The organism is Nibribacter ruber (assembly GCF_009913235.1).
In the GTDB taxonomy this organism is placed as follows: domain Bacteria; phylum Bacteroidota; class Bacteroidia; order Cytophagales; family Hymenobacteraceae; genus Nibribacter; species Nibribacter ruber.
On sequence record NZ_CP047897.1, the window covers coordinates 403,302 to 864,674 of the forward strand.

Genomic DNA, 461,373 nt, shown 5'->3' on the forward strand with positions numbered 1-461,373 from the left:
GCGCTTGTCCTCTGGTTCTTGTTTCTGTTTTAGTTTGGACACCTCGTGGTTCAGGAAGATACTCACGCCGGGCATGGCTTTTAATTCTTTGAGCATGAAGCGCGTCAAACACCCAAAATTCACGTCAGTGCCGGCTTCCATGCGGGTGGCGGCCAGGGGTTGTTGCGGGTCACGCCCGGCCATGATCAAGGGCATCCATTGGGCAAGTTGCTCCTTATCTTCTGAGTACATCATACCCTGGAACAGGGGAGAAGTGGTCATGGCCTCAAACCGCTTGCGCAGGAAGTTGACGTTCTCTGGGCCCCAGACAAAACTCATGTGGGGCACCTTGTTGATGAAGTCGCGCGGCGGCGATTTGATGATGCCGTTCTTCACCAGAAAGGCCCAGAACTGGCGCGACTGCTCAAACCATTCGGCAATGACGTCTGCCTTGGAAATGTCTATGGAACCGTCTGGCCGCTGAGGCGTGTAGTTCAACTCACAGAACGCCGAATGGCCCGTGCCCGCGTTGTTCCAGGCATCAGAGCTTTCGGCGGCCACCTCGCCCAGACGTTCATATATCTCAATGGTAAGGCCGGGTTCCAGCTGTTTTAACATCATGCCCAGGGTGGCACTCATGATGCCTGCCCCAATCAATACCACATCTGGCTCGCTTACCGGTCTGTTCTTCTTGTCTCTAAACATAGTCTCTTGTATAGCTCCCTCCAAATACGAGGAAACCAGTAGAAAGTGTTTTGAGACAGAATGGCCAATGCAAAAAAGCCGTTTTTAGGCTGTTTTCTGGAAAAGTGGCCAAAAACGGTTTGAATCCGCTCGTTACCTCTATTCTACCACTTCGCCTACATACTCCCATTCCTCCACGCGCTCTTCTTCAAAGTAATACACCACGCAGGTGATTTTGCTGAAGACCAGTTCCAGGAACAGGGCGGCATACGAATTTAGGTTGTCACGGTATTCTTCTTTGGCCGGCGGCAGTTTGTAGTCTATGAGCGTCACCTCGCCTTTTTCTCCGAACACGATGCGATCTGGTTTGTAACGGTTGGTGCGCACGTCCAGCACTTCGCGCTCGTTTTCCACGCTCATGCTCCGGCTAAAGTAGCGTTGCATCTGCGGGTGGTGAAGGACGTGGTCTACCATCTGGGTGAGGGTAGGAAGCTCACGCTGCGAAATGATGCCTTGGCGTACCAATTGTCTCAGGGCTTTGGGGGCTTCATCTGCGTAGGAAATCAAAGCCAGGGCGTAATGGAGTTTGCGGTTCCAGCGGCGGTGTTCCTGCTGGGTCTCAAAATCAAATACGTTGTTGGCGTGCTGTTTCAGTTTCAGGTTCTGGGCCCAGTCTGCTGAGGTGAACTTGTCCAGCACGTACACGTCTTCAGAGATAGAAGCATGATGCACGGCCTGTTGGCTTCCTCTGGCCAGTTGGTAGCAATAGTGGCCTTCCTGCCAGAGCTCCTTACTTTCCAAAAACTTATGCAGCCAAAAGCTTACGTTCTTCTGGTAACTGGCCTTCTTGAAATCCTGCGCCTTGGCAATGAGATACAAGCGGTCCACGGGGCGGGTAAGGGCCACGTAGAGCATGTTCAGGTTTTCAATGAACGTCTTTTCCAGTTTCTGGGCGTATTGTTCCTGCAAGGCGGTTTGTTCCAGCTTTTTATTGAGCGTGACCACGGCGGTGCGTAGTTTGCCGCCCGGGGCCACGCTCTTTGGCAGCGTGCCCCAAAGCAATGACGAGGTCTGCGGTTCCAGGCTCCAGTCACAGAAAGGCACAATCACTACAGGGTAATCCAACCCTTTGGCCTTATGAATGCTGGTAATGGTGATGGCGTCACGGTCTTTGGGTGTATTGATGCTCAGGTGCTCCTTGTGCAGGTCCCAGTATTCCAGGAAGTTGTTGAGGTTGTTGCTGTTCTTAAGCGTGTATTCCAGCACCAGGTCCAGGAACCGGAACAGGTACTCGCACTCGTTGTTCTTGCCCAGCAGGTCAAATACTCTTATCAGCTTCTCCGTCAGTTCATAGATGGACAGGTTGCCCGCGTCCCGGTAGGCAATGTCAAAGCCCTGTTCCTGTAGATACTGGAAGAACGGGTCAATGCTGGGGTGCGTGGCCAGCCAGGCAATCTTGTTGGTGGTCAGGTTGTCTGGCAACTGCTGATGCACCACCTTGTAAACCAAATAAAGCGCCTGAGACCGCGCCAGGCTATTACCCGGCTGGTTCAAGAGCCTGAAGAACGCGATTATCAGGTTAATGACCTCGGCAAACTGTAAGGAAAGCGAATCCTGCGAGATGATGTCGTATTTCTTCTGCTTCAGGAAGTTAGCCACCAGTTTGCTGTTGCGGTTGGTGCGGCTTAAAATGGCAATGTCGCGGGGCGCGTAGCCGTCTGCCTGGGCTTGTTGTACCATCTGTAGCACCAATTGCAACGTACTTTCCTGGTAGGTAAGCAAATCATCTGCGGCATAGCCTTCATAGATGTCTTCGGTCTGGGCGCAGGCGTCCAGGTCATAGCGCAAGGGGTGAGCGTCATCCTTGGTGAAGAGCACCTGCAAATGCGCCTGCCCCGTGGCTTTCCCTTCCGGAGACTTCTGCGCGAAATGCTCGTCATAGATGGCCTGCAACAAAGGGAACTGGGGGTTAGCCAAACTCACAAACCGGAACAGCTCATTGTTGAACGTGATGATTTCTGGGGCGCTTCGGTAATTGGTGTTGAGGAGTTCTGGCTTGAGCGTCCAGCGCAGGGTGTCATAGCGCGGAGCCACGTTCTCCTCAAACCGTGAGTTTTGGTACAGATGGTGGGTTTGGTTGCGGTGCAGGTGCAGGATCTGTTCCATTTCGCCGCCGCGCCAGCCGTAAATGGCCTGTTTGGCATCGCCTACCACCATGTTAAAGCCACCGCCACTCAAGGCATTCTCCACCAAGGGCAAAAGATTGTTCCATTGCAACACAGACGTGTCCTGGAACTCGTCAATCAAGATATGCTGGTACCGTTCGCCCAAGCGTTCATAAATAAAAGGAATAGGCTCCTGCAAGACAATCTCTGTGATGCGTTTGTTGAACTCAGAAATGTGCACCAGGTTCTTATCCAGCTTTATTTCCTGAATGCAACGCTCCAGCTCGCTCAGCACACTCAGCTTGTACAGGTGCGGCAGCATGGCGGAGATGAGGATGTGGTTCTGGGTCTCGCGCTCTTTCAACTCTTCTATGGCGCGGTAGTGCTGGGCCAGTTGGTCTTTGATCTGGTCCAGAGCCACCTTGGCGCCGGTACTGGCTTTGGCGCTGGCCCATTTGTCATCATTGACTGTTTTGGCCGCGTTGCTGTTGGCAATGGTAATGTCAAAGCCGCTGTTCCATTTCCTGAAGTAGGAGTAGATGCCATTCTTGCCATATGACATTTCCTCGGGCATGATGCCGTGCCGGTCAATCAGGTCTGCGGCCTCCTGCGCTATGGCCTGAATTTCTTTCTCAACGGTTACCTTTTGGGTGTATAGCTCGATCCGTATCTTCTTGAATTCCTGAAGGGTAAGCTGTCCTATGTCAAGTAAGTGTTCATAGGTTTGCTCGTTCAACAGATGACGCGCGAAGTCAGCGAGCTCCTCGGGCAGTACATTCCAACTTTTGCCTTCTTCGGCCTTCTCAAGGGCGTACTGTTGCAGGGTCTCGGCGAGCAGTTTGTTTTCTTCCTGGGTGTTCACCTTGTTCAATAACAGGCTCACGGCGGTGCTGAGAAGGGTTTGCGCGTCCATGTCCACCTCAAAATTGTGCGGAAGTTTAAGCTCTGTGGTAAAGGCACTCACCACCCGGTTTACAAAGGAGTCAATGGTACTCACCGCAAACTCTGAGTAATGGAAGAGCAAATGGTCAAACACCCGCGCCGCCCGGCCGCGCAAGGCTTCTTCGGTTAAATGGGGTTGCGCATACTCTGCCTTAATCTCTTTTAATATGTCAAATAGGAGTGCATTGCTTTTGGCTTTGTCCTTCTCAGCAAGGGTAATCTCATTGAAGCCGCGCAGGGCACCCAAGATGCGATCTTTCATTTCCTGGGCCGCGTCATTGGTGAACGTAATGGCCAGGATGTTTTTGTAATAAGAGACGTCCTCACTCTGCAGGGCCAGTTTGAGGTATTCCTTTGTCAACTGGTACGTTTTGCCAGAACCAGCCGAGGAAGAGTATATTTTAAAGGAAGTAACCACTTTTATAATTGGGAATTAAGAATTAGGAATTGAAGGAACAGGATCATCGAAATCAACCAACGACCAGCAATTGACAATCAACAATTAGCAATAGAAGTGATTCGTTCAAAAATCGTTTTTGGGGTGTTTTAGCGAAAATAGGCAAAAAACGGCAATGGGCGGGCCGGTTATTTGTAAATGCCTGAACGAAAGCGGGGTAGGGGAGGGGTATAGAAAAAGGCCAGGTGGTGAGAAGCCTAAGCTTTTCTACCCCTGACCTTTGCCATGGCCTGGAATGGCCATGCACCATTCCTTCTAAATGCAGCTGCAGTGACCAGCTAAATCCAATGAGTACAATAGGACATGGATTATTAGAAGGGAAATTAACACATCATTTAGTGGAACGGCGAAAAGAGAAGTGTTCTGTCATCTTTCATGTTTTACAGCTTGCCAGCTAGTGGAGTACCACCATCAAGAGGTTTTTCATACGGCTTTTCTTAAGGTCTCTGCGGTCACTCCAAATTCTGAGTGGCAGAGGTTAACTACAATCCTGGCCAATTGCTTGGTGAGTTTGCAGCTCAGAAAGGTTTGCTTTTCAATAGGATGCAGCTCGGCAGAGTCCACTACCAGAAAATCGTTGAGTTCAATGAGCTCGTCAAAAGAATTCCGGAGTCTGGATACGGAGCGGTCATAGTTGGGGTCATCGTCCAGTGACATGACTTCGCCAATCACGTAGCTGTACCGCAGGCGCGCCTCCATGATGTAGCGGCACAGGCGGCTGATGTTGCCCGGCTCCAGGTCTGAGACCAAGGCCAGAAACAGTTGCTTCTTATGAGAGAAATCGTCCTCAAAAGAGCCAGAGGCAGTAAAGGGTTGGGTTTTTAGGTGGCACCCCTGCACCATTTTGTCTCGCAGTATCTGCGAATACGCCTTGAAGGCTAAAGATCCGTATGCTATAAGATGGACCTCTCTGCCATTCTTAGAGATAGAAGTGAAGTGGAACATTTGTCCATTGAAAACTGGTGGCTACTGCTGCTCTAAAAACAGCCTCAGGCAGGTCAACTCTTTACGCAGAAGCAAAACAATGGGGAGAGGTTGTTTGCTGTGGAATGCCTCTAGGGGTATGTATAGATACGATTTTAAAAATCAGTAGTCAAGTTTATTCTATAAAAATCTTGAAAATATACCATGATATTTTTGTTTTCTTGAATATGTATAAAAATGTTCGGTACAGGCTTGCCTCTATCCTACCAAGTCCCTGAATAGAAGTATATTAGGAACTGGCTATTTTTTTACGTACCTTTGCCCCACAATACACGCCGAGACTCCGTTTGGTCTCATTTTTTGGCAGAACGCACTTCTCAAGCACTCCTCTATGCGGTTTCTCCGCAACGAAATCTTGATAAATGACGAATACCCTAGGGCAGGTGTATTGTCTTTATATATCACACTATCAATAATTAATGGAAAGAATTAAATTCCAGGAGCTTTCGCTATCGGAAGAGATGCAACGTGCTATCGTTGACTTAGGCTATGAAGAAGCCTCTCCTATTCAAACTGCCGCCATTCCTGTGTTGCTGGAAGGCCGCGACGTGATTGGCCAGGCGCAGACTGGTACTGGCAAGACTGCCGCTTTCGCCATCCCTACCATTGAAGGCATTGACCCTAACAACCGCGAGGTACAGGCGTTGATTCTTTGTCCAACCCGTGAGTTGGCAATTCAGGTGGCAGAAGAGATTCTAAAACTTTGTAAGTACAAAAAAGGCATCAGCGTAGTGCCTATCTATGGTGGTCAGCCCTATGACCGTCAGTTACGCGCCCTTAAGCAAGGGGTACAAATCGTGATCGGGACGCCTGGTCGTGTAATGGACCACATTGAAAGAGGAACCCTTAGACTAGAGACCACCAAAACCATCATCCTGGATGAGGCAGATGAGATGTTGGACATGGGCTTTAGAGAAGATATTGAGTTTGTCTTGACCAAGATGCCAGAAACCCGCCAGACGGTGTTCTTCTCAGCAACTATGAGCAAGCCAATCATGGAGCTTACGCGCAAGTACCAGACCAATCCAGAGATTGTGAAGGTAACGCACAAAGAGCTGACCGTGACCAACATTGAGCAGGTTTATTTTGAAGTGCGTAGCTCAGGTAAGATGGAGGTAACTACTCGTCTTATTGACATGTATAACTTTAAAGTGGTGATCATCTTCTGTAACACCAAGCGGATGGTGGATGAGTTGGTGAGCAACCTACAGGCCCGCGGCTATTTTGCTGACGGTTTGCACGGTGACTTAAACCAGAACCAGCGTACCAACGTGATGAACAAGTTCAAAGCCGGTACTTTGGAGATTCTAGTAGCCACAGACGTTGCCGCCCGCGGTATTGACGTGGACAACGTAGAAGCGGTAATCAACTATGACTTACCACAAGACGAAGAAAACTACGTGCACCGTATTGGCCGTACAGGCCGTGCCGGTAAATCTGGTAAAGCCTTCTCTTACGTAGCGGGCCGTGACCTTTACAAACTGCGTGACATTGAGCGCTTCACCAAAGCAAAGATTGTTCGTCAGCCGGTGCCTACATATGAAGACGTAGCCGAAGTGCGCACTACCCTGGTATTGGACCAAGTGAAGGAAGTGATTGAGAAAGGTGGCCTTGCTAAGCATGTGGTGAAAGTAGAGCGCCTGATTGCTCAGGACTTTAACACCTTGGACATTGCAGCTGCTTTGTTGAAGCTGTTGATGAAAGACACTAAAACCAAGGAGAAAGGCGCCGAGGCCAACGAAACCAAAGGCGGACCTAAGCCTGGCTTTGACCGTCTGTTTGTGACCTTGGGCAAAAAAGACCGTCTGCACCCTAAAGATCTGGTAGACATCATGACCGACCACACCAGCATTCCTGGTGGCAAGGTTGGTGACATTGATTTGTATGACCGCTTCTCTTTTGTAGAAGTACCTACAGAATATACCCAGGAAATCATTGAAAGACTTGGCGTAACGGAAATCAACGGCATGACCGTGAAATTCCAGAAGGCTGAGAAAAAATCAATGGACCCCGCAGAAGGTGGCCGTGAATTGCAAGAGCTGGAAGATCGTCCTAGAAAATTCTATGACAAGCCTTTCGGCGGCGGCGGTGACCGTGGCGGCAGCAGAGGTGGCTTTGGTGGAGACCGCGGTGGTTACGGCGGAGGAAACAGAGGCGGTGGCGATCGTGGTGGCAGCAGAGGCGGCTACGGCGGTGGAGACCGTGACCGCGGCGGCGACAGAGGCGGTTCTCGCGGAGGTGACAGAGGTGGAAGCCGCTTTGGTGGTGGAGACCGTGACCGCGGCGGAAACGGCGGCGGAGGCTTCCGGGAAAGAAAAAGAAGAGATTTCTAAAAATATTTTTAAAGATTCCGTAACCCTGGCAAAAAGCCTCCCGTATAAACGAGGGACAGAGCTTAAAAGTTAATAAAGGGTTTAGTATCTGTTTTAAAATAATGGCCGCACCTAGAATGCGGCCATTATTTTTTTGTCCCTACCTCAACCATTTTTAGGTTCTTTACCTCCATCGTTTTTAGACATTTTCCTAGAAAACAGCCAAAAAACGGGAGAATTGCTGATTATCAATTGCTGATTGTCCGTCGTTTTTCTGCCAATGTCAACACCCCCCTTCGCCCCCCTCAAAGGGGGAATCTGCGGATAGTAGCAGCCTCTACTACTGGCACCCTATCCAGTCTTTCCGTCGAGTCGCCTAAGCAGGTTGCCGCCTCTGCCCCGACAGCGGTCAAGACCGAGCAAAAGCAGGTGAACAGCCAAGTTTGCTTCTATGCAAAAGAGGCAAGCTGGTACAGCGCGAGGCGGGAAGACGGGGCCCCGCGGCCGCGAGCGCTTACCGGATAAAATGAAACAGGCCAGCATAAGGGCACCGGAAGAAAGAACCTTCTCAGGGATAGCCCACGGAAGCGCACGGCAGAAAAGCATTATGAGTCAAATGTGTGGCATAAGGCCATCGGAAGAAAGAGCCTTCTCAAGGAACAGCCAACTGCGTGCACCAATCAAAAACAGAAGGTCACAGAAGTAAATCCCCGCCAAAGAAGAAGAACAAAAGAAGGGTTTGAAAAGCAATGGAAATAGAAGCGGCTATTCAAGTAGTTGATGAGAATACTAAAAACGGAAAAGGGTAGGCTTAAACTACAACAGCCGCAACCAAGTACCCCTTAATTCTTAATTCTTAATTCTTAATTCTTAATTCTTAATTCTTAATTCTTAATTTCTTCCCGCTATCGCCTTCCCTGCCAAATACCCCCCAGTCCAGGCCGCCTGAAAATTAAACCCGCCGGTAATTCCGTCAATATCCACCACTTCACCCGCGAAGTGCAAGCCCGGATGCAATGTACTCTCCATGCGATCCAGGTGCAGCTCCTGTAAGGCCAGGCCGCCACAGGTGACAAATTCTTCTTTGAAGGTTGTTTTGCCTTTCACCTCAAACGGGGTTCGTACCAACAATTCAATAAGCTTGCTTTGCGCTTTGCCAGGGAGTTCAGCCCATTTAACGGAGGCTGGTACCTCGGCTAATTCACAGAGGCGTTGCCACAACCTGGCCGGGAGCGCGAAAAGAGGATTGGCGTCAACGGTTTTGCGGGGCGATGATGCGCGCTGGCCTTGTACTTGTTGGCGCACCTGTTCCTCAGAAAAATCGGGTACCCAGTGCACAAGGGCCGTGCCGGTGTAATGCGTGTCAAACATAAGCTTGGCGCCCCAGGCTGAGAACCGAAGAACCGCGGGGCCGCTTAAGCCCCAGTGCGTGATAAGCAAGGGCCCCTCCATTTCCAACTTGTGCCCGACTAACTTGATTCTGGCCTTCGGGACAGAGACGCCTGGCAATTCTTTCAGCGGGGAGGCAGGCACGTTCAAGGTGAACAATGAGGGTAAGGGGCGCTCAATCGTATGGCCCAATGCCTGCAGCCAGGCGTAACTTTCGGGTTTGGGGCTGCCGCCTGTGGCAACTAGGACTTTGGCAGCCTCCAGATGCTCACCGGAGGTGAGGGTTAAGGAGAAGCGAGCAGAGGAAGGAGCGTCTGGGTACACCTGCAAGGCTTGTACTCCCAGCCCTGTTTTAATTTCTACTCCGGCGTTTCTAGCTGCTTTTAATAGACAATCCACGATCGTTTCAGAGGAATTGGACACCGGAAACATGCGTCCGTCTGCCTCGGTTCTGAGGGCCACGCCGCGCTTTTCAAACCAGGCAATGGTATCTGTGGCACTGAACAAGGGGAGGAGTTTCTTTAAGGCCTTCTGGCCCCTGGGATATTGCTGGGCAAACGCTGACGTTTGGAAGCAAGCGTGCGTCACGTTGCACCTGCCGCCGCCAGAAACACGCACCTTTGACAATAATTTGGTGGTCTTCTCCAGCAAAATTACTCGTAAATCCGGATTAGCTTCAGTGGCCGTAATGGCGCCAAAAAAACCGGCCGCTCCTCCTCCAATGACTACTACTGTTTCTGGCATCTGTTTTTGGCGTCTTTTCTCAAAATTAGGCAAAAAACGGCAGGCTACCCAGTAAGACCTAAAACCCGGAATCTGCCAGACAGGCCATCAAATCTGGGTAGACAAAGGAATAGGAGAGTCGCTCCATAAGGGCCTGGCTGTTGATTATCTTAAAGGAAGTAGTTTTTTCTGCTAGGAAATGCGGGGGCACCAAACCCAGTTGTTGCGCAGCTGCGGTATAAAACTCCTGTCTTGACGGATGGGAGGGCGCACATGCATTAAAGGTTTCTCCCCAAGCCTCTTCCTGAAGAATACCTTGTAGCACACCTACACAATCCTGCAGGTGAATCATGTTCACGGGAGCCAGCGGTTGCGGAACGTCTTTTCTTCCTGCCAAAAACCTGCCCGGGTGCCGCTTACCTCCCATGAGCCCTCCAAAACGCACGATGGTAGCGTGAACACCTACGGCTTGTTGCACCTGATACTCGCAGCGCAATAACAAAGAAGGAGAATCAGAGGAAGCTATAGCGTCTTGTTCAGTTACCTCGCGGTGCAGGTCTGGGTAGACCGAAGTGGAGGAAATAAACAGGATATTGGTGGTTTTTGTTGGAAGGTTAACTAGCACCTGCGCCAGGGTTTCTTCATAGGTCTGAGCGCCAGTTTCGGTGCGTTTAGGCGGAAGGTTGAATACAAGCACATCCGCCTCCAGAAAAGTTGCCAAGTCCGTTTTTGGGCTGTTTTCTGGAAAAGAGAGCAAAAACGGTTCAATGCCACTTTGTTGGAGAACCTCTACTTTTTCTGGCGTGGTGGTGGAACCTTTCACCCGATAGCCTGCTTCCACCAGGGCTTGGGCTAGGGGCAACCCCAGCCAGCCGCATCCCAATACGCTTATTGTTTTCTGAGCCATGGTGCAAAGAACGTCGGCTGGTGCCGTAGTCGCAACAAATAGGCTCATTTCCTGTTCAGGCCAGTATGGAAAAGCAGAAAGTACAGGTGGCTGTGATTGGGTCTGGGTTCGGGGCTTTGACGGCAGCGGTCTTACTGGCCAAGGCAGGGCTGCAGGGCACTGTTTTGGAGCAGAACAAATATCCCGGCGGCTGCGCCTCTACCTACCAGCGCAAAGGCTTTTGGTTTGAAACCGGCGCCACCACCCTCATTGGCCTAGACCAGCACATGCCCTTGCGGTACTTAACGGAGGTGACGGGTTTGTCTGTGCCAGCCATCCGGTTGGAGGTGCCCATGCAAGTGCGTCTAACGGACGGAACGCTCATCACTAGATATAACGCCCTGGAAGATTGGATTCTGGAAGCGGAAAGGGTTTTCGGGAAGCAGGGACAACGCGCTTTCTGGACCGATTGCTACCAGATCAGTCAAAAAGTGTGGCGGGTGTCTCTGCAACAACTTAGTTTTCCATTCAGTACCTTTTCTGATCTCTGGGCGGCCTTCCGTAATCTTACTCTGGAGCAGTTTACTCTTTTGCCCAAGGCCTTCCAATCCTTGAAAGGGATGCTGGAACATTATCAATTGGAGGAAAACGAACGGTTTTTGCAGTTCATTGACCAACAACTGCTTATTACGGCGCAGAATGAACATCAGGAGGTAAATGTTCTGTTCGGGGCGACGGCCTTGTGCTACACCTTGTATGGGAATTACTATGTGCCCGGCGGTCTGCGTACCCTAGCTCAAAGTGCAGTAGAGAAACTAGAAGAATACGGCGGCCAAATACGATACAAACATCGGGTTGATAGAATAACCAACTCCACTTCTGGAGGATATTTGGTGGAAACGTCAAAGGGCCAGCTGCAGGCAGATTTTGTAGTGGCCGGACTTCCATTGAACAACCTTCACCAGCAATTGCAAGAGCCTAGGGTTCAAAAAAGACTGCTAAACTACCTTCTGCCGGCAGAGAAAGTGAATAGTGCTCTTACCTGGAGTATTGCCTTCACCCATACCGGGCCAATTCCTGAGGTGCTGCACCACCAGTTGCATGTGCCGGGCGGCGTACCGTTGGTGGGCAGTGACAGCGTGTTCGTGAGTTTGAGTCACCCGCAAGACCGTCAACGCGCCCCGGAAGGCGTTTGCTTAGCCGCCGTAAGTACCCATATCACGCATCCAGCAGCCACTTACCTAGACCAGAAAGAAGTTTTAGAAAAATGGGTAATTGAGTTCTTGGCTGGGCAAGGTTTTCTGCAGCCCGAGAATGTGCTGTATGTGCAGGCGGCCACCCCTGGCGCCTGGATTAAGTGGACCGGACGGGCATGGGGACAGGTGGGAGGCTACCCGCAGTATTTGGATATAAAGCCCTGGCAGATGAAAGATGCCCGCCTAGATGGACGCGAAGCCTACGTCTGCGGAGATACGGTTTACCCGGGGCAAGGTATTCCAGGTGTTTGCCTGGGAGGTATTATTGCCGCGCACAAATTGCTGCGGGACCACTTCCCAGAAAAGGTGAAGCTCTTACGCCCATGAGGCCTGTTTCCGGCTGTGTCTGGGCGCGGGCATTACGGGGATGTCACAAGCCAGGATGGTGAAATGAAACTGGCTGCCGTCTCCCACCTGGCTGTCTACCCAGATAGTGCCGCCGTTCTTCTCTACAAATTCCTTGCAAAGCATCAAACCTAAACCATTACCCTTCTCATTGGCGGTACCCAGTTCCTTGTAGTGATTGGGTCCAAACAACTTCTGCTGGTTTTCTGGGCTTATACCTTTGCCCGTGTCTTTAACGGTGACTTGACAAATACCCGCCGCCGTGACAGAAGCCGTAATGACTACCAGGTCTCCCTCCACGCAGAATTTAATGGCATTGGACATCAGGTTCCGGAAGACCAGCTTCAGGGTTTCAGCGTCTGTGTATACCCATTGGTCTGTTTTGATTTGGTTTTCCAGCAAGATGGCCTTCTTCTGGGCCTGCGGCAACAAAAGCAATATGGTTTGGTCTACCAGCGCCTGTAATTGCAAGGGTTGAGGTTCCAGTTGTAGGCCCTTCATTTGGAGTTTCGCCCATAAAAGCAGGTTGTCCAGAAGACCAAGGGTGTTTTGCTGCTGCGCATTCACGTCTTGCATGAACCTAGCCATCACGTCGGGCGGAAGGTTGCCCATGGTCATGATTTGCAGCAAAGATTGTAAAGAGATCAAGGGGCCTCTCAGGTCATGCGCCACAATGGAGAAGAGGCGGTCTTTCACCTGGTTTAGGTTCTCCAATTCTTCTTTTTGGTTTTGCAGCAGGGCTGCTTGGCTGGTCAGGGCGTTGGCCTGTTCCTGTATGCTGGCATTCTTCTCTAGAATTAACTGGTTGTAGGCAGAAAGCTGGCGGTTGGCCGCCTGTACCTTGGTACGTCCTCTAAAGAATACGGCCGCCAAAGAGGCTACCAGAAACAATAGAATACCAATGGAATACTGCGTTTTGGTTTTTTGAGCCAGCTTTTCTGAGTGTAGCGCATGTTCTGCCTTCAGTTTCTGAATCTCAATCTGGTCTTTGTCGGTTTTATACTTGGTATTTACCTCTGCCAGGGCCTGCGCCTGGGTCTCAGAACTAAGCGAATCTTGTTTCTGGGTATAGAGGGTCAAGTACCGGTGGGCTTTTTGGTAGTCCTTCTTGGCAGTATAGATGTTGTTCAACAAAGAGGCAGCCTCCTTAACCCCCTCTGGTGATTTTACCTCCTGGCTGATGGTCAATGACTCCATCGCTAGTTCCTGCGCCTTGTCTAACTGGTTTTTCCGAAGGTACAGTTTAGCCAGGCCGCGCAGCACATACATTTCATTGACCTTGTTGTTGGTCCTGTGGCTGTAGTTAAGGCTAAGGTTTAAATGAGATAAGGACTGGTCAAAGTCGCCCATCTCCGTGTACAGGTTGCCAATGTTGTAATGGTCAATGGCCAGTTCATACTCGTCGCCGGTGGCTTTGTTGAGGGCATTCACCTGCAGGTAATACTCCAGAGCTTTTTTAGAGTGCTTCTGGACTTCATAGATGGTGCCAATGTTGCTGAGGGAGGAAACCAGGATTCTGTGGTTCTTTAGCTTCTTCCCGATGGCCAGGGCGCGGTTAAACGCAGACAGGGCTTCTTTGTAGCGTTTCTGGTCACGGTAGATGTTGCCCAAGTTGTTATGGCTGCTAGCTAGACCAAGGGTGTCTTTCAGTTTTTCCCTAAGCTTCAAAGCCTTTAAGGCAAACTCTGTGGCCTTGGGTAGGTTGTTGAGCCAGTAGTAGCCCACGCTGATGTTGTTGTAGGAGGTAGCGAGTTGCTGTTGAAACCCCTGTTCTTTGCAGAAAGCCGCTGCCTTGAGGCCATACGCCACCGATTGGGACGGATCAGTCTCCCAGTAATGTTGCGTGAGTACGTTTAGAAGTTCAGCTTTCTCTTGGGGGGTAGAGACGTTCTTCAAATCCTGAAGCAGTTGTTGGGTCTTTCTCCCGTCTGCCAGGGCAATAGTAGTGGTCCATAAAAGCACTACTACCAAAAGAATGTTTCTCATAAATGGCAATAAGCAGTAGTAAAGTTAGGAGATAATTCCGATTTTCAATAGTATGCAACCGCAAGGCCAAGACAATTTAATAAATATTTTTTGCTATCAGCATTGACTTTAGGTTTTGGTAAAATATACAAGGTAAAAGGTTGATGTATAGCTATTTAAGAGGGTTGTCTTGGTGTTTTGTAATAATCTTACGTGCAACTTAAACTGGTAAAAGTTAAATATAATGCCAGTATCTACCTAATGGTTTAGCTGGCAACGGACCATTCATTTTGAAAGAAACATTATTACGTATCCTATGAGCAATTATTCAGAACCTATGCTGCGCGATGGCGCTTTTATTGGAAAAACCATCATCATCACGGGCGGCGGCACCGGACTGGGCAGGTCTATGGGCACTTATTTATTAAAACTGGGAGCCAATCTGGTCATCACTAGTCGCAAGCTGGACGTGCTGGAGAAAACCGCTGCCGAAATGATGCAAGAAACCGGCGGGCAGGTACTGGCCGTAGCCTGTGATGTGCGCAAGCCATTGGAGGTAGAGGCCATGGTCAAGGCCACCCTGGATCGGTTTGGTGCCGTGCACGGCCTGGTAAACAATGCCGCTGGCAACTTCATCAGCCCTACGGAGCGGCTGAGCCCCAAGGCCTTTGACGTTATCGTAGACATCGTCCTGAAGGGCAGTTATAACTGTACGCTCCTTCTGGGTAAACATTGGATTGAACAGAAGCAGCCGGGCACTTTCCTGAACATTGTGACAACCTACGCCTGGACAGGCTCTGGCTACGTGGTGCCTTCTGCCACGGCCAAGGCCGGCGTGCTGGCCATGACACGGTCGCTGGCTGCCGAATGGGCCAAATACGGCATCAGGTCCAACGCCATTGCCCCCGGGCCTTTCCCCACTGAGGGGGCCTGGAGCCGTCTTTTCCCAGAGGCACTCGCTGAGAAACTGGACCCCTTGCAGCGTATTCCTTTGAAGCGCTACGGCGAGCATCAGGAATTGGCCAACCTGGCGGCTTATCTGCTCTCAGACTTCTCGGCGTACGTGAACGGAGAGGTCATTACCATTGACGGGGGGGAGTGGCTGTACGGCGGTGGCGAGTTCAACAATCTGGATCAGGTGCCGCAGGAAATGTGGGACGTAGTGGAGCAGATGGTGCGCGGCAAGAAGCCTGCAGACGGAAAGGAATAGGCCATGCCCACCTTGGAAGACTCTGTACTCATAGCCGCTCCGCAGGAACACTTATTCTGGCTTTCTCAGGACTACAACCAGCGACTCCTGTGGGACAAGTACTTGCGCGTGGCCCGCTTGAACCACGGCCTTGCCAAGGCGGGCAAAGGAGTGGAGGCCTACTGCGAAAGCCGTAAGGGCATTGGCATGACGGTGCGGTATGTGAGCTTTAACCCGCCGCAGCAGGTAGCCATGGAAATGACCCAAGGACCCTGGGTGTTTGAGAAGTTCTCTGGCAGCTGGCGGTTTAAGGAAGAAGAATCTGGGCAGACGCGCGTTTACTTTCGGTACAACTTTCAGGCTAAAGCGAGCTTTCTTCCTAAACTCTGGTTGAACCCGGTGCTTGCCTGGCTATTGCGTCATGATTTGCGCAAACGGCTGCACTGCTTTAAGACTGCGGTAGAAACCCAACAACTGTAAAACAGAAATAGCCCGGAGCGTTTCCGGGCTATTTTCATGAAAAGAGGCTAAAAACGACCTACTCTGATTTAGATCGCTTCTTGGATTTGCCTTCTTTCTGCTTTACTTCCACAGGTTCTTTTTTAACCGGCTCTGGTGTTTTGGCTGGAGCGTGCAGCACGGTCATTTCCTTTACTAAGTGCGTGGCCCCGGCAAACTTGTCAATGATGAAGAGCAGGTAGCGGGCATCCAGGGAGATGTTGCGCACGCGGTCTGGGTCATACATGATGTCAGACATGGTGCCTTCCCAGTTGCGGTCAAAGTTCAGGCCAATGAGCTCGCCCTTGGCGTTGATGACCGGTGAACCCGAGTTGCCCCCCGTGGTGTGGTTGGTGGCAATGAAGGCCACGGGCATTTTGCCATCCTCGGCGTAAGGACCGTAATCTTTCTGCTGATAGAGCTCCCTCAGTTTTTCCGGCACCTCATAATCCAGGACATCAGACATGTTAGCTTTCTCCATGAGGCCGTCCAGGGTGGTGTAATAGTCATAGGTAATGTCCTCAGAAGGCTTGTACCCGTCAATCTCGCCGTAGGCCACGCGCAGGGTGGAGTTAGCGTCTGGATAGAATTTCTTGTCCTTCTGCATCTCCCGTAACCCCTGCAGGAACAAGCGGTTGAGCAGGGTGTTGTCATCGGTCATCTTGGTGTACATGGGCAGAATGTCTTTGCTGTACACTGCGTTAAAGCTTTGCAAAAGGCCAACGGCCGGGTCTGACAGGATTTTGGCCTTGATGTTGGCAGGCGACATTTTGAGCAAGGCCTGCACTTTCTCCAGGGCCACCAGGTTAGAGGAGCCATACAACTGGTTGGCATAGCCGGCCCAAGTGAATTTGCGCTCTTTCATGGCCTTGGTCAGTTGCAGGGGGTGGTACTTGGCATCAATGTCAATAGCGTACATCTCCAGGAGGCTGGCAAACACCTTCTTGTCTGTGGGCATGTTATAATCCTTGAAGTAAGAAGGTGCCGCCTCCAATAGCTGAGTGATTCTTTCCTGGATGTCCTCCCGCTGCTCTTCGGTCTGGGTGCCTTTCTGGATGGTCTCTGCCAGGTCCAGAAATCCTTGCGCGTAGTTCAAGAGCTCTACACCCAGCACGGCTTCCTGGTAATAGTCGCGGGTGAGGGTGATGTTGTTGGCCAGGTAGGTGTAGTTGATGTCAAACTGCGGAAGTACGTGCCCATAGGTGCGCTGCCGGCCGGTTTCCTGGGCCACCCAATGCGCAAACTGCTTTTCCAGGTCTTGGCGCTTGGCCACGGCGTCCAGCTTCTTGAGGCCGCGCATCTCTCCAATCCATCTTTTGTAGGAATTGCTCACGCTGGCGTACTTGGCCGCGTACTGAATGCGCACCCGGTTGCTGGCAATCATGTCCTGCTCCAGCAAATGCAGGCGCATGGTTCTGATCTTCACCTTAGCGGGATCAGAAACATCGGCAATTTCACTGATGGCCTGGGAGGGGAGGTATTCTGTGGTACGCGCCGGGAAACCAAATACCAGCGTAAAGTCACCGGGTTTTATGCCTGCCAAAGAAATGGGCAGGTGGTGCTTGGGGGTGTAGGGTTTGTTGTTGGGGGAATAATCTGCGGGTTTGTTGTCTGGGCCGGCATAAATCCTGAAGATGGAGAAGTCTCCGGTATGGCGGGGCCACATCCAGTTGTCCGTGTCGCCGCCAAACCGCCCGATGGTCTCTGGCGGAGCGCCCACTAGGCGAATATCCCGGAAGGTCTCCGTGATGTACATGTAGTACTCATTGCCATAATAAAACGGGCGGATGATGGCGCCGTAGTGCGTGCCGTTGGTGGCGTTGTACTGCACCTTCTTGATGTTGAACTGCACGCGCTGCTCTCTCTCTGCCTCTGAAAGGCTGGCTGGAATATCTCCCAGGATGAGCTTGGTCACGTCTTCCATGCGCACAATGAAGGTGGCGGTGAGGCCGGGGTTGGGCTTCTCCTGGTCTTTGGTCATGGCCCAGAAACCGTTGGTGAGCAGGTCGTTCTCCACTGAGCTGTGGGATTGGATCTGGCCGTAGCCGCAGTGGTGATTGGTGAGCAGCAGGCCCTGGTTGGAAATGATCTCACCGGTACAGCCGCTGCCAAACTGCACAATGGCGTCTTTCAAGCTTGATTTATTGACAGAATATATGTCTTCCGCGGAGAGGCGCATGCCTTTCTTTTGCATGTCTGCCTCGTTCATCTGCTTGAGCAGCATTGGAAGCCACATGCCTTCGTCCGGGCGGGCCCACGCACTGAAAGAACTCAGCGCCAACAGCACTACCAGCCACAGGTGTTTCAGGTTACTCATCTTTTTTTGTTTGTCTTGCCTCAAAGGTACTAAATAACGCAGCTTGCACGGCAATATTTCACCCGAGCCAGGCAGAAATCAGACAAAGCGGTCACCTGTAAAGGCATAGAAAAAGCCGTTTTTGGTCTCTTTTCCAGAAAAGAGACCAAAAACGGCTTCCAGGGCCAAAGACCCGTTATTTTTTGCTGGGCGCTTGCCCTATTTAAGAATGGCCCAGGGCCTCTGCGCCCTGCTCCCAAACTTGAAATTTCTGCAGTTCCTCCTGAAACGCCGAGATAAACCAGGCCATCAGACTAAGGTCATCGGCGAAGCCCAGGATGGGAATGAAGTCAGGCACTATGTCCAGCGGAGTCACGACGTACAGCAGAACCGCCACGCCCAGCAGCAAGGACTTGGTGTTGATGTCACGGTAGGTGCCGTTGGTGTAGGCTTTGACCAGGCGCATAAACCGCATCATTGTTCCTTTGATCTGCGCGAAACCGCTTTCATTGCTACTGGCAGAAGTCAGTTTCTCATACGCAGTGGTGAGCAACAAACCCACTTTGAAGGGCTTGCCCAGAATGCCGGTGGCTTTGCTGGTCAAAAACTTGAAGAATATATTCTTAGATAAGGTGAATCCTTTGTCGGTTAGGGTACTCATATGAATGGGGTTGAAGTACAACAAATAATCTGGCAGATATACGGCTGTCTTGGTGCCTAGGATATGGAACTGTCGTTTTTGGCTTGTTTTCAGGAAATTAAGCTAAAAACGGATAGCCTTGGCTGGACTAGAAAAACTTACTATCTTTCTACTGCCCTAGGGCGTATCTGTGATAGCCTATTCTTCTCTTTTTAGGATTCAATGAAAAAGATTATCCTGTCAGCTGCCATGTTATTGTTCTGCTGGAACGCCTTCAGCCAAACCACTCCTAAGCCATCACCTGGCTTAACAACCGCGCCGAGCCAACGACTTTCAGATAGCCAGCGTCTCCAACCAGGAGGGTTTCAGAAGCCTGGTTTGCCGTTGGGTCATACAGAGACGGAGCCGGTCCAAAGCCCGCTTTTGGTTCCTGCGCAGGCACTGGTGCACACTATGCCAGTGGCCAAACCCAAACCAGACAGGCAATACGCAGCGCTTGCTTTGGCACCCGACTCTAACATGCTGTTCCATTTACGGGTAAAGAAGTCCTGAGCAACCAGTCACTATCTTGAGTTCTGAGTGTAGGTTTAATATAATGTAGTAGTATAGATGAAGTCCTCTTATAGATTGTATAGTAGTCTGTTAACTGTATTGATGGTTGCTATTTTGATTTTCATTTACAAAAGCAATGACCACCTGGAATGCCAGGAGAGCAGCCGGAAGGAAGTGACGGCTTCAGGCTGTGAGGTAATCACCACCACGCATCATTGCCGGGAGCGGTTTGCCATATAGAAGAGAAAATACTACCTGAAGGCGGCTTTGGGAGTTTTCCTCTTGGATGTATGGGAATAGTATTGCTACCTTCAAGTCTACTTGAACCTAAGCCCCATGATCCCCAAACCCCAACCGTCTGAGTACCCTGCCTACTATGAGAAATACATCAACAACATCTCTGACAGCACCAACGTGCTGGACTTGTTGCATACCCAGCGGCAGGAAGTAGTGCAGCTGTTTGCGCGCGTGAGCGAGAGCGAGTCTAATTTTGCCTATGAGCCCGGTAAATGGTCCATCAAAGAACTTTTGGGCCACATGAACGACACCGAGCGGATCATGGCCTACCGCGCCTTGTGTTTTGCTCGCGGCGAGCAGCAACCGCTCCCTGGTTTTGACGAAAACGACTATGTGGTTCACGCCAACTTCTCTGAGCGCACCCTCACCGATTTGGTGGAGGAGCATATGACCGTGCGTGCCGCCACAATTTCTCTGTTCAAAAGCCTGTCTACCGCTGCTCTGGGACGCTTGGGCAACGCGAACGGCAATCCCATGACCGTAGCCGCCCTAGCCTTCATCATCGCTGGCCATGAACGCCACCACCTCAACATCTTAAAAGAACGCTATCTGGCAAAGATTTGATTAATTGCTGATTGTCTATTGTTGGGAATCAATGCACAAAAAATAAAGACCTCCGTTTTTGGGTTGTTTTCATGAAAACAACCCAAAAACGGAGGTCTTTATTTTTATATCCTATTGAAAAGCAATCAACAATCAGCAATTAACAATTAAAGAAGGTCATTGGCTAGGTTGGCTAATTCTGAACGTTCACCGCGCTGCAGGGTGATGTGGGCGTAAAGCGGGTGGTTCTTTACTTTATCTATGAGGTAGGAGAGCCCGTTGCTTTGGGTGTCCAGGTAAGGGGTGTCTATCTGGTAGATGTCTCCCGTGAAGATGATCTTGGTGTTTTCGCCGGCCCGGGAGATGATGGTCTTGATTTCGTGCGGGGTTAGGTTCTGGGCTTCGTCTACGATGAAGATGATGTTAGAGAGGCTTCGGCCGCGAATGTAGGCCAGCGGCGTTATGACCAGGCGGTCCTCGTCTACCATCTGTTTAATGCGGTTGGCTTCTTTGCTATGGTCAGGAAACTGGTTCTGGATGAATTTTAGGTTGTCCCAGAGCGGCTCCATGTAGGGCCCAATCTTGGAGTTGGCATCGCCGGGCAAGAAGCCCAGGTCTCTGTTGCTGAGTGGCACAATGGGGCGGGCCAGGTAGATTTGGTTGTACTGTTCACGCTGTTCCAAAGCGCCCGCCAAGGCCAGTAACGTCTTACCCGTGCCCGCCACGCCCTGTATGGTGATGAGCTTGATGTCTGGGTGCAGCAGGGCATGCAGCGCGAACGTCTGTTCCGCGTTCCGGGGTTTTATGCCCACCGCCATCTGCTTGTCTACCCGTTCTAATACTCGTTCCTGTGGATTGTAATACGCTAAGGCAGAGGACTTATTGCTGCGTAAGATAAAGTAATGGTTGTCTGACGGTGGGTTGGGCAAGGCTTCCTCAATGGGGCAGGCGCCTTCGTCATACAGTTTGGAGATGACCGCCTGCGGAATGTTCTCCAGCAGGTCGTTGCCGCGGTACAGGTTGGTCACGTTCTGAATCTTGCCGGTCTCATAGTCTTCGGCGGCTAGGTTGAGGGCGCGGGCTTTCAAGCGTAAGTTGATGTCCTTGGTCACCAGGGCTACTTTGTAGTCTGGCATCTCGTGCTGAAGGAGGAGCGTGGCGTTCAGGATTTTGTGGTCGGCTTTGTTGTCATTGAAGATCTTCTCAGCGTCTACCGGCGATCCGTGGTTCATGAGCACCTTGAACCGACCTTTGTTGGAGCCCTGTAGCGGAATCCAGGACTGCAGCATGTGCTCATTGGAGAGGTCGTCTATGAACCGGATGAATTCCCGCGCCTCAAAGTTCTTGATGTCATTGCCCTTCTTGAAGTTGTCCAGCTCTTCCAGCACTGTGATGGGAATGGCCACGTCATGTTCGCCAAAATGCTCCACGGCACTGTGGTCATACAAAATCACCGAGGTGTCTAGCACAAATGCCTTCTTGGTTTTGGCGGCGGTTTTTTCTTTTAGGGCGCTAGTGCGCTTGCGGGGACTGGCTGGGCTTTTCATGGCGGGTTACATTGGTGGTGCTTCCCTTAAGGTACAGACAATTAGCGCACAAGTTGCCTTTTCATATGAAGATTGTTTTAAGTTTTCCTGGCTCCGGTGGAATATATTCCTCTTTCTATGTACCTTGAAATCTCAGGAAAAAAAGCGTCCCAGATTTTCTATGAGGAAAAACATCCAAACAATGGCAGCGGTTTTGGGGGTATGGCTGCTGTGCGCAACGGCCGCGCCGGCGCTTGCCCTGGGGTGGCCCTGGAAGTGGAACCAGCTAGACAAAGAAGGTAACCGGCATGGCAAATGGCGGGTGTTTTATGAGCACAAGCCCGGGCAGGTGATGTCTCAGGGGCGCTATAAGCATGGCAAGGACCGGGGCACCTGGCGTACCTTCTCGCAGGACGGCCACCTGGAACGGCGCGAAAAATACACCCGCCGCGGCAAGCAGATCAAAACCACTTTCTACTATCCCAACGGAAAAGTGGCACATGCGGGCTTGGCGTATTTGTTTGAAGAGGACGGTTACCTGATGTACAAGTGGCACGGGAACTGGCAGTACTATGACTCTACCGGTGCCTGGGTGGGCTGGAAGGCGTTCCATAGGGGCAAGCCGCTTTCAGAAAAGCCCCTCACCACCAAACCAACAAAGTAAAGGTCCAGCCATTCGTTTTTAGCCTGTTTTCTGGAAAAGAAGCCAAAAACGGCTATGTCTATCAACCAAGATTATACTTTTTAGCTGAGGGTAAAGTAGGGCACCTTCTCTTTGTCATGCATGCGTATTTTGCCCTGCAAGGTGAGGTCTACCAGCAGGCGCTGCACCCGCCGACGAGACAGGTTGGCCATCTGCGTGATTTGTTTGATGGTGAGTCTATGGTGTTTGGCCAGCAGTTCTAGCACTTTCGCTTCCTGGTAGTCCAACACTTCGGCTGGGCTTTCTTCTAAGGGTTCCAGCTGCATGGACTTTTCCACCAATTGGCTGGTTTGCACGCTCTCATCGCGCACGCGTACGTAGCCGCGCCAATCGTCTTCTTTTACTTTGGCCAGATGGGGTTTGTGCGGGCTTTCCGGGATGATGACCTTGAGCACCGTGCCTTGTTCCATGTCTACCTCCTCGTAGTGCACGGACACTGGCGGGTCGCAGAAAAAGTGGATGGCTTCTTCCAGGGTGTGCTTTTCCTCTTCGGGGTCTATGCCACAGATGGTGCCGTCATCCTGCACGCCCACCAGAATCTGGCCGCCGCGCGTGTTGGCGAAGGACACGATGGTGCGGGCAATGCGGTTGGCATGGGTGATGGTCTTCTTAAACTCCAGCGTTTCTCCTTCGCCCTGAAAAATGAGCTGGTACAAATCATGCATGCGGCAGACAGGTTAGCGTTTTTGGCCTCTTTTCTGGAAAACAGGCTAAAAACCCGTTTGTTCCTCGCTTACCTCCCAGAGTCTTCTGGCGGTGTGCGCGTTGTAGGTACCCACCGCCGACTTGATCTGCTTCTTGTCTTTGAAGTACTTGCCGCTGAGCGTGGCCATGGAAGGCGAAGTGGCCAGGAACACCGGCGTTTCGGCGCCTTTGGCGGCAGTGCGCATGAACAGTCGTCCCATAAACAGTAAGGCCCTTACAAAACCGCTGCTTCCCTTCCCGAAGTTGGTGGCCACCACGCCTGGGTGGACGCAGTTCACCGTCAGGTTGGTAAACTCCACGCGGCGCGCCAGCTCATAGGTGAACAGGATGTTGGCCAGCTTGGAGTCTGCGTAGGCGGTAATGGCGCTGTAATGCTTAGGGTTGCCCAGCTGCGCAAAGTCAATCTGCCCCAGGCGGTGCGCCTCTGAGGTGAGGTTGATGATGCGTCCCTGCGGGGCGGCCAGCAGGTTGTCCATTAAAAGATTGGTGAGCAGGAAAGGGGCCAGGTGGTTGATGACCCAGGCGGTTTCCAGACCCTCTTTAGAAGTGCTCCTCAAGCCCGGAATGATGCCCGCATTGTTGACCAGTACGTCTATGACCGGGTAGGCTGCCTGCAAATCCTGAGCCAGACGGCGAACTTCCTCCAATGAAGACAAATCTGCCAGGTGCAGCTGCAACTGGGCGTGCGGAACTTTGGCCATGATTTGGTCCATGGCTTCCTGGGCGCGCCCGGCATGGCGGCAGACCAGCACCACCGTGGCGCCGGTCTGGGCCAGGGCCTGGGTAGTAGCCAAGCCAATGCCCGAACTGGCGCCCGTCACTACCATCACTTTGCCTGCGTTGTATTGATCTGTCATGATTGAAAGGAATGCCGGTCTGGCAGAATACAAACGCACTACGGATTTCTGATGGGTTTGGCTGCCTTTCTTGCTGGTTTTGTCCAGTAAAGGATTGAAAATAAAAATGCGGCCTTTCTGGGGCCGCATTTTGCTATGGTAAAAGGACGGTTTCCTTAGAAAGGAAGGTCGTTGTCCATGTCATCACTGATGAAGGAGTTGGTTTTGGCCGGCTCCTGCGCAAACGCTGGACGTCCGCCGCCTTGCTGAGGGGCTGCTGGGGCACCTGCGTGCTCTACTCTCCAGGCCTGCAGGTTGGTAAAGTACATAGTGGTACCGTTTTTAGTGAACGGCTTGCCGCTCAGGTTAAAGGCCACCTTTACTTCGTCGCCGGTTTTGTAATTGTCTAGAATGTTGCACTTGTCTTGCGTAAGCTGAAACTTAGCGTATTGCGTGTAAGAGCCATCCGGTATTTCAAGAACGAATTCACGCTTACGGAATTTTTCGCTCACTTGGGTTTCGTCAAAGATCTCGTGCAATCTTCCTTGAACATCAAAAGACATAGGTGATAATTTTATAAGATTAGTAAAGTAACTCAGTTACAAATATACAAAGATTACAGGGTTAAGATTCCCCCGGGCGTACATAAATTTATGCGGCCAAGATGGCTTTCAACGCCCTTTCCAGACCCTTTGTCCGGCTAATTCCGTAAGCTGTACAGACTTAAAACCGCAAGAGTTCTATGATGGAGAAACCCTTTGCCCTGGCCCTGCACGGGGGCGCCGGCACCATTACCCGCGCCCTGCTCACCCCAGAAATGGACATGGCCTATAAAGCTTCTTTAGAGGAGGCCCTTTCCATTGGCCACCACCTGTTAAGCACTGGTCATTCTGCCCTGGAGGCAGTTGAGGCCGCGGTGGTCAGCCTGGAAGATAATCCTTTGTTTAATGCCGGCAGGGGCTCTGTCTTTAACAAGCGCGGGCGCCATGAGATGGATGCCTCTATCATGTGCGGCAAAACCCTGGCCGCCGGGGCCGTGGCCGGCGTCCGGAACGTGAAAAACCCCATTCAGCTGGCCAGCCAGGTGCTGCACCATTCAGACCACGTGTTTCTGTGCATGCAAGGCGCTGAGGAATTTGCCCGTAAACAGGGTCTGGTCTTTGAAACCGATGAATACTTCTACACGCAGCAGCGCTATGAACAATGGCAGCAGCTAAGAGACTCCAACGTGTACATGCTGGACCACTCAGATGAGCTCAAGGATAAGAAGTTTGGCACGGTGGGCGCCGTGGCGCTAGACAAACACGGCAACTTAGCAGCGGCCACCTCTACGGGCGGCATGACCAACAAGAACTTCAACCGCATTGGAGACACCCCCGTGATAGGAGCGGGCACCTACGCCAACAACCACACCTGCGCCATTTCCTGCACTGGCCATGGCGAGTACTTCATACGGGCGGTGGTGGCATATGATATTTCCTGCCTCATGGAATACAAAGGCCTCAGCCTCAACCAGGCCGCCGATCTGGTAATACATGACAAGCTCAAGCACATGGGCGGCGAAGGAGGAATCATTGCGGTCTCAGCCGACGGGGAAATTGCCATGCCCTTCAATTCTGAGGGTATGTACCGCGCCTCCTGGGTAGAAGGGCAGGCGCCTCATGTGGCCATTTACAAAGATTAGACCACAACGTTTTTGGCTTGTTTTCCAGGAATCAGGCCCAAAACGACCTTGTTTGCTCCGTGGCAATTTATAAAGTAAAGCAGGTTCGTTTTTAGGCTATTTCTTAGAAAACAGCCTAAAAACGAACCTGCTTTACTTTTATGGCTACTTCTAAAATACGCCACCATCGTTTTGGCCTGTTTCTTAGAAAATAGCCTAAAAACGATGATGATTAGTCTTTGAAAGGAACGTGGGAGAATTTGCGGTCCTTGATGTCATAGAAGTTACCGTAGGCCAATACGTGCACCAGTAAGTGTTCAATGGACAGAGGCGTGCCCGGGGCTGCGTAAGAAGCGTTGTTGTGCTTGATGTGGTGACCGTCTACTACTATGACCAGGTTAGAGCCAATGGTTTCTATGATGTTGCCGTGCCGGATGAGTACGCCGGTGTCTTCGCCTAAGCCAATGCCTATTTTGAACGGATGCGTGGCCACCGCCTCCATTAACCGACCAAACCGCCCCCGCTTGACAAAGTGAGAGTCAAATATCACATTCTTCTGGAAGCTCAGGCCGGTGTCCAGGCGGACAGAGCCCTTTAAGAGCGAACTGGGCGAGCTGCCGCCCTTGATCATGATGTCAGACATGGCCATGGCGCCCGCGCTGGTACCGGCAATCACAAAGGTCTCGTCGTGCAGGTAGCGGTCCAGCATGATCTGGTGAAAGGCCGTTCCCCCGAAGATGGTGGCCAGCCGGGACTGGTCGCCGCCGGTCATCATGACGCCGTTGGCCTTGCGCAGGCGCTCCAGGTGGGTGGGAATGTGCGCGTCTGCTTCGGTTCTTATGTCCAGTAGTCCCACATTGTCACAGCCCAACACCGTAAACGCCCGCATGTACAAAGCTCCCACTTCTTCAGGAATCATAGAGGCGGTGGTGATGACTTCTATGCGCGCCTGGGGGCCACCCATGGTGTCAATAATTCTGCGCAAGATGCCCAACTCGAAGAAATTGAGGTGGAAGCGCTTTTTTTTGAACGGGAAGGTGCCTTTGTCTTCATTGCCGCCTACCGCTATGAGTATGCCTTTGGGGGTCTGGTCTAATGTAATCATGCAAGATGCTCTGGAGTGTCTGTGTGCGCTTATACGCAACATCTGGCGCAAGGAGGCACATATCTGGCAAGGAATTCTAAACGAGGTTTTCCAGGAAACTCCTTAACTCCTGGGGAGGGGTGTCGTATAGCCTTAATACGGATCTAACCTTCACCTGAAAATTTATACGCTATGAAATTAACATCCTTAAGTGACCTGTTCATTCATCAATTAAAAGATTTGTACAACGCGGAGCAGCAGTTATTGAAGGCCATGCCTGACATGCTGGAGAAAGCGACCAATAAAAACCTGAAGACGGCCATCAACTCGCACATGCTGGAGACCGAAAACCAGATCCAGCGCCTGCAGAAATGCTTCCAGACCTTAGGCGTTGACGGAAACGGTGAGAAATGTAAAGCCATGGAAGGCCTCCTGAAGGAAGCCAAGGAATTCATGGAGCATGACGCCGACCCAGAAGTAATGGATGCCGGCCTCATTGCCAGCGCCCAACGGGTAGAGCACTATGAGATTGCCGGGTACGGCACCGCCTGTACCTACGCCAAGTTTCTGGGTCACACAGAGGTATTGAACCTATTGCAGGAAACCCTGAGCGAAGAAAAGAAAACCGATGAGAAGCTGACCTTTATTGCTGAGACTGCCGTGAACAGGAAGGCAGAGAACCATTAACAGACGCTTATGTCTACCAAAAAAAGGCCGGCGGGTGTATACCTGCCGGCCTTTTTGTTTAAAATAGACTTGGTGCGTTACTTCTGTAGCATGTCATCTATGGTACTGGTGGCCACGGCGTGGTAATTGGGCCTAGCTTTCTCATAAATGGCTTTGGCACGCTGTCTGCCGTCTGGCTTTTCCAGCAGGGCCTTGTACAAAGGCACCAGGAATTTGCGGCGGCCTACGTGCGTCAGGAACTCCTCTAGTCTGGCGTTGGCGGGTGCGTAGTCGTTTTCAATGGCGTGCTGTAGCCAGACCGCCACTATCTCTGAATTGCCAGACTGCGTGAAGGAATACGCCTGATCCAGTTCCTGCATCTTGTCTTTGGTTAGGTTTGGCCCCAAGCCTCTCAAAAAGTAAAGCCATTCATGCGTGCTCCAGTCTTGGGTGTGTAGTGCGGCTGGCGGAGTGCCTTCTTTCCAGTGCTGTAGCTGTTCACGTATGCGGTCAAAGGCGGCGGCATGCGGGGCCTCTACGCCTTCTGGTATGCCCGGCGTATACACCCAGGCGTTGGCATTGATTTTCTCCCGCAGGGCTTCGTCTCCGTTTATGAGCTCTTTTTCCAGAATCTCCAGAAAATGAGTCGTGTCCATGGACTGGAATTTGTATGTGCTGAAGTAGTTCTTCACAAACTGGTCAAACCGCTGCCGGCCCACCTGTTGTTCTATGTGCCTTAGAAAGTAGTTTCCCTTCTCATAGGCAATCTCGGTGAGGCCTTCGTCTGGGTCGCGGCCTTCTAACTGGAGCTTCAGGCAGGTGTCTTGCGGAGTGGCGGCCAGTTCTTGTAGCGTGTGTTGCAGGTCCTGGTAGCCCAGGGTGTGGAGCATCTCGGCGTAGTCATGGCCATACAGGGCTTCCATGATGCGGCGCTCAAAATATACCGTGAAGCCCTCGTTGAGCCAGAAGTCGTTCCAGGTGGCGTTGGTGACCAGGTTCCCTGACCAGGAATGCGCCAGTTCATGGGCAATTAAGCTGGTAAGGGAGCGGTCTTTGGCAATAATGGTAGGCGTGGCGAAGGTGAGCTTAGGATTTTCCATGCCGCCAAACGGGAAGCTAGGCGGCAGCACCAGCAGGTCATAGCGTCCCCAGAGGTAGGGGCCGTAGAGGGCCTCGGCGGCTTCCAGCATCTTTTCTGTGTCTGCAAACTCATAGGTGGCATCTGGCAGGGTTTCTGGCTCTGCGTACACGCCGCAGCGGTGGCCCACCGGGGCAAACTCTAAATTGCCCACGGCCAAAGACAGCAGATAGGAGGGGATTGGCTGGTCCATCTGGAACAGATACTCGCCGTTGGCATTCTTTTGCTGAGGATTGTCGGCGCTCATCAACGGAAGCAAGTGCGAGGGTACTTTTACCTTGGCTGTGTAGGTGAACCGCACGCTGGGGCTGTCCTGGCACGGGAGCCAGGTGCGCGCCAGAATGGCCTGCGACTGCGTGAACAGAAACGGATGGACTTTCCCGGCGGTTTGTTCCGGGGCCAGCCATTGCAAGGCTGCGGCCTGCGGCGTTGTTTCAAAGGCGATGGTGACGGTGCGGGTGTGCTTCTGAATAGGAATGCGCAGCGCCTGGCCCAAATGCTTCACCGGCGCCGACAGCGTGAACTCTTCCTCTGAGGGCGCATCATCCAGCTTCACCCAAAGAATGGTTAGGTCTTTCACATCCAGAATCACCTCCAGCCTTTGGGAATGCTCAAGGCGGTACACACCCGTGCCGGTTATCTGCTGCTTGTCAAAATCAATGGTGAGGTCCCAGTCTACGTGTTTCAGGACGGCCTCCTGGGGTTTAGAGAAACTGTGAGGATCTTGGTTGGGCTGGATGGTAGATGATATTGTCTGGCTCATAAAGTAATTGGTTCAACTAATGGTTTGCGGCCCTTGTGGGTACATGGGGAGGGCGCCCGTTGTAGTACATACTAGACTGTATAGGTAAGGTTTCTTGGTCTGGCAGATGCCTGGCAAGACCCGTTCCTGCTGCAGGAGTAGAGCTAAAATATATAAGATTGCTAATTATATTTTTTGTACAATTTAGAAGTTTTGGGGTTTCCTAACTTTTTGGGCGCTTGGTTAGTATAAAGAGCACATTATACGAAAGATGAAAACCCTTATGAAGTTTGCTAATATGTATTTCCGACTCATGCTATGCCTGATGGCCGGAATTCTTGTGTTAACTGCCTGTGCCAAGTCTAACGACAAAAAATCACAATCCAAAGCGAAGACGGCGGTGGCCCTGCCGCAACAGACAGATAGTGTGTTTGTGGTACGGTATACCACCAGCCAACCGGCCTTTAAAGAGCACTTGCCTCTCATGAAGCTCTTTTACCGGGAGCGCGGCTATAAGTTTGCCTGGTTCAAAGACGGCCAGCTTATTCCGCAGGCGTCCAAGTTGCAGGAAGTCTTGAAGGGTGCCCATGAGGAAGGCCTCAACCCAAGAGACTACCAGGTGGTGGACATTGCGTCTTTGTTCAAGAACTTTGAGGCGGCCAAGGATGATTCTGTCAAGCACAAGATTCAGGAAGAGATTGACGTGGCACTCACGGCCACTTATTTCAACTACGCCTCAGACTTTTACCGTGGCACCGTCAACCCCAAAGCGATGGACAACATTGAGTGGGAGGTGAAGAAAAACAAAATAAAGCTGCACAAGGCCCTTCAGACCATTTTGAAGGAGCGCGACAGCCGTTACCCATATTATGAGTTTGAGGCGCTGCACACCGGCTACATTCGCCTGCGCGATGCCCTCAAAAACTACCGTCAAATCAAACAGCAGGGCGGCTGGCCTAAAGTTGAACTGGCCAAAGCCATCAAACCCGGCGACTCTGCCCAGGCCGTGGTGGCCCTACGCCAGCGACTGTTGGGCAAAACGGCTGCCACCGGCGTGACCTCGCCTAGCGTGTATGACCAGAACCTGGCCACGGCCGTAAAGAAATTCCAGGTGAACAATGGTCTTAAGCCAGACGGCGTGGTGGGCGGGGAGACCCTCAAAAAACTGAATGTGTCTGTAGACGAACGCATTGACCAGATCATCATCAACATGGAGCGCTGGCGCTGGGTACCTAAGCGCTTTGAAGACAAATACGTGTTCGTGAACATACCTGAGTATGTGCTGCACGTGATGGAAAAGGACAAGGAGATCATGAACATGAAAGTGGTGGTGGGCAAGGAAATGAACGCCACCCCCGTGTTCAGTGACAAGTTAGAGTACATTGTGTTCTACCCGTACTGGAACATCACTCCAGACATCTTAGCCGAGGAGATTGCCCCTGCCCAGGCCCAGAACCCCAACTACCTTGCCCGAAACGACATGGAAGTGGTGAAGGACATTGGCAACAACAAAGTAGAGGTGCTGCCGGCGTCTTCTGTAGACTGGTATTCCATTGACAACAAAGCCAAGATCAGAGTGCGTCAGCGGCCAGGGAAAAAGAACCCGCTGGGCTTCGTGAAATTCATTTTCCCCAATGAGCACAATGTGTACCTGCATGATACGCCCGCAGACCATCTTTTCAACCAGACGGAGCGTGGTTTTAGCCATGGCTGTATTAGAATTGAGAAACCGTTTGAACTGGCGCAATACCTGTTGAAAGACCAGAAGAAATGGACGCCTTCGGCTATTCAAGGTGCCATGCACGGCGGGGAAGAGAAATACGTGAATTTGTCTGCCAAAGTACCGGTGTATATTGTGTACTTCACCACCTGGGTAGATGACGCCGGAGAGGTTCATTTTAGAGACGACATCTACGGCCACGACCGCGATTTAGAGATGGCCTATTTTAGATAATAGTTGATTGATAGAATATGTAATTGCCTTTTAAATTACACAGAAATAAACCCCGGCATAGTCTCTAATTAAAAGACTATGCCGGGGTTTATTGTTTTCAGTAGTGTGCAGTGAATCTCTCTAAAAGCCAAAACCCCATTGAAAGGGCAAACGTGCTGGCCTTGCTTTCCTGCATCGCCTAGCTGCCCTTTTCTAGGTTTGCGGTTATCGGCTAACTCTCTTTGCCCATAGTCATGATCCGTTCCTGCTCTAGAGGAGCTTACGTTGTGCGTTGGAAGAAGCATTGGAAATGTTCAATGAGGAAGGTGTGTGACAAAATGACCATTCCTGTTTCTTGGGTTGTTGAACAGGTACTTGAGGTACAGATGTGGCAGTTGTTTTTGTACTTAGCATAACTATTTAGGCAGCTGCAGCTGCCGGAGCATTCCGGAATATATTTACAAATGTAAAACAATTGTAAACTGTTTTGTAAATTGTAAACAGTGTGTACAACTGGATGTAGTGATGAATGACGGCTGTGTTTTTAAGGTGCTGTGAATAAGAGGTTTGATGCTGACTGCTGCAGTGAAGCTTCAATAGGTCATCGACAAGGGCCTTAACCAGGTGCCGCAGTATTCCTTTACAAATGGTATTGAAGTGCTTTTGTAAACTTCCATTTTAAATTGTTTTCTGTGACAGACCTTTTGCCAAGAATAAAAGAATTGTTGACCTGGGCGGGCGGCGGTCCTGCGGCTTTCGCAGATGCCATAGGGCTTCCGCGTCCGGTCATGAGCCATATTCTATCGGGACGAAATAAGCCCAGCCTTGAAGTAGTGCAAAAGATTCTGGCGGGCTTTCCGGAGGTACAAGCCAACTGGCTTCTACTAGGCCAAGGCGAGATGCTAAAGAGTTTAGATAGTTCTTCCTTAACCCAAGCACCTTCTGCTCTGAGCCATGAGGCTGCTGCTTTTTCAGGAGCAGGAAATGAAAAAGGTGAAAGTGCAAAATCTATAAAAGGAGAGGAGCCAGCAGAAGATGCTTTAAAAAGTGGTTCGCCCACCTTGCATAAGAAAGTAAAACAAGTACTGTTTATTTATGAAGACGGCACGTTTGATAGCTTTCAATCTAATGAGTAAGTGAGGGTGCTATTTCTGTTTATTTTTAGAATCGTTTAACTCGGCCTCGCCGTTTTTCTATTCTATATTTCTTTCAAGTGAAAGACGATTTCTGGTTTTACATTCCCGTCAAGTCGTTCTCCTTGTCTAAAAATCTTCCTCTGAATTAGATTTGGATTAGGTATGTGGCAGGTTTATCTCTTCTGCCTTGCTGCACTTTTTATAACTACACTTCTTCTCTATCGGCTACTCATCCATTACAGCGGAATTGGTTTTTCTCAACCGTTCGTTTTTGACCTTATTCCCAGGAAATAGGCAAAAAACGGTTCTTTTACATCGGCTTTTTCCTCCTTTACTTGGCTATTCTCCCCTTAACTAGAGCGCCTGTTGCGTTAAAATTTTTGACGAAGCCCAAATCGTTTTGCTTAGTTCAAACAGCAGAAATGGTAGTAAATACTATAGGGTTGACGCTATGCTCTGTGGATAAATGCTAATTATGTTGGTAAGTTTGTGTATAAATAGTTCTCATATATTTAGCTTTTCTATATTTAAGTCTCGTATTTGCTAATATAATTAGCCTTTTAAGGGCCGTGTGACTTAGCTTTTCTGAGAGAATATGGTAGTAGCAGACAATAGAATTATCGCACATTTAGACTTAGACACGTTTTTTGTTTCGGTGGAGCGCCTGCGCAACTCAGCCTTGGAGCAGAAGCCCATTATTATTGGCGGGCTTTCAGATAGGGGCGTGGTGGCCAGCTGCAGTTATGAGACGCGCTTTTACGGCGTGCACGCGGGCATGCCTATGAAGATGGCCAAACAACTTTGCAGTGAGGCCATTGTCCTGCGCGGCGACATGGAGGCGTACAGCAAATACTCCAATGACGTAACCAGCGTCATTGCTGCCCAGGCGCCCGTCTATGAAAAGGCCTCTATTGATGAGCATTACCTGGACGTGAGCGGCATGGACAGGTTCTTCGGGACGTGGCAGTGGACCAATGAGCTTAGGCAGACCATCATGAGAGAGACGGGGTTGCCAATTTCCTTCGGGCTGTCTGTCAACAAGACCGTTTCTAAGATTGCCACCGGGCAGGCCAAGCCCAACGGCGCATTGCAGGTGAACAGAGAGGAGATAAAGCCGTTTTTGGCGCCGCTGTCCATCAAGAAGATTCCGGGAGTGGGGCAGAAGAACTACCAACTGCTGCGCAACATGGGCATTTCTACCATTGAGGTGCTTACCATGGTGCCGGTGGAGATGATGCAGAAGGTGCTGGGCAAGGAGGGCGTGCACATCTGGGAGAAGGCCAACGGCATTGACCGCGCCCCCGTGGTGCCGTACACCGAGCAGAAGTCCATCAGTACGGAGAAGACCTTCGGGACAGACACCACGGATATTGCGTTTCTGACCAACCTGCTGGTGTCCATGACCGAGGGGCTGGCTTTTGACCTGCGTGCCCAGGGAAAACTGGCGGGCTGCATCACGGTCAAGATCCGGTACGCCAATTTTGACACGCACACCCAGCAGGTCTCCATCCCTTACAACGCCTCAGACCATATTCTCATAAGAAAGGCCAAGGAACTGTTCCAGAAGCTCTACAACCGCCGCCTGCTCATCCGGCTGTTGGGTGTACGGCTGAGCCATCTGGTACAGGGTTTCCAGCAGATAGACCTCTTTGAAGACACCACCCAACTGGCCAACCTCTACCAGGCTATGGACAAAATCAGGTGCCGCTACGGCGGCGAGGCGGTGAAACGAGCAGTGGGAGTTTAATATGCTAATTGATAAATGTGCTGATGTGAAAATTTGGAGATGTGAAAATGGGGCAATGTGGTAATGGTATAGCGTGCTGATGTGCTATTTTCTAATGAGAAGTTCCATTTCCTTGGCCTGTCCCCCGACAGGACAAAAGGAGGGCGTGGGTAACTGGTGAGATTCTGGTATTTCCTCATGAACCGCTTTCTTCTCCATGTTACCATCTTCTTGTCATCCTGCAAGGATCTTGTGGGCAAACTAGACAGGCATAAGCTAAAACTGATGCTCCGTTTTTGGGCTGTTTTCTAGAAAAGGGGCAAAAAACGGGTTGCTGCCTCTTGCCAAGCCTTTGCCTCCACGGCTGGTCGGGATTTCCAATCCGCCTGCGGACGGCTCCTGCACAAGTGACGGTGGGACGGGGATTACAAATCCCCTTTTCGGTACTCCCGGATTAGAAATCCAGAAGAGCGCTGGAGTTATAACACACGGAGGGTTACAAATCCCGGAGAGCCAAAGGCAAATGAAGCGTCCTCGTTTTTGGCTTGTTTCCCAGGAAATAGGCTAAAAACGAATGGCTAACATTCAGCACTTACCCACCACCATCTTATGTCCTATGTCTTGCGTCTTGAGTCTTCATAAAAAATGCTAGCCTTCGTTCATTCGTATTTTAGTTTGCGCTACGGCACGTTGTCGCCAGAGGAATTGGTGGCCGCAGCCAAGGCCCATGGCTACACGGCGCTGGCCTTGACGGATATTAACTCCACGTCTGGGGTGTTTCCGTTTGTGCAGGCGTGTGTGGCGCAGGGCATAGAGCCGGTGGTGGGCATTGAGTTCAGGGTGGGCAGTCAATGGGTGTACACGGGCATCGCTAAAAACCAGGCGGGTTTTAGGGAGTTGAACCAGTTTTTGAGCAGCTGTCTGCTCACGCACCAGTCGTTGCCGCAGGTGCCGCCCGCGTTTGAAGAAGCCCTCATCATTTATCCGTTTGCCCGCGCCAGAGAACTCCGGCAGGCGCTGCGCGAGAATGAATACGTAGGCGTGCGGCCGGGTCAGGTAAACCAGCTGCTGTTCTCAGACCTCCGGAAGAAAAATGTGCGTCTGCTGCTGTACCCGCTGTTCACCTGCAAAAACCAGGAGGGCGTGGCCTTGCACCGCCACCTCAGAGCCGTAGACCACAACATCCTGCTCAGTCAATTAGACCAAGTCCATGGCCTCGCAGAGGAACCGTGTTTCCAGACGGTAGACCGCATCAGGCAGCAGGGCGCTCAATTTCCAGACCTGCTCCAACAGAACACCGCCCTGGCCAAGGAAGTAGCTTTCCCCTTTGACTTCAATAAGCGCCGCAACAAACTGTATTTCACGGCTTCGGCCAAGGATGATATGGCCCTCCTGAAAAAGCTGGCCTTGGATGGTGCCGTCCGGCGCTACGGAGCCAGCAACAAGGTAGCCAAACAGCGGGTGGCACATGAGCTGGAGATTATTGAGAAGCTGCAGTTTGGGGCCTATTTTCTTATTACCGAAGACGTCATCAGCTACGCTAAAAAGCGCAATTTCTACCACATAGGGCGGGGGAGCGGGGCCAACAGCGTGGTGGCCTATTGCCTGGGCATCACAGACGTGGACCCCATTGAGCTGGACCTGTACTTTGAACGGTTCCTCAATCCCAAGCGCACCTCGCCACCCGATTTTGACATTGACTTCAGCTGGGATGAGCGCGATGAGGTGCTGGACTACATCTTCAAACGGTACGGCCGCGAGCATACTGCGTTGATGGGCGCCATGGTCACGTTTCAGCAGAGCTCCATTCTGCGCGAGCTGGGCAAAGTCTACGGCCTGCCCAAAACCGAGCTGGACGCGCTGGTAGAACAGCCGCAGGCGCCTGGCAACGCCAACCACCTCACCAAAGAGATTTTCAGATACGGCCAGCTGCTCACAGACTTTCCTAATGTGCGCTCCATCCATGCCGGCGGCGTGCTTATTTCTGAGGATTCCATCTACAACTACACCGCTCTGGATATGCCGCCCAAAGGCTTGCCCACCGCGCAATGGGACATGTACGTAGCGGAGAGCATCGGTTTTGAGAAACTGGACATCTTGAGCCAGCGCGGCATTGGGCATATTAAAGAGTGTGTGCAGTTGGTGCAGCAGAACCGCGGCATAAAAGTAGACGCGCATGAGGTGGCCAAGTTCAAGCAGGATGAACGGGTAAAGGAGCAGCTCAGGTCCGGGGACACCATTGGGTGTTTTTACATTGAGAGTCCGGCCATGCGGGGCCTGCTCACCAAGCTGCGCTGCGACAATTACCTGTCTCTGGTGGCGGCTAGTTCCATCATCAGGCCGGGCGTGGCCAAGAGCGGCATGATGAAAGCCTACATTGACCGCTTTCATAACCCAGACAAAATCCAGCATCTGCACCCCGTCATGGCTGAACAACTGGGCGAAACCTACGGCGTCATGGTCTACCAGGAGGACGTATTAAAAGTCTGCCATCATTTTGCGGGCTTGGATCTAGCCGACGCCGATGTGCTGCGCCGGGGCATGAGCGGCAAGTACCGGTCCAAGGCCGAGTTCCAGAAGTTGGTAGACAAGTTCTTTGCCAACTGCCGGGCCAAGGGCTACCCCGAGGCCATCACCAAGGAAGTCTGGCGGCAGGTGGAGTCCTTTGCGGGCTACTCTTTTTCCAAGGCGCACTCGGCGTCGTTTGCGGTGGAGAGCTACCAGAGCCTCTTCCTGAAAACGTATTATCCGTTGGAGTTCATGGTGGCGGTCATCAACAACTTCGGAGGCTTTTACCGGACGTGGGTCTATGTGCAGCAGACCCAGAAAGCGGGCGGCACGCTGCATCTGCCCTGCGTGAACCAGAGCAGTTACTACACTTCGCTTTCGGGTACGGACGTGTATCTGGGCTTGGTGCACGTGCAGAACCTGGAGCAGAAAGTGGCTTTTAAGATTGTAGCCGAGCGGGAGGAGAACGGGCCGTATCTAAGTTTGGAGGAGTTCATACGAAGGACGCAGATTTCCCTGGAACAGTTGTTGATTCTGGCGCGCATTCAGGCCATTAGGTTCACGGAGAAGGACAAGAAGTCACTGCTCTGGGAGGCGCACCTGCACCTGGGGCACCAGCCCAAGCAACCGTCCAGCGAACAGCTCTTCCAACTGCCCATGAAAACCTTCACGCTGCCCACGCTCACGCACACGCTGGTAGAAGACGCCTATGATGAGATAGAACTGCTGGGCTTTCCGGTTACCTGCACCTACTTTGACCTGCTGCAAACCAAAGAACGCGGCGATGTGCCCGCCAAGGATTTACACGCCTTTATAGGTCAGAAAGTGCGTATGATTGGCGTGCTGGTGGCCACCAAATACGTACGCACCGTGCGCGGAGACATCATGCAGTTTGGCACGTTTCTGGACGCAACCGGCAACTTCTTTGACACCGTCCATTTTCCGCAGAGCCTGAAAACCTGGCCCTTCAAAGGCTATGGCGTGTACCTGTTGTTCGGAAAAGTGGTAGAAGAATTTGACTTCCCCAGCCTTGAAGTAGAGAAGATGGCCAAACTGCCCTTCCAGAAAGACCCACGGTATTAAAGAAGTAAGAATTATCTGAGCTAGCCGTCCAAGCTTCTCAAACATTCAATATCTCACTATTTTGTCATCCTGGCAGGACCTTGTGAATAAACTAGACAGGCTGAGGCTAAGCACTCGCATCTGTTTTTGGCTTATTTTTCAGAAATCAGCCCAAAAACGCCTTTCCCTCTTTTGCTGTTTCAAGCTATGGAACTAGTCATGGCGCTAGTTTTAACTTACGTGAACTAGCAGGAGTGCAAGGTAAGTTGGTAAACTTGCCCCAGGGGCACCCACAAGTTGCCGCTGCGCTCAAACATGCGGGAGGCTTCCGTTTTTAGCCAATTTTCTAGAAAACAGCCTAAAAACGGAATCTCGCACCCATCCCCTAATTCTTAACTTCCACTAGCTGATCATTCCACACGCTAGGCTAATAGAGAGGTAAAACTCAGGAGCACTAAAAAGTTTTGCAGGCAGCAGCAGCAGCAGCAGCAAAGCTACTCAGTGCCGTAGAGGCTGAAGAATTTGTTTTCGGCTTCTACGGTGCCAATTAAGATGATCTCAGCCTCTGCCGGGACTACCAGAGACGGGTCTGGGTTGATGTGCAGCTTGCCCTCATGACGGACGGCAATGATGGTGCAGCCGGTCTGCTGCCGGATGGAAGACTCTGCAATGGAGCGCCCTGCCAGCTGTTCTGGCGCGGTCACTTTCAAGAGATCCAGGCCCTCGGCCACCATTAGAATGTCACTGCGCTTAAGCAGGTTGAAAATAGTGTTGCTGCCCATAGCCGCGTAGGACATGACAAAGTCGGCGCCGGCGCGGTGCATGGTGGGCAAGTTGCGCTGCAGGGTGGAGCGGGTGATGATCTGCATGTCTTTGCGCAGGCGGCGGCAGTAAATAGTAAGGTACACGTTCACGTCATCGTCATGGGTGGTGATGATCACGCAAGGCGTCTCCGCGATGCCAGCCTTCTGGAGTACTTCTATGTCGGCGGCATCTCCTTTAATGTAGTTGAGGGCAGACTTGAATGACTTGACCCGCTCAGGGTTCTTTTCAATGATGCGGTAATCCAGGCCCCGCGCTGCCAGGGCGCGCCCGGTGGCCCGGCCCACGCGGCCTCCTCCCATGATGAGAATAGGAGCGCTCTCGTTGATGGGCTTGGCGTATTCCTGGTTAAAGGCGTCAATCTGGGTCTTGGAGCCGGCCAGCACCAGCACCATATTCTCGGTGATAAGCGTTTCTGGCTGCGCGGCGTCAAACCGGCCTCTTTCCCAAACTCCTACCACGGTCAAACCAAACCGCTCCCTGAACTGCGTTTCCTTGATGGTCTGCCCCGTAAGGGTAGAACTGGTGACCGTGGCCTCGGCGATGAGCAATTCATGAAACTCCCCGATGACCATGGCCGTAGCCCCGCCGCCGCTGGCCCGCCTGGACAGGAAAGCACCCATGATTTCGCCTAGTTGCAGGACGTGGGTGCTGCCAGCCAGTTCCAGAATGTCCACTGAAACCAGAAAGTTACAAGTGGAGATGATGGGCACCTGGTCACTGATTTCCCGTACCGTGAACGCCACGTTGGTGTTGATCTCATCTGAGGACGTGGCGGCCACCATGGCGGCTTGCTTCACCCGCGCCCGCTCATAGGCGTCAGGATCGTCTAGGTCGCCCAGCATGACCTTGATGCCCAGACCGTGCAGCCGAAGGCCCTCGGCTATGTCTGGTACCAGCACCACGTAGGCAAAGCCAAACTGGTTGAGCTTGGTGATGAGGGCTTCGGTGACCGGGTCATATTTGGTGAGCACCACGTGACCAGCGGTAGTGGGGGGCAATTCGCGCGGTACTTGGGCGTGCTCGCGGGCTTTCATCCAGGGAGCATAAAAGAAGTTGATGAACGTGAACGGGAAAAGAATAAGCAGCAGCACCATGCCCGTGCTCAACACTATAATAGAGAAGAACCTGCCCGCGTCACTGTGAAAGGTGATGTCCCCGAAGCCCAGGGTAGACATGACCGTTAGAGTCCAATACAGGCCGGTGATCCAGGAAAAAGTGCGGCCCTCCCGCAGCATGAGTAGGTGGAAGATGATGGTGAACAAAACGGTGAGGCCCACCAGCACCAGCATGAACTTGAGCAACAATTGCAGGTTGCGCCGTTCAGGCCTATTCTTTAGGATGGCAAGCATTTGAGAGGGCAGGAACTTCATAAGTATTTGCCTATACGATAATTACAAAATGGGTTACTTAGGCTGAGTTTCCGTTTTTGGCCAGTTTCTGAGAAAACAGCCCAAAAACGTTTCACTACCTAGGCCGGCTGTGTTTATTATAAGGAGCGTTGCCCACACCATCGCCAATCCTAAGCCCGCCTTAAGAACCAGTAGTGCTGCAAGGTAGCCTTGCATGCTGGACATCAGCAAGAGAATGCCTACGCGTATGACGGCTGCCAAAACAAGCTACCCGTGCATCAGACTGAAAAACATTGCCCATCAATAGATAGAAGAAAGTAAAAATAGACGTAAAAAATATTTTGCTACCCACTGGCGTGTTACTAATCCTTGGAGAACCTGAAGTAAAATAAAAGAGCGTTGGTGCAGGAAAAGGCCATTGAACATAATATTGGGGATGTTGAAAAAGGTTACATGGTCCTTTGGCCTGTTACGCCGCGGTGGTTTTTTTCCTTTCGTTTGGGGGATGGGTGTTGCAATTTGGAACCGGTAAACAACCCAAATTCAAATCTTTCAACCTTTCAAACAACCCTCTTACCATGAAAAAAAAGTACCTCACCTTCGGGAAAACTGCGGTAGCTGCGGCTGCCCTGTCCATGGCGTTCTTGACCAGCTGTGACACGGACCAGGTTATTGAAACGGCAGAAATCTCTTCCTCCAAAGACGCGCAAGCCATGGCGGGCCATGACCACGTAGCCAATGAAGTATTGGTGAAGTTTAAAGCCGGTACTTCAGATGCCGCCAAAGCCGCCGTGTTGGAACGCATTAGTGGGAAAGTGAAGGAAAAAATCCTGACCAGAACCATGCAACGCCTGGGTGACCGTGAAGGTCTGGTATTGGTCCACACCCCTATGGCAGCCATAGAAGCCATGGGCAAAGTGAAAGGCTCTCCAGAAGTAGCCTTTGTAGAGCCCAACTACATCTACCAGCACCAAGCCGCTTCTACAGACACGTACTTCACCAACGGCAGCCTTTGGGGCATGTATGGTGATGCGTCTTCGCCGGCCAACCAGTATGGCAGCCAGGCCGCCGAGGCATGGGCCAGAGGCAACACCGGGTCTGCCTCTGTGGTAGTGGGCATCATTGATGAAGGTGTTCAAGTAGACCATCCAGAATTGCAGGGACAGATTTGGGTGAATCCGTATGATCCTATTGACGGGGTAGACAACGACGGTAACGGCTATGTAGACGATGTCAACGGCTGGGACTTTGACGGAAACAACAACCAGGTGTATGACGGGGGCACCCGCGGCAGTTCAGATGACCACGGCACGCACGTGGCGGGCACCATTGGCGGTAAAAACAATGGCAGCGGCGTAGTAGGCGTGAACTGGAACGTGACCATGATCTCCTGTAAGTTCTTGGGCCGCAGAGGTGGTACCACCGCCAACGCCGTGAAAGCCGTTGACTACCTAACCGATTTGAAAACCCGTCACGGCATGAACATTGTCGCCTCTAACAACTCTTGGGGAGGCGGTGGCTTCTCACAGGCCCTGTTTGACGCCGTAGAGCGCGCCAATACTAAAAACATCTTGTTCGTGGCTGCCGCCGGTAATGGCGGTTCTGACGGCGTGGGTGACGACAATGATGCCGTTGCCAGCTTCCCGTCTAACATGACCAACGCTAACGTTATTGCCGTGGCTGCCATCACGAATACTGGTGCCCGTTCCTCGTTCTCTAACTATGGTGCTACTACCGTTGATATTGGCGCCCCTGGTTCTGCCATCTGGTCTTCTACGGCCTACAACACGCTGTCTTCTTACAACGGTACGTCTATGGCCACGCCGCACGTAACCGGTGGAGTGGCCTTGTATGCCGCCTCGCACCCAGGTGCTACCGCCGCCGAGATCAAGAATGCTATCCTCAGCAGCGCCATTCCCACCTCTTCTCTGGCTGGTAAGTGCGTAACGGGCGGTCGTTTGAATGTAAGCGGTTTCTAAGTTTTTGTGTATTTAGTGAATTGGAAGGCCGTCCTGCTTTTGTGCAGGACGGTTTTTTGTTTTTGCTTGAGGGTCGTTTTTGGCTTGTTTTCTGGGAGTTAGGCGAAAAACGATGGTGGATTGAAAATGCCTTTCCGTCTGGCCTGGCGTAGAAGGGGTTACTTTGAGCCACGATTAGCTGTTGCCTTTCTCTTTTCTATGGCGCGGATGTTACATCAGTTACTTGCTGCTGTTCTTTTTGCCGTGCACTTCCGTTGGCTGTTCCTAGAGTAGTTTCTTTACTTCCGGGGCGAACTCACAGCCTTGTTTCATTTCTTCTGGTAAGCGCTCACGGCCGCGGGGCCCCGTCCCGGCCCTTCGCGCTGCTGTTGTTTGTGGGACTTTGTCCCTGCCGCCGCTCACCGCGGCGCACAAACACCAGAGGCGCTCAGGACCAGGACTGGTTTGGGTCCCAATCCTGCTGCGGTTTGATGGTTGGTTTAGCTGGTTTCAGGCAATGGCCTTGGCTGTTGTTGCAGAGTCATGCGTGCTATCGCACGGTCTTTTTTCTTTATTTCCGTAGGGATTGTATTTTCTGGTTTTGGCCTGCCTGTGGCTTGATAAACTTCTAGAAACCTCTCCATGAGCCTTTGTCAACCGTAGATTAGCCTTTGAGGGACGAAGGGGGTGTGGCATCAGCAGATTCAAAGTAAGGAAGGCAAGTCCTTTTAATCAATCATTTAATTGTACTAACAAAAAGGCCCCTCCAAATCAGGAGGGGCCTTTTAAATTAATAAACTCCAAAAGTAAATTTTTACACCTTCACGGTCTTCCACCGGCCTCGTTTGAACAAGAAAATGCTGACGAGGGTGATGAACGTCTCGGCCACTGGGATGGCAATGAACACACCCAGCGGGCCCAGCGCAAAGGTCTTGGCTAAAATATAGGCCAAAGGAATCTGGAATGCCCAGAAGCCGCCCAGATTCACCCAGGTGGGTGTCCAGGTATCGCCGGCGCCATTGAAGGTGTTGATGAGCACCATCCCGATGCCATAGAAAATGTACCCCACGCTCATAATCCTGATGGCTTGAATGGCCACTTCCTGCACCTGGGCATCATTGGTAAAAAAGGCCACAAAATATCCGGCACCCACCAAGCTGATTATCGTCACGAAGGCCATGAAAAGCACGTTGTATTTGGCGGTCTGCCAGACGGCCTGTTCGGCGCGCTCTATTTGGTGAGCACCCAGGTTTTGTCCTACCAAGGTGGCGGCGGCATTGCTGAGGCCCCAGGCCGGCAGGATGAAGAACATGAGCAGGCGCAACGCGGTTTGGTACCCGGCAGAGCCATGGTCGCCACCGGTAGTGGCCACTAACTGCGCCAGGAAAATCCAGCTGCAAGAAGCAATCACAAACTGCAGCACCGCCGGCGAGGCAATCTTTACCAATGCTTTAATCTGCTCTTGGTCAGGTACAAAATGCTGAAGCCGCACCTGCAGCGCGCTGTTGCCTCTGGTAAGGTGATACAATTGGTAGGCCACACCCAAGCCTCTGCCCAGCGTAGTCGCCATGGCCGCACCCGTCAACCCGAAGGCCGGAATAGGACCGAAGCCATTAATGAAGATAGGGCAGAGGATGATGTTGGCCACATTAGCCACCCACAGACTCTTCATGGCAATGGCGGCGTTGCCCGCGCCCCTGAAAATCCCGTTGATCAGGAACAACAGCATAATGAACAGGCTGCTGCCCATCATGAGCTGCATGAATGGCGTTCCCACCCGGGCCACCTCGGCAGAAGCACCCATGAGCAGCAGGATCTTCTCTGCGAACACCACGCCCAGTACGCTCAGAACTAAGGTAATCACGCCCGCAATCAAGATGGCCTGCATACCGGCCTTGGTAGCGGCTTCGGGGTCTTTCTCGCCAATACGGCGGGCAACCACGGCCGTAGCAGCCATGCTGATGCCAATGGCCAGAGAGTAAATGACGGTTAAGACTGATTCGGTGAGGCCCACGGTCTGGATGGCGAAGGAACTGTTGTGCAAGTGCCCCACAAAATAGAGGTCTACCAGCGCAAACACAGACTCCATGATCATCTCCAGCATCATGGGAATGGCCAACAGCACCACAGACCGCCTGATGCTGCCTACGGTGTAATCTAATTCTTCGCCGTTAAGCGATTGTTTTATAATGGATAGGAAAGAAGAAAGCTTCCCCAGGGAGGTATTTTTTGGTGACATGGTAAAAATGATTGTAGTGGACAATACGTTACCCTTCGCCAGGCTTGTGTAGGTGGCAGGGAAAGTAAAAAGAGGAAGGGAGGATGCCCTGCGTTACTTGATGCGGGCAGCTACTACAATCATATTCATATGCTTAGCTGAAGTGCAAGTATATGTAAATTTATGAACAAGTAATAGGATTCATAGTCCTTTGAGATGCAATACTAAATTTCCCATGGGTAGAAACTCAATCCGACATGGGTCAATGAGTCAACTTGAGTAATATATTTCAAACATTCTAAGGTCATGAGAAAGTAGACCTTCAACTACTTTCGTTTTTAGCCGATTTTCTGGGAAATAAGCCAAAAACGGAGCTGGCCACTTAGCCAAGGTTGGATACATTATCTGTCTGTTGAATAAATTCTTAAACTAACTTCCTTGGCCACAAGTATTCATGCCTCAACACTGTTACCAAGTAGCGTACCTTGCAAGCTGTATCTTTGCGGACAACTCATTATTCATTTTTATTAACGCTTCGGCCCAAATGAAATCTCTCTCGTCTTCTCTTCAATATTTTGTGGTGCAGAAAGGAAGGCTTTCCAACAAAGATGCCATCCAAGCCATCTTGACGGGGCGAGTGTTGGTGAACGGGCAGAAGGGGCAATTACAACAGGCGTTAAAGCCAGAAGACCAAGTAGTGTTAGATGGTAAGGTCCTAAAAGAACCGCAGAAATTTCTTTATCTGGCCTACTACAAACCCCGCGGTATAGAATCTACCCTTAGTCTAAATATAGAAAACAACCTGGCCCAAGCGCTGGGCATGCAAGAGCGGGTCTTCCCCATAGGCCGCCTAGACAAAGAATCTGAAGGCCTCATGCTTCTCACCAATGACGGCACTCTCTACCACCGCATCGCCAACGCAGACCAACACCAGGAAAAAGAATACGTTGTGACGGTAGACAAACCGCTTACGCAAGAGGCTCTGGACCAAGTAGGCAGTGGCATTGTGATCATGGGCCAAAAGACCAGGCCGGCACAGGTTCAACAGGTAGGGCAGAAGACCTTTTCAATCGTCCTCACCCAGGGTCTTAACCGCCAGATCAGGCGCATGTGCTATAAGCTAGCCTATGAAGTAGAAAGGTTGGTACGGGTGCGAATAGTGAATGTAGAAGTGGGGGATTTAAAACCTGGAGAGTGGCGAGAGTTGGAGCCTGCGGAAAAAACAAGTTTGACCAAAAGGCTCATGCTTTTTAAAAATTCAGGCTAACGTTTGTGACAGAACTCAGAAAAGAGAACATTTTTTGTAGCTTTTGGAAAGAGGTTAACCTCATAAATGACAAGAGCCTTTCCCTTATTGGCATTGGGAAAGGCTCTTGAAAAATATAGTCTGAAGAAAAGGATTCAACCGAGGTAAATATAACCGGCCTTATTTGAATTGGTAGAACACTCCTATCTGGCCGGCGCGGGTACGAGCAGATTGGTCTGGGTAAAAGCCTTCTTTATACACATTAGATAAGCCCGCATTGTACCTGGCATCAAACCCAATGCCAGACTTGGTCAAATACCCAAACCCTACAGACCAGGATAGATTCACTTTCTGGATGTCGTTCTTCTCTGATTCTTCATTATACGGGTCTTCATATTTGATGCTTAACGCATAGCCCAGTTGCGGACCGGTTTGGATTCTAAAGCTAGAGCCAAACATGTACTGCACTAGCAACGGTACGTTTAAGAAGTTGAGATCTGTCTTTCCTTCATATGGGGCAATGGTTTTAGACCCTTTAAAATCGTACAGGGCGCCTTCTTTAGAATAGGTTAATTCCGTTTGTAGGGCCCAGTTATCGGCTAGGTGGTAGTGAGCCAGACCACCTACATGAAACCCCGGCCTTGGTTTGACCTTGTTGTCTTGCACCCGGTCTTCGTCATTGCTGCTGGTCCAGTTAAAGCCGGCCTTAACCCCCAAAGTTAAACGGTCTCTGAAGGTGGAGTTCTGCCCAAAAGCTAAAGGGGCGAGGAGGGCATTTAAAGCAAAGGCAGTGAATGTGATTAAGAAATAATTGCGCATGTTAAAAATCAGTTTCTGTTGGGTTTTGGTACCGGTTGGTGACCAGCACATAAATTGGGTTGGATAGCACTTCTACACATGGGCAATTCAATCGTGCAATGATAAAAGCGTGCCACCGTTGTCGCTTTTAAAGGAATTCAGGCTGGAATCTAGTCTTTGTCTAAAGCGGTTGCCTCCTCTAAGCGCTTTATCTATACTGAGGAAGGGGGAAGAAGGTTGAAATTTTAAAGCCGGGGCTTACAGCCTGGCCTACCAGCAGATGAACCAGGAAAAAGTTTGACTTGGCTAGGGAGCGGCAAGCTTTGCTTTGCGCGAACCTTGCCGCACTGAAAATGCGGAACTTGCATGCAAAACTGGCTGCAACGTCTTTAACTCCAAAGAATTTTTCCTTTCTTTACTAAGCCAAGAACCGTTTTTTTATAAAAGGCCTCCTTCGCGGCTAGTCCTATTCCTCATCTTTTTTCCCACCGCACATGGAAGAAATCATCACCAGCATCAATAACCTTGTTTGGAGTAACGCTTTAATCATTCTGTGTTTGGGCACGGGCATTTATTTTTCAGTGATTACGCGGTTTCTGCAGGTGCGGTACCTGAAGGAGATGATCCGGTTACTGTTCAATAATGCGGCCTCAGATACGGGGGTAAGTTCGTTTCAGGCGTTTTCCATGGCCATTGCCGGGCGCGTGGGCACGGGCAACATTGCAGGTGTGGCCACGGCCATTGCCATGGGTGGGCCAGGCGCTATTTTCTGGATGTGGATGATTGCGTTTTTGGGAAGTGCCTCGGCGTTTATTGAAGCCACGCTGGGCCAAATCTACAAAGAAGTGAAAGACGGACAGTACCGGGGCGGACCAGCCTTTTACATTGAGAAAGGCCTGGGCATGAAATGGTACGCGGTGGTATTTGCCGTGGCTACCATCATTAGTATGGTGTTCTTGTTGCCGGGCGTGCAAAGCAACAGCATTGCCCTGGGTATAACCAATGCCTTTCCGGTGCCGCCAGCCGTGACGGGAGGCGTGGTGACCTTGCTCTTGGCCTTGATCATTTTTGGCGGCGTGAAACGCATTGGCCGCGTAGCCGAAATCATTGTTCCGTTCATGGCGGGCGCCTACATTCTAATGGCGGTGATCATCATTGCGATGCACATCACAGAAGTGCCAGCAGTGTTTGGGTTAATCTTCAGATCAGCGTTTAACATGGAGGCAGGATTCAGCGGCGTGTTTGGCATGGCCGTGGCCTGGGGCGTGAAGCGCGGCATCTACTCCAATGAGGCAGGGCAGGGAACAGCTCCGCATGCCGCCGCCGCCGCCGAGGCATCCCATCCGGTGAAGCAGGGTTTGGTGCAGGCGTTCTCAGTGTATGTAGACACGTTGTTTGTGTGCACGGCCACCGCGCTTATGATTCTGTTCACGGGGCAGTACAATGTGGTGAACCCAGCCGGTGGTTTTCTGGTGGAGAACATGCCCAATGTGCCCATCGGGTCTGAGTACACACAAAATGCCGTGAACACGCATTTCCCCGATTTGGGTGGAGGCTTTGTGGCCATTGCCTTGCTGCTGTTCGCGTTCACTACCATCATGGCCTACTACTACATCGCAGAAACGAACTTAAGCTATCTCATGAAAAAGGGCACCAGCAAATGGGCCTTGTGGGGGTTGCGCGCCGCTATTTTAGTGGCCACCTTCTTCGGATCAGTGAAGACCGCCGAGTCTGCCTGGGCCCTGGGCGACATAGGGGTGGGACTCATGGCCTGGCTGAACATCATTGCCATTCTATTGCTGCAAAAACCTGCCATGCGCGCCCTGCGTGATTATCAAGCCCAGCGCAAAGCCGGCGTGGACCCTGTGTTTGATGCCCAGAAAGTAGGCATTAAGAACGCTGAAGAATGGGAACCTCAACCCGAGCTACAGAAAGTCTAAAGAGCGAACTTGTTGATAGGTCGCTTTTGGTCTGTTTCTTGGAAAAAACGCTAAAAACGACCTATCAATCCAATCCCAAAAGTAAGGCCATTTGGTGACCCGTCCTCCCACGTATCCTTTATAAAAAGGATTTTGTTTCACGATGTGCTGACTACGGTGGTTAACCCAAAGGTAAATTCTTGAACTGTCCGTACGCATTTTGAAGGGAATTTCTTCGCTCTCTCTGTAATCGGGTAGATGCATTTAGGAGCGGCTTTTATAGGAGTGATACAGTTTATTTAACGTTTTACATCATGCTCCAGCGCCAGATGTACCGCATGCCCAAAGCCGGTTCCATCCATCACCTCACCTTACAGACAGAGACGCTTGGTCCGCCGGCCGCAAGCGAAGTCTGCGTGCGGGTGCAGGCCGTGGGTCTCAACTTTGCCGATGTCTTTGCCATGCAGGGGCTTTACAGCGCCACGCCTGCGGGTTCCTTTATTCCTGGTTTGGAGTTCTCAGGCGAGGTCATAGCCGTAGGAGAGGGCGTCACTTCTTGCCAGGTGGGCGACCGCGTGATGGGTGTGACAAGGTTTGGTGGCTATGTGTCGCATATCAACCTCCACTTTGAATACGTGATTCCACTACCCTCTGCCTGGAGCTATGAGCAGGGCGCAGGTTTTCTGGTGCAAGGCTTAACGGCCTATTATGCGCTTAAGCAGCTGGGGAATCTGCAGCCGGGCATGACGGTGCTCATTCATAGTGCGGCGGGAGGCGTAGGTATTCTGGCCAACCGCATCTGCCAGAAATACGGCGCCTATACCATTGGTACCGTGGGCCAGGCTAGCAAAGTACCGTTTCTGCTAGAATTGGAAGGCTATAATGACGTCATAGTCCGGGGCAAGGAGTTCGGCAGGCAGCTGCAACAAGCCCTGGCCGGAAGACCCATGCACCTGATCATGGAATGTATTGGCGGCAAGGTATTGGCCCAGGGCTGGAAGGCCCTCGCGCCCATGGGCCGGATGGTAGTATATGGCAACGCCAGCTTCTCCAGCCACAGCGCCCGCCCCAATTACCCGCGCCTCATCTGGAAATTTCTGCAGCGCCCCAAAATAGACCCGCTCAAACTGCCCACCGAGAACAAATCCCTCATGGGCTTCAACCTCATTTACCTCTATGAACAGACCCAACTATTACACCAGCTATTGGCAGAACTGCAGGCGCTAGACTTGCCTCCTCAGCATGTTGGGCATGTGTTTCCATACCAAGACATGCACCAGGCTATTCATTTGTTCCAACTAGGACGAACCACGGGAAAGGTAGTGGTGACCTGGTAAATTCTGCAAACCTTTGGTACGGTGATGGTTACAAAGAATAGCAAGGTTGTTTCAGCTTCTCATTGTTTCTTGCCATTCTTCCCTTTGACACAGAAGCCGCTTGATATTTTTAGCAAATAAAATAGGCGGCCTGCATACTAATTGGCTCAGTATTTGAGTTATGTAACCTGTAGTCAAGTATTAACTTCTACTTTAACCCTGCCCATGCAAACTGAACATAGCGTGAACATATCATCTTCAGAGACAGAAGAAGCCATTTGGACCCTCTTAGACTTACCCGGCGCCCAGGTTGCCATTGTGGAAGATGGTGGAGAAATAAAGGAAGAAAAGCTGACCAACTTTTATGAAAGCTTCAGTGCTGCCTTGGATTTAACCGAACCTGATGACATCTTAGAATAAATAGCCGCGATTAGGGTAGCGTCGTTTTTGGCTAGTTTTGGGTGAAATACGCCAAAAACAGAAAATCCCCGGTCTATTCCAGACCGGGGATTTTCTGTTGTATACCTTTCCGAAAATGAAAGCCGAGGATGAATTTTAACGACTTGAATAGTAATTTAATCGCCGCAATACTTCGTTGTAGAAAAGCAAAATAGAATACACTATGAGCACCAGATCAGCAGACCAACAAAAGAAACAGCGCCAAAAAGAATTTAAGGAACGAAAAGAAAACCAGGCGCGCCTAAAAGCTGAGGCAAAAATTGCGAAAGCCAGTCCACCCAAAGGTGACGATGAACCTAGTGAGATACGGGAACAGTAGATGTTATTTAGCTGATCAGCTTTAAAGAGCGACCTCAACTGCGCTGAATTTATTTGCCGATGCAGAAAGTATTGACATGTGTTAACAGGCTATAAATAAGGTAGTTAATTGGTTAGTGGTTTATTGAAGGAACAAAATAGGAACGTTTAACAAATAAATGTCCATTTATCACCACTTAAACCACACACTATTATGATGCAACAGGAAACACTTGCTTTCCCTTGGGTAGACTCTTACTTCGGTATTCCAGAGCCAGAGGCCACAGATTACGGCTTGCCAACTTCCTTTATCACTGTAGAGTATGAAATTCATATACTGTTTAAAGATTTGACAGTGGAAGTGCATACTATCAGGCACGATAGGCAACACCAGACAATCACCAAAGATGGGCGCGGACACCTGGGCATGTTTGACCCTCAGGATTTTTCAATGCCTTTGAAAGAGAAGGCATGGGGGAATAGCGACGCGATAGCTTTTGTCATCTACTATTCAAATACAAGCAGTTTGACCGGGATAAAAATAAAGAGCAAGGATAAGTGTCTTTGCGCCAAAGTCGGGCGCTTCAAATGGAAGTGGGTCTATTACAAAGATTTGCACGGCGCGTTGCGACAAACAGAGTATGAAAATGCTTTCATACCTGACAATGTTAAAATGAAAAACCCGCAGGCATTCAGATAATAATGGGCTTTGCAGCGCAGACCGCTTAAGGCAGGCGCAACGGCACTTTACATTCTTATATTAAATACTCATCTAAATTAACTATCCAATACATGGCTACCTACGATAGCGGCAACCCAACCAACAACAACAACAACAACAACAACAACAACAACACAGTAAATATCTACAATTAAAGCATAGACCCAGCCATGCTAGCTGAGATCATAGCCAACAGCAACAAGGAAGTGCTACTGAAATTAGAAGAGATGAGCAAAGAGCTGAGGGAATTGAAAGCTAGCCTAACCCCTTCATTCAACTAGAGCCAGACTATGGAAAGCCACAAGACAAGACTACTTAGACAAATCATAAATAATCCCCGCTTTAATTAATCTGGCTTTGCACTTGACCTTTATCCAGGCAAGAGCAACTAAGACGCCTCGGCTATGTTTACACAGAAGTTCAACGGTACAGCCAAGTACAGGAGCCTGAACGAAGCGGAAGAGGATAAGCTAGTCTCAGAACTACACGCACTGGCAGACCTGATAAACGAACTACTGCCAAGAAAGGCAGAGCTGTAGAACAAATAGAGCCGGCTATATCAGTGTGTAAAAAATAGTGGATATAGACAGAGTGCCGTTAAAAAAATGTAGGCGGGCGCCGGTCTTACAATCACCCTACCCAGTCAAAGTGAAAGCGTTTCGGGAATGACGGCAATGTTATTGATCTATATAGTAAGCCCAACGAGATAGGCTCAAGCTCCTTTAGCAAAACATTAGTAATCAGATCTAACATGAGGCTGTACTGAAAACACCTTCACATTGCTCGCAATAGGAGCGCGGGTAAGATGGGCCATTTTTTCAAATGACGCATTGCTGCCATATCGCATTGTAAGTTCGTTCTGTTATTATTTAATTTAAACTGGTAAGTTTAAAATTCATTTAGCACTACCACCCATGGAAATCTTCTTCTCAGGTATAAAAGCCATTATTGTTTCCCAGTTAGAATCAGCCTCTCAGAAGATTCTGGTAGCAGTAAGTTGGCTCACTGACAGGGAATTATTTTCCATTCTTCTGGATAAACTTAAAAGCGGAGTGCGCGTGTCACTTATCACTAGGAACGACTACCTTAACAACCACCCCAGTGCCCTGCCTTGGCAACGTTTCATCGAAGCTGGGGGAGAGCTTAGGTTCTGCCAGCCGGGCAAGATGCTGCACTATAAGTTCTGCGTGATTGATGGTCGTACTGCCTTGGCAACCTCTTACAACTGGACCTGCTTCGCGGGGGCCAACAACCGGGAGAACATCATGCTGATGGATGATCAAGCTACTATAGAATCTTTTACAGAGGAGTTCAACTTTTTGCGCCAGCAGTTTTCCTTAGAGACCAACCCCGCAAGGATTGAGATGCAGTCGGTCAGTGAGAAACTACACGGGTTCTATGAGACTACCATTGAAGCGGACGAGAGCAACCAAAGCTTAAAATTATTAGAATTGTAAAATAGATTCTCCATACTGATAAGGATTTAAAAGGGGAACATTCATTAGGGAAGCACAGCATTATGTACTTTTACAGTATGAAATTTTTTGGACTAAAATCGACATGGCGCAACAGATTCAAGGGCTTGGATATTCTACAGAAGCTAAAATGGGAATTGAGAATGGGCCAAGCCAACCATTGATATTGCCCTCCAATCCAATACCCTCCAAGAGAATCCTTGAACTGGACTGCACCCGGGGCATCACTGCCTTCATCGTGGTTCTGGTCCATTTCTCCAAAGGCACTGCTTACCGAGACTTCTTCTCCATCTTCGCTGGCGGGACGGATCTGTTCTTCATTATTAGCGGCTTCGTTGGGTTCAACCTGGTCCGGTCAAACCCCAAAGCCCCAGCCTATTTCAAGAGGCGGTTTGTGAGGCTGATACCGTTCTTCTGGGTATGTGTCTCCCTTACTTTTCTATTAGAATTCGCTTATCAAATTACCCACGGCACCTCGACTGCGCTTTTGATGGTCGAATACCTGACAAACCTCTCGTTCCTAAACTACTATTTTGGCCTCAGGTTCCTCGACGGGGTGTACTGGACATTACTTATAGAGGTACTGTTCTATGCATTGCTGGGCACACTGCTTTCCCTTGGCTGGGGCAAACAAATTGAAAGGATAGGCGCCGCTGCCATAATTTACATCCTTCTGACCACACTGCTCCCCCTTGGTCCTTTTGATGGCATCCACAAGTCAATCCTTCGCTATTTCCCGCTGCTGGTAGTTTGGCCGGCGTTTTATGCAGGCATCCTGTTCAACCGACTGAAGTATGACGGGGGAAACACTACCAGGTGGCTGTTGCTTCTGCTTAGCTATTCTATGGCCGTATTCGCCATCTCTAACTCGGATGAGATTCACCCAGTGACTACGGTCATCTCCATGACAGTACATGCGGTGATGACGACGGTCTATTTTTTGTTCTTCTACCTGTCAATCAATAATCGTATTCCCTTCATTGTAAACAAGGCGACTCTTTTTCTTGCGAGCATTTCCTACTGCCTTTACCTGATACACAACAGAATAGGGAACGGGTTTGTCAGACCCCAGATAAAATGGCTTCCAGAGCCCGCGCAATTTATCGGACTGACCCTTAGCATGGTCGTGGTGGCCTTTGTCCTAACCCATTTAATTGAAAGGCCATTGCTGAATAAAATCAAAAAAGGCACCTAGACGTAGATCATTAGATTATTTGATTATAAAATTTAAGGTTTTACTCTAAGAAAGTAAAGTTGGCATTGACGTACATTAAATTATGAGCGCCAATGCCAACAAGCCCAAAATAACTTACCAAGTTCCGCCTAAGCAAAAGCACTGCCCTGTCTGTTCTTCAGCTTAACGCTTTACATGAAGAATGGCAATAAGCGCACAGGCATCAGGAGCGCTCCAGATAAGAGAACATTTAATGAAGCTGTCCAGAAATGGGTAGACCAATGGGAGCAACGGCCTAATTTATCAGGATGGTACTTTGAGCAAATAAACTTCTGTTAATACCTGATAAGCTATAAAATTTGAATATTAAGGATTTTAAATATAACTTATAGAAAAAAAGGACAATGAAGTTTTCTCTTGTTATTGGCGATGTAGTAAGGTGGATAATAGGCATGTGCTTAATGTACCTGTTTATGGCCTATACAATGGCAGGCTTATTCTTAATTTTTGAATTTGTAGCTACCAAACTAAAACATCAAGGCACATAATTGTATCTCTTCTTTTGGTCATTCGTTTTTTGTGGTTTGATGCCTATAGTTGTTTTGATAGCTACCAAAGCAACTAGATTAGTCACTAAAATAATAAGGCAAGAGGAAATCTTTATTAAAATTACATCAGGGTTAGTGGCAATTTTCCTGCTTGCAATGACAATACTCTTTTGGTTTGATCAATATGAGATGAGCTTTGAAGCATTAGACCATAAAATTTTGAACAAATGGCTTATTTCTTTTTATCTTCTTACCCTCCTTATATTCCCATTTACCTTAGCTGATAATGCAAGCAGTAAAGTTGCGCCTTATAAGTAAAGTCTTTTTACCTTCTTTTGGGCTTATTCAAAATGGGAGGCCCATCTGCTAATAACTTGCACTGTTTCTTAAAGCCCTTTTCTAATCCATTAATCAGGCCCAAACCCTTCTAAGTTAAGTGTAGATAATACATAGGCTTCTCCAATGGCTTGATATAGCCGGCCTCTACAAACTGATTCACGGTATTACTCACACTAGACAGCCACAAGTAAGTGCACTTGGCTACCTTAATCTTGGTGACTCTATTAAGATGCATTTCGTTGAGGTAGTGAATTGCCAGCAATACGCGTAGCTGGTGCGTACTTAACCCGGTAACCGTACGAACGCCTACGGATGCCCCGTACGCGCTTAGAAGCCCTGAAATACCCTCTAGAAATGCCTGCTTGCTCATGGCTTTGCTTGTAAAAGAAAGATGTATGTAGGTGGGAATTGTAAAAGAGTGGTTTGGCCTAGTCCATTAACAGATATACACAAAGTCATTCCTTGCCCGCTTTCTTCTGTCTGGCTGCTTCAAATACCTTCTCTAGGTTATCCTTTGCCTTCTGTAGCCGTTCCTGCTGCATCTGCGTCCTTGCCTTAGCTCTCAGTATAAGGTCTTCTAACTGCCGGTAGTGTTTTGCTAGCTGCTCGGTGGTAAGCTCTGGTTTCTTCTGTTCTTCTTCCATCTTCTGGAGGGTAGTTATCCCTCACAAGATAGTAGAAAGATTAGAACCAGTAGCCGGCCCTTTTGCCTGATATGTTACCCAATCCGCCTAAGCCAATCTGCATAGTCTGGTTGAGGTCATACAACCCGCCGGCGCCGTAGTTGTTGAGCGTGCTTTGGCCTGGTAGCTTTGGCGTTCTACCTGTAATGGGGTCTTTGTCAAAGCCGCCGCTAGATGCATAGGCACCCACCGTTCCTAGGGTTGATAAGGCCCCAAATAAATTAGTAGCAGAGGCCTGCTTCAAGGCTGCTCGCTCCCTGTTCGCATTGGCTAAATCGCTAGCCTGCCATTGTGCGTCCTGCGCCAAAGCACCAGCTAACTTGTCCCTGGCCTGCATCTGAAAGCCTGCGGCCTGGTCTGCTAACTGGCTGCTTGCTTGGTTCGCCTGCTGGCCTAATTTCGTGATGCCGGCCAATACTCCAGAAGCCCCCGTACCCGATTGGGCGAGTGCTGCTGTTCAGTTTGCCATATTCTGGTTTATGCGATTTTCGGAACTGGCCTGACCGGGCATAAATGCCGAGCCTGCCTGTTGCCTACGCATGGCAAGCATCTCTTTGAACTCCTGAGGCCTGGTGTCTATGGGTTTAACTTTATTGGCGTTAATGCCTTGGATGCCGCCAGAAAAAGCCTGCCATAATCCAGGTGATGCGGTTGCTAATAAAGGTAATAGTGCTAGTGGTCCTGGCATGTCATTAGGGTTTAGGTGTATAAAGTAGTGTTACAACATATACGTTTTTAAGACTCCCCTAATAAGCTTAATAAACCTATCGCCCTAAATAAAAGGGAGATTACTAACAGCACTTTGAGAGCGCCTTCAACTCCTTTTCAATGCTGCTTTGTAACTGCTCAAGTGGCCTATTAATGTCAACCTTTGCAAGATTGTCTAACTGCTCAAACCCCTTTATTAGCCTTGGTAATTCATGCCGGGGCACATTGTTAAGAGAGGCTTGGAGATCAGTTCCGGTAGTCTCTTCAAAACTGATTTCGTCTATTTCGCCTTTTGGCGTGAACATATAGCAGTGGACGGCATAAGCCTTTTTAAGTTCAGAAGGAGTTAGCAAATATGGGTTTTGGGTTATGTCTTCTAAATGGTCTACTAGGACTTAGGGATTTCGATTTCACCGTCCCTTTTGAGAAAGTGCCTAAGTTCCGCTCTGTAGTACCTGGTTAACTCCTTGCACTCTGTAAGTGTCCTAGGCGAATACTTTTCGTCCTGGCTTATGTCATTCAGAAAACTGGTGAAATCAATGTACACTTGTAGCACCTTCTGAAGTTCTGATACTTGCCCAAGGGCGTGGTATGTTAATCTATTATCTGTACCTCTCTTGCCTAGTGAGTCTGTTAGCCTGTCGGACTTGATCACTAAGGAGAAATGAGCAGCCTTTAAAATATGCGAAGTCATGAGTATTGGTTTATTAAGGCTGGTTACTAGTAAGATGAGGGTGTTTGAACTTTTGGGCTAAGATTTCTCATAAGAGTATTCTGCTATGAACTTATTCAAGTAGGTGTGAAAGGTGTCAAAGTCTCTTGTCTCTGGCTTCCTTGCTAGGAAATATGGTATTAGCTTCCTTACCTCAATATCCTCTTTTAGGAATTCATCTATATAAGCAATAAAGCTGTTCTCTATCTCCTCATCACCATATTCTTTGGCAAGCTCGTACAGCGCATCTTTATTCCTTTTTAGGAAACTTAGTTTAGTGATGCTCTTAACTCTCTCGCCTTTCGTCTTGCCTTCTTTGTGCATATTGACTCTAGAGGCATAAGTGTTGTTAAGGAGTCTTATTAGGCTGTCCACCTTCCGTTGCTTGGCTTGCTCCACAAGTTCGGCCTCCTTTTGAGCTTTCCGTTCTGCTTTTTGCTGAGCCTCTAATCTTTTTCGCTCCGTTGCTTGGTTAGCCCTATCTATAACTAGTGCACAGAAGTCTTTTGGTGTATTTAATTCTTCTCCATCAGAAAAAGGAAAATCACCTGTAGGTGAGCCATCACCTACCATGTTCTCTTCTTCTCTTAATTGTCCTTGTATACCTTCCTTATAAGCTTCCTTATTATATTTCTTTTGTGTACTACTTTCAGCTAATAGTTTACTGAAATAAGCTAATAGTTTGCTGTATTCAGGTGATAGTTTACTGTTTTCGGTAAACTGGAAGATTTGAGGTATAAGCTCTATTACTTTGGCTAGGTCTACAGTAAAATAATGCTGTCGGGGCATACCTTTTATTTCAATGCCTATAAAGCTCAAGTCATGGAACCGTGCGATGATGGTAGTTAGCCTATCCTCCTTTACCCTGATCTCTTCAGAGATGCGCCGGCGCGAGTAGTAGAACTGCTTATACTTAAAAGCCTTTGCCTTTACTACGAACCAGTCAAACATGACAATCTCGGTAAGGTCAAAGAAGCCCGAGCAATACTGGAGCTTGAGGATATTAGTGACAAGTGGGTAGAACTCTTTAGGCTCTGCGTTAGTGGCGCTCATCTGGATTGCCCTCCTGTCTTATTATTTATCCACTGGAAGAAGGTGGCAAAATCCTTGGCAACGAAATAGAAGCCTCCTGCATTCTCTACTGAGTTCTGCGTCTCTATCTAATACTCGCTTTGGCGGTCTTCTCCAATCTTCACCTCAATAGAGAAATGAACACCTCTAAGGCAGGCGTGAATATCAGCCGTACCCTTCGTGGTGGTTCCTTTCGTCCATTTCCCTAGCTTCTCATTGTACTGCCCTTGGAGTTGATGCGTACAGCGTAACCCCCGTTAAGGCGTATATACTCCAGTATGCACGTAGTAAGGCCACTTGCGGTCTTGTCTGTGAACTTGGTAGGTATGAGGTAGTTTGGTGGGACATTTGGATATTGATCTTTCTTCTTAGATAAAGATAGCCGGGCAAGTTCTTTAAGGGCATCCATTACTTGCGTTGCCCCTCCTTGGCTTCTAACTCGGAAATGATTTGCTTTAACTGAATGATGGCAACATTAAACCTACCCGCGATATTCTTTAGGTCAGTCTCTGTAAAGGCCAGACTAGGAACGGCTTGCAGGAATTCTCTTAATTGAGTATCTTTATCTTGTTCAGAGAATAAAGACTTTTGAGGAGGGCTAATGTGCTTATGCATGGCCGTTAAGCCCTCCTTTCTTAATGTGGTGGTGGTATCAACAGTATTGGCGCCAGACTTACGATCCCTATTTAGCCATTCTGTAAGCTCCTGTTCTGAGAAGTAAAGCCGTTTGGTTTTCTTTATGTAAGGTATCTCATTCCGGCTAACAAGGCTGTAAATTGTGGCTGGGGCAAGCGTAAGAAACTCTGCGGCCTGGGTGATAGTGAGTAGCTTAGTGCTTTTATGTTCTCCAGCATTTAAAGCAGTTTCTGAAAAATAACTTGCTATCTCTTGTCTGAAGAGTTGCTGGAATAATAGACTAAGTTCATCAGTGGTTAATACGATAGTTTTCACGTGCCTCACTTGTTAAATAGTAGTAAGGCAAAGAACTAGGGTAACTGAATGGTAACTAACAGGTAACGGGGGTTACCAATATTACCTACTCATTTTTTTCATATCTGCTTCGTACGAGCTAGGTCTAGTTGAAAACTTAGTTTTTAAAGTACTTTTTTCGGTCCCATTTAACTGAATGAAAACAGCTTTTAAAAAGTCTATAAAATATCCCCTAATCGATTTAGTTGTGTAAAGTTTCTGGTGTAATAGGTAGTAAGTGTAAATAATTAATCTGTTTGGAATGTTAATTTGGCGTAGTCGCTTTATGTTTTCTGGGACTTCATCCTTCTCAACTAAATGGTAGGTGTATTCCAGAAGATTATGAAAATCTTCTTGCTCCATTATCTTGACTCCAAGGGGGTTATGGCCTGATAAGTAATCTAATGATGCTTTGACAGCTTCTTTCTTGTCTATCTTAATATTGCCCTCTGGGGCGTGTTTTTCTGAGCTTTCTATGTTGTTGATTTCGTTAAGGCCTTTACTTAAAAGATTCAAATACAGTAATTTCATCTTTAAGTAATAGAAATCTGCTGGTGTAAGTCATAATAGGCTTTATTAGACTTTTTAAAACCTAATCCATCTAACTCGTCCTCCAAGCTGGAAATTACACAACCAATATTAGCACATAGCATTGATGGGGTAGAGTGGAGTGATTTAAAGTCTTTCTTGTCTGAGAAACAGCCGTATATCCTGTACTCTTGAGTTGGTAAGTCAATATTTGCCCACTCTGAAATCGCAATCCTTCTTTTCTCTTGAAAGAATTCAACTTCCTCCAGTTCATTTTGAATGATAAGGCTCCTGTCTATGTCAAGGCCTTTAATGAATTTCAATAATTTAAGTTCTGCCAGATTTACCCCTGACGCAAGAAGTTTAGGCGCTTCTTGCCGATTTTTAATTTCCTCTTCAGGAGATTGAATATATTGTTCAAACCTTTCCTGCTCAGGCTCCTCATTAGAGAATATCCTCGCAAGTAATTGCTGTTCATGATACCTTTTAACGCTTGATTCTATTGTTGAGCATTCCCTTTCGACAAACTTGACTACATCAAGTTTTATCTATAATGCCTTAGCGTGAGATCTGTGATAGAAGTCAACCCTTGTTTTATCCGTATCTTGCATCAGTTTAATTTTATTTCAAAGCCGGTTGTAGTTGGTAGCTCGCCGGCTTTGTTTTTATAATACTAGTTTAATCTTGTTGGCCGCGTCCTGCTTGGCCTTGTCCATCACCTTAGCATATACCTGGGTGGTCTTTAAATCCCTATGGCCCATCATTTTTGACAAGGTGAAAAAACCTGTGCCGGAACTGATTTGCAGAATGGCGTAAGTATGCCTGAAGCTATGGAACGTGACATACTTAGCAATCTTTGCCTCGTTTACCCATGTTCTAAGCTGTTCTAGTAAAGTATTTGAATAGGTTAGGCCTTCAAGTACCTTCCCTGTCTTGCGTTCGCCTAAAAGCAATACCGCCTGTTCAGATATTGGAAAAGTCTCTGAGCCTTTTGTTTTCTTCTGCCTGAACCTTAAAGAATAACCGGTGGCCTCGCTGTGGTGTATCTCTTCCCAAGTAAGTTTTTCAATGTCTGAATAGCGTAGGCCAGTCAACGCAGAGAAGAGCGCCGCCTTTCTTAGTAAATCATTTGGGCAGGGAGTGTTTACTAATGCTTGTAATTCTTCTAATGTAAGGAATTGTCTTTCTGTTTCCTCTGGCTTTATGCTCCCCGCACGCTTGTCTAAATCTTGCAACAGGTGTCCTTCCTGGTAGGCTAGCTTAAGCGTTGCCCTGAAATTTCCATAATAAGAGACTGCTGTATTTGTAGAAATCTTGCTTTCGTTTCTTTGACTCTTTGCCGTTATTAGGTATTCCCTGAAGCCTTCACACTCCTTAACTGTCAACTCCTTTATAGGGTAGGTTTCACCAAAGTACTCAGTCAAGTAATATAAAAAGCACTCTGCCAGTTCTGTAGATTGGTTCCTGTTCTCTTTGCCAGTACCTCTTTGTAAAAAGCAATCAAGTCTTGTTGCTGTTCCTTAGCAGTCATAAAGCCAAGTTGCCCGGCCTGCACTTCAAGTTGTCTTTGCGCCCTTAGGTTTTCAACAAGCGCCTTTATTTCTTTGTTGTGGGTTCTTTCTAGTATGGTATAATAGGAGCCAGTATATTCAAACCTAGTCGGCTTGCCTGTGGTCGGGTGGGGGATGGGTGGGTAATAGTCAAGGCGTACACTTTCCCTATTGTCCTTCATTGGCTTAGTGCGGAGCTTTACTTTGGTGATCTTCATACTTAGGCTGTTTGAGAGGGATTAAACAAAGTGTCTATGTCTGTTCTTTTTATGAGGGTCTTTCTTTCTGAGAGCTTTACCGCACGTAGCGTTCCTTTCTCAATAAGATTGTAGATAGTCTGCCTGGAAGAGTTAAGCAGGATAGCAGTGTCCTTTATAGTCAGGTATTCTTTTGACTTCACCGCTTCTACCGGTTGGGCCTTTATCTGTAAGGTCTCTTTATTGCTGGCCTCTACCTTGGCTTCCTTTTGCTTGGCTTTATAAAGCCGTTTGGCGCAAGTGTCACTGCATGTTCTGGTGACTGTGGTCCTGGCCTCAAACTCTTTCCCGCACTGCTGGCAAATCCTCTGTACTCTTATGTTAGAACTCATGGCGCATAGGGTTAAGGAAGTATTAGTAGAGTTGTTTAAGGTTAAATAAGTCAAGTAATTTCGCGAAAGGTATAAAATATTTGTTCCTCTTGCTAGGATAGTAACAAGAAAGGAACAAACTTTGAATAAATAAACCACTAGCAATAATTAACAAACAAAACATAATGCATTAAAAAAGTCCCTTAAAGAGGCTTTTATATAGGTTTTGTTCAGAAGTGCTTACTGCTTGTTTTGTAGTTTTACTTTCCGATGCAGAACTTGGTAAAAATGTTGTCCAACAAATCATCTGTCGTGATGTCTCCGGTGATTTCTCCTAAGTAGAACAGGCAGCGTCTGATGTCGGCGGCCAGCCAGTCTCCGGTGAGGCCGGTATCCAGGCCATGCAGGACTTCCTGAAGGGCATCATTGGTTTTTTGGAGGCTCTGGAAATGGCGCAGGTTGGTCACAATGGTACGGTCGCCGGTGAGGGCTTCGTTGGCGTTAACTACTTCCAGCAGGGACTGTTCCAATTCTTTCAAGCCTTCTTTTGTACCTGCAGATAAGTACACTAGGTGTTCAAAACCAGCGAAGCTTTTCAACTGGGCCGGCGTGGCGAGGTCTTTTTTATTGGCAATGAGAAGATATGGCACTTGGGGAAGTTGCAGGGCGGCCAGCTCTTCTCTTAATTGTTCTGGCAAAGTGGTGGTCACATCAAACAGGTACAATACCAAAGAAGCCTTTTGTAACTGCTGTTTGGTACGGGCCACGCCAATGGCTTCCACGGTATCTTGAGTATCACGCAGGCCGGCGGTATCAATGAACCTGAACCGGATGCCGCCTAGTTGGGCTTCGTCTTCAATCACGTCACGCGTGGTGCCGGGAATGTCAGAGACAATGGCTTTTTCTTCGCGCAACAGGGCATTGAGCAAGGTGGATTTTCCGGCATTGGGCTTCCCGGCAATGACCGTGGGCACGCCGTTTTTGAGCACATTGCCCATCTCAAAGGACTTAAGCAGATCAGTAATCAATTGCTGCAGGGTGGTGATGAGTCGGCGCAGGGCGCTGCGGTCGGCAAATTCTACGTCCTCTTCACTGAAGTCCAGTTCCAGTTCCACCATAGACGCGAAGTGGATGAGCTGCACCCGCAAGGCTTTGATTTCCTGAGAGAAGCCGCCGCGCATTTGTTTCATGGCCACCTGGTGCGTCAGGGCGCTGTCAGAGGCAATGAGATCAGCCACGGCCTCGGCCTGGGCCAGGTCAAACTGGCCGTTCAAAAACGCGCGCTTGGTGAACTCGCCGGGCTCAGCTAAGCGAGCACCTTTGCGCAGGAACAGTTTCAAGAGTTGCTCAGTGATGTAGGGAGAGCCGTGGCAAGACACTTCCACCACGTCTTCTTTGGTGTAAGAAGCCGGCGCCTTAAATAAGGATACTACTACCTCGTCCAGAATTTTATCCTCGTCCCGAATGGTGCCAAAATGCAGCGTATGCGACGGCTGTGCCTGCAGGTTCTTGCCTTTGAATACGCCATTGACAATGGAAACCGCCTCGGGCCCCGACAAACGGATGATGGCAATAGCCCCGTGTCCAGAAGCCGTAGCCAGGGCGATGATGGTATCTTGGGCAAGGGTAGAAGGTAGCACAGCAGATTGGTGTTAAAAGGGAAAGCCGTTTTTGGCCTGTTTCCGCAAAAATAGGCTAAAAACGGCAGAAATGAACAAGTGTGCTTATAAAACGCTGGTTAGTAGCTGAATGCAGGGGCCTGTCAGCTATTTACTGGATGGCTGAGGTTTAATTAATGGAAATATGCGTTAACAGCTGCATAAAGTCTTTGGCGGCGTAAAAGCCGGGCACCCGTTGCATGACCTGTTGCTTTTCGTTTAGGAAGACGGTGGAAGGATAGCTCATCTGGCCGTTCAATAGCGACAAGGCCAGTTCATGAGCTTTGTACTTCTCTAGGTATTTGTAGGTTCGGCCGTTGATGGTGACGGGTTGTCGTTGCTCAGCGTTCAGCTTTACCACGTAGAATTCTTTGTTGAGTTTGGCTGCCACCGCGGGATCTTGATACACCTGCTTGTCCATTTTCTTGCACCAGCCGCACCAATCGGTGTAGACGTCTATCAGAATCTTTTTGGGCTTGGTTTTGCTTTTGGCCAGCGCCTGTTCCAAGGTAAGCCATTGTACTGCGGCGGCGGGAGCGGATACCTTTACTGATGGAGTGGAAAGGGATGCAGCAACCGGAGCAGTCCAGAGCCAGCTGGTAAAGAGAACGTACAAGAAAAGCATACAAGAGAGGCTAGGGGATTTGTCTGGTTTTGACCTGTTTTACAAAAAACAACCCAAAAACGGTTCTCCAAGAACGTGCTTCAAAGCAAGAAGGATATAATATTTAGTAAATAATTTTCAGGGAAGCTAGGACGATATTCTTGCGGTTAGCCCGATGTTTCTTTTTGTAATGAGCGATCTTACTTTAACAGTTTCGTGGCGTAAGTGTCTACTTGGGTCCTCATGCATTCCAGAAGCATCTGTTTTTGGCTTATTTCCGAATAAAAAGGCAAAAAACGCTCCTTTCAATTATAGAAGGTTTGATCGTTTGGATACTAGTGCAAACAAATCGAAAACTTAGGCCAAAAACAGTTTACAGGTAGAAGCTTATAGTAAGGTAATTCCCGTAATGAAAACCTGCTGACGCCTCCACACTTTCCCAGTCCATAATAAATGCGAACCCAAGCGTACGCTATCGCTATGATAACCGTAGGTGCGTGAAGAGAAACCCTATGCGCTAGCTACCTTGGATAGTTTTCTGTTGCGGGATATTAGGCCATGGCTGGGAGAAAGAACAAAGGCAAGTAGAAATTCTAACCCTATAATTACGGAGATGGCACCAGCCACGGAACCGTCCAACCATAAAGCCAGATAAAAACCTAGAAAAGAAGCCACTACGCCTAATCCTGAGGAGATAAGGAGCATCTTCTTGAGATCGTCGGTTAGTAAATACGCCGTGGCCGGTGGACCCACCAAAAAAGCCACCACCAGAATAGCCCCCACAGACTCAAACGCTGCCACCGTAGTCAAGGACACCGCGCCCATGAGCAGATAGTACCACACACTGGTAGAAACGCCAATGGCCACCGCAAACGCAGGGTCAAAAGAGGTAAGGTACAACTGGCGATAGAATAGCGTTACGAAGGTTAAAATGAGAAGGAAAACACCACTCATGAGCCAGACGGTTCTGGGCCCCAGACTCTGGCCGGATTCTGTGAACCATACATCCAGGGGCACATACGCGATCTCGCCATACAGCACGCAGTCCTGGTCCAGGTCTACCTTGCCCGCGTACACAGATATGAGAATGATGCCCAGTGCAAACAGCCAAGTAAACGTCACGCCAATGGACGCATCTGACTGTACCCGGGCTTTCTTGTGTAAAAACTCAATTAAAAACGTGCAGGCCACGCCCAGCGTAGCCGCCCCCAAAAGCATGGACCACACCTCGCGGGTGCCGCTGAAGAGAAAGGCCAACACAATGCCCGGCAACACGGCGTGGGAGATGGCGTCACCCACCATGGCCATGCGCCGAAGGATAAGGAAGCAACCCAGCAGGCTGCAGCACATGGCCACTAGGGAGCCGGTCACAATTATCCAGAAGGCGTCCAGGTTCATCATGAGGTTTGTTGGGGAATAGTGGTTTTATGCGGATCGGCGGTAGGATAGTCTAGCAGTTCTTCCAAGCGTTTTTCCAGTTCTGGAGTAAGGACGTGCTCAATGGATTCGGCGTCTTCGTGCACATGGTCTGAGGCCACCTGCAGGTATTCTGTGAGGTACAGTTCCCAAAGTCTGTGCAGGCGCACCACCCGTTGCGCTTCTTTCTTGCCGGCTGGCGTAAGTGCCCAGCCCTGGGTGTCCTTCACCACAAAGCCTTGCCGCGAAAGGGTTTGCAACTGGGTTTGCATTCTGCGCAGAGGAAGCTGCCGGCGCGCCAGAATCTGCGTTTTGGAATAGCTCTGCTGGTACTCGCCGGTTGGTTCGCCTAAATGAAAAAGCGTCTTTAGTATGTTCTCCCGCAGCATCTGGCGGCGCACCCTTCGCTGTGATAAAAATCTGGATAACAATCCTTTGCTAGGAGCCAGCAGGAAAGACATGATGGCCAGCAAGGACAACAGCATCACAATCCAGGGACCGGTAGGCATGGCTGGCGCAGTAAAGGAGACAAAGGCACCGGCTGCCCCGCACACGGCGCTCATAGCGGCAGCAATTATCACCATTGCGCCCAGGCGGTCGGTCCAGAAGCGGGCGGCGGCGGCGGGCGTAATGAGCATAGCTGACATAAGCACCACTCCCACAGACTGAATGCCCACGACAACCGCTAGGACGGTGAGCGTGGTGAGAAGCAACTCCAGCCTCTTCACGGGCAAACCAATGGTGCGGGCATAGTTGGTATCAAAAGAGATAAGCTTGAACTCCTTGTACAAAAGCACCACACTCAACAGCAGAAGTAAGGCTACGGCCCCAAACGTGTACAAATCCTGGCCTACCAAGGCGGCGGCGCTCCCAAATAGAAACTTGTCCAGGCCGCTCTGCTGCTCGTTGCCCGAGTGCTGAATGGCCGTAAGCAACAAAATGCCTATCCCAAAGAACACGGACAGCACCAGCCCAATGGCAGTATCTTCTTTGATTCTACTTTTAGACGTGATTATATCCATGACTACCACCGCCAGCCAGCCCGTTATAAAAGAACCCAGCAGCATGATGATCGGGTTTTTCTGACCCGTGAGCAGAAAGGCCAGGCAAACTCCGGGCAGTACGGCATGGGCCACGGCATCGCCCACCAGGGCGCGCTTTCTTAAGACCGTAAAGCAGCCCACCACCGCAGAACTGGCCGCCAGCAGCACAGACCCGATGGTTACAAACCGCACGTTGGCATCTTGCATGCTCAGAAATTCCCAAAGCGTGTTCATTTCTTGACGGGTTTGGTTTCTCTGATGGGGAAGTTCTTTTTCTGAAGCAGCTCGCTCACCCGGCTCAGTTCCGTTAGGCGGCCGCCATAGGTTTTTTCCAGCAAGTCGGGCGTCAAGGTTTCCTGCGTAGGGCCCGAGGCCACCAGTCGCATGTTGAGCAGAATCACCCAGTCAAAATAATCCTGCGCACTTTGCAGATCATGGTGCACCACCACTACGGTTTTGCCATCTTCGCGCATCTGGCGTAGTAATTCAATGATAGCCGTCTCTGTGGCGATGTCTACTCCGGCGAAGGGTTCATCCATCAGGTAGAGATCGGCGTTCTGGGCCAGCGCCCGGGCTAGAAACACGCGTTGCTGCTGCCCTCCAGACAATTGAGATATCTGCCGGTTGGCGAAGTCCTGCATGCCCACTTTCTCCAAAGACTCCAACGCCAGGGCCTTCTGCTTAGCCCCCGGTCTACTGAAAAGCCCCAGCTGCCCATAGGTGCCCATCATGGCCACATCCAGCGCCGAAGCCGGAAAATCCCAGTCCACAGATTCGCGCTGTGGTACATAGCTCACTCGTTTCCGGACCTCGTCCAAGGACTGACCAAACAACTGCACAAACCCGCTGTTGAGCGGCAGCAGTCCCATGATAGCCTTAATAAGCGTTGATTTACCAGCCCCGTTGGGCCCTATAATTCCGATCAAGGCTTGTGAAGGCAAGGTGAGGTCCACGTCCCACAACACAGGCTTTCGCTGATAACTGACCGTTAAATCATGCACCTCTAATACCGGTTCTGTTACGTGTTGTATCATTGCTTACTTGTTAGACATTTGATTTGAGATGCTGGACATTAGGAATTAGCTATAAGACCTAAGACGCTAGACGCATGGCCTTTCTTTCATCCCAATTTAGTATCCTAACTATCTGCTTATTTTATTCGTTTTTGGCTTGTTTTCCAGAAAATAAGCCAAAAACGCTTTGTATTTCTCCTCAGGCGATCAGACTAATTCTTTTCATTTTAACGCCACAGATCATCATCACATCTCCAAATTTTCAAACCTTCACATTAAAGAAATAGCGCATCAGATGAACCCATCAGCACCTTACTTCAGGGCTTTGGTGATTTTATTTACATTGGCCTGAACCATCCCTATGTATGTACCGGCGGGGCCGTCTGGGCTTCCGAGGGCATCTGAGTAGAGGGTTCCGCCTATTTGGATGCGATGGCCTTTCTGCCGGCATCCTTCCAAAACGGCCTCAATGGCTTTCTTGGAGACAGAGCTCTCCACGAATAAGGCTTTGACCTTGCGGTCCACAATAAAATTGACCAGCGAGGAAACGTCCTGCAAACCGAACTCAGACACGGTGGAAATTCCTTGCAAACCCTTGACCTGTATGCCGTATGCTTCGCCAAAATACCCGAAGGCGTCATGTGCGGTGATCAAAATGCGCTGCTGGGCGGGAATGATGGCTATCTCGCGTTTTGTCCATTGGTGCAGACTATCTAGTTGAGCCACATAGCGCTGGGTATTCTGTTGGTAAATTTGAGCGTGGGCGGGATCCACTTCCTGCAGTCTCTCTGATATATGCACCGTCACTTGGCGCCATAGGTCTACATTAAACCAAATGTGTGGGTCATGGCTGTCCTGGAACTGCGGAGTTTTCCGGAGGCGTTTTTCCGGCAAACCCTCGGCCGCAGCCCAGACGGTTTTCTGCCGGGCCAGCTTTTCCAGCACTTCGCCCATCTTTCCTTCCAGGTGCAGGCCGTTATAGATGATTACGTCTGCTTCGCGCAGGGTCTGTAAATCTCCCAAGGCGGCTTTGTACAAATGAGGATCTACGCCGGGCCCCATCAAGGCGTCTACCACGGCCACATCTCCTACAATATTAGACACGGCGTCTGCCAGAATACCAGTGGTGGTGACTATGTAGGCCTTGCCTTGCTGATGTGCTTTGGCACCGTTAGAGTCTTTGGGATTGCAACCCGATGCCAACAGCAGAAGGAAGGCCAGAAAAAAGGCGAAGCGTTTTTGGGCTATTTTCATGGAATCAGCGCGAAAACGCAACTCAAGGGTTAATCACAAAAATCTTCTCCAACACCTCTGAAGACAAAATCACCGACTTACTCTTATCAATGCTGATTTCCAGGGAGTTATCATAGGCGATTTTATCTAGTACTTGCAAGTGCGTACCAATCTGAATGCCCACCCGGTTGAGGTATTGCAAGAAGGCGGGTTGGGCATCCTGTACGCGGCACACTACGCCTTCCTGGCTTACCTGCAGGGAGCTTAATACTTGTTGCTGCACCAGCCGTAATTCGCCGGCCTCAGAGGGAATGGGGTCGCCGTGGGGGTCTACTTTGGGGTGTCCCAGAAACGCATCTAGCCGCTGAATGAGCAGTTCAGATTTTACGTGTTCCATCTGCTCGGCCACGTCATGCACCTCATCCCAGGTGAAGTTGAGTTTCTGCACCAGAAAGGTTTCCCAGAGCCGGTGCTTTCTAATGATTTTGAGGGCCACGCGCTGCCCGGCTTCTGTTAGCTGGACGCCGTGGTATTTTTCATAATGCACCACTTGCTTGAGATTGAGCTTGCGGAGCATGTCGCTGACGGAGGCGGGTTTGGTTTCCAGCACCTCCGCCAGCGCCGTGGTGCTCACGGCTTGGGCACCGCTGCCAGATAACTTGAAAATGGCTTTAATATAGTTTTCTTCAGCGGTACTGTACATGTTGTTACCAGCGTATGAGGGCAGATGCCCAGGTGAAACCACTCCCGAAGGCGGCCAGACAGATCAAATCGCCTTCCTTGATTTTTCCTTCTTCAAAGGCCTCTGAGAACGCAATGGGAATGGAGGCAGCGGTGGTGTTTCCGTATTTCTGGATGTTGCTCATCACCTTTTCTTCGGCTAAGCCCATCTTCTGCTGAATGAATTGCGTGATGCGCAGGTTAGCCTGGTGCGGTACCAGCAAATCAATGTCAGAGGCAGCCAGCCCGTTCTGGGTCAAGGCCTCATTGATCACCTCCGGGAAGCGGGTCACGGCGTGCTTGAACACAGTGCTGCCGTTCATGTAAGGGTAAATGGTGCCTTCATCAATCATTTCATGCGTAAGGCGCTGTGGCTTGTTGCTGCTCGGGTCGGTGGCGGCCAGTTCCTCGGCAAACTCGCCTTGGGCGTGCAGGTGCGTAGACAGAATACCTCTTTCCAGGTTTTCTTCTGGTACCAGGACCGCGGCTCCCGCACCATCACCAAAAATCACCGAAACAGATCTGCCTCTGGTGGTAAAGTCCAAGCCTGATGACTGAATCTCTGAGCCAACTACCAGCACGTTGTTGTACATGCCGGTTTTAATGAACTGATCACCCACAGACAGGGCATAAATAAATCCAGAGCACTGGTTTCTGATGTCCAGGGCAGGGGTGGTGGTCAAACCCAGTTCACGCTGCATCAAAACGCCCGGTCCCGGAAAGAAATAGTCTGGGCTCAACGTAGCGAAGATGATTAAGTCAATGTCTTTGGCTTCTAGGCCGGCACGGTCCATGGCCATCTGAGCGGCTCTGGTGCCCATGTTGGCGGTAGTGTCCTTGCCCGGCTCAAAATAGCGGCGCTCCTGTATACCGGTTCTCTCCACAATCCAGGCATCTGAGGTATCCATCAGTCCCTCCAGGTCGGCGTTTTTCACCACCTTCTCCGGTACATAATGACCTACTCCGGCAATGCGCGAATTTCTTATTTGTTTAGTCATAACTGTGCAAATATAAACGTGTTATTGAAAAATAAGTTTAGGCTTGTCTAAAAAATTTAAATTTCTTTTATTTTCTCAGGAGCATTTCTATCACAGACAACAATTCCTCTTCTTCCTGTTGCCAGAAAACATCCTTCGGGATTCCCTTGGAATAGTACGTGTTCTGCAGAATTTGCTCAATGGTTGCCTGAGAAAGCGGTTGCTTAAAATCCAGGCAGGCACCCGCCTGGTTTTCTTGTAGTACCTGTTCCCATAAAGGATTGTTTTGCGCGATCACTACCAAGCCATTGGCCAGGTATTCATACAACTTGGTAGGAAGACACCGTTGCGTACTGGGGTGTGGATGGTAGGGCATGAGGCCCAGATGGCTTTTACTTTCCCATTCCAGAATCTGGGAATGCGGCACCAAGGCGTCTCCGCCAATCAATTGCACAAACGGCAAAGAGGCAATGCGCGCCCTTACCTGTTGCAAGAATTTCTGGTCTGGGGCATAGCCAATAATCGTGAGGCTGCTGTTCGGGGCAAATTGATGAAATTGCTCGGCCCAGGAAATGGCTTTCATCACCCCGTATAATTGCGAAATGGTGCCCGTGTACAGAAGCTGAATTTCTGGCAGGCCTTTTAGGCGCACCGGGGTATGAGGCATTTCTGCAAAAGGCTGACCTGGTGGTTTGTATTTATTCTGCAAAACGGTAAACCGCCGGTCTATAAACGGAAGCTCCTGCGCATAGGAGGCTTCGGCTAAAAGGAAATAGTCTACCGCCGGAGCCAATGCACTCTCCATGCACCGGACTAGTTTGCCTAGCCCTTTTCCAAAAAAAGAGCCATATACGTGTTGGGTTTCTAAATTAAGCTGATAGTTTTCCTGGATGTCATACACCAGTTGGCCGCCGTAATTTTTCTTGTACCACCACGCTAGGGGTAGGAGTTCATGTGTACACACCACTACCACCTGAGGCCGGAGCTGTTTGAGCAATTTCCAGAACGACCACTGGGCCCGGAGTCGTTGCCAGGAAATTCTGTTGAAGTTAAAGATAGGGTGGAAGGTAATAGCATTTTGTTCAGGAAGCGGGGCATGAAAACCGGCTACATGCACCTCTGCAGACGGGAGCTTGGCTATGCTTTGGCCCAGCTTGGCGTACATACGGGTGTCATTGACCGGCTTTAAAAGCGAAGCCAGCAGAATTCGTTTTCTGAACATCAGCACAATTTAATACTTTTGAGGACTATTTCTTTCACACAAACCAAATGAACGATTTAAGAGAGATTATTGAGTCTACCTGGGAGAACCGGGAGCTCTTGAAGCAGGGCAATTCGCAAGAGGCTATCAGAGCCGTGATTGAACTGTTGGATAAAGGCCAGATTAGAGTGGCCGAGCCCATCATGGACGGTTGGCAAGTAAACGAGTGGGTGAAAAAGGCGGTGTTGATGTACTTCCCCATTCAGACCATGGAAACTATTGAAGCTGGTCCGTTTGAATTCCATGACAAGATTCCATTGAAGCGCAATTTTGCCGAGCAGGGTGTACGCGTGGTACCGCATGCTTTGGCGCGTTACGGTTCTTACCTGGCCAAAGGCGTGATCCTAATGCCTTCTTACACCAACATTGGCGCATACGTTGACGAAGGAACCATGGTAGACACCTGGGCCACCGTTGGTTCTTGCGCTCAGGTAGGCAAGCACGTGCACTTAAGCGGTGGCGTTGGTTTGGGGGGTGTCTTAGAGCCAGTACAAGCGGCCCCGGTCATCATTGAAGATGGTGCCTTTATTGGCTCCCGCAGCATTTTGGTGGAAGGCTGCCGCATTGGCAAAGAGGCCGTGATTGGCGCCAACGTGTGCATTACGGGCAGCACCAAAATCATTGACGTGACCGGCTCAGAACCGAAGGAATACAAAGGCTACGTGCCACCGCGCTCCGTGGTGATTCCTGGTTCTTATACCAAACAATTCCCGGCAGGGTCATACCAAGTGCCTTGCGCCCTGATTATTGGCCAACGCAAAGAATCCACTGATTTAAAGACGTCTCTCAACGATGCCTTGCGTGAAAACGAAGTAGCCGTTTAAGAATCATCTTTATTTATAGAGCAATCAAGAAAGAGCGGGCATTTTGTCTGCTCTTTCTGGTTAAAAGGCCTGCCTAAGAGCTAAATGCCTTTCAATCAGCAGAAGAACAATAATTTAAAGTCCATTTTTGGCCTATTTCCCGGAAAACAGCCCAAAAACGAAAGAGCCGCCCTATTAATAAGGCGGCTCTTTCGTTTAATAAATAAGGATGAGATTACTTCTTAAAGGTGTCTGCCACCACCAGGTCTTTGGTACCGTGGGTGTAGCTGTAGAAGCCCTGTCCTGATTTCACGCCTTTGTGACCGGCTTGTACCATGTTCACGAGCAGTGGGCAAGGTGCGTATTTCGGGTTGCCGAAGCCGTCATGTAGCACGCGCAGAATGGATAGACACACGTCCAGGCCAATGAAGTCTGCCAATTGCAAAGGTCCCATGGGGTGGGCCATGCCTAGTTTCATGATGGTGTCAATCTCTTCTACACCCGCAACGCCTTCAAACAAAGAATAGATGGCCTCATTGATCATGGGCATGAGAATACGGTTGGCCACAAAACCTGGGTAGTCATTGGCCTCAGCTGGAATCTTGCCCAACTGCTTGGATAGTTCTAGGATCTGAGTGGTGACGGCATCGCTGGTGGAATAGCCTCTGATCACTTCTACTAATTTCATGACCGGCACGGGGTTCATGAAGTGCATGCCAATCACCTTATCTGGGCGCTGGGTCACAGAGGCAATCTTGGTGATGGAGATGGAAGAGGTATTGCTGGCCAGAATGCACTCAGGTTTGGTGAACGCATCCAGGTTACGGAAGATCTCCAGTTTCAGGTCCACATTTTCTGTGGCAGCCTCCACCACCAGGTCAGCATTCTGCACGCCGGCCTGCATGTCTGTAAAGGTAGTAATGCGGGAGAGGGTTTGGGTTTTCTGGTCTTCGGTAAGAGTACCTTTGGTTACCATGCGGTCCAGGTTTTTACCAATAGTGGCCAAGGCGCGGTTTAAAGAATCCTGGGAAATATCAATAAGAGAAACTTGAAAAGAGTTCTGCGCAAACACGTGGGCAATACCATTGCCCATAGTGCCAGAACCAATAACGGCTATGTTCATATAGGATAGGTGTAGGTAAGAATCTTGTTACAAAACTAAGATATTTCTGGTTTTGCCCAAGTAATTGATTTCCATTACCTATACCCAGCAAGTCTGAGGAAGAAACGAACAATTTTTAAACATATTATATGCCTATATAAATCTTTTGGAATACTGTTGCGTACAAGCTAAAAATTCCATAAGGAAACATGCGAAATGTAGCCGGCGGAAGGAAACTAAACTAAAACCTAACACAACTAAAACTATGGGAAATCTATTGTATATCATCGCGGTAGTGCTGGTGATCATCTGGCTAATCGGGTTCTTAGGATTCGGAGATCAAGTGGGTGGTATCATTCACATTTTGTTAGTGATTGCAGTGATTGCAGTTGTTCTGCGTTTAATACGCCGAGCCTAACATCTTACAATTGTTAAATCCGCACTGCCTTGTGTAGTGCTTTAATTTGATGCGTATGGGAAATTTGCTGTATATCATTGCCGTCGTTTTGGTGATTATCTGGCTAATCGGATTCTTAGGATTCGGAGATCAAGTGGGCGGAATCATCCACGTGCTATTAGTTATTGCCATTGTGATGGTATTGCTTCGACTCATTAGAGGATAGCGGATCACCTACCATTATAAAAAACAAAGGGCGCCCTGTAAGGCGCCCTTTGTTTTTAAGCTATTTTATGGAAATCAGGCCAAAAACGGCCAGTTTCTTTAAGCAATAGATTTTTCTTTGTACATCTTAGCACGTAGCTCTTTTATGTCATTGTCTGTGAGATATTCATCATAGCTCATGCGCTTGTCAATGATGCCGCTGGGCGTCAATTCAATGATGCGGTTGGCAATAGTGTCTACAAACTGCAAGTCATGGGAGCTGAACAACAAGGACCCCTGGAATTCTTTGAGGCCGTTGTTCAAGGCGGTGATGGACTCCAGATCCAAGTGGTTGGTAGGCTCATCTAAGACTAGCATGTTGCCGCTCTGCAACATCATGCGGGAGAGCATGCAACGTACTTTCTCACCTCCAGACAAGACGCTGGCTTTCTTCAAAGACTCCTCGCCAGAGAACAACATACGGCCCAGGAAACCCCTGATGAAACTCTCATCTTTCTCAACAGAGAATTGGCGCAACCAGTCCACCAAATTCGTGTCTGTCTGGAAGAACTCATTGTTGTCTTTCGGGAAGAAGGCAGCGGTGATGGTAGTTCCCCATTTGTATTCACCCTTGTCTGGGGTGGCTTCACCCATGATGATTTTAAAGAAAGTAGTGGCCGCCATGTCATTGCGGCTAATCACGGCAATCTTGTCGTTTTTATCCATCATGAAGGAGACATTCTTGAACAGAACGCCGTCTTCATTACTGGCCATCATATCATCTACCTGCAACAACTGGTTACCGGCTTCGCGCTCTTGCTTGAACTGGATGTAGGGATACTTACGGCTGGAAGGCTGAATGTCTTCCAGAGTCAGTTTCTCCAACAGTTTTGCCCGAGACGTGGCTTGCTTTGATTTGGAAGCGTTGGCGCTAAAGCGGGCAATGAAAGCCTGCAGTTCTTTGCGCTTGTCTTCGGTTTTGCGATTGGCGTCTGTGCGTTGCTTAGAAGCTAACTGGCTAGACTCATACCAGAAGGAGTAGTTACCGGCGTATAATTTAATCTTACCGTAGTCTATGTCTGCCACGTGCGTACACACAGCATCCAGGAAGTGACGGTCGTGGCTAACTACAATTACGGTGTTCTGGAAGTTGTCCAGGAAGTTCTCCAGCCACATGATAGACTCAGCGTCCAAGTGGTTGGTAGGCTCATCCAGGAGCAGAATGTCTGGGTTGCCAAACAGGGCCTGCGCCAGGAGCACGCGTATCTTTTCATTACCCCCCAAGTCTCTCATGAGCGTGTAATGCATATCCGGCTGAATGCCCAGGCCGCTCAACAATTCGCCAGCCTCGTACTCTGCGTTCCAGCCTTCCATGTCGGCAAAGTCAGCTTCCAGCTCAGAAGCCCTCAAGCCGTCTTCCTCAGTGAAGTCTTCTTTGGCGTAGATGGCGTCCTTCTCGTTCATGATCTCATACAGGCGCTTGTGGCCCATGATCACGGTCTGTAACACCGGAAAATCATCATACTCATAGTGGTTCTGCTTTAGAACCGCCAAACGCATTTTAGAAGGAATGTCTACCGTGCCGGTATTTGGGTCAATCTCGCCCGAAAGGATTTTCAGGAAAGTGGACTTGCCAGCACCGTTGGCGCCAATGAGACCGTAGCAGTTGCCAGGGGTGAACTTGATGGTGACGTCTTCAAAAAGGGTGCGCTTGCCGTATCTAAGACTTACGTTTGAGGTACTGATCATGCTGTGTTTGTATACTTATATAGGATATGGATGGCAAAATTACCAAAAGAAACCGGAAAGACCGGCATTGGCCATTCTTTTAAACAGAAAGGTCTTTTTTACAGACAATCAATTCTTTAAATCAGTTCAGGAAGGATAGGAGTAGCTGGTTAAAGGAAAAGGAGCTTAAAAAATTGGCAAGAAGCACAACAAGCCCCTCAATATTTAGTATATAATTAATCATATCTAAGAACCAGGTTGGAGAGACAGCCTGCGCTTCAAGAAACTAACAACCAACCCAAAATAAAACTAGAACATGGAACAACGTCGTACAACGGTGCAAAAAACCGGAACATATTATGGCTTCCTCACGGGCATTGCTGCCATCTTGTATATAATCCTGGTCAAATTGATTGGCATGATTGAAAATGTGGGCCTACATTTTGTGGTAGGGATTATCTTGGTAATAGGCGTGACCCTTGCCATCAAGCACCATAAAGTAACCAAGCACGGCCACATCAATTACCTGGAGGGGATTGGCGTAGGGTTTGTGGTAGGCCTGGTGGCCGCCATCATTTATACCTTATTCCATGTGCTGTCTAATTATTTGTTTGATAGGGCCTTTTCCTATCCATATATGGCAGACAATACCTACGGCCCGCAAGAATCCATTTGGATTGTAGCTTTTATCTGGCTGGTGCTGGGCGTAGTGATTGGAGCATTTGTAGGCTACATTGCCATGCAATTCTTCAAGAGACCAGACCACAAACTTTCAGATTCCTAAGAGTCAAGGACAAACATGAAAAAGCCCGCTCCCAACAGAGCGGGCTTTTTCATGTCTATTCTAATTAGAGTATCATCTGAAATTGCATAAAAGTATTTTGATAGCCTTTTAAAAGGCAAAATCTGGCAGGGTGGCAACCGTGTAAAGTGATAAAGAAGAGGCAGAGGAACACGGGGAAAGACTTGGTAGTGTCTTGTAAAGTCCTTAATGTTAGGGGGTAAGTTTAAGGGAGTGCAATCATAACCTTGGGTAAGTATAATTGTACTAACCTTTCTGTAACTTAAATTTGAAAATAAGTGCAATTATAAAATTGTAAAATTCCTATAACTTTGAAAATGAAGGGGCGTTTAAGTAGATATAGAAAGACTACAATCTTTGGTCTTATCATACTCTAATCCTATAGCGTCAATCATCATGAAAAAGTTCTTACTGTCTGCCATGTTTGTAGGAGCGGTGCTTACTGCTCAAGCCCAAACAAATTTAACAGGAACCGCCGCCACTACCAGAGCCGTACTCTCCATGAGTGCCACCGAAATGGCCCGCCAGATGTATAATGACCTGAAATTGAACGAAGGCCAGTACATAAAGGTGAAAGCACTTAACCAAACCAGAATTGACCGTTACTCAGAGGTTGAGCGCATGTACTCCAACGACCCTCAGATGCGGGACTCTAAAATAAGAGAGATAGATTCTCAGTTAGACGAAGAGTTTGCTGAAATTTTGACTCCCAAACAGTTTACGGCCTACTTAGAGATGGGCGGAAAGCCTACCAGCACCAGCACGCTGCCCGCTGAGTCTTCTACTCCCTCTACCACCACTATGGATTCGTCTGCTGGTTCAACCATAAGCACTTCTTCTTCTACAAGCGCCAACATGGGGACTACTGCCACTGATAGCACCAACAGAAACGGCAATGTGACCAAGTACAAAAAAGGGGACATGGAGCAAAAGGTGAAGAAGGATGAAATGAAAATGAAGGAGGGTGACCACAAGGTGAAGTCTGAGGCCGGGAAATTCAAAGTGGAAGACGGCGACAACAAAACTAAAATTGAGTCAGACAAAATGAAAATGGAGTCTGCTCACGGCGAAATGAAAATCAAAGAGGGCGAGGAGAAACTTAAAACCGACTCTGTCCGCTACAAATCTGACGGCAAGGAAACAAAAATAATCACTCCCGCCGGCAAAACTAAAATTGAACCCAACAAGGTGAAAACCAAAACGGCTACCACCAAAAAGAAAGTGAAAAACTAGAATTTGACGCTTGCCTAGAAAGCCGCCCTATGAATGGGGCGGCCTTCTTTTTGGGCGTGACTTTTATTGTTAGTAAGAATCATGCAGCATGACTTCGCGCACTTTGCCTAAAGCATCAAAGCGCACCGTCAGGGCTTTTTGCTCCTGGGTTTCTGTGGCGGGTTTGCCACACTTAGGACCTGGAGTAATATAATAGATGTAAATCTTCTGGCTGCGCTCAAGCAGTTCCTCCGCGTCTGGCCTGCCAAACAACCCCCTGATCACATATTCCTTGCGTGTAAGCAGTTTTAACCTAAACGTTTCAATCTGTGCAGCCATGGCAATTCTATCTCCCTTGCACCCGCTCAAGTCATTTTTCCAGGTCTTGGCATCAAAATTAAACTCTTTGGCGCTAGAGGAGCAGCCCCATGTGCCAAGGGTAATCACTAAGGCCAGAAGCAATGGATAAGCCTTTGAGAAAGAGTTAAATACGCGCATGGTTTTCAAAAAAGTGTGAAATAAATGAACTGCACCTTATCTAATAGAGAAGGCTAGGAAGTGACAAAGAAAATAGATTTATATTTGTCTTAACGGAACAAAAGTAGAAAGCGTATTCGTTATAAGGTCGAAATTTGGAAAGAATTTAGGTATGAATAGAATAATTCTTGCACTTGCGTCCCTGTCAATTTTGTCTTTCGTTTCTCCTGCCACCAGTGATCCTTCTAACTATAGAAGAATCCCGGCCAGCACTTTGGTTACAGAAAATACATCTCTGTCAACCACCAAGAAAGACGCCTCATTTGATAATTTTTTAGAAGAACTTTATGATGACGCTGACTTGAAGCAGGCTAAGCTTAGCTACGATGTTTTCAAGAGAGCCGCCATTGGGTACTATAACCTAAAAAACCAGGGGAAGCTGAACAAGAACAAAGAATTGTTGACCGTCATTGATTTTGCGAAACCCAGCAGCGAAAAGCGTCTCTGGATCATTGACCTAAACAAAAAGAAAGTGTTGTACCACAGCCTGGTGGCTCACGGCCGCGGCTCTGGCAATGAGAAGGCTCTGCAATTCTCCAACGTAGAAAACTCGCACATGAGCAGCCTGGGTTTCTATGTGACCAAAAACACGTATGTAGGCAAACACGGACTTTCTTTGAAAATGGAAGGTCTTGACAAGAACCACAACACCAATGCCTACCAGCGTTCTATTGTAGTGCATGGCGCAGACTATGTAAGCGAGTCTTTTGTGAAGCAGCACGGCAGACTGGGCAGAAGCCATGGTTGCCCGGCCCTTCCCGCCGACATCAACGCCGAGGTGGTACAATTGATTAAGGACGGCACTTGCCTGTACATAGATGCCGCGCACGCCAAATTCCAGTCTGCGTATTTGAACCCAGACAAGGCCATCAAAAACTTTGAAGCTGAGATTATCAAAAGACAGGCAGAAATCCTGGCTAGATAATCTGACCAAAAAAATAACGGTGCAATAAAAAGCGGCCGGTTCTGCAAAGAACCGGCCGCTTTTTATTAGCTGACTAAAAGCGTTTATGCGTGGTCTCGGGTGGCTTTCACCAGGCTGATGCCCGTGAAGAAGAATATCAGGCCCACCACAAACGGAACTGCCGCAGAGAATTTATTGACAGACACATCGCCCACAGATCCTCCGCCCGCTAAGAAGGCGTAAGCACCCCATATAACGCCCACAATCCCTAGGATTGTTAAGATGGCGCCGAAAGTTCTTTTCAGGTTCATAGTTTCTTTGTTTAGTGAATAGAAGCCATCTTGCAGCTTCTTTGGCTTCTTACGTATGTGCAATAAAAATGATATAGAAAGTGCGCTATATGGCAGAAATATTTTAAAAAGCCAGGCTGCGGTAAATACGTAACTAAGCAAGTTAAAAGACGTTCATGGAAGAAGTTTGGAGATGCGAGGCTCTTTTCTTTTCCCAGAAAAGAGTTTTACTACCTGCATCTGCGATTAAATCATTGAACTTGAAAAATTAATAAAAGGAAAGTACTTCCCCGTTGTAAACAGGCATTTGGAAGGCAAGTTTATATGGTTGGTTTTCCTGATGTAACAGAGAATCCTAGACTTTCAAAAGCAGGACGCCACATGAGATGTAGAATCCAAGAGGGATTTTCACGGTGACCTCCGGCAGGGCTTCATCCAACACCAAACAAAAACCGTTTTTGGGCTATTTTCTAGGAAACAGGCCAAAAACGACGCTTTTACGTGCATCTGACCAATAATTATGAAAAAAATTCTTTTTGTCATCAATCCCATATCTGGTGATATAGATAAACAAGAGCTGGAAGAAAACATTCAGGCTTTCTGCCGGAGGCATGAGATTACAGGACAATTTTTCAAGACCTCTGGGGAGCAGGATGAAGAAAAGCTTCGGCAGGAGATAAAGTCTTTTCAACCGGAAACTGTGGCGGCTGTGGGCGGTGACGGCACCGTGAGCCTGGTGGCCAAGGAAATCATCAACACAGACGTAGCGCTGGCTATCCTTCCACAGGGTTCTGGCAACGGCCTTTCTAAAGACCTTGACATACCGCAGACCTTTGATGAAGCCTTGCAGGTATTGATAGAAAACCGCGTAAAAGCCATTGACACTCTGGACGTAAACGGCCAAGTGTCCATTCACATCTGCGACATGGGCTTTAATGCCTTGGTGGTAAAACGATTCTGCGAAGGAGACACCCGAGGCCCCGGCGCGTACGCCAGAATTGCCATGCAGGAGTTCATTGGGTACACTGCCAAAAACTACACCATCACCTCGCGGGGCAAGACGTTGTTTGAGGGCGAGGCTTTCATGGTTACCGTTACCAATGCCAAAGCCTTTGGGAGCAACGCTGCCATCAATCCCAACGGCATCATCAATGACGGGTGCTTTGAAATCTGCGTCATGGAACCGTTCCCAAAAATGTCTAGCATAGGCATTTTATACCGGCTCTATACAGACAGCATAGATGAGTCTGTGTACACCCAGCGGTTCAGCTGCAGCGAGGCCACCATTCTCAACCAGGAAGACGACCAGATTCAGATAGATGGGGAACCGCTAGAGAGCGAAAAGCAGGTGCACATAAAAGTGCAGCCGCAAACGCTTAAAGTACTGCTGCCGCCTCTCCCAGATGCGGCCGCGGAGTAGGCTGATAAATACGCTTGTGGTACATGAGCACGGGGGCTTCGCCTTCAGCGCCAGGCTCCAGAACGCGTAGCCAAACTTCTCCATTCTGGTATTGGTCCAGCACCATAAACCCTTTGTTCTCATGGTTAAAAAAAGCGCGCCCGCCCTTGGCCACGAAATTGGTTTTACTGCCAGATCCACTCACCGCAAAGTGGCTTCCCTTCACTTGAAAGTACTGAAGATTGTGATCATGGCCGGCCACGTAAAATAGACCCGGGTATTGGTGCAGCACCTTTAAGATTTTCTTCCTGAACCGCCTGAACGGAGGGTAGGACATATCTTCTGCGGCACCCACGTATTTGCGATACAATTGGTACAACGTACCAAAAACCGGCAAGGGAATCATGGCTCGTTTGTGTACAAAGGTTAACGGAAACAACCGCTGCTTAACAGTAAACTTGCCACCATGCAGGGCGTTGGTATACAACGGGTGATGCCCCGCAATCACTACCATTCGGTGCCGGTTGGCTGCCAGAATCTCCTCTAATTTTACAAAGAAATTACTGGGCACTTCTAAGTCGCATCCATATTTTTCTCCCAGAGGCCTGAACCCGCGCTGCACCCACCATTGTGAATTTATGACCACCAACAACAACTGTTCATTGATCTCGCGGGTGACTGGCCCCAGGCAGCCGTTTTTAGGTAGGTAGGCTTCCTGGTCTTGCAGGAACATAGTAATGAATTCCTGCTGGCGCTGCATGTAACTGTGGCCGTCTTTTCGGCCTTTGTTCCAGTCATGGTTTCCGCCCAGGTAAATGGCGCGCGTTTTATACTTCGCCAGCAGTTCTAACTGATGTGTGAGTTTCTGAACAGCTGTGCCATGGTGCCGGTGTCCTTGCGGAGGCAAGCCTACGGGATAGATGTTGTCACCCAGAAAGACGGCGGTGCTGTCAATAGAGCAGACTTCTTGCAGCCAATGGTCCAGCGTTTTAAGTACTGGGTCTTGGTCTGGTGCCCCGGCATTGCCAATGTCACCTACCAAGGCGATGGAATGGATTCTCTCAGAAAGGGGCGGGGCTGCTTGTGTGCGCCAGCCAATCTCTGACATAGCGTAGAATGGTTTCTTTCTGTACTTGCGCTCTTTGTAGTAAGACCATAGCAGCCATGTTAAAAAAGCGATCAGCAGAAAGAGCACAAGTTGGAAGAGCATGGCACAAGGGAAGAGTTCATCTTACACCATGTACTTACTTGTAAGCGCTTTTAAAAGTTGGGCGGAAGCAGTTGTTTAAAGTGGCCGTTCAATTTAACCCGCTCTTTCAGCAGTTCCGTTTCCAGCACAATAGGGACAATGTTGGTAAGGTGTTTCAGAATCATATCAAAGCGCTCTTCCTCTGTGGGGCAGATGAGCACCTGGTATTCTTGTTCAGTGGTCATGCCCAGGTGGTGGGCAATGTCAAAGGATTTGAAATCAGGAGCCAGAGTGAGCATCAGAGACTGAATACCCAGCGCGTGGTACAGCTTTTTGAGCAGTAGTTCTATTTGCTGGCGTTGCACAGGAGCGTCTTTCAAATCCAGGGGTACTTCCTCCACCTCGCCGCCGGCGTACAAACGGCCGGGCATCTGCTTATGAAAGTGTTTTATTTGAAAGATGCCCATGCCTTTGGTTTTGATGTCCATCTCGCCGCCGGCGTATTTTTTTTCTATGCTCAGAATTTTTATTTCGGTCCCGTACTCGGCCACGCCGCTTTCCAGATACACCGGTATCCCGAAGGTGGTGTCATTGGCCTGGCATTCTGTGATGAGTTGCCGGTACCGGGGCTCAAAAATATGCAGGTTCAGTTTCTCCCCCGGAAAAACAACTATATTTAACGGAAACAGGGGCAGAAATCTACTCATAGTCTTAAAGGGAAGTGGTGGCTGATGCCTACTAATTTAACAGGACTCCCGGTAAGCTCATACTAATTCTTTATTTTTGTAGCACTAACCCCGCAGAAACGCATTTTTTGGCGTAGAGGTACCATGGCTAAAACTCAAAGCTCCTCTCCAGGTTTTACGTGGGCGCACGCCCGTCGGCTGTTCTTGAAGCTGTGCATCACCTTGTTTTTGGTGTCTGTGCTGTGGGTGCTTGCCTATCGCTGGTTAGATCCGCCGGTAACGTTGCACATGCTCTCCAAACGGTCAGAGCCTTCACCTTCGTCCAGAACCCAAACCACAGACCAGATCCGGTACCAGTTTGTGGAGCTGGAAGAGATGTCCATGCAATTGCCGCTGGCGGTCATCGCGTCTGAAGACCAATTGTTCCTCACCCATAAGGGCTTTGACTTTGATGCGATAGTCAAGGCGTTCCAGACCAACATGTCCAGCAAAAAAACCGTGGGAGGCAGCACCATAAGCCAGCAGGTGGCCAAGAACGTGTTTCTCTGGCATGGAAGAAGCTATTTACGCAAGGCGGTGGAGATGTATTTTACGTTTCTGATTGAGGTGTTGTGGGGCAAAGAACGCATCATGGAAGTGTACCTGAACATAGCTGAAATGGGCGACCATGTGTTTGGCGTGCAGGCGGCGTGCCGTGCGTATTACAAGACCACTCCAGACAAAGTGGGCAGGCAACAGGCAGCTTTACTGGCCGCTTCTCTGCCCAATCCCATCAGGTACTCCGTGGCAAATCCCAACGGGTACATGCTGCGCAACCGCCGCCGCATTGTACGCAACATGAGCCGTCTGGGCGGCACAGAATACATTCAAAAATGGCTGCAATGGAAAAAATAAAACGCTCTTCTTTGGTCTTGTTTTTACTGGGATTGACCCTTTGTTTTGGAGTAAGCAACTGCGCTCCCAAAGCCCCATCTGCGTCTGCATTACAGCCAGAGATTGAACGCATCATGGCCGAGCAAAGCCAAGCCTGGAACCGCGGCGACCTGGAAGGATTCATGGCCCATTACTGGCAGTCTGACTCCCTGGTATTCATTGGCAAAAGCGGCCCCACCTACGGCTGGAAAAAGACCTTGGAGAATTACCAGAAGGGCTATCCAAGTAAAGAGGCCATGGGCCAGCTTCAGTTCACGCTTCTCAAGACAGAACCCATCAGTCATGACGCCTTGTTTGTCATCGGCAAATGGCACCTCACCAGAACCATAGGCGATGTAGGCGGCCAGTTTTCCCTACTCTTCAGAAAAATCAACGGCCAATGGAAAATCGTGGCAGATCATTCTAGTTAAGTGTGAGTTAAGAAATTTCTGACCTGATCGCTGTCCTCACGTTTGTCATCCTGAAAGAATATTGTGAGTCAGCTAGCCAGCCAGTATCTAAAAGCAAATATCTCACTGCTTCAAGTTTATAACTTGGAGCTTTGCATGGGGCAAGGTTACCAACTTGCGGTAGCCACTAAATTTTCTAGAACAAGCCATCACCCAGGCTTGGCAAGTTGAAAACTTGCCAAGCTTGGGCACCCACAAATTACCGCTTCGCACAAACTTGTGGGAGGGAAAAAATGACGGAGCGTTTTTAGGCTGTTTCCTGGAAAACACACCAAAAACGCTCAGCCATAAAACCAAAATCCAGACTCCCAACTCAGGTTTCAGGACTCAGTTTCTTCGTGTCTTTGCTGATGGGTGCGGGAGCTTGTTTGGTAGAAGTACCCGCGGCGGCACTGGTATCAATTTCTTTTTGCACTTCTACTTTCTGCACCTCTTCCTGGAAGATGAGGCCCGTGTCGGCGGCGTGTTTGGCGGCGGTGGCAGTGTCTTTTACCAAAAGCATTTCAACGGTGCCTTTCAGTTCTTCAGAGATGACCTTGACTACCTCGGCGCGTTCTGGCAGTTCCACATCTCTTATGTAAATGCAGAGCACCCGGCCCGGGAACTGCTTCACTACCTCCTTGTAAATAGGGGCGTCCTGCTGGCCGCTGTCGCCAATGAGAATGAAATTGAGGTGCGGATAGGTGAGCAGAATGTTCTGGATCTCCTTGAACTTATGACTCATGTGGTCACTGCCAAAGAACTTGTTTTGCATCAACCCAAAGTCACGCAACAGCAGTGGGCCCGCCGGAATGTCATTGATGTCCAGAAAGTCATGGAGCAGGTCATACATGTTCCAGGGGCTACTGCTCACATAAAAGAAAGGGTTGTTGCGCTTGCCGTTTCTACCCAACTGCAATGAGCGGTAAAAGGCAGAAACCCCCGCAAAAGGCAGCCGCGTGCGGGCGTTGTTCATAAACACGTGTTTGGACATCATCAATGTATCTGTGGCCGAGGTAAGCACAATGGTGTCGTCAATGTCTGAGATGATGCCGTACTCAGCGTCGGGCGGGGGCACCAGCACGTGGGCCTCGGCCTTTATGCCCGGCTCAAACGAAGAAATGTTGGCGGCGTGCAGTTCCAGTTCCATCTCGTGCCAGATGTCATCCAACTGCAATGGGGTTTGGGGCTCAATGTTCAAGACAAAATAGCCTTCGCGGTCTGTGGTGATGAAATGCTCCTGGCCCTGAAAATTAATCCGGACGGTAGCGTCCCGTATCTCGTCGCTTTCAAAGCGGCGGTACATGTTCATGAGGTTCTTGAGCAGCGTGTCATTGTCTTCTGCCGAGGTAACCCCTTTGTTTGCCAGCACCCGGCCTTTGAGGTACAGGCGGTTGACAGTACCGTAGCTTCTATAAGGTACAATTTGCAGAGGCTTGTAAAGGCTCAGGCTGTTCCTGAGGCGCTGCATGGCCAGGTCAAAGGAATCGTCGGTTTTTTCTAGAAAGCTGCTAATGGATTTCTTCCAGTCTTGCATTGCGAGCCAGTTTGGTTTGGTGGTAAATACGGAGGCGCTCCCGCGAAGGATATACTTAGAAGTTAACCGGTCGTTTTTAGCCTGTTTTCTGGGAAATAGCCCAAAAACGGAGAACCGGCTTCCTACAGACCCAAATCCTGCTTAAAGCGGTTGTAGCCGTTTGCGCCTTTGGGGGTGGTGTTGCAGCCCAATTCCTTGGCGCGGCTCTCAATCTGGGTGATGCGATTGTCTGGGTTGGGGTGCGTGCTGATGAACTCAGGAGGGTTGCCGCTCTGAGCCAGGGATTGCATTTTCTGGAAAAAGCCTGCCGCGCCGTCACAAGCGTAATAGTTGGTGGCTGCCAGATACGTCACAGAGTAGGCATCAGATTCGCGCTCATAATCCCGGCTGAATTTAAGGCCCGCCAACTGACCCGCCAGTTGCCCGGCAATCTGCTGCACTTCGCCTGAGTTCTCACCAAGCACCAGAGACAGCAGAAAATTGATGCCGTATTGTTTCTGCAGTTGCTTTACCGTGTGACGTTGGTCTGCGTGGGCAATCTCATGGCCTAGTACGCCGGCCAGCTGGTCTTCATTGTCCAGGTATTTGATGAGGCCGGTAAACACGTAAATATGGCCGCCAGGCGTGGCGAAGGCGTTGAGGTTCTCTGGATCGTCAATGATTTTCACGTCCCAGGCGAACTCGTCTTTGTAACTGACCTCGCCGGAAGCCATCAGTCGGTCCACCATCTGGTCTAAATAAGCGTACCCGCGCCTTACTCCAGGGTCTGAAGAGTTTCGGGCTAGCAACTGGCCCTTAGCTTTGTAGGTGGAGTCTACCTCCCTAGACACTTGTGCCCCAAGCTTCACATCGTTTTCAATGCCAAACAGCACCATGTCGCCGTTTTTGTCTGTGGAGCAGCTGAGCGTCAACAGAGAGGCAGACAATAGGAGCAAAGAGAGAAAACAGGTTGATTTTGGGCGCATGGCTAGCATTTATTTAGACTAGTTGGGATTAATGTGGCCTTTGTACGCAAAGTGGCTGCAGAAAGATAATGAGTGGTAAGGGAAACCGATTCCGTTTTTGGCGTATTTCTCAGAAAACAGGCTAAAAACGAACAGCTATAACCTTTGCCGCCAATGGTAGTTTAAAAGAAGATATTCCTCATTTATCTATGGAAAAAACTCTAACTGCCGGGGCTTTGTACGCAGACGTGGCTGCTTCTGCGCAACAAGCCGGCTTGCGCTACCTGCCAGACACCAAACCGGGCATCACCAGAAAAGCGAAAGGCAAAAAGACCGAATACTTCTCTGCCAAAGGCGAGAAAATAACCGATGAGAAAACCCTGGCCCGTTTGGAGAAACTGGTGATTCCGCCGGCCTGGACCGATGTCTGGATTTCTCCCTCGGCCAACGGCCACATCCAGGTCACGGGCCGCGACGCCAAAGGGCGGAAGCAGTACATCTACCACCCAGATTGGCAGCAGAGCAGAAGCTTGAACAAGTTTGGCCGCATGATCGCCTTCGGAAAGGCGCTGCCCGGCATACGGGAACAGGTAGAGAAAGACCTTCGGCTTAAAAACCTGAACAAGCGCAAACTTCTGGCTATTGTGGTGGAACTGCTGGACAACTCTTTCATCCGGATTGGGAACAAGGCCTATGCCAAGGAAAACAAGTCGTTCGGACTGACCACCTTGCGGGACCGCCATGCCACAGTGGAAGGTGATTTGCTCAAGTTGGAGTTTGTGGGCAAGAAGGGCATTAAGCATGAGATTAGCATCAAGGACCGAAGGCTGGCCCGCCTGGTGAAACAGTGCCAGGATATTCCGGGCTACGACCTGTTCCAGTACTATGACGAAGACGGGCAGCGGCAAACCCTGGAGTCTGGCGACGTGAACGACTACTTGCGTTCTTTGAGCGAGGAAGATTTCACGGCCAAGGATTTCAGGACCTGGGGCGGCACCGTGACCATGGTAGAATGCCTGGAGAACGTGCTGGAAGAAAACCCCGAGATTGAGAAAGAAGCCTCTGTAAAGGAAGCCGTGAAAATGGTAGCCAAAGAACTGGGCAATACGCCCACCGTCTGCAGCAAATATTACATTCACCCAGAAGTTGTCAACCTGTTCAAACAAGACAAACTCATTGACTACCTCCGCAAGCATGACGCCAGAAAGAGAAAGGAAAACCCTTATCTTTCCCGCACTGAAGAGTTTGTGATGCGAATGCTGAAAGAGGTGAATAAGTAAGAATTGCGTTTTTGGGGTATTTTCTGGAAAAGAAGCCAAAAACGAGGGTGAGCTTTGGCAACGTATCTATTTTATTTTACAGCCTTACTTACATGGAAGAAGTGATTTCTGCGGTAGAAACCAACCGGTTGCGGTTAGTTCCGCTTTCCAGGGAGCAGTTGGATCTGTATCTCCTGAATGATGGTTCTTTGGAAAGGCAGATGGGCGTGGGGTATTCCATGAAGGAAATAAATCCAGATTTACAAAGCGGCCTGCAAGAGCATTTCATTCCCCTTGTGGCCCAGCACCCAGATGCCTTTTACTTTTTTACGCTCTGGTCCATTGTCTTGAAAGAGGAGAACGTACTGGTAGGTGACATCTGTTTTAAAGGCGCCCCAGACGAAGATGGACAAGTGGAGATTGGCTATGGCACTTATGATGCGTTTCAACAGCGCGGCATCATGGCCGAGGCCGTAGGAGCCCTCTTATCTTGGTGCCAACACCACCCCAACATAAAACTAGTGCTGGCAGAAACCGAAGCCGGCAACACCGCCTCAGAGAAGACCCTCCTTAAAAACGGCTTCCAATGCTACCACAAAGGCCGCGACAATAGCTGGTGGAAGAAAAGAATTAAGAATTAAGTCACCTTAACCGTTAAGCCTTTCCAACTATTCAACCATTTAATCACTCATTAATTTGTCATCCTGGAAGTGGCACATCACGGGCTTGTGCCGGGAGATCTTGGTGGCTAGCTAGACAATCCGAGGCTAAAGGCCACTATCTAGCTGCTTCAAGTTTATAACTTGGAGCAATATATGGAGCAAGTTTATAAACTTGCGGGAGCCGTATTCTAACCTTTTCATCATCAACACAAGTTTGTAAACTTGCCTCAATGCTACCCACAAGTTGCCGCTTCGCTCAAACTTGCGGGAGAGTTAGTTTCTTATTCCCTCCCATTCACAATTTGCAAACCTCCACGTCTTCAAATTTCCAAATTTCCACACACTTATTGCAAGTTGTAGTAGCGTTTCCTCATCCGTCTGTCTAGCTTGTTACCTAGATCCTTTCAGGATGACAAAATAGGAGCGCAGAAGAAGAAATTTGTAGAGACAATGGCACTGCCTTGTCTCCTGCGAATGACATAGGCAGAATGCGTGCGGACACAAGCGGACGCTTATGCCATGGAACAAGCAAGTTTTACAAATTATGGAGAAGGAGGAGATGCGAGGCGTTTTTGGGCTATTTCCTAGAAAACACCCCAAAAACGAACTTCAACTAAATTACAATCCCTCACGGTCAAAGGCGTGGATGGAGACGTCTCTGGTTTTCTTGACTTTGGTTTCTTTGCTTTTTTCAACCTCTACGCCAATGCGCGTATCATAGACCCTGGTCTTTTTACTGAGGCCCGCTACGGCAGATGCATCTTTCACGTCGTCTTCTGCCACGCCGCCATAGATGTTCACTAAGATGCCTTTTTTGGCATTTCCTTTTAAGGTGAAATCGTCTTTCCCGCCCAGGCCGTGGAGGGTGATGCTCTTGGTTTCATGAGGATGGAAGGTGCGGGAATACATGAGTACCGGCTTTTTCTGGTCGTCTTCCGGTACCTGATACACCTGCACTTTGGTAGAGCCGTCTTCTAAACGTTCTACTTCAAATTTCTCTTCCTGATCCGTGCCGCCTATGAGCACATGACGGGAGTAGAGGTCATACATTTCTTTGGCTAATTGAGGCAGCTGTTCTCTTCTGCTTTTTAGCTTGGCGGCAATCTGAGGGCCTGTAAGTTGATAGGCTGCCAAAGGCTGGGCCGCCGCCGCTTTTTCAATGAGCTCATCTGTTAGTTGCTTTTGCAGGTCGGTGGCTTGGGCTTGCCATTGTTCCAATGTAACCTCATTGAGGCATTGCGTGTCTATGAAGTGGGCATTCTGCAGGTAGCCTTTCACAGAGTTGACCTTTGGCGTGAAAGTCTTCATTTTGCTGAGCGGTGCCCAACTTCTGCTGAACAGCCAGGGAATGATGCCGTCCTTGAACTTGAAAAAGGCCTGATCGCGGTCTTTGGGAACGGGTGCATAGGTGGTTTTGCCCGCAGATTCATACACGGCCCACTGCCATTGGCCCTGGTGGCGGTCCCAATCCCCAATGAGTACATCAAACAGGCGGGCTTTGGCAAAGGCTTTCTGGTCTGGCAGGTGTCCGTGCTCAGAGAAGCGCTTCTCCAAAAAATCCTCTGAGTCTACCAAGTCTTTCGCCTTCCCGAAGTACTTGGTCAAAGATTCTTCGCCTTCAAATTTCTCTTCCAGCAAAAAGACCCGGTCTCTAAACTCAGGCGCGTTTTCACCCAGGCCTTTCACGCCTTTGGGTACGTACACAAAACGGGGGTGGCTATGCGGAATTTTAACGCCAATGGCCAAAGCAGAAACAATGGCCGCGCCATACGGGTGAATAGCTGAAGTCTGGTCTCTTAGAATGTTGGCCACAAAAGTGTTCCGGAGCAGGGGCGGTACCACGTCGGTTGGGTTTTTGTCTACAGAGCGTAGGGCAAATTTTTTGCCTTCGTCATTCTCCAGAGTAAGGCTGGTGGTTTGAAAACCGCCGCCCAATTCAGCAGGAGTGAGGCCGCCGTGCATTTTATCAAGGTCAAAGACAGGTAATGAAACTGGTTGGGCCCATACCTGGCGGTAGTGCTTTCCCCACCACAGGCGGTGCCAACCGTTTTTCTGATACTGGCGGCCGGCGGTGACCAAGGCAGAATCCCATTTGGCGCCAGGTTCATACCCCACATCGCCTACCAGGGCAGATTCCTGAAAATAGTTTTTTTTGGCACACCCCGCAGAGAGCAGTCCCAACAATAATATGGAAGGTAGGTATTTGAGCATTTGTACTATATAAGCCAATACCTATACTTTTAACCCCCTACAAAGGTTGTCTACAAGCCATGGAAGCCGGCTTTTCTACTCCCTGGCAGGCGGGCAAGAATGAAACGCCTATAACTTCTGGTGGTAGTTTCTGGTATAAGGACGAACTCATGAACGTACTTTCTTCTCTGTTCCGGCGTCCTGGCCGGCTTGCCACGCTTGGGCTGTTGTTTCTTCTCACCGGAGGAAGCATGCAGTCCCTTTCAGCTCAGTCTACTTCAGATTCTACCATCTTAAAAGCCGCCGGCCCACATTACCTGAAAAACGCGTTCCACCGGTTCTGGTGGGGTAGTCACTATAGGAAAGTGTGGGCAGAACCGGTGCCGGTACCGGTGCTTCGGCTGGACCAGATGCGAGGCGGTCTTATTCCTTTAGAGCAAGGCGGAAGTTTCCAAACCAGAACGCTGCGCTTAGAGGACAAGAACGGCCATGAATTCGTGTTGAGGTCCATAGACAAGGATCCAGCCCGGGCACTGCCGGATTTCTGGCGGAAGACGTTTGTAGCGACGCTCATGCGGGACCAGACCAGCGTCATACACCCGTACGGTGCCTTTATTGTACCTGCCCTGGCGCAGGCTGCGCAAGTGTACCATACCAACCCACAGTTGGTGTACATTGCCCAGGACAAGGCGCTGGGAGAGTTTGAAGGAGAGTTTGCCGGCCAGATGGCGCTATTGGAAGAACGGCCCGATGGCGCCTGGCCGGAGTTGGCCAGTTTTGGCAACCCCAAAGAAGTAATCAGTTCCAAAAAGGCATTTGGGCATCTATTCAAAAACACCAACTACCAGGTAGAGGCCAAACGGTATTTACGGTCCAGGCTGTTTGACATGTGGCTCAGTGACTGGAGCCGCAGAGAAGACCAATGGCGTTGGGGCGAACAAAAAAAGGGCAAGCAAATCAACTTGGAGCCCATTCCCAGAGACCGGGACCATGCCTTCTTTAAGTTCAAAGACGGGGTGCTCACCTCGCTCATCAGTTTGTTCAAGGCCAACTACCAGAGCTTTGACCATACCATCAGTCACAACAACGTCAAAGGCCTTACCAAAAGCTCCAGGAGAATGGACGCATATTTTCTAGCCTACTTGACCAAACAAGACTTTGAGGAAGTAGCCCGAGAGCTGCAAACCAGGTTATCTGATGAGGTCATTGACCAAGCCATAGCCCAATGGCCGGCCCAGATTCAAGCCCTTTCTGCAAAGGAGTTTTCAAATAAATTGAAGGAGAGAAGAGGAGATTTGCTGGAAGCCTCCAACGCGTTTTATGCCCTCATCAACCAAGAGGTGCTTTTGCCCGGCACAGATGAAGAAGATGTATTTCACCTGGAACTGCAGGAAAACGGAAATCTGCTGGTACAATTCTACTCCGAAGGCAAAAAGGATTCGCTGCACTTAATCCACCAGAAAAACTTCTACCCCCAGGAAACCAAATCCTTAGACATCTATGGATTAGGCGAGGAAGATACGTTTGTGTTGAAGGGTGCCGGTAAAAACAAAATTAAGGTGCGGTTGTACGGAGGCGAGGGAGAAGATGAACTGAAAGCCGGGGAAGCCTGGAAACCAACCGGCCAGACCATTTTCCTCATGGACGAGGAAGACGGCAACCAGTACCCCAAAGTCAAAGGCGTGGATAGAAAAGAACACTCGCCCTCTGCGCAGGAGTTTAGCGGCAAAGGCTGGCTATTACGGCACCGACTTCATTGATGTACATCCGTTTTTGGGCTGTTTTCTGAGAAATAGCCCAAAAACGGATCTAGAATACCAAAACCTTGTCCTGGTGCTTGGTTCTCAAATATCCCCTCAAAATCTGTTGGGTGTCTTTGTTGTCATTGTAGGGCTTAATGGCGTCCAGAAAATCCTGCAAGGTAGAAGCACAGAAGCTTTCGTCTATGTACCCAAACCCGCGGTAGCAGCCGTTCTCCACCACCACCACTGATTTTTCTTCTGGTTCGCGGCCTTTGCCTATGACCACAAAATTGTCATGGTCATACTTAAAGGCGTCAATGGCCAACTGCACGCGTTTGTTGTATTCCTCGGGAGATTCTTTGCCAATGCAGGCTCCGTTGCACTGGTGCACTTGGTAGTCAAAGCAGGCCCCATTGGATTTGTAAAGGTCGCAGAGTTTCTGGCAGAGGTTGAACTTGGCCACGCGGCTAAACAAAAAGTTCTTGGCCTGAAACTGGTTGGCCAGCGTAATTACCGGAGCCTTTTCAGTTTTGGCCTTCTGGAAGGTAAGCCTTAGATACCCGTTCTGGTCAGTGTAGGAAAAAATGCCGGAATGGTAGACGCTTCGGCGCTGGGCGCGGTTATAAAAAGGCTTGCGCTTTTTGATCTCATCAGACTCATACAGCAAGGCTACCAACTCACTACCGGTACGTTCATATGTGATGCTGGCAATGCGGTTCTTAAACTCAATGGACTTCTTGCTCTTAAAGTCAATGCTGAAGTGCTGGATGATCCTCTTCCTGATGCTCTTGCTCTTACCCACGTAAATAATCTCGCCGTGCTCGTCATGAAAGTAATAAACCCCAGCCTCTAAAGGGAGGGCGTCCACCATTTCGCGGGAGATGGCGGGCGGGAGCAAGGAGGTCTTGATTTCTTTGGTGACCGCCGAGGTGTTGTCCAGCTTATCATCCTGGTCAGCGTCTACTTTGGCCTGGTCAATCTTGAGCAAACGGTCAAACAAAACGGCAGTGGCCTCTGCATCGCCAATAGCCCTATGGCGCATGCGCAACGGGATGTCAATGCTTTTACAGAGCTTACCCAGACTATACGAGGGCAGGCCCGGCATGAGCTTGCGGCTAAGCCGAACGGTGCAAAGGGTTTTGCGCTGAAAGTTGAAGCCCAGGTCAGAAAATTCTTTTTTCAGGAAGGAGTAGTCAAACCGCACGTTATGGGCCACAAACACCTTGCCTTCTGTGATCTGCACAATCTCCTTGGCCACCTCATGAAATTTGGGCGCATCGCGCACCATCTCATCCGTGATGCCGGTGAGTTGCGAGATGAAGAAGGGGATAGGCCTCCCCGGATTGATCAAGGTGGTATACTGGTCTACCACGGCGTTCCCATCATGTATAAAGACGGCAATCTCGGTGATTCTGTCGTCTGAGGGTTGGCTGCCGGTGGTTTCTATGTCAATTATGGCGTACACGCAAAATAGATTGGTGAAACATGGCGGTGCTTCCGCCTAGGATTATAACCGCTTTCAGGTGAATATCGTTTCATATTGATATTAATAGAAAATAGCTGAAAAGCATAAAAAAAAGCAGCCCGAAAGCTGCCTTTTCTGTCTCTAAGGGAGACGTACTATATTTCCAAATCTTACATAATGCCTTGTTTCAGGCTGGTGATGGTTTGCTTGGCCGCCTGAATCTCCTGCTGTTGTTTCTGGATGATGTTTTTTACGTCCATGGGCAAGGAAGGTTCCTGTAAAGCGTTGTTGTAGGCTTTCAAAGCGGCCTCGTCGCCGTTTTCACATTCGCTCAAGATGGCTTTGCTGTCATTGCCGCCCACGGCAGACTTCAAGTTGATCCAGCCCCGGTGTACGGCCCCGGCCGCTTCCATGGCTACGGCTTCTACGGTGGTGGTGTTAGATGTGCTGCCACCCAATTGTTGGGCTTTGCTTTCCAGTTCGCTGGCAAACGTGGCACGCTGCTGGGCCAATCGCTCTAATTCTGATTTCACTCTGGGGTTGTCAACCGCACCGGCGGCCGTCTCATATCCTTTTCTACCGTCGCGGGCAGTGGCTACCAAGTCATTTAAGGTGTTGATGATTTTATCATTTGGCGTATTCATAGTCGTATTTTGGTTGGTAAAACAATTTGTTCCCTGGCTGCTCCAAGTGAAAGAGCAAGCAAAGCCTGTCTAGTTTTACTAATTAGAATACAATTGGTTACGCCGTTTTTTGGCAGTTTCCTGGAAAAGAGGCCAAAAACGAAGCCATTACGCTTTTCGCTGCCGTCTTAGTTTTTTAATCAGTTTCAGTTCACGCGGCTCGCGATGAATGTCACCTAGCAAGAAGGCAATGGGTTTAAGTGGAGTGTACTGATCCAGCAGAACCTTCAGGATGGCAATGAGCGGGATGGAAAGGATCATGCCGGCTGCTCCCCAGACTTCGCCACCCACAATCAAGGCAATGATGGCCGCAAACGGATTAATGCTCACCTTTGAACCTACAATGTTGGGCGTTATGAAATTGCCTTCCAGAAATTGCACAAACGCAAAAATAGCCACTACAATGAGCATGGTGGTCACAGAGCCCGTGTTTACCAGCACGTACAAGGCGGGCAGCGCCGCTCCCAGCATGATGCCAATGTAGGGAATGACCGTGAGCACAGAGGCAAAGGCCCCGAAGAAGATGGCATACTCAATGCCCATGATGAACAACCCAATGGAATTGAGAATGGCCACAATCACGATCACAATCACCAAGCCTGAAATGTAGCTCTGCACCACCTGCTGTATGTTGTCAATGGTCACAATGATGGTATCACGCTTGGCCACCGGAATGAACTGAAACACAAATTGCCGCAAATGGTCACGGTAGTACAGCATGCAGAACACATAAATGGGAATCAGAGTCACTACGGTCAGGGCGCCGGTAGTAAGCGAGATTGTGCTGCCCAGGAAAGCGGTACCCGTCTGGCTTATGTTTCCCAAGGCCTTCTCCAGAAACTCAGAGCGGTTGGTGGGCTTTATGCCAAACTTGTCCTGCAAAAACATCTGGATCTTGGAGATAAGAATAGACAGCTTAGCGGATATGTCATTGAGTTCAGCGGAGAAACTGCCAATCTGGATGGAAAAGAAATACACCATAAGTGCCAGAACCAAAATAACCAGGACAAGGCTCAAGACAATGGCTACGGCCCGGGGCATGTGCCGCTCTAACCGCACGCTCATGGGGAGCAGCAGAAGCGCAAACAATCCAGCAAAGCTCAAAGGAATCAAGATGGACTTGAACGTCTGCATGAAATACAGCAGCAGAAAGAGCCCCAGCAAGATGACGGTGTATTTAAAGTAGGCGGGTAGTTTTATTTCCATGGACAGCAGCTAACGGGTAAGGTGTTAAGGTAGAGGTGTATACTCAAGAAAAGCTAAACAAATTAGCAATCTAATAGAAAGGGTTAGAATAGAAGCGTAAAATATGCTAAAAAAATAAGCAATGATTCTCTGTTTGAATGAACTGCAAAGCCCTATATTTGGTTACAAAAGGGAGCCCTGCCAAGTGCTTTGGCAACCAATATTTCGTCTTAATTGGGCCCTGAATCCTGCAAGCAGCTGACGGAAAAATTGGTCTCCTTGTGCCAGGCATGGCAAAGTACACGCATTTTTTCATTTATTTTACCGAATTCTACTAAAACCAAGTGCCCCATGGCAGAACAGATTAACGTAAATTACAACGAGGACAGCATTCGTTCCCTTGACTGGCGTGAACACATCCGGCTACGCCCGGGTATGTACATTGGTAAGCTGGGTGACGGTTCATCGCCTGACGACGGAATTTACATTCTTGTGAAAGAGGTGATTGACAACTCCATTGATGAGCACATGATGGGGTTTGGCCGAACCATTGAGGTAAAAATCTCTGATCATAAAGTAATCGTGCGCGACTACGGCCGCGGTATTCCGTTGGGCAAGGTGATTGACTGCGTGAGTAAGATCAACACCGGGGGTAAGTATGACAGCCGCGCCTTCCAGAAGTCTGTGGGGTTGAACGGGGTGGGTACCAAGGCGGTAAATGCCCTATCCTCTCAGTTTAGAATCCAATCGGTGCGCGACGGCAAAACCAAAGTAGCGGAGTTTGAGCGCGGCGAACTGGTGAATGATGAGGCCTTGCAGGACACTAGTCAGCGCAACGGTACCACCACCACCTTTGTGCCAGATGACACCATCTTCAAAAACTACCATTTCATTCCGGAGTTCCTTGAAAACCAGATTTGGAACTACGTGTACCTGAATGCGGGTCTTACCATCCATTTCAACGGACAGAAGTACTTGTCAGAAAATGGCTTGAAAGACCTGTTGGCCCGCAAGATAGATGAAGATAGCATGCGCTATCCTATCATTCACCTGAAAGGCGAGGACATAGAATTTGCTCTAACTCACGGAAATGACTACGGTGAGGAGTATTATTCTTTCGTGAACGGCCAATACACTACCCAGGGTGGTACGCACTTGGCCGCTTTCAGAGAAGCCGTGGTGAAGACGCTGCGTGAGTTCTACAAGAAGGATTATGACGCTACAGACATCAGAGGTTCCATTGTGGGCGCTATTGCCATACGCGTGCAGGAACCGGTGTTTGAAAGTCAGACTAAAACCAAACTAGGCTCAATTAACATTGCGCACGAGGGACCTACCGTCCGCAACTTCGTGAATGACTATGTAAAAGAGCACTTGGACAACTACCTTCACAAGAACCCAGCGGTAGCCGAAGCGCTTAAGAAACGGATTGAGCAGAGTGAGCGGGAGCGCAAGGACATGGCAGGCATCAAGAAGCTAGCCAACCAGCGCGCCAAGAAAGCCAACCTGCATAACAAAAAACTGCGCGATTGCCGCTTCCACTTCGCGGAAAGCAAAGACCTGGAGAAGGAAGCCTTGACTACCTTGTTCATTACAGAGGGGGACTCAGCATCGGGTTCCATCACCAAGTCCAGAAACGTAGAGTTGGAGGCCGTGTTCAGCTTGCGTGGTAAGCCTCTGAACTGCTTTGGCCTCAAGAAGAAGGTAGTGTATGAAAATGAAGAATTCAACCTGCTGCAACACGCCCTTAACATTGAAGAAGGCTTAGAAGGTCTGCGCTACAACCGCGTGGTGGTGGCCACAGATGCTGACGTGGACGGTATGCACATTCGCTTGCTGCTCATGACTTTCTTCCTGCAATTCTTCCCTGACCTGGTGAAGAACGGTCACCTGTATATTCTGGAAACACCTCTGTTTAGGGTGCGCAATAAGAAAGAAACCATTTACTGCTACAATGAGCAGGAGAAGCAGAACGCCATGCGCAAGCTAGGCAAGAGTGCTGAAATCACCCGCTTTAAAGGACTAGGGGAGATTTCTCCAGATGAGTTTGGCAAGTTCATCGGCGACAACATCAGGCTGGAGCCGGTGATCATGGGCAAGACGGAGCAGAACATCCAGAAAGTGCTTTCCTATTACATGGGCAAGAACACCCCAGAGCGCCAGCAATTCATCATTGAGAATTTGAAGATTGAAAAAGATATAGTAGAAGAGGTTTATGCTTAACGAAGAATTGGAAAACGAGAACAACTTAGAACTGGGCACTGAACTGGAGGGCGAAGAGACCATCCATGACATTACCTCTGTTTCTGGTTTGTACGAGAACTGGTTTCTGGACTACGCCTCTTACGTAATTCTGGAACGTGCCGTGCCAGCGCTGGAAGACGGGTTCAAGCCCGTGCAGCGCCGCATCATGCACGCCATGAAAGAAATGGACGACGGTCGCTTTAACAAAGTGGCCAACGTGATAGGGCAGACCATGCAGTATCACCCGCACGGGGATGCTTCTATTGGTGATGCCATCGTGAACCTGGGCCAGAAAGACCTGCTCATTGAAACGCAGGGAAACTGGGGGGATGTACGCACTGGTGACAGCGCTGCCGCGCCACGTTACATTGAAGCCCGCCTGACCAAGTTTGCCTTAGACGTGGTCTTTAATGCGCAGACTACTGAGTGGCAGTTGAGCTATGACGGCCGTAAGAACGAGCCAATTACTTTGCCTGTAAAGTTCCCATTGCTGTTAGCTCAGGGCGTGGAGGGGATTGCGGTAGGTTTGTCTACCAAGATCATGCCCCACAACTTCAGAGAGCTCATCAAAGGTTCTATTGATGTTTTGAAGGGCCGCAAAACGCAGTTGCTCCCAGACTTTCCTACCGGTGGCCTTGGTGATTTCACCAACTACAACGGCGGCGGCAGAGGCGGTAAGATACGCCTGCGCGCTACAATTGAGAAGGTAGACAAGTCTTTGTTGGTGATTAGAGACGTGCCCTATGGTACCACTACCACGGCCTTGATGGATTCTATCGTGAAGGCCAGCGAAAACAATAAGATCAAAATCAAGAAAGTAGTGGACAATACTGCGGCGGCGGTTGAGATTCAGGTGCACATTCCACCCGGGATTTCTCCTGACTTGACCATTGATGCGCTGTATGCCTTCACCGACTGCGAGGTCTCTATATCACCCAATACCTGTGTGATCATTGAAGACAAGCCCCGTTTCTTGAACGTAGATGACCTCCTGCGCATGTCTACCGTGAAAACCGTAAGGTTGCTGGAGCGTGAGCTGGAGATTAGAATGGGCGAGCTGGAAGACAAGTGGCACCAGTCTAGCCTGGAGAAAATCTTCATTGAGAACCGCATTTACCGTGACATTGAAGAATGTGAAACTTGGGAGGCCGTTTTAGAAGCCATTGACAAAGGTTTGGATCCGTTCAAGCCCATGCTGCGCCGCGAAGTAACCCAAGAGGACATCATTCGCCTGACGGAAATTAAGATCAAGCGCATTTCTAAGTTTGACGCCTTCAAGGCTGATGAGTTTATCAAGAAGCTGGAAGACGAGATGGCTGAGGTGGCAGACAACCTGGCCAACCTGACCCGTTATGCTATCAGTTATTTTGAAGGCTTATTGGCTAAATATGGCAAAGGCAAAGAGCGCAAAACGCAGATCAGAACCTTTGATGTAGTGTCTGCTCAGAAAGTAGCCATTGCCAACCAGAAGCTGTACGTGAACCGCAAAGACGGCTTTGTAGGCTATGGCCTCAAGAAAGACGAGTTTGTATGTGACTGCTCAGACATGGATGACATCATTGCCATCCGGAAGGACGGTAAGTTCATGGTGTCTAAGATCACAGATAAAATCTTCATGGGCAAGGACATCATTCACGTGGGCGTGTACAACAAGAATGATGAGCACATGGTCTACAACATGATCTATGTGGATGGGAAAACCGGTATTGCTTTCGCTAAGCGTTTTGCTGTGACTTCCATCACTCGTGACAAAGAGTATGACCTGACCAAGGGCGAAAAGAACTCCAAGGTGATTTACCTGACGGCCAACCCTAATTCTGAGTCTGAATTGGTGAGCATTCAGTTGCAACCCGCCAGCACGGCCCGCGTGAAGCAATTTGACTTTGACTTTGCAGAACTGCTGATTAAAGGAAAAGGCTCACAAGGAAACATTGTGACTAAGTATCCTATCAAAAAGGTGACACAGAAAGCCCTGGGTGAGTCTACCCGCGGTGGTCGTGAGATCTACTATGATGAGGTGATTGGCCGCTTGAACACAGAGAACCGGGGCCGATACCTGGGAAGCTTCAATACAGATGATACCATTCTGGTGCTGTTCAAGGATGGATCGTATGAGTTGACTTCATTTGACCTGACCAACCATTATGATGTTGCCAACATAGAGACCATTCATAAGTTCTCACCAGAAGTGGTGGTGTCTGCGGTGTATACAGAAGGTGAAACCAAGGTGACCTATGTGAAACGGTTCCAGGTGGAAACCACCACGGTTGGTAAGCGCTTTACGTTCATCAGTGAGTCTAAAGGATCTAAGCTGTTAGCCGCCTCGGTAGCTGAAGCGCCTAAAGCAGAGATTAAATTCCAGCGAGATAAGAAATCTGAGAAAGAAACAGAGATTTTGCTGCTGAGTGATTTCATTGACGTAAAGGGCTGGCGCGCCATGGGCAACAAACTGAATTACTTTAAAGTGTTTGGGGTGACTATTCCGCAGGCCGAAGTAGTGGAGGTTGCTAAGGTAAAGAATAGCACTAAAACAATAAAAGCTGTAAAGGTAGAAACAAAAGTAAGTGAGAAAATTGCCTTAGGTTACGCTTCAGGTGAGGAAATCAACTTGGATATTCTGCCTTTACAACCTGAGACAGAGTTGTCCGTAGAAAGTGAACAAAACGGAGATGTAGCCGCAGCCCCTAAGAAAGAGAAAAGACAATTGAATCTGTTTTAGGAAATTTCAAAGAAAAGCTGTAGATTACCTCTTGTTGGACCCACGTTTACTTGAGGATCATGACACACTTTGGAAGAACAATCTATCTTTTATGTATAAGCTTAAGCTTTCTGAGCCTACCTGCCTTTGCGGGCGGTGTGGGCTCAGACCAGCTTCTTTGGGAAGCCAATCAGCTTTTCAGGGAATACAAAGACGTTGAGGCGTTAGAAAAGTTTGAGCAACTCATCACGCAAGATCCCCACCACCAGGAAGCCCTGTGCAAAGCCACCGTTCTAAGTACCCGCATTGGGGGACGGTTCACAGATGATACCCGCAAGGGACAATACTTTGAGAAGGCGCTGGTATTTTCGGCTAGAGCCATTGAGGTAGACAGTCAAAAAGCAGAAGCTAATTACGTGCGCGCCCTGGCCTTGGGAAGTATGTCACAGGTGACAGGCCTCAAAGAAAGATTGACCTATTTAAGCAGCTCTAAGCATTACATTGACCGGGCCCTGGCCATTGACGATAAACACGCCGGCGCCTGGCATTTGCAAGGTCGGTGGAGCTATAAAGTAGCCAACCTCACTATAGCAGAAAAGGCCGCCAGCAAGTTTCTAATGACGGGCGCTGCCTTTCCCATAGCCTCCAACAAAGACGCCTTGAGTGCCATTAGCAAAGCCGTTGAGCTTGACCCTACCAACCTATTATACTACTTTGATTTGGCCCGAGTTCAGAAAGACGTGGACCTTAAAAGTGAGTGCATCGCCACACTTCAAAAAGCATTAGACCAAAAGCTGGTGACTACAGAAGATTTAGAGTTGAGCAGAAGATGTAAAATACTTTTGCAGCAAATGCTTAAAGTATAGTCTTCCTAAACTTGAAACGGAAACGGCCCCATACTTATATGGGGCCGTTTCTGTTTTACGGCTTCGTCAGAGTTTTTTACGAATCAGTGCGGGGTATAGGTCTGTTTTGCTGTCATGGAGGAGCGAAAGCGGATTATTTTATCTCTGATTGGGCAGAATGACAGGATTTTATCTGAAATTTCTAAATAGAAAATACCATATTTTTATATATTCGTTTTACAAACCATTATCTGTGAGAATATACCTACTGCTTTTTTTACTTTTCATGAAGGCAGGTTTTCTCTTTGCCCAAACTACCCCCATTAGTGGCAAAGTGATTGACTCTGAAACCCAGAAACCGCTAGACTTTGTAACGGTACAACCGCACAAGGCCAAGGTTCCCGTGTTTACAGATGAAGCTGGTATATATATCCTGAACAAGTATGAGGGCAACGACAAAGTGTCTTTTACACTTCTTGGATATGGGCAGATAACCAAAACCGTAAAGGAGTTAAAAGAGAGTAGCAACATCAGCTTGGTGCGCCAGAGCTACGCTCTGCAGGAAATTGTCATTGGTCCGCAGGAAAACCCGGCATATAAAATTGTAAGAGCCGCCGCGCGCAAAAAGGAACAATACCTGCCAGAAAACCAGAAGGCCCTTGAGTTTGAAACGTACACGCTCATGAAAGGCAGTATTCTGGAGAGCGAGGCCAAAGACAAAAAACGCAGTTTCTCCAAGCGCTATGCCCCTTACTTTGACAGCCTTTTGGTGGGCGACAACTCTTCTAAACTAGCCTCACTGCCCATTTTTCAGTCTGAAACGGTTAAACAAAACTTCTACCTCAAAGACCCCAAAAAAAGCAAAGAAGTACTGCAGGCCAGCAAAGTAGTAGGGGTGGGGATTGAGAAGGAAGCGCAAATTGCCCAACTATTAAACGCCCAGGCCGAGCACTTTTCCTTGAACCAGAACTACATGCGCATGTTTGACAAAGACTTTGTCAGCCCCATTGCCAATAGCTGGTCCAATTACTATGACTATGATTTAGTGGATAGCATGGAGACGCCTTCTGGGAAAATCTATAAGCTCAATATCATTCCTAAACGCCCGCAGGACCTTACATTTGCTGGTACCATGTGGATTGCCGATGGATCATTTGCCTTGCGCCGTATTGAGCTGAAGTTGAACCCAGATGTCAAGCTCAATTTTGTGAGTGATTTGCGCATTGTACAAATCTGGGACGAAGAAAACCCATCGCTGCTGCCAGTTTCCAGCAAACGCAAATTCCAGATCTCAGGGCTGCCAGGCACCGAGGTACGCCTTTACGTAGAGTCTACTACCTATTATAGAGACATCGTCTTAAATCAACCCAGAAACCCAGACTTCTTTGACAATACCCATGCCATGGGGGATTCTGTGCTGAGCTACCAGGAGAACTTCTGGCAAACGGTGAGGCCCCAGAGCTTTAGTCCAGAGGATGTGAAACGCGTGGAATCCATTGCCCAAATCAACAAGTTACCAGAAATACAGAGTATGGTGAAGCTGATAAGGGTGGTGGTAGAAGGGCATCTGCCCCTCAATGACAAACTGGAATGGGGACCAGTGTTTGGTACGTACGTGTACAACAACATAGAAGGCCACCGGTTTCAGTTCGGGCTTAGGACTACTGAGGCTTTTCATAAGAACTGGATCTTGAACGGGTATGCGGGCTACGGCACAAGGGATAAGTCTCTGAAGGGCCTGCTGAACATCCGGTACGTGGCAGACCGCGAACGCTGGACCGAATGGGGCGCCAGTTACCTCAATGACGTAGGGCCGGCCGCCATGGACTTGAACAATACGCGGGTCAATAGTCTGTTTTTCTCGGCTTTCCGGTGGGGAACCATGAATTTCCCTTATAAGCAGGAGCGTTTTCAGGTGTGGGCCGAGCGGGAGTGGTTCCAATCGTTCTCGCAGCGACTTACCTTGCGCCATACCAACCAAACACCAGCCTTTGCCTCGGCGCCCGTAGCAGAGGGCCAGTTCTCCCGGTTTGGACAATTCAGAACCACGGACCTGGTACTCAACCTGCAATACACGCCCAACCGTAAGACCTTGATCCGGCACTGGGACAAGATAGGCATCTCCAATTCCAATTCGCCGGTGATTGGCCTGGAAGTAGCCATGGGCATGAGCGGCTTACTTAATTCTGATGTTAGTTACCAGCAGGTGGCTTTGTCTGTAGAGCAACGGGTGCATGCCGGCGTGCTGGGTTATGGCCGCTATTATTTTAGAGCCGAGAAAACCTTCAACAAGGTGCCTTTGCCGCTTTTGCAAGTACCGGTGGGCAATGAGACGCCATTCTTTATCCTGCACGGGTACAACCTAATGCCATTCTTTTCCTTTGGCAATGATGAGATGGTGTCGCTGCGCTATGATCATCATTTTGAAGGGGCACTCTCCCTTACCAACCGCATTCCGTTGCTCAAGAAAACCCGGGCGCGTCTGGTGGCCGGCGGGGCCATGATGATGGGCAGACTATCAGAGAAAAATAAGTTCTCCCTGGTAGAGGGAGATCCTAACTTTGGAAGTTTCAGGGGCTTGGGCAGAGACCCGTACGTAGAGGTAAATGTGGGTCTGAAGAACCTGTTCCAGCTGCTGCGGGTTGACCTAGTGCATCGGCTTACTTATCAAAACCTGGACATGCCAGCGTGGGGGGTACGGATGTCCATTTCTGTGAACCCATAGCGTCGTTTTTGGGCGATTTTCCAGAAAACTGGCCAAAAACGAAAAACGGCTTTCTTAATTTTGTGTACCTTCACCAGTCATTTACCACTTGTCTTACTTCATGCGCGGGTTTTACCAGCTTTCTTTGCTTTTCTTTCTATTCATAGGCCTAGGTTGTAGCCAGGAGAAGAGACAGGAGCGCATGTTTTCGCCTAAGAGGGTAAACAGTACCCCCGCCGTGCACATCAATGAAATTTCAAGAGCCATTGCGCAGGGCAATGAGCAGCCAGAATGGTATGTGAAACGCGCGCGCCTGTACCTGTCCATCGGTAAGGAAGGGCAGGCGTTACAGGATTTGAATACGGCCATCAAGGAAGACGCTTCTATAGGGGAGGCCTATTTTCTCAAGGCGAAGATTTTAGTGGCCCGGCAGCAGTACCAGGAATCCATGAAGCTGATGATGCAGGCCCGGGAGTTCAATTACTACACCCCGGAGTCTGAGGCCATACTGGCAGAGACCTACGTAGGTTTGCGCCAGTATGAGCGGGCCCTGTCCCATAGCAGCAAGGCCGTGAAGCTGAGCCCCGGCGAACCCAAGTTCTACGTGTTGCTGGCCAAAGCGCAGGCGGGTACCGGAGACACAATCCGAGCCGTTGCCAACCTGGGCAAGGCCTTAGAGCGCGATACCTTGTCATTGCCGGCCTTCAGAGAACTTTCAGCTATCTACATGGCGCAGAAACGATTTGAGGAAGCCTATCCTATGGTGAATGTTGGCGTGAAAAAACAACCCAAAGATGCCTTCTGGTGGCGGCAACTAGGACAATACTTTATGGCCTACAACCTCACTGACACGGCCATGGCCTCTTTTAACCACTCGGTGATGTTAGAGCCCAACCAGCCGGGCGTGTACCTTGGTTTAGCGCAGGCTTGGTTTAAAAAGAGACAATATGCCCTAGCCCTGGATCATCTGGTGAAAGCGCAGGAATTGGGAGCACCTCTTAATGAGGAGAACCGTTTTTTGCTGGCCAGATGCTATGAATATACCGGGCAGCGGGAACTGGCGCGGGGACAATATGCTTTTTTAGTAAGAAAATACCCGCAAAACCCGCGTTATATGGTAGCTTTGCGCAAGATGCAGACGCCTGTTAAACGGCCAACCATGGATACCTTGAGCACGAATTCGGTTTTTTAACTAATTTCCCGAAAACAAGCCAAAAACGAAGAAGCATTTTCTTTACAGACATATGATCAATATTACCTTACCAGACGGCTCTGTCCGTGAGTTTCAGGAAGGGGTGACTGGCATTGAGATAGCCGCCTCTATTAGTGAAGGCTTAGCCCGTAACGTACTTGCCGCCAAAGTAAACGGCCAGGTATGGGACCTTACGCGCCCTATCACGCAAGACGCCGCCGTACAGTTGCTCACTTGGAACGATGATGAAGGTAAGTCTACGTACTGGCACTCTTCGGCCCACTTGCTGGCCGAGGCCTTGGAAGCTCTCTACCCAGACGTTAAGTTTGGCATTGGACCACCCATTGAGAACGGCTTCTACTATGACATTGACCTAGGCGATAGAACCCTTTCTCAGGAAGAATTCCCGGCCATTGAGCAGAAGATGCTGGAGCTGGCGCGTCAGAAAAGCGAATTTGTGCGCCGCGAAGTAAGCAAAGACGAGGCTGTCGCTTATTTCACTCAGAAGGGTGATAAATACAAGCTGGATCTGTTAGAAGGGTTGCAGGACGGAACCATCACGTTCTACTCACAAGGCAACTTTGTAGACCTTTGCCGCGGGCCGCACATTCCTAACACTGGATTCATTAAAGCTGCCAAACTCATGAACGTGGCCGGCGCTTACTGGCGCGGCGATGAGAAAAGCAAGCAGCTGACCCGCGTGTACGCCATCACGTTCCCCAAGCAGAAAGACCTGACCGAGTACCTGGAGCGTCTGGAAGAGGCCAAGCGGCGAGATCACCGCAAACTGGGCAAGGAGATGGAGTTGTTCGCTTTCTCTGAGAAGGTGGGCATGGGTTTGCCACTGTGGTTGCCCAAAGGCACCATGCTGCGCGAGCGCTTAGAGCAATTTATGCGCAAAGCCCAGATGAGAGCAGGGTATATGCCGGTGGTAACGCCGCATATTGGTTCTAAAGAATTATATGTGACCTCTGGTCACTATGAGAAATATGGGGCAGACTCTTTCCAGCCCATCAGGACGCCTAATGAAGGAGAGGAGTTCTACCTGAAGCCCATGAACTGCCCGCACCACTGCGAAATCTACAAGACTCGTCCAAGGTCGTATAAAGAATTGCCAGTGCGCCTGGCCGAGTTTGGCACCGTGTACCGTTACGAGCAAAGTGGCGAGTTGCACGGCCTGACCCGCGTAAGAGGCTTTACCCAGGATGACGCGCACATCTTCTGCCGTCCAGACCAGGTAAAGGAAGAGTTCACCAAAGTAATAGACCTGGTGTTGTATGTTTTCAAAGCCCTAGGCTTTGAAAACTACACCGCCCAGATTTCTTTGCGTGACCCAGAAAACAAGGCCAAGTACATTGGTTCTGATGACCTTTGGGAGAAAGCTGAGAGTGCGATTATTGAAGCGGCCACAGAAAAAGGCCTGCCTACGGTAACCGAGCTAGGAGAGGCTGCGTTCTATGGACCAAAGCTGGATTTCATGGTGAAAGACGCCCTGGGCCGTAAATGGCAGTTGGGTACCATTCAGGTAGACTACAACTTGCCAGAGCGGTTCCAACTGGAATACATTGGCGCTGACAATGAGAAGCACCGCCCCGTGATGATTCACCGCGCGCCGTTTGGTTCTTTGGAGCGTTTTGTGGCTGTGTTGATTGAGCACTGCGCCGGTAACTTCCCGCTGTGGCTGAGCCCAGACCAGGTAGCCATTCTGCCTATCTCTGAGAAATACCATGACTACGCCCAGCAGGTGTTTGCCCAGTTGCATGATCAGGACATCAGAGGGTATATTGACTCACGCGATGAGAAGATTGGCCGTAAGATAAGAGACGCCGAAGTGAGCAAAGTGCCGTACATGATCATTGTGGGGGACAAAGAGCAGGAAAACGAAATTATTTCTGTGCGTAAACATGGCTTCGGGGATATGGGCAGTATGCGCATAGATGCCTTCGTGGACAACTTTAGAGCCGTGCTGGCAGAGTTGTTGAATTAAAAAGATAAAAAATTACTTTTATTATACCGGGGAAAACGCGATATTCGCACCCTGATTGTGAAACCTTAAATTTAGGAGGTACAACTATTTCTACTAATAACAGACGCTACGTGCCACGTGGCAAGGTCGAAGAACCTTATCGGATCAATCAGCGCATCACCGGCGTACGCGACGTACGGGTGGTGGGTGAGAACGTAGAGCCAGGAGTCTACAGCATAGACCAGGCTCGCCGTTTAGCCACAGAGCAGAACCTTGACCTGGTGGAGATCTCGCCAAAAGCAGATCCGCCGGTTTGCCGCATCATTGACTATTCTAAGTTCAAGTACGAACAGAAGAAGAAGCAACGCGAGATGAAGGCCAAAACCACCAAGGTGGTGATGAAGGAGATTCGTTTTGGTCCTAACACAGATGACCACGACTTTGAATTCAAACTGAAGCACGCCCGCCAGTTCCTGGCCGAGGGTGCCAAAGTAAAAGCGTACGTGCACTTTGTGGGCCGTACCATTGTCTTTAAAGAGCGCGGTGAATTACTTTTGCTTAAATTTGCGCAGGCGTTGGAAGACGTTGCCAAGGTTGAGCAACTACCTAAGCTGGAAGGGAAGCGCATGTTCCTGTTCCTGGGGCCTAAAGTGAAAAAATAATTACCCTTAAATACACCTAGATGCCTAAGATGAAAAGCAAATCAGGGGCTAAGAAGAGATTCACCCTGACAGGTACTGGCAAAGTAAAGCGTAAGCACGCCTACAAAAGCCACATCCTGACCAAGAAGACCACCAAGCAGAAGAGAAATCTTACTCACATTGGCCTAGTTAGCGAAGCTGACCAAGCAAACGTGAAGAGAATGCTTGCGTCTTAATTCAATTTAATTATTGTTTCAACGAGAACTGGTAACTAAGAATTAAACCGAAATCACCAGCCTCAAAAAATTTCAGAAATGCCTAGATCGGTCAACGTTGTGGCGGCCCGCCACAAAAGAAAAAGAATAATGAAAATGGCCAAAGGTTACTTTGGTCGTAGAAAGAACGTTTGGACAGTAGCCAAAAACGCAGTAGAAAAAGGTTTACTTTATGCCTACCGCGACAGAAAGGTGAAGAAGAGAGACTTCCGTGCTCTTTGGATTCAGCGTATCAACGCAGCTGCCCGTATCAACGGTCTGTCTTACTCTCAGTTAATGGGCGGTTTGAAAAAAGCCAACATCACCTTGAACCGTAAGGTTTTAGCTGACTTAGCTTTGAACCATCCAGAAGCCTTCAAAGGAATTGTTGCAAAGGTGAAATAAGCCTTTTGACTATACATGAAAAAGCCCGGCCACACGCCGGGCTTTTTTTGTGCTAATGATTTTTGCCATAAGCCGTTTTTGGGCTGTTTTCCAGAAAATAGCCCAAAAACGGCGCTATGCCTTCCTGCCTGTTGCAATTGCAGGAAATGTAAGTTTACTTCCGGTAGCATTCATAATTTTCAACCCTCTCTACATTTACCAGTCACTCTATGGATTTAACAGATTCTACCCTACCAGAGGACCAGCCGGCCAAAGGACATCCCAAACAACTGTATGTGCTCTTTTTCGCCGAGATGTGGGAACGCTTCTCCTTCTATGGCATGAAGGCCTTGCTCTTGGCCTACATGGTCACGGAGCTTAAGTTTGACGAGCCCAAGGGCTATGCTATTCTAGGCTCTTACGCTGCGCTGGTCTACACCATGCCCATGTTTGGTGGCATGATGGCAGATAAGTTTCTGGGATACCGCAAGGCCGTGCTGTTCGGGGGAATTCTCATGACCATTGGTCACTTGGTCTTGGCCGTGCCCGCTGATTGGAGCTTTTTCTATGGCATGGCCTTCATCATTTGCGGTAATGGGTTTTTTAAGCCCAACATTTCTAGTTTGGTAGGAACGCTGTATGCAGAAAACGATCCTAGAAGAGACAGCGGCTTCTCCATCTTTTACATGGGTATTAACATTGGCGCGGCCCTGGGTGGTCTACTCTGCGGCTACGTGGGCCAGCAGATCAACTGGCACTACGGCTTCGGGTTGGCTGGTATCTTCATGGTGTTGGGGTTAATAGTGTTTTACATTGGTGGCAAATCCTTAGGGGAACGTGGCTTGCCGCCCAACCCGGCACAGTTGAAACAAGGACTTTTTCTGGGCATCAGCCGTGAGGTGTTTATTTATCTTGGCGCACTGGCCTTGATTCCGGTGATTGTGGCCCTGTTTCATCGGTATGAGATCATGGACTTCCTGATGTTTGGGCTGGGGGCGTTGGCCTTGCTCTATATTTTGTTTGTGGCGTTCCAGCTGGAGAAAATTGCCAGAAACAAGCTGTTTGCCGCCTTGATTATGATTGTGTTCTCTACCATGTTCTGGGCTTTTTATGAACAGAATGCGGGTTCTCTCAATTTGTTTGCCATGCGCAACGTAGACATGGAACTGGCCGGCGTACAGCTGCCCCCGCTCTCTGTGAACAATTTTCTACCGCCGGCCTGGGTGATCATTCTCAGCTTCTTCTTTGCCTGGCTGTGGCCGGCCTTGAATAGAAGAAACCTGGAGCCTTCTACTCCCTTGAAATTTGGCTTCTCTTTCTTGCTGTTGGGAGCCGGGTTTTATCTCTTCTATTGGAGCTGCCAGTTGAGCCAGGAAACAGGCCTCATTCCGTTGTACGCCTTCGTGGCGGGTTATTTTTTCATCATTTGCGGCGAGATGTGCCTTTCACCCATCGGGCTTTCCATGGTCACTAAATTGTCGCCGGTGAAGATGGTGGCCTTGATGATGGGTATCTGGTTTTTTGCCAGCGCCATTGGCGAGTTTCTGGCAGGTAAGATTGGAGCCCTCATGAGCGTGCCCAAGGAGGTGGTGGACAATCCGGTGTTGTCGCTTCCTTACTATGCAGACATTTTAAGCAAAATTGGCATAGGGTCTTTTGCCATTGGCATACTGCTCATCTGCTGCGTGCCGCTCATACGAAAGTTGATGGGCGAGGTGAGGTAAGCTGATCTTTCACGGTCAACTTGTTAGAAGCAACGCAAGGAGGGTATCTCAACCTATTCTTGCGTTGCTTCGTTGTAAAGGGCTATGAGCAGAGCGTTTGCAAAAGAAGATGATGCCGTTGAGGCACCTATAATTCCGGCCAGGGCCGCCTTGCCACCAGGCGTCACCAATTATGTTACGCCTCAGGGTTTGGCCCAGCTGCGCGCAGAAGCTACGGCTCTGGAAGAGGAGCGCGCCAAAGCTGAAGCCATTGAAGGAGATGCGCTGGAACGTACCCGGCAACTCACCATCCTCAAGGGCAGAATAAGTCAGTTGAACGAGCGTCTGGCCTCTGCCAAACTGGTGGAGACCGAAGGACAGCCCACCGACCAGGTTCGGTTTGGGGCCACGGTTACCCTCAAAACCGTGGAAGGCGGAAAGCCAGGATTTGTAAGGACGTTCACCATTGTGGGCGTAGACGAAGCCTCCATCACCGACGGCAAGATTGCCTTTGTAGCCCCCATCGCCAAAGCCGTGCAAGGGGCCAGGCAGGGCGAAACCATCGTCTTACAGCTAGGCGGAAAAGAAGAAAGAGTATTGGTAGAAAGGATTGACTACGCTTAAAGCTTAGGAAGCGACTGGCGACCGTAAGGTTTTATCAGTCAATTAAGAAAGCTGTTGTTCGTCGGCTTATAGAAACGCATCGGCTCTGGTCTAATGGAAAGACCAGGGCCGATGCGTTTTTGGGCTATTTTCTGGAAAACGGGCTAAAAACGGAAGTTGAAGCGGGGAGGCTTCTGCCAAATAAAAGGGCCATAAAAAAAAGCCCCACTGGTAAGTGGAGCTTTTGTAGCGGGGAGCAGAATCGAACTGCCGACCTCAGGGTTATGAATCCTGCGCTCTAACCATCTGAGCTACCCCGCCGAATTATGGTGCAAATGTAGGGTAAAGATTATTAATGGTACAAACTTTTTAGTGTAAAATATTTTCCCTTATTTGACCACACAAGCTACCTACCTATACTACACCCTTTTACGTTAGCTCTTTTTTTATGAGTAAAACTAAATTCATCAGAGAATACGCGTTGAATGCCTCTCCTAAAATGATCTATCCTTACTTAAGTACCGCTTCTGGCCTGGAACAATGGTTTTGCCAGAGTGTGAAGGTGATGGGAGACCGCGTATTTAATTTCATCTGGGACAACCAGGACCATCTAGCCGAGATGACCAGCCACCGCACCAACAAGTCCGTGCGGTTTACTTTTCTGGGTCCAAACAGAATGACTACCTCTGAATCTGGCTACATAGAATTCGTCATAGACTCCAGTGAGCTGACCCTGGAACAATATCTACGCATTGTAGACTATACAGACGAAGGCGACGTTGAGCAATTGGCGGAGTTGTGGGACAACCTGCTGCAAAACCTGCGCGAGATCATTGGCGGTTAAGCATGCGTTTTCAGGGTCTTTTTGTAATTTCGGCCACTTTTTAGGCTTCGCCTTTGTTTACCGGCTTACCGCCGGCCCTAAGTAGGAGTGGCCATGCTGCATGAAAAAACTAGATAAGCTTATTCTCAAGTCCTTTATTGGGCCATTTTTGCTCACCTTTGCCGTAGTGGAATTTATATTTCTGCTGCAGGTGATCCTCAAGTACCTGGATGACCTGGTGGGCAAGGACCTGGGCGTGGCCGTGATAGGGGAGTTACTTTTTTACTTCAGCATCAACCTGGCGCCCAACGCCTTTCCGCTGGCTATCCTGCTTTCTTCGCTCATGACCTTCGGGAACCTGGGCGAGCATATGGAACTGACGGCCATTAAAACCTCTGGCATCTCTTTGGTGCGCGCCCTGCGGCCGGTATTCTTTTTCGCCTTGCTGCTCACCATTGCCGCTTTCTTTTTCAACAACACCATTGTGCCCAAGGCTAATTTGAGGGCCTTCAGTTTGATGTGGGACATCCGGCAGAAGAAGCCGTCCCTTGACATCAAAGAAGGCTCCTTCTACAACGGGCTGCCCAACCGCAGCATACGCGTAGGCAAGAAGTTTGATGACGGCCAGACGCTCAAGGACATCATGATCTATGACCACAGCGGCGGGCAGGGCAACACGGTGGTGGTGTTGGCTGACTCTGGTAAGATGTACACGCAGTACAATGACCAGTACCTGGTGCTGGAGTTGTTCAATGGCAAAACCTTTGTGGAGGACGCCAGCAACCAAAGCAACGTGTCTCAAGACGGCGGCTTTGCCCGGCAGGGGTTCACGGCCAACAAGTTGGTGGTAAACTTGTCCTCGTTTCAATTGGACCGAAGCAATACCCAGCTGTTTGCCGACAATAAGATGATGAAGAACATCACCGAGCTCAAGCAGGTGACCGATTCTTTGGAAGGCCAGCAGACCCGTGAGCGGAAATTATTGGCGCCCAACGTGCGGCCGTTCTACAATCATTTTCAGGTGACCAAAGCCGCAGACACTCTCAAGGCCTTGGCCAATTATAAAACGCCGCTGCCAGCTGTCACGCTGGAAGACGTGCGCATGGCGTCCAGTTCGGCGCGCAACGTCAAGAGCTTTACCAGCAGCTACGCCTCACGCCTGACCACCCTGGAGCGGGAGAAGAACAACTATGAGATAGAGATCTACAAGAAGTTTACGCAGGCCCTGGCCTGTTTCATCATGTTCCTGATTGGCGCTCCGCTGGGCGCCATCATCAGAAAAGGTGGCTTGGGCATGCCCGTGATCATCTCCATTGTCTTCTTCATCATTTACTACGTGCTCAGTATTCTGGGCGAGAAATGGGGGAGAGAGGGCGTGGCGCCGGTGCCGTTGGGTATGTGGGCGGCCAACATGGTGCTGCTGCCGGTGGGCATCTTTTTCCTGATCCAGGCCCGCAATGACTCTAATTTACTGGAAGTTGACTTCTGGCGCAAAATCACCTCCAGGCTTCGGCGCACCAAACCCTTGTAATTCTTGGGTTTATTCTGGAGAAAGATTTTACTATTCCGGATTTTTATCTAACTTTGCGCCTTATATTCGATACTGCGAAAAAAACGTAAGCCAAGTACTTTACACGCATGAAATTAACTACTGAAGCGAAACAAGAGATCTTCGAAAACAAAGGATTTGCCAAATCAGCAACTGACACTGGGTCACCTGAATCGCAAATCGCATTGTTCACCACCAGAATCAACCACCTGACGGATCACCTGAAGGTTCACAAAAAAGACTTCTCCACTCGTTTGGGTCTTTTGAAATTGGTAGGTAAGAGAAGAAGACTATTAAACTACCTGACTAAAACTGACATTGAGCGCTACCGTGCTATCATTGCAGAGCTAGGCATTCGTAAATAACATCAAGAGAAGGATTAGGGAATTCATATACGGGATTCCCTAATCTTTTTTATTGCCCTTGCTTCTCAATCTCCTAATTGACAGCGCCCCTGGCACCGCTAGAGGGTGCATTTTACATTGATGCAATAGATAAATCAGATGTCATATAACGCTATAAATAAAACTATCCGCATGGCCAACGGCCGTGACATTACCATTGAAACCGGTAAACTGGCCAAGCAGGCAGACGGTTCTGTAGTGGTAAGATGCGGAAACGCCATGTTGTTGGCGACGGTGGTATCCAACATTGGAGCCCGTGAAGGAGTAGACTTTCTGCCCCTTTCTGTAGACTACCAGGAGAAATTTGCCTCTAACGGTAAGATTCCAGGTGGTTTCCTGAAGAGAGAAGCCCGTCTTTCTGACTATGAAGTATTGATCAGCCGTCTGGTAGATCGTATCCTTCGTCCTATGTTCCCAGAAGATTACCACTCTGAGACGCAGGTAATCATCAACCTGATCTCCGCTGACGCTGAGATCCTTCCAGATGCCTTAGCCGCTTTGGCCGCTTCGGCTGCCCTTTCTGTGTCTGACATTCCGTTCAACGGCCCAATCTCTGAAGTAAGAGTAGCCCGCATTGACGGTCAGTTTCAGATCAACCCAGTACTTTCTGACCTGAGCCGCGCCGACATCGACCTGATTGTAGGTGGTACCGCTGACAGCGTAGCCATGGTGGAAGGTGAAATGAGCGAAGTTTCTGAAGAAGAGATGCTGGAGGCGATCAGAGTTGCCCATGAAGCTATCAAAATTCAGGTGGCTGTTCAGCAGGAGCTGGCCCAAGAAGTAGGAAAAACGACCAAGCGTGAGTACAGCCATGAGAACAACGACCTTGAATTAAAGGAGTTGATTTACAAGGCAGTGTATGACCAAGCCTATGGCGTTGCCGCTTCTGGCAATAAAGTAAAGGCTGAGCGCAAGAACTCTTTCAAGGCCATCAAAGATGCATTTGTGGCTTCATTGCCAGAAGATCATACGTATGACGCAACGCTTATTGGAAAATACTTCCATGACGCAGAGAAAGACGCCGTACGTGACGTGGTATTGAAAGAGCGCCGTCGTTTAGATGGTCGTCAATTGGATGAGATTCGTCCTATCTGGTCAGAGGTGAATTATTTGCCATCTGCGCACGGTTCTGCTGTGTTCACCCGCGGTGAGACCCAGTCGTTGACGACGGTTACCTTGGGTACCAAGATGGATGAGCAAATGATTGACGGTGCCATGTTCTCTGGCTACAACAAGTTCATGCTGCATTACAACTTCCCTCCATTCTCTACCGGTGAGGCCAAGCCAATGCGTGGTACCGGTCGTAGAGAAGTAGGGCACGGTAACCTGGCCATGCGTTCTTTGAAGAAGGTGTTGCCGCCAGAAGATACCAACCCATATACCATCCGTATCGTTTCTGATATTTTAGAGTCTAACGGTTCTTCTTCTATGGCTACCGTGTGTGCGGGTACATTGGCCTTGATGGATGCCGGTATCCAAATCAAAGCGCCAGTTTCTGGTATCGCCATGGGTCTTATCATGGATGAGACAACTGGTAACTTTGCCGTTCTTTCTGACATCTTGGGTGATGAGGATCACTTGGGTGACATGGACTTTAAAGTAACCGGTACGGCCAAAGGCATTACGGCTTGCCAGATGGACATCAAGGTGAAAGGTCTTTCCTTTGAAATCTTGGGCCAGGCATTGTCTCAGGCCAAAAACGGTCGTCTGCATATCTTGGGCGAGATGAATAAAACCATCTCTCAACCAGCGGCAGACTTCAAACCACACGCTCCTCGTTCACAAAACATCATCATTGAGAAAGAATTCATTGGTGCGGTGATTGGACCAGGCGGTAAAGTGATTCAGCAGATTCAGCGTGACTCAGGTGCGGTGATTCAGATTGAAGAGAAAAATGACAAAGGCTACGTGAACGTATTTGCCACCAACCAGGAAGCCATGCAGATGGCGGTCTCTAAGATCAAAGCCATTGTGGCCGTTCCAGAGGTAGGCGAAGTGTATACGGGCAAAGTGAAATCTATCCAGCCTTATGGGGCGTTTGTGGAATTCATGGCTGGTAAAGACGGTCTGCTGCACATTTCTGAAGTGAAGTGGGAGCGTCTTGAGAGCATGGAAGGCGTGTTGGAATTAGGCGAAGAGATCCAGGTGAAACTGGTGGATGTTGATCCTAAAACCGGTAAGTTCAAACTTTCTAGAAAGGCATTACTGCCTAAGCCAGAGAGAAATACAGAAGCTCCGCAAAATAAGTAATTGAATTCATCCAGAACCCAACCATACGCGTTCTATACAAGAGAACCGGATGGTTGGGTTTTTGGGCTTCTTTCCAGAAAAGAGGCTAAAAACGGATGATTCAAGCCTATCTTGAGGACAAGAGAACTTTTGGAGCATGGGAAGGTGTTATCTCACCAGTCCTTTATAACACAGAAATACACAGATAGACATACACTCCAATGAGACAGCTGAAAATAAGCAAGCAGATTACCAACCGTGAAAGCCAGTCCCTGGATAAGTACCTCCAGGAGATTGGGAAGGTAGACTTGCTCACCCCGGATGAGGAGGTAACGCTTGCCCAGCGCATCAAAGAAGGCGATCAGTTCGCGCTCGAAAAATTAACCAAGGCCAACCTTCGCTTCGTGGTGTCGGTGGCCAAGCAATACCAAAACCAGGGCTTGTCTCTGGGTGACTTAATCAATGAAGGCAACCTGGGTCTGATCAAAGCCGCCAAGCGTTTTGACGAGACCCGTGGTTTCAAATTCATCTCGTACGCCGTTTGGTGGATTCGTCAGTCTATTCTGCAGGCCTTGGCTGAGCAGTCTAGAATTGTTCGTTTACCCTTAAACAGAGTAGGTTCTTTGAACAAAATCTCTAAATCGTTCTCAGAGTTAGAGCAGAAGTTTGAGCGTGAGCCGTCTCCAGAAGAAATTGCTGAAGTGTTGGAGTTGACGACCGCTGAGGTAGTGGATACTTTGAAGATCTCTGGCCGTCACGTGTCTGTAGATGCGCCATTCGTGCAGGGCGAAGAAAACCGTTTGTTGGACGTGTTGGAGAACGAAGACGAAGAGTCTCCGGATACCGGCCTGATGAACGACTCCCTGCGCAAAGAAGTACAACGTGCCCTTTCTACCTTGACCAAGCGCGAGGCAGACGTGATCACGCTTTACTTTGGCCTAAACGGTGAGCATTCCTTGACGTTGGAAGAGATTGGCGAGAAATTCAACCTGACCCGTGAGCGCGTGCGCCAGATTAAGGAGAAAGCCATCAGAAGACTACGTCATACGTCACGCAGCAAAGCATTGAAACCATATTTAGGATAAGCATTCCTGACCCTTTCAGAAAGCCTTGGCTCTTACAAGCCAGGGCTTTTTTATTGACCTCCTGGCCGCGGTTAAATAATATTCAATAAGTCGTTTTTTGCCTATTTTCTGGAAAAGAGCCTAAAAACGAGGCCTATGGGCATGATGAGAAAGGAAGGGATGCCGCTTGCGGCATCTGGCAGGGCAGGTCAAAGAATTTATTCGTAATATTGCACTCCCAATTTTTACCTGATATGGAAACCCAGAAGGAAAAAGTAAAGTGTTTGATCATAGGGTCTGGACCAGCCGGCTACACCGCCGCCATTTATGCCTCCAGAGCCGGTTTAAAACCTGTCATGTACCAAGGCTTGCAACCAGGCGGACAGCTCACCATCACCAATGACGTGGAAAACTACCCGGGCTACCCAACCGGGGTTAACGGCCCGCAGATGATGGAAGATTTCAAGCAGCAGGCAGAACGCTTCGGGACGGACATCAGATACGGTATTGCTACTTCAGTTGACTTTTCGGGTAAACCCCACAGAGTGACCATAGACGAGCAGACAGAAATAGAGGCAGATACGGTCATCTTAGCCACAGGCGCATCTGCCAAATGGTTAGGTCTGGAGTCTGAAGCCAGACTGAACGGCAGCGGTGTTTCTGCCTGTGCCGTGTGTGACGGGTTCTTCTACCGCGGTCAAGAAGTGGCCATTGTAGGTGCCGGAGACACCGCCTGCGAGGAGGCCCACTACCTTTCTAACCTTTGCTCTAAAGTATACATGATTGTAAGACGTGATGAAATGCGCGCCTCTATCATTATGCAGAACCGTGTCAAGAACACGCCTAATATTGAGATTCTCTGGAACAGCGTCACTGAGGAAATCTTGGGTGACCAAGTGGTGGAAGGTGCTCGCATCAAGAACACCGCCACTGGTGAGACCACAGACATTAAAGTAAGCGGCTTCTTCGTGGCCATTGGCCATGAGCCCAACTCCAAAATTTTCCAGCCTTACCTGGAGCATGATGAGAGCGGCTACCTGAAGACCATTCCGGGAACGTCCAAAACCAATGTAGACGGCGTCTTTGCCTGCGGCGATGTGCAGGACAATGTGTACCGCCAAGCCGTTACTGCCGCCGGGACTGGTTGCATGGCCGCTCTGGACGCTGAGCGTTACCTAGCTGCCCTGGCAGACCATTAAAATAGAAAAACAAGCCGCTGTGATTGCCTGCGCAATAAAACAGCGGCTTGTTCAGTTTTAAAACCGGACGCAGAAAAGGCTCTGCCCTGGTGATTAAGAGAATTGAATGCTTTTAAGAAAGATACCCTTCTTCTTGTTGTTGAGTCTTTGCAGCCTGCTGGGAACGCAGGAGGTATTGGCTCAGAAAGGAGTGAAGAAAGATTTGTTCAAAGGCAAGGCGCCTAAGATCAAATACGTGAAGCCAGATACCACCGTGCTTATCAAGCATGAGGAGTTTCAGGACAATTCAGATGCTAAGAAAGCGGGCTTCAGCCCTGTGCGCAAACTGTCTATCGTGAGCGAAGACACCAGTTCCCTTCATTTAGGCGAACAAAGCATTGTGGAGATGTCTGACGAGGTGCAGATGGAAGACAGCGTATGGGTGAAGATTGCCGGCTATTACGCCATCTGGGACACGCACAACATCAACCCGTACCGCAAAGACGGCCGTACCCTCAAAGACACCATTCCCATCAAATTGGTGGACCCGGCCAAAAACCAATTGTACAAGATGCCGCTGGTAAAGACGCCTATTACCTCAGACTTCGGGTTTAGAGGCTACCGCTGGCACTACGGCACTGACCTGGACCTGGACACCGGCGACTCTGTGAAAGCGGCTTTTGACGGGGTGGTGCGTATCTCTAAATGGGATGGCGGCGGCTATGGTAATTACTTGGTGGTACGTCACGTGAACGGTTTGGAAACCTTGTACGGCCACTTAAGCAAGGCACTGGTGAAGCCGGGTCAGTATGTAAAGGCGGGTCAGTTGCTGGGCAAGGGCGGAAGCACCGGGCGTAGTTCTGGTCCTCACTTGCACTATGAAGTACGCTATGAAGGCAATCCCATTGACCCAGAGGAACTCTACAACTTCCCTGATTATCTGCTGAAAGGCAACAACTTTGCCGTTACCTCCGCCCTTTTCAATTATTACAACAGTGCCAAGCGTAAAACGTCGTCTTCGCCCTCCAGGGCCAGAAGAACCGTATATCATAGAGTGAGAAGCGGGGAGGTGCTGGGCTCCATTGCCCGTAAATACGGCGTGTCTGTTTCTCAAATCACGCGCCTGAACAGAATCTCTACCAGAACCACCTTAAAAGTGGGCCGGAGCCTGCGCATAAAATAAAAACTACCAAATGATGAAGTTAGACCTGTTGGCCTTTGCCTCTCATCCAGATGACGCTGAGTTAGGTTGCGTAGGTACCATTTTGGCTCATAAGGCCCAAGGCAAAAAAGTAGGAGTGGTAGATCTTACCCGTGGCGAACTGGGCACAAGGGGAACGCCAGAAACCAGGGCCCAAGAATCGGCGGATGCTACCAAGATTCTGGGACTGGACGTGCGGGAGAATCTGGGCATGGCCGACGGCTTTTTCAGGAACGATGAGGAACACCAACGTAAGGTCATTGCCGTGTTGCGCAAGTATCGCCCAGAGGTAGTGTTGCTCAACGCCATCCATGACCGTCACCCTGACCATGGGCGCGGCAGCCATCTGGTGTCTGAGGCTTGTTTCTATTCTGGATTGCGCCAGATCAAAACCCAGAACGAGGCCGGAGAAGAACAGGAGGCCTGGCGCCCCAAGGCCGTGTACCATTACATACAAGACCGGCTCATCACCCCAGATTTGATTGTAGACATCACTCCGTACTGGGAGCAGAAGGTAGAAGCCATCAGAGCGTTTAAATCGCAATTCTTTACCTCGCCTGATCCTGAGGACAACGAGCCTGCCACCTACATTTCCACACCCGAGTTCATGCGTTTTCTGGAAGCTAGAGCCATGGAACTGGGCCATGCCATTGGCGTGACTTATGGTGAAGGCTTCACCAAAGAGCGGCACCTAGGCGTGAAAAGTTTATTCGATTTGATTTAACATCTAACAACCCTAAAAAGTCTCGGCCCCGTTTTTGGCCTGTTTTCCAGAGAACAGGCCAAAAACGGGGCCGAGGCTTTTATAAAACCTGCTGGTCTATTTCAAGCGGTTCTTGCGCCAGTCAGACATGCCGTTTTTACTTTCAGCAGAAACAGGCGCGGCAGCGGTTTGGGCCGTCTTGGCCTGACCACTGAACAAAGCGGCCAGCACAGCAGCTAGTTCCTCCTCATCTGGGTTAGGCTGTGGTTTCAAAACCGATGGATCTGTGAAGTACCGGTTGATGAACTTGGTGTCAAAATCACCTGACCGGAAGGCTTCATGCTCCATCACAAACTTACCAAACGGCAGGGTGGTTTCAATGCCCGTAATCTGGTACTCTTCAATGGCCCTAATCATTTTTTCAATGGCTTCCTGGCGGTCTTTGCCGTAGGTTACCAGTTTAGCGATCATCGGGTCATAATAAATGGGAATCTCCATGCCTTCCTCAAAACCATCATCTACACGCACGCCCAATCCTTGAGGACGCTTGTAGGTGGTCAAGGTCCCGATGTCTGGCAAGAAGTTGTTGGTCGGGTCCTCGGCGTACACGCGCAGTTCCATGGCATGGCCGGTGATGGTCAAGTCTTCCTGCGTGAAAGAAAGGCGTTCGCCTTGGGCTACTTTTATTTGCTCTTTCACCAAGTCCAATCCGGTGATTTGCTCGGTTACCGGGTGTTCTACCTGCAGGCGGGTGTTCATCTCCAGGAAGTAGAAGTTAAGGTTTTCGTCTACCAGGAATTCCACCGTGCCGGCGCCTTTGTAGTTACAGGCCTTGGCCACGTTCACGGCGCAGCGGCCCATTTCGGCGCGTAATTCTGGGGTAAGAATGGCAGAAGGGGCTTCCTCAATCACTTTCTGGTGACGGCGCTGAATAGAGCACTCGCGTTCAAACAAGTGCACAATGTTGCCGTGCGTATCGCCTAACACTTGTATTTCAATATGTCTGGGTGAGCCGATGTATTTTTCAATGAAGACAGAGCCGTCTCCGAACGCCGAGGTGGCTTCGCTCACGGCCATGGACATTTGCTGCTCAAACTCCTCCAGGTTCTCCACCACGCGCATGCCTTTTCCGCCGCCGCCGGCACTGGCTTTGATCAAGATAGGGAAACCTATGCTGGTGGCAATGGTTTTGGCCTCTTCCACGTCCGTGATGGCGCCTTCGGTGCCGGGTACCATGGGGATGTTGTAATTGGCCACGGCGGCCTTGGCGGCTAGCTTACTACCCATTAAGTCAATGGCCTCTGGTGACGGCCCAATGAAGGTAATGCCTGCTTCTTCCACCATTTTGGCGAAGCCCGCGTTCTCTGAAAGGAAACCATAGCCCGGGTGAATGGCGTCTACGCCCAGGTTCTTGCATACCTCCAGAATCACGTCGCCGCGCAGGTAGGACTGGTTGGAGGGAGGCGGTCCCACGCACACGGCTTCATCCGCGAAACGCACGTGCAAAGCCTGGCGGTCTGCCTCTGAGTAGATGGCCACGGTTTTAATGCCCATCTCTTTGGCAGAACGCATGACGCGCAGTGCAATCTCGCCGCGGTTGGCTACCAGAATTTTATTTATTTTTTTCATCGTCAAAAGTCCATTCAGTTTGATACTTCAAAGAAATACCTTTCTGGGGTAAGATAAAAGCCATAAGAATAAATCATCTTGTAAAAGGCCGCTTTGCATTTGAGCACAATCAATGTAAATTTGCAGGTCTTCTTGCCTTACAAAGCACTAGGAAGACAGCATGACGGATTTCGTCTAGATGATCTTCAACCGCCTTAATTTTATCTAAAGTGGATTTATTTGAAAAGTTATTAGCCAACCGCGGACCGCTTGGCAGCCATTCTCACTACGCTCACGGTTATTTCACGTTCCCAAAATTAGAAGGAGAGATTGCTCCCCGCATGACATTCAGGGGCAAACAGGTATTGACCTGGAGCTTGAATAACTATCTGGGCCTGGCCAACCACCCAGAAGTGCGCAAAGCAGACGCCGAAGCCGCTGCTGAGTTTGGAATGGCCCTTCCCATGGGCGCCCGCATCATGTCTGGTAACTCAAATAACCACGAGCGCTTAGAAAATGAACTGGCCGAGTTTGTAAAGAAGGAAGATGCCTTCTTGCTGAACTTCGGGTACCAGGGTGTGGTGTCCATCATTGATGCTTTGGTAGACCGCCATGATGTGATTGTCTATGACGCCGAGTCGCATGCCTGTATCATTGACGGCGTGCGTTTGCACCAAGGCAAGCGTTTCGTGTACCAGCACAATGACATGGAAAGCCTGGAGAAACAATTGCAGCGTGCCACTCGCTTGACCAATGAGACCGGCGGAGCCATTCTGGTAATCTCTGAGGGGGTGTTTGGCATGAGCGGTAACTTAGGTGATTTGCAAGGGATTATTGCTCTGAAAGAAAAATACAGCTTTAGATTGTTCATTGACGATGCCCACGGTTTTGGTACCATGGGAGCCACGGGCGCTGGTACGGGTGAACACCTAGGCGTGCAGGATGGTATTGACATCTACTTCTCTACGTTTGCCAAGTCCATGGCCAGCATTGGTGCTTTTGTGGCCAGCAACGAAGACGTGATCACCTACCTGCGTTACAACATGCGTTCTCAGACGTATGCCAAGTCTTTGCCTATGACTTTGGTGGTAGGAGCCTTGAAGCGTTTAGAATTATTGCGCTCTCAGCCTGAATTGAAAGATAATCTTTGGACCATAGTAAAGGCATTACAGTCTGGTCTTCGCGAGAAAGGTTTTAACATTGGCACCACCACCTCACCCGTAACACCAGTGTTGTTGAACGGCCAGATTCCAGACGCTACGGCCTTGACTCTGGACCTGCGCGAGAACTATAACATCTTCTGTTCCATTGTAGTGTACCCGGTGGTTCCTAAGGATGTGATCATGCTCCGCTTGATCCCGACGGCGGCGCACACCCTGGAAGACGTGGCGGAGACCATCGCGGCGTTTGAGGCCATCTCTACCAAACTGGACAAGGGACTTTACTCAAAAACGACGGTTACAGCCTAGAAAAGCGGTTCTTTTGTGTAAAAAGAGCCTCTGCAATTTTTTTGCACCTTATTTTATAATTCCTATATTAGAGCCATTAAACGAAATGTTAAACCTTAAAAACAAGCTCTAATGAACAATTTTTCTAAAATTAAGGACCTGGTTCTGTCTCTAGAAGGTGACTTTGAGAAGTTCTATGACAAAGGCAATTCAGCAGCTGGTACTCGCGTGAGAAAAGGTATGCAGGATTTGAAAAACATGGCTCAGGACATCCGTAAGGAAGTTCAGGACATGAAGAACGCTGAAGGTTCTGAGAAGAAATAAGTTGCTGACTAGCAATAAGTTATAAAAAAAGGCAGGTGTAAAAACCTGCCTTTTTTTATGTTCAATCTATTGGTTTCTGGTTTAGACCGCCTTTACCAGGTAATAGTTCTTTTTACCTTTTTGCACCACCAGGTATTTGCCCTGTAACAGGTCTGAGGTAATGTTTTCATCTGGCTTGCCCACCTTTTGGCGGTTAATGCTCACGCCCCCGTTCTGGATCATTTTCTTGGCCTCGCCCTTTGACTCAAAAATTTGGTTTTGGGTGATTTCAGACAGGAAATCCACGGCCTGCGCGCCGTTTGCTAAATTTTCTTTAGAAATTTCTATCTGCGGTACGCCTTCAAACACGGCTAATAGGGTAGACTCTGGTAAGCCTCGCAACGTCTCCAAATCTCCCTTGCCAAACAGAATCTGAGATGCCTCTACTGCTTGTTCATAGTCCTCAGCGGAGTGAACCGTGGTGGTCACTTCTTTAGCCAGGGCTTTCTGCAACACCCGTAGGTGCGGGGCCTGGGCATGCTCTTCTACCAAGGCGGCAATCTCTTCTTGCGTGAGCAGGGTAAAGCGCTTGATTAGGTTTTCCGCTTCGTCATCGGCTACGTTCAGCCAGAACTGGTAGAACTTGTACGGGCTGGTCATAGTAGGGTCTAGCCACACGTTGCCGCTCTCAGACTTGCCAAACTTGCTACCGTCGGCTTTGGTCACCAACGGAGTGGTCAAGGCGTAGGCTTTGCCGCCTTCCATTCGTCTGATTAACTCCGTACCCGAGGTGATGTTTCCCCATTGGTCAGAACCACCCATCTGCAGGCGCACGTTCTTGTGCTTATACAGGTGCATGTAGTCATAACCCTGCAGCAATTGGTAAGAGAACTCGGTAAAGGAAAGACCTTCAGCGCCGTCTTCGCCTTCCTGGGCCGTGATGCGCTTCTTCACAGAGTCCTTCTTCATCATGTAGTTCACCGTTAGGTGCTTGCCCACGTTGCGCAAGAAATCCAGGAAGGAGAACTCTTTGAACCAGTCATAGTTGTTGACTACCTCGGCGGCGTTAGGTGCATCGCCAAAATGCAGGAACTTCTCCAGCTGCTTTTTAATGCCATTCTGGTTGTCTCGCAAAACTTCTTCAGACAAGAGATTACGCTCCGCTGATTTTCCAGAAGGGTCCCCAATCATACCCGTCGCACCGCCTACCAAAGCCACTGGTTTGTGGCCGGCGCGTTGCAGGTGTACCAACAGCATGATGGTAGCCAGGTTGCCTATGTGCAGCGAAGAGGCCGTAGGGTCAAAGCCGATATAGGCCGTGGTCATTTCTTTCTGCAGTTGTTCTTCTGTGCCTGGCATGGTGTCCTGCAACATCCCGCGCCAGCGCAGTTCTTCAATCAAATTCATGTAGCTCTGTTTTAACTAGGCCAAAGATACACTACATCTTTCAATTTGACAGAAGCAAGTACAAGCAGGAGTGGGGCTAGCCGTTTTTGGCCTGTTTTCTGGAAAATAGCACAAAAACAATCCATCTTTATTTTGTGGCTGCGCATGGTGGTTTGGTTTGCCAGCATGAGTAACTTTGGCGTCTAGTTTTACATTACCTTGCATCCATGGCGCTGACCGCTGACGATATCCTGAAACAACTCAAGAACCGTGAATTTGCCCCCGTGTATTTTCTGCAGGGCGAAGAGCCGTACTACATTGACCTCATCTCTGACTACATTGAGCAGCATGCCTTGAATGACATGGAGAAAGGATTCAACCAGGTGGTCATGTACGGCAAAGACACAGACATCTCCAACGTGCTGCTGCAAGCCAAGCGTTTTCCCATGATGTCTGACCGGCAGGTGGTGATTGTGAAAGAAGCGCAGAACCTGCAAAACCTGGAAGCCGATCCTGAGAAAGACGCCGCCGCCAAACTACTGGACGCCTATCTGGCCAACCCGCTGCCCAGCACCATCTTGGTCTTCTGCCACAAGCATAAGGTGTTGGACGGCCGGAAGCGTTTAAGTAAAGTCTTGAATAAACAGGCGGTCTTGCTCACCACCAAAAAACTCTATGACAACCAGGTGCCCGCCTGGATCACCAATTACCTCAAGACCAAGAACCTGCAGGCCACGCCGCACGCGGTCATGATGCTGGCAGAATACATTGGCGCTGACTTATCCAGACTCACCAATGAGATTGAAAAGCTGACCATCAACCTGAAGACCGGCCAGACCATTGACGAAGGCGTGGTGCAGGAGAACATCGGGATCAGTAAGGAGTTTAATATTTTTGAGTTGCAGACGGCCATCATCAAGCAAGACGTTCTCAAGGCCAACCGCATTTTAAACTACTTCGCTTCTAATCCCAAAGACAATCCCTTGATTCCCAACCTGGTGCTGTTGTTTTCGTTTTTCTCTAAGCTCTTAACGCTGCATATGCTGCCCCAGGTAAATGAACAGGCGGTGGCCAAGAGCCTGGGCAACCGAAGCTTTCTGGCCAAGGAGTACATGCTGGCCCTCAGAAATTACCCGTATAGAAGAGTGTTACAGATCATTGGCTTCTTGCGGAAGGCAGACTTGCAAAGCAAAGGCGTGGAGGGTGGCAATCTGTCTGAAGACGCCATCTTAAAAGAGCTGGTTTTCAAAATCATCCACCCGGTGCCGGTAATCAGGTAGACGTCGTTTTTGGCTTGTTTTCTGGAAAATAGACCAAAAACGGCGCAGAAAAATTGGGGCTCTAAACGCTAAAAGCGGAAAGCCGTCGTTGAAGAAACATCAGGAAAGGTGGGCCTTCGGGCCGCTTTCCAGCAATATTTTCCTATTTTTGAAGGAAAGGCCCTGGCGCCGCAGAGATTCATTTTCCAGGCGGCCGGGTTCAAACACACCAACTATGAAACTACCCCACAAGTTAGCGTTGGCTACGGCCTTGCTGGGAGGCGCCCATGCCGCCCAGGCCCAGCAGCCCCAGACGTTCCGTTCTGAAGAACGCTTTTTCCAGGAAGGCCTGGAATTATATGACCGGGAAAAGTTTGGAGCCGCCCAGCAGGCATTTGCAGAATACATCAGGCTCATCAAAGACCCCGCCAGAACCGCTGATGCCCAATACTATTATGCGGTCAGCGGCTTGCACCTGTTTCATCCAGACGCCGAACAGCTGGTCCTGCAGTTTGCCCAGCGCTATCCTACGCACCCTAAAGCCGCCGTGGCATTCTTTGAACTGGGCACGGCTTTCTTTGACAAGAAGAGCTATGACAAAGCCATCCTCTATTTAGAAAAAGCCCCCGCTGACCGCCTGGATGATGCTCAGTTAAAAGAGGCGGAGTTCAAGCTGGGATATTCTTACTTTGCCAAGAAGAATTTTGACAAGGCCAAGACCCTGTTTGACCGCAACAAGAAAGGCTCACATGCCTATTCCTTTGCCTCTAGCTATTATGCCGGGTATCTGGCATACCGCTCTGGTGATTACATTGGGGCCAAGCTAGACCTAAAAGTGGCAGAGCAGAGCGAAGACTACCGCACCGTAGTGCCCTACATGCTCACTGAAGTGCTGTACAAAGAAGGGAATTTTGCCGAGGTGATTGCTTACGGGGAGAAGTCTCTGAAGATGACGCCTAAAGTGCAGAACCCAGACGAGATTTCCTTGCTGGTGGGCGATGCTTATTTCCAGCGCAATGATTTCAAGACCGCTGCCCAGTATTTCAAAAGCTATTCTGAAGGCAAGAAGAATCTGGACAAGACGGTGCAGTACAAAATGGGTTTCGCCGATTTCAAGACCGGGAACTACAAGAGCGCCATCCAGAACCTAAAGGCCGTTGCGTTTCAGTCAGACTCCTTGGGGCAGAATGCATCCTACCACCTGGGTTTAAGTTACCTCAAAGACAATAACAAGCAGTTTGCCTTGGGCGCCTTTGACCAGGCCCGCAAACTTAACATTGACAAGAATGTGAAGGAGGGAGCCACGGTTAAGTATGCGCAGATTAACTATGAGCTGGGCAACTTCTCTGAGGTCATCAACTCCCTGGCTTCTTTTAACAAAGATTTTCCTAATTCAAAGTTCGGGGATGAGGCGGATGATTTGCTGAGCGAAGCCTACCTGAATTCCAGCAACTACCAGGAAGCCATCCAACACATTGAGAGCCTGCCTAAGCGCAGCCACCGCATTAATGAAACCTACCAACGGGTTACCTATTACCAAGCCGTTAAGCTGTACAATGACCAGCTGTTCCAGCAAGCGGTGGCCTTATTGGACAAGTCTCTCGGTTTCCCATATGACAAGGAGATTCAAGCGGGTAGTAATTTCCTGAAGGGCGAGGCCTATTCCATTGGGCAACGCTGGTCGCAGGCCATCAACAGTTACGGCGCCGTGTTTCAGACGCCCAACTCGGGCCGTACTGAGTTTTATGTGAAGTCCCGTTACGGCATTGGCTACGCCTATTACAACAACAAAGAGTACGAGAAGGCGCTTACGCATTTCAAAGCCTACCTTAATGACAATTCCGTAAAAGCCGGCAACCCAAACTATGCAGACGCCATGCTGCGCCTGGCAGATTGCTACTATGTGACCAAAGACTACGGCAATGCGCTGGAGTGGTATGACAAAGCACTGGCCGCCAAAACTCCGGACATGGATTATGCCCTGTTCCAAAAGGGTGTGGTGTACAGCCTGACCAACCGCCGCGATGATGCCATCAAGAGTTTGCAGACGGTGATCAGGTCGTATCCTAAATCACGCTACGCCGATGATGCCATCTACCAGAAAGGGATCATTGACTTTGAGAACTCCAACTACGCGCCCGCCATCGCTAGCTTCAGTGACCTGATCGACAACCGTCCGGGTAGTTCGCTGGTGCCGCATGCCATTCAGAAAAGAGGCGTGGCCTACATGAACCTGCGCAAGATGACTGAGGCCATTGCAGACTTTAAGCGCGTCATTGACCAATACCCTACGCACCCTATTGCCAACAACGCCATTTACAGCTTGCAAGAAGCTTTGGGAGAAAGCAATCAGACGGAGCAGCTAGATACGTATCTAACCAAGTTCAAAGCGGCCAATCCAGAAAGTGATGCTTTAGAAAGTGTTGAATTTGAAGCAGCCAAGTCGTTGTACTTCAATGAGAAATACAAGCAGGCTATTCCTAAGTTTGAGTCCTTCCTGAAAACCTATCCGGCCAGCTCGTCGGTAGCCAATGCGCGTTATTTCCTGGGTGATTCTTACTTCCGGAACGGGGACAAGGACAATGCCCTGCGCAGCTTGAAAGAAGTGGCCCTGGAAGGAAAGTCTGAATACCTGAGCAAGGCTGTTCAGCGTGTGGCAGACATGGAGTTTGAGAATGGCAACTACGCCGAGGCCGCCAGTTTCTATTCACGCCTGCGTGATCTGGCCGTGAATAAGAAGGAGCAGGCCAACGCCTTAAAAGGCCTCATGAAGAGCTTCTACTACACCAATGACTTCAACAACACCATCCTGATCGCAGATGAGTTAATTGCCCGCGGTAATGCTACTTTAGATGCTTACAACTCGGCGTTGTTGTTCAGAGGGAAAGCCAATTATGCGCAAGGCAGGTTGGATCAGGCCATCAAAGAATTCAGTACGGCCGCTACTTCTGCCACTGACGTGAACGGAGCCGAGGCGCATTACCTGCTTTCTGAGATTTACTACAAGCAGCAGAAGTACAAAGAGGCCCTTGATCAGGCCTTTGCGTTCAGCAAGACCTTTGGGGATTATGAAAATCTGCTGGGCAAGTCTTTCTTATTGATAGCCGATGTGTATGTAGCCCAGAACGAGGTGTTTCAGGCCAAGGCTACCCTAAACTCCATTATTGAAAACTCGCCTGACAAAGAGATTGTAGAGGCCGCCAAAACCAAACTGGCAGAGTTAGAAAACAAGGTGAACACGCCTTCATCTTCAAACGGATCAGAGCAATGAGATATACCACAGCGTTAGCGGGCATTTCGGCCCTGTTTTTATTCGGATTGGCTCCAGCCACCTCTCAGGCCCAAACTGGCTGGGGCGAAGGCGGCAAGCTGGAAAACGCCGAGATTGTAGTAGAAAAAAACCGCACCCTGGAGCTGCCCGAGGCCAACCGAAATTTTGAGAAGTTTAGGATTGCCCCGCCTAAGTTGCAAGACCGTCAGGTGACGTACCGCTTCAATGAATACCGTCTGCCAGAGCATTACATTAACCTGCCCATGCGCGTGCTCACCATCCAGACGGAAGAACTGAGCAAACTCTACGGCAATTACGTGAAGGGCGGGATTGGCAACATTGGCACTATTTATCTGCGGGGTTATTTTCATAACAAGCGCGATGACAAGGCTTCTTACGGTGCTGAGGTAGGCCATCTGTCTTCTGGAGAAGGACCCGTTCAGGATTCCAACGTGGCCAGCAGCTTCTTACAGGCCCACGGCGAGATGTACAGCGGTCCTCTCACCTTGGGTGGCCGCGTGAAATATGAGCGGGACCAGAACAACTTCTACGGGTTTGATCGCTTTGTAGAAGTAGACAGAGATTCTGTGAAGCAGGTATACAACCGCTTTCTGGTAGAAGGCCACCTGAACAACCTCACCGACAACAAGGCTCCGTTTCAGTTTAACGCCAAAGTTGGGCTGAACTATGCGTCAGACAATTACTCTGCCAAGGAAATGAATTTGATTGGCACCTCAGAAGGGAACTATGAACTGGGCAAGGACTCAAAGTTTGTGGTGAACCTGGAGGCAGCCTACGCCAACCTGAAAGACTCTGCCTCCATGGGGCGTGGGTTCTTTAAAGTGCGTCCGGCTTATTCCAAGCAGTTGGACAAGCTAAGCCTTGTGTTGGGTGCCACCATTGCCTATACCGGAGACACCATTAACGATGCCCGCAAATTCAACATCTACCCGGCGGTAGAGGCAAATTACCAGGCCATAGAAAACAAGCTTACTTTGTTTGTAGGTGCCGGCGGAGACTTGCAGCGCACCACCTTGTACAGCCTGAGCAAAGAAAATCCCTGGCTGAACCATAACGTGCAAATTGCTGACGTGAACAAGGGCTTAGAATTGTACGGAGGCGTGACGGGAAGCCTGGGCAAGAACGTGCAATTTACCGGCCGTCTGGCGCACCAGAGCTTCCGAAACCTTTACTTCTTTAACAATGCCGCCAAAGACTCCGCTAAGTTTGACGTAGTCTATGACGATGGCGTTACCCAGGTGTTCCAGATTTTCGGGCAGCTGACCTACAACCAATCTGAGAAATTGAGAATAGGCCTGAAGGCAGAAAATAACAGCTATACAACTGCCTCACTGGCAGAGGCCTTTCACAAACCTAGCACCATTCTCACCGCTTTTGGTTCGTATAATCTTTATGATAAGATTCTCTTCAACACTGAACTTTATTATATTAGCAGTTCGTTTGGCCAAATTGCACGTCCAGACGGATCCATGGCTTTGCGTGAGACAGACTCCATTCTGGACCTGAACATCAAAGCAGACTATCGTTTCTCACCTAGGTTCTCTGCCTTTTTAATGGGCAATAACCTGCTGAGCAACGAGTATGAACGGTTTGTGAACTATAAATCTCAGGGAATTTCTGTGATAGGCGGCGTGACCTATTCATTTTAAGAGAATATGATCCAAAGGCACATAAAATCTTTATTGTACAAGTATGACTGCGTGATTATCCCAGAGTTTGGGGGATTGATTACGCATTATGCTCCTGCAAAAATCCATCCGGTAAAACACACGTTTTCACCGCCTTCTAAGCGCATTGCCTTCAATGAACAGTTGAAGGTGAATGACGGGCTGTTGATCACAACGTTGGCCCACCAGCAGCGATGGCCGGTGGCCAAGGCGCAACAGGAGGTGAAAGAGTTTGTGCGTGCCTTAAAAGAACAACTGCAGGCCAACCATCAGTTTGAGCTGCGGGAGGTAGGCATGTTCCGGTACAATGCAGAAAGCAAGCTGGTATTTGAAAGCCTGGACAATGACAATTTCTTAGAGCACAGCTTTGGCCTGCCAGAACTGGTGTCTAAGCCTATCCTGGGAAGGGACACATTGGTGCTGCGTGGCAAATTCCAGGACCAGCCAGCCAAAGAAGTTGCCAGCCTGAGAACCGGCAGCCGGATGCGCAGACTATTCAAAATAGGAGCAAGCCTGGTAGTGGGTGGTCTGGCCGTCTGCGGCGTGTACTTGTACTCATTGCAGCAAGACGTGGCCTTGAGTTCTCTTAATCCAATGGAATTACTTTCTTCTTCGCACGCGCCAGCCCAAGAGGCACCGGAAGTGGTGGAGAAAGCAGCTACTGCTCCTGAAAAATCTGCCGCCATGGATGCGTATGAGCAGTCCTTGCTGGCCGCTCAGGCTCCAGAGGATACCGTGGCTTCCTCAGTAAATGAATCCACTGCTGCACAAGAAGAACTGGTTTGGGGCGATTCCCAGAAAAACAGCCAAAAAACGGAAGAAGTTAAAGAAGAGGCGGTTATCCAGCCTGAGGTAAAGAAAGAGGTGAAGAAGGAGGCCGTTGAAAAACTGGTTGAGCCTGTGAAAGCCTTGAGCTCTACCACAATTAAAGGCAAGACCAACCGTTTCTATGTCATCATGGGCGTTTTCTCTGAGAATGAGTTTGCTTCTATGAACCAGAAAAGCCTGCGTAAGAAAGGGTACCAGGCTAAAACCTTGCTTCCTTCCAAAGAAAGTAAATGGCACAGGGTTTCCGTTGCTGACTTTGCCACTGAAGAAGAAGCCCAAGCCGCCCTGCCAACCCTACGCAAAGACGTAAGCCAAGAACTTTGGGTACTAAACTACTAACATGAACGCCATTTTACTCCAGATTACCACGCCTGCCACTACTGCGGTGGTAGATACCACTGCCGCAGCCGCCAGCACCACCGCTGCAGAATCAGTTTCCCTTTTAGACTTAACTATGGCCGGTGGCTGGGCAATGTTCCCGCTAGCGGCTTTGTCTTTGGTAGCCATTTATATTTTTGTAGAGCGTTTCTTAACCATCAAAAAGGCGTCCCGCAACCCAGCAGATTTTATTGGCAGATTGAAAAGTCTGGTAGTAGCCGGTGATATTCAGGGGGCCCGCATGCTCTGCGCCCAAACCAATACGCCCATTGCCCGCATGCTGGAAAAAGGCATTTCTAGAATTGGTCAGCCTTTAAAAAGTATTGAAGCCTCTATTGAGAACGTGGGTAAGATTGAAATTGCCCGCTTAGAGAAGAATTTGTCAGGTCTGGCCACCGTGGCCGGTGCGGCACCCATGCTGGGTTTCTTAGGAACTGTGACGGGGATGATTGGCGCGTTCATTGCCATAGCCCAGGCCGAAGGCTCCATCAGCCCTAAGTTGCTTTCTGGTGGTATTTATGAGGCCATGGTGACCACTGCCGCGGGTCTTATCATCGGCTTGCCGGCCTATGTAGGATACAACTACCTGGTGTCAAAAGTAGACAGCATCATCCATGACATGGAGTACAGCTCAATTGAGTTCATTGACCTACTTCAAGAGCCACAAGCCTAATGAATTTACGCTCCAAAAATAGAATCAACGCAGAGTTTAGCATGTCCTCCATGACGGACATCATCTTTCTGTTGCTGATTTTCTTTATGCTCACGTCTAACTTCGTGACGCCTTCCGGGCTGCCAGTGAGTTTGCCATCCAGCAAGGCTTCGGCTATTGTCATGCAAAAGATAAGCGTGACCATCACCCCAGACTTAAAGTATTTCATGAACGACCAGGAGACCACCTTAGAAGCCCTTCCGGGCCAGTTGGAGGAAGCCTTGGCGGGAACTGAGGAAGGTCAGGGCGTTGTTGTGTTACACGTAGACAAGTCAGTGCCGGTAGAGCATTTTGTGAAAGTAGCCGGTATTGTCAATAATTTGAAAGCGAAGGTGTCTATTGCCACGCTTCCATCAGAATAAAGCACCATGGTTGTTACCCAGGAAGAAGAGAAAAACAGAAAGATAGCCATGGGAGTTAGTGCCGCCGTGCATTTGCTCTTGTTGCTAATGCTGTTTTTCGTGATGGCTTGGCAGGCACCAGATCCGCCACTGGACCAATTAGGCGGAATTGAAATCTCCTTTGGTACCACAGAAGTAGGCAGCGGTGACACTCACAGCAAGGCTGCGCCCAATGAATCTACCAACGCAGAAGACAGCAGCCCCGCCGCTGAAGCGCCTAAAGCTGTTCCAACGCCACAAGCCCAACCAAAGACGGCAGCCGCGCCTGAAGAACGCGTGGTGACCACCACGGCAGATGCGCCGGTGAGCGTGAAAGAAGAGAAGGTGGAGCCTAAACCAGAACCTGTCAAGGAAGAACCTAAGAAGGTAGATAACAGAGCGTTATTTCCGGGCAAAGCCAAAACGGGCACCGGCAATGGAACGGCTGGTACCAGCAGCAATCCCACCGGCAACAACAATGGTGACGAGCCAGGCACCGTGGGCGACAAAGGCCGTCCCGAAGGCCAGTACCCTGGCAAGAAAAGCGGCAACGGCGGAAGCGGCGGCGGACCTTTGAACATGCCCGGCTGGCGTTTTGACATTGAGCCCCGCACCGACCCCTATGACAATGAAAGCGGGAAAGTGGTCTTTAGAGTACGTATTGACAAGGACGGTGAAATTATTGGCCTGGACGTGGTGGAAAGCAACGTGAGCCCGCAAGTGGTGAATTGGTACCGTAACGAAGTGCGCAAGACCTCTTTCAGCCGGATCAAAGGCAACGACAGCAATGCCGGCGCCTCCGGCCTGATTACCTTTATCATTCGAGCAAATTAACCTATACTCCTTTATTCGTGACCTACGAACAAGCCTTAGAGTATCTATACCAGCAGTTGCCGATGTTTCACCGCATCGGCAATTCTGCTTTTACAAAGAGCCTGGACAACATCCTAACCCTTACAAAAGCCTTAGGAAACCCTCAGCAAGACTTTAGAACCGTGCATGTGGCAGGTACCAACGGCAAGGGAAGTTCCTCTAGCATGCTGGCAGCTATCCTACAATCGGCGGGCTATAAAACTGGTCTGTATACTTCTCCGCACCTGAAAGACTTTACCGAGCGCATACGCATAAACGGCCAGATGATTTCTAAAGAGAAGGTTACGCAATTCACAGAGAAGCATCAGTCGCTCTTTGAGCAGGTGAAACCTTCCTTCTTTGAAATGACCGTGGCCCTTGCGTTTGAGCATTTTAAAGAAGAGCAGGTAGATATTGCCATCATTGAAGTGGGCCTGGGTGGACGTTTGGATTCTACCAACATCATAACACCGCTGGTTTCCCTGATCACCAATATTGGGTTGGACCACCAAAGCCTGCTGGGCAATACCCTGCAAGAAATTGCAACGGAAAAAGCCGGCATCATAAAACCTGGAGTTCCAGCCGTCATCAGCACTACTCAGGAGTCGGTTTTGGCCCAATTCCAGGAAAAGAGCCAAAAAACGGGCAGTCCTTTGTATTTCGCAGACCAGGAATATAGGGCAGAGCCGAAAGGGCAACAAGGTCATTTAGCATTATTTGACATTTACAAAGGCGAAACCCTCTATCTGGCAGACCTGGAACTTGCGCTGCTGGGTAAATACCAAAAACAGAACCTACCTGGCGTTCTCAAAACCATAGCACTGTTGCAGGCCCAAGGGTTTCAGATAACCGAAGAGCACGTGAAGGAAGGACTTAAGAACTTGCAGGCCCTTACTGGTTTAAAAGGCAGATGGCAGATTCTTAACGCGGAGCCTTTGACCATTTGTGACACCGGCCACAACATTGATGGCATCCGGCAAGTAGTGGAACAATTATTGGCGCTTCAAAAGCAGGTGCACTTTGTTTTCGGGGCGGTGAATGACAAAGACGTGACCAGTATATTAAGACTTTTGCCCTTGTCTTACCGGTATTATTTCTGTCAGGCCCAGATACCCAGAGCCTTGCCCGTGCAACAACTATGGGAAGAGGCGCAGTTTGCCGGCCTGAAAGGTGCGGCCTATCCAACGGTAGAAGACGCCATACTGGCTGCCAAGGCACATGCGTTGCCAGATGAGGTAATATTCATTGGGGGTAGTACCTTTGTGGTGGCAGAAATAGCCGAACTATAATTCATGGGTAGAGGAAAACTAGAGAAATTTGCCGTCAATGCCACCCGCGCCAACGTGGTGGAACCCGGTAAAGAGAATTTTGAAAAACTGAAAGGCCGCTGGAACAGCGACTTCTTCTTAAAAGACCAACCACTGGTATTGGAGGTGGGCTGTGGCAAAGGCGAGTATACCGTGGGCATGGCCCAGTTGTATCCTGGCAAAAACTACATCGGAATTGACATCAAAGGCAACCGCATCTGGAAGGGCAGTTCCTTAGCGGAAGAAGCGGGACTGTACAACGTGGGTTTCCTTCGGATTTTCCTGGAGAACCTGGACCAGCATTTCGGGGAGAAGGAGGTGGATGAGATTTGGATTACCTTCCCAGACCCTCAGCCTCGCAAACGCGACATCAAACGCCGCCTAACCTCGCCACGCTTCCTGGAAATGTATGAACGCATCTTGAAACCAGGGGGCAGACTCCACCTGAAAACGGACAGCGACCTTTTGTTTGATTATACCTTAGAAGTGCTGGAAGAACGTAAAGCCACGCACCTTTTGCATACCAAGGACCTGTATGAATCAGATTTGCAAGAGCATACCATGGGTATCTACACTACTTTTGAAAAGAAGTATCTTGATTTAGGCGTTCCCATCAAATACCTGCAGTATACTGTTTAATGTGCAAATGGTTTAATGTGCTGAGGTGCTAATTTCTTAATTTGAAGATGTGGAGATTTGAAAATTGAGAAGGGGTATGTTCCTGAAAGATTCATACTAATTTTTCAATAGCCGTTTTTGGCCTCTTTTCACAGAAATAGCCTAAAAACAGAAAGCGCTGGCCTTGGCCAGCGCTTTCTGTTTACTAAATATCCATTTAAAGAATAGATCAGAAAGAAATCTTCACATCGTCACATTTCCACATCTTCAAATTAAGAAATAGCACCTCAGCACATTAAACCATTAGCACATTAAACTAGTCTTCCAATTGCTCAAAGATTTCTTCTAATTCGTCGAAGTCTTTGAAGCCGGGGCGGATTTCCTGACCACCTTTCAAAGCGATGCCAGCAGGGTGTATTTTCTCCAGGGCTTCCTTTGTGTTTTCTTTGGTAAGGCCAAAGCCCACCAGCACGGAGAACTTATCTGAGATATTGCGCAATAAGCCGTGGGTGGCAGAATCAATAGAATCCAGTTCAGTAGAATCAATCAAGAAGTATTCTACGTGGGGCTCATATAGTTCCAGGAACTGCAGTAGGTTTTGCTCATCTGTGTCTTTATCAATCAGAACCTTTAAGATTACCGGCAGCGGCATGAGTTCCAATTCTTCAATCAGGTAAACCTTGTTTAGCTGCAGCATGTGCAGAGGATACTTCTCCAACAACGGCTGGATTTCCTCTACCGGAAGGTCTTCCATTTCGCCCACCAGCTGAACGCCAGCCACCCAGCCAGAAATTTCTTTAAATGCCTCTGGCGCCACAAAAGCCGGTGAATTTTCCTCTACGGAGAATCCGAGCATTTCTACGCCCATTCCTGCGCAATAGCGGGCATCACTAAGGTTGGAAATCTGGTTTACTAAAACTATTGTGCTGAGTGCCATGCGTTTTTATCGTGTTTTCCTGAAAATAAGTCTAAACTAGGGTTGTTAAACCAAATGTAATTCATAATGCCGTTTTTACTACAGGGCCGGCAAAAATTGTGTCCCAATCGGGATAATAACGGAGTGAACCGGGAAACTAGTATTGCTTGTTGTCGTTGCGTTCAGGTTTATACTCATTGGAGCCTGCGCTTAAAAACGAAAGTGGAAGGTATTTTAGTTATATTTGCACATTGTTTCGGCAGGACTTTGAATCCTGTTTAAATTAAGAAAAGATGACTTCAAAAGGAAGAGTATTGGTCGCCATGAGTGGCGGCATTGACAGCTCAGTAGCGGCAGTTTTGTTGCACGAGCAAGGGTATGATGTGATAGGCATGACCATGAAGACATGGGACTACGCCAGCGCCGGAGGCAGCAAGAAGGAAACCGGCTGCTGCAGTCTTGACTCCATCAATGACGCCCGAGACATAGCGGTTCAGCTAGGATTTCCCCATTACATCATAGACATTAGAGAAGAGTTTGGTGATTACGTCATCAACCACTTCACCGATGAATACATTGCCGGCCGTACGCCCAACCCTTGCGTTTTGTGCAACACCCACATCAAGTGGGATGCCTTGCTGCGCCGGGCAGATAAACTAGGCTGTGATTTTATAGCCACCGGTCACTACGCCAACATACGCGAAGAAAACGGCCGTCATGTCATCTCCAAAGGGAAGGACCATAACAAAGACCAATCATATGCGCTTTGGGGAATCTCGCAGGAGAGCCTGAGCCGTACCATTTTCCCCTTGGGACATTTGCACAAGACAGAAATCAGGCAGATGGCCATGGACCGCGGCTTTGAGGCCTTGGTTAAGAAGGCTGAGTCTTATGAAATCTGCTTCATTCCAGACAATGACTACCGCGGTTTCTTGAAACGCCGCGTGTCGGGCTTGGAAGAACAAGTGGCTGGCGGCGAGTTTGTGTTAGAAGATGGTACCGTGGTAGGCAAGCATGAAGGCTATCCTTTTTACACCATCGGGCAACGGAAAGGTTTGGGCGTGGCCCTTGGTTTTCCGGCGTTTGTAACCCGCATAGAGAAAGATACGAATAGGGTGATACTGGGCAATTATGAGCAGTTGGCCAAGAACGGCATGAACGTGGGCAAGCTGAATATGGTCAAGTATGAAAACCTGCACGGACTGCCTACTGAAACCATTACCAAAGTGCGCTACAATGACCCTGGCACCGCTGCGGTGATTGAGCAAGTGGGTGATAAAATGCTGGTGCAGTTTCATGCCGGCGTAAACGCGATTGCCCCGGGCCAGGCCGCCGTCTTCTATGAAGGAGACGACGTGATTGGCGGCGGATGGATTGAAACCAGCTTTAACCTAGACTAACCCGTCTACCTCTGTATGAAAAGACTTTTGTTTGCAGTAGCCCTCATGGGTACGTTCTTGTCCTCCTGCGGCGATGATGAAGTGGTGTTGGATCCATCCACTATAGGTGAGGCGTATTATCCTTTGGAGGTGGGAACTTATAAAATCTTCAATGTGGCAGTTACTACCTATGAGGACAATGAAGTCAAAGAGGAAGTTGCTTTCCAGGAAAGGGAGTTAGTCAATCAGATGTATAAGGACCAAGCAGGGAAAGACTGGTATAGAGTAGAGATAAGCAGAAGACAGACTTCTTCTGATCCTTGGCAGGTTTCTGGTGTTCGGAGTATATCAAGAGAATTTATTGATAAAACCTCTGGAAACTTGGTTATTCAGGAAAATAACAGGAAAAGAATTCACATGGTTTTTCCGGTGGTGGAAGGTAAGTCTTGGAACGCCTATGGTTTTGACTATGACTATAATAAAGATGATGGTAAACAGTATTATAGTTTCATAAACGTAAACCAGCCTTTTAAAGTAGGTGAAAAAGTATTTGATAATTCGGTGAGACTTGTAATACAAGATTTTAATGGGATATCTGGAAATTCAGAAATCTATGAAATTCTTTCCCTGAATGAGGGACCCGTCTATCGTTATACTAAACAATTGAACTATTGCTCTGATTCCCAAGGTATACAGTGTCCCTATAATGAGGAATATATCATCAACGGTACCGAACGCATAGAAGAGCTGGAAAGCTCAGGTAAAATAGACCTTTAACCCTGAATCTAATTAAAGCCCTGTCCATCTTTTGGTAGACAGGGCTTTTCTGTTGTGTTGCATTGGTTTTTGCCCTTAGAAAGTGTTGTTTTGTAGAAGCTAAACGTTCTCGTATCATGTCCCATTTAATTGCCCCTTCGGTTCTTTCCGCTGATTTTGGCCAACTGGCCACTGATGTTCAAATGCTCAATGAAAGCACCTGTGACTGGATTCACTGTGATGTCATGGATGGCCGGTTTGTGCCTAATATTTCATTTGGGTTTCCGGTGCTGCAGGCCATCAAAGCACACGCCAAGAAAACGCTGGATGTGCATTTGATGATTGAGGCGCCAGAACTTTACATTGAGCAGTTTCAGAAGGCAGGGGCAGACATCATCACCGTGCATGAGGAAGCCTGCACGCATCTGCACCGCACCCTGCAGCAGATTAAAGCCACGGGAGCCAAGGCAGGAGTGGCCTTGAACCCGCATACGCCTGTTCACGTGCTATCAGATGTTATTGAAGACATAGACGTGGTGTGCCTTATGTCGGTGAATCCGGGGTTTGGAGGTCAGAAGTTTATTCAGAACACCTACCGCAAGATAGAGCAATTAAAAGCCCTCATTCTGGAGCGCAATGCTTCCACCTTGATTGAAATTGACGGCGGCGTGAACGCTGAGAATGCACCCCTTCTCGTGAAAGCGGGAGCAGACGTGTTGGTGGCCGGCAGCTTTGTATTCAATTCAAATAGCCCCGCGCAAACCATTCAGTCCCTCAAGGAAATAAGCCTCTAACGCATGGGGTTTGGGCGGTTGGGTTGGTGCCTGTGTCTGTTGTTCCTGAGCTTTCCGGCCTGGGCGCAACAAGCGCATGTGCATGGCCTAATCACCGACACCCAGCAGCAGCCGCTGGCAGGAGCTACCGTTGTCCTTCAGAATACGAGCTATTCCACTTTGACAGATGCTCAGGGAAGGTTTAAACTAGCCGTAGACCCAGAGCGCGAGTACACGCTGGTGGTAACCTATATTGGCTATGAGCGGCAAGAGAAGCCTCTGGTTTTACTCCCCAATGAGACGCGCTATGTAACGGTAGAATTAAGCCTGCAAGATAAGGCCTTACAGGAAGTACAGGTGCGCGCCAAGTCTGCCCAAGACACCAGGGACGTGGTCAGTATCACTAAAATCGACCCGAGGTTAACCCAAACACTGCCCAGCCCTTTTCAGGAATTCAATAAGATTCTGGTGACCTTGCCTGGGGTGACCAGCAACAATGAGTTGTCTTCTGCCTACTCAGTGAGAGGAGGCAATTTTGACGAAAACTTAGTGTATGTGAATGGCATGGAGGTGTACCGTCCGTTTCTGAGCATGACCGGGCAGCAGGAGGGGCTGAGCTTTGTCAATCCAGACATGGTAGAAGAAGTCACCTTTTCTTCCGGAGGCTGGCAACCCAGATACGGCGACAAGCTTTCCTCAGTACTGGACATTCAATACCGCACGCCCACCAAGTTCAGAGGTTCTGTTTCGGGAAGTTTGACGGGCGGCTCTGTGCATACCGAAGGTATTGCCTTAAACAAGCGATTGGGGTATTTGGTAGGCATCAGGCATAAGAACGCGGGCTATGTCTTGAATAGCCTGGAAGTAGAAGGCGATTACAAGCCTAAATTCACAGATGTACAGACCTACCTCACCTATGATCTTTCTTCAGCCAAGCACCGAGCCTCGGGTACTCAGCCTATCACTGAACTAAGTTTTCTGGCCAACCTATCGCAGAATGACTATCAGGTAAGGCCTGAAACCCGGGAAACAACCTTCGGTACACAGACGCAGGTGTTGCGCCTATTGGTAGGGTTTGACGGCCAGGAACAAATGAAGTACACCACATGGCAGAGCGGCTTGCGGTTGCAACACTTTTTTTCTTCTGAGGTGAAGGGAGAGTTGATTTACTCTACCTTGTACAGCCAGGAACGCGAGTTCAGGGATTTAGAAGCGGGTTACCGTTTTTGTGACGTAATGCCTATGGTGGGCGTGTCGCCGTTCAACAAATGCGCGGGAGAGCGAGGAGTGGGTTCTACCTACAACTATTCCAGAAACAAACTACGCGCCGCCTTTCAAGCCTTGGAAGGAAAAGTGTCCTGGAAATTCAATGCCTCTCATACTATTTCTTCAGGGGCGAAAGCAGGGCATGAGTCCATTAAAGATGCGTTGCGAGAGTATTCCTTCACAGACTCTTCTGACTACGTACTGGGCCTGAAAACCCTTTCTGTCAACCAAACCCTTTCCTCTACCAGATGGCAAGCCTATGTGCAGGATGAGTGGTCCATTGACAGCTCAAAAACGTTGACGTATGGGGTAAGGGTGCATTACTGGACGGTAAATGGACAGGTTTCCATCAGCCCCAGGGTACAGTATGCGTTCCGGTTAGCCAGTTTGCCGCAGTGGTCATTCAAGGCCGCCGCCGGTGCCTACGTACAGCCTGCCTTGTACAGAGAGATACGAGACCTGGACGGGTCCTTGGTCAAGGGCGTAGAAAACCAGCAAGCCTGGCATTTTGTGTCTGGGACGGAGTATCAGTTTCAGAAATGGGGAAGGCCTTTCAAACTCACCGCCGAGGCGTATTACAAGTACATGCCAACAGTAAATCCGTTTGAGCAGGAGAACATGCGCTTACGGTACCTGCCGCACGTAAAAGCAGAGGCCTACGCCATTGGCGCCGATGTACGGGTGAACGGTGAGTTCATCAAAGGAGAGGAGTCTTGGTTTAGCCTGGGCTTTTTAAGTACCCGTGAAAACCTGCAAGGCGACTCCACCGAAGTGCGGGACCCCATCACGGGAAAAACAGAGGCAGTAGCACCAAAAGGCTTCATCAGAAGACCCACCGACCAACACCTGAACTTCGGGATTTTCTTTCAGGATCACCTGCCGGCCAACCCCACCTGGAAAATGTATTTGAACCTGGCATTCAGCACTGGTTTGCCGTTTGGACCTCCCGGCTTACTTAACCACCGAAGCGCCTTCAACGGCCCGGCTTACAGAAGGGTAGACATGGGCTTTTCCAAACTAATATCGGTGCGCGGGCCAGAAGCCACTGGTTTTGGCTTGGAAAGCTTCTGGGTTAGCCTGGAGGTACTCAACCTTATTTCAGCCAACAACGTGATTTCCTATAATTACGTGCGGGACAACAATGGCATCACCTACGCCGTTCCCAATTACCTGACCGATCGGTTGGTCAACCTTCGGTTCATTGCCAGATTCTAGGCTATTATACCTTCAGTTAATTATTTTAAAGCAACTCTTTTCCTCTCGCTAGAAAGGAGCCTGTCATCCATTGGTCGTTTTTGGCCTGTTTTCCAGGAAACAGGCCAAAAACGACGTTCTTAGTTGGCCTGGAATCTCTTTTCTCGCCAAAGAACGGCGGCATCTTCAATTTCCTGGGCGTAGGCCTTGTAGGTTTGCTCATCAGCTTTGCCTAGTTTTTGGGCTTTCTTGTTGAGTTCCAGGGCTTCGTCGTATTCACTTTTCTGGGCCAGCAGGCGTGCCTTTAGCCAGGTGTTGTAGAAGTTTTCTTCTATGGAAATGGACTTGTCTATCCATTCCAGGGCCAGTTCATGGTCTGTGTTTTGCTGCAATACATAGTTCACGGCCTGTGCCAGCACCGACCAGTCACTGGGTTTTGCTACGGCCAAAGAATCTTTGATCAGGTTCATGGTTTGGGCATACACTTCCACTCTTATGGGAATGACCAATTGCTTTTTTTCCCAGTTCAAGACCAGGCGGGCGCTGGCGGGTTGTACGTCATTGAAAGAATACTTCAAGGTCTCATGGAATTCTGCGGATTTGGGGCTGAAGGGCAGTCTTATTAAGTCTTTGCTTTGATCGTAGCCGTCTGTGCCCCAAAGGTCCAGCTGCTTGTTCAAGACAACGTACCAGTTACTGGAATCTGTTGGCAATACAAACAAGGAGTAAGTACCCGCCGGCACGTTTTCCTGGAGTATGCGCACGTCTGTAGAAAAAGAAATGGTGGTGGCTTCATTTGCACCGGCCCGCCAGAGTTTGCCGTAGGGGACTAGCTTTCCCCATACCTCGCGGTTCTTGACCCCGGGCGCGCTGTAGGCCACGGTCACTTCTGTAATGCCAATGGTATGGGTGATTTTGGCCTTGGGGCTTGCCTGCGGAAGCTTTAGCGTAGTTTGCCCCAACAGACTAAAGGATAAGAGTAGAAAGAAAGAGGTGAGTACAGATTTCATAGGTTACATGGTTCAGGCAGTTGTTAGGTGCCAGCAACAGAAGAACGCACAACCGCTGGCAATCAATCAAATCAAGAAAGAAAAAATAATGCCACACCTGGTTCAGAGTGAAAAACTGGGATAAAAAGAAGCAGAACCGGTGAGTTTGGTGTTTTGGGAGGAGAAAGTTGAAAAAAAAATCTGACTTTTCAATTTCCTGATTACCTTTGGGGCAACAATATGATCCGCACTCCACAAAATATCTCCCTTTCTTCTGCCGCAACCGCGGTACACGGGGTGCATTGCCATCATATCCATCATTCCTCCTAGGAGGAATTGTAACATCATATCGCCCATTCTGGGGCTGGGCCCCATCTATATCCAGTGCTTGTAAACAACAAGCTCCGCTGGTTGTTTCTTGTATTCTTTCGTATCCATTCTTTTCGTAACCTCATAATCCATGATCCGGTTAGCCATTCAAAAATCCGGTCGCTTGTCAGATGACTCTCTCAAATTAATTCGGGAGTGCGGCATTTCCTTTATCAGTACCAGCTCTAAGCTAAAAACCGAAGCCACCAATTTTCCCCTAGAGATCTTGTTCCTGCGCGACGACGACATTCCGGGCTACGTAGCCGATGGTGTGGCAGACATTGGCATTGTGGGCCAGAACGTGTTGGTGGAGGAAGGCCTGCAGGCGCTGTCTGTCAAGAACCTGGGCTTTAGCAAATGCCGTCTTTCCTTGGCAGTGTCTAAGGGCGAAGCCTACACAGACGTTACCTCTTTGAAAGGCAAAAGCATTGCCACTTCCTACCCCAACCTGCTGCAAGAATTCTTAACCTCCAAAGGCGTACAAGCCGACATTCACACCATTAGTGGGTCTGTGGAGATTGCCCCAAGCATTGGCTTAGCAGATGCCGTCTGTGACATAGTAAGTTCTGGTTCAACGCTCATCAGCAATGGCTTGCGCGAGGTAGAAACGGTTTTCAAATCTGAGGCGGTCTTGATCTCTAACCAGAACCTGGACGCTGAAAAGAATCGTCTCCTGCAACAGCTATTGTTCAGGATGGAAGCCGTGCAGCAGGCCCAAAAGTCTAAGTACGTAGTCTTAAACGCCCCAAATTCTGCCATTCCGCAAATAAAACCCTTGTTGCCCGGCATTAAGTCTCCCACCATTATTCCTTTGGCTGAAGAAGGTTGGAGTTCTTTGCACTCGGTGGTGAATGAAGATGATTTCTGGGACATCATCCAGAAGTTGAAAGAAGCCGGCGCCGAAGGTATTCTGGTAGTTCCCATTGAAAAAATGATCGGCTAAGATGAGAACCTATCTATATCCTAAGAAGGAAAAATGGCCAGTTTTAACCCAACGGCCCGTGCAGAAGCTGGACCAGTTGCGGGAGGGAGTACAGCAGACCTTTGACCTGGTACAACAGCGCGGCGATGCAGCTTTAATGGAATTGGCCACAAAGTTTGACAAAGCCACCCTGCAGAGTGTTTGGGTAAGCGATGAAGAAGTAGCGGCGGCCCTGCCTGAAGTAAGCGAGGAGTTGAAACAAGCCATTGAGGTAGCGTATGCCAACGTAAAGCGGTTTCATGAGGCGCAACGAGAGCCGGTACAACAGATAGAAACCATGCCAGGCGTCACGTGCTGGCGTAAATCAGTGGGCATCCAGAAAGTGGGCTTGTACATACCGGGAGGTTCAGCGCCCTTATTCTCTACGTTGCTCATGTTAGGAATTCCTGCCCAACTGGCCGGCTGCCGCGAAATCATTTTGGCCACTCCTCCCGGCACTAACGGTTCCATCAACGCCACCATTCTCTACACCGCCCACCGGCTAGGGATCAAACGCATCTTGAAAGCGGGAGGCGCGCAAGCCATTGCGGCAATGGCCTTCGGGACGGAGACGGTGCCAGCGGTAGATAAGATTTTTGGACCAGGCAATCAGTACGTAACCGCCGCCAAGCAGATGGTCACGCAAATGGGCGTCGCCATAGACATGCCGGCTGGCCCGTCAGAAGTCCTGGTGATTGCTGATGACTCCGCGGAGGCAGACTTTGTGGCCGCCGACTTACTTTCGCAGGCAGAACACGGCCCCGACTCCCAAGTCGTTTTTGTCACGAATTCAGAAAAACAGCTCAAAAACGTCCAGGCTGCGGTGGCAGAACAAGTAGCCAAATTGCCTCGCCAGACGGTAGCAGAACAGGCCTTGACCAACAGCATTGGAGTAGTGGTGAGGTCATTGGAAGAGGCGTTGGCTTTCTCTAATCTCTACGCACCAGAGCACTTGATTCTCTCCGTTGAGGAACCCGAAACGCTAGCCGAACAAGTCACACAGGCGGGTTCAGTCTTCATGGGGCACTTTAGCCCAGAATCTGTAGGAGACTATGCTTCAGGCACTAATCATACTTTGCCTACCAACGGCTACGCCCGCAACTACAGCGGTGTTTCCCTGGACAGCTTCATGAAGAAAATCACCTTCCAACAAGTAACCCGCGAAGGATTGGAGCGCATCGGACCCGCCGTAGAAATCATGGCTGAAGCCGAAGGGTTGCACGCACATAAGCATGCCGTGACGATTAGGCTAACTAAAGGGATTTGAAAATTTGAAAATGTGGAGATGTGAAATTGATTTCTGTCTCACTTCCACACTTCAAATGATATTGATGAAAAGAAATAAAGGAAAATATGCAAAGGGAGAATACCATCTTCCCATCTGCACATTTCCAAATCTCCAAATTTGAAACATGTTTACCATAGATAATTTCATCCGTCCGCACTTGAAGTCACTGAAACCGTATTCTTCGGCGCGTGATGAATTTGAGGGCGAAGCCAGCGTCTTTCTGGACGCCAACGAAAACAACCTGGGTAGCCTGGCCGGCGGAGTAGACTACAACCGCTACCCAGATCCCTACCAGAAAACCATCAAGGAAAAACTGGCCAAGCTGAAAGGTGTCAAGCCAGAGCAGATTTTCATAGGCAACGGTTCTGACGAGGCCATTGATTTGCTGGTGCGTCTGGTGTGTGAACCGGGCCAGGACGAGGTGTTGTTGTTGCCCCCCACGTACGGCATGTATGAGGTGAGCGCCAACATCCACAACGTGGGCATTCAGCGAGTGCCGCTAGATGAGCGTTTTCAGCCTGTTTTCCAGAAAATAGCCGAAAAACAAACCGAGCGCACCAAAATCCTTTTCCTGTGCTCACCCAATAACCCCACCGGTAATGTCCTGGAGCACGCCACGGTTGAAAATCTCATTCAGACCTTCAATGGCTTGGTGGTGGTAGATGAAGCCTATATTGATTTCACGGATCAGCCCAGCTGGAGCACGCGCCTGGACGAATTTCCTAACTTGGTTGTCCTGCAGACACTTTCCAAAGCCTGGGGAATGGCGGGCCTGCGGCTGGGAATGGCTTTCGCTTCTCCAGAAATCATTGGCTACCTGAACAAGATAAAGCCGCCTTACAATATCAACGTAGTCACGCAGGGGTTGGTAAGTGATGCGTTGGATAAGACCGCGCAACTGCAAGATATGCTTCAAGTTATCATGGATGAACGGACCCGACTGTTACAAGCGTTTGAAGCTTTGCCCTTGATGGAGAAGGTTTATCCGTCAGATGCCAACTTCGTGCTGGTGCAGGTGCCCAATGCCAATGAACTGTATAGCTTTCTGCTGGAACGCGGCGTGGTAGTCCGGAACCGTTCCAACCAACCGGGTTGCGCCAACTGCCTGCGCATAACCGTGGGAACCCCCGCAGAAAACGATAACCTGCTGGAGGCGTTGCATTCAATTGCCGCCACGCAGAAAGTTTAGAAAGCGTTTTTGGTCTGTTTTCTGAGAAACAGGCTAAAATGGAAGAAGCTGGAAGGATGCTGCCTTGGGTCTCCAGACTTGCTTCATTTTAGTGGGAGCCTTAAGTCTCTCGCTAGAGTTGAAAAGAGAAGTTCCTGTCGTTTTTAGGCTATTTTTCAGGAATTAGCCCGAAAACCAACAATACACAGGCATAAGCAAACGCTTTAGCCAATAAACATTAAACCAATATCGTGCTACTTACTACACGGTGCGTGCTACTAAAAAACAAATGAAAAAAGTTTTATTCATTGACCGCGACGGGACCATTCTCCTGGAACCGCCCACTGATTATCAGGTAGACTCGTTTGAAAAGTTTTCATTCTACCCGAAGGTCCTACGGAACCTCTACAAAATCTACACCGAGCTGGACTATGAGTTTGTGATGGTTACCAACCAGGATGGATTAGGCACTGATTCTTACCCTGAAGATACTTTCTGGCCCTACCAGAACAAGATGCTGGAGATTCTGGAAGGCGAAGGCATTAAGTTTGCCCACATCCACATTGACCGCAGTTTTGAGCACGAGAACAGCCCCAACCGCAAGCCGCGACTGGGTATGCTAAGCCAATACCTGACCGGTGACTATGACTTAGCGAACTCGTATGTAATCGGGGACCGCCTCACAGACGTGCAGATGGCCCACAACCTGGGTGCTAAGAGCATTCTGTTGCAAGAGGCCGCTAATGAAGAGGCAACATTCGTGAGCACTGACTGGGATGCCATTTACAACTTCCTGCGTCTGCCTGCCCGCAAAGCCACCATCCAGCGCAACACCAATGAAACACAGATCAGCGTAGAGATCAATCTGGACGGCGAAGGCAAGTCTGACATGCAGACCGGCCTGGGGTTCTTTGACCATATGTTGGACCAGCTGGCGCGCCACAGCGGCGTAGACATGCGCATTCACGTGAAAGGCGATCTTCACATTGATGAGCACCACACCATTGAAGATACGGCACTGGCATTAGGAGAAGCGTTTGCGCAAGCCATTAGCGACAAACGCGGCATCAGTCGGTACGGCTTCCTGCTGCCCATGGATGATGCCTTGGTACACGCCGCCATTGATTTCTCTGGAAGACCATGGTTGGTATGGGATGCTAAGTTTACCCGCGAAAAAGTAGGAGACATGCCCACTGAGATGTTCATGCACTTCTTCAAATCGTTCTCAGACGCGTCAAAGTCCAACCTAAACATCAAGGCCGAGGGCGAAAACGAGCACCATAAAATTGAAGCCATCTTCAAAGCGGTGGCTAAAGCCATTAAAATGGCACTGGTGCGTGACGTGAACAAGATGGAAATACCTAGTACCAAAGGCATTCTGTAATGAAAATAGTAATTGTAGATTATAAAGCCGGAAACGTGCAGAGCGTCCTCTTCGCCTTGGAGAGATTGGGGGCTCAGGCCACGGTGACGTCCAACGCAGAAGAAATCAAGAGCGCCGACAAGGTGATTTTCCCGGGAGTTGGGGAGGCATCCTCGGCCATGCGCGCCTTGAAGGCCAATAACCTGGATACGCTGTTACCCACGTTAACACAACCGTTTCTGGGCGTTTGTCTAGGCATGCAACTGTTGTGTCAGCATTCAGAAGAAGGAGATACTGATCTGCTGGGCATTATTCCGGTGCAGGTGAAGAAGTTTGATGCGGCCATTAAAGTGCCGCACATGGGCTGGAACAACCTGCACCATCTCCAGAGTGATTTGTTTACTGGCATACAGGAGGATGAATATGCGTATTTCGTGCACAGTTTCTACGCCCCGGTAACGGAATATACCATTGCCCAGAGTTCGTATCCAGAGCCGTTCAGTGCGGCGTTGCAGTACAAGAACTTTTATGCGGTACAGTTTCATACAGAGAAAAGCGGCCCGGCGGGGGCGCACATTCTCCAGAACTTCCTAAACCTTTAAGCCATGGACATTATTCCGGCTATTGACTTGATTGGCGGCCAGTGCGTACGCCTTACAGAAGGAGATTTTTCCCAGCAGACTACCTACCATTCTGACCCCGTAGAAGTGGCCAAACAGTTTGAGGGTCTCGGGCTGCGTCGCCTGCATTTGGTGGATTTGGACGGTGCCCGCGCCAAGAAGCCGGTGAATTTGCCGGTGCTGGAACGCATCGCCAGACAAACTAAATTGATCATTGACTACGGCGGGGGATTGCAAAGTTCAGAAGCCGTCCGGCAGGCGTTTGACGCGGGTGCGCAGCAAATTACGGCAGGTAGCATTGCCGTCCGGGAGCCGCAGACGGTAGAAGCCTGGCTGCAGGAGTACGGTGCCGACCGCATCATTGTAGGAGCAGATTTCAAAGACAACCGCATTGCCATCAACGCCTGGGCCGAGCAGAGCGATTTAACGCTGGAGTCGTTTTTGGCCTCTTTTTCTGAAAAGGGCGCAAAAACGTTCATCTGCACCGATGTCAGCAAAGATGGCAAGCTGCAAGGTTCTTCCATAGAAGTGTATCAACGTTTGCTAGAGCGGTTCCCCACGTTGCAGTTCATTGCCAGCGGGGGCGTCACCACCATTGAAGAAGTTCGGCAATTGCATGAAGCGGGTTTGCACGGTGCCATTATTGGCAAAGCCATTTATGAGGGGACCATCAAGTTGGAAGATTTAGCAAAGGAGGTTATTTAGCATGCTCACAAAACGAATAATACCCTGCTTGGATATCAAGAACGGCCGTACCGTAAAGGGCGTGCGTTTTGAAGATATCAGAGATGCCGGTGACCCGGTAGAATTGGCGGCCTTGTACGCAAAACAGGGCGCAGACGAATTGGTGTTTCTGGACATCACGGCCACCAATGAGAAGCGCAAGACCCTGGTGGAACTGGTGCGCGAAGTGGCCCGCCACATAGACATTCCGTTCACAGTGGGCGGCGGCATCAGTGCAGTGGAAGACGTGGAAGTACTCTTGCAAAACGGCGCCGATAAAGTGTCCATCAACTCATCAGCCATTCACCGGCCAGAACTAATTACAGAGCTGGCAAGCAGGTTCGGGAGCCAGTGCGTTACCGTGGCCATAGACACTAAAAGCACACCAGAAGGCTGGAAGGTTTTCAGCAAGGCGGGCACGCTAGACACGGGCCTGAGAGCTTTAGACTGGGCCAGGGAAGTAGTGGAGCGCGGTGCCGGTGAAATTCTGCTTACTTCCATGAGCAATGACGGGACCAAGAGCGGTTTTGCCTTAGACATTACCGGTGAAATTTCGCGCAACGTGCGGGTGCCGGTCATTGCCTCGGGCGGCGCCGGGAATGCGCAACATTTCCTGGATGTGTTTGAAGCCGGGGCAGATGCCGCGTTGGCCGCCAGTATCTTTCACTTTCAGGAAGTTCCGCTGCCCGGCCTGAAGAAATTCTTAGCCGAAAATAAAATAGACATTAGATGCTAGTATTTAGACGCTAGATTTTAGATGATGGACTTCAGCGTAAATTCGAGCAAAGTCTATTGTCTAACATCTACTGTCTAGTATCCCAAAATTATGACCATAGATTTCAATAAAGGAGAGGGGCTGGTGCCCGCCATCATCCAGAATGCCGCCACCGGAAAAGTATTGATGCTGGGCTACATGAACGAAGAGGCTTTTCAGAAGACGCAGTCTACTGGCCTGGTTACTTTTTTCTCCCGCTCCAAGAACCGACTCTGGACGAAGGGAGAAACTTCGGGGAATACCTTGAAGGTGGTAAAAGTAGAATTAGACTGCGACCAAGACACCCTTCTCATTTTGGTAGACCCCAGCGGCCCGGCCTGTCACCGGAATACTGAAACGTGCTTTGACACGGAAGGTGATTCTACTTCCTATCACCTGAGAAGCTTCCAGAACTTCACACCCACAGAGCAAGCCTTGCAGTTCATCGCCAAATTGGAGCAGACCATTAAAGAGCGGCGCAGAAATCCCATAGAGGGTTCTTACACCAACTTCCTGTTTGACAAAGGCCTCAACAAAATGGCCCAGAAAGTAGGAGAGGAAGCCGTAGAAGTAGTAATTGATGCCGTGGCCGGCCAAACCGAAACCATGAAAGGCGAAGCCGCTGATTTGCTCTTCCACTTACTAGTGTTGCTGGAGGCCTCAGGATTGTCTTTGGCAGAGGTGGTACAGGTGCTGGAAAGTCGGCATAAACCAAGAGAGTAGGGATTCCATTACCTTTAAAAGCCAAGGCCCGTTTTTAGGCTGTTTTACAGAAAACAGCCTAAAAACGGGCCTTGGCTTTTATGCAATTACTACAGCTTGTTAATGCGGCCGTAGAATTTACTTTGGTAAGAACCCCCAATGGGAATGTACTTATCCTGCATGAACACAGAATCATCTTCAATGAGCTCAATGCGCTTTAAGTTGATGATGAACGAGCGGTGAATGCGCATGAATTGGTCTTGCGGCAGCTTCTGGTCTATGGCGCTCATGGTGGTGTAGACAATGTGTTTTTTGGTGTCTGTGTTGATGACCACATAGTCGCCGCGGGCTTCAATAAAAGCAATGTTTTGCAGGTTCACCTTGATGATCTTGTTGTCTACCTTCACAAACAGCTCGTCTGGTTGCACGGCGGCCAGAACGGCACCGCTGCTTGCTTCCAACTTCTGCACTGTGTTGTTCACGGCCTGGGTGAAGCGGGCAAAATCTACGGGCTTTAACAGGTAGTCAGATACCTGCAGTTCAAAGGCCTGCACGGCAAAGTCTTTGTGCGAGGTGATTAAAATTGTGTGCGGCTTTTTAGGTAGCGTGCGCAGCAATTCCAATCCAGACATCTCCGGCATTTCTACGTCCAAAAACAGAAGGTCTACGCCGTCATTCTTCAAAAGCCAGACCAATCCTTCTTTGCTGGAATTGAAACTCTTCACCAGTTCCAGAGAGGGGGTAGCCTGAATGTGACGTTCCAGAATCAAGCGGCTCAGGTCGTCATCGTCAATAACTATGGTCCGGTAGGTAGTATCTTTTTTCAAATTGTCAGGCATAAGGAGTCATTAGCGCATCTGCCAGAGCAGACGGTTGATCTTGTCCGGGACAAGAGGGCTGTTATTTTCAGAAAGCAATATAACGCCAAAAGGTTTTAATGCCTTCGGGTAAATATAGCCATTGACGCTCAACGGCCGGCTCTTCATCCAAAGTTTTATACGCGAAACTTCCTAAAATTAGTTTACAACTCCCTGAATGAATCACGTATAAGAGGCACCAACCAACCCAAAATGAACGCTTGTGCTACCAGTTGCCTTATTAAATAAGCTTCAGATTTTAACTCAGCCAGATGATTCTACTTGTGGGCCTACCAGCTTACACGCGGTCTACCAATACTTTAAGGATGATGTGTCACTGGACCAGGTCATCTCTGAAGTTTCTTTTCTGGAGGATGGGGGCACGCTGGCGGTTCTGCTGGGTTCCCATGCCTTAAAGCGGGGGTACAAGGCGCACATTTACTCTTACAATCTGCATGTCTTTGACCCTACGTGGTTCAAAATGAGCAATGAGAAGATCATTGCCAACCTGCAGGAGCAGCTTGAGTACAAACAGGACCCCAAGCTGCAGATTGCCACGCAGGCCTACATTGAATTCCTGAGCCTGGGCGGCGAACTCAGGTACAAAGACCTTACAAGAGAATTACTGGATCAGTATTTTTCACAGGGCATTCCGTTGCTTTCGGGGCTGAGTGCCACGTATCTGTACAACTGTGCCCGCGAGCGGACCAATGAACGCGACGAGTCCATCTTTGACGATGTGCGCGGCCACCCCATGGGCCATTTTGTGGTGTTAGCTGGCTTTGTAGATGACCAGGACAAAGAGCACGTGATTGTGGCAGACCCTTATCAGGAAAATCCGCTGTTCCGGAACAACTATTACAACGTGCCCACGCCCCGGTTGATCAATGCCATCATGCTGGGCATTGTCACCTATGACGCCAACTTGCTGGTCATTCAGCCTAAATAATCTTATCTCACCAGAGAATAACCCCCATAAATATACATGCGCAAAATAGTAGTGGTCAACAACCCCAAAGACTGGGACATTGACATTGAGGAGGTAGAAGTGGTAGATGCGCAACGCTATCTCACAGACCCCACCTACATTGAAATGAAAAGCGCGCGGGTGTTTAACCTGTGCCGTTCCTATAAATACCAGAGCAGCGGCTATTACGTGTCTCTGCTGGCCGAAGCCAGGGGACACCGGGCCATCCCCAACGTGACCACCATCCAGGACATGAAGTCGCAGACCATTGTGCGGGCCATTACGGATGAAATAAATGAGACTATTCAGAAAAGCCTGTCCAAACTCAAGTCCAAGAGCTTCACGCTGAGCATCTACTTCGGGCAGAACGTGGCCAAGCAGTATGAGAAGCTGAGCAAGCAGTTGCATGATTTGTTTCAGGCCCCGTTGTTGCGCGCGCAGTTTGTGTACAACAAAGAGTGGGTGTTGGAGAGCATTTCGCCTATTCCCGTGAACGAGGTACCTGAGCACCATGTGCGCTATCTGCTCAAATACGCCAAGGCCTATTTTGCCAGAAATCGGTTCTCCAGCGCGCGGGTGAGCAAGAAGGTCTATGACCTGGCCATTCTGGTGAACCCGGCAGAGAAAGATCCACCATCAAATGACAAGGCCCTGCAAAACTTCATTGAAGCCGCAGGCGCGCTCGGGTTTTACACTGAACTCATCACCAAAGAAGACTACCGGCGGCTTTCTGAGTTTGACGCGCTCTTTATTAGGGAAACCACGTCAGTGAACCACCATACCTACCGTTTTGCTCGGCGGGCGCACGCAGACGGCCTGGTGGTGATTGATGATCCGGTTTCCATTCTAAGGTGTACTAACAAAGTGTACCTGGCAGAACTGTTGACCAAGGCCAAGGTGAACATACCAAAGACCATGATCATTCACCGCGACAACTGTGACCGCGTGATTGAAGAGCTGGGGCTGCCCTGCGTCCTAAAAAAACCAGACAGTTCCTTCTCCCAAGGCGTGGTGAAGGTGAAGACCCAGGAGGAGCTTCAGGAAGAACTCAAAGAGATGCTCTATGAATCTGACCTCATCATTGGCCAGGAGTTTACACCCACAGACTTTGACTGGCGCATAGGCATTCTTGACAAGCAACCGCTGTATGCCTGCAAATATTTCATGGCCAAAGACCACTGGCAGATTTACAACTGGGACGGTAAAAAGAAAGACGTAGCCGGTGATTTTGAGACTGTGCCATTTGCCGACGTGCCTTTCTTTGTTTTGCACACCGCCATGAAAGCCGCCAATCTCATTGGAGATGGTCTCTATGGGGTTGACTTGAAAGAGATAGACGGCAAGGCTTACATCATTGAGGTGAATGACAACCCGAACATAGACGCCGGTGTAGAGGACCAGATTTTGAAAAAAGATCTCTACCTCACCATCTTAAAGTCTATCAAACGACGCATTGACTTACAGAAAAACCTAGTGAACAGCAACACCCATGAGCCCAGTTAAAAAGTTAGGTTTGTTTGCCGGCTTCGGCCTGGAAATGGAATACATGCTGGTAGACCGGGAGACCCTTGAGATTCTGCCCATTGCAGATCAGGTGCTTCAAGCAGAAGCGGGTGAACTCACCTCAGACGTTGAGCGCGGAGACATGGCCTGGTCCAATGAACTGGTGATGCACGTGCTGGAACTCAAAACCAATGGACCCACCACCACTTTGCACGGCCTGCACCAGAAGTTTCACCAACAGGTGACCAGAATCAATGAACTGCTGGCGCCCATGAACGGTATGCTGCTACCCACCGGCGCGCACCCATTCATGGACCCGTTTACAGAAACCAGGCTGTGGCCGCATGATTCCAGTGAGATTTATGAGGCATACAATAAGGTGTTCAACTGCCAAGGCCACGGCTGGGCCAACCTGCAAAGCACGCACCTAAACCTGCCTTTCTCTAATGATGAGGAGTTTGGCAGGTTACACGCCGCCATCCGGTTGATCTTGCCCTTGCTCCCAGGTATTTGCGCAGCCTCACCGGTTTTGGATGGCAAGGTGACGGGCTTTTTGGATACCCGCCTGGAAGTGTACCGTAAAAACCAACAGAAGGTGCCGCAGATAGCAGGAGCCGTAGTCCCCGAAGCCGTTTTTACCCAGCAGCACTACCAGGAGCAAATCTTTGAGCCCATGTTCCGGGCCATTGCGCCTTTTGATCCAGACGGCATATTACAGGAGGAGTTCCTCAATTCCAGAGGGGCCATTGCCAGGTTCAGCCGGGGAGCCATTGAAATTCGCGTCATTGACAACCAGGAATGCCCGCTCGCTGACGTGGCCCTGGTTTCCCTCATCGTGGAAGTGTTGAAAATGCTGGTTTCAGAGGAGCGTAGTTCATATGAGGAACAGCAGAAAATAGACACGGCTTCCCTGGCCTCAGTTTTCGTTCAAAGTCTGGAAAAAGGCCGAAAAACGGAGATTCTGGACACTTCTTATTTACAGGCGCTGGGCTTCTCAGAAAAGACAAAAACCGTGGCAGACGTGTGGCAGGCGCTTTGGGAAAAGGTGCAACAAAAAGGCGTGCTGGACGCTGAAATAAATACTGCCCTGGAACAGATTCTACAGCAGGGGTGCTTGGCAGAGCGTTTGTTACAAGCCCTGGGCTCAAGTCCCACTTTAGAAGAAATTAAAACCATTTACCGAAAACTTTCGAATTGCTTAAGTGAAAACAACTTGTTCCTTCCATGAGTCTGGACAAACGAAAAGTACTGTTTACCTGTGAGCATGGCGGCAATGAAATTCCCCAGGAGTTCAATGCTGCCTTTGATGGCGCAGAAGGAGCCTTGACCTCGCACCGCGGCTATGACCTGGGCGCCTTGGACTTGTTCCAGAAGTTTGCCAATGCACCGTATGCAGACAAGGCTTTTTACAGTACCACCAGCCGGCTTCTGGTAGAGTTGAATAGGTCAAGACACCATCCCAGGCTTTTCTCTGAGTTCACGCAGCCGCTGCAGGAAGAGGAGAAGCGCCAGATCATCACGCAGCATTATCTGCCTTATCGCCAGAAAGTAGAAGAACAGATCCACGACTGGATTCAGGAGGGCTATCAAGTGCTGCACATTTCCGTGCATAGCTTCACGCCGGTGCTGGACGGCGAGAAACGCAAAGCCGACATTGGTCTGCTGTACAACCCCGGCCGGGAGCGCGAGCAGCTGTTTGCCTCTAAATGGCGCCAGGAAATCAGCCGGCTGGACGGAGACTACAAGATCAGGTACAATTACCCGTACAAAGGCACGGCAGACGGTTTTGTCACGCTGCTCAGGAGAAAGCACACACCAGAAGAATACGCCGGCCTGGAGCTGGAGGTGAACCAAAAGTTTGCGCTGGGATCACCAGAAGACTGGCTGGTTCTGCAAAATGTGTTGGTAAGTTCCTGCGGCAAAGCGCTTTAACCTTAGCCCGCCTTGTGGAGTATAACCCTCAGCCTGGCAGCAATGCCAGTATAAAACTACTGTTCTACCTAACTATGAAAAAACATGCTGAATTATCTTCTTGACCTACTCGTGAGCGCCGGGGTGCTGTTGCTCCTAGCTTACATTTTACCGCAAGTCACCATCAAGAGCTTTTGGACGGCCCTTTGGGTAGCCGTTCTGGTAGGAATTCTCAACATCTTGATTGGCTGGTTGCTATCTTTCGTGTTGAATTTGGTTACTTTCTTCCTGCTGGAGTTCATCGTGAAGGTGATTGTGTCTGCCATTGTCATTAAAATAGCCGACAAGCTGGTGCGCAACTTTGAAATCAAAGGCTTCTGGCCGGCGCTGGTGATTGCCGTGGCTCTTTCTGCCGCCAGTACCCTGGTACACCGCTCAGATGAAGACGAAATGCGAAATGAAGAATACGGTTTTGTAATGCCTGTTGCGCAGCAGGAGTTCAAAGCATAACGCTTCATTATTTAAACATACAAAAGGCCGCCGCTAATCATTAGCGGCGGCCTTTTGCTTTTAGTAATCCTGTAGTTCATCCCTTTCACTTCCTGGTTTATTTACCGTTGGCAGCAGGAGCGAGGGAAACTCGTTTTTGGGCTGTTTTCCAGAAATGAGGCCAAAAGCGGTCTAGCTTACTTCTTCTTCGTCAAAGTACAGCTTGTAGAACTTGCGGCCGTCAGCATCTTCTCCTTTGATGATCATGTCCTTGTTGCCGTGAATGTACACGTGAAAGTTCTTGTCCAGTTTTAAGACGCTTTTAAAGACGCGGGACTGTTTTTTGACGGCCTGCGTAGAAATCCCGAAGCTGTCTTCAATCTCCACTTCATAGTTCTGGCGGTACTCGCCGTCAAAGTTCCGGAAGGACTCTATGAGCTCTGGCTGCTGGCCAAACACCTCGGTTTCAAATTCTTCCTTGTCAAAGGTCTCGTGCTTGGTGAAGTATTCGGCAGACTTGTTCAGGAGCGCGATCTGGTCGGTTTTCTCTACTTCAAACTCCTCTGTCAGGCGCTCAGAGATGAACTCTTTGGTGAGGTTTAGGAAATGGCTGGTCTGGTGGAATTCATTGCTGATCTGGGTGAGGCCTAAAAAGTTGGTGCGCCAGTATTGGGCTTCTTCGCCGCGGTTCTGGTTGTCAATGATGGCCACTATGAAACCGTCCTCTGGTTGGGTGTTGAAGATGATGCAGCCTTTGTCAAACTTGTTGCTGTCAATTCCTTCCAGGTAAGAAATGGTGTAGTCGCGGTTTTTGCGCTGCACGTCAAAGTAACCGCTTTTTACCTCGGTCTTGAAAATACCCACGGCCTCTACTACGCGCTCGTCTACCTCGCAGTTGATGAAGTGGCAGACGTAGAGTTCGCCGGGTTTTATCTTGGGGTGGCTGGAGCTTTCAAACAGGTGCCGGGCAATGTTCTTGGAGTTCTCATGAAAGGTCTCCTTGTCGGCGAAGATGTTCTCACAGTAGCTGTACACTTCATTGAATTTGAGCGAAGAGGCGTGCGTGAATTTGAACCGCTCATGCGCTGTGGCAAATTTGGTGAGAAAGAACTTTTCCAGCTTCTCGGTGAGGCCGTCGCCGGGGGCAAAGGGATTCTCAGAGACGGTGAGTTTCTGCTCTAGTCCTTTGTTGCCCACGTGGTGGATGGCTAAGCTGGTGAGCGAGGCGGTGTCAAATTTCATGGAACTGCAGGTAATCTTAAAGGTAAGGGAAGAAGTGCCTGCAAAAATACGCAATCATGCCGGAAAGCCGGGCGGTTTTCTCAATCAAAGAAAGGAGGGAGGGAGACCAACCGTTTTTTGGCTGTTTTCTGGGAAATACGCCAAAAACGAGGTTTCCATCGGCTGAATTTAAACTTGGTGGCTTGGCATTCCTATAAAGGACACTGATTTTCCTGAAGCTCAAAACCAACGTTAAAATATATTCAGGAAATTGAATCCTTGAGGCAGGGTTAAGAGTAAGAGAAACAGTCTCATGTACCATCTTAAAGTGAAAAGGGTCTTGCTGGTTGCCGGTTATATTCTTCTGTCTGTCCTGGGTTTTGTGCTGGTGTATTTTCTGGTGGCGTTTGTGCTGTCCAGATGGGGCATTGACAAAGAGCCGCAGACCCGGCAAGAAGTGACTATTTACATTCTCACCAACGGGGTGCATACAGACCTGGTGGTGCCGGTGCGGCATGAACTCTACAACTGGAACCGCTACATCAGCTACCAGCATACCAAAGGCCAGGACAGTACCGCCAACTGGGTGGCGTTTGGCTGGGGCGACAAAGGGTTTTATCTGGAGACGCCCACGTGGGCAGATTTAAAAGTAAGTACGGCCTTTAAAGCCGCCACCGGCTTGAGCAACGCGGCCATTCACGCCACCTTCTACCAGCAGATGCAGGAGTCAGAGGACTGCAAGCGCATTCAGATCAGCGTGCAACAATACAACCGCCTCATTAAATACATCAAAAGCCGATTTGACTTAGATGCCAAAGGCTTGCCTATTCCCATCCAAACCAATGCCAACTACGGGCTCAATGACGCTTTCTATGAGGCCAAGGGCAGCTACAACCTTTTCTACACCTGCAACACCTGGGCCAACAACGGTCTTAAAGCATCTGGCCAGAAAGCCAGCGTCTGGACGCCATTTTACCACGGCATCTTCTACCAATACCAGTAAGCCGCAGTGCTTGAAGTAGACTGTCATATTAGGGTGGAAGGTCCTTTAAGGGAATGGCCGTGCTCTGGTGACATATTTACTCTTCTATCTTAAGTACATTTCCTTATTCTTATATGGTGAGCCAGGCTATGATGGCCGGCCTTTGTCGTTTTTGGGTTGTTTTCTGGAAAACTGGCCAAAAACGATCTTAGTAAGTACTTTAAGTTCTCTATCTGGAGCATGAAAGATTAATGCCTTGCATAACCAAGAGAAAGGCAGAAAGTTTTTCATGGGCCTTACTATTATTGACTGAAAAGGCTCGGTGAAAGAGCTGTTTCTGGGTAGGATTATATTTTTTTTCAAAAAAAATTTCCGGTAAAATCTGCTGTTTCGTCATAGGCAAGTTAAGTCTGAAGCCATTCTAAAGGTATGAGGCTTTAGGTGAGCGCGTTAGCATCTTTTAATCTTATCCGGTTGCAGGTTCGTAGCCAACCATCCACCATTACATATATAAAAGTACAATATAGCGCCGTCCAGATTTGGGGCTCTTTTTAGCCGGGAACTGCCTCTGGTCTTCAGAAGAAAGTGACGGATATCATTAATAAAAGAGTTAGAAGTCCTCTATTGAGTTAGAAACGGACCCTACTTTTACATCGTAATCAATGCAAAATTCATCAAACGCTAACCGTAATCATTATGAAAAAACTGACTTTACATTGGACCAGCCTGCTCAACCAGCGGTTTAGAGCGGGTAAGCTTCTAAGCTTGGGAATTTTAGTGGGCGGTGCCTTCCTTTTCAGTTGCTCCTCTGGCAGCAATGAAGGCTACGCCGACCAATACAAAAAAGAACAGGATGCTGCCCAGGCATCTGCCCCTGCAGAAGCAGCAGTGGAAGATGATGGGAAAGGAGTAGGCCCCGTTAAAACCGTTGAGGTGGGCGCAGACATAGACCAGGCCCTAGCCGAAACCGGCAAATCTATCTTTGAAGGCAAATGCTCTGCCTGCCACCAGGTCTCTGACCAGAAAGTAGTAGGCCCTGGCTTGGCCGGCGTAACTGAAAGACGCAAGCCTGAATGGATCATGAACATGATCATCAACCCACAGGAGATGACCCAGAAAGATCCTACCGCTAAGAAACTGTTGTCCGAGCACCTTACCCAGATGACCAACCAGAACATCAACGAGGCAGACGCACGCGCGCTTCTTGAGTTCCTGAGAAAAAACGATAAAGCCATATAAGTACCCTAAACAAAAATCCAAATGGAAACTCTGGTCAACAGATTCTGGAAATCCGCCCCTAAAGCTGCCCTTCTGCTATCGCTAGCCGCTGGTTCAGCTTTGCAAAGCTGCAACAAGACGGGCGCTGGCGAAGGCGGGGGAGCCGCCGCCGGCCTAGATGCAGACGCCGCCTCAAAAGTATACGTGGCGCCGGGCAAGCATGATGAGCTGTATTCTTTTCTCTCAGGTGGTTTTAACGGGCAGGTGTCTGTCTATGGCATTCCTTCGGGGCGTCTGTTAAAAATCATCCCGGTCTTCTCCCAGTTCCCTGAAAACGGGTACGGGTACAATGAGGAGACAAAGGCCATGTTGCAGACGTCGCACGGCTTTATTCCCTGGGATGACTTGCACCACCCTAAACTGTCGCGCAAAGACGGCATGACCGATGGGCGCTGGTTGTTTGTGAATGGCAACAACACCCCTCGCGTAGCCCGGGTAGACCTGTCCACGTTTGAAACCGTGGAAATCATGGAGATACCCAACAGCGCCGGTAACCACTGCTCACCGTACCCAACTAACAACAATGAGTACGTACTGGCCGGTACCCGCTTCAGTGTTCCTCTGGACATGAAAGGCGGCACCGCCGATGTGAGCATGGAGGATTACAAAGACAAGTTCAGAGGTTCCATCTCCTTTATTAAAGTAGACCAGGAGAAGGGAGACATGGAGTTGGATTTCCAGGTTCTGGTGCCAGGGTTTGACTATGACTTAGCCAATGGGGGCAAAGGCCCGTCTAATGACTGGGTGTTCTTTACCACCTACAACACAGAGAAAGCCGGTACTTTGAAAGAACTGGGCGCCTCACAGAATGACCGTGACTATTTAGCGGCCATTAACTGGAAACTGGCGGCCAAATATGCCGCTGAGGGGAAAGCCAAGGAAATGCCAGCCAACTACTATCACAACAAGCTGGACCATGGTACCCACTCTGCCAAGTCTACCATCAAAAAGAAAGTGCGCTACCTGTTACCAGAAGACTGCCCGGGTATGATGTACTTGCTGCCAGCGCCTAAATCACCGCACGGCATTGACGTAGACCCAACCGGTGAGTTCATGGTAGTGAACGGTAAACTAGCTTCTACGCTGCCTGTCTTCTCTTTCTCTAAAATGATGAAGGCTATTGAGAACAAGCAGTTTGACGGCGAGAAAAACGGCATTCCAGTGCTGAAGTATGAAGCCGTGCTGCAAGGCGAGGTGAAAGAACCAGGCTTAGGGCCATTGCACACTGAGTTTGACGGCAAAGGCAATGCTTATTCTACCATGTTCGTGTCTTCTGAAGTGGTGAAATGGAGCTTGAAAGACCTACAGGTAAAAGACAGAATGCCGGTGTACTACTCACCTGGTCACTTGATGATTCCGGGTGGTGACACCAGAGAGCCATATGGCAAGTACCTGGTGGTGATGAACAAAATCACCAAAGACCGCTTCTTGCCTACCGGTCCTGAGTTGATGCACTCTGCCCAGCTTATTGACATCAGCGGAGACAAGATGAAGATGCTCCTTGATTTCCCTACCGTGGCTGAGCCGCATTACGCCCAAGGCATTAAAGCAGACCTGATTGCGCCAAAAAGCGTCAAGTTCTTTAAGCTGGATGAAAACTCTCACCCGCAGGCCGCTAAAAAGGAAAGCGACGTGAGCGTGACCCGCAAAGGCAACGTAGTGACCGTGAAAATGACCGCCATCAGAAGCCACTTAACGCCTGACAACATTGAAGGCATACAAGTAGGAGATACGGTGAACTTCCACGTAACCAACCTGGAGCAAGACTGGGACGTACCGCACGGGTTTGCCGTAATGGGCGCCAACAATGCAGAGACCCTCATCATGCCAGGTGCAACGCAGTCTCTGAAATGGATCCCTAAAAAAACCGGGGTGTATCCGTTCTACTGCACTGACTTCTGCTCTGCACTGCACCAGGAGATGCAAGGCTACGTACGGGTTTCTCCAAAAGGTTCTAGCGTGCCTATTTCCTTCTCTACCGGTAAAAAGAAACCGGTACCGCCCGCTGCTACCGCTTCTTTGAAATAAAATCTGCATCAGCGGAGGTGCCCCAGCCTCCGCTGATCTTTTTATACACTCGTCTTAACCCCAAAAGGATGAAGGTTTACCAGAAAGTGCTCATGCTGTTGGCAGCCGTTTCACTAGGCCTGCTGTTTCTGTTTCCCATGTGGAAGATTTACCTGAAAGCCCCCCAGTACCCCGAAGGCCTTGAACTGCATATCTGGGTGAATAAACTTGGCGGTAGTTCAGAAGGAGTCCTCCAGAATTTTAATATCTTGAACCACTACATCGGCATGGCCCCCATTCATGCAGAATCTTTTGCCGAGCTTAAATACATGCCCTACATTGTTGTCTTTTTCATGATCACCGGAGTGGTGGTGGCGCTGCTAGGCAAACGCAAGCTGGTCTTGGGTTGGACGCTGCTGCTCATGGTAGGAGGGTCGGTAGGCATTCTGGACTTTTATCTCTGGCTGGTGAAATTTGGGACTACCTTGAGTCCTGAAGCGCCCATCAAAGTACCGGGCATGACTTATATCCCGCCGCTGCTGGGGCATAAAACCCTGCTCAATTTTGAAGCCCTCTCTTTACCGGCCTGGGGCAGCCTGGGCATCGCGTTAGGCATTTTGCTGGCAGGCCTGGCCTTTTTCCTCAGCCGACCCGCCGTCCAATTGCCATCTGTTGCCCGTACTAAGACCACCGTGTCATGAAAACTATAACCTTACAAGCCCTCACTTTTTTCTGCCTGGTTGCTATGCTGTCTTCCTGTGCCGTAGAGCCCAAAACCATTCCTTATGGCCAGGCCAACTGCGCGCATTGCAACATGACGGTGTCTGATAACCGTTATGGGGCCGAGCTGGTGAATGACAAGGGCAAAGCCTCTTTTTTTGATTCCATTGAATGCTTGGCAGCGTATCTTAATGAACGGCCTGAGGAGCAGAAGAACGCGGCATTTTTAATGGTGTCAGATTTTGCCAACCCGGGTACGCTGGTGGAGGTGGGAAAGGCGCAGTTTTTACGTACCAAAGCCTTGGCCAGTCCCATGGGCATGCACTTGACTGCTGTGGCAGACCCAAGCACCGCCGCCAAAATGAAACAACAGTACGCCGGCACTCTCCTCAATTGGGTGCAGGTGCAAGAAGCCGTTCAAAACAATGATAAACTTGAGTAGACGTATATTCCTTGCGCTGGGCATCTGGGTTTTTCTCTTGGTCTCTTCTTCGGCCTGGGGCAAGACCCTGACCGTGTGCAAGTCATGTGCCTATGCCTCTGTGAAAACGGCGGTGCAGAAAGCCAAGCCTGGAGATACCGTTTTGGTGAAAGGCGGTCTCTACCAAGAGTCTGGCATTGAGGTGAACAAGCCTTTGGTGTTGCTAGGGCAGAATTACCCTGTCATTGACGGTAAAAATACGGGAGAGATCATCTCCATCACGTCTGACCAAGTGACGGTGCAGGGCTTCACGCTTCAGAACGTGGCCACTAGTTATAGAAGAGATGATGCAGCCATCCGGGTTCTAGGCCGTAACCATATTAAAATCCTGGACAATACCATTTTAAAGACCTTCTTTGCTATTTACCTGCAGAATGCAGAAGACATTGTCATCAAAGGCAACAAGGTGAAGGGAGAGAACGCCAACCGCAATGAAACGGCATTGGGCAATGCCATTCACCTATACTACTGCAACAACGCCGTCATTAGTAACAATGACGTGCAGGGCCACCGAGACGGCATTTACCTGGAGACGGTGAAAGATGCCAAAGTGCACCACAACCTCAGTCACCAGAACCAGCGGTACGGCATGCACTTCATGTTCTCTGACCGCAACGTGTACACGCACAACACCTTCAAACAGAACGGGGCCGGCGTGGCGGTCATGTACACGCATAATGTGCACATGGCGCATAATACCTTTGAAGACAATTGGGGAGCCGCCTCCTATGGGTTGCTCTTAAAAGACATTAGCAACAGCACCATTGAGAATAACTTGTTCAGGGGAAATACCACGGCGCTACACATGGAAAGCTCCAGCCGCCTCCAGATCAGACGCAATGATTTTGAACGAAACGGCTGGGCGGTGAAACTGCTTACATCCTGTTTGGAAGACACGTTTCAACTAAACAACTTTACAGGCAACTCATTTGATGTGAGTACCAACGGCAGTTCGGCCAATAACTTTTTTGAGCGTAATTACTGGGAGCGCTACACGGGCTATGATTTGGGCCGAGACCAGATAGGTGATGTACCATACCGGCCCGTGAGTTTGTACTCCATGTTGGTAGAGAAAGTGCCGGCTTCTGTGATGTTCATGCGCAGTTTCATGATTGACCTGCTGGACAGCATGGAGCGTGTACTGCCCAGCATCATCCCAGACCAATTGGTAGACGAACGTCCCTTGATGAAAAAGATACACCATGATACAGATAGAAAACCTGTGCAAGCGCTACGGCAAACTGCAAGTGCTGCAACAGGTGAGCGTCACCTTTAACACTGGCAAAGTAGTCTCCATTATAGGTCCCAACGGATCTGGCAAAACCACCTTGAGCAAATGCATTCTCGGCATGGTCTTGCCAGACACTGGTGATATAAAGCTTAACGGCCAGAGCATTCTCAAAGAACATGCCTACCGAAGCCAGATTGGGTATATGCCTCAGATTGGGCGCTACCCAGAGAACATGAAAATACGACAGGTGTTCCAGATGCTGCAAGATATGCGGCCATCAGTACATCCTCTGGATGAAGACCTCCTGGAACAGTACAAGCTACCGGCCATGTATGACAAGCACATGGGCGCCTTGTCTGGTGGCACCAAGCAAAAAGTGAGCGCCGCCCTGGCTTTCATGTTTAACCCAGACATTCTCATACTGGATGAACCCACCGCCGGACTGGATCCCCTGTCTGCTGAAATCCTGAAGCGGAAAATTCTGCTGGAAAAAAGCAAAGGGAAGCTGATCTTAATCACCTCTCACATCATGAGCGAGATTGAGGAAGTAGCCGACGAGGTCCTGTGCCTGGTAGAAGGGCAGGTGCGGTTCAATGAGACCATTCAGGCCTTGAAGGCCCAAACCCAGGAAGATCGCTTGAGCCGCGCCGTGGCCAAGGCCATGCGCTTAGAAGAAGTATTATGAGTAAGATTATCAAATACGTGCTGCTTGACATCCTCAAGAGCAAAATCATCATAGGCTACACGCTGTTTCTGCTGCTGCTTTCCTTGGGCTTGTTTTATTTGGGCGGAAGTCCGGAGAAGGGAATTCTTAGTCTTCTCAACCTGGTGCTGCTCACGGTGCCGCTCATCAGTATTGTGTTTGCCACTACGCACTTTTACAATTCATATGAGTTCATGGAGTTGTTGGTGGCCCAGCCTATTACGCGGCAGAAGATTTTCCTGAGCGAGTTTCTGGGCGTGGCCTTCTCGCTTTCGGCTGCGTTTGTGGTAGGCGTGGGCCTACCGGTGCTGGTGAGCGGAGCGGGGCTTACGGGCCTGTTTCTGGTGCTCACAGGATTATTCATCACCTTTATTTTCGTGGCCCTGGCCTTTCTGGCCTGCGTTCTCACCCGTGACAAGGCCAAAGGCATAGGATTTGCCCTGTTGTTGTGGTTTTTCTTTGCCCTCTTATATGACGGTCTGGTATTGCTAATCCTGTATTCTTTTAGCGATTATCCCTTGGAATACCCCGCATTAGCCATGACCGCTCTCAACCCGATAGACCTTGGCCGGATTATGGTATTGCTGAACCTGGATGTGTCCGCGTTGATGGGGTATACTGGCGCCTTGTACAAGAATATTCTGGGCAGCAGCTGGGGAATCAGCCTGTCGTTTGGGTTGCTGATGCTATGGATTGTTTTACCACTGCTTAGCGCCAAAAGGATCTTTTCCAGAAGAGATGTATAACCTTATTGTATTCTATATTTAATAGTCATCGTCAGGCCTTCGGGCAAAGTTTGTTTATGTTGAAAAGAAAAGCGCCACCTACTTAGGTGGCGCTTTTCTCGTTTTTGGCTCTTTTTCAGAAAACCAGCCAAAAACGCCAGGCCGTGAATGATTAGATAGCCAATTCTTGAAAGTGCTTTTTAACACCTACCAGAGTGATTCCTGTCATTTTACAAGGCTTGGTTTTAGGCTAAACTTGTAGAAATCTAAAGACAGCCAATATGAACTCTATCCTGATTATGGCCCTGATAAACCCCATGACTTATTCTTCATACAGAACTTTGGTAGAAACGCTTGCAGAAGAAGGCAGTACCACGGGCCTTGAGCAAACAGATGAGCGCATTGCCTTCACCAAGCTTAATCTGCAACGCATGAAACGGGTAGAGAAACAATTTGCCATGCTCCCCGAAATGGCAACCCTTTTGCAGAAGCACCAGCCTCATTGGCGGTGGCTTTTATTAGTAGAGTCCTGGTGCGGAGACGGGGCCCAGACAATTCCTGCCATTGCGTCCATTGCCCAATCTGTGCCTACCATTGAGTTGCTTATTGTGCCGCGCGATGAGAACCAGAGCCTTATGAACTCTTGCCTGACCAACGGAAGCCGCGCCATTCCCAAACTAATCTGCGAGAACCATCATACGGGTGAACGGTTATTTACCTGGGGGCCCCGCCCGGCCGCCATTCAAGAAAAACTTGTACAGTACAAAGCGGAAAATCCTGGGGCTACGCATGAAGAATACATGACCCAGGTGCACGGTTGGTACGCAAAAGATAGAAGTGCCGCCCTACAGCAAGACTTGCTTGCTTTAATGGAGCAAATTCTGGAACCAGCACAGGTGGTATAGCCAAGTCTGTAACTAGCCAACCAAAATAGTGATTGAATACGCATCTTACGTAGATGAAAAAGCGGGATTCTACCAGCATGGTGACTTTTAAACTAACCCTGCCAGTAAAATTCCGCTTTTATAAAGTAGATGCGTTTCCGATTGGAGCTTCTGGTTATTGGGGGGCAATTGGCTGTTGTTGGGTTTGCACCTCTTGGGAAGAGGTCACAGTATCTACGCGTAACCTAGCCGAGTCATCGTCTCCTTCCAGTTGAGGCGAAATCTCATCTCCTGCGCCAATTTCCACGCTTTCATCTGTTGCCATGTCCTGGGTGGTTTGCCGGGTTGTTGTAGTATTGCTGTCTCCGCATCCAAATCCTAACAGCACGGTTGCTACCATTAGTACCTTTTTCATAATCTTCTGCATTAGGTAAAGCCATTTAAACGCTTTGGTAAACAAGGGGTTGCGTGGAAATAAAGATTGTGGTTTGGGGCATGGCAACTAATGAAAGACTGGCTTAACTGCAGTCTTCTATGTATTTTAGAAGCGGCCCCGTTTCAGAAAACAACCAAGTAAGACCTTTGGGGGACGGGCCTTACGCATAATAAACCCGATGCCTCAATCTACTCTCTCCAATTCCCTTTCTTGTGCCTTCCCTAAAAAAAGTTGGGTCATGGTGGCCTTGGCGCAGCTGGTGGTGGTGGCGGTTTTAGGTTTGTTCTTGCGCTATCTGCAGATGGGCACCCTCACTGGCATAAACTTTAAATTTTTATTGCACGCCCATTCCCATGTAGCGCTGCTGGGCTGGCTCTATTCTGCGGCCTTCCTCACCTTGGTCACCGTGTACCTTCCTCCTGCAATAGCTTCTAAACGAGTGTACGGATGGCAATTCTGGCTTTCTCAAGGCGCGGTGGTGGGCATGCTGGTTTCTTTTCCGGTGCAGGGGTATGCCGCGGCGTCCATCACCTTCAGCACGCTCCATATCCTATTAAGTTATTGGTTTATCTACCAGTTCCTGAAAGATGCCAAAGCCACGGGTGTGCAGGAGGGGCGACATCAGACCTCTTTTGCCTTCGTGCGAGCCGCCCTGTTCTTTTTAGCACTGTCCTCGCTGGGGCCGTGGGCCATGGGACCCATCATGGCCACGGGGCATAGTGGCGAGCCTCTTTACTATAACGCCATTTACTTCTACCTGCATTTTCAATACAACGGCTGGTTTACCTTTGCCGTGCTGGGGCTGCTTTTCTGGTGGCTGGAGCATCTTGGCATAGTAACGCCACAGCAAAAGAGGTTCAAGTTTGTTTTTCACTTGTTCTTCTGGGCCTGTCTGCCGGCTTATCTGCTCTCGGTCCTCTGGGTGAAACCTGCCATGTGGGTGTATTGGGTGGGTGGCGTGGCCGGGGCACTGCAGGTGGCGGCGGGGCTTTTGCTCTTGTCCTTCCTCTGGCCTCAAAGATCTTTCTTGCTTTCTCAACTAAAAGGGTGGCCCAGGGCCTTTTTCCTTCTTTCCATGACGGCCCTTGCCCTAAAATTAACCATGCAATTGGTGACGGCCTTTCCTTACATGGCGCAGTTGGCTTTTCAGGTGAGGCATTTCATTATCGGCTACCTGCACCTGGTGTTGATTGGCGGCATTAGCTTCTTTTTCATGGGTTTCATGGCCCGCATGGGCTGGCTTGCTATTAAAGGATGGGCTGGTTGGGGTTTGGGGCTATTTGTCGCGGCCTTTATCCTGTCTGAGGGGCTCTTGTTTCTACAGGGGATTTTCTTTTGGTTGGGGCTGGGGGCCATTGACCGGTACGCACTCTGGTTGTTTCTGGTAAGCGTATTCTTGCCCGTGGGTGTCTTGTTGCTATTTGCAGCCCAACGAAAGCACGCTTATCACAAAAAGCCGCCCGTTATGGATAGTTAATTCCGTTTTTGGCCTATTTCCCGGAAATCAGCCTAAAAACAAGAAAGGCTAGCAGGAAGATACGCCTACTAGCCTTTCTTGTTTATAAAAGGTAACGTGCTTAGCTACAGCCTAAACTGTTGCCGCAATTCAAGCATTTGTAGCATGTGCCAGATCGTATGGTCAGGTGGCCGCAGCTGTTGCACACGGGGGCATCCCCCAGCATGTTAGCCATAATCTTCTGGGTTTGTTGCACCAGAGTCTCGCATCTTTCAGTTGCCACGGAGGGCAGGGCGCTATCTAATGGGTACTTCTCCTGTGCCGCGCTGTTTACCTGGTCTTCCAGAACAGAGGCAGTTGGTTTCTGCCCAGGTGATGGTTCCTGGGTGTTGGGCACGTGCACCAGGTCGGTCCGGCCCAGGTATTCATAGGCAAGCAGCCTGAACAGATAGTCTAACAAGGAAGTGGACTGTTTGATGTTGGGATGCTCCACCCGGCCGGCGGGTTCAAAGCGGGTGAACACAAATCGGTTGACGAACTCCTCCAACGGTACCCCGTATTGCAAGCCCAGCGAAACCGAAATGGCGAAACAGTTGAGAATGGACCGGAAAGAGGCCCCTTCTTTGTACATGTCAATAAACACTTCGCCCAGACTGCCATCTGCATACTCACCAGTGCGTACGTACACGGTCTGGCCGTCTATCTTGGCCTTTTGGGTAAAACCATTTCGCTTGTCCGGTAATTTGTGCCGCTCCACCATATGCGAAAGCTGCTGCCTGAATTGATCATTGGAGGCGTCTGCTAAAATGGCTTGGGCTGCCTTCAAAACTTGCTCGCTGTTATGCAAATGCTGTTGGGGTTCAGGCGGGTTGGAAGCGGTATCCTCTACTGTGGCATCCTGGGTTTTGGAGGAGAGTGGTTGTGAAAGCTTGCTACCGTCACGGTAGAGGGAACATGCTTTTAAGCCTAGTCTCCAGGAGGTTTCATAGCAATGGGCTACTTGCTCCACTGTGGTCTCATGCGGCAGGTTGATGGTTTTGGAGATGGCCCCTGAGATGAAAGGCTGTACCGCGGCCATCATGTGAATGTGACCTTCGGGTGAGATGAACCGTCGGCCTTTGTCGCCGCAGGGGTTGGCACAGTCAAAAACCGCGTAATGTTCTTCTTTCAGAAAAGGAGCTCCTTCTACCGTCATGGTGCCAAACAGGTATTCATTGACCTCTTGGATCTGGCGGACAGTGAGTCCCAGCGTTCTCAATAAGTCAAAGTCTGGTTTTTGGTAGGTGGCTGGCTGAATGCCCAGCCGCTCCAGGCAAGTTTCTCCCAAGGTATACCAACTGAACAGGCTGCGGGTGTCAAAAGCGGTGGCCAGCGCGGCCTCCAGCACTTCCAGATCCTCAGTTAAAAAACCTTTGTCTAACAGGGCAGCGGGATGCACATGGGGGGCGTTCTGTAAGGTGGCGTGGCCTTTAGCGTAATTAATTATGGAAGTTATTTGCTCTTCTGGATACCCCAATCGGTTCAGGGCCAAAGGAATGGACTGGTTGATGATTTTGAAATATCCGCCACCGGCCAGCTTTTTGAATTTGACCAGTGCAAAGTCTGGCTCTACGCCGGTGGTGTCACAGTCCATGAGCAAACCAATGGTGCCTGTAGGGGCGATGACGGTGGCCTGCGCATTTCTGAAACCATGCTTCTCACCCAGGTCCAGGGAGTTTTGCCAGGCTTTTTGCGCCGCCAGTAGAATAGGGGCGGGACATCGTTCCTGGTCCAGACCCTTGGCCGGAAGGTGCAACTGTTCATAAGCCTCTATTCGGTCATGGGCAGCGTGCTGGTGGTTTCGCAGAACCCGCAACATGGCCTCTCGGTTGGGAGCGTACATGGCAAAAGGTCCCAGTTCAGCCGCCATTTCAGCCGAGGTCTGATAGGCCGTGGCCGTCATGAGGGAGGTGATGCCGGCGGCCAGTGCCCGGGCCTGGTCACTATTATAAGGTAATCCTTGAATCATGAGCAAAGCCCCCTGGTTGGCGTACCCCAACCCCAGCGTACGGTACTGATACGAACGAACGGCCACCTCCTCTGAGGGGAATTGGGCCATCAACACCGAAATCTCCAATACAACCGTCCAGAGGCGGCAAGCATGAGCGAAGGCCTCTGTGTCAAATTCCTGAGTTTGTTGGTTGTAAAAAGCCATTAGGTTCAAAGAGGCCAGGTTGCAGGCCGTATTATCCAGGAACATGTACTCAGAACAGGGGTTGGAGGCATTGATTCTACCCTCAGCGGGGCAAGTGTGCCAATCATTGATGGTGGTATCAAATTGAAGCGCGGGGTCTGCGCAGGCCCAGGCGGCCTCGTTGATCTGTCGCCAGATATCTTTGGCGGGCACACTGCGCATGATCTTTCCGGTGGTGCGGGCCTTCAGGTGCCAGTCCTGGTCCTGGGTCATCGCCTCAAAGAAAGTGTCAGGTACCCGCACCGAGTTGTTGCTGTTCTGGCCTGCCACCGTCTGGTAAGCTTCGCCTTCATAGTCTGCTGAGTAGCCTGCGGCAATGAGAGCGGCTACCTTCCGTTCTTCGTCTTTCTTCCAGTTGATGAAGGCCTCAATTTCTGGGTGGTCCAGGTCCAATGACACCATTTTGGCGGCCCGGCGCGTGGTGCCCCCAGACTTGATGGCCCCGGCGGCGCGGTCGCCTACTTTTAGAAAAGATAGCAGCCCCGAGGAGGAGCCACCCCCAGACAATGGCTCGTCCTTGGCCCTGATGTTAGAGTAGTTGGTGCCTACGCCAGAGCCATATTTAAAGACCCGGGCTTCTTGCAGGAACAGGTCCATGATGCCGCCTTTAAAGGTTAGATTGTCCTGGGCTGAAAGAATGAAGCAGGCATGCGGCTGGGGACGTTCATAGGAAGTAGTTGACTCCTGGGCCTTTCCAGTAAGGGGGTCAACGTAAAAATGCCCCGACGACGGTTCAGAGATGCCATAAGACTCATATAGGCCGGTGTTGAACCACTGTGGGGAGTTGGGCGCGGCGTACTGACCCAACAGCATGTATGCCAGCTCATCATAAAAGACCTGGGAATCCTGCTCTTTTTTAAAGTACCCGTACCGCGAGCCCCAGGCCCGCCAGCAGTTGGCCAACCTGTGCACCACCTGCCGTACAGAGGTTTCAGGGGCCAGGGTGCCGTCTTGCTGGGGTACGCCCGCCCGCCTGAGGTATTTTTGAGCTAGAATGTCGGTGGCAATCTGAGACCACTGGGCAGGTACTTCCACGTCCTCCAGTTGGGAGACAATCTCACCTAGCGGGTTTTTAATGACGGAAGACCGCCGTTCATATAAAAATTGGGAGAACGGTGATTCTCCCTCCTGGGTAAAATGCCTGACAAAGGAGAGGCCCCGTTGGGGATGGGTTTGTTTTTTCATGGCAATGGATATTAAATGGTTTGAGAATCAATTCATTGGTAAAAGCCCCTGTAGCGGGCAATGGGGCGCAGCCTCTTTCTTTTTCCATTCTTGTTGCATGGCCATGATTGATCGTTTTTAGGCTATTTTCAGAAAATCAAGCCAAAAACGGAAGCTCGCTTGCTAGCCAAGCGCGTGGCAGGAGGCAACCTTGGGCAAACCCCCTAGTAACCGCCAGCCTTCTGAAATTCCTGAACCTTAGTAAACGTGCACCACGCTCTTAAAAATCCTGTGTGCTGAGAGGGATGGTTGAATCTCCCTGGTGGGACCGTCCCGTTTTTGGCGTGTTTTCAAGAAATTAGCCTAAAAACAACACAGCCTGTCAATAGCTAGCCTCCTCTGGCCGCAAGTAACATGACCAACATCATTTGCTTCAAAGACGCCAGTCATTCTAGATGCCACTGAAAGGCGGTACACTTGCAGTGTTAGACAACCAATCTCTACCATGGGCCAAACCAACGGGGCAAGAGCCGTCTGGCAAGCCGGGGTAAAGATAAAAGTAAAATAAAATAATAAAATACCCTTTAGTCTTTTAATGTTGATTTTGTTTTATACCTTTAGCTCAGTTATCAAATACAAGAACTAAATCTTTACTATCATGACCATCACAGAAACCATAGACACCTTGGACGTAACTCAACTGGAGCCCCGCATGAAACACCCCACCATTTTTGAGTGGTTTGATGCCCGCAAAGGAGGGGAGGCTTTCATCATTCATAATGACCATGACCCTAAGCCGCTTTACTACCAATTACTAGGAGAGCGCGGAAACATCTTTAAGTGGGAGTACCTGCTGCAAGGCCCCGAAATCTGGGAAGTGAAAATTTCCAAACTCACGCCCTCAGAAGAAGAAAGCATTGGCGAATTGGTAGCCAAGGATTATAGGAAAGCCCAGGTGTTTAAGAAATACGGCATTGATTTCTGCTGCGGCGGTAAAAAATCCCTGACTCAGGTGTGCGAGGAAAAAGGAATCAACCCTGAACTGGTAGAAAAAGAATTAGAGGCCTTGCCAGACACCTCTACCGTTGCCGAGACCGATTTTGCCAGCTGGGATCAGTCTTTCCTAGCCGACTACATTGTGAACATCCACCATAAATACGTGCGGGAAGCTATACCGGCCCTGCGCGAGTACACCACCAAGATTGCCCGCGTTCACGGCGCCAGACACCCAGAGCTGATAGACGTTCTGCGTCATTTCAACAACGTAGCGCAGGAACTGGAAAGCCATATGCCTAAGGAAGAGCTGGTATTGTTCCCGTACATCAAACAATTGAACGAGGCTAAGCAACAAGGTAAAAAGATGAGCGCTCCAAGCTTCGGAAGCATCCAGAACCCCATCAACATGATGGAAATGGAGCATGAAGCCGCCGGCTCAGAATTAGAGTCCATTAGAACCATCACCCAGGATTATGCGCTACCCGCAGATGCCTGCGCCACCTACCAGGTAGCTTTTGCCAAGTTGCAGGAGTTTGAAGATGATTTGTTCCGCCACATCCACCTGGAGAATAACATCTTGTTCCCCAGAGCGATAGAGATGGAAAAAGAAGTATTATAAGCTGGTAGACAGGCGGGCCGCTCCCAGGCCCGCCTTTTACTTTTCATTCCTTAACTGGGCACTGCCCGCCAATACCATGAACGCTACCCAAACGCCGCAAAAAAGAGCCAAGAGCCTGGTGCCACTAAGCAAGGAACATCATTTTGGCCTTCTGTTCTGCTGGAAACTAAAACAGGGGATCAAGCACCAAACAGATTTGAATGTAATGCGTGCCTACGTGCGCTATTTCTGGGAAAACGTGCTTAAGGACCATTGCGCCGAAGAAGAATGGTTGGTGGCGCGTCTTCTGCAAACAGACCATGTAGTGCGGCTTCAGTTGGAAGAAGAGCACCGGCTCCTTCAGAAGTTGATTGAACTCATTGAAGAAGGCAGTCCCATGAACAAAAGTCTGTTTGAGGTATTGGATAAGGACCTGACTGCCCACATACGGTGGGAGGAGCGCGAGCTATTCCCTTACCTGCAATCTGTGGTGCCGGCCGAAGACCTTGACTTGGCGGCCAGCGTGTTGCAACACAACCACAGCCCACGGCAAGATGCCTTTAGTCCTGAGTTCTGGTTGAGCAAAGGAGCGGCCTAAAAGCGCTTCTAGAATTAAACAATTCTTAGGAAAGAGCCATGCCCGCTCTAGGCGAGAACTAACGAAGACAGGAAATGGAGATATCTGCCACCACCAAAATTTCAGCGTTAATCAAGGAGAATCCGTCTGCCATTGACGCGATTGCCTCTATTAACAGGCATTTTGAAAAACTAAAGAACCCGGTGCTCAGGAAGATTCTGGCGTCCAGGGTGACCATTGCCGATGCTGCCCGCATTGGAGGCTGTGAAGTAGCCCTCTTTTTTGAGAAGCTGGCGCCCTTAGGTTTTAACTTGAAGAAGGAGCAAACTCTGGTGGCGGAAACACAATCAAAAGAAGCCGCCGTTTTTCCCGCATTTCTGGCAGAACTGCCCAAAAACGACTTGCTCTTTCTAGACGTTCGGGAGGACATTGAAACCGGCCAAGACCCTTTCCTGAAGATCATGAAGGCGGCAGACCAGGTGAACGGAACTAATGCCTTGGCCATTCTGAATTCGTTTGAACCCACCCCCTTGATCCAGATGCTGCAGAAACGGGGGTTTAAGACTTATGTAGAAAAGCATCGCCAAGATCTGTTTCAAACCTATTTCTGGCTGGAGGAAAATACTGAAGCGAAAGCAGAAAGCCAACCTAAGTGCAATGACTTGGAGTTTGACCAGTTGGTGGCCCATTATGTCGGCAAGACCAAGCACGTGGACGTACGAGGGTTGGAGATGCCTCAGCCCATGATCACCATTCTGCATGAACTAGAATGGCTGCCCACCGGCCATGCTCTCTTTGTGATCCATAAAAGGGTGCCGCAGTTTCTGCTGCCTAAACTAGAGGAACGCGCTTGTGCCATCTCCATTGCGGAGCAAGGCCCTTCTGAAGTGCATTTACTTATCTATAAACCTGAATAGCCATGAGCACTGCAAACGCGTCCAATTCGCCGGGCAAGTGGGTCGTGCTGCCTCATTATGTCTTCGGTGCGGTCTCCTTTCTGGCTTTAAGCCTGTTGCTGCTATTGTCAGGAGATGCTTTTGGCGGCCATTATTTTCACCCAAAGCTACTCACGCTCACGCATGTGGCCGTGCTGGGATGGGCCACCATGATCATATTCGGGGCATTGTACCAATTGCTGCCGGTTGTGTTGGAGGTGCGGCTGTACTGTGAGAAGCTGGCTATTTGCTCGTTTGTCCTTTTAGCGTTGGGCACAGTGCTGCTGGCGTATTCCTTCTGGTTTTTCCAGGTAGGAGTCACGTTACATGTAGCTGCCTGCAGTTTGTTCATCTCCTTCCTGCTATTTACCATTAACATGGTACAAACCGCCAGGAGTGCACCTTATTGGACGGTAGAAGCTGATTTCATTGTCACATCTGCCGTCTGGTTGCTGGTTACAGGGCTCATCGGGTTATTAATGGCCGTCAACTTTACGTATCCGTTTCTGCCCCAGGAACACCTGCATTACCTGAAACTGCACGCGCACATAGGCATGGCCGGTTGGTTTTTGCTGCTGATCATAGGGGTGGGCTCCAAACTGATTCCCATGTTTTTGTTGGCGCATTGTGACGGCACCAAGCTGTTGAACGGGTCTTATAATTTGATTAACGCGGGGCTGGTATTCTTCATTTTTGACCATTTATTTTTTCACACCAAACTACTCCCGGTATATGCCTTGCTGGTGATAGCAGGGGTGGGGCTGTTTCTCAAGTTTGTCTTTGAAGCTAAGAAGACCATGCAGCGGCCAGATATTGACCTGGGTATGCGGCAGACCTTTGTAGCCCTAGGCCTTTTAATAATTCCGCTATGTCTGGTGCTGGTGGTGAGTAGCGGTTTGTCCCTGCCGCCGGCGTTGATGGCAAGTGTGTATCTGGTCTATGGCTTGTCGGTTTTCCTGGGCTTTGTTTCGGCCTTAATTCTGGGACAAACTTTCAAGACCCTACCGTTTATTGTTTGGATGCACGCCTACGAAGATTTGGTGGGTCGTTTCAAAACTCCGCTTCCCAAAGATTTGTACAGCCACGCGTTGCTGCTTTGGCAGAACCGGTTCTACTGCCTGGGCTTTCTTGTATTAGGCGCCGGGGTATTGCTGCGGGAACAGGCCGTATTTATGGTAGGAGCGCTTGCGTTTACGGTGGCAGCCATTCTTTATGTGGTTAATGTGTTTCATCTGGTGTTGCACAAAGTTCAAGATTTAAAGCCTTTTGCCTATGGAAACGCTAAAGCCTGATGTAATCCAAGAGGTGTTAAACACCCTCAAGTACATCATTGACCCCGAAGTGGGCATAAACATTGTAGACCTTGGGTTGATCTACAAAGTAGAAGCTTCTGACAAAGAGTTGGACATAGAGCTGACCTTAACGACCAAGGGCTGTCCCATGAGCGGCACCATTACTACAGCTACCCAGCAAATTCTCAAAAGAAAATTCCCAAACCACGAGATTAACGTAGAATTGGTATGGTGGCCCATGTGGACTCCAGAAATGATCACCGAGGACGGTAGGCGCCAACTGGAAGAGATGTGATATATTTGTCACCATTTAATTAGACAAGGGCTAGCAATGCTTTCAAAAACCACAGAGTACGCGCTTAGAGCGGTAGTTTACATAGCATTGAACAATGACAAAGGTGCGCGCTCTGGCCTCAAGGAAATTGGCAAAGAACTGGAACTGCCGGCTCATTTCATGGGCAAGATCCTGCAGGACTTAGTCCGGAAAGGCGTTGTAGCCTCCATGAAAGGACCTGGCGGCGGCTTTTACCTGCACCGCGAGGCCCGTGAAATTTCTTTGCTAGAGATTGTGCAAACCATTGACGGACTGGAGGCATTCAAGAAATGCGGCATGGGCATGAAGAAATGTTCAGACACCCATCCGTGTCCATTGCATCATGACATCTCTTTATATAGAGGCCAACTGTTACAAACCCTTAGCTCCAAAACCATTCAAGACTTGGTGGACGGCATTAATACAGGAAAGTATTTCATCAGAAATGTGATTGAATAGAGTGAGGTTGTAATGTGTTATAATAGGGTAATTAACATAATATAAATTATAAGACTTTATTATATATGTGAAGTGTGAGTCATTTAAATAAGTAGCTAAAGGAATTATAGCTGTTATTATGTTAAGTAAATTGTAAGAATGGACAATTGTCTTTTTCTTTATCTATATAATTTTGATTTCCATCTTATACTCATCGCTTCAACCGTCTCATTCCACTAGGTAAAAATAAAAGAGCCTCCTCGTTTTTGGCCTGTTTCCTGAGAATTAGGCCAAAAACGAGGAGGCTCTTTTATTCCAGTTCTACCTTATTTTCTTGAACAGTGCCTGAATGCTTTTAGAGATTCGTTCTTGAATGTCTTGAGCTTTCTTGGGCATGACCGTTTCAGCTTCGCCTTTCCAGAGTAATTGGTTTTGCGTTGGGTCTACTAAATGCACAGATAAGGTACCGGCTTTATAGGTGCCTACTTCCACTTCTTTGCTTTGCCAGGTATACCGACGTTGGCCAGTGTATTTGGGTCGGTCGGTTTGGAAATTAGTCTCACGGGTCTGGGTACGCTCATCTACCACCAAGCCAATGTTCACCAGCAAATCAGGACTGGAATTCTGTTGGGTTAACCCTCTGCTTTGCAGTTGAGCTGCAATTTCTTTCTGGGCAAACGCAATCTGCTGTTCATAGGCTTTTGAGTTTTCTAAGGAAGAATCATCTGCGTAGAATCCGAAGGTCCTGTACTTGCTAAGCAAAAAACCAGGTTCTCCTTCCGCACTCAAAACATTTACCGGCGCACAGGCTTGTATGGCCAGCAATATGAATAAAATCGATGCAATCAAATGGTGTTTCATGACGGTATAGGATTGTAAGAACTTCCCTCCTTTTAAACCTTTTCTGTTGGGTTTAAGATTCACAATTCCGTCTATTATGTTCAGTAAAATGCGATGTAAAAAAAAAGGGAGCTTGCGGCTCCCTTTTTTTTATTGGTGGTGTTTATTGATTTGTAATTATTGTAATAAGGTATCCATGCGTTTGGCATCAGCGGTTCTGCCTAGGGCCGTGTATACTTTCAGCAAAGATTGGATGTTGGTCTTATCGTCTGGCTTGGCCTTATGGGCGGCTTCAAAATAAGGTAGTGCCTGAGTGAAATACTTTTTAGCCTCAGTTTGCAGGGCTTTTCCGTTTTTCTGGAACTCGGCCAACGTCATTTTATTAGCTCTGTTGTTTAGGTTAGCTCCTTTGTTGAAGTAGTAAACACCCAGGTTGTATTGCGCATCAAAGTTGGTTGGGTCTAACTGAGCAGCTTTTTTGTAGGCTTCTAAAGCTTCTTCGGGCTTTTTGGTGCGCTCCAACAAGTTACCTTTTACCGTTAACAGGTTGGCGTTGGTAGGATCTGCGGCAATAGCAGCATCTAGCTTGGCCATGGACTCCTGCTCCTTCCCTGCTTTCAAATACAGGTCAAGCTCTTGCAGCATGAAGGTTCTGTTGTCTGGATAGGCAGCTCTTGCCTTGGTAATAATGTCAAGGGTTTCCTTTTCATTCTTGTCTACCACAGAGGCAATGTATAACAACTGGTTATATACCGCTGGCGATGCCTGCTTCATGTCTACCAGTTTATTGTACATGCCTTTAGCCGCAGCAAAGTCCTCTGCGCCCGCAGCTGCGTAAGCCGCATACAGGTAGGCAGTGGTATCTTGGGGCTTGTAGCTGGCAGCCTCCACATAGGCTTTGTAAGCTTCGTTGAACTTCTTGTTGTTGTAGTTGTCTACCCCGGCGTTCAATGCATACGCATACATGTTGCCTTGCAAGATCTCTTTGCGCTTGTTGGCATCATCAGTGTATTGCTTCTTTTTGGTTTCCAGGTCGGCCACTTTGCTGAATGCTTCATATGCCTCTTTGCTCATTTGCGCCGGGTCAACGGTTTTGCCATATAAAGGGTGGCCAGCCATGTCCATATAGATAAGGCCTTTGTAGTACCAGGCCTTGGCATTGTCCTTGGTTTTTTCATTCACCACGGCTTTGTCAATCTCGGCTTTGGCTTTGTCAAGCGTGCCTTTTTGGTGCAGCATAACGGCAGAGGTCACGGCAGCAGTTTGCGCATTAGCTAGTTGCAGGGAGAGAACCGCCGCGGCCGTTAAAAGAAATTTTTTCATCTTTCTTGTATTTTGGTTAATGTGTGTGCTTGTCTAACAGTTGTATTACAATTTATCATTCCCAGAAAGGCCTAGTTTTCACTAAGCGTTTCTGGGTCTGTCAAATCCTCTGGGTTCAGGGCTTCATCAAGGGGCAGTTCAGACTCATTCAGAATCACTTCTTCTTTGTCTTCTACCTCAATCTTGGCCACAGATGAAATCTCATCTCCTTCATTTAACTTCAATAAACGCACTCCTTGTGACACGCGGCCAATCACTCTCAAGTCTGCTACGCGCAACCTGATGGTGATGCCAGATTTATTGATGATCATTAGATCATCTGTGTCCGTTACACCTTTAATGGAAACCAGATGACCCGTTTTCTCCGTGATGTTGAGCGTTTTCACGCCCTTGCCTCCACGGTTGGTGATTCTGTATTCCTCCAAGGATGAACGCTTCCCGAAGCCTTTTTCAGAGACTACCAATAAGTTGGTGTCTGGGTTATGAACACAAACCATACCAACTACTCTGTCTTCTGCATTGGCCAGGGTAATTCCTCGCACGCCGGCAGCCGTTCTACCCATTACGCGCACTTTATCTTCTGGGAACCTCACGGCTCTACCAGACCTCAGCGCTATGATGATGTCATTGGCGCCATTAGTCAATTGAACATCTAGCAGTCTGTCGCCTTCATTAATGGTAATGGCGTTGATACCAGTGGTTCTTGGTCTTGAATACGCCTCTAGCGGAGTCTTCTTGATGGTTCCTTGCTCTGTACAGAACACCAGATAGTTGTTCAAGACGTAGTCTGGGTTCTTAAGCCCGGCTATGTTGATGACGGCTCTTACTTTGTCATCTTTCTCAATGCTGATGAGGTTTTGGATGGCACGTCCTTTGGTCGTCTTCCCTCCTTCCGGAACTTCGTACACCTTCACCCAGAACACCCGTCCTGATTCTGTGAAGATAAGCAGATAGTTGTGCGTGCTGGCAATGAACAAGTGCTCAGTAAAATCATCCTGCTTACTGCTGGCGGCTCCTCTGGAACCTACCCCCCCTCTGCTTTGGCTGCGGTATTCTGTTAAGGCCGTGCGCTTGATATAGCCTTCATGCGAAATGGTGATCACCATGTTCTCATCTGGGATCATGTCTTCTAGTGAGATGTCACTAGACACCATTTCTATGGCCGTACGGCGTTCATCACCGTAGCGCTCGCGTATGTCCGTCAGCTCGTCTTTGATGATTTGCATGCGCAACGCTTCATCTGCCAGAACAGACATCAGGTAGTCAATGAGTTCTTTGATCTCCTGGTATTCTTTCTGAATCTTGTCACGCTCCAGACCGGTCAAACGTTGCAGACGCATGTCTAGAATGGCGCGGGCCTGAATGTCTGACAAGGCAAAGCGCTCAATCAAACCGGCACGGGCAATCTCTGGGTCTCTGGAACTTCTGATCAAGTTGATCACTTCATCCAGGTTGTCCAGAGCGATTAATAAACCTTCTAAGATGTGTGCGCGCTTGCGGGCTTCTTCCAGTTCATACTCGGTTCTTCTGATTACTACCTCATGACGGTGCTCCACAAAGTGAACAATCAGGTCCTTGAGGTTAAGCGTCATGGGTCTGCCCGCCACCAAGGCCACGTTGTTCACCCCAAAGGAGGATTGCAGCTGAGTGTACTTGAAGAGGTTGTTTAAGACCACGTTAGGAATGGCGTCACGCTTAAGGTCATACACAATGCGCAAACCATCACGGTCAGACTCATCACGCAGGTCAGAGATGCCTTCAATCTTCTTGTCGTTGATCAAGGCAGCCGTCTTTTCAATCATAGACGCCTTGTTGACCATGTACGGAATCTCCGTGACTACAATCTGCTCCTTGCCGGTCTTGGTGGTTTCAAAGTTGGCCTTGGCGCGCACGATTACGCGTCCGCGTCCCGTTTCAAACGCAGATTTTACACCGTCGTACCCGTAGATGATCCCTCCGGTGGGGAAGTCTGGGGCCGTCACGTATTTCATCAAATCCGCAATGGTAATGTCCCGGTCATCAATGTAGGCAATGATGCCATCCACCACTTCGGTGAGGTTGTGGGGCGCCATGTTAGTGGCCATACCCACGGCAATGCCAGAAGTTCCGTTCACCAGCAGGTTAGGGAATTTGGCTGGCATCACGCTTGGCTCCTTCAGGGAGTCGTCAAAGTTGGGAACAAAGTTGACGGTGTTTTTCTCCAGGTCTGAGAGTAGTTCGTCTGCAATTCTTTTAAGACGGGCCTCTGTATAACGCATGGCCGCCGGGGAGTCGCCGTCAATGGAACCGAAGTTTCCCTGGCCATCTACCAGCGGGTAACGCAAGGACCAGGGCTGTGCCATACGCACCATGGTGTCATACACAGAAGAGTCACCGTGCGGGTGATACTTACCAAGCACCTCCCCAACAATCCTTGCAGATTTCTTATATGCTTTGTTATAGGAAACCCCTAATTCAGACATTCCATACAACACCCTACGGTGAACCGGTTTAAGACCGTCTCTTACATCCGGAAGTGCCCTGGAAATGATAACGGACATTGAATAATCAATATACGCACCGCGCATTTCGTCTTCAATGTTGATAGGGATAATCCGCTCGTTTTCTGCCATTTTACTTCAATAGAGCTTAAAAAATGCTGTTTTTATAAGCTTGCAATTTACTAAAAAAGATAGTGAAAAGCTAATCTTTGCGAATCTTCTTAGAACGCTTTTTGGTCATCTCTTTCTCCACTCCCTTGGAGGGTTTGTCTAGTTTTTCTCCTATTCTGGGATTCTGTTTTTTATACCAAGGCATGCCCCTGAATTCCTGCTCCCCGTGGCGGTGAACCATACGGGTCTGGCAGGAGTTTATGGGGCAGGAAGGTTTGCAGGCGGCAAAGGCAAAAGCCCCTGCCAAAGCAAAGGCTATTCCTCCTTTTTGGATGGATGTGGTGTAAAATTTCCTTCGTAAATTCATGATACTGCTGTAAGAAAATAATATATTTACTTTGGTGCTAACTATGGCTCAGGCTACAAGTTATCAAATCAATTGCTATAACGTCTATTCACACTCATTAAACCTTTTTATCTCTCTCATGATTCAATCATTTAAAAAGCTTCTATTAAGCGGGGCCGTTGCAATTTTGGCTAGTTCTTCTGCTTTTGCCCAAGGTCCTGTTTCAGGAATCGCAGCGCAGAGCAACGTAAACGCGGCGGCGGGCGGTGCCGTGTTTAGGACCTTTGATGGCCGCTTTGAGGGAATAAAAGGGAATCCCTTTTTTGTAAATGCCTGGCTACCGGGGTCTATCACCATTAAAAAAAACAACGCTGGGTCTACGGAGGAATTTAAAAACCTGAAGGTAAAGTATGATGTGCACGGCAATCAATTGGCGGCCGTGGTACCAGAAACAAAAGATACCATCCTCATCAACGCTGACGTGGTTTCTACCTTTAAGGTAGACATGCCTCTCTACAACAATCTAGTTGAGTTTAGAACTTTTGCCGAGGCCAGAGCCCTGGACCCGAAGTTGAGCAGCATATTCTTTGCCGTGTTGTATGATGGCAACACCAAGCTGGTGAAAGGGGTTTCTAAAAGACTGGTGAAAGCCGACTACAAAGGCGCCTACAGCGGCGGCAATGCCTATGATGAACTGGTAGACGAGACCCAATATTACCTGGTAACAGGCAAGAATATGGTGAAGACAAAACTTACCAGAAAGGCTTTGTTAGACGCCATGCCTGCCCAGCAGGAAGTATTAAAAGCCTACATAGCTTCTCAAAAACTAGCCATGAACTCAGAAGCAGATTTTATCAAAGTTCTAACTTACAGAGACAGTCTGTAAGAAGAGTTTTACTAGTTTTGTTAAACGGAAAGGGTGCCCCAAAGGCACCCTTTCCGTTTTTGGCCTGTTTCCTGGAAAACAGGCTAAAAACGAGTTTGGATGACGCCGCCCTTTCTACTGTCAACTTCTAGCAACAAGGTAGGCGACGTTGCTTTAACGATCCAGCGTACTTTCACAGAGGTGTTGATAGGGATGGAGGATATTTCAATACGGCTGAGGTTGGTCCTGGAAGAGGCAGGCTGGTCTTCCAGGGGCGATAGGAGTGCGCTAGCCAGGACCACCGCCTCTCTCAGGGTAATGTAATCAGGTCTTTCCACTTTGTTAGTGACATCTTCTAATGAATGAGTGCCCAAGCCTGTATTGTGAATGGTGGCGGTAATCTCCGTAAGGCCGTCTGGCAACAAGCGTCGCTCAATTTCCTTTACTTCTAATCGGGGCAGCTGCTGGGCATTGGCAATCGTCTGCCGGACAAATTGCTCTAGGTCTTTTTCCAACTCCTCTCCTTCTGGCAAATTATTAGGCTCTACCTGAAGGCCGCCAATCTCAATGGCACCCAGCATGGGGTGTTCAAACGGCGTCCAGGGATGATAACTTGCTTCAGTAGCCAGAGAGTCTGGGCCGACGGCTTCTGCGCCCTCGCCCAACGATGCCAAAATTGGCCTATCAATACTTTGCAAAATGTGCACAGGAAACGTGTGTAAGCCACGCGCCATTTTAAGCCAGTTCCACTTTCGTGAGCGCAACACATGGTCTAACAACACCTCTTCATCTTGTCTGCTAGATAGAATTACTTCTGGAGCGGCAGCGTAATCTGCGTGACGCAGTTGAAACATAAGTTGATCAGTGCTTCGGTATTGCACTTGCGCACCGGCAATATTAGGGTGGCGCAGGATAAATTCTTTCAAAGCACGGTGCTCAGGAATTGAAAACGGGTACGCGCTGGACTGCCTCGCCCCATAACTGGGTTTCCAATTCCAGCCCCAATCCTGGTCGTGAGCGGTGTAGCCAAGCGGGTCCTCATTCAGCTGGCCGTCCCGGTCGTTGTCAAACCCTTCCAACCCTAGCCACTCAAACGTTCCTTGGGATCCTTCCAGAGCCAGGACCATTTTTAAGGGATTCTTCTGGTCTAGCACGTAAGGACCTGTGCTAGATTTGCGCCGCATGTAAGCAATAACGCCGTCTTGGTTGAGATCATCAGGGCCGTCTTCATTGTATCTGCCGTCCTGGTCATCGTCTAAAATGGTGGCAGACTCTTTACTTACCTGGGCTACTTTTTTAGCTCTGGCGTCTGGGAAACTGATGGGCACCACATAGAATGTTTTCTCCTCCAGCAAGCGGGTGATTTCTTTGTCCGTGCCGAAATTTTTGACCAAATGCCACATTAGGTACATGGCATGTTCCGGACCCAGTTCTGTCTCGTACAAGGTGCTTCCTTCTACAAAATAGGCCGGTTTCTGGTGCTCGTTTCCTGTTTTAGAATAAGAGATGGTTAAAGCCCAGATTCTTCTTCCAGATGCGGATTCGCCTATGGATTCCAGTTGGACCAGGTCTGGATAGGTGCGCGCCAGTTTCTTGCATTGAGCGGTGATGGCCTCATAGTCTAAAGATCTTTTCCAGTCTAAGGGCAGATTCTCAGAACCGTTAGATGATTCTAGAGGAGCCGTTATGTTACTGACTTCTTTTTGTGCTATGCTAGGACTTGCCAGGGAAATAAAGGAAAGCAACGCCAGTAAAGATTTGCAGAGTCTTTTCATGGCCTATTGCTTAAGTGCTAGCTGTTTGGATTGGGAACCGGCCGTGGGACTTTTAGCTTCAATGATCACATAGCCTGAGCCGCTTACCTCCCAAGAGACTTTTACTTTTTCTCCGCCTCCCAAGGCGTTGAAGGTATGCACAGGCTTCCCTTGTAACAATTGCTGCCCTTCTTCCAACTTTACTGCTACTTTGATTTTCTGAATCCAGGGTAGGTAATCCCCTATGGAAGCGTGCGTGGGGAGTTGCCCGGTGTTCTGGACTTCTGCGGAGATACGCGTATTGCCGTCTTTGGTGCGGTCAGCCTTTAAGTTGAGGATCTGCAGTTTTGGCATTTGGTTGCTGTACAAGGTCATAAACCGCAGATGATTTTTGGCAACCGGGCCTAGGAGATGCACGGGTGGAGTGTTCTGGGCATACGGGGCAAAACCGCCTAATTCTACTTTTTTGTCAGGGAAATCTGGGTGCTGAATGGCCGTCCAGGGTAAAAAGATTCCAGTCATGTTATGAGCGGCAGCCCATTCCAGAAAACTGATATCGTTCCTTTCCTGCTCCGTGGTAGTGCCTTGCGGCAAGGTAGAAAGTTGAGGCACCCACCAAGCTGGCGTAGAGTAGCTAAAACGTCCGTTATGCAGGTGCGCCCATTGCACCACGTCTCCGCCTTCCGGGGCAATGATTGGCGCGTTCTCCGTGGGTACTACCTTTTCATACAGGTTAATAACCTGCCGCCTGGTGCTGTCATCCTGAGCTGCTGCTTGTAGAACAGCTTTATTGTTTACTTCAGGCTTGACGGCTGTCTGAGCTTGCAGCAACGTGGTGGCAGGCCCAAAAACAAACACTGAATGCACATTGCGTGCAGACAGCATGAAGTCTGCGAAGGCTTTGGTTTCTCGTTCAGACAAGGCATGTTCTCCCGTCTCCCGCTGAAACGCTTGATAGTTGAAGGTGAAGTTTTTATTGAAATTCACCCCGCCTTCGGCGTCTTCGTTAAACAGGCCGTCTTTGTCGTTGTCCAGGCCTTCTGTGATTAAAAAATGAGTGCCTTTTTCGCCTTTGGATTTGTTTACCTGGGTCATGACTCTTTTATCAAAGGCTGAGACCCGGTGGGTGCCCAAGGTATCTTCCACCCGAAGCATGGTGATGAGACCGTCATTGTTTAAATCCTCATACGGGTCTTCAAAAATGCGGCCATCCCGGTCATCGTCTCTGGGCTGGGCATTGCCCGTTCTTTCCCACCGCACCTGCTCATGGTATTGTTCAGAAGCGTCTGGGTTGAGATTGGGTAAAATGTAAAAAGTCTTGGTGCGCAGAAGATGATCGGTAGAATCATGCAGGATAGCCGACACCAGCATCTGCTCAGCCATTTGCACGGCAACCTCAGTGGTGGCCAGTTGCGTGGCCTGCACACCGGCGGCAATGAGAATGGCTGGTTTGTTAGCTGCATTCTCACGACCTAACGTAATCAGCCAGATTTCTTTTCCGGTAGCAGTTTTTCCAATGGAGGTGACGGTGCACAGCCTGCTGTATTGCAGGCTCATTTTCTTAAGACGCGCAGTGAGCTGCTCATAGTTCTGGTAGTCGCGCTGCGCCCGGGCTAACGGACTGAGGCAGAGAAGAAAAAGCAACTGGCAAACTGCCGTAATCCTTGGAATCATGTAATCAAACTAAACCAGTACTCTGACTAAACGCAGTATCTGGCGTGAAAGGTGTGCCTTATACGTATAAAAAACTAGAAGGTGGCTTTTCTTCGCTGTGCCATTCGGCTAAAAACTGTTGCACATAGGCTTGCATGATACTGTGGCGCTCCTGGGCCAATTTTTTGCCGGTAGCCGTGTTCATCCTGTCTTTTAACAAGAACAGTTTCTCATAGAAATGGTTGAGCGTAGGGGCCTGGTTCTTCTTGTATTCCTCAAAGGAGGCATGTAACTCAGGAGAAATACCCGGGTTATACAGCTCCCGCCCCTTGTATCCACCGTACGCAAACGCCCTGCCTATGCCAATGGCGCCAATGGCGTCCAGACGGTCGGCGTCTTGAACCACCTGGCCTTCTAGCGTAGAAGGTTTGGTTTCTACACCGGCCCCCTTGAAGGTGACTTCTTTCACAATGGTTACCACTTTCTGTTGCAGTGACACTGGCGCATTCAAGGAAGCTAACCAGGCCATGGCGGCATCAGGACCTGCCTGCTCATTGCCATCATGGAATTTCCAGTCGGCTATGTCATGGAGCAGGGCTCCCAACTGCACCACTAAGAGATCAGCGCCTTCTTGCTCTCCAATCTTGGTGGCCGTTTTCCAGACCCTTCGTATGTGCCACCAGTCATGGCCAGAGCCTTCGCCAGAGAAGAGTTGTTCCAGGTGTTGCGCAGTGGCCTGAATAAGTTCGGTTTCCTCCATCCCCGCAAATTACCCATAAAATTCCAAAGACGGACGGCTAGCATGTTTACGCCTTCGTTTTTAGTCTATTTTCTGGAAAACAAGCCAAAAACGGAAGGTAGATTGCTTTAAGGGAAGGGCTGTAACGGCTGGTGAAAGAGAGGCCTGCAGACATGGCTAAATATTATTTCCTGCGTATATAGACTAGTTTTTATTCTTAATTAGTTCTACCGCCAAACTATACCTAGTTGAAAAAGTATCTAATCCTTCTGCTAATCATCTTTCGGGGATTTTCTGGAGCCGCACAGGAAATGCCACCCGTAAAGCCAGATTCTGTCCTTACTCCGGCGCCTGACACTCTTCTGGTAACTCAACCCGTGCCTGTAAAGACTACTACTGAGGACACTTTGCGGGAAACCAAATCAAAATGGGACCTATTCCCTATCCTGTATTATACCCCAGAGACCCAGTTCGCATTTGGCGTAAAGGCCATTTACGTGAAGAAGTTTGCCGGTAGCACGTCAAAAGACAGGCCTTCTTCTTTTCCCCTAACGTTTACCTACACCACGCAGAAGCAAATCATTGTAAATGCCAACGCTGATATCTGGAAACAGCACAACGCCCGCCACCTGCAAGCCTGGGTAGGATACTCCATTTATCCCTATTTCTTTTATGGTGTTGGCAATGACACGCCAGAGGAAGATGAGGAAGAGTTCACCAGTCATATTTTTGACACCTACGCCCAATATGAACAGAAGGTGTTAGGGCATCTGTACCTGGGCGGAAGGTATGAATTCCGGCATGAAACTGTCCCCACCGTGGCTCCTGAAGGGCAGCTGGCTACCAAAGATATTTTGGGCAGCACTGGTACCCGCGCCTCGGGGTTGGGGCCTGTATTGAGTTATGACACCCGTGACCATCTGTACTTTCCAAGAAATGGAGTTTATCACCAATTGTCCTACTTGCTATTCAACAAAGCTTTAGGCAGTGAAAGCAATTTTAGCAGATACCGGCTTGATCTCAGAAAGTACCTGGGTATTAAGAGAAGTGTCCTGGCAGGACAGGCGTATTTCAACTTCACAACGGGCAACATGCCGTTTCAATACTTATCTTATTTAGGAGGCGGCAACGTGCTGCGCGGATTTTTAGAAGCCCGCTACCGCGACCGCCATGCCATGGTGTACCAGTTAGAATACAGGGCGCCTTTGTATAAACGAATAGGTATTGTGGGCTTTGCCGCCACGGGGCAGGTGGTTCCCTCCTTGAAAGACTACTCCTTTGCGGACCAACACTTGGCAGCCGGCGGCGGCCTGCGCTATAGACTTAACGAAGAAGGCATGAACATCCGGATGGACGTGGCCGTCTCCAAGGCTGGGAACTATGTATATTTCTCTGTGAACGAAGCTTTTTAAAACCCCATTAAATAGAAAAAGGGAAGCAAAACTTGCTTCCCTTTTTTATGGAAAAATTCTCTTATCCGTAAATCTCATTCAAAACCCCGGCTAATCTTATACCCGCCTGAAGTAGACATTTTTCAATGGTTTTGAAGTTCTGATACGAATATTTGTAGCTCAGTTTAAGATCTGGCGGCAAATTGTACACTTGCGGGCGGTATACCATCATGCCATAGGCCCAGTCTTTGATGGTGCCGGCTTGCCAGGAAGTCATTTCCTGTTGTGTAGGCTCTCCAACAAAATAAGCCAGTTCGGTAAAGCTCAGGTCCTTGTTATCAATCATGTCACTGTCCCAAACCCGGTGCAGGTTGGAGTTCTGACCAAACCACTGCAGACGCACCGAGTTGCCGCCGTTGTCATCTTTACCGCCAACGTGCATTGGTTGGTGCAAGTCTCCTACCAAGTGTACCAGATATTTCAAGTATTCCTGCTCCTTTTCCTTAGTAAGGTTTTTGGCTTTAAGGGCGGCAATCACATCCTCTAGCTTCATGACCAAGTCACCTTTAGGGTTCTTGGTAGTCTGCTCATAGGTGGTGTTGTCTGGAATGGTCACCCAGTGCCAATCATGGGTATGGTTGTAGGCCGAGTCTGATTTGATGTCGTCCATCCAGGTGGAAACCTCTGCCAGCGAGTTGTCCTGCAAAATCTGCATGACTTTCTTTCTTACCTTCTTTTTTAAATGCTGCTCAGCCACCTGGCCTACCACGCGGTGACCCGTTTGGCCCCAAGCAAACGCTTGCCCCACCAGCAAGGGCAACACAAAGGCAAGGCAGATGAGTTTTTTATACGTTGTTCTCATGGGTATAATAAATTCTTTGTTGCAGAAACGGAGAGCAAATATAAAGAACTTCTGCGTGCCTGCTAATAGGTGTAACCAGATGGAGTCAAATTGACTAGTCTTCCTCTACCCAACCCCTAAAACTCTGTTCCTGGGTATTGTAAAAAACCTTCAATACTTTCTCAGTGGCGGCTCCTTCCTCTAGTATGGTGAACTCATAGTACAACTGGCCGTCTCGCTGTTCATCATCATCAGAGGTGTTGCTCTTCTCCTCATTCATGATGAGATTGTCACCGGTGAGCATGAGGGGGGCGTGCAGGAACACTTCGGGCGGGGAAAGGTAATGGGTGGTGTTGTACAGGATGTAATCTGTAGACTTGAGCAGTTCTATGTTTCCCTTAACTACTATTTTATCTTCCATGGTGGTGAATACGTGAAGGAAACCTGTGTAAAACAAAAAAGCACTTACATCTTGAAGATATAAGTGCTTTTTATGAGCCTCCTGCCGGGATCGAACCAGCGACCTACTGATTACAAGTCAGTTGCTCTACCAGCTGAGCTAAGGAGGCCTTCCGTTATCTGCTTCAGCGTTGCCGTGTTGCTGATAACGATACAAAAGTAGCGGTCAATTCCTTATTTGCAAAACCCTCTCTCACTTTTTTTGCAGGTTTTTAGCAAACCCCTGAAAGTCAAGAGAAAAAATTATGCTCGAAGGGCCTTTAATTGCCGCTTGAGGTGTTGAATGCGGCCTTGGGCATCATCAATCTTGGCCTGATACTCCTCTCTGAGTTTTTCTGCATTCTTAGAACGGGCAAAAAATTCAATGTTGGTTCTCAGAGTGGAGATGTCATTTTCCAGGGTGGTGATGTCTCTGCGCAGGTGCTGTTCTTTCTGGTACAACTTATGGTCGCCGTCTGGGCTGGACTTGAGCTGATTCAACTGCAACTGGAACAACTTCTGTTCCCGCTCCTCCCCGTTCAGTTCTGGTACGCGCTGCAGGTACTGGGCCAATAGTTGGTTGAACCGTTCTTCTACCTTGACGTTGCGCTTGCCTTCGGTGGCCAGGCCTTGCCACTCCTGGTTGATGGTGTTGAATTCTTCCAGGGAACCAACCAGCGCAGGATCTTCAATCTTGGTAGACAGTTTCTCCACGTATTCTAGTTTGGCAGCCGTCAATTGGTTCAACTGCGTTTCTTTGTACTGGGACTCCTGGTGCAGACGGTCAAAGAAAGCATTACAGGCAGACCTGAAACGGTTCCAGATTTTGTCTGAGTACTTGTCAGGCACACGGCCAATGGTTTTCCATTTTTTCTGCAGCTGAATCAGTTTTTCTTTGGTAGGATCCCAGTCTTCGCTGCTTTGGAGGCTTTCTGCTTCTTCACAGAGCGCTACCTTTTGGCGGTAGTTTTGCATCTTCTCCTCATCCAAGGCCTTAAAGAAGGTGTTCTTGTGATGGAAGAAGGCTTTATAGCTGCTCCAGAAAGCTTTGTTTACTTCTTCGGCGTTTTCTTTAGGCACCAGACCAGCGGCATCCCAGCGTTCTTTCAATTGCTGAATCTGATCGGTTTTGTCACGCCAGTCATTGATGCGGTCTGAAGTGAAGGTTTGGTATTGTTCAATCTCGGCAAGAAGCGCGCGCTTCTTCTCAAGGTTTTGCACCTCTACCTCTCTTCTGGATTCTAAGAAAACTTTCTTGCGCTCATGCACCTTCTCTGATGCCTGAATGAAACGGTTCCAGATTTGGTCGCGCACATCATTAGGCACGGGTCCAATGTGTTTCCACTCATCATGCAAGTTTCTGAGTTCTTGCAAGGCTTTGTTGATGTTCTCCTCTTGGGCCAGGCTTTCGGCACGGTCGCACAAGAGAGTTTTGGCGTCCAGGTTGCGCTTGCGGTCCAGTTCTTTTAGCTCAAAGAAGATGCTGCGGTTGTTGTAATACATGTCCAACAAGGCATGGTAGGAATTCCAAAGCTGCTGGGCATCTGCGTTGGGCACTTGTCCTATGGCTTTCCACTCAGCCTGCAGTTCTTTGATGGCGCTTCCGCTGGCGTTGGTCTCAGAAGACTCCAGCAACACTCTAAGGCGTTCCAACAGGTCTTTCTTCTTTTGCAAGTTTACCACTTTCTGCTCTTCTTCCTGGCGCTGCTCTCGGGCTCTGCCTTCGCGGTATCGTTGGATGGCCTGCTCTACGTCCTGGTGCTCTTTAGGGGCATGGTATTCAAAATCATCGGCGGCACCGCCATCCGCTATAAAACGCTTAAGGGCGTCTTGCCGCTCTTCATGGAACCGCTGCTCGTACTGGCGATATACCTCAATCAATTGTCTAGATGATTTTTTGGGTTGGCCTTCCGTAGCCAAGGCAATGATTTTCTTCCTGATTTCCTCAATGGGGGCATGGCTCAGGTCTTCATGGGCATGCAGGTCTTCATCGTCAAGATGGTGGTGGAGGTCATGCACAGAAGTAGGTTCTGAGGATGGCTCTTCGGCCGGTGGCTGAGTAGCGGCGGCAACTGGTGCCACTTCTGGCTCTAAGGTTTCTGGAGCGTGCATAGCAGGTGTTTCAGGTTGAACAGGAGGTTCTGAAGGGGCTGCCTCTGGGGTGGCTGGTTCTTCAGAGGTGAGAACGGAAGATTGGGCTAGGGCTGGTTCCTCTATTGGGGCTTCCACTTCAGGAGAAGCTTCGGCTTGGGGAGTACTTTCTTCCATTTCTTCTACCGGGGCAGATTCTACCAGGGTATCTGTGGTAGTAGCCTCTGCCGTAGAGGAACGGGCGTTAATGTCGGCTAGTCGTTCCTCCACAATCCGGCGCTGCTCATTTGCCCGCTGCTCTGCAGTAGGTTCAGCAGAATTCTTTTGATGTTGGTTTTCCTGTTCTTGGTTCATCATACACGCGAGGCAAATGCCGTTATTAGTTTAAATTTGGATCTGCTGGGTAGTTTGCATACATCTTGTACTTTCCCCCCATTTGTTTTAAAATATCTCTCCAAAGAGAATCTATATTCAAATTAAGCAATTTATTAACTGCCTTATTGTTTATAAACCAAACATTTTTGTCTATTTCCTCCTGTAGCTGGTGGGGGCTCCAACCTGAGTAACCTACAAAGAATCTAATTTGTTCTTGGGATATTAATCCTAAGTTAATTCTTCTTGTCAATTCCTCAAAGTCTCCGCCCCAAAATAATTCTGGGGCAATCTGCTTTGCTTCAGGTAAATCCAGTATTTTATGGATATAATGTAGGGTATTGGGCTGCATGGGGCCTCCAACAGCCAAAGTAATGTCAAAAATTTCTTCATTTATTTCTATAACCTCTGAAAGATTAATGGAAGAAAGCTTGTTCAAGACCAGGCCCACGGTCCCTTCTTTGTCATGCTGGCAGACCAAAACTACGCTTCGCTCAAAATTTGGGTCTCCTAAAAAAGGTTCTGATATTAAAATGCTGCCGTTTTGAATCTCTTTCGCCATAAGTAATCTGCTAAGATTTGCTGGGGTGTCTTTCTCCTATACGTATTTGGTGGCTTCATGGCGGTACCTAACTGTATTATACCATTATTACCATATAACAAACCCGGTAGATAAGTTGCTTGCGGCCACTGGTGCCCAAACCAGCAATTATTTCTCTACTTTTGGCGTATTAAACCACTGCCACCATGGAAAAGCCACTTTCATTAGCTGATATACGCAGTAACTACTCTAAAAAGATTTTAACCCGAGATGCGGTTTCTGATAGCCCGCTGCAGCAGTTTGACGTCTGGATGCAGGAGGCGTTGACGGCCCAGGTGGAGGAAGCTACGGCCATGACCCTGAGCACTGCAGATAAAAACGGAAGGCCTTCGGCCAGAGTTGTCCTATTGAAAGCTCTGGAACCAGAGGGGTTTATTTTTTACACCAACTATGAGAGCCGCAAGGGCCAGCAACTGGCAGAAAATCCCTTTGCCAGCCTCACCTTCTTCTGGCCCGCCCTGGAGCGGCAGGTGCGCATAGAAGGAAAAGTGCAGCGAGTAGACCAAGCCAGCTCAGATGCTTATTTTCAGAGCCGCCCACGCGGAAGCCAGATTGGGGCCTGGTCTTCGCCGCAGAGCACGCCTATTGAAAACCGTCAAGTATTAGAGGAACTTGAGCAGCAATACACGCAGCAGTTTGAAGGCCAAGATACTGTGCCCCGCCCGGGCCACTGGGGAGGGTACCTGGTTAAGCCAGAAAGAATAGAGTTCTGGCAGGGCCGCCCCAACCGCCTGCATGACCGGTTAGTATACCTTGCCACAGAAGAAGGCGGCTGGAAGATTGAACGCCTGGCTCCTTGATTCGGCGTTTTTTGCCTCTTTTCTGAGAAATAGCCCAAAAACAACCATGGCTGACATTTTGCCCATAAAAGGCTTTCGGTACAACCCAAAGCTTCCGTTCTCCATAGATGCGCTCACCTCTCCCCTGTTTGACGTGGTCTCCCTCAAGCAGCGGCAGGCCCTCTATAGAAACGCCTATAACAGCATTCATTTGTCCGTTCCGCCAGGACCAGAACCTGCCGAAAGCGCCAGAAGAACCGTGGAGCACTGGAAACGCGCGCAGATTCTGCAACAAGATCCACTGCCGGGCATTTATGTGTACTACCAGTATTTCAGGTTGCCGGGTTCAGAAAAGGAATACGTCCGGAAGGGATTCATGGCGAATATAAAAGCCTATGCCTGGGAAGAACAGGTGGTGTTGCGTCATGAGAACACCATACCTGCCGCCGTTAATGACCGCATAGAACTGTTAGAGGCCACCAAACTACAGACCAGCGCCACCCACGGCCTGTACGCCGACCCAGATTTTGCCCTTGACCCGTACATGGATGAAAGCATCACCTCTCCAATCTATGAGTCTGAAGACTACCAGGGTGTGCGGGATGTCTTGTCGGTGATCCATGACGCGGCAGTGATACAGAAATTTGTAGACCATCTGCAAAATCAGCAGGTACTGCTCGCCGATGGGCACCACCGCTATGAAGGCTCATTAGCCTATCGTCAGAAAATGCTGGCCAGCACGCCCAATGCCACCGGAGCCGAAGCCTTCAACTACCACCTCATGTACCTTACCAACGCAGACTCAGATGATCTGCGCATTCTGCCCACGCACCGGCTGCTGGAGTCGCTACCCATTCCAACAGAAGTCTTTTTGGAAAGACTGTCTTCTTATTTTACCGTTAAGCCCATTGAAGACGCATACAGCCTGCAAGATTTGATTGTGGGCAAACAGTGGGCCTTTGGGTTGTATATTGAAGGTCAAGCCTACAAAATCATCCTCAAACCCGAGGTGCACGCGCAGCTGAACTGGGATATCCCTGCGGAAGTAAAAAATCTGGACCTGAGCGTGCTGCATTTTTTTGTGTTTGAGCAGATTCTGGGAGTATCCAGGGAAGAACAGCGCTATTACCCGGGCCTGTCTTACGTAAGAAGCTTCGCCGAATGCCTCTCAAAGGTAGAAAGCAGTAAGGCGCAGGTGGCCTTTATCACCAACGAAGTAAAAATGCAGGAGGTGAGAAGCGTATGTGCCTCGGGCGCGGTGATGCCCCAGAAGTCTACCTTCTTTTATCCCAAAGTAATCTGTGGTTTCCTTTTTAGCTCAATTGAAGAAGATGAATTTAGATAAAACCGTAATCCTGGCCTCCAACTCGCCCAGAAGAAAAGAGCTGCTTACCAATCTGGGCATCCCCTTTGAAGTAAGAATAAAAGAGGTAGACGAGACCTATTCCCCAGACTTGGTGAAGGCAGAAGTAGCCGAGTTCCTGGCTGCCCACAAAGCCACCGCCTACCAAGAAGACCTACTACCAAATGAGGTGCTCATCACCGCAGACACCATTGTATGCCTGGACGACAAAGTCCTGAACAAGCCCTATGACCACGCCGAAGCTACCCGCATGCTTAATCATTTGTCTGGCAGAAGCCACGAAGTATACACGGGTGTCTGCCTCATGTCCTCGGAGAAAAGCCTGGTGTTTAGTGATGTGACCACCGTGCACTTCAGAGAGCTGACCAGAGAGGAAATTGACTTCTACATAAATAACTACAAACCGTTTGACAAGGCAGGTAGCTACGGCGCACAAGATTGGCTGGGCATGGTAGGCATTGAACGTATAGAAGGCTCTTACTTTAATGTGATGGGCTTGCCGGTGCACCGTCTATACGAAGAACTTTTAAAGTTCTAATTGCTAAGACCAGGGTTCGCTCCAAAACCAAAGCTGTCGTTTTTAGCCTGTTTTCATGGAAACAGGCTAAAAACGACAGCTTTGGTTTTGGAGAGTTTTAAGTTAGAATAGTAGTTATGCTTAGTCTTAAAGCGTACTTGAAATGAAACTCAAATTGTGAATGTGTCTGGTTGAATGTAACCAAAAAGACAACAGTATATTTCAGGCCACTCCTCAAATCATAAATCAAGCGAAGAACGTTTTTGGCTTGTTTTCCAGAAAATAGGCTAAAAACGAAAGCGCCTGCATCTTATATTGCAGGCGCTTTCGTTTTAATTAAGAGAAGGCTAAGGTTTATTATTTGAACTTGTCCTTCAATATCTCAATTTCTACGGCCGGCGAAATCTTCTCATATAAGATGTTGTATACGGCTGTGGTGATGGGCATGTCTACCTGCAGACGCTTGTTGATTTCATAGATGCTTTGCACGGCGTAATAGCCCTCGGCCACCATGTTCATCTCAAACTGGGCGGACTTTACGGTATAGCCGCGGCCAATCATATTCCCAAAGGTTCTATTGCGCGAAAACTGAGAATACGCCGTCACCAACAAGTCTCCTAAATAAGCGCTGCCGGTCAAGTCTCTGTGCAGCGGCATCAAGGCATCCAGGAATCGCTCAATCTCCTCCATGGAGTTGGATACCATCACCGCCTGGAAGTTGTCGCCGTAATTTAAGCCGTGGGCAATGCCGCAGGCCAGGGCTATGATGTTTTTCATGACGGCACAGTACTCAATGCCATCAATGTCATCCAGGGGATTGGCCTTCACGTACCGGTTGCGCAGCAGCTCACAAAACTGCTCGGCCCGCTCCAGGTTCAAAGACCCGATGGTTAGGTAAGACTGCTTTTCCAGGGCTACTTCCTCGGCGTGGCAGGGGCCGGCAATCACGCATTGCTGTTCCGCGGGGACATGGTATTTCTGCTCCAAGTATTCTGTGATGAGCAAATTTTCCCGAGGAATCATGCCCTTCACGGCAGACACTAAAGTTTTGCCTTTGAATGCGTCTAAGGGTAAGTCTTTGAGGGCGGTTTGCACAAAGGCGGCTGGTACGGCTAAAATCACCCAGTCTGCACCGGCCAGGGTTTCCTGTAGGTTGGTGGAGGGTTTTACATGGTTCAGGTCAAAGCGCACACCGCTCAAGTAGCGCGGATTGTGGCCGAACTGCTGTAAATGTTGTACGTCTTCCTGGTTTCTGATCCACCAGCTCACATCGGCTTTGTTCTCTGACAAAACCTTGACCAGCGCGGTGGCCCAGCTTCCTCCTCCTAATACTGCTATTCTTTCCAAGGCGTGGCGGGTGTTAGTCAATTTCTACTTCTGCAGACGGATCGTCTTTCAAGTCCTTACTCAACGATTTCTCATCTTTCACGGTTACCTTGTCGCCGTTTTTCAACTGCTTAGAGACGGCTCTGAACGGCCCCGACACTACTTCCTGGCCTTTCTGCAGACCAGACAGAATCTGAATGTTGTCAAAGTCGCTGATACCGGTGGTTACTTTCACCATTTTCACGGTGCCTTTGTCATGGACAAACACTACCTCGTCAGGACGTTCTTCGGCACGGGCGGGCTTGGCGTTGCCGGCTTCTTCCTCTGATTTCTTGCCAGCGGCTTTCTTGGCCTTGTCGTCTTCTTTTGCACGGGTGGTTACGGCAGCCAATGGCACTGAAAGCACATTCTCCTGTTGGTCTGTGATGATGTCTACAGAGGCAGTCATACCCGGTCTGAATGGCGTGCGGCCATTTTTCTGGATAAGGTCTTTGTAAGAGTCATTGAGCATTCTAATGCGAACCTCAAATTCAGTCACGGCCTCTAGGGAAACGGCGTCTTTGGCCGTGTTGGCAATAGCCGTCACCACTCCCTTGAACTTGCGGTTGGAGTTGGTGTAAGAATCCACTTCTACAATGGCAGAGTCGCCCAGGCGCACGCGCACGATGTCATTCTCATTCACGTTCACGCGTATCTCCATGTTGTTAAGGTTGGCTATGCGCATGATTTCAGTACCAGCCATTTGCGAGGTTCCTACCACGCGTTCGCCTTTCTCCACGTTCAGTTTAGAAACGGTGCCACTTACGGGAGCGTAAATGGTGGTTTTGTTCAGGTTCTTTCTGGATTCCTCCAAAGAGGCCAAGGAGCTTTGCACGGTAGACTGCGCGGCTCTTACGTTCTGGCGGGCAGCATCTACTTCGGCACGGTTGCCCTCATACTGGGCGCGGCTGGCTTCATACTCAGACTGTGAAATCACCTTCTGCTTGTAGAGCACCGTGTTGCGATCAAAGACCTGCTTTACGTTTTTGCTGTTGGCCAGGGCTTGGTCTAAGCGGGCTTTGGCCTGGGCCAGGTTGGCGCGTTGGGTATTCACAGAGGCAGACTGCATCTCCACCATGGACTGGTAGTTGTCAGGGCGTATGCGCAACAACAACTGACCGGCGCGCACGGAGTCTCCTTCTTTCACGTACAGTTCAGTGATTTCACCAGACACGTCTGGAGAGATTTTTACTTCAATTTCTGGCTGTACTTTGCCAGAAGCGCTTACTTTTTCTACAATGGTGGTAGGCTTCACCTTGTCCACCATTACCTCAATTCCTTCTTCTTTGCCTATCCACCCTTTTTTCTTTGCCACTAAGGCGCCAATTAAGAGAAGCACAACCAGGCCCCCTAAAATGTAAATGAGTTTGTTTGATTTGCGTTTAGCCATGATCAGGATTATAGGGTGATGGTTTTACCTTGGTAGAATTCTAATATCTTCAGTTTGAAGGTGTAGTCGTACTTGGCCTGAATGATGTCAGACTGAGCTTTGACCAGGTTGTTGCGGGCCACGTTAAAGTCCACGTTGTTGATGAGGCCGTTGTTCAAACGTATCTCGGCGTTTTTGAAGGCCTGCTCAAAAGCCACCAGCTGTTTTTTAGCCGCTACAAACCGCTTCTGGGCGCCAATGGCGTCTGTGTAGGCCTGTGCAATGGTGTAGTTAAGCTGGTTCTGGGCTATCTCTGAGTTGATTCTGGCGTTGTTGAGGTAGACCTTAGACAGCTGCACGTTGTTTCTCACCCTGAAACTATTGAAGATGGGGATGTTGAGGTTCAACCCGATGAACTGCCCAAAATTGTCTCTTATTTGCTGAGAATATGGGTCCTGGTCCGGGAAAAGGTTTGTTTTAGAATACCTGCTGGAAATATTGCCCGAAAGGCTAAGCGTGGGCAGGTAATTGCCGCGCGTTATATCCAACTGCTTTTGGGCGCTTTGAATTCTAAGCAGTGAACTCTTGATTTCAGGCATGCGCTCCAGCGCCGCTTCAAACACCTGCTGAGAGTTAAAGGCAATCACGGACTGATCTGGATCTGGCAAGCTGGGCGTCTCAATGGCAAAAGTGGCCGTATTTGCCTCCTTTAAGTTAAGCAACTGAATCAAGTTTAACTCAGCCAATTCTATCTGGTTCTGGGCCGTGATGATGTTCAGTTCATCGCTCGCCATCTGGGCATTCAAATCCAGTAGGTTGCTTTCTGGCACGCTGCCCGCTTTGAAGAGTTTTTCGGTGCGTTCAACCTGTAATTTTGTGAGGTTCAGACGCTCCTGATTCGTTTTCAATAGCTCCTGGTTTAACAGGATTTGCATATAGGCCTGTACCACGTCCAGGGTGACGTCGTTTTTCACCTTTTCTACGTCCAGAACGCTGGCCTGTTGGTTTAGCCTGCTTTGCTTGATGGAATTCTGCAAACGGTTGCCGCTGTACAAGGGAATGGAGCCAGAAACGGAATAGTTGCTGGACTGGTTCTGGGCGTTGAGAGACTCATACGTTACCGGATCATTAAACAAACCGAAGCTGTAGCCATAACTGGCGCTTGCGTTCAGAGACGGCAGAAGGTCGTTTCTGGATTGCTTCAAATTGACAGTTGCCTCCTCCACAGAAAGGCCTCTTTGCAGCACCTGAAGATTGCTCTTCACTCCTTGGTCCACAGCCTGCTGCAGGGTCCAGACGGTTTCAGAGCCGGTGGCGGTCTGCGCCTGCCCGTAAGAATAAGACCCAATTACTAAGCCCAGCGTGGCCAGTACAGTTGAAGAGAAATTCCGCATGTTATAAATCAATGTTTGGAATATAAATTACATTTTTCACCCATTTGAGCTGGCGTAGGTACTCCAGCGTGATGGGCCGCAGGCCAGAGTCCATTTCTATGAACTGGCGGGCCAACTCGTTCTTGCCTTTGCGGGACACGTTCATAGTGGCAATGTTGCAGTCATCATGGGCAATCACGCTGGCAATGAAGGCAATGCTACCGGTTACGTCATCGGCGTCCAGGATGAGCGTGTGCAGATTGGCAGAGAAGTTGGAAGGAAATCCGTCTACCTCCACAATGCTGATGACCCCGCCGCCTCGGCTCTGGCCAATCACCTCGGCCGTTCTTCCGTCTGCCGCAGTTAAGTTGAGCTTAATGGTGTTGGGGTGCATGGTAGAGGCGTTGCCCACAGATTTAAAGGTGTAGTGCAAGCCGTTTTCTTTGGCGTGGTCAAAGGCCTCTTTAATGCGGGTATCATCCGTCTTATAATCCAATAGACCCGCTACAATGGCTCTGTCACTGCCGTGGCCCTCATAAGTGCGGGCGAAGGAGTTGTAGAACGTGATGACCGCTGAGGTAGGCTTGGCTCCTAAAATACGAATGGCCGCGCGGGCAATGCGCACCACTCCCGCCGTATGCGAACTGGACGGACCAATCATGACCGGACCAATCATATCAAAAATGCTGCTTTTCTCTGCCATAGTAAGTCTTCTTCCTAAACCAAAGGTATAAAATCTGTTCGCCTATTGGCAGAGAGTATCTTATTTTTTAGATATATCTCTGTGGCCAGAGTTATTTTTTGGCCGGCAGATGCGATAGAAATTGGCAATACTGACAATTGTCACCTCCACTCCCACTTTCTTTTATTTACTTTGTCGCAGGTTTTCATTGAATCTTACACTCTTTCTGAAAAATATATGGCAGATCCTATCTTTAAGCCTGAGGTGTTAGAAATGCTAAGCAGGCTGGAGCAGAAATACCAACCCCTGGGCCAGGACCTGGCCTCTTACCTGGAGGGCTTGCTGTATTCAGACTTTCTCAACTACTGGGACTACATTCACCTGGACACCCTGCTGAGCCTGCAGAACCCCAGAACCAAAATCCCCGATGAGGAGATCTTCATCATGTACCACCAGATCACCGAGCTGTATTTCAAGCTCTGCCTGCATGAGTACACCCAGATTGGCCAGGACCCTGCGCCCACCGCCGCCATGCTCACCATGCGCGTGGGCCGCATCAACCGGTATTTTGAAAACCTCATCAATTCTTTTGAGGTGATGGTAGACGGCATGGACCAGAAAGAATTCCTCAAGTTTAGGATGGCGCTCATGCCGGCCAGTGGTTTCCAGAGCGTGCAGTACCGCATGATAGAGATCAGCTCCACGGACTTGCGCAACCTCACCGACAAAGCCCGCCGCGAGGCCCTGGGCCTGCAGACTACCCATGAGGAAATGTTTGGCTGCATCTACTGGAAAGAAGGTGCCACAGAAGCTGCCACTGGTGCCAAGACGCTCACCCTCCTGCAATTTGAGGACAAGTATTCTGAGCAGCTAATTGCCCATGCCCGCGAGTACCAGCACAAAAACATACTTTCTGTGTTCAAGCGCCTGTCTACAGAAGAGCAACAAAACGAAAAACTGATTAGCCACCTCAAGGAACTGGACAGCAACGTGAACGTGAACTGGCCGCTCATGCACTACAAATCTGCCGTGCGCTACTTGCAACGCGACCCAGACGTAATTGCGGCCACCGGCGGCACCAACTGGCAAAAGTATTTGCCTCCCAAATTCCAGAAGCGCATCTTCTACCCTAATCTCTGGACCCAGGAAGAAATGGACAACTGGGGCAAAGGCTGGGTCAACAGCATCATTGGCGAAGTAGATTAAATTTGGAGATTTGAAGATTTGGAAATTTGAAGATGTGCTATCTTCTGTCTGTGATGGAAGGTTTTGCATTGAGTAAGTAGCTCCCGCCCTTGTTGCGTGTTATCATCAACAAGAGCAATGCCGCTTCAAATTCTCTACGCTCATTTCCATTTAAAATAAGCTCATCGGCTTTACCTAAACTTGAAATTCGTTTTTGGCCTGTTTTCTGGGAAAGAGGCTAAAAACGAATTTTCTTTTTGTGCCGTCTGTTATGCTGGCTGCCGTATCTTTGCGGTAAAAATGCGGCTATAAAAAGCACCGTTTACAGATAACACTTTAAGGCTAACTACCTTACCTGTATTTATGAAGAAAGAACTTGACGTGGTCCTGGCCCCAGAGGTGGCCTATGATCCTGCCCTCCTGAACCAGGAACTGTTGCAACTGGCCGGTCTTACCCCAGAAGAACCATCGGCGTACATCCATAAAATTAAGCGCTCCATTGACGCCCGTGGCCGCCAGGTACAGGTAAAAGTAAGAGCAGATGTGTATGCCCAGGCCCCCGATGTATCTCAACTCATTCCCACCCATCCCTACCCAGAATTAAAGCCAGACGCCAAGCGGGTTCTGATAGTTGGTGCCGGTTCGGCGGGTTTGTTTGCGGCTTTGCGGTGTGTACAGCTGGGATTGAAACCGGTGGTCTTGGAAAGAGGCAAAGACGTGCGCGCCCGAAGACGTGATTTGGCGGCCATCAACAAAGACCACGTTGTCAACCCAGACTCTAATTATTGTTTTGGAGAAGGCGGGGCGGGAACCTACTCAGACGGCAAGCTGTACACAAGGTCCAAAAAACGGGGAGATGTGCAGCGCATCCTACAAATTCTAGTGCAGCACGGCGCCACCCAGGATATTCTCTTTGACGCCCATCCGCATATTGGCACCAACAAACTTCCCATTTTGATTTCTCAGATTCGGGAAACCATTCTCCAGGCCGGCGGCGAAATCCATTTTGACACCCGCGTCACAGACTTTATAGTGGAAGGCAAACAGATGCGGGGTGTGCACACGGCCACCGGTCAAACCTTTGAAGGCGAGGCCGTGATTCTGGCCACCGGCCACTCGGCCCGTGATATTTACGAACTGCTGCACGCCAAAAACATTCTCATTGAGGCCAAGCCGTTTGCCATGGGCGTGCGCGTGGAGCATCAGCAGAGTTTGATAGACGGCATCCAGTACCACTGCAATGGTGACCGCGGAAACTATTTACCGGCAGCCAGTTATGCCTTGGTGCAACAGGTAGATTACAAGGGACAGCAGCGCGGCGTTTTCTCGTTTTGCATGTGCCCTGGCGGGTTCATCGTGCCTTCGGCTACCGCTCCCGGCGAGGTGGTGGTGAACGGCATGTCGCCTAGCCGCCGCGATTCTAAGTTTGCCAACTCGGGTATTGTAGTGGCCATAAACCTGGAAGACATGGACCTGAAAAACCACGGTGCCTTGGCGGGCCTCAGGTTACAGCAAATCATGGAACAAAGAGCCTGTGCCGTGGCGGGTGGAACCCAGGTGGCGCCGGCCCAACGCCTGCAGGACTTCGTGAAAGGAAAAGTTTCTTCTTCTTTGTTAGAGACTTCTTACCAACCCGGTTTGGCCAGTGTAGACATGCTGGACGTTTTGCCTCCTATGATTGGACAGCGGTTGCGGGGTGGTTTTCAGGAGTTCGGGTACAAGATGCGGGGCTACCTCACCAATGAAGCGCAGATTGTGGGCGTTGAGAGCAGGACTTCCTCGCCGGTACGCATTCCTAGAGATAAAGAAACATTGCAGCATCCGCAGATTCAGAACCTGTTCCCGTGTGCCGAAGGTGCGGGGTATGCCGGGGGCATTGTGTCTGCCGCCATGGACGGGGAACGCTGCGCCGAGCAGGTGGCCTTGCTCATTCAACGCTAACCCAAGGTGCCGTAAGCAAGTATAAGCTCATAGGTCGTTTTTGACCTGTTTTCTGGAAAATAACCGAAAAACGATGAAAAAGACAGTTGTAATAGGCGCTTCAGATAATCCGTCTAGGTTCAGTTACCGGGCGGTGCACCAGCTAAAGAACTATGGTCATGAGGTTGTGCCCGTGGGCATCAGAAAAGGCGAAGTGGCGGGTTTGCCCATCTCCTTGGACAAGCCCTCAGTAGACGAAGTAGACACCGTGACCATGTACGTGGGGCCGCAGAACCAGCCCAGTTGGTATGACTATATTCTCTCCCTCAAACCCAAGCGCATCATCTTTAATCCGGGCACCGAGAATTATGAATTTGAAAAAAAGGCGCAGGAGCAGAACATAGAAACCCTGCACGCCTGTACGCTGGTCATGCTCTCCGTCGGAAATTACTAAGCAAAGTATTTGCTGCCAAGGCAGGGTATTTATTCAAGAGGTCGTTTTTAGGTTGTTTTAGAGAAAACAGCCTAAAAACGACCTCTTCCATTTTACAGGCTTCAAGAAAGCCAACCACTCAAAAGGAAGAGAGTTAAGATTTTATCCTGCGGATTGGGAAAATTAGGTATCCAATCCTCCCCTTTCACCTTTAATATGATTCCGGGCATTTTTCCTTTTTGCGAAAAGACTACTTCTTCAACTTCGGGAAGACGTTTCACTTGCAGGTGGCTGCAAAAGAAAAGCAGAAGTAAAAACTACTTAAAAAGTAGGCCTACTTCTGCTTCTAAACTTTAAGGTTGTTTTTGGCTTGTTTTCCAGGAAATACGCCAAAAACGACCTTCTTTTTTTAACCTGGTTTATTTCTTGTCCTCTACAGGCAGGCCGCCTTCTTTAAGCTGATTGAACGCGCCTACGTTGTAGACTTTGGTAAAGCCTGCATCCAGCATGAGTTTGGCGGCTTGGCCGCTTCGGTTGCCAGAGGCGCAATACAGGTAGTAAGTCTTGTCCTTGTCCCAGCCCGCGAAGTCCTTGGCAAACTGCCCGCCTCTAAAATCTGAGAGCAGCGCTGCCTGCAAGTGGCCGGCGGCAAATTCTTCTGGCGTACGCACGTCTACCACCACGCCTTTTTCTTTCTGGGCTAAGGTTTTAAACTGCGAAGGTGACAGTTGTTCAGGCGATTTCTGTTGTGCGCATGCTCCTAAGAACGTCATGCTGAGGGCTAACATAAGTACAAGCGTTTTCATCATTTCTATAGTGGATTAAGGTACAAATCATGAGCAATTGCTAATTTAGCTAATAATTGGACAAAGGCAGTGGGTTAGCTTGTTGCTCTTGCTCATTGAAGTGAAAACAAGGACGGCTGCGTAAAAGGTCAATTATTTTTTAAACATCGTAAAAGCTTAAAATAGAGTAGATTATATTTTGCGCTATTCCCCTGCCCAAAGTTTTTACGATTTTTCTCCTCCTGTAGGCAACCTGAACGCAGGGTGCTGCATCTTACCATCAAACAGCCACAGCAACTATCGCTTAAAATTTTACCATCGTGAACGAAAAAGATCTGGTTAAGGCACTGCAGACCGGCGATGCAAAAGCCCAGCGCTTCTTGTACGAACGCTACGGCGGCCCCATGATGGGTGTCTGTCTGCGGTATCTCAAGAACGAAATGGACGCAGAGGAGGTCTTGATCAACGGGTTCATGAAAGTGTACCATAACGTGAACAGGTTTGAAGAAAAGGGAAGTTTTGAAGGCTGGGTAAGACGCATCATGGTCAATGAGGCGCTGCAGTACCTGAGAAAGAAAGAACCTCTGCACCTGGCCATTGAGAAGGAGCACATTCACCTGGCCTCTGAAGATGCCACCCCAGACAGTGACATGTCTGCCGAGGAGATGATGGAGATGCTGCATGACCTGCCGGCCGGCTATAGAGCGGTCTTCAACTTGTACGCCATTGAAGGCTACTCGCACAAAGAGATTGGGGAGATGCTCAACATTAGTGAAGGCACCTCCAAGTCACAGTTAAGCAAAGCCAGAGCCATGCTGCAACGCATGCTGGCAGAACAAGGAATCACGATTGATATCTAACCCATACAGATATGAGCGCAGAAGATTTAGACAAACTGTTTAGAGACAAACTCCAGAACAGACCCGTTACCCCCGGCAATGACGTCTGGGAGCGTATGCAGGCCCGCATGCAGCCACCGGTGCAGCAAGAAGAAAAGAAACCGGTCATGTGGTACTGGTCAGCCGCCGCGGCGGTGGTGCTTTTGATCACGGTGAGCATCTGGATGCTGAGACCCGGCCAGCAAATCAACCAGGGTACTGCTCCCATGGCCAAAGCAGAAACCGCCGCACCGGCAAAAGCAGATGACGCCCCGGCGCCCGGCAATGAAAAAGTAGATAAAGAAATAATTGAAAATTTTTCTACTCCTCAGGCAACCGGATCTCAAGCTCTTGCATCTATCCAAACAGAAGGCCAAACGGCCAGCCAGAGAAAAGCCAACAGCACCTCTGCTCCCGCTCCTTCTAGAAAGACAGAAAGAACCAAATCAACGGTAGAAAAGATGAAAACAGAAGCAGCGCCCCTGAAGCTAAGCACACCAGAGCCAGAAATGCTAGCCCAGGCCTCTACTCCTGCCACCAACGCTACTTCTTCTTCCACCGCCAGTGCTGAGCCCATGGAGATTATTGTGAAGCTGGATAATTCTGTAGCCCAGCCCACCAAGTTGGCACAAACCAATCCAGAGCCGGCAGAAGACAAAGATTACAACAACGGCCGCAGCACCGGTAAAGTGGTGAAAGGCATTTTTAAGCAAGTAAAGAATTTAACCCAGGGTGAAAAAATCGACCTCAAAGAACTAGGCCTCAAACACACCTACGCCCTGGAAACCCAAATAGGAAACAAAAAGATATCTAAAACCATCACTCTCTAAAGTCCAATTACTATGAAACGTATGTACGCCCTGCTACCGGCCATCATGATGGCTGCCGCAATCGCTTTGCCTTCTCGCGCCGAATCAAAAGTGGCTTTGCAGCCTGCCGCGCAAGATACTTTGATCATGAAGCTTAAAAACAACTCCCAGGTGCTGGTGGTGGTGAAAGACCTGAAGGATCTGAAAAGTATAAAAAACATGAACCTTGATTCTTTGGTGAGCCTGCTGGACAAGCACACTACTGAGATAGAGAGAGCCGGCGCTGCCGCCAATGAAAAGCCCGTAACCATTACCGTAGACGGAGATTCTGGCAACGGCACCGAAGAGATCAACATCACCATCTCTCAAGACAGCAAAGAAGGCCGCCAGGTCATCAAGAAGGAAATCAAAAACGTGAAGATAGACGTGAGCGTGGACGGTGATGAAGACGAGTCTACCCTGAAAGTGAACGTGGGCAAAGATGACGACGATGATGACGACGACGACGAAAAAGAAAAACCGCGCAACCCTAAACACGGCTATGATTTCCAGATAGACCTGGGCGTTAGCACCTGGGCCAACAAAGAAATGCTGCCGGGTTCTGGAGAAAGTGTGCAGCTGAGAACCTTTGGGTCACGGTATGTAAGCCTCAACTCTAAATGGATGAACCGTCTGGGCAATGAAAACAGCCCGCTCCGTTTACACACTGGCATTACCTTAGACTTCCACAACTATATGTTTGATGACAACACCATGATGGTGAACAACGGAGAGCGCGTAGCCTTTGTACGACCAAATGACATGTCACTGGACAAGAGCAAACTGGCCACTTCTACGCTTACCATTCCGGTTGAACTAGGCTTAGACTTCAGAGACAACCGCGGCAAGTCTAACTTCAGGATTGGGGCCGGTGGATTTGTAGGCTACATGGTTGGCAGCCATACCAAACTTAAATACTCTCAAGACGGAGACACTGAGAAAACCAAAGTGAAAGACGATTTCTACCTCAATGATTTCCAATACGGTCTTTCTGGTTTCATTGGCATCAGAAGCCTGGAATTCTTCGCCAAATATAACCTGAGCGAACTATTTGAAGACGGCAAAGGCCCGCAAGCCAACGCCCTGGCGGTGGGTATCAGAATCATGAAGTTCTAAGGTTACTTAAGACACAAGATTTTAAATGTTGGAATGTAAAAAAGGGAGCTCATGGCTCCCTTTTTTATTGATGCACTTTATTGGTGTTATGGCATATCGTTTTTGGCCTCTTTTCCAGAAAATAACCCAAAAACGGAGGTATAGTGAATCGTCTTGTGGCTTGCGTCTATTAAATATTTCGGTAGAAGTTGTCCAGGAGAATGGCGGTGGCGGTGCCCACGTTCAAGGATTCTGCGCCGCCGCGGCCGGGAATGGTCAGGGGTTGGGTCACCATTTCCATGATTTCTGGCCGTATGCCGTGTGCCTCATTGCCCATGATCAAAACGCCCCCTGGTTTCAAATGAAGGCGATGCACGTTCTGGCCTTGCAAAGCGGCGCCGTACACAGGGGCGTTTTTTGGCCTTTTTTCCAGAAACTCGGGTAAACTAACGTAATGAGGTGTAACTCTGGTGAAAGAGCCCATGGTGGCATTGATCACCTTCTGGTTGTAAAAGTCAGCAGATGTTTCTGAAAGCACAATGGACGTGAGGCCGTACCAGTCCGCAATGCGGATGATGGTGCCCAGGTTGCCGGGGTCGCGTACATCGTCTAACGCTAAAACCAGTTCCTGCTCGTTCCACTGGAAAGGCTGGGCGGATTTCATCTTGGCTATGGCCAGGGCGGCGTTGTTGCTTTCCAGGCTTCCGGCCTTGGCCAGCTCTTCTTCACTGGTTTGCACTACCAGAGAACCTTTTTTGAGAAGAGCGGTATGCTTCTGGAGAAATTTGTCGGTGGCAAAAACGGCTTCTATGTCAAAATCAGATTGCAGCAGTTCTACCACGCTCTTTTCGCCTTCTACCGTGAACGCTTGGTGAAGCCCTCTATATTTCTTTATTTGCAGTGACCTAATGTACTTCAAGTTCCCTTTCGAAATCATATCCTGTCTACGTTTGAAGCTACGATGTTACGTAATCGGGGCGGCATTCACAATGCTGTGCCTATTGGCGGGCTGCTCTCCTACCCGGCACCTGGCTGAAAATGAGAAGCTGCTGCGCCGTATCAAGCTGGAAGGCGTCAAGCAGAACGACAAGGCCGCCATTGCCTCTTTGTACCGCCAGAAGCCCAACCGGCGCGTGCTGGGCATTCCTTTGTACCTGCACCTCTACTACTTAGGCAAGAAGTTCTACAACCCAGACCGCATCCAGCGCGAGATGGAAGAAGAAACCACCGACTTTAACCGTAAGATTGCCCGCGCCGGCAGTGACTCTGTGCACGTAGACAAATTAATTGAGCGCAAAGAGAACAAGCTGGCCAAACTCCAGAACAAAATGGAGAACGGCAACTGGATGATGCGCACCGTGGGCGAACCGCCCGCCATTTTTGACTCTCTGCTGCTGGTAGAATCCGTGGACCAGGTGAAGCTGTATCTCAACTCCAAAGGCTTTTTCCGGAGCGAGGTGACGGCCAGCAAAGAAGAGAAAGACAAAAAAGTATATGTGACCCTGCACATTGACGAGGACGAACCCTTCAAGATTGTGCAACACAGCTATGCCATTCCAGACACCGCCGTGCTGGCCCTGGTAAAATCCTCCCAGGCCAATAGCTTCATCAAACTGCAGCAGAATTTTGAGGAGTCTGTGCTTACCCAGGAACGAAGTAGAATGGAGGGCCTGCTTAAGAACAACGGGTACTATGATTTCAGGCAGCAGTACGTCACGTTTGAGGCAGACACCAGCTATGAGGCCTACAGCGTACGTCTGGTCACGCAGGTGGCTAACCCTACAGACAGTACCGTGCACAAAGTGTACACCATCAACAAAGTATCTTTTATATCTGATGCCGGCACAACGCGCTTCGGTCGTAAGCGGGACACGCTTTTGCTCAACAACGTATATTACCTGGCGTACAGACAGCGGTTTTCTCCCAAGATTCTGGACCGAAAAGTCATCATTCGGCCGGGGCAGAAATACTCCAATGCCAACACTTTGGCCAACCAGCAGCTCTTGTCCAGTCTGGACATGTTCAAGTACACCACCATTAACTACACCAAGCTAGAAGACAGCGTCCAGACCCAAAACAAGCAGGCCCTGTTGGATGCTACCATCAATACCTCACCGCTGCCTAGGTTCCAGGAGACTACGGAATTGGGTGCCACCTTTACGGAACGCGTACCGGGTCCATATACCAGTTTGCGTTTCAGGATCAGGAACATCTTTGGCGGGGCCGAACTCTTTGACATTGGCGTACGGGCCGGCGTAGAGGGACAGCTGCAGATCAGCGATGGTACCGTGGGCCGTAGAACTGAGATTGGTACTGATTTGGGCATTACTTTCCCTCAGTTTCTGGTGCCCTTCAATACCAACAGTATTCTGGTCAGCTACAACCCCAGGACTAGGGTGAGCACCGGCTACACCTACGTTGACCGCAATGAGTACACGCGCACCAATTTCAACGTGTCTCTGGATTACATCTGGCAGAAAAAGAACGTGCACCAGTTCAGCTTCTCGCCGATAGACCTCAACATCATCAGCGTTCCCAGAATAGAGCCCACCTTCCGGGACAATCTGGTGAGCTTAGAAGCCCAGGGCTATCCCCTTTTGCAGAGTTTCAATGATGCTTTCGTATCATCCATCCACTTCACCAGCCTGTATAACACCGCCAATTACAACCAGACCAATGATGCCAAGCTGGTGCGTTTGTTTGTGGAGTCGGGCGGATTTTTGGGTCAATACCTGGCCAAAAGCTTTAAAAGCCTGAACACCTACAAGTTCATGAAGGGCAGCTTTGATTACCGGCGTTACCACCCGCTGGGCAAAAACATGATGTTTGTGTACCGCGGCAATGTGGGACTGGCCAAGCCGATGGGAGGATCACAAATTCTGCCCTATGATAAGTTTTTCTTCGCGGGCGGACCGTCCAGCGTGCGGGCCTGGCTGCCTAGACGTCTGGGGCCTGGTTCCAGCGCTAGTATCAACGTCAGCGGAAACTCGGTGAACTATGACTTTGAAAAGCCAGGTGAGATTCTGATTGAGTTGAATTCTGAATACCGGTTCCGGATGTTCCGTTTTGGTACCACCTCAGTGAACGGCGCGGTCTTTTTGGATGCGGGTAACGTTTGGCTGTTCAAGGAAGGCGCCACTACCCCGGGTTCCATCAACGGTGACCCAGAACCCGACATCATCAGCCAGCCCGGCGCTAAGTTTGAGTTCAACCGCTTTTACCAGGAACTGGCCGTGGGCACAGGCTTTGGTGTACGTTTTGACTTTGGGTTTGCCATCCTGCGCTTTGACATTGCCACCAAAGTCCATGACCCCGCCCGCGCCAAGGGAGACCGCTTTGTACTTGGTGACTTCAACCCCAACAAAGTCATCGGCAACAGTAACCAGACCACTTTTAACTTGGGCATTGGCTATCCGTTTTAGGAGCGTTATTCGTTGTCAGGGGGAATGGATTGTTTTTGTTGAATGCTGATTGCTGATTGTTGTAAACTACTTAGTCGGTTAATAGCGAAATAGAAGAAGCCGTTTTTAGCCCGTTTTCTGGAAAACAGGCCAAAAACGGCTTCTTACTTGGCACCCACCTTATCGTAGGTTTTTGAGTGGTCTTCTGGTTGAAATCTTAATTTGAATAACAATCAACAACCCCGAATAACGAATAACCTACAACGAATCTAGTAATCTAACAGGTCCTGCAAAGAAGCAAGTACTTTGTCTGCGTTGGGAAGCATCATTTTCTCCAGTTCCACATTGAGAGGAATAGCAGGAAGGTTTTCGGCGCCTAAGGTGAACACGGGGGCGTCTAGGCGTTGGAAGCATTCTCTGGAGATGCGGCCTGCCAAAGACTCGGCGAAGGAGTTCATCAAAGGTTCTTCCGTTAATACCAACACTTTGCCATGAAGTTCCACAGAGGCTACCACGGTTTCCCAGTCCAGCGGGTTCAAGGTGCGCAAATCCACAATTTCTACTGACCCAGACAATTCTTTGCTGGCGGCTTTTGCCCAGTAAACACCCATACCGTAGGTAATAACCGTCACAGTGGTACCGTTGCGCAGTTGTTCTGGGCTGGCTTGTTGGACTACGTTGGCTTTGCCCAATGGTAAGATATAGTCAGCGTCTGGTTCAAAGGTTTTGGCGTCCTCGGTGCCCGGTACTTTTGACCAATACAGGCCTTTGTGCTCCAGCATCACCACGGGATTCGGGTCCAGGAAGGCGGCTTTCATCAAGCCTTTCATGTCAGCGGCGTTGCTTGGGTACACCACTTTAATGCCCCGGATGTTCAAGAGCGTAGACTCAATGCTGCCTGAGTGGTATGGTCCGCCCCCGCCATACGCACCAATAGGAACGCGAATCAAGGACTGTATAGGGAATTTGCCCATGCTCAGGTAACAGCTTTTAGAGAGTTCCTCCACCAACTGGTTGATGCCCGGCCAGATATAATCCGCGAACTGTATCTCCACAATCGGCTTGGCCCCCACCGCAGACATGCCTGCCGTAGACCCAACGATGTAGGCTTCTTGGATAGGCGTGTTGAACACACGGTTATCGCCGTATTTTTTGGCCAGCAAGGCAGCCTCCCTAAACACGCCACCTAGTTCACCGCCCACATCCTGGCCATAAAACAAAGCCTCTGGGTACTGCTTTAAAATATCATCTACGGCATGCAGGGCGGCATCTACCATGGTCGTTTTCTCAGCGCCCGCCGGATTTCTGTTGCCTTTTTCTTCAATGATGGGCGTTGGGGCGAACTCATGCAGGTTGAACGTGGCTGGGTCTGGGTTGGCAGCAGCCAGGGCTTGCTCATATTGGGCCTGCACTTCTTGCTCCACCTCTTGCACCATCTGCTCTAAGTCTGCTTCGGTGTAGCCAATTTCCAGTAACAAATTGCCCAGTTTTGGAAGCGGGTCCTGGAGGGAATGTTGGTTTAGGTTATCGCCGCGGTACCATTCTCTTCTTACCCCCGAAGTATGGTGACCCAGCAAAGGACATTTGGCGTGCACCAACACCGGGCGGCGCTCAGTGCGCACAATTCTGAACGCCTCTTCCATGCCCAGGTAAGAGTCTACAAAGTCAGATCCGTCTACGCGCAGTCGCTCCATTCCTTTGAACCCGGCGGCATACTCGTATGCGTCCATGGCGCGCATTTCTTCACCAGTCGCCGAGATGCCCCAATCGTTGTCCTGCACCAGGTAAATGATGGGCAGCTTCTTCAAGACCGCCATTTGGAACGCCTCGGCCACTTCGCCTTCGGTCACTGAACCATCGCCTAAGGAACAAAGCGCTACTCTGCCTTCTTCCACATTCTCCAGGCCTTGTGATTCTAAGTAAGCCAGCGCGTGGGCCATGCCCGTTGCCGGGATGGCCTGCATGCCCGTAGCCGAACTTTGGTGAGGAATAACCGGAAACCCCTCGCGGCGCAAGGACGGGTGTCCGTAATAGGTGCGGCCGCCGCTGAACGGGTCGTCGCGCTTGGCCATGAGTTGCAGCATGAGCTCATAGGGCTGCAAGCCCAGGCCTAGTAAAATAGACTCGTCTCTATAATAAACTGACAGGAAATCTCTGGGAGTTAAATGACAGGCAGTAGCCAATTGAATGGCCTCATGACCCCTAGAAGTGCTATGCACGTACTTACTACAGATGGCTTTATTTTCTTCATACAAGTGAGCCATGGTTTTGGCCGTGAGCATGAGTTTGTAAGCGTTTACCAGAATCTGTTGATCAACCTTCACAGAAAAATCTACCGGGGTGGGCTCCATAAGCTAACATTTGTTTGCCTACCAAAGTACGAAATATAGCACAGATAAGAAAATAGCCGGCAGCCGGATTCGGGGAAGAATGGATTATAGGCTACTTTTGTGAAAACACGTTAAAAACGCGACCGACCTATCTCGATGAAAGAAGAAATACAGAAATGGTTTAAGAATTTTCAGGAGCGGCTGTGCCAGAGCCTGGAGGAGTGTGACGGTATTGCCAAGTTCCAGGAGGACGTCTGGGACAGACCAGGTGGTGGCGGCGGTGCTGCAAGAGTCATCCAGAATGGTGCCGTGTTTGAGAAAGGCGGCGTCAACTTCTCAGCGGTAGAAGGTGTGTTGCATGAAAGAGCCGCAAAAGCTTTGTTGATGCCAGATCCGCACTTTTTTGCCACAGGTGTTTCAGTGGTCATTCACCCGGAGAACCCGCACGTGCCCATCACGCACATGAACGTGCGGTACTTTGAGGCGGGCAACGGCGAGGCCTGGTTTGGCGGCGGCATTGACCTCACACCCATCTATGTGTATGAAGACCAGGGTAAATTCTTTCATCAGCAGCTTAAAGATACCTGTGACCGTTTTCAAGCCAGCTACTATCCAGAATTCAAGCAGTGGGCCGATGACTATTTTTACATTCCGCACCGCGAAGAAACCCGCGGCATTGGAGGCATCTTCTTTGACCGCCTAACGCCAAAGGAAAATATTTCCCTTGAGGACCGTTTTGCCTTTGTGCAGGCCGTGGCAGATACGTTTGCGCCTACCTATACCCAGATTGTGAACTTCAACCGAGACAAGCCTTACAGTCCCCAGGAAAAAGAATGGCAGCTGATCAGGCGCGGCCGCTACGCCGAGTTCAACCTGGTCAATGACCGTGGCACCAAGTTCGGGCTGGAGACGAACGGCCGCACCGAGTCCATCTTGATGAGCCTTCCTCCCCTTGCCAGTTGGCACTACAGCCACGCTCCGGCCGTGGGTACCCCAGAGGCCAAGTCACTGGCCTGCTTTACCAAAGGAATTGACTGGGTGAACTTGCATACCGCCCATGGATAAGCTTAAATCACTGGACCAGGCGCTTTTCCTGGAGCTGAACGGCCGGCATTCCCCGTTTTGGGATACCATCATGACCATGGTGTCCAACAAGTATGTGTGGTTTCCGTTTTACGCCATGCTGATCATCTTACTGATCTATTTTTATAGAAGGAAAGGGGCTTTAATGGTGCTGTCACTGGCCGCCAGTGTGGGTTTGGCAGATTTTGTGTCTTCTGGCATCTTCAAGCCATTTTTTGAGAGACTGCGCCCGTGTCATGAGGCTGTGATTGGCGCCACTGTGCATGTGGTAGACGGGTGCGGCGGGCGTTACGGATTTGTATCTTCGCACGCGGCCAACTCTTTTGCCATTGTGGTGTTTTTGTGCCTCATCTTGCCCGGTAGACATTTGTGGCTAAAGATAGCCTTGCTGGTCTGGGCCTTCTTGATTTCCTATAGCCGTATTTACCTGGGCGTGCATTACCCCGGAGACATTACCGTAGGCGCAGCCATTGGCATATTCACGGGTTGGCTGGGCGTGTACGTGTACAAACTGCTCACGCAGCGCTACCCTTTCTGGACGGCGTAAAATACACCTACTCACATTATGATACCGTTTTTGGCCTGTTTTCTGGAAAACAGGCCAAAAACGGTTCTTTTATTTTTGCAGCAGACGCGCCACGTATTTACCAATGATGTCAAACTCCAGGTTCACCTTGTCGCCGGGTTTTACTTTGCCCAGATTGGTATGCTCATAGGTGTACGGAATGATGGCCACAGAGAAGAAGTCTGCTCCAGACTCTACCACCGTCAAGCTGATGCCGTTGATGCAGATAGAGCCTTTCTCTACGGTTACATTGCCAGCCGCTTGTGGAAAATAGGTAAACCTGAACAGCCAGCTGCCCTGCTGGTCAATCACTTCTTTACAAACGCCAATCTGGTCCACGTGCCCCTGCACAATATGTCCGTCAAAGCGACTGTGCGCCAAGAGACAACGCTCCAGGTTCACCGTGTCCCCCACTTTCCAATCACCCAGGTTGGTGCGTGAAAGCGTCTCATCTATGGCCGTGACCGTGTAGGTATTGCCTTCAATGTTGACCACCGTTAAACACACGCCATTATGCGCCACGCTCTGGTCAATCTTCAATTCTTGGGTGAAAGGACACGTCAAGGTGAAATGCCGGTTGCTCTGGTCGTCTTGGATGGCAACCACCTGCCCCAATGCTTCTATTATGCCGGTGAACATATTTAAGATTTGAAAATGTGAAGATGAGGAGATTTGAAGATGGTCATTTCCAAATCTTCACATTTTCAAATCTCCAAATAAATTTACTTTCCTCTTCCCTGTACGATAATTTTGATGGTGTAGAGCATCACCCTGAAGTCCATGGCCAGGGACATGTTTTCAATGTAGAGGATGTCATATTTTAGGCGGCGCACCATTTCCTGCACGTTTTGGGCATACCCGAATTTAACCTGGCCCAAAGAAGTGATGCCGGGACGTACGCGTTGCAAGTGGCGGTAGTGAGGCGCTTCTTTTGTGATGAGGTCAATGAAGAATTGGCGCTCTGGGCGCGGCCCCACCAGGCTCATGTCGCCTTTTAGAACGTTGTAGAACTGAGGCAATTCATCTAATCTGATTTTTCGCATGAACCGGCCAAACTTGGTCACTCTGGGATCCAGGTCAGAAGAAAGGGCGGGTCCCATTTTTTCGGCGTCCAGGAACATACTCCTAAACTTGTAAATCTTGAAGGGCTTGCCGTGCCAGCCAATGCGCTCCTGGGCAAAGAACACCGGGCCCGGCGAGGAAAGTTTTACCAGCAAGGCCACGATGGCATACACCGGCAAAAAGCATATCAGAACTACCAATGAGACGCCTAAATCAATCACGCGCTTGAGAATTTGTTGCCAAACCGGCATGATCTCCTGCTTCACCTCTATCAAAGGCGTCCCGAACAAATGATTGACTTTCACAGAACCCAACAGAATCTGGTATACGTCTGGCAAAATACTAATCCGCACCATCTCTCCTTCCAGAGAACTCAGGATCTGCTCAATTAATTTATGCTCTGAAGGCTCAATGGCGATGACCACCTCTTCAATGTCATATTTCTGAATTAGGTCGGGCAGTTCATGGAAGCCGCCCAGACAGGTTACCTGCTCGGGAAAGGCGTGCCCGTTGGAGGCATCACTCTGCACGAAACCCACCACTTTCAAGCCCAAATGCCAGTTGTGGTACTGGAGTTCATTGTAAACTTCGCGGGCGTTGGTGCTGGAGCCTACCACCAGCGTGTTGAAATATATCTCGCCCTCGGCCACCAGCACTTTTAAATGCTTGAGCGCGATGAGCTTGAAGGTGGCGGCCACGAAGAAGTGAATGAGGAAGTAGGTGGCAATGGTCTTGTAGTATACCTCGCCCCTGGAAATGGCTGGGTCTTCCAGCAGAAACGCGATGAAGATAGCCACGCCGCCGCAGAAAGAGAAGGTGGCCAGATGAATCACCTCCTTGAACCTGGACTGCCTAAACACGTTGCGGTACCTGCCCAGCAGCGCGTACAGCACCACCCAAATAGAGCCTATGATAAAAGAGCGTTCCAGCAAAAACCAGGTAGATCCTTCTGCGGCATCTTGAAGGACATAGCTTCTGGAAAGGTAGAAGATGATCCAAGCCAGGAACGCCGCCAGAAAATCAGCAAAGACTAATTTGTACGTGTGCAGTGATCTGTTGAGGTGCATTCTGGAGTGGCGGCGGTTCGGGTTTTGAAGAATTATCAATAAGAACCCACAAAGCTAACAGCAAAAACGTATTAAAGAGTAGTAATTTTTGAAAGCGGGTTGCGGGTGTTTTACTAATTTAGCAATTCATAGGCGAAAAAAGCCTTGCTTCTGGTTTAAAAGTACACATGCATGTTGATGGATAGTTACCGGCACAAAGGAATGCGCAAGAGTCTGGTGCGCACCGTACAGGAAAAGGGAATTAAAGATCAACGCGTCTTGCAAGCCCTGGAACAAGTGCCACGCCATTACTTTTTTGAAAAGGCCTTTCTAGAACAAGCGTACCAGGACAAAGCCTTTCCTATTGGCGAGGGCCAGACCATTTCGCAGCCTTACACGGTGGCCTACCAGACCGAACTGCTCCAAGTCAACTCGAAAGACAAGGTGCTGGAGATTGGCACCGGTTCTGGCTATCAGTGCAGCATTCTGTTGCAACTCACGCCCCACGTGTACACCATTGAATACAATGAACCGCTGTACCACAAGGCGCAGAAACAGTTTGAGCTCATGGGTTTAAAACCGCATGCCTTTCTGGGAGACGGCTCTGAAGGACTTCCAAAGCACGCCCCTTTTAATAAGATACTGGTGACTGCCGGTGCTCCGGTCATCCCGAAGGCCTTAATCACCCAGCTCACCATTGGCGGCATGCTAGTGATTCCGGTAGGTGATGCAGACACCCAGAAGATGATGAGAATCACCCGCCTGGGGCCCGAGGACTTCACCAAAGAGGAGTTTGACAACTTTAAGTTTGTGCCTTTGCTGGGCAAGCAGGGCTGGCAGTAATCTTTCTTGTTTCTGGATTAAAATTACTGGGTGCCATTCAAGGCAGGCGCGTATCTTTGCGCCAGAATAAATAGCCTTTGTATGCGCAAGCAAAAATTTGTCAAAGAATCTTACGTACGCATGACCGAGCTGGTCCTGCCCAATGATACCAACACGCTGCACAACTTAATGGGTGGCCGCATGATGCACTGGATGGACATTGTCTCTGCCATTGCCGCGCAAAAACACTCCAACCGCATTGTAGTAACCGCCTCTGTAGACAACGTTTCGTTTAGAGAAAGCATCAGGCTGGGGAACGTGATCACGCTGGAGGCGCAGGTGACCAGAGCCTTCAGTTCTTCCATGGAAGTGCACATTACCGTGTGGGCCGAGGATATTCCTTCAGGCACCAAAGTAAAGTCAAACGAGGCTTATTTCACGTTTGTGGCAGTAGACCAGAGCGGCAATCCCATTGACGTGCCAGAAGCCGTGCCGGAAACCGATGACGAAAAAGAGAAATACGCCGGAGCCTTGCGTCGGCGCCAGCTGCGCCTGATCTTGGGTGGCCGCATGAAACCAGACGATGCTACAGAGTTGAAGTCACTCTTTGAGTTATAATTCGTTTTTGCCCTATCTCCTGTAAAACTGCCAAAAAACGCATGACTGGCCAACCCCTTGAACCCGCATTTCTGCAAGAGCTTTTTAAGCAGGACACCCTGTACCTGGTACAGGAAGAATCTACTATGGAAGTAGCGCCGCAGGTGGTGGTAGACGTACCGGTAGCTCCAACAACTTCGCAAAAGGCTGCCTCCACTCCTGCCATGCCAAAGGTAGAACCCGCAACCGCTGCTCCTGCTCCTGTGGCGACGCCAGCAGAAATGGCATGGTTTGGCGAGGCTGTGAAAGGGACTTATTTGTTGGTTGCCGTTTCACCGGAAGAGTTTGCCCAACTACCGCAGCATTTGTTCTTAAGTAAAGTATTGGCAGCCGTAGGCTTGGCCACCAACCAGGTAAAGTTTGGCAACTTCCTGACGGAAAATATTCAGAATATAAAAAACCTGGCCAAGGAGCAGCAGGCCAAGCAGATTCTATTATTTGGCGAAACTCTGCCCGTAGAAAACCTCCTGAAGCTGGAAGCCTACAAAATGTACAAGGCCGAGGAAACCCGTTTTGTGCGCGTTGATAGTCTGACCCAGATTGAAACCAACACCGAGTTGAAAAAGAAACTCTGGGACGTGTTGCAGAAAATATTCCTGCAATAGTAGATAGGCTTAAATTACAAAACACAAGACAAATGACTTTAGATTTGTTCTACCGGTAATCCAGCATCTTTAACAGGTGAAAAGTAATGAAAAAGCCCCTGATGAATATTCATCAGGGGCTTTTCGTTGAGGTGGTTTTTGGCTTGTTTTCAGGAAAAGAGGCCAAAAACGGTACGTCTTATTTTAAAAGCGAAGCCAGTTTTTCTTCCAAGGCCGGGCCTCTCAGGTTCTTGGCAATAATACGGCCTTCTTTGTCTAGCAAGATGGTCTGCGGAATGGCGGTGATGCCATACAAAGCAGCGGCGGCGCTTTCCCAACCCTTTAGGTCTGACACATGCGGCCAGGTCAGTTTGTCCGTTTCAATGGCCTTTAACCATTTGGCGCGGTCCTGGTCTAAGCTCACCCCAAAGATTTCGAAGCCTTTGTCTTTATAGATGTTGTACATGCGTACCACGTTTGGGTTTTCCTTGCGGCAAGGTCCGCACCAGCTGGCCCAGAAATCAATCAACACATACTTTCCACGCAAAGAGGATAAGGCAACCTCAGGTCCAGAAGGTGAAGCCAGCTTGATGTCTGGGGCCACGCTGCCAATGGCGGTGGTGCGCATGCCTGAAAGCCGCTCTTCCAGGGATTTGGTGTACCGTGAGTTAGGCAGTTTTTCTTTGAACACGGCGTTCATGCTGTCTACAAACGGGAATTCCTCTTCCAGATTCAAGATATTGGTGGCCGCGTACACAGAAACCACAGATCCTGGGTTGGACTTGATCATCTGCTTCAGCTTTTCCTGGCTGGACTTCTGCACGGTTAAGAATTCCTGCTGGATTTTGGCCATCTCAGCTTCCTGGCCTGCGTTGGCAGCTACCTGATAGCGTTGGTTTAAGGCATTGATTCCTTCCTGCGAACCTTGCATGATGGTGTTCAACTGCTGTATCAACTCAGAATCTGGCGATCCGGTTACTTTGTAGGTGGTGGCTACTTGGCCGGAGTCTGCGGTGACTTCAATTTTCTTGTTGTCTACCACCAGCATGATACCTTCCTTGTTCTCAAAGCCCAGTTTATAAATAGCCGGCTCATTTACAGAGCCTTCCATTACAAAGGTGCCGTCCTGCTTAATTTCGGCGGTGTCTTTAGGCGTGAACGACTGCTCTCCCAGCTCGTCTAAATAGACTTTGCCGGTGGTCATATTGTTGATCTTACCCGAGATGCGGTAGCTGTTGTCTGTGTCAACGGCCGTCACGCCTTTCTTTTGGCAGGCACCAAAGACCAGCAAAGAGGCCGTGGCGAATATGAGTTGCTTCTTCATAGTGTACTTTAGGTATGCTTACTTATCCAGACTCTCCTTCAATAACTTATTGGCTATCTTAGGATCTGCTTTTCCCTTGGTCTGCTTCATCAAATCACCCATGAACATGCCCAGTAAGGAAGCCTTGCCAGCCTTGTACTCTGCTACTTTGGCCGGGTTGGCCGCTAGGATTCCATCAATGATGGCTTGCAACGCACCGGCATCAGATTCCTGTACCAGGTTCTGCTCAGATGCTATCTGCTGAGCGGTTTTGCCAGGGTTCTCCAATAAATACGGGAAAATCTGCTTGGCCGCTACGGTGTGGCTCACTTTGTTGCTGTCTACCAATTCAATCAGGCCGGCAATCTGCTCTGGGGTTAACGGGAAAGCAGACATGTCCAGCGCGAGCTCATTCAAGTAGGACTTCACAGGACCAGTTACCCAATTGGCCGCCGCCTTATAGTTCTTGGTGTGTTGGCAGAGTGCGTCAAAGTAAAGGGCAATCTGTTTGTTGTCTACCAACACGTTGGCATCATAGTCAGAAAGACCGTACTGCTGCGTGAACCTTGTATACAATTCCTGCGGAAGTGCGGGCATGCTTTCCATTACAGAATTCAACCACTCATCTGAGATGGTCACTGGCGGAAGGTCTGGCTCCGGGAAGTAACGGTAATCGTTCATGGTTTCCTTGGAGCGCATGCCAGTAGTGGTGCCGGTGTTGGCGTCAAAGTTTCTGGTCTGCGAATCAATGGTACCGCCGTTCTCCAGAATCTCAATCTGACGATCAATCTCAAACTCAATGGCGCGCTGCACATTCCGGAAGGAGTTCATGTTTTTTACCTCCACCTTGGTGCCCCACTTGTCTGCGCCTTTCTTCATCACAGAAATGTTGGCATCGCATCTTAGCGAACCTTCTTCCATGTTGCCGTCGCAAATCTCCAGGTACTGTACTAGCTTCTTGATTTGGGTCAAGTAGGCATAGGCTTCCTCAGAGTCCCTGATGTCTGGTTCAGACACAATCTCAATCAAAGGCGTACCGGCACGGTTCAAGTCTACCAAGGTCTCGGTCTCTCCAGCCAAGTGCATAGACTTACCCGCATCTTCTTCCATGTGAATACGCGTGATGCCAATGCGCTTATCGCCACCGTCTTTGGTTTTAATGTCCATGTGCCCTTTGGTGCAGATAGGCCCTTTGTCCTGAGTAATCTGGTAGCCTTTGGGAAGGTCTGGATAGAAGTAATTCTTACGAGCGTACACATTGTTACGCTCAATCTCACAGTTAGTGGCAACGCCCATCTTCATGGCCATCTCCACTACTTTTTTGTTCACGCGCGGCAAGGTACCTGGGTGACCCAAAGTAATTACGCTCAAGTTGGTGTTAGGCAGCATGCCGTACTCAGTAGAGTCAGCTGAATACGCTTTGCTTTCAGTCAGCAACTGGGCGTGCACCTCTAAACCAATGATAGCCTGATACTGGGAACGGATGTCTTCGTTCATGTTTTTTCTATGTAGCACGCATTACGCAAACCACGCAACACGCTTTTTGTTTTTGGTCTACTTTTTAGAAAACAGCCAAAAAACGGCTTATGTTTCCTCTGTTAATTTAATGTCTGATTCTCCTTCAATGAAGCTATCGTTTTTGGCCTACTTTCGTGAAATGAAGCCAAAAACAAATTTTGCTAGGCTAGTAGAGATTCAGCTTTGGCAAGAGCGGCTTCTAAGCCTGAAACTTCTTTACCGCCAGCGGTGGCGTAGAATGGTTGTCCGCCGCCGCCGCCTTTAATTTCTTTGGCTAACTCTTTCACCATCTGCACAGCGTTCAAGCCTTTACCCGATACCACTTCATCTGACAACATAACGGCCAGCTGTGGTTTTCCGTCTACATCGGCGGCTAGTACCAGCACCAGGTTGTTCACCACAGAGCGTAAGTCGAAGGCCAGTTTCTTCAGGTAATCAGCGTTGCTCACGTCTACTTTAGCCGCCAGGAAGTTCACGCCATTGACTTCACGTACTTCAGAAGCCAGTTTTTCTTTCTGGGCTGTCACTTGCTTCAGCTCAAAGGCCTCTAACTGCTTACGCAGAGCGGCATTTTCATCCTGTAGTTTCTCAATGGCTTTCCCGAATTCCTTCTGCACGCCCAGCACCTGCTTCACTTCCTCAAACTGCGTGATTTGCTCGTCTACAAAAGCTTCGGCTACATCTGCGGTTACAGCCTCAATACGACGCACACCAGCGGCGACAGAGCTTTCGCTTACAATCTTGAAAAAGCCAATGTTACCCGTGTTTTGCACGTGAATACCACCGCACAATTCAATAGAGTACTCTTTGTTGAAGGTAATGACGCGCACAAAATCACCGTATTTTTCGCCAAACAAGGCGGTAGCGCCCAGTTGCTTGGCTTCTTCAATAGGAACATTGCGGCGCTCGTCTTTCTCAATCGACTCGCGGATGCGCTGATTTACTATCTGTTCTACTTCACGCAATTGCTCCTCGGTTACTTTGGTGAAGTGAGAGAAGTCAAAACGCAGTAGTTTATCGCTTACCAAAGAGCCTTTCTGGTTTACGTGGTCGCCTAGCACCTGCTTTAACGCGGCGTGCAACAAGTGCGTAGCCGAGTGGTTCTTTTTAATAAGCGCCCGGCGCTGGCTGTCTACCTTGGCCACCAAGGTTTCTTCTAGATTCTTAGGTAGCTCCGTGGTGATATGGACAATCAAGTCGTTCTCTTTGACAGTATTAATCACTTTCACCTTACCCGAGGCAGATTCCAGGAAACCGGTGTCGCCTATCTGTCCACCGCTTTCGGCGTAGAACGGCGTGCGGTCCAGCACTACATGGTATTCTTTTTTGTTTTTGGCGGTTACTTCGCGGTAACGTACTATGCGAGCCTCTGTAGACTCAGCATCATAAGCCACCCACTCAGTGTCGGTGTCAGGCTGAAGCATTACCCAGTCGCTTTGCTCCGTTTGCGCGGCGTTGCGGGAACGGTTTTTCTGCTGTTCCATCTCAGCGGTAAAGCCAGCCTCGTCAATGGTCAAGCCGCTTTCCTTGGCAATAAGGGCCGTTAAATCCAGCGGGAACCCGAAGGTGTCATACAGTTCAAAGGCGGTCTTGCCGTCAATGGTGTTGCCGTTGGCTTTGAACGAATCTTGTAAGGCATCCAGACGCTTCAACCCGTTCTCCAAGGTACGTAAGAAGGCGTTTTCCTCTTCTTCAATCACGCGCTGTACAAAACCCTGTTGGGCTTTCAGTTCTGGGAACACGTTGGCCAGTTGGTCTGCCAAAACCGGCACGATGGTGTTCAGGAACGGCTTCTTGAAGTTCAGGTATGTAAAGGAATATCGAACCGCACGGCGAAGGATTCGACGAATCACGTAGCCCGCCTTGTTGTTGCTTGGCAACTGACCATCAGCAATTGTAAAAGAGATAGCGCGAATGTGGTCGGCAATTACCCTGATGGCAATGTCCACCTTCTCGTTTTCTCCATACACTACGCCCGCCTCCTTGGCAATGAACTGAATCATCGGCTGGAAAACGTCCGTGTCATAGTTGGACCGTTTGCCTTGGATGGCCATGCACAAACGCTCGAAGCCCATGCCCGTATCTACGTGTTGCGCAGGGAGTTTTACCAAAGAACTATCCGCTAGACGGTTGAACTCCATGAACACGTTGTTCCAGATTTCCACCACTTGTGGGTGGTCATTGTTCACCAAAGATTTTCCGTCTACCTGGGCACGCTCCTCGTCGGTGCGCAAGTCCACGTGAATCTCAGAACAAGGACCGCAAGGACCGGTTTCGCCCATTTCCCAGAAGTTATCCTTCTTGTTGCCCATCAAGATGCGGTCTTCGGCAATCATGGTTTTCCAGATGTCAAAAGCTTCCTGGTCCATTTGCAGGTTCTCAGCAGAATCTCCCTGAAAAACTGAAACGTACAGCCTGTCTTTGGGCAGTTTGTACACCTCAGTTAGTAACTCCCAAGACCATTTGAGGGCGTCCTGCTTGAAGTAGTCGCCAAAAGACCAATTGCCCAGCATCTCAAACATTGTGTGGTGGTAGGTGTCATAGCCTACTTCCTCCAGGTCATTGTGCTTGCCAGAAACGCGCAGACACTTCTGCGTATCTGCCACGCGCGCATACGGTGCCGGCTTGTTGCCCAAGAAATAGTCTTTAAAAGGCGCCATACCAGAATTGATGAACATCAAGGTTGGGTCGTCTTTCACCACAATGGGCGCCGATGGCACAATCTGGTGGCCTTTGGAGGCGAAGAAATCTAGGAACTGTTGACGTATCTGGGCCGAGGTCATGTATTTAAATAATAGCTTTGTAATACGAGGCGCAAAGTCTTGTAAATGCGAAAGAAAAAGCGAATTTTTGCCGTTTCCATACGCACCGCCTCACCTGCAAAAGTAAGCTTTTTTACTAAAATCTGGCGGTCAGTAGAGCGTTTTCGGGCTGTTTTTCAGAAAACAAGCCAAAAACGGTTTTAGTCTTGAGTCGCGAGTCTTGAGTCACGAGTTATTGGTTAGACTCGCAACTCAAGACTCGCGACTCGCAACTCACAAATTATGCCTTACAAAGAACGCGATATAGAAAAACAGTACTACAGCATTGGCGAGGTGGCTGCCATGTTTGATGTGGCCCCTTCCCTCATCAGATTCTGGGAAACCGAATTTGATATCTTAAAGCCAAAGAAAAATAAGAAAGGCAATCGTCTCTTCTCCCCTAAAGACATTGAGAACTTGCGTTTTGTCTACCACTTGGTAAAGGAACGCGGTTACACCATTCAAGGCGCCCGCGAAATGCTCAAAACCCGCGGCGTTCAGGCCCGCGAAAAGTTCGAGATGGTGCAGAGCCTAGAGAAAATCAAAGAATTTTTAACCAGCATCAAGTCTCAATTACCATAATTAGTCGCGAGTTCTGAGTCGCGAGGCCCGTTGGTTGGACTTTCTCAAAAATTTTAACTCTTCCTTAAACCACCGTTTTTGGCTTGTTTTCTAGGAAATAGCCTAAAATCAGTTTCGTTAACTCTTGCTAGTTGCTTGCCGTATTTTCAAATCATATGACTCAGGACTCGCGACTCAAGACTCAGGACTCAAACGATTTGCTGTACCAAGTGGCTCTGCCCTTGATTCCAAGGATTGGCGGAGGGAATGCCCGTACCTTAGTACAAGCTTTGGGTAGCCCTGAGAACGTTTTTTCAGCCTCCTTTGAAAACCTTTCCAAAGTCAGCCGCATTGGGGAGGTATTCGCTAGAAGTATTATTAGTCATAGAGCAGCGGCCCTGAAACAGGCGGAAGAGATTATCCTTCGGGCAGAAAAAGAGCAAGTTCAATTGCTCTATTATACCAACCCCGCTTACCCAGACCGATTGCGCGATTTACCTGATGCCCCGCTCCTGCTGTATTACAAAGGCACCGTCAACCTGAATGCCCAGAAGGTCATCAGCATTGTGGGTACCCGCAAAAGCACCAACTACGGCCATAAAGTCACGGAGCAACTGGTGCAGGACCTGGTCAAGCATGAAGCCTTGGTAGTAAGCGGACTAGCCTATGGGATTGACATTGCCGCGCATAGAGCCGCCTTAAAAGAGGGCTTGCCCACTATAGGTGTGATGGCTAACAGCTTGGAAACCATTTATCCATACGCCCATACCTCAGACGCCAAGCAAATGCTGGAGCATGGCGGCCTGCTCTCTGAATTTCCCTTCGGGACCAAGCCAGATGCGCCGCGCTTCCCTTCCCGCAACCGCATTATTGCCGGCATGGCCGACTGCACCATTGTAGTAGAATCTACGGACAAAGGCGGCTCTCTCATCTCAGCGGACATTGCGCACAGCTATGACCGCGAAGTGATGGCCGTTCCTGGGCCTATTACCTCAGAAACTTCTGAAGGTACCAATCAACTCATCAAAAGTCTGAAGGCCGTGCCTTACACTAGGTTCAAGGACCTGGAAGAACTCTTGAATTGGGACAAAGCGTTGGCCTCGCCTGCAGTACCTAAGACTCCACCCAAACGAGACTTCTCTGGCTTTCCGGAAGACGAGCAGAAAGTACTCAAGCTTTTACAACACGCCGGCCCCACGCACATTGACATTCTTGGCAGGAATACCCAGTTCTCTATGGGACAATTGTCCTCGGTGTTGTTCACCCTGGAAATGAGTGGGCAAATAAAAGCTATGCCAGGAAAACTGTATGGCCTTCTCTAAAACGAACTCTGTGTACATAATCTACAACGGACAATTCCTGCCTGAACAGGATTTAAGACTCCCTCTCACCAACAGAGCCTTTCAATACAACGACGGGTTCTTTGAGACGTTGGTGTGGGAGAAAGGCAGGCTACGTTTACTTGTAGAGCATATAGAAAGGATGCAGGAAGCCGCTTCCACCCTTGGTTTGAAGTTGCCAACTGATTTGAGCCCTTCCAACTTAGAAGAACAGGTAAAGGCCTTAACTGAGATGAATGACTGCTCCGTTTTTGCCAGAGTCAAACTGAAAGTCTGGCGAAGCGGCCAAGGACTTTACATGCCCCAAATTGATACCGTAGATTGGCTTTTGACCGTTCAGCCAATGTCCGCCCCTTCTCGGGAGCCGCTAAACATTGGTATTTGCGCTGGCATTTGTACACAGCCCTCTCCCTTCTCAAGTTTCAAAGGACCACATTCTTTGGTGTATGTTTTGGCCAGCCGCGAGAAAAGGGAAAGGAACCTGGAGGATTTGCTTTTGCTGGATGCGCATGGCCATATTTCTGAACTCACCTATTCCAACATCTTCTGGGCGAAAGCCCTAACCCTTTTCACGCCTTCCCTAGCCACCGGTTGTCTGAACGGAGTTATGCGCCGGAATTTGCTAAAGAAGGCAAACGATGCCGGCTGGATAGTAGAAGAAGAGATATTTCAGCCTGAAGTGCTTCAAGAGGCAGAGGTAGTCTTCAGTTCAAATGTGATGGGCTTGCGGCCTATTCAGTCTATAGAAGGGCAACCGCTTGCGTTAGATTCCAAACTCCTTCAGGAGATTAAGCAATTCGCCTTATGGAGTTAATCGTTTTTGGCCTGTTTTCCAGAAAATAAGCCAAAAACGTCTATTTGCTGGCTGCTGCGTTTCCAGGATTGGCTTTCCAGATTCTGATGAAATTGCCACCCAGGATTTTTTCTATGTCTTTCCGTTTATAGCCTCTCTCTATAAGCGCTTTGGTGATCATTGGATAAGTGGTTACGTCTTCCAACCCTGTAGGTGCCGAACTGATGCCATCATAATCAGAACCCAGTCCTACATGGTCAATCCCGGCTACTTTCACCACGTGGTCAATGTGGTCTATTAACACAGAAATATGCGGATTTAACGTGGCGGTCTCTTCCGGAAATTTCTTGTACAAGGCGTCTCTAAAAGCCAAACCCGACAGCTTTTGTTTCTCCAACACCTCAATGTCTTCTTTGTGCCGGGCAATAAACGCATTCACCCTCTTATTGTAGGTGCTGTCCAGGAACTCAGAGAAGAAATTCAATTGAATCACGCCTCCGTTTTTTGCCAGCGCCTTGAGTTGGTCATCAGTGAGGTTTCGGGAATGCGGACAAAGGGAGGCTGCGCAGCTATGAGAGACCAGAACGGGCTTGGTGGTGGTCTCCAACACATCATAGAAGGTTTTCTCTCCTACGTGCGATAAATCTACTAACATGCCCAAGCTGTTCATGCGCTGCACCACTTGTCTGCCAAAGTCGGTTAAGCCTTTTCGGCCGTTGCCTTTCACCTCATCTGCTGCCGAAGAAGCCCAGGTGGTGCTGTTGTTCCAGGTGAGCGTGAGGTAGCGCACGCCTCGCTGGTAAAAGTGATCTATGTTGTCCAACTTCTCCTCAATCATGTGACCGCCTTCTACGCCTGTGAGCGCCGCAATTTTACCCGCCTTTATGGCTTCCTGCATCTGCTCTGGGGAGTGCACGATCTGTAATTGCTTGGGATTACGTTTGGCCGTGGCTTCCAGAGAATCTATTTGCGCATTGGCGAAGGCAAAGGCTTTTCCCGGCCCATAGGTCTCGTCACAGAAAACGGCAAATACCTGCAGGTCCATTCCTCCTTTTTTCAGGCGGGCAAGGTCTGTGTGCGCCTGGCCAGTCAAATCCTGGTCCATCGCTTTTCCTTCCATCACCACCTGAGATAAAACATCATTGTGTGTGTCTACCAGCAACGCTTTTTGATGGATGCTTTGATAAGATGGCGCGCAGGAATTGAGCATCCCAAGGGAAAGACAGGTCAAGGCGAATCTGGCGGTGCGGTGCATGGAAAGGAGCTAAGGTGTAAACCGAAACCCAGTTTAAGTAAATGCCCCCATTCTACCAAAAGTGACTTTCATTCTTTAGGCCAGAACCTCCCTTTTAACAGTTTGTAAATTTGTTTTTGGGCCGTTTCCTAGAAAACAGGCTAAAAACAAAAGCGGCCAGCCTCTCCTTTTATAAAAGAAAGCTAACCGCTTTTTAATGAAACGAACCTAAAAATTGAGACGAGTTTACACCGTCCAGCGGCCTTCCATGTTTTCCATGTATTTCTGGCCGTTTCCGGTATTGAGCAACAAGACTTGCTCGTGGCTTTGCAACCAGCCCTGGGTTAATAATTTGCGGGCGGCCATCCAGGTGGCGGCGCCTTCGGGGGCCACAAAGATGCCTTCCTTTTGGGCCAGTTCGCGCACGCCTTCCACCATTTCGTCTTCGGTGATGGCCATGACTGTTCCTTCAGACTGTTCCAATACTTCCAGCATCAAAGGCTCGCCTAGTGGTCTTGGCACGGCCAATCCGTTGGCCAAGGTTGGTAAGCCGTTGTACTGTTGGGCGTTGTCCTGTAAACCCAGATAGGTGTCTACCAAAGGCTTGCAGTTCTGGGCTTGCACTGCCACCATGCGGGGCAGTTTGACATTCTCTGGCAACCAGCCCAGGGCTTTCATTTCCTGCAAGGCCTTCCAGATGCCTATAAGGCCCGTCCCGCCACCGGCTGGGTATAAAATAACATCAGGAAGAGTCCAATGCAGTTGTTCGGCTATCTCATACCCCATGGTTTTCTTGCCTTCCAGGCGGTAAGGTTCTTTGAGCGTAGAGACGTCCAGGTATTCACCATGCTGGTTTAAGTGGCGCACGTGCGCGGCGCAGTCATGGATGAGGCCGTCCAGTAAGTGTACTTCGGCTCCGTACCAGTAGCATTCGTCTTTAAAAGCTTTAGGCGTATGGCGCGGCATGACCACCACGGCAGGTAATCCGGCTTTGGCGCAGTAGGCGGCCATGGCCACGCCCGCGTTGCCAGCGGTGGGAATAATGCATTGCTCTACTCCCTTTTCATAGGCTTTGGAAATAGCCATGCTCAGGCCCCTGGCCTTAAAAGAGCCGGTAGGGTTCTTGCCTTCGTCTTTCAAGAGAAGATTCTCAAAGCCGTATTTTTCTCCCAGGGTTTTAAGCGACAGCATGGGCGTAAAACCTTCGCCTAATGAAACTCTAAATTTGTCGTCTAGCAAGGGAAGAACTTCCTGATAGCGCCACATGGTGCCTTCGCGGCCGTTGAGAATGTCTTTAGAAAGGCCGCCTTCCAAGTCATACTGCGCCAGCAAAGGCATGGAGCAGCAATCAGACACGCGCTGCAAGGCTTCATGGCTATATTCATTTCCACATTTTGAGCAGGAAAGTGCAGTTATTTGGCTGATGGTGGTGAGCGTAGACGGGGTCATATCAAGTACATTTTGCCTTGGCAAGTAGGGCAAAGGGTATGACCAAATCAAACGGCCTTTTGGTATAGGCTATTCCATTTTAGAATACTGGCGTTTCATAAACTGGATGAAGTTTTTGTAAGGGGCATTGTTCTCGGTGCCCTTGCGCTGAATAAAATTGAAGGTGCGGTGCACCTCAAAGTCTTTGATGTTCACTTCCACCAACTCCCCCGAGGCCAGTTCCTTCACCACAGCTTGCCTAGGTAAGAAGGCCAGACAGGTATCCACCCGCACAAAGTTTTTCAGGGCCTCAGTGCCACCCAAGCGCACGCGCACGGGTAACTGTGCCAGCTTGATGCCTCTCTGCACCAGGGCGTCTTCCAACACCGCCAAAGTTCCCGAACCGGCTTCCCTAATGGCCAAAGGAATGTTGTACAGGTCCTGCACCTGCAAATTGTGCTTCTTGATGGGATTGCGATGCGAGCATACGGCGATTACCTCATCGGTTAGAAAAGGCGTGTAAGTAACCTGGCTTACTTTGTTGATGCCTTCAATAATGCCCAGATCAATGTCATGGTCCAGTAAAGCTTTTAAGATGTTTTCACTGTTCCGGTTTTTTAGGCTCAGCTGTACCTGTGGGTGCTGGGTCAGGTAGGCAGATAAAACCGGAGGCAGAATGTACAGAGAGATGGTGGTGCTGGCGCCCAAGACCAAGGTAACCTGCGGTTTAAAGTCCTCGCTTAAAAGTGGCATCTGCTGATGGAGCTCGTTCTGGATTTCCTGCACGGCCTCCAGTTTCTCATAGATGAGTTTGCCGGCCGGCGTGAGGCTAATGGTATTGCCGTGCCGTTCAAACAAACCCGTCTTGTAATATTCTTCCAGCGCCTTAATCTGCTTTGAAATAGCCGACTGGCTGATGTACAAGATCTGGCTGGCCTTGGTAAAGCTCAACTGCCGGGCTACTTCAAAAAAGACTCTGTGTTTCTGGGATATCACCGCTGTATGCTTTTGTAGAGGAACGTGGGGCTTTAAATACGGTCCAGGCTGTTTCGAGTGCGCTCGCTGTCCGTTAGATTACCGGTATTGACCGTGCTGGCAGGCTCAAACAACAAAACGGACGCTTCCTTTTCGGCTACGGGCCGGTGCTCTACGCCTCTGGGTACAATCAGAAACTCGCCGGCTTGCACCAACACGTGCTTGTCTCTGAATTCCATGGTGAACTCGCCTTCTACCACCAGAAACAATTCATCTTCATGGTCATGGTGGTGCCAGTCAAAAGCGCCCAGAAATTTAGCCAATTTCACCTGTTGGCCGTTGAGGTCGCCGGCTATCCGGGGATTCCAGTGGTCAGAGAACTGGGCAAATTTTTCAAGTAGGTTTACTTTCTCCATGGGATGTTAATTTTTTGTGCAAGTGAAGATAAATCATCTTAAGCGGCTTTCCATCCTAGTCTTTGAAAATGAGAGGGAATAAAAAAAGCCCCGGTTTTACCGAAGGCTTTTCTTGTAATAATTCAGGTGTCTAACGGGAGCAAATCTTATGCCCTCAAGGTCACCGGTTATCCTTAATGATGGAGCAGTGTTGGCCGATGTCTTCTTTGGCGGCGGGCTTTTAGTTTGTCTGCCAGCACATAAATGTCTCCGTATTCCCTGGAGAATTTAGCCGGGTCTTTCAGCAAAGCATCCATTTTTGAGGGTCCTTTGGCCATAAAGGCATTGCGAAGACGGTTCCAATAAATGGCTACCAGGCCGGCGGCACAAGCAAAGCAAATAAACCCTATCACTCTGTAGGCCGCTACCTCACTGTTAGAAGTAGAAAAGGCCAGGAGGAAAATTCCGGCAAAGAAGCTGAGGGCAAGCAAAGTGGGTAAGTTTTTATTCATAGCATCAACATTAGGGGGTAAATTAATCTTTCTGCGCGCTGAACATATTGGCTAGTGCCAAGGGGGTGGGGCTTTTATTTGTATACGTTTCTATATAGAAAAAGCATATTCTTAAACCATTTATTTTCAAATTTTTAGCGCATACTTTTTGCTCCTCAAAAGCTTTGGTTATGGTGCTTAAGCAGCGGCTGCGCATCTGCTATTTGATGTCTTTTTCTGAGAAAGAGGCCAGATTTGATAGCGGCAATTCATGGTGCAATCATCTTTTTTGCTACCTATGCAAAAGCATCTGCGTACCCCTTACCAGACAGCATTTTCTCAGCCATGAACCTCTCAAAACGTTACCAGCCTTCGCTTGCCCTCTTAACCGATATGTACCAGCTGACCATGGCCCAGGGCTATTGGAAACAGAACCGCGCCGAACAGCAGGCCGTCTTCCACCTGTACTTCCGGAAGAACCCATTCAAGGGCGGTTATACCATTAGTGCGGGCCTGGAAGATGCGATGGATTTGTTGCAGAAATTCGGGTTTACGCAGGAAGACCTGGACTTTCTGGCGCAGGTGAAAAGCAGTAACCAACAGCCGCTTTTTGAGAAGGGTTTTCTAGAGTATCTGGCCCAGTTAAAATTTACTTGCACAGTACATGCTATTCCAGAAGGAACGGCCGTTTTCCCCAATGAGCCGCTGCTACGCATTCAAGGGCCCATTTTGCAATGCCAGTTATTGGAGACTCCCCTGCTTACCATCCTCAATTTCCAGACGCTCATAGCCACCAAAGCCGCGCGCATGGTAGACGTGGCCAAAGGCGATGCCATCATAGAGTTTGGCATGCGGCGCGCTCAAGGTCCGGACGGTTCTTTGTCGGGGACCAGGGCGGCGTTTGTGGGTGGTATTGGCGCCACGTCTAACGTACTGGCGGGCAAGCTGTACGGCATTCCCTTAAAGGGCACGCACGCGCACAGCTGGGTCATGTCTTTTGATGAGGAAGTGGAAAGTTTTGAGGCCTACGCTCATGTGTTTCCAGATGACTCGGTGTTCCTGGTGGACACCTACCATACCCTGGAAGGCGTGAAGAAAGCCATTGTCGTTGCCCAGAAATTACGGGAAAAAGGACATGAGCTGAAGGGCATCAGGCTGGACTCTGGCGACTTGGCTTATTTGAGCATTGAAGCCCGAAAACTTCTGGATGAGGCGGGCTTCCCGAAGGTGTCCATTGTGGCCAGCAATGACCTGGACGAATATCTCATTGAAAGCTTGAAAATACAGGGCGCCCGCATTGACACCTGGGGCATAGGGACAAAGCTCATTACGGCCTATGACCAGCCGGCGCTGGGTGGTGTGTTCAAACTGGCGGCCCTGCAAAACGAGCAAGGTCTATGGGACTACAAAGTGAAGCTCTCTGAACAGCTCATCAAAGTATCCACTCCCGGAATATTGCAGGTGCGCCGCTTCTTTGACAAAGGCACGCTGGTAGGTGACATGCTCTACTCAGAGGACCAAACCATTGCCCAGCCTGCCACCATGGTGCACCCCAACGACCCAACCCAGCACAAGTCCTTCAAAGAATCCTGCACCCATGAAGACCTTTTAGTGCCTATCTTCCAACAAGGTAAACTGGTATACACTTCTCCAACTTTACAAGACATTCAGGCCCGCACCAAACAGCAGGTGGAGAGCTTACATGAAACCTACCGCCGTCTGCTTAACCCGCACATTTATAAAGTGGGTCTGGAACAGCAACTGCACCAAAAGAAAATGGATGTGATTGTGGACCTCCGGAGCCGCGCCGATTAAAGCTTACAAGCTGCTGCTTTGAACGAGTTGACCGCCTTTAGCTAGTAGATCTGCCTTGGCGCGTTCAAAGCCTTCTGAGCTGATGGCGCGGGTGGCGTCTTCTATGAAATAGGTGGCAAAGCCTTCCTGCAAGGCGTCTTTTGCTGTGAAAAACACGCAGAAATCGGCGGCTAGGCCAGCTACGTAGACCTCTGTCACGCCTTTTCCGCGCAGGTACTCTGCCAAGGCCGTAGATTTTAAATGTCCGTTGTCATAAAAGCCGCTGTAGGAGTCAATCTCTGGGTTGGTACCTTTTCTAAAGATGGCCTCTACGCGGTGCATATCAAGTGCAGAAGAGAAATCAGCGCCGGGGGTGCCTTGGATGCAATGGTGCGGCCAGAGCACTTGCTCCAAGCCATTGAGCGTGATGGTGTCAAACACTTTGTTGCCCGCGTGTTGCCCCGCAAAACTCTTGTGGTTGGACGGGTGCCAGTCTTGCGTGGCCACTACTAGATCGAACTTGGGTTGCAGGTGGTTAACCAAAGGAATGATGGCATCCCCGTCTGGCACGGCCAAAGAGCCGCCTGGCAAAAAGTCATTCTGAATATCAATGAGGAGTAAGGCTTTCATAGTTTCGTTTTTGAGGTGTTTTCTGGAAAAGAGGCTAAAAACGGTCAGCGCAAACAGAGCAGTCTATTACCTTATACTGCCAAATCATAACGCTGTTCTATCAAGGCTTTCCCAAAATCGGTGCTTTCCTTCTCCTGGCTCAACTGGAAGCCGTAGCTTTGGTACAGGCTGGCCGCTTTGGTCAGTTCATGCGTGGTCCAGAGGTAAGAAGTTGTATAGCCGCACTCGTGCAGAAAAGCCATGTACAGATCCATCAGTTTTTTTCCCAAGCCCAGCCCACGGTAACCGGGCGTGACGATAAAGTACCGCAGCTGCGCCGCGTCTCCCCTGTCCATGAGCAGCAGAAAGCCCACTATCTTGCCATTATGTTCCGCTACCCACACGCGGTTACGGTCGTCTGTGTACTGCTGGTAAAACTCGGCTAACCCTGCCGCCACGTAGGCTTTAAAGGCGATCCCCAAATTATATTCCTGCCTATACAGCAAGCCGTGCAAATAGGTGATATACCCAATGTCGCCGGGTTGTAAATACGTCCTGATGGTAATGTCTGACAGTGAAATGGAAGCGGCCATGGTGCAAAGATGTAGATTTAGTTGACATTGTAATGTAGGGGCATTTGGCACACGCCCTCACGCATACCTAATCATATGTAGTCAAGTTTACGATGGTTTCTTTACAGTAGAAATGGTAATGCTATGGCAACCAATTGGGCGTATGCTATACGTCCCTACATCCGGGAAATTTCTAAAAAGTGGATGCACGTTTTTGGTCTGTTTTTTGAAAAATAAGCCAAAAACGACCTTGCACGCAAACCTTTAATTCCTCCAAAAGGAAACGAATACCCGTATAGGTGTCAGAGTTACCAATTGAACTGCCTATCAAAAGCCAATGAAAATACTCTGGACCTACCTCAAGCCCTACAAATGGCTCATCTTTCTGTCTTTGCTGTTGGCGGGTGCGGCGCAGTTACTCAATTTGGTAGACCCTATCATCTTCGGGAAGATCATTGATGAATATGCCCTTCGGCAGAAAGCTTTAACCGAGGAAGAATTGGTTTCTGGCGTGTTGCGACTGTTGGCCATTGCGGTGGGTGTGGCGTTGCTGTCCAGACTGGCGAAAGCCATGCAAGAATACGTGGTACGATTGGTGGTCCAGAAATTTGGGATGCAGATTTTTAATGACGGCATCCGTCAGACTCTGCGCTTGTCGTATCAGGAGTTCATGAACCAGCGTAGCGGTGAAACGCTGTCTATTCTGCAAAAGGTGCGCACAGATACTGAGCGGTTCATCAACTCGTTCATCAATATTCTGTTCTCTTCCTTGGTGGGCATCGGGTTTCTGGTTTGGTATGCGGTGACCAAGCATTGGGCGCTGGTGCCGGTGTTCTTGATTGGCATTTTGGTCTTGGGCGGGCTCACCGGTTTGCTCAGCAATAAAATCAAAACCCTGCAACGCAGCATCAACCGCGAAAATAACAAAATGTCGGGTGTCATCACGGAGTCTTTGCGCAACATTGAATTGGTGAAAAGCCTTGGTCTCACCTTTCAGGAAATACGCCGCTTGCGCGACCATACGCAGGAGATTTTTGCCTTGGAAATGGTAAAGGTGCGCAAAGTAAGGACGCTTAGTTTTCTGCAAGGCTCAGCTCTGAGTCTGCTCAAGCAGTCCATCCTGTTCATTTTGCTGTGGCTTATTTTCAGGAAGATTCTGGAACCCGGCGAGCTGATTGCCATGCAGTTCATCACGGCGCAAATCTTCACTCCGCTCCAAGACCTGGGCAACATCATTCTGCTCTACCGCGAAGCCGATGCCTCTATCCAGACCTATGACGCGCTCATGCATCGGCCCATTGAAACCAACCCCGAGGAGCCTATTGAGACTGGCCCAATCCAAAGCCTTCGGTTTGAGAACGTGGTGTTCCGGCACCAAGACTCGGCTACCAATGCCATTGACCACATCTCCCTAGAAGCCAAAGCCGGTGATACCATCGCATTTGTGGGCCCGTCTGGTTCTGGTAAGTCTACGATGGTCAAGTTGCTGGTGGGCTTGTATAAACCCGTAGAAGGCCAGATTTACTACAACGGCATATCTACCAAAGACATCAGGTTTAACCCCGTGCGCCGGCAATTCGGGTTTGTGACGCAGGAGACGCAGTTGTTCTCTGGGACGCTTCGGCAGAACTTACTATTTGTGAAGCCAGATGCCACAGAGGCTGAGATGCTGGATGCGCTGGAAAAAGCCTCGGCGATGACCTTGGTGCACCGCTCAGAGAAAGGCTTGGACACCACCATTGGCGAAGGAGGCATGAAACTGAGCGGCGGCGAACGCCAGCGTATCTCCATCGCTAGGGCCCTGCTCCGCAACCCACGCCTGCTCATCTTCGACGAAGCCACCTCGGCGCTGGACTCCCTCACCGAAGACGAGATCACCGACACCGTAAAGGCCGTTTCCCTCTCCGGCGAGCGCATCACCATCCTCATCGCCCATCGCCTCTCCACCATCCTCCACGCCAACACCATCATCGTGCTAGAGAAAGGCAAGATTGTAGAAACCGGCACCCATGACCAACTAGTAGACCAAAAAGGCCTATACTACGCCATGTGGCGCCAACAGATTGGAGAACGGGTTTAATGATTAATGATTAATGTATAATGATAAGTGAAAAGAGATAAATGAGGAGCGAATAACGGGTGCCGTTTTTAGGCTATTTTCCAGAAAACAGGGCAAAAACGGAATGCTTTTACAAAGCGCAGATTCTCCCCTTGAGGGGAGCGAAGAGGGGTGTTTACACAAGCAGATAAAACATCCGTATAAGCTTTCAATGCCCAACAAAATCATTCCATATCGCCCAGATCTAAAAGAGAAAGCGAGACACCTTCGCAAGAACAGCACATTATCCGAGGTTCTACTTTGGAATGAAATCAAAGACAAAAAACTCGGGTTTCAATTCCACAGGCAGATGCCCATGCTGAATTATATTGTTGACTTTTACAGCCATGAACTACAGCTCGCCATTGAGGTAGATGGTGACAGCCATGATGAAAAAGAGAAGTATGATTCTGTTAGAGAGCAGGAGTTGAAAGAGTATAGGGTGCGCTTTTTACGCTTTCAAGACATTGATGTAAAGCGGAACATTAAATATGTGCTGGATGCGATTTATTACTGGATTGAAGAGAACCAACAGAAGTAATCCTTTAATGTAGACACCCCTCTACGCTCCCCTCATGGGGAGAATCTGCACTGGGTGAAGGCTAACCGTTTTTGGCCTCTTTTCCAGAAAATAGCCTAAAAACGACAACCATTCATCACTAGTCATTATTCATTATTCATTAATGGACGCATGGCCAGCAACCCCAACAGCGGCCCGATGACTAGGAACAGAAACCAATAGCGAGGGTCTACCATGCCTTGAATGCTCCGCAGGAATTGAATGCTGACGATGGTTAGCGCGAAGCCTAGGGAATTGACAATGGTGAGCGCGGTGCCTTTCACGTGGGCCGGGGCGTTTTGGGCCACCAACGTGGAGAACTGTGGAGAGTCCATAGGCCCGGCAAAACCCCAGACCAACAGCAAACCTATAAATACCGCAAACGGCAAGTCCACCAGCCACGGAGACAACAGACAACAAACCATGGACACCGCCAACGCCCCGAAAGCCGTCTTCGCGCTCCCAATATGGCCAGACAGGTAACCACCCAGCACGCAGGCCACGGCCCCAATGGCAATGATGGCAAAAGAAAGCAAGGGGTTGTTCAGCGCTAGTGCTGGATGCGCCTCAGCGTATAGAGCCAGCATGACCGGGACAAAGGCCCAGAACGTGTACAATTCCCACATGTGCCCAAAGTATCCAAATGCCGCCGACCTGAATGCTGCGTTCCGGAAGATTTGGAAGAAGGCTTTGAAATTGGGTTGGGTGCTTTTGGTTCTATATGGCCCGTCTGGTACCAGCCAAAACAAGCTAAGCCCACCTAACACCGCCAATCCCGACGTCCCCCAGATGACGTAGCGCCAGTTGAGCCCCTGGGTGAGGCTTTTGAGCAGATGTGGAAAGGCCGTGCCCAGCACCAGCGCCCCTACCAGAAACCCCAGAGCCTTGCCCAAGCCTTTCTGGTGGTAATCTGAGGCTATCTTCATGCCCACCGGATAAATACCCGCCAAACAAAAGCCCGTCAAAAACCGAGATAGCAACAACATGCTCAACCCACTGGCCCCCAACAAACTCAAATTACACCCCGCTCCTGCCAACGCGCACGCTAAAAATACCATTGACGGCGAGAACCTATCAGAAATGGTGAACACAGCAAATACCAACGTACCCAGAATAAACCCCAACTGCACTGCCGACGTGAGGTGCGGCAAGGAGCTGGCTTCCAACTGCAACAGCGGAATCAATTCAGGCAACACCGCATTGCCCGCAAACCAAAGAGACGTGCAGGCAAATTGGGCTAGGACGATGGTGGGGAGAATGTGTCTATTATTAATAAAGTAATTTTTAAGTAATGATATATAATTTAACGTTGAGATTAGGCTAAAAAGCCATTAATTTATTTTAATTAGAATTATTTGTTGTCAAATTATTAATTAGCGCTTGAAAATTTTCATCTTTTAAAAATTTAGTTGGTTCTATTAATTTATTAGGTTCTAGTCTATGAGTTGTCTGAATTTCATTCTTCACCTTACCAAGTAATTCTTTTCCAGGGCACAACTCATTCTTAAATCTAGAATACCAATCTTCAATCATACCATTAATTATAGCGATATCTTGTTTCCCATCTTTATTTAAAGACAAGTCTTTTCTCTCTCTCAGTATGAAATTCCCCAGCTTTCGTTTTGTTTCTTCAGCTAAAGAATCTACAATGTTATTATATAAATCTATACATATCTCAATGCCTAATCCATATAAATGAGAAATATGTTCTGGTTGACAAAAATATGATTCGACCTCTTGAAATTTCGTTACAAATAGCAATAGGTCTCTTTTCTCACAATCAGCTTCTAATTTAATCAAATCACGGTCGCCATCAATTTTTTGGTCTCTATCAATATGGACAATAATTTTTACACCTGGAATCTGTTTTCTAACAAAACCTTCTAATATTTTAGCAAAATCTACTTTCGTACATCCTTCATATGAATGAAGAACAAACTCATCTTCAGGAAGACCATTTGCGATTAGAAAATTTTTCAAAAAACTTTTTTTATCTGTTATATTGTCAACCTTGTCCTCAGTAACAACAATATACTTTAGATTTTTCTTTGCGAATAAATAATCAGCATCTGCAGCTCCTATATCAAGTAGAATTTTGCTTCCTTGAATGTTAGGATATGAACTTCCATTCTGGAAATAAACAACATTTGCAATGTTTTCCAAAGTTTCAAGAATATATCTAGAGTGAGTTGAAAATACAACTTTTAAATCTTTGTTTTCATTAGTTCTTCTAAGTAATTCATTGGCCAAGTTTTTTTGTTTTGTTGGATGTAAATGTGAGTCTGGCTCATCTAACAGTATTATTCTTGGATTGAAATATTCTATATATGCAAAGATTTGAATAGTTTGTAAAAGTCCTGTACCTATAGAGTCTAGAGGGAGTTCAATATCAGCATTGGTGACAAATACGTCAATATATTCAGAAACACTATCCCGAAAATCAACCCTAATCTCTATGTCTGAATAGATTTGATTAACAGAAAAAATAAATGCACTCCATTTGGATTCGCTATTTGAAATTTCTAATAAAATATTCCTCAAATAGTTATTACTATCACCTCTAGTTGCAGATTTTTTTATTGCAATTGGTACTTCAAACTTTTCTTGAATTGGGATTCCTGCAATTCCTGGTACATAAACACAAAAAGGATTGTCTATGTCATTGACTTTTTGACCAAGAACTTTTCCTGTAACAACTGTAGCAAAACCACCATTTTTACCTCGAGAAACGTTTATTGATGTCTTTTGACCATCGTCAAACCTAAAATTCATTGATATTCTATCTGCCCTTCTTTTAGAAGTTACAAGCCTTTTTCCATGGTAAAGGTTTTCTATATGTCTTGTGGGCGTGTATAGAAAGTCAGTTGAATCCAGATTAAGAGTTTGAGATTCATTCTTGGACCTCCAAGAAACGCTTTTAAGTCTAAGAGTCTGAGCGCTAGATATAGCAAATTGGATTCCTTGAATAAAACTACTTTTACCGGAATTATTGGTTCCAATAAAAATATTTAGTGCTTGTAATTCGACTTCTACAGAATCTATTTTCTTAAATTTATCTATTTTTATTTTCATTTATGATGCCTTTTCTGGCTTATTTATATAATTATTAGATATAAAAAACACCTATTATTGGATATTTATGCGTGAGTGCTCTCTACTTTACCTACACCGCCACAGGCGCCTTAATTCCTGGCCACGGCTGGTAGTCTTCCAGTGTGAAATCTTCGAAGTCAAACCCGAAGATGTCTTTCACGGCGGGGTTCAGTTTCATTTTGGGCAATGGGCGGGGCTCACGGGTTAGCTGAAGTTCGGTTTGCTCCAGGTGGTTGGTGTACAAGTGCGTGTCACCGCCGGTCCAGATGAATTCGCCGGGTTCTAAGTCGCAGACTTGGGCCACCATCATGGTGAGGAGTGCATAAGAGGCAATGTTGAAGGGCACACCCAGAAACACGTCGGCAGAGCGCTGGTAGAGCTGGCAAGAAAGTTTGCCATCGGCTACGTAGAACTGGAAGAACGCATGGCACGGCGGTAACTTCATGTTGTTGACCTCGGCCACGTTCCAGGCACTCACAATCAGGCGTCTGGAGTCTGGGTTGTTCTTGATTTGGTTGATGACCTGCGTAATCTGGTCAATGTGTCCACCGTCAGGCGTAGGCCAGGACCGCCACTGCGAACCGTACACCGGTCCCAGGTCACCGTTGGCATCGGCCCATTCGTCCCAGATGCTCACGCCCCGCTCCTGCAACCACTTCACATTGGTTTCGCCCCGCAAAAACCAAAGCAGTTCATAGATGATAGACTTGAGGTGCACCTTCTTGGTGGTCACCAGCGGGAAGCCTTCTTGCAGGTTAAACCGCATCTGGTAGCCAAACACACTAATGGTACCGGTGCCGGTACGGTCTTCTTTCTTCACGCCCTTGTCCAAAATATGGCGCATCAAGTCTAAGTAAGCCTGCATGCTATTAATTAATAATTAGTATTTGATAATTAAGAATGGGTGGTTCCCGTTGGAGGCTTGAAGATAGGGAAAAGGAGACGTTCGGCTTCAAGCGCGCTGGTACTTATTTCAAAAAAGTAGCGAGGCATAAACGGAACGCAAATAGTGCCTATATTGAAACCTAAATTCTAACTTTAACAACAAACATGAAAAAATCCATACTGGTGGGACTGGTGGCCTGCGGACTGTTCGCATGCCAGAAGTCCTCCAACCAAGACACTGATGGGGGCTCTACCTCCTCTACCGGCACCAGAACCAACATCAATGGTCTGCTCAAATCTTACTGGGACACCAACAACCGCCTGTTCCCGTTGGATGCCACTGCCCAAGGCGACAACCGCTACAACCACCTGTTGCCCAACGACAACACCAAAGCCTACCGCGACACCCTGCAAACCTTTTACCAATCTTATTTGGATAGCCTGCAACAGTACAACCGCGAGAAGCTGTCTGAAAACGACCGCATCAGCTATGACATCTTCCAGTATGAGATGCAGAACCGCTTGGAGGGCCTAAAGCTCAATACCTGGATGATTCCTTTCCAGCAGTTCTGGGGCCTGCCCTTGACCATGGGCCAACTGGGTTCGGGTACCGGCAATCAGCCGTTTAAGACTACCAAAGACTATGAGAACTGGCTGGGCCGTGTGCAAGGCTTTACGGTTTGGGCAGACTCGGCGGTAGGTAATTTCAGGTCGGGCATGGCGTCTGGTTTGGTCTTGCCGAAGCCCTTAGTGGCCAAGATGATTCCTCAGCTAAAGGCCATGGTAGTCTCTGACCCAACCAAAAGCTTGTTCTACTCGCCTATCCAGAACTTCCCGAAAGAAGTACCCCAGGCAGACAGAGCGCGCCTGACAGAGGCCTACAAAAAAGCCATCACCACCCAACTGGTGCCTACCTACCAAAAGCTGGCCACCTTCCTGGAGAAAGAATATCTGCCCAAAGCTCGCACTACCACCGGCATTGCCGACGTGACCGGCGGAAAGGACATCTACAACTACTACGTCAAGTACTGGACCACCACAGACAAGACCCCAGACGAAATCTATGAGACGGGCAAAAAAGAAGTAGCCCGCATCAGAGCCGAAATGGAGAAAGTCAAAAATCAGGTAGGCTTTAAAGGCGACATGAACGCCTTCTTCCAGCACCTCAAGTCTGACCCCAAATTCATGCCTTACAAGAAACCCGAGGACGTGCTGAACGCCTTCCGGGCCATTCAAACCAAGATTGAGCCTAACGTAGACAAGCTGTTCGGGAAGCGTCCTAAAACCCCATTTGAGGTGCGCCAGACCGAAGCTTTCCGGGCCGCCTCTGCCTCTGCCGAGTACAACCAAGGCTCCCCGGACGGTAGCAGACCGGGCATTTTCTACGTGCCAATTCTGGACGCTACCAAGTTTGCCACCACTTCGGGCATGGAGTCTTTGTTTTTGCATGAAGCCATTCCCGGCCATCATTACCAAATTTCCCTGCAACAGGAAAACCAGAGCCTCCCCGACTTTAGAAGATTTAGCTGGTACGGCGCCTACGGCGAAGGCTGGGCCTTGTACACCGAGTCCTTGGGCAAAGAGCTAGGCCTCTACCAAGACCCATACCAGTACATGGGCGCCCTAGGCGATGAGATGCACCGTGCCATCAGACTGGTGGTAGACGTGGGCATGCACACCAAAGGCATGACCCGCGAGCAAGCCATCCAGTACTTTATGGATAACATGGCCATGTCTGAAGAAGGTGTCATCGCCGAAGTAGAGCGCTACATGGCCATCCCTGGTCAGGCATTGTCTTACAAAATTGGTCAGCTAAAAATCAGAGAACTCCGCGCCAAGTACCAGAAACAACTCGGCTCGAACTTCTCCCTCGCCTCCTTCCACGACGAGTTCCTGAAAGACGGCGGGATGCCCCTGAAGATTGTAGAAAAGAAAATGGACGACTGGGCGAAAAAGCAGAAATAGGTTTTTGAGTCGCGAGTCATTTTTCACATCGCCCGTTTGTCACAATGACAGGCGGGCGATGTTGTTTTTGGGCTATTATCTGGAAAAGAGGCGAAAATGGCCCCACCCCAACCCCTCCCCAGTGGAGAGGGGCTTTATCTGATATGCGGGGGAGACAAGGCAATGCCTGGTCTCTACGGAATAATTAAAAAGCGCAACATCCACCGCGTCAGCTCATGCAAGCATTGCAACCTCTCAAACAGCAGTTCACCTGCCCTCGACCGAGGGAAAAGAGACTGGTCAATTTAAGTCTCTTTGCCCAAGGGAGAAAGCAATGACATATCCATTGGCAGAGGCTTAAGCTTACGATAGAACAGATAGCAGTGCACGGTGCGCTTTAATGAGCCCCCGCCCTGTCTGAGCGGTCAGCGAGTTCGGGGGCTCTTGATTCTTTTGGTTACTTTTCTCATCAAGGAGAAAAGTGACAAACCTGAGCAAAAAGCAAGAAAGAGGAAGTTGGAAGGGCGGATTTTGGCGGCAGAATGACCAATTTGTGTAAACACCCCTCTACGCTCCCCTCAAGGGGAGAATCCGCACCTAGTCAAGGATATTAACTCAAGATCCAGATTTTGAAAGCCACTTCCTGCTCCTAAAAAGTGGTATTTAAAAGCTCCTATTTAATGAATACTATAAAACAGAGAAACGTTTTTTAGCCTGATTTCTGAAAAACAAACCAAAAACGACCACCAGAAAACGTATTTTTGTGCGTTGTCTCCTAAAATCCCTTAGAAGAACCGTGATCGCTATGAAAAAGCTTATTTCCTTTAGCTGGGCCCTATTTATAACACTGCCTTTGGCGGCACAAACGCTTTCTGCGCCGCCAGCTACAGAAACCAAACCGAAGCCTTCCAAATCCATTGCCAATTCCACCGCTCCTAAACCAGAGCCACCTGCGGCCAAAGTTGCCCCGGCAGGCAAGAAACCGGTCACGAGCACGACTACTACCCCTACGGCCAGCAAACCGACCCAACAGCCAGCAGCCAAAACAACTACAGCAACTAACACAACTACTGCAAAGGCCCAGGAAACCAAGCCAACGCCGGAGCCGGTAGCGCCTTCCAAAGTGCAGAACCTGATCACGGAGCGGGAGCAACTGGTCTTGAAATATGACTACCTGAAAACGCAGGAAAACAGCTTCTGGGGCAACGCTTCTAAGAACGATCTAATTGCTGTGGTAGAAGCCTTGAAGGCCATTCTGCAAAAAGACTCTGAAATCATCTTGGCGGTAGAACAGGAGAAATTAGAGGCGCGTAAAAATGCCGCCCAACGCACCGCCCAACTAGAAGCCGAAACCAAAAAACTCAACACCCAGGTACAAGGCGACAAACGCGTAGTGACGGATAATATCTATGAGCTGAAAACCTCTTTGGTATACGCTCAGAACCTGAATCGCCGCCTTTCTAAACAAATAACCGACCTGCGTGAGGAATTGGAAACCGCCGAGGATGCCAAATTTGAGCATGACGCCATTGCCTTAGGCTTTTTCATCTTGTCCTTGGGCTTGGTGTTTTATGTCATTCGGCTTAAGAACAGAATTAGCGCGCTTCAGGAGCAAGCAGAAGAAGTAGAAGCGTGAACGAAACGCTAGTTCCGCTGGCCCAATACCTCACCTACGCCCAAGCCGTTGACCTTTATAATGACCTAATGGATATTGAGGTGGTAGGCTTGGTGAAAAGCTGTGGCCCTCCCAGTCTTCCTTACGGTGCCGGCATTTATTATCAGTTATTAGTCAAGCAACAAGACCTTCCCCTAAGTGAAGCTGTTTTAGCTGAGTTTTCCCAAAAACAGGCCAAAAACGAAAGCCAAGGTCCAACGTGTCCTCATTGCGGCTCTCAACAAGTAGTCATTAAATCTAACATATCCTGGTGGCGCAAAATCATTTATGCCGGCACAACCGTATGGAAATGCCAAACCTGCCACAGGACGTATTTTACCTAAATCAGACACAAGACATAGGACACAAGATTCAAGACGATAGGTTTTGTCTTATGTCTTTCATCTTGCGTCTTGAGTCTAATTACCAATGAATGATATTCTAAACGAATTACTGGACGTGAAGGCTCTGCTCAAATTGGAGCAGGAAGAAGACCGCAAGCAATACCAGTTAAAGAACGCCCTCACCACCATTGCCGAGCGCAAGCGCCTGGGCATCTGCTGGTACCCCGTTCAGATTACCAAGCAGGAAGTGGGCTTCGGGAATAAGATGGTGGTGGAATTGGAGCGTTCTTCGGGCCGTGACCAATTGCACATGTTCCAGGCAGGTTCTTCTGCGTCCTTGTTTACCAACGGCGATGGCGGGGCTTTGAACGGTGTGGTATTGGAAGTAAAGCGCAATAAACTGCGTCTGGCCACTTCTAAAGAAGACCTCCCCGATTGGCTGGAAGAAGGCGGCCGCCTAGGCATAGAACTCACCTTTGACGAGGTCAGCTACCGCGAGATGGAAATTGCCCTCATGAAGGTGATGGAAGCCGAGAAAAGCCGCTTAGCTCAATTGCGTGACATCCTACTGGGCAATGAACCAGCAACTTTCCGGAGGGAGAAAGACATTGCTCCTATTGAGGTGTTGAACCCATCGCAGAACGCGGCGGTCAAAAACATCATGCAGGCGGTAGACGTGGCCATTATCCACGGGCCTCCGGGCACCGGTAAAACCACCACGCTGGTACAAGCCATTCTGGAAACCTTGAAAGCCGGTGAGCGCCGCTTATTGGTAACAGCCCCCAGCAATACCGCGGTGGACTTACTCACTGAGAAATTAGCCGAACAAGGTGTGAACGTCATTAGAATAGGGAATCCTTCCAGGGTCTCTGAAGTATTATTGGAACATACTCTGGACGCCCAAGTAATGCACCACCGCGACTACCGCCAGCTAAAGAAACTGCGCAAGACCGCTGAGGAATACAAGGCCATGGGAAGCCAGTTCAAGCGTAATTTTGGTTGGGAGGAAAAAGAACAGCGCCGCCGCTACAAAGACGAAAGCAAAAAACTGCTAAATGAAGCTGAGGACGTGGAGCGGTATATCACCGAGGATTTGCTGGACCATGTGGAAGTGGTGACCTGTACCTTGGTGGGCTCGGCCAATCGCGTGATTCGGCATTTAAAATATGACACAGTGTTCATTGATGAGGCCGCGCAAGCCCTGGAGCCCGCCTGCTGGATTCCCATCACGCGCGCCAACCGCGTGGTCTTGGCCGGCGACCACCATCAGTTACCGCCCACGGTAAAATCTATGATTGCCGAGCGGAACGGACTGGCCAAAACCCTGTTTGAGAAGTGCATTGCGCGTCAGCCAGAAACGGCCGTCATGCTTACCACCCAGTACCGCATGCACCAGCACATCATGGGCTTCTCCAATACCCAATTTTACAAAGGTGAATTGCAGGCCCATGAAAGCGTGGAAGCGGCCACATTGCAAGAAGTGCATCCGCAGTTTGACCCGGGCCTCATTGTGGAGTTCATAGACACGGCCGGATGTGGCTACAATGAAACCACCCTAGCCGAAGGAAGCAGTACTGCCAACCCCGAAGAAGCTGATTTGCTCATCAAGCATTTGAATAACCTTTTGATGCCGTATGAACCTGCCGGCTTGAACGAGGAGGGCGAAGAACGTCCATTAAAAATTGGTATCATCTCGCCGTACCGTGCGCAGATTAACTACTTAAAAGACCAGGTAGAACACCAGCCCAAACTGCACCAACTGCAACAGCGCCGACAACTATCTGTGGGTACGGTTGATTCCTTCCAAGGGCAGGAACGGGACATCATTTACATTTCTATGGTGCGCAGTAATCCAGAGGGTGAGATTGGCTTCCTGGCTGATATACGCCGCATGAACGTAGCCATGACCAGGGCTAAGAAAAAGATGGTCATTGTGGGCGACAGCGCCACTTTGGGCGAGCATCCTTTCTACCAAGAATTTCTGACCTATGCCGAAACCATTGGCGCCTACCGCAGTGCCTGGGAGCTATTGTCCCCCGACGAGTCGGAGTAAATCTTTTGGCTCCGGAATTTCGTTAGAGGCAAATACTTGTACCTTTACCCTTTCAATACACCAATAACCAATAGCTATGAAAATAGAAGAAAATAAAGTGGTGACGCTCACCTACGAACTTAAGGTAACCAACGAAGAAGGCGAGTCAACGCTAGTAGAAATTGCCGACGACGAGAACCCAATGGTGTTCTTGTATGGCGTGAGCGGATTGCCAGAGAAATTTGAGCAGGAATTGTCAGGCAAGGAGTCTGGCCAGGACTTCAAATTCACTCTTTCTTCTGATGAAGGCTACGGTGACCTGGACGAGAGCGCGGTGGTGCCGGTTCCAAAATCGGTGTTTGAGGTAGACGGCAAGATTGACGAGGAAATGGTACAGGAAGGCAACTACATTCCTATGTCTGACAACGAAGGAAACCACATGCAGGGCCGCATTGTAAGCGTGCATGATGACCATGTGTTAATGGACTTCAACCACCCACTGGCTGGGATGGACATGCACTTTGAAGGCAAAGTGGTGAGCGTGCGCGATGCGTCTCCAGAGGAGATTGCCCACGGCCACGTACACGGCGAAGGCGGACACCACCACTAGGATTTACTGTAATAATAAAGTATAAAAGAAGGCGGACCCAATAAAGTCCGCCTTCTTCGTTTTTGGGCTGTTTTTCTGGAAGTAGGCTAAAAACGATAACCTATGATTTTAAGTGCAAGGTGTTAATTCGTTCTATTTCCTCTTTCACGTACTTCTCCAAATCTGGGAAAAAGCGGTTGAATTCTTGGTGGTAGAAGTCATAGTTAAGTTGGAGTTCCTCGCCGGCGGTTTCCATGTTAGATTCAAACGTAGTGCGCCGGCTCAGGCCCTTTAAGGCTTTAGAAATTCCCCACACCTGCGCATATGAAACCAGCCAGTTCTGGTTAACCATATAAGGTAGAAAAGTCTGCACTTTTGGTGGAAGCCACTCCGGTCTGCTTTGGATGGCGGCGTAACTCTCTTCGGCGAAAACATCCAAAGGCACGGCACTGAACTGCTGGAAGTTGGCGGCCAGAAAATGGTCATAGTATACGTCTGCCACTACGCCTGCGTATTTCTTGTACAAAGGACGAAGGCGCTCAATCGTTTCCTTGACCACGGCGTGGCTATCGGTGAACTGGTCAATGAGGCGGTGGAGCTTGATTCCCTGTTGAATGCGCTCCGGGAACTGTAGAATCTGGGCGCCGCGCACGCCATCGGCTATAAAATTTCCGAACTTCAGTTCAGGGTCATTGCCAGACAGGTACAGGTGGGCCAGGTAGTTCAAAACAGAAAGTGTAAAACCAAAGGTACACTTTACGGTTAAAGACACAGGCAGTTCTTTCTAAGGAACCCTCAGAACAGGCTGCCCGTATTCTAGTACAAAACCGAGAGACCTTACCTACTATGGAAAACCAATCAAATAATCAGCAGAAAGACATTAAAACCCTGTTAGACAAAATAAAGGCCATTGACGTGGCCATGCTCAGCACCGTGGAGCCCGACGGCACCATCCGGTCGCGGCCCATGCGCCACATGAAGGCAGATGAAAATGCTACCATCTGGTTCTTAACCGGCTACGCCTCTGGCAAAACGCATGAGATTAAAAACGAAAGCCACGTGAACCTGAGCTACGCTGACCCAAACAACAACCTGTATGTGTCCATCTCGGGCCACGCCACCGTGAACCGCGACCAGCACAAGATTGACGAGCTTTGGAACCCTGCCATGAAAGCCTGGTTCCCCGAAGGCAAGGAAGACCCGAACATTGGCGTCCTGAAAATCACCATTGACCAGGCGGAGTACTGGGATTCACCGAACAGCGCCGTGGTGCATTTGTACGGCATGGCAAAAGCGATAATAACCGGAGAGCCCGCCCACCCCGGCGAAAACAAAAAGATTAATTTGTAGTTGATACAGGAAAGGGAGTTTCGGCTCCCTTTTTTCTTGCCCTATTGCTGGGCTTTGGCCGAATCCCGTTTTTCGGCTACTTTTAAGAAAACAGGCCAAAAACGAAGCACTTTGTCATCCTCCGCCCCTTTTTCTCCAGCGCATACCACTTTATCTCTCTTCGGCGTAAAACCCGGTCATTGGCGGTGGGGCTTGGCGCAGATGGGCACCTCACAGCCTGCTTTAAGAAAAGTGAAAGGCCTTAACTTCTTTAAACTTCTGGGGAGTGGCCAAGGCCGAGGCTTCAGCCTGAAACCGAACTGGTACCGCTACGGTCTCATGGCCACTTGGGCCTCTCCTGCCGCCGCTCAGGATTTCTGGGAAGGCCACCCTTTATTGAAGGATTACAAAGAACACACGTTTGAACAGTATCATCTGGACTTAAAACCCTTGCAGGCCCATGGCCTCTGGAGCGGACGAAATCCTTTCACCACAGAAACCATTGCCTCGCCAGAGAATGCCCCCATTGCTGTTTTAACCCGCGCCTCCATCCGGCTCACCAAAGCCATAGATTTCTGGAAACATGTGCCCCAGGCCAGCGCTAGTTTAGACGATGCACAAGGCTTACTGGCTTCCATTGGCCTAGGCGAAGCACCTTTGGTTAGGCAAGCCACGTTCAGCTTATGGCAAAATGAATCAGACATGAAAGCCTACGCCTACAGAACAGCTTCGCATAGAGACGTCATCACCAGAACCAGAACCCGAGGCTGGTATTCTGAAGAAATGTTCGCCCGCTTCTCTCCCATCAAAAGCCAAGGCACCTGGAACGGCGTGGACCCTTTGTCGGGATTGCTTTAGGCTAAAGAATTTCAAAAACCAAGATAGCTGAGAAAATTAAAAGGCTGATTATAAATCCGTGAGTTTGGCCCTTTTCATTTTTTGTGAATAAGGCATAAATACATAGTGTGAAAAATAGAAACAGCCAGATAAAGTATGGCTTATAAACGCTGAATGATGGAGATGTCTTTACCGTAAGCTTAGTATCCCTATCCTTATAATGGACATCTTTAATGATTCCTAGCATTGGTGTTTGAAAGATTTTAACCTGTCCATCAATCCAGATTTTTGACATGTCACTGTCTTTTAGGAATATTTTCCTCTCATTTACTACAATAGCTGTAACTAAACTCGAATTATAATCACTATAGCGTGGCTTTGAAGCAGTGATTCCATTTAAGTGTATTTCCTTTTCCTCTACTATTTTTTCTTTCAGAAAATAATCTACTGTACACAAAAGGATAGCAACTAACTCGAGTACCATGATTACTTTTCTCCAGCTTAAGTTTTTTAACATTTTTAGCCTTCGTTTTGAGCCTACATGAGCATAAAGATATAAGTTAGATTGATGTTTAATAGGTTTAGCCCCTCTAACAGGAAATTCCTTACTTTTGCGCCTAGCCGCTTTTGGCGAAATAACCAGAACAAACCTGCCTTACCGGCAGAATACACATACGCCCATGTCAGCAGAGTACGACTACAAAACCATTGAGCAGAAGTGGCAACGCTTCTGGAGTGAGAACAAGACCTTCAAGACGGAGATTGACACCAGCAAACCGAAGTTTTACTCTTTGGACATGTTCCCATATCCCTCGGGCGCTGGTTTGCACGTAGGTCACCCGCTGGGCTACATCGCCTCTGACATTGTGAGCCGCTACAAGCGCTTGAAAGGTTTTAACGTGTTGCATCCAATGGGCTTCGACTCTTTTGGTCTTCCTGCTGAGCAGTATGCCATCCAGACGGGGCAACACCCGGCGGTAACTACCAAGCAGAACATTGAGCGCTACATTGAGCAGTTGAACAACCTGGGCTTCTCCTTTGATTGGGACCGCGAAGTGCGCACCTCTGATCCTAGCTACTACAAATGGACGCAGTGGATTTTCATGCAGTTGTTTAATAGCTGGTACAACAATGACACCGACAAAGCCGAGCCGATTGAAACGCTTGTTGCTGTATTAGAAAAGCAGGGCAACATTCATGTGAATGCCGCCTGTGATGAAGACACGCCGCTTGTGACCGCTGATGCCTGGGCCAGGTTGAATGTGAAAGAACAGCAAGACCTGTTGTTAAAATACAGACTGACTTTCTTGTCCGAAGCTGTCGTGAACTGGTGCCCTCAGTTAGGAACCGTTTTGGCCAATGACGAGGTGAAAGAAGGCGTATCTGAGCGCGGCGGCTACCCAGTGGAGCGCAAGCTCATGAAGCAATGGATGATGCGCATCACGGCTTACGCTGAGCGTCTATTGCAAGGCCTAGACACCATTGACTGGCCAGAGCCGGTAAAGGAGATGCAACGCAACTGGATTGGCAAGTCAGTGGGCGCCGAACTGCGCTTTCAAGTAGCCGGCCATGAGCACAAGCACATTACCGTGTTCACAACCCGCATTGACACCATCTTCGGAGCAAGCTTTGTGGTTTTGGCGCCTGAGCATGAATTTGTATCTGAAATTACCTCTCCTGAGCAACGCGCCGAGGTAGAAGAGTACGTAGCCTGGGCCAAGAACCGCTCTGAGCGCGACCGCATGTCTGACGTTAAATCTGTGACGGGTACATTCACCGGAGCCTATGCCATCAACCCTATCTCTGGAGAGAAAATCCCGGTTTGGATTGCGGATTACGTTTTGGCGGGTTATGGAACAGGTGCCGTAATGGCCGTACCAGGTCATGATACCCGTGACTATGCCTTCGCGAAGAAATTTAATTTGCCTATTCCGGAAGTTGTGGCTGGTGGTGACCTGAGCAAAGAAGCCTTCGCAGCCAAAGAAGGGAAAATCATCGACTCAGATTTCCTGAACGGCCTGGAAGTGAAAGACGCCATCAAAGCCGGTATTCAGCGCGCCGAGGAATTGGGCGTGGGCAAAGCCCGCATCAATTACCGCATGCGCGATGCAGTGTTTGGCCGTCAGCGGTATTGGGGTGAGCCCGTACCGGTATATTACAAAGACGGAATCCCTGCCCTGTTAGAAGAAAACGAACTGCCGCTGGTCTTACCAGAAGTGGACGCTTACTTGCCCACTGAGACGGGTGAGCCGCCATTGGGCCGTGCACAAGACTGGAAATACCGTGGTGAGTTTGAGTATGAGTTGAGCACCATGCCAGGTTGGGCAGGTTCCAGCTGGTATTGGTACCGCTACATGGACGCTCAAAATGATACTGCCTTTGCGAGTAAAGAAGCTATTGATTACTGGCAGAACGTGGACTTATATATTGGTGGTTCGGAGCACGCTACGGGTCACCTACTCTACTCCCGCTTCTGGAACAAGTTCCTGTTTGACCTGGGCTTGGTAAACCAGGAAGAACCGTTCAAGAAGCTCATCAACCAAGGCATGATTCAGGGAAGGTCCAACTTTGTGTACCGCATCAAAGACACCAACACCTTTGTGTCTTACGGTTTGAAAGACCAGCATGACGTAACTGCCCTGCACGTAGACGTGAACATAGTAGAGAATGATGTCTTGGATTTGGACAGGTTTAAAGCCTGGCGTCCTGACTTTGCTGAGGCCGAGTTCATCTTGGAGGACGGCAAATACAACGTGGGCGTCGAAATTGAAAAGATGTCTAAACGCTGGTACAACGTAGTTAACCCAGATGACCTTGTAGAAAAATACGGTGCTGACACGCTACGTATGTATGAGATGTTCCTTGGGCCATTGGAGCAGTTCAAGCCATGGAATACTAACGGCATGGATGGCGTTTATAAATTCCTTCGTCGCTTCTGGAAACTGTTCACCGATGAGCAAGGTAATTGGGCTGTGACGGAAGAAGAAGCTAATCCAGCCGAGTTGAAAGCATTGCACAAGACACTCAAAAAGGTTGAGGAAGACATTGAGCGCTTCTCCTTCGGGACCAGCGTGAGCCAGTTCATGATTTGCGTGAACGAACTGACGACTTTGAAAACGAAGAAACGTGCTATTCTTGAGCCTTTAACCATTGCCCTGGCTCCTTACGCGCCGCACATCACCGAAGAACTTTGGAGCCGCCTGGGCCATAACCAGAGCATCACCTACGCCACCTTCCCAGAATGGAAAGAAGAGTACCTGACAGAAAGCACTTTTGACTATCCTATCTCCGTGAATGGTAAAGTTAAATCGAAGATTACCTTCGACTTGAAACTATCCAAAGAAGAGGTAGAAAAAGAAGTTTTGGCTTCTGAGCAAGTTCAGAAAATGCTGGAAGGCAAGCCTGTGAAAAAGGTGATTGTAGTGCCTGGCAAGATTGTAAACGTAGTGGTTTAGCGTTTTTGACCTGTTTTCAGGGAAATAGCCTAAAAACGATAAAAGAAGAAGCTCGGCAGAAATGCCGAGCTTCTTCTTTTATCATAATACAGTTAAGTTTTAATTAAAGCCCAAGTTCTTCTCTCGCCTTTTTAGGCAAGCCCTTTACCACCAACTCATATGAGTGGTCAATCAATTCTGGTAACAGCCCCATGGGCAAGAAAGCCTCTGCCAGTATAGTGTTCCAGTGCTTTTTGTTCATGTGGTAGCCGGGTTGAATAGCTGGGTATTGATCCCTAAGTTCAGCGGCGCGTTCAGGATCACATTTCAGGTTGACGCCTTCTGCGTAGTTGTTCAAACTGCACATGGCAAACATCTTTCCAGCCACTTTGTAGACCAATGTGTCTTCGCCGAAGGGCAGTGTTTCCTCTACCTGTGGTTTGCTTAGGCAGTAGTCTCTGAATTCCTCTATGTTCATGACCCAAGTAAAACAAAAAAAGGCTACCCGACCAGTGTCGGGTAGCCTTTTTAGCAAAAAGAAAAAAGCTTACTTAGCGGCCAACTCTTCTTTTTCTTCCTCTTCTTCTACCACCGCCTCGGTGATTACTTCCTGGGAGGAGCTACGGCCACCAAAGAACTTTTTGATACCGGTGAACAGGGCCACAATAGCCACCATGATTACTTTCCAGAATTTTAACAGCAACGCGAAGAAGCCTGCTTTGGCCAACACCTTGCCTGCAATCAAGCCACCAATGCCGTAGGCCGCCACATCATCAAGATCTGGGTTGAAATCAGCATAGCGGCTGCCTTCAATGAATTCCACACTTGCCAGAATGCCAGGGATGTCCTTTTGGATGCCGGCTACCATGTCCATGTCGCCGATGGCATTCAAGGTAAGATAGCCATTGCGACCCAAAATCCTGATGTTGTAGTTGAGAGTATTAAGCGTTGCATCACCAAATTTCAATTCCTTGGCCCAATGCAGCTTGTGCGTAGCTTCGTCATAGAAGGGCGGTACTGCCCAGCCAACCAATTCAATTGGCTCATAGTTGTTTTCTGCGCGGACTTTATTTTCCTCAATGGTTTGTTCCTGCATTTCCTTAAGGAGGTCATCATAATTGATGTCTTTGGCATCGTCATCCTTGATGTGGCCTTCTTCGTCATAAGAAATGTCAATGGCCCACGTAGTGGCCGTAGCCGGACCAGAATTTTCTGGGAACAGCATGCCTAAGGACATGTGACCCGGAGGGTTTCCCCATAGGTTGGTCAAGACGTCTTCACTCTGCTTGCCGTCAAGGTATTTATATCCTTTGGGCACCGAGATTTTAGCAAGGCCGTTTTGGAGCGTAATCACCCCAGTTTGGTAGGTGTAGGAAGCATTAACGCTGTCACGCCAGACTTTAAGGGAATCAACTTCTGCCGACGCGCACAGGGGCAGGCAAAACAAAAGCACTAATAGTGGGTAGAGTTTTCTCATGGAAAAAGGTTTAGATTCTGTAGAATGGATGAATAAACGATGTTAATAGCCCCAGCCTTTAAAAAGTTAGCGGGAGGGCAAAAAAAAATCCGGCTTTTTTAGCCGGATTTAACATCATAGGTCCTTGCCTGCGAATAAGTTATCTAGTCATGAGCTTAAAGACCAGATACATCAGCCCAAACAGGAACATGAGCATGGACACCTTGTTAATGGTGTGCATGGTGCGGAGGTTGAAATTAGATTTACGGTTGGGATCCTTCTTCCGGAAGAAATAGGTTGCCACCTCAGAGAAATCAAAAAGGCCTTTCATATATGCAATCAGTAAGAATAGGTGAATACTGTATTAGGTAAAAAGCTTTCCAAACTTGAATTTAGACAGGAGGTAAATGAATACCCCTGATAGCAGAAAACAACTTAGAGCAGTAACAACAATCCCAAGATAAGGGTTTATAAATGTATACGTTATCCCTACCTGGTGCAGAACAGAATCCCTGAAGATTAAATGGCTTAAGTAAATGCCAAACGTGGAATAGCTTAGGTCCTTCAGTAAACGTCTGCTCCGCTCTTTTTTCACCTGTAAGGTGCTGAAAAGAAGAAAGATTCCCACAGATTTAACTTGAATGGTGGGCGAAACAATGCTGTAGTAAAAATCCTGGAGCTGGCCCGTGTGGTTTGAATGGCTGTAGCCGAAAGCAAACGTTGCTGTAATTCCCGCAGCTGTCAATGCCATCCCCAGGTTTTTACACTTTTTGGCAGGTAGGTAAGTTCTGGTGAGCATGAACCCCAAAAGCATTAACAGGAAGCCTGCCAGGTAATTCCTCGCTTCTATGATCCAAACGGTTTCCTGGTCTATCAAACTTACCATCAACAAAGTCTGCCCTGTCAACCAACAAAACAACACATTTTGATAGGTGCTTTTGGTAATAGCCTTTCCTGTAAACGCTAAGACCACATATAACACCAGAATGACCTTAACAAACCATAAATGCATTTCCATGCCCTGCCAAATGTTAACCGCCAATTCCAAAACGGAAACGTTAAACAGTCTTTGGTTTAGGTAAGCATACAGCAGGGACCAGATTATAAAAGCCGGAAATATCCTGAGAACCCTTTTTTTTAGGAAAGCAAAAGGGTTTTCTACTCGGGGAATCAGCAAGGCGCCAGACAAAAGCAGGAACAAGGCCAGCCCAGACCGAAACACCGATTCCAAGCCATGGCTGTATAACCAGAGCGACTCCGGTAACTTTCCCAAAATTGTAGGTAACCGGAGCGCAGGTATGCACCAGCACCACAGAAAAAGCCGCAAACAACCGCAACGTATCCATCCAGGAAGTGTCTCTGAGTAGAACGGTTGGGGCTTTGGAGGGTAACGGAGAAGTAAAAGATGCGCGAAGATTCAAAGCCTAATGCGCAGCTGTTTCCAGAGGCTCAATCCAGTTACCGTCTTCTCTGATCAACTCGATCAACTCATCTACGGCTCGCTCCTCCGGTACGGATTTCTTAATCACCTGCTGCCCACGGTACAACGCAATCTTTCCTTTGCCCACGCCAACATAGCCATAATCGGCATCGGCCATTTCACCGGGGCCATTCACAATGCAACCCATGATGCCAATCTTTACGCCTTTCAAATGGTCAGTGCGCTTTCTGATCATAGCGGTGGTTTCCTGCAGGTCAAACAAGGTACGGCCACAGCTAGGACAGCTGATATATTCTGTCTTGCTCATGCGCGTACGGGCGGCCTGCAAAATCCCGAAGGCAAGTTTGTTTAACCCGTCCAGGGTATAGCCCCACTCCTCTTTGCTGCGGTAGCTAAGGTCTTGGGTGCTGAGCATGACACCATCTCCCATGCCGTCAATTAATAGCCCCCCAATGTCAGTGGCCGCATACAGCTGAACTTGCTCATCGGTGAGGTCTTCATAGGAGCGTTTAATGATGACTGGCACAGGTTGCTCTTGATTCATGAGCCGAATAAAGGCCTTGCGCTGCTCGGGCATGGCTGCCTCGTTCTCGGTTTCCAAGAGCAGTACTACATCTGGCCGGTTGTGAAGCGCATCAATGAAGTCTTGCGTCAGCTGGCCAAGCGATACTTGCACCACGTTTAATTGCGGGTGCCAGGTATCTGCGGTTTCAAATTGGGTGGCCGTGTACAAGGGGAACCGGTCTTCTCTTTGTTCAGCCTCCAACCAGGCCGTGTAGTCTACTATTTCCTTTAAGCCATTGGGCAACATGAAAGAAATGGGCGCACTGCCTGTGTACACGTAGTCGGCGCCCTGGTCTGTCATGTGGAATTTATCCAACGAGGCTGAATAGAGGTGACCAACAGGTCTTAAATCTTCGTAGGTAATTTCTTCCAGACGGCTAAGATCAGCAATTACTCTGGGTACGTTGTGCCCACCCATGTTCAGCACCTCCCGGGTTTCACGGCGGTGGTACTGGAAAGGGTTGTAGGGTACTTGGCACACAGGTTTGATGGGCGTATGACTGGCGCGAGTGGCATAGCGGTCAATGAGCATCTTGGCCACGGGGGCTTCCAACTCAGGGGCCTCGGTCAAGGAAACCCGAACGGTGTCCCCTAAGCCATCTTCTAGCAGCGTGCCAATGCCCACGGCAGACTTTACTCTTCCGTCTTCACCTTCACCGGCCTCGGTTACGCCCAAGTGCAAAGGATAGGGCTGTAAACCTTCCTCTTCCAGTTTCTGCACCAACAAACGGTAGGCCTGCACCATGACCTGCGTATTACTGGCTTTCATGGACAGCACCACGTCATAATAGTTCAGGTCTTCACAGATGCGTAAAAACTCCAAGGCGCTCTCCACCATACCCAGGGGCGTATCTCCATAGCGGCTCAGGATGCGGTCAGACAAAGAACCGTGGTTGGTGCCAATGCGCATGGCCGTGCCATACTCCTTGCAGATGTTCACCAAAGGTGTGAATCTACTGCGGATGCGGTCCAATTCTGCCTGGTAAGTGTCGTCTGTGTACTCTATAACCTGGAATTTCTTTTTATCGGCGTAATTACCGGGGTTCACGCGCACCTTTTCCACCAACCGCGCGGCCAATTCTGCCGCATTGGGCGTGAAATGGATGTCTGCGATCAACGGAACCGAATATCCCCGGGCTCTCAGTTCTTGCTTGATGACGCCCAGGTTCTCGGCTTCTGTCACACTTGGGGCAGTTATGCGCACATACTCACAACCGGCTTCTACCATTCTAATCACCTGCTCTACAGAACCCAGCGTGTCCATGGTGTCTACCGTGGTCATGCTCTGCACGCGAATAGGATTGTTCCCGCCCATGGCCAGGTCCCCAATACGCACCTCGCGGGTAAGACGGCGGGTATAATCTGTTAAGCTTGGGCAGTAGATGCCCCCTAAAGGAGATGCAGTTGTGTTCATGTGACAGGTGGTGTCCATACTCAGTTAAAACGCTGCAACGTGGTCCGTTCGCGTACAATTTGTAAAAATAACATCAATTTCTGAGACAGCAGCCAATTATGACAGATCCAAGGGGTTTACCTTCCCGGGACTGGTAGGATTCTGCTCATCTTTCAAGCTTTTTAGCTGTTGTCCAATGCGTTTTTGGACTTCTTCGTCCTGCAGGGCGGTCTTCTGGTCCAGCTGGAATAGGTCCAAGGGATACTTTTTCGCCTTTTCATGGAGCTGGTAAATGTAGGTGTCTATCTTGTTAGAGGCCATGGGCACAAAGTCATTTATTTCCTCCTCCAACTCTTCCAAAAGCCCTTCCTTCAGGCTTTCGGCCCGCCGAATTTCTTCCTGTATGTACAGCGCGGGGTTGGCTCCGTTTCTAATTTCCTGGGACAGGCGGCGTTCAAATTCATCAAGTTCTAGGTCCATAGTTCACATCAAGCTATTTACATCCTTGAATACGAAACCCTGACTCCCTTGGATGGCGGAAGCTAAAACACCAACAATCCTTTATGCAAACGCGTATATATAGAACTTCTATCCTATCTTGTTATGTCACTGCCTTTTTTAAAAAAGAGCCATGCGCACGCTGCGCGTTTGCTACACACCGCCGGACTTACCATCAGCCAGATCCCGCATGCCATTCAGGTGGTCAGAGATACCGTAGAAACGTGGGTCACTAGAGAAGTGGCCAACGGGCATGCCACCGAAACCCTGCAGGTCTTAAAAGGCCAGGTGCAGGAGAAAGGACCCCGCATCTTGTTTGAACAGCTTAGAGAATTGGTGCTTGTGCGTTTAATGATTCACCTGGGCCTTAAGAGTGCTCTGGCCAGTTCTGTGGCGGCGCTGTTACTTCCCTTTATCCTGATGCGTGTCCTGGATTCCCTCAGAAGCCATCCTGAAGTAGCCAACTGGTGGGGCAACCAATCCTGGAAAGAGCACCTGCCAACGGTGGAAGACTTAAAAGCCAAACTGGATGCTGTCACACAAGCAATCACTGGCAAAAACACCAAAGACGATTTAATAGTGTCTTAGTCAAATTTATTGTTTTTGGCCTATTTTCTAGAAAACTGGCCAAAAACGCTCTTTTCATAAACAAGAAAGGCGCCACACCGGCGCCTTTCTTGTTTAATTTTGATTAGTGATTTTAGTGAGAGAACATCAATTCTCTGTATTTCACCAGTGGCCACTGCTCATCATCAACAATCAGCTCCAACTTGTCTACGCTACGTCTGATTATGTCAAAAAAGCTAGTCACTTGGTCACAGTACTTGATGGAACGCTCGCGGGTGTCTTCAATCTTGTTGATTTCCTTGCGGCGCTCAATCATCTGGTCTACGTTAGACTTAATGGTAGTAAGATGCCTAGAAATTGCCTTAATGGTATCAATGGTTGTCTTGGTGTATTCATCCTCTTCCAGACCAATTTCCCTCAGACCTTTGATGTTCTGCACCAGTTTAGTCTGATAAGCCACCGCCGTAGGAATGACGTGGTTCACGGCAAGGTCTCCCATCACCCTAGATTCAATCTGCACGCGCTTCAGGTAGTCTTCTAGCAAGATGTCATGGCGGGCATGGATCTCGCGCTCACTAAAAATGCCGTGCTTGGTGAACAGCGTAGTGGCTTGTTCGTCTACCCATTTATCCAGAGCCTGCGGCGTGGTTCTGATGTTGCTTAAGCCTCTACGCTCCGCTTCTTCCTCCCACTCCTTAGAATAGCCGTTTCCTTCAAACCGGATGGCTTTAGAAGAGATCACATACTCGCGCAGCACATCAATAATGGCTACTTCTTTCTTCTTGCCCTGCTCCATTAAGGCGTCTACGCTGTTCCTGAACTCCATCAACTGGTCGGCGACAATGGCGTTGAGCACGGTCATGGCGTTGGCGCAGTTGGCAGAAGAACCTACCGCTCTAAACTCAAACTTATTACCGGTAAAGGCAAAAGGCGAGGTACGGTTACGGTCTGTGTTGTCTAGTAAAATTTCCGGGATCTTGTCTATGCCCAGTTTCAGGTATACGTTGTCGCCTTTGTCCAAAGGAAGTTTAGCGGTACGCTCTAGCTCATCCAGGACTTCGGTCAGTTTCTTGCCAATGAAGACAGACATGATGGCCGGCGGTGCCTCATTGGCTCCCAGACGGTGATCGTTGCTGGCAGAGGCAATGCTGGCGCGCAACAGGTCAGCGTACCGATGAACGGCTTTTATGGTGGTGATGAAGAACGTCAGGAACTGCAGGTTTTCTTTTGGTCTGCGGCCCGGGCCTAACAAGTTCACACCAGTATCGGTGCTCAGGGCCCAGTTATTGTGTTTACCGCTGCCGTTTACGCCTTTGTAAGGTTTCTCATGCAACAATACCTTAAAGTGATGCTTCTCAGCCACGCGGTCCATGATGTCCATTAACAGCTGGTTATGGTCAACGGCCAGGTTAGCTTCCTCAAAGGTAGGCGCACACTCAAATTGGTTGGGAGCCACCTCGTTGTGGCGGGTGCGCAACGGAATTCCCAGCTTATGAGCTTCGGCCTCAAACTCTACCATGAAGGCATGGACCCTGGACGGGATGGCGCCAAAATAGTGGTCTTCCAGCTGCTGTCCTTTAGCGGGAGCGTGCCCAAATACCGTACGGCCGGTCATTACCAGGTCTGGCCGGGCATCAAATAATGCACGGTCCACCAGGAAATACTCCTGCTCAATGCCCAGGGTGGTGGTTACGCGGGTAACGTCTTTGTCAAAATACTGGCAAACCTCCAGGGCGGCGCGCTCTACCAGGTCCAGGCTTTTTAGAAGCGGCGCCTTAAAGTCAAGGGCTTCACCGGTGTAGGACACGAAGATGGTAGGAATACACAAAGTTTTGGTATCCCCGTTCTCAATGATGAAGGCCGGCGATGTAGGATCCCAGGCCGTGTACCCGCGGGCCTCAAACGTATTTCTGATACCACCGCTCGGGAATGAAGAAGCATCAGGCTCCTGCTGTACCAAGGCATTTCCCTTGAAGGTTTCCAGGGCGCGGCCGTCTGAGGTGATGTCAAAGAAAGAGTCATGCTTCTCGGCGGTCTCACCGGTCAAGGGCTGAAACCAGTGTGTATAGTGGGTAGCGCCTTTGCTCATGGCCCAGGTGCGCATGGAGGCAGCCACGGCGTCAGCCAGGTTGCGGTCTACCTTAGAGCCGGTTTTAATGGCATACTGCAGGCGCTTAAAATAGTCACCCGACAGATACGAACGCATGGCATCAATGCCAAACACGTTGGTGCCGTAGTAATCAGAGATTTTAGCGGCCGGAAGCTGCACCTCTACAGCTTTCCGTTGGTTCACTAATTCTAGTGCTTTAAAGCGAAGAATGGCCATGGTTTTTGGGTTTGAGTGATGGACGAGGTAAAATTACAATCTAATCTTGCATTTGCAACTACACCCCTTAAAATTTATAGGGGTGTTACTACAAAAACACTAAAAGGTTTGATGACCCCTATATAAAACTAGGGTGCAAAATTAAAATTTACTACATTTTAGATTAATACCCCCTTAATTTTGACACCCCTTGTCTTTCTTCCTTTCCTCATGAATACAAGTATATTTGCTCTGTGAAACGCATTTTGTATAGAACTTTTTCCTACCTGTTCTTCTGGACGATCCTGTTTCAGGTGGCGCGGGTAATTTTCTTAGTCTACCATTCTACTAAAACAGCTTCGCTTTCCCTTGGAGAGACTTTCAAAGTAGCTGCTTATGGCTTTAGAATGGACATTTCTTTTGCCGCTTATCTGAGCGCTCTGCCGTTTTTGTTCTTTCTCCTGGAGGTGGCCTTTAGAAAGACTATCTGGCTGAAGGTAATCAGGGTCTACACCTTTATATTAATTCCTTTATTGTTATTGCTTACCACCATGGACCTGGAGCTGTATGCGGCCTGGGGCTTTAGGCTGGATGCTACTCCTCTACAATACCTCAATACCCCTGCCGAGATGATGGCTTCTGCGGGTTCTGCGCCTGTAGCTCTTTTGACCCTGCAGTACCTCTTTTTTGTAGCCTTGGCCATCTGGGTCTTCAGAAAACTAAGCCGCACTTGGCAGGCAAGCCCGCATCACCGGCAGCATCTGGTAGCGGAACTGGGGCTGAGCGTGTTTTTGGTGGCTTTCTTGATTTTACCCATCCGGGGAGGTTGGCAGCAGATTCCTTTAAACCAAAGCGACGTTTATTTCTCCCAGAACATGTTTGCCAACCACGCTGGCGTCAACGTGCCCTGGAACGTCATGCAATCCCTGCTACGCAAAAGCTATAACACCAAAAACCCGTATGAGTACCTGGAGGCAGATAAGGCCAGAGCCCTGGTGCAGGACTTGTATCATCCTAAAAGTGATTCCATCCCCTCTCTGCTGAAGGTGAAGAAGCCCAACGTCCTCTTTATCATATTAGAGAGCTACACGGCTAAATTAATAGGTCCCTTGGGCGGACCGCCAGACGTAACGCCTAACCTGAACGCGCTGGCCAAAGAAGGCATCCTCTTTTCTAATATTTATGCATCTGGTGACCGAAGCGAGAAAGGCATGGTGGCCTTGTTGAGTGGCTATCCCGTGCAAACCACCACCTCCATCATCAAAACACCTAAGAAAACCGAGCGCCTGCCGCAGTTAGCCAAAGACCTGAAGAAGGCGGGCTATTACACCAGCTATTATTACGGCGGTGAACTAGCCTTTGCTAACATTAAATCCTTTCTGGTGAATGGCGGCTATGATCGGCTTGTTGACAAGAGTGATTTTCCGGCCGAGTCTTACAATTCAAAATGGGGAGCCCATGACCATATTCTGTTGGACCGGGTGCAGAAAGACCTGAAAGAAATGCCTTCGCCGTTCCTGATGACGGTCTTTACCCTGAGTAGCCACGAGCCCTATGAAGTGCCCATGCCTACCAAATTTAAAGGCACCGACGAGGAAACCCAATTCAAAAACGCCTTCCATTACACAGACTGGGCCTTGGGACAATTCTTCAAAGAGGCAAAAAAACAGCCCTGGTGGCAAAACACGCTGGTGGTCCTGGTAGCAGATCATGGTCACCTGTTCCCCGGCCGTGATGCCAACGATGCCCCCAGCAAGTTTAGGATTCCTTTGATGATGGTGGGCGGCGCGCTGGCCGTACAAGACAAGGTCATCTCCACCATCGGCTCCCAGACGGATCTGGTGCCCACTCTTTTACAGCAAATGGGTCTGCCTACTGCTCATTACGCCTGGAGCAAAAACCTGCTGGACGCCAAGGCCACTCCGTTTGCCTTTTATGTGTTCAATGACGGATTTGGCATGATTACCCCAGACGGCGCGCTCACCTTTGACAACGTTTCTAAAAAGCCCATCCAGCGCGACAGCAGTGTGACAGACCGACAGGTAGACCAAGGGAAAGCCTACATGCAAACCAGCTTTGAAGATTTCCTCAGGAAATAGTTTTTGAACCTAAACCGTTTTTAGCCTCGTTTCCAGAAAACAGGCTATAAACGGTCGTTGGGCTTTTGCTTTGAATCTCCGTATCTTTGCCCCCTGATTATGAAAAAGGTAGCATTTTATACACTGGGCTGTAAACTGAATTTTTCTGAGACTTCTACCCTGTCCCGGATTTTTCAGGAGCGCGGTTTTGAGAAGGTGGAGTTTACGGACACCCCAGATATTTTTGTCATCAACACCTGCTCTGTCACAGACAATGCAGACAAGAAATGCCGCAAGGTGGTCAAGGAAGCGCTCAAGCACTCCCCCAACGCTTTTGTGACCATAGTGGGTTGCTATGCGCAGCTCAAGCCTCAGGAAATCTCTGAAATTCCTGGCGTAGATGCTGTATTGGGAGCCGCAGAGAAATTCCAGCTGGTAGACATTCTGGAAGGCTTTGTGAAAACCGGCAAGCCGCAGGTACATGCCAGCCCGGTGTCAGAAGCCAATATCTTTGTCAATGCTTACTCCTTCGGCGATCGTACTAGAACATTTCTAAAAGTTCAGGACGGCTGTGACTACTCGTGCACGTTCTGTACCATTCCGCAGGCGCGTGGCAAAAGCCGGAGCAATACCATAGCCAAAGTAGTGCAGGAGGCCGTGGAGATAGGGAACTCTGGGGTAAAAGAGATTGTGCTGACGGGCGTGAACACTGGTGACTTCGGGTTGCAGGAGGGCGTGCGCGTTGAGAACTTCTTCCAGTTGGTGCAAGAACTGGACAAGGTGGAGAACGTGAACCGCTTTAGAATTTCATCCATTGAGCCCAACCTGCTAAGTGAGGACATCATCAACTTTGTAGCGGCCTCTAATAGATTCATGCCGCACTTTCACGTGCCCTTGCAGTCTGGCAGTAACAAGATTTTGAAACTCATGCGCCGCCGCTACCTACGCGAGCTGTATGCCCAGCGCGTTGACTGGATCAAAGCCGCCATGCCGCACGCGTGTATTGGCGTGGATGTGATTGTGGGCTTCCCGGGTGAGACCGAAGAGGATTTCCTGGAGACCTACAACTTCCTGAACGACCTCAACATCAGTTATCTGCATGTATTCCCGTATTCTGAACGCGCCAACACCTCGGCCATTGAATTACCAGGCACCGTTCCGCAGAAAATAAGAAACCAGCGCGCCGACATGCTCAGAATCCTTTCAGAGAAAAAGAAGCGCGCCTTTTATGAAAGCCAGATTGGCTATGAAGGCAAGGTCTTGTTTGAAGCAGATATTACTGACGGCTACATGGAAGGCTTCACGGAGAACTACGTGCGCGTAGTGGCTAAATATGACCCGGTCCTGGTCAATGAAGAAAAGCACGTGCGCCTTACCAGCATCACCCCCGCCGGCCTCATGGAAGCCGAAGAAACCTTTGCCGAGTATCTGGCCCACTAAGAGAAATAATAAAAAGAGAAGTGATAGAAAGCCCCATTTTTAATTTGAAATGGGGCTTTTTCATGGTTTAAAATAAAATGTAAAGCTAATTTGACATTTGTAAAGTTTAGTTTACATTTGACAAACAAACTTTACATCTTATGAAAACACGTTATCTTTTCCCGCATCGGTTTAAGAAACTGGGCTGGCTCATCCTGATTCCTTCCCTGGTCCTCGGCTTATTATTAACAAATGAGGTAATTTCCTTTCCTTGGCTAGACTTGAATGTTTTTGCCTTATATGACCCAGCCATGCTTGGTGAAAAAACTGCCACGAAAGAAGTCTTCGAGATTATGGAAAACAACCTGGCTGATGAGATTATTTCCTGCCTTCTGATTGTGAGTACGCTGTTGGTGGCTTGTTCAGAGGTAAAAGAAGAAGATGAGTACAGTGCCAAACTTCGGTTAGAATCCTTGCTCTGGGCTACGTATGTAAATGCCGGAATCCTTATTTTCTGTATTCTCTTTATCTACGGCTTGGGCTTTTACCAAGTAATGGTCTACAACCTGTTCACGCTGATGCTTCTCTTTCTCATGAGGTTTCACCTGGTTTTGTACAGAGCCTCTAAAATGTCTGGAAATGAAGAATAACGTGCGCAATGAACGGGTGGCCCTTAAACTCACGCAGGAAGACCTGGCCAAAAAAATAGGCGTTAGTAGGCAGACCATCAATGCCATGGAAACCAACCGCTACATTCCCTCTACCGTGCTGGCCTTGAAAGTAGCTCAAGTCTTGAATAAGAAAATAGAGGAGCTTTTCATGCTGGAAGAAACGGATTGAATCACCTTCTGGAAGTTTTCCGTCTGATGTAGAATTTGAACAGTTTACTTTTTACCCGTTTTTAGGCTGTTTTCCAGAAAATAGCCCAAAAACGGCTTTCAACCAGGATTTGAAACTGTGGCTTATTTCCGGGCCAGTCGCTGCGCCAGAATGCTGGCAATGATCAGTTGCAGGGCGTGATATAACATGAGCGGCAACAGGATGATGCCCACCGAGGCAGCTCCTGGAAAAATGACTTTGGACATGACGGTGCCATGCACCAGTGACTTTTTGGAGCCGCAGAACATGGCCGTGATGGAGTTTTCGCGATTAAACCCAAATAGTTTACTCACCCACTGCAACAATCCAAACACCACAAAAAACAAAACGACCATGGCCAGTCCCAGCAACACCAGGTTCCAGGTACTAAGGCTGGCAAACAGCTTCTGTTGGAACGAGTCACAAAAGCTGGCATAGACAATGAGCAGAATGATGCTCTGGTCGAAGAGCTTCAGACGGGCTTTGTACCGTTCAGCCAGTGCCCCGAACTTATGATGCAGCAAAATTCCCAGTGTGACGGGGAGCACCACCTGCAAGAGCAACTTGAGGATAATCTGGCCCAGGTCCATGCTGCCGGCGACGCTGGTGGTCATAAACAGGCTCATCCAGAATGGCGTGAGAAAAACGCCCAGCAGGCTGGAAATACTGGCATTGAAGATGGCCGCCGGAATGTTACCTCCCCCAATAGACACCATCACCATCGAGGAAGAAACTGTGGAAGGCAAGGCCGCCACGTAAAAAATGCCCACCCACAGCATGGGGTCACTGGTGGCCGGCAACAGAAGATACGCTCCATACACCACCACCGGAAACAACAGAAACGTACCCATCTGCACCACCACGTGCAAGCGCCAATCCTTTAGGCCTTCGCGCAACTTGGAAGGACTCAACCGCAATCCGTAGAAAAAGAAAATCAGAGAAACGCCATACGATGTGATTGCCTCCAAAGGCAAAGGTCCACCCTCCGCTCCCAGCGCCGGCTGCAAGTACGCCAAGAGAATGGCTACCAGAATACCGATCAGAAACGCATCTAAGCCAATTTTCTTAAGAAAAGACCTGGGTACCGCTTGGGGAGTTAGAGAAGGTTCTTGGTAGGACATAGACGGATGCACGGGAAATTTTCTTCCTACGAGCAAAGATGCAGGGAAGTCAGGTCACTTTCAAAAATCTCCGCCGCCGGGTTTAGGGTCTCCCCTATTAAACATTGATAAAACCATCCTGTATACCGACGAGTGGACTATTCGTTTTTGGCTTGTTTTCTGGAAAAGAGGCTAAAAACGGCCTCAGGGTATTGTTGGCCAGTAACATATATAAAAATCTATCATGGCAGAAGCTTACTGTTCTTTTTCGGGCAACGAGTGTTCGACAGCGGACACTCCTCTAACAGAAGAATAATATTAAAATACTTGTTTTCAATTGGTTAGCCAATGTATTATTGCTTGGCAATGCTTTTGAGTAGAGCGCATGAATGGTGGCGATAAGCTAGCTGCAGGTACAGAGAAAATTTTCAGGGCCAAGCAACCAAAGACCTTGGCTTTACATCTATGGATTGTCTGCGCCCCGCTTAGCACCCATTACTCATTTTGCATTGTATCCATTCTATGAAAAACATTTTCTCCTTCCTTATTACTTTATTAATCTGCACGCTGGCCTTGGCGGCGCAGGCCCAAACATCGGGCAGTTTATCTGGCCTGGTAAAAGATGAAACCGGCCAACCCCTCAGCTATGGAACCGTTGCCTTGGTAAAAAGCCCCTCGGCAGAAGTGGTTGGTGGTGCAGGCGTAGAGGTAGACGGCACCTTCAAAATTTCCGCTCCCGCCTCAGGCACCTATTTCCTTAAAATCACGGTCATCGGCTTTGCCCCTTTCCAGACCGGGCCTTTTACCGTAACGGGTGCCGGGTTTAACAAGAATTTTGGGGCATTGGTGGTGAAAGCAGACGCAAAACAGTTAAACGAAGTGAAAGTAGAGGCCATGCGCCCTACCATCATCAACCACCCAGATAAAATGGTGGTGAGCGTGGAAGGAACGGCCATGGCCGCCGGTAGCACCGCCCTGGAGGTGTTGACCAAATCACCGGGTGTATGGGTAGACCAGGACGGAAACCTGCAATTGAACGGCAAGGCGGGCGTAAAAGTCATGATTGACGGCAAACTCACGTATCTCTCTGGCAAACAGTTGCAGACCATGTTACAAAGCATGCCAGCAGACAACGTCAAGGACCTGGAAATTATCAGCAACCCGTCTTCAAAGTTTGACGCCGAGGGCAACTCAGGCATCATTAACATCAACCTGAAGCGCAATGTGCAGACCGGTTTCAACGGCAGCGTGTACTCTGGTTACCAGTACAATGGGGAGGATGGTTACAACCTGGGCGGCAATGTCAACTACAAGGAAAAGTCCTGGAGTTCCTTTGCCAGCGCAGACATGGCCCGCCGGGTAAACCTGCGCACCAACACCATGTACCGCGAGTTCCATCAAAACGGCACGAAAACTATTTTTGACCAGGCCGGTGATGAACAAGGCGTGCGCGACATTCCGTCCGTGAGGCTAGGCGCTGATGTAGACCTGAGCGAAAAGCACAGTCTGGGCATAGGCTATAACTGGACCAGCCTTTCCTTTGACAATTATTACAATACCAATACTTATCTGTTAAAGGAGAACCAAGCCCAGAGCCAGTACATTGAGGCCCGCAACACCATTGACGGACGGTATTACAACAGCACCTTGAACGGCCATTACCAGTACAAGGTGGACACCCTGGGCAGCACCCTCGCCGCAGATTTAGATTATGTGACCATTCTGGATGAAGACAGATCAAGGTTCGGGAACACGTACAGGCTAGTTGGGGCTTCTACCCCATTTGATCAGGATAATCTGGGAAGCGACAACCCGGCCAGGTATACCATATACTCGGCGAAGGCAGACTACACCAAAAAATTCCTGAATAAGAGCAAACTGGAAGCCGGATTAAAAGCCAGCTATGTAGAATCTGACAATAAACTGGGATTCTACTCCCAATACGGCACCTGGAAAGCCAATGACCCCACGCGCAGCAACCATTTTATCTACCAAGAGAACATTTACGCCGGTTACCTTAACTACACAATGGATCTGGGCACCAAGTGGAGTTTGCAGGCCGGTGTGCGCGCCGAGCAAACCAATTCAGAAAGCCATTCGGTAACGTTAAATCAAACCACGCCCAAAGAGTATCTGGACTTTTTCCCGAGCGTGTTTCTGCAACAGAAGGTGAGTGAAAACTACCAGGTGACCTATAATTACAGCCGCCGCATACAACGGCCCAACTATGACAGGCTCAACCCGTTTGTCTTTTACCTGGATCCTTTGACCTGGGCACAGGGCAACCCCTACCTGCGTCCGCAGTATTCCAATTCGTTCCAAATCACGCAGACCTTCAAAAACACTTACATTTTGACCTTAGGTTATTCTAAGACCACTGACTTTATAGCCGAGATCCCGGTGCAGCGCAATGAGACCAATACAACGGTGTTTGGACCGAGAAACGTGGATGACCATGACTCCTACTTCGGGACGCTGGTGGCTCCTGTCAAGGTGGCTTCCAAATGGGACATGAACAACAGCCTGACGGCCGGTTACCAAGCCTTTTCTATAGTACTGGAAGAGGAACTGCAAGAAAACAAGCAGTTCTACTACATGCTCAATTCCAACCACAACCTGCAACTGCCCAAACAAATCAGGATGGAAGTAAACGCTGGCTACCAAGGTCCCAATGCCTACGGCCTGTACAAAATTGATCCAACCTGGTGGGTAGACGCTGCTGTAAAGCGCTCCTTCCTGAAAGACCAATTGGAGGCATCTGTTTCAGTGACTGATATTTTTAGAACCAGAAGGGTCATTGGCGCCGCTAACCTGGGTGAGAACATCAACAGGTTTGACCAATACTTTGGAGCCCAGAGCGTTCGCCTGAACCTACGCTACCGCTTTAACAAAGGCGAAAAGTTTGAGATGAAGCGCCGCAATACCAACCTGGAGGAATTGAACCGCACAGGAGGTTGATTCTAGACTTCACCCACCAGGCATTACCTTTTGAGATGCCTGGTGGGTGAAGTCTAAAATAAATACCCTTTCCTTTCGATGATTATTCCTTTTGAGTAAATCCTGCAAAACCCACTTATAACCAATCCTTTACTTACCACATATAAGATTATTTTACTTAAAAAAAAGCCATCTGCTCGGCCTAAAAGGGCATTCAGAAAAATAATTTAAATTATTTGCAACAGTACCTTGCGTTACATAGTACCTTATAATAACTTTGCTTCATCAAAAGAGATTAACCTGTTACCTACCCAGCTATGAAAAAGAAATCCAGCTTCCCGAAATCTTCTGCCCACCGGGTACACGAAGCGCTCTCCACTACTAAAACCGTGTTGCTTTCCTCTTTGCTGCTGGCCTCTTCGGCGGCATTGTGCTGGGGATCTATTGCCACGGTTGAATTACTCTGCCGATAGGCTTTTTTTTTATCCATGTACCTTGTATTGCCAAGTACCTTACACATTAATATATATAAATCCCTTCATGCTATGAAAAAGCTATTACTCCTTTCCTTTTGCTTATTACTGCTGGTGGCAACCCACGCCCAGGCACAGTCAACCGGGTTTTTATCTGGTCAGGTGGTAGATCATAAAGGCGAAGCCATGAGCTACGGCACCATCACCTTGCTCAAAGCTGCAGGTGCCACTCTGGTCACGGGAGCCGCCGTTGAAGTAACGGGTGATTTTAAACTGAAGGTCCCCGCTCCCGGCCAGTATATCATCAGAGTAAGCGCCATTGGGTTTGCCAACAAAGACTTGCCTTCGTTTGAAGTAACAAATGTTGCATTCACCAAAGACTTTGGAAAAATCATGTTACAGCAAGACGCCAAAGCCCTTAAGGAAGTGGTGGTACAGCGCCTGAGACCTACGGTAGACGTGCAAGCCGACAAGATGGTGGTGAGCGTGGAGAACACTGCCATGGCCGCCGGCAACACCGCCTATGACGTACTGTCAAAAAGCCCGGGCGTTTGGATTGACCAGGATGGTAACATTCAATTAAACGGCAAGGCCGGTGTACAGGTCATGATTGACGGCAAGCTCACATACCTGAATGGAAAGCAGTTGCAAACCATGTTGCAGGGCATGCCCGCAGAGAACCTTAAGAACCTGGAAATTATTGCCAACCCATCGGCTAAGTTTGACGCCGAAGGCACCTCTGGCCTTATTAACCTGAACCTTAAGAAAAACACCATGACCGGCCTGAACGGCAACGTGTACGGCGGCTACCAGTACAACACCAAGCACGGCGCCAACGGTGGAGCAAACGTAAATTTAAAGCAGGGAAAATGGAGTTCGTTTGCCACGGCAGACGTAACCAACCGGCCTAAAAAACGCACCTTCACCATGGACCGGATATTCAAACAAGAAGGAGAAGATACGCGGCTAATCATGGACGGGGGTGAAAATGGCGCCCAGTTTTCCCAATCGCTTCGGGTAGGAACTGATTATGACATGACTAAGCAACACAGCATTGGTGGTACCCTCAACCTATCCCAGAACAAGACCAACACTGGCGTGAATACCCACACCAACTTCGGGAAGGATTTGAGCACGACCACTACGCATGACAACAGCCGGTTCACCAACCTGAGCGGCAACGCACACTACCTGGGCAAGCTGGATTCTGTGGGCACCACCCTTTCCGCTGACTTGGACCTGGTACGCATCAAAGACAAAAGCGCCGGTGATTTCCTGAACCAGGCATTTGCCAATGGCAGCACCCTGCCTACCGGTCAGGAACGCCTGGAGAATGACAATCCTACCTCCTACCAGATTTATTCCGCTAAGGTAGACTTCACCCGTCCGTTGGCCAGCATCAAAGGCAAGTTGGAACTAGGAGCCAAAGCCAGCTACGTTCAGTCAGACAACAAGATCGACTTTTACCAGGTGGAAGGCGACACCCGCACCTTGGACCCAGGCCGCACCGACCATTTCATCTATGATGAGCACATCTACGCCGGGTACATAAACTTCAGCAGAAGCTTGGGCACTAAATGGACTTTGCAAACCGGTCTGCGTGCTGAATACACAGATTCCAAAGGACATTCTCTGCCCTACGCCCTGGTGACGCCCAGAAGCTACCTGGATTTCTTCCCTAGCGTCTTCCTGCAGCAGCGCGTTTCTGACAACTACCAGATCAGCTACAACTACAGCCGCCGCATTAACCGTCCCCGCTATGAGAACCTCAACCCGTTTGTGTTCTACATTGACAACAACACCTACGCCAAGGGGAATCCGCTGTTGAAGCCAGAATACACCAACTCGGTGCAGGTGACGCAGACCTTCCGGAAAACCTATAATCTGATTCTGGGCTATGCGCATACCAAAGATGATATTTCTGAAGTACCAGAGCCCATCCCCGCTGAGAACAAATTGATCTTTATGCAACGCAACGTGGAGAGCAAAACCATGAACGCCACCATGGTCCTGCCCATTACCGTGAACCAGAAATGGTCCATCAACAACAACGCCACCTTGGCCTACCAAGAGTACAACACATTCATCAAAGAAGAGAACATCAAGAATAGCAGCCTCATGTTCATGGCACAAAGCAACTCCAACATCCTGCTGCCAAACAACTTTAAGCTGGAAGTGACGGGCGGCTACCAGGGAGCCGGCGTGTTCAACGTGTACAAGACAGAACCTAGCTGGTTTGTAGACATGGGCATTAAACGCTCATTCCTGAAAGACCAACTGGACGTAACCCTAAACGTGACCGACATTTTTAGAACCCGCAAAATGCAAGGCTACTCAGACGTGCAGGGCAATACCAACACCATTGACATGTACCACTACAACCAAAGCGTTCGCCTGAACCTGCGCTACCGTTTCAACAAGGGGGAGAAGTTTGAGATGAAGCGCCGTAACACCAACCTGGACGAATTGAACCGCGCCGGCGGCAATTAATTTTCCACTTTTTAGAGGCATCCTCCGTTTTTTGCCTATTTTCACGAAAAAAGCACAAAAACGGAATCATAAAACCACAGACTAAGCCGTCTCCGTTGCAACCAAAGGGGCCGTTTAGTTTGTGGTTTTAATTGTAACACCACCTTTATTAACTATTTACCAAGTGAACCTTACTAAAAACCTCTTGACCGTTGCCGCCGCCGCTCTGTTGTTGGCGTCTTGCAAAAATGAATCTGCCCCGGCCACTACTACCACTACCGCCGCAGACAAATCAGAAACCACGGGTACCACCGCAGCCACTACCGCTACCACCGTTGATGTCCCTGAGATTGTGTACATCAACGCAGATTCTCTCCTGAAGAACTACCAGCACTTCAAAGACGCTCAGGCCCGCCTGAAGTCTAAGTCGCAGCGTCTGGAGCAGGAATTGCGTGGCAAAGCTTCTTCTTTCCAGAAAGAAGTGGGCCAGTACCAGCAAGCCGGTCAGGGCATGACCAATGAGCAACGCGCCGCCACCGAGCAACGCCTGGCCCAGAAAGAACAACAACTGGCCGCCCAGAACCAAAACGCGAGCAACCAGCTGGCCAAGGAAGAAAACGAGGAGATGAAGAAAATTTACGACAAAGTAGAGGCCTACCTGAAGAAACTTAGAGAAGAGAAAGGCTACAAACTGGTACTTTCTTACACCCGTGGCAACAGCGCCATCTTATACGGCGATGAGTCCCTTGACATCACGCAGGAAGTATTGGACGGCCTCAACGCCGAATACAAATCAGCTACTTCCAAAAAATAGTCTTAATAAGTCCGATATAAAAAAAAGCCTCGCCGGAAACGGTGAGGCTTTTTTTATGCGTGTCATATTCTATTGAATGAGGAACTTAAGACCAGTTTCAAGGAGCCTGAAGTACGGGTCATTCAGTTTTTAGCTTAATTTCCTGAAAACAGGCCAAAAACGACCCGCAAGATTAGTAACTGCGCTTGATGCGCTGACTGCGCCCGATGAATACGTAGAGAATCCAGCCCAGAAATGGTAAGAAGATGACGAGAAGTAGCCAGATGATCTTCTCAAAATCGGTTTTAAAATCGCTTTTAAGTACATCCACCAAGGCCCAAATCCATAATATGGCGGGCAACAAAACTAAAATAAGAAGTTCACCTCCTCCAATACTGCCTATAAATAATAATTCCATGTTACTTTAATTTTATGTGATATATAATAAGATGTTTTAAATATTGATTATTCGTACCGCAGGGATTCTATGGGATCTAGTTTTGAGGCTTTGTAGGCCGGGTAATAGCCAGAGACTAGGCCAACGGACACGCAGATGGCCATGCCCACCATCATCCACAGCCAAGGCACAAAGAACTCGCCCTGCCCTATGAGCATAGAAATACCGTTGCCCATGAGCACGCCCAAGATGATGCCTGCCACGCCGCCTAACAGACAGATGACAATGGCCTCAATCAAAAACTGCCTTCTTATTTGCTGAATGGTGGCTCCCAGCGCTTTCCTAACGCCAATCTCACGGGTACGCTCCGTTACGCTCACCATCATGATGTTCATAAGCCCGATGGACGCGCCCAACAAGGTTATAAAGCCAATCAGGAAACCACCCGTGCGCAGATATCCGGTAATCTTGTCTAAGGTCTGAGCCGCAGAATCACTCCGCGAGATTTCAAACGAATCTTCCTGACCCAACTTGTCTTGGCGCACCTTGCGCATAATGCCTGTGGCTTCTTCAATGGCGTAGGCCAGGCTGGTGCTGCCCAGAATGGCTGATTTTATCTGAAACGTAAGAGGTGTTTGCGTAGGGATTTGAGTGGCGGCCTCCAGCGGAATGATGATGAGCCGGTTGCTGCCGCCGCCGCCCATGCCGCTGCCTTCGCTCTTAATCTGGCCCACCACTTTAAACCGGCGGCCCATGGCCAAAAGGCTTTTGCCAATCGGGTTTTGTTTCGGGAAGAGCTTTTCGGCAATTTCCTGGCCAATAACCGCAACTGGAGCTCCGCCTTCCAGTTCTATGTTGGAGAAGGGCCTGCCCCGCTCTAAATCATAGTTTTCATTGACCATGTAGTTCTCATCGCCGCCAATGATGGTCATATTGGGGTTGGTCTTGATATTGCCGGCCTTCACCACTGCGTTCCAACTCACGTTGGTAGAAAGGCTTACGCGCGCTTTGTCCTGCATCAGGTTCTGGTACTGCTTGGCCTGAAACTCGGTGATGGGTGGGTAGGTTTTGCTTTGGCGGCCGCCCTGGCGGTTGTTTTCCTCTTTTTGCTCAATGTCAAAGGAGTTGGCGCCCAGATTGGCAAAGGTGTTGCTCACCGAATACTTAATGCCCTCAATGGCCGTTAGAATTCCTACCAAAGACATAATGCCAATGGACACAATTAAAGCGGTTAAAACCGTCCTGAGCATGTTGCCCTGAATGGACCGGAAACCCTCTTTCGCGTTTTCTAACAGATTCATAGGTTGGGATGGGTGTGCTTTGGTGTATTGGTCGTATAACCAATGGTTTTCTTACTTATAAAAGTACTAGTTTTCCAGAATACGGCCTGTTTTTCTTAAATTTGTTTAAAACTAATTCATGATCAAGATGTTGCGGCGCCTCCTATTGCTCGTTTTGGCCTGGTGTCTATCGGCGCAGGCGGGTTGGGCCTCTTACCTGTTGCTGCCCATGGACCAGACGCAGAAGAACCACCTAAAGGCCTACGGCATTGCCTACTGGGCCTTGCAACGGCAGGCAGAAGTGGATTGGCTGCTCAATTACAAGGGCGGCGCATTTGCCTTCAAGCAGGCTCCGCAGTTAGAAAACGAGCTAGTGGTACGGGGGGTAAGCTACCAGACCATTTCAGACGCGCAGTACACGCAGATACTCACGGAGATTGCCGCGCCCGAGTCTAACATGGACGTCATGAAACTAGAGAAGGCTCCTAAGATTGCAGTGTACTCGCCCAAATCCAAACAACCTTGGGACGATGCCGTGACCCTGGTGCTCACCTACGCTGAAATCCCGTATGACATTGTCTTTGACCCCGAAGTGCTGGAAGGCAAGCTTCCCACCTATGATTGGCTCCATTTGCACCATGAGGACTTTACCGGCCAGCAGGGAAAATTTTATGCCGCTTTCCGCAACGCTCCCTGGTACCAAGACCAAAAGCGCGAGGCTGAGGCCATTGCCAAGCGTTTCGGGTTTAAGAAAGTACCTGAGTTGAAGAGTGCCGTGGTGCAGAAAATAAGAGACTTTACCGCAGGCGGCGGCTTTATGTTTGCCATGTGCTCGGCCACGGACACCTATGACATTGCCCTGGCCGCCCAGGGCGTTGACATCACCGATGTCATGTTTGACGGAGACCCCTCAGACCCTCAAGCGCAGCAGAAGCTCAACTTTGACAACACCTTTGCCTTCAAAGACTTTACCTTGGTGCGTGATCCGTTCCAGTCTGAGTTTTCCAACATTGACAACGGGCAACTGGAGCGGCAGCTACGCGAAGACAACGACTATTTTCAACTGTTCACCTACTCCGCCAAATGGGACCCCATTCCCACCATGCTCACCCAGAACCACGCCAAGACCATCAAAGGCTTTATGGGCCTTACCACTGGATTTAAAAAGCGCCTGATTAAGTCTGATGTAGTGGTGATGGGCGAAACCAAATCCATTGACGAGGCCCGCTATATTCACGGCACCTTTGGGAAAGGCACCTGGACGTTCTACGGCGGCCATGACCCCGAAGACTACCAACACCTGGTAGAAGAAGAAGCCACCGACCTGGCCCTCCACCCCAATTCCCCCGGCTATCGGCTTATCTTGAACAACATCCTCTTTCCGGCGGCCAAAAAGAAAAAGCAGAAAACCTAAGTAGCCTGCGGCCGATGTGGAGATGTGAAGATTAGAAATTTTGAAGATTATAAGATGAAGTTCGATTGAAATTTTGTCGTTTTTGGCCTAATTTCTCCAAAACAGGTCAAAAATGACAATTGAATTTAGGTGAATGTGGCCTGAATAAATTGTCACACTTCCACATCTCCAAATCTTCACATCCAAAAATCAGTGCATTCTATCTGGACGATGTTCCAGGTTGGCAATGATGTCGGCTTCAATTTCCAGCAGTTCTTTCAGGCGGGCGTCTACTACTTCTTTGGGCATGTATTCTTTGGCCAGCTTCACGAAGCTCACATAATGCCCCGCCTCTGACACCATGAGCTCATAATAGAACTTCTGCAGATCCTCGTCCTGTATGTTCTTCCAAAGCAGCTTGAACCGCTCACAGGATCTTGCTTCTACCAGGGCATTGACTAACAGGTGGTCCATGAGTTGCCGTTCACGCAAATCGCCTTTCCGGATGTGCTTGCTCAATTGCACAACGTATTCGTCATTGCGGTTTCGGCCCAGGGCGTAGCCGCGTTTTTTAAGTTCGTCTAAGACCCGCTCAAAATGGCTCCACTCCTCGGCTACCAGTGCCGTCAATTCTTCTACCAGCTTGGTTTTGTCTGGGTACTTCACAATCAAAGAAATGGCTGAACTGGCAGCTTTCTGCTCGCAGTACGCATGGTCCACCAGAATCTCCTCAATGTTCATCTCTGCGATGTTCACCCACCGCGGATCTGTTGGGAGTTGCAATTTTAAAATACTCTTGGCCACTTTTTTTGGTTTGAAGATGTGAAGATTTGGAAATGTGGAGATTTGAAAAATGTTATTTCTTACATGAGAAATGAAGCATTGCGCTAAAGTCGTTTTTGGCCTGTTTTCTGTAAAACAGGCTAAAAACGACTTTATCTAATTCATTGAAATCAATGAATCAATTCATTTTCAGATTTTAACATCAAAATTAATCATAGAAATTCCAACGCACCCCAAAGATGAAGCTGAACGGGTTGGCAGAATAAATGGGGGTAGTGAAATAGCCTGGTTCCCAGCTGGAGCTGACAGCGTTAAGGTTGCTGAGCTTCAGGAAGAGGTTCACGGTTTTAATGTCGGCGTTCAGGAACAGGTCCAGTACGGGGTATTGGGTTATTTTGAACTCGTTTTGCAGGTAGTACTGCTGCGTCACGGGCATGTAAGCATCGGCGTAATATCCTGAATGCCAATTAGCCTCCACCCCTGCCTGGACCGTGATGGCGTTCTTGAACATGGGGCCCTGAGCATACAGTCTTCCGGTCCAGTACCACTCCGGCATTCTTATCACCTTGGGGCCGTTGATGCTGTTGTAGTAAACGGTATTGTCCAGCACCAGGGCCTTCCAGGTGAATTTGTGTTGCACGTTGGCTTGCAGCAGGAAATTGGTGCCGGAAGTTTGGGCTGGTTCGGCCTGGTGGTTGCTGGTAGAATCCTGGAAGTACACATGGTTGTTTAAGATGGTGTACTTGACCTGTGCCCGTAGATAGTTGTTGAACGCAGATGCTTCCAATTGCGCCATGGATTGGTCTGCCGTGGTGTTTTCAAAGCTGTTGAACCATTCAAAGTGATTGCTGTAATGGACCCGTTGCAATAAAGTAGGCGAATAGGATGTGCGGGTCTGGCTAAGGGTCAACCACTTGAAACGGGCTTGGGCGGTAAGGCGGTAGTCATCACCGCCAATTTGCAATTCGCCGTCTGTGGTCACGTAAATATCATTTTTGAGCTTGAATTGAGCCTCACCGCCAATGAAATTATCTGCCACGTCTAAGGTTAAACCACCCTCTTGGTACGTAACAGGATCTGAGCCGATGGCGTTGCGCGAGGTTATCTCATATTGTCCGTCTCTTCTTTTTACATAGGCGCGGTACACAAAGAAACGAGTGCTGCCCATCACGCCAAAAGTGTTCTCCAATTGCCGGTACAGGGTATTGTCCAGCGTTTTATTGGCGTCTAGAATGGTTCTGGGATAAAATAGCAACATCCTGGGGTTGGAATCTCCGCTGTAAGGCAGGTTCTCATCGGCGAACCGCGTTTCTTGTGAAAACCCGTCCAGCGTATGATAGAGCTGCAAACCCGGGCTAATTAGTTTGTACCACTGCGTAGCGTGCAAAGTGTGTCTGTCTTCCTTGGAAAAAGCGTTGGTTAACCACACGGGTTCGTTCTGGTAATCAAAAAGTTCTGCTTCGGTTTCACCGGCCACTGGCTGTATGCCCCCAGACTCAATCTGCTCATGCGAAGTAAGAGCATAGTTAGCCATGATGTGGTAGCGGTCATTCTTGCTGAAATAATGCGTGAATGCCTGCAGGCCATAGTGTTCAATCAAGTCCAGGTTTCTAGGATTGCCAATTTGGCGGGTGGCCCCCAGGCGCTCCAGCCCCAAGCCCACGTTCCAGCGGGAGTTAACGTTGCGGGTATGTTTGGCCCTGAAAATCTGTTCGCCTTTTGAACCCTGCAGGTAATGCAGAAACGTAAACGGCGACTTGGTGTCATAGTATTCTATCTGGTCTGGACGTACGGCGTACACATCAAACGCATTTCTGCCGGGGCGGGTGCCCAAGGTTAGCGGCATGCGCCAGAATAGAGGCTGGGAAGCGGTGCCCACGTTGCCTAGGTTCTGCTGTAAGGTGGAGTCATAATACCAGTGCCGGGTGCTGTGCAGGTTAGTGAGCGAGGTATCTATGGGGGCAGAGGCATAGTTGCCTTTGAAGATCTGGGCTTCATATAATACCCTGGTGGTGGCAGAACCGTAAATGGCCTTGGTAGAGTCATCTATGATCTGGGCCTGGGCGTGGTTAAGAGCTGCACTTGCCCATAGCAGGGAGGCCGCAATACATATCTTTTTATAAGTCACGGTCAAAATTAAGAATTTATATGAAACCCCTCGTTCGCCAGCGCTTGGCGCATGTTGTCGTCAAAGGCCGGAACATGGGGCCAAAACTCATTCACAATAGGCAGATAAAACAAGGGCATTTTGGTTACATACGTCTCCAGGCCAGGCTGTTGCCATTTCACGGCGTCCTTTTGCGTCATGAAAACAGGAACCTGCTCCCGGTCGGGTTGACGCTCCCATTCCCGGTAGATTTCTTCTATACGAGCCTTGCTGTATTCGGCGTGGTCTGCCCCCTCAAAATGACGAAGCACTGCATAGCCTTCCTCCTGTAAATAACTTACCAAAGGCGCCGCATTGGCAATACCCGTCACCAGCAGAATGCGCTTGGTAAAAAGGGAGCTGCTCCCGAAGCCTACCGGAGTTCCGTACCGGATTCGGCTGAAAAAGACCGGTACTTCTGCCTTACTGAACAGATGAACCTGCTGCGTTATTGTCTCCTGTTGTTGATGGGTAAGAGAACCGGGACATTTGGTAACCACTACAGCATCGGCCCGCATGGCCCCAGACCTTGGTTCCCGCAATCGCCCGGCAGGCAACAAATTGTCCTTGGTAAAGAGCCGTCCATAGTCCGTGAGCAGCAGGTAAAAAGAAGCTTTCACCGCTCTATGCTGAAAGGCGTCATCCAGCAGAATCAAATCTAAGTCAGGAAATAGCGCCAATAACTTTTGAATACCATCAACCCGTTTTTCACATACCGCCACCTTAGCATGGGGCAGGCTTTGAAGGTATTGAAAGGGTTCATCCCCCAAAGTTTGCGCGTTGGCGGTTGCATCTCCTAAGACAAAGCCTTTGGTGGCGCGCTTGTAGCCTCGGCTCAGAATGGCTATGTTCTTCTCCTGTAGCAGCCTGGCCAGATACTCTACCTGCGGCGTTTTGCCCGTGCCCCCCACCGTCAGGTTGCCCACGCAGATAACCGGAACAGGCGCTTGATAGGACTTGAAATACTGTACATCGTATAAGTAATTGCGCACGCGTATGATCAGGCCATAAAGCCAGGAAAAAGGCAACAGCAAAAACCGGAGAAAACGTAGCGCAGACACCATACAAAGCAAAAGTAACTGAAATTTACCTTTCTTTGCGGACAAAGCTATTTCTGCACCCCATGACCCAAATCAAGGAAGTGATTCAAGTGATGGAGCGCTACGCTCCGCCCGCCTACCAGGAGTCTTATGACAACGCCTCTCTGCAGGTAGGAAACCCAGACGCGCAAGTTACTGGTGTTTTAGTGACGCTGGACTGCACCGAGGAAGTAGTGCAAGAAGCCCTGGACCGAGGTTGCAATTTTATAGTGGCCCACCACCCGGTCATTTTCAAAGCCTTGAAGAGCCTTACCGGCAAGACCCCAGTGGAGCGCATTCTCCTCAAGGCCTTGCAGCACAACATTGCCATCTATGCCTGCCATACCAACCTGGACCATGTGCACAATGGCGTAAACGCTAAACTCTGCCAGAAACTAGGCATTGAGAACACCAGAATACTTCAGCCCAAGCCACAGCTTCTAACCAAGCTGGAAACCTACGTGCCTTTGGAAGACACTGAGAAAGTGCTGGACGCCTTGCACGCGGCAGGCGCCGGGCAGATTGGCGAGTATTCAGACTGTAGCTTCAGGATTACTGGCACTGGGCGCTTCACTCCTTCCGCGCATGCCAATCCGCACATAGGTGAACCTTGCAAAACTGAGGAAACCATCGAGAATAAAATTGAAGTCATCTTCCCTAGTTACAAGCAGCAGCAAATCATGCGGGCTCTGCTACAGGCGCACCCTTATGAGGAAGTGGCCCATTATCTGGTTGCCTTACAGAATGAGAACCAAGAGGTAGGCGCCGGCATGGTGGGTGAATTGAAGGAAGCCATGACTGCAGAGGCCTTTGTACAGCATGTGAAAGAGTCCTTGGAAATCACTACCTTTAAGCATACGGCCTGGCCAGAAACACCCATTAAGCGCGTGGCGGTCTGCGGAGGGGCAGGCAGTTTCCTGATTCAAAATGCCAAAGCAGCAGGTGCCCAGGTCTTTCTTACCGCCGATTTAAAATACCACGAGTTTTTTGACGCGGGAACTCAAATGGCCTTGGTAGATGTAGGACATTATGAGAGCGAAGTTTATACGAAAGAGTTGTTCTATGATATATTAATAAAAACTTTTTCTAATTTTGCAGTCAATTTGTCCTATACCAATACAAATCCAGTCAGACACAGCTAATAATATACATGGAAAGTACTGTAGCAAGTAAGTTAGATGCACTCCTAAGACTTCAGAGCTTAGATTCTCAATTGGACGAAATTCTGCGTGTTCGCGGTGACCTTCCTGAAGAGGTGAGAGACCTGGAGGATGAAATTGCCGGCTACCAGGTACGCGTAAGCAAGTTTGATGAAGAGATCGCTGATCTGGTTCAGAACATAGCCAACCGCAAACAGGCTATCAAGGACGCAGAGAAACTCATCAAAAAGTATGAGGAGCAGCAGGAGAACGTGCGCAACAACCGCGAGTTTGACGCCATCACCAAAGAAGTAGAACTTCAAAAACTGGAAATCCAGATCCAGGAGAAAAAAATAAGAGAGGCCAACTTCCAGATTGAGCAGAAGAACACTGACATTCAGGAAACCAAGTCTAAATTGTCTGAGCGCCAGAAAGACCTGGATACCAAGAACGCCGAGTTGCAAGTGATGGTGCAGGAGAGCGAAGAAGACGAGCGCAAACTGAACGCCGCCAAAGAAGAAGCCCAGCAGCACATTGAAGAGCGTCTTTTAACAGCCTACAACAGAATCAGAAAGAACGTGCGTAATGGTCTTGCCGTGGTAGCCGTGAAGCGTGACGCCTGTGGTGGTTGCTTTAACACCGTTCCACCACAGCGCCAGTCTGACATTGCCTCTAAAAAGAAAATCATTGTATGCGAGCATTGCGGACGCGTGCTGGCAGATGTAGAGCAAAAGGTGGTTGCTTAACTGGCACTTCCCTATCATCACAAAAAAAGGATGGCCTATCGCCGTCCTTTTTTTTGTTTCTAGTAAGTAGAAGCCTTCCTGTACATGCCTCACCTTTCCCTCTCCTTTCAAGACTTGCCGGTTTCCCCGCTTCAATGGAAGCAGCAGGCCCTGGCGTGGGCAAATGAGTACCATGAGGTGGTGGCATATTATGAGCCCAACCAGATATCCTGCCTGCACGGCTCTTTCCAAAATCTGCTGGGTATCCGGAAAAAAGCTTTCGGCTCTTTGGTAGAAGGAATAGCTACCAAGTGGGAAGACCTTCAGGAGTTGAAAGACCAATCATCCGCTGTGCCGCTGATGGGCTTTTTGACGTATGACCTCAAAAACCAGATCGAGGAACTAACCAGTAAGCATCCAGATCATGTTGGGTTTCCTGAGTTGTTCTTCTTCCAGCCAGAGGTATGGCTAGAGTGGCTGGAAGATTCAGTGACAATTCACTCGGTCAAAGAGAATCCTTTAAAAATTGCGCAGGCCATTCATAGTTTTCCGTTTTTGGCTTCTTTTCCAGAAAATAGCCTAAAAACGAAGCCGCGTGTACAAAAGGAAATGTACCTGCAAACCGTAGAAAAGCTAAGAAATCATATTCTTGAGGGTGACGTTTATGAAGTGAACTACTGCCAGGAGTTTTATGCCCAGGAAGCAGTAATTAATCCCCTGGCCACCTTCTGGCAATTGAACGCGGCCTCCCCTACGCCCTTCGCCGGTTTTCTGAAACTGGAACATAGTTTTTTGCTCTGCGCCAGCCCGGAGCGGTTCCTGAAGAAAGAAGGCAGCCTTCTTATTTCACAGCCCATCAAAGGCACCATTCAGCGCGGGGTAACCCAGGAACTAGACCAGGACAACAAGCAAGCCCTGGCCTCCAGCGAAAAGGAACGCGCGGAGAACATGATGATCGTGGATTTGGTGCGCAACGACCTGAACCGGATCTGCAATAAAGGCACCGTGCAGGTAGAAGAGCTTTTCGGGCTGTACGGGTTCAGGTACGTCTGGCAGATGATCTCCACCATCATTGGAAACGTGGATTCTGCTGTGCCTGTTATGGACATTCTTAAAGCCACCTTCCCGATGGGGAGCATGACGGGCGCGCCCAAAGTAAAAGCTCTGGAACTGATTGAGGAATATGAGCAGACCAGGCGCGGGTTGTATTCAGGTAGCCTAGGGTACTTCTTGCCCAACGGCGATTTTGACTTTAACGTTGTCATAAGGAGCATTCAATACAATGTCCAAAGCCAGTACCTTTCTTTTGAGGTGGGCAGCGCCGTCACCTATGACTCTGACCCTGAGCAGGAATACCAGGAGTGTCTCTTGAAAGCTGCGGCCATTACTCGAGTGCTGGAGCAGAAGTAACCGGGCATCCTCCCCTTGGCATAAAAAATCAACTGACATTCTGTCACCAACGCTGAGTTTTCAGTATCTTTGCCTTTTTACAAATAGGTTATGCACGCACCCATTCTGGACTTAGATTTTATAGATAGCCGCACCCCTGAAGAAGCGGCGGCCGCTTCCTGTGACACCAAAGTGAGCGTAGACACCAACACGGGTCGTTCGCGCAAACTGTATATTGAGAGCTATGGCTGCCAGATGAATTTCTCTGACAGTGAGATTGTTTCCTCCATCTTGTTTGAAGCAGGTTTTGACACCACCTCAGACGTAAAGCAAGCGGATCTGGTTCTTTTGAACACTTGTTCCATTAGAGAGAAAGCAGAAACCACCGTTCGTCACCGCCTGCTGCAACTTCAGCACATGAAGCGTAAGCGCCCGGGCCTCATGGTGGGCGTGTTGGGTTGCATGGCCGAGCGCCTGAAGAAGAACCTGCTGGAAGAAGAGAAAATGGTAGACCTGGTAGTCGGCCCTGACGCGTACCGTGACCTGCCTGCTTTGATCAATGAAGTGGATGGCGGCCAGAAAGCAGTGAACGTCCTCCTCTCCAGAGAAGAGACCTACGCAGACATTAACCCCATCAGGTTGAACAGCAACGGCGTGAGCGCTTTTGTGTCCATCATGCGCGGTTGTGACAATATGTGTTCTTTCTGCGTGGTACCCTTCACGCGAGGCCGTGAACGCAGCCGTGATGCCCATTCTGTAGTGCGTGAGGCCGAAGAACTGGTAAAGAACGGGTACAAAGAAGTGACTTTGCTGGGCCAGAACGTTGACTCTTACAAATGGACCTCAGAAGATGGTGCTGAGCACGTGAATTTCGCGCAATTGCTGGAACGCGTGGCCTTGATCAGTCCTGATTTACGCGTGCGTTTCTCCACCTCGCATCCCAAAGATATTACAGATGAAGTGCTGTACACCATGAAAAAGTACGACAACATCTGCAAATACATTCACCTGCCGGCGCAAAGCGGAAACTCCCGAGTCCTGGACTTGATGAACCGCACCTATGACCGCGCCTGGTACATAGACCGCGTAGACGCCATCAGAAACATTCTGGGCGACGAGTGCGCCATCTCCACGGACATGATCTCTGGCTTCTGCTCAGAAACCGAGGAAGAGCACCAAGACACGCTCACCTTGATTGACTACGTACAGTATGACTACGCCTACATGTTTTTCTACTCAGAGCGCCCCGGCACCTTGGCTGCCCGCAAACTGGAAGATGACATTCCGTTGGAGGTGAAGAAGCGCCGTCTGCAAGAGGTCATTGACAAGCAACGCCATTATTCGCTCATCCGGAATGAGAAAACCGTAGGAACCGTCCAGAAAGTATTGCTGGAAGGCTTCTCTAAGCGTTCCCATGAAATGCTCAGCGGCCGTGATGACAAGAACAGAATGGTCATCATCCCTAAAATGGATTACCAGAAAGGGGATTACGTGAACGTGCTCATCACGGGCTGCTCCGTGGGTACCCTGTTTGGCGAGCCGATTGTATAATTTGAAAATTTGGAGATGAGGAAATTTGAAGATGAATTTCCTCAGCCTTTTGACCAATTCATTTCCAAATCTTCACATTTTCAAATCTTCAAATTGAACACATGCGTGATTTAGATATTCAGTCTGTAAAGCAACGGTTTGGGATCATAGGCAACTCGGCCTTGCTCAACCATGCCATACAGGTGGCAGTGCAGGTGGCCCCTACTGACATGACCGTGCTCATTAACGGGGAAAGCGGCAGCGGCAAGGAGTCATTCTCCAAGATCATCCATCATTTGAGCCCTCGCAAGCACGGCCAGTTCATAGCCATCAACTGCGGGGCCATACCAGAAGGAACCATTGACTCTGAGTTGTTCGGGCATGAGAAGGGCTCATTTACCGGGGCGCAGGAAGCCAGAAAAGGATATTTTGAGGTGACCAACGGCGGTACCATCTTTTTAGATGAGATTGGCGAGATGCCGCTGGGCACCCAGGCCCGCCTTTTGCGCGTGCTGGAAAACGGCGAATTCATCAAAGTGGGTTCCTCTAAGGTTCAAAAGACGGATGTGCGCGTAGTGGCGGCCACCAACGTGAACCTGATGCAAGCCGTAGAGCGCGGGCAGTTTAGAGAGGATTTGTACTACCGCCTGAACACCGTACCCATCTCCGTGCCGCCGTTGCGTGAGCGCGGCGAGGACACGCACCTGCTGTTCAGGAAATTTGCCAGCGACTTTGCCGAGCGCTACCATGTAAAGCCCATCACGCTGGTGCCAGAGGCCGTGCATGAACTTCTGCGCTACCGCTTTCCAGGCAACATTCGGCAGTTGAAGAATATTGTGGAGCAGATTTCCGTTCTGGAATATGAGCGCGAGATTTCTGCTGATACCCTGCGCAAGTATCTACCCAAAGAGCAGGTCAACCAATTGCCGGCCATATTGCCGCAGGACCGTTCCTCTGTAGATGGAGCCGGTAACTTTTCTGAGCGCGACCTGCTCTACAAGGTGCTCTTTGACATGCGCAAGGACATGAACGACCTTAAACAACTTGTGTTTGACATCCTTTCACACCAGCAAGAAGATGCCGAGTTGTTGAAGGCCAACAGTCATTTGTTTGATGAGGTCCGCTCCGTTGAAAAGCACGCGCCCGTTTACCGCGGCCCAGAACGCCGCGACGGCTTTGTGCTGGCCATGAATGAGGAGGAAGAAGACTACGAAGAAAAAGTAGAGGACATCTCACACGAAACCGAGGAAGAAAGCCTTTCTTTAGAGCACAAAGAGAAGGAAATGATCCTGAAAGCTCTTAAAAAGCACAACAACAAACGTAAATACGCCGCCAGAGACCTTGGCATTTCTGAACGCACCTTGTATAGAAAACTGAAGCAGTATGATATTGAAGACATGTAAGCAGGCCTCTGCCTGGGCAGTGGTCATTTGTTTGACGCTGTTCCTGGGTGGTTGTTATTCTTTTTCGGGGACTAACATTTCCGCTGATGTAAAGTCCATTTCTATTACTAACTTCAACAATGCGTCTGGCCAGGGGCCGGCAAGTTTGCAGCAGTGGGTGACCGAAGACTTTAGAGATTATTTCCAGCGCAACACCAACCTGCGGGTAATGCCCCAGGGCGGCGACTTGCAGATAGAAGGCCAGATAATGGGCTATTCCTTTAGTCCGGCGGCCATTCAGCGTACAGACTCCCCGGCCAACCAGGGCGGACTGGACCAGGCAGGCGCCAATAGATTGACTATAACCGTGCAGGTAAAATATACAGACACAAAGAATCCAGCCAACAGCTTTGACCAAAGCTTTAACAGCTTCTTTGATTTTCCTGCCAACCAAGACATTAACCAGATTAACAGAGGACAGATCAACCAGATCATGGATAGATTAATCTATAATGTGTTTACAAAAACCGTCGCTAACTGGTAACTTCGCAGGCCAGAACCCACCCATACGCATGAATAAAGCGGCATTTTTAAATATTATACGGCAAGTGGCCCCCATTCAGGACCAGGAAGTAGAAGACCTGGAAGAATTGGTGGCTTCATTTCCGTATTGCCAGACCGCGCATATTCTGCTGGCCAAGGCTGCGTATGACCGGGGCAGCATGCTCTCCACGCAAAAGCTGCGCAGAGCCGCCGCACATGCCTCTAATCGGCAGTTGCTGAAGCGCATTGTGTACGCACCTCCTATCCTGCAAACCACCCTGGAGGAAGAAGTAGCAGTTGAAGAAACACCATCCGTTTTTGGGCTAATTCCTGAAAATGAGGCCAAAAGCGCCTTCCCGGAAATCGCCCCAGAAGAAGGAATCCTGGAGGCTTTGGAGAACCTTTCTGAAGAAGAAAGCTTTGATGTTGAGGCGCAGCACCACCAGGAAGAATTTGAAGCGATAGAAGAACCACAGGCAGCTTATTCAGAGCCAGTTCCGCTTGATAACCTTTCAGATTCTTTAGAGGAGGTAGACGAGTCAGTACCTTCCCTTGAAGGCAATACCTCTAAAGAGGAGGATACTACCCAGGAGGAAGAAGGCCTTATCTTAGAAGAGGATTACGACCAATACACCATCGCAGGCACCCTTCTATCAGATTCTGAAGAAGAAACAGAAGAAGTTATCTACGCAGATGAAGATATTGCCTTTGATGAGCCGGTTGTAGGAGAAGAATCCCCGGAAGAGGAAATCCATTACCAACAACTAGAGACGCCGGATGCTTCTGAGGATTTGGTGGAGGAAGCCATCATTACTGATTCTAACCCTGTACGTTCAGAATTAGAAGCTTCTGCAGAGGAATCGTCTTTTGATTCAACGGAAGACGAAAATATTACTTTCGGAACTGAGCAGGATCAAAGTTCTTTTAACACGCAAGACGCAATAGAAGTTGAATCCAGTGAGGTTTCTAGTGATTCTACCTCAATCCCTGTTTCAGAAGAAAGTGGAAACAGGGAAAAAATAATCTTTGAAACTCAGGATGAGACAAGCATTGAAGTGGAACTGGTTCATGATTCTGAAGATGCCAGTTTTGATGTAAACGAGTTAGAAGAATTAACTCTTGCTTCTCCTTTAGATGCAGAAGATATCCAAGCGGAAACATTTAGCTCTATTGAGGCTGCCTTTGAAGAAGAGGAACCTGAAGCCCCAGAAACATTTGACCAGGTCCAAGAAAGATCAGAACAAGATGCAGTTCTAGTTTTTGCAGAAGTTGGAGAAGATATTCCTGCTGTCCAAGAAAAGGTTATAGCAGATTCTAATCCTACAATAGCTGCTGTTTTGGAGCCTTCCTATGAGGAGGATGAACTGTTCAGCCTGATGCAGATTGACAGCCTTTCTACGCTTTCGGCCCCTATCCCTAGCGTAAACCTTTCGCACGCTGAAATCATTTCTGAGCTTACCTCGCGTCCAGAGCCGGAGGAGTTTTCTCCAGAGGAAAATATCCTTCAAGAGGAAGCCGCGGCAGCAGCAGCCTACCAAGAGGAAGCGTTGCCAGCCTCCCCTGAATTAATTGAATTCGTAGCGGAGTTAGAAGGCAGAACGCCAGAAGAGAAAACAGGCCCCGAGGAGGTAGCGCCTAGTGCCTTCCCTATGCTGCAGATGGCGCCTGCCGCTGCCCATGAGGTAGACCCGGTTACTGAAAAGGATCCGTACCTGAGCATTTTCTACCACAACAGCCTCGCTTATTGGATGGACTCCAGCCGTTTGGGGGAAACCATTCAGTTACGCGATGAGCTTACCTCTAAGAAGCCGTACTACTTCCAGCCAGATCTTATTCTAGAGCACGTGAAGGGCAACGGGGCCTTGGAGAAGGTAAATAAGCCAATTGCCAAATTAGACCAGCAGCTCAACATCATTGATCAGTTCCTGAAGTCTAATCCCAAGCTTAAGAGCATGGCTCACCTGCAGCAGAAGAATGAGCCGCAGGAAGACCTTTCAGCCAAGAGCTCTAAGATTAAAAGGAACCTGGCTTCAGAGAATCTAGCTCTCATCTTCATTAAACAAGGCAAAATCAAGAAAGCGCTCAAAATTTATGAGCAGCTTATTGTGAAATTCCCCGAAAAAAAGAGTTACTTTGCCGAACAGATTGAAAAATTAAGAAACGAATTGTAACATGTATATTGCTCTGATCAGCGTCATTCTTTTCCTTTGCGTATTGTTGATATTGGTGGTTTTGTCCCAGAACTCCAAAGGAGGCGGACTATCCAGCCAGTTTGGCGGAGGCGGCACCAGCCAGCTAATGGGTGTGAAACGCACAGGAGACCTTCTGGAGAAATTAACATGGGGTTTCGCCATTGGTATCATTGTATTGAGCCTTAGTTCACAGTTTATTCTTTCTGGCAGCAATGACGCCGTAGAAAGCCGCAGCGTAAACGAGCAGCGCGCAGGCGCCGCCGCCCCGGCAGCAGCTCCGGCCATGCCACAGCAAAATGCAGCCCCTGCCCCAGCGGTAGCCACACCAGGTGCCGGTACAGACTCTGCTGCGCAATAGTAACAAAACCGATACTAACATAGCCCTTTATAGGACCCCGAGCTTCACCGCTCGGGGTCTTTTTTTGTCCTTCCGTTTTTGGCCTGTTTTCCTGTAAATACGCCAAAAACGACACATTTAGTAGAAGAACTCTGTCAAATCTACTATCTGTAAAACTGACTTGGCAGGACAGCCTTGAAAACTTGGCAGACAAACACTGCCAAAATGGACAAGAATGGCAGAAAATGGCATTTGGCACAGGAATGGCAATAAGGCTTGCGTCCCAGGCGCACAGATGCCGGGCATAGAAATAACCTAACCTTATATCATAACAAACCTATGGCATTAAACATCAAACCAATTGCTGGAACTGCGAACAGAGTGATTGTAGAGCCAGCTCCGGCAGAAGAAAAAACTGCTTCTGGACTTTACATCCCAGACACTGCCAAAGAAAAACCACAAAAAGGAACGGTAGTAGCTATTTCAGAGGAAGATGGTGAAGGCAAAAAACCATCTGTAAAGACGGGTGACCAGGTTTTATATGGTAAATACGCCGGTACTGAAATTTCTCTGGACGGATCAGACTACCTGATCATGAAGGAGTCTGACATCTTGGCGGTTCTTTAGTACCTCTCCTCCTATTGTATCTAAATCATCAACCATAACCATTGAAAGAATAGTATGGCATCTAAGAACATTACCTTCGACATCGAAGCCCGTAACAAAATCAAAAAAGGCGTTGACACGTTGGCCAACGCTGTAAAAGTAACCCTGGGCCCTAAAGGCCGCAACGTCATCATCGACAAGAAATTTGGCGCTCCTAGCATCACTAAAGACGGTGTGACGGTTGCCAAAGAAATTGAATTGAAAGACGCCGTTGAGAACATGGGCGCACAACTGGTGAAAGAAGTAGCCTCTAAAACCGCCGACATGGCTGGTGACGGTACTACTACTGCCACCGTATTGGCCCAAGCCATCTACACTGCCGGTTCTAAAAACGTAGCCGCTGGAGCCAACCCAATGGACTTGAAGCGTGGTATTGACAAAGCCGTTTCTAAAGTAGTTGAAAATCTGAAAGCGCAGTCAAAGAAGATTGAAAACTCTTCTGAGATTGCCCAGGTAGGTACCATCTCCGCCAACAACGACTTTGAAATCGGGCAGATGATTGCTGATGCCATGGACAAAGTGGGTAAAGACGGCGTGATCACGGTAGAAGAAGCAAAAGGTACTGAGACCGAAGTAAAGACCGTAGAAGGTATGCAGTTTGACCGCGGTTACCTGTCTCCTTACTTCGTGACCAACCCAGAGAAGATGGAAGCCGAGTTTGAGAACGCCTACATCTTGATTTATGACAAGAAAGTGTCTACCATGAAAGAACTGCTTCCGGTATTGGAGCAAGTAGTTCAAACGGGTAAGGCTTTGGTGATCATCTCTGAAGACGTAGACGGTGAAGCCCTTGCTACCTTGGTAGTAAACAAACTTCGTGGTTCGTTGAAGATTGCTGCTGTAAAAGCACCAGGCTTCGGTGACCGTAGAAAAGCCATGCTAGAGGACATCGCTATCTTGACCGGTGGTACTGTTATCTCTGAAGAGCGTGGTTACAAGCTTGACAATGCTACCCTGGACTATTTGGGTCAGGCTGAGCGCATCATTATTGACAAAGACAACACGACCATTGTGAACGGTAAAGGCGAGAAAGATGCCATTACGGGCCGTGTGAACGAAATCAAATCTCAGATTGAGAAAACCACTTCTGACTATGACAGAGAGAAGCTACAAGAGCGTCTGGCTAAATTGTCTGGCGGTGTAGCTATCCTTTACATTGGTGCCTCTACCGAGGTGGAGATGAAAGAGAAAAAAGACCGTGTGGATGATGCCTTGCACGCGACCAGAGCGGCCGTAGAAGAAGGTATTGTTGCCGGTGGTGGTGTTGCCTTGATCAGAGCCATTGACGCCTTGAACGACGTTGATACCCGCAACGAAGACGAGAAGACTGGTGTGCAGATCATCCGCACGGCCCTGGAGTCTCCTTTGAGAACCATTGTTTCTAACGCTGGTGGCGAAGGATCTGTGATTGTAAACGAAGTACGTGCTGGTCAGGCAGACTACGGCTACAACGCCCGCGACGACAAGTTTGAGAACATGTTTGCCGCCGGTATCATTGACCCAACCAAAGTAACGCGTCTTGCGCTTGAGAACGCCGCTTCGGTGGCAGCCTTGTTGCTGACTACAGAGTGTGTGATTGCTGATGAGCCGGAAGAGGCTGGTGCGGCTGCCGGTGGCGGAATGCCAGGCGGTATGGGCGGCATGGGTGGCATGATGTAATCATCCCTCCTTCAGCACACGCTGAATAAACAAAGAAACCCCGACCATAGACTTGGCCGGGGTTTCTTCTTTTACAGGAACTTCGTTTTTAGCCTCTTTTCTGGGAAAGAGGCTAAAAACGACCTTTATTGAATCTCCTTTATTTTGATGTTAATGGTATGAGGTGCTTTCTCATCGCCGCCAAAGTATGGGTACAACTGATAACCCTGCCCTTCACCAGAACAGCTGCGCTCATGCTCTACTTTCTTGTTTCTTACCTGGTAGGTGTATTTTCCATCTGTCAAAGTCAGTTCACAGACATAGGTTTTGTTTAGGTCAATGTCTGTGATCAAGGTAGAGGCGTTCTTGCCGTCTTTGTACGAATAGGCGTGCAGTTCTAACTTCCCTTTGTACCATCTCCAACCAAAGCGCGCACTGGATACGTGGTGGAAAGCCCCACAGTCACTCATGCCATACAGCTTGTTGATGTCAGCCTGATTATTGGGATCTTTGGTGGTATAAATGGCTGTTGAATCAAACTTCACTTCAAACTTAATCTTGCTCTTAGTGAAAGTCTTCAGGGGATTAGTGGTCTCATGGCGGCCGGCCGCAATCTCATAGTTGATGCCTTCTTCCGTTTGGGGCAAATCTGTCTGGGCAGGCTCCAGCAGTTCTTCTACAGAACAGGAAGAAAGAAAGATGGCGGAAAGAAGAGTGAAAAGAGTAAATCGTAAAGGTTTAGTCATATAGAAACGGTTAAGTAGCACAAAACTACTTGGTTACCTAACCATCAACAATAGTCAATTACACTTCCTTGGGAGGTTACAATAAGGTTGTTGTAATAGTATTATTCATTCTCCCTTTTCTTGCGTAGCCTCTCCTACTTTGGTTCATAGCACATGTTATATAAATCTTCCATGGTGCCTTTGAAAACATTGAGATCAGCGTTGCCTTTGATGCCCTTTAACCTTCCCGTATCTGTATGTTGCCAGAAAGACCAGTTGTGGTTATTGATTATATGACCGTTTTCTGGCGTGTAATGAGCTAGCCACAAAGGATAATCGTCGAAATGCCCGGCCAGGTGCTTTTCATAAAAGGCGTAGTTGGTGTAGATGATGGGCTTTAGGTCATACTCCTCCTCCACCGCATCTAGCCAAATCTGCACGCCTGCTCGTATTTCTTGGTCAGACTGATGGTTGGTTACCTCCACGTCCAGCACCGGAGGCAAATCTCCTGCTTCTAAATGCACCCGGTCCAGGAAGTTCTTGGCCTGCTCTTCTGCATTTCTAGCGGGAAGAAAAAAGTGGTAGGCCCCCCGCAGTATGCCATGCTTTTTAGCCGACCGCCAGTGTTTGGAAAAGTAGCGATCCTGGTGTTGCACACCTTCGGTGGCTTTGATGAACGCAAAGGAGATGTTTTCGTTTTTCACCAGTTTCCAGTCAACCTGCTGCTGATGGTGCGAAATATCCAGTCCCAGCACTTCATAGTCATTGGGCTGAAAAGTGGTAAGGGTTTTGGTCTGGGTGGCCTCCTCTACCTTGTGTCTGAAGAATGCCAGCCTTCCGCCTTCTTTGTAATACTCTATGCCCAGCCTAAGCACCAGAAAACCCGCTACGCCCAAAAGCAAAGGCTTCCAGAGCGACGAGGTGGTTTCTCTACCGGGAGAAACTTTTTTAGAAGGTCTTTTAGGAGCGCGTCTGGTTGTCATAGAAAGGAAGAGAACTCCAAAGATACGAAGCAGTTGCGGTACCAAAAAGAAAGCCCCGCTGATTAGGTCAACGGGGCTTCGGTATTAAGAAGACGTAAAGACTAAGCGCCTCTGCCGTGCATCATGTACAACAACTTCTTGGCAATGGCTACCAGTAGCAAACCAGCGGCAATCACAAAGCCGGCAATAAGCCCAAACACTTGCAATGGTCCCAGAATCTCTACATATGAAGCAATATAGCCACCAGCAATCTGGGCCACGAACGGCGCCAGGAACCAAACCCCCATCAGCATGGAAGTATAGGCCAATGGAGACAAACGGGAAACCATAGACAAACCGATAGGCGACAAACATAGCTCACCAATGGTATGGAAGAAATACGTGGCAATTAACCAGAAGATGCTGGCTTTGACTGCCTCATCCTCTACGTTGCCGCCGCGCTGCATCACTGCACCCACCATGAACAAGAAACCAACTCCTAAGAGAATCATGCCCAAGCCCATCTTCACAGGAATGCTCAAGTCTTTGCCACGCTTGCTCAAAGAAAGCCACAGATTAGCGGTCAAAGGCGCAAAAGCGACAATGAACAATGGGTTCACAGACTGGAACCAAGCCGTAGGAATCAGGAAGCCGAACACCTCGCGGTCAATGTATTTGTCTGTATACAAGGAAAGAGAAGAACCTGCCTGCTCAAAACCTGCCCAGAAAAACACCACAAACAGCGTAATGATGAAAATCACGGCCATTCTGTCTGTTTCCTCCTTGGTCAAAGGCGTCTTCTCCACTGGGTTGTTTTTGTCCACCTTGCCGTCTGGCGCCACGCCCACGTTGCCCAAATATTTTGGAGCCAACAGGTTGAACGCCAGCTGGCCAATGATCATACCAATACCAGCAGCCAGGAATCCGTAACGGAAACCATACTCACTAACAGTAGTGACACCGTCTACCACAGTTTTTGTGGCGAAAATATCCTCAGCTAAAATACCGCATACCAAAGGAGCCGCGAAGGCCCCCACGTTAATACCCATGTAGAAGATGGTGAACGCGGCATCGCGGCGGTGGTCACCTTGCTCATACAGCTTGCCTACAATGGCAGAAATGTTGGGTTTGAAGAAACCGTTACCAATGATAATCAACAACAGGCCCACGGCGGTCATCATAGGAATGCCCATAATGGCCCCCATGTTGGTCATGTCTGGGGTTGAGAACAAGGAAAACTGCCCCAAGGCCATCAACACACCGCCTATCAAGATGGAACGGCGCTGCCCAATGTATTTTTCTGCTAACCAACCGCCAATAATGGGCGTGAAATAAACAAAGCCGGTAAAGTAGCCGTAGATGAGATTACCGGTAGACTCTGCAATGCCAAGCCCACCCGCTACGGCAGCTTTTGTTAAATACAGGATAAGAAGTCCCCGCATTCCGTAGTAGCTGAATCGCTCCCACATCTCGGTGAAAAAAAGTAGGTAGAGCCCTGGCGGGTGACCTTTCTTAACGGTTGTTTCTTGCATGTGTACTGGAGAGTTTTAGTAAGTGATTATTTGTTAGATGGTGTTTTTTGAGAATTTCGTAAAAGTAAATGTATCACCTTAGATGCATTTATTCAAATATGCGTTCTTTTTAATGAATACCGGCCAGCTCTGAGAAACATATAAAACAAACAGCCGTTAGGGTTTGCTATTATATCCCCTCTTTTTTGTAATTTTGTTAAACCAAGGCACACCGTGCCTTTTTCCATTATCAAAAATCAATTTTCAAACCTCCTTATGAAAGAATTTGGCAAGAAATCATCTGCAATGGACTTAACCAGCTTAGGAATTTCACAAGCAAAAGAAGTGTATTGGAACCTGACTCCCGCTGAGTTAGTGGAAGAAGCACTCAAAAACGGGGAAGGTTTCTTGACTGATACCGGTGCCCTTATGTGCGACACCGGCAAATTCACCGGCCGCTCTCCTAAAGACAGGTTTGTAGTGAGAGACGAAAAAACGGAGGACTCCGTATGGTGGGGTGATGTGAACATTGCCTTTGAGCCAGCCAAGTTTGAGGCCCTGTACCAAAAAATGATTGCTTACCTGGCAGACAAGGCTCTGTATGTGCGCGATGCCTATGCGGGCGCCGACCCAGAATATCGCCTTAACCTGCGCATTGTCAACACCATGGCCTGGCATAATCTCTTCTGTAACAACATGTTCCTGCGTTTGACAGAAGAAGAGCTTGAAAACCATAATCCTGAATTTACCATCATCTGCGCCCCAGGTTTTGAGGCAGATCCTGCCGTAGACGGTACGCGTCAGCCTAACTTTGCCATCATCAACTTCTCCAAGAAGATGATTTTGATTGGCGGAACTGGCTACGCCGGAGAAATGAAAAAAGGTATTTTCTCAGTCTTGAACTATATCTTACCGCATGAGCGCGAGACTTTGTCCATGCACTGCTCTGCCAACGTAGGCAAAGACGGTGACACGGCCATTTTCTTCGGCTTGTCAGGTACTGGTAAGACTACATTATCCGCTGACCCTAACCGCGGTTTGATTGGCGATGATGAGCACGGCTGGACCAAAGACAGCGTCTTCAACTTTGAAGGAGGCTGCTACGCCAAAGTGATTGATCTTTCCAAAGAGAAAGAACCACAAATCTGGGATGCCATTAAATTTGGTGCCATTGTAGAAAACACCCGCTTTGTTGACGGAACCCGTTCAGTAGACTATACAAACAAGTCTGTTACAGAAAACACGCGCACGGCCTACCCTATCAACCACATTGACAATGCCATTGAGCCGTCTGTGGCTTCTATTCCGCAGAACATCTTCTTCTTGACGGCAGATGCGTTTGGTGTATTGCCTCCTATCTCTAAGCTGAACAAGAGCCAGGCCATGTACCATTTCATTTCTGGCTATACCGCCAAGGTAGCTGGTACTGAGGTGGGCATCACCGAGCCACAAACTACCTTCTCTGCCTGCTTTGGAGCTGCTTTCTTACCATTGCACCCTACCAAGTACGCAGAGATGCTGGGCAAGAAAATGACTGAGAACAACGTGAACGTATGGTTGATCAACACCGGTTGGACTGGTGGTTCTTACGGAACAGGTTCCCGCATGAAGTTGCCTTACACCCGTGCCATGATCACGGCGGCCTTGAACGGCGAGCTGAACGACGTAAGCTTCACCAAACACCCAATCTTCGGAATGGAGATGCCAGAGTCTTGCCCGAACGTACCAGCAGAAATCTTGAACCCACGCAACACCTGGACCGATAAAGACGCCTACGACCAAAAAGCAGGCGAACTGGCTAAGGCCTTCGTGAAAAACTTTGGGAAGTATGCAGACTATGCCAACGAGGAAATCCTGGCTGGTGCCCCAGAAGTGGCGGTAGAAGCGTAAGCACGTTCCTTCCTATACCTTTTAAAAGAAAAGCCTTCTACAAAGTAGAAGGCTTTTCTTTTTGATTCTTTTTCCGTTTTAAGGCTACTTCCTGGAAAACAAGTCAAAAACTAGTAAGTATTGTATAAGGCCTATTCATTATTTACCTTTTAAATAGTTGGTTCTTCCTGGAGTATATACCCATCGCCTAAGTTCTTGACTATTTTAAAACGATATGGATAATTATTCTTATTCAGGAAGTCTTTGAAGGAGTCTACGCCCCAATACAAAATGATGGTCTTACTCGCTTTGTCTTCTTTGAATGCATGGTGTATGACCCCAATACGATGTTCCTGTGAAATGTTTGGAATATAGCCATGCCCCAGAAAATACAGTTCCTCCGTGCCATTGGTATATACATGAGGATGTTGAAGCAGACGTTGGCCCTCTTGGGTACTTAAAAATTTTGCAACTCCCGTTTGTTTGGCTTGCCACCTGGAATAGCCCACAGAGTTCGCCATTTCTTGCTGCCATAAACCAAAGCCCTTTTGAAAGGTATACCAGCAAGAGAATAGTGTCAAAAGCGTTACAGCGCCTTTAATGAAAAGGTGATTCTTCTGCCGGAACAAGGATTGAATGCCTAGAAAAACCAATGGCAGAGCGGTGAAGTAGGCAGGCGCCACCAGTCTTGGTTCAAAGGCGCCGCTCGCCTGTAACAAGGCAGTCATCAGGATAAAAAGCAGGTAACCGCCCGTATGTCCAACCAGTAAATACACCAACAGTCGCTTAGAAGGTTGGTCAGTTATTTCTCTCCTGATGAATACTCCAAATAAAAGCCCTAAAACCACGAGCCCTGCCCCAGCCAGGAAAACAAATCCAGGTTGCTCATAATAAGGAAAAGCCCACTCCCATACCTGTTGCACGGCATTCACCAGATTGTACTGGATGTACTTAAGCTCAACGGTCCTGTCGGCGCCACTCACGCTATGGGTTACCAGGTAATTTCGGGCAAGCCAACCAGCCAAGGGAAAACTAGCCAAAAGCCCAAAACCCATGCTATGCAAGAACCTGCTTTGCCAACTCTTCTTCAGAAACATTAAGAACGACAAACAGATGAACGCAATCAGGAAGACTCCGCTGTAGCGTTGCAAGCTGGCGCCCCAAGCCACCAACAGTAAACAGAAGAACAAGTGCTTGCCAGGGTTTTGGAGATAGCGGTACAGCAGCACGATTAGGATTAACGTGAAAGTAATGTACCAACCTTCTGTAATGAGCGTGGTATAGGATATAATGGAGTAGATAGACGTTAAACTTAAACACAAAGCCATCGCCCGTAACCAATTAACAATGTTTAGGTTAACCAGTATAATGTTCAAAAAATAGGCAGTGAGAAGAAAAGAGGAAACAGCCAGGAATAGACCGCTCACCGTGACAGGAATTCCCACCCATTGGAATGAAGCTAGTGCCAATGGGTACAGGGGCGGCCAGTTGGAATAAGCCCTTCCATCATAGGCTAGAAACCCTTTCCCGGCGGCAAGATTCTGGGCAGTGCTGGTAAAGGCAATGGAATCACCGCTTTGGACGGGCCCGTGCAGAAACCCCGGCAGAAACACCCAAAGCCCGACCAGCAGAACTACCGCTGAAATCAAAAGGCTGCTTCCCTTTATTTTTTGTAGCATTCAGAATATATTTCAGGTTATTTGCAGAAAGCAAACCCGCAAAGGTCTAAAGATAGGTATTATGCACGTTTTCTTCACTCCAGACATTATTCCCACTTCTACTTCTTACACCTTGTCTGAGGAGGAGTCTAAACATTGTGCACGGGTGCTGAGGCTGGGCATAGGTGACATGGTGCAGCTGATAGACGGAAAAGGGGGCCAATACCTGGGCCAGATAGCCGAGGCCACCGCTAAGAAAACCACACTCCAAATTCTGGAACACCATTCCACAGAGGACCAGTGGGCTTTCAAAATTCATATTGCGGTGGCACCCACCAAAAACATGGACCGCATGGAGTGGTTTGTGGAGAAGGCCGTGGAAGTGGGCATTGACGAAATTACCTTCCTGCAGTGCGCCCGCTCAGAGCGCAAAGCACTCAACCTGGAACGCCTGGAGAAAATTGCGGTGAGCGCCATGAAGCAGTCACTTAAAACGCATTTACCCCGCCTGCATGAACTCACCAGGTATGCTGATTTTATCAAAACCGTTCCCGTGGAGAATACCTTCATTGCGCATTTGGTAGAGGGCCAGGAGCGGCATTCGCTCGTGAAAAGCATTTCAGGGAATAATCAATATACCGTTTTAATAGGCCCAGAAGGCGATTTCTCTCCTGAAGAAGTGCAGCTAGCCTTAGACAGAGGCATAAAACCTGTTACCCTTGGATCTAGCAGACTGCGCACCGAGACCGCGGCTTTAGCCGCCTGTCATACCTTTCACGTGCTGTTAGACGTTTAACGTTTTGGCCTATTTTCCAGAAAACAATGCAAAAACGGTTCTTGCTTCTTTCGCTGTTTCTTTCGCTTGGCATTGGCCTGGCCACCGCACAACGGCCTAGCTTCACGATTGCGCGCCTCAAGTACGGCGGCGGCGGAGACTGGTATGCCAATAAAACCTCCCTGCCCAACCTCATCAATTTCTGCAACCGCGAATTGAAGGCCAACATTGCCCCGCAAGAAGAAACCGTGGAGCCCGGCAGCCCCGAGATTATGGATTATCCTTTCGTGCACATGACGGGCCACGGCAACGTATTATTCACCGAAGGCGAGGCCCAGAACCTGCGCAAATACCTCATTGGCGGTGGCTTCCTGCACATTGATGACAATTACGGCCTGGAAAAATTCGCGCGGCGTGAGATGAAGAAAGTCTTTCCAGAACTGGAATTCGTGGAGATACCGTTCAACCATCCGGTCTACCACCAGAAATTTGACTTCCCGCGGGGGTTGCCTAAAATCCATGAGCATGACAATAAGCCTCCGCAAGGTTTCGGGTTGATTTATCAAGGCAGGTTGGTTTGCTTTTTCTCGTATGAAAGTGATTTAGGCAACGGCTGGGAAGACCAATCGGTGCACAATGACCCCATTGAAAAGCATATGGCTGCTTTGCGCATGGGTGCCAACCTGATTTCTTATGCCTTGACTAATTTTTAAAAAATTTCAATTTGCAGACCCCGGCACAAGCATCCGCTTGTGTCATAGTTCATTTCAAAACTCACTCACTCCAATCACTCACTTTAAATCCGTTTTTGGCTTATTTCCCAGGAAACAGCCCAAAAACGGATTCTCTTTTTAAGTCCCTTCCCAACCGCCAGTTTTGTGGTACTCAGAACTCTTTTTTGTATTTTTGAGGTTGTAGCCAGAGTAACTGGTAGAAGCGCATGGAATTAGCAAGACTAGAGATTAAAGGCTTTAAGAGTTTCGGGGATAAGGTCACCATTAACTTTGATAGCGGCATTACCGGTATTGTAGGTCCTAATGGCTGTGGCAAGTCCAACATCGTGGATGCTATACGCTGGGTCCTGGGTGAACAGAAAACCCGAAACCTACGTTCAGACAAGATGGAGAGCGTTATCTTCAACGGCACCAAAAACCGCAAGCCCCAGCAATTAGCCGAGGTCTCCCTCACCTTCAACAACAACAAAGGCATTCTGCCCACAGAATACTCGCAGGTCACCATCACGCGCAAGTACTACCGCACCGGCGAGAGCGAATACCTACTCAACAACGTCACCTGCCGCCTCAAGGACATCAATGACCTGTTCCTGGACACCGGGATTGGCTCAGATTCCTACGCCATCATTGAGCTAAAGATGGTGGACGATATTCTCAACGATAAGGACAACTCGCGCCGTACCCTGTTTGAAGAGGCCGCAGGTATCTCTAAGTTCAAGGTCCGGAAGAAGCAGACCATGCGCAAGCTGGAAGAGACTGACGCGGATTTGGAGCGTGTGGAGGACGTCTTATTTGAGATTGGCAAAAACCTGAAAAGCTTAGAGCGCCAGGCTAAGACTACCGAGAAATACTACTCTCTTAAAGACGAATACAAAAAGCTTAGCCTGGAATACGCCCGCCGCAACATCGGTCACCACCAAGAGGCCTTGGAGCGTCTGGAAAATGACCTGAAGAAAGAAACGGAGCGAAAAGGCGGTTATTCAGAGGAGCTGTTGGCTTTAGAGAATGCGCTACAGGAGCAGAAGACCTTGGTAGACCGCACGCAGTTACAGTTGCAGAACACGCAAAAAGAAGTGCACGAGCACACCAGTCAACTGCGTCAGCTGGAGAATGAAATCAAGCTGAAGAGCGAGCGCAAGTTCTACCTACAGGAACGCGCTAAAACCCTGCAAAACCAAATCAGCCAGGACACCACCAACATTGGGCAGACTGAGGCCAGCTTGGGACAGTTGCAGAATGACTTGGAGGATATTCAGGAAGAATTGCTCATCTCAGAAGAGCAATTAGGCTTGACCAAGAAGGAGCTGGAGCACGTCAATCAGCAGAAAACCGACCTGCAAAAAGAAGTGCAGGAGAAAACCCTGGCCCAGCGTCAGGTGCAGAACGAGGTGTTCACTCTCAACAAGAGCATTGAGATTACGCAAGTTCAGATTCAGACGCACCGCGCCGAACTGGAGCGAATGCAACAAATGGAAGGCTCTGAAAATAGTCTTCAGTTACAGTATGAGGACGCCTTAGCTGAAACCCAGCAACAATTAGAAGAAGCCCAGGCGAAATTGGTATCCCTGCAAGAAGCCGAAAGACTCTTGCAAGAGGAAATGACCAACACCGAGGCCACCTTACATGAATACCGTCAGCAGTTAATAGACATCAACCGTCAGCTGGACTCTAAAAAGAACCAGTATACCTTGACCAAATCTTTGGTGGACAACCTGGAAGGCTTCCCGGATGCCATCAAGTTCCTGTACAAGTCCAAGACATGGCAGAAGCCGGCTCCGCTCCTGTCAGACATCATCTCCTGTGACCAGGAGTACAAGGCCTTGATTGAAAGCTACCTGGAGCCGTACATGAACTTCTTCGTGGTAGAGACCGCCGAGGACGCCGTAGAGGCCATTCATCTACTCAACAACCAGAACAAGGGCCGCGCCAACTTCATCATCCTTTCGGAAGTGGAAGATCTGGACGTTCCTGCCACCATCAGCACGCCAAAGTATAAAGCCGCCCTGGAGACCGTGGCCTCTGAGGAGAAATACCATCCATTGTTGCGTTACATGCTCAATGAGGTGTACATCAGTAGCACCTCAGACACAGAGTTGTATCTGAGCGATGGCCGCACGTACATCTTAAAGGACGGGTCAGTCATCAAAAAGCCATTGAGCGTGTCTGGAGGTTCAGTAGGCTTGTTTGACGGTAATAGATTGGGCCGTAAGCAGAACCTGGAGAAATTGGCTGAGGAACTGGAAGCCTTGAAAGAGCTGGCCGAGCTGATGAAGACTAAAATCAGCACGCTCCAGCATGTGTTGCAGAACCAGAAGAACGGAACCCAGGCAGACGCCATCCGGGTTCAGGAACGTGCCATCAATACTTTACAGCAGGAATTGATTAGCCACAAGGTACGCTATGAGCAGTTCCAGTTGAACCTGCAGAACCAGGCCAGCAAGAAGGATGAGTTGTTTGAGAAGATTCAGGATTTAGGCGAAACCTTAGCCGACCTTCTCCCCGATTCTGAGAGCAAGAACCTAGCCTTAAAAAGCTATGAACAAGAACTTGCTGGCTTAACACAAGTTCTTGACAAACAGAATGAAATCATTGCTGAGGTAAGCAGCATCTTTAACCAGGAGAACATCAAATTCCACCAGTTAAAGAACCGACTGCAGAGCATCCAACAAGAACTGGCCTACAAACAAAAGACGGTCATGAACCACCAGGAGCGCCTGGTGCAGTTGCAGGATGAACTGGCCCGCGCCGAAGATGAGACTGCCACCCTTGAGCAGTTTGTGGAGGACCAGTCTTTCCAGTTGGAGGAAGGCATGGTGCAGAAAAAAGACTTAGCCCAGCAATTGGATGAAGTGGAGAAAGCCTACTTCCATTTGCGCGGCGAGGTGGATGAGAAAGAGAAAGCCATCCGGGAGTTGCAACGCAAGAAGGAGAATACTGATGAAGTGTTCCAGTCCATGCAACAGGCCATCACCGATACCCGCATCAAATTGGTGGCCGTGATAGAGCGTTTGTCCGCCGAGTTCAACATGAGCCAGGAAGACCTAGCCGAGGCCCCTACCGAAAAGCTGGACATCTCCAATGAAGAATTGAGCCAGCAGGTAACTACCATCAAGCACAAGCTGGAGAACGTAGGCCCGGTGAACCCCATGGCCGCTGAAGCTTACCAAGAGATTGAGACCCGTCACCAGTTCATCCAGACGCAGAAGAATGATTTGGTGGGTGCCAAGCAACAACTTCTGGACACCATCGCGGAAATTGACACGGTGGCCAAAGAGAAGTACCTGGAGGCGTTTGATCAGATTAAGGACAACTTCATGCGCGTGTTCCGGTCCCTGTTCTCAGAGGAAGACACTTGTGACCTATACATCCAAGACCCAAGCAACCCGCTGGAGTCTAAGATTGAGATCATGGCAAGACCTAAAGGCAAGCGTCCATTGACCATTAACCAGTTGTCTGGTGGTGAGAAGACCTTAACGGCCATTTCCCTGCTGTTTGCAATCTATCTGTTGAAGCCTGCCCCGTTCTGTATCTTTGACGAGGTAGATGCACCCTTGGATGATGCCAACATTGACAAGTTCAACAACATCGTTAAGAAATTCTCCGGTGACTCCCAGTTCATTGTAGTGACGCACAACAAGCGTACTATGATCTCTACCGATGTAATCTACGGCATCACCATGCTGGAGGCAGGCGTGTCCAGAGTAATTCCGGTAGACTTGAGAGAATTGGCACCCGAGCCTGAGGAGGTAGCAGCTCTTACGGCGTAGCCTATTAGCAGATTTTTAAATGTCCCGTTTTTGGCGTATTTCTCAGAAAAGAGGCCAAAAACGGGACATTTGTTATTAGAGGCTTTTCCCCCAGTCAAAGCTATTGCAAGAATTTAAACTGAGAGCGCAGTTCCGAGATTTCCTGTTCCTCCTTTTCCTTTACCCATTCTTTCCGCTTCTTATGAAATGGGAAAAGCCGTTTTTGGCCTATTTCCGAGAAACAAGGCTAAAAACGGCTTTATAAAGATATTTAAATTTTATCGAACGCCTTGGCTTGGGTATTTGGCGGTAACGGTTCTGTAGAAATTCAATATCTTTTCCATGTCGGCGTCAAAGTCTCCGGTTGGTTGGATCATAGGCCCTATGCCTGCTTCTTTTTTGGCATAATCCAGGTAGCCCATCACTATGGGAACGTTGGCACCCAAAGCGGTATAGTAGAAACCTTTCTTCCAGCGGGGTTGGTATTTGCGGGTGCCTTCTGGTGTTACCAGCATCACCAGTTCGTCGCGTTCCTTAAACAAATCCACCATGGCGGCCACCAAGTTGTTGTTCTTTTTGCGGTCCACGGGTATGGCGCCTAGGGCTTTCAATAAGGGCCCCATGGGGAAGACGAAAGCCTCTTTTTTAATTGTAATCTTCACGGGAACACCCATTAAATAGAAAGCTGCCCGCGCATAGATGAAATCCCAGTTGCTGGTATGAGGTGCGGCAATCATGATGGCTTTTTTAACGCCATGCGGCATCCCGCCATTCAAGGTCCAGCCAGAAAGTTTAAAGATGGATTTAGCGAGCAGGTTTCCAAACATAGAAGGTCGTTTTCAGGATTGAGACTACAATGATACAAAAAATACCAGCCTTTTGGACTGGTATTTAAACTCCCTTATTTTCTGTTGCTTCGTTCGCTAAACAAATACACTTGTAAGGCTATATTGATGGAAGGCCCCATTTCTGTAAAATAGTTGTCTGCGTCAGCTGGATTTTTCTCCTTGTAATACGTGTAAACCAAGGAAGGTTCAATGGCTATTTTGGGACTCAGGAACCAAGCATACCCAATGGCGCCTCGTATTTCTGAAAGATCTTTTTTGCTGGTCCCAGACAAGTTTTTTATGCCAAGGCTATAAGATGCTTCGCCAAAGATTCCATTATCCAGATAGTACCGTACAAATGGTCCTAATAAGACGTGAGTGGTAGGAATGGAAGTACTTCCTTCCGCTTTTATTTTGGAATGGGAAATCGTGCCCAACACCCCTACTGCCACATCATTCAACAAAAAATAACCAAACCTGCCTTGCGCGTCTACCTGAAACTTCGTGCTACTTGAAGTAGAGGTGGAGGTATGATTTTCAATGGAACGGAAAGTTCCGTTCAGTCCTCCCCCTACCATTAGGGAGTTTCGAATTATTTTAGCTTTTAAAAGTCTTCCTCTATTTTCTTGGGCATGGGCAACAGAAACCACTAGAAACAAGACCAGGAGGCAATAAATTCTCTTCATGAGTATAGGTTAAATATGATGCATTTGTAGATGCTGCGCTTTACATCATAAATATAGTAATTTAACTATGTTTATTTATATGTGTATATGTGAGCTTCCATGAAAATCAACGAATGGATGGATCCAACAACCCTTTCAATTCTTTTGCCAATCCCATGGTAAAATCATAACCTATCTGAAAGATTTCTTCTGCCTTGTTGATGGCGTAAATGTGATAGTCCTTCAAAGCAGGTGGCTCCAGAAACAAACTACACAAGGATATGCGTTGCTGCACGTTGGCATTGATGGCTAGGTGGAAAACGCGCTCAGTGACCTGACGTATGCTTTTAATATCGGTTTTATGGTCAATGGGGTTTACATGTACGCCAATGATTTTCTCACAGGCACCGGTCAGGCATTCTACCGGCATGTTATTAAGCAATCCGCCGTCTACCAGCAGCCTACTCCCGTGGGGCACCGGCTGAAACATAATGGGCAAGGCCGAAGAAGCCCGCAGCGCGTTGGCCACTGATCCTTCAGTAAGATAAACGGTACTGCCTTGGTTTAAATCTGTGGCAGAAATGATGAGCTGGATGGGAAGATCTGCGAAGGTGATGTCTTGCAGGTGCTGCTCGAACAGCTTTTGAAGAGCATTAGACTGAAGCAAACCTTTGTTTAAAGCCGGTCTCACCAATTGACTCAGCGATAAATCACATACCAGCTCCAGCACTTTTTCAGGAGAGAACCCAGCTGCAAAAAAGGCGCCTGCAATGGCCCCGGAACTGGTTCCTGAAATAACTTCAATGGGAATGGATAGCTCTTGCAAGGCTTTTAAAACGCCCAGGTGGGCCACTCCCCTGGCTGCGCCCCCAGACAGACAAATCCCAATCCTGGCCATGGGCTACAGCGCCGACAATGGGAAAATCTGATCCACTCGTACGCCCTTTTCGGTCATTTTAACGGTGCAGCACTCGTTAACTGCGTCATGTTCTAAGAATAGCACCCATTGTTCTTCGGCGGCTTTCTTCAGGAACACTTCTTTCTCTTGCAGGGTGAGTAAAGGACGGGTGTCATAGCCCATCACGTACGGCAAAGGCAGGTGCCCCACCGATGGCAACAAATCTGCCATGAAGCAGACCGTGCGGCCTTTGTATTGGATGCGCGGCACCATCATTTTATCAGTGTGGCCATCTACGTAGGTTACCCCAAAGCCAGGGAGAAACTGCTCCTGCCCCACTTCCAGAAAGGCGAGCTGGCCGCTTTCCTGCAAAGGCAGAATGTTCTCCTTGATGAAAGAGGCCTTCTCTCTGGGATTTGGTTCGGTGGCCCAGTGCCAGTGGTCCTTGTTGCTCCAGTACTTCGCCTTGGGGAAGACCGTTTCCAGGCTGGTCCCGTTGGCGCCATACTTCACCGATCCGCCGCAATGGTCAAAATGAAGGTGAGTCAAAAACACATCAGTGACATCACCATAATCAAAGCCTGCCTTGTGCAGTGACTTTTCCAGCGAATCGTCTCCGTGCAGGTAATAATGGCTGAAGAACTTGGCATCCTGCTTGTCTCCAATGCCGTTGTCTATCAAGATTAGCCTGTCACCCACTTCTACCAACAAGCAACGCATGGCCCAGGTGCAGAGGTTGTTCTCATCTGCCGGATTGGTTTTCTGCCACAGCGTTTTGGGGACCACGCCAAACATGGCGCCTCCGTCTAGCTTGAAATTTCCAGTAGGAATAGGATAAAGCTTCATGTGCTAACCTCGTTTTTGACCTGTTTTCAAGAAAATAGCCCAAAAACGGACTACTCCTCCACTACGCCCATGGCACTGAACTTCTCAATGCGCTGCATGATTCTTTCTTCGCTGTCAATGGCAGAAAGTTCTTCCAGGGTTTCCAACAGTTTCTTCTTGAGCGTCTTCATCATCTTGTCTGGGTTCACGTGCGCGCCGCCCAGAGGCTCCTTGATGATGCCATCTACCAGCTTGTTACCCAGCATGTCTTTGGCTGTCAGCTTGAGGGCTTCGGCGGACTGTTCTTTGTAATTCCAGCTGCGCCATAAGATGGTGGAGCAGTTCTCAGGAGAAATCACGGAATACCAGGAGTTTTCCAGCATGAATACGCGGTCCCCAATGCCAATTCCCAAAGCACCGCCCGAGGCTCCTTCACCAATGATGATGCAAATCACGGGCACTTTAAGCATGAACATTTCCTTGAGGTTGCGGGCAATGGCTTCACCCTGACCGCGTTCTTCAGCTTCTAACCCCGGGAAGGCGCCCGGCGTGTCTATAAGCGTGATGATGGGCTTGTTGAATTTCTCGGCTAGTTTCATGAGGCGCAAGGCCTTGCGGTAGCCTTCTGGGTTGGCCATCCCGAAGTTGCGGAACTGACGCTCTTTGGTGTTGCGGCCTTTCTGCTGCCCAATGAACATGACCGTCTGGCCGTCCAGTTCGCCAAAACCACCCACCATGGCCTTGTCATCCTTCACGTTACGGTCGCCGTGCAGTTCTACAAACGTGGGCGAAAGACCTTTTATGTAATCCAGCGTGTACGGTCTCTCTGTATGTCTGGACAATTGCACGCGCTGCCAGCGGGTAAGGTTGGCATAGGTTTCCTTCTTCAGGGACTTTATCTTGTCTTCCAGGGCCAGAACCGCATCAGATACGTCTACCTGGCTTTCTTGGGCCAGTTTCTTCATTTCTGCCAGCTTGCCTTCCAGCGCTGCAATAGGTTGTTCAAAATCTAACAGCATAATCAATAGGTCTATATCTTATACTCATGTATACCCGCAAAGGTAATTGAATATGCGTAGTTTAGTAACAGTAGTTTTTAGCAGAATCAAAGGAATTTTTTCTTTTTGAATCTGAGCCATTTACCTCCAAACACGCACTTATTTACGGTTAATTTACCTTTAGGGCTTGTGTATCTTAATCCCTCCCCCTACATTTGCATCATCAAAACGGAGACATCTGGTCTTCGGGAGGATGTTGGTCCGGTAGTTCAGTTGGTTAGAATGCCGCCCTGTCACGGCGGAGGTCGCGGGTTCGAGTCCCGTCCGGACCGCTAGAAGCCCTCTCAGAGAAATCTGGGAGGGCTTTTTTTATGGCCTCCATTTCTATATTTTCCAATAGCGCCTCCCAAAGGCATGATTTGTTGTTAAGTTTGCCCATCTGCTTTTCAGGCAAGCCTTGTCCTTAAGAATACTTTTAGGAATTACCAATTTGCCTGTCAATATTTCGTTATCTCCTCAACTACTCTAAAATACCAGAAAGAATGGAAGTGAATAGCACCTTTTGGATAGGGTTTAATGTATTTGTCCTACTTATGCTGGCCTTGGACCTCGGGGTCTTTAACCGGAAGGCGCATGTAGTTTCTGTAAAGGAAGCGCTTATCTGGTCTGGGGTTTGGATTACGCTGGCGCTCGTATTCAACTCCTTGATTTACTATTGGTTTGGCGAGCACAAGGCCGTAGAGTTTTTAACTGGTTATGTCTTGGAGAAGACCTTGAGCGTAGACAACATCTTTGTGTTCGTGCTTATTTTCAAATACTTCCAGATTCCTTCCATCTACCAGCACAAGATTTTATTCTGGGGCATACTGGGGGCCTTGCTTATGCGCGTGGCGTTCATTTTTGCCGGCGTGGCGTTGATAGAGAAGTTCCATTGGTCCATCTACCTGTTTGGCGCCTTCCTCATTTACACGGGTTACAAAATGTTTGTGGAGAAGGACAAGGAAATGGAACCGGACAAAAATCCGGTCATCAAATTCTTCAGAAAGATAATGCCGGTCACCAACCAGTTGGAGGGAGATAAGTTCTTTGTGAAGCAGGATGGAAAAATGATGGCCACTCCCCTGTTTCTGGTGTTGATTTTGATTGAAGTTTCTGACCTTATTTTCGCGGTAGACAGCATTCCCGCCATTCTGGCCATTACGCAGGACCAATTCATTGTCTACACCTCTAACGTGTTTGCCATTTTGGGTTTGAGGTCGCTTTATTTTGCCTTGGCCCACGTCATTCACCGGTTTGTGTTCCTTTCAACCGGCCTGGCTATAATTCTAATATTTGTGGGGATGAAAATGGTCATGATTGACGTCTTTAAGGTGCCTACCTTCATTTCGTTAATTATCATTGGCTTGATCATTACTGTGAGCATAGTTTTCTCCCTTCTTAAAACCAAGGAAGTTGAGCAAGACAACTCTGCAGGCGAAGGAGGTTCTGCCATATAGCCAGCAAAAGCCTTTAAATTGTGAAATCCTGGAGGGCCCTAGACCTTAGTCAAGTTTTACCGCAGGTTCATCTTTTATTTTAAATTTCAGACTAAATTCACCTGAAGGTTTGCATATCAAAAATCAACTATATACATTTGCATCATCAAAACGGAGACATCTGGTCTTCGGGAGGATGTTGGTCCGGTAGTTCAGTTGGTTAGAATGCCGCCCTGTCACGGCGGAGGTCGCGGGTTCGAGTCCCGTCCGGACCGCTTGAAGCCCTCTCAGAGAAATCTGGGAGGGCTTTTGCGTTTTACAGGGTTTGGTCTTCTTCTTCTCTCTTTTTCTAGATTGGTTATTACTTGGAGTTGAGTTTTGGAGCCACGTAATTGCCCAGCATGCTTTCATATTCATCAATGGCCATCACAGACATTTGCCGGGCATCATAAGGCGTCAGCACAGAAAGCCAATCCTTTTCCTGCAAACGGTTATTCATCCAGATTCCCTCGCTATGCGGCGTCAGGATCACGGGCATACGGTCATGGTAGGGTTGAACTGCCTCGTTGGCTTTGGTGGTGATGATAGTAAAGTGCGGGAATAGCTCTCCGGTCTCCTTGTGTAGTGACTCGCGACAAAGCCCTGCCAGGCCAAAAGGTTCTTCCTGCGCAAGGGTGAAGCGGTATTTTTGCTTCTGGGGTTTTGCCTTCTTAAGCCGCTTCTTTTCTGCCTCGCTTCGCACGGGGTTTCCAAACAAATCCAAAGCCACATTTGCCGTAGATTCTTCGGTTGGTCCCTCTTGTTCCTGGTCATCGTCCAGTTCTTTCCACTCAAAGAAACCGTCCACGGGAATGATGCACCGATGGCTGGGCAGCAGCTCTCTGAACCTAGGAATGAACCGTAAATTCTCTTCGCGAATGTTGAAGGGCAGCGTGGGCTTGCCGTCTTCCAGTTTGGTGGGGTCTGCCCAAATAGCCATAATGGCCTTCTGGGCCGCAGGAAGTATGACGGGCAGCTGTTGCGAAGGCCGTGCGTCAAAATTAGGCGTGAAGGAAAGGCCTTCCAACTTGTCGGCATACCGGTGTGCCTGCGGCACTTTCTTTTTTGAGAAGGAATAACGTCCACACATAAGCGGTTGTTTAAGATGATACCCCAAACGCCTTCTGTTTAAGCGTCTATAGGATATAAACGGTTTCTGGAAAAGAAGGACTATGGCCCGCAGTTGAGGCGGCGGCCAAAGATAAAAGAAGCCATTGTAGTTTAAATTTTGGTACTTGCCAATTCTTTTGTTTCACCCCTACTTATTTCTTGCCTTATGCTGCCCAAAATCCTGAACAGTCTCAAAATTACCGCCCTCAATGAAATGCAGGAGGCAGCCTTGGCAGCGGCCAGAACCCAGGACATGGTGCTGCTCTCTCCTACCGGCTCTGGTAAAACCCTTGGGTTTCTGCTGCCCCTCCTGGAGACGCTGCAACCTGAGGACAAAGGAGTACAGGCTTTGATTCTAGTACCTACTCGTGAGCTGGCGCTCCAGATTGAACAAGTGTTTAGACAGATGGGGTCCGGCTTTAGGGTGGTGTGTACCTACGGAGGAAATTCCACCAACTCAGAGAAACGCAGCTTGTCTACTCCGCCAGCGGTTTGGGTGGGCACGCCAGGCCGGGTGGGCCACCATTTGCGCGCTCAGAACGTGGACAGCTCTACCATCACCACGTTGGTCTTGGACGAGTTTGACAAGTCACTGGAAATGGGGTTTCAGGAGGAGATGAAGTTTATTCTGGACCAATTGCCTGCCCTGCAAAAGCGCCTGCTAACATCAGCCACCAACATGGCAGAAATACCAGCCTTTACCGGGCTTACTACCTACGCCACCGTCAATTTCCTGAAAGACGCGGCCACGGCACCTGACATTACGCTAAGAGCCGTTGAGGTCATCAAAGAGGACAAAGTGCTTACCCTGTTCAACCTATTGTGCCACCTGGGCAATAAACCGGCTCTGGTTTTTTGTAATCAGCGTGATGCCGTGGAGAACGTAAGCGACTACCTGCGTCGCAAGGGAATAGCCCACGGCATCTTCCATGGCGGGCTGGAGCAGGCAGACCGCGAACGGGTGTTGCTCAAATTCAGGAACGGCACCTACCCCTTGCTCATCAGTACAGACCTGGCGGCCCGGGGGCTTGACATTCCTGAAATTGAGAACGTCATTCATTTCCAGATGCCAGACGCTGAGACCTTTCTGCATCGCAACGGCAGAACCGCCAGAATGCAGGCAAAAGGAGTCGCGTACGTACTATTGCATCCCGGCGAAAAGCCCGGCTTCTTGCCTAAGCTTCCGCCGTTTGTGACTCTGCCAGCCAGACCTACCCTTCCGCCGCCCTCCTTCTGGGACACCGTGTACCTGAGCGCCGGCAAGAAAGACAAAGTTAGCAAAGGCGACGTTGTGGGGTTGCTGTTGCAAAAAGGCGGGTTGGAGAAAGATGACCTGGGCGTGATTGAGATTCAGGAGAACGCGGCCTTTGCTGCCGTCAACCGCAAAAAGCTTGACAAGCTGGTACAACTGCTGCAGCAGGAGAAGTTGAAAGGCAAGAAGGTGAAGGTAGAACGCGCCTCCTAGCCGTAAGCAGCAATTAAGGATAGACAGCAGCTAGAGATTGACTCTGCTGCTTCGTTTTTGGCCTGCTTTGGGTAAAACAGGCCAAAAACAGAAATTGAGGTGTAGAAACCTTGGCTTCCGGGCACCTCAATTTTGGTAATCTTTTTTCTGGCTGTGCATTCGTTTACAAGGGCAAGGCAAATCGCCTTACCTGTGCAAGAAGAAACCAGTACTTATGTGTTACGCAGAAGGGCGCTGTTTTTTAGCATCTGCAGGATCCTCTTTTTTCTTTTCTGGCGGGGTAGATGAGAAGTTGCCGTTTTCATCAACGTACACCATCATGGCTTCCAGGGAGCCCCCGGACGAGTTTTCCTGACGCTCTTGTTTGCGCTCTTCTTTCTCTTTTCTCTTCTTTAGTTTTTTCTGCTCCAGTTGTTTCTTCATGAAACTGTTCTGTGATCTTGCCATAGGGTATTTTTAAGGTGAAACAGGTAGCTGAATCCTGTGGATTTACTTCTCTTATACTCGCAAGGAGGCTAATGGTTGAGAAAAGCAGGTCAGGCCGGGGCCACCGGTTATAGATAGAAAATATGATCCTGGAAAGATAAGGTTCTTCTAGGTGCTTCCTTTGCCGCCAGAAATCAATTGGCTTCTCAATAGCTGCCTACGTAAAGAGAGGAGCTTGCTACAAGAAGAGACGAAGATTCATGTTCAACTGCAAAAGCCTATCAGAAGGCTTGCCAAGGATTATCAAAACTTACTTCCAGATGCAACTGGTTGGGAAATAAGGGAGGAGATAATGATTGCTTTCCTCTGTAAAAGTACGAAAAATAAATGAGAAAGCCTAGTTACAAGAATGCTACGGCAGCAGCAAGGATCATACATCACCTGACTTAAATGCAATATACGTCTACCGGCAAACCCGTTAACCCTTTGTTCATTAACTGGCAATCAGGCCGGTATGAAACCCAGCAGATGGAATATCTCAAAAGCCATCTCCCTTTCCACCTATCCTTTAAATAATGGCAGAAAATCCTTGTGCAACAATGACGGTATTTCTTGCGCATGCCTAGAGGCCTAATGTCCCCTTCCTAAGCCTGGTATTCGCTGTCAAACTCGTTTTTGACCTATTTTTACCAAAACAACCAAAAAACGGAAAGCAGCCGTAGTATTTACAGATAGCTTTCATTATTCATCTGAAACAGTTTAATGTTTTTAGAATCCTTTTAAAATATGGCAGAGACCAAAGACAAAGACGCAATTCAACAGATTTACAATAAAGTACTGCCTAAGGTAGCCGAACGAATCTACCAGCACTTAACCGAGGTGGTGGCCTTATTTGATGATTTCAGGCTGGAGAAGGTGGCAGATTACTGGACCAGGGACAAGGACGCAGCTTCTGACAAGGAGATCAGCATAGAAAATGGCAACGTGGCTCAGGTAGGATTGCAACTGCAACTGCTGGGTTTCCAACGGCCGGGCGTCACTGCCTTTGATCTGCAAAAAGACCTGGTTGTGAAACTAGACTACACTTCTTACACTGTTGGGCCAGACAGAAACACTGCCTGGGAGGAAAAGCCCTATTTCTATGACTGGTCCAATCAAGAACTAGAGGAGCTGGCCGTGCGTTGGAGCGAAGCCATCATAGATGACCTCATCCAGCAACTGCAAACCGCTAAATAAGGCTAACCGCCTGAAGTTGACAGGTATACAGTACCCAAAAATTAGCCTGAAAAGGCAGCTTGAAAAAATATAAGGGCCTTTTGAAAGAATTTAGGTTTTTTTTGTATAATATTGAACCTAAGGCAGCGCATTGCTGTCTGTAGTGTATAATGAACAATATTATGAATCAAGGAACAGTAAAATTCTTTAATACCGAAAAAGGTTTCGGTTTCATTAAAGACGGTAACACCAACCAAGAGTATTTCGTGCACGTATCTGGTCTTGTTGACGAAATCAGAGAGAACGACGAAGTTGTGTACGATCTTCAAGAAGGAAGAAAAGGACTAAACGCGGTTAACGTTAAACTTGCTTAGTCTTTCGCTATAAAGACATATTGCAAAAAAGCCCCTCCCACACGGAGGGGCTTTTTTTATGCCCGCTTTTTTAAATGTGAGAATGAGAGATTGAGTGAAGGAGTGAATGAAAGGTTGGTGAATATTATTGAAAGTGAAAATAAGCTAATGAATGAATTGAGAATGGAAAGGTCTTGAACCGTTTTTAGCCTGTTTTCGCCAAAACAGGCTAAAAACGGTTCTATTCTCAAGAGTTTCTACTTAGCATTCAAGGGGTTTACTCCTTACCCAATTTAATGCTCATTCGCTCAATTTCTCATTCAAAACTACTCCGGCATGTCCAGGACGAATTCTTTTCCGGGGGCTACGGTGAGCTTGTAGCCTTTGATCCAGGGATTGTACAGCCGAAGCGTCTTGTAGTTGGTGCCCTGTTCAAGAGCAAAGGCCGGAAGGTCTTCAATGGTGGAGCGCACGGTGTAGGTTTTGGTAGGCAGCGGCTTGTACCCTTGGTCACTTGGCAGTTCAAACCCGTACTTGGTGGGGTTACCCAAGACTTCTTTCAGGGCCAGGATTCTGAACATGTACCTGAAGGTTTCATCATTCAGGAACAGGTCATAATATGAACTCACGCCTTGGCGCTTTAAGGCCGCGTCTATGCCGCCCATGCCTCTGTTATAAGAAGCAGCGGCGTTGGTCCATGACCCGAATTTAGAACGAGCTGTTTTTAAATACCTGATAGCAGCCTGCGTAGATTTCTGCACATGGAAGCGCTCATCCACCTCGGCGTTAACCAACAAGCCATACCCGCGTGCCGTGTCTGGCATGAGCTGCCAAAACCCAGAAGCACCCGCCGGAGAAGTCACCGGACTAAAAAGGCTTTCGGCGAGGGCCAGATAAATAAAATCCTCTGGAATGTCGTTCTCCCGCAACACTTGTATGATTTGGTCTTGGTAACGCTGCATGCGCTTTAAGCCCAGTAGGGAGGTGGCGTGCAAGTAAGAGTTCACCAACAATTCGCGGTCCAGGCGTTCGGCCACGTCGGGTACTTCCAGGGGAACGGGCTCCCCGGCAAAGGTCATAGCTGATGGCAGCGAAGGAGCCTTAAAGATTTTTCCTTCCCTAAAAGATCCGGCTTCGTCCTCCTTGATCAAACTCTGCTGGCTGCACAAATGCAACGTGATGGAGATGATGAAGAAGATGGCCAGTGTTTTCCAGATTTGCTGATTCATGATTTCCTCCTTTTCCTAAGCACCTTGCAAAAGGCGTTCCCGTTCCTTCCCTTCTACGAAATTTACCCGCTCTATAGTTAAACGATGGGCAACGGAAAATTAGTGCCATCTATCACAGAAGCCTGGCAACAAGATGGAATGATGAAGGGACAAAAGAGAAGAGAATTCCGTTTTTGCCCTGTTTTACCCAAAACAAGCCAAAAACGGAACAAAAGATTTTAAGCCGCCACCCGCTGGATAATCACTTTACAGGGTTCTTGGGAAGTAACGACAATGGTGTGCGGCGCATGCAGAGGCACCTCAAAGTAACTGCCGGGCTTCAGATAGTACTCCTGGTTGTTGGCGGTGACGGTACAAGACCCTTCCAGCACCAGAAAGCGCTCATACTGATCATGGTGGGTTTCAGGGGCAGACTTGTCTTTGAGCCAGGCAATGGCAGTGATCATTTCCGGCTCCGCCGAAATAATACACGCATGGATGTTTTCCGAATCCTGGGGCAATTGCATGTCTGGACGTGAAATCCAAACGCTGAAATCTTCAGGAGTAGAGACTGGAGTAAGCGTAGGCGCCGTTACGGGCTCCTCGCCGGCTTTTAGGCGTTCCATGTAAGCTATAGTGGCCAGGAGTAAAGGCTTCACATTGCCGGGAGGCTCTACGGCATGCGCCTGGGAATAGGTCTCCAAGGTCGTTTCAATGGCAGTCAGCTCTGCGCGCACGGCAGGGGATTGAGCGGCCATGGACTCTACCAATTCCATCTCCTCAGGAGAGGCGGCTCCCATTACGTACAGTTCCAGCAAGCCAGACGCTAGTATCTCAGATGGTTGGTTCATGCGGCTCTCTCTGCTCCTATGTGTTTAAATGCCAGTTTAAGACTGGTCTTCAGGGTTTCTTCTGGAATGCCCAATTCCTGCGCTGCCTCCTGGCAGGAATAGCCTTTCAGGTAAATCAGTTCCAAGGCTTCCTTTTCCTGGGGTTCCAGAAAATAAAAAGTGTCTGGTTGATCCTGGCTTTCCTTTGCTAATGCAAAAGTACTGTTTTCTGAACGCTGGGCAAGGTGCTGAAATTTTCCGGTTTTCACCGCCTCAATGGCAATGCCTCTGGCAATGGCCAGGCCCCAGGTAAGAAAACGTGAGGTGGAAGCGTCATACAGCTTGATCCTGGACCAAATGGCCACAAACGTTTCTTGCAAGACCTGCTCGGCAATGGCGGTGTCCTGCACAATTCTGGAGATGACCCCCAGCAGCACAGGAGCATAGTTGGTATATAGGTTGCCCAACACAGACTGGTCTCCATTTTTTAAAGCGGCAATCATGTACTGTTCTGCGTGCTCCTGAAGTTTACTCCTTATCATACCCTTCTCTAACGAAAATTTGACGGGACTGCCTACCCTTATTTAGCAATTGGTCCATCATCTGGAAGATACACAGCTTTTGGCACAAACCAAGAACCGCCGGTACAACCCGGCAGCAATTCCCTACCGGAGCAAGCCCTTGCCTTTAAGCCAGTCAAATATGAGCTTGTCTACGGCTGACACCTTGTCCCTGTCTTTGTAGCACAACCAAACCAACTCCTCAATTTCATGGTCTGGCTTAAGCGTGCCTGCATACCGGCCCGTGTAACACGTCATTTGAACCAATACGCCATCTGGGTGACTGTCTGCCTGCGCCTGAAAGACGCCCATTAATTGCAGGGAGGCTGCGTCCAGATCAACGCTTAACTCTTCCTTTATTTCCCTAAGCAAGGTCTGGGCGTCTGTCTCACCCAACTCCCGTTTGCCGCCGGGCAGATAATAGCTGGTTCTGCCTTTGCTGCGGGTGCTCAGCACCAACCCCTCACTCGTTTCTATCCAGGCCAGTTTGTCTATCATGTCTTTCAAATAAAATGCAGAATAACGGTGTGGCCAGCCTGTTATGAAAAAATAATTTAAAATATTTTTTGTAGGACAATTTTTCTCTACTGACCTCGGATTCCTACTTCTAAAGGGCCTAAGACCCTACTTGCTTTTCAAAAAATATGGTTAAACCGTAATGACCCCAGCGGTAAATATAGCGAGTATAAAATATATTGAACGAAAAATGAGTGGCTGGCGTATTAAGTGTATAATAATCAAAAAACAAGATGAATCAAGGAACAGTAAAATTCTTTAATTCCGAAAAAGGTTTCGGTTTTATTAAAGACAACAGTGACAATCAAGAGTATTTCGTGCACGTATCTGGTCTTGTTGACGAGATCAGAGAAAACGACGAAGTAGTCTATGATCTTCAAGAAGGAAGAAAAGGACTTAACGCTACCAATGTGAAACTAGCGTAGTCTAGCCATACATTCTCAAAAAAGCCTTCCCCACCCGGAAGGCTTTTTTCATGCCCCTACGGTACCAGGTCTCCCTATTCATTTTTGGCCTGTTTCCGGCAAAACCTGCCAAAAACGATTCTATGACAGAAAACTTATTTCTGTGGTTCTTATCCATCTTGCTAGTTTCGCGTAAAAATTAGCACACAAAACCCAAAGGAGTCCATGGAAGAGCAAAGCCAGCACTGGGATGAAGCCCTTTACAACGAACTGAACCTGTATTTCAAGAGCCGCATCCGGGAGCTTCTGGAAGCCAACCCTGCCCTGCTCCAACGTCAGCAAGAAAACAAACTGCAGCTGGCAGACCTGGTGGCCTGCATGCCCCTGGAAGACCAGAACCGCTGGCACCGCTTCCTGCACCTAGATCAGTTGAAACTCAACCAAGACCTGCAAAACCATCTGGAAGGCAAAGGCGAACCCTTCAATCCCGGCACCCGCTTCGGCAATCCGTTTGGCACCTTTTCCCGCCAAGACCTGGACGACGACCTTCCCAAAGAAACCTGGTAAGCCTTTTTTGTAATTAATAGTTTGTAGTTAACAAGTAATTACCTCACCGCAGGGCGTCAAAGCTATATTGTGCGTCTGACCAGAAAGCATCTAGCGCGATGATGCGGGGTTTGAAAAAGGAAATTAACGCGGGCCAGTCGTCTTTGTTGAAAACGCTGACCGGGCTAAGTTCTTTGTAGATTCTGCTGACGGTTCTGCCGTAGTCGTCTGTAGTGTGCAGCGCCCATTCCCATTCCTCTTCCAGGGTCTCGTGCAGCAGCGTCTTGAGGGCCAGAAACTGTTCAAAGTACATCTCTTGGATTTCAATGTCTACGTGCGTTATCTCAATGGCAATTGAGGCTGTTTTCTTATCGGCGTCCATTTTAAAGGCCACGCCAGGCAGCCCCGTCTTGTAATTGACCCAGTTGGTACGCAGCCCTTCCGCCGACAGGTGGGGCGCTATGTATTGGCCAAAGGTGGTCCAGAAGGCTTGTCTAAGTTGGGAGGCTTGTTCTCTCGTGTACATTCTAAGGGATAAAGCAAAAGAAGGACGGCAAGTTATCACTGCCTTTTAACATGTACGGCACTTGGCTTCACTATTCTTTCTCTTTCCCTGAATTTTTGCCTGTCTTGCAGGTGCCTGGCCCCTTCTTTCAGCCCATCTTACAATAAATAATCGCTTGCCTGCTCCTAACAAGTCATGTCTTCTAAATGCCACTACCGGAAAATCTCAGTCTGGCAATGCACATAAAAGAGCTTGTAATTACTTAGTAGTAGGTATTCCAGAACTGGAAGAAAAATTGGTTATTTGTAGTGCCTGGTAGATTTTGAAAGGTTCTACTATGGTTTTTTGTTTTGTCTGTTAAAAAGGGAACCTCGGGGGTGGTTCCCTTTTTACTTTTTGTCCCCTCCTCTCTTCCTGCCTTTCCTAGCCTACCACTTTTCACCAAATAACTATCAAGGATTTACCATCTCCGCCAGGGGTTTTGCCCTTCCCGCTTTACATGCGCATATAGCAAGTAGAAGTACAGAGCGTCAAAAATCAGAATACCTGCATACAAAAGTAGTAGCAAGTAAGACTTAGGGAAATACAAGTAAAACAGCACCGACGGAAACACGGTACCCACCAGTTTACTGCCGGCAATGTACAAGGACTGGCCTTGCACATTATTCCGTTTGAGGTACATTCTCACAAACAAGATGGACATCATGAGGTTCTGCCCGAAGGCTGCGTAAATGCCTATGTACTCATTGAATTCCCTGGAAATGGCAGCAATCAGGAGCGCCGCAAACACCAGCGAGAAGCCAAACGTGGGGTAAAACAAATTGCCGGATAGGTGTGCCGGAAACTCCTTTTTGCCATACCGCAGGTACTGCACCAGAATGCCCACGTCAAACACTAGCCAGAGGTAGTCAATGTACAACTGCGGCAAAGGATGCGGGTGCACGAAGGAAAAGATGAACTCCCACGCTAGGTTGGCACACAGGGCCGCCATGGGCATGCCGTAGGTTTTGTCCAGGTAACCGCGTCGCAAAATCAAAAGGTAGGTGATGGTCCAGAAGATGCCGCTCCCAATCATGAGAAAATGAGACAGGCCAGTGTCCAGGTGATGAGGATTCTCTAACATATTCGCTTAACCCGCTAAGACTTCTTTTGGTTATAGACTTTCTTGACAAAAAGTACAGAAAAGTCAGCCACGTTTTTGGCGTGTTTTCCAGAAAATAGCCTAAAAACGGAGCCTCGGGCCGTAGGAAGAATCTTGCGTTGCCTCATTCTCCATCTTTCCGGAGAACCGTCAGTTCCTGAAGAAAAGCTTCCATCTTTTCATAATGCGACCCTTTCCAATAAACCTTCTGGCAGCCTGTGCATTGGTAAAACTCATCAAAGTACCGCTCGGTTTTTTGTTGGAGATGAGCCCTTACAGATGGCTTAGATACTTTTTGCAGCAGGCTGTTGCAAGCCATGCACCGGGTGAAAGGCCGGAAAGAAATTTTTGAAATCCTTAAGAAGGCCAACACTTCTAGCAGTTGAATCTTTGGGTCTTGGGACCGGAGCCAGTAACCCCAAATTATGGCTTTTCGCTTCAGAAGGCCTACGTCTCTGGTCAGTACTATTCTCTGCTCTTTTTGTGCCAGATCGGCCAGCTCCGCGTCAGTGGCATGCGTGGCATAGTGGGCATCAAATCCCAGCAGTCGCAACTGCCGGGCCAGTTTCCCCAGATGCACATCCAGCAGAAAAATCAATGGGTCTGGTAATGCAGTTTGCAGTTGGCTACCAGTGGAAGGCGCTTTCCAATCAACGGGAATCACTTCTAGTAAAGCGCCATGAGTTAAAGGCTCTTGAAAGGAAACGCTTCTTCCGTTTAGGTGTATCAAACCCACTTCTAGGTGCGGCACGCCCAGGGCTTCCATGGCATCTTTCACGGAAGGTCTACCACTAAAAAAGTAAGCAAGGGGGCTACTGCCCTGCTGGTGTTTCCTGAGGAAATCCTGCAAGCGACCCTTAAACGAGAAGGCGGCCTCTTGTTGCATTCGCGTAGTCATGAAACCAAAACCAGATGTTCCTCCACCAAATTTTGGCGAAAAGTGAAGGCCGTCGTTTTTGGGATAATTTCCAGGAAACAGCCCAAAAACGACGGCCTGTACCTTCAACTATTCCTGGTTTTTCTTCCAGTGTCTTTCCAGGAAACCAGCGCGGCCTGAGCCTACAAAGTATCTACCGTAATGGCTGGGATTCTTTTTGTAATAGTCCTGGTGGTATTCCTCGGCGGGGTAGAATTCTTGAGCGGGCAAAATAGGCGTCACCAACGGCATTTGAAACGGCCCCGATTGCTGCGTCTTTTCTTTGGAGGCCTGGGCCTGTTCCTGCTGTTTTTCTGAGTGGTAGAAAATAGCCGTCTTGTAAGAAGAGCCTCGGTCCCCGAACTGCCCTCCTGCGTCTGTTGGGTCTACGCTCTGCCAGAATATGTCCAGAATTTCTGGGTACGAAATAATACGGGGATCAAAGGTGACCTGCACGGCTTCATAATGCCCGGTAGTCTCTGAACAGACCTGCTCATACGTGGGATTGGGCACATGCCCGCCAGTGTAACCAGAGACTACTTCCAGCACGCCCTCATATTTATGAAAGGGTTTAACCATACACCAAAAACAACCACCCGCAAAAGTGGCTACTTCTACTTCTTTCTTATCCTGTGAAGCTGAATTTTCCATAGTGTTTCCTAAAAGTCTTGCTGTTGGTTAAACCCAAATTTCAGCCTTTTGTTGCTACCTAAGTTTCTTCCAGGGAAAACAATGCTTTCTCAGAGAGTAACATCCCTACTTTCAATAAGCATAAGAGAAATCAGCCGCAATGTCAACTCTGAAAGCAATGCACCAAATTAAAATCGATTTTAGCCTGTTGAAACCAGATTGAAATTCACAAACCATCAAAATCCAAAGCAGCCGTGTGCTAGGAACCCATGTCCGCTGTTGGATTTGCTTTATCAAGAGCTTTGTAGATAGCGTCCTGAATGCGAGGTCTGATCTTTAGGGTGTTCAGCTTGTTGGACACAGAAGGATATACCCGGTTGGACAGGAAAATATACACCAGGTTACGCGCCGGATCTACCCAAACACAAGTGCCGGTATACCCAGTATGGCCATACGTTTGGGAAGAGGCCAACTGCGACGGATAATGCTTGCTGGTGTCTGGGTCCCAGCGGTCAAAACCCAAGCCTCTCCTGCTCACGGAAGACTGACGGCTGGTGAACAATTCCACGGTTTCTGGACTGATGTATTGTTGGTTGCCGTAACTTCCTTTGTTCAAAAGCATTTGGTGCAGAATAGCCATGTCATTGGCCGTCCCAAACAAACCAGCATGCCCAGCAATACCACCTACTCTGGCCGCACCACCATCATGCACATAGCCCTGCAACAACGTCTTCCTGAAATAGGTATCCTTTTCCGTGGGCACAATGCGGGATTTTTCAAAGCGCAGTAAAGGCAAGTACCCAGCGGTCTGCATGCCCAGCGGCGCGTAAAATTCTTGCTGCACATACTCCTGAAGGGGGGCCTTGGCTTGCCGTTCAATCACCTCTTTCATGAAATACATGGTCAGGTCTGAGTACACATATTTGCCCGGAGTTTGCAGTTTAGATTGCACCATGCGCGGCCACAGCACCTCTTTGAAATAGTCCTTGCTCAGGAAAAGACTGTCGGCTAGCTGCACAGAGAATTGTTCTGATGGGCTTTTCTGCAAATCCTGCGCCCCTACCGGAAGCGACACTCCTGCCGGAAGCCCAGACTCATGCAATAGCACCTGCTTCACCTTAAGCGACGCTTTGTTCGTTTGCCCCACAGATGGAATATAGGTACCCAAAGGCGCGTTCAAGTCTACTTTCTTGTGGTCATACAATTGCATGAGCGCCACCGTAGAAGCAGACGTCTTGGTGAGAGAAGCCAAGTCAAAAATGTCATCTACCTGCGTGGGTTCAGAATTGTCATACGTATGAGAACCGTATGCCTTGTTAAAAATAACGGTCCCGTCTTTCACCACCATGACCACAGCCCCGGGCGTAGCCTTTTGTTGAATGGCCTCACCCACAATGGCATCTATGGGCTGTTGTAAATCTGAGCTGTTGATGCCCAGTTCTTCTGGTACGCCGTAGGTTAACCGAGAGATTTGAGTGGTGGCTCCTAGGCCCTGCTGGTATTTTTGAGAATAGGTTCTATCCAGTTTTGCCTGAGCGGCTGTACCACCAAAGAAAATCTGGGCCACGTAATGGGCAGAGGCCGGTGATTCTTCCTCGGTCCAAACCATGGGTGCCATAATGGCGTCTGCCAGTGGTAATAGTTCTTTTTTGCCATATACCGCCAACAGAAGCTTGCGCTGGGCTTGCAGTCTTTTTAGAAGGCTAAGGTTGGGCAGATACTGTAGTTCCTCGGCGGGAATCTGCACAATGACCTTTTTATAGGGAGCCAGATAGCCCGCCAAGCCCAGGGTCAAGGTGTCCTTGGCCAAAGATTCGCCATTAAGGCTAGTGACCGTAGTGTATTTGTTGAGGAGGCTGTCAAACAGGATGGACTGGCTGGCCCCCAGAGAAAGGCTGGCAATCTTCTGCTCCAGATTAAGTATGGGAACGGCGTTGGTCTGGTTGTTCAGCAACACCGTGCTGCGCTTGGCTTCTTTCTGCTGTTGCCACCACGTGAGGTTCTTCTTGACGGGGCTTTCTTCTTTTGAAGCGCCCGCAAAACCAATTCCGGTTAGTAAGAAGAGAAAACCCAGTTGTAAGAACCGGCCTTTACGTGAATGCAACATGCGGTAAACGGTAAAAGTACTGTGGTAAAGTCCCACCCAAGCCTATGCAAACGCTGTGCCTGATTCCATGCAAGCTAAGAAAGCTGGCCTGGTCGTTAGCGCCATGGGAGGTATCTCCAAGATACTCATTTTAAGACCAACCCGAAAATCGCTCCGACGGAAATCTTCAAATTTCACCCAAAAAACCTTACCTGAGGCGCAAGGGAGGAAACAAGGCTCCGCCGAACAAATTACTTATCACCTGAGCCGGAAAGAAAACGTTCACCTGAAATACAGAATGCCTGGCCTCTGGAATGGGATTGACGAACTTTGAGAAACCGTACTGGTACCGCACCTCGGCCCCAGCGCTTGGGAGATGCTTTATATGCGCACCCACGGCCAGCACCCCGCTAATGTCTACGTTGGAGAAGGCTTCGTCTTGCACCTCTAAGGTACCGCCGGCTCTCTGCTGAATTTGGCCCGTCATTCTAAAACCCACCTGCGGCCCCGCGCCTACATAAAAATATTGGTGTTCCTGCAAAGGGAAATAACGCACCAGCACCGGCAGGTTGAAATAGGTGACCCTCAGGTACTCTGGATCTGAAGCAAGGTGGGCAAATTTAAACTTGAAGCCCTGTTGCGCAACTTGGGCTTCAACAGAGAGCCAAAGGTTGTCTCTACTACTTAATTGGCGGGTATAGCCCAAGCCAGCGGCAAATCCCTTAATTCGCTCTACTTCATTTTGCTGCCCGCCCAATCCTCTCACGCCTGCTACGTTTAACCCAAGTTTCACATACCAGCCATCATATTCATCAAAATAGTAGGGCTCTTCTTCTGTACTAGCTAGGTTTTGGCCAAAGGAGGTCTGCGTACACAAAGCAAGCAGAAAAAAGAAAAGATACTTCTTCATATTAAGTAAAAGAGAGGTCAAAACGTGCTTTTTAACTTTTAGAACTTGACAGACACCCAAACAAAATGCCTTTCCCTGTCAGGAAGATTGTCATTCCATAGCTTAATAGCAGAAGTAAAGGGAAAGTAAACAGACCGAAGAAAAATTGTCAAAGGTACCTTTGTAGCTGCCATTGATGACCGTTTCCGCTACAGCCCAGACAATTCTGGCGAGAGTAGAAAGTCTCCTACTTCCAGCACTTCTCCTACCGGCATGGTGTCCAAAGTAATGGCGCCAATCCTTACCCTTATCAACCTTAGCGTAGGAAAGCCCACGGCTGCGGTCATTTTGCGGACCTGGCGGTTCTTGCCTTCGGTGAGGGTAATAGACACCCAGCTGGTGGGGCCGTGGCGGTCATCGCGCACGCGCCGGCTGCGTTCTGGAAACTCAGGGGCCGGAACCAAGGCGCAAGCCTGACAGGGCAAGGTGAAGTACGGCTGTTTCTCATGGGCAATCTCAATACCGCCGGCCTGTAGCTGGGCAATAGCCTCTGGGGTGATGAGGCCGTCTACCTGGGCGTAGTATTCTTTCTGTACTTTTGAGCTGCGCACGTGCTCACTCATTTTGCCGTCTGTGGTGAGCAAGAGCAGGCCTTCACTGTCCTGGTCCAGGCGGCCGATGGCCATGGTCCCCGCCGGGAAGTCATACAAATGACCCAGCAGTTTCTTGTTTTTAGGATTGCCGATGAACTGGCTCAGGTACCCGAAGGGCTTGTGCAAAATAAAATGGCGGTGCGGAAGCGGTAACTCAGACAAGGAAGGATGCGTTTTTGTGCTAATTTCAGGAAAACAGGCCAAAAACGAAAACCTGCTTTACGTTAAATCACCTTGTCGTGGCTGCTTCCCCAAGGGAAACTCCTGCACCACGGTGTACACCGGATGCGGAGAACCCAGCACTGATTGCCACAGCGCCAAGGACTTTACCGGAAACATTAGCTTTTCTGATGGCTGAACCAAAGGCATATTGTGAGCCGGACGTATTTCTTTCTTGAAACGGCAAACCGTCACATGCGGAATGAATTTATCATGCTTTGACGGATTTGGAGAAAAGACATTAGCTAGGTCAAGACTCAATTTCTCAAAGGCTGCTAAGGCCTGAAAGCGCGCCCAGATTAATCTGGGGGCAGAGCGTTTTGGCCCAGGTTCTAGTTGTTCCAATGTCAAGGTAAACGGTTGATACTGCTGGGCAATTTCTTTCAGGTGGTTTATTATTGGAATCTCCTTAATTGCTGGAACATTGCCAATAAAGAAAAGCGTCAGGTGTAAGTTCTGAGCCGGCACCATTCTTATAGCATTAGAATCAAAGGCTTCCCTGGCGGATAATAGGTAGTCCAATAAATTATTGGGCAAGGGAACTGCCACAAATAGCCTGAGGTGTTCTTGCATCTTATGAGAATAGCTGTTTTCTCAAAGGATGTACGATGAATGCCACTAAACTTTAGCTGGCAGAAACCGTTTTTGGCCTGTTTTCTGGAAAACAGGCCAAAACGAATCAACTACCCTTTTTTAACCATGAAGTAAAGAAGGTTTACTTGTTTGTCAATGAAGTAGACCACTGTAAGTAGAAAGGCCGTAACAAGTAAATTCAGCTTGGCAAACCAGTACATGTCTTCTCCCCAGAAAACTGACGACTCTTGAAAAGAAAGGTTGATAGACACCCTGTTCATACTATCCAATGCGTAGCCGAAAGGTATAAGACTTCCCAAGTCTTGGAACGACAAAAACAGGAATAATAGTAGTTGCGCCACGCCCATGCCCAAATTATTGGTAAACATGGATGACAGAGAGACCAGTACTAAGTAACTGCTCAACGGGAGCAACAAATACATGTAATAGCCAGACAAATACGTGAACCTATGAGCATCGCTCAAAAGCGCGTTGCTCATAAAAGAAACCAGCCAATAAAGACCACTTACCAAGGCCACGGCCATTAACCTTTGGGAGAACACTTGATAAAAACTGGTGGGTAAAGAGGCAAATCGCTTAAGGCCCTTGTTTCTACCTTCCAGCATTTGAAACACATAAGCCACTAGTAGCACTACCACATGATGAAACGTTAAGAGCGCTTGCAGATTAGTATACGCTAAGCTTTCGGCCTTCTCACTATGGTTTTGCTGGGCATACAGAAGATTAACCAACAACACCGTCACCAGGCAAACGCCCAGCAGAAGCCTTACTTCCTTTGATTTAAGATAGACATGCAGTGATGCCTGTAGGGTAGATACAAAAGCCATAAAACGAAGGTGTGATTTTTATGAAGCAACAACTGTGGCCCTTGCTCTGCCCTGGTAATAACAAAAGGCTGCTAACAACAAAGAAGCCACCACTAAAACGCCCAATGAAACAGGTATTCCAGCGGTAATAGTATCAGGAATACCTTTGATTCTTGCAAAGGAATAACCTGGGATTAGGGATGCGCCAAAAGTACCCAGCATGCCTATGATTCCAATGAGAAAGTAGTAGAATGTGGGCTTGTTCTTTGTAAAATAGCCAAGCACCATCAACAAGACACTATAGAACAAACCGCCTAAAAGGTGATGGACTATTAAAAGAAGGAAGGCGTTTAAATGAGCAGGCTCCCATATATTAAATTCCAAAGCCGACGCACTCACTAGCGCCAATGGAACAGATACCATCACAATTACCAATACCAGCCCCAAATAAACCAGAACTTGCTTGTAGAGTAATGATTTAAGCAAAGACACTGGGAACAAACTGTAATGCTTCCAACCTGTCCCGTTTTCTATTTTAATACATAAACCCGTCAGTAAGCCCATGGTCACTACGTGGGTCAGCATCCAGATTTGATTTACCTTAAAGAGCCAGAAATGGAAGGGCTCTTGCACCATTTTCAGGTGTAACAGGTTAATAAAGTCCTGATCAAAAGAGTCATATACCAAAACATGAAACAAGGCCGCCAGTATCAGCGCCGAAAATAAAATACCCAGCACCTGCTTCTTGCTTCCCAGCAGTTTCTTAGCCTCAATAGGAAAGTAGTTCATGCGTGGCGTGGCTTTTCTGCTGGTGTATGGCTAAATAAATGTCTTCAAGGCTTGGGGCATTTAATTCATCCCACAGCAATGGAAATTCTGTCAGGGGCGCCTTTAATAAAGTAAACGCCTCGTCCTCTCGCCAATAACATTGGTCTTGCAACTCTTCGGCTACATGCGGATATGTTTGATGCGGTAATATTCTTAGCGCTTGAATATCTTGAAGGGCATTATCAAATACCAGTTTCCCCTCTTTTAGGATAAGGATGTGGTCTTTGTAATAGCCTGCTTCCTCTAGCTGATGAGTACTTATCAAAAAACTCACGCCTTCTACTTTGTTCAACCGTTTTACCAAACTCCTGAACTCAGAGATGCCTTCGGGGTCCAGGGCATTGGTGGGCTCATCCAAAATCACCAGAGATGGTTTGTGAAATAGAGCCATGGCCAAACCCAACCGTTGCTTCATGCCCGAAGAGTAGTATTTAGTTTTCTTGTCTTTGTCTGGCATAAGCCCCACCAAATCCAACAACTCTATTATTCTGCTTTTCTCTCCCGTGAAATACCTTCTTACAAAGTCTAAATTCTCATAACCGGTCAAGTGTTCATACAAAGCGGCTCCTTCAATAAGAGCACCCACCTTATTTAGGTATTGGTCCCTGTTTTTGGGGCTAACTTCAACGCCATTTAAGTAAATGACACCGCTTTGCGGCTTGTATATCCCGAATATGGTTTTAAACAAAGATGACTTACCTGCCCCATTGCGCCCTAAAAGGCAACAAATTTCTTTTTTATGAATATTTAAATTTAAATTATTCAAGACACATTTATCTCCTTTAAACAAGGAAATGCTTTTTAAATCCAATACATTCATTATAATTAATTTTAAAAGAAAATTCAATTATTATGTTAAAGAATGTTTTTTTTCCAACTAAAGCTTTTATAATTAAAGTAATTATAAAAGAAACTATTAAACAATAGCCATTTTTAATAATCATGCTTTTAAATAAAGAACTTGCCTCATATTTGCTTTTTATTTTATGAAACAGAATTTCTTCATCATTTAAATTTCTTTGAATTTTGAGATTTCTCTCTGCCTCAGCTTTACTTAACTTATTATTTAATTCTTCAATTTTATATTTAGCTATTTCATTTTTATAATCTTTATCTAAAAAATTATGAATAAAAATTAAAAAACCATAAACTATAATATTAACTAAAAATAAAGAAATTAATATTAATAAATAAGTAGTAAAAAAATTAATATTTCTTAAAATTCCATTTCTAACAAAGTAGAATATAATTAAACTATAAATTGCTAAATAACCTATAATTGGAGAAAAAATTATATTATCAAACCGTGTAACATATACTATACTGTATTGAAATAAAATAATTAAAGAACAAAATATAATTATCTTTAGTATTTTTTCAATATAAAAAGATTTGTCTATAATTTCTATTTTTAACTTCATTATTAAATAAATATTTATTATTCTAGAAAAAATTTAACTATAACCTAAAAATAAAAGGTGTTCAAGAGAATACAAAATTTTAATTTGTACTTTCTTGAATACCTTTTATTTGATTAACGGTATTTTAAATTTTTATAAGAATTACCATCCAGATTGACCATTGTCGCATGCGTAGATAACCATTACTACCTCTCCTAATTCTCCATCGTACCAAGTATGATATGATCTGGTACAATTAATCACAGGACCTTCTGATGGAATACTTTCTCCTGGAGTAGTGGTTTGGGCATTCAAAGACCCCAGAGAAGATAAAATTGCAATGAAGGATAAAATTGTTGTTTTTTTGATAGTTTTTAAAATTTGCATAAATATTTAATAATAAATTTCTCCAAAAATTTGGATTGAGGCAATATTAATACTATTATATATATATATATATATATATATATATATATATTCAAATTAAATCATTTATTATTTTCTTCACATTTAAGTTTCTCGATTAAATATAATAGTCCACTCCTTCAACTGATTCTTGGTTTGTTTGTTTATCTGGCCGGGCATCAACCGCCAGCCCCAGTTGCCCTGGGCCTGGCCGGGGGTGTTCATGCGGCCTTGCTCATCAATGCCCAACACGTCCTGCATGGGCAGGATGGCCGTTTTTGCGACGGACGCATACGCCAGACGGGCCATAACCCAGTAGATGTCTGCTTCGCTTAAGCCACGGCCTACGTAGTGCTCTATCTGCTGATGATGCGGCTTGCCCTCTTGGCGGTACCAGCCCAGCGTGGTGTTGTTGTCATGGGTACCGGTGTAGGCAATGAAGTTGCGGGCGTAGTTGTGCGGCATGTAGTCATTCTGCGGCATCTCCTCGCCCCAGGCAAACTGCAGGATCTTCATGCCCGGCAGGTTAAAATCGTCGCGCAGTTTCAAAACCTGGTCGTTGATTTCGCCTAGGTCCTCGGCAATAAATGGCAGGCTTCCCAACTCCTTCTCTGCAAAAGTGAAAAAATCTGCTCCCGGCCCTTGCTTCCACTCGCCGTTTTTGGCGGTCTCTTCCCCGGCGGGCACCTCCCAGTAATCTGCGAAAGCCCTGAAATGGTCCAGCCGCACCAGATCATAGAGCTCCATGTTCTTGCGCAGGCGTCCCATCCACCAGCTGTAGTCCTGTTCTTTGAGCACCTCCCATTTAAACACGGGCATGCCCCACAGCTGCCCGTCCTCAGAGAAATTGTCTGGCGGAACGCCGGCCACACCCGTCATGTTCCCACCAGCATCCACGGCAAAAATCTCCCGGTTGCTCCACACGTCCACGCTGTCATAACTGATGTAAAACGGCATATCCCCGAACATCTGAATGCCGCGGTTGTTGCAGTAGGTGCGCAGCTGAGTCCATTGTTTATGGAAGAGGAACTGCACCCATTTGGTTTTCTCCAGGGCCTGGGCATGGTCTTTCGCTAATTGTTCCAGCGCTTCGGGGTTTCGCTGCTTAAATTTGTCCTCCCACTGGAACCACGCGCCGCCGTCATTCTGGTCTTTGAGCAGGACATACAGCGCAAAGTCATGAAGCCAGCCCGCCTCAGAACCGCAAAAAGCCATAAACTGTTGTTGCAATGTTTGGAAATCACCCGACCTGAATGTTTGCCAAGCCTTCTCCAGCAGCTCTTCTTTTACCCGTTTGGCCTGTTCATAATCCACGCTGCCAGTCTGCGGAAGATGGTAGTTCGGTAGTTGCTCAGTGGCTAGAAGACCTTCTCTGGCAAGCAACTCCGGCGAAATGAGCAGTGGGTTCCCGGCCCGGCTGGAGATGGAACTGTACGGCGAATAGCCCTGGCCCTCCTCAACAGGGTTGAGCGGCAGCAGCTGCCAATATTTCTGATTGCTGGCGTGTAGAAAGTTGGCGAAGTTTCGTGCCTCGGGGCCCAAATCGCCTATCCCAAACGACGAAGGCAACGAACTGATGTGCAACAGAATACCCGCTCCGCGCTCATTCCTGGCTTTTAGTTTAAGCAGCGCCAATGGGAACACCCCAAACAGGTCTTTCACAAGGAGTTCATGGGCGTAACTACCGTCAATACGCAACAACGTATCCTGCCAATCTTTGGGCGCATCCTCCGGAAGCACGACTTTGGTATCTTTCCAGTCTATGTCTTCCAGTTTCTCCACGCCTTGCGCCTTGGCCAGCGCGGCCAGATGCAACGGAACCGCCATCAGGTACCAGGTGTGCAAATGTTTCCGGGCGAAGGCAAGCACGTGGTCTTTACACTCACCTTCCACGTCCAGGGGAAAGTAGGCGCCCTTGGTGAATACATCTGCATTGTTCTTGCGCTCATTGAACAACGTTTTTGTGAGCCAAAGTTTGATGCGGGCGTCATAGCGGTTCTCCCAAAGGTCTGCCCATTGTGCCTCCAGTCTGTTCAAGTCTGTATTGTCCAGTTCTTCCAACCACGTTTGCCGTTTCTCAAAATCTACCGGTCGGCGGTTGTCTGGGTCTACCAGGCTGAAATCCCACAGCTCGGTGCCCTGGTACACATCTGGCACGCCCGGCGCAGTGAACTTCAAAAGAACCTGGCTTAGTGATTTCACAATCCCGAAGTCTGTCGTTTTTTGCCTGAATTTCTCAAAACTGCCAAAAAACGGACGACTCTTGTCCAAGAGCTTCACGACAAAGGATTTGGCCGCAGCTTCATATTCCTCATTCGGCGTAGTCCAGTTAGAGTTGACTTTTGCCTCTCTCAGGGCTTTTTGGAGGTATTCCTGCACGCGGTTCTCAAAGTCATCCTCGTCCTGCCCCGGCATAGGAAATGCGCCCAGCATGGTTTGGTAGATGAGGTACTCGTCATTCGCGTCGGGCATGTTGTTCTGCTTCAGGTCGGCGTTAAGTACGCGCCATTCCTGTACGGCTGTCGTCCATTCATCTGCGAATTCAGTAAGCACATTTAGGCGGGCCCGTACGTCTTCACCTCGCTTGGTATCATGAGTAGAGGTTCCATTGAGCGACAGCGGCCAGTTTTGCTGTCGGTTCTGCATGATTTGGTGGAACTCTTGCGCGCTCATCCCAAACGCGTCTGGTGCATCTCCTACCTCATTATGACCAACGAAGCGGTTGAAGGTGTACATGATGGTGTCTTCCACGCCTTTAGCCATGATGGGCCCCGTGAACTGCATGAGGCGCTGATAGAACCGCTGCGACCGCTGCCAATAGGTATCATCTTCTCCTTCGGGTGCCGCGCTTAAAAGTGTTCTCTCCAGTAGTTCTACCGCCCCTGTCAAGTCAGGTTGGCTCTCGCGAATATGGTGGAAAATAGTCTGAACTGCCTGCGCCTCTTCCCCATCCAGCGGCATCTGGTTACCATAATATCTGTACACCGGGCACTGCACCAGAAACTCGGCAATAGCGGCTTTCAACTTCTCTCCGGGAACGCAACTCAATACGCCTTCCTCCACCAAGCGCAGTTCCAAAAACAACTGGTATAGGTTTTTCAGCTCGCCGGCCATGTGCTGGTGCAGGATGTAAGATTTCTTTTCCTGAATCTGTTCGTGCACGGGCGCGCTTTCACCCACTACGTGCTGGTAAAGTTTATCAAACGCCTCTTGTCCTGGCTGGTAGGTAAACAGGTTGTTCACGTAAGCCAGAAAATCATAGCCGGTGTTGCCCTGGATGGGCCATTGTTTGGGCATTTGCTCACCGGGTTCCAGAATTTTTTCCACGGCAATGTAGGTTTCCTCGCCGGCTAATTCGCGTAGTTGCCGCAAGTAACCGGTGGGGTCATACAAGCCATCTACATGGTCAATGCGCAAACCCTGGAAAACGCCATCGTCCAGTAGTTGCTTGATGTAATGGTGATATACGTTGAAAACCTCTGGTTCTTGTATGTTCAAACAGATCAAACCATTCACGGTGAAGAACCTTCTGAAATTTATTTGATAGTCCGTTTCCTGCCAGTAGCAGAGTTGGTAGACCTGTTGCTCTGTCAGCTGTTGCAGCTTTTCTGGGTCGTTATTAATGGTATTCAGGCTTTCCTCCACCGCGGTCCTGACAGATTCGTTTTTCATCAAGGACGCCAGTTGCTGCTGAAACTCGGTCCATTGAAGAGCAAAGGCTTTCGGCTCCTCTTCCTGATGTATTTCTTGCAGTTTTAATAGCAGTTGCGTGAGGGCTTGATTCGGCTGGGATGCTCCTTTTAAAATGGTCAAATAGGAATTAGGATTCAACGGAAAGGCACTGTCATAGTATTGACACACCCATCGCTGCTGTCCTTGGTTATAGGCAATTTTCAGCTCTTTGTTCTGGATAACCTGTTCCAAGGGAGCTCCTAAAAACGGTACCATCACCCGGCCTTGGTACAGCGCGCTTGCCCAGTTAATATCAAAGAAATTATAATACAGACTCATAGGGCCTTTTTCCAGCACATCCATCAGGAAGGGGTTGAAGGGATGGAAGGCCATGTGATTGGGCACTATGTCCTGCAGCCAGCTGATTCCCTGCTCTTTTAAAGTATTTGTTAAGGTTTTCAGCTGCTCTTCGGTACCAATTTCTGGGTTAATGCGATGCGGATTAGTACCGTCATACCCATGCGTGCTTCCGGGCGTGGCTTCAAAAATGGGCGAGGCATAGATGGTACTCACTCCCAGTTTTTGTAAATAAGGCATGATGCGCTCAAAGTCTTCAAAGGTAAATTCCTTGTGAAACTGCAAGCGGTAGGTAGCAACTGGATTGTGCATTTTATAATTTGTAAATCTGTGAATTAGGAGATTGGATGAAGCTTTCTTATCAGGCAATTCTCATAGTGTGAGGTCGATCTCTTTTCCCGTTTTTGGCCTGTTTTCTAGAAAATACGCCAAAAACGGAGCTTTAATATTATGTTATCTAAAGGTCCTTTTCACTAGTAGATTCTCCTTAGAAAGGAAGCAGTAAGAACGCCATTCAGTTGTAGGGTTAGTTTTCGTTTTTGGCCAGTTTTCAAGGAAATAAGCCAAAAACGGCCGTTTCTCAATTTGAGGGCGAACTACAGTATACCAATACGCTTTCCGGCTGTAGGGTTACTTCTTCGCCTTCTGTAGCTGATGTATTCGCAGCGTTTGGACCATTCCACTCTGGAGCAGCAGAGTCAAGCACCAACTCTACATGTTTCACCCCGAATGGTATGGTTACTTCTTGAACCTCCTGGGAAAAATTCATGAGACAGACCACTTGCTGCTCTTGGTGCCACCGGCGCAGAATGAGTACTTTTTTCGTCTCGTCACAGGTCACTTCCAATGATTTTCGGTCAAGGTGGCGCAAGGCGGGCAGCTCACGGCGCAGGCGAAGCAGGGCTTGGTAATACTTGAACAGCGTTTGGTGCGGCTCCTCTTCCAGCAAGTTCCATTGCAATTTTGAGTTTAGGAAGGTCTCTTCTGCCATGGGATCAGGCGCTTCGCCATGGGCCTGAAAAGCTTCAAATTCGGCTTTGCGCCCTTTACGAACAGCTTCTGCCAATTCTGGGTCGGTGTGGCTCACAAAGTACTGGAATCGATTCGGTTCGGCGTACTCCTCTCCCATCCAAAGCATGGGCAGGTATGGACTTAAAATAACGGCCGCGGCGGCTAGCTTCTGCATCTCAAGACTCACCAACTCGCCTAGTCGTTCGCCCAACATGCGGTTGCCCACCTGGTCATGGTTTTGCGTGAACACAATAAATTGCTGCCCGGGGTTATGCTCTGCCTTGATGCCAAAGTTCTTCTGGCGGTGTTCTGAAAATTGACCGTCATAGACATAGGCATCTTCATAGGCTTTGGCCAGGTGCGCGATGCCTGAGAAATCTGCGTAATACCCACTTTTCTCGCCAGTAGAAGTTACGCGCAAGGCATGATGAAACTCGTCCACCCACTGGGCATCCATACCGTAGCCTTGCTCCTCCAGGGGGTTAATAAAGCGATTGTCGTTCAGGTCCAGCTCCACGATCATATAATGGGTGCGACCGGTGGCTTCCATGAGCGCGTTCACTTGCTGTTTCATCTCTCGCAGAATGTGTTCAGGACTGAAATCCTTGATGGCATGCACTGCATCCAGCCGCACCGCGTCAATATGGAAGTCTCTAAACCACATGAGCAGGTTTTCTGTGAAGCAGCGCCGTACGCCGTCACACCAGGCATCGTCAAAATTGATGGCCGGGCCCCAGGGCGTATTGTATTTATTTGTAAAATAAGGGCCATAGGCGCCCAGGTAATTGCCTTCGGGACCCAGGTGATTGTACACCACGTCTAAAACCACGGCCATTCCTTTCTGGTGACAGGCATCTACAAAACGCTGCATGGCTTCTGGGCCGCCATAACTGTTTTGCACGGCAAATGGGAAAACGCCGTCATACCCCCAGTTCCTGTCTCCCGGAAACTGCGCCACCGGCATGATTTCAATGGCTGTCACTCCCAGTTCTTTCAGGTAGTCCAGCTTTGCTTCTAGGCCTTCAAAAGTACCTTGTGGGCTAAACGTACCTGTGTGCAGTTCATAAAGGACATACTCCTGCAAAGGAAGATTCTGCCAAGCTGTGTCTTGCCACTGATATGCTTCCAGGTCCAGGGCCTGTGAAGGACCGTGCACGCCTGCAGGCTGGGACAAAGAAACCGGGTCGGGCACTTCCTGGTCATCGTTTAGCCGAAGGAAATAGCGGTCTCCTGGTGAAATCTGGTCTGTCACCAAGTGCCAGTAGCCAAACTCCTGCTTTTTGAGCGGGAGGCTGGTGTTGCCGTTGTTCAGGATAATTTCCAGCTGTTGGGCAAACGGTGCCCAGACCAGAACCTCAGCCTGGCCTGGCGCCGGAAACGTGACGCCCAGAGTTCTTTTCTGAATGGTAAGGTTATTCATTTCCTTCAGGTTCTACCTCGTGTACATGATTCTTCAGCACCAATACAGACCGGCCTTCTACATGAAAAGAATCACCGGCATTGTACAACACAGGCTCTTCTGGTTCTATCAAGCCCCTAAACGTATCTACGGCAACCGACCACTGGCTTCCGTATTTTTCTGCCGGAAGCGTAAAATCAATTGAGTCATGGTAGGCGTTGAAGATGACGTAGAAAGAGTCGTCCAGGATGAGTTCGCCTTTGGGCCCACGGGTGTGTACGCCCTTGCCGTTCAAATAAATGGCCAGTGATTTGGCATGATCCTCATCCCAGTGCTCATCTCCCATGTCTGTGCCGTTGGGCAAAAACCACGCAATGTCTTCCAAGCCCAGCCCTTTAATGGGTTGCCCCTGAAACCACCGCCGGCGCCGGAAAACCGGATGCTGTTTCCTGAAGTGCACTAGCTTTCTGGTGAACGCCAACAGGTGCTGGTCTGCTGAGCCCCAGTTAATCCACGAAATTTCATTGTCCTGGCAGTAGGCATTGTTATTGCCATGTTGGGTTCGGCTCAGTTCATCGCCGGCCACCAGCATGGGCACGCCCTGTGACAGGAAGAGCGTAACCAATAAATTACGTTTTTGTCTATTGCGCAGGTCTATGATCCATTGGTCCTCGGTGGGGCCTTCGGTGCCGCAATTCCAGGACCGGTTATGGTCATCTCCGTCCTTATTGTCTTCGCCGTTGGCCTCATTGTGTTTCTCATTATAAGACACCAAGTCATGCAGCGTGAAGCCGTCATGGGCGGTAATGAAATTGATGCTGGCAGTGGGCCTCCTGAAATCATCTGAATACAAATCTGAAGAACCCGTGAACCGGTTGGCAAATTCCGCTAACATGCTTTCCTCGCCGCGCCAGAAATCGCGCATGCAGTCCCGGTACATGCCGTTCCACTCGGTCCAGCCCGGCGGGAAGTTGCCCACCTGGTAGCCACCCTCGCCTACATCCCAAGGTTCGGCAATGAGCTTTACCTGTGAGATGACCGGGTCCTGGTGAATAATGTCAAAGAAGGAGCTCAGGCGGTCTACGTCATGCAGTTCACGGGCCAAAGTAGAAGCCAAATCAAACCGGAAACCGTCTACGTGCATCTCCAGAATCCAGTAGCGCAGGCTGTCCATGATCAGGCGCAGTACGCTGGGCAGGTTGGCGTTTAGCGTGTTGCCGGTGCCGGTATAGTCCATGTAGTAGCGCTTATCGTCTTCCATGAGCCGGTAATAGGAAGCATTGTCTATTCCTTTAAAAGACAGCGTGGGGCCTTTTTCATTGCCTTCGCCGGTATGGTTGTAGACTACGTCCAGAATGACCTCTATGCCCGCCTTGTGCAGCGCTTTCACCATGTTCTTGAATTCCACCACCTGCTGGCCCAGTACGCCGGTGCTGGAATAGCGCACGTCTGGCGCGAAATACCCTATGGTGTTGTACCCCCAGTAATTGGTGAGGCCTTTGTCTTGCAGGTACCAATCGGTTACAAAATGATGCACCGGCAGCAGTTCTATGGCCGTGATGCCCAGGTCTTTCAGGTACTGGATGGTAACCGGGTGCCCGATGGCCGCATATTTCCCGCGTATGTCCTCCGGAATGTCTGGGTGCAGTTGCGTGAAGCCTTTCACATGCGCCTCATAAATGATGGATTTATAATATGGCAGGCCCGGCGACTTGTCCCCTTCCCAGTCAAATGCAGAATCCACCACCACCGACTTGGGAATGTACGGCGCACTATCCTGGTCACTGAAGCTCAGATCCTGGTCTTCGTGCCCTAACTGGTAGCCAAACAAAGACTCATGCCAATTCACCGTGCCAGCGATGGCCTTGGCATAGGGATCAATCAAAACCTTGTTGGCGTTGAACCGATGGCCATTCTCAGGCTCATAGGGCCCGTGTACCCTGAAACCGTACAACTGGCCGGGGCCGATCTCAGGAAGGTAGATGTGCCAAACCTGATGAGAGCGTTCCACCAGTTTTATGCGTTCACTTTCAGTGGTATCTTCCGGAGACTGGAAAAGGCATAGTTCTACATCGGTGGCATTTTGGGCAAACAGGGCGAAGTTGACTCCCTCGCCGTCCCAGGTGGCACCTAAGGGAAAAGGCTTACCGGGGTAATGGATGATGCTCATAAAAAACTTGGTCAGGTAACTGGATGGCACGCATTATGAATCCCAACCTGTACGGACAAATAGCAAGGAAGGGTGCTTTTACTTGACAGAGGACCTTCTCTTGTTCTTCCTCCGGGTCAGCTTAAAGCACTGCAAAGGAGCACTATTGGTATACTTTGGTATAGCGGCTGGGAGCCTTTGCGTAATCAATTCGTTAAAAAAGGCGTATAGGTCAATGGTTAGAATAAAATATTGCTTTTAAAAAGGTAGTAATGCATAACATTTTTCATTTTTAGGCGCTATTGACTAACTTCGCCGCGAAGGCAACACAAACTCTTAAACACAAAAAAGTAATATGTCAGAATTTGCTGAACTTATCTTAGATGGCAAGTCATACCAGTTCCCGGTGGTAGAGGGTACTGAGAATGAAAAAGCCATTGATATCAATGCTTTGCGCGCTCAAACTGGTTATATCACCATAGATTCTGGATACAAGAACACCGGTGCCACAGAAAGCGCCATCACGTTTCTTGACGGGGAGGAAGGCATTCTTCGTTACCGCGGATATCCAATTGAGCAGTTGGCTGAGAAATCAAGCTTTATTGAAGTTGCCTACCTGTTAATCTACGGCACGCTGCCTACCCAGACAGAATTGGATGATTTCAGCAATCAGATCAAAGTTCACACCCTGGTAAACGAGGACATGCGCAAAATCTTGGACGGTTTCCCGTCTACTGCGCACCCAATGGGTATCCTGTCTGCCTTGGTAAGCTCCCTGACGGCATTTTACCCAGAGTCCCTGAACCCTAACCAGAGCAAAGAAGAGGTTGACCTTTCCATCATCCGTTTGATGGCCAAATTGTCTACCATTGCCGCCTGGTCATACAAGAACTCTGTTGGGCACCCGGTTAACTACCCAAAAAACAAACTGGACTATTGCTCTAACTTCCTGCACATGATGTTTGCTTACCCAACGGAGGAGTATGAACTCAATCCAGTAGTGGTAAGTGCCTTGAATAAACTATTGATTCTGCACGCAGACCATGAGCAGAACTGCTCTACCTCAACCGTGCGTCTGGTAGGTTCTGCCAATGCGTCTTTGTATTCTTCTGTATCTGCTGGTATCTCTGCTCTTTGGGGACCATTGCACGGTGGTGCCAACCAGGCCGTGATTGAAATGCTGGAAGAAATCAAAGCTGACGGCGGAGACTCTAAGAAATTCATTGCCAAGGCCAAGGATAAGGATGATCCTTTCCGTCTGATGGGCTTCGGGCACCGCGTGTACAAGAACTTTGACCCACGCGCCACCATCATCAAGAAAGCCGCCGACGATGTTTTGACTGCTCTAGGCGTAAACGACCCAATCTTGAACATTGCCAAGGAACTGGAGGAAGCTGCCTTGAACGATCCTTACTTTGTAGAGCGCAAGCTATATCCAAACGTAGACTTCTACTCTGGTATCATCTACCGCGCCATGGGCATCCCTACAGAGATGTTCACCGTGATGTTCGCCCTAGGCCGTCTCCCAGGTTGGATTGCCCAGTGGAAAGAGATGCGTGAAGCGAAAGAGCCAATTGGCCGTCCGCGTCAGGTGTATACTGGTGCCACAGAGCGCAACTATACTGAAATCAATAAGCGCTAGTTTTAGCACACTTATACTGAAAAAGGCCCTGAGACATCAGGGCCTTTTGTTTTTGGGGTATTTTCTGGGAATTAGGCGAAAAACAAGGATTTAAGAAATGATTCAACCGTGAATTACCAGTTTCCTTCTTCTGCTGACGTATCGTCTTTCCGCGGAACAACGTGCCTCCATGCAACGGGGAAATCCTCCATCAAGAATAATCTCCTTCCAGGGCAAACCGCTCTTAATTGTTGCAGAGAAATATTCAAGAAAAAAGAATAGCCTTCGCTTTGTACAACCACATCGTTTTGCGGAAAGACGGTACATTATCTGCCATGCGTAGCAGACAAGGCGGTGCGGGTTACTAGGGCAATTTCCTCTTGTATTAGTTTTTGGCTTATTTCCCAGAAAACAACCCGAAAACGATCAGTGGCAAACCGAGGGAACCTATAAAATCCGCAGCTCGATCCGTCTGTTCAATTGGCGGTTTTGATCAGAGGTGTTGGGGACGGTGGGTTGGGTTTCGCCGTAGCCTTTGGCCAGGAATGTAGAAGCCGGAATTCCTTTGGAAACCAGATAGTGCACCACTTCTTGGGCGCGGGCTTGCGATAGTTTGAGGTTGGAGGCGGGTTGGCCTACATTATCTGTGTGACCGGCTATTTCTACTTTTAGGCCGGGGTTGCTTTTCATGAACTGGAATAGCTTGTCCAACTCCGTGCGGGATTCTTTGCGGAGAGTGGCTTTTCCGGTGTCAAAAAACAAATTACTTAGAATAGCTTTCTTTCCTTTTCCTATAGGCTGCAAATAAAAATCCAGGGCCAAAGGTTGGGCGGTGCTGACGGCAGATAAATGTCGGCTTTCCAAGACATAACCGGGGGCAGTCACATAGAGGGCATATTGTTGGCCTTGGTTGACCACTATGGTATAAGCGCCGGTTTGCTTGTCAGAAGGAACTTGTTGGGCAACTACTCCTAGTGAATCCAAGTCATACACCTGCACTTGCGCGGCAATTGGCTTCTTGGTTACGGCGTCATACACTGTTCCCTGCGCGAAGCTACTGGTCATATTCCCCTTCCAAACAGCGGGCACCTCAAACTGCGAAAGGCCTATGAGCACTTGACCTGGTTGGGCAGGTTGCCCAGAATAATAACCGAGTTGGTTGTCTGCGGTGATGAAAAGGGAAGTCTCATCGCGGTGTGTATTCAGGGGGTAGCCCAAATTGACAGGTTCTGCCCATCCGTGCGCCTGCCTGGTAGCCTTGAAAAGGTCCAACCCTCCCATGCCCAGCCGGCCATCTGTGGCAAAGTACAGAGTGGCACCACTGGCATGCAGGAAAGGAGCGGCTTCGCGGCCAGAAGAATTGATGGCACTGCCAGCGTTGACCGGAACCTCCCAGGAACCGTCTTCTTGCTGCCGGGTCACCCAAATGTCTTCATTCCCCAAGCCTCCTTTGCGATTAGAGGCAAAATAAATGGTTCGTCCGTCCGCAGAGAGACTTGGCTGAGAGTCCCAGGAAGAAGTATTGACGTTTCGGCCCATATTCACCGGCTTGGACCAATTCTCGCCTTCCTTATAAGAGATGTACAAATCGCAGCTGCCAAAGGAGTCCTGACGGTTGCAGGAGGTGAACACCAACACGCGGCCATCAGCTGAAAAGGTGGCAGCTCCTTCGTTTAAGTCTGTGTTGATTTGATCCGAGACGGAGACTGGCGCCTGCCACTGTCCTTCTTTTTTCACAGACAGGTACAGGTCTTCATCGTCTAACGCACCCCTACCCGACCTTGCCGTAAATAATAACTCTTGTTGATTGGCCGTGAGAACTGGAGAATACTGCATGCCCATAGCATTTACCACGGGGCTAAGTGGCACCGGCGAATAGGCAACCGGGTGGGCCATGGCCTCTTGCGCAAAGGCTACGTTCTTAAGCTGACGCTCTGCGTGAACCGCCTGCTTGGCTCCTGCCTTGGCATACCCCAGGTATTTCTGGTAATATTCTGCGGACTGGCCATAGTGGCCCCGCTCAAAAGATAAGTCAGCGAAGGCAAGGTAATCTGGCGCCAGACTGGCCTGGGCCGGGACTTTGGACAAACCGCGAAGGTAGTATTGGTAGGCGGCATCTGGCTTTTGCAGGATGCGGCTCAATCCAGCGGCGCGTAAATACGCTTCGCCCAGGAGAGAGTCACGGGAGATGGCCTCGTCAAACGCTTCTATGGCTTTTTCAAAATTGCGCATCTGAATGAGTTTCAGGCCTTCCTGGTACTGCTTTTGGGCTTTGGCATTGGAGGAGCCACCTGCTTTTTGGGCCCAACCACAAAGGCTATTCCCAATTACCAAACCAACAATAAGTACCAGAACCTGAAATGCGCGCATGAGGCTATTACGGAATGTTCAAAAATTTATGCGTTTGCAGAGAGACTCTCCATTTTGGGTTCTCCTTCACATAGTTAACAATCATTGGCATGATCTGGTCTGCCTTGCTCCATTCTGGTTGCAGGTACAGGCGCGTTTCCGGTCCCACGTGAGCGGCATGCTCCTCTGCCCAGGCAAAATCTGATTTATTGAAAACGATCACCTTCAACTCACCGGCATGCGGCAACACATTCGGGTGCGGCCCTTTGAATTTCTTAGGCGAAAGACAAATCCAGTCCCAGGTGCCACTCAAAGGATAGGCACCCGACGTTTCAATAAAGGTCTGCACGCCGCGTTTCTGCAATTCTGAGGTTAAGTAGTCCAGGTTATATAACAAAGGCTCGCCGCCAGTCACTACCACGGCCTTTCCCGGAAATTGAATGGCTTGCTGCACAATCCAGTCGGTATCAGTGAGCGGGTGCAGATTGGCGTCCCAGGATTCTTTCACGTCGCACCAGTGGCACCCAATGTCACAACCACCCAACCTGATAAAGTAGGCGGCTTTGCCGGTATGGTAGCCTTCGCCCTGAATGGTATAAAAATGCTCCATAAGCGGCAGCTTGGTGCCATCTTTGGGAACGGTATGAATAGAGGCGGTTTTAACTTCTAAGATGTCTTCCAAAACGGTCTGGTAAAAGATTCTGTTTTTAGCCTTATTTCTAGAAAACGAGCCAAAAACGAAACTGGTTGTATAAGGGTAACAATTTGCACTGGCCGGTTAGTGCCCAAGGTGTACCCCGTAATTTATAAAAAGAACAGCAGCCATTTCTGAGACAGGAATGGCTGCTGCAAAGGTACAAAATAGAATATTTCCGGGCTCGGCTAATTTTCTTCTTCGGTCTTAACCGTAGACTTCTTTTTTAGCGGCGCGCAAGGTATTTTTCAAGAGCATGGAGATGGTTAAAGGCCCCACGCCGCCGGGTACGGGGGTAATATAGCTGCATTTGGGAGCTACGTTGTCAAAGTCTACATCGCCGCGCAGGCGCCAGCCTCTTTCTCTGGTGGCATCAGGCACGCGGGTAGTGCCCACGTCAATCACCACGGCTCCCTCCTTCACCATGTCTGCCGTCACCATGCCTGGCTTGCCTACCGCCACAATCAAAATATCCGCCATGCGGGTGTGCATAGCCAAATCAACCGTGTTGCGGTGGCAGATGGTAACGGTGCACTCTCCAGGAATGGTGCATTTGCTCATGAGAATGCTGATGGGCGTTCCTACAATATTACTTCTTCCAATCACCACGCAGTGTTTGCCCTTGGTCTCAATGTTATAGCGTTCCAATAGTTGCATGATGCCGTACGGCGTGGCCGGCAGATAGGCTGGCAAACCAGCCACCATGCGGCCCACATTCACCGGATGGAAACCGTCCACGTCCTTTTTGTAGTCCATCACTTCCAACACCTTGTTGCCATTGATATGCTTGGGCAGGGGCAATTGCACTATGAGGCCGTCAATGTTTTCATCTTGGTTAATCTCTTCAATTTTGGCGAGCAGCTCTTCTTCTGAGATGGTGTCTTCATAGTGCAGCAGCGTAGAATCAAAGCCTACGCGCTCACACGCCAGTACCTTGTTGTTGACATAGGTCATGGAGCCGCCGTCCTGGCCCACCAGAATGGCCGCCAAATGCGGGGCTTTACCGCCTTGTTTTTTGATTTCCGCTACGTCAGCGGCAATTTCACTTTGAATGGCTTCAGAGGTTTTCTTTCCGTCTAAGAGAATCATGGAGATAGGAAAAGGAAGAGGTGAAACGAAGGCCAAAAGTACGAGCCTGCTCCTAAACGACCGTCACTTTTTTCATTATTTTCAATTCTTCTTTCAACCACAAAAGTCGTTTTTGGCCTGTTTTCTGGAAAACAAGCCAAAAACGACTTCCAAAGGCAAATCAAGCAAATAAGTTTAATGGGCGTCTACCGGCATTTTCACACCTTTCTTAAACTTCTGCAAATACAGCAAAGGAATAGAGCAGAGCATAACCATCCCCGATACCCAGAAGGCATCTGTATACGACAATAGCGCCGTCTGCTTCATGACCATTCCTTCAATGGCTTTATAAGATGCTTTCTGAGCGTCTATGAAGGTGTAGCCCTTGCTCATGAAATTCTGCATAAGGCCGTTGAACCGCTGTGTAAAGGCCGGGTTGTATTCATTGATGTTTACCAGCAGGTTGTTGCGGTGGAAACCAGAACGCACGTGTATGAGCGTGGTCAAGGCCGCAATTCCGAAGGAGCCTCCCAATTGTCGCATCATGTTGTTCAAGCCTGTGCCCTGCCCTAGTTCAGCACCCTTCAAGTCTTGAATAGCCAAGGTAGTCAACGGCACAAACAGCAAGGCCATGCCAATGCCCCTGATCACGAGCGGCCAAAAGAAGTCCTCGGTACCTGAAAGCAGGTTGGAGTGGTTCATCATCAAGGCGAAGACAAAGAACAACAGCATTCCCACGGTGGCCATGAACTGCGCCGGAATGCCCCGCTGCAGCATCTTGCCCACAAAGGGCATCATCATGATGGTAAACAAACCGCCCGGCAATAATAATTTACCAGATTGCGCGGCCGTAAAGCCCAATAAGCCCTGCGTAAACACCGGAAACACAAACATGGAGCTATACAAGCCAAAGCCCAGAACAAAAGAAGTGAACATTCCAATGGAGAAGCTTCTGTGGCGCATGATCTTGAAATTCACGATGGGGTAGTCAATGCTGAGTTCCCGCCAGATGAAGAGCAACGTCCCGAAAACCGCCGTGGCCGACAGGACAATGATGTACGTGGCTGAAAACCAATCCTCAGATTCGCCTTTCTCCAGCACAATCTGCAAACTTCCTACGGCCAGGGCCAACAGCGCAATGCCCCACCAGTCAATGGGTTTGCCGCCGGTCTCTCTTGGCGTACTTTTTATGAAGGTGTAGGTAGCAACGGCTGCCAGAATCCCCACGGGCACGTTCACATAAAAAATCCAGGGCCAGGAGTAGTTGTCTGTGATGTAGCCGCCAATGGTGGGCCCCAGCGTAGGGCCAACTACGGCCCCTAATCCAAACAGCGCCGTGGCAGTACCTACTTGCTCTTTGGGCCAGGTTTCCAAAAGAATGGACTGAGAAGTGGACAATAAGCCGCCCCCCGCCAAGCCTTGCAGAATCCTAAAAATCACGAGTTCCTCCAAGCTAGAGGCGTTGCCGCAAAGAAAGGAGAAGACAGTGAAGGTAATGATGGAGGCCATGAAGTAGTTCTTCCGGCCCAGGCGGCTTCCCAACCATCCAGACATGGGCAGAATAATCACGTTGGCCACCGCGTACCCTGTCACAATCATGGCCACGTCTTCCAGCGTTGCACCCAGGTTGCCTTGTATCTGAGGCATGGCCACGTTCACGATGGTGGTATCAATGAGCTCCAGCAAGGCAGCGGTAATCACCGTGATGGTGATAGCCCATTTTTTAAATCCGGTTTCTGCCATGGTTTAATCGTTGGTAAGCACAGACGCTTTTACGCTCATGCCGGGGCGCAAACGTTTCATGAGTTCTGGGCTAGCAGTAATCTTAATTTTAACCGGCACCCGTTGCACCACTTTCACAAAGTTACCCGTGGCATTGTCTGGCGGAAGCAGGGAGAACTTGGCCCCAGTGGCCGGCGAGAAGTTATAAATCTGGCCTTCTACCTTTTCTTCTGGAAAAGCGTCTACCTCAATGTTCACCTTCTGTCCTTCCCTAATTTTCTCCAGCTGGGTTTCTTTGAAGTTGGCCGTCACATAAATGCTATTGTCATTCACAATGGAGAACAAAGCTTGTCCGGCTTGCACCAGCTGGCCCTTCTGCACACTTTTCTTGGATACAATGCCACTGGCCGGCGCGGTAAGGGTAGTATAGGACATTTGCAGTTTGGCAAAATCTACATCGGCCTGACGCTGGTCTACCCCCGTATTAGACACTGTCAATTGCGTACGCGTGGTGTTTACCTGTTGCTGGGCTGCCCTGTATTGGTCTTGGGCCGCCTGGTAATTGGCCTGGGCTACGTCCCGGTCGGCTTTGGCCTGGTCAAACTGCTGCTGGGTAATGGAACCGTCTTTGATGAGGTTGGCATACCGGTTAAAATCCTGCTGAGCTTTCCAGAGACGTACGCGGGTGGCTTCAATGTTGGCTTTGGCCGTAGTGGCAGAGGCCGCAGTGGCCGTGATCTGCGCTTGGTTCACTCCAGTGCTGGCGCTGGCCCCATGCTGGGCGGCCATGGCTTGTTCTACCTTTATGGCATAGTCCCGGTCATCCAGCTTCACCAATACCTGCCCCTGAGTAACGTGAGTGTTCTCTTCAAACATTATGGTGTCTACATAGCCACTGACGCGGCTCACCACTGGACTAATATCGGCGTCTATCTGAGCATCGTCTGTGTCCACGTGCTTGCTATAGTATAGATATTCTTTTATGCCAAAGAAGCCACCAATAACCAGAACCAGGCCTAAGATGATGGGAATGACTTTATTGGATTTCTTTTTCTGAGTTTCCATTGAATGATGTGCTGTGAAATTAATTGAGGATGGTACCGGTTGATTTTAACAAGGTGTAATAGGCTAAGCCGGCATCGGCGCGGGCCAGCTCTAGATTGATGAGCGCCTGGTACAAGCGCGTTTGAGCATCTATGCGATCCGTGGCGCTGGCTACTTTATTGGTGTACCTAGACGCCTCACTCCGGTCGTTCTCTTCTGCCTGCGCAATGGCGGTCTGCAAAATCTTGATGCGGTCCAGGGCCAGCAGGTAGCGCTGGTAGTTCTGGTTCACCTCGGTCTTCAGCTGATCAGTGGTGAGGTCACGGGTAAGGTTTAGCTGGGTTTTCTGAATATTGGCTTCTGACAGCTTATTCTTATTGGTCCAGAGGCGGTCAAAGTTCCAGGCAGCCGTAAGGCCAACCGTGCCAATGGTCAGAGAGCCGTGCGCCGGCGGAATAAACGAACCACTGGGATTGATGTGATAACCATCTGCGGACGCAACCAGAGCTGGCAAGGCGTCTGCCTTGATGGATTTTATGTTGTTGTCAGCGGCCTGGTTTTGCAGCGAAAGGGTTTGCAGTTCTTCTCGGTTGGCCATGGCCGAGTCTACCAAAGAAGCCAGGCTAATGTTCTGCCCCGCAGGTGACGCTACTTCCTCCACCACCAGGTTATTGTTTTCCGGGAGACCCAAAAGGATGTTCAGGTTATAGACCACAATTTTGCGGTTGGTCTCCAGGTCGGCTCCGGTGAGCTCCACGTTGCTGCGCTGCAACTGGAATCGCAACACGTCATTCTTGGTGACAATGCCTTGTTCAAAAAAGCGCTGGGCTTGTTTGATTTGTCGGTCCACGGCCTGCAGGTTTTGGGCAACCACTTTCTGGCTTTGCTGCAGCTTGTACAGGTTAAAATAGCCGCTGGTGACGTGATAGGCTATTTCTTCCTTGTCTTTCTCAGCGTCCAATCTTGCCACCTGGGCCATGAGTTCAGCAGACTCTTTGGCGTATTTCAGCTTGTTGCCCGCAAAAATCACTTCCTGCACAGACAAGGTTCCTAAAAAGGCATCGGCGCGCTTGGGCAGGTAAAAGGGCTGGCCCTCTTTGGACATCTGGAAAACTTTAGTAGGAATCTCAGCGTGGTTGTACGTGTAACTGGCGCTGGCTTTGGGCAGGGCTTCGTCTTTTACCTGGCTGTATTTGATGAGGGCCTGGTCTATCTTGGTTTGGGAGAGCCGCAGGACTTTGCTGTTCTGTACGCCCAATTCTATCGCCTCTTGCAGAGTAAGGTGCTTTGGCTCCTGGGCCTGAACCGGCGATGTAAAAGCCGCCACAAAGGAAAATGCGCCCACCACCGCGGCCGAAATGACTCCACGCCCCAAGACGGAACGTTTGGGAGAAGCATTAATTCTCGGTTTCATTATTTAAGTAAGTGTGTTTTAAGGGAATCTTGTAAATAAGAGAGCAGACGGGGTTTCATTTCATTCTGCAGCACCTGGTCATCCAATAAGTCCATTTCCAGGATTTTAGATGACAGCCGGCGCGAGTTGATGAGGTAGTTGACGGTGCCAAATATGCTGGCAATGGTCATGCCCACGTCCACCGGCCTGAACTCTCCTTTCTGAATGCCTTCTTCCATGATTTTTTGCACCTGCAGCGTATTGGCATACAGGTTTTCCAACACAAAGTCAGTCACCTCTGACCCGCCAGAACGAAGCACGGAAATCTCCCGGAAGATGATTTTATGAAAGTATTTGCTGGTGGCTACCCGGCTCACGTATAATTGCACCACCTGCTCTATTTTAGACCAGCAAGAGGTATTTTGTGAGGCGATTTCTTCAAAGGTCTTCTTGGTGCTGGCCATTCGGCGCTCCACCACGGCTTTCAACAAACCGTCCTTTGACCCGAAATAATAGTTAAGCATGGCCATGTTCACGCCTGCCTCCTGAGCCAACAACCTGGTGGAGGCTCCGTCATATCCCAGTTCACCAAAGACGCGCTCTGCCACGTCTAGCAGATGCTCTTTCTTATCTGTTTTGTCTTTCTCCGCCATGCTTTTTTTGAATTGCGCAAATTTAATCAATCGATTGATTAATAAACAAACCAAGGTTAAACTTTGTTTCTTTGAAAGAACAGATACTTAGTCTTCTTCTTGTGTGATTGCTGAAATATGGATGGGGGCGAAAATTCGTTTTTGGGCTATTTTCCAGAAAACAAGCCAAAAACGGGGTTTAAATTGTTCCTACTTTTACGGCGTTGCCAACACTAGAAAGATCCTTTCCTTTCTAAGATAAAGCCATTCCATACCCGTGAGTTCAAGACTTATGTTTAGTTTTGAGCGCACGCATTTAATTTGTAAGCCATACTTAACCATTTCTATGACTACTTACGAAGAGATTTTCCAGAACAACCAGACCTGGATTGCCCAAAAGACCACCACCAACAAAGACTTCTTCAAAGACCTGGCCGCCGACCAAAATCCAGACTACCTGTACATTGGTTGCTCTGACAGCCGCGTGACCGCCGAAGAAATCATGGGTCTTGGACCCGGCGAAGCGTTTGTGCACCGCAACGTGGCCAACCTGGTCAACAACGTGGACCTAAACGTAATGTCAGTGCTCAACTACGCCATCAAACACCTCAAGGTAAAGCACATCATTGTCTGCGGCCATTATAATTGCGGCGGCGTAAAAGCGGCCATGCAACCCAAGGACCTGGGCTTGTTGAACCCCTGGCTGCGCAACATCAGAGACGTGTACCGCCATCACAAAGCGGAACTGGACGCTATAAAGGATGAGACCAAACGCTATGAACGGCTGGTAGAGTTGAATGTGCTGGAACAGTGCACCAACATCATTAAAACCGCCGCACTTCAGTTAAGCTACCAGGAAAACGGCTACCCCGAAGTGCACGGCTGGGTTTTTGACCTCCACACCGGCAAAATCATTGACTTGAACATTGACTTCAAGAAAATCCTGGCAGAAATCAAAGACATCTATGATTTAACGAACAGCAAATAATTGCTGATTGTTGGTTATTACCTTTTGATGATAAATCATTGGGTCTTTTCCTATTTTGTCATCCTGAAAGGATCCTGGTGGCAACCTAGATAGGCGTGTTTCAATTGCTATCATTTCTTGTTAAAATCTCATCAGAAAACGAGTAGCATTTGAAAACACATAGTGGCACAAAGCGAATTAACTTCCCTTAAATTCCGTTTTTGGGCTATTTTCCTGAAAAGTGACCAAAAACGCCTTTCCCTTATAAAACAAAAGCCCCGGCATTTCTGTCGGGGCTTTTAGTTGATCTATAAGAAAGAAATCAATCCAGTTTCAAAACGGCTAAGAAGGCTTCCTGCGGAATCTCTACGTTGCCCACCTGGCGCATACGCTTCTTTCCTTTCTTCTGCTTTTCAAGGAGCTTCCGTTTACGCGAAATGTCACCGCCGTAGCACTTGGCCAATACGTTCTTGCGCAAGGCTTTCACCGTCTCACGGGCAATGATTTTCTGCCCGATGGCGGCCTGAATGGCAATTTCAAACATCTGGCGTGGCAACAGTTCCCGTAATTTCTCACACAGGCGCTTGCCCCAGTCATAGGCTTTGTCACGGTGCACAATGGCAGACAAAGCATCTACCTTCTCGCCGTTGAGCATGATGTCCAGCTTCACCATATGCGACTCCCGGAATCCGATTAATTCATAATCCAGAGAGGCGTAGCCACGGCTAATGGTTTTCAGCTTGTCAAAGAAGTCAAATACAATCTCTGCCAGCGGCATTTCAAACACCAGTTCCACGCGGTCTGCGGTCAGGAAGTTCTGGGCCAGTAAGATTCCGCGCTTGTCCATACACAGCGTGATAATGGGCCCTATGAACTCAGCTTTAGAGATGATTTGCGCTTTGATAAACGGCTCCTCAATGTGATCAATGTAGTTGGGCTCCGGCATTTCAGAGGGAGCATTCACCTTGATTTCACCGTCTTTGGTGGTGAAGGCTTTGAACTGCACAGAAGGCACAGTGGTAATCACGGTCATGTCAAACTCGCGCTCCAGACGCTCCTGCACAATCTCCATATGAAGCATGCCCAAGAACCCGCAACGGAAGCCAAAGCCAAGCGCCGCCGAAGTCTCAGGTTCCCACACCAAAGAAGCATCGTTCAACTGCAGTTTTTCCATGGAAGAACGCAGTTCTTCGTATTCCGTGGTCTCTACCGGATAAATACCAGCAAATACCATGGGCTTCACTTCTTCAAAACCTTGTATCTGGATGGTGTCTGGGTTGGCCGCGTGCGTGATGGTGTCCCCTACTTTTACCTCCTTAGCGTTTTTAATCCCAGAGATAAGGTAGCCCACGTCGCCGGCCGCCATCATCTGACGTGGCTCCTGTGTTAACTTAAGCGCACCAATCTCATCGGCTTCATACTGTTTGCCGGTGGCAATGAATTTTACCTTATCGCCTTTGCGCAGCGTACCGTTCATGATCCTGAAGTACACCTCAATCCCGCGGTATGAGTTGAACACCGAGTCAAAGATCAAGGCTTGCAAAGGTGCCTCTGGATCGCCTTTAGGCGCAGGAATGCGGTCACAAATGGCCGCCAAGATGTTGTCAATTCCAATACCAGCTTTTCCCGAGGCATGAATAATGTCTTCGCGCTCACAGCCAATCAGGTCAATGATCTGATCGCTCACCTCTTCGGGCATGGCGTGCGGCAGGTCAATCTTGTTCAAGACCGGAATAATCTCCAGGTCATTGCCAATGGCCAGGTAGAGGTTGGAAATGGTCTGGGCTTCAATCCCCTGCGAGGCATCTACAATGAGCAAAGCACCTTCACAGGCGGCAATGGAACGGGAAACTTCATAACTAAAGTCTACGTGGCCCGGTGTGTCAATCAGGTTGAGCACAAAAGGCTCTCCTTTGTATTCATAGTTCATCTGGATGGCGTGGCTCTTGATGGTGATGCCGCGCTCGCGCTCCAGGTCCATGTTATCTAACAATTGGTTCTGCATTTCACGCACAGACACAGACGAGGTGAATTCCAACAGACGGTCTGCCAGGGTACTCTTGCCGTGGTCAATGTGCGCGATGATGCAAAAATTGCGGATGTTCTTCATAAAAAAGGCTTACAAAGAGCAAAGATACAAAATTATGCGGGCTGCCGGAATGGGTTTCTGACAGCTAAGTAGACTTTTTATCAGATGCCTTTCCTTTCAATGGAGTGATTATGAGACTAAATCTTGCCAATCAAAAGCCATATTCATTTACCTTAACCGATCTTTTTACATGAAAAGGATTATTACCTTCACCCAAATTTTCGCTTGACGCCCCATCATGAGCCGCCTTCTGCCCCTCTTCCTCTTCATAATTTTCATATCCATTACCTCTGCTGCTGGTCAAATTTTTCAGGAAGCAGATGCTTGGAGCCTTTCAGCGCTGCCCAGTGGAATAGAAACCGGTGATTTTAACAAAGACGGCCGTGCCGATATAGCCATTCTGGAATATAATAGCTGGAATGAATGCACGCTGTCCATTTATCTGAATGCTGCCAATAACAAGCTGACCTTGAAGGAACGCAAGTCTTACAAAGTGGCCGGTTACAGTTTACGAACCAACGACCTGAACAAAGATGGCCATCTGGACTTAGTGTTGACCATGCCTACTCAACTCATGCTTTTGTTGGGTGACGGCCAGGGAAATTTCAATGCTGCCAAAACTAAAAATATTAGAGATGGATATGCCAGTGTAGTAAATGATTTTAACAAAGACGGCCACCTAGACATTGCGACCACTAATTTTTTAGATCAGTCGGTTATGTTATTTACAGGCAATGGAAAAGGAGGTTTTACAGAAAATGATGCTTACAAGGTAGGTGCGCAGCCCGCTTCCATTGAATCTTCTGATGTAAACCAAGACACTTACCCAGATTTGGTAGTGGGCAACCAGGCCAGCGGCAACATAAGCTTGTTGCTCAACAACAAGCAAGGTGGTTTTGGGGCGGCCAAAAACTATCCAGTAGGCTTTTTCCCTAACAACCTGGCCATTGCCGAACTAAACGGCGATCAGTATTTAGACATTGCCGTGGTGAGCCTCAATGAAAAGGAAAGCATCACCCTCCTATCAGGAGACGGACAAGGCGGATTTACACCTTTTCAAATTATACCAGGCTATATTCCGGCAGATATCCTCATCAAGGATTTTACTTGTGACGCAAGACCAGATATTTTGATTAGCAGTGGCGGGCTCATGCTTTTTGAAAACTCTGCCACCGGATTCGTCTTAAAAAACCAGGCTACCAACTGGCACGCGGCCTCTTCAATAGCCTCCGCCGACTTCAACTTGGATGGAGGATTTGATGTAATAGCACCCTTCCAAAGAAATAACGTTGAAGTCGCACTCCTTACCAACATCAAAGACTGTGCACTCTACCTAAATAAAGAAGAAGATCCCGTAGACCCCAAACAACCTGACATTACACCTTCAAAACTGGTTTCTATACCCAATATCTTCACGCCAAACGGAGACGGCCAGAATGAGTTCTTTGAAATAAAATGGTCCAAGGACATTCCTGAAAACGAGCTTACCGTGTATGACCGCTGGGGAGGATTGGTACATTCCAATAAACATTACCAGAACAACTGGAATGGTAGCCAATTGGCCGAAGGGGTTTATTTCTATATTATCCAAGTTAATAAGTCAAAAGAGGTCTTTAAGGGCTGGGTGACCATTGCACGGTAAGATTGCCTTTGCGTTATTTTTATTTCAACGCTGTAGGCCGTAATATATAAGATTGAGGCAAAAGCTTTTGAAACTCTCCGTTTACGGTCATTTCCATTAAGGGCTTTTACCTTCTTATGTTGTTTAAATAAACTTGGTTCAATGCTTAAATTAAGACCGAAGCGTTTTTATCCTCTTTTCCAGAAAACACGCCAAAAACGAAAGATTTAATTCCTGCACAATTCAAAACCAAACTCCTATTTAGTAGCAAACGGTTAAAAGAAAAGGCCCATTTACCTAGTGGCAAATGGGCCTTTTACTTATTTGAAATTCACAACTTCTTTATTCAGGGATTATTCTTTCCAACCTCCACCTAAGGCACGGTAAATGTTCACCATGGCATTAAGTTGCTGTACCTTGGTTTCAATCAATTCAAACCTGGATTCCTGTGCTTCGCGCTGCGTGAGGAGCACCTCTAAATAATCTGCCCGGGCAGAAGCAAACAACTGGTTGGAGATGTCAATGGACTGTGTAAGCGCCTCCACTTCCCTAGACTTCAGGCGGTAGCTGTTTTCCAAGTTGCTGATGTTGGACAGCTGGTTGGCTACTTCAATATAGGCATTCAAGATGGTGCGCTCATATTGGTAGACGGCCTGCAGTTGCTTGGCATTGGCACTGCTGTACACGGCCTTGATGGCGTTTCTATTCACCAAAGGCGCCGCCACGTCACCGGCCAGCGAGAACAACAAAGATTCTGGTTTCAGCAAATAACCCGGGCTGAAGGCCTGTAACCCTACCCCTGCGGTCAAACCCAAAGATGGATAGAAGTTGGCTCTGGCTACCTGCACATCCAATTTGGCAGCGGCCAGTTCCAACTCTGCCTGCCGAATGTCGGGGCGGTTGGCTAGCAACTGCGCCGGTACGCCGGCCTGCACCGCCTGCGGCGTGACATTGTCAAAGCCGTTCTTGGCCCGTTGTACCGGCTGCGGGAATCTGCCTACCAGAAAATTGATGCGGTTCTCAGTCTCAGTGATCTTCTGCTGAACCTGGTACTGCAGTCCTTGTGAGTGTAACACTTGGGCCTGAAACCTGCGCACGGGCAGCTCCGTCACCTTGGCCGCTTCTTTCTGAAGTTTTACCGTTTTCAGGACGTTGCTCTGGATTTCAATGTTCTGCTGAATGATGGCCAGTTGATTGTCCAGTGCCAGGAGTTCATAATAAGAATTGGCAATCTCAGAGATAAGGTTGGTAACCATGAAGTTTCTGCCCTCCACAGACGCCAGGTACCGGTGCACGGCTGCTTTTTTAGCATTGCGCAACTTGTGCCACACGTCCACTTCCCAGTTGGCGTAGGCGCCTATGCCATAGTCCTGGAGCGGCTCGGGCATTTCTTTGCCGGGCTCAATCTCGGTGGTGGCTTCTAAGGCGCCAATGTTAGTGAAACGGGCCACCTTGTCAACACCCGCGCCAGCCCTCAACCCCACCGAAGGAAGGTATTCGCCCTGGCGCACCTTCACTTCATTTCTGGAGATTTCAATTTCCTGCAGGGTAATGTTCAACTCCTGGTTGTTTTGCAGGGCAGTGTCAATCAGGCTGGTTAAGTAGGCATCTGCAAAGAATTTCTTCCATTGCACCTGCGCGGCATTGGTAGTGTCATGGTCCGTGACAAAGGCAGCAGGAACAGACTTATTTTCTGCGCGCTGTACCAAGGCAGGCACGCTGCAAGAGGTGTAGGCCAAGGATACCAACCCCAGTCCCAACCATTTTATAGCTTTTCCTTTATACATGGTCTTGGCTTTCGTCAATGAGTGAAAGATCTTCGGTGACATAGACATACTCTTCTGTGAGCGGCGTCTCATGCTCATCTCTGATCAAGTGACGGCCGTCTGCCATTTTAGCGAAAATGTAGTACAGCCCCGGGATGATCACCACCCCGAAAATGGTTCCGAACAACATTCCACCCAGCGCCGAGGCACCGATGGTCTGGTTCCCGATGGCTCCTGCTCCAGAAGCCACAATCAAAGGAATCAAACCGGCCACAAACGCGAAGGAAGTCATGAGGATAGGACGGAAACGCACGCGGGCTCCTTCAATGGCCGCCTCTAGAATGGTGGCTCCCTGCTGCCGTTTCTGCACTGCAAACTCCACAATCAACACGGCGTTCTTACCCAGCAATCCTATGAGCATGATGAGACCAATCTGAGCGTAAATGTTGTTTTCCAGACCCATCAACTTCAATAACAGGAAGGAACCAAACACCCCAACTGGCAAGGAAAGCACCACCGCAAAAGGAATAATGAAACTCTCATACTGCGCCGCCAACACAAAGTAGACGAACAGCAATACTACCAGGAACACGTACAGCGACTCATTTCCCCGGATGGACTCATCATAAGAAAGTCCTTCCCAGGCAATGTCATAGCCCTTCGGCAAAGTGGTAGAGGCTACTTCCTGAATGGCTTGAATGGCATCTGCCGTGGTGTAGCCTTTGGCCGGTAGTCCTTGGATAGCCGCCGAGTTGTACAGGTTGAAACGCGTTACCTCATTGGGTCCCTGGGTCTTCTTCAGCTTCATGAAAGCAGAGTAAGGCACCATTTCACCAGCTTCATTTTTTACGAAGAGGTTCAAGATGTCAGACGGCAGTCTTCTGAATTTGGGATCTGACTGCACGTACACCTTGAAGAACTGGTTGAATTTGATGAAACCCTGCTCATAGGTACTGCCAATGAGAATGTTCAGGTTCTCCATGGCTTTCCCAATGGAAACACCTTTCTGCATGGCCAGGTTGTTGTCAATCTCCAGCTCATACTGCGGGTAATTAGCGGCAAAGAAAGTAAACAAGCCGGTTAGCTCTGGGCGCTTACTCAGGTTGTCCATGAACTGCTGGTTCACTTTGTCAAACTCATGGTAATCCGTTTCAGAGTTCTTATCCAGGAGACGCATAGAGAAACCACCAGAAGAACCGAAGCCCGGAATAGCGGGTGGCTCAAAGAATTCTACCACGGCGCCCAGGCCTTTGGACTTCTCTTCCAACTCTTCCATGATTTCTTTCACGGTGTTCTTGCGGTCTGACCAGCTTTTTAAGTTGATCAAACAGGTACCCGCGTTGGAACCGCGTCCTTCGGTCATAATCTCATATCCTGCCAAAGAAGAAACAGACTCAACGCCTTCAATTTTTGCACAGATTTTCTGCAGTCTTTGTGACACCTTGTTAGTTGTTTCCAGGGTAGAACCCGGTGGTGTCTGCACAATAGCATAAATGGTTCCCTGGTCTTCGTTCGGGATAAAGCCCGAAGGCAGCACTTTACTTTCTAAGAAAATACCCACGCCAAAGGCCAACAGAATTCCCCACGTCAACCATCTTCTGCTCACTATTGACCGCAACAGGCCAACGTATTTTCCCGTCAGTTTTTCAAAACCGCTGTTGAAACCGTCCAGCGCTTTGGTCAATGGGTTCCGCTTTTTAGGCTTGCCGTGGTTGTTCTTTAAGAGCATGGCACACAGCACCGGTGTAAGGGTCAAGGCAATCACCGCTGAGATAACAATGGAACTGGCCATGGTAATAGAGAACTGCCGATAGAAAATACCCACCGGCCCGGACATGAATACCAACGGCACGAACACCGCGGTCATTACCAAGGTAATGGCAATGATGGCGCCGCCAATTTCACGCAATACTTCTATGGTCGCCTTGTAAGGCGAAAGATTGGTTTCCTCCATCTTGGCGTGCACGGCCTCCACCACCACAATGGCGTTGTCAACCACAATACCAATAGCCAACACCAAGGCAAACAGCGTAATCAAGTTGATGGATAGCCCAAAGAATTGGATCACGAAGAACGCTCCCACCAGAGAAACCGGTACCGCCAAAATAGGGATGAGCGTAGATCGCCAGTCACCTAAGAAGATAAACACCACAATGGCCACCAGAATGAAAGCGTCTCTTAGGGTGTGGATTACCTGGTCAATGGAAGCATCAAGGAACTGAGAAACGTCATAGCTGATTTTATAATCCATGCCTGGCGGGAAGGAACCTTTCATCACTTCCAGTTTGGCTTTCACTTCGGCAATTACATCGCTGGCGTTACTGCCATAGTTCTGCTTTAATACAATCGCTGCCGCTGGGCTGCCATTCAGGTTGGAGTAGATGTCAAAGAACTCACTGCCCAATTCAACGGTGGCAATGTCTTTCATGCGCACGCTCTCCCCTTCGGCGTTGGCGCGCACAATAATGTTCTCATATTCTACCGGCTTGTTGTAGCGGCCTTTGTAGGTAAGCACGTATTCTAGAGACTGCGCGGCAATACCAGAACTTTGACCAATACGACCAGGACGGCCTATGATGCTTTGCTCGGCCAGGGCCTCCATTACTTCTTCCACTGAGATTTTGTAGGCCCGCATGCGGTCTGGGTTCAGCCAAACGCGCATGGCATAACGGCGGCTACCAAGAATTTGCGCTCTGGCCACCCCTTTGATTCTCTGGATTTCTGGGATCATCTTCACCGTGGCATAGTTGAAGAGGAACTTCTCATCCATGCTTTTCTCCTTGGAATAGAGGTTCACATACATCAACATACTGGGCTGGATGGGCGTAATCACCACGCCTTCTCTCTGCACCAGTTCTGGAAGCAGCGGCATTACCTGGTCAACCCTGGTCTTGACTCGAATAACGGCGTCATTGGGGTCGGTGCCGGGTTCAAAGATGATCCTGAGGGTGGCTTCACCGGCACTGGTGGCATCTGAGGCAATATACCGCATACCCTCTACGCCGTTAATAGCCTGTTCCAGGGTGATCAGTGTGGAGTTTACCAGTACGTCTGCACTGGAACCGGGGTAGGCAATGAAGATATTGACCGTGGTTGGCGCAATATCGGGGTATTGTGAAATGGGCAGCTGTTTGATGGCCAACCCTCCCACAAACACGATCATAACCGATATGACAATGGCAAATACCGGTCTGTGTATGAATTTACTAAACATGTCTTCTACTTTCTAGAAAGGTGAGTTACTCCGCGTATAATTCTAACTGAGACATGGCGGTGGCGGGCTCCACAAACTTGGTATAGATCTTTTGGTTTTCCCTAACCAGGCGCAGGCCTTCCAGCAGAATCTTGTCATCCTTGCTTAGTCCCTTTGATACCACGTAAATGTGCGGCAGCTCTGAGGCAACGGTAATCTCTCTGGACTTCACCTCATTGTTTTTGTCCAACACGTAGACATACTTTTTATCCAGCACCTCAAATGTGGCTTTCTGCGGAATAAGCAAGGCATTGCGCATGGGTACTTCCATCAAAACTTTACCGGTCTCGCCATGGCGTAACAAGCCATTAGGGTTAGGAAAAGTGGCTCTGAAGGCAATGTTCCCAGTTTCATTGTTGAAATCTGCCTCAATGGTCTTTACCTCGCCGGGGTATTCAAACACCTGCTGGTTGGCCATCTGCAGCTTCACTTTTTGCATGTTGCTGCTTTTGTTGGTGGTTTTATAGTCCAGGTACTCAGACTCAGGTACGTTAAAGTACACCCACATCTGGCTGTTGTCAGAAAGAGTGGTGAGCAACTCGCCTTCGTCTACTAAGCTTCCCAGCCTTACTTCCAGATGGTCCATGAGGCCGTCAAAAGGAGCTTTGATTTGGGTAAAGCCTAAATGCACTTTCGCTAGTGACACGTCTGCCTGGGCCTTGCTGAGCTTGGCTTTGGCCATAGCCAGTTCATTAGGAGACACAATGTTGCTGGATGCCAGCTTCTTGGTGTTCAGGTATTCAATGTTGGCAAAGCTGGCCTCTGCTTGGGCTTTCTGGAGTTCTGCCTGGTACATGGCCGGCATGATCTGGAACATGAGCTGTCCCTTTCTAACCTTCTGCCCCTCGTCTACAAACATTTTCTGCAGATAGCCTTTTTCCAGCGCCCGCACCTCTATGTGGCTGATGGCGTGGATTTGGCTCACGTACTCCTTGGTGATCAAGGTGTCTTTTACCAGTGGGCTGGTTACCTGAAACTCGGTAGCCTCGTGTTTTTCTTCCTTCTTTGATTCACAACCAGTATGACCCAACAGGGCACAAAAGGCTATGAGCATGAAATTTCGCTTCATGATAGATATGGATTATTAAAAAAAAATGGATGTGATGACAATGGGTGTAGGATGGCTACAATGCGCCCGCCAGCCGCCAGCATGCGGTGGGAAATGGGCAATTAAAAATGGGCATACCTAGTTGGAAAGACTGCTTTCCAGACTTTAACTGTCTGTCCCCTCAACCGGAGGGCCAACCAAGAATAAGCCGAATGAATTAACTAATAGAAAGCATGCCTTTACTTTCCAGTGGGCAGAAACCACCAGAAACCAATGAAAATAGGCAGGCAATTAGGCAATGAAGTTGCCTAGGCGAAATGAAAATCAGATTCGGAGAACCCGGAAGAGGAGATACCTCCGGTGAAAAGAGAAATTAGCGAACTGGCTGGTGAAGCGGCAGCGCTGAATAATAGACCAAAAAATGTGCGCAAAGGTCCCGGCGAATAAAATAGCCGTAAGGAAGTCACTCCCACCTTTGTCATATTTGAAACTTCCGGCTTGGTCTTCTTCTAGCTCGGTTACCGTTTCTGAGGTGGCAATTAGGTCAGCTGCCTGCTCAAAGGTTGGTAAGGAGTAGGAAAGAGTATAAACTGGATCTTGCAGTACCTCCCTGAATTGGGCCAGAGCAGCCAGCTGAGAGGTATGCGAAGGATAAAAGGCCTCTTGTTGCTTTACCTGTGCCAGCAATTGGGTATTGCCGCCCAGCAGGAAAATGCACAGAGATAAGAGTAATGTAGTGAACGCCTTTATCATTCTGCCCCAAAATTAGGTCGGGATGGTGAGATAGGCAAGACATCCTCGTTAAATAATAATTTCCTGACCTATTGAGTCTTCCAAAAGTCAAATCTACAAAGGCCGCTAGTATCTCCCTTCCACAACCGTTTCTGGATTAAAACCTTACCTTATCGTTGCAAGAGGTGATTTTTGGGTCAAGTGATTCTGCGTAGAATTGGGAATAGAATTACGGGCACGCAAGTTAATTCAAATTAGGAAAGGACCATTTCAGCTTCACGGCCAACACTCGTATAGTGATGATGATGCTCACGGCCACCAGGATGGGCAGGTCGCCGGACATGGGAGCTAGGCGCATAATGAGAAAAACCAGTCCGCCGGCCAGGCATGCAGTGGCGTAAATTTCTCTTCTGAAGATCAAGGGAATATCATTGCAGAGAATATCGCGCACCACCCCGCCAAACACCGCCGACACCACCCCCATGACCAGGGCTATGGTGGGCGGTACTCCCATTCTAAGGGCTTTTTCAATTCCCAACACGGTAAACATGGCAATGCCCACGCTGTCAAAGAGAAACATGGTCTTGCGGTACTTCTCCACCTTGCTCCTGAACAACAGCGTCACCACCACAGATACAAACACTGTAATCAGCAACTTCTCATCCTGCACCCACACTGGCTTCACGTCCAGCAGCACATCGCGCAGGGTTCCTCCGCCTAAGGCTGTCACAAAGGCAATCACTGAAGCCCCAAACGGGTCCAGTTTTTTTGAAGCCGCCGTGAGCGTGCCACTGATGGCAAACACAAACGTCCCCAGAATGTCAATGGCCGGAATCAGCGCTGATACGGGAATTTCTGTGATGGGAATATCTGTGAGAGGAAGCTGAGGCATGGGTTTGATAATTTGACGGTAAGCTACGCAAAACGGTGTAAAAGGAAAGAAGCACCCCTGAACGAATGCCGTTTTTGGCCTGTTTTCCAGAAAAGAAGCCAAAAACGACTATAGAGAGTTAGGGCCCTTCCCTGCAATCTATTTGAAAATTCGTACTTTCGCGATAACGTACACTAGCAACCTAACAAATGTCAGTTTCTGCTGTTCAGCCGTATAAACCGGTCAACCATATTAGAATTGTCACCGCTGCGGCACTTTTTGACGGCCATGACGCCGCCATCAACATCATGCGCCGCATTATTCAGTCCTCGGGCGCCGAGGTGATTCACCTGGGTCACAACCGCTCCGTGCAGGAGATTGTGGACTGCGCCATTCAGGAAGACGCCCAAGCCATTGCCATCACCAGTTACCAAGGTGGTCACCTGGAGTACTTCAAATACATGTATGACCTGCTCAACGAGCGCGGAAGCGGCCATGTGCGCATCTTTGGCGGCGGTGGCGGGGTGATTCTGCCCACTGAGATTGAAGAACTGCACGGCTACGGCATTGCCCGCATTTACTCACCAGACGATGGACGCGCGATGGGCTTGCAGGGCATGATTAATGACATGCTTGAGAAATGCGACTTCCCGACGGGTCAAAATCTAAACGGCGAAGTAAAGCACCTAAAAGACAAAGACGCTAAATCCATTGCCCGTTTAATTTCTGCCGCCGAGAACTTCCCTGAGGAGTTTGCCAAGGTAAAAGAGCAGTTGTTGGCGGGTGTTGAACAACAGAAAGCCAATAAAGAACTAGCTACGCCTGTGCTGGGTATTACTGGAACTGGTGGAGCTGGTAAGTCCTCATTGGTTGATGAGTTGGTGCGCCGTTTCCTAGCCGACTTCCCAGATAAAAACATTGCCATCATCTCAGTAGACCCATCTAAGCGCAAAACTGGTGGTGCTTTATTAGGTGATAGAATACGCATGAACGCCATCAGCAACAGCCGCGTCTACATGCGTTCTTTGGCTACGCGCCAAAGCAATTTGGCTTTAAGTAAGTACGTGCAGGATGCCGTAGACGTGGTAAAAGCCGCTCAGTTTGATTTGATTATCTTGGAAACCTCGGGCATTGGCCAGTCAGATACCGAGATTATTGAGCATTCCAACGCCAGCTTGTACGTGATGACCCCAGAATACGGAGCCGCCACGCAGCTGGAGAAGATTGACATGCTGGACTTCGCAGACATCATTGCGCTTAACAAGTTTGACAAGCGAGGGGCTTTGGACGCCATCCGGGACGTGAAGAAACAATACAAGCGCAACCACCAGCTTTGGGATGTGAACGATGACGACATTCCGGTGTTCGGGACCATCGCTTCGCAATTCAACGACCCAGGCATGAACCGTCTGTACAAAGCGGTGATTGCTAAAATTACGGAGAAAACCGGGGTGGCCTTTGCCTCTAATCTGCAAGCCACTGGGGAGATGTCAGAGAAAGTCTACATCATCCCTCCTGCCCGCACGCGCTACCTTTCTGAGATTTCTGAGAACAACCGCGCCTATGACAAGTGGGTGCAGGAACAAGCCAGCGTAGCGCAGAAACTTTACGGCATTCGTCAGTCCATTGAGGCTATTCAAGCTATTGAGGTAGAAGATAAAGACCGCCTGATTAAGGGCTTAGAGTATGCCTTTGAAGAAACTGCTTTAAGACTGGACGGCCAGAATAAGAAGCTGTTAGAGCAGTGGCCAGAGAAACGCCAGAGCTATAAAAACGAGTTCTACGAGTTCAAGGTGCGCGACAAAGTCCTGAAGGTAAAGACGCACACGACCAGCCTTTCCCAATTAGAGATTCCTAAAGTGGCCACGCCGCGCTATGAGGCTTGGGGCGATTTGCTGAAATGGAATCTGCAGGAGAACGTACCGGGTGAATTCCCTTACACCGCGGGCGTGTTCCCTTTCAAGCGTGAAGGCGAAGACCCAACCCGAATGTTTGCCGGCGAAGGTGGACCTGAACGCACCAACCGTCGTTTCCACTACGTGAGTAAAGGTTTGCCAGCCAAGCGTTTATCTACCGCCTTTGACTCCGTTACTTTATATGGCGAGGACCCAGATCTGCGCCCGGATATTTACGGTAAGATTGGTAACTCAGGGGTAAGTATTGCCTGTCTGGATGATGCCAAGAAACTGTATTCGGGCTTCAACCTGGCTGACCCGATGACCTCGGTGTCCATGACCATCAATGGTCCGGCCGCTATGCTGACGGGCTTCTTCATGAACGCCGCCATTGATCAGCAGTGCGAACTCTACATTAAAGAGAACGGATTGGAATCTGAGGTGAATAGCCGAATTGAGGCTATTTTCCAGAAAACAGGCCAAAAACGCCCTACCTACCAAGGCGGGTTACCAGACGGCAACGATGGCTTAGGCTTAATGCTCTTAGGGGTAACCGGTGACCAGGTATTGCCAGCCGAAGTATATAATCAAATCAAGGAGCGCACCTTGACTTCAGTACGAGGAACGGTGCAGGCTGATATCTTGAAAGAAGACCAGGCGCAGAACACCTGTATCTTCTCCACTGAGTTCGCCTTGCGTTTGATGGGCGACGTTCAGCAGTACTTCATTGACCACAACGTTCGCAACTTCTACTCGGTGTCTATCTCTGGCTACCACATCGCTGAGGCGGGCGCCAACCCTATCTCGCAGCTAGCCTTCACGCTGGCCAACGGCTTTACGTTTGTGGAGTACTACGTGAGCCGTGGCATGGACATCAACGCCTTTGCACCTAACCTGAGCTTCTTCTTCTCCAACGGCATTGACCCAGAGTATGCGGTGATTGGTCGCGTGGCCAGAAGAATATGGGCGAAGGCTATGAAACTAAAGTACGGCGCCAACGCCCGTTCGCAGATGTTGAAGTACCATATCCAGACTTCGGGACGTTCTTTGCATGCACAGGAGATTGACTTCAATGACATCAGGACCACCTTGCAGGCGCTGTACGCGATTTACGACAACTGTAACTCGTTGCACACAAACGCTTATGATGAGGCCATCACTACCCCAACTGAAGCATCAGTGCGTAGAGCCATGGCCATTCAGTTGATCATTAACCGTGAGTTGGGTCTGGCTAAAAACGAGAACCCATTGCAAGGCTCCTTCATCATTGAAGAACTAACGGATCTGGTAGAAGAGGCAGTATTGCTGGAGTTTGACCGCATCACCGAGCGCGGTGGCGTGTTGGGTGCTATGGAAACTATGTACCAGCGCGGCAAGATTCAGGAAGAAAGCTTGTACTATGAGACGCTCAAGCACACCGGTGAGTACCCAATCATTGGCGTGAACACCTTCCTGAGCAGCACTGGTTCTCCTACGGTTATTCCTTCTGAAGTCATCAGAGCCACCGAGGAAGAAAAGCAGTACCAGATTTCTATGCTGCAGGAGTTGCACGCCCGCCACGCCGACAAAGCCCCGGCCTTGTTGAAAGCTTTGCAGGAAGTAGCAGTACAGAATGGCAACATCTTTGAAGCCTTGATGGAAGTGTCCAAACACTGTTCACTGGGCCAAATCACCAATGCGTTGTTTGAGGTGGGTGGTCAGTACAGACGCAATATGTAACGTTTAATCGCGAGTCCTGGGTCTGGGAGTCGCGAGTCAAGTATTAGTTATAAAGGGAGCCGGTTTACGCTGGCTCCTTTTTTTTGTGGTAGACTCATCAGGAGGCTTCCCAGAAAAGGTCATCGTTTTTAGCTTGTTTTCTGGAAAATAAGCTAAAAACGAACTTTATCTCTCTGTTGGATTAATTGCTATTGTCTAGGGGTAACCTTATGGGTAACAGCTTCACAGAAAGGTAACTTGGCCGTAATACTGTAGTGAACTTGGTAGTATAATTTTACGTTAAACATATAACCATAAAATGATTCGGCCATGAAAAGCATCTCTACCATTTCTTCCATTTTAATACTTGGCGTATTAGGAGTATTGGCAACCTCGTGGCTGTCTACAGAAGACAATATCATTATTGACTTATCTGACGAGGACTATCACCTGTATTTATAATCCAGACCAGCCAAACAGAAAGCCCCGCCTATGCGGGGTTTTCTGTTTGGCACCACCATATTTTACCAGAAACCGTACCTTTACCCGTACAAAAGAATAACTATGGAATTAAAAGACCTAAACCAGAAAATCAGTTACATCATTGGTCGTGACATGGCCGCCAACTTCACTAAGCAAGGCATTAGCATTGAGGCAGATGCCTTGCTAATGGGCCTCAAAGAGGCTTTGAGCGGAAAGCCGTCCCAGTTGTCTCAAGAAGAAATCCAGTCCAGTATGATGCAGTTGCAAATGCAGATGCAAGAGAAGCAGCAGGCCTCTGCGGGCGCGTCTGGTGAGCAGAACAAGAAAGAGGGCGAAGCTTTCTTACAAGAAAACAAAGGCAAATCTGGCGTGACTTCCTTGCCAAGCGGCCTGCAGTATGAGGTGTTGGAAAGTGGTTCTGGCAAGACGCCGTCTAAGAGCTCCAACGTCACTACCCACTATCATGGCACCTTGATTGACGGCACCGTGTTTGACTCTTCGTATGAGCGCGGTGAGCCTGCTACGATCCCGGTGAACGGCGTGATTGCCGGCTGGACCGAAGCTCTGCAACTCATGAAAGAAGGAGATAAGTGGAGACTTTACATCCCCGGCGACTTAGCGTACGGCACAAGAGGCGCAGGCGGAGACATAGGACCCAATGCCACGCTTATTTTTGATGTGGAATTGTTAAAAGTGCACTAATCCGAAGCATACTTTTAAACAAAGAAAGGCCACCGCTTACCCGGTGGCCTTTCTTGTTTCTATGGAATTTCGATTTCCCTCACCTAAGCATGGTGTGCTCATGCACCAGCCAGTGCAGGGCCTCTGGCAGACTGGTGAAATAATTGATCTCTATGGGAAGGTTCTGGTGGCTGGCCCGCAGCAAAGAATAGTCTAGCACCAGGCCCAGGTAATTCTCCTCAGTCATGACAAACGCTACCTGGTGTTGTTTTAGCCTTTCTAGGGCGCCGGCAAATACGTGGGCATTCAACCATTCTTCTGCATCTGGAGCTAAAAAGCCTCGGTGCGTGGAGTTGATGAGCCACCGGGTCAATTGGTGATGTCGGATCACCTCCTGCAAGGCCAGGCACCCTTCCTGGAACTCGGGCAGGGTGACGTCTCGCTTCCAATGAAGAATGGCCACCAGATGAGAGGCATCCAGTGAGACCTGGTAAAAATCAGTCTCGAACTTCAACATTCGGGTATATACTATGATCTATAGAATGCGCTTACTTTTATACTATTTCCTTTAGTCAACCCACTGTTCCATCCTATTCTAAGATACTGATTTATATATCTGTTCTACAAAATATTTTCACTAAAAAAATACTGGGTATTAAAATATCCCAATTAAGTAAAAGTTTAAAATACTAAATTCATATAACAGAGAATTCATAGGTCCTTTAGGGAGAAACCGTGCTAAAAATAAATGCACCAATCTGGTTAATATTGAAGTGGGTCTGCTAATTTTGGCGCCTCATTCAGAATACCCGGTTTTGAGGTACCACTGCCAGAAGATAGAGTCTCTTTGGTTGATAGGTCAAGGTAGAAGGGATTGGATGAGCGATTCATTTGATAGAACATTATGAGTAGTACCAGTCATTCTGCCACGCGCATTACCGGCGGCAGTTTACTTATTGCATTGGGCATCATTTACGGTGACATCGGCACGTCCCCGTTGTATGTGATGAAAGCCATCATGGGGGAACGCGCCATCAGTGAAACCCTAGTCTACGGCGGTATTTCCTGCGTGGTCTGGACCCTGACCATACAGACCACCTTAAAATACGTAGTGCTCATTTTGCGGGCAGACAACAACGGTGAAGGTGGCATCTTCTCTCTATATGCTCTAGTGAGGCGGCATGCCAAATGGCTGACCGTGCCGGCCATTATTGGCGGCAGCGCCCTGTTGGCCGATGGGATCATCACCCCACCCATCTCCGTTTCCTCGGCGGTGGAGGGTTTGGAGCTCATTTACCCGCACATTCCCACAATGCCCATCGTGATTGTGATCCTCACGTTGCTGTTTTTGTTGCAGAGCTTCGGGACGCAGATTGTGGGCAAGGCTTTTGGCCCGATCATGTTCATCTGGTTTACCATGCTGGGCGCTTTGGGAGTGGCTTCGGTGATGGAGCATCCAGAAATTCTGTCGGCTATTAACCCGTATTATGCCTACCAGTTGCTATTTACCACCCCGGGTGGCTTCTGGATTCTTGGAGCGGTTTTTTTGTGTACCACCGGGGCGGAGGCCCTGTATTCAGACTTAGGCCACTGCGGCAAGGAGAACATCAGGATTAGCTGGACCTTTGTAAAGACCTGTCTGCTTCTCAATTATTTTGGGCAGGGCGCCTGGCTGATGCAACACACCGGAGAACTTCTTCCCTCCCTTCCCATTGCCAACCCTTTCTATGCCGTCATGCCGGAGTGGTTCCTTATCATAGGTATTGGGATTGCCACCATTGCCGCGGTGATTGCCAGTCAGGCCCTGATCACGGGTTCTTTCACCTTGATCAGTGAGGCCATCCGGTTGAATTTCTGGCCGAAGGTGCGGCTCATCTACCCTACTAATGTGAAGGGTCAGATTTACGTGCCCAGCATTAACCTGCTGCTCTGGATTGGTTGCGTGGTAGTGGTTTTAATCTTCAAGGAGTCCGCGAATATGGAGGCGGCGTATGGTATGGCCATCACCATCACCATGCTCATGACCACCACCCTGCTCAGCTATTACTTGTTCACCAAACGGGTGGCTAAGATTTGGGTGCTGGCGTTCCTGGTTCTGTATCTGGCCATTGAAGGTTCGTTCTTTGTGGCTAACCTGGTAAAGTTTAAAGATGGCGGCTGGTTCTCACTCACCATCGCCATTCTGGTCATCACGCTCATGTACATCTGGCGAAAAGCCTTTTACATTAAAAAGCGCCTTACAGAGTACGTGCCCATTAAAGACTATCTGGAGCAGCTCAGGAACCTACGGGACGATACCTCTATTCCTAAATACACTACGCACCTGGTGTTCATGTCCAGCGCCGACCGCACCTCTGAGATTGAGTCCAAAATCATCTATTCCATCTTCCAGAAGCGGCCCAAGCGCGCAGACATCTACTGGTTCATTCACGTGAAGACCATGGACGAGCCTTATACCATGGAATACAAGGCTACCATGCTGGACGGAAAAGACGTGATCAGGATTGACTTCAGGCTAGGGTTTAGGGTGGAGCAACGCATTAACCTGTTTTTCCGGAAAGTGGTGGAAGACCTGGTAAAGAACGGCGAGGTAGACATCACCAGCCGCTATAGCTCTCTCAACAAGCAGAACATGATCGGGGACTTTAGGTTTGTGGTGCTGGAGAAATTCCTGAGCTATGAGAACGACCTACCCTTCTGGGAAAACACCGTCATGCAGTCGTATTTCAACGTGAAGCAGTTCACCACCTCTGAGGGCAAATGGTTTGGCCTGGACACCAGCTCTGTGAAAGTGGAGAAGGTGCCGCTCATCATCAACCCTGCCCGCGAGGTAGATTTGCATCGCGTGAGTTAATACGTCGTTTTTGGCTTGTTTTCCAGAAAACAGGCCAAAAACGACAAAAGAGAAAGGCCCCGGAAGAATTTCTTCCGGGGCCTTTCTCTTTTTATAAGCTAGCCTAAACTAGCTACTTGCTGGTTGACAGCTTATTTCTTGGAATCTAGCCAGGCTTGTAACTGCTTTTTCTGGGCCTCAGTGGCGTTGGGCAACATTTGAGCCTGGTACTTCACCGTCTGGTTTTTAAGAAGCTTGATAGGCAGGATCATCAACTGGCCGCCGCGGCTTACTACCAACTCCACTACATCTCCTACGGCATAGCTAGGAATGATTTTGTTGATGTCTTCGGTGACGCGGTAACCATTCATGCCAATGATTTCGTCTTGCACGTTCAAGCCACCTTGCCAGGCGCTGCCGTTGCGCGTAACCGAAGTTACTACGGGTTTGCCGCTGGTCATGGAAATGCCAGCGCCTAATAAAGGATCATTGCTGTCTTTGTTCACGTCTACCAATTGCACTCCCACGGTGGCAAAATAGGCATTGTAATCTGGGGTCTCTACGCCATACGCGTATTTCTGGAAGAAACTATTCAAAGAATGGCCGGCTGCTTTTTCCATGCCTTCCTGGAATTCATTGTCGGTGTAGCCTCTTCCTTTTTTCTTATAGTATTCGTCATACAGACCATCCATGGCATCATCTAAGCCTTTGGCTCCATTGGTAGACTTTCTGATTTCCAGGTCCAGGAGCATGCCTAAAATGGCGCCTTTGCTGTAATAAGACAAGAAGGTGTTGTAAGAGTTCTCATCTGGGCGGTATTGTTTGATCCAGGCGTTGAAGCTGGACTCAGCGGCAGACATGGCCTTGTTGCCCGGCGAGTTCTCAGCGCTGGTAATGCCCGCGGCCATATCATCCAAAAACTCCTTCACGGTGGTATAGCCGCTGCGTTTTACTATCAGGTCTGCGTAGTAGCTGGTAAAGCCCTCTGATACCCATAGCATGTTGGTGTAATTCTCCTGGTCATAATTGAACGGCCCCAAGGCGATGGGGCGCAGGCGCTTCACGTTCCAGAGGTGGAAGTACTCATGGGCCACCAGGTTCAGGAAGCCTTCATAGCCGCGCTCTGTCCCATAGGTGGAACGGGTGGCCTGCAAGGTGGTGGAGTTCAAATGCTCTAGTCCGCCGCCGCCGTTCTGCAGGTTCTGCACTATAAAAACGTAGCGCTTCACGGGCAACTCCCCGAAGACCTTCACTGCCTCCTCGGTTACCTTCTGCATGTCAGCCATCAGGCGTTTGGCGTCATAGTTGGCATCTCCGTACATGGCCACTTCATGGGGCACGCCGTTGGTGGTAAAGGTGAAGATTTCATGGTTGCCAATCTCAAACGGAGAATCCGCGAGAATATCATAGTCAGCCGCCTGGTAAGTGAATTCTTTTCCGGCCACAGATGGCAAGCCTGTAGACACCTTGGTCCAGCCGTTGAAGGGCACAATGGTCACCGTAGAAGGCAGGTTCACCTGGCCGTCTGGGTACAGAAAAACGCTGGTGCCGTTGATATAGCCATGGCTGGCATCCAGGAAACTGGTGCGCACGCTCACTTCATAGGCATACACCTTGTAGCGAACCGTCAAGTCCTTGCCTTTGGTTGATACGCGCCAGGTGTTTTTGTTGATTTTAGTGGCGGGCACTTTGGTTCCACCGTTCAGGGCCTCAAAGCCCTCTACGTTTTTAGCGAACTCCCTAATTAGGTAAGAACCAGGCGCCCAGGTAGGCATCTTCAGGTCCACGGTTTTTTTGTTGAAACCAGAAAGGCGCATTTCTACTTCAAAGTAGTGCGTATGCGGCTCTGGCATAGATACCTGGTAATGGATGGTAGGTGCGGCAAACGCCGAGGAGGTGAACACCAAGGCCAGTAGAACCAGCAGGCAGGCACTCCTTCTAAAGGATATTTTCATCATAGATACAGGACGTATAGTTTTGGTTGAGGCCTAATAATACGGCTAAATGCCATTTTTTCCAAGGCAACCCGGTCCTGGAGCCAACCACGCGGTACCTTCTCAACGTATGCACGCCAAAGACATTACCATGAAAAAGATATGGATTGGGTTTGGAATAGCCCTCTTAGTGATACTGTTAGTGAAAGTATTTACCGGCGAATCTGGTGACAAAACCGCCCTCATCACCCGTACCAGCAAAGACGGCCGCGACAAGGTGTTCCACAAAGATTCTGCCGCGCAGGAACCGGAGAGCCGCGCCTCTCTAAATGTATTGGAAGGAAATTACGCCTCCAAGGCCGACAGCATTGTAGCCTTTGCCTTGCAGCGCTACGGCGTAGAATACAATTACGGCGGTGCCACTGATGAAGGCTTTGACTGCTCTGGCTTTACAACCTATGTATACAAGAAATTTGGGGTAGACATTCCGCACGGGTCCAGCCTGCAAGCCAAAGAGGGCGTTTCTGTTCCTCTAGACCAAGCCAGAAAAGGAGATCTGCTCATTTTCACTGGCACCAACGTTAAAGACCGCACTCCTGGTCATGTAGGAATCGTGATGACCGGCCCCGAAAAGAAAATCCAGTTCGTCCATTCCTCATCCAACGGCGGCGTCAAAGTGAGTGAGGTGATGGGCACCCTGTATGAAAAACGCTTCCTGGACGTGCGCCGCATTCTGCCCTAACTGAGACGAGTTGGATTAATAGCGTAGCCCTGACTTCTGACCTATGTGACTGTGTTTGATTTCAGGTGCGCGTGTCGTTTTTGCGGTATTTTCGCTAAAACAGCCAAAAAACGGCCTATGGAAAGGACCATCTTATGGATGAAAGCCATTACGGCTGAGTGTTCCATAAAAAGGCAAAGTAAGGTTTAGTAAAGGTCATCCTCAAGGCGAAGAAGCGCCCCGATCGATCTGCCCCACCCCAAAGTTTCTTACCGCATATGCTTAAGACACCTTTATCTTGTAGCCTTTACGCGATGAGAAGCAATAATTATACGCACCTTTGTGCTGGTTCACAATTACAGGTATTTGTACCGCTAAGACCTTGTACTAATTTCTTTTAATTTAATTCACCCCTGTTGAGTAAATCCCAATTGGTCACCTCCTGCAAAAACAGCTACCAAGATATAAGCCATGTCAAGGGGGCAAACAGACGTTTTAACTTAGTCTTATATCGTTGTTGTCATGGTAGGCTGGTTTTTACCGTAAATTGGATTGTTAAACCCGGCGAAAAGAAACCAACCATATCAAAAGTACTGTTTAAAATTTTTAAGCATGGAAGACAAAAGCACAATCCGGATTTTTGTGGATGCAGTCCCTAGACCACTGGCTCCTTCAAATCTCTGATCAACCTTGAACTGGACTCCTGCCAACTGGGAGACTGGGATTTTTTTTCGCATCGTCAGCCAGAACCCTCCAGTAAGAAAGGCTTCCTTAGGATCTCATTTACAGTGCGCAATGGACTGGCCATTCCAGTAGAGAGCCTTCAGGAGAACGAAGCTATGTATGGTGATGCCCTACATGGTGAGCGTTTAAGCAAAGGGAGGCCAGAAAACTTCCTGATTGAAGGCAGAGTAATACCTTGCAGCATCCCAGGTAGGTCCGGTTTCTTCAAATGGCCTTTAGTGGATGGGCTCTATAGCACATCATCACCTAATTTATGATAAACGCATGACACAGAAAGAAGACATAACCAATATTGAGGACATAAAAGTACTGGTAGACGAGTTTTACACGCTGGTGCGGCAGGACGAATTGCTGGCCCCTATTTTCCTTTTCAGGCTGAACACCTACTGGCAGGCCCACCTTGAGAAAATGTACACTTTCTGGAACGCCGCCCTGTTCGGGGTGAAGGGCTATGTGGGTAATCCGTTTGCCAAGCACGCCACCATGCCCGTGGAGGGCGAGCATTTTAACCGTTGGATGGCGCTTTTCACGGCCACAGTTGATCGCTACTTTGAAGGCCCTGTGGCCGAAGAAGCCAAAAACCGTGCGTACATCATGGCCACTAACTTTGAAAGACGCATAGAAGGCATGAAAGGTACCGATAAGATTACCTTGGTGTAGGAAATGCAAAGCTTGACCTTTGGCAGAAAAGAGTCATTGAATAACACCGCCTTTTGCTTTCTGAAGCTGTAAATCCGAAATACTAGCAACATTTTCTTCAGACTTTCAAAACTGATAGCAGCCTGTAGTAAACTACCTAGGCTGCCGTTTTTGGCTTATTTCCCCGAAAACAAGCTAAAAACGATAGGGTACATATAAAGTAAGATAAAGGCTGAAGTCTCTTATCCTGTGTCTTCTGAAATTTTGGGCAAAAAAATACCCGGCCACTGCAGTAGCCGGGTACGGAATCCTTTGAAATGGTATCAAGCAACATAGGAAGGAACTGCCTCCCTCAAATGCCTGGCTACCTCATGCCGGATTCGCCAGTGAGACCAGAGTCTTAGCAAGCTTCAACTCGATTAACGGTTGACACATGAGCTAGGCTTGATACATTCTTACTGGGATTAGACACTTTTACCTCCTTTCTTTAAGTACAACATAAACTCAACTGTACTGCCAAATACCTTATGGCTTCCAGGAAGAGCCCGGAGCACTCGCTTCCGTTTTATAAAGTTAAAAGACGCCCGGATAGTTCAAAAGGTTTATTGAAAAAAATCGTCCTGCGCTAACCTTCTCTGCGTGAGGGAAATTAATTATTTGCCATGCCTTTCCTTAGTAGAATCCCTACATCGGCAACCAGTAAATTCTAGTCATAAATCTCCTTTGTGGGCAGGCATTCAATTATTAATTCACCAGTTCAATTATTGATAAAAGCCCAAGCCGCTACCTATCTCAAGACTCTTCTTTTCCTACAGCGGGCTATTTAAAGCTGGTTACGACAATGACTAGCTGGACTACCATGATAGTAGCCAAGTCATTCGCATTATAGTCTATTTCTACAGAAAACCACGTAAATGCGCTTATCTCAAGTGCTTGCAAAACCAACGTAGATTACCAACAGTCAAAGTAAATTCCTATGCCAGCCATTCCTTAATAGATAGTGCCGGAAGGTAAATTTTTGATAGTTGGGAAAAGCCGCTATGGAATTGGACCATTTATTGCTATATTCCCATACAAAACAAACAAACTAAACAAACTGTATGAAAAAGTTCTTTTTACTTGCGCTCTTCCTCTGCCTTGCAACTTTGGGTTGGGCTCAGAAAGGCTCTCCTATCGGCACCTGGACCAACGAAGAAAAAGACGCCAGATTTGAGATTTACCAGTGCGGCGACAAACTCTGCGGCAAGATCACATGGCTGAAAGAACCCAACCGTGATGGAAAGCCCAAGGTGGACCAGTTCAACCCAGACCCTAAACTCCAGAAACGCCCCATCATGGGCCTTGTGTTCTTAAAGGGCTTTGAGCCCGATGAGGCCGGTAAATGGGATGATGGCACCATCTACGATCCAAAATCTGGGAAGACTTATTCTTCTTACATGAAGGTGCTAAGCAAAGACAAACTTGAAGTGAAAGGCTACATTGGCATCTCGCTCATTGGGCGTTCACAGACCTGGACCCGCGTTAACTAAGCTAAGGCGTACAAAACCAACAACAGAAAGGGCTCCCCAATTGGGGAGCCCTTTCTGTTGTTCCTAAAACCTATGCGCTTAACAAAGGTCTGTAATTTTAATCTGCTTGTCTCTGAACGTGAACGTGTCTCCCTTCACTTTTCCTGCCATAGCCTGGAATACCGGCGAGGCCGCTGAGATGGCATAGAACTTCTCTCCGTCAATGGAAACCTCTCCCAAACTCACAGAGATAAAATAGTTCTGCGAGTCTGTGCGCACCACAGATCCCAGAGAAATGTCTTCATTTACCTTGTTGCGCACAATGCGCTTTAAGATGCTCATCTTGCCAATGGCCTCATCCAATTGCTTGGCAAACATGTCTCGCTGAATATGACAGGCTTCCCTGAACGACTCAAACTTGTCTTCAATGGCTCCCTGGCTGTCATTGGCACTCTCCTGCGCTTCTTCCATGGCATAGCGCGCATTGTCTACAAAGTCTGTCTGCAACCTGATGCATTCATCTACCAGACGGTGTTTTATCTCTAATTCAAAAGCAGTTTCAGTAGTCATACTTCCAATTTTCTATGAGTTAAGGATACCTCTTGTCCAGCGACCGGAGAGAGATGTTAAAAGCCGATGCAATGCCTAGCCAAGTGCCGTTTTTGGTCTGTTTTCCGGAAAATGGGCCAAAAACGAGCACACCTTTCAAGGTTCATTGCAAAGCTTTAAACTGAATATTCTAAATTTTGTTGAATAATTACTGAAAAAACATAGTATTTATTCTGGCTTACAATTTCAAAAACCTTATAAAGCTGTAAGTTCCTCCCTTTTTCAGGCGTAGTACGTAGGGTCCCGGCCGCACGTCCGGCACGTCTAAAAAGCCATGGGCCAGAGATACTTTCTTGATGGTTCTGCCCAACAAGTCTACCACCACAGCCTCATCCCAGGGGCCTTGGCCGCCTCTTACAAAAAGCCTGCCGGCGGTGGGGTTAGGATACACCACCACGTTGGAATTAAGTTCTTGCAACAAGGTGACATCTTGCTTGTTGGATACCACCGTATTAAGCAGCCATTGCGCAGGATCTACCTCAATGCTCTGCACGGATCCCCTTACTTGAAAGGTATAGATTTCTGAAGCCTGCCTCAGCGGCAAAACTACTAACGTATCTACGGCATCTGTATGGATTAGATATTCCACCTCGGTGACAAAAACTGGGGTGGCGGGGCTTGATCCGGTCTGGGCCGTCTTTAACACCACTTCTTTCCCTTGTTGCGCCCAGGTGAGGTCTACCTGCGGATATCCTTCGCCATACACCCACTGATCAAAGAACGTCTGCAGGTTCAGCCCAGAAACTCGCTCGGCCACCCGCTGAAAATCCCGGGTGTCTGCCACGCTGTACATGAATTCGCGCCGGTACTCCTGCAGAACCTGGAAGAATACGGCATCTTGTTTTACGACTTTCCGAAGCATATGCAGCACAAAGGCCCCTTTGCGGTACGTAAGCGCCGAACTGAAAATGCGGCTCACATTGGTACTGTCCTTCACAAACACAGAACCCAGCGGCTGAGACAGCGCACTTTGATGGGCAGAATTCAACCACCCCCGCGCATCTGCTGGAATCAGGTTTTGCAACGCAATGTATTCTGAATAAGAAGCGAAGCCCTCGTTGAGCCAGATGTGACTCCAATCCTGGCAGGTCACCTCGTCTCCCCACCATTGGTGCGCCAGCTCATGGGCCGTCAAAGTAAAATTGAAACTAGACTGCGTGGTCATGGTCTGGTGCTCCATGCCTCCGCCTATAGGCGCCATGCTGTGCCCGTACTTTTCTTTGTAGAAGGGATAGGTGCCGTAAAGCCCAGAGAACAGTTGTAGCAATGGCCCCGTCTGGTCAATCTGAAACTTGAAGGTGTTTAGCAGATTAGGATGCTGATACACGTAATTCTGCACCAACATAGGCTGTGCCACGCCCGGCAGCGCCACGGTATAAGAATACTCCTGGTACTGCGCCACCGCCACTGAAATAAGGTAATAGGCAATAGGGTAGTTGGACTTCCATTCATAGCGGTGCTTCTGGTTGGGCAGGGGCGTAATCCTTTGCAACAACCCGTTAGAACCTACTTTGTTGGTTTCATCTGTAGTGACCCACACGGTTACAGAGTCTGCCTTGTCTGACAGCAACTGTTTCACTGGAAACCATTCATAAGCGGCAAAGGGCTCGCTCAGAGACCAAGTAACCTGACTGCCCCAAGGCTGCGCCACGCCCGTATTAAACCCATTCCCAATAGCCGCACTAGCCCCAGAAGGTGCAAACCCGGCATAGGTAATTTGAACGGTAAAGTTGCCATTCTTTTGAACTGTAGAAGGCAAGGCCACTACCGCCTCCCCTCCCTGTCTATTCACTGAAGCAGTTACACCATTTACCACCAAACTGGATATGGTAAAATTGCTGTGCAACTCAAACGCGAACTGCGTCATATCCTGCAGGGCAGTTGCCAGGATAGTCACCGTTCCGCCTACTTCCAAAGAATTACGTTCCATGTTTAGGTCCAGCTTGTACCAATGCACGTCATACTGGCGCATGAGGTCACGGTGCGCTAAAGAAGTAATGCCATCCGCTAAGGGTTGTGGAGTGGCCGTCTTTCGGGAAATGGCGCATTCATGCTCAGGGATAGGCAGCGTTTGGGCCTTGGTTGATTGGACGGCACCAGCCAAGCCGAAAAGCAGCAAGAAAAACAACCTGAGTATAGTGGACGAGTTCATAAGGTACCCTAATAAGTATCTGAAAAACTAAGGTACTGAACCTACAGCATATATAAACAAACAAAGCCCGGCAATTGCCGGGCTTTGTCATGTCTTGCTTACAAATTATTGCACTACAATTCTTTCTGAGCGCACGTTCTTTCCAGAGAGAATTTGCAAGATGTACACGCCCTTGCCAAACCTGCTAAGGTCCAGGTCTCTGGTGAAGGTGCCTTTCTGCAGACCTGCGTTCTCTTCCAATACAGTTTTGCCAGTGCTGTCTACCACGCGCAAACGCGTATCAGACTTCTTGTCTATGGTAAACGAAACCGTGAATCGGCCGCTGGTAGGATTAGGATACAGGCGTACTTCCATTTCTTTGCCTGCCTTTGCCTCCTTGCTGCCGGTTGCTTGTATGCCTTTCTTGCCAATGGTAGTGGGAGAAGACCTCAGAACGATAATCTGCCTCGTTTCACCTTTCGCGGGAACCGCCAGCCGAAAATTAGCCACGTCTCCAAGCTTACCATTTTCTCTGATTCTAACCACTTTGATACCACTTGCAGAATCCTTTTCTATAAAAATGGATCTGTTGGCAAACAGGGAATCAATTCTTATCCGGAACATGCTGTCTGGTACGCCTAGTAGTTTACTTGGTGCTAAGGAATCTCCATTAAGTGATTTGCGCAGGTAAAAGGTGTGTCCTAGCAGCGGGTTGTCTTTCTCGTCAAGGCTCGTCACCCACCTTCTTCCCTCCTGGCCAGAAACTGTAATTTTGCCGTTTACAATTTTAAAGGATGAGTCTGAAGAAATGGACTGAATGGTAATGGCTTTTACAGTGTTCTTACCTTCTTTAGAAAAGATACGGGTGGCAGTCAATCCATCTCCAACGGTGAACTCAGACGTCTCCAGAGGTTTGGCTCCCAACGCGGTCATGGAACGCTCATCCAGTTTTAAACCTTTCATCGCCGTCATCTGAGAAACGCCCGCCGGCACCACCAACGTGGTGTCCAAAGCATAAAAGGTGTCATTTTCCTTTTTTATGATTCTTAATTTAACCGTCCGCTCTTTGGTTGAATCCTCAAGGGTTCTTAGCAACTGATGCCTAGCACCCTCCTGCCCTTCCAAGCCCGTGAAGGTTCGGGCAAATCCTCGTATTCGCAGCGTGTCAGAGCCCGCTTTAGAAGGCCTCAGGAATAAGATGTCCTTTCCATTATGCTGCTGTCTTACCATGTACAGTAGTTGCTGGTGTTTGGCCAATTGCGCTTCTGTTAGCTGAACTAGGGTGTCTACTTCCACTAGTTGCCCGTTCTGATCTTTAAACACATGGAATGTGGTCTTTTCCTGGGCCAGCGCCTTTTTCTTCTTCTGGGCCACGGCCTTGGAGCTGGTAAACCCGCCTAGGGCCACCAGGGTTAGAAAGACCGCGGCATAATTTGATTTCAGTTTCATATCTAGGTATATTAGAGGTGGGTATGTAGTTGATGGACACAATATTACCGCGCCGCTGTTAAGAAATGGGTTAAGGCTCTGTTAAAGTCTGTTAAGGAAAAGTTAATGTTGAGAAAAGCCTTGAGATAGCGCCTATCTTTGTAGAGATGAGAAAGAAAACACTGGTCCTGGTCATTGCCCTCATGAGCGTCTCCCTGCTGGGATTGATTGCTTTTCAGGTGTACTGGATTCACCATGCCGTGCAGATGGAGGCTCAGGTGTTTGACCGTAACGTGCAAGACGCCCTGTTGCAAGTGGCCAACAAATTGGAGACCCAGGAGAAGATACAGTTCTTAAAACAGGAAGCTCCCCAACTGCGCCGGGCCGTGCTCGAGCCAAGCCAGACCGAAAAACAGTTAATAGACCAAACAGTGCAAAGAACATCTGTTAAAGCACAGGTTGCCCCGCCAGTGGCGCCTACTCCTTTTTCAAATGTTACCACTACCTATGTCATCACGGAGGAGGAAAGACCAGATCCACCTGTGGTCTTGTTTCCTAAGCACATAACGGTGGCTTCAGGAACCACCGTCTCCTCTAATGAAAGCGTTATGAAAAGAGCCGCCATGGCTCAGCAATTCTCTTCGGGACAAAACTTTGCGCGTGCCCAAGCTGGGAGCATTAGTAATAACATGGTGGTACGGTCAGGGAAGCCAGATAGCAGCCACGTAAACTTCACCCACGTATTTGGCAATACACGGGCAGACTCCATCATTGTCTGGAAGGTCTTGAACGCCCAGGCCAGAAAGGCAGACTCGCTCTTCGGGAGGGTGCATAGCCGGGCAATCAAAAGAAATAGGCCTGACACCTCTTTGGTTGTACGCCTGGCCAATGACTCAGCCTTTCTCAAGAGAAGCAAGGAATTCTACCAGACAATTCCGGTAAAAAGCATTAGTTCGGTGAACGTAAAGGACAAGGTGATCAACATTTACACAGACACCTTGCGCATAGTGCCTTATGGCAAAACATTCACTTATGGCGCACCCAAAGACACTGTCTTACCAAGGAAATATAAGACCGTTGTGTATGAAAGTGCTCCGCCAACTCCCGTCTACAGAAAATCAAATCCGCAGGAAAAGAAACAACACCAACCAGCAAAAACGTCTACCCTGTTAACAGCCAAAAAGCAGCAGGAAGCCAGACAGCAAGTGGCTGCGGCCAAGGCAGAGAAAGGATTAGAGAAAGTTATGCAGCAAATGGCGGTGGAGTATGTCCGGAAAGGAAAGCCTCTGCAGGAACGCTTGCAACAATTAAAAATGGAGGATCTGCTGGCCGCTGAGTTAAAAGCCCGTCAGATTCTAACCCCGTATCACCTGAAGCTGCACCAATCAGAAAACAGTGCTGCCTCTCCCGCCATTCTGCTAACCACTTCCACCATTTCAGGAGACGTTCCTTTGGTAAACATGCAAGGCTATCAGGTTAGGTTGTTCCCCAATGACGTGCTGTCGGCGCCCAGTTTCCTCACTTTAGATTTTCCGCACCGCGAGGCGTTTGTCTGGCAAAGCCTGTTGTTGCCTACCTCTATTTCTGTGCTCTTCACGCTGGTCATTCTCATCACCTTTTCCTTTACCCTCTACACCATTCTGCGTCAGAAGAAGCTCTCAGAAATCAAGAACGACTTCATCAACAACATGACGCATGAGTTCAAAACGCCTATTGCCACCATCTCTCTTGCCTTAGACGCTTTGGTAAACCCCAAAGTGCGCAAAGAAGAAGCCAAGGTTGATTTCTACGCCCGCATTATCAAGGACGAAAACAAGCGTATGCACCAGCAGGTGGAAAAAGTGCTGCAGACCGCCCAAATGGAACGCAATGACCTGCAACTAGCCCTCCAGGAAACCGATGTGCACGCCCTCATCCAGAAAACCATAGAGCCCTTCCAACTGCACATTGCCCAGCGCCAGGGCCAGTTAGACCTGAAATTGGATGCCACGCATCCCGTTATTCAGGCAGACCCAGAGCATCTGGCCAACATGATTGCCAACCTATTAGACAATGCCAACAAGTATTCGCCAGAGGCACCCAGGATTGTGATTCAGACGGCCATGGTGGCGAACGGGGTGCACATAACGGTAGAAGACCAGGGATTGGGTATGTCCCGCGAAGCCCAGAAGCGGGTGTTTGACAAATTCTACCGCGTGCCTACGGGCAACGTGCACAATGTAAAAGGCTTCGGGCTGGGCTTGAGTTATGTTAAAACCATGGCTGAGGCCCACGCAGGTAACATTCACGTGCGCAGTGAACTAGGCAAAGGAAGTCACTTCACTTTATGGTTACCCAAAGTCCCGCAAACCTCCGCAACCAGATTGACCATCTTCTAATCCTTTTTTATGACCGCGCAGGCAGAAACCCGTTTATTGTTAGTAGAAGATGATCCTAACTTTGGGATGGTCTTGAAAGATTACCTGGAGCTGCATGACTACCATGTCACCCTCTGCACAGACGGTCTGCAGGGTTTGAAAGCCTTCCAGGAAGGCACCTTTGACGCCTGCATTCTGGATGTGATGATGCCTCTAAAAGACGGATTTTCGCTGGCCGCCGACATCAAGAAAGAGAACCCACAGATGCCGTTGGTGTTCTTAACAGCCAAAGCCATGAAGGCAGACATGCTGGAAGGATTCAAACTGGGCGCCGATGACTACATTACCAAACCATTTGACTCAGAGATTCTTCTGTGCAAGCTCAAGGCAATTTTGCAGCGCAAGACAAGCACTGGGTCTCCAGCTCAGCAGAAGAATTTGGTAGAGTACCAGATTGGGACTTTTCAGTTCAACGCCAGAACCCGGCAAATCACCCAAGGCCCGCAAATCCAGAAGCTGTCACCCAAAGAAGCTGACCTCCTGCTCCTGCTCTGCCAGCACATGAATGATGTATTACCCCGCGAGCTAGCCCTGAGCAAAATCTGGGGAGATGACAATTACTTCACCGCCCGAAGCATGGACGTATTTGTGACCAAACTTAGAAAGTACTTGAAGGCAGACCCTTCGGTGGAGATTGTGAACGTGCACGGCAACGGTTTCAGGTTGTTAGCGCCTGCAGTCTTGTCCATCAGTTAGAAGGCAATGACCGTTTTTTGCCTATTTTCTGGATTATAGGGCAAAAACGAAGACAAAGTACAAGGCAAGCCAGAGCCCATCCATGAAATGCCAGTAGGTTCTGAGCATTTCCAACTGCATGCGCCGGAAGGGGTCCCGGATGTACACCAGGTGCCTGATCGGGTCAGAGGCCGCCCGGTTCACCTTTAAAAACAACACGGAGAGAAACGCCAACCCGCCAGCCAGGTGCAAAAGATGCATGGCTGATAGCAAGTACAAGTACGTTCCCACCGCCTGACCCGAGAAATAAACGCCGCTCTGCGTCATCTCATACCAGGCCACCACCTGAGACAGCGTAAACACAATGCCCAGCACCAAAGTCCAGCGCATATTGCGTTTTAACTGCAGCAGGTTGTCCTGCCGGTAGAACATGGGCACGTAATGAATGAAGAAGCCGCTTACCAGAAGAATGACCGTACTTAAGGAGAATAGCTTGGGGACTTTAAACACATAAGAAAACGGCAGCGTCATAACCCGATGCAGAAACAACATGATCACCACCAGGAACAGAATACCCATCCCGGCCATGCTCATGTACAAAAGCATCTTCAAAGGCGGAATCCTCTCTATCTTCTCAAACCTGGAAGACCTGCCTGCGCCCACTTTATTTTGATTCTCAGAATTCATCTGGTTTTCTCTAATAGCCCACACCGCTCCCTGTCCTTTTGGCGGACCCAACTACTCCATAATACCCTGGCGGTGAGGCAAATGTTTACGGTTTTTTCAAATAGATGCAGAAACTGGACGCCTGGTTGCATCCGCTCCCTTCCAACTTTGCTTTCCTTGCTTGTTTGACCACCATTCCAGGTTACTTGCCTTTGAAAAGGGAGCCCAGCTTGCCAAACAAGGCATTGCCCACAGCATAGCGGGGCGTTGGCCCCACGCCAAACTCTATGTACGTTTTGTTGTTCACGCGCACATCCAGTATCAATCCTAACTGCAGAATCACCTGGTTTATTTCGCGGGCCTTGTCAAAAAGTGCGCTTAGGCCCCCAGAAGAAGGCTTAGAGGAGGGGGATGAAAAACTTTCGGCTACACGCTCCAAAGCCGCATGGTCCTGGAAATTGACGAGCACGTATTGTTCCTCAGCCACCACCATGACATTGTCCTGGCCTACCGTCAGCAGCAGTTGGGCAGAAAGTTCAAGGCCTACGGGCATCATGCTCAGGAGTGCTCAGCGCGCGAAGAACTGGTTCTAATGGTCAGGCGGCCGTTCAAGCGCCAGGTAGCCGGGTTGCCCTGGGCGCCCGGGCCTTCCAGCGCAATGTCTTCAAACTGGAAAGAGGCCTCCATGTCTGAGGCGGTGAGTTTGTCCAGGATGACGGCGGCCAGCTCTGAGAACTTTTGGATGGATTGCGGAGAATCGCTCATGGGGTTAAGAATAGGTGCCTTGGAAGTACGGACGCGCCGCCAGTGGTGTTGCAGCAAAAACCCTTGCTTATGCTCCGGATATCTTAAGAACCAAGAAATACGTATGCCCACCAACTCACCTCACCAACAAACAGGTGATGGCCAAAATCTCCATGAAACGACTTATACTTCTCCTGCTTCTCATAACGTTTGGCGTAGGCCAGGAAGCTATTACCGTGCAGGCCCAGACCGTGAACTGCGCGCAACCGTTTGGCTATGCCAAGAACACCGAGTTCATCTACCAGGTAACAGACAAAGGACGGGCGAAGGGGACGCTGCACAACATGGTCATTCAACAGACCTCGCCAGAGGCAGGCATCAACCAGATTGAATTCAAAAGCGCCCGCATCAATCACAAGAAGCGCCCCCAGACCGCCGAAGAATTCCACATCATCTGTAAAGGAGATTCAGTCTACCTGGACGCCAAATTGCTGCTGCGCGAACAGGCCCTGAAAAGCTTTTACGGCAAAGAGTTTGACTATATCATGAAGGACATTGCCTACCCCTCTTCCCTGGCCGTGGGGCAGACGCTCCCCAGCGCTGGCCTGGATGTGCGCGTACGCTCCTCTCAGGTGAACCTCACCCGCATTCTCATGAACACCGGGCTGCGGCAGGTAGTGGCCCAGGAAACCATCAAGACCCCGGCCGGTACCTTTGACTGCTTTAAAATCACCTATCAGTACACCGTGTCCTTAGATGCCATGGGGCTCCCTATGAAAGACGTGTTTCAGGTAGAAGAGTATTTCTCCCCAGAGCATGGCCTCATCAAGATTCAGTTTTATACCAAAAAAGGGAAAAAGGCGAAAGGACTGGAGCTGATTTCGCGTAGGGACAGGGCTAGTTAATTGGAGAGGAAGAAAAGCGCGTATTGAATTTCGTTTTTGGCCTGTTTTCCCGGAAATAGGCCAAAAACGGAAGGTTTATTTTTGTAAGGTATTTCTTGCCAGCGTCTGGGCCTCCAGCCAAAGTTCAGCGGTGCTTACTTCCTTAAACTGGTGCATGAGCAAAGGTACCTGCACGCTTTTCTTGAACAGGTCATATGACCGCTGCCCGTACACGCCCGGCGCGGTGATGTGCGCAAAATAACGCAAGCCCAGGGCAATAGCACTTGGAACCCATTTCAGCGCCAGATACGGCACTCCTACCTCCCAGGGCCCCACTAATTCTTGATTGCTGTTGATCACTGCTTTGCAAGGCTGCTCCCGCAACAGGGCCAAGATCTGGTTTCCGCCTAGCATGATGCTTTCCAGAGACTGTCTCCCAACCCAGTTGACAAAAAGGTACGCGTTGTCTGGGCTTCTCCTCACCTCAAAATATACTTCGCCGGAAACCTTTTTCAACTCGTTTATCTGCATCTGGTATTGGGACTGCTTTTCTCAATGGCTCAAAAGGGCTTGAACTATGCTGCTATTTCTCTACAGAAGCCAGGAAGGCCTTAATGGCAGCAATGGTCTCTTCCGGGGCGCTCAAATTAGGGCAGTGGCCGGTGGCTTTTAAGATTTGGAGCTTGCTGTGAGGCAGCTGCTGGTGCATATACGCACCCACGGGCAAAGGAGCGATGATGTCTTCTGAACATTGTAAAATAAGCGTCTCCACGGCTAGGTTCTTTAAGTCCTCGCGGTTATCAGAAAGGAACGTGATCCTGGCAAAGTCTTTGGCCACGGTAGCGTTGCTCTTGCAGAATACTTCAGTTAACTCCTGGCCCAGGTGAGGTTTGTCTGGGTTGCCCATAATGACCGGGGCCAGCGCCTCAGACCATTTCAAATAGTCACTCTCCAGAGACTCCAGCAAGCCGTCTATTTCTTCCTGGGTAAAGCCGCCCACGTAATCCTGGTCATTGATGTACCTAGGCGAAGGTCCAATTAACACCAGTTTCTTGAATCTAACAGGATCGATGATGGAAGCCAAAACACCTATCATAGCGCTCACTGAATGCCCTACAAAAATGGCGTCCTGGAGCTGGAGCTGCTCGCAGATTTCCAGAATGTCTACCGCATATGATTGCAGCGAGGAGTACCGGTCCAGGGTGTATTTGCTGGTGTCTGCGCCGCCAAACCCTACGTGGTCAAACAAAACAACCGTGTAGTCCTGCTCAAAGGCCGGGGTGATCAAGCGCCACATGGTCTGGTCACAACCGTAGCCGTGCGCGAATACAATGGCTTGCGGGCCATTTCCTTTAACGGTGACGTTGTTTCTGGTTAATGCATCCATTTGTGGGGGGGGAAATGGGTTGGAAATCAAGGGGCAGGGCACGCCCACCTTCGTAAAGGTAACCATTTCAAGTCAATAGCAAAGGACGATGGCAAAGGAGAAACAATCGGGTTAAATTGATTCATTTGGATGCCGTAAACCAGGATATCACGTCGCTCCTTCTTATTTTTTGAAATCGTTTTTGGCATGTTTTACAGGAAATAACCCAAAAACGAAGTTCCCCATTGCCAACCATCGCCTGTACTCTTGCGCTTCCTGGGGCGCTTAACTAGTTCCATTCTCCAGGCCACGCTCCCTTCTTCGGCCCAACCAGACGATGCATTGTTCGTTAAGTTTAAGACGAGCTCCTTCTACCGTGGAAGGATGCCAACCGAAAAGACAGCACGTTTAAACACATAGCGTATGGAATCATTGAAAGGAAAAACCGCCCTGGTGACGGGAGCCGGAAAAGGAATAGGAAGAGCCATAGCCCTTGCGCTAGCCAAGGAGGGCGTGAACGTGGCCTTGCTGGCCCGCACCAAAAGCGACCTCATGAAAGTAGCCCAGGAACTGGAAGACTTAGGCGTGGATACCACCGTGGTGACAGCAGACGTGACCAACCTTCACAGCGTGAATGAGGCCGTAGAGCAAGCGCAGCAGGACCTGGGGTTCATTGACATTCTCATCAACAATGCGGGCACGGCCACCTTTGGGAAGTTTCTGGACTTGGAGCCTGAGCAATGGGAACAGATCATCAAGGTTAATTTGATGGGGCCGTATTATGTGACCCGCGCCGTGCTGCCCGCCATGATCTCCAAGAAAACCGGCGACATTGTGAACATCTCTTCCACCGCCGGCCAGCGGGGTGCCGCCATGACCAGTGCCTACAGCGCCTCTAAGTTTGGATTGATTGGCTTAACCGAGTCTCTGATGCAGGAGGTAAGAAAGCACAACATACGCGTCACCAGTCTCACGCCCAGCACCGTAGCCACCGACCTGGCGGTAGAACTCAAACTCACCGATGGCAACCCAGACAAGGTCATGCAGCCCGAGGACTTCGCCGAGTTTCTGGTCTGCCAGCTCAAGCTCAACCGACGGGTGTTCATCAAAGACGCCGGCATCTGGTCTACCAATCCATAGAATGCACATTAATTAAATAAGAATGCCGTTTTTGGCCTGTTTTACAGAGAACAGGCCAAAAACGGCATTCTTATTTAATAGAGGTTATGGTAAGCTAAAAGCCTTTCAGATCAATCTCTTCGGTGTCTTGCGTTGGGATAATCCTCTTGGTTTGCTTCTGGATGATTTTGAAATGATGGGCGTCTTCTGGGGTGACCAAGGTAAGCGCCTCGCCCGTTGCCCCGGCTCTACCGGTGCGGCCTATGCGGTGCACGTAATCCTTAGACGACCTGGGCAAATCATAGTTAATCACAAATGGCAACACGGGAACGTCAATTCCGCGGGCGGCAATGTCAGTGGCTACCAATACGGGTACCTTTCCTTTTTTAAACAAAGACAGCGCCTCTGTACGGGCGCCCTGGCTCTTCCCGCTGTGCAAAGCTACCGCCTTAATGCCGTTGTTGGCCAGTTTGGTTACTAAATGGTCTGCGCGCTGCGTGGCAGACACAAACACCAGCACCTGCTGCATTTGGTGGTGCTTGATAAGGTAGCGTAAGAATGGACCTTTCCGCTCTGTGGCTATTAAATATGCCAGTTCCTTGATTTCCAGTTCTTCCTCAGGCTTTTCATCTTCCTTCACTTCTACCACCACCGGGTTTACCAAAAGCGTCTCCTGAATGGCATTCACCTTGTTATCCAAGGTGGCCGAAAATAACAGGTTCTGTCGTTTTTTAGGCAGCAGTTTCAAAATCTGGCGCATCTCTTCCTCAAAGCCCTGGTTCAGCATTTTGTCGGCTTCGTCCAGCACCAGCATTTCTACGTCGCTTAAATGCACCGCCCCAGATTCTACCAGGTCCAGCAGTCTGCCGGGCGTAGCCACCAGAATGTCGGTGCCCTGCAGTTTCATCATCTGCGGATTAATGGACACGCCGCCAAACACGGCCAGCGTCTTCACTTTAATGGCCATGTGCGCACTCAGCCCCAGAAACACCTCTCCTACCTGCAAGGCCAGCTCGCGCGTGGGCACCAGCACCAATGCTTTCACAAACCGGTTCCGGAAAGCCCGGTTAGTTTGCAGCATATCCAGGATGGGCAAGGCATAGGCCGCCGTCTTCCCAGAACCGGTTTTCGCGATGCCCAACAAATCCTTCCCTTTCAAAATGGCCGGAATGGCCTGCTCCTGCACCGGCGTGGCTTGGGTGAACTGTTGCGCCTGGGCGGCTTTCTGCAAGGCGGGTGATAAGCCCAGTTGGGTGAATGACATAGAGAATACCTGATTAGTGTGGCAAAGATAAAGCAGGATTCTCAGGATTAGTTAAATTTTCAAGATTAAGGGATTGGCGTTGCATATTAGTACTACCGTATACTTCGCTGGACCCTATCTTTCAATCCTATGTCTACTGATAACTTAACGTATTTAATAATTGGGTGTGCCATGCGGGTTCATAATGAACTGGGAACAGGGTTCCAGGAGGTGATATGCCAAAGGAGCCTGGCCATTGAGCTAGGCTTAGAAGGTTTAACCTATGAACGAGCGAAGGAGCAAGCCATTTATTTACAAAGGCAACCAAGTTGGAACAAGACGCGCTGACTTTATCATAGAAGATAAAATTATGGTTGAATTGAAGGCCCTCAGCACCTTGGAAGATGTCCACTTGGTTCAGGCTAAAAATTACCTGGTGGCCTACCATCTGCCCATCGGCTTACTGATTAACTTTGGCGCAACCAGTCTACAGTACAAAAAAATATTCCCCAACAAGTAGCAGGATTTTCAGGATTAGGTTGATTTTCAGGATTAGATTACTTTCCCTATAAATCAAATCTTAAAAATCTATCTGACGGGTCACATGCTCATATCCTGTATTGGGTTACAACCCTGAAAAATTATTCCAATTCGTTGGAGGCACTCCTCACACGGTATCCAGGTCTTATTACAATCCTGAAAAATCAATTCAATCCTGAAAATCCTGCTTTATCTTTACCTCTTCTTATTTACCACTGCATCATGCCAGAACAGACCATACAAGCCCGCATTCTAGAGCTCACCAACCGCCTCAACTACCTAAACTATCAGTATTACCAGAACAGCATGTCTGAGGTTTCTGATTATGAGTTTGACCAGATGCTGGTAGAATTGCAGAAATTAGAGGAGCAGCATCCAGAGTTCAAGGCGGAGCATTCTCCTACGCAGCGGGTGGGTGGCACCATTACCAAGAGCTTTCCTACGGTGCGGCACAAATACCCCATGCTCTCGTTGAGCAACACCTACTCAGAGGAAGAAGTGCGGGAGTTTGATGCGCGGGTGCAAAAGGCCATCGGGGGAGCCGTGGAATACGTGTGTGAACTTAAGTTTGACGGCGTGGCCATGAGCCTTACCTATACCAACGGCGCTTTGACGGCCGGCGTGACCCGTGGCGACGGTACCCGCGGCGATGACATCACGCCCAACGTACGGACCATTAAAACCGTGCCGCTGGTCTTGCAGGGGCATGATTTACCGGCAGAAGTAGAAGTACGCGGTGAGGTGTTCATGCCTTTTCAGGTGTTTGAGGAGCTTAACAAAGAGCGGGAGGAAATTGGAGAAGCGCTTATGGCCAATCCTAGAAACGCCACCTCGGGCACCTTGAAACTACAGGATTCCAAAGAAGTGGCCCGCCGCCGGTTGAGCATGTTTGCCTATGCCCTTTTGAGCACGCCCACTCTGTTTGAAAGCCATTCAGAAAGCCTGGAGGCCTTGCAGCGCTGGGGTCTGAACGTGTCACCCACCTGGAAGAAATGCAGCTCTATTGAAGAGGTAATGGCCTTTATACAGGAGTGGGAAACCAAGCGCTTTGAACTGCCTATTGCCACGGACGGCATTGTGGTGAAGGTGAATTCCTACGCGCAGCAAGAAGAACTGGGCTATACGGCCAAAAGTCCGCGCTGGGCCATGGCGTACAAGTACAAAGCCATGGAAGCCGTCACCGAGTTGCTGGGCATCGAGTACAACGTGGGCAGAACCGGGGCCGTCACGCCAGTGGCTTTGATGAAACCCGTGCTGCTGGCCGGTACCACCGTTAAGCGCGCCTCTTTGCACAACGCCAATGAGATTGAGCGCCTGGGCCTCATGCTGCATGACCATGTCACGGTAGAAAAGGGCGGCGAGATCATTCCCAAAGTTACGGCGGTGAAATTAGAGCTTCGGCCGGAGATTGCCACGCCCATTGTATACCCCGTAGTCTGCCCGGCCTGCAATACGCCCTTGGTTCGGCATGAGGGCGAAGCCAACCATTACTGCCCCAATGAGAAAGGCTGTCCGCCGCAGGTGAAAGGCAAACTGGAGCACTTCATCAGTAGAAAAGCCATGAACATCATGAGCCTGGGCGAAGGCAAGATTGAGCTTCTGGTGGAACAAGGCCTGGTCACCAGCCCAGACCATTTGTATGACCTCACTTATGACACGCTGTTCGGGCTGAAGAAAACGTTTGTAAATGAGGAAACCGGCAAGAGCCGCGTGGTCACGTTCCAGAAAACCACGGTAGACAACATTCTCAAAGCGCTGGAGAAATCCAAGGAAGCTCCTTTTGACCGGGTGTTGTTCGCCTTGGGTATTCGGTTTGTGGGCAACACGGTGGCGCAGAAACTGGCTCAGCACTTTAGGAACATTGATGCTTTGCGCGCCGCCTCTGAGGAAGAACTGATTGCCGTCCCGGAGATTGGCGGTCGGATTGCGGCCTCTGTGCGCGAGTACTTCCAGGATGTAGCCAACGTGCACCTGGTGGAAAGACTCAAGCAGCACGGCCTGCACCTGGATTTGGGCGAACTGGCCGTGGTTGAACCAGCTTCGGATAAGTTGGCAGGCCACACCTTTGTGGTCTCCGGCGTATTCTCCGGCTATTCCCGCGACGAACTTCAGGACACCATCATAGCCCACGGCGGAAAGATTGTCTCCTCCATCTCCAAAAAACTATCCTACCTGGTAGCCGGCGACAAGATGGGCCCCAGCAAGCTGGAAAAAGCCACCTCTTTGGGCGTGAACATAATCTCAGAAAAAGAATTCAACCAGATGATTGCGTAGCCTCGTTTTTGGTCAGTTTTCATGAAAATAGCCTTAAAAAGAAAGAGGTTCCGGTTTCTTGGAGCCTCTGTCTTTTTATAAGCCTTAAGTGGTTTATAAACGAGTCAGGAAAAGCACTTCTTCTTGGCGGGCGTTGCCAGTAGATCTAAATTGCACCAACCGAAGCGTAAGTTTCTGTTGGGTAAGGGTTTCCACTTTCCTTTCGTGCAAAACGTACGTGGTAGCGTCTAGGTAAGTCTTGGTGGCTATGATCAGGTTCCCGTCTTTATTCTCCAGATCATATGGCAGGCGCATAGAATTATTCTCACTGGTAAGGAGGGTAAGCTCATACATTGAGAACTGGTATTCCACTATGGGCTTGATAGCAGAATTCCGTGAAGAGATCAGGATGCCAGCCTCATTATACAATTCTACTTGGCTGTTCTCTACCTTCCAACGCCCAAACAAGAGTTCTTTAGCCGTCTCCATGGAAGGTATTTCTTCTTCATCTGTATCTCCTGCACAATTTGTAAAAGCCAAGATGACAAGGAGAACTTTTAGGAAGAAGAGACATTTTTTCATGGATTCTTTGCAGGCGATTTAAATTGATTGTACCAAAACTACCCTTAAAAAACAGAAAATCAACCAGGAAACGAGGGCGGCTCATGGCCTTTACACAGATAGATCGTTTTTGGCTTATTATTCAGGAATTAAGCCAAAAACAGAAAAGCCAGAGGAAGCCCCTCTGGCTTTTCATTTACTAAACAAAAAACGAAACCTGGTAAAACATTCTACTTCAAGAACAGACAGCCATTCTAATTGTTTACACCTTTCCACTGTTTTTGGCTTAGATTACTTAGAAATACCCCAAAAACGAGGAAGTCATAAATACCCTTCCACAAACCATAGGTTACAAAGGCCAGAGCAGCGAGCCTTCAGGCATCTTTAAACGAGGCAAGCAGGCTTTGGAATTGGTTTGATACATTTCCTGGTGGTTTACTTTTGCCTGGTGCTGCTCCAGCGCCAGTTGCCCTTTCACATCTACCTGCGTGCCCAGCCAGCCTAGTCCCAGGCCAATTATCAAAAAGGAAATTATTTTCATAGGGTTTGTTTTAAGGCTAATTCTAGAAAAAGAGGCCAAAAACGCTAGTGTATCTGCCGTCTGGTTGAGGCATACAGAGCACCCAATAATACCAAAACGCTAAGGCCCAGGCTGTACCACATTTGCTCTATGAATAGGCCCGCTGGCTTAATGGTAAAAGTCATGGCAGAAAAATAGGGCCAGCTGTACGGGAAATAACCAATGTGCTCCCAACGCGACCCAATGAGAAAGGCCAGGGTAAACAAGATGCCCAGTCCAATGCTCATGGCTATGCTCTTGAACCGGAAGCTGATGCAGAACTGCAGCGTGAAAATGGCCAAGGACCCAATGAAAATCCGGAAGCCCGTTACCGCAATTGACTGCACATGATGGTAGTCCTGGAAGCCTAGATCTGATCTTACCCAGCCCAGCAGATACCCGCCGGCCAGAAGACCCGCCAGGAAGGTCACAAACGAAAGCGCCACCAGTCCCAGTTGCAGCAGGTACTTGTTCAGGAAAACCGCCCATTTGGGCATGGGCAAGGCGTAAAGTTGTTTCCAGCCCAGGGAAGAGTGTTCAATGCCATTGACCAATGCGGTAATGAGCGCCAGAAACATAGGCACCAGTAGTTGCGCGGTGGCATAAAAGTTATTGTTCGCCCATAAGAGCCAGGGGTCCATTCCCGGCCTTACCAGTTTTTCGCCTCTAAAGAAGAACACCAGAAAGGTCATGCCCACAATGGAAAGCGGTGCCAGCAGGGAAAGCCAAAAAGCCCAGGTGAATTTGATTTTGAGGGCTTCAGCAGATATGCCGCGGCCCAGGTAGGTAAGCGTAGATTCCATTTTAGACAAGGGATAATGTAGGTGAGGCGGTAGTTTCTACTGAAATGGGTGTTTTCTCTGTGAGCGCCAGAAATAGGTCTTCCAGGTTTTGCTGGGCGTAGGATAAGCCAGAAACAGCAATGCCCTGCCCTACCAGTAGGTGGTTTAGAGCGGCAACCTCGTGCTTGTCTTTCACGGGAATGGTAACCCAATGGCCTTCCTTTACGGTGGTAACATAGCCGTTTTGCTGCAAGATTTCCTGCGCCAGAAAAACATTGTCTACCTCCACCTCCACACCGGTAGCGGTAGAAGCCACATGGGCCAGGTCCTGCACCGCTCCTTCAAAGGCCATTTTCCCTTGATGAATGATGGACAGGTGGGTGACCGTTTTCTCTATTTCGCTGAGGAGGTGGCTAGACAGGAAAATGGTTTTGCCGTGCTCTTGGTTTAAGTCTTTCAACAGCTCCCGCATTTCCCGTATTCCGCTGGGATCTAATCCGTTGGTAGGTTCGTCTAAAATCAGCAGTTCAGGGTCAGAGAGCAGCGCCAGGGCAATACCCAACCGTTGGCACATGCCCAGAGAGTAATGTTTTACTAGGCGGTTTGCCTCTTGTGACAGCCGTACTACCTGCAGCACATGGTCTATCCGGCTTTTCTCCAGACCCAGCTGGCGGCGCATTACCTCCAGGTTGTCCTTTCCGGAAAGGTGTCGGTATAGGCTGGGCATCTCTATCAACGCCCCCACTTTCTGCAAGGCGGGCAACCGGTGCTGCCAAAGGTCCTGTCCAAACAAATGAATGCTCCCCTTTTTGGGCTGAAGCAGGCCCAGGAGCAACCGGATGGTGGTGGTTTTACCAGAGCCATTGGGCCCCAGAAAGCCATAGATGCTGCCCTTCGGGATCTCCAGGTTCAGGCCTTTCAGGACTTCCTGGTTTCCGTAGGAATAGCGAAGATCTTGGGTGTGAATGAGTGGTTCTTTCATAGCAGTGACGGTTAATGGATCAAAAGAACCATTCCTGTTTTAGGGCCGCAACTAAACTATACCAACCGTCTTTTTTCCTAGACCAAACCCCTGTAAGATTGAAAATAGCGGTTGGTCTAAACAATTTGGGTGTTGGTCTATTTCCTGGCGTTTCCTGCTTTTAAGCAACAGCTTTTCTGTAGTTTTAGCCTTATTCCAGAAAAACAATGCAAAAACGCCTGCCCTTCTTCCTGCACCTCCTGCTCTGGACGGGCTTACTCTGCTTTAACCTGTTTTACGGCAACTATAGTCAAGTCCCTGTCCCCTGGCAATGGACCGCCCTGGACAAGGGACAAACGTTTCTGTTCCATATAGCCCTCTTCTATTTTAACTGGTTTGTTTTGGTGCCTAAGATTCTGGCCCGGGACAAGGTGCTGCTGTATGCGTTGGCCGTTATTGGCACGTTGGCGTTGTTTGCGGCCGTACGGGCTCCCCTAGAGATTCTGGAAATGAAGAAAATGGCTTCTTACAATCCTACCCTAGCTGCCCAGATAGCCAAGTACCCTTCTAGATTAGCTTTCCCCCAGACCATGTTTCAACTCGCGGTGATGGGGGTCATGAACATTTTCTTAAGCTCGGCCTTGAAAGTAACCGGAGACTACCTTCGCAACGAGCGCAGACGCAAAGAACTGGAGCACCAACACACCGCCACTGAACTGGAATTACTAAAAGCGCAGGTCAATCCCCACTTTTTGTTCAACACGCTTAACAACATCTATTCCCTGGCCTACCAGCAAGCGCCCAACACGCCAGACGCCATCATGAAGCTGTCCTTGCTTTTGCGGTACCAGCTCTATGAAACAGACACGCCCTTGGTTCCCCTGGAGAAAGAACTGGAACATTTGCAGCATCTGTTAGACCTGCACAAACTCAGGCTCACCAACCCATCTTTGCTAACGTTAGAAGTTTCCGGGGATGTAGCTTCTGTGCACCTTCCTCCCATGCTCTTGATGCCCCTAGTAGAGAATATGTTTAAGCACGGAGTGGCCTCTGCGTCCATGGCTTTGCACTTGCAAGTGACTGATTCTATGTTAACCTTTACTACCCGTAACCAAACCAAACAACCCAATGCATCACCTACGTATGGCGGTTTGGGCTTGCAAAACCTACGGCGAAGGTTGGACTTGCTGTTTCCTTCCCGTCACACGCTATCTACCCAGCAAGATGGTCAATGGTATACCGCTACGCTTATCCTTTCATTCACCTGATCTATTGTATCTTGCCCTATGAAAATAACCTGCCTTGCCGTAGATGATGAGCCACTGGCCCTGGACTTGATGCGGTCATACATTGCCAAGGTTCCTTTTCTTTCCTTAATAAAGACCTGCTCCAGTGCACTGGAGGCCATGACCGTTTTGCAGGAGCAACCCGTTGATTTACTTTTTCTGGACATTGAAATGCCAGACCTGACGGGTATTCAGTTTCTGCAGTTGCTCTCGCATAAACCGGCCGTTATTTTCACCACCGCCTACCCGCAATACGCCCTGGACGGTTTCTCTCTAGACGCGGTGGACTACCTACTCAAACCCATTCCCTTTGACCGCTTCCTGAAAGCCGTGAACAAGGTGCATGAGCGCGCGCAATTGGTGCAGCAAAAGACAGCACCTGTTCCAATGAGTGGTTCGCTTACAGCAGTAACAGAGAATGAAGATTTCATCTTTGTGAAGGCAGATTACAAAACCGTACGCGTTAACTTGAAAGACATTCTCTGGATTGAAGGCTTAAAGGATTACGTGATCATCCATATACCTACCCGTAAGATTATCACGCTTTTATCCATGGGCAAAATCATGGAGAAACTCCCCGATCAGGAGTTTTCCCGGGTGCACAAATCCTACATTGTCTCCCTGCCGCACATTGAGTCCATTGAGAAAAGCCGCATCAAAATCAAAGACCAGGACATTCCCATAGGGGATAGCTACCGCGAGGAGTTCATGCGATGGGTGGACAGCAAAAACATCTAAGCTTCCTCAGCCTCAGAATTTAGCACTAGGGTCCTTTAAATCGGTAAGGGCAAATTTGTATCTTTGGACTAGATACTTTCTATTTAAACACAAACGCATGCAATCTTTTAGAGGAACCGGCGTGGCTTTGGTCACTCCTTTTCAAGCAGACCATTCCGTAGACTATGACGCCTTTGCGCGTTTGATTGAATATAACCTGAGCAATGGCGTAGATTATCTGGTAGTGAACGGCACCACCGGCGAGTCTGTGACCACTACTCCAGAGGAGAAAAAACAACTATTGGCCTTTGCCAAGAAGCAGATTGCCGGGCGCGTGCCGTTGGTGTACGGCATTGGCGGCAACAACACCCAGGCAGTGCTGGAATTAATAAAAAACGCAGATTTGGCGGGGGTAGACGCCCTCCTTTCAGTGAGCCCGTATTACAATAAACCGTCCCAAGAGGGCATTTACCTGCACTACACCGCAGTGGCAGATGCCAGCCCGGTACCAGTGCTCTTGTACAACGTGCCCGGCAGAACTGGCAGCAATGTGAGCGCAGCCACTACCTTACGGCTGGCCCAGCACGCGAATATTATTGGCATCAAAGAGGCGTCTGGCAACATGGAGCAGTGCATGGCCATTGTGCAAGACAAGCCTGAAGGTTTTTTAGTCATCAGTGGCGAAGACATGCTGACGGTCCCAATGATTTCTGTGGGCATGGATGGTATCATTTCAGTGCTGGCCAATGCGTTTCCGGCGCGTTTCAGCCGGATGACCAAACTGGCCCTGCAAGGCAACTTTTCCGAGGCCGGTGCCTTGCAGCGTTCCTTCCTGTCCGTAAACCCGCTCATGTACGAAGAGGGAAATCCAGTAGGCGTGAAATTTGCGCTAGAGCAGTTGGGTATCTGTCAGGCCTACGTGAGATTACCACTGGCCCCCGCCTCTGACAGTCTGCAGCAGCGCATTAAAGCCGCGGCCGTTGGCTTAGATAACTAATCTGACTTCTTAAGTTAGATCTCACCTACGTTTTTGGCCTGTTTTCTAGAAAATACCCCAAAACGGAGGCTTTTTTTTGAACCCATACTAACCAAAAACCTGGCACCTGCCCTATGAAAGCAAGAATCTTCCTGACGTTATTGGCGTTCCTGTGCCTCCATCAGGCCTGGTCGCAATCCGGAACTACCCCGCAAGGCACTCCTATGGATTTGGTAACCTCCACCGGTACCATCAAAGGAACCCTCCTGCTGCCAACTTCCTCTAAACCGGTAAAGGTGGTATTACTGCATGCCGGCTCTGGCCCCACTGACCGCGACGGCAACATTGGGCCTTACCAGAACAACAGCCTGAAGATGCTCGCCGAAGCCCTGTACGCCCAAGGCATTGCCACCGTTCGGTATGACAAGCGCGGCATTGGGGAAAGCAAGGACGCCGGAAAGAAGGAAGAAGACATGCGCTTTCACCACTTCGTGGAGGATGCGACTGCCTGGGTACAAAAATTGAAGGCAGACAAGCGATTCTCTAAGGTGGTGGTGTTGGGTCACAGTGAAGGTTCCTTGATTGGCATGCAGGCGGCTCAGCAGGCAAAAGCAGACGGATTCATTTCTGTGGCCGGCCCCGGGAAATCTGCCGACCAGGTAATTAGAGAGCAGCTGATGCCACAGCCTAAAATGGTGCAGGACATCGCCTTTCCCATTCTGGATTCCCTGGTAGCGGGCAAATTGGTGCCAGACGCCAACCCCATGCTGCAAGCCCTCTTTCGGCCCGCCATTCAACCATATCTCATCTCTTGGTTCCAATTAAATCCGCAGGTTGAAATCAGGAAACTGAAAATACCGGTGCTGCTTGTACAGGGCACGCAGGACATGCAAGTATCTACGGCAGAGGCCCAACTCTTGAAAGAAGCGTACCCTGCCGCTAAACTGGTGCTGGTAGAAAACATGAACCACGTGTTAAAACCAGCATCGGCAGACAAAGCCGCCAACCTTGCCACTTACAGCAACCCAGAACTTGCCTTGTCACCCACGCTAGCCCAGGAAGTGACCGCCTTTGTGAAGGGACTCAAATAAACTCGTTCAGTAAATAAACAAACCAGCTCCGTTTTTGGCTTATTTCCTGAGAAATAGGCCAAAAACGGAGCTGGTTTGTTAAGGAGAATCAGTTTACCAACCCTGCGTGAGGACGTCGGCTATGTGCATCACCTTGATGGGTTTGTTGTTATGTTGGATGTAAGCTTGCAGGTGCATGAGGCAACTGGTGTCTGTGGAGACAATGTACTCAGCGCCGGTAGCCAAGGCGTTCTCTACTTTTTGCTCGGCCATGGCCACCGAGATGGCGTCAAACTTCACAGCAAACGTTCCGCCAAAGCCGCAGCAGGTCTCGGTCTCGCGCATCTCGGCTAGCGTTAATCCTTCCACCATGCCCAAAAGCCGACGCGGGCCTTCTTTAATGCCACACTCCCGCAGCGCGCTGCACGCGTCATGGTACGTGACTTTGGCTGGTAATTTGGCGCCGGGCACTTCAGTGATGTTCAGAACGTCGGTCAGGAATTCTGTCAGTTCAAAGACTTTGCGCTCCATGGTGCGGTAGCGCGTGAAGTTGGAGGACGTCACGAAGATGTCGGCGTAGGCGTTCCGGATCATGCCCACGCAAGACGCCGATGGTGCCACAATGTAGTCTGAGTCTTCGCTGCTGAAATCGTCCAGAAACTTGTCTGCCACTTGTTTACACTCCTTCTGGAAACCAGCGTTGTAGGCCGGCTGTCCGCAGCAGGTTTGGTTGGTGTTGTACCTAACGGTACAGCCCAGGGCCTCCAGCAATTTGACCATGCTCCAAGCCGTGTCTGGAAACAGCTGGTCTATAAAACAAGGGATGAATATATCTACAACGGGCTTGGCCATGTGCTCTTAATGCGATTGAAAGACGGTAGAAGCCAGCGTGAGTGCCTTTTGCAAGGCCTCCTGGTTCAAAGGCAAAGGTACTTCTTTCTCTTGTAAAAAGGAGAGCACCTTTTCTGTGGGCATGTTGCCTACCAGGTCGTCTTTGGCCATGGGGCAACCGCCGTAACCTAGAAGGGCGCCGTCTATTCTTCGGCAGCCGCTGGCGTAAGCTGCTTCTACTTTCTCATACCAGGTGTTGGGGTTGGTGTGCAGATGCGCGCCAAACTCAATGTGCGGAAACGCCGGAATCAAGGTCTTGAACAGATACTGAATGTTCTCTGGGCTAGACACGCCAATGGTGTCTGACAGGGAGATGATTTTCACGCCCAAACCGTCTAAGGTCTCCGTCATCTGGCTTACCTGCTCTGGCCCCCAAGGCTCCCCATACGGGTTCCCGAAGCCCATGGACAGATACGTCACCAGCTCCTTGCCGCGCTGTACGCACAGGTTCTGTAGTTGCTCTACTTCTACCAAAGCCTCTTTTATGCTCTTGTTGGTGTTTCTATGCTGAAATTCTTCTGACAAGGACAAAGGAAAGCCCAGGTACCGAATCTGCTCATGCTGTACGGCTTGTTCGGCGCCGCGCACGTTGGCCACAATGGCCAGCAGCTTGGTGGCTGAAACCGACGTGTCCAGCAAGCCCAACACCTCCTCGGTGTCCCGCATCTGGGGAATGGCCTTGGGAGAGACAAAAGACCCGAAGTCAAGGGAATCAAACCCAACTTGCAGCAGAGTCTGGATGTATTCGGCCTTTATGTGGGTGGGGACAAAGTCCTTCAGGCCTTGCATGGCATCGCGGGGGCATTCAATTAGTTTCATGCGGTTTTCTCTTGGTCTACAGGTGCGTCTTTGGACTGGGAATATGCCACAAATAAACACCAGAAAAAAATATAGAAGGCAACTCCCTCCTGCGTCCGGAGCAGAGACTCGGTCATAGAACTGAACAACAACAGCGCCATGAACGGCAGCGCCATCCAGTTTCTAGATTTCAAAAACAGGTTAAGCGAGGCCATCAGCAACCAGACAAACACCAGCAATCCTACCACACCCAAGGCTATGGCCATCTCCAGGAATTGGTTGTGCGGGTCAAAGCGGTTTTGGACGGCATAGATGAAGTTGCGCGCCTGGTAGGCTTTCACTATTTCATCCTTCACATCGCCTACGCCTACTCCCAGAAGCGGGTTCTTTTCAATCACATCCAAGGCACAGCGCCATTTGGCCATGCGCAACGTGAGGCCGTTCCAGTTTTCTGCCTTGTTGGCCGCGTTAAAATGGTCCAGCTGATTCTGGTTGGTGAAGGAATACTGCAGGTTGCCAATGCTCTGGAACCGTGATTTGGTCTGGGGGAATAATTGCAGCAGCCCCACAAAGCCCAGCAAAATCAGCAAAACGCCGGCCCCGGCCAAAACATAACGCCGCTGCTGCATGAGCCTGATGAACAAGGTGGCCATGCCCACCGCCAGCGTAATCAACAGCACCATGCGCACCGCCAGCAAGAATAGAATCAGGAACAGGAAACCAGCCACCAGCCAAAGCAGGACTTTCTCTTTTCTAGTAGCATTGCCTTTGAGCAGTAAATACCCGCAGATGAAAATGGAAAAGCTCACATAGCTCCCAAAGAAAATCACTCTCTTTCTGGTGATGCTAATCAGGCCTTCGTTGTAAAAATAATTGGGGTCAAAGTTGACATACAAGTAGGTGTATATTCTATACCACAAACAAATCAAGCTCACCGCCGCGCAGGTATAGACAAACACCCTTAGGAGCAAATGGAGCTGCTTGGTGCTGATTTGGGTATTGGAAAACACCAGAGGAAACAGTAGAAACGGTAGCCTTACCGCCAATGCACCAATCGCATCTTCTTTGTTGGCAGAATAGAAATAACTGAGACCACTGAGCAGAAACAACAGAAAGAACCCTTGGTGTATTCTAAACTTTCGGCCTAGAAACAATTCTTTGAAGGTAGTGCCGTGCTTGAAAGTTTCTAGTAGCCAAGGCAACAACAGCAGAATAGCCAGCGCATGATTAATGGCCGGTACCGGCAACAACAAACTACCGGTGTAGCCCATCAATAAAAGGTTTCGCACCTGCGCCATAGCATCCTTCCCTTGTGGCAACAACATCTTCCTATTAATAAGCGCTTTGTGAATTTTGGAATAAATAAGCCGCTGCCGGTAAAGTTTTAGCAAAGTCAGTCTCAGGCAGGCGGCTGATATAAGAGATTATTTCTCTACCACCTGCAGGTTGCCTTGGTACAATTCTCTCATTTTGGAGAAGTTGTTCCGGGCGTTGAACCTTTGATCGCAGAGTCTAAGCGAGGCCTCTCCCATCTGGTGAATTCTATCAGGGTTTTCCATCCAATGATTGAGCAAAGAGACTGCTTGTTCTGCCGTATCAAAAAGGCTGCCGTTTTGGCCTTCCTCCACCAGGTCTACGTTGCCCACTGCCTTTTTTAATAACAAGGCTTTGCCACAGCTCATGGCTTCCAAGACGGCAAACGGAAGTCCCTCCCAAAGCGCCGTTGAAAGGTATACCTGGCTAGACAGCAATTCTTCCCGTACCTGATCCTTGGTTAACCAACCGGTCACTATAATGTTGGGGCTGGTTATGGCGGATCGTAGTTCACCCTCCCCAATCCACACAAACTCAATGGCTGGGTTTCCTACAAAAGCCTGAGCAATTTGGTTGAACAGCGCGGGGTTCTTCTGGTTAGAGAGACGACCGGTGGTGCAGACTTTAATTTTCTTTCCCTGGCCATTGGAAGGTAAAATGGTAGAGGTCTCGGTGCCGTTGTTGATATAGCCCACTGGCTGCATACCCTGCTGCACATACGCCTCGTATTCAGACTTGGAGCAGCATACAATGTCACCGGCCAGAGAATGCGCGAAACGCTCCAATTGTGCGAAGAACTTCCGCTTGCCCAGGCTCACGTCTAGCCTCAGGAAAGGGGCTCCGTTGGGAGTGTAGAAGATTTTTTCTTTGCGCTTAGTAAGAAAGAACAGCAATCTGCCTATAAAACCTGCCTTGGAAGAATGCAGGTGCACCACGTCAAAAGGCTCAAGGGAGTTGAGCAAGCGCCTAAGGCTCCAGACACTTTTCAGGTCACTGAGCGGTTTCACTTCGCGTTGCACTTCTTCCCACTGGAACAGCTGCACATTAGAAAAAGGAAACTGGGCTTTGAATTGCTGCAAGACTGGAGCCGTGGCGCGTTTGCCTTCCAAGGCGTTCCCCACTATGACAAGGTGCTCATCTTCTGGCAAATGGCGGGTTATCTGAATCACGTATTCCAACAGGCCACTTCCCAGCGTCTCGGCAATATGAACAATGCGCATTTAATAGAGTTTTTTCTTCGCCCAGGTTATCCAACTGTAAGGCAGCATTAAAAATACGCAATTTTTCACTAGCCCTATAAACGCCGGCAGGCTATAGTTGAAATAATGGAGAATTACCTTGTTGCGGCTCTTGATCTGCACCTTGCGTTTGGTCATGGAGATACCCTTCGGGTGATGCTCGCATACCAGCAGTACTTGTTCCAGAATAGCCACTTTAAACGTCTTCACAAACCTAAAGAAATACTCATAGTCTTCGGCAGCCGGATAATTCAAGGAATAATAGCCAATCTTATCTATGGCCGCCGTTTTGAACATCACTGAGGGGTGCAGAAAGCAGTTGTTGATGTACATCTGGGAGGCAATCTTCTCATGTTGAGCAGGTGCCGTAAAAGTGAACAAAGGCTGTTGCTGTAGGTCTACCATGTCTACCCAGGAGCCTACCAGGTAAACGTCTGGGTGCTGAGCCAGGAAATCTGCCTGGATGGAAAGTCGGTCTGGATGGCAGGTGTCGCCGGCGTCTAACCGGGCAATGTACGTGCAGCCCAATTCCTCTTTGGCAAACTGTAATCCTTTGTTCAAGGACCGTTCAATTCCTAAATTCTGCTCATTGGTGAGTAAGTACAAGGCTATATTCTCCTTCAGGAAAAGCGTCAACTGGGCTTCTTGAAAAGGCGGCTTGCTGCCGTCATCAATCACTACCACCGCCGTAGCATGGCGGGACTGGACGCTGGCAATGGAGGTTTGGAGGCCTTTAAGGTTATTCAGACAGGGAATGACAACGGCAATCTCTACTTTCATGCGAGGAAACTAGCGGTACTAAGGGGCCCAGGCAAGGGCTTGTCTTTCATCTGCACAAAGAAAATTCCAATGTACAGCCAGATCAAACTCTCGGCGCCTCTGAATTGAACAAGGGAACTGATGAAATAACACAGCAGAATGATGGCCAACGAATCTGACAGCTGGGTCCAGTGAATTCTTTTGAGCAACTGGAACACGATGATCAGGTACAGCGGCAACCCCAGCAACCCAAACTCCAGCATGACCTGCAGGTAGTAATTGTGCACGTTTTCCTCAGAGAAATCAAGACCGCTTACTTTTTCCAGGCCCAGCATGGCATTGCCGGCGCCGTAGCCCAGGTAATGACTCTGCGCCATGGCCTCCGGAAACTGTTCCCACATGGCTTTCCGGCCAGACATACCTGCATCTTCTGAAGACCCGAAATCAGAGAAGCGCTTTAGGCCATACACTTTTTGTGACACCTGCCCTAAATCCACACTGATTAAAACCAGCACCCCCACCAAGACTAAACCTGTGATCAGGTTCCGGCGCTCTAATTGGCTGGGCACTGCAGATAGAAACCGAAGTCCTACCACCAGCAAGGTCAGAATCACCCCCACCCGGGAGGCATATAAAACACTAAGCAACAAGATAAATACCAGCAGCAGGTAAAAGTGACGCTTAGGGCTCTTCACAAAAAATGCCAGGTGGAAAGCCATCCAGGAAGCCTCCAAATTCACGCCGCCGCCAAAAAGGGTTTCAATGTTAGGGTGCCCGATGGGCGCTTTCAAAAACCGGATGATTTCCTCCTGATAATACACCATCTTGGCCGCCACAATGAGAAACACCACCCAAGATACTTTCCTGAACACCCAAAGAATCTCCTCTCTGGACAGCCAGCTTCCCACCAGGCCGCCAATGAGGAGGCAGTAAAAAGCAAACACATAGTTGATGATCATGCTGTCAAAGCCATAGACGGCGTACAAGGCCAGGCTGGAAACAAACACCCACAAAAAGAAATGGTAGACATAGCGCGGAAGTCTGGGAAACCAGGCGCCTTTGTTGGTCACGAAGAAAAACAGGAAAAGCAGAGAGCCTACGTGGTACACCTTGATGGTGTCAATGGACTTTTGCTGATATTCATCCTGCAGGGTCATCCAACCGGTAATGCTGAGCATCTGCAGGTTCAGAAGTAGAAAAAACAAACCCAAAACCGCCATTAGAACCTTTCTATTAGAAACATCCAGTCCCGACTGTAATGATTGCTCCATGTTTTACTCCAAATGAATCTGGCCCAGTTTGGCTCCCAACCCTTCGCGTACCGCCTTCAACTGCTTCTTCCAGCCGGTCCAGCTGGTGTCTTTGTCAATGAGCAAATTCTGCACGACTAACCTAAAAAGGAGCTTAGGCAGGGCCTTCAGATAAAACTCGCCGGTAGTGGAATGTTGCTTGAGCAGGTACACATTGTTGCGGTACTCATAGAGCCTTTTCAACGGCGATGCCTGTACGGCCATCATGCACTTGCCCAGCATTTGAATGGGCACATACTGCGTCTGAGGATGATAAATCTTACTGCCAGACACATAATACAGATGCAGGTTATATTTCACCCGGGCCCTAAGACACATTTCTGCGTCATCTCCCCAAATGAAAATTTCCTTCAAGGGCAGGCCAATCTGCTGTAGCGTATTTTTATGAATGCAAAATCCTAGAAAAGGAATGCTGGTGGTTTCTACTATTTCCTGTTGCAGGCAAGAGACTTCATTGGTGGTGACCCAGGCACTGCCCATTTTCACTTTGGTAAACCAGGCTAACTTTCCGTGGTTGGTCTCACTGATGGCTATGCTGCCGTAAATATTCTGGGGTTGCTTAAGGTGTTTGAAGAGTTCTGCGAAGGCGGCGGGCGCTACCACGCAGTCATCATCCATGCACCAGCTCCAGTCATAGCCAAGTTCCAGGCTTTTCTGCATGCCGTGGTAGAAGCCTCCGGCCCCGCCCAGGTTTTCCTGCGTGAGCACCAGAAGGCCCGACTGTTCCTGAAGCCACGCGGCCGTACCGTCTGTAGATCCATTGTTTACCACCAGAATAGCGTCCAAGGCCATGGTTTGGTCTTTTAGAGACTGGACACAGCGTTTCAGCAGTTCTAGACGGTTGTAAGTTACAACTATGGCAATGGTCTTCATTCAGGGCGTTTAAAACGATATACTGGCGTAGGGGATTTTGGTTAGAATATTCAATAATATATATGTTAATCCATTGAATACCAAATCAGAAAATTACTTTTTACTAGGTTTGGCCTGCCTTTTTGCCTAGAGCAGTTTTTAACAGTCTACGTAATGAACATGGCAAAAATGAGGAATTCTGGGTGTAAACACTATTGTATCTTCTACTTTCTGTCATTCTATGTCTGAAAGAGGAGCATAAGAAGTTAACGCCCTGCCTCAGGAGAAATTTCAAGAGAGACAATAAACAATAGCAATACACCTATGACCATACCTGAAAAGAGAAACGTTTTTGGCTTGTTTTCGGGAAAAGAGGCCAAAAACGACCTGCCTTTGAAAACAGCAAGGTTAAATCAGCAGGAGATATAAGATTTAAATCAATTTGATGCCCTTCTTGTACAGGTAGGCAAACATAAGCAGCGTAACCAGGCCTTCGGTGGCCATGAGCAGAATGGCTACCCCGGTGTATTCAAAACGGCCTGCCACAAAGGGAACCGAGCAGATATTGAGGAGGCTGCCCGTGCAGAGAATAAAGAAGAATTGCTTTCGGTAGCCCAAATTCAGCATGGCCTGGATGCCAAAAACATTGCTCAAACACACCAGCAAGGGCAATCCTGCCATAAGCCGTAGCACTGGAACCACCGGCAGAAACTCCTCTCCCATCACCCAGCGCACCAGCAAAGGCGCCATCACGGCAATGGCCACAGAGGCACAAGCCGCGCCCAGAAACGTCCAGCGGGTAAGTTGGCGCAGCACCTCTACCATCCGCTCCTTTGAAGTATGCATCAGCTTGCTCAAATAAGGGAACAAGGTCTGTGACACCGGAATAAACAAGCCTTGCACGGCCCGCACTATCTTCTCTGCTCCAGAATAATAACCCGCCGCCACCGGCCCGGCCAGCAAACCCAGAAAGAAGGTATTGGAAATGGTATAGGCACTAATAGAAACGTTAGAGACAAACACAAACCAGCCCTGCCCCAGTTGGTAGCGCAACCCCTGCCAGGTCACAGCCGTGGGCCTAATGCCAAACTCCTTCCAGAGAAGCCCTAGGCTCACGCCGCCGGCTACCAAAATTCCAAGGGCCTGCAACACGGGTACCCACAAAATATCCTCAGGTTGGCGCACCAGCAGCAGAATAAGGCTAGCGTAAATGGCTTTGGAAATCAAATGCACAATGGTCACGTATTTCATCCGCTCCATGCCCTGAAAAAACCAGACCGGCATGAACAGTTGCCCTAGCGCCACGCCAAAAGCCACCAAAAACAGTTGTCTGTTCTCCATGAACACCGGCACCCAGGTCACCAATCCCCACAACACCAGAAAACTCCCAATGAAAAAGATAAGTTTGAGGGCCAGAATGTGCGTAACGATGGTGCGGAGTTGAGCGGGTTCCTCGCGGTGGCGGGCAATCTGCTGCGTACCTGACAGGTCAAACCCATAGTCAATCACAATGATGAAGTACTGGATAAACGCCTGGGCATAACTCAGCAATCCGAAGGTAGCCACTCCCAGCGCCTGCATCAGAACGGGCATGACCAGCAAAGGCAACAGGTAGTTGAGGCCCTGCAAGACAGACAAAGACAGAAAATTCTGAATCAGCCGCTTTCTGGTCTGGTTTAACAGCAACCCTTGCACACGTACGGGGAGAAAGCGCTTCAAACGAATAGGAAAGAGGTGGATTGTTCTTTTATCAGAAAGCACAAAACTACTAAAACGCGACAAAGCGGGTTCATATAAAATGACTATTTTTAGCCCGTCTATCCCAACGCCCGTATGAGCACGAATTATTCTCCCACCCCAGATTCTGGTGAATACATTGACATCTTCTCGCTGTTAAAGGGCATGGGCCGTTTTATAGGCAGGCTCCTTCAAGCCGTCTTCCGGAACCTGCCGTTGGTTCTGGTCTGCCTGGCTCTTGCTTTGGGCCTGGCCTATTATGAATACAAGTCACGGCCGCCTTATTACATTTCTGAAATGGTGGTGACCACTGGTCCTCTGGACCCTATGGTATCTACCGTTCTCTTGGAGCGCCTCTCCGCGGATATTGAGGATCAGAGCCCCGAGTACCTGGCCAAAAAATTACACATCTCCGCCGCCGCCGCCAGTCAGGTTTCCAGCATTGGCAGCATTGAACTCCCTCCCACCAACCTTACCAACCAGTACGACTCCCTGGGCATACGGGCGCAGCCGATGGTGTTTAGCGTCACCGTCAAAGACCCTGTTTATTTTGACACGCTGGAAACGGCCCTGGTGCGGTACGTGGAGGAGAATGCGTTTTACCAGCAATACAAGATATCCAGCGAGGAGCGCATTCAGGCGTTCATAGAAAGAATCAATCGCGACATCCGGCAACTGGACAGCGTAAAACTGGCCGTGCTGGCCACCGGCCGTTCGCAAGGCGCCGTGCAACCAGAGGGTCTGTTCAGCGAGGGTCTGAACCTGTATAGAAAGAAAGAAGCTCTGCAACGCCAGTTAGAAGACTTCCATCATGTGCAGGTGGTTGTGCCGTTTACGCCCCAGGCCAAACCGCACGGACCCAAGAAGTGGAATTTCTTGTTAGTGGGTGCCTTGGTAGGTGGATTGCTCGGTACGGCTTTGGCGTATTACAGAGACAAAAAAAGAGGCAAAATCTAACGCGCATGGCTACTCCCCTTTTCCCCAAAGACCCTTTGTTGCAGCAGTTAGTAGAGCAGGACCCGGCCATTGAACTCACGCAGGAGCGGCAGCCCATCTATGACTCGCTGCTCAGTTCCATCATCTCCCAGCAGTTGTCTGTGAAGGCGGCGGCTACCATCAAGCAACGGTTTTTGGCCTTATTTCCGGAAAACAACCCAAAACCAGAATTGGTCTTGGCGGCTTCTACAGAAGAATTGCGCGGCGTGGGCTTGTCTGGCCAAAAAGTGAATTACGTGCGCAGCGTGGCTCAGCAAAAACTAGACGGCCTACTGGAAGACGCAGACATCGCCCACCTCCCCGATGAGAAACTAATTCAGCGCCTGGTAGCCATTAAAGGCATTGGAAGATGGTCAGCAGAGATGATTCTGATGTTCGCGCTGCAGCGCCTAGACGTGATGGCCGTGGATGACCTGGGAATCTACAACGCCATGAAACGCCTCTATGGTTGGCAGGAAACCCACAAAGAAGCCAAGCAGAAGATGCAAGCCCAAGCCGAACTCTGGCGCCCCAACAGAACCTTAGCCTGCCGCTACCTATGGCAGTCCCTCAATAATAAACCTTTGTGAGTCGCGAGTTCTGAGTCTTGAGTCGCGAGTCTTCAAAACGGAGGTACGGATGAAAAGCGGAGATTTTAATTCTTAATTCCTAAATCTGAATTCCTAATCCACTATTCGTTTTTGGGCTGTTTTCCAGAAAACAGCCCAAAAACGAATAGTGGATTAGCGCACTTTCTGGCGTTTGACCAGGTAGGCGTATAAGACTTTGTCCATAGGGTCTTTTAAATCCACGGAAATCAGGTCAATGCGGTGCTGTCCGCAGCGCAGGGCCAGCTCTTTCTTGAACTGCTGCATGGCGTGTACGTAGGCAGCGCGGACTTCGGCGGGTTGAACTTTTATGCGGTCGCCGGTTTCCAGGCCCACAAAAGTGTAAGGGCGGTTGGGGAAGTTGAACTCCTCCTCGGTTTCGGCGTGGGTGATGTGAAAAATCAAGACTTCGTGCTGCTGGTGGCGCAAATGCTGCAAGGCGGTGAAAATCTCCTCCAATTGCTCGTACTGGCTCAACATGTCGGTGAACAGTATGACCAGGGACCGTTTGGGCAGCGTCTGGGCAATCTGGTGCAGCATGCTGGCTACTTTGGTCTGCTTTTGTGGCGGGGCTGGCTTTTGCAGTTGCTGTTGCAGGGTGAGCAGCAGCGTGTGCAGATGCGCCCCGGTAGACCTGATGGCTGTTTGGTGCTCAATCTGGTCTGAGAAGGTGGTGAGGCCTACGGCATCTCGCTGTTTTTGCAGGAGCGTAGCCAGGGCCGCCGCCGCCAGTACGCCATAAGACAGCTTGCCATAGTTGTTGGTGGGGTAATACATGGAGCCAGACACGTCCAGTAGCAATTGACAGCGAAGGTTGGTTTCTTCCTCGTAGCGCTTTACAAAGAGTTTTTCAGTGCGCGCGAAGACCTTCCAGTCTATGTGCCTTGTGCTTTCACCGGGGTTGTAGAGGCGGTGCTCAGAGAACTCCACGGAGAAACCATGATAGGGAGATTTGTGCAGCCCCGTAATGAAGCCCTCCACCATTTTTTTGGCCAGAAACTCCAGGTTCTGCAGGTCGCGTACGTCATCCAGGTCAACTTTTATCCTGCTCATGTGCGGTTTTCTCCTTCTCCCAGTACGCCAGGGCGGCTTCTTTGCTCAGGCCCGTGATCTTGACCTGCGCGCTCCCCGCCCCAATGATCTGAAGGTCTTGCGCGGCAGATTTAGACAAGTCAATCACAAACCTGGACTTGCGGCTCATGCGGTCATTGATCTTGACCACCACCGTCTGGCCGTTGCTCAGGTTATGTACCTTTACGTAACTGTGTAGAGGAAGGTAGGCATGGGCGGCCGTGGGCAGCGCCGGGTCATATTTCTCACCGCTGGTGGTGGGTCTGCCCTCATAGTGGCTGGCGTAGAAAGTGGCCTTGCCCCATTGCTGGAAGGGCTTGTCGCCGATGGCCCACAATGGAGCCAGGCACAGGAAAAGGAAGAGTAGCTTTTTCAACTGGTCTGTCTATCCCTCGGGAATATTAGTACATTCGAATTTACCTATTAAATTTCATCTTTAAAATTTTTTAAAGTGGAACTCTTCCTTTAAATTGGCTCCAACAAATACTAACAAGGAACCCTTCAAGTTATGGTGGAAGAGAACAACGACAAAGCGGAAATCTACTCGCAGCGAGTAAGAGCAGGAAAGCGCACCTATTTCTTTGATGTGAAGTCAACCCGCTCCAATGATTATTACCTGACTATCACGGAGAGCAAGCGTAAGTTCAAAGATGAGAACTACTCTTATGAAAAGCACAAGATTTTCTTATATAAAGAAGACTTTGTCAAGTTTGTAGAGGCGCTGCAAGACACCATTGACCACGTGAAAGGCGAATTGTTGTCTGAAGAGGCACTGGCCGATCTGGAACGCATGGAACAAGCCCCAGAAAACGTCACGGTGGATGAAGATCTAAAGTGGGAATAACCTCCCCTTCCTTCACCCCAAGCTCATGCCTCGCGTGAGCTTTTTTTATGCCCGAAGGTTTCGTTTTTAGGCTGTTTTCTGGGAAATACCCCAAAAACGGATGCCTTTAAGCTTTTGGCCAAGGTCAAAATAATACCAGCTCTCTGTTTGGGAAAGAGAGGCCATACCTAATAGAAGGCGTATATACTTATAATAAGCTGATCTCTACAGGATAAGTACAGCCTTGAAATACGCTTAAAAATACATTCTAAGGTAGTACAAGGTTTTTAACCTGGAATGTCGCTTTCATACTAACTTTTAGCATAGCGGTTGTTCTCCCGCCTCAAAGCCCCAAATAGAAAACCTATCCCTCTTATTCTGCGGTGGTAGGGTCTATGACGGCCACCACCTCATTCACTGCGTTTGCCGGAAACCCTCCTTGTTTGGCGTGTTCGCGCACCATTGTTTCATTAGGCGCAATGTAGGTGCAATAAATTTTGTCGCCGGTCACAAAACTCTGTACCCACTGTATTTGAGGCCCCATTTTGTTCAAGACGCCACAGGAGGTTTGCGAAATGCTTTTCAGTTGGTCAGCAGTAAATTTACCCGCTCCCGGAATTTCTCTTTCAATCACATACTTTGGCATAATGGTACGTTTTATGTCCTACTCTTCTGGCTTTTCGGGTTTGCCCCGTTTTTAAAAATGGTTTCTGGTCTCCATTGGTTAGGTTGCTTGTATGCACCTTCCTATTTTTAACGTAGCCAGATAAACATTGGCCACGGCATTCTGCCTCCTATTTCCCCTAAATTCTGCTTGCTACTTAGTTTCTATGGTTAGCATTGAAAATTCATGTCACGGGTAAAGGAATGATTCATTGGGAAAGTCACTCCTCGTTTTTTGGCTATTTCTCAGAAAAGAGGCTAAAAACGCCACATTTATCTCCCTAAACAATCCCGGCAGAATGCGTATATTTGCGGCCGCTTAGAGGCGTTCACTTTCGTATTAGGTGGCCTCTGGCACTTGAGTATTTTCTTCAGAACTTTTACCAACTCCTTTTATATATGGGACTTCGTTGTGGAATAGTGGGTTTACCAAACGTGGGTAAGTCTACGCTGTTCAATGCCTTGTCAAACGCCAAAGCAGAATCTGCCAATTATCCTTTCTGCACCATTGAGCCCAACGTGGGCGTGATCACCGTGCCAGATGAGCGCCTCCAGATTCTGGAAGGCCTGGTGCACCCAGAGCGCGTGCTGCCTACCGTCATGGAGTTTGTAGACATTGCCGGCCTGGTGAAAGGTGCCAGCAAAGGCGAAGGCTTGGGCAACAAATTCCTGGCTAACATTAGAGAGGTAGACGCTGTCATTCATGTGGTGCGTTGTTTTGATGATCCTAACATTGTGCACGTAGCCGGCGGCGTAGACCCGGTGTTTGACAAAGACGTGATTGACACGGAGCTTCAGCTGAAAGACCTAGAGTCAATTGACAAGAAGATTGCCAAGGTAGAGCGTACCGCCAAGTCTGGTGATGCCGCCGCCAAAAAAGAGTTTGCGTCTTTGCAACGCTTCAAGCAGCATTTGGAAAGCGGCAAGAACGCCCGTTCTCTGGACGTTTCTGAAGAAGACCTGGATGCGGTAGAAGACTTGAAGCTTTTGACCATCAAGCCGGTCATCTACGTAGCAAACGTAGACGAGGCCTCCATTCAAACGGGCAATAAATTCCTGGATGCTCTAAAAGCCCACGTGGCCGAAGAGAACGCCGAGGTGGTAGTAATCTCTGCCGCCATAGAAGAGCAGATAGCCGACTTTACAGACGCCGAGGAGAAAGAAATGTTCCTGGGCGAGTATGGCTTAACGGAATCTGGCTTGAACCGCCTCATAAGAGCGTCTTATTCTCTGCTCAACCTAATCACTTACTTTACCGCCGGCGTGAAGGAAGTACGCGCCTGGACTATTCAAAAAGGCTGGAAAGCCCCGCAAGCAGCTGGGGTTATTCACACAGACTTTGAGAAAGGTTTTATTAGGGCAGAAGTGATCAAATTGCCAGATTATGTAGAGTACAAGTCTGAAGCCAAAATCAAAGAGGCCGGTAAAATGTCTGTAGAAGGCAAAGAATACGTGGTGCAGGACGGTGACATCATGCACTTCAGGTTTAACGTGTAAACCCGTTTTCACAAGTAAAAAAGGAGAGTCTATATGGCTCTCCTTTTTTTTTTGCCTGAGAGGGCTCATCCGTATAAATACTAGGTATTGGAAGATAGAGCCTGAGAAAAGGTTGAAATTAATAACCTCCTTCTCTGGCAGTTACGTAGTAAGAATATTTATTTATCCGCAGAAAAGGAAACATTTTCTTTATTTCGGGGTAAACATGCTCATATTACTATATTCCAACTTTTAAAACTATGAAAAGAACCTTACTTAAAGCATCATTGGCAGGCGCGCTGTTGCTGTCCATGGGTGCTCCCAAAGAGTCCATAGCACAGTCCGCTGACCGGCCATGGGGATTGTCGCTTTACGCAAGCGCCAACCAAGCCAGAACAAACATGCGCAATGACATGTGGGACATGAGTAACTCCTCTTGGGGAGGTGGTTTGGCCATAAACCGTTACCTGTCTCCATCGTTTGACCTGTCTTTGCAGTTGAACTACTTCAACCTAGAGCAGGACGCAGCCTTTGTTACCTGGAGAACCACAGGGTACGGACCAGGCAGATTTGAAGACGAGATTGGAACCGCCAACCTGGCCTTCAAATTGAAAATGAACAACGGTAAAATCTTGAAAGAAGAGTCCTTCATCAAGCCTTACCTAGTTGCCGGCGTTGGCTTACAGTACGCCAGCGTAGAAGCCTATTTGCCGGTGGGCATACCAGGTGGTACGCGTGAGGAGAAATGGGACGAAGGCATGTTGCGCATGAACTACATGGGCGGCGCCGGTCTTGGTTTCAGAATCACAGACGGCATCAGCTTGTTTGTACAGTCTACCCTCAACTACCCAACCACCGACTTGCTGGACGGTATCTCTAACGAGCAGTCTGACGAGTTGAACGACCGTTACCTGCAGCACCAGTTTGGTCTTTCTTTTGGCTTGGGTAAAGCCAAAGACACAGACGGCGACGGAGTTTCTGACAGAAGAGACGAGTGCCCAGACACCCCAGCCGGTGTTCAGGTTGACAAAAAAGGCTGTCCATTGGATGGTGACGGTGACGGCGTAGCCGATTACCTGGATAAGTGTCCTACTGAGGCTGGTACTGCCGCCCTGGAAGGTTGCCCAGACCGTGACAATGACGGCGTACGTGACTCAGAAGATGAGTGCCCAGACCAAGCAGGTACTGCTGCTACTCGTGGCTGCCCAGACTCTGACGGTGACGGTGTTGCTGACAAAGACGACAAATGCCCAGGCACACCAGCCGGTACAAGAGTGGATGCTTCTGGTTGCCCAGTAGTTCTTGACCGTGACGGTGACGGTGTAAACGATGACGTAGACAAGTGCCCAGACGTAGCTGGTTCTGCTGCTAACTTGGGTTGCCCAGGCTTAGACATGGAAGACAGCACCTACATGGCCCGTGTTCCTAAGATTCAGTTTGAATTCAACAGAGCAGTATTGAAACCAGTTTCTTACCCAACTCTGGATAGAATGGCTACCATGTTAGGCAAATATCCGCACTACAACCTGCGTATCTCTGGCCACGCTGACCACGTTGGTTCTAATGAGTACAACCAGGAGCTTTCTATGAGAAGAGCAGACGCTGCCAAGTCTTACTTGATTGACAAGAAAGGCATCAGCTCTGACCGTATCATCACAGAAGGCTTCGGAGAAGAGAGACCAATTGCTCCAAACACCACCAACGCTGGTAGAGCGCAGAACAGACGTGCCGAATTCAGATTGTTCATCCAGTAACAATCCTGATTTTTAACTTCAGAAAAGCCCCGCCTTTGGTGGGGCTTTTTTGCGTTTAACACTGTAGCTAATCATAATCAGTTAATAGGCATTTCTGCTCCTTCACACATATAAGATGCGATTGGCTAACCTTCAATTTAAGTATGAGAGGCAGAAATAATAAATATTTCAACAAGCAAATACCACTATGGAAAATCAGGAAAGAGAAGTTTGGCAGAGAGGCCCCGTGGCCGGCGTGCCTCCCCTGCTGCAACCGGTGGCCCACGCGCTTTTGCAAGCTCAGGAAGAAATAGAAAGAGAAATGCTGGACTACCCGGAGCAGCTGTTATGGGAAAAACCCGGCGGGTTAGCTTCCATCGGATTCCATTTGCAGCACCTCACTGGCGTGTTAGACAGGCTGTTTACCTATGCCCTTGCACAACCGCTTACAGAGGCGCAGCGGCAGAACCTAACTGCTGAAGGACAGCCTAATCCAGAGCTTAGGATTCAGGAACTCGTTGTCACATTCGGGTCACAGGTAGTAAAAGCGATTTCTCAGTTAAAAGCCACGGATGAAACTATTCTTTTAGAACCAAGAGCCCTGGGTCGCGCCCAGATTCCCACCAATGTTTTGGGGCTTTTGTTTCATTCTGCAGAGCACACCATGCGGCATGTAGGCCAATTGCTGGTGACCGCCAGAATCTTAAAAATCGGCTCCTTGCCTCAAACGCCGTAAAGGTGATAAGTTTAATGAAGCCTTCGTTTTTGGCTTATTTTCTGGAAATGAGGGTAAAAACGGATATGGTGGATAGCAACCGCCTGTCTAGCTTACCCACAAGATCCTTCATAGATGACAGGTGATGTGAAGATGTGGAGATTTGAAAATGTGCGGATTTGAAAATTTGCAGATGTGATTGAGGCAAAGACTACCTCTCCCGCAAACTTGTAGCTTGTGGGTGCTATTGGGCAAGGTTAAAATGCGTGCGTCGCAAGAGGACGCTTGGGCCATGGTATTTATTAACCTTGATTATATCAGTAAACAATACAAACCTCAAATCCTCCAAGAACTCACTGTTTCCTCAACTCAACCATCAAAAAAAGCCGCCTGAGATTTCTCCCGGCGGCTTTTCGTTTTTAGCGTCTTTTGACCAAAACAGGCCAAAAACGGCTTAGTTGTAATTAGGCAGCAAATTATAGGTTTTGCCGTACTCCAGCATTTGCTGCGTGAAGTTGGTTGGATACGTGATGAGGACATCCACCACTTTTCCGTCTTTCACCACAGGCGTTAACTTAGGCTGAATAAAGCCGGCGTAGGGAGCAATGTTCAATTTGCTGTAACGGTCCAACACTTCTTTGTGTAGCTTCTGGTCTACCTTCACCCCGTAGGTTTCCACCAGGTTCTTGGCGGCATTGAAATCACCTTCAGAGGTCATGCGCTGGGTTTCTTTCAGCAATTCGCCAAACAGGCTTCTCAACTTCTGGTAGTCATTAATCTTGAAGTACGTTTTTCCGTCTTTGGTCACGCGCTCAATCACGTTGTCTTTCTTGCCTCTTTCAAAAGCCCAGGCGGCCACCATCTGGCGGTTGCGCATATGCGCTTCCTCCACGGTTTCCCCCAAAGCCAAACGTGACAACTGCGTCATCAAACCTCCCCGAATGTAGCCGTCATATTCGGCCTTGCCCACTTCCAGTGACGGCATCACGCCAATCTCTACCAGTTTAGGGTCCATCACGTAATACAGGGCTACCAAGTCGGCGCGGCCTTCTTCAATGGTGCTGGCGTAGTTTTTCAGGGTTTCCTTGGGAGTGCCCACGCCCGGGTTAATCTGCCCAGACGCGTGCCCAATCACCTCGTGCATGTCGGTGTGCAGGTCGCTGGCAATAGAAGAGTATTTTTTAGAACGCTCAATCTCCTCAGGGCTGTAGGCAAACTCGGTTAAAACGCTTCCGCCGGTGTTGGCCGCCTCATTGTAGGCATGTACAATGTTGCCCAGGTTCACAGACTTAGAGCCATGCTCTTTTCTGATCCAGTTGGCGTTGGGCAGGTTAATGCCAATAGGCGTGGCCGGAGCGGCATCACCACCTTCCACCACGGCCGTGATTACCTTAGCCGTAATACCAACTACCTTTTTCTTCTTATGCTGCGGCAAAAGCGGCGAATTGTCTTCAAACCACTGCGCCTGGTCTCCTATAGCCTTAATGCGTTTGGTAGCTTCCAGGTCTTTAAAGGACACCACCGACTCATAGGCTGCCTTAATGCCCAGCGGGTCACCGTACACTTCAATGAAGCCGTTCACCACATCAGTGTTAGAATTCACGTCTTGCACCCAGGCAATGTTGTACTCATCAAACACGCGCAGATCGCCGGTCTTGTAGTATTCGGCTAGTTTTTGAAGGGCTAAGCGCTGTTGCTCGTTCTCGGCTACCGGAATGGCTTTCTCCAGCCAGAAGACCATGCGCTTGATGGCGGCATCATACATGCCACCTACCTTCCAGACCTTCTCCACCAACTTGCCGTTTTCTTTTACCAGCTTAGAGTTTAGGCCATAGGAAATAGGACGAGTATCTTTTTTGTCTGCCATCTTGGCGTAGAAATCCTCTACCTCTTTCTGGGTAACGCCTTCATAGTAGTTGTTGGCCGAGGTGGCAATCAGGTCCTGCCCTGCTACCTGGTTCACACGCTTGGGCGCTATGTTTGGATCAAACAGGATAGGCGTAATCCAGGCAATGAAACTGTCCACAGTCTCGCCTTTCTGCAAAGGCAATTGACCAGCCGGAACTTTCTTGATAGATTCGGCTAAAAACGCCTTGCTGAACTCCGGTAAAAACTTGTTGGTAGAGTAATGGTGATGGATGCCGTTTGAGAACCACACGCGCTTGGTGTACTCCATCAGCTTCTCCCAGTCAGGAGAGGTGGAGCGGTCACGCTTGTTTTCCACGATGGCATCTAAGGTGCGGCGTATGCGCAGGTTGTGCTTGAAGTTCTGGTCATAGATGATGTCCCTTCCTGACAAAGCAGCTTCATACAGGTAATACAGCAATTCTTTCTGCTGGGTGCTCAGTTGCTCAAAACCCGGGGCCCGGTAACGAAGAATGCGCAGATCGGCGAACTGGTCGCTTACGTACTGAAAATCTTCTTCCAACTTTTGCGGGGGCGAAGTCTGGGTCACGGAAACCACTGCTTTCTCCTGCACGCCTACCACTTCTTTGGTGGCAGCGGCAGTGCTGCTATTGGAAGAAGTGCTGGTATTCTTGGCGCAGCTTCCTAACAGCAGGGTTGCCATCAGAAAACCAGACACCTGAAACGTATTCTTTTTCATAGAACTTGATATGAATGGTTAGTTAAAGGTACTCATTTTGCGAAGAGCATCAAAAACCACTCCCAGTTTGAATTTGCCTCTGCGCCCATTAAATAATTTATCCCGAATTGCTATCTTAGGAGCAGACTAACCTCCTCTTCTCTACCATGGCTGCCATACACCTGCTGCTAGACGAATACGCCGAAAGCCACCGCAACGGCACCAACAAAACCATTCACTGGATCTGCGTGCCCGCCATCATGATCAGCCTGATCGGCTTGATTTGGTCCATTCCCACACCCGATTTTATGGCGCAGCTGCCTTTCCCTATGAACTGGGGCATCTTGTTTGTGCTGCTGGCCATGGTGTATTACGTAGCGCTGTCGCCTAGTCTGGCGTTGGGCATGGTGTTGGTGAGTTTGTTCTTCCTCTGGATTGTCTACCAGCTAGACCAGTTCTCGGGCCTTCCGCTGTGGGCCATTTGCCTGTTTATTTTCGTGGTGGCCTGGGTGGGACAGTTTGTTGGGCACAAGATTGAAGGCAAGAAACCCTCCTTTTTGAAAGACCTGCAATTTCTGTTGATTGGCCCAGTGTGGCTGCTTAGTTTCATCTACCAGAAGCTGGGCATTCCGTATTAAACCTTTGCAAAACCACCTGATTTATATTGGAAGGAATTTCTGTTTACATAATTTTTTTGGCGCCTTCTTTCCACCCTATCTTAAAGGCTTTCTACCTGACTAACCCTAAAGCGGAAAGTGGAATAACAATGACGAAAATCACTTGCCTGCACTACATTGTTTACAGGGTTGGCGTATTGGCGTGGCTATCTTTGTCACAGGCAACCACCCATGAAACGACTCGCGACCATATTGCTTTTAACCGTCATGCTTACGCAGGCCTTCAGCAAGGTCTTTGTAGTGCTGGAGTTTGAAGCCAACCGCGAGTTCATCACCAGTTTCCTCTGCATCAACCGAGCCAAGCCCCAACTGCAGTGTCATGGCAAGTGCTACCTCCAAAAGAAACTGAAAAAAGCCGACCAGGATCAAAGCCCGGCTTCTCAAAAAAACCAGCTGCAAAAAGCTGAGATTACTCTTTTTTACCAGCCGTTCATGACGCTTCCGGCCCCGTTCTCCTTCCCTTCTGAGCTCGTTTTCCCGGCCGCATTGGTAAGTGAGGCCACTCCTACGTTCTTCGCCATTTTTCATCCGCCTAAGTTGACTGTGTAAGATTGTTTGTCTGGCGCTCAGTGTCAGACAAGATGGCCACGCCTTTGCTTTTTGCCTTGGCTGCCGCGCTATGTCTTTTCTTTCACTAGACTATTTGCAGTATGAAAAATATATACGCCTGTCTCATGATGTTCATGATGCTAGCCCCCTTTGCCCAGGCGCAACAAACCGTGAAAGGCAAGGTGGTTGACGCCTTTACCAAAGAAGCGCTCATTGGCGCCAGCGTGCAAGTTCCCAACTCCACCAATGGCACCATGACAGCCGCAGACGGGAGCTTTTCGCTCTCTGCCCATGCAGAGAAGATAATGGTTTCTTACCTGGGCTATGTACCCCAAGAAGTTACCATACAGCCCGGATTTCTGTTGGTGCAATTGTCTCCTTCTTCCAATCAATTGAACCAAGTCATTGTCTCTGCCAGCCGCGAGGTGCAGGCCCGCACCGAGGCTCCCATAGCCATCAGTGCTCTCACTACGCAGGTGTTGCAAGAAACCAAAGCCGCCACGCTAGACCAGGTCATGAACAAGGTAGGCGGCGTGTACATGGTGAACTTGGGCAACGAACAGCATACCATGGCCATTCGGCAGCCCATTGGCTACAAAAGCTTGTTCCTGTACTTAGAAGACGGCATTCCCATTAGGGTCTCCGGCGACTTTAACCACAACGCCCTTATTGAAATCAACCAGGCAGCACTCAAGTCCATTGAAATCATCAAGGGTCCTGCGTCTTCGCTTTATGGCAGCGAGGCGATTGGTGGGGCGGTGAATTTCATTACCCAGGCGCCTACCTCGGTGGCTACGGCCATGGTACAATTAGAAAGCAGCAACCAAGGCTACCGAAGAACCGATTTCAGTGCCTCTCAGACCATTGGCAAGCTAGGTGTTTACGCCGGTGGATATTTTGCAACACAGCATCACGGTCCTATCAGCCACAGCGATTTCAACAAACTGGCTTTCACCTTTAGAGCAGATTACCAACTGTCTGAGCGCAGCAAACTCACCACCTCGGCCACTTTGGTTGACTACAAAACCGACCAGACCGGCGGCCTGGACAGCACCCGTTTCTATACCCAGGAATACAGCAGCCTGCATACGTTCACCTACCGCCAGGTGAAAGCCCTGCGCGTACGCACTAGCTTTGAACACACCTGGGATTCTACCAACCATACCCAGGCTACGGTATACATCCGGAAAAACGCCATCGGGCAGAACCCTTTCTATGCCATCTCCAACCTAAAAGGAAATCCTACCAAGGCGAAAGGGGAAATAAATGAGGATGCCTTTCATGGGTACGGCTTAGTGGCCCAGCACAAAAAAAACTTTTCCTTTTTAAGGGCCCAGTTGTTAGCCGGCCTGAGCTTGGATTATAGCCCGGCCACCTACACGGCCCTTTTCCTGGACATTGACCGAGATGCTGCTGGCAGATATGTGAGCTATACCCAGAAAGACTCTTTGCTTACCCATTACGCCGTAAATCTGCTCAATACCGCCGCCTATGCCCAGGCCCAGATCACCCCAATGGAGCGGTTGAACGTGATGGCTGCCCTGCGCTATGACCGCCTGGACTATGCCTTTGACAACTACCTGGCGCCCTCGGCCTTTACAGGTGCCCCTGATGAGAAAAACGGCTTCCGGCAGTTCTCTCCTAAAATAGGTCTAACCTATGATTTGGGAACCAGCAAGGGCGTGTATACCAACTACAGTTTAGGCTTTGCCCCTCCCCAGATTTCTGAACTGTATAGAGGCGTAAAAGTACCTACCCTGCAACCTGCCCAGTACCACAGTTATGAAGTGGGCGGCTGGATGAGTTTCCTGCAACACAAAGCCTACCTGGACCTGAGCCTATACCAAATGGAAGGCGCTCAGGAGATTATCTCGGTGAGGTTAGAGGATGGCACCTATCAGAACCAGAACGCAGGCCAGACCCGTCACCAAGGGGTGGAATACACCCTGCATTATGAGCCTACCTCAGCGCTTGCGTTCCGGTGGAGCGGGACCAACGCGCGTCACTGGTTTGTCCAGTACCAGGAAAAAGGGAAAGACCTTGCAGGCAATGAAATGGCCACGGCCCCCCGCTTCCTTACCAACGCCGAGGTGACCTATCGTCCAAACTATGTCAAAGGCTTACGCCTAAGCCTGGAATGGCAGCACGTGGGCAAATACTACATGGACCCCGCCAATTCTGAATACTACTGCGGCTACAACCTGCTCAGCGCGAGGGTTGGCTATACGCTGCACGGTTTTGAAACTTGGGTGAACGTCTTAAACATGGCCAATGCACTCTATGCCACCACTGTAGATAAATACGCCTATGGCAAAAGCTACCGGCAAGGCATTCCCAGAACGGTACACTTGGGCATTGGCTACCAGTTCACCGCCAAAGGAGAAAAGACTCAGCCCTGACATTGACAATCCTCTCCGTTTTTGGGCTATTTTCTTGAAAACAAGCTAAAAACGGATGCTTCCACACCTATTTAGTCTTCGTTGTAAAAACCTTAACTAGATTCTCATGAAATCCATTCATACGGTTCTCTACCCTTTACTGGCGGCCTGGCTGCTGGTTGGGGTTGGCTGCCAATCCAAAGCCTCCGATAAAAAGCCCGGCGCTAATCAAGCAGTGGCCACCAGAATATCAGCGGCCGGCTTAAAAGCCTCCTGCCCTTTCCTTACGCAAGACCAAGCCGGCAACCCCGTAATGTGCTGGGTACAGGCGCAGGACACGTCCGGGAATTTCTTGCTATCCTACTCCCGCTCAGAGGACGGCGGATTGACATTTGGCAAACCCAGCGCCATTCCTACCACCCAGGGCGTGTACCCGCATGATGAAAACCTGTCAAAGCTCATCTTCAAGAAAAATGGAGAAATGCTGGCCGTTTTTGGTGTAAGCAATCCCTCCCCAGAGAACAGCTACGCAGGTTTAATCAAGTACACCCAGTCCTTTGACGGAGGCAAAACCTGGACCGCCGCCCGGCAACTAGCAATAGACTCTTTGAACAGCAAAGACCAGCGGTATTTTGACGTAGCCCTGCTTCCTAACGGCGAGGTGGCTGCCATTTGGTTAGATGCCCGCAAGAATACGCCCAAAGAAGGATCCAGCCTATATTTTGCCACCACTACCGGGCAGCAAGGATTCACCCAGGAGAAAGCCATTGACCAGCAACTCTGCCAATGCTGCCGCACCGATTTATTTGTGGACGGCCAGGGCCAGGTGCACGCTGCCTACCGCGCCATTCTGCAGGACAGCATTAGAGACATGATGCACTTAGTGTCTGTAGACAATGGCCAGACCTTTGCCCCGCGGGAGCGCATTAGTCCAGACAATTGGGCCATTGACGGCTGTCCGCATACCGGGCCTACGCTGGCCTGGACCAAAACCGGACTGCACGCGGCCTGGTACACCATGGGTGGCGGAAGCGGCGTATTCTACAGCCAGAAAACCGATGAAAAGCCTTTCGCGCCGAGAGAGCAGGTGAGCTCGTTTCCATCTGCCAGGCACCCGCAATTAACGGCTTACGGTTCTGAAAATTTGGCGCTGGTCTGGGATGAGTTGATTCCTTCTTCTAAAGACTTCCAAACGCGCATAGGCCTGCAACTGAAAGACCAGAACGGTAGATCCCTACAGCGCGCGTATTTAACCCCGGCCACGGTCAAGGCCAGCTATCCCGTGGTACTGCCAACTTCTAACAATAGCCTAGTAATTGCCTACACCCAGAAGACCGATACTAGCAGTGAAGTCTGGTACCAACGCGTAGATCCCCATCAACTGAAACCTACTGCGGTTGCCAGTAAGTAATCCTCTTCCGTTTTTGGCCTGTTTTCCAGGAAACAGGCCAAAAACGGTTGCGTGGCTATGCGTCTGAGCGAAGCACCTCCAACGGAGGTTTGGCAACTACCGCCTTGCTGTTGAACAAGCCAATAAGCACGGTAAGCAACGAGATGGAAACGAAAATGATGAGGATGGGCAGCAACGGCGGCGTGAACACGGTCTCAAACTGAAACTTGGCCAGTGCCCAGCTTCCCGCCATTGACAACACCACGCCCGTCCCCGCCGCCAGCGCACCCAGAAAGAAATATTCCAAGGCCGTGATGAGGAGAATCTGCTTCCGGCTGGCGCCGAGGGTGCGCAACAGTACGCTTTCCTGCATGCGCTGGTATTTACTGATGAGCACCGAGGCAATGAGCACCACCAAGCCAGTGATGATGCTGAACGCGCCCATGAACCTGATCACAAAGCCAATCTTGTCAAACAGTTCATCCATCACGCTCAAAATCAAGCCCAAGTCTATGATGGACAAATTGGGAAACTGCCGCACCACCTGCCGCTGAAACTGCGCCGAGGCCTGGTTGCTAGGCACGCGCGTCATGAGTACATGAAATTGCGGAGCCGCTTCCAACACTCCCGCCGGAAACACCACCCTGAAATTGGTCTGCACACGGTTCCAGTCCACCTTCCGGAGGTTGCCCACTATGGTGGGGATTAAAGCGCCCTGCACGTTGAACACCATCTTATCGCCCACGTCTACCTTAATGCGCTCGGCGTAGCCTTGTTCCAATGAAACAAACACCGTGTCTTCTACAGACGCCACCGTACCACGCCAGGAACCTTCCACCAGCTTTTCTGAGGACGTAAGCGAATCTCTGAACGTAGCCCGCAACTCCCTCTGAAACGCCCTTGGTGAAATGCCCAACGTGGAATCCTTTTGCACATCAGCGGCTGTTTGTCCGTTGATTTCTTCCACGCGCATGGTCACGATGGGCACTTGCTGAAGGATGGGCAATTGGTTTTGGCGCGCCAGGTTCGCCACAGCCTCGCGCTGGTTGGTTTGGATGTCAAACAAGACCATGTTGGGTTGGTTCTCACTGGCAGACAAGGTGATTCTGTTGAGCAAAATACTCTGCACAAAATACAGCGTGCAAATGAAGGCGGTACCTAACCCAATGGACACAATGAGAATGAGTGTCTGGTTGTTGGGCCGGTACAAATTGGCCAAGCCTTGTCGCCAGAGGTAGCTCCAGGAACGCGGAAAGAACCGGCGTACCAGCCACATCAGAGACCAGGCCATGCCGGCCAGCACCAGAAATGCCACCAGCACGCCGCCCGTGAAAAATACCGTTTCCAGTAAGGTGTTCATCTGCAGATAGGCAAACCCGAAGATGAACAACACAATCAGCCCGTACACGGCCCATTTGAGCGGGTCTTTAAACAGGCTGGTCTCTTCAAAAGAAAGACGCAGCGTGTTCAAGGGCGAAATATTGCGCACCGATACCAAGGGCAGCAAGGCAAAAAGCAAAGAAATGAGCAGCCCCAGTAAAATACCCTGCCCAATAGCCAGCCACGAGATGCGCACAGAAATGGCAATGGGCAAAAAGTCCTGCAAGACGGTGGGCAAAGTTTGTTGCACCAGAGTCCCCAGCGCAGCCCCAATCAAGGAACCTACCAACCCGATGCCCAGAATCTGAAACACGTAAATAAGAAAGGCCTGCGTGCTGCTAACGCCCAGGCACCGCAGCACCGCAATGGTGGACAGCTTCTCCCTAATGTACACATGAATGGCGCTGGCCACGCCAATGCTGCCCAGCAACAAGGCAATGAACCCTACCAAAGACAGGAAATCGGTGAGGTCTTCAAAAGAGCGGCCGGTTTCTTCGCGCTGGGTGTCTATGGTTTCCATCTCCAGGCCTTCCTCCTCCAACCGCGGCTCCAACTGCTTTACCAGTTTGGCCATGTCTACGGTGGGGCTGTACTTATAGTAGAACTCATAGTTGATGCGGCTTCCGCGCTGTGATAAACCGGTTTGGGCCAGATACCGCAACGGAATGTACACCACCGGCGCCACCGAGGCCGAGATGCCCGTCTGTCCCGGCGCTTTGTTTAACACGCCGGCAATGGCAAACGTGACTTCTCCTACCTTAATGGAATCTCCCACCTGCGCGTTGAACTGCAGCATAAGGGTTTTGTCTACCAGGGCCTGCTGACCGGTCTTAAAGGAGTTGCCTGCTTCTTTGGGGCTGGTATCAATGGTGCCGTAGTAGGGAAAATTGCCTTCCAGGGCGCGTATCTGCACCAGCCGGGTGTCCTGCGATTTCTTAAAAAGCACCATGGAGACGAAGTTTTGCTCGCGGGCCCGCTCCTCGCCCAAAGAATCTAATAGCGGCTGCAACGCCGGACTCACCGCCCGGTTACTGGAAATGACCAAATCTGCGCCAACCAGTTCTTTGGCCTGCTGGTCAATGTCATACTTCAGGTTATCCCCGAAGGAGAAGATGGCCACCAGCGCCGCAATACCCAGAATGATGGAAGAAATGAACAGGAACAACCTGGACCGGTTCCGGCGACTGTCGCGCCAGGCCATTTTCAAAAGCCAGGGTAGGTTTAGTTTGGGGTTGCCAGACATTTTAATGCTTGAGGTTAGAGGCATGGTACACGTTTTCTATTCACCTGCCTTTGATGTATTCCAATTCCGTTTTTTGCCAGTTTTCAGGGAAATAGCCCAAAAACGATTTCTCTTCTAGTATGCTCGTATTCCGTCACCCTTTTAAGGGGTTGGGATGGTTACATAAGCCGATTTTACTTTTACATCGACCCTTATTTTTTTAGAGCCTTTTGCTTTAAATCCCCGCTGTATTGTTCATCCACCTTACTCGTCATCTCCCTATCCCATTCAAAGCGAGGCAGAAAAACTTCTTATTTGTATTTCTTAGAAAACTCAGTGTCGGCTCCCATTACCATTAGTTCAACCTTTCGTTTTTGGGCTGTTTTCTGGAAAATAGGCCAAAAACGACAACCCCAGATTTACGCGTTCACCACGAGTTCATCTGAGACCAGATGCCCTCCTTTTACTTTAAGAATGCGCTGTGTTTTGGAGGCCAGGTCCAGGTCATGGGTTACCAGAATGAGGGTAGTGCCGGCTTCGCGGTTCAGGTCAAATAAAAGCTTCACTACTTTCTCACTGGTTTCGGCGTCAAGGTTTCCGGTGGGTTCATCGGCGAAGAGGATTTTTGGCTGGTTGGAGAAGGCTCTGGCCAGGGAAACCCGTTGCTGCTCCCCTCCAGACAATTGCGCTGGATAGTGGTGATGCCGCTGCCCCAAGCCTACTTTCTCCAGCAGTTCCATGGAGCGGCTCCTGATATTTCTTTCGCCTCTCAATTCCAGGGGCACCATCACGTTTTCTAGAGCCGTAAGGGTTGGCAATAGCTGGAAATTCTGAAAGATGAAACCCACGTACTGGTTGCGCACCTGCGCGCGCTGGTCCTCAGAAAGTCCGTCCAGGGCAATGCCGTTCAGCTCCACCCGTCCGGCACTAGAGCGGTCCAAGCCGGCGCACAGTCCCAGCAGCGTCGTCTTTCCGCTTCCCGAAGGGCCCACAATGGCCACGGTGGATCCTTCCTCTACGGAGAAATTAACGTTGTCCAGTACGGTAAGGGTGTTGCCCGCGCTTTGGTAGGTTTTGCTCAGGTTTTGTATGTTCAGAATGATATTCACAGGTAGATTGTTTTAGGCAAAGGGTCCGGGATTATTGATGTCTCCAAAAGCGGCTGGTAAGATAGAGAACCAAATGCGATTAATTGAGTACTTAAACCTCAAACCTAATGGGTATGTTTTCGCTTACCTATAGGCTGAGATACTGATGAAACGCTATGATCCATAAAAACGTGTTCTTGCTGGCCCTGCTGCTTTGGTGCCTGACGGCCTGCTCCCAGAAAAAAGAAGAACGCTCAACCACAGACTCCCAAGCCATGAAAGAAGATACGCCGGCCCCGGCCAAAACCAAAAACATATTATTCTTCGGGAACAGCCTGACGGCGGGCTACGGCCTCACACAAGCCGAGGCCTTCCCAGCCCTGCTCCAGCAAAAGTTTGATTCGCTGGGATTACCCTATAAAGCCATAAATGCAGGCCTGAGCGGCGAAACCACCGCCGGCGGCAAGAACCGCATTGACTGGCTTCTGCGGCAGCCTGTAGATGTGTTTGTGCTGGAACTGGGTGCCAATGACGGCCTGCGCGGCATTCCGCCCCAGGAAACCACCCGAAACCTGCAAACCATTGTAGACAAGGTGAAAGCCAAATACCCAGAGGCCCAACTAGTCATGCTGGGCATGGAAGTGCCTCCAAACATGGGCGGTACGTATGCCAGCCAGTTCCGGGTGATTTTCAGGGAAATAGCCTCCAAAAACAACATGACCCTGGTGCCTTTCTTGCTGGAGGGTGTGGCGGGCATCCGGTCCCTTAACCTACCGGATGGCGTTCACCCCACGGCCGCCGGTCAGAAGATTCTGGCAGAGAACGTCTGGGAGGAGTTGAAAACTATCCTGTAAAAGCACCAAAAGGAATTTTATACAAAAGCCCCGGCGTTGCTCTTCTCAACGTCGGGGCTTTTGTATTATATGGTAAATATCTATTTTTCTGTATGTTATATATTATAAAGCGCTTTTTCTCTTTCCCCCAGAAGCTAACCACTTAAGTGCTAATAAAATAAAGTAGGCTTAGAAGCTACTGCCGTTATTTTAATTACAAATAAAAGAGCAATATTTACATAAATTTCGGCCTTTCCCCTGGGCTGACCTGTTTTTGAGCTTTCCTCCAAGCTTTTCTTTCCTCTGCTCCATTTTTCCGGGGCTTGAGATGCTTACCCTTTTCCACAAGTACCAGTACCGCTTCTTAAGTACCCTTATCTAATAGCTTTTTATCAAAATTTTGCGTGCCCTAAAACCAAGACAAAAACATTCACCCAACCTAACAAACAACCTTTTACATGAAATTTTTTACGAAACTCAAGTTTGCCACCCTGGCGGTAGCCTTATTGTTTACCATGTCCTGCGAGGAGAAAGAGGAAGTCATTCCGGCGCCGGCTCTTTCCTCCAAAACCACCCAGGCCACAGCCAATGCTAAATTCAACACAGTAGACATACAAGGGGTTGTAGACGCTGGTAAGAATGAAATCACCGCCCGGGGAGTTGTGTACAATACCACTGGCAGCCCTACCCTTGCCGACAGCAAAACCACTGAAGCGGGCAACACCTTTACCAGCAGCATCAATGGCTTGAACCCTAATACCACCTATACCTTCAGGGTGTATGCTACCACCGCAGCCACTACCTATTACAGTGAACCCATTCAGGTAAAAACCCAGAGCCTGGCCGGTACCACCTGGGACTTCTTCTTCAACCACTCGGCCACGGTTACCTGGCACGGAGATGTGACGTTCAACGCAGATGGCACCACCCTCTATGACGAGCCTTCTTCACCTGGTACGTACATGAAGCGCGGCACCTGGTCCATGAAAGACAATGTGCTTAGCTACAACATGGACTCTTCTGTGCAGAACCCTACTTCTTATGTGTTCAATGGCACCATGCTCAACAACGCCATGAGCGGCACCTACACCTTCGGGACGGCCAACAAGCCTTGGTCTGCAGTGAAAAGATAAACTTTACGCCATTTTTCTCAAAGGCAAAAGCCCTGTGGTCCTTCCAGATTTGGTGAGACGACAGGGCATCTTTTTTTTTACAGACTCCCTTATTTCTAAGCCGGTCCTACCATCCGTTTTTGGCCTATTTTCTGGAAAATAAGCCAAAAACGAAGCTTCCTTTGGCGGTTCCCAAATTTACCTGCAACTTACTCTCAGAATGGCCTGGTTCATTCCAGCTTTTCAAGTAGATGATTCATTCCTCTATCGCCGTATTTCTAATTCATAATTTCTAATTACAATAATGGTTTTAGATCAACTCCAGCACGCAGACCGCTATACTTCTTTGCATCCTTTGTTTGCCCAGGCTTTTCAATTTTTGCGGGAGGCTGATGTCCTGAACCTTCCCACGGGAAAACATGAAATACTGGGGCAGGAAGTATTTGCTTTGGTCTCTGATGAAAAAGGCAAGCCGCAGGAAGAAGCCAAACTAGAAGCCCATCTTAAATACATTGACATCCAGTACGTGGTGAAGGGAATAGACCGCATGGGTTGGAAAAACCTATCTGAATGCAGCGCCCCTTCAGAACCGTATGTTGCAGAGAAAGACATCGCTTTCTACCCAGACAAAACCAATACCTGGCTAGACGTTCCGGCCGGGTCCTTCACCATTTTCTTTCCCTCAGACGCGCACGCGCCCATGGCCACTACCCACGTGGTCCGGAAGATTGTTTTGAAGATTGCCGTAGCTTAATTCTGATTCTAAATACTTACAATCTAATACTAAACCCTAATACTAACCTATTATGAAAATCAATGCAATTACGGTAGCATCACTTATGGCCGTGTGCCTTTTCTCTTTCTCTGCGTGTGAGCAAAAGCCCGCCGCAGAAAAAACGGGTACCACTACCACCGAAGACCTGGTAGAAGGCACGGACGGCGGCCTGGATTCCATGAATATTGAATCTGATTCTACCATGTCCATCACCGCAGACACCCTTAGCTTCCAATAGAAAACCTCATAGGCCGCCGCGTAAAAGGGACGGCCTACTTTTTATATGCCCGTTCCCGTTCAGTTCAGACCCATAGAAGCCAGAGACAACAAAGCCCTAGCCGCCCTAATCCGTCAGGTGTTCAGAGAATTCAAGATTGATCGACCTGGCACCGTTTACACAGACCCCACCACCGACAATTTGTATGACCTCTTCCAGACACCCGGCAGTGCCTATTTGGTAGCTGAAGAAAACGGAGAAATCATAGGTGGTTGCGGCGTCTTCCCAACAGAAGGCTTACCTACAGGCTACGCCGAGCTGGTGAAGTTTTACCTGGCGGCAGAAGCCAGAGGAAAAGGCATTGGCTATGAGTTGTTGTTGCAAAACATAGGCCTGGCCAAAGAATTAGGCTACACGCATCTCTATCTGGAGTCCTTCCCAGAACTGGCCAAAGCCGTGAGCATGTATGAGAAAGCGGGTTTTAATCCAATAGACCATGCGCTGGGAAACTCGGGTCACTTTGCCTGTAATATTTGGATGGTAAAGCAATTGTGAGGTAATAATGATCTTTGAAAGCTTTAGCCTTAAACTATCTACTTATGAGAAGAAATTTCCTTACTAGCTTATTTCTAGTTGCCACGGGGCTTGCTATCTTTTCTTGTTCCGTATCAAAGCCTACCGCTCCTCTACCTATCAATCCTTACAAACCAGAAAACGCAGAACTTTATAAAACTATAGCATCCTTAGACAGTACCTATTTTGCCGCTTACAATTCTTGCAATATGTCCAAGCAAGCTGAATTGTATGCCGAGGATATTGAGTTCTTCCATGACCGCGGCGGCCTGATGACATCCAAAAAGGACCTACTGGCAAGTATTGAGAAAAATATATGTGGTAAAGTCACCCGCACATTGGTAAAAGGAAGCTTAGAAGTTTATCCTATTAAGGATTATGGAGCCGTAGAGATTGGATATCACTCCTTCTACAACAACCAGGAACCAGATGCCCCCATGCACCCCTCTAAGTTTATCATGATGTGGCGTTTAAAAGATGGACAATGGAAGATTAGCAAGGTAATTAGCCTGCATTAATCATTGGATTATCGTTGGCTTTTCCTGCACTAGATATACTTAATCTTTCTAATATCCATTAAGAATAAATTCTATTAAGCTGTTCACGGGATTCTTAAGTGTAAGCTATAAAGCATGGTTACATAGATTATGGAATCTCCTCCTCCAAGCAATACTCACCAACTCTCGCTTTACAATTTGCTTATTCTTAAATATTAAAGTAGGTGGTGAATACGAGAAGGTTCTAAATGCAAAATTGAGGCTCTTCCATTAAATTTGTTTTTAGCCTCTTTTACAGAAAACAGCCCAAAAACGGAAATCGTCCTTATTCACTCAACTGCTCAGGGTTTCTCTTTACTTTCCAAAATCACATACACACTGCTTGAGGCATAACCTTACCCGTTGTCCACGAAACCCGGGTACAAGGTCATGCCACCGTCCACGTAAATGGTGGTGCCCGTGATGTAATCGCTGTCTTCAGAGGCCAGCCAGACGGCTACTTTGGCTACGTCTTCAGGAGACCCTATGCGGCGGTAAGGGATCAGTTTCAAGAGTTCTTTTCTCTTTTCTTCGTCCTTCCAGACATCATCATTTATATAAGTGGCTATGGCGCCGGGCGAGATACCATTCACGCGTATTTTCTTGGGAGCCACTTCCAGGGCCAGAGACTTTAACAGCATGAGAATTCCGCCTTTGGACGAGGCATAGTTCACGTGCCCCGCCCAGGGGATAATGTCATGCACAGAACTGATGAAAAGAATGTTGCCCCTGGCGGTTCCTTCTGCCCCAGTGGCTGGCTTCTGGTCAAAGAGCTTGATGGACTCGCGGGAGCACAGAAAATAGCCGGTGAGATTGGTGCTGATCACCTTGTTCCATTGCTCCAGGGTCATATCAGCAAACTCATTGTCCTTCTGGATGCCGGCGTTGTTAACCACCACGTCCAGAGTTTTGAATTCATCTACCGCGGCTTTGAACATTTGAATCACCTGGTCTTCTTGGCTTACATCGGCTTGGTAGATGATGCCATTTCCGCCGCCTTTCTGCACTTGGTCCAAGGTGTAGCGGGCTCCTTCTTCATCACCGAAATAGTTGATAATGACATTGGCGCCCTGCTGCCCGAAGGCAATGGCAATGCCTTGTCCAATGCCCGAGCTGGCGCCAGTAATTAAAACGGTTTGGGGAGATTTCTGCATGGCCATAGTTCTTTCTTGGTTTTAGTGGTTGTTGACGTCTTTGTTCCGGCTGTCATTCAGTTGTTTGTCCAGGTTGTAGGCGGCACTGATCAGGCCCAGATGCGTAAAGGCCTGCGGAAAATTACCCAGATGCTCACCCTGAAACCCTAGCTGCTCAGCATATAGCCCTAAATGGTTAGCATACCCCAGCATTTTCTCAAAGTAGAACCTGGCCTTCTCCAACTGCCCTGAGCGCGACAGACATTCTACGTACCAAAAGGAGCACATGGAAAATGTGCCTTCATGGCTCACAAACCCATCGGGCGCGGCCATGTCTGGCAAGTAGCGGTACACCAAGGAATCTGAGACCAGTTCTTTCTCAATGCGGTCCAGCGTGGATAGCCACTTTGGGTCTTTAGGACTGATAAACCTCACCAGCGGCATGAGCAAGGTAGAGGCATCTACAGTCTGGGCGCCGGGGTACTGCATAAATGCCTGCTTTTCCTCATCCCAGAAATCAGTGAAAATGCTGTTGAAGATCTTGTCCCGCTCTACCCGCCATTTTTCATTGTGAGGGAAGGATCGGCTTTCCGCTATTTTGAGGGCCCGGTCAAAGGCCACCCAGCACAAGAGCCTTGAATACAGGAAATGCTTCCGGCCGCCGCGTACTTCCCAAATGCCTTCGTCTGGTTGTTGCCAATGGTCGCTAAGCCAGTTTATCTGGTTCTCCAGGTCCTTCCAGAAGTCAAAGGAAATGGGATCGCCGTACTTGTCATAGAGATAGACAGAGTCCAGCAGTTCGCCGTAAATGTCTAGCTGTAACTGCCCATACGCGTCATTGCCAATACGCACTGGAGCAGACTGCCGGTAGCCTTCCAGATGCTCCAGGGTCTTCTCCTCCAACTGGCGGTGCCCGTCAATGGAATACATGATGCCCAACCGGTTCTGGCCTTTTATGTCCTGGCAGAGCCTTTCTACCCAGTGCATGAACGCGCCCGCTTCTTTGGTGTAGCCCAACCGGATTAAGGCATACACAGAAAAAGAAGCATCCCTAATCCAGGTGTACCGGTAGTCAAAGTTTCTGCCTGCGCCAATGCTCTCTGGCAAACTGAACGTGGGGGCAGCCACAATAGAACCGTATTTGTGTGAGGTGAGCAGCTTTAGAACCAAGGCAGACCGATTGACCATGTCCTGCCAGCGGCCCCGGTAGATGGACTGTGCTATCCAGTTCTTCCAGTAGTTGACCGTCTCAAAAAGGCTTTGAGTGATAAAGGCCTCAAAATCCCGATCGCCCACAGGCTCCTTTTCTACATGCTCCAGAAGGAAATCGGCGGTTTGAGTGGGGTGTAAAGTAAAGTCTGCCCACACGTCTGCGCCATCCACTTGCAACGGCACGGTGCTAATCAGGCGGAGGACCGTTTTTTCATCTTCATCCGAAGTAAACAACACCTCCTTTTCAGAAACCTGTTCTACAGTGTGCGCGCTCTGCCCGTAGTTAAACCTAGGCTGGCACTTCATCTGAAACCGCACCTCGCCCCTAATGGTGGTCACCCGCCGAATGAGTTCTTTGCCATTGTACAGCTCTTCTACCGGCATAAAATCCGTGATCTCTGCTACCCCTTCCGGCGAAAGGAACCTGGTCAAGAGCACATTGGTGTCAGGTAGGTACAGCTGCTTGGTTTTTCTTTCCTTGAAGAGCGGGCACAGTTCAAAACTACCTCCTTTCTCATCATCCAAGAGCGCGGCAAAAATGCTGGGCGAATCAAAGTTGGGGAAACACATGAAGTCAATGGAGCCGTTCAGGCCCACCAGTGCCACCGTATTTAAATCTCCAATAATGCCGTAATTCTCTATGGGCTGATAACTCATGTGGCCTGTTTGGTAGGTAGAAAAGCAAAAGCATTGATTGTAAAAAAGCTTTTGCCTCTAATCATGAAGGAAAGCTGGCTGCTAGACGCAGATTCAATCCATTTTCCCTTGTCTTTAAATACTCTAAAAGCTTTAGAAGAGTTGAGGCTGCCGCCAACGCTGCGTATGATGAAAGAGATTCTGAACAAAGTACGCTCTTCCGTTTTTGGCCTGTTTTCTGGAAAAGAGTACAAAAACAGTGGTTCCCCATTTTGTCTTCATTAATGCCGAAGAAAAAGGAATTCGCCGCAAGTTTGGATACCTAAGATGGATTGTAAAACTGCTTGAAAAATGGCAGAAGGTTATACCCTTGCAAATAACGAGGTATGTCCGGTACGCCTTCTCAGTTGTTCATTTTTTGCATGGATGCTGTTCAAGGGTTAATGCTCAACTTGGGATCTAGGGATGCTAAGGAATAATACTGTTGAAGGGTTAATGATTCTTTAGAAGACCAGAAAAAAGGATGTACATCCTGGAAACGAAAAGTAGAGAATGTCCTCATTCTCTAACTAGGCTGAAGCATTTTCTTGATGGTGGAATGACCGAACAAGTTGAATGAAACCACTGCTCCCCTATTTTCCCTTTCCTTTGTTGCAACCCTAAACTATCAACTTCAGTATGCGTTTATAAACTTTCATTATATTTTGAAAGTTTAAAAAGTTTTATACCTTTGATCCATGGAGTTAGCAGAAGCGAAGCAGAAATTCATTGAAGCATGGGGTAAGTTGGGGTCTGAATGGGGCATCAATCGCACCATGGCTCAGGTGCATGCGCTGCTTTTGGTCTCGCCGGATGCCCTGACTACGGAGCAAGTGATGGAACGGCTTCAGATTTCGCGCGGCAACGCCAACATGACCCTCAGAGACCTGATCAATTGGGGCCTGATTGAGAAGCAGCACCGCAGCGGCGAACGCAAAGAATACTTCTTCGCTGAAAAAGACGTCTGGACCATTGCCCGCCAAGTAGCCAAAGAACGCAAGCGACGTGAGTTAGAGCCAGTCTTGAAACTTTTGAATCAGTTGCAGGAAGTGGAAGGCAATGAACAGGATCCTGAATACAGCACGTTCAAGAAGTCGGTGACGGACATTAACAAGCTGGCAGGCAACGTAGATAAAACCTTAGAGACTATGCTCAAAGCGGAAGAGAACTGGTTCTTCGGGTCCATTTTCAAGCTATTCAAATAGCTATTTTTTTATCCATTATTTTCATTTTTTTCTGAAACTTCAATACATACAAACATAAACGAATAGTGACATGGCCAAGATTGTATTAGCAGGAGGCAGCGGATTCATAGGACAGCTCCTCACCCAGCATTTCACTGCCATAGGCGACCAGGTAGTAATTCTCACCAGAAAGCCCGGCGCCTCTACCAACCAGGTGCAACACGTTTATTGGGATGGCGCCACTGCCGGGCCTTGGGTACAACATTTGGAGCAGGCAACTGTCTTGATCAACCTGACCGGTAAAAGCGTAAACTGCCGCTATACAGCCAAGAACAAACAAGAAATCATATCGTCCAGAGTGAATGCCACACACGCCTTGGGTGACGCGCTACGGCAATTGCAAAACCCGCCCCGCCTCTGGATGAACGCCTCCTCTGCCACCATTTACCGGCATGCGCAAGATGGTCCTCAGGATGAACTCACCGGTGAGATTGGTACCGGCTTTTCAGTGGACGTCTGCACCGCCTGGGAAAATGCTTTTTACACGCAAAATACCCCTGGCACCCGTAAGATAGCCCTCCGTTTGGCCATAGTCCTGGACAAAGACGGCGGCGTGATGCCCTATTATCTGAATCTGGCTCGCCTAGGTTTGGGTGGCTGGCAAGGAAACGGGCTGCAGTGCTTCAGCTGGATTCATTCCCGGGACGTCATCAGCAGCATTGATTTTTTGATAGCGCATGAAGACCTGGAGGGCGACTTCAACCTCTCTTCACCCCAACCTATTCCCAACCACCGGTTCATGTACAGCATACGGCAGGCGCTGAAAATTTCCTTTGGGTTGAAGGCGAGTAAATGGATGCTGGAGATAGGCGCTTTCTTTTTAAGAACAGAAACAGAGCTACTACTAAAAAGCCGCTGGGTAGTACCAGCCCGGTTGCAACAAGCAGGTTACACCTTTAACGTGAGCACCATTGACGAGGCCATTCAATTATGCACTTCAACTCCATCTAAACAAGTATTGAACCATCCTAAAACAACAGCAAAGAGACCAAATTCTCCTTACCTTTCACTTCCTAAAAACCATGTTTCGGGAATACCCTTCCAAGGCCCTATTCTTTAAAATTCAAGGTATTATCTATGTTATACTAACATTTAAGACAGATTTTTTTAAGCTTCAATATAAGTTTAATAAAGGTTTAAATTCTTCTCAACATAAGAATTGACAAGCCATGCAAAATACCTTCTTACAGGCTGAGTGGAGAAAACTTATTTTAGCTAATTATGAAATTGACCCGGCCATTTTAGTCAAATACCTGCCAGCGGGAACAGAATTAGACTTTTGGAAGGGCACCTGCTTTGTAAGTTTAGTTGGTTTTATGTTCCAGGACACTAAGTTAAAAGGCCTCCCAATTCCTTTTCACACAGATTTTGAAGAAGTCAACCTTCGGTTTTATGTGAAGCGGTTAGAGAATGGTATTTATAAACGAGGGGTGGTGTTTATAAAAGAAATTGTGCCCAAGCCCGCGCTCAGTTTGGTTGCCAATGTCATCTATGGAGAACCTTATGTGACGGCACGCATGAAGCATTCTTGGGTGCATAAGGAGGTTGCTTTAGAGGTGGAATACCAATGGAAAAAGAACGTCTGGCATTCATTAAAGGTAGCAGCAGCCTCCAACTGTATTCCTATTACTGAATATAGCGAAGCCGAATTTATCACCGAGCATTACTGGGGCTATACAAAACGCACTCAGAAGAAAACCTCAGTGTATGAAGTAACGCATCCCAGGTGGGACATGTATCCGGTAAGTGATTATTCCATCCAAGTAGATTTCCAGTTAAATTATGGTGCTGATTTTGGTTTTCTATCTACTGCTACCCCAACTTCTGTGTTTTTAGCCGAAGGATCACCTATTATTGTGAAAGTGGGCAGCGTATTAAACCTTTAACTGTATTGCGCCACTTTCAAATAATTTCTCTATCGTCATCCTAACTGAATTTGCACTTACTTGCCACCCCTTCAGAAAAGGAGTAGTTTTGCGCTGGTGGGAAGCTTTTCGCAAGAGTAGCAGATAATCCTCCAACAATAGTATGAAAGAATATTCCCCAGAACTCAGGAAGGTGCAGGTGACACGCTATGTCACTCCCTTACGCGAAGGCGGTTCATTACCCGCCATTGTGGAAGCTGACGATGAGTTCCTATATGTCTTAAAATTCAGAGGAGCAGGCCAGGGTATAAAAGCCTTAATGGCTGAGCTCATTGCCGGCGAACTGGCCCGGGTGTTGGGCTTGCGAATGCCGGAATTGGTGTTCGCGCACCTAGATGAAGCGTTTGGGCGCACCGAGCCTGATGAGGAAATTCAAGATTTATTGCGCTTCTCTGAAGGCTGGAACCTGGGTCTACACTACCTCAAAGGCGCGATTACTTTTGACGCGCTGGTGAACTCCGTGGCGCCATTGCTGGCCTCGCAGATTGTGTGGCTGGACTGCCTTATCACCAACGTAGACCGCACCGCCCGCAACACCAACATGCTCATGTGGCACAAGGAACTCTGGCTCATTGACCACGGCGCGGCTTTCTACTTTCACCACAACTGGCCCAACATTGAAGAACAAGCCAAGCGTCCTTTTGCGCAGATAAAGGACCACGTGCTGCTGGCCCAAGCCTCAGAACTAGAAACCGTGGACTCCGTCTTCAAAGCCCTGCTCACGCCAGAAATCATCAGAACCATTGTTGGGCTTATCCCTGAAGATTGGTTGAACGCCGTGGATTCTCCTTTTGAGACCGCCGAGGCCCATAGGAACGCCTACATCCAGTTCCTGGAGACCCGCCTTCAACATTCTCACATCTTTGTAACCGAAGCCAACCATGCAAGAAAAGCACTTATTTGAGTACGCTGTGCTCCGGGTAGTGCCTTGCGTGGAGCGCGAAGAGTTTCTAAACGTGGGCGTCATTCTGTACTGCGCCTCCAAGGGATTTCTGCAGACTGTTTTTGATGTGAATGAGAACAAGTTAAAAGCTTTCGCCCCTGAGCTGGACTTAGAAGAATTAAGGGAGCGCCTGTGCGCTTTTCAGCGGATTTGTGCCGGACGCAAAGAAGGCGGAACCATTGGTCAATTAGCCGTAGCCTCCCGGTTCAGGTGGTTGGCGGCCACGCGAAGCACGGTGGTGCAGACGTCTGCCACGCACCCAGGCTTGTGCACTGACCCACAACAGACGTTGGACCACTTATTCACCCAGTTGGTTAAGTAAACGAGAGGGAAAGCAGTAATGTGAATTTTTAGTAGATTCAAAGAACCTAACCTCCCTACTCATGGCAGGAATCTTTGTTCTTTTGGCCCTTTCCTGGCTTTTGCTTCACTTTTTCCGGCGCACTGGATTGACCGTATTGGGTTATGTGCCTATAGCTAAGAGGTTCTTACAATTCCTGATAGGTTTCTTTTTTGCGGGAGCAATCTGCCTGCTTATACAAGTATGCCATGAAGCATGGCAAAAAGCCCATTGGATGGTGGTGCCCAACGCTACTTTAAAATCAGTCCTTTACTCTTTTTACTGGTCTTTCAGGTCAGTGCTAACAGAAGAGCTACTATTCAGGGGAGCTCTGTTGTATGTGTTACTGCAAACAATTGGCTCGCGCAAGGCCTTGGCCTTAACTGCCATCGCTTTTGGAGTGTATCACTGGTTCTCTTATGGAGTTTTCGGGAATCCCTTTGCTATGCTCATAGTCTTTGTGAGCACAGGGCTGATGGGTTGGGTATGGGCTTATTCTTACTACAAGACCGCGTCTATGGCCTTGGGCATTGGCCTGCATCTGGGCTGGAATTTCGTCTACAACCTGCTGTCTAAGGGCCCGCTGGGCGATGTTTGGCTAAAGGCGCAGGAAGGAACTCAAATTGACGGATGGTTCTCTTTAGTAGATTTCCTTATGCCCATTTTACTTGTTCCACTGCTCTCCTACTGGATGGTAAAATTCTTCTTTTCTGATAAAGCACTATGGTATCATCTGCACCTCCTCCGGTGACAACACCAGCTTAAAAAAAACAAATTAAATGGAAAGCAAAAGCCCTTCATTTTTGGCCTGTTTTGATGAAAACATGCCAAAAACGAAGGGCTTTCTAATGCTATATGCTTCCTTAAGAAACGGCTACCTTTCGCTCAATGTCACGCAGGTTTTCCATCTTCTTGTTGCGCAGGAATCCGTTGATGTCTTCAAAGTGTTCCCGTATGCGCTTGTTGCCAAACTCAAAAACCTTGGTTGCCAAGCCGTCTAGGAAGTCACGGTCGTGCGAAACCAGAATCAAGGTTCCGTCAAAAGCGCGCAGGGCGTCTTTCAAAATGTCTTTGGTCTTGATGTCTAAGTGGTTGGTAGGCTCATCCAGAATCAACAAATTCACCGGCTGTAGCAAGAGCTTAATCATAGCCAGACGGGTTTTCTCCCCGCCAGACAGCATCTTCACTTTCTTTTCTACGGCGTCTCCGCTGAACATGAAAGCACCCAGAATATCCTTGATTTTGGTGCGCACCTCGCCCACGGCAATCTGGTCAATGGTCTGGAAGATGGTCAAATCCTCGTCCATTAAAGACGCTTGGTTCTGTGCAAAGTAGCCAATCATGGAGTTATGACCAAGCGTTAAGGTTCCGTCGTAGTCAATCTCATTCATGATGGCTTTGATGAGCGTAGACTTACCCTCGCCGTTCTTGCCCACAAACGCCACTTTTTGGCCTCGCTCAATGGTCATGGACGCATCCTGGAACACAGTATGGTCACCGTATTTCTTGGTCAAGTGGTCTACAATTACCGGGTAGTTGCCAGAGCGTGGGGCTGGCGGGAATTTCAAACTCAGCGCCGAAGTGTCTACTTCATCCACCTCAATAATCTCAATCTTCTCCAGCATCTTCACGCGTGACTGCACTTGCAAGGTCTTGGAATAGGTGCCTTTAAAGCGGTCAATGAATCCTTGAATATCAGCGATCTCCTTCTGCTGGTCTTCAAACTGACGTTGCTGTTGCTCACGGCGCTCTTTGCGCAACTGCAGGTATTGAGAGTAAGGCACCTTATAGTCGTAGATACGCCCCATGGTCACCTCAATGGTGCGGTTGGTAATGTTATCTACAAAGGCTTTGTCGTGGGAAATCACAATCACCGCCTTGGCATTGTTTACCAAGAAGTCCTCCAGCCACTGAATGGATTCAATGTCCATGTGGTTGGTAGGCTCATCCAGAAGAATCAAATCAGGTTTCTGCAAGAGGATTTTAGCCAGCTCAATGCGCATGCGCCAGCCCCCAGAGAACTCGCTCGTATTACGGCTGAAATCAGAACGCAAGAAGCCCAAACCCAGCAAGGTTTTCTCCACCTCGGCGTCAAAGTTTACTTCTTCAATGGAGTAATATTTCTCGCTGAGTTCAGAGACGTCTTCAATGAGTTTCATGTAGGCATCAGACTCATAGTCGGTGCGGGTTTCCAGCTGGGAATTAAGGTAGTCCATCTGGTTTTTCATTTCCAGAATAGAACCAAACGCCTTAGACGCTTCCTCAAAAACGGTGCTCTCGTCTTTGGTGAGCAAGTGCTGTGGCAGGTAGGCAATCACCGCATCTTTAGGCGCCGACACCTTGCCTTTGGTAGGCTTGTTTGCGCCGGCAATAATCTTCAATAAAGTAGATTTTCCGGCCCCGTTTTTACCCATGAGGGCAATCCGATCATTTTCATTGATGTTAAAGGTTACATTGCTGAAAAGCGCTGAACCGTTGAATTCTACCGCAACCGCGTCAACTGAAATCATGATGTCTTATAATGAGAGCGCAAAGATACTATTTTAATCGCCTTTTTTCCTGACCCAATCCGGCTTTTACAAGCACCAGCTGGGTTGATTTGAAAAGGAATTGTGGGCCTGACCGTCGCAACAACCAATCTGCCCTGCCTGGTTCATTTTGCGGGAATTCGATTAGAGGCTTGCTTGTAAAGGCAGGAACCCATTACCTTGTCTATTAAACAACCCTTAAGCTAAACTTGTATGGCCGTAGAACCCATTATTGTAGAACGCACCTTTGAGGCCTCGCCCGAAACCATTTGGCAAGCGCTGACAAACCCAGATGAGATAAAAAAGTGGTACTTTGATATTCCGGGTTTTGAGCCGAAGGTAGGCCACCAATTCCAGTTCACGGGCGAGAATGAAGGCCGAACTTTTCTACACCTCTGCGAAGTAAAAGAAGCCATCCCCCACCAAAAACTGGTACACACCTGGCGCTACCAAGGCCAACCTGGTGATACCTTGGTGACCTTTGAATTGACACCTAAGCAAAACGGTACTCGCCTGAAATTGACGCACGCCGGTACGGAGACGTTTCCTAAAGACAATCCAGACCTGGCCCGCAAAAACTTTGAAGCTGGTTGGAATTTCATTATAGGAACTAGCCTGCAAGACTATCTGGAGAAAGAGAACAAACTGAATAAGTAGATATTGACCCTCGCGCAACAATTCGCTTTTCCCCTATTGTCATCCTGAAAGGAACTTGTGGGCGAACTAGAAAGGCCTAGTCAATTAAACTTAATGATTTATTTAAACGACTGGTATTATGCATTTAGTAACCGCTTCTACAGCTTGCTCACAAGGTCCTTTCAGCATGACAAAATGAGGATGATTAAATAAATTAATAAAGGCGGTTGCCAAGGATTTTAACCTCCAGCAACCGCCTTTCTATTTTTGGCCTGTTTCCACTAAAACAGGCTAAAAACGATATACTTATACCGCCACCATTTGCAATGGAGCGGGCTCCTCTTTAGCAGGATGGCCTTCCGTTTCTAGGCGCTCTGCCAAAAGGGTCAAGTCAGAAAGATTTTCCAGCACGAAGTAGGCCTTCGGTAGTTTGCCTTCTTCAAACGGTACAGCCAACAGCTCTTCCAAAACCAATGGCTGCCATTTGGTTTCATGGCGAAGGGCGGCTTCTCCTTCAGGGGCATTGGAAATTAAGCGGGCCCCGAACAAGGTCATCTGCCCTTTGTGGTCTCTTAGCAATCCATTGCCCAACACGTGCTGAGAAATCTGCCACAGCGTTTCTACCGTTGCCAGGTCTTTACTCTCTTGTGCTAGTTTACCCAAACGATACATGAAGTCACGCACCTCTGGCTGTAGCAACCAAGGCAGTTGACTGAAAATATCTAAGAACAAATCTGAGTTCCCTTGCAAGCGCAAATCGGCGTCTGGGTGCAGGCGCAACTGGGTCTGGGCTGGGAATTTACGTTTGCTCCACTTGGCCAGTACCTGTGCTGGGCGCGGGGTTTGCTCCACCGCCACTACCTGCCAGTCCGTATTTTTTAGCATCCAGAAATTCAACTCCTGAAACTCAGGAATGAAATACGCCTTCAGGTCTAGGGCTTTTACACCCTGCCAGAAATTGACAGCTACCACATGCGACAAGGCCTCTACCCTTTTAGTGAACAGGATGTTCCAAATCTGCTGGTGCTGAATGGCGTACTGGTGATACGGTTGTTGGTACATAACGTGTAAGCATAAAAAAAGGCCTGGCTCCGAACTCGGAACCAGGCCTTCTATAGGTGAAAAATTGCTAGTCTAGATTGACTCAACTTTGCCCATACGGTGTCTCGGTTCCGAGCGGATTATGCATCGGATTACACTTGACAATCGTAAAATAGAGGGCAAATAGTTTCATTTCAAGACTAATGTATAAACTTTTTGTGACAATTCAAATCGTTTTTACGCTGATTTTTTCAAAACGGCTTAAAAACGGCATATTATTTTATTTCTTCCTGAGCTAAAGCCAGTTGCAACTCGTCCTCAAAGGCGGTGAGCGACTCCATCAGTTGACTGTAGTCTTCCAACACGAAGTATTCCTCCTGAAACTTCTCTTTGATGTACGGCGTCTGCAGAATCTGACGCACATTGAAGGCATGACGCTTAGGCTCGTCAGACAGAGAAAACGCCGTCTCACCAGCCGAAGAAAGAATACCTGCGCCGTAAATGCGCAACTCGCCCTCCTCTTCTATCAGGCCAAACTCAACCGTGTACCAGTACAGCCTGGATATGAGTTCTACGGCCCACTCATTGTCCAGAAAATTTAACGCTACCTGGCTCATGGCCTCCAGAAAGTTTACAAACTCCTGGTTGGCCAACAAAGGCACGTGCGCGAAGACGTCATGGAACATGTCTGGCTCTTCCAGGTAATCCAGTTGGCTCATGGTGCGCAACCAGGTAGTGGCCGGGAACTTGCGTTGGGACAGCAACTCAAAGAAAGTACGGTTGTCTACAATGCCCGGCACGCCTACCAATTGCCAACCCGTCTTGGCCAGCAAGCGCTCATTCACCTCATTGAAATCAGGAATACGGTTGGGCTCAAAGCCTACGTCCTTTAAGCCTAGCATAAATGCTTTGGTGGCGGCCGCAGGCAAGATGTTCAATTGCCGGGTATAGAGCAGATTCCATACTTGCTGATGTTCTGGCGTGTATGCGGCGTAATCCTGGGTTAAGATGATGGTTGACATAGTGGATGGTTTAATTTTTGAGCGAATAATAAGACATAAAAAAAAGCCTGGCTCCGTTGTCGGAACCAGGCTTTGTATGAGTAAGGATGAATCTTCTTTCTTATCCTTGAACGCACGCAACTTCCTTCCGACCGAGGGACTCAGGACGGTAGTAATAATAATTGCAGATGGTCAAGTGCTGTGCTTGCATGGGTCTAAAAGTAGAGGCCGAGAATGGCATCTCCAAACTAAACGGCAGTTTTTTTTTAGGTTCTTCCGTTTTTACCCTGATTTCCAGGAATTAAGCCAAAAACGAGCTTAATTAAGAATTAGTAATTAAGAATCAGACGTTGACGCATATCGCCCCCCCTTTCAAAGGATTGAGGGATAAGTGAAATTTGACTCATTTAATCATAAATAAGCTTGAATCCTTTCCTTCTTTTCTGCCTCAAAACTAAAAACACTCGCTCTCGCTCGCCTCTGGCGAGTGTGAGGTATCGACGGCCTCCGGCCGCTGTAATTATGTAAGGATACCTTTAAACTTGGCCAGAGGCCAATCACACCCCACACTCGCCAGAGGCGAGCGAGATTATGATGGTTTATACTATTTAATTCCCCAGCTCTTTTCTAAGCGCGAAGGTCTTTTGCATCTTCTTAATCATGCGCTCTGACTCCGTAAAACTCAGGGTCTGGGCTCCGTCAGAGGCGGCTTCTTCTGGCTTTTCATGCGTCTCATAGATAATGCCATCAGCGCCGGCCATGATGGCGGCCAAGGCCATGGGCTCTACGTACTCGCGTATGCCCATGCCGTGCGATGGGTCCACAATCACCGGCAGGTGCGTCTTCTCCTTCAGGATTGGAATAGCGTTCAAGTCTAGGGTGTTTCGGCTGGCGGTTTCATAGGTTCTAATACCGCGCTCGCAAAGCATCAGTTTCTCATTGCCACCAGAAAAGATGTACTCCGCTGAATAGAGCAATTCATCAATAGTGCCGGAGATGCCACGCTTCAACAAAACAGGCTTATCTACTTTGCCCAATTCATCTAGCAGGTTGAAGTTTTGGGTATTGCGCGCACCCACTTGAAACACGTCTGTGTACGGTTCCATGGGCGCAATCTGCGACACCTGCATCACCTCAGTGACTACCTTAATGCCATTGGCCCGGCACATGTCATAGAACATTTTTAAGCCTTCTAAACCCAGCCCTCTAAAAGAATAAGGCGAGCTACGAGGCTTGAACACACCCCCGCGCATGAACCTTACCCCTTGTTCTACCAGGTGGTTTATGGTTTTCTCCACCTGCGCCTCATTCTCAATGGAGCATGGTCCCGCCATGATGGTGAACTCGCCTTCCTTCACGCGCAATCCGTCGCCGAAGTCAATGACCGTCGGGTTTACCTTCCATTTCCTTGACACCAGTTTGTAGTCATCTGAGACAATGTGCAGGTCTTTGATGCCCGGCAGATTTCCCACCGCGCGCACGTCAAAATCGGCTTTGCCGGTACCTACCAGGTAATGGCCTTGTTGCGTGATGACTTCGGTGATTTTGTATTTCAGAGCATTGGCCTTTTGGATGATGGCCTCTTTCTGAGCTGGATTTATATCTGATTGAAGTTGTATTAACATGGTGAAGATTTGGAAATTTGGAGATGTGAAGATTTGAAAATGGTGGGGCTCAAAACAGTCATATCTATGCTTTAAACTAAAGGTCGTTTTTGGCTTGTTTTCTGGAAAAGAGACCAAAAACAATACTTTCTAAAAGTCTTATGTCTTGAGTCCTGCGTCTTGTGTCTGCTTAATACTTTTCAAAAACGTACGCACATTTTCCTTCACTTCTGAAGGTTGTTGCAAGGCTTTGATGAAGGCACTGCCTATGATGGCACCGTGCGCGGTTTGACAGGCCATCTCAAACGATACTTTATCAGAAATCCCGAAGCCAATCAACAGAGGACTACGTAAGCCCAAAGCTTTCACTCTGGAGAAGTAAGCTTGCTGGGCCTCACTGGTCTGTACCTGGCTACCAGTGGTACTGGCACTAGAAACCATGTAAATGAAGGAATCCGTGAGTGCGTCGATTTTCCGGATGCGGTCCTCAGAGGTTTGCGGGGTGATTAAGAAAATGAGACTCAGGCCGTATTTTTCCAGAATGAGCTTGTATTCTTCTTCATACTCCACCAAAGGCATGTCGGGTAAGATAAACCCATCTACGCCTACCTTGGCGGCGGCTTCACAGAAGGCCTCAAATCCAAACTGCAACACTGGGTTCAAGTAGCCCATTAAAATGATTGGAAGCGATACTTTCTCCCGGATACCTTCTAACTGTTGGAATAAGGTTTTCACACTCATGCCATTCTCTAGAGCGACTTGGTTGCTGGCCTGGATGGTGGGTCCGTCCGCGAGCGGATCAGAGAACGGCATGCCAATCTCCACCAAGTCAGCGCCGGCGGCTTGCAGTTCTTCTAGGATGGTGACGGTGTCATTCAGGTTAGGGAAACCGGCGGTGAAATACACATTGAGCAAGTTGCCTTGGTTCTCTTGGAACAAGTGGGTAAGTCTATTTTTGGACATCGTGGGTTTCAAAATAGGTGAGAATGGTATTCAAGTCTTTGTCGCCGCGGCCCGATAAATTCAACACGACCACGTCTTCTGGGCCGGCGCCTAATTGTCCCAAGGCCGCTAAAGCATGAGAGGTTTCTATGGCAGGAATGATGCCTTCCAAGCGGCTCAGTTCGCGCAGGGCTTCCATTGCTTCATTATCCGTGATGGCAATGAATCTGGCTCTACCCGTGTCTGCCAAATGCGCATGTTGCGGACCTACTCCTGGATAATCTAATCCCGCTGAAATAGAGTACGGCTCCGTGATTTGACCATCCTCGGTTTGCATGAGTAGGGTTTTACTACCATGAATGATGCCGGTTTTTCCCAGCACAGACGTTGCCGCCGAGTGCCCTGTATCCACACCCAATCCTGCGGCCTCAACCGCTACCAGTTGTACACTAGGCTCATCTAGGAAATGGTAGAATGCACCCGCGGCATTACTCCCGCCGCCTACGCAGGCCACCACATAATCCGGTAACTCACGGCCTTCCTTCTCCTGCAATTGCTTTCTAATCTCTTCACTAATCACCGACTGAAATCTTGCCACCATGTCTGGGTATGGGTGCGGCCCTACCACCGAGCCAATAATATAATGCGTATCTACGGGGTTATTAATCCAGTCCCGGATGGCTTCATTGGTGGCATCTTTCAAAGTCTGACTGCCTGAGGTAACTGGCACTACGGTAGCCCCCATCAGGCGCATTTTTTCTACGTTGGGCCGTTGGCGTTCGGTGTCAATTTTGCCCATATAAACAATGCATTCCAACCCAGTTAAAGCACAAACGGTGGCGGTGGCCACGCCGTGCTGACCTGCGCCCGTCTCGGCTATGATTCTGGTTTTGCCTAGGCGTTTGGCTAGCAGAATCTGTCCTACGGTGTTGTTAATTTTGTGTGCCCCTGTATGGTTGAGGTCTTCGCGCTTGAGGTAAATTTTGGCGTTGTACCGCTCAGAAAGTCGCTTAGCGTGGTACAAAGGCGTTGGACGGCCCACGTAATCGCGTAGCAAATCCTCCATCTCGGCTTTGAAGCCTGGCTCCAGTATAATCTGCAGGTATTTTTGTCTCAGCTCTTCAACATTGGGATACAGCATTTCTGGGATGAAAGCCCCGCCAAACTGACCGTAATATCCCCGCTCATTTACTCCGTACATAGTACTTGTGGTTAGTATTTTATGATTGTGGTTCTGCTCGTAATTCTTCAATAAACTGCTTGATTCGGTCCACTTTTTTTAGACCCGGCTGAACTTCAAATTTGCTGTTCAGGTCCAGGCCATACAGCATAGGGTGCCGAAGCGCTCTGATCTCTTCTATATGCTCCACGTCTATGCCGCCACTTAAAAAGAAGGGGATGTCAAAGGTGTAATTGTCCAGCATCTGCCAGTTAAAACGAAGGCCGTTTCCGCCGGGATTGGGGCCGCTGGCATCAAATAGAAAGTAGTCGCAGCCGCTCACATATTCCCGGATGGACTCAAAATCAAAATCGTCTCCCACCCGGAAGGCCTTCATGACGGTGAGCCCGGTGTCTCTCAATTCGCGGCACATCTGCGGACTTTCATGACCATGTAGTTGTACCACGTCCAGTCCCAGATCTGTTGTCTTTTGTAGAATGTTCACTACCTGCTCATCTACAAAAACGCCCACCTTTCGGGTACCTTTAAGAAAGATGCTGGAGAAAACCGCCCAGGGCGTAGTGATGAACCTCGGCGATTTTTCATAAAAGATGAAGCCCACAAAATCTGGCTGAAGCACCAACAAATCATCAATGTTTTCGGTGTACTTCATGCCGCAGACTTTAATTTTTAATTTTCTGTATGGCATGGTTGTTTTGTCTGTCTTGTCTGTTGTCTGCTGTGGCTAACCTAGGCTGAAACCGATTGAGAGGAGGTAAGTTTTTTCACTTCCTCCACTAGGGCTAAACACGCCTTCTCAGGCCGGCTGGTGCGCATGAACGCCTCGCCTATCAAGAAGCCTTCAAACCCATATTGACGCAGTTCCACTAAATTCTCCGCCTTAGAAAGGCCGCTTTCGGTCACTTTCACAAAGTCATTGGGAATGAGCGAGGCCAGTTCTTTGGAGGTTTCAATAGACACTGTAAAGTCTTTCAAGTTGCGGTTGTTCACGCCAATCAAATCAACATGCGGCGTCAAGCTATTTTCCAGTTCCTGGCGGTCATGCACTTCTAACAACACTTCTAAGCCTAGTGAATGCGCAAACTGTCCTAAGCGTTCTACTTCTTCTTTGGTTAAGATGGCGGCAATTAATAGAATAGCGTCTGCCCCAATGGATTTGGCCTCCAGAATTTGGTATTCGTCTATCACAAAGTCCTTGCGGAGAATAGGGCACAAATTGAATTTACGAGCAGTGGTCAAGTCCTCACTTTTACCGCCAAAAAACTGCGTATCAGTTAATACAGAAAGTGCGCTGGCCCCCGCCTGCATGTAGCCAATGGAGGTTCTTTCTACAGGCGCATACGCATTGATCACCCCCATGGACGGCGACTTGCGCTTGAATTCGGCAATGATGCCGCTCAGGTCTGGGCGCTGGAGGTATTTGCGCAAGGAGATAGGCTGCGATGGGAAGTAAATGCTGTTCTCCAGCAGTTTCACGGGCACCAGGCTCTTGCGGTCTTCTACTTCCTGGCGTTTGTGTTGTACAATCTGGTCTAAAATGGTTGACATATTTTCTTAATTGGCTAAAAGCTGTTGAAAAGATTGGAGCGCTTGTTTGTTTTGCAGAGAATATCGGGCCTTTTCCACGGCCTCCTGCAGGCTCAAAGTCTCATCTGCACAGAAGATGCCCAGGCCGGCATTGGCAATCACGGCATCGCGCTGGGCGTTGGTAGCGGAGCCGTTCAACACGTCCAGGAAGATAGCCGCCGAATCTGCCACCGTGGTTCCCCCTTCCAATTGCTCTGGCGTGTAGGTGGGCAAGCCCAAATCAGATGGTTGTAAGATCTCTTCGCCTTGCGCGGTTACCAGTTTGAACGCTCCGGTCAGGGAAACCTCGTCATAGCCGTCCAGAGAGTGTACCAGGGCAAAGCGCTTGCCAGTCTGCTGGTACAGGTAGGTGTACAAACGCAACAACTCCAGGTTAAAAACGCCCACCAACTGGTAATGCGGCTTGGCCGGGTTGATCATGGGGCCCAGCATGTTGAAGAAGGTCTTCACGCCTAAATCTTTCCTGATAGGTGCCACTTCCCGCATGGCCGGATGGAAGGAAGGCGCGTGCATGAAGCAAATGTTGGCGCGCTCCAGCTTGTCCCGCATCACGGTACTGTCATTGGTGAATGTGTAGCCCAGATGCGCCATCACGTTAGAAGATCCGCAAATGGAAGACACCCCGAAGTTGCCGTGCTTCGCCACCTTATATCCCGCGCCAGCCACTACAAAAGAAGCCAGCGTGGAGATGTTAAAGGTGTCTTTTCCATCTCCGCCGGTGCCGCACAGGTCAATGACTTTGTCGGTGCCCAGGTCAGGTAAAAGGCACAGTTCCAGCATGGCTTCTCTAAAACCGTCTAGTTCCTGCACTGTGATGTTCCGCATGAGATAGACCGTCATGAACGCCGCTAATTGGCTGGGATTAGCCTCGCCTTTGCCAATGCTCACCAGTACCTGCCGTGCGGTTTCCTTGGAAAGGGTTTTATGCTCTGTTAATTGTTGCAGTATGTTTTTCATAAACTAAGCGATGCCGCGAAAGAAGTCCATTTGGTAACACGTTGTGAGGGGTTTTGCAGCCAGTTGCTCAACATGTCTTTGCCATAGTCAGTTAGTATGGACTCAGGGTGAAACTGCACGCCGCACACATCATACTGGCGGTGGCGCAGGGCCAGAATCTCACCATTATGATCCACGGCCGTCACCTGCAAATCAGAAGGCAGGTTGTCTGGCACTACGGTCCAGGAATGATAGCGACCTACCTGAAACGTCTGCGGAAGGTTTCTAAAAAGGACTTCGTATTGATTCACTACCCGCAGGGTGGTAGAAACGCCGTGATAAACTTCCTCCATGTTGGAAAGGTGGCCGCCAAAGGCTTCGGCAATGGCTTGGTGCCCCAGGCAGACGCCCAGAATGCGCTTAGTGGGCGCGTATCTTTTCAGAAGAGCAGGCATGATGCCGGCGTCTTCGGGGATGCCCGGTCCCGGCGAAAGCACAATCACGTCAAACGCTTCAACAGCTTCTAAATCTATCTGGTCGTTGCGGTGTACTTGCAACTGTTCTCCGTACCCCAGCTCGCGGAGCATCTGCACCAGGTTGTAGGTAAAAGAGTCATAATTGTCTAACACTAAAATTTTCATGGTACGCGTACTAAAGGGTTCAGTCAGGTGGTTTGGTTTGGGATCGGTTTCATTCGTTTTTGGGCTCTTTTCCAGAAAACAGGCCAAAAACGGCGGTGGGTACAAAAGTTAAATGGCAGTGGCTTTTTCCAGGGCTTTGCGCAATGCGGCCAGTTTGTGGTGCACCTCCTGCAGCTCGCTGTGGATGTCTGATTTGGCTACTACGCCTGCGCCCGCCTGGTAGTACAACTGGTTTTTCACGCTTAAGAAGGACCTGATCATGATGGCGTGGTTAAAATCTCCGTTAAAGCCCAAATAGCCCAGGCAGCCTCCATAAAAACCCCGGGCGGTGGGCTCTAGTTCATCAATGATGGTTAAAGCGCGGTGTTTGGGTGCTCCGGACAAGGTGCCCGCCGGGAACGTGTCTGCCACCACCTGCACAGAGCCGTGCGCCTGCGGTAGTTGGGCCGTCACCTTAGACACCAGGTGAATCACATGCGAGTAGTATTGCACTTCTTTGAACACGTCTACCTTTACGTTGTCGCCGTGGCGGCTGAGGTCATTTCGGGCCAGGTCTACCAGCATCACGTGCTCGGCGTTCTCCTTTGGGTCATCATAGAGCTTCTGGGTGAGTTCTGCGTCTGCCTGGTCATTGCCGGTGCGCTTGAAGGTACCGGCAATCGGGAAAATGCTGGCCTGGTTCCCTTTGATCTGCAGCTGTGCCTCTGGCGATGACCCGAAGATCTTGAAGGTGCCGTAGTCAAAATAGAACAGGTACGGCGAAGGATTAATGGACCTGAGCGCCCGGTACACGTTGAACTCATCTCCCTTGAACGCCTGCGAGAACTGCCTTGACAACACAATCTGAAACACGTTCCCCAAGTGGCAATGCTTCTGGCCTTGCTCCAGAATCTTCAGGAATTCCTCATCTGTCTGGTTGGTGGCCTCCTGCCCGTCTATCTGGAAGTTAAACACCGGAATGTTCTTGTTCCTGATCTGCGCCTCCAGTTCATCCAGGCCGTCGTTTTTGGGCTCTTTTCCCAGAAAATGCTCAAAAATGTAGAGCTCGTTCTTAAAGTGGTTGATGGCAATCACAAACCTGAAGGCCTGGTACAGAATCTCTGGCATGGCGCCGTGCGCCGTGGGTTTATCCTGAAAGCGCAGGTTCTCAAAATACTGCACCGCCTCAAAGGAGATGTACCCAAAAAGTCCGTTCTGAATAAACCCGAACTCGTTCTCTGGAGTTTGAAACTTCTGAATATAGTCCTGTAGCAAACCCACGGCCTCTCGCTTGCTGGCCAACGTCTGCTCCTCTGAACTGCCGTCTGGGTAGCTCTGGTGCAGCACATTTTCTTTTAAAGAAAACTCGGCGATGGGCTCACAGCAAATGTAGCTGAAGGAGTTCTCCTGCCCGTGGTAGTCTGAGCTTTCCAGCAGCAGGCAGTTGCGGTACTTGTCACGCAGTTGCAGGTAGATGCCCACCGGAGTTACAGTGTCTGAGAGGAGCTGGCGGTATTGTGTTTTTAGTTGGAAGGTGCTCATGGGTAGTAAATAAAAAAGCCTGCTATTTGTTTAGAACAGCAGGCCTTTCTGATAAAAGGAGATTCAATGCAAAGGCATTACAGGGCTGTTCATCAATCGTGAGAAAGATGCCACCAATAATGCTGTCCAAATGAATTTCTTGATACCATGTTAATATGTATTTAATGCAATTGTGTAAGTCTTAAAAAACGCCAAAGGCCCGGGGTGAATCCGGGCCTTTGGTATACATCATCTAGTATAAAGCAATCGGTTCACCCATCAAATATGAAGGATGTGCCACCAAGCGCCGTGTACTAATTGAGTTTTCATGTTGCAAATGTAAGGATTGAGATTTCCCGTGCAAGTTTTATTTCAAATCTTTTTCATTGGGTGATTTCTTCTTGGTATCGGCCAGCTTTGCGTACTTTTAGCCTGTGGCACGCAAATTTTCTTTGTACCGTAACTCCTGGGGTCCTTTCTGGTTCCTGTTGCTGTCTTGCCTTTTCCCTGGCTATTCTCATGCCCAAATTCTAACCAAACCAGCTACTCCAGACACTGTTACTCTAGCCAAAACGCTTTCGCCTTGGTGGTTGGTGGGCGGCGCGGCCGTCTATACCGGCAGTATGATTGCCTTGGGAGAAACCTGGTACCAAGAAAATGCCCGCACCTCGTTTCATTGGTTTAATGATGCCCGGGAATGGAAGCAGATAGATAAAGCAGGTCATTTTTGGGGAGCCGTCCATGAAAGCAGACTGGGGATAGAAGCGCTCAAAAGGGCCGGCCTACCCGAGAAGAAAGCCATCTGGTACGGCGGCATGCTGGGTATTGTCTTGCAAAGCCCCATTGAATACTTAGACGGCCGTTCACTCGACTATGGCGCCTCTGCTTCTGACCTAGCCGCGAATGCCGCGGGATCTTTTGCCGTAATAGGCCAGCAATTAGCCTGGGGCGAAACCAGAATCCTGCCCAAATTCTCTTTCCATTCCACACGCTACGCGGCCATCAGGTCAAACGTATTGGGTAAAAACTGGCAAGAGCAAACCCTGAAGGACTACAACGGCCAAACGTATTGGCTGAGCGTAGACGTACCTAAATTTCTATCTACCACGTCCCGCTATCCCAAATGGTTGAATCTGGCTCTAGGCTACGGCGCTGAAGAAGTGGTCTACCATGACGCTGACGCCAACCGTTTGGCTGGTTTGTCACCGTATAGGCAGTATTACCTGAGTGTGGATTTGAACTGGCAGGCTATTCCCACCCGAAGCAAGTTTTTGAAAGGCACGTTTGCTTTGCTCTCCATCCTCAAGTTTCCGGCCCCGGCCTTAGAATACAACCGCAGGCATGGTTTCAAGGCACACGCGCTTTACTTTTAAAGAAGTTGCAAAGCCTACAAGCCTTCTTTTTCAATCAAGGCAATGACTTTGCTGTTTTTTGCAATCACCTTTTTATACTGCCCTATCACTTCCTGGAAGCCCACATGCTGTCTTAAGAGGTTCTGCACTTTAGGTTCTCTAAAAACGGTTTCCCAGTTGCCATTTTCATTTTTATCCAGCACTAAACGATCAAACAAGGTGTTCTCTAGCTTTTCACTTTTATAAAAGTTAAGGTCTTCGTTTTGACCTATCAGCCAAGGGATGTCTTCCTGGTACAGTTCTAAAATATGGTTGAGTAGTTCCTTGTTCTCAATAATCCCAAGCTTACCAGAGGCCTTCAATCCCTCAAACCGGCTGTTGTTTGAATTGAACTGTGTAGTGTTGCGAAGTACCCATCTATATTTTTGCAGACTATCTTGGTGCAGTGGCACTCCATAGGCCACTTGGTAGAAATAAGAAAATCCTTGCTTTACAAACGCATATGTCTTCACGTCTGACTTTAATTCTGTCAGGTCCTTTTGCAGATCAAGTTTAAGACCCGTCAAAAATTCCTTTTCTTCCTGCTTTACATGGTTGTGCTCGCTCCAGTTATGCAACCACAAGGATAGCGTGATGGCAAACACGATGATGCCTATCTCAAGTAAGGTCTCTTTTAGTTTATGTTTCCAACCGGTGTTGGGATCCTTCATAATCTTGAAAACTTGTTTGGTGTGCTTAACAACTTCTAACTCTGCCATTGATCTTGATTTTAGGCTCAATTTATAGGAATCCTGCCTGTTGTCAAGGGATTCATATTAGAAATCCGTAAGTCAATTCTTCCCATGAATTCCTAAAATTTAAAAGTGTCTATCCCTCATAGATTTAGGTTACCAAACTTTCTGCAGATGGAAGCAGCCCTCTACCACCAACTACAAGTCTTTTCTTCGGAGTACTGTTAATACCAAACTTGTCTTTGCCCTTAGCAAATCATTAGAAGGAAACTCCGTCACCCGCGCCACTTCCTTTTGCGTATCTTTGTAAAGAAGAAGCCTGCGTGTTTTTGGCTTCTTTTTCCGGAAATAGCCCAAAAACGACATGAACATAGGAGACCGCGTGCGCTTGATGCACGGCAAGGAACAAGGCGTGATCACCCGCTTTCTAGACAACAACCTGGTGGAAGTGGCCATTGACAATGACTTCACCATTCCAGTTATGCGCCGCGAAGTGGTAGTGATTGCCGCTGAGGAGGAAAAGCACTTTGGGAACAATCCTACGCCAGAACCGGTGGTCTCTCAGCGTCCCAGCATGGCCAATCTAGCCCCGGCGCAGGTGGCTTCGGCGGCGGGCGTATACATTGGCTTAGTGCACACTACCGCAGAACTCTTGGCGGTACATGTGATCAATAATTCTGAGTATGATTTGCTGTTTACCTACGGCGAAGAATCTGGCAAAGGCTACTGCGCTTTAAGCAACGATAAACTCGGTCCTAAAAAGACCAAGTCCGTAGTGCACCTCCACATGAACGATTTTGATAAGTGGCCTGATTTAGTGGTGCAGTACTTGCAGCATAAAGTGAACGCCACCACCTTGATGGAGTCCGTAACCAGACGCCTCAAATTCAAAGCTTCTTCCTTTTACAAAGCCAAGAAAACGGTGCCCGTGCTTCAGAAGGAAGGCTATCTGTTTCAGTTGGATTCTAAACCAGTGGCCGTGAACCCAGACGAGATTCTGCTGCAAATGATAGAATCCAGCAGCTTAATTGAAAACGCCAAGGTCAGCGCTCCAAGTCATGAGGTTGATTTGCACATAGAAAAATTATTGCCTGACGCAGACCCGAAAACCATGAGCAACTCAGAGATCCTTCGCCAGCAGTTGGCAGCCTTTGAAGATGCGCTGGAACGTGCCGTGGCCACTAACATGCATGAGATTATTTTCATTCATGGCACTGGAAACGGCGTCCTTAAAAAAGAAATCCAGAAGCTGCTGAGCCGAAACCCACATATCAAATTCTATGAGGAGGCCCGCAAAGAGAAATTTGGGTACGGTGCCACCAAGGTGTCTTTGAAGTAAGGATCAGGTAAAAGTAAATGAAAGCCCATTTTTGGCCTGTTTTCATGGGAACAGGCCAAAAACGGGCTTTTCTTTTTCTATGGTGTTTGAGGATATGGAGATATGGAAATTTGAAAAAACTATCTCTCACGCAAGTTTGTAAACTTGCCCCTATGCAAAGCTCCAAGTAATAAACTTGAAGCAGGGAAATTAACTTTTAGCCATCGGACGAGCTTAATTCTTAATTAAATCCGAAACGTGAAGCTTGCGTAGTAGGGCAGTTTTCTTGTATTGGTGCTCTTGCATGCGTTGCATAATGTCATTTAGCAATTCCAAGGATTTGAGGATGTAGGCGCCTTTGTTGAGCATGACACAGTCGGCGCGCTGAGCCATGGCGGCGTCTGTGATTTCTGCGCGAGAGGGCCGGCCTTTCTTGGTGAGTTTTTCCAGAACCTGGGTGGCCCACACCACCGGCAAATGCGCGGCTTCAGCAATCCAAAGAATTTCTTCCTGAACTTCGGCAAGACGCTGCCAGCCCAGTTCAACGGCTAGGTCGCCGCGGGCAATCATGAGGCCCGCCGGTTGTTGGCGTAATAGCGTGAGCAGCAAATGCGGAAGGTTATCAAAGGCGGCCTTGGTTTCAATCTTGAGCATGATGCCCACCTCCTTGGCCTGTAACTCCTGCAAGGCTTGTTGCAACTCTTCCACCATGGGCGGGTGGCTCACGAAAGACAGGTTGATGATGTCTGCAAATGGCAGCACATGGGCCAGGTCTTGCCGGTCTTTAACGGTGAGTTTGTGCAATTGCAAATCACTCTCTGGCAGGTTGATGCCTTTGTCTGGTTTCAGCTTGGCTCCCAGTTCATCAGCGGCAGTGATTTTTACCCGAAGGTACTCTGGGTTCACCTCTTCAATCACGCCCTCAATTTCGCCATCATCAAACCAGATGGGCTCCCCGGCCTTTACTCTGCTGAAGACCTCGGGCAAGGTGCAGGAAATATGCGCGGGCTCCACTTGGTTTCCTTCACTGTCCAGTTGCGCGGGTTCTCCCGGAATGGATTTGCGATGTAAGATTAGTTCCTGTCCGTTTTTCAGGAGCAAGGGCAGCGTCATGGCCGGCAATTCGCCAATCTTCTGGATAAGAACTTCGCCGGTTTTGGTGACCAATTGCAGTTCGGTGCCCGTTGCCAAATACGCAGATTTCCCCGACACGACCAGCAAACCGCCGTTCACTTTCTGGACCACCGTAAACAAGCGTTTGCGCTTACGAGTGTCTTTGAACGTGATGCGGCTTCCCTCCTCGGCTTGCTTCGCCCATTTCTTGGATACGCGTATGGCGGCATCTACCGGTTCTGGCGCAGGCACGCCCTTGGGTCCCAGCCACACCTTGGCCACCGACAGAATCTGCCCTACTTCGTCTATTTTTGGGTGAATGGCCAGCACTTTAGGACCAGCTTTCAAGAGTCCGGTTCTTAGTTTGGGGCCCATCAAATCAAAGAGAATTTTGCAGCTTTGGTTGAGTTCCTGCTCGGCTTTTCTAATGTTAGCCGCCATTTTCTCCCAGACGGTGATGTCATCATGCGCGCAGTTGATGCGGGCACAGTTCATGCCGGCTTTCATGAGCGCTCTTACTGCCTTGTAATCTTCGGCGAGGTCCGTAGAAAACGTGACCATGATGCGCCCGTCACGGCCCGGGCTGGCCGGCCCGAACAGCTCTGAGATGTGCGTTTTAAGGGAACCCGCTGCGGCGGGAACGGTGCTAAGGTCAGCTTTTTTACCGGTGAGGTGGCCCTGCAACAGCAATAATTGGTTCCGGACGGTGTAGAGCGTAGTCTGCACGTGGGCTTCCAGGCGGCCTAAGGAAGAAAGCCCCAGGCTGGCCAGCTGAGCTTGTAAGTGTCGGTTGTCATGCTTCCGGAGGGCCAGGTAATGTAACAGGTTCTTGCTGCTTTCTTGGTACTTGACATGCACTTTCTCAATATCGGCGACATACGCCTTCTCAAGCGCGTTTGCCTCCTGCAAAAGCTCCTTTATGCGGGCCAGCACTTGCTCCACCATTTCTATGGAGACGCCCTCTCCGGCTCTATCCGTTGGACCGAGGCTGTTGCTTTTCTGTTTTTCTGGCTTGGGGGCTTTGGTTCCTGTTTTGCTCGTCATCCTTCTTGCGTTTTTTTCCTGATCCTTCTAGTCAATACGTGATTTCCTCCGTTTAGCCTGAAGCCTTTTCTACCTCCATGGTCAACGCTCCAATTCGCGCAACTTTCCTCCTCAACCAGTTATCCGTTTTTGGCCTGTTTTCCAGAAAACAGGCCAAAAACGGATTTCCTGCAGTTGTGTCTGACAGAAAGCTGTACCTTTGTAAAAAAATCGGCAAGCCGGCTTATCGCTGCGTCTTCTTTTAGGCGGAGAGGAAAGTCCGGGCAACGCAGAGCATCCTGCTTCCTAACGGGAAGGCATTTGGCGGGAGACGGCCAAATGACAGCCAGTGCCACAGAAAATAACCGCCACTAATTAATTAGAAATTAGAAATTACTCATCTGTGAAGACTCATAATTTTTAATTTATAATTTCTAATTAATTGGTGGTAAGGGTGAAAAGGTGCGGTAAGAGCGCACCAGCGGCTAGGCGACTAGTCCGGCTGGGTAAACCTCAGGAGTTGAAAGACCAAATAGGCTGGCAGCGCCTCGTTTTAGGACAAGGCTAAGGGCGGCTCGTCCGATGTCAGTGGGTAGGTTGATGGAGCCTTTCCGTGAGGACTGGCCTAGATAAATGATAAGCCATCTGTCTTCGGGCAGAGGACAAAACCCGGCTTACAGGCTTGCTGATTTTTTTATTTTTTCGCCTCTCTCCTTCGGCGCTTCTCTTTGGGGTTCCCTTTTGCCTTTTCCTGAAAAACCAGGCTTTGAAAAGTCAATCAGCAGTTCTTCCAATTCGGTCCTCTCCTGCCTTCTTTTGCCTCGCGAAGCTTTCCATTATAAAACCCTAAGGGCTTCCGGCTTTGCTTTTTCCCTTTCCTTATTATCTGGCATTGCTGAAGAGCAACAGTGTTTTTGTTTCTAGTAATACCATCGTTTTTGGGCTGTTTTCTTGGAATCTGGTCAAAAACGACTCCGAATCTGGTTTGGAAAGAAGAACATGGGAATAGATAAGCTTTTTTAGGATTGGTGGTCTTCAAAACCAAAATCAAAATTGTTCTGCCCGTTGGTGTCAATACCAACAAGCGCACAATGCCCTGAAACCATCCCTAGTAAATCAGCAATCGTTTTTAGGCTATTTCCTGTTAAACAGGTCAAAAACGATACCTAATCTTGGGTGATTGCTAAAAGTTTTAGGTGCAGGTCTTTGTTTCTAAGGCATTATTCTTGAAATTAGCTTAACAGGCCCCTATACCAGTAAACGGGTAAGAGAAAAGCAGTTGAATAGGAAAAAGGTATAATTGCCATAGCTATGCAAGAGGCAGCCAGGATACAGGAATTACGGGAATACAGGATTTTAGACACGCTGCCAGAGAAAGAGCTGGATGAGCTGGTGGAAATCACCTCGGCGATCAATGACGCTCCCATCTGCCTGCTCACGTTCATAGACAAAGACCGGCAATGGTTTAAATCGGTGAAGGGTTTAGCCACCCGTGAGACCTTGCGGCAAGATTCCTTCTGCCGCCACGCGCTGGAGTTTCCCAAAGAAGTGCTGGTAGTGACAGACCCATGCAATGACCCGCGTTTTAAAAACAACCCGTTTGTGGTGGGACTGCCCGGAATCAAATTTTACGCTGGGGCTCCCCTGGAAACGCCCAAAGGCTACGTGCTGGGCACGCTCTGCATCATTGATACCAAACCCCGCGAGTTTTCTGACAACCAGAAAAAGGCCCTGCAGTTATTGGCTAAGAAGGCCATGGATTACCTGGAAACCAGAAAACAACTGCTGGACCAGGATGATCTGCTGGAGCACAACATTACGCGCCTTAGAAAACTAACGGATCAAGCCCCGGGCGCCATTTATCAGCTGGAACTTAGCCCAGATGGCAGACTGCATTTTCCGTTTATAAGCAAGGGCTTTGCCACCATACACCCCATGTTGGACCCTCAACTCTTAAAGGAAAACGCCGAGGTCGCTTTTACCGTCATTCACCCAGATGACGTGGAGATGGTGCGCCAAAGCCTGATAGACTCCTTTACTCAGCTCACTAATTGGGAGGTGGAATATAGGGTGTTGGAGGAGGAAGGCGAAGTGCACTGGCATTGGTCCAACGCCAAACCAGAACGCAAGGAAGACGGCACGGTGGTTTGGTACGGCACATTCCAGGACATCACCCAGCGCAAAGAGTACATCCAGACGCTGGAGCAGATTCTGTTTGACATTTCGCACGTCATGCGCAAACCCGTGGCCACTCTTTTGGGCCTCACCACCGCCCTGCAATCTTACCCCATGGACCCTTCTACCCTGCATACCTATGTAGACCATATTCAGGCGGTCTCCAAGGAAATGGACGCGTTCATCCATCAGTTAAACGACACTTACCAACAAACCATTACCAAGGTAACCAAGTCCAACGGGCAGGAATAGGTTTTTGGTCAAGGGTTTTCCAAGGATAGATTACGGAGAAGGGGCTGTCTGGCTGCTCAACTCCAGCAACACCTCATAGTAGTTTCTGTTCTGCATCTTGGATTTAAGCCAAGCGTAGTAACTCATGGAAGGCAAGTCTTCCTGCTCTACCGGCCCAAAGACTAGGTTGGCTTCTACCTGTTGCAGAAACACTTTACGGGATGCCACGTCTGGTTGCAAAAAGAACTGCTGCAGCAACTTTAAAAAGGCCATGGCATTCTGGTACATCGGCTGGCTCAGGACTTCTTTGTACTTGCGTTCCACTGCCTGAATCTGATCCAGGGCCAGGTCCAGATTCCCGAACTCGTATTGCAAAATCACTTCGCCCAGCTTCTTCTTGAGCACCCATTCCAGGCCCATTATTTTTTCACACCACTTGTCAGTCTTGTCCATGTACAGCAGCACCTGGTTGGCTTTTTGGAAAGCCCCCTGCGCAAAGTACAGGAAGCTCAGGCCCAAACGCGCCGTCAGGAAATCACGGGGCTGCAAGGTGAGTTTTTTGTCAAATACCAGGGCTTCCAAGGTGCTCACAGCCGTGGGTAATTGCCGCAGAAAGGCATCATTGGCGGCTTTTAGCAGCACGTACCGGGGGTAGAAGACCGTGTGCTGGGCCAGTGCTTCTTTTTGCAGGGCTTCATATAACTCAGAAAGGTAGCGATTGGAGGCTTCAAACTTGCGGTTACGGTACAGCACATGCGCCATCATGTACAGAATACTCACCCGGTACAACTGGTTGGCCTTTGAAAAACCGTGTGTAGCCATGGCCCTCTGGTACTGCCCAATGACGTAGGGTTCAAAGGAGAAGAAGTCTTTTCTCACCAGCACGGCGCTTCGCGCAATCTGCAGCAGCTTGTACAAAAGTGAAGGCCGCTGGCTCACGGCATCACCTAACTGGTAGGTGCTGAGCACTTCTTGAATGGTGGCGTCAAAGGCCAGGAACCGGCCTCCTCCCCGGGCCTGCCGAAGACGTTGGGCAATGAGGCTGCTGGCAATGTTGGCGCGTTCATCTTCTTCGGCGAGCAGCTTGTTGGCTTCCCATTTTTGTATGGTTTCTTCCAGCGGGTCTGCGTGCAAACTATCTGCCTTCTCCATCTGCAAATGAAAGATGGTGTTCAACAACCCGAACTGCTCATTCTGTTGGGCCAGCTTTTCGGCTTTGCGCAGCATGTTCCAGGCCAGCCGGTCTGCCTGTGCATCAAAAAGATAGCGTGCCAGCGACAGCAATCCCATCACCGAGGAACCAGCAGTGGGATCGTCTGTCCTTTGTTTTAACACAATGAAATCTGTTAGCTGCTGCATCAGGCGTTTGCGCAAGGCGTAATACGCCGTGGCATTGCCATCTTCTGGGTACAACCGCTGAATGAGCTCCTGACTTTTAAGTGGCTTCTTTAACAGCATCAGCTTGTATAGCGCAAAATCCTTTCGGCCCTTCTTCTTTTTCTGACGCTGTAAAAAATGCCCAAACTCCCGCACCTCGTCTGATGAGAACGTATCCAGGATAATTTTTAAGTCGTCCATTTCAAGAATGGTTAAATGCTGCTTTTCATCTCTTTAATTACAGCATTTTTAAAATAAGATTCAAATTATCTTTTGCACTCATTATCAATATCCTACAATCTATTATCACGCATTTAAATGTCTAATTTTTTAGAAAGTGAGTAGCATACGCCATAGGCCAGCTTGTACCTTTATACCATCCCCCGCTTATCTACCATTCTTTTCTATGAAAACCCGTTTTACCTACTTAACTGCGGTGGCCTTATTCTTTTGCTTGGGGGCGAAGGGTCAAATCTGCCAACCCTTAAAATCTGATACTGTTGCCCCGTTTGCTGTAGAGACAAGTTCTGAAACCAAGGCTGCCTCTACCCTATTGCGGATGCCTGCAACCGCGGCTTCTTTGCCAACAAGCAGTGGCCTTCTCATGGCTGCAGAGGAACCTACTAAACAAGACAAATTAGGTAACCTAATCATGAGTGAAGTGATGATGGCCTTGGTGAGTACGCCCGCCTTTGCCTACAAGGGAGCCTACTGGACCGCAGCAGGAACCCATATCATGTCTCTGGCCGCTTTTAATGGCGGTACCTGGGCTGAGAACAAGGAGACCAGTTGGTATGCCTTCGGGTTGCTGAATGCCTTGGCCCTTCACCATTATTTTGTAAAACCCACGTCTGGCGGTCAAGTCTTCTGTCGGAATTTTGTTGGCTTGAACGCCGTCGCGCTGACTACCCACCTTATAGACAAAACCATTTCCCGGA

403 protein-coding genes, 4 tRNA genes and 1 other RNA gene (2 of these 408 running past the window's edge) are annotated in these 461,373 nt (G+C 49.1%); 210 read left to right on the forward strand and 198 right to left on the reverse strand.

Annotated features, from left to right (window positions below):
* The 3 genes from GU926_RS01730 to GU926_RS01740 all read right to left on the reverse strand — a co-directional run.
* Positions 1–684: the 5' portion of a malate:quinone oxidoreductase gene (locus tag GU926_RS01730; protein WP_160688448.1), read on the reverse strand. 852 nt of this gene lie to the left of the window's left edge; 684 of the gene's 1,536 nt are visible here — the first part of the coding sequence; its start codon is at positions 682–684; the stop codon falls past the left edge of the window.
* A 138-nt stretch (positions 685–822) separates the two neighbouring features.
* Complete coding sequence (locus GU926_RS01735; protein ID WP_160688450.1) at positions 823–4,188, reverse strand: UvrD-helicase domain-containing protein; 3,366 nt, start codon at positions 4,186–4,188, stop codon at positions 823–825.
* A 462-nt stretch (positions 4,189–4,650) separates the two neighbouring features.
* Complete coding sequence (locus GU926_RS01740; protein WP_160688452.1) at positions 4,651–5,172, reverse strand: hypothetical protein; 522 nt, start codon at positions 5,170–5,172, stop codon at positions 4,651–4,653.
* Positions 5,173–5,630: 458 nt separating this feature from the next.
* On the opposite strand from GU926_RS01740, the gene GU926_RS01745 reads away from it, so the two are divergent.
* Positions 5,631–7,544: a DEAD/DEAH box helicase gene (locus GU926_RS01745; RefSeq protein ID WP_160688454.1), complete on the forward strand. Its 1,914-nt coding sequence runs from the start codon at positions 5,631–5,633 to the stop codon at positions 7,542–7,544.
* A gap of 870 nt (positions 7,545–8,414) precedes the next feature.
* On the opposite strand, the gene GU926_RS01750 is transcribed toward GU926_RS01745, so the two are convergent.
* Both GU926_RS01750 and GU926_RS01755 read right to left on the reverse strand, forming a co-directional pair.
* Positions 8,415–9,656 carry a BaiN/RdsA family NAD(P)/FAD-dependent oxidoreductase gene (locus tag GU926_RS01750; RefSeq protein WP_160688456.1) on the reverse strand — a complete coding sequence of 414 codons (1,242 nt, stop codon included), beginning with the start codon at positions 9,654–9,656 and terminating at the stop codon, positions 8,415–8,417.
* 58 nt (positions 9,657–9,714) lie between these two features.
* Positions 9,715–10,542: an SDR family oxidoreductase gene (locus GU926_RS01755; protein WP_160688458.1), complete on the reverse strand. Its 828-nt coding sequence runs from the start codon at positions 10,540–10,542 to the stop codon at positions 9,715–9,717.
* Positions 10,543–10,607: 65 nt separating this feature from the next.
* On the opposite strand from GU926_RS01755, the gene GU926_RS01760 reads away from it, so the two are divergent.
* Entirely contained in the window at positions 10,608–12,104 is a 1,497-nt protein-coding gene (locus GU926_RS01760) for a phytoene desaturase family protein (RefSeq protein WP_160688460.1), read from the forward strand.
* On the opposite strand, the gene GU926_RS01765 is transcribed toward GU926_RS01760, so the two are convergent.
* Complete coding sequence (locus tag GU926_RS01765) at positions 12,093–14,108, reverse strand: tetratricopeptide repeat-containing sensor histidine kinase (protein ID WP_160688462.1); 2,016 nt, start codon at positions 14,106–14,108, stop codon at positions 12,093–12,095. The two genes, GU926_RS01760 and GU926_RS01765, sit on opposite strands and share 12 nt — an antisense overlap.
* 295 nt (positions 14,109–14,403) lie before the next feature.
* Between GU926_RS01765 and GU926_RS01770 the strand changes: the two genes are divergently transcribed.
* On the forward strand, positions 14,404–15,297 hold the full coding sequence (locus GU926_RS01770) for an SDR family oxidoreductase (RefSeq protein WP_198001448.1): 894 nt from the start codon (positions 14,404–14,406) through the stop codon (positions 15,295–15,297).
* Between the two features lie 3 nt (positions 15,298–15,300).
* On the forward strand, positions 15,301–15,756 hold the full coding sequence (locus GU926_RS01775; RefSeq protein ID WP_160688464.1) for a type II toxin-antitoxin system RatA family toxin: 456 nt from the start codon (positions 15,301–15,303) through the stop codon (positions 15,754–15,756).
* A gap of 58 nt (positions 15,757–15,814) precedes the next feature.
* Here GU926_RS01775 and GU926_RS01780 read toward each other — a convergent pair whose 3' ends face one another.
* Both GU926_RS01780 and GU926_RS01785 read right to left on the reverse strand, forming a co-directional pair.
* Positions 15,815–18,091: a S46 family peptidase gene (locus GU926_RS01780; protein WP_160688466.1), complete on the reverse strand. Its 2,277-nt coding sequence runs from the start codon at positions 18,089–18,091 to the stop codon at positions 15,815–15,817.
* Between the two features lie 202 nt (positions 18,092–18,293).
* Complete coding sequence (locus GU926_RS01785; RefSeq protein ID WP_160688468.1) at positions 18,294–18,731, reverse strand: YkvA family protein; 438 nt, start codon at positions 18,729–18,731, stop codon at positions 18,294–18,296.
* A gap of 201 nt (positions 18,732–18,932) precedes the next feature.
* Between GU926_RS01785 and GU926_RS01790 the strand changes: the two genes are divergently transcribed.
* The 3 genes from GU926_RS01790 (at position 18,933) to GU926_RS01800 (ending at position 20,123) form a co-directional block, all read left to right on the forward strand.
* Positions 18,933–19,262: a hypothetical protein gene (locus GU926_RS01790; RefSeq protein WP_160688470.1), complete on the forward strand. Its 330-nt coding sequence runs from the start codon at positions 18,933–18,935 to the stop codon at positions 19,260–19,262.
* A 99-nt stretch (positions 19,263–19,361) separates the two neighbouring features.
* Positions 19,362–19,502 (forward strand): hypothetical protein, encoded by a 141-nt coding sequence (locus GU926_RS01795; protein ID WP_160688472.1) that lies wholly within the window; start codon positions 19,362–19,364, stop codon positions 19,500–19,502.
* A gap of 96 nt (positions 19,503–19,598) precedes the next feature.
* Positions 19,599–20,123, forward strand: a complete 525-nt coding sequence (locus GU926_RS01800; RefSeq protein WP_160688474.1) for a DinB family protein — start codon at positions 19,599–19,601, stop codon at positions 20,121–20,123.
* 146 nt (positions 20,124–20,269) lie between these two features.
* On the opposite strand, the gene GU926_RS01805 is transcribed toward GU926_RS01800, so the two are convergent.
* A complete protein-coding gene (locus GU926_RS01805; RefSeq protein ID WP_160688476.1) occupies positions 20,270–21,649 on the reverse strand; it encodes a PhoH family protein in 1,380 nt (459 codons plus the stop codon).
* Positions 21,650–21,809: 160 nt separating this feature from the next.
* Here GU926_RS01805 and GU926_RS01810 point away from each other — a divergent pair, with 160 nt between their 5' ends.
* A complete protein-coding gene (locus tag GU926_RS01810) occupies positions 21,810–22,292 on the forward strand; it encodes a toxin-antitoxin system YwqK family antitoxin (RefSeq protein ID WP_160688478.1) in 483 nt (160 codons plus the stop codon).
* 80 nt (positions 22,293–22,372) lie between these two features.
* Here GU926_RS01810 and GU926_RS01815 read toward each other — a convergent pair whose 3' ends face one another.
* Genes GU926_RS01815 through GU926_RS01825 form a run of 3 tightly spaced genes read right to left on the reverse strand, consistent with a single transcriptional unit; the run spans position 22,373 to position 24,435 of the window.
* Complete coding sequence (locus tag GU926_RS01815) at positions 22,373–22,996, reverse strand: AlbA family DNA-binding domain-containing protein (RefSeq protein WP_160688480.1); 624 nt, start codon at positions 22,994–22,996, stop codon at positions 22,373–22,375.
* A gap of 45 nt (positions 22,997–23,041) precedes the next feature.
* Entirely contained in the window at positions 23,042–24,022 is a 981-nt protein-coding gene (locus GU926_RS01820) for an SDR family oxidoreductase (protein WP_160688482.1), read from the reverse strand.
* A 26-nt stretch (positions 24,023–24,048) separates the two neighbouring features.
* Entirely contained in the window at positions 24,049–24,435 is a 387-nt protein-coding gene (locus GU926_RS01825; RefSeq protein ID WP_160688484.1) for a DUF3127 domain-containing protein, read from the reverse strand.
* A gap of 179 nt (positions 24,436–24,614) precedes the next feature.
* On the opposite strand from GU926_RS01825, the gene GU926_RS01830 reads away from it, so the two are divergent.
* On the forward strand, positions 24,615–25,556 hold the full coding sequence (locus tag GU926_RS01830; protein ID WP_394350773.1) for an isoaspartyl peptidase/L-asparaginase family protein: 942 nt from the start codon (positions 24,615–24,617) through the stop codon (positions 25,554–25,556).
* A gap of 211 nt (positions 25,557–25,767) precedes the next feature.
* Here GU926_RS01830 and GU926_RS01835 read toward each other — a convergent pair whose 3' ends face one another.
* Entirely contained in the window at positions 25,768–26,640 is an 873-nt protein-coding gene (locus GU926_RS01835) for a cyanophycinase (protein WP_160688486.1), read from the reverse strand.
* 171 nt (positions 26,641–26,811) lie between these two features.
* Here GU926_RS01835 and GU926_RS01840 point away from each other — a divergent pair, with 171 nt between their 5' ends.
* The gene (locus tag GU926_RS01840) at positions 26,812–27,306 is read left to right on the forward strand and encodes a YciE/YciF ferroxidase family protein (protein WP_160688488.1); all 495 of its coding nucleotides are present in this window, start codon (positions 26,812–26,814) and stop codon (positions 27,304–27,306) included.
* Positions 27,307–27,383: 77 nt separating this feature from the next.
* Here GU926_RS01840 and GU926_RS01845 read toward each other — a convergent pair whose 3' ends face one another.
* Positions 27,384–29,186 carry a M1 family metallopeptidase gene (locus GU926_RS01845; protein ID WP_160688490.1) on the reverse strand — a complete coding sequence of 601 codons (1,803 nt, stop codon included), beginning with the start codon at positions 29,184–29,186 and terminating at the stop codon, positions 27,384–27,386.
* Positions 29,187–29,490: 304 nt separating this feature from the next.
* Between GU926_RS01845 and GU926_RS01850 the strand changes: the two genes are divergently transcribed.
* The 4 genes from GU926_RS01850 to GU926_RS01865 all read left to right on the forward strand — a co-directional run bounded on the left by GU926_RS01850 (position 29,491) and on the right by GU926_RS01865 (position 37,551).
* A complete protein-coding gene (locus GU926_RS01850) occupies positions 29,491–31,119 on the forward strand; it encodes a L,D-transpeptidase family protein (RefSeq protein WP_160688492.1) in 1,629 nt (542 codons plus the stop codon).
* 671 nt (positions 31,120–31,790) lie between these two features.
* The gene (locus tag GU926_RS01855) at positions 31,791–32,234 is read left to right on the forward strand and encodes a transcriptional regulator (protein ID WP_160688494.1); all 444 of its coding nucleotides are present in this window, start codon (positions 31,791–31,793) and stop codon (positions 32,232–32,234) included.
* Positions 32,235–32,829: 595 nt separating this feature from the next.
* Positions 32,830–33,981 (forward strand): DNA polymerase IV, encoded by a 1,152-nt coding sequence (dinB, locus tag GU926_RS01860; protein WP_160688496.1) that lies wholly within the window; start codon positions 32,830–32,832, stop codon positions 33,979–33,981.
* A 624-nt stretch (positions 33,982–34,605) separates the two neighbouring features.
* Positions 34,606–37,551, forward strand: coding sequence for a DNA polymerase III subunit alpha (locus GU926_RS01865; protein ID WP_160688498.1), 2,946 nt, complete (start codon positions 34,606–34,608; stop codon positions 37,549–37,551).
* 473 nt (positions 37,552–38,024) lie between these two features.
* Here GU926_RS01865 and GU926_RS01870 read toward each other — a convergent pair whose 3' ends face one another.
* Positions 38,025–39,725 carry a potassium channel family protein gene (locus GU926_RS01870; protein ID WP_160688500.1) on the reverse strand — a complete coding sequence of 567 codons (1,701 nt, stop codon included), beginning with the start codon at positions 39,723–39,725 and terminating at the stop codon, positions 38,025–38,027.
* A gap of 557 nt (positions 39,726–40,282) precedes the next feature.
* On the opposite strand from GU926_RS01870, the gene GU926_RS01875 reads away from it, so the two are divergent.
* Positions 40,283–41,683 carry a S8 family peptidase gene (locus tag GU926_RS01875; RefSeq protein ID WP_198001449.1) on the forward strand — a complete coding sequence of 467 codons (1,401 nt, stop codon included), beginning with the start codon at positions 40,283–40,285 and terminating at the stop codon, positions 41,681–41,683.
* Between the two features lie 793 nt (positions 41,684–42,476).
* Here the strand turns inward: GU926_RS01875 and GU926_RS01880 are convergent.
* Positions 42,477–43,901, reverse strand: a complete 1,425-nt coding sequence (locus GU926_RS01880) for an MATE family efflux transporter (protein WP_160688502.1) — start codon at positions 43,899–43,901, stop codon at positions 42,477–42,479.
* Positions 43,902–44,424: 523 nt separating this feature from the next.
* On the opposite strand from GU926_RS01880, the gene GU926_RS01885 reads away from it, so the two are divergent.
* The gene (locus GU926_RS01885) at positions 44,425–45,147 is read left to right on the forward strand and encodes a pseudouridine synthase (protein ID WP_232058401.1); all 723 of its coding nucleotides are present in this window, start codon (positions 44,425–44,427) and stop codon (positions 45,145–45,147) included.
* Between the two features lie 159 nt (positions 45,148–45,306).
* Here the strand turns inward: GU926_RS01885 and GU926_RS01890 are convergent, their stop codons facing one another.
* Positions 45,307–45,996 carry a porin family protein gene (locus GU926_RS01890; RefSeq protein WP_160688506.1) on the reverse strand — a complete coding sequence of 230 codons (690 nt, stop codon included), beginning with the start codon at positions 45,994–45,996 and terminating at the stop codon, positions 45,307–45,309.
* A 422-nt stretch (positions 45,997–46,418) separates the two neighbouring features.
* Here GU926_RS01890 and GU926_RS01895 point away from each other — a divergent pair, with 422 nt between their 5' ends.
* The 7 genes from GU926_RS01895 (at position 46,419) to GU926_RS01925 (ending at position 54,151) form a co-directional block, all read left to right on the forward strand.
* Positions 46,419–47,864, forward strand: a complete 1,446-nt coding sequence (locus GU926_RS01895) for an alanine/glycine:cation symporter family protein (protein ID WP_160688508.1) — start codon at positions 46,419–46,421, stop codon at positions 47,862–47,864.
* Positions 47,865–48,157: 293 nt separating this feature from the next.
* Positions 48,158–49,180 (forward strand): alcohol dehydrogenase catalytic domain-containing protein, encoded by a 1,023-nt coding sequence (locus tag GU926_RS01900; protein WP_160688510.1) that lies wholly within the window; start codon positions 48,158–48,160, stop codon positions 49,178–49,180.
* A gap of 204 nt (positions 49,181–49,384) precedes the next feature.
* The gene (locus tag GU926_RS01905) at positions 49,385–49,579 is read left to right on the forward strand and encodes a hypothetical protein (RefSeq protein WP_160688512.1); all 195 of its coding nucleotides are present in this window, start codon (positions 49,385–49,387) and stop codon (positions 49,577–49,579) included.
* 550 nt (positions 49,580–50,129) lie between these two features.
* Positions 50,130–50,615, forward strand: a complete 486-nt coding sequence (locus tag GU926_RS01910) for a hypothetical protein (protein WP_160688515.1) — start codon at positions 50,130–50,132, stop codon at positions 50,613–50,615.
* Between the two features lie 935 nt (positions 50,616–51,550).
* The gene (locus GU926_RS01915; RefSeq protein ID WP_160688517.1) at positions 51,551–52,093 is read left to right on the forward strand and encodes a phospholipase D-like domain-containing protein; all 543 of its coding nucleotides are present in this window, start codon (positions 51,551–51,553) and stop codon (positions 52,091–52,093) included.
* Positions 52,094–52,196: 103 nt separating this feature from the next.
* On the forward strand, positions 52,197–53,306 hold the full coding sequence (locus GU926_RS01920) for an acyltransferase family protein (RefSeq protein ID WP_160688519.1): 1,110 nt from the start codon (positions 52,197–52,199) through the stop codon (positions 53,304–53,306).
* 581 nt (positions 53,307–53,887) lie between these two features.
* A complete protein-coding gene (locus tag GU926_RS01925) occupies positions 53,888–54,151 on the forward strand; it encodes a hypothetical protein (RefSeq protein WP_160688521.1) in 264 nt (87 codons plus the stop codon).
* Between the two features lie 109 nt (positions 54,152–54,260).
* On the opposite strand, the gene GU926_RS01930 is transcribed toward GU926_RS01925, so the two are convergent.
* The 21 genes from GU926_RS01930 to GU926_RS02025 all read right to left on the reverse strand — a co-directional run bounded on the left by GU926_RS01930 (position 54,261) and on the right by GU926_RS02025 (position 70,847).
* On the reverse strand, positions 54,261–54,542 hold the full coding sequence (locus GU926_RS01930) for a MarR family transcriptional regulator (RefSeq protein WP_160688523.1): 282 nt from the start codon (positions 54,540–54,542) through the stop codon (positions 54,261–54,263).
* Positions 54,543–54,627: 85 nt separating this feature from the next.
* Positions 54,628–54,816: a hypothetical protein gene (locus tag GU926_RS01935; RefSeq protein ID WP_160688525.1), complete on the reverse strand. Its 189-nt coding sequence runs from the start codon at positions 54,814–54,816 to the stop codon at positions 54,628–54,630.
* A 40-nt stretch (positions 54,817–54,856) separates the two neighbouring features.
* Positions 54,857–55,270, reverse strand: coding sequence for a hypothetical protein (locus tag GU926_RS01940; RefSeq protein ID WP_160688527.1), 414 nt, complete (start codon positions 55,268–55,270; stop codon positions 54,857–54,859).
* 42 nt (positions 55,271–55,312) lie between these two features.
* Positions 55,313–55,543, reverse strand: a complete 231-nt coding sequence (locus GU926_RS01945) for a hypothetical protein (RefSeq protein ID WP_160688529.1) — start codon at positions 55,541–55,543, stop codon at positions 55,313–55,315.
* Positions 55,544–55,646: 103 nt separating this feature from the next.
* Positions 55,647–55,916: a hypothetical protein gene (locus tag GU926_RS01950; RefSeq protein WP_160688531.1), complete on the reverse strand. Its 270-nt coding sequence runs from the start codon at positions 55,914–55,916 to the stop codon at positions 55,647–55,649.
* Positions 55,917–56,314: 398 nt separating this feature from the next.
* Positions 56,315–57,328 carry a hypothetical protein gene (locus tag GU926_RS01955; RefSeq protein ID WP_160688533.1) on the reverse strand — a complete coding sequence of 338 codons (1,014 nt, stop codon included), beginning with the start codon at positions 57,326–57,328 and terminating at the stop codon, positions 56,315–56,317.
* A gap of 426 nt (positions 57,329–57,754) precedes the next feature.
* On the reverse strand, positions 57,755–58,297 hold the full coding sequence (locus tag GU926_RS01960; RefSeq protein ID WP_232058402.1) for a helix-turn-helix domain-containing protein: 543 nt from the start codon (positions 58,295–58,297) through the stop codon (positions 57,755–57,757).
* Between the two features lie 81 nt (positions 58,298–58,378).
* Positions 58,379–58,846: a hypothetical protein gene (locus tag GU926_RS01965; RefSeq protein ID WP_160688535.1), complete on the reverse strand. Its 468-nt coding sequence runs from the start codon at positions 58,844–58,846 to the stop codon at positions 58,379–58,381.
* A 2-nt stretch (positions 58,847–58,848) separates the two neighbouring features.
* A complete protein-coding gene (locus GU926_RS01970; RefSeq protein ID WP_160688537.1) occupies positions 58,849–59,166 on the reverse strand; it encodes a hypothetical protein in 318 nt (105 codons plus the stop codon).
* A 342-nt stretch (positions 59,167–59,508) separates the two neighbouring features.
* Complete coding sequence (locus GU926_RS01975; RefSeq protein WP_232058403.1) at positions 59,509–60,267, reverse strand: site-specific integrase; 759 nt, start codon at positions 60,265–60,267, stop codon at positions 59,509–59,511.
* Complete coding sequence (locus tag GU926_RS18435) at positions 60,264–60,611, reverse strand: hypothetical protein (RefSeq protein WP_232058404.1); 348 nt, start codon at positions 60,609–60,611, stop codon at positions 60,264–60,266. The genes GU926_RS01975 and GU926_RS18435 overlap by 4 nt, the downstream gene beginning before the upstream one ends.
* Positions 60,612–60,613: 2 nt before the next feature.
* Positions 60,614–60,982, reverse strand: a complete 369-nt coding sequence (locus GU926_RS01980) for a helix-turn-helix transcriptional regulator (RefSeq protein WP_160688539.1) — start codon at positions 60,980–60,982, stop codon at positions 60,614–60,616.
* 239 nt (positions 60,983–61,221) lie between these two features.
* Complete coding sequence (gene mnmE, locus GU926_RS01985; RefSeq protein WP_160688541.1) at positions 61,222–62,601, reverse strand: tRNA uridine-5-carboxymethylaminomethyl(34) synthesis GTPase MnmE; 1,380 nt, start codon at positions 62,599–62,601, stop codon at positions 61,222–61,224.
* 148 nt (positions 62,602–62,749) lie between these two features.
* Entirely contained in the window at positions 62,750–63,244 is a 495-nt protein-coding gene (locus GU926_RS01990) for a thioredoxin family protein (protein ID WP_160688542.1), read from the reverse strand.
* Positions 63,245–63,733: 489 nt separating this feature from the next.
* Positions 63,734–64,624 (reverse strand): metal ABC transporter permease, encoded by an 891-nt coding sequence (locus tag GU926_RS01995; RefSeq protein WP_317165612.1) that lies wholly within the window; start codon positions 64,622–64,624, stop codon positions 63,734–63,736.
* Positions 64,621–65,916 carry a metal ABC transporter permease gene (locus tag GU926_RS02000; RefSeq protein ID WP_160688543.1) on the reverse strand — a complete coding sequence of 432 codons (1,296 nt, stop codon included), beginning with the start codon at positions 65,914–65,916 and terminating at the stop codon, positions 64,621–64,623. Before GU926_RS02000 ends, GU926_RS01995 begins: the two co-directional genes overlap by 4 nt.
* Positions 65,913–66,716 carry a metal ABC transporter ATP-binding protein gene (locus GU926_RS02005; protein WP_160688544.1) on the reverse strand — a complete coding sequence of 268 codons (804 nt, stop codon included), beginning with the start codon at positions 66,714–66,716 and terminating at the stop codon, positions 65,913–65,915. Before GU926_RS02005 ends, GU926_RS02000 begins: the two co-directional genes overlap by 4 nt.
* A gap of 291 nt (positions 66,717–67,007) precedes the next feature.
* Complete coding sequence (locus GU926_RS02010) at positions 67,008–67,949, reverse strand: metal ABC transporter solute-binding protein, Zn/Mn family (RefSeq protein ID WP_160688545.1); 942 nt, start codon at positions 67,947–67,949, stop codon at positions 67,008–67,010.
* Positions 67,950–67,971: 22 nt separating this feature from the next.
* Positions 67,972–68,631 (reverse strand): metal-dependent transcriptional regulator, encoded by a 660-nt coding sequence (locus GU926_RS02015; protein ID WP_160688546.1) that lies wholly within the window; start codon positions 68,629–68,631, stop codon positions 67,972–67,974.
* Between the two features lie 4 nt (positions 68,632–68,635).
* Complete coding sequence (locus GU926_RS02020; protein WP_160694534.1) at positions 68,636–69,634, reverse strand: 3-oxoacyl-ACP synthase III family protein; 999 nt, start codon at positions 69,632–69,634, stop codon at positions 68,636–68,638.
* A 79-nt stretch (positions 69,635–69,713) separates the two neighbouring features.
* The gene (locus GU926_RS02025; RefSeq protein WP_160688547.1) at positions 69,714–70,847 is read right to left on the reverse strand and encodes a glycosyltransferase family protein; all 1,134 of its coding nucleotides are present in this window, start codon (positions 70,845–70,847) and stop codon (positions 69,714–69,716) included.
* Positions 70,848–70,894: 47 nt separating this feature from the next.
* Here GU926_RS02025 and GU926_RS02030 point away from each other — a divergent pair, with 47 nt between their 5' ends.
* Entirely contained in the window at positions 70,895–71,710 is an 816-nt protein-coding gene (locus GU926_RS02030; RefSeq protein ID WP_160688548.1) for a 2,3,4,5-tetrahydropyridine-2,6-dicarboxylate N-succinyltransferase, read from the forward strand.
* A 214-nt stretch (positions 71,711–71,924) separates the two neighbouring features.
* On the opposite strand, the gene GU926_RS02035 is transcribed toward GU926_RS02030, so the two are convergent.
* Positions 71,925–72,812: a 3-hydroxyacyl-CoA dehydrogenase family protein gene (locus GU926_RS02035; protein ID WP_160688549.1), complete on the reverse strand. Its 888-nt coding sequence runs from the start codon at positions 72,810–72,812 to the stop codon at positions 71,925–71,927.
* Positions 72,813–73,056: 244 nt separating this feature from the next.
* Between GU926_RS02035 and GU926_RS18440 the strand changes: the two genes are divergently transcribed.
* Together GU926_RS18440 and GU926_RS02045 are read left to right on the forward strand one after the other, a co-directional pair.
* On the forward strand, positions 73,057–73,209 hold the full coding sequence (locus GU926_RS18440; RefSeq protein WP_231862235.1) for a lmo0937 family membrane protein: 153 nt from the start codon (positions 73,057–73,059) through the stop codon (positions 73,207–73,209).
* 55 nt (positions 73,210–73,264) lie between these two features.
* Positions 73,265–73,414, forward strand: coding sequence for a lmo0937 family membrane protein (locus tag GU926_RS02045; protein WP_156180457.1), 150 nt, complete (start codon positions 73,265–73,267; stop codon positions 73,412–73,414).
* A gap of 98 nt (positions 73,415–73,512) precedes the next feature.
* Here GU926_RS02045 and GU926_RS02050 read toward each other — a convergent pair whose 3' ends face one another.
* The gene (locus GU926_RS02050; RefSeq protein ID WP_160688550.1) at positions 73,513–75,141 is read right to left on the reverse strand and encodes an ABC-F family ATP-binding cassette domain-containing protein; all 1,629 of its coding nucleotides are present in this window, start codon (positions 75,139–75,141) and stop codon (positions 73,513–73,515) included.
* Positions 75,142–75,436: 295 nt separating this feature from the next.
* Between GU926_RS02050 and GU926_RS02055 the strand changes: the two genes are divergently transcribed.
* Positions 75,437–75,904, forward strand: a complete 468-nt coding sequence (locus tag GU926_RS02055; RefSeq protein WP_160688551.1) for a DUF4199 domain-containing protein — start codon at positions 75,437–75,439, stop codon at positions 75,902–75,904.
* A gap of 414 nt (positions 75,905–76,318) precedes the next feature.
* Entirely contained in the window at positions 76,319–77,155 is an 837-nt protein-coding gene (locus GU926_RS02060) for a hypothetical protein (RefSeq protein ID WP_160688552.1), read from the forward strand.
* Between the two features lie 69 nt (positions 77,156–77,224).
* Here GU926_RS02060 and GU926_RS02065 read toward each other — a convergent pair whose 3' ends face one another.
* Positions 77,225–77,632 (reverse strand): hypothetical protein, encoded by a 408-nt coding sequence (locus GU926_RS02065; RefSeq protein WP_160688553.1) that lies wholly within the window; start codon positions 77,630–77,632, stop codon positions 77,225–77,227.
* Between the two features lie 151 nt (positions 77,633–77,783).
* Here GU926_RS02065 and GU926_RS02070 point away from each other — a divergent pair, with 151 nt between their 5' ends.
* Positions 77,784–78,596 (forward strand): murein L,D-transpeptidase catalytic domain family protein, encoded by an 813-nt coding sequence (locus GU926_RS02070; RefSeq protein ID WP_160688554.1) that lies wholly within the window; start codon positions 77,784–77,786, stop codon positions 78,594–78,596.
* A gap of 83 nt (positions 78,597–78,679) precedes the next feature.
* Here the strand turns inward: GU926_RS02070 and GU926_RS02075 are convergent, their stop codons facing one another.
* The gene (locus GU926_RS02075; RefSeq protein ID WP_160688555.1) at positions 78,680–78,886 is read right to left on the reverse strand and encodes a hypothetical protein; all 207 of its coding nucleotides are present in this window, start codon (positions 78,884–78,886) and stop codon (positions 78,680–78,682) included.
* Positions 78,887–79,385: 499 nt separating this feature from the next.
* Here GU926_RS02075 and GU926_RS02080 point away from each other — a divergent pair, with 499 nt between their 5' ends.
* On the forward strand, positions 79,386–80,285 hold the full coding sequence (locus GU926_RS02080; protein ID WP_160688556.1) for a diacylglycerol/lipid kinase family protein: 900 nt from the start codon (positions 79,386–79,388) through the stop codon (positions 80,283–80,285).
* Here GU926_RS02080 and GU926_RS02085 read toward each other — a convergent pair.
* A complete protein-coding gene (locus tag GU926_RS02085) occupies positions 80,242–81,474 on the reverse strand; it encodes a metallophosphoesterase (protein WP_160688557.1) in 1,233 nt (410 codons plus the stop codon). The two genes, GU926_RS02080 and GU926_RS02085, sit on opposite strands and share 44 nt — an antisense overlap.
* A gap of 50 nt (positions 81,475–81,524) precedes the next feature.
* A complete protein-coding gene (locus GU926_RS02090) occupies positions 81,525–82,160 on the reverse strand; it encodes an LON peptidase substrate-binding domain-containing protein (protein WP_160688558.1) in 636 nt (211 codons plus the stop codon).
* Positions 82,161–82,283: 123 nt separating this feature from the next.
* Between GU926_RS02090 and mtgA the strand changes: the two genes are divergently transcribed.
* Complete coding sequence (gene mtgA, locus GU926_RS02095) at positions 82,284–83,033, forward strand: monofunctional biosynthetic peptidoglycan transglycosylase (protein ID WP_160688560.1); 750 nt, start codon at positions 82,284–82,286, stop codon at positions 83,031–83,033.
* Positions 83,021–83,482, forward strand: a complete 462-nt coding sequence (locus GU926_RS02100; RefSeq protein WP_160688562.1) for a YybH family protein — start codon at positions 83,021–83,023, stop codon at positions 83,480–83,482. Before mtgA ends, GU926_RS02100 begins: the two co-directional genes overlap by 13 nt.
* Positions 83,483–83,834: 352 nt before the next feature.
* On the opposite strand, the gene GU926_RS02105 is transcribed toward GU926_RS02100, so the two are convergent.
* Both GU926_RS02105 and GU926_RS02110 read right to left on the reverse strand, forming a co-directional pair.
* A complete protein-coding gene (locus tag GU926_RS02105) occupies positions 83,835–85,037 on the reverse strand; it encodes an App1 family protein (RefSeq protein ID WP_160688564.1) in 1,203 nt (400 codons plus the stop codon).
* 122 nt (positions 85,038–85,159) lie between these two features.
* On the reverse strand, positions 85,160–86,002 hold the full coding sequence (locus GU926_RS02110; protein ID WP_160688566.1) for a M48 family metalloprotease: 843 nt from the start codon (positions 86,000–86,002) through the stop codon (positions 85,160–85,162).
* Positions 86,003–86,190: 188 nt separating this feature from the next.
* On the opposite strand from GU926_RS02110, the gene GU926_RS02115 reads away from it, so the two are divergent.
* Positions 86,191–87,261: a DNA topoisomerase IB gene (locus GU926_RS02115; protein ID WP_160688568.1), complete on the forward strand. Its 1,071-nt coding sequence runs from the start codon at positions 86,191–86,193 to the stop codon at positions 87,259–87,261.
* A 92-nt stretch (positions 87,262–87,353) separates the two neighbouring features.
* The gene (locus GU926_RS02120; protein ID WP_160688570.1) at positions 87,354–87,881 is read left to right on the forward strand and encodes a GNAT family N-acetyltransferase; all 528 of its coding nucleotides are present in this window, start codon (positions 87,354–87,356) and stop codon (positions 87,879–87,881) included.
* Positions 87,882–88,520: 639 nt separating this feature from the next.
* On the opposite strand, the gene GU926_RS02125 is transcribed toward GU926_RS02120, so the two are convergent.
* On the reverse strand, positions 88,521–90,113 hold the full coding sequence (locus GU926_RS02125; protein ID WP_160688572.1) for a hypothetical protein: 1,593 nt from the start codon (positions 90,111–90,113) through the stop codon (positions 88,521–88,523).
* Positions 90,114–90,172: 59 nt separating this feature from the next.
* Between GU926_RS02125 and GU926_RS02130 the strand changes: the two genes are divergently transcribed.
* Positions 90,173–91,852, forward strand: coding sequence for a hypothetical protein (locus GU926_RS02130; protein ID WP_160688574.1), 1,680 nt, complete (start codon positions 90,173–90,175; stop codon positions 91,850–91,852).
* Between the two features lie 49 nt (positions 91,853–91,901).
* On the opposite strand, the gene GU926_RS02135 is transcribed toward GU926_RS02130, so the two are convergent.
* The 3 genes from GU926_RS02135 to GU926_RS02145 all read right to left on the reverse strand — a co-directional run bounded on the left by GU926_RS02135 (position 91,902) and on the right by GU926_RS02145 (position 95,188).
* Entirely contained in the window at positions 91,902–93,299 is a 1,398-nt protein-coding gene (locus GU926_RS02135) for an exonuclease domain-containing protein (protein WP_160688576.1), read from the reverse strand.
* 170 nt (positions 93,300–93,469) lie between these two features.
* On the reverse strand, positions 93,470–93,943 hold the full coding sequence (locus tag GU926_RS02140) for a ferritin-like domain-containing protein (protein WP_160688578.1): 474 nt from the start codon (positions 93,941–93,943) through the stop codon (positions 93,470–93,472).
* A gap of 147 nt (positions 93,944–94,090) precedes the next feature.
* Positions 94,091–95,188, reverse strand: coding sequence for an AI-2E family transporter (locus GU926_RS02145; RefSeq protein WP_160688580.1), 1,098 nt, complete (start codon positions 95,186–95,188; stop codon positions 94,091–94,093).
* A gap of 330 nt (positions 95,189–95,518) precedes the next feature.
* Between GU926_RS02145 and GU926_RS02150 the strand changes: the two genes are divergently transcribed.
* The 11 genes from GU926_RS02150 to GU926_RS02200 all read left to right on the forward strand — a co-directional run bounded on the left by GU926_RS02150 (position 95,519) and on the right by GU926_RS02200 (position 110,422).
* On the forward strand, positions 95,519–97,390 hold the full coding sequence (locus GU926_RS02150) for a DNA topoisomerase IV subunit B (RefSeq protein ID WP_160688582.1): 1,872 nt from the start codon (positions 95,519–95,521) through the stop codon (positions 97,388–97,390).
* Positions 97,383–100,130 (forward strand): DNA gyrase/topoisomerase IV subunit A, encoded by a 2,748-nt coding sequence (locus GU926_RS02155; protein WP_160688584.1) that lies wholly within the window; start codon positions 97,383–97,385, stop codon positions 100,128–100,130. Before GU926_RS02150 ends, GU926_RS02155 begins: the two co-directional genes overlap by 8 nt.
* A 59-nt stretch (positions 100,131–100,189) precedes the next feature.
* Complete coding sequence (locus GU926_RS02160; RefSeq protein ID WP_160688586.1) at positions 100,190–100,975, forward strand: tetratricopeptide repeat protein; 786 nt, start codon at positions 100,190–100,192, stop codon at positions 100,973–100,975.
* 265 nt (positions 100,976–101,240) lie between these two features.
* Positions 101,241–103,679, forward strand: coding sequence for a DUF5686 family protein (locus GU926_RS02165; RefSeq protein ID WP_160688588.1), 2,439 nt, complete (start codon positions 101,241–101,243; stop codon positions 103,677–103,679).
* 181 nt (positions 103,680–103,860) lie between these two features.
* Positions 103,861–104,850, forward strand: coding sequence for a tetratricopeptide repeat protein (locus tag GU926_RS02170; protein WP_160688590.1), 990 nt, complete (start codon positions 103,861–103,863; stop codon positions 104,848–104,850).
* 52 nt (positions 104,851–104,902) lie between these two features.
* The gene (thrS, locus tag GU926_RS02175) at positions 104,903–106,837 is read left to right on the forward strand and encodes a threonine--tRNA ligase (protein WP_160688592.1); all 1,935 of its coding nucleotides are present in this window, start codon (positions 104,903–104,905) and stop codon (positions 106,835–106,837) included.
* A 110-nt stretch (positions 106,838–106,947) separates the two neighbouring features.
* Positions 106,948–107,478, forward strand: coding sequence for a translation initiation factor IF-3 (gene infC / locus GU926_RS02180; RefSeq protein WP_225840869.1), 531 nt, complete (start codon positions 106,948–106,950; stop codon positions 107,476–107,478).
* A 20-nt stretch (positions 107,479–107,498) separates the two neighbouring features.
* Positions 107,499–107,693, forward strand: a complete 195-nt coding sequence (gene rpmI, locus GU926_RS02185; RefSeq protein ID WP_048920338.1) for a 50S ribosomal protein L35 — start codon at positions 107,499–107,501, stop codon at positions 107,691–107,693.
* A gap of 78 nt (positions 107,694–107,771) precedes the next feature.
* Positions 107,772–108,116, forward strand: a complete 345-nt coding sequence (rplT, locus tag GU926_RS02190) for a 50S ribosomal protein L20 (protein WP_160688594.1) — start codon at positions 107,772–107,774, stop codon at positions 108,114–108,116.
* A 209-nt stretch (positions 108,117–108,325) separates the two neighbouring features.
* Positions 108,326–109,819: a peptide MFS transporter gene (locus tag GU926_RS02195; protein ID WP_160688596.1), complete on the forward strand. Its 1,494-nt coding sequence runs from the start codon at positions 108,326–108,328 to the stop codon at positions 109,817–109,819.
* An 84-nt stretch (positions 109,820–109,903) separates the two neighbouring features.
* A complete protein-coding gene (locus GU926_RS02200; protein ID WP_160688598.1) occupies positions 109,904–110,422 on the forward strand; it encodes a GreA/GreB family elongation factor in 519 nt (172 codons plus the stop codon).
* Between the two features lie 226 nt (positions 110,423–110,648).
* Here GU926_RS02200 and GU926_RS02205 read toward each other — a convergent pair.
* A tRNA-Met gene (locus GU926_RS02205) sits at positions 110,649–110,722 on the reverse strand.
* 127 nt (positions 110,723–110,849) lie between these two features.
* Between GU926_RS02205 and GU926_RS02210 the strand changes: the two genes are divergently transcribed.
* The 8 genes from GU926_RS02210 to bshB1 all read left to right on the forward strand — a co-directional run bounded on the left by GU926_RS02210 (position 110,850) and on the right by bshB1 (position 119,573).
* A complete protein-coding gene (locus GU926_RS02210) occupies positions 110,850–111,245 on the forward strand; it encodes an START-like domain-containing protein (RefSeq protein WP_160688600.1) in 396 nt (131 codons plus the stop codon).
* Positions 111,246–111,345: 100 nt separating this feature from the next.
* The gene (locus GU926_RS02215; RefSeq protein WP_160688603.1) at positions 111,346–112,755 is read left to right on the forward strand and encodes an LptF/LptG family permease; all 1,410 of its coding nucleotides are present in this window, start codon (positions 111,346–111,348) and stop codon (positions 112,753–112,755) included.
* Between the two features lie 107 nt (positions 112,756–112,862).
* Positions 112,863–113,138: a 30S ribosomal protein S15 gene (gene rpsO / locus GU926_RS02220; RefSeq protein WP_160688605.1), complete on the forward strand. Its 276-nt coding sequence runs from the start codon at positions 112,863–112,865 to the stop codon at positions 113,136–113,138.
* 138 nt (positions 113,139–113,276) lie between these two features.
* Positions 113,277–115,427, forward strand: coding sequence for a polyribonucleotide nucleotidyltransferase (gene pnp / locus GU926_RS02225; RefSeq protein WP_160688607.1), 2,151 nt, complete (start codon positions 113,277–113,279; stop codon positions 115,425–115,427).
* A 200-nt stretch (positions 115,428–115,627) separates the two neighbouring features.
* A complete protein-coding gene (locus GU926_RS02230) occupies positions 115,628–116,491 on the forward strand; it encodes a sigma-70 family RNA polymerase sigma factor (RefSeq protein WP_066510924.1) in 864 nt (287 codons plus the stop codon).
* 233 nt (positions 116,492–116,724) lie between these two features.
* Entirely contained in the window at positions 116,725–117,669 is a 945-nt protein-coding gene (gene trxB, locus GU926_RS02235; protein ID WP_160688609.1) for a thioredoxin-disulfide reductase, read from the forward strand.
* 106 nt (positions 117,670–117,775) lie between these two features.
* Positions 117,776–118,831 (forward strand): M23 family metallopeptidase, encoded by a 1,056-nt coding sequence (locus GU926_RS02240; protein WP_160688611.1) that lies wholly within the window; start codon positions 117,776–117,778, stop codon positions 118,829–118,831.
* A 13-nt stretch (positions 118,832–118,844) separates the two neighbouring features.
* Positions 118,845–119,573 (forward strand): bacillithiol biosynthesis deacetylase BshB1, encoded by a 729-nt coding sequence (gene bshB1, locus GU926_RS02245; protein WP_160694538.1) that lies wholly within the window; start codon positions 118,845–118,847, stop codon positions 119,571–119,573.
* Between the two features lie 96 nt (positions 119,574–119,669).
* Here bshB1 and accC read toward each other — a convergent pair whose 3' ends face one another.
* On the reverse strand, positions 119,670–121,181 hold the full coding sequence (accC, locus tag GU926_RS02250; RefSeq protein ID WP_160688613.1) for an acetyl-CoA carboxylase biotin carboxylase subunit: 1,512 nt from the start codon (positions 121,179–121,181) through the stop codon (positions 119,670–119,672).
* Positions 121,182–121,390: 209 nt separating this feature from the next.
* On the opposite strand from accC, the gene GU926_RS02255 reads away from it, so the two are divergent.
* Together GU926_RS02255 and GU926_RS02260 are read left to right on the forward strand one after the other, a co-directional pair.
* The gene (locus GU926_RS02255) at positions 121,391–122,629 is read left to right on the forward strand and encodes an aminotransferase class I/II-fold pyridoxal phosphate-dependent enzyme (RefSeq protein WP_160688615.1); all 1,239 of its coding nucleotides are present in this window, start codon (positions 121,391–121,393) and stop codon (positions 122,627–122,629) included.
* Positions 122,630–122,740: 111 nt separating this feature from the next.
* The gene (locus GU926_RS02260) at positions 122,741–122,932 is read left to right on the forward strand and encodes a histone H1 (RefSeq protein ID WP_160688617.1); all 192 of its coding nucleotides are present in this window, start codon (positions 122,741–122,743) and stop codon (positions 122,930–122,932) included.
* Positions 122,933–123,013: 81 nt separating this feature from the next.
* Here GU926_RS02260 and tyrS read toward each other — a convergent pair whose 3' ends face one another.
* A complete protein-coding gene (gene tyrS, locus GU926_RS02265) occupies positions 123,014–124,318 on the reverse strand; it encodes a tyrosine--tRNA ligase (RefSeq protein WP_160688619.1) in 1,305 nt (434 codons plus the stop codon).
* A 206-nt stretch (positions 124,319–124,524) separates the two neighbouring features.
* Here tyrS and holA point away from each other — a divergent pair, with 206 nt between their 5' ends.
* The 9 genes from holA to trmB all read left to right on the forward strand — a co-directional run bounded on the left by holA (position 124,525) and on the right by trmB (position 135,611).
* Positions 124,525–125,577 carry a DNA polymerase III subunit delta gene (gene holA / locus GU926_RS02270; protein WP_160688621.1) on the forward strand — a complete coding sequence of 351 codons (1,053 nt, stop codon included), beginning with the start codon at positions 124,525–124,527 and terminating at the stop codon, positions 125,575–125,577.
* Between the two features lie 214 nt (positions 125,578–125,791).
* Complete coding sequence (locus tag GU926_RS02275; protein WP_160688623.1) at positions 125,792–128,827, forward strand: tetratricopeptide repeat protein; 3,036 nt, start codon at positions 125,792–125,794, stop codon at positions 128,825–128,827.
* Entirely contained in the window at positions 128,824–130,497 is a 1,674-nt protein-coding gene (locus GU926_RS02280; protein ID WP_160688625.1) for a TonB-dependent receptor, read from the forward strand. The genes GU926_RS02275 and GU926_RS02280 overlap by 4 nt, the downstream gene beginning before the upstream one ends.
* Before the next feature lie 6 nt (positions 130,498–130,503).
* Complete coding sequence (locus tag GU926_RS02285; protein ID WP_160688627.1) at positions 130,504–131,682, forward strand: HU domain-containing protein; 1,179 nt, start codon at positions 130,504–130,506, stop codon at positions 131,680–131,682.
* Between the two features lies 1 nt (position 131,683).
* On the forward strand, positions 131,684–132,394 hold the full coding sequence (locus tag GU926_RS02290) for a MotA/TolQ/ExbB proton channel family protein (protein ID WP_198001452.1): 711 nt from the start codon (positions 131,684–131,686) through the stop codon (positions 132,392–132,394).
* Positions 132,394–132,795 carry an ExbD/TolR family protein gene (locus GU926_RS02295; RefSeq protein ID WP_160688629.1) on the forward strand — a complete coding sequence of 134 codons (402 nt, stop codon included), beginning with the start codon at positions 132,394–132,396 and terminating at the stop codon, positions 132,793–132,795. The genes GU926_RS02290 and GU926_RS02295 overlap by 1 nt, the downstream gene beginning before the upstream one ends.
* Before the next feature lie 6 nt (positions 132,796–132,801).
* On the forward strand, positions 132,802–133,647 hold the full coding sequence (locus tag GU926_RS02300) for a hypothetical protein (protein WP_160688631.1): 846 nt from the start codon (positions 132,802–132,804) through the stop codon (positions 133,645–133,647).
* Positions 133,648–133,664: 17 nt separating this feature from the next.
* Positions 133,665–134,954, forward strand: a complete 1,290-nt coding sequence (locus GU926_RS02305; RefSeq protein WP_232058405.1) for a bifunctional folylpolyglutamate synthase/dihydrofolate synthase — start codon at positions 133,665–133,667, stop codon at positions 134,952–134,954.
* Between the two features lie 3 nt (positions 134,955–134,957).
* Positions 134,958–135,611, forward strand: coding sequence for a tRNA (guanosine(46)-N7)-methyltransferase TrmB (trmB, locus tag GU926_RS02310; protein WP_160688633.1), 654 nt, complete (start codon positions 134,958–134,960; stop codon positions 135,609–135,611).
* 295 nt (positions 135,612–135,906) lie between these two features.
* Here the strand turns inward: trmB and GU926_RS02315 are convergent, their stop codons facing one another.
* Complete coding sequence (locus GU926_RS02315) at positions 135,907–136,527, reverse strand: phosphoribosylanthranilate isomerase (RefSeq protein ID WP_160688635.1); 621 nt, start codon at positions 136,525–136,527, stop codon at positions 135,907–135,909.
* A gap of 272 nt (positions 136,528–136,799) precedes the next feature.
* Here GU926_RS02315 and mnmA point away from each other — a divergent pair, with 272 nt between their 5' ends.
* From mnmA to GU926_RS02335, 4 genes are all read left to right on the forward strand, one after another.
* Entirely contained in the window at positions 136,800–137,906 is a 1,107-nt protein-coding gene (gene mnmA / locus GU926_RS02320) for a tRNA 2-thiouridine(34) synthase MnmA (protein WP_160688637.1), read from the forward strand.
* A 15-nt stretch (positions 137,907–137,921) separates the two neighbouring features.
* On the forward strand, positions 137,922–138,662 hold the full coding sequence (locus tag GU926_RS02325; RefSeq protein ID WP_160688639.1) for a hypothetical protein: 741 nt from the start codon (positions 137,922–137,924) through the stop codon (positions 138,660–138,662).
* Between the two features lie 116 nt (positions 138,663–138,778).
* Entirely contained in the window at positions 138,779–139,435 is a 657-nt protein-coding gene (gene rpe, locus GU926_RS02330) for a ribulose-phosphate 3-epimerase (RefSeq protein WP_160688640.1), read from the forward strand.
* Positions 139,436–139,438: 3 nt separating this feature from the next.
* Positions 139,439–141,895, forward strand: coding sequence for a TonB-dependent receptor (locus GU926_RS02335; RefSeq protein ID WP_160688642.1), 2,457 nt, complete (start codon positions 139,439–139,441; stop codon positions 141,893–141,895).
* Between the two features lie 119 nt (positions 141,896–142,014).
* Here the strand turns inward: GU926_RS02335 and GU926_RS02340 are convergent, their stop codons facing one another.
* On the reverse strand, positions 142,015–142,884 hold the full coding sequence (locus GU926_RS02340) for a DUF2911 domain-containing protein (RefSeq protein ID WP_160688644.1): 870 nt from the start codon (positions 142,882–142,884) through the stop codon (positions 142,015–142,017).
* 439 nt (positions 142,885–143,323) lie between these two features.
* Between GU926_RS02340 and hisG the strand changes: the two genes are divergently transcribed.
* The 8 genes from hisG (at position 143,324) to hisIE (ending at position 150,832) form a co-directional block, all read left to right on the forward strand.
* Positions 143,324–144,175 carry an ATP phosphoribosyltransferase gene (hisG, locus tag GU926_RS02345; protein WP_160688646.1) on the forward strand — a complete coding sequence of 284 codons (852 nt, stop codon included), beginning with the start codon at positions 143,324–143,326 and terminating at the stop codon, positions 144,173–144,175.
* 1 nt (position 144,176) lies between these two features.
* A complete protein-coding gene (gene hisD / locus GU926_RS02350) occupies positions 144,177–145,460 on the forward strand; it encodes a histidinol dehydrogenase (protein WP_160688648.1) in 1,284 nt (427 codons plus the stop codon).
* A gap of 145 nt (positions 145,461–145,605) precedes the next feature.
* Positions 145,606–146,670, forward strand: a complete 1,065-nt coding sequence (gene hisC, locus GU926_RS02355; RefSeq protein WP_160688650.1) for a histidinol-phosphate transaminase — start codon at positions 145,606–145,608, stop codon at positions 146,668–146,670.
* Between the two features lie 268 nt (positions 146,671–146,938).
* Positions 146,939–148,033: a bifunctional histidinol-phosphatase/imidazoleglycerol-phosphate dehydratase HisB gene (gene hisB, locus GU926_RS02360; RefSeq protein ID WP_160688652.1), complete on the forward strand. Its 1,095-nt coding sequence runs from the start codon at positions 146,939–146,941 to the stop codon at positions 148,031–148,033.
* On the forward strand, positions 148,033–148,614 hold the full coding sequence (gene hisH / locus GU926_RS02365; RefSeq protein ID WP_160688654.1) for an imidazole glycerol phosphate synthase subunit HisH: 582 nt from the start codon (positions 148,033–148,035) through the stop codon (positions 148,612–148,614). Before hisB ends, hisH begins: the two co-directional genes overlap by 1 nt.
* 3 nt (positions 148,615–148,617) lie before the next feature.
* On the forward strand, positions 148,618–149,337 hold the full coding sequence (gene hisA / locus GU926_RS02370) for a 1-(5-phosphoribosyl)-5-[(5-phosphoribosylamino)methylideneamino]imidazole-4-carboxamide isomerase (RefSeq protein WP_160688656.1): 720 nt from the start codon (positions 148,618–148,620) through the stop codon (positions 149,335–149,337).
* 1 nt (position 149,338) lies between these two features.
* Positions 149,339–150,091, forward strand: coding sequence for an imidazole glycerol phosphate synthase subunit HisF (hisF, locus tag GU926_RS02375; protein ID WP_160688658.1), 753 nt, complete (start codon positions 149,339–149,341; stop codon positions 150,089–150,091).
* Positions 150,092–150,181: 90 nt separating this feature from the next.
* Positions 150,182–150,832 carry a bifunctional phosphoribosyl-AMP cyclohydrolase/phosphoribosyl-ATP diphosphatase HisIE gene (gene hisIE, locus GU926_RS02380; protein WP_160688660.1) on the forward strand — a complete coding sequence of 217 codons (651 nt, stop codon included), beginning with the start codon at positions 150,182–150,184 and terminating at the stop codon, positions 150,830–150,832.
* 89 nt (positions 150,833–150,921) lie between these two features.
* Here the strand turns inward: hisIE and GU926_RS02385 are convergent, their stop codons facing one another.
* The gene (locus tag GU926_RS02385; RefSeq protein ID WP_160688662.1) at positions 150,922–151,638 is read right to left on the reverse strand and encodes a LytR/AlgR family response regulator transcription factor; all 717 of its coding nucleotides are present in this window, start codon (positions 151,636–151,638) and stop codon (positions 150,922–150,924) included.
* Between the two features lie 253 nt (positions 151,639–151,891).
* Between GU926_RS02385 and GU926_RS02390 the strand changes: the two genes are divergently transcribed.
* From GU926_RS02390 to GU926_RS02410, 5 genes are all read left to right on the forward strand, one after another.
* Entirely contained in the window at positions 151,892–152,617 is a 726-nt protein-coding gene (locus GU926_RS02390; RefSeq protein WP_160688664.1) for a peptidase-C39 like family protein, read from the forward strand.
* Between the two features lie 36 nt (positions 152,618–152,653).
* Positions 152,654–154,138, forward strand: coding sequence for a RimK family protein (locus GU926_RS02395; protein WP_160688666.1), 1,485 nt, complete (start codon positions 152,654–152,656; stop codon positions 154,136–154,138).
* Positions 154,125–155,366 (forward strand): carboxylate-amine ligase, encoded by a 1,242-nt coding sequence (locus GU926_RS02400; protein ID WP_160688668.1) that lies wholly within the window; start codon positions 154,125–154,127, stop codon positions 155,364–155,366. The genes GU926_RS02395 and GU926_RS02400 overlap by 14 nt, the downstream gene beginning before the upstream one ends.
* The gene (locus GU926_RS02405) at positions 155,363–156,070 is read left to right on the forward strand and encodes an N-formylglutamate amidohydrolase (protein WP_160688670.1); all 708 of its coding nucleotides are present in this window, start codon (positions 155,363–155,365) and stop codon (positions 156,068–156,070) included. The genes GU926_RS02400 and GU926_RS02405 overlap by 4 nt, the downstream gene beginning before the upstream one ends.
* 84 nt (positions 156,071–156,154) lie before the next feature.
* The gene (locus tag GU926_RS02410; RefSeq protein ID WP_232058406.1) at positions 156,155–156,559 is read left to right on the forward strand and encodes a phage holin family protein; all 405 of its coding nucleotides are present in this window, start codon (positions 156,155–156,157) and stop codon (positions 156,557–156,559) included.
* 171 nt (positions 156,560–156,730) lie between these two features.
* On the opposite strand, the gene GU926_RS02415 is transcribed toward GU926_RS02410, so the two are convergent.
* On the reverse strand, positions 156,731–157,780 hold the full coding sequence (locus tag GU926_RS02415) for a nucleoid-associated protein (RefSeq protein ID WP_160688672.1): 1,050 nt from the start codon (positions 157,778–157,780) through the stop codon (positions 156,731–156,733).
* Between the two features lie 292 nt (positions 157,781–158,072).
* Here GU926_RS02415 and GU926_RS02420 point away from each other — a divergent pair, with 292 nt between their 5' ends.
* The 9 genes from GU926_RS02420 to GU926_RS02460 all read left to right on the forward strand — a co-directional run bounded on the left by GU926_RS02420 (position 158,073) and on the right by GU926_RS02460 (position 166,791).
* Positions 158,073–158,762 (forward strand): TIGR02117 family protein, encoded by a 690-nt coding sequence (locus tag GU926_RS02420; protein ID WP_160688674.1) that lies wholly within the window; start codon positions 158,073–158,075, stop codon positions 158,760–158,762.
* A gap of 675 nt (positions 158,763–159,437) precedes the next feature.
* Positions 159,438–159,980 (forward strand): c-type cytochrome, encoded by a 543-nt coding sequence (locus tag GU926_RS02425; RefSeq protein ID WP_160688676.1) that lies wholly within the window; start codon positions 159,438–159,440, stop codon positions 159,978–159,980.
* Between the two features lie 21 nt (positions 159,981–160,001).
* Positions 160,002–162,047, forward strand: a complete 2,046-nt coding sequence (gene nosZ / locus GU926_RS02430; protein WP_160688678.1) for a Sec-dependent nitrous-oxide reductase — start codon at positions 160,002–160,004, stop codon at positions 162,045–162,047.
* 68 nt (positions 162,048–162,115) lie between these two features.
* Positions 162,116–162,727 (forward strand): hypothetical protein, encoded by a 612-nt coding sequence (locus GU926_RS02435; RefSeq protein WP_160688680.1) that lies wholly within the window; start codon positions 162,116–162,118, stop codon positions 162,725–162,727.
* Entirely contained in the window at positions 162,724–163,188 is a 465-nt protein-coding gene (locus GU926_RS02440) for a nitrous oxide reductase accessory protein NosL (protein WP_160688682.1), read from the forward strand. The genes GU926_RS02435 and GU926_RS02440 overlap by 4 nt, the downstream gene beginning before the upstream one ends.
* Positions 163,172–164,503, forward strand: a complete 1,332-nt coding sequence (locus GU926_RS02445; RefSeq protein ID WP_160688684.1) for a nitrous oxide reductase family maturation protein NosD — start codon at positions 163,172–163,174, stop codon at positions 164,501–164,503. The genes GU926_RS02440 and GU926_RS02445 overlap by 17 nt, the downstream gene beginning before the upstream one ends.
* Entirely contained in the window at positions 164,430–165,143 is a 714-nt protein-coding gene (locus GU926_RS02450; protein ID WP_160688686.1) for an ABC transporter ATP-binding protein, read from the forward strand. The genes GU926_RS02445 and GU926_RS02450 overlap by 74 nt, the downstream gene beginning before the upstream one ends.
* Positions 165,140–165,907, forward strand: coding sequence for an ABC transporter permease subunit (locus tag GU926_RS02455; RefSeq protein ID WP_160688688.1), 768 nt, complete (start codon positions 165,140–165,142; stop codon positions 165,905–165,907). Before GU926_RS02450 ends, GU926_RS02455 begins: the two co-directional genes overlap by 4 nt.
* Before the next feature lie 296 nt (positions 165,908–166,203).
* Positions 166,204–166,791 (forward strand): thioredoxin family protein, encoded by a 588-nt coding sequence (locus GU926_RS02460; RefSeq protein ID WP_232058407.1) that lies wholly within the window; start codon positions 166,204–166,206, stop codon positions 166,789–166,791.
* Between the two features lie 154 nt (positions 166,792–166,945).
* On the opposite strand, the gene GU926_RS02465 is transcribed toward GU926_RS02460, so the two are convergent.
* Positions 166,946–167,185 (reverse strand): hypothetical protein, encoded by a 240-nt coding sequence (locus GU926_RS02465; RefSeq protein ID WP_160688692.1) that lies wholly within the window; start codon positions 167,183–167,185, stop codon positions 166,946–166,948.
* Positions 167,186–167,384: 199 nt separating this feature from the next.
* On the opposite strand from GU926_RS02465, the gene GU926_RS02470 reads away from it, so the two are divergent.
* Positions 167,385–168,683 (forward strand): hypothetical protein, encoded by a 1,299-nt coding sequence (locus GU926_RS02470; RefSeq protein WP_160688694.1) that lies wholly within the window; start codon positions 167,385–167,387, stop codon positions 168,681–168,683.
* A gap of 100 nt (positions 168,684–168,783) precedes the next feature.
* On the opposite strand, the gene GU926_RS02475 is transcribed toward GU926_RS02470, so the two are convergent.
* Positions 168,784–172,080, reverse strand: a complete 3,297-nt coding sequence (locus tag GU926_RS02475) for a vitamin B12-dependent ribonucleotide reductase (RefSeq protein WP_160688696.1) — start codon at positions 172,078–172,080, stop codon at positions 168,784–168,786.
* Positions 172,081–172,717: 637 nt separating this feature from the next.
* Between GU926_RS02475 and ric the strand changes: the two genes are divergently transcribed.
* The 6 genes from ric (at position 172,718) to GU926_RS02505 (ending at position 177,229) form a co-directional block, all read left to right on the forward strand.
* On the forward strand, positions 172,718–173,674 hold the full coding sequence (gene ric, locus GU926_RS02480; protein ID WP_160688698.1) for an iron-sulfur cluster repair di-iron protein: 957 nt from the start codon (positions 172,718–172,720) through the stop codon (positions 173,672–173,674).
* Positions 173,675–173,750: 76 nt separating this feature from the next.
* Positions 173,751–174,251: a hypothetical protein gene (locus tag GU926_RS02485; protein WP_160688700.1), complete on the forward strand. Its 501-nt coding sequence runs from the start codon at positions 173,751–173,753 to the stop codon at positions 174,249–174,251.
* Between the two features lie 74 nt (positions 174,252–174,325).
* A complete protein-coding gene (locus tag GU926_RS02490; RefSeq protein WP_160688702.1) occupies positions 174,326–175,147 on the forward strand; it encodes a DUF2249 domain-containing protein in 822 nt (273 codons plus the stop codon).
* Positions 175,148–175,149: 2 nt separating this feature from the next.
* A complete protein-coding gene (locus GU926_RS02495; protein WP_160688704.1) occupies positions 175,150–176,457 on the forward strand; it encodes a hypothetical protein in 1,308 nt (435 codons plus the stop codon).
* On the forward strand, positions 176,438–176,752 hold the full coding sequence (locus GU926_RS02500; protein WP_160688706.1) for a metal-sulfur cluster assembly factor: 315 nt from the start codon (positions 176,438–176,440) through the stop codon (positions 176,750–176,752). Before GU926_RS02495 ends, GU926_RS02500 begins: the two co-directional genes overlap by 20 nt.
* Positions 176,753–176,788: 36 nt before the next feature.
* Positions 176,789–177,229, forward strand: coding sequence for an RrF2 family transcriptional regulator (locus GU926_RS02505; RefSeq protein ID WP_160688707.1), 441 nt, complete (start codon positions 176,789–176,791; stop codon positions 177,227–177,229).
* Positions 177,230–177,529: 300 nt separating this feature from the next.
* Here GU926_RS02505 and GU926_RS02510 read toward each other — a convergent pair whose 3' ends face one another.
* The 4 genes from GU926_RS02510 to GU926_RS02525 form a co-directional block, all read right to left on the reverse strand.
* Entirely contained in the window at positions 177,530–177,970 is a 441-nt protein-coding gene (locus GU926_RS02510) for a DUF4136 domain-containing protein (RefSeq protein ID WP_232058408.1), read from the reverse strand.
* 255 nt (positions 177,971–178,225) lie between these two features.
* Complete coding sequence (locus GU926_RS02515; RefSeq protein WP_160688709.1) at positions 178,226–179,371, reverse strand: tetratricopeptide repeat protein; 1,146 nt, start codon at positions 179,369–179,371, stop codon at positions 178,226–178,228.
* Between the two features lie 71 nt (positions 179,372–179,442).
* Positions 179,443–181,983, reverse strand: a complete 2,541-nt coding sequence (gene gyrA, locus GU926_RS02520) for a DNA gyrase subunit A (RefSeq protein ID WP_160688710.1) — start codon at positions 181,981–181,983, stop codon at positions 179,443–179,445.
* 70 nt (positions 181,984–182,053) lie between these two features.
* Positions 182,054–182,203: a hypothetical protein gene (locus tag GU926_RS02525; protein WP_160688711.1), complete on the reverse strand. Its 150-nt coding sequence runs from the start codon at positions 182,201–182,203 to the stop codon at positions 182,054–182,056.
* A gap of 244 nt (positions 182,204–182,447) precedes the next feature.
* On the opposite strand from GU926_RS02525, the gene GU926_RS02530 reads away from it, so the two are divergent.
* Positions 182,448–183,194, forward strand: a complete 747-nt coding sequence (locus tag GU926_RS02530; protein ID WP_160688712.1) for a hypothetical protein — start codon at positions 182,448–182,450, stop codon at positions 183,192–183,194.
* An 83-nt stretch (positions 183,195–183,277) separates the two neighbouring features.
* On the opposite strand, the gene GU926_RS02535 is transcribed toward GU926_RS02530, so the two are convergent.
* From GU926_RS02535 to GU926_RS02545, 3 genes are read right to left on the reverse strand one after another with little or no spacing between them, the layout of a single operon-like run.
* The gene (locus tag GU926_RS02535) at positions 183,278–184,948 is read right to left on the reverse strand and encodes a M14 family metallopeptidase (RefSeq protein WP_160688713.1); all 1,671 of its coding nucleotides are present in this window, start codon (positions 184,946–184,948) and stop codon (positions 183,278–183,280) included.
* Positions 184,949–184,951: 3 nt separating this feature from the next.
* On the reverse strand, positions 184,952–186,601 hold the full coding sequence (locus GU926_RS02540; protein WP_160688714.1) for a M14 family metallopeptidase: 1,650 nt from the start codon (positions 186,599–186,601) through the stop codon (positions 184,952–184,954).
* A 58-nt stretch (positions 186,602–186,659) separates the two neighbouring features.
* Entirely contained in the window at positions 186,660–187,340 is a 681-nt protein-coding gene (locus GU926_RS02545; protein ID WP_160688715.1) for an HD domain-containing protein, read from the reverse strand.
* 227 nt (positions 187,341–187,567) lie between these two features.
* Between GU926_RS02545 and GU926_RS02550 the strand changes: the two genes are divergently transcribed.
* Positions 187,568–188,731 (forward strand): BamA/TamA family outer membrane protein, encoded by a 1,164-nt coding sequence (locus GU926_RS02550; protein WP_160688716.1) that lies wholly within the window; start codon positions 187,568–187,570, stop codon positions 188,729–188,731.
* Positions 188,732–188,792: 61 nt separating this feature from the next.
* On the opposite strand, the gene GU926_RS02555 is transcribed toward GU926_RS02550, so the two are convergent.
* The 5 genes from GU926_RS02555 to GU926_RS02575 form a co-directional block, all read right to left on the reverse strand.
* Positions 188,793–189,572, reverse strand: coding sequence for a S1/P1 nuclease (locus GU926_RS02555; protein WP_160688718.1), 780 nt, complete (start codon positions 189,570–189,572; stop codon positions 188,793–188,795).
* A 94-nt stretch (positions 189,573–189,666) separates the two neighbouring features.
* Entirely contained in the window at positions 189,667–189,972 is a 306-nt protein-coding gene (locus GU926_RS02560; RefSeq protein ID WP_160688720.1) for a hypothetical protein, read from the reverse strand.
* A gap of 75 nt (positions 189,973–190,047) precedes the next feature.
* Positions 190,048–190,120: transfer RNA gene (locus GU926_RS02565), tRNA-Thr, on the reverse strand.
* A 133-nt stretch (positions 190,121–190,253) separates the two neighbouring features.
* Positions 190,254–192,437, reverse strand: coding sequence for a DUF349 domain-containing protein (locus GU926_RS02570; protein ID WP_160688722.1), 2,184 nt, complete (start codon positions 192,435–192,437; stop codon positions 190,254–190,256).
* A 22-nt stretch (positions 192,438–192,459) separates the two neighbouring features.
* Complete coding sequence (locus GU926_RS02575; RefSeq protein WP_160688724.1) at positions 192,460–193,014, reverse strand: YqgE/AlgH family protein; 555 nt, start codon at positions 193,012–193,014, stop codon at positions 192,460–192,462.
* 185 nt (positions 193,015–193,199) lie between these two features.
* Here GU926_RS02575 and pdxH point away from each other — a divergent pair, with 185 nt between their 5' ends.
* Genes pdxH through GU926_RS02590 form a run of 3 tightly spaced genes read left to right on the forward strand, consistent with a single transcriptional unit; the run spans position 193,200 to position 195,733 of the window.
* Positions 193,200–193,853, forward strand: coding sequence for a pyridoxamine 5'-phosphate oxidase (pdxH, locus tag GU926_RS02580; protein WP_160688726.1), 654 nt, complete (start codon positions 193,200–193,202; stop codon positions 193,851–193,853).
* A 46-nt stretch (positions 193,854–193,899) separates the two neighbouring features.
* On the forward strand, positions 193,900–195,177 hold the full coding sequence (locus GU926_RS02585) for a DUF1015 domain-containing protein (protein WP_160688728.1): 1,278 nt from the start codon (positions 193,900–193,902) through the stop codon (positions 195,175–195,177).
* Positions 195,164–195,733, forward strand: a complete 570-nt coding sequence (locus GU926_RS02590) for a Maf family nucleotide pyrophosphatase (protein ID WP_160688730.1) — start codon at positions 195,164–195,166, stop codon at positions 195,731–195,733. Before GU926_RS02585 ends, GU926_RS02590 begins: the two co-directional genes overlap by 14 nt.
* Before the next feature lie 336 nt (positions 195,734–196,069).
* Here GU926_RS02590 and GU926_RS02595 read toward each other — a convergent pair whose 3' ends face one another.
* Genes GU926_RS02595 through sdaAB form a run of 4 tightly spaced genes read right to left on the reverse strand, consistent with a single transcriptional unit; the run spans position 196,070 to position 200,522 of the window.
* The gene (locus GU926_RS02595; protein WP_160688732.1) at positions 196,070–197,059 is read right to left on the reverse strand and encodes an NAD(P)H-dependent glycerol-3-phosphate dehydrogenase; all 990 of its coding nucleotides are present in this window, start codon (positions 197,057–197,059) and stop codon (positions 196,070–196,072) included.
* A 13-nt stretch (positions 197,060–197,072) separates the two neighbouring features.
* Positions 197,073–198,467: an efflux RND transporter periplasmic adaptor subunit gene (locus GU926_RS02600; RefSeq protein WP_160688734.1), complete on the reverse strand. Its 1,395-nt coding sequence runs from the start codon at positions 198,465–198,467 to the stop codon at positions 197,073–197,075.
* A gap of 8 nt (positions 198,468–198,475) precedes the next feature.
* Positions 198,476–199,840, reverse strand: a complete 1,365-nt coding sequence (locus GU926_RS02605) for a TolC family protein (RefSeq protein WP_160688736.1) — start codon at positions 199,838–199,840, stop codon at positions 198,476–198,478.
* 1 nt (position 199,841) lies between these two features.
* On the reverse strand, positions 199,842–200,522 hold the full coding sequence (gene sdaAB / locus GU926_RS02610) for an L-serine ammonia-lyase, iron-sulfur-dependent subunit beta (protein WP_160688738.1): 681 nt from the start codon (positions 200,520–200,522) through the stop codon (positions 199,842–199,844).
* A 216-nt stretch (positions 200,523–200,738) separates the two neighbouring features.
* On the opposite strand from sdaAB, the gene GU926_RS02615 reads away from it, so the two are divergent.
* The 3 genes from GU926_RS02615 to GU926_RS02625 all read left to right on the forward strand — a co-directional run bounded on the left by GU926_RS02615 (position 200,739) and on the right by GU926_RS02625 (position 204,060).
* Positions 200,739–201,707 carry a tryptophan 2,3-dioxygenase family protein gene (locus GU926_RS02615; RefSeq protein ID WP_160688740.1) on the forward strand — a complete coding sequence of 323 codons (969 nt, stop codon included), beginning with the start codon at positions 200,739–200,741 and terminating at the stop codon, positions 201,705–201,707.
* Between the two features lie 342 nt (positions 201,708–202,049).
* Positions 202,050–203,627 (forward strand): NAD(P)/FAD-dependent oxidoreductase, encoded by a 1,578-nt coding sequence (locus GU926_RS02620; protein WP_160688742.1) that lies wholly within the window; start codon positions 202,050–202,052, stop codon positions 203,625–203,627.
* A 73-nt stretch (positions 203,628–203,700) separates the two neighbouring features.
* Positions 203,701–204,060 (forward strand): CoA-binding protein, encoded by a 360-nt coding sequence (locus GU926_RS02625; protein ID WP_160688744.1) that lies wholly within the window; start codon positions 203,701–203,703, stop codon positions 204,058–204,060.
* Positions 204,061–204,458: 398 nt separating this feature from the next.
* Here the strand turns inward: GU926_RS02625 and GU926_RS02630 are convergent, their stop codons facing one another.
* Positions 204,459–204,827, reverse strand: coding sequence for a rhodanese-like domain-containing protein (locus tag GU926_RS02630; RefSeq protein WP_232058409.1), 369 nt, complete (start codon positions 204,825–204,827; stop codon positions 204,459–204,461).
* 317 nt (positions 204,828–205,144) lie between these two features.
* On the opposite strand from GU926_RS02630, the gene GU926_RS02635 reads away from it, so the two are divergent.
* Genes GU926_RS02635 through GU926_RS02645 form a run of 3 tightly spaced genes read left to right on the forward strand, consistent with a single transcriptional unit; the run spans position 205,145 to position 207,666 of the window.
* Positions 205,145–205,684, forward strand: coding sequence for an RNA polymerase sigma factor (locus GU926_RS02635; protein ID WP_160688746.1), 540 nt, complete (start codon positions 205,145–205,147; stop codon positions 205,682–205,684).
* Between the two features lie 11 nt (positions 205,685–205,695).
* Positions 205,696–206,532, forward strand: a complete 837-nt coding sequence (locus tag GU926_RS02640; RefSeq protein WP_160688748.1) for a hypothetical protein — start codon at positions 205,696–205,698, stop codon at positions 206,530–206,532.
* A gap of 12 nt (positions 206,533–206,544) precedes the next feature.
* A complete protein-coding gene (locus GU926_RS02645) occupies positions 206,545–207,666 on the forward strand; it encodes an outer membrane beta-barrel protein (RefSeq protein WP_160688750.1) in 1,122 nt (373 codons plus the stop codon).
* 169 nt (positions 207,667–207,835) lie between these two features.
* Here GU926_RS02645 and GU926_RS02650 read toward each other — a convergent pair whose 3' ends face one another.
* Positions 207,836–208,582 carry a TrmH family RNA methyltransferase gene (locus tag GU926_RS02650; RefSeq protein ID WP_160688752.1) on the reverse strand — a complete coding sequence of 249 codons (747 nt, stop codon included), beginning with the start codon at positions 208,580–208,582 and terminating at the stop codon, positions 207,836–207,838.
* Between the two features lie 52 nt (positions 208,583–208,634).
* On the opposite strand from GU926_RS02650, the gene tamL reads away from it, so the two are divergent.
* The gene (tamL, locus tag GU926_RS02655; RefSeq protein WP_160688754.1) at positions 208,635–211,067 is read left to right on the forward strand and encodes a translocation and assembly module lipoprotein TamL; all 2,433 of its coding nucleotides are present in this window, start codon (positions 208,635–208,637) and stop codon (positions 211,065–211,067) included.
* A gap of 248 nt (positions 211,068–211,315) precedes the next feature.
* On the opposite strand, the gene GU926_RS02660 is transcribed toward tamL, so the two are convergent.
* Positions 211,316–213,397 carry an alpha-ketoacid dehydrogenase subunit alpha/beta gene (locus GU926_RS02660; protein ID WP_160688756.1) on the reverse strand — a complete coding sequence of 694 codons (2,082 nt, stop codon included), beginning with the start codon at positions 213,395–213,397 and terminating at the stop codon, positions 211,316–211,318.
* Positions 213,398–213,532: 135 nt separating this feature from the next.
* On the opposite strand from GU926_RS02660, the gene hemF reads away from it, so the two are divergent.
* Both hemF and GU926_RS02670 read left to right on the forward strand, forming a co-directional pair.
* Positions 213,533–214,441 carry an oxygen-dependent coproporphyrinogen oxidase gene (hemF, locus tag GU926_RS02665; RefSeq protein ID WP_160688758.1) on the forward strand — a complete coding sequence of 303 codons (909 nt, stop codon included), beginning with the start codon at positions 213,533–213,535 and terminating at the stop codon, positions 214,439–214,441.
* A complete protein-coding gene (locus GU926_RS02670) occupies positions 214,434–215,006 on the forward strand; it encodes a phosphatase PAP2 family protein (protein ID WP_160688760.1) in 573 nt (190 codons plus the stop codon). The genes hemF and GU926_RS02670 overlap by 8 nt, the downstream gene beginning before the upstream one ends.
* Positions 215,007–215,075: 69 nt before the next feature.
* Here the strand turns inward: GU926_RS02670 and GU926_RS02675 are convergent, their stop codons facing one another.
* Both GU926_RS02675 and GU926_RS02680 read right to left on the reverse strand, forming a co-directional pair.
* Positions 215,076–215,663, reverse strand: coding sequence for a riboflavin synthase (locus GU926_RS02675; RefSeq protein ID WP_160688762.1), 588 nt, complete (start codon positions 215,661–215,663; stop codon positions 215,076–215,078).
* An 83-nt stretch (positions 215,664–215,746) separates the two neighbouring features.
* A complete protein-coding gene (locus tag GU926_RS02680; protein ID WP_160688764.1) occupies positions 215,747–217,153 on the reverse strand; it encodes a sugar transferase in 1,407 nt (468 codons plus the stop codon).
* A gap of 171 nt (positions 217,154–217,324) precedes the next feature.
* On the opposite strand from GU926_RS02680, the gene GU926_RS02685 reads away from it, so the two are divergent.
* From GU926_RS02685 to GU926_RS02695, 3 genes are all read left to right on the forward strand, one after another.
* The gene (locus GU926_RS02685) at positions 217,325–217,975 is read left to right on the forward strand and encodes a protein-L-isoaspartate(D-aspartate) O-methyltransferase (protein WP_160688766.1); all 651 of its coding nucleotides are present in this window, start codon (positions 217,325–217,327) and stop codon (positions 217,973–217,975) included.
* 81 nt (positions 217,976–218,056) lie between these two features.
* Entirely contained in the window at positions 218,057–218,572 is a 516-nt protein-coding gene (locus tag GU926_RS02690; protein WP_160688768.1) for an acyl-CoA thioesterase, read from the forward strand.
* 41 nt (positions 218,573–218,613) lie between these two features.
* The gene (locus GU926_RS02695) at positions 218,614–219,216 is read left to right on the forward strand and encodes a hypothetical protein (RefSeq protein WP_160688770.1); all 603 of its coding nucleotides are present in this window, start codon (positions 218,614–218,616) and stop codon (positions 219,214–219,216) included.
* A 178-nt stretch (positions 219,217–219,394) separates the two neighbouring features.
* On the opposite strand, the gene GU926_RS02700 is transcribed toward GU926_RS02695, so the two are convergent.
* The 3 genes from GU926_RS02700 to alaS all read right to left on the reverse strand — a co-directional run bounded on the left by GU926_RS02700 (position 219,395) and on the right by alaS (position 224,799).
* Positions 219,395–220,519 carry a TlpA disulfide reductase family protein gene (locus tag GU926_RS02700; protein ID WP_160688772.1) on the reverse strand — a complete coding sequence of 375 codons (1,125 nt, stop codon included), beginning with the start codon at positions 220,517–220,519 and terminating at the stop codon, positions 219,395–219,397.
* An 18-nt stretch (positions 220,520–220,537) separates the two neighbouring features.
* Positions 220,538–221,995 carry an Asp-tRNA(Asn)/Glu-tRNA(Gln) amidotransferase subunit GatB gene (gatB, locus tag GU926_RS02705; RefSeq protein WP_160688774.1) on the reverse strand — a complete coding sequence of 486 codons (1,458 nt, stop codon included), beginning with the start codon at positions 221,993–221,995 and terminating at the stop codon, positions 220,538–220,540.
* 182 nt (positions 221,996–222,177) lie between these two features.
* The gene (gene alaS, locus GU926_RS02710; RefSeq protein WP_160688776.1) at positions 222,178–224,799 is read right to left on the reverse strand and encodes an alanine--tRNA ligase; all 2,622 of its coding nucleotides are present in this window, start codon (positions 224,797–224,799) and stop codon (positions 222,178–222,180) included.
* 261 nt (positions 224,800–225,060) lie between these two features.
* Here alaS and GU926_RS02715 point away from each other — a divergent pair, with 261 nt between their 5' ends.
* The 3 genes from GU926_RS02715 (at position 225,061) to GU926_RS02725 (ending at position 227,532) form a co-directional block, all read left to right on the forward strand.
* The gene (locus tag GU926_RS02715) at positions 225,061–225,399 is read left to right on the forward strand and encodes a MerR family transcriptional regulator (protein ID WP_160688778.1); all 339 of its coding nucleotides are present in this window, start codon (positions 225,061–225,063) and stop codon (positions 225,397–225,399) included.
* A gap of 155 nt (positions 225,400–225,554) precedes the next feature.
* Positions 225,555–226,700 (forward strand): DNA-processing protein DprA, encoded by a 1,146-nt coding sequence (dprA, locus tag GU926_RS02720; protein WP_160688780.1) that lies wholly within the window; start codon positions 225,555–225,557, stop codon positions 226,698–226,700.
* A 10-nt stretch (positions 226,701–226,710) separates the two neighbouring features.
* Positions 226,711–227,532, forward strand: coding sequence for an aminotransferase class IV (locus tag GU926_RS02725; RefSeq protein WP_160688782.1), 822 nt, complete (start codon positions 226,711–226,713; stop codon positions 227,530–227,532).
* A gap of 40 nt (positions 227,533–227,572) precedes the next feature.
* Here the strand turns inward: GU926_RS02725 and GU926_RS02730 are convergent, their stop codons facing one another.
* The 5 genes from GU926_RS02730 to GU926_RS02750 all read right to left on the reverse strand — a co-directional run bounded on the left by GU926_RS02730 (position 227,573) and on the right by GU926_RS02750 (position 232,055).
* On the reverse strand, positions 227,573–228,766 hold the full coding sequence (locus tag GU926_RS02730; protein WP_198001453.1) for a dipeptidase: 1,194 nt from the start codon (positions 228,764–228,766) through the stop codon (positions 227,573–227,575).
* A 225-nt stretch (positions 228,767–228,991) separates the two neighbouring features.
* Entirely contained in the window at positions 228,992–230,194 is a 1,203-nt protein-coding gene (locus GU926_RS02735; protein WP_160688784.1) for a threonine synthase, read from the reverse strand.
* A 69-nt stretch (positions 230,195–230,263) separates the two neighbouring features.
* Positions 230,264–231,169 (reverse strand): LysR substrate-binding domain-containing protein, encoded by a 906-nt coding sequence (locus tag GU926_RS02740; RefSeq protein ID WP_160688786.1) that lies wholly within the window; start codon positions 231,167–231,169, stop codon positions 230,264–230,266.
* A 32-nt stretch (positions 231,170–231,201) separates the two neighbouring features.
* Complete coding sequence (locus GU926_RS02745; protein ID WP_160688788.1) at positions 231,202–231,564, reverse strand: cupin domain-containing protein; 363 nt, start codon at positions 231,562–231,564, stop codon at positions 231,202–231,204.
* Between the two features lie 173 nt (positions 231,565–231,737).
* On the reverse strand, positions 231,738–232,055 hold the full coding sequence (locus tag GU926_RS02750; protein WP_160688790.1) for a hypothetical protein: 318 nt from the start codon (positions 232,053–232,055) through the stop codon (positions 231,738–231,740).
* Between the two features lie 324 nt (positions 232,056–232,379).
* Between GU926_RS02750 and GU926_RS02755 the strand changes: the two genes are divergently transcribed.
* Positions 232,380–233,849, forward strand: a complete 1,470-nt coding sequence (locus GU926_RS02755; protein WP_160688792.1) for a nicotinate phosphoribosyltransferase — start codon at positions 232,380–232,382, stop codon at positions 233,847–233,849.
* Between the two features lie 3 nt (positions 233,850–233,852).
* Here GU926_RS02755 and pncA read toward each other — a convergent pair whose 3' ends face one another.
* Positions 233,853–234,458 (reverse strand): bifunctional nicotinamidase/pyrazinamidase, encoded by a 606-nt coding sequence (gene pncA / locus GU926_RS02760; RefSeq protein WP_160688794.1) that lies wholly within the window; start codon positions 234,456–234,458, stop codon positions 233,853–233,855.
* A gap of 71 nt (positions 234,459–234,529) precedes the next feature.
* Complete coding sequence (locus GU926_RS02765) at positions 234,530–235,030, reverse strand: GNAT family N-acetyltransferase (protein ID WP_160688796.1); 501 nt, start codon at positions 235,028–235,030, stop codon at positions 234,530–234,532.
* Between the two features lie 316 nt (positions 235,031–235,346).
* On the opposite strand from GU926_RS02765, the gene GU926_RS02770 reads away from it, so the two are divergent.
* A complete protein-coding gene (locus GU926_RS02770) occupies positions 235,347–237,089 on the forward strand; it encodes an ABC transporter ATP-binding protein (RefSeq protein ID WP_160688798.1) in 1,743 nt (580 codons plus the stop codon).
* Between the two features lie 190 nt (positions 237,090–237,279).
* Entirely contained in the window at positions 237,280–237,648 is a 369-nt protein-coding gene (locus tag GU926_RS02775; protein WP_160694550.1) for an endonuclease domain-containing protein, read from the forward strand.
* A gap of 125 nt (positions 237,649–237,773) precedes the next feature.
* Here GU926_RS02775 and GU926_RS02780 read toward each other — a convergent pair whose 3' ends face one another.
* From GU926_RS02780 to GU926_RS02790, 3 genes are all read right to left on the reverse strand, one after another.
* A complete protein-coding gene (locus GU926_RS02780) occupies positions 237,774–238,982 on the reverse strand; it encodes an MFS transporter (protein ID WP_317165644.1) in 1,209 nt (402 codons plus the stop codon).
* A gap of 25 nt (positions 238,983–239,007) precedes the next feature.
* A complete protein-coding gene (locus GU926_RS02785; RefSeq protein ID WP_160688800.1) occupies positions 239,008–240,738 on the reverse strand; it encodes an ATP-dependent nuclease in 1,731 nt (576 codons plus the stop codon).
* A 91-nt stretch (positions 240,739–240,829) separates the two neighbouring features.
* Entirely contained in the window at positions 240,830–241,624 is a 795-nt protein-coding gene (locus tag GU926_RS02790; protein ID WP_160688802.1) for a thymidylate synthase, read from the reverse strand.
* A gap of 185 nt (positions 241,625–241,809) precedes the next feature.
* On the opposite strand from GU926_RS02790, the gene GU926_RS02795 reads away from it, so the two are divergent.
* On the forward strand, positions 241,810–243,609 hold the full coding sequence (locus GU926_RS02795; RefSeq protein WP_160688804.1) for a DUF885 domain-containing protein: 1,800 nt from the start codon (positions 241,810–241,812) through the stop codon (positions 243,607–243,609).
* Between the two features lie 666 nt (positions 243,610–244,275).
* Here GU926_RS02795 and GU926_RS02800 read toward each other — a convergent pair.
* Positions 244,276–244,710, reverse strand: coding sequence for a hypothetical protein (locus GU926_RS02800; protein WP_160688806.1), 435 nt, complete (start codon positions 244,708–244,710; stop codon positions 244,276–244,278).
* Position 244,711: 1 nt separating this feature from the next.
* Between GU926_RS02800 and GU926_RS02805 the strand changes: the two genes are divergently transcribed.
* From GU926_RS02805 to GU926_RS02820, 4 genes are all read left to right on the forward strand, one after another.
* Positions 244,712–245,224 (forward strand): hypothetical protein, encoded by a 513-nt coding sequence (locus GU926_RS02805; protein WP_160688808.1) that lies wholly within the window; start codon positions 244,712–244,714, stop codon positions 245,222–245,224.
* Positions 245,221–245,586: a hypothetical protein gene (locus tag GU926_RS02810; RefSeq protein ID WP_160688810.1), complete on the forward strand. Its 366-nt coding sequence runs from the start codon at positions 245,221–245,223 to the stop codon at positions 245,584–245,586. The genes GU926_RS02805 and GU926_RS02810 overlap by 4 nt, the downstream gene beginning before the upstream one ends.
* An 85-nt stretch (positions 245,587–245,671) precedes the next feature.
* Positions 245,672–247,639: an AAA domain-containing protein gene (locus tag GU926_RS02815; protein ID WP_160688812.1), complete on the forward strand. Its 1,968-nt coding sequence runs from the start codon at positions 245,672–245,674 to the stop codon at positions 247,637–247,639.
* Between the two features lie 76 nt (positions 247,640–247,715).
* Positions 247,716–248,228: an FKBP-type peptidyl-prolyl cis-trans isomerase gene (locus GU926_RS02820; RefSeq protein ID WP_066511189.1), complete on the forward strand. Its 513-nt coding sequence runs from the start codon at positions 247,716–247,718 to the stop codon at positions 248,226–248,228.
* 100 nt (positions 248,229–248,328) lie between these two features.
* Here the strand turns inward: GU926_RS02820 and GU926_RS02825 are convergent, their stop codons facing one another.
* The gene (locus GU926_RS02825) at positions 248,329–248,979 is read right to left on the reverse strand and encodes an acyl carrier protein phosphodiesterase (protein WP_232058410.1); all 651 of its coding nucleotides are present in this window, start codon (positions 248,977–248,979) and stop codon (positions 248,329–248,331) included.
* Between the two features lie 74 nt (positions 248,980–249,053).
* Between GU926_RS02825 and GU926_RS02830 the strand changes: the two genes are divergently transcribed.
* Together GU926_RS02830 and GU926_RS02835 are read left to right on the forward strand one after the other, a co-directional pair.
* The gene (locus GU926_RS02830) at positions 249,054–249,557 is read left to right on the forward strand and encodes a pyridoxamine 5'-phosphate oxidase family protein (protein WP_160688814.1); all 504 of its coding nucleotides are present in this window, start codon (positions 249,054–249,056) and stop codon (positions 249,555–249,557) included.
* Between the two features lie 111 nt (positions 249,558–249,668).
* Entirely contained in the window at positions 249,669–250,394 is a 726-nt protein-coding gene (locus GU926_RS02835) for a spheroidene monooxygenase (protein WP_160688816.1), read from the forward strand.
* Position 250,395: 1 nt separating this feature from the next.
* On the opposite strand, the gene GU926_RS02840 is transcribed toward GU926_RS02835, so the two are convergent.
* On the reverse strand, positions 250,396–250,890 hold the full coding sequence (locus GU926_RS02840) for a hypothetical protein (protein ID WP_160688818.1): 495 nt from the start codon (positions 250,888–250,890) through the stop codon (positions 250,396–250,398).
* A 163-nt stretch (positions 250,891–251,053) separates the two neighbouring features.
* Here GU926_RS02840 and leuS point away from each other — a divergent pair, with 163 nt between their 5' ends.
* Positions 251,054–253,828, forward strand: coding sequence for a leucine--tRNA ligase (leuS, locus tag GU926_RS02845; protein WP_160688820.1), 2,775 nt, complete (start codon positions 251,054–251,056; stop codon positions 253,826–253,828).
* Positions 253,829–253,931: 103 nt separating this feature from the next.
* Here the strand turns inward: leuS and GU926_RS02850 are convergent, their stop codons facing one another.
* The 6 genes from GU926_RS02850 to GU926_RS02870 form a co-directional block, all read right to left on the reverse strand.
* Positions 253,932–254,285, reverse strand: coding sequence for an MmcQ/YjbR family DNA-binding protein (locus GU926_RS02850; RefSeq protein ID WP_160688822.1), 354 nt, complete (start codon positions 254,283–254,285; stop codon positions 253,932–253,934).
* A 69-nt stretch (positions 254,286–254,354) separates the two neighbouring features.
* Complete coding sequence (locus GU926_RS02855; protein WP_160688824.1) at positions 254,355–255,284, reverse strand: DUF2167 domain-containing protein; 930 nt, start codon at positions 255,282–255,284, stop codon at positions 254,355–254,357.
* 139 nt (positions 255,285–255,423) lie between these two features.
* Entirely contained in the window at positions 255,424–255,594 is a 171-nt protein-coding gene (locus GU926_RS18350; protein WP_198001454.1) for a DUF6728 family protein, read from the reverse strand.
* A 33-nt stretch (positions 255,595–255,627) separates the two neighbouring features.
* Positions 255,628–256,536, reverse strand: a complete 909-nt coding sequence (locus GU926_RS02860) for an acyltransferase (RefSeq protein ID WP_160688826.1) — start codon at positions 256,534–256,536, stop codon at positions 255,628–255,630.
* 151 nt (positions 256,537–256,687) lie between these two features.
* Positions 256,688–258,682, reverse strand: a complete 1,995-nt coding sequence (gene ispG, locus GU926_RS02865) for a (E)-4-hydroxy-3-methylbut-2-enyl-diphosphate synthase (RefSeq protein ID WP_160688828.1) — start codon at positions 258,680–258,682, stop codon at positions 256,688–256,690.
* Between the two features lie 96 nt (positions 258,683–258,778).
* On the reverse strand, positions 258,779–259,141 hold the full coding sequence (locus GU926_RS02870) for a hypothetical protein (RefSeq protein WP_160688830.1): 363 nt from the start codon (positions 259,139–259,141) through the stop codon (positions 258,779–258,781).
* Positions 259,142–259,264: 123 nt separating this feature from the next.
* Here GU926_RS02870 and GU926_RS02875 point away from each other — a divergent pair, with 123 nt between their 5' ends.
* A complete protein-coding gene (locus GU926_RS02875; protein WP_160688832.1) occupies positions 259,265–259,747 on the forward strand; it encodes a hypothetical protein in 483 nt (160 codons plus the stop codon).
* 112 nt (positions 259,748–259,859) lie between these two features.
* On the opposite strand, the gene GU926_RS02880 is transcribed toward GU926_RS02875, so the two are convergent.
* Positions 259,860–262,052: a glutamine synthetase III family protein gene (locus GU926_RS02880; protein WP_160688834.1), complete on the reverse strand. Its 2,193-nt coding sequence runs from the start codon at positions 262,050–262,052 to the stop codon at positions 259,860–259,862.
* 233 nt (positions 262,053–262,285) lie between these two features.
* Between GU926_RS02880 and GU926_RS02885 the strand changes: the two genes are divergently transcribed.
* From GU926_RS02885 to GU926_RS02900, 4 genes are all read left to right on the forward strand, one after another.
* A complete protein-coding gene (locus GU926_RS02885) occupies positions 262,286–264,130 on the forward strand; it encodes an LTA synthase family protein (protein ID WP_160688836.1) in 1,845 nt (614 codons plus the stop codon).
* 99 nt (positions 264,131–264,229) lie between these two features.
* A complete protein-coding gene (gene mtaB / locus GU926_RS02890) occupies positions 264,230–265,549 on the forward strand; it encodes a tRNA (N(6)-L-threonylcarbamoyladenosine(37)-C(2))-methylthiotransferase MtaB (RefSeq protein ID WP_160688838.1) in 1,320 nt (439 codons plus the stop codon).
* Between the two features lie 140 nt (positions 265,550–265,689).
* Positions 265,690–266,178 (forward strand): hypothetical protein, encoded by a 489-nt coding sequence (locus GU926_RS02895; protein ID WP_160688840.1) that lies wholly within the window; start codon positions 265,690–265,692, stop codon positions 266,176–266,178.
* Complete coding sequence (locus tag GU926_RS02900; protein WP_160688842.1) at positions 266,168–266,368, forward strand: helix-turn-helix transcriptional regulator; 201 nt, start codon at positions 266,168–266,170, stop codon at positions 266,366–266,368. Before GU926_RS02895 ends, GU926_RS02900 begins: the two co-directional genes overlap by 11 nt.
* Positions 266,369–266,490: 122 nt before the next feature.
* Here the strand turns inward: GU926_RS02900 and GU926_RS02905 are convergent, their stop codons facing one another.
* A complete protein-coding gene (locus GU926_RS02905; protein WP_160688844.1) occupies positions 266,491–267,507 on the reverse strand; it encodes a bile acid:sodium symporter family protein in 1,017 nt (338 codons plus the stop codon).
* A 501-nt stretch (positions 267,508–268,008) separates the two neighbouring features.
* Between GU926_RS02905 and GU926_RS02910 the strand changes: the two genes are divergently transcribed.
* Positions 268,009–270,444, forward strand: a complete 2,436-nt coding sequence (locus tag GU926_RS02910; protein ID WP_160688846.1) for an outer membrane beta-barrel family protein — start codon at positions 268,009–268,011, stop codon at positions 270,442–270,444.
* 286 nt (positions 270,445–270,730) lie between these two features.
* Here the strand turns inward: GU926_RS02910 and GU926_RS02915 are convergent, their stop codons facing one another.
* On the reverse strand, positions 270,731–270,874 hold the full coding sequence (locus GU926_RS02915; RefSeq protein WP_160688848.1) for a hypothetical protein: 144 nt from the start codon (positions 270,872–270,874) through the stop codon (positions 270,731–270,733).
* A gap of 94 nt (positions 270,875–270,968) precedes the next feature.
* Between GU926_RS02915 and GU926_RS02920 the strand changes: the two genes are divergently transcribed.
* Both GU926_RS02920 and GU926_RS02925 read left to right on the forward strand, forming a co-directional pair.
* Positions 270,969–273,386: an outer membrane beta-barrel family protein gene (locus GU926_RS02920; RefSeq protein WP_160688850.1), complete on the forward strand. Its 2,418-nt coding sequence runs from the start codon at positions 270,969–270,971 to the stop codon at positions 273,384–273,386.
* A gap of 163 nt (positions 273,387–273,549) precedes the next feature.
* Entirely contained in the window at positions 273,550–274,179 is a 630-nt protein-coding gene (locus GU926_RS02925) for an OmpH family outer membrane protein (protein WP_232058411.1), read from the forward strand.
* A 172-nt stretch (positions 274,180–274,351) separates the two neighbouring features.
* On the opposite strand, the gene GU926_RS02930 is transcribed toward GU926_RS02925, so the two are convergent.
* The gene (locus GU926_RS02930) at positions 274,352–274,576 is read right to left on the reverse strand and encodes a PLDc N-terminal domain-containing protein (protein WP_160688852.1); all 225 of its coding nucleotides are present in this window, start codon (positions 274,574–274,576) and stop codon (positions 274,352–274,354) included.
* Positions 274,577–274,623: 47 nt separating this feature from the next.
* On the reverse strand, positions 274,624–275,856 hold the full coding sequence (locus GU926_RS02935; RefSeq protein ID WP_160688854.1) for an ABC transporter permease: 1,233 nt from the start codon (positions 275,854–275,856) through the stop codon (positions 274,624–274,626).
* Between the two features lie 118 nt (positions 275,857–275,974).
* Between GU926_RS02935 and GU926_RS02940 the strand changes: the two genes are divergently transcribed.
* On the forward strand, positions 275,975–277,249 hold the full coding sequence (locus tag GU926_RS02940; protein WP_394350774.1) for an asparagine synthetase B: 1,275 nt from the start codon (positions 275,975–275,977) through the stop codon (positions 277,247–277,249).
* Between the two features lie 189 nt (positions 277,250–277,438).
* Here GU926_RS02940 and miaE read toward each other — a convergent pair whose 3' ends face one another.
* The 3 genes from miaE to lpxK form a co-directional block, all read right to left on the reverse strand.
* Entirely contained in the window at positions 277,439–278,032 is a 594-nt protein-coding gene (miaE, locus tag GU926_RS02945) for a tRNA-(ms[2]io[6]A)-hydroxylase (protein WP_262886150.1), read from the reverse strand.
* A 187-nt stretch (positions 278,033–278,219) separates the two neighbouring features.
* Positions 278,220–280,139, reverse strand: coding sequence for a putative porin (locus GU926_RS02950; protein WP_160688856.1), 1,920 nt, complete (start codon positions 280,137–280,139; stop codon positions 278,220–278,222).
* Positions 280,140–280,147: 8 nt separating this feature from the next.
* Positions 280,148–281,221 carry a tetraacyldisaccharide 4'-kinase gene (gene lpxK, locus GU926_RS02955; protein ID WP_160688858.1) on the reverse strand — a complete coding sequence of 358 codons (1,074 nt, stop codon included), beginning with the start codon at positions 281,219–281,221 and terminating at the stop codon, positions 280,148–280,150.
* A 59-nt stretch (positions 281,222–281,280) separates the two neighbouring features.
* On the opposite strand from lpxK, the gene GU926_RS02960 reads away from it, so the two are divergent.
* The 10 genes from GU926_RS02960 (at position 281,281) to groL (ending at position 292,798) form a co-directional block, all read left to right on the forward strand.
* Positions 281,281–282,378 (forward strand): Nif3-like dinuclear metal center hexameric protein, encoded by a 1,098-nt coding sequence (locus tag GU926_RS02960; RefSeq protein ID WP_160688860.1) that lies wholly within the window; start codon positions 281,281–281,283, stop codon positions 282,376–282,378.
* 8 nt (positions 282,379–282,386) lie between these two features.
* Entirely contained in the window at positions 282,387–283,121 is a 735-nt protein-coding gene (locus tag GU926_RS02965) for a zinc ribbon domain-containing protein (protein WP_160688862.1), read from the forward strand.
* Between the two features lie 84 nt (positions 283,122–283,205).
* The gene (locus GU926_RS02970; RefSeq protein WP_160688864.1) at positions 283,206–284,510 is read left to right on the forward strand and encodes an anthranilate synthase component I family protein; all 1,305 of its coding nucleotides are present in this window, start codon (positions 283,206–283,208) and stop codon (positions 284,508–284,510) included.
* 90 nt (positions 284,511–284,600) lie between these two features.
* Complete coding sequence (gene miaB / locus GU926_RS02975; RefSeq protein ID WP_160688866.1) at positions 284,601–286,040, forward strand: tRNA (N6-isopentenyl adenosine(37)-C2)-methylthiotransferase MiaB; 1,440 nt, start codon at positions 284,601–284,603, stop codon at positions 286,038–286,040.
* A gap of 101 nt (positions 286,041–286,141) precedes the next feature.
* Positions 286,142–287,422 carry a sigma-54 interaction domain-containing protein gene (locus GU926_RS02980; RefSeq protein ID WP_160688868.1) on the forward strand — a complete coding sequence of 427 codons (1,281 nt, stop codon included), beginning with the start codon at positions 286,142–286,144 and terminating at the stop codon, positions 287,420–287,422.
* Positions 287,403–287,945: an LptE family protein gene (locus GU926_RS02985; protein WP_160688870.1), complete on the forward strand. Its 543-nt coding sequence runs from the start codon at positions 287,403–287,405 to the stop codon at positions 287,943–287,945. Before GU926_RS02980 ends, GU926_RS02985 begins: the two co-directional genes overlap by 20 nt.
* 247 nt (positions 287,946–288,192) lie before the next feature.
* Positions 288,193–290,115: a tetratricopeptide repeat protein gene (locus GU926_RS02990; RefSeq protein ID WP_160688872.1), complete on the forward strand. Its 1,923-nt coding sequence runs from the start codon at positions 288,193–288,195 to the stop codon at positions 290,113–290,115.
* Between the two features lies 1 nt (position 290,116).
* Positions 290,117–290,494, forward strand: a complete 378-nt coding sequence (gene secG / locus GU926_RS02995; protein WP_160688874.1) for a preprotein translocase subunit SecG — start codon at positions 290,117–290,119, stop codon at positions 290,492–290,494.
* Between the two features lie 318 nt (positions 290,495–290,812).
* On the forward strand, positions 290,813–291,100 hold the full coding sequence (locus tag GU926_RS03000) for a co-chaperone GroES (protein ID WP_066511250.1): 288 nt from the start codon (positions 290,813–290,815) through the stop codon (positions 291,098–291,100).
* 54 nt (positions 291,101–291,154) lie between these two features.
* Positions 291,155–292,798, forward strand: coding sequence for a chaperonin GroEL (gene groL, locus GU926_RS03005; RefSeq protein WP_160688876.1), 1,644 nt, complete (start codon positions 291,155–291,157; stop codon positions 292,796–292,798).
* Between the two features lie 125 nt (positions 292,799–292,923).
* Here the strand turns inward: groL and GU926_RS03010 are convergent, their stop codons facing one another.
* The 3 genes from GU926_RS03010 to GU926_RS03020 form a co-directional block, all read right to left on the reverse strand.
* Complete coding sequence (locus GU926_RS03010; RefSeq protein WP_160688878.1) at positions 292,924–293,523, reverse strand: hypothetical protein; 600 nt, start codon at positions 293,521–293,523, stop codon at positions 292,924–292,926.
* 134 nt (positions 293,524–293,657) lie between these two features.
* Positions 293,658–294,485 carry a glycoside hydrolase family 25 protein gene (locus tag GU926_RS03015; protein ID WP_160688880.1) on the reverse strand — a complete coding sequence of 276 codons (828 nt, stop codon included), beginning with the start codon at positions 294,483–294,485 and terminating at the stop codon, positions 293,658–293,660.
* A gap of 101 nt (positions 294,486–294,586) precedes the next feature.
* Positions 294,587–295,996: a peptide MFS transporter gene (locus GU926_RS03020; protein ID WP_160688882.1), complete on the reverse strand. Its 1,410-nt coding sequence runs from the start codon at positions 295,994–295,996 to the stop codon at positions 294,587–294,589.
* Between the two features lie 255 nt (positions 295,997–296,251).
* Here GU926_RS03020 and pckA point away from each other — a divergent pair, with 255 nt between their 5' ends.
* Positions 296,252–297,865: a phosphoenolpyruvate carboxykinase (ATP) gene (pckA, locus tag GU926_RS03025; protein ID WP_160688884.1), complete on the forward strand. Its 1,614-nt coding sequence runs from the start codon at positions 296,252–296,254 to the stop codon at positions 297,863–297,865.
* A 149-nt stretch (positions 297,866–298,014) separates the two neighbouring features.
* Here pckA and GU926_RS03030 read toward each other — a convergent pair whose 3' ends face one another.
* The gene (locus GU926_RS03030) at positions 298,015–298,899 is read right to left on the reverse strand and encodes a hypothetical protein (protein ID WP_160688886.1); all 885 of its coding nucleotides are present in this window, start codon (positions 298,897–298,899) and stop codon (positions 298,015–298,017) included.
* Positions 298,900–299,584: 685 nt separating this feature from the next.
* Between GU926_RS03030 and GU926_RS03035 the strand changes: the two genes are divergently transcribed.
* The 3 genes from GU926_RS03035 to smc all read left to right on the forward strand — a co-directional run bounded on the left by GU926_RS03035 (position 299,585) and on the right by smc (position 304,778).
* Entirely contained in the window at positions 299,585–300,298 is a 714-nt protein-coding gene (locus GU926_RS03035) for a 16S rRNA (uracil(1498)-N(3))-methyltransferase (protein ID WP_160688888.1), read from the forward strand.
* 26 nt (positions 300,299–300,324) lie between these two features.
* The gene (locus GU926_RS03040; protein ID WP_160688890.1) at positions 300,325–300,990 is read left to right on the forward strand and encodes a DUF4159 domain-containing protein; all 666 of its coding nucleotides are present in this window, start codon (positions 300,325–300,327) and stop codon (positions 300,988–300,990) included.
* Between the two features lie 227 nt (positions 300,991–301,217).
* Positions 301,218–304,778, forward strand: a complete 3,561-nt coding sequence (gene smc / locus GU926_RS03045; RefSeq protein ID WP_160688892.1) for a chromosome segregation protein SMC — start codon at positions 301,218–301,220, stop codon at positions 304,776–304,778.
* 257 nt (positions 304,779–305,035) lie between these two features.
* Here smc and GU926_RS03050 read toward each other — a convergent pair whose 3' ends face one another.
* The 5 genes from GU926_RS03050 to GU926_RS03070 form a co-directional block, all read right to left on the reverse strand.
* Positions 305,036–305,584 (reverse strand): lysophospholipid acyltransferase family protein, encoded by a 549-nt coding sequence (locus GU926_RS03050; protein WP_160688894.1) that lies wholly within the window; start codon positions 305,582–305,584, stop codon positions 305,036–305,038.
* 74 nt (positions 305,585–305,658) lie between these two features.
* Positions 305,659–306,270, reverse strand: coding sequence for a hypothetical protein (locus GU926_RS03055; protein ID WP_160688896.1), 612 nt, complete (start codon positions 306,268–306,270; stop codon positions 305,659–305,661).
* 106 nt (positions 306,271–306,376) lie between these two features.
* Complete coding sequence (locus GU926_RS03060; protein WP_160688898.1) at positions 306,377–307,147, reverse strand: patatin-like phospholipase family protein; 771 nt, start codon at positions 307,145–307,147, stop codon at positions 306,377–306,379.
* Positions 307,148–307,150: 3 nt separating this feature from the next.
* Positions 307,151–307,993, reverse strand: a complete 843-nt coding sequence (locus GU926_RS03065) for an MBL fold metallo-hydrolase (RefSeq protein ID WP_160688900.1) — start codon at positions 307,991–307,993, stop codon at positions 307,151–307,153.
* A gap of 50 nt (positions 307,994–308,043) precedes the next feature.
* A complete protein-coding gene (locus tag GU926_RS03070) occupies positions 308,044–308,991 on the reverse strand; it encodes an acetyl-CoA carboxylase carboxyltransferase subunit alpha (RefSeq protein WP_198001455.1) in 948 nt (315 codons plus the stop codon).
* A 237-nt stretch (positions 308,992–309,228) separates the two neighbouring features.
* Between GU926_RS03070 and GU926_RS03075 the strand changes: the two genes are divergently transcribed.
* The 3 genes from GU926_RS03075 to GU926_RS03085 all read left to right on the forward strand — a co-directional run bounded on the left by GU926_RS03075 (position 309,229) and on the right by GU926_RS03085 (position 310,720).
* Positions 309,229–309,302 (forward strand) — tRNA-Asp (locus tag GU926_RS03075).
* Between the two features lie 210 nt (positions 309,303–309,512).
* Positions 309,513–310,466 (forward strand): TerC family protein, encoded by a 954-nt coding sequence (locus GU926_RS03080; protein ID WP_160688904.1) that lies wholly within the window; start codon positions 309,513–309,515, stop codon positions 310,464–310,466.
* A 180-nt stretch (positions 310,467–310,646) separates the two neighbouring features.
* Positions 310,647–310,720, forward strand: a tRNA-Asp gene (locus GU926_RS03085).
* 86 nt (positions 310,721–310,806) lie between these two features.
* On the opposite strand, the gene GU926_RS03090 is transcribed toward GU926_RS03085, so the two are convergent.
* The gene (locus GU926_RS03090) at positions 310,807–311,574 is read right to left on the reverse strand and encodes an SOS response-associated peptidase (RefSeq protein ID WP_160688906.1); all 768 of its coding nucleotides are present in this window, start codon (positions 311,572–311,574) and stop codon (positions 310,807–310,809) included.
* A gap of 186 nt (positions 311,575–311,760) precedes the next feature.
* Between GU926_RS03090 and GU926_RS03095 the strand changes: the two genes are divergently transcribed.
* Positions 311,761–313,059, forward strand: coding sequence for a DEAD/DEAH box helicase (locus GU926_RS03095; RefSeq protein ID WP_160688908.1), 1,299 nt, complete (start codon positions 311,761–311,763; stop codon positions 313,057–313,059).
* Between the two features lie 219 nt (positions 313,060–313,278).
* Here GU926_RS03095 and GU926_RS03100 read toward each other — a convergent pair whose 3' ends face one another.
* Positions 313,279–313,506: a hypothetical protein gene (locus GU926_RS03100; RefSeq protein ID WP_160688910.1), complete on the reverse strand. Its 228-nt coding sequence runs from the start codon at positions 313,504–313,506 to the stop codon at positions 313,279–313,281.
* A gap of 765 nt (positions 313,507–314,271) precedes the next feature.
* On the opposite strand from GU926_RS03100, the gene GU926_RS03105 reads away from it, so the two are divergent.
* Positions 314,272–314,721: a hypothetical protein gene (locus GU926_RS03105; RefSeq protein ID WP_160688912.1), complete on the forward strand. Its 450-nt coding sequence runs from the start codon at positions 314,272–314,274 to the stop codon at positions 314,719–314,721.
* Positions 314,722–314,882: 161 nt separating this feature from the next.
* The gene (locus GU926_RS03110) at positions 314,883–315,074 is read left to right on the forward strand and encodes a cold-shock protein (RefSeq protein WP_160688914.1); all 192 of its coding nucleotides are present in this window, start codon (positions 314,883–314,885) and stop codon (positions 315,072–315,074) included.
* A gap of 305 nt (positions 315,075–315,379) precedes the next feature.
* Here GU926_RS03110 and GU926_RS03115 read toward each other — a convergent pair whose 3' ends face one another.
* From GU926_RS03115 to GU926_RS03130, 4 genes are all read right to left on the reverse strand, one after another.
* Positions 315,380–316,282, reverse strand: a complete 903-nt coding sequence (locus tag GU926_RS03115) for a lytic transglycosylase domain-containing protein (protein ID WP_160688916.1) — start codon at positions 316,280–316,282, stop codon at positions 315,380–315,382.
* Between the two features lie 218 nt (positions 316,283–316,500).
* Positions 316,501–317,112: a cupin domain-containing protein gene (locus GU926_RS03120; RefSeq protein WP_160688918.1), complete on the reverse strand. Its 612-nt coding sequence runs from the start codon at positions 317,110–317,112 to the stop codon at positions 316,501–316,503.
* On the reverse strand, positions 317,109–317,633 hold the full coding sequence (locus tag GU926_RS03125; RefSeq protein ID WP_160688920.1) for an RNA polymerase sigma factor: 525 nt from the start codon (positions 317,631–317,633) through the stop codon (positions 317,109–317,111). Before GU926_RS03125 ends, GU926_RS03120 begins: the two co-directional genes overlap by 4 nt.
* Positions 317,634–317,756: 123 nt before the next feature.
* The gene (locus tag GU926_RS03130; RefSeq protein ID WP_160688922.1) at positions 317,757–318,149 is read right to left on the reverse strand and encodes an NUDIX hydrolase; all 393 of its coding nucleotides are present in this window, start codon (positions 318,147–318,149) and stop codon (positions 317,757–317,759) included.
* A 251-nt stretch (positions 318,150–318,400) separates the two neighbouring features.
* Here GU926_RS03130 and GU926_RS03135 point away from each other — a divergent pair, with 251 nt between their 5' ends.
* Positions 318,401–318,592: a cold-shock protein gene (locus GU926_RS03135; RefSeq protein ID WP_160688924.1), complete on the forward strand. Its 192-nt coding sequence runs from the start codon at positions 318,401–318,403 to the stop codon at positions 318,590–318,592.
* 204 nt (positions 318,593–318,796) lie between these two features.
* Entirely contained in the window at positions 318,797–319,138 is a 342-nt protein-coding gene (locus GU926_RS03140; protein WP_160688926.1) for a hypothetical protein, read from the forward strand.
* Between the two features lie 43 nt (positions 319,139–319,181).
* Here the strand turns inward: GU926_RS03140 and GU926_RS03145 are convergent, their stop codons facing one another.
* From GU926_RS03145 to glgX, 15 genes are all read right to left on the reverse strand, one after another.
* A complete protein-coding gene (locus GU926_RS03145; protein ID WP_160688928.1) occupies positions 319,182–319,643 on the reverse strand; it encodes a DUF4268 domain-containing protein in 462 nt (153 codons plus the stop codon).
* 439 nt (positions 319,644–320,082) lie between these two features.
* Positions 320,083–320,745 carry a transmembrane-type terpene cyclase gene (locus GU926_RS03150; RefSeq protein ID WP_160688930.1) on the reverse strand — a complete coding sequence of 221 codons (663 nt, stop codon included), beginning with the start codon at positions 320,743–320,745 and terminating at the stop codon, positions 320,083–320,085.
* A 142-nt stretch (positions 320,746–320,887) separates the two neighbouring features.
* Positions 320,888–321,661 carry a Mut7-C ubiquitin/RNAse domain-containing protein gene (locus GU926_RS03155; RefSeq protein ID WP_232058413.1) on the reverse strand — a complete coding sequence of 258 codons (774 nt, stop codon included), beginning with the start codon at positions 321,659–321,661 and terminating at the stop codon, positions 320,888–320,890.
* A gap of 108 nt (positions 321,662–321,769) precedes the next feature.
* A complete protein-coding gene (msrA, locus tag GU926_RS03160; protein WP_160688932.1) occupies positions 321,770–322,330 on the reverse strand; it encodes a peptide-methionine (S)-S-oxide reductase MsrA in 561 nt (186 codons plus the stop codon).
* Positions 322,331–322,568: 238 nt separating this feature from the next.
* Entirely contained in the window at positions 322,569–324,416 is a 1,848-nt protein-coding gene (locus tag GU926_RS03165; protein ID WP_160688934.1) for a serine hydrolase domain-containing protein, read from the reverse strand.
* A 187-nt stretch (positions 324,417–324,603) separates the two neighbouring features.
* Entirely contained in the window at positions 324,604–325,305 is a 702-nt protein-coding gene (locus GU926_RS03170) for an outer membrane beta-barrel protein (RefSeq protein WP_160688936.1), read from the reverse strand.
* A gap of 188 nt (positions 325,306–325,493) precedes the next feature.
* Positions 325,494–326,099 (reverse strand): pseudouridine synthase, encoded by a 606-nt coding sequence (locus GU926_RS03175; RefSeq protein ID WP_160688938.1) that lies wholly within the window; start codon positions 326,097–326,099, stop codon positions 325,494–325,496.
* Positions 326,100–326,156: 57 nt separating this feature from the next.
* Positions 326,157–326,729, reverse strand: coding sequence for an RNA 2',3'-cyclic phosphodiesterase (thpR, locus tag GU926_RS03180; protein WP_160688940.1), 573 nt, complete (start codon positions 326,727–326,729; stop codon positions 326,157–326,159).
* Positions 326,730–326,839: 110 nt separating this feature from the next.
* Positions 326,840–327,577, reverse strand: a complete 738-nt coding sequence (locus GU926_RS03185; protein WP_160688942.1) for a hypothetical protein — start codon at positions 327,575–327,577, stop codon at positions 326,840–326,842.
* Positions 327,578–327,595: 18 nt separating this feature from the next.
* Positions 327,596–328,345 (reverse strand): hypothetical protein, encoded by a 750-nt coding sequence (locus GU926_RS03190; RefSeq protein WP_160688944.1) that lies wholly within the window; start codon positions 328,343–328,345, stop codon positions 327,596–327,598.
* A complete protein-coding gene (locus GU926_RS03195; protein WP_160688946.1) occupies positions 328,326–329,204 on the reverse strand; it encodes an ABC transporter ATP-binding protein in 879 nt (292 codons plus the stop codon). The genes GU926_RS03190 and GU926_RS03195 overlap by 20 nt, the downstream gene beginning before the upstream one ends.
* Positions 329,167–329,805, reverse strand: coding sequence for a hypothetical protein (locus tag GU926_RS03200; RefSeq protein ID WP_160688948.1), 639 nt, complete (start codon positions 329,803–329,805; stop codon positions 329,167–329,169). The genes GU926_RS03195 and GU926_RS03200 overlap by 38 nt, the downstream gene beginning before the upstream one ends.
* A 489-nt stretch (positions 329,806–330,294) precedes the next feature.
* On the reverse strand, positions 330,295–334,530 hold the full coding sequence (treY, locus tag GU926_RS03205) for a malto-oligosyltrehalose synthase (RefSeq protein ID WP_160688950.1): 4,236 nt from the start codon (positions 334,528–334,530) through the stop codon (positions 330,295–330,297).
* A gap of 268 nt (positions 334,531–334,798) precedes the next feature.
* Positions 334,799–336,649 carry a malto-oligosyltrehalose trehalohydrolase gene (gene treZ, locus GU926_RS03210; protein ID WP_160688952.1) on the reverse strand — a complete coding sequence of 617 codons (1,851 nt, stop codon included), beginning with the start codon at positions 336,647–336,649 and terminating at the stop codon, positions 334,799–334,801.
* Entirely contained in the window at positions 336,642–338,798 is a 2,157-nt protein-coding gene (gene glgX / locus GU926_RS03215) for a glycogen debranching protein GlgX (protein WP_160688954.1), read from the reverse strand. The genes treZ and glgX overlap by 8 nt, the downstream gene beginning before the upstream one ends.
* A gap of 334 nt (positions 338,799–339,132) precedes the next feature.
* Here glgX and GU926_RS03220 point away from each other — a divergent pair, with 334 nt between their 5' ends.
* Complete coding sequence (locus tag GU926_RS03220) at positions 339,133–340,419, forward strand: citrate synthase (RefSeq protein ID WP_160688956.1); 1,287 nt, start codon at positions 339,133–339,135, stop codon at positions 340,417–340,419.
* 426 nt (positions 340,420–340,845) lie between these two features.
* Here the strand turns inward: GU926_RS03220 and GU926_RS03225 are convergent, their stop codons facing one another.
* The 7 genes from GU926_RS03225 to GU926_RS03255 all read right to left on the reverse strand — a co-directional run bounded on the left by GU926_RS03225 (position 340,846) and on the right by GU926_RS03255 (position 349,321).
* Complete coding sequence (locus GU926_RS03225) at positions 340,846–342,768, reverse strand: OmpA family protein (RefSeq protein ID WP_232058414.1); 1,923 nt, start codon at positions 342,766–342,768, stop codon at positions 340,846–340,848.
* A gap of 7 nt (positions 342,769–342,775) precedes the next feature.
* On the reverse strand, positions 342,776–343,357 hold the full coding sequence (locus GU926_RS03230; protein ID WP_160694566.1) for a 7-carboxy-7-deazaguanine synthase QueE: 582 nt from the start codon (positions 343,355–343,357) through the stop codon (positions 342,776–342,778).
* A 291-nt stretch (positions 343,358–343,648) separates the two neighbouring features.
* Positions 343,649–344,530: a bifunctional 5,10-methylenetetrahydrofolate dehydrogenase/5,10-methenyltetrahydrofolate cyclohydrolase gene (locus GU926_RS03235; protein WP_160688958.1), complete on the reverse strand. Its 882-nt coding sequence runs from the start codon at positions 344,528–344,530 to the stop codon at positions 343,649–343,651.
* Positions 344,531–344,704: 174 nt separating this feature from the next.
* Positions 344,705–346,252 carry a DHA2 family efflux MFS transporter permease subunit gene (locus tag GU926_RS03240; RefSeq protein ID WP_160688960.1) on the reverse strand — a complete coding sequence of 516 codons (1,548 nt, stop codon included), beginning with the start codon at positions 346,250–346,252 and terminating at the stop codon, positions 344,705–344,707.
* 3 nt (positions 346,253–346,255) lie between these two features.
* Positions 346,256–347,296, reverse strand: a complete 1,041-nt coding sequence (locus tag GU926_RS03245; protein WP_160688962.1) for an HlyD family secretion protein — start codon at positions 347,294–347,296, stop codon at positions 346,256–346,258.
* Between the two features lie 19 nt (positions 347,297–347,315).
* Complete coding sequence (locus GU926_RS03250) at positions 347,316–348,689, reverse strand: TolC family protein (RefSeq protein WP_160688964.1); 1,374 nt, start codon at positions 348,687–348,689, stop codon at positions 347,316–347,318.
* Positions 348,689–349,321: a TetR/AcrR family transcriptional regulator gene (locus GU926_RS03255; RefSeq protein WP_160688966.1), complete on the reverse strand. Its 633-nt coding sequence runs from the start codon at positions 349,319–349,321 to the stop codon at positions 348,689–348,691. Before GU926_RS03255 ends, GU926_RS03250 begins: the two co-directional genes overlap by 1 nt.
* Before the next feature lie 325 nt (positions 349,322–349,646).
* Here GU926_RS03255 and GU926_RS03260 point away from each other — a divergent pair, with 325 nt between their 5' ends.
* On the forward strand, positions 349,647–350,288 hold the full coding sequence (locus tag GU926_RS03260) for a carbonic anhydrase (protein WP_160688968.1): 642 nt from the start codon (positions 349,647–349,649) through the stop codon (positions 350,286–350,288).
* A 301-nt stretch (positions 350,289–350,589) separates the two neighbouring features.
* On the opposite strand, the gene lepA is transcribed toward GU926_RS03260, so the two are convergent.
* On the reverse strand, positions 350,590–352,377 hold the full coding sequence (gene lepA / locus GU926_RS03265) for a translation elongation factor 4 (RefSeq protein ID WP_160688970.1): 1,788 nt from the start codon (positions 352,375–352,377) through the stop codon (positions 350,590–350,592).
* A gap of 217 nt (positions 352,378–352,594) precedes the next feature.
* Between lepA and GU926_RS03270 the strand changes: the two genes are divergently transcribed.
* Positions 352,595–353,998: an FG-GAP-like repeat-containing protein gene (locus tag GU926_RS03270; protein ID WP_160688972.1), complete on the forward strand. Its 1,404-nt coding sequence runs from the start codon at positions 352,595–352,597 to the stop codon at positions 353,996–353,998.
* Between the two features lie 332 nt (positions 353,999–354,330).
* Here GU926_RS03270 and GU926_RS03275 read toward each other — a convergent pair whose 3' ends face one another.
* The 5 genes from GU926_RS03275 to GU926_RS03295 form a co-directional block, all read right to left on the reverse strand.
* Positions 354,331–355,764, reverse strand: coding sequence for a TolC family protein (locus tag GU926_RS03275; RefSeq protein ID WP_160688974.1), 1,434 nt, complete (start codon positions 355,762–355,764; stop codon positions 354,331–354,333).
* Positions 355,757–358,957 (reverse strand): efflux RND transporter permease subunit, encoded by a 3,201-nt coding sequence (locus tag GU926_RS03280; protein WP_160688976.1) that lies wholly within the window; start codon positions 358,955–358,957, stop codon positions 355,757–355,759. Before GU926_RS03280 ends, GU926_RS03275 begins: the two co-directional genes overlap by 8 nt.
* A gap of 25 nt (positions 358,958–358,982) precedes the next feature.
* On the reverse strand, positions 358,983–360,065 hold the full coding sequence (locus GU926_RS03285) for an efflux RND transporter periplasmic adaptor subunit (protein WP_160688978.1): 1,083 nt from the start codon (positions 360,063–360,065) through the stop codon (positions 358,983–358,985).
* A 303-nt stretch (positions 360,066–360,368) separates the two neighbouring features.
* Positions 360,369–360,797 carry a hypothetical protein gene (locus GU926_RS03290; RefSeq protein WP_160688980.1) on the reverse strand — a complete coding sequence of 143 codons (429 nt, stop codon included), beginning with the start codon at positions 360,795–360,797 and terminating at the stop codon, positions 360,369–360,371.
* A 223-nt stretch (positions 360,798–361,020) separates the two neighbouring features.
* Entirely contained in the window at positions 361,021–361,668 is a 648-nt protein-coding gene (locus GU926_RS03295) for a trimeric intracellular cation channel family protein (RefSeq protein WP_160688982.1), read from the reverse strand.
* A gap of 188 nt (positions 361,669–361,856) precedes the next feature.
* On the opposite strand from GU926_RS03295, the gene GU926_RS03300 reads away from it, so the two are divergent.
* From GU926_RS03300 to GU926_RS03305, 3 genes are all read left to right on the forward strand, one after another.
* Positions 361,857–365,261 carry a methylmalonyl-CoA mutase family protein gene (locus GU926_RS03300; protein ID WP_160688984.1) on the forward strand — a complete coding sequence of 1,135 codons (3,405 nt, stop codon included), beginning with the start codon at positions 361,857–361,859 and terminating at the stop codon, positions 365,259–365,261.
* Positions 365,262–365,570: 309 nt separating this feature from the next.
* On the forward strand, positions 365,571–365,702 hold the full coding sequence (locus GU926_RS18555; RefSeq protein ID WP_262886151.1) for a hypothetical protein: 132 nt from the start codon (positions 365,571–365,573) through the stop codon (positions 365,700–365,702).
* Positions 365,703–365,804: 102 nt separating this feature from the next.
* On the forward strand, positions 365,805–366,425 hold the full coding sequence (locus GU926_RS03305) for an FKBP-type peptidyl-prolyl cis-trans isomerase (RefSeq protein ID WP_160688986.1): 621 nt from the start codon (positions 365,805–365,807) through the stop codon (positions 366,423–366,425).
* A 79-nt stretch (positions 366,426–366,504) separates the two neighbouring features.
* Here GU926_RS03305 and GU926_RS03310 read toward each other — a convergent pair whose 3' ends face one another.
* Positions 366,505–366,921 (reverse strand): hypothetical protein, encoded by a 417-nt coding sequence (locus GU926_RS03310; protein WP_160688988.1) that lies wholly within the window; start codon positions 366,919–366,921, stop codon positions 366,505–366,507.
* 387 nt (positions 366,922–367,308) lie between these two features.
* Here GU926_RS03310 and GU926_RS03315 point away from each other — a divergent pair, with 387 nt between their 5' ends.
* Positions 367,309–369,258, forward strand: a complete 1,950-nt coding sequence (locus GU926_RS03315) for a KUP/HAK/KT family potassium transporter (protein WP_160688990.1) — start codon at positions 367,309–367,311, stop codon at positions 369,256–369,258.
* Positions 369,259–369,389: 131 nt separating this feature from the next.
* Here GU926_RS03315 and GU926_RS03320 read toward each other — a convergent pair whose 3' ends face one another.
* Positions 369,390–371,195: a M61 family metallopeptidase gene (locus GU926_RS03320; RefSeq protein ID WP_232058415.1), complete on the reverse strand. Its 1,806-nt coding sequence runs from the start codon at positions 371,193–371,195 to the stop codon at positions 369,390–369,392.
* Positions 371,196–371,322: 127 nt separating this feature from the next.
* Between GU926_RS03320 and GU926_RS03325 the strand changes: the two genes are divergently transcribed.
* The 3 genes from GU926_RS03325 to GU926_RS03335 all read left to right on the forward strand — a co-directional run bounded on the left by GU926_RS03325 (position 371,323) and on the right by GU926_RS03335 (position 374,804).
* Entirely contained in the window at positions 371,323–371,913 is a 591-nt protein-coding gene (locus tag GU926_RS03325) for a C40 family peptidase (RefSeq protein WP_160688992.1), read from the forward strand.
* 987 nt (positions 371,914–372,900) lie between these two features.
* A complete protein-coding gene (locus tag GU926_RS03330) occupies positions 372,901–373,296 on the forward strand; it encodes a group III truncated hemoglobin (protein WP_160688995.1) in 396 nt (131 codons plus the stop codon).
* A 1,079-nt stretch (positions 373,297–374,375) separates the two neighbouring features.
* A complete protein-coding gene (locus GU926_RS03335) occupies positions 374,376–374,804 on the forward strand; it encodes a DUF2147 domain-containing protein (RefSeq protein WP_160688997.1) in 429 nt (142 codons plus the stop codon).
* Positions 374,805–374,882: 78 nt separating this feature from the next.
* Here the strand turns inward: GU926_RS03335 and GU926_RS03340 are convergent, their stop codons facing one another.
* The 3 genes from GU926_RS03340 to GU926_RS03350 all read right to left on the reverse strand — a co-directional run bounded on the left by GU926_RS03340 (position 374,883) and on the right by GU926_RS03350 (position 378,972).
* A complete protein-coding gene (locus GU926_RS03340) occupies positions 374,883–375,353 on the reverse strand; it encodes a hypothetical protein (protein WP_160688999.1) in 471 nt (156 codons plus the stop codon).
* Between the two features lie 217 nt (positions 375,354–375,570).
* Positions 375,571–377,544 carry a M1 family aminopeptidase gene (locus tag GU926_RS03345; protein WP_160689001.1) on the reverse strand — a complete coding sequence of 658 codons (1,974 nt, stop codon included), beginning with the start codon at positions 377,542–377,544 and terminating at the stop codon, positions 375,571–375,573.
* A gap of 105 nt (positions 377,545–377,649) precedes the next feature.
* On the reverse strand, positions 377,650–378,972 hold the full coding sequence (locus GU926_RS03350; RefSeq protein WP_160689004.1) for a T9SS type A sorting domain-containing protein: 1,323 nt from the start codon (positions 378,970–378,972) through the stop codon (positions 377,650–377,652).
* A 146-nt stretch (positions 378,973–379,118) separates the two neighbouring features.
* On the opposite strand from GU926_RS03350, the gene GU926_RS03355 reads away from it, so the two are divergent.
* Positions 379,119–381,329, forward strand: a complete 2,211-nt coding sequence (locus GU926_RS03355; RefSeq protein WP_160689006.1) for a sensor histidine kinase — start codon at positions 379,119–379,121, stop codon at positions 381,327–381,329.
* Between the two features lie 9 nt (positions 381,330–381,338).
* Complete coding sequence (locus tag GU926_RS03360; RefSeq protein WP_160689009.1) at positions 381,339–382,064, forward strand: response regulator transcription factor; 726 nt, start codon at positions 381,339–381,341, stop codon at positions 382,062–382,064.
* A 33-nt stretch (positions 382,065–382,097) separates the two neighbouring features.
* Here GU926_RS03360 and GU926_RS03365 read toward each other — a convergent pair whose 3' ends face one another.
* The 3 genes from GU926_RS03365 to GU926_RS03375 form a co-directional block, all read right to left on the reverse strand.
* Entirely contained in the window at positions 382,098–382,730 is a 633-nt protein-coding gene (locus GU926_RS03365) for a cytochrome c oxidase subunit 3 (protein WP_160689011.1), read from the reverse strand.
* Between the two features lie 181 nt (positions 382,731–382,911).
* Positions 382,912–383,265 carry a hypothetical protein gene (locus tag GU926_RS03370; RefSeq protein ID WP_160689013.1) on the reverse strand — a complete coding sequence of 118 codons (354 nt, stop codon included), beginning with the start codon at positions 383,263–383,265 and terminating at the stop codon, positions 382,912–382,914.
* Positions 383,266–383,267: 2 nt separating this feature from the next.
* On the reverse strand, positions 383,268–383,474 hold the full coding sequence (locus GU926_RS03375) for a hypothetical protein (protein WP_160689015.1): 207 nt from the start codon (positions 383,472–383,474) through the stop codon (positions 383,268–383,270).
* Positions 383,475–383,626: 152 nt separating this feature from the next.
* Between GU926_RS03375 and GU926_RS03380 the strand changes: the two genes are divergently transcribed.
* Entirely contained in the window at positions 383,627–384,358 is a 732-nt protein-coding gene (locus tag GU926_RS03380; RefSeq protein ID WP_160689017.1) for a TapB family protein, read from the forward strand.
* A 75-nt stretch (positions 384,359–384,433) separates the two neighbouring features.
* On the opposite strand, the gene GU926_RS03385 is transcribed toward GU926_RS03380, so the two are convergent.
* Both GU926_RS03385 and GU926_RS03390 read right to left on the reverse strand, forming a co-directional pair.
* Positions 384,434–384,868, reverse strand: coding sequence for a hypothetical protein (locus GU926_RS03385; protein WP_160689019.1), 435 nt, complete (start codon positions 384,866–384,868; stop codon positions 384,434–384,436).
* Positions 384,869–384,920: 52 nt separating this feature from the next.
* Positions 384,921–385,724 (reverse strand): alpha/beta fold hydrolase, encoded by an 804-nt coding sequence (locus GU926_RS03390; protein ID WP_160689021.1) that lies wholly within the window; start codon positions 385,722–385,724, stop codon positions 384,921–384,923.
* Positions 385,725–386,126: 402 nt separating this feature from the next.
* Between GU926_RS03390 and GU926_RS03395 the strand changes: the two genes are divergently transcribed.
* Positions 386,127–386,843 (forward strand): 3-ketoacyl-ACP reductase, encoded by a 717-nt coding sequence (locus GU926_RS03395; RefSeq protein ID WP_160689023.1) that lies wholly within the window; start codon positions 386,127–386,129, stop codon positions 386,841–386,843.
* A 94-nt stretch (positions 386,844–386,937) separates the two neighbouring features.
* On the opposite strand, the gene GU926_RS03400 is transcribed toward GU926_RS03395, so the two are convergent.
* Positions 386,938–388,086, reverse strand: a complete 1,149-nt coding sequence (locus GU926_RS03400; protein ID WP_160689025.1) for a DEAD/DEAH box helicase — start codon at positions 388,084–388,086, stop codon at positions 386,938–386,940.
* Between the two features lie 171 nt (positions 388,087–388,257).
* Here GU926_RS03400 and GU926_RS18635 point away from each other — a divergent pair, with 171 nt between their 5' ends.
* From GU926_RS18635 to ligA, 3 genes are all read left to right on the forward strand, one after another.
* On the forward strand, positions 388,258–388,413 hold the full coding sequence (locus GU926_RS18635) for a GxxExxY protein (protein ID WP_317165645.1): 156 nt from the start codon (positions 388,258–388,260) through the stop codon (positions 388,411–388,413).
* Entirely contained in the window at positions 388,349–388,585 is a 237-nt protein-coding gene (locus GU926_RS18640; RefSeq protein WP_317165617.1) for a GxxExxY protein, read from the forward strand. The genes GU926_RS18635 and GU926_RS18640 overlap by 65 nt, the downstream gene beginning before the upstream one ends.
* Before the next feature lie 242 nt (positions 388,586–388,827).
* A complete protein-coding gene (gene ligA / locus GU926_RS03410) occupies positions 388,828–390,879 on the forward strand; it encodes an NAD-dependent DNA ligase LigA (RefSeq protein ID WP_198001456.1) in 2,052 nt (683 codons plus the stop codon).
* Positions 390,880–390,972: 93 nt separating this feature from the next.
* Here the strand turns inward: ligA and GU926_RS03415 are convergent, their stop codons facing one another.
* The 4 genes from GU926_RS03415 to GU926_RS03430 form a co-directional block, all read right to left on the reverse strand.
* Positions 390,973–391,347, reverse strand: coding sequence for a hypothetical protein (locus tag GU926_RS03415; protein WP_160689027.1), 375 nt, complete (start codon positions 391,345–391,347; stop codon positions 390,973–390,975).
* A 421-nt stretch (positions 391,348–391,768) separates the two neighbouring features.
* A complete protein-coding gene (locus GU926_RS03420; RefSeq protein ID WP_160689030.1) occupies positions 391,769–391,960 on the reverse strand; it encodes a hypothetical protein in 192 nt (63 codons plus the stop codon).
* Positions 391,961–392,004: 44 nt separating this feature from the next.
* Complete coding sequence (locus GU926_RS03425; RefSeq protein WP_160689032.1) at positions 392,005–392,781, reverse strand: ABC transporter permease; 777 nt, start codon at positions 392,779–392,781, stop codon at positions 392,005–392,007.
* Position 392,782: 1 nt separating this feature from the next.
* On the reverse strand, positions 392,783–393,742 hold the full coding sequence (locus GU926_RS03430) for an ABC transporter ATP-binding protein (RefSeq protein ID WP_160689034.1): 960 nt from the start codon (positions 393,740–393,742) through the stop codon (positions 392,783–392,785).
* A gap of 206 nt (positions 393,743–393,948) precedes the next feature.
* Between GU926_RS03430 and GU926_RS03435 the strand changes: the two genes are divergently transcribed.
* From GU926_RS03435 to GU926_RS03450, 4 genes are all read left to right on the forward strand, one after another.
* The gene (locus tag GU926_RS03435) at positions 393,949–394,989 is read left to right on the forward strand and encodes a sensor histidine kinase (protein WP_160689036.1); all 1,041 of its coding nucleotides are present in this window, start codon (positions 393,949–393,951) and stop codon (positions 394,987–394,989) included.
* Positions 394,990–395,007: 18 nt separating this feature from the next.
* The gene (locus GU926_RS03440) at positions 395,008–395,745 is read left to right on the forward strand and encodes a LytR/AlgR family response regulator transcription factor (RefSeq protein WP_160689038.1); all 738 of its coding nucleotides are present in this window, start codon (positions 395,008–395,010) and stop codon (positions 395,743–395,745) included.
* A 97-nt stretch (positions 395,746–395,842) separates the two neighbouring features.
* Entirely contained in the window at positions 395,843–396,721 is an 879-nt protein-coding gene (gene dapA / locus GU926_RS03445) for a 4-hydroxy-tetrahydrodipicolinate synthase (protein ID WP_160689040.1), read from the forward strand.
* A 113-nt stretch (positions 396,722–396,834) separates the two neighbouring features.
* Complete coding sequence (locus tag GU926_RS03450; RefSeq protein WP_160689042.1) at positions 396,835–397,791, forward strand: alpha/beta hydrolase; 957 nt, start codon at positions 396,835–396,837, stop codon at positions 397,789–397,791.
* 93 nt (positions 397,792–397,884) lie between these two features.
* On the opposite strand, the gene GU926_RS03455 is transcribed toward GU926_RS03450, so the two are convergent.
* The 8 genes from GU926_RS03455 to GU926_RS03490 form a co-directional block, all read right to left on the reverse strand.
* The gene (locus tag GU926_RS03455) at positions 397,885–398,622 is read right to left on the reverse strand and encodes a (Fe-S)-binding protein (protein WP_160689044.1); all 738 of its coding nucleotides are present in this window, start codon (positions 398,620–398,622) and stop codon (positions 397,885–397,887) included.
* A gap of 6 nt (positions 398,623–398,628) precedes the next feature.
* On the reverse strand, positions 398,629–399,480 hold the full coding sequence (locus GU926_RS03460) for a hydroxymethylglutaryl-CoA lyase (protein ID WP_160689046.1): 852 nt from the start codon (positions 399,478–399,480) through the stop codon (positions 398,629–398,631).
* Complete coding sequence (locus GU926_RS03465) at positions 399,477–400,784, reverse strand: O-antigen ligase family protein (protein ID WP_160689048.1); 1,308 nt, start codon at positions 400,782–400,784, stop codon at positions 399,477–399,479. The genes GU926_RS03460 and GU926_RS03465 overlap by 4 nt, the downstream gene beginning before the upstream one ends.
* Before the next feature lie 99 nt (positions 400,785–400,883).
* A complete protein-coding gene (locus GU926_RS03470; protein WP_160689050.1) occupies positions 400,884–401,993 on the reverse strand; it encodes a glycosyltransferase in 1,110 nt (369 codons plus the stop codon).
* A complete protein-coding gene (locus tag GU926_RS03475) occupies positions 401,994–402,791 on the reverse strand; it encodes a glycosyltransferase (protein WP_160689052.1) in 798 nt (265 codons plus the stop codon).
* Positions 402,788–404,041, reverse strand: coding sequence for an O-antigen ligase family protein (locus GU926_RS03480; RefSeq protein WP_160689054.1), 1,254 nt, complete (start codon positions 404,039–404,041; stop codon positions 402,788–402,790). Before GU926_RS03480 ends, GU926_RS03475 begins: the two co-directional genes overlap by 4 nt.
* Before the next feature lie 3 nt (positions 404,042–404,044).
* Positions 404,045–404,953, reverse strand: coding sequence for a glycosyltransferase family 2 protein (locus GU926_RS03485; protein WP_160689056.1), 909 nt, complete (start codon positions 404,951–404,953; stop codon positions 404,045–404,047).
* Positions 404,954–405,364: 411 nt separating this feature from the next.
* Positions 405,365–406,651: a flippase gene (locus GU926_RS03490; RefSeq protein WP_160689058.1), complete on the reverse strand. Its 1,287-nt coding sequence runs from the start codon at positions 406,649–406,651 to the stop codon at positions 405,365–405,367.
* Between the two features lie 114 nt (positions 406,652–406,765).
* Between GU926_RS03490 and GU926_RS03495 the strand changes: the two genes are divergently transcribed.
* Both GU926_RS03495 and GU926_RS03500 read left to right on the forward strand, forming a co-directional pair.
* Positions 406,766–407,626, forward strand: a complete 861-nt coding sequence (locus tag GU926_RS03495; protein WP_160689060.1) for a hypothetical protein — start codon at positions 406,766–406,768, stop codon at positions 407,624–407,626.
* Between the two features lie 5 nt (positions 407,627–407,631).
* The gene (locus tag GU926_RS03500; RefSeq protein WP_160689062.1) at positions 407,632–408,234 is read left to right on the forward strand and encodes a DNA-3-methyladenine glycosylase family protein; all 603 of its coding nucleotides are present in this window, start codon (positions 407,632–407,634) and stop codon (positions 408,232–408,234) included.
* Positions 408,235–408,387: 153 nt separating this feature from the next.
* Here GU926_RS03500 and GU926_RS03505 read toward each other — a convergent pair whose 3' ends face one another.
* Positions 408,388–409,305, reverse strand: coding sequence for a DUF58 domain-containing protein (locus GU926_RS03505; RefSeq protein ID WP_160689064.1), 918 nt, complete (start codon positions 409,303–409,305; stop codon positions 408,388–408,390).
* Positions 409,286–409,699 (reverse strand): septal ring lytic transglycosylase RlpA family protein, encoded by a 414-nt coding sequence (locus GU926_RS03510; RefSeq protein ID WP_160689066.1) that lies wholly within the window; start codon positions 409,697–409,699, stop codon positions 409,286–409,288. The genes GU926_RS03505 and GU926_RS03510 overlap by 20 nt, the downstream gene beginning before the upstream one ends.
* A 135-nt stretch (positions 409,700–409,834) precedes the next feature.
* Between GU926_RS03510 and GU926_RS03515 the strand changes: the two genes are divergently transcribed.
* Positions 409,835–410,167: a DUF3276 family protein gene (locus GU926_RS03515; protein ID WP_160694572.1), complete on the forward strand. Its 333-nt coding sequence runs from the start codon at positions 409,835–409,837 to the stop codon at positions 410,165–410,167.
* 352 nt (positions 410,168–410,519) lie between these two features.
* Here the strand turns inward: GU926_RS03515 and GU926_RS03520 are convergent, their stop codons facing one another.
* Positions 410,520–410,792, reverse strand: coding sequence for a DUF4242 domain-containing protein (locus GU926_RS03520; RefSeq protein ID WP_160689068.1), 273 nt, complete (start codon positions 410,790–410,792; stop codon positions 410,520–410,522).
* 416 nt (positions 410,793–411,208) lie between these two features.
* Here GU926_RS03520 and ychF point away from each other — a divergent pair, with 416 nt between their 5' ends.
* The 3 genes from ychF to GU926_RS03535 all read left to right on the forward strand — a co-directional run bounded on the left by ychF (position 411,209) and on the right by GU926_RS03535 (position 414,754).
* On the forward strand, positions 411,209–412,306 hold the full coding sequence (gene ychF, locus GU926_RS03525; protein ID WP_160689070.1) for a redox-regulated ATPase YchF: 1,098 nt from the start codon (positions 411,209–411,211) through the stop codon (positions 412,304–412,306).
* Positions 412,307–412,545: 239 nt separating this feature from the next.
* Positions 412,546–414,039: an OmpA family protein gene (locus GU926_RS03530; protein WP_160689072.1), complete on the forward strand. Its 1,494-nt coding sequence runs from the start codon at positions 412,546–412,548 to the stop codon at positions 414,037–414,039.
* A 187-nt stretch (positions 414,040–414,226) separates the two neighbouring features.
* Positions 414,227–414,754 carry a DinB family protein gene (locus tag GU926_RS03535; RefSeq protein WP_160689074.1) on the forward strand — a complete coding sequence of 176 codons (528 nt, stop codon included), beginning with the start codon at positions 414,227–414,229 and terminating at the stop codon, positions 414,752–414,754.
* A 433-nt stretch (positions 414,755–415,187) separates the two neighbouring features.
* Here the strand turns inward: GU926_RS03535 and GU926_RS03540 are convergent, their stop codons facing one another.
* On the reverse strand, positions 415,188–417,338 hold the full coding sequence (locus GU926_RS03540) for a dipeptidyl peptidase 3 (RefSeq protein WP_232058416.1): 2,151 nt from the start codon (positions 417,336–417,338) through the stop codon (positions 415,188–415,190).
* A gap of 146 nt (positions 417,339–417,484) precedes the next feature.
* Between GU926_RS03540 and GU926_RS03545 the strand changes: the two genes are divergently transcribed.
* From GU926_RS03545 to GU926_RS03560, 4 genes are all read left to right on the forward strand, one after another.
* Positions 417,485–417,955 (forward strand): Mpo1 family 2-hydroxy fatty acid dioxygenase, encoded by a 471-nt coding sequence (locus tag GU926_RS03545; protein ID WP_160689076.1) that lies wholly within the window; start codon positions 417,485–417,487, stop codon positions 417,953–417,955.
* Between the two features lie 210 nt (positions 417,956–418,165).
* On the forward strand, positions 418,166–418,543 hold the full coding sequence (locus GU926_RS03550) for a hypothetical protein (RefSeq protein WP_160689078.1): 378 nt from the start codon (positions 418,166–418,168) through the stop codon (positions 418,541–418,543).
* A 101-nt stretch (positions 418,544–418,644) separates the two neighbouring features.
* The gene (locus tag GU926_RS03555; RefSeq protein WP_160689080.1) at positions 418,645–420,942 is read left to right on the forward strand and encodes a TonB-dependent receptor; all 2,298 of its coding nucleotides are present in this window, start codon (positions 418,645–418,647) and stop codon (positions 420,940–420,942) included.
* 106 nt (positions 420,943–421,048) lie between these two features.
* Entirely contained in the window at positions 421,049–422,332 is a 1,284-nt protein-coding gene (locus GU926_RS03560; protein WP_160689082.1) for a sialidase family protein, read from the forward strand.
* 55 nt (positions 422,333–422,387) lie between these two features.
* Here the strand turns inward: GU926_RS03560 and GU926_RS03565 are convergent, their stop codons facing one another.
* Together GU926_RS03565 and GU926_RS03570 are read right to left on the reverse strand one after the other, a co-directional pair.
* Positions 422,388–424,958 (reverse strand): ABC transporter permease, encoded by a 2,571-nt coding sequence (locus GU926_RS03565; RefSeq protein ID WP_232058417.1) that lies wholly within the window; start codon positions 424,956–424,958, stop codon positions 422,388–422,390.
* A gap of 374 nt (positions 424,959–425,332) precedes the next feature.
* On the reverse strand, positions 425,333–426,022 hold the full coding sequence (locus GU926_RS03570; RefSeq protein WP_160689084.1) for an ABC transporter ATP-binding protein: 690 nt from the start codon (positions 426,020–426,022) through the stop codon (positions 425,333–425,335).
* Between the two features lie 155 nt (positions 426,023–426,177).
* On the opposite strand from GU926_RS03570, the gene GU926_RS03575 reads away from it, so the two are divergent.
* From GU926_RS03575 to GU926_RS03600, 6 genes are all read left to right on the forward strand, one after another.
* Entirely contained in the window at positions 426,178–426,855 is a 678-nt protein-coding gene (locus tag GU926_RS03575) for an arylesterase (protein WP_160689086.1), read from the forward strand.
* A gap of 437 nt (positions 426,856–427,292) precedes the next feature.
* On the forward strand, positions 427,293–427,967 hold the full coding sequence (locus tag GU926_RS03580; protein WP_160689088.1) for a hypothetical protein: 675 nt from the start codon (positions 427,293–427,295) through the stop codon (positions 427,965–427,967).
* A 283-nt stretch (positions 427,968–428,250) separates the two neighbouring features.
* Positions 428,251–428,700: a YhcH/YjgK/YiaL family protein gene (locus GU926_RS03585; protein WP_160689090.1), complete on the forward strand. Its 450-nt coding sequence runs from the start codon at positions 428,251–428,253 to the stop codon at positions 428,698–428,700.
* Between the two features lie 52 nt (positions 428,701–428,752).
* Entirely contained in the window at positions 428,753–428,959 is a 207-nt protein-coding gene (locus tag GU926_RS03590; protein WP_160689092.1) for a hypothetical protein, read from the forward strand.
* 45 nt (positions 428,960–429,004) lie between these two features.
* The gene (locus GU926_RS03595; protein WP_160689094.1) at positions 429,005–429,493 is read left to right on the forward strand and encodes a GNAT family N-acetyltransferase; all 489 of its coding nucleotides are present in this window, start codon (positions 429,005–429,007) and stop codon (positions 429,491–429,493) included.
* Positions 429,494–429,537: 44 nt separating this feature from the next.
* Positions 429,538–430,029, forward strand: a complete 492-nt coding sequence (locus GU926_RS03600) for a nuclear transport factor 2 family protein (protein WP_160689096.1) — start codon at positions 429,538–429,540, stop codon at positions 430,027–430,029.
* Positions 430,030–430,403: 374 nt separating this feature from the next.
* Here GU926_RS03600 and GU926_RS03605 read toward each other — a convergent pair whose 3' ends face one another.
* On the reverse strand, positions 430,404–431,201 hold the full coding sequence (locus tag GU926_RS03605; RefSeq protein ID WP_317165620.1) for a glucose 1-dehydrogenase: 798 nt from the start codon (positions 431,199–431,201) through the stop codon (positions 430,404–430,406).
* A 21-nt stretch (positions 431,202–431,222) separates the two neighbouring features.
* Positions 431,223–433,049 (reverse strand): glycoside hydrolase family 15 protein, encoded by a 1,827-nt coding sequence (locus GU926_RS03610; RefSeq protein WP_160689100.1) that lies wholly within the window; start codon positions 433,047–433,049, stop codon positions 431,223–431,225.
* A 63-nt stretch (positions 433,050–433,112) separates the two neighbouring features.
* Between GU926_RS03610 and GU926_RS03615 the strand changes: the two genes are divergently transcribed.
* From GU926_RS03615 to GU926_RS03645, 7 genes are all read left to right on the forward strand, one after another.
* Positions 433,113–433,313: a hypothetical protein gene (locus tag GU926_RS03615; protein WP_160689102.1), complete on the forward strand. Its 201-nt coding sequence runs from the start codon at positions 433,113–433,115 to the stop codon at positions 433,311–433,313.
* Positions 433,314–433,765: 452 nt separating this feature from the next.
* Complete coding sequence (locus tag GU926_RS03620) at positions 433,766–434,272, forward strand: GbsR/MarR family transcriptional regulator (protein WP_160689104.1); 507 nt, start codon at positions 433,766–433,768, stop codon at positions 434,270–434,272.
* Positions 434,273–434,342: 70 nt separating this feature from the next.
* Positions 434,343–435,371 carry a TIGR01777 family oxidoreductase gene (locus GU926_RS03625; RefSeq protein ID WP_160689106.1) on the forward strand — a complete coding sequence of 343 codons (1,029 nt, stop codon included), beginning with the start codon at positions 434,343–434,345 and terminating at the stop codon, positions 435,369–435,371.
* Positions 435,372–435,480: 109 nt separating this feature from the next.
* Entirely contained in the window at positions 435,481–436,197 is a 717-nt protein-coding gene (locus GU926_RS03630; RefSeq protein WP_160689108.1) for a YqjF family protein, read from the forward strand.
* A gap of 142 nt (positions 436,198–436,339) precedes the next feature.
* Positions 436,340–437,140, forward strand: coding sequence for a HipA family kinase (locus GU926_RS03635; RefSeq protein ID WP_160689110.1), 801 nt, complete (start codon positions 436,340–436,342; stop codon positions 437,138–437,140).
* On the forward strand, positions 437,118–437,501 hold the full coding sequence (locus tag GU926_RS03640; protein ID WP_160689112.1) for a DUF3037 domain-containing protein: 384 nt from the start codon (positions 437,118–437,120) through the stop codon (positions 437,499–437,501). The genes GU926_RS03635 and GU926_RS03640 overlap by 23 nt, the downstream gene beginning before the upstream one ends.
* 61 nt (positions 437,502–437,562) lie before the next feature.
* Positions 437,563–438,270, forward strand: coding sequence for a CPBP family intramembrane glutamic endopeptidase (locus tag GU926_RS03645; protein ID WP_160689114.1), 708 nt, complete (start codon positions 437,563–437,565; stop codon positions 438,268–438,270).
* Positions 438,271–438,382: 112 nt separating this feature from the next.
* Here the strand turns inward: GU926_RS03645 and GU926_RS03650 are convergent, their stop codons facing one another.
* Entirely contained in the window at positions 438,383–440,029 is a 1,647-nt protein-coding gene (locus tag GU926_RS03650; protein ID WP_160689116.1) for an ABC-F family ATP-binding cassette domain-containing protein, read from the reverse strand.
* Between the two features lie 231 nt (positions 440,030–440,260).
* On the opposite strand from GU926_RS03650, the gene GU926_RS03655 reads away from it, so the two are divergent.
* Positions 440,261–440,704 carry an SRPBCC family protein gene (locus GU926_RS03655; protein WP_160689118.1) on the forward strand — a complete coding sequence of 148 codons (444 nt, stop codon included), beginning with the start codon at positions 440,261–440,263 and terminating at the stop codon, positions 440,702–440,704.
* 285 nt (positions 440,705–440,989) lie between these two features.
* Here the strand turns inward: GU926_RS03655 and GU926_RS03660 are convergent, their stop codons facing one another.
* From GU926_RS03660 to GU926_RS03705, 10 genes are all read right to left on the reverse strand, one after another.
* On the reverse strand, positions 440,990–441,745 hold the full coding sequence (locus GU926_RS03660) for a hypothetical protein (protein ID WP_160689120.1): 756 nt from the start codon (positions 441,743–441,745) through the stop codon (positions 440,990–440,992).
* Between the two features lie 254 nt (positions 441,746–441,999).
* A complete protein-coding gene (locus GU926_RS03665; protein ID WP_160689122.1) occupies positions 442,000–442,746 on the reverse strand; it encodes a phenylalanine 4-monooxygenase in 747 nt (248 codons plus the stop codon).
* A gap of 587 nt (positions 442,747–443,333) precedes the next feature.
* Complete coding sequence (gene aroF, locus GU926_RS03670) at positions 443,334–444,350, reverse strand: 3-deoxy-7-phosphoheptulonate synthase (RefSeq protein ID WP_160689124.1); 1,017 nt, start codon at positions 444,348–444,350, stop codon at positions 443,334–443,336.
* Positions 444,351–444,488: 138 nt separating this feature from the next.
* The gene (trpA, locus tag GU926_RS03675; RefSeq protein ID WP_160689126.1) at positions 444,489–445,292 is read right to left on the reverse strand and encodes a tryptophan synthase subunit alpha; all 804 of its coding nucleotides are present in this window, start codon (positions 445,290–445,292) and stop codon (positions 444,489–444,491) included.
* Positions 445,279–446,472, reverse strand: a complete 1,194-nt coding sequence (gene trpB, locus GU926_RS03680) for a tryptophan synthase subunit beta (RefSeq protein WP_160689128.1) — start codon at positions 446,470–446,472, stop codon at positions 445,279–445,281. The genes trpA and trpB overlap by 14 nt, the downstream gene beginning before the upstream one ends.
* 19 nt (positions 446,473–446,491) lie before the next feature.
* On the reverse strand, positions 446,492–447,103 hold the full coding sequence (locus tag GU926_RS03685) for a phosphoribosylanthranilate isomerase (RefSeq protein WP_160689130.1): 612 nt from the start codon (positions 447,101–447,103) through the stop codon (positions 446,492–446,494).
* Positions 447,104–447,180: 77 nt separating this feature from the next.
* The gene (gene trpC / locus GU926_RS03690; protein ID WP_160689132.1) at positions 447,181–447,999 is read right to left on the reverse strand and encodes an indole-3-glycerol phosphate synthase TrpC; all 819 of its coding nucleotides are present in this window, start codon (positions 447,997–447,999) and stop codon (positions 447,181–447,183) included.
* Positions 448,000–448,005: 6 nt separating this feature from the next.
* Complete coding sequence (gene trpD, locus GU926_RS03695; protein ID WP_160689134.1) at positions 448,006–448,995, reverse strand: anthranilate phosphoribosyltransferase; 990 nt, start codon at positions 448,993–448,995, stop codon at positions 448,006–448,008.
* Complete coding sequence (locus tag GU926_RS03700; protein WP_160689136.1) at positions 448,992–449,615, reverse strand: anthranilate synthase component II; 624 nt, start codon at positions 449,613–449,615, stop codon at positions 448,992–448,994. Before GU926_RS03700 ends, trpD begins: the two co-directional genes overlap by 4 nt.
* A 108-nt stretch (positions 449,616–449,723) precedes the next feature.
* Positions 449,724–451,136 carry an anthranilate synthase component I family protein gene (locus GU926_RS03705; RefSeq protein WP_160689138.1) on the reverse strand — a complete coding sequence of 471 codons (1,413 nt, stop codon included), beginning with the start codon at positions 451,134–451,136 and terminating at the stop codon, positions 449,724–449,726.
* A 413-nt stretch (positions 451,137–451,549) separates the two neighbouring features.
* On the opposite strand from GU926_RS03705, the gene GU926_RS03710 reads away from it, so the two are divergent.
* On the forward strand, positions 451,550–452,488 hold the full coding sequence (locus tag GU926_RS03710; RefSeq protein WP_232058418.1) for a YfiM family protein: 939 nt from the start codon (positions 451,550–451,552) through the stop codon (positions 452,486–452,488).
* Between the two features lie 14 nt (positions 452,489–452,502).
* On the opposite strand, the gene GU926_RS03715 is transcribed toward GU926_RS03710, so the two are convergent.
* Complete coding sequence (locus tag GU926_RS03715; protein WP_160689140.1) at positions 452,503–453,225, reverse strand: hypothetical protein; 723 nt, start codon at positions 453,223–453,225, stop codon at positions 452,503–452,505.
* Between the two features lie 337 nt (positions 453,226–453,562).
* On the opposite strand from GU926_RS03715, the gene GU926_RS03720 reads away from it, so the two are divergent.
* Positions 453,563–454,537 (forward strand): Smr/MutS family protein, encoded by a 975-nt coding sequence (locus tag GU926_RS03720; RefSeq protein WP_160689142.1) that lies wholly within the window; start codon positions 453,563–453,565, stop codon positions 454,535–454,537.
* A gap of 213 nt (positions 454,538–454,750) precedes the next feature.
* On the opposite strand, the gene GU926_RS03725 is transcribed toward GU926_RS03720, so the two are convergent.
* The gene (locus tag GU926_RS03725; RefSeq protein ID WP_160689144.1) at positions 454,751–456,673 is read right to left on the reverse strand and encodes a pyruvate kinase; all 1,923 of its coding nucleotides are present in this window, start codon (positions 456,671–456,673) and stop codon (positions 454,751–454,753) included.
* A gap of 210 nt (positions 456,674–456,883) precedes the next feature.
* Between GU926_RS03725 and rnpB the strand changes: the two genes are divergently transcribed.
* Positions 456,884–457,345: RNase P RNA component class A (rnpB, locus tag GU926_RS03730), an RNA gene on the forward strand.
* Between the two features lie 618 nt (positions 457,346–457,963).
* Entirely contained in the window at positions 457,964–459,079 is a 1,116-nt protein-coding gene (locus GU926_RS03735) for a GAF domain-containing protein (protein WP_160689146.1), read from the forward strand.
* A gap of 30 nt (positions 459,080–459,109) precedes the next feature.
* Here the strand turns inward: GU926_RS03735 and GU926_RS03740 are convergent, their stop codons facing one another.
* Positions 459,110–460,636: a hypothetical protein gene (locus tag GU926_RS03740; protein ID WP_160689148.1), complete on the reverse strand. Its 1,527-nt coding sequence runs from the start codon at positions 460,634–460,636 to the stop codon at positions 459,110–459,112.
* A 403-nt stretch (positions 460,637–461,039) separates the two neighbouring features.
* Between GU926_RS03740 and GU926_RS03745 the strand changes: the two genes are divergently transcribed.
* A protein-coding gene (locus GU926_RS03745; protein WP_160689150.1) for a hypothetical protein crosses the window boundary here: on the forward strand, positions 461,040–461,373 show its 5' portion. It continues 20 nt past the right edge of the window; 334 of the gene's 354 nt are visible here — the first part of the coding sequence; it begins with the start codon at positions 461,040–461,042; its stop codon lies beyond the right edge, outside the window.

Coding starts and splice junctions, on each gene's coding strand:
- GU926_RS01740 (WP_160688452.1), bottom strand. CDS start 5,172: ATGTTCCACTTCACTTCTATCTCTAAGAATGGCAGAGAGGTCCATCTT.
- GU926_RS01745 (WP_160688454.1), top strand. CDS start 5,631: ATGGAAAGAATTAAATTCCAGGAGCTTTCGCTATCGGAAGAGATGCAA.
- GU926_RS01750 (WP_160688456.1), bottom strand. CDS start 9,656: ATGCCAGAAACAGTAGTAGTCATTGGAGGAGGAGCGGCCGGTTTTTTT.
- GU926_RS01755 (WP_160688458.1), bottom strand. CDS start 10,542: ATGGCTCAGAAAACAATAAGCGTATTGGGATGCGGCTGGCTGGGGTTG.
- GU926_RS01760 (WP_160688460.1), top strand. CDS start 10,608: ATGGAAAAGCAGAAAGTACAGGTGGCTGTGATTGGGTCTGGGTTCGGG.
- GU926_RS01765 (WP_160688462.1), bottom strand. CDS start 14,108: ATGAGAAACATTCTTTTGGTAGTAGTGCTTTTATGGACCACTACTATT.
- GU926_RS01770 (WP_198001448.1), top strand. CDS start 14,404: ATGAGCAATTATTCAGAACCTATGCTGCGCGATGGCGCTTTTATTGGA.
- GU926_RS01775 (WP_160688464.1), top strand. CDS start 15,301: ATGCCCACCTTGGAAGACTCTGTACTCATAGCCGCTCCGCAGGAACAC.
- GU926_RS01780 (WP_160688466.1), bottom strand. CDS start 18,091: ATGAGTAACCTGAAACACCTGTGGCTGGTAGTGCTGTTGGCGCTGAGT.
- GU926_RS01785 (WP_160688468.1), bottom strand. CDS start 18,731: ATGAGTACCCTAACCGACAAAGGATTCACCTTATCTAAGAATATATTC.
- GU926_RS01790 (WP_160688470.1), top strand. CDS start 18,933: ATGAAAAAGATTATCCTGTCAGCTGCCATGTTATTGTTCTGCTGGAAC.
- GU926_RS01800 (WP_160688474.1), top strand. CDS start 19,599: ATGATCCCCAAACCCCAACCGTCTGAGTACCCTGCCTACTATGAGAAA.
- GU926_RS01805 (WP_160688476.1), bottom strand. CDS start 21,649: ATGAAAAGCCCAGCCAGTCCCCGCAAGCGCACTAGCGCCCTAAAAGAA.
- GU926_RS01810 (WP_160688478.1), top strand. CDS start 21,810: ATGAGGAAAAACATCCAAACAATGGCAGCGGTTTTGGGGGTATGGCTG.
- GU926_RS01815 (WP_160688480.1), bottom strand. CDS start 22,996: ATGCATGATTTGTACCAGCTCATTTTTCAGGGCGAAGGAGAAACGCTG.
- GU926_RS01820 (WP_160688482.1), bottom strand. CDS start 24,022: ATGCGGCCCCAGAAAGGCCGCATTTTTATTTTCAATCCTTTACTGGAC.
- GU926_RS01825 (WP_160688484.1), bottom strand. CDS start 24,435: ATGTCTTTTGATGTTCAAGGAAGATTGCACGAGATCTTTGACGAAACC.
- GU926_RS01830 (WP_394350773.1), top strand. CDS start 24,615: ATGATGGAGAAACCCTTTGCCCTGGCCCTGCACGGGGGCGCCGGCACC.
- GU926_RS01835 (WP_160688486.1), bottom strand. CDS start 26,640: ATGATTACATTAGACCAGACCCCCAAAGGCATACTCATAGCGGTAGGC.
- GU926_RS01840 (WP_160688488.1), top strand. CDS start 26,812: ATGAAATTAACATCCTTAAGTGACCTGTTCATTCATCAATTAAAAGAT.
- GU926_RS01845 (WP_160688490.1), bottom strand. CDS start 29,186: ATGAGCCAGACAATATCATCTACCATCCAGCCCAACCAAGATCCTCAC.
- GU926_RS01850 (WP_160688492.1), top strand. CDS start 29,491: ATGGCCGGAATTCTTGTGTTAACTGCCTGTGCCAAGTCTAACGACAAA.
- dinB (WP_160688496.1), top strand. CDS start 32,830: ATGGTAGTAGCAGACAATAGAATTATCGCACATTTAGACTTAGACACG.
- GU926_RS01865 (WP_160688498.1), top strand. CDS start 34,606: ATGCTAGCCTTCGTTCATTCGTATTTTAGTTTGCGCTACGGCACGTTG.
- GU926_RS01870 (WP_160688500.1), bottom strand. CDS start 39,725: ATGAAGTTCCTGCCCTCTCAAATGCTTGCCATCCTAAAGAATAGGCCT.
- GU926_RS01875 (WP_198001449.1), top strand. CDS start 40,283: ATGAAAAAAAAGTACCTCACCTTCGGGAAAACTGCGGTAGCTGCGGCT.
- GU926_RS01880 (WP_160688502.1), bottom strand. CDS start 43,901: ATGTCACCAAAAAATACCTCCCTGGGGAAGCTTTCTTCTTTCCTATCC.
- GU926_RS01885 (WP_232058401.1), top strand. CDS start 44,425: ATGAAATCTCTCTCGTCTTCTCTTCAATATTTTGTGGTGCAGAAAGGA.
- GU926_RS01890 (WP_160688506.1), bottom strand. CDS start 45,996: ATGTGCTGGTCACCAACCGGTACCAAAACCCAACAGAAACTGATTTTT.
- GU926_RS01895 (WP_160688508.1), top strand. CDS start 46,419: ATGGAAGAAATCATCACCAGCATCAATAACCTTGTTTGGAGTAACGCT.
- GU926_RS01900 (WP_160688510.1), top strand. CDS start 48,158: ATGCTCCAGCGCCAGATGTACCGCATGCCCAAAGCCGGTTCCATCCAT.
- GU926_RS01905 (WP_160688512.1), top strand. CDS start 49,385: ATGCAAACTGAACATAGCGTGAACATATCATCTTCAGAGACAGAAGAA.
- GU926_RS01910 (WP_160688515.1), top strand. CDS start 50,130: ATGATGCAACAGGAAACACTTGCTTTCCCTTGGGTAGACTCTTACTTC.
- GU926_RS01915 (WP_160688517.1), top strand. CDS start 51,551: ATGGAAATCTTCTTCTCAGGTATAAAAGCCATTATTGTTTCCCAGTTA.
- GU926_RS01920 (WP_160688519.1), top strand. CDS start 52,197: ATGGCGCAACAGATTCAAGGGCTTGGATATTCTACAGAAGCTAAAATG.
- GU926_RS01930 (WP_160688523.1), bottom strand. CDS start 54,542: ATGAGCAAGCAGGCATTTCTAGAGGGTATTTCAGGGCTTCTAAGCGCG.
- GU926_RS01935 (WP_160688525.1), bottom strand. CDS start 54,816: ATGGAAGAAGAACAGAAGAAACCAGAGCTTACCACCGAGCAGCTAGCA.
- GU926_RS01945 (WP_160688529.1), bottom strand. CDS start 55,543: ATGCCAGGACCACTAGCACTATTACCTTTATTAGCAACCGCATCACCT.
- GU926_RS01955 (WP_160688533.1), bottom strand. CDS start 57,328: ATGAGCGCCACTAACGCAGAGCCTAAAGAGTTCTACCCACTTGTCACT.
- GU926_RS01965 (WP_160688535.1), bottom strand. CDS start 58,846: ATGAAATTACTGTATTTGAATCTTTTAAGTAAAGGCCTTAACGAAATC.
- GU926_RS18435 (WP_232058404.1), bottom strand. CDS start 60,611: ATGAAGATCACCAAAGTAAAGCTCCGCACTAAGCCAATGAAGGACAAT.
- GU926_RS01980 (WP_160688539.1), bottom strand. CDS start 60,982: ATGAGTTCTAACATAAGAGTACAGAGGATTTGCCAGCAGTGCGGGAAA.
- GU926_RS01990 (WP_160688542.1), bottom strand. CDS start 63,244: ATGCTTTTCTTGTACGTTCTCTTTACCAGCTGGCTCTGGACTGCTCCG.
- GU926_RS01995 (WP_317165612.1), bottom strand. CDS start 64,624: ATGATGAACCTGGACGCCTTCTGGATAATTGTGACCGGCTCCCTAGTG.
- GU926_RS02000 (WP_160688543.1), bottom strand. CDS start 65,916: ATGAACACGCTTTGGGAATTTCTGAGCATGCAAGATGCCAACGTGCGG.
- GU926_RS02005 (WP_160688544.1), bottom strand. CDS start 66,716: ATGATACAACACGTAACAGAACCGGTATTAGAGGTGCATGATTTAACG.
- GU926_RS02010 (WP_160688545.1), bottom strand. CDS start 67,949: ATGAAAATAGCCCAAAAACGCTTCGCCTTTTTTCTGGCCTTCCTTCTG.
- GU926_RS02015 (WP_160688546.1), bottom strand. CDS start 68,631: ATGTACAGTACCGCTGAAGAAAACTATATTAAAGCCATTTTCAAGTTA.
- GU926_RS02025 (WP_160688547.1), bottom strand. CDS start 70,847: ATGTTCAGAAAACGAATTCTGCTGGCTTCGCTTTTAAAGCCGGTCAAT.
- GU926_RS02030 (WP_160688548.1), top strand. CDS start 70,895: ATGAACGATTTAAGAGAGATTATTGAGTCTACCTGGGAGAACCGGGAG.
- GU926_RS02035 (WP_160688549.1), bottom strand. CDS start 72,812: ATGAACATAGCCGTTATTGGTTCTGGCACTATGGGCAATGGTATTGCC.
- GU926_RS18440 (WP_231862235.1), top strand. CDS start 73,057: ATGGGAAATCTATTGTATATCATCGCGGTAGTGCTGGTGATCATCTGG.
- GU926_RS02045 (WP_156180457.1), top strand. CDS start 73,265: ATGGGAAATTTGCTGTATATCATTGCCGTCGTTTTGGTGATTATCTGG.
- GU926_RS02050 (WP_160688550.1), bottom strand. CDS start 75,141: ATGATCAGTACCTCAAACGTAAGTCTTAGATACGGCAAGCGCACCCTT.
- GU926_RS02055 (WP_160688551.1), top strand. CDS start 75,437: ATGGAACAACGTCGTACAACGGTGCAAAAAACCGGAACATATTATGGC.
- GU926_RS02060 (WP_160688552.1), top strand. CDS start 76,319: ATGAAAAAGTTCTTACTGTCTGCCATGTTTGTAGGAGCGGTGCTTACT.
- GU926_RS02065 (WP_160688553.1), bottom strand. CDS start 77,632: ATGCGCGTATTTAACTCTTTCTCAAAGGCTTATCCATTGCTTCTGGCC.
- GU926_RS02070 (WP_160688554.1), top strand. CDS start 77,784: ATGAATAGAATAATTCTTGCACTTGCGTCCCTGTCAATTTTGTCTTTC.
- GU926_RS02075 (WP_160688555.1), bottom strand. CDS start 78,886: ATGAACCTGAAAAGAACTTTCGGCGCCATCTTAACAATCCTAGGGATT.
- GU926_RS02080 (WP_160688556.1), top strand. CDS start 79,386: ATGAAAAAAATTCTTTTTGTCATCAATCCCATATCTGGTGATATAGAT.
- GU926_RS02085 (WP_160688557.1), bottom strand. CDS start 81,474: ATGCTCTTCCAACTTGTGCTCTTTCTGCTGATCGCTTTTTTAACATGG.
- GU926_RS02090 (WP_160688558.1), bottom strand. CDS start 82,160: ATGAGTAGATTTCTGCCCCTGTTTCCGTTAAATATAGTTGTTTTTCCG.
- mtgA (WP_160688560.1), top strand. CDS start 82,284: ATGGCTAAAACTCAAAGCTCCTCTCCAGGTTTTACGTGGGCGCACGCC.
- GU926_RS02100 (WP_160688562.1), top strand. CDS start 83,021: ATGGAAAAAATAAAACGCTCTTCTTTGGTCTTGTTTTTACTGGGATTG.
- GU926_RS02105 (WP_160688564.1), bottom strand. CDS start 85,037: ATGCAAGACTGGAAGAAATCCATTAGCAGCTTTCTAGAAAAAACCGAC.
- GU926_RS02110 (WP_160688566.1), bottom strand. CDS start 86,002: ATGCGCCCAAAATCAACCTGTTTTCTCTCTTTGCTCCTATTGTCTGCC.
- GU926_RS02115 (WP_160688568.1), top strand. CDS start 86,191: ATGGAAAAAACTCTAACTGCCGGGGCTTTGTACGCAGACGTGGCTGCT.
- GU926_RS02120 (WP_160688570.1), top strand. CDS start 87,354: ATGGAAGAAGTGATTTCTGCGGTAGAAACCAACCGGTTGCGGTTAGTT.
- GU926_RS02125 (WP_160688572.1), bottom strand. CDS start 90,113: ATGCTCAAATACCTACCTTCCATATTATTGTTGGGACTGCTCTCTGCG.
- GU926_RS02130 (WP_160688574.1), top strand. CDS start 90,173: ATGGAAGCCGGCTTTTCTACTCCCTGGCAGGCGGGCAAGAATGAAACG.
- GU926_RS02140 (WP_160688578.1), bottom strand. CDS start 93,943: ATGAATACGCCAAATGATAAAATCATCAACACCTTAAATGACTTGGTA.
- GU926_RS02145 (WP_160688580.1), bottom strand. CDS start 95,188: ATGGAAATAAAACTACCCGCCTACTTTAAATACACCGTCATCTTGCTG.
- GU926_RS02150 (WP_160688582.1), top strand. CDS start 95,519: ATGGCAGAACAGATTAACGTAAATTACAACGAGGACAGCATTCGTTCC.
- GU926_RS02155 (WP_160688584.1), top strand. CDS start 97,383: ATGCTTAACGAAGAATTGGAAAACGAGAACAACTTAGAACTGGGCACT.
- GU926_RS02160 (WP_160688586.1), top strand. CDS start 100,190: ATGACACACTTTGGAAGAACAATCTATCTTTTATGTATAAGCTTAAGC.
- GU926_RS02165 (WP_160688588.1), top strand. CDS start 101,241: ATGAAGGCAGGTTTTCTCTTTGCCCAAACTACCCCCATTAGTGGCAAA.
- GU926_RS02170 (WP_160688590.1), top strand. CDS start 103,861: ATGTTTTCGCCTAAGAGGGTAAACAGTACCCCCGCCGTGCACATCAAT.
- thrS (WP_160688592.1), top strand. CDS start 104,903: ATGATCAATATTACCTTACCAGACGGCTCTGTCCGTGAGTTTCAGGAA.
- rpmI (WP_048920338.1), top strand. CDS start 107,499: ATGCCTAAGATGAAAAGCAAATCAGGGGCTAAGAAGAGATTCACCCTG.
- rplT (WP_160688594.1), top strand. CDS start 107,772: ATGCCTAGATCGGTCAACGTTGTGGCGGCCCGCCACAAAAGAAAAAGA.
- GU926_RS02195 (WP_160688596.1), top strand. CDS start 108,326: ATGGATTTAACAGATTCTACCCTACCAGAGGACCAGCCGGCCAAAGGA.
- GU926_RS02200 (WP_160688598.1), top strand. CDS start 109,904: ATGAGCAGAGCGTTTGCAAAAGAAGATGATGCCGTTGAGGCACCTATA.
- GU926_RS02210 (WP_160688600.1), top strand. CDS start 110,850: ATGAGTAAAACTAAATTCATCAGAGAATACGCGTTGAATGCCTCTCCT.
- GU926_RS02215 (WP_160688603.1), top strand. CDS start 111,346: ATGAAAAAACTAGATAAGCTTATTCTCAAGTCCTTTATTGGGCCATTT.
- rpsO (WP_160688605.1), top strand. CDS start 112,863: ATGAAATTAACTACTGAAGCGAAACAAGAGATCTTCGAAAACAAAGGA.
- pnp (WP_160688607.1), top strand. CDS start 113,277: ATGTCATATAACGCTATAAATAAAACTATCCGCATGGCCAACGGCCGT.
- GU926_RS02230 (WP_066510924.1), top strand. CDS start 115,628: ATGAGACAGCTGAAAATAAGCAAGCAGATTACCAACCGTGAAAGCCAG.
- trxB (WP_160688609.1), top strand. CDS start 116,725: ATGGAAACCCAGAAGGAAAAAGTAAAGTGTTTGATCATAGGGTCTGGA.
- GU926_RS02240 (WP_160688611.1), top strand. CDS start 117,776: ATGCTTTTAAGAAAGATACCCTTCTTCTTGTTGTTGAGTCTTTGCAGC.
- bshB1 (WP_160694538.1), top strand. CDS start 118,845: ATGAAGTTAGACCTGTTGGCCTTTGCCTCTCATCCAGATGACGCTGAG.
- accC (WP_160688613.1), bottom strand. CDS start 121,181: ATGAAAAAAATAAATAAAATTCTGGTAGCCAACCGCGGCGAGATTGCA.
- GU926_RS02260 (WP_160688617.1), top strand. CDS start 122,741: ATGAACAATTTTTCTAAAATTAAGGACCTGGTTCTGTCTCTAGAAGGT.
- tyrS (WP_160688619.1), bottom strand. CDS start 124,318: ATGAATTTGATTGAAGAACTGCGCTGGCGCGGGATGTTGCAGGACACC.
- holA (WP_160688621.1), top strand. CDS start 124,525: ATGGCGCTGACCGCTGACGATATCCTGAAACAACTCAAGAACCGTGAA.
- GU926_RS02275 (WP_160688623.1), top strand. CDS start 125,792: ATGAAACTACCCCACAAGTTAGCGTTGGCTACGGCCTTGCTGGGAGGC.
- GU926_RS02280 (WP_160688625.1), top strand. CDS start 128,824: ATGAGATATACCACAGCGTTAGCGGGCATTTCGGCCCTGTTTTTATTC.
- GU926_RS02285 (WP_160688627.1), top strand. CDS start 130,504: ATGATCCAAAGGCACATAAAATCTTTATTGTACAAGTATGACTGCGTG.
- GU926_RS02290 (WP_198001452.1), top strand. CDS start 131,684: ATGAACGCCATTTTACTCCAGATTACCACGCCTGCCACTACTGCGGTG.
- GU926_RS02295 (WP_160688629.1), top strand. CDS start 132,394: ATGAATTTACGCTCCAAAAATAGAATCAACGCAGAGTTTAGCATGTCC.
- GU926_RS02300 (WP_160688631.1), top strand. CDS start 132,802: ATGGTTGTTACCCAGGAAGAAGAGAAAAACAGAAAGATAGCCATGGGA.
- trmB (WP_160688633.1), top strand. CDS start 134,958: ATGGGTAGAGGAAAACTAGAGAAATTTGCCGTCAATGCCACCCGCGCC.
- GU926_RS02315 (WP_160688635.1), bottom strand. CDS start 136,527: ATGGCACTCAGCACAATAGTTTTAGTAAACCAGATTTCCAACCTTAGT.
- mnmA (WP_160688637.1), top strand. CDS start 136,800: ATGACTTCAAAAGGAAGAGTATTGGTCGCCATGAGTGGCGGCATTGAC.
- GU926_RS02325 (WP_160688639.1), top strand. CDS start 137,922: ATGAAAAGACTTTTGTTTGCAGTAGCCCTCATGGGTACGTTCTTGTCC.
- rpe (WP_160688640.1), top strand. CDS start 138,779: ATGTCCCATTTAATTGCCCCTTCGGTTCTTTCCGCTGATTTTGGCCAA.
- GU926_RS02335 (WP_160688642.1), top strand. CDS start 139,439: ATGGGGTTTGGGCGGTTGGGTTGGTGCCTGTGTCTGTTGTTCCTGAGC.
- GU926_RS02340 (WP_160688644.1), bottom strand. CDS start 142,884: ATGAAATCTGTACTCACCTCTTTCTTTCTACTCTTATCCTTTAGTCTG.
- hisG (WP_160688646.1), top strand. CDS start 143,324: ATGATCCGGTTAGCCATTCAAAAATCCGGTCGCTTGTCAGATGACTCT.
- hisD (WP_160688648.1), top strand. CDS start 144,177: ATGAGAACCTATCTATATCCTAAGAAGGAAAAATGGCCAGTTTTAACC.
- hisC (WP_160688650.1), top strand. CDS start 145,606: ATGTTTACCATAGATAATTTCATCCGTCCGCACTTGAAGTCACTGAAA.
- hisB (WP_160688652.1), top strand. CDS start 146,939: ATGAAAAAAGTTTTATTCATTGACCGCGACGGGACCATTCTCCTGGAA.
- hisH (WP_160688654.1), top strand. CDS start 148,033: ATGAAAATAGTAATTGTAGATTATAAAGCCGGAAACGTGCAGAGCGTC.
- hisA (WP_160688656.1), top strand. CDS start 148,618: ATGGACATTATTCCGGCTATTGACTTGATTGGCGGCCAGTGCGTACGC.
- hisF (WP_160688658.1), top strand. CDS start 149,339: ATGCTCACAAAACGAATAATACCCTGCTTGGATATCAAGAACGGCCGT.
- hisIE (WP_160688660.1), top strand. CDS start 150,182: ATGACCATAGATTTCAATAAAGGAGAGGGGCTGGTGCCCGCCATCATC.
- GU926_RS02395 (WP_160688666.1), top strand. CDS start 152,654: ATGCGCAAAATAGTAGTGGTCAACAACCCCAAAGACTGGGACATTGAC.
- GU926_RS02400 (WP_160688668.1), top strand. CDS start 154,125: ATGAGCCCAGTTAAAAAGTTAGGTTTGTTTGCCGGCTTCGGCCTGGAA.
- GU926_RS02405 (WP_160688670.1), top strand. CDS start 155,363: ATGAGTCTGGACAAACGAAAAGTACTGTTTACCTGTGAGCATGGCGGC.
- GU926_RS02410 (WP_232058406.1), top strand. CDS start 156,155: ATGCTGAATTATCTTCTTGACCTACTCGTGAGCGCCGGGGTGCTGTTG.
- GU926_RS02415 (WP_160688672.1), bottom strand. CDS start 157,780: ATGAAATTTGACACCGCCTCGCTCACCAGCTTAGCCATCCACCACGTG.
- GU926_RS02420 (WP_160688674.1), top strand. CDS start 158,073: ATGTACCATCTTAAAGTGAAAAGGGTCTTGCTGGTTGCCGGTTATATT.
- GU926_RS02425 (WP_160688676.1), top strand. CDS start 159,438: ATGAAAAAACTGACTTTACATTGGACCAGCCTGCTCAACCAGCGGTTT.
- nosZ (WP_160688678.1), top strand. CDS start 160,002: ATGGAAACTCTGGTCAACAGATTCTGGAAATCCGCCCCTAAAGCTGCC.
- GU926_RS02435 (WP_160688680.1), top strand. CDS start 162,116: ATGAAGGTTTACCAGAAAGTGCTCATGCTGTTGGCAGCCGTTTCACTA.
- GU926_RS02440 (WP_160688682.1), top strand. CDS start 162,724: ATGAAAACTATAACCTTACAAGCCCTCACTTTTTTCTGCCTGGTTGCT.
- GU926_RS02445 (WP_160688684.1), top strand. CDS start 163,172: ATGATAAACTTGAGTAGACGTATATTCCTTGCGCTGGGCATCTGGGTT.
- GU926_RS02450 (WP_160688686.1), top strand. CDS start 164,430: ATGATACAGATAGAAAACCTGTGCAAGCGCTACGGCAAACTGCAAGTG.
- GU926_RS02455 (WP_160688688.1), top strand. CDS start 165,140: ATGAGTAAGATTATCAAATACGTGCTGCTTGACATCCTCAAGAGCAAA.
- GU926_RS02460 (WP_232058407.1), top strand. CDS start 166,204: ATGACTTATTCTTCATACAGAACTTTGGTAGAAACGCTTGCAGAAGAA.
- GU926_RS02465 (WP_160688692.1), bottom strand. CDS start 167,185: ATGAAAAAGGTACTAATGGTAGCAACCGTGCTGTTAGGATTTGGATGC.
- GU926_RS02470 (WP_160688694.1), top strand. CDS start 167,385: ATGCCTCAATCTACTCTCTCCAATTCCCTTTCTTGTGCCTTCCCTAAA.
- GU926_RS02475 (WP_160688696.1), bottom strand. CDS start 172,080: ATGAAAAAACAAACCCATCCCCAACGGGGCCTCTCCTTTGTCAGGCAT.
- ric (WP_160688698.1), top strand. CDS start 172,718: ATGACCATCACAGAAACCATAGACACCTTGGACGTAACTCAACTGGAG.
- GU926_RS02485 (WP_160688700.1), top strand. CDS start 173,751: ATGAACGCTACCCAAACGCCGCAAAAAAGAGCCAAGAGCCTGGTGCCA.
- GU926_RS02490 (WP_160688702.1), top strand. CDS start 174,326: ATGGAGATATCTGCCACCACCAAAATTTCAGCGTTAATCAAGGAGAAT.
- GU926_RS02495 (WP_160688704.1), top strand. CDS start 175,150: ATGAGCACTGCAAACGCGTCCAATTCGCCGGGCAAGTGGGTCGTGCTG.
- GU926_RS02500 (WP_160688706.1), top strand. CDS start 176,438: ATGGAAACGCTAAAGCCTGATGTAATCCAAGAGGTGTTAAACACCCTC.
- GU926_RS02505 (WP_160688707.1), top strand. CDS start 176,789: ATGCTTTCAAAAACCACAGAGTACGCGCTTAGAGCGGTAGTTTACATA.
- GU926_RS02515 (WP_160688709.1), bottom strand. CDS start 179,371: ATGAAAAAATTTCTTTTAACGGCCGCGGCGGTTCTCTCCCTGCAACTA.
- gyrA (WP_160688710.1), bottom strand. CDS start 181,983: ATGGCAGAAAACGAGCGGATTATCCCTATCAACATTGAAGACGAAATG.
- GU926_RS02525 (WP_160688711.1), bottom strand. CDS start 182,203: ATGGTTCACCGCCACGGGGAGCAGGAATTCAGGGGCATGCCTTGGTAT.
- GU926_RS02530 (WP_160688712.1), top strand. CDS start 182,448: ATGATTCAATCATTTAAAAAGCTTCTATTAAGCGGGGCCGTTGCAATT.
- GU926_RS02535 (WP_160688713.1), bottom strand. CDS start 184,948: ATGAAAAGACTCTGCAAATCTTTACTGGCGTTGCTTTCCTTTATTTCC.
- GU926_RS02540 (WP_160688714.1), bottom strand. CDS start 186,601: ATGATTCCAAGGATTACGGCAGTTTGCCAGTTGCTTTTTCTTCTCTGC.
- GU926_RS02545 (WP_160688715.1), bottom strand. CDS start 187,340: ATGGAGGAAACCGAACTTATTCAGGCCACTGCGCAACACCTGGAACAA.
- GU926_RS02555 (WP_160688718.1), bottom strand. CDS start 189,572: ATGAGAACAACGTATAAAAAACTCATCTGCCTTGCCTTTGTGTTGCCC.
- GU926_RS02560 (WP_160688720.1), bottom strand. CDS start 189,972: ATGGAAGATAAAATAGTAGTTAAGGGAAACATAGAACTGCTCAAGTCT.
- GU926_RS02570 (WP_160688722.1), bottom strand. CDS start 192,437: ATGATGAACCAAGAACAGGAAAACCAACATCAAAAGAATTCTGCTGAA.
- GU926_RS02575 (WP_160688724.1), bottom strand. CDS start 193,014: ATGGCGAAAGAGATTCAAAACGGCAGCATTTTAATATCAGAACCTTTT.
- pdxH (WP_160688726.1), top strand. CDS start 193,200: ATGGAAAAGCCACTTTCATTAGCTGATATACGCAGTAACTACTCTAAA.
- GU926_RS02585 (WP_160688728.1), top strand. CDS start 193,900: ATGGCTGACATTTTGCCCATAAAAGGCTTTCGGTACAACCCAAAGCTT.
- GU926_RS02590 (WP_160688730.1), top strand. CDS start 195,164: ATGAATTTAGATAAAACCGTAATCCTGGCCTCCAACTCGCCCAGAAGA.
- GU926_RS02600 (WP_160688734.1), bottom strand. CDS start 198,467: ATGGCTAAACGCAAATCAAACAAACTCATTTACATTTTAGGGGGCCTG.
- GU926_RS02605 (WP_160688736.1), bottom strand. CDS start 199,840: ATGCGGAATTTCTCTTCAACTGTACTGGCCACGCTGGGCTTAGTAATT.
- sdaAB (WP_160688738.1), bottom strand. CDS start 200,522: ATGGCAGAGAAAAGCAGCATTTTTGATATGATTGGTCCGGTCATGATT.
- GU926_RS02615 (WP_160688740.1), top strand. CDS start 200,739: ATGGCAGATCCTATCTTTAAGCCTGAGGTGTTAGAAATGCTAAGCAGG.
- GU926_RS02620 (WP_160688742.1), top strand. CDS start 202,050: ATGAAGAAAGAACTTGACGTGGTCCTGGCCCCAGAGGTGGCCTATGAT.
- GU926_RS02625 (WP_160688744.1), top strand. CDS start 203,701: ATGAAAAAGACAGTTGTAATAGGCGCTTCAGATAATCCGTCTAGGTTC.
- GU926_RS02630 (WP_232058409.1), bottom strand. CDS start 204,827: ATGTTAGCCCTCAGCATGACGTTCTTAGGAGCATGCGCACAACAGAAA.
- GU926_RS02640 (WP_160688748.1), top strand. CDS start 205,696: ATGAGCGCAGAAGATTTAGACAAACTGTTTAGAGACAAACTCCAGAAC.
- GU926_RS02645 (WP_160688750.1), top strand. CDS start 206,545: ATGAAACGTATGTACGCCCTGCTACCGGCCATCATGATGGCTGCCGCA.
- GU926_RS02650 (WP_160688752.1), bottom strand. CDS start 208,582: ATGATTTCGAAAGGGAACTTGAAGTACATTAGGTCACTGCAAATAAAG.
- tamL (WP_160688754.1), top strand. CDS start 208,635: ATGCTGTGCCTATTGGCGGGCTGCTCTCCTACCCGGCACCTGGCTGAA.
- GU926_RS02660 (WP_160688756.1), bottom strand. CDS start 213,397: ATGGAGCCCACCCCGGTAGATTTTTCTGTGAAGGTTGATCAACAGATT.
- hemF (WP_160688758.1), top strand. CDS start 213,533: ATGAAAGAAGAAATACAGAAATGGTTTAAGAATTTTCAGGAGCGGCTG.
- GU926_RS02670 (WP_160688760.1), top strand. CDS start 214,434: ATGGATAAGCTTAAATCACTGGACCAGGCGCTTTTCCTGGAGCTGAAC.
- GU926_RS02675 (WP_160688762.1), bottom strand. CDS start 215,663: ATGTTCACCGGCATAATAGAAGCATTGGGGCAGGTGGTTGCCATCCAA.
- GU926_RS02680 (WP_160688764.1), bottom strand. CDS start 217,153: ATGCACCTCAACAGATCACTGCACACGTACAAATTAGTCTTTGCTGAT.
- GU926_RS02685 (WP_160688766.1), top strand. CDS start 217,325: ATGTTGATGGATAGTTACCGGCACAAAGGAATGCGCAAGAGTCTGGTG.
- GU926_RS02690 (WP_160688768.1), top strand. CDS start 218,057: ATGCGCAAGCAAAAATTTGTCAAAGAATCTTACGTACGCATGACCGAG.
- GU926_RS02695 (WP_160688770.1), top strand. CDS start 218,614: ATGACTGGCCAACCCCTTGAACCCGCATTTCTGCAAGAGCTTTTTAAG.
- GU926_RS02700 (WP_160688772.1), bottom strand. CDS start 220,519: ATGAAGAAGCAACTCATATTCGCCACGGCCTCTTTGCTGGTCTTTGGT.
- gatB (WP_160688774.1), bottom strand. CDS start 221,995: ATGAACGAAGACATCCGTTCCCAGTATCAGGCTATCATTGGTTTAGAG.
- alaS (WP_160688776.1), bottom strand. CDS start 224,799: ATGACCTCGGCCCAGATACGTCAACAGTTCCTAGATTTCTTCGCCTCC.
- GU926_RS02715 (WP_160688778.1), top strand. CDS start 225,061: ATGCCTTACAAAGAACGCGATATAGAAAAACAGTACTACAGCATTGGC.
- dprA (WP_160688780.1), top strand. CDS start 225,555: ATGACTCAGGACTCGCGACTCAAGACTCAGGACTCAAACGATTTGCTG.
- GU926_RS02730 (WP_198001453.1), bottom strand. CDS start 228,766: ATGCACCGCACCGCCAGATTCGCCTTGACCTGTCTTTCCCTTGGGATG.
- GU926_RS02735 (WP_160688784.1), bottom strand. CDS start 230,194: ATGACCCCGTCTACGCTCACCACCATCAGCCAAATAACTGCACTTTCC.
- GU926_RS02745 (WP_160688788.1), bottom strand. CDS start 231,564: ATGGAGAAAGTAAACCTACTTGAAAAATTTGCCCAGTTCTCTGACCAC.
- GU926_RS02750 (WP_160688790.1), bottom strand. CDS start 232,055: ATGAATAAAAACTTACCCACTTTGCTTGCCCTCAGCTTCTTTGCCGGA.
- GU926_RS02755 (WP_160688792.1), top strand. CDS start 232,380: ATGAACCTCTCAAAACGTTACCAGCCTTCGCTTGCCCTCTTAACCGAT.
- pncA (WP_160688794.1), bottom strand. CDS start 234,458: ATGAAAGCCTTACTCCTCATTGATATTCAGAATGACTTTTTGCCAGGC.
- GU926_RS02765 (WP_160688796.1), bottom strand. CDS start 235,030: ATGGCCGCTTCCATTTCACTGTCAGACATTACCATCAGGACGTATTTA.
- GU926_RS02770 (WP_160688798.1), top strand. CDS start 235,347: ATGAAAATACTCTGGACCTACCTCAAGCCCTACAAATGGCTCATCTTT.
- GU926_RS02775 (WP_160694550.1), top strand. CDS start 237,280: ATGCCCAACAAAATCATTCCATATCGCCCAGATCTAAAAGAGAAAGCG.
- GU926_RS02785 (WP_160688800.1), bottom strand. CDS start 240,738: ATGAAAATAAAAATAGATAAATTTAAGAAAATAGATTCTGTAGAAGTC.
- GU926_RS02790 (WP_160688802.1), bottom strand. CDS start 241,624: ATGCAGGCTTACTTAGACTTGATGCGCCATATTTTGGACAAGGGCGTG.
- GU926_RS02795 (WP_160688804.1), top strand. CDS start 241,810: ATGAAAAAATCCATACTGGTGGGACTGGTGGCCTGCGGACTGTTCGCA.
- GU926_RS02815 (WP_160688812.1), top strand. CDS start 245,672: ATGAATGATATTCTAAACGAATTACTGGACGTGAAGGCTCTGCTCAAA.
- GU926_RS02820 (WP_066511189.1), top strand. CDS start 247,716: ATGAAAATAGAAGAAAATAAAGTGGTGACGCTCACCTACGAACTTAAG.
- GU926_RS02830 (WP_160688814.1), top strand. CDS start 249,054: ATGGAAAACCAATCAAATAATCAGCAGAAAGACATTAAAACCCTGTTA.
- GU926_RS02840 (WP_160688818.1), bottom strand. CDS start 250,890: ATGTTAAAAAACTTAAGCTGGAGAAAAGTAATCATGGTACTCGAGTTA.
- leuS (WP_160688820.1), top strand. CDS start 251,054: ATGTCAGCAGAGTACGACTACAAAACCATTGAGCAGAAGTGGCAACGC.
- GU926_RS02850 (WP_160688822.1), bottom strand. CDS start 254,285: ATGAACATAGAGGAATTCAGAGACTACTGCCTAAGCAAACCACAGGTA.
- GU926_RS02855 (WP_160688824.1), bottom strand. CDS start 255,284: ATGAGAAAACTCTACCCACTATTAGTGCTTTTGTTTTGCCTGCCCCTG.
- GU926_RS18350 (WP_198001454.1), bottom strand. CDS start 255,594: ATGAAAGGCCTTTTTGATTTCTCTGAGGTGGCAACCTATTTCTTCCGG.
- ispG (WP_160688828.1), bottom strand. CDS start 258,682: ATGAACACAACTGCATCTCCTTTAGGGGGCATCTACTGCCCAAGCTTA.
- GU926_RS02870 (WP_160688830.1), bottom strand. CDS start 259,141: ATGGACCTAGAACTTGATGAATTTGAACGCCGCCTGTCCCAGGAAATT.
- GU926_RS02875 (WP_160688832.1), top strand. CDS start 259,265: ATGTCACTGCCTTTTTTAAAAAAGAGCCATGCGCACGCTGCGCGTTTG.
- GU926_RS02880 (WP_160688834.1), bottom strand. CDS start 262,052: ATGGCCATTCTTCGCTTTAAAGCACTAGAATTAGTGAACCAACGGAAA.
- mtaB (WP_160688838.1), top strand. CDS start 264,230: ATGAAAAAGGTAGCATTTTATACACTGGGCTGTAAACTGAATTTTTCT.
- GU926_RS02895 (WP_160688840.1), top strand. CDS start 265,690: ATGAAAACACGTTATCTTTTCCCGCATCGGTTTAAGAAACTGGGCTGG.
- GU926_RS02900 (WP_160688842.1), top strand. CDS start 266,168: ATGAAGAATAACGTGCGCAATGAACGGGTGGCCCTTAAACTCACGCAG.
- GU926_RS02905 (WP_160688844.1), bottom strand. CDS start 267,507: ATGTCCTACCAAGAACCTTCTCTAACTCCCCAAGCGGTACCCAGGTCT.
- GU926_RS02910 (WP_160688846.1), top strand. CDS start 268,009: ATGAAAAACATTTTCTCCTTCCTTATTACTTTATTAATCTGCACGCTG.
- GU926_RS02920 (WP_160688850.1), top strand. CDS start 270,969: ATGAAAAAGCTATTACTCCTTTCCTTTTGCTTATTACTGCTGGTGGCA.
- GU926_RS02930 (WP_160688852.1), bottom strand. CDS start 274,576: ATGGAATTATTATTTATAGGCAGTATTGGAGGAGGTGAACTTCTTATT.
- GU926_RS02935 (WP_160688854.1), bottom strand. CDS start 275,856: ATGAATCTGTTAGAAAACGCGAAAGAGGGTTTCCGGTCCATTCAGGGC.
- GU926_RS02940 (WP_394350774.1), top strand. CDS start 275,975: ATGATCAAGATGTTGCGGCGCCTCCTATTGCTCGTTTTGGCCTGGTGT.
- lpxK (WP_160688858.1), bottom strand. CDS start 281,221: ATGGTGTCTGCGCTACGTTTTCTCCGGTTTTTGCTGTTGCCTTTTTCC.
- GU926_RS02960 (WP_160688860.1), top strand. CDS start 281,281: ATGACCCAAATCAAGGAAGTGATTCAAGTGATGGAGCGCTACGCTCCG.
- GU926_RS02965 (WP_160688862.1), top strand. CDS start 282,387: ATGGAAAGTACTGTAGCAAGTAAGTTAGATGCACTCCTAAGACTTCAG.
- GU926_RS02970 (WP_160688864.1), top strand. CDS start 283,206: ATGCCTCACCTTTCCCTCTCCTTTCAAGACTTGCCGGTTTCCCCGCTT.
- miaB (WP_160688866.1), top strand. CDS start 284,601: ATGCACGCACCCATTCTGGACTTAGATTTTATAGATAGCCGCACCCCT.
- GU926_RS02980 (WP_160688868.1), top strand. CDS start 286,142: ATGCGTGATTTAGATATTCAGTCTGTAAAGCAACGGTTTGGGATCATA.
- GU926_RS02985 (WP_160688870.1), top strand. CDS start 287,403: ATGATATTGAAGACATGTAAGCAGGCCTCTGCCTGGGCAGTGGTCATT.
- secG (WP_160688874.1), top strand. CDS start 290,117: ATGTATATTGCTCTGATCAGCGTCATTCTTTTCCTTTGCGTATTGTTG.
- GU926_RS03000 (WP_066511250.1), top strand. CDS start 290,813: ATGGCATTAAACATCAAACCAATTGCTGGAACTGCGAACAGAGTGATT.
- groL (WP_160688876.1), top strand. CDS start 291,155: ATGGCATCTAAGAACATTACCTTCGACATCGAAGCCCGTAACAAAATC.
- GU926_RS03010 (WP_160688878.1), bottom strand. CDS start 293,523: ATGACTAAACCTTTACGATTTACTCTTTTCACTCTTCTTTCCGCCATC.
- GU926_RS03015 (WP_160688880.1), bottom strand. CDS start 294,485: ATGACAACCAGACGCGCTCCTAAAAGACCTTCTAAAAAAGTTTCTCCC.
- GU926_RS03020 (WP_160688882.1), bottom strand. CDS start 295,996: ATGCAAGAAACAACCGTTAAGAAAGGTCACCCGCCAGGGCTCTACCTA.
- pckA (WP_160688884.1), top strand. CDS start 296,252: ATGAAAGAATTTGGCAAGAAATCATCTGCAATGGACTTAACCAGCTTA.
- GU926_RS03030 (WP_160688886.1), bottom strand. CDS start 298,899: ATGGGTTTTGGGCTTTTGGCTAGTTTTCCCTTGGCTGGTTGGCTTGCC.
- GU926_RS03035 (WP_160688888.1), top strand. CDS start 299,585: ATGCACGTTTTCTTCACTCCAGACATTATTCCCACTTCTACTTCTTAC.
- GU926_RS03040 (WP_160688890.1), top strand. CDS start 300,325: ATGCAAAAACGGTTCTTGCTTCTTTCGCTGTTTCTTTCGCTTGGCATT.
- smc (WP_160688892.1), top strand. CDS start 301,218: ATGGAATTAGCAAGACTAGAGATTAAAGGCTTTAAGAGTTTCGGGGAT.
- GU926_RS03050 (WP_160688894.1), bottom strand. CDS start 305,584: ATGTTTGGAAACCTGCTCGCTAAATCCATCTTTAAACTTTCTGGCTGG.
- GU926_RS03055 (WP_160688896.1), bottom strand. CDS start 306,270: ATGAAGAGAATTTATTGCCTCCTGGTCTTGTTTCTAGTGGTTTCTGTT.
- GU926_RS03060 (WP_160688898.1), bottom strand. CDS start 307,147: ATGGCCAGGATTGGGATTTGTCTGTCTGGGGGCGCAGCCAGGGGAGTG.
- GU926_RS03065 (WP_160688900.1), bottom strand. CDS start 307,993: ATGAAGCTTTATCCTATTCCTACTGGAAATTTCAAGCTAGACGGAGGC.
- GU926_RS03070 (WP_198001455.1), bottom strand. CDS start 308,991: ATGCTGTTAGATTTTGAACAACCTATTGCAGCGCTGGAAGGCAAGCTG.
- GU926_RS03080 (WP_160688904.1), top strand. CDS start 309,513: ATGGAAGTGAATAGCACCTTTTGGATAGGGTTTAATGTATTTGTCCTA.
- GU926_RS03090 (WP_160688906.1), bottom strand. CDS start 311,574: ATGTGTGGACGTTATTCCTTCTCAAAAAAGAAAGTGCCGCAGGCACAC.
- GU926_RS03095 (WP_160688908.1), top strand. CDS start 311,761: ATGCTGCCCAAAATCCTGAACAGTCTCAAAATTACCGCCCTCAATGAA.
- GU926_RS03100 (WP_160688910.1), bottom strand. CDS start 313,506: ATGGCAAGATCACAGAACAGTTTCATGAAGAAACAACTGGAGCAGAAA.
- GU926_RS03105 (WP_160688912.1), top strand. CDS start 314,272: ATGGCAGAGACCAAAGACAAAGACGCAATTCAACAGATTTACAATAAA.
- GU926_RS03110 (WP_160688914.1), top strand. CDS start 314,883: ATGAATCAAGGAACAGTAAAATTCTTTAATACCGAAAAAGGTTTCGGT.
- GU926_RS03115 (WP_160688916.1), bottom strand. CDS start 316,282: ATGAATCAGCAAATCTGGAAAACACTGGCCATCTTCTTCATCATCTCC.
- GU926_RS03120 (WP_160688918.1), bottom strand. CDS start 317,112: ATGAACCAACCATCTGAGATACTAGCGTCTGGCTTGCTGGAACTGTAC.
- GU926_RS03125 (WP_160688920.1), bottom strand. CDS start 317,633: ATGATAAGGAGTAAACTTCAGGAGCACGCAGAACAGTACATGATTGCC.
- GU926_RS03130 (WP_160688922.1), bottom strand. CDS start 318,149: ATGATAGACAAACTGGCCTGGATAGAAACGAGTGAGGGGTTGGTGCTG.
- GU926_RS03135 (WP_160688924.1), top strand. CDS start 318,401: ATGAATCAAGGAACAGTAAAATTCTTTAATTCCGAAAAAGGTTTCGGT.
- GU926_RS03140 (WP_160688926.1), top strand. CDS start 318,797: ATGGAAGAGCAAAGCCAGCACTGGGATGAAGCCCTTTACAACGAACTG.
- GU926_RS03145 (WP_160688928.1), bottom strand. CDS start 319,643: ATGTACACGAGAGAACAAGCCTCCCAACTTAGACAAGCCTTCTGGACC.
- GU926_RS03150 (WP_160688930.1), bottom strand. CDS start 320,745: ATGTTAGAGAATCCTCATCACCTGGACACTGGCCTGTCTCATTTTCTC.
- GU926_RS03155 (WP_232058413.1), bottom strand. CDS start 321,661: ATGACTACGCGAATGCAACAAGAGGCCGCCTTCTCGTTTAAGGGTCGC.
- msrA (WP_160688932.1), bottom strand. CDS start 322,330: ATGGAAAATTCAGCTTCACAGGATAAGAAAGAAGTAGAAGTAGCCACT.
- GU926_RS03165 (WP_160688934.1), bottom strand. CDS start 324,416: ATGTTGCATTCACGTAAAGGCCGGTTCTTACAACTGGGTTTTCTCTTC.
- GU926_RS03170 (WP_160688936.1), bottom strand. CDS start 325,305: ATGAAGAAGTATCTTTTCTTTTTTCTGCTTGCTTTGTGTACGCAGACC.
- thpR (WP_160688940.1), bottom strand. CDS start 326,729: ATGCAAGAACACCTCAGGCTATTTGTGGCAGTTCCCTTGCCCAATAAT.
- GU926_RS03185 (WP_160688942.1), bottom strand. CDS start 327,577: ATGGCTTTTGTATCTACCCTACAGGCATCACTGCATGTCTATCTTAAA.
- GU926_RS03190 (WP_160688944.1), bottom strand. CDS start 328,345: ATGAACTACTTTCCTATTGAGGCTAAGAAACTGCTGGGAAGCAAGAAG.
- GU926_RS03195 (WP_160688946.1), bottom strand. CDS start 329,204: ATGAATGTATTGGATTTAAAAAGCATTTCCTTGTTTAAAGGAGATAAA.
- GU926_RS03200 (WP_160688948.1), bottom strand. CDS start 329,805: ATGAAGTTAAAAATAGAAATTATAGACAAATCTTTTTATATTGAAAAA.
- treY (WP_160688950.1), bottom strand. CDS start 334,530: ATGCACAATCCAGTTGCTACCTACCGCTTGCAGTTTCACAAGGAATTT.
- treZ (WP_160688952.1), bottom strand. CDS start 336,649: ATGAATAACCTTACCATTCAGAAAAGAACTCTGGGCGTCACGTTTCCG.
- glgX (WP_160688954.1), bottom strand. CDS start 338,798: ATGAGCATCATCCATTACCCCGGTAAGCCTTTTCCCTTAGGTGCCACC.
- GU926_RS03220 (WP_160688956.1), top strand. CDS start 339,133: ATGTCAGAATTTGCTGAACTTATCTTAGATGGCAAGTCATACCAGTTC.
- GU926_RS03225 (WP_232058414.1), bottom strand. CDS start 342,768: ATGCGCGCATTTCAGGTTCTGGTACTTATTGTTGGTTTGGTAATTGGG.
- GU926_RS03230 (WP_160694566.1), bottom strand. CDS start 343,357: ATGGAGCATTTTTATACCATTCAGGGCGAAGGCTACCATACCGGCAAA.
- GU926_RS03235 (WP_160688958.1), bottom strand. CDS start 344,530: ATGATTCTCTTAGACGGAAAGAAAACCTCTGAAGCCATTCAAAGTGAA.
- GU926_RS03240 (WP_160688960.1), bottom strand. CDS start 346,252: ATGGCAGAAACCGGATTTAAAAAATGGGCTATCACCATCACGGTGATT.
- GU926_RS03245 (WP_160688962.1), bottom strand. CDS start 347,296: ATGGAAACTCAGAAAAAGAAATCCAATAAAGTCATTCCCATCATCTTA.
- GU926_RS03250 (WP_160688964.1), bottom strand. CDS start 348,689: ATGAAACCGAGAATTAATGCTTCTCCCAAACGTTCCGTCTTGGGGCGT.
- GU926_RS03255 (WP_160688966.1), bottom strand. CDS start 349,321: ATGGCGGAGAAAGACAAAACAGATAAGAAAGAGCATCTGCTAGACGTG.
- GU926_RS03260 (WP_160688968.1), top strand. CDS start 349,647: ATGACTACTTACGAAGAGATTTTCCAGAACAACCAGACCTGGATTGCC.
- lepA (WP_160688970.1), bottom strand. CDS start 352,377: ATGAAGAACATCCGCAATTTTTGCATCATCGCGCACATTGACCACGGC.
- GU926_RS03270 (WP_160688972.1), top strand. CDS start 352,595: ATGAGCCGCCTTCTGCCCCTCTTCCTCTTCATAATTTTCATATCCATT.
- GU926_RS03275 (WP_160688974.1), bottom strand. CDS start 355,764: ATGTATAAAGGAAAAGCTATAAAATGGTTGGGACTGGGGTTGGTATCC.
- GU926_RS03280 (WP_160688976.1), bottom strand. CDS start 358,957: ATGTTTAGTAAATTCATACACAGACCGGTATTTGCCATTGTCATATCG.
- GU926_RS03285 (WP_160688978.1), bottom strand. CDS start 360,065: ATGAAGCGAAATTTCATGCTCATAGCCTTTTGTGCCCTGTTGGGTCAT.
- GU926_RS03290 (WP_160688980.1), bottom strand. CDS start 360,797: ATGATAAAGGCGTTCACTACATTACTCTTATCTCTGTGCATTTTCCTG.
- GU926_RS03295 (WP_160688982.1), bottom strand. CDS start 361,668: ATGCCTCAGCTTCCTCTCACAGATATTCCCATCACAGAAATTCCCGTA.
- GU926_RS03300 (WP_160688984.1), top strand. CDS start 361,857: ATGTCAGTTTCTGCTGTTCAGCCGTATAAACCGGTCAACCATATTAGA.
- GU926_RS18555 (WP_262886151.1), top strand. CDS start 365,571: ATGAAAAGCATCTCTACCATTTCTTCCATTTTAATACTTGGCGTATTA.
- GU926_RS03305 (WP_160688986.1), top strand. CDS start 365,805: ATGGAATTAAAAGACCTAAACCAGAAAATCAGTTACATCATTGGTCGT.
- GU926_RS03310 (WP_160688988.1), bottom strand. CDS start 366,921: ATGTTGAAGTTCGAGACTGATTTTTACCAGGTCTCACTGGATGCCTCT.
- GU926_RS03315 (WP_160688990.1), top strand. CDS start 367,309: ATGAGTAGTACCAGTCATTCTGCCACGCGCATTACCGGCGGCAGTTTA.
- GU926_RS03320 (WP_232058415.1), bottom strand. CDS start 371,195: ATGATGAAAATATCCTTTAGAAGGAGTGCCTGCCTGCTGGTTCTACTG.
- GU926_RS03325 (WP_160688992.1), top strand. CDS start 371,323: ATGAAAAAGATATGGATTGGGTTTGGAATAGCCCTCTTAGTGATACTG.
- GU926_RS03330 (WP_160688995.1), top strand. CDS start 372,901: ATGACACAGAAAGAAGACATAACCAATATTGAGGACATAAAAGTACTG.
- GU926_RS03335 (WP_160688997.1), top strand. CDS start 374,376: ATGAAAAAGTTCTTTTTACTTGCGCTCTTCCTCTGCCTTGCAACTTTG.
- GU926_RS03340 (WP_160688999.1), bottom strand. CDS start 375,353: ATGACTACTGAAACTGCTTTTGAATTAGAGATAAAACACCGTCTGGTA.
- GU926_RS03345 (WP_160689001.1), bottom strand. CDS start 377,544: ATGAACTCGTCCACTATACTCAGGTTGTTTTTCTTGCTGCTTTTCGGC.
- GU926_RS03350 (WP_160689004.1), bottom strand. CDS start 378,972: ATGAAACTGAAATCAAATTATGCCGCGGTCTTTCTAACCCTGGTGGCC.
- GU926_RS03355 (WP_160689006.1), top strand. CDS start 379,119: ATGAGAAAGAAAACACTGGTCCTGGTCATTGCCCTCATGAGCGTCTCC.
- GU926_RS03360 (WP_160689009.1), top strand. CDS start 381,339: ATGACCGCGCAGGCAGAAACCCGTTTATTGTTAGTAGAAGATGATCCT.
- GU926_RS03365 (WP_160689011.1), bottom strand. CDS start 382,730: ATGAATTCTGAGAATCAAAATAAAGTGGGCGCAGGCAGGTCTTCCAGG.
- GU926_RS03370 (WP_160689013.1), bottom strand. CDS start 383,265: ATGATGCCCGTAGGCCTTGAACTTTCTGCCCAACTGCTGCTGACGGTA.
- GU926_RS03375 (WP_160689015.1), bottom strand. CDS start 383,474: ATGAGCGATTCTCCGCAATCCATCCAAAAGTTCTCAGAGCTGGCCGCC.
- GU926_RS03380 (WP_160689017.1), top strand. CDS start 383,627: ATGAAACGACTTATACTTCTCCTGCTTCTCATAACGTTTGGCGTAGGC.
- GU926_RS03385 (WP_160689019.1), bottom strand. CDS start 384,868: ATGCAGATAAACGAGTTGAAAAAGGTTTCCGGCGAAGTATATTTTGAG.
- GU926_RS03390 (WP_160689021.1), bottom strand. CDS start 385,724: ATGGATGCATTAACCAGAAACAACGTCACCGTTAAAGGAAATGGCCCG.
- GU926_RS03395 (WP_160689023.1), top strand. CDS start 386,127: ATGGAATCATTGAAAGGAAAAACCGCCCTGGTGACGGGAGCCGGAAAA.
- GU926_RS03400 (WP_160689025.1), bottom strand. CDS start 388,086: ATGTCATTCACCCAACTGGGCTTATCACCCGCCTTGCAGAAAGCCGCC.
- GU926_RS18635 (WP_317165645.1), top strand. CDS start 388,258: ATGCGGGTTCATAATGAACTGGGAACAGGGTTCCAGGAGGTGATATGC.
- GU926_RS18640 (WP_317165617.1), top strand. CDS start 388,349: ATGAACGAGCGAAGGAGCAAGCCATTTATTTACAAAGGCAACCAAGTT.
- ligA (WP_198001456.1), top strand. CDS start 388,828: ATGCCAGAACAGACCATACAAGCCCGCATTCTAGAGCTCACCAACCGC.
- GU926_RS03415 (WP_160689027.1), bottom strand. CDS start 391,347: ATGGAGACGGCTAAAGAACTCTTGTTTGGGCGTTGGAAGGTAGAGAAC.
- GU926_RS03420 (WP_160689030.1), bottom strand. CDS start 391,960: ATGAAAATAATTTCCTTTTTGATAATTGGCCTGGGACTAGGCTGGCTG.
- GU926_RS03425 (WP_160689032.1), bottom strand. CDS start 392,781: ATGGAATCTACGCTTACCTACCTGGGCCGCGGCATATCTGCTGAAGCC.
- GU926_RS03430 (WP_160689034.1), bottom strand. CDS start 393,742: ATGAAAGAACCACTCATTCACACCCAAGATCTTCGCTATTCCTACGGA.
- GU926_RS03435 (WP_160689036.1), top strand. CDS start 393,949: ATGCAAAAACGCCTGCCCTTCTTCCTGCACCTCCTGCTCTGGACGGGC.
- GU926_RS03440 (WP_160689038.1), top strand. CDS start 395,008: ATGAAAATAACCTGCCTTGCCGTAGATGATGAGCCACTGGCCCTGGAC.
- dapA (WP_160689040.1), top strand. CDS start 395,843: ATGCAATCTTTTAGAGGAACCGGCGTGGCTTTGGTCACTCCTTTTCAA.
- GU926_RS03450 (WP_160689042.1), top strand. CDS start 396,835: ATGAAAGCAAGAATCTTCCTGACGTTATTGGCGTTCCTGTGCCTCCAT.
- GU926_RS03455 (WP_160689044.1), bottom strand. CDS start 398,622: ATGGCCAAGCCCGTTGTAGATATATTCATCCCTTGTTTTATAGACCAG.
- GU926_RS03460 (WP_160689046.1), bottom strand. CDS start 399,480: ATGAAACTAATTGAATGCCCCCGCGATGCCATGCAAGGCCTGAAGGAC.
- GU926_RS03465 (WP_160689048.1), bottom strand. CDS start 400,784: ATGTTGTTGCCACAAGGGAAGGATGCTATGGCGCAGGTGCGAAACCTT.
- GU926_RS03470 (WP_160689050.1), bottom strand. CDS start 401,993: ATGCGCATTGTTCATATTGCCGAGACGCTGGGAAGTGGCCTGTTGGAA.
- GU926_RS03475 (WP_160689052.1), bottom strand. CDS start 402,791: ATGAAAGTAGAGATTGCCGTTGTCATTCCCTGTCTGAATAACCTTAAA.
- GU926_RS03480 (WP_160689054.1), bottom strand. CDS start 404,041: ATGGAGCAATCATTACAGTCGGGACTGGATGTTTCTAATAGAAAGGTT.
- GU926_RS03485 (WP_160689056.1), bottom strand. CDS start 404,953: ATGAAGACCATTGCCATAGTTGTAACTTACAACCGTCTAGAACTGCTG.
- GU926_RS03495 (WP_160689060.1), top strand. CDS start 406,766: ATGAGCACGAATTATTCTCCCACCCCAGATTCTGGTGAATACATTGAC.
- GU926_RS03500 (WP_160689062.1), top strand. CDS start 407,632: ATGGCTACTCCCCTTTTCCCCAAAGACCCTTTGTTGCAGCAGTTAGTA.
- GU926_RS03505 (WP_160689064.1), bottom strand. CDS start 409,305: ATGAGCAGGATAAAAGTTGACCTGGATGACGTACGCGACCTGCAGAAC.
- GU926_RS03520 (WP_160689068.1), bottom strand. CDS start 410,792: ATGCCAAAGTATGTGATTGAAAGAGAAATTCCGGGAGCGGGTAAATTT.
- ychF (WP_160689070.1), top strand. CDS start 411,209: ATGGGACTTCGTTGTGGAATAGTGGGTTTACCAAACGTGGGTAAGTCT.
- GU926_RS03530 (WP_160689072.1), top strand. CDS start 412,546: ATGAAAAGAACCTTACTTAAAGCATCATTGGCAGGCGCGCTGTTGCTG.
- GU926_RS03535 (WP_160689074.1), top strand. CDS start 414,227: ATGGAAAATCAGGAAAGAGAAGTTTGGCAGAGAGGCCCCGTGGCCGGC.
- GU926_RS03540 (WP_232058416.1), bottom strand. CDS start 417,338: ATGAAAAAGAATACGTTTCAGGTGTCTGGTTTTCTGATGGCAACCCTG.
- GU926_RS03545 (WP_160689076.1), top strand. CDS start 417,485: ATGGCTGCCATACACCTGCTGCTAGACGAATACGCCGAAAGCCACCGC.
- GU926_RS03550 (WP_160689078.1), top strand. CDS start 418,166: ATGAAACGACTCGCGACCATATTGCTTTTAACCGTCATGCTTACGCAG.
- GU926_RS03555 (WP_160689080.1), top strand. CDS start 418,645: ATGAAAAATATATACGCCTGTCTCATGATGTTCATGATGCTAGCCCCC.
- GU926_RS03560 (WP_160689082.1), top strand. CDS start 421,049: ATGAAATCCATTCATACGGTTCTCTACCCTTTACTGGCGGCCTGGCTG.
- GU926_RS03565 (WP_232058417.1), bottom strand. CDS start 424,958: ATGCCTCTAACCTCAAGCATTAAAATGTCTGGCAACCCCAAACTAAAC.
- GU926_RS03575 (WP_160689086.1), top strand. CDS start 426,178: ATGATCCATAAAAACGTGTTCTTGCTGGCCCTGCTGCTTTGGTGCCTG.
- GU926_RS03580 (WP_160689088.1), top strand. CDS start 427,293: ATGAAATTTTTTACGAAACTCAAGTTTGCCACCCTGGCGGTAGCCTTA.
- GU926_RS03585 (WP_160689090.1), top strand. CDS start 428,251: ATGGTTTTAGATCAACTCCAGCACGCAGACCGCTATACTTCTTTGCAT.
- GU926_RS03590 (WP_160689092.1), top strand. CDS start 428,753: ATGAAAATCAATGCAATTACGGTAGCATCACTTATGGCCGTGTGCCTT.
- GU926_RS03595 (WP_160689094.1), top strand. CDS start 429,005: ATGCCCGTTCCCGTTCAGTTCAGACCCATAGAAGCCAGAGACAACAAA.
- GU926_RS03600 (WP_160689096.1), top strand. CDS start 429,538: ATGAGAAGAAATTTCCTTACTAGCTTATTTCTAGTTGCCACGGGGCTT.
- GU926_RS03605 (WP_317165620.1), bottom strand. CDS start 431,201: ATGCAGAAATCTCCCCAAACCGTTTTAATTACTGGCGCCAGCTCGGGC.
- GU926_RS03610 (WP_160689100.1), bottom strand. CDS start 433,049: ATGAGTTATCAGCCCATAGAGAATTACGGCATTATTGGAGATTTAAAT.
- GU926_RS03615 (WP_160689102.1), top strand. CDS start 433,113: ATGAAGGAAAGCTGGCTGCTAGACGCAGATTCAATCCATTTTCCCTTG.
- GU926_RS03620 (WP_160689104.1), top strand. CDS start 433,766: ATGGAGTTAGCAGAAGCGAAGCAGAAATTCATTGAAGCATGGGGTAAG.
- GU926_RS03625 (WP_160689106.1), top strand. CDS start 434,343: ATGGCCAAGATTGTATTAGCAGGAGGCAGCGGATTCATAGGACAGCTC.
- GU926_RS03630 (WP_160689108.1), top strand. CDS start 435,481: ATGCAAAATACCTTCTTACAGGCTGAGTGGAGAAAACTTATTTTAGCT.
- GU926_RS03635 (WP_160689110.1), top strand. CDS start 436,340: ATGAAAGAATATTCCCCAGAACTCAGGAAGGTGCAGGTGACACGCTAT.
- GU926_RS03640 (WP_160689112.1), top strand. CDS start 437,118: ATGCAAGAAAAGCACTTATTTGAGTACGCTGTGCTCCGGGTAGTGCCT.
- GU926_RS03645 (WP_160689114.1), top strand. CDS start 437,563: ATGGCAGGAATCTTTGTTCTTTTGGCCCTTTCCTGGCTTTTGCTTCAC.
- GU926_RS03650 (WP_160689116.1), bottom strand. CDS start 440,029: ATGATTTCAGTTGACGCGGTTGCGGTAGAATTCAACGGTTCAGCGCTT.
- GU926_RS03655 (WP_160689118.1), top strand. CDS start 440,261: ATGGCCGTAGAACCCATTATTGTAGAACGCACCTTTGAGGCCTCGCCC.
- GU926_RS03660 (WP_160689120.1), bottom strand. CDS start 441,745: ATGTACCAACAACCGTATCACCAGTACGCCATTCAGCACCAGCAGATT.
- GU926_RS03665 (WP_160689122.1), bottom strand. CDS start 442,746: ATGTCAACCATCATCTTAACCCAGGATTACGCCGCATACACGCCAGAA.
- aroF (WP_160689124.1), bottom strand. CDS start 444,350: ATGTTAATACAACTTCAATCAGATATAAATCCAGCTCAGAAAGAGGCC.
- trpA (WP_160689126.1), bottom strand. CDS start 445,292: ATGTCCAAAAATAGACTTACCCACTTGTTCCAAGAGAACCAAGGCAAC.
- trpB (WP_160689128.1), bottom strand. CDS start 446,472: ATGTACGGAGTAAATGAGCGGGGATATTACGGTCAGTTTGGCGGGGCT.
- GU926_RS03685 (WP_160689130.1), bottom strand. CDS start 447,103: ATGAAGTACACCGAAAACATTGATGATTTGTTGGTGCTTCAGCCAGAT.
- trpC (WP_160689132.1), bottom strand. CDS start 447,999: ATGTCAACCATTTTAGACCAGATTGTACAACACAAACGCCAGGAAGTA.
- trpD (WP_160689134.1), bottom strand. CDS start 448,995: ATGAAAAACATACTGCAACAATTAACAGAGCATAAAACCCTTTCCAAG.
- GU926_RS03700 (WP_160689136.1), bottom strand. CDS start 449,615: ATGAAAATTTTAGTGTTAGACAATTATGACTCTTTTACCTACAACCTG.
- GU926_RS03705 (WP_160689138.1), bottom strand. CDS start 451,136: ATGAGCACCTTCCAACTAAAAACACAATACCGCCAGCTCCTCTCAGAC.
- GU926_RS03715 (WP_160689140.1), bottom strand. CDS start 453,225: ATGGCAGAGTTAGAAGTTGTTAAGCACACCAAACAAGTTTTCAAGATT.
- GU926_RS03720 (WP_160689142.1), top strand. CDS start 453,563: ATGAACATAGGAGACCGCGTGCGCTTGATGCACGGCAAGGAACAAGGC.
- GU926_RS03725 (WP_160689144.1), bottom strand. CDS start 456,673: ATGACGAGCAAAACAGGAACCAAAGCCCCCAAGCCAGAAAAACAGAAA.
- GU926_RS03735 (WP_160689146.1), top strand. CDS start 457,964: ATGCAAGAGGCAGCCAGGATACAGGAATTACGGGAATACAGGATTTTA.
- GU926_RS03740 (WP_160689148.1), bottom strand. CDS start 460,636: ATGGACGACTTAAAAATTATCCTGGATACGTTCTCATCAGACGAGGTG.